Genomic DNA, 461,373 nt, shown 5'->3' with positions numbered 1-461,373 from the left:
GTCGCCGCCGCCATCGAGGACATGCGCGCACAGAACGTGCGCCCGGCGGCGCTGCTGATCGACTCGGCATTTTCCAGCGACGGAATTTTCTTTCCCGATGCATCGGTGATGCGCGAGGCGGCCGATCACGTCAGGAAGGCGGGCGGCTTCGTCATTGCCGACGAAGTCCAGTCCGGCTTCGGCAGGCTCGGCCAGGGCATGTGGGGTTTCGCCAATTACGGCCTCGAGCCCGACATCGTCACCATGGGCAAGCCGATCGGCGACGGGCATCCGATGGCCGCAGTCATCGTGCGGCCGCAGCTTGTTGCCTCCTTCGGTTCCAACACCGGCTACTTCAACACGTTCGGCGGCAATCCCGTCGCCGCCGCCGTCGGCATCGCGGTGCTCGACGTGATCGAAGGCGAGGGACTGGTCGAGAATGCGCGCACGGTTGGGGCCTATACGGGCGAGCTGCTGCGCGCTTTGCAGGGTCGCCATGCCATGGTCGCCGATGTCAGGCACAACGGCCTCTATTTCGGCATCGAATTGACGGCGGATGGCGACGAGGCGCTGGCCGCCACCAGGACGTCGGCGGTCGTTGAAGCCATGCGCGAGGACGGCGTACTGATCTCGTCATGCGGTCCGCGCGGCAACGTGCTGAAGATCAGGCCGCCGCTGCCGTTCGCCAGGGACAATGCCGAGCAACTCGCCGAAACGCTCGATCGCACCCTGTCGCGCTGGTGAGGGGATAGCAAAAGGGCGGCAATCGACATGCTGAAGCTCGAACATCAGACCCTGAACGACCGCGCCTATGGCGCGCTCAAGCAGGAGCTGATTTCGGGCGGCTTCAGCCCGGGCCAGACATTGGTCATCCGCAAGCTTGCCGAGACGTTCGGCATTTCGACGACACCAATCCGCGAGGCGCTGCAACGGCTCATCGCCGAGCGGCTTCTGGAGTTGCAGAACAACCGCTCGATCATCGTGCCCTTGCTGTCTGCCCCCGCCTTCGAGGAACTGACGCGCATCCGCGTCGCTGTGGAGGGGCTGGCGGGTGAGATGGCCGCCTCGCACATCACCGAAGACGGGCTGGTCGATATACAAGCCACGCTGGCAGGCATGCAGCGTGCGATCGAGGCGGGCGACCCCGGGGCCTATCTCGCGCTCAACGAGGCCTTCCACTTCGCCATCTACCGGCATGCCGGCGCGCCGATCCTCCTCAACATGATCCGTGACCTCTGGGGGCGGGTTGGCCCCTATCTCAAGCTCCTGATGCAGGCCGAGCGCTACAAACCCCAGTCGAACGAGGCGCATCGCAAGATCGTCGCGGCATTGGCGCAGCGCAACGGCGCCGACGTCAGGGCTTTCATAGAACAGGACATCGCCATGGCGGCGGCGGTACTGGCGGGGAACCTTCGCGCGGCCGAATAACGATCCGATGCCGTCGCGCCCTGGCGATCGGCCTATCCGGTCTTGTCCAGCCGGTCGCGAAGCATGCTCCACGGCAGCAGCGCGTTCGGCGCGAAGCGCAGCAGGCTGTGGAACGGCATCGGCGACGGCGGCGCAAAGGGCAGTGGCAGATCGCGGGCGTCGGTTCCGCTAGCCCAGTCCGCAAGCACCTTGCCCATGGCCGTGGTCATGGCGATGCCGCGACCGTTGCAGGCGCGACCTGCGATCAGCCCCGGTCCGAGATCGATGAGGTGAGGCAGGAAATCGGGTTCGACCGCTGCCATACCCGACCAGCCATAAGCGAGCGGCGGCAGGTCCGGGAGTTCGAGATGCCGGGCCAGCCGCCGCCGGATCGTCTGCGGCAGGCGTCGGTCGGCACCTGGGCCGAAGACATGCATGCCGCCGCTGATCAGCCTGTTTTCGGCATCGAAGCGGTAGGTGAAGAGATTGCGTCTCGTGTCGCCGACGCCTTGCCCGCCGGGCAACAGGCGGCTGCGCACCTCGCGCGGCAGCGGCGCCGTCGCGATCTGGAAGATTTTCAGCGGGAAATAACTTTTCCAAAGCTCCGGATTGAGCCGTCCGCCATAGGCGTTGGTGGCGATCAGCACCTTTCCGGTGCGCACCGAACCCGTTTGCGTCTTCAGCGACCAGCCGTCCGCGATAGGGTCGATCGCTGCGACGCGCGTGTGCTCGAACAGGCACGCGCCGGCTTTTTCCGCCACGTCGGCCAGGCCGCGCGCATAGGCGACCGGATTGAGCACGCCGCCGGAACGGTCCATCCAGCCGCCGGCATAGCCGCGCGCGCCGGTCAGCGCCTCGATTTCTTGCCGGTCCAACACGACGGCCGGCCGGCCGCGCTGCGCCCATTGCCCTGCGCGTGATTTGACCTTTTCGAGCGCGGCGGGGGAATGTGCCGGCTGGATCCAACCGCTCTGCACCCCGTCGCATTCGATGCCGTGTCGCCCGATCAGGCCGAAAACCAGGTCGGCGCTGCCGACGGCGAAATCGATCAGTCGCTCGCCGCGCGCAGGACCGAGATGGGCCTTTATCGCATCCGGATCCATTTTGGCGAAATTCGGCACGATGAAGCCGGCATTCCTGCCGGTAGCACCCCAGGCGATGGTTTCGGCTTCGAGGACCGCGACCGAAAGACCTCTGGCCGCGGCATGCAAGGCCGTCGAAAGGCCGGTAAAGCCGCCGCCGACGATGGCGAGGTCGACATCGAGCTCGCCTTCCAACGCCGGGCGGAGGCGGGTCTCACGGCTGACCGCGTGCCAAAGCGAAAGCGCTTCCTGCCGGGCCATTGCGGTCACGAGCCGCTCTCGCCGGCGGCCACCTTCGCCCGCTTGCCGAGCCGTGCCCGCCGCGGCCGTTCCCCGAACAGTCCGTTGGGGCGGACCAGGAGGATGATGCACAGCATGACGCCGATTGCGACGATCTGCAGGGATGCGGCGCGGGCCTGTTGCTCCGGCGGGAACAGCGCGCTGGTGAGCGTGCCCGACCCGGCCCATATCCCCCAGACCAGGATGCTGCCGATGACGGCGCCGGCATTGCTGCCCGAGCCGCCGACGATCAGCATCACCCAGACCTGGAAGGTCAGGATCGGCAGGTAATTGTCCGGCGCAATGAAGCCGGTGAAATGCGCCTGCAAGGCGCCCGCTAGGGCCATGATGGCGCCGCCGACCGCGAAGGCCTGGACACGGTAGAAGCGCGCGCTCTTGCCGAGCGAGATCGCCGCCCGCTCGTCCTCCCGCAGCGCCTTCAGCACCCGGCCCCACGGGCTGCGAGACAGGTGCTCCAGCGCCAGATAGGCGACCAGCGTGACCGCCGAGACGACGGCAAGGTTCGACAGGTTGAACAGCAGCGGCGTCTCGGCGAGGCTGCCGAAAGGGCGCGGGATGAAGCCGATGCCGAACGGACCGCCGGTCAGTTTCTGCGCATTGAGCGCGACCAGTTGCACGACCACGGCGACGCCGAAGGTGGTGATGGCAAGGTAGTCGGATCTGAGCCGCAGCGTGGCGATGCCCGTCAGGGCCGCGGCGATGCCGCCGACGACCATGGCGCCGAGCCAGCCGGCCAGGATCGGCAGGCCAAAACCGCCCAGACGCGCGGCATCGTCCGGCGTCGTCAGCAGCGCCGAGGTGTAGGCGCCGATGGCGACGAAGCCGGCGAGCCCGACATTGAAGAGCCCGGTCAGGCCCCATTGCAGATTGAGTCCCAGCGTGACGAGCGAAAAGATCAGCGCCGTGGTCAGGAAGAAAGCGCCATAACCGAGCAGGTCCATCAGCGTTCCCTCACACCAAAGAGGCCGATCGGCCGCACGAACAGCACCGCCATCAAGATGATGAAGGAGACCGCGGCGCGCCATTCGGCGCCGATCAGTTGCACCGCGCCCGCTTCGGCGAGCCCGATGATCAGCCCGCCGAGCACGGCGCCAGGGATGCTGCCGATGCCGCCGAGAATGGCGGCCGCGAACATCGGCAGCAGCATGTCGAAACCCATGAACGGGCGGATCTGCACCAGGATGCCGATCATCACGCCGGCGACGCAGGCAAGCGCTGCGCCGAGGATCCAGGTGACACGCACCACCTTGGCGACATCGATGCCGACGATGCGGGCAAGGGCCGCATTCTGGCTCAGGGCCTGCATGGACCGGCCGGTCTGCGTGCGCGTCATCAACAGGTGTACGCCCAGCACCAGAATTGCTGTCAGCAGCAACAGCGCGATCTGGTCCGGCGTGATGCGGATGCCGAAGCCGACCGGCATGGCGATCTGGATGGCGCGGCTGAAATAGGTCGGGCGTGAGGTGAAGGTGAACTCGAGCAGGCTTCGCAGCGCCATCGAGGCGCCGAAACTTGCCATCACCACGATGATGGCCTGGCCCTGAGAGCGCAGCCGCGCGAACAGCACCTTGTCGAGCAGCAGCGCCAGCAGGGCGGTGAATGCCATGCCGACGACCAGCGCGACGATGAGCGGCCAGCCGAAGGAAAGCGGGGCGATCGGCGCCACCTTGCCGATCGTCGCGCCGATGGCGCCTACGACGGCCAGCGTCGCATAGGTGCCCCAGGCCATGAAGTCGCCATGGGCGAAGTTCGAGAAGCGCAGGATCGAATAGGTCAGCGTCACGCCGATGGCGCCGAGGCCGATCATCGAGCCCGTCAGCAATCCGTCGACGATGAATTGCAGGTTCATGCCGCACTTCCCTTGCCTGAAGGCGCGGCCTTGCCGGCGCTGTCCGGGCGCTGGCCAAGATAGAGCTCGGCGACCACCGGATCGCTCCACAGTTCAGAGGCGATGCCCTCGTGCCGGTCCTTGCCTTCGACCAGCACATAGGCGCGGTCGCCGATGGCGAGCGCCGCCTTGGCGTTCTGTTCGACCAGCAGGATGGTGACGCCGGACTTGCGGATGCCGGCCAGCATCTCGAACACCATCGAGACGAATTTCGGCGACAGGCCGGCCGACGGCTCGTCCAGCACCAGCACCTTGGGATGGACGATCAGCGCCCGCGCCACGGCCAGCATCTGGCGCTGCCCGCCCGACAGATTGCCGGCGGCGATACGGCGCTGGCGCGCCAGGTCCGGGAAGGTCGCGTACATCTCGTCGATGCGGGCGGGAACCTCGCGGCGCTCGATAATGCCGCAGGCAACCCTGAGACTGTCGTCGACCGACATCAGTGGAAACACGTTCTCGGTCTGAGGCACGAAGGCGAGCCCAAGCCGCACCATGGTGTGGGCCGGTGCGGTGGTGATATCCTTGCCGTCGAGGAGAACGGTGCCGCCGGTGACCGGGACGAGACCGGCAATTGCCTTGATCAGGCTCGACTTGCCGGCACCGTTGGGGCCGAGAACGACGACGATTTCGCCCTTCCTCACCGTGATCGAGGCACCGCGCACGATCGGCACGCCGGGCTCGTAACCGGCTTCGAGGTTGCGGACGTCAAGCACGGTCCCGCTCATGCCGCGCCCCCGAGATAGGCCTCGATGACGCGCGGATCGCGCGCCACCTCGTCGGCCGTGCCCTCGCACAGAAGCTCGCCGCCCGCCATCACCAGAACGCGATGGCAAAGCCGGGTCACCATGTCGATGTTGTGCTCGATCAGAAGAAAGGTGATGCCGCTTTTGTTGATGTCGCGGATGCGGTCGATGATGACTTCGAGCAGCGTGGCGTTGACGCCGGCCGCGGGCTCGTCGAGCAGGATGATGGCCGGGTCGGCCATCACCACACGGGCAAGTTCGAGCAGTTTGCGCTGGCCGCCGGAAAGCACCCGCGCCGGTTCGTGCGCCAGCCGGGTGAGCGAGACGAGTTCAAGCAGTTCGGCAGCCTTCTCGGCGGCTGCCTTCTCTTCGGCGGCGACCCGCCACGGGATCAGGAAATTGGCGAGCAGCCGCTCCCCTGCCTGACGTTGCGCGGCGAGCATGACGTTTTCGATCAGCGTGAGATTGGGCAAGGGCCGGGGAATCTGAAAGGTGCGCCCAAGACCGCGGCCAATGCGCAGGTGCGCTGCTTCGCCGGAGACGAGCGCCCCGTTGAGACGTATCTCGCCGCTTGTAGGCAGGATGCTGCCGGCGAGCAGGTCGAACATCGTCGTCTTGCCGGCGCCGTTGGGGCCGATCAGGCCGAGGATCTCGCCCGGGCGGACCTCGAACGAGACATCGTTGACGGCGACAAGGCCGCCGAAACGCCGCACGACGTTCTTTGCTGCCAGAACCGGCGCCTGGGTCTCCGTCCCATGCCGTTTCGCCGTGTCGTTCATCAAGCCCTCTGGCCGAAGCGATCTTTGCCGCTTCTGATTTTTTGATTTGTGATCACTCTTGCTTTGATCACGCTAATCAGCTTTAATTTTCTCCGCAAGCCGAAAACAGGCCAGGCCGCCGAAAAGGCCAAGATCGGGAACGCCATGCAAAGGGCTGCTGTCGAGCGCACCAACGAGGTCATCGCCGCGCAACTCGCGCCGGTCGGCCGCGAGACGGTGCAGGACCGCGTCTATTCCGAATTGCGCCGGGCGCTGATTGGCGGTCTCTTCGAGCCGAGCCAGGTTCTGACCATACGCGGCCTTGCCGATGCGCTGGTCACGTCTACCATGCCGGTGCGCGAGGCGCTTGGGCGGCTGATCACGGAAAAGGCGCTGGAAGCGCTTCCAAACCGCTCGGTGCGGGTGCCGCCGATCACGCTGGAACGCATCGACGACCTCCTGCGCGCCCGTGCCCTGATCGAAGGCGAGGCAATCGCGCTTGCCGCCGCGCGCATGGATCCGCGCCAGATCGCCACCATCGAAACCATTCTCGGTGAATGGGACGAGATGCGGGCGCTGAAGCACAAGAAGGATGTCGACCGCGAGGTGACGCTCAATCAGAGCTTTCATTTCGAAATCTATCGCGCCTGCGGTTCCGCCGTGCTCATCCCGATGATCGAGAGCCTCTGGCTGCAGTCGGGACCATGCATCCGCGTTGCAATCTATGCCTTTTCCGAGGCCGGCGAGGTCGACACCGCCCATTATCATCGCAGCATCGTCGCCGCGCTTGCGGCGCAGGATGCCCAGGCCGCACGCGAGGCGCTGGTGGCCGACATCAGCCGCCCTTTCGCTTTCCTGCGCGACAAGCTGAAGTTGACGGCAAAAGCGGAGTGAATGCCTGATATGACCAGACGCATCATCAGGATCACCGAGCCGCATTCCGAGCTGTCGGTGACGGCGCAGTTGCTGCCGGAAAAAGCGCCAGAGAACGCAACGTTCCTGTGGTCTTACCTGGCCGAGCCGCGCGTCGTCGCGGGCATTCATGCCATGTGGACCGGCCCGGAAATCTCCTGTCCGATCCCCGCGGCGCATCTGGACGGCGAGGCCTTTGCCCAGGCCTTGCCGGCGGAGAACGCGACGCTGACGCCGCAGCCCGGCGACATCGTGCTTTCCTATGTGCCGCCGCGCATGTGGGGCGGCAACCCGCATGCGATCTTCGACATCGGCCTGTTCTACGGGCAAGGCGCGCGCCTGCTGTTTCCGATCGGCTGGCTGGCGGGAAGCGTCGTTGCGCAGGTGCTGCCCGAGCAACGCGATCAGTTCGCTTCTGCCTGCGGCATCATTCGCCGCAACGGCGCCTGCGATGTCACCTTCACGCGGCTGGAGAGCTGAAATGGCTGAACGCGACGACAGCTTCGAACTCTTCGACCTCCGCGTCGAGGCTGTCGTCCCCGAGGGCAAGCCGGTGTATTGCGGCGCCAGGCCCGGCGACTATTTCGAGCTGAAAGGCGAGATGCTGTCGATGCCGGTGGGCCAGGGATTTTCGATCTATTCCATAGCGGCCGTGCTGCCGCTGCTGGCGGCGAAGCAGCGCCCCACCCATGCCAATGACTGGATGACCTCGGATGCCGAGATCGCCTGTCCCGATCCCAATTGCGCCAGCAGGCTCAGGATCGTCAGGACCGGCAAACGGCGGTTCAGCCACGCCGAGACCACGGCGGTGCCGCTGCCGAAGGAGAGTGAGCAGAGATGACCGCCAAGGCTTTCGAACTCAACCCCGGCTACACCATCTCGCGCGTCATTCGCGGTGGCTGGCAGTTGGCCGGCGGCCACGGCGCGGTGGACCGTCAGCAGGCAGTATCTGACCTGATCGCCACGTTCGACGCCGGGATCTGGACCTATGACTGCGCCGATATCTACACCGGCGTCGAGGAGCTGATCGGAGCGGCGCGGCTGCGTCTGGCCAACGAACGCGGTCTCGATGCCGCCGCCAGGATGAGGGTGCACACCAAGCTCGTGCCGGACCTCGAGCGGCTCGCCGGCATCAGCCGCGATTACATCAGAGGCATAGTCGACCAGTCTCTGCGCCGGCTGAAGACCGAGCGGCTCGACCTCGTGCAGTTCCACTGGTGGGACTATTCAGTGCCTCGCTATGTCGACGCGATGGGTTGGCTCGACGAGCTCCGGCTGGAAGGCAAGGTGCGCAATGTCGGCACCACCAATTTCGATACGCAGCGTCTGGGCGAAATCCTGTCGGCCGGCGTGCCAGTCGTCAGCCAGCAACTGCAATACTCGGTCCTCGACCAGCGTCCGGCGGCGAGCCTCGCCGCGCTCGCCGCGCGCAACGGCGTCAGCTTTCTCTGCTACGGTTCGGTGGCCGGCGGCTTTCTCGGCGACAGATGGCTCGGCGTCGCCGAGCCGGACATGCCGCTCGAAAACCGCTCGCTGGTCAAATACAAGCTGATCATTGACGATTTCGGCGGCTGGGAGCTCTTCCAGGCCCTGCTCAGTGTGCTGAAGCGGATCGGCGACCGCCACGGCGTCGACATCGCCACTGTCGCCAGCGCCTGGGTGCTCGAGCAGCCGCAAGTGGCGGCCGTCATCGTCGGCGCCCGGAACCAGGCGCATGCGCTGGCCAATGCGAAGGTCATGGATGTCGCGCTCGGGACTGAGGATCGGGCAGAGATCGGCGCCGTGATCGCCCAGAGCCGCGGTCCCCTCGGCGACGTCTACACGCTGGAGCGCGATCGTCACGGCCGCCACGGCTCGATCATGCACTACAATCTCAACGCGGCCCGGCCATGAGCGCCACCACCGAAAGGCTGTTTTCGCGGGCCAGCACCGAAATCGTCGAGTTGCATCGCTTCTTCGTCGACTGGTTCGTCGCATCGCGCGCCGGCAAGGCCGATTTCAGCCGCTTCGAACGCGTCATGGGCGAAGGCCTGGCCATGGTCACGCCTGACGGCACGGTCTTCGATCGCGATGCGGTGGTCGACCATGTCCGCGCAAGCCGCGCTTCCTGCGACGAAGCCTTCGCCATCTCGATCGAGGACATCCGGCCGGGCTGGCAAACCGGCGACGCGATCGTCGTGCTCTATGTCGAGGCGCAGTTGCGAGGCGGCAAGCATAGCCGCCGTCAGTCGAGTGCGCTCTTCACCACCAATCCATCGGCGCCCAACGGCGTCGAATGGCGACATCTGCATGAAACCTGGCTGCAGATGCCGGAAAGCTGAACAGGCTCCAGGCGTGAAATTTGGTTCGTGTAACTCAATTCGTGTAGCTCAAGGGGAACAACAATGAGAAAGACGATACTCCAACTCACCACCGCGCTCGCTCTCGTGATGATTGCCGGCGCGGCCCATGCCGCCGACTGCAAGATCACGGTCGGCCTCGTCATGGAATTGACCGGACCGGCCGGTGAATACGGCCAGGCCGGCGCGAAATCGGTCGAGATGGCCTTCCGCGACATCAACGACGCTGGCGGCGTTCGCGGCTGCGATCTGGTGACCGACACGCGCGACAGCCAGAGCCAGGGCAACATCGCCGTCGATGCGGCGACCCAGTTGGTTCAGGTCAAGAAGGTGCCGGTGATCATCGGCGGCATCATCTCCTCTGTGTCGATCCCGATCCTGACCTCGGTCACCGCACCGGCCAAGATCGTGCAGGTCTCGCCGGCTTCGTCCTCGCCGACGCTGACCGCACTCGGGCGCGACGGCAAGACCAACGGCATCTTCTTCCGCACCATCACCTCCGATGCGCTGCAAGGCGTGGCCGCCGCGAAATACGCCATCGACAAGGGCTTCAAGAAGCTGTCGATCATCCATGTCAACAATGATTTCGGGGTCAACATGGTGGCCGAATTCTCCCGCGCCTACAAAGCGCTCGGCGGCACCGTCGTCTCCGACACGCCCTACAATGAGAAGCAGTCGAGCTATGCCTCGGAAGTCACGGCGGCCATGGCCGGCGAGCCTGACGGGCTTTATCTCGTCAGCACGCCGGTTGACGGCGCCACCGTCGCCCGCACCTGGATTTCGCAAGGGGGCGTGCAGAAATTCCTGCTCAATGACGGCATGAACAGCCCGGACTTCATCGAGTCCGTCGGCGCCGACTATCTCAAGGAGGCCTATGGCACCTCGTCCGGCACCAGCCCGACCGCCTCCACCGACTACTTCACCAAGAACTACAAGGCGTTTTCGGGCATCGAACCGTCCAATCCCGCGGCCGACCGTTCCTATGATGCCGGCGCCATCGTCGGCCTGGCAATCGCCATCGCCGGCTCAGAGGATCCGGCCAAGATCAAGGACGCCATGTACAAGGCGGTCGATCCGGCCGGCGCGCCGATCTTTGCTGGCAAGGAAGAATTCGCCAAGGCGCTCGGATTGATCAAGGACGGCAAGCCGATCCGCTACGAAGGTGTAATCGGCCCGGTCGCCTTCGACAAATATGGCGACATCACCGGTCCGTTCCGCCTGTGGAAGATCGTCGACGGCAAGGTAACGACCGACGGTGAAATGACCACGGACGACGTCAACGCCCTGCAGGCGAAGCTCCAATAGGCCGCCACATCAGGCAGTCCGGCACCGATCGCTCGATGCCGGACTGCTCGCAACCCGCTCCGGCACTGCGCTCTGAAAACATGCCGTCCACAACAATGGCTGCGGGTTTCATTCTCCCGACCTGCGTGACAGCCAGCGCCTGCGTCTTTCGCGCTGTTCGGCGAGCTCGGCCTCGTCCCAGTAGCCGATCAGCACGCCGGGCTCGATCAACGGATCGAAGTGCCGCATCTTGTCGTCGTTTCCCGTCAGCCATTCCTCGGCGGCGGTGATGCGGTTGTTGGGCAGCGCCAGCCAGCGGAACAGCGCCTGCCGCAGTCGTTCGATGTCGGCCGCCGCCGATGCTTCGGTGCCGAGGTCGCGCAATTCGTCCGGATCGCCGTTCAGATCGAAGAACATCGGCGCCAGGCCCTCGCCATGGACCAGTTTGAAGCGGCCGTCGGTGATCATGTAGAGCTTGCAGTCGGCGACCGGCATAACGAGCTTCAGCCGCGCGGCATCGCCGCCATAGTCGTACTCGCTCACCGCGTGGCGCCGCCAGTTCACGTCCTGGCCGGCCAGCAGCGGCGCCAGCGACCGGCCCTCGAGAACGTGCGGCTTCGCCTTGCCGCCGAAGAAGTCGAGGAAGGTGGGCGCGAGGTCGATCATCTCGACCAGCGCATCGGACGTCGTGCCGCGCGTCGCGTCGGCCTGCCGGCGCGGATCGTAGACGATCATCGGCACCTTGGCCGCGACATCGTGGAACAGGTATTTTTCGCCCAGCCAATGGTCGCCGAGATAATCGCCGTGGTCGGAGGTGAACACGATCATCGTGTTGTCGAACAGGCCGCGCTCCTCCATGAACCCGAACAATCCGCCCAACTGATCGTCGATCTGTCTGATCAAGCCCATATAGCAGGGAACGACCGTTTCGCGGACCTCGTCGCGGGAGAAGTTCCTGGAATAGCGCTCCTGCTGGAAGGCTTCGAAGATCGGGTGGGGCGAGACGCGTTCTGCTTCGCTGCGCACGACCGGCTTTATGTCGGCCTTGCCGTACATGTCGTGATAAGGCGCCGGCACGATGTAGGGCCAGTGCGGCTTGATGTAGGAGAGATGCGCGCACCAGGCTTCGCCCTTTGCCTCGGCCTCCTCGATGAAACGCATGGCGCGGCGCGTCATGTAGGGTGTTTCCGAATGCTCCTCGGGAATGCGCGCCGGCTTGTCGGCATGGACGAGCAGCCAGCCGTTGAAATTTTCGCCATCCTCGCCTTCGCCGGAATTGGCCCAGTGCTCCCACGGATTGGCGGCGTCGAAGCCGTGCTCGCGCAGATATTGGTCGTAGGCCGGGTCGGGATCGTAGGCAGACGACGGATGCAACCCGTCGTCGCGCTCGAACGGTTCGAAGCCGCATTCGGCGACGCGCACGCCGATGATGGACGCCTTGTCGATGCCGAGGCGCTCCATGCCTTCCTCGTCGGCCCTCATATGCGTCTTGCCGATCAGCGCGCAGCGCACGCCGATCTCGCGCAGATGCTCGCCGAGCGTAGGCTCGCCGACCCTGAGCGGCACGCCGTTATGCGTCGATCCATGCGACCGGACATAGCGGCCTGTATAGGCGCTCATTCGCGATGGCCCGCACACGGTCGATTGTACATAGGCGTTGGTGAAGCGCACCCCCCGGCTGGCCAGCCGGTCGATGTTCGGCGTGTGCAGGGTCTGGTGTCCGGCGCAGCTCAAATAGTCGAAGCGCAGCTGGTCGCACATGATGAAAAGGACGTTGCGGCGGTCTGTCATTGGTCGTCCGTCATTGTGGTTCGCGCAAGACCGGTGTGCCAGAACGGCCGATGTCCTACAACGATGCCTCAAAATATCATTTTACCCAACCAGATGCCTCATGCACTGTGAGAGCCGGGAGGGTCGAAATCGTGCCGTTCGTCACCATTGGCGGCCTTGCGCTGCACCATCGTTACATCGAGTCGACTGGCACCGCGCGGCCGGTGATCTTCATCAATTCGCTGGGTACCGATTTGCGCATCTGGGACGATGTCATCTCGCAATTAAGCGGTGACATGCCTCTGCTGGTCTACGACAAGCGCGGCCACGGACTTTCCGATATCGGCAGCGGCATCCGGTCGATCGATGATCATGTCGACGATCTCCTGGGCCTCATCGATCATTTCGATCTCGGCAGGGTCGTGCTGTTCGGCCTGTCGGTCGGTGGCTTGATCGCGCAGCGGCTCTATACCCGTCATCCCAGCTGCGTTGAGGCTCTGATCCTGTCCGACACGGCGCACAAGATCGGCACGGACGAGAGCTGGAATAAGCGTATCGCCACCGTCGAGCGCGACGGGATCGAGGCGATAGCCGACGGTGTGATGGAAGCATGGTTCACGCCCGGCTTCCATGCCGCGCGTGCGGCCGACCTTGCCGGTTGCCGCAATATGCTGACTAGGCAGGCGCTGCCGGGTTACATCGGGACATGCATGGCGGTCCGCGACGCCGACCTCACCGAGGCCGCGCGGCGTATCGCGGTGCCGACACTTTGCATGGTCGGCGACCAGGACGGCTCGACACCGCCCGATCTCGTCCGCTCGCTGGCAGCGCTGATCCCCGGCGCCCGCTTCGAAATCATTCCTAATGCCGGCCATATTCCCTGCATCGAACAGCCGGAGGCGGTGGTCGCGCTGATCCGCGATTTTGTCGCGTCGCCTCCTCCGGGGCAGAAACCTTTGAGCGCGGCTACCCCTTGATCGCCGAGCCGACGATGGAATCGACGAAAAAGCGCTGCAGCAGGACGAAGAGGATGAGCGGCGGCAGCACGGCAAGCGTCGCGCCGGCCATCACCAACCCGGTGTTGACGGCGCCTCTGTTGTAACTCAACAGCCGGCTGAGGCTGATGACGATCGGATAGGCGTCGGCGTTGCCTTGTAGCACGGTCAGCGGCCACAGATAGCTGTTCCAGTGATAGACGAAGGCAAACAGCGCCAATGCTGCGATCGCCGGCGCCACGCTGGGCGCCACGATCTTGAACAGGATCAGCAGTTCGGAGGCGCCGTCCATGCGCGCAGCGTCGATCAGATCGTCAGGCACGCTTGCAATGAACTGGCGCATCAGGAAGATACCGAAGGCATTGGCGAGGTTGGGCACGATGATGCCGGCGAGGCTGGCATTGAGGCCGATCGAGCCGACGAGGCGATAGAGCGGGATCAGCGTCACGATCGGCGGCAGGAACATGGTCGCGATCAGCACCGAGAACAAAAGCGAGCGGCCGGGGAAGTGGTATTTGGCGAAGGCGTAGCCGGCCATCATGCTGGTGATGAGGATACCGGCTGTGGTGATCGAGGCGATGACCAGGGAATTCCACATAGAACGGCCGACATTGACCACGCCCGAAACTTTCTCATAGGCGTCGAGGCTCGGCGTGTGCGGGATCCACACCGGCGGCACCTGCATGCTCTCGGCCGGAGTCTTGAGACTGGACAGAACCATCCAAACCAGCGGAAAGGCCGACGCCACGGCCACGAGCAGCATGAGCGTGGCCAGCAGCGCCTTGCGGCCGGCGGGGCGTCTGCGCGGCAACCGGCTCGACGATCCCGCGCTCATTCCTGATCCTTCCGGTTGGCAAAGGCGAACAGAGCGCAGACCACGACGATCAGCGACAGCATCAGCATGACGGCCATGGCCGAACCCAGTCCGCCCTGCGCGCGCTCGATGCCGACGCGGCGTATGTGATAGGTCAAGACATTGGTCGAGCCGACCGGCCCGCCCTGCGTGATCAGCGCCACCGGCTCGAACACCTGCACGGCGTTGATGATGGCGATCACCGCGCTGAACAGGAGTGTGCGCCGCAGCAACGGCAAGGTGATGAAGCGGAACTGCTCGAACCGGTTGGCGCCGTCGAGTTTTGCCGCCTCGTAGAGGCTGCCGGAAATCTGGGTCAGCCCCGCAATAGCCAGCACCGTGAAATAGCCGACCTGCTGCCACACATTGAGCAGGACGATCGAGATCAGCGCCGAGCGCGGGGACGACAGAAAGGGCTGCGGGCCGACGCCGATCAGGCCGAGCATCTGGTTCAGCGGCCCTTCACCAGGCGAATAGAGTTTCGACCACACCAGCGCCACCGCGATCATCGGTACCACATAGGTGGAAAACAGCACGGTCCGCAGCGCCGTGCCGCCGCCAACATCGTGCTGGTGGACCATCAGCCCGAAGGCGACCGAGAGCGGCAGGATGAGGATGACGGAAAGCGCGGTGTAGATGGAGGTGTTGATCAACGCGCCCTTGAAGTCGCGTCCGACCGATGAGGCGCCGAAAATCTCGCGAAAATTGTCGAAGCCAATGAAGGCCGCATTGGAAAAAGGCGTCTGCGTCGACCAGTCCTGGAAGGATAGCCAGACGGTGAGCAGCATCGGCAACAGGATGAAGATGCCGATCAGCGTCACGGCGGGCGCCAGCATGATGCCCGCCGAGGCACGGTACCTGTTGATCATGGTTCGGTCTACTTGGCGGCGCGCTCCAGGATCGAGGCGGCGTCCGCTTGCGCCGTCGCCTGCGCATCCTTGGCCGAGACCTGGCCGTACTGCAACGCCTCCAGCGTCTGCTGCAGGGATTCCGAGAACTCCTGTCCGCCCGGCACGACCGGGAAGGGCTTGGCGTCGGCCAGCACGCTGACATAGCCCGACAGGAATTCCGAGCCGAGCTTGTCCTTGTGGGCCTCGATATCGGAGGAGCGCGAGGGCAGGATGCCCATCGACATCAAGATGTCGGACATCGCCGAGGCGCCGTTCTTGCCGGATCTCGGATTGTTGAGCCAGGCCAGGAATTCCCATGCGGCCTTCTGCTCGGCCTCGCCGGCATTGCCGTTGACCACGGTCATCCAGGAATAGGAGATCGAATGCGGCTTGTCGCCGCTCGGGCCGACGGGGATTGGTGCGGTGGCGATATCCGCGAACCTGTCGCCCATGCCTGCCTTCAGCGCGCTTTCCCACCAATTGGCCATGATGATCATGCCGGTCTTGCCGGAGACGAAATTGTCGAGGAAGGGGCCGGTGGTGTTGGCGTCTGCCGTCGCCATGGCCGGCACGCTGGCGCCCGATTTGATGAGATCCTCATAGAGCTGGAAGGTCTGCGCGGCCTGCGGAGTGTCCAGCGCCGGCTTGCCGTCTTTGACCAGGTCGCCGCCATTGGAGACCAGCAGCGAGGCGAAGGGGTGGACGACGCCCGCCGCCCAGGAATTGATCATGCCGAAACCCTGCTGGCCGGCATCCTTGTTGGTCAGCTTCTTCGCCGCGTCCTTGAACTCGTCCCAGGTCTTCGGCGCAGCAGTAATGCCGGCCTGCTTGAACAGTGCCTTGTTGTAGTTCAGCGCGTAGACGTCGATCTCGTTGGGAATGCCGTAGAGCTTGCCGCCGACCGACGCGGCGCTCACCACGCCAGCGGGCCATGCTCCCTTGACCTCTTCGGCGACGGGGTCGGGGGCGGGCGCGACGAGCTTGTCGCGGGCGAGCTCAGGCAACCAGAGATCGTAGACGCCGCCGATCGTGGGACCGTCCGCGCCGCCGCCCTGGGAGCGCAGCGTGGTCAGGAGATCGCCGAAGGGAACGGCGCGCACGGTGACGCTGACATCTGGATTTGTCTTCGCATAGTCCTTGGCCGCCGCTTCCAGCAATGCGACCGTCTCCGGCGACCAATGGGTGAGATAGGAGATGTTGACCGACTGCGCCCAGCCGCTGGCGGGCAGGATGGCCAGGCTCGCGGCCAGAGCCAGTTTCGAAGTCCAGGCAAGAGACATCCTCATCCTCCCTCAGGCTAGCGATCACGATGACGTTATGACAACATGAAGCATTGGCGCAAGGGCCCGATTGCGAAAAAGCTGCGCATGGCGCTGTCCCTGATTTCTCTGCTGTCCGTTCACATACGGAATTTACAGTTGAAATACAGTTAGCTATGAAGGAATCATGGTTGATTGGCTTAGCCCAGCCGTTCCCGGAGGGAGTGTCAGACCTCTTGCGGATGCTGCTATGTCGTTATAATGACTTTCCTGAGGAATGACTCTCCGCGGCGTCGATAGGGCCGTGGGACGCCAAGGACAGATAAAAATGGGAGACTGGCAATGAGCATGCTTTCAATTCACCGACGCGCAGCCCTTGGCCTGATCGGCGGCCTTGCCGCCTGCGCTGGCCTGTTCACCAGCCTGCCGGCGCGGGCCGACAGCACGGTGACGCTGTGGAGCTGGCGCACCGAGGACGAAGCCGCGATGCGCCGCATCTTCGATGCCTTCGAGGCCAAGAACCCAGGCATCAAGGTCAACATCCAGTTCACGCCGGATGCCGACTACCAGAACCGCCTGAGCACGGCGTTGCGTGGCGGGCGCGGGCCCGACATCGCCCAGCTCAAGGCCTATGGCGAATTGCAGCCTTTCGTCGAGGCGGGCTATCTCGACGCGCTCGACGAGAGCGTGCCGGAACTGAAGAGCATGCCGGACGCAGCCCTTGGCGGCGCGCGTGGGCGCTCCGACGGCAAGCTCTACGGCGTGCCCTATTCGGTGCCGATGATGGGCGTCTTCTACAACAAGGATATCTTTGCCGCGCAGGGCATCGAGGTCCCCAAGACCTACAAGGATTTCGTCGCCGCCTGCGACAAGCTGAAGGCGGCCGGCATCACGCCGATCGCCACCGGCGGCGCCAACGGCTCGGCGTGGGAGCTGGAGATCGGCGTCGGCGTCATCGGCCCGACCGTCTACGGCCCCGGCTTTTACGACGAGATGATGACCGGCAAGGCGACCTTCGAGGATCCGCGCTATGTCGCGGCGCTGAAGCGCTTCGCCGAGCTGAAGCCTTATTTCCCCGACGGCTTCGCCGGGATCGACTACACCACCGCCACCCAGCAGTTCATTGGTGGCAAGGCCGCGATGTTTCTTGGCGGTTCGTTCGAGAATGGCAGCTTCAAATCGCAGAACCCGAAGCTGAAATTCTCGATCTTCCCGTTCCCGGCCGACGATGCGGGGGCAAAGCTCTACACCTCGGCCTTCTCGGACGGCTCCTACGGCCTCGTCTCCGAAAGCGCGAACAAGGAAGCCGCGATCAAGGTGCTGGACTTCATGGCCTCGGCCGAATTCGCGCAGATGTTCGCAGACGAACTCGGCTGGCCGCCGGCCCGCACCGATGTCACGGTGAAGGACCCGGTATTGGCCGAGATGATGGAGATGTCGAAGAACTCGACGCCCTACCTGACGCTGGTCGGCTTCCGCTGGCAGTCGCCGACGGCCTCTTCCGTCCTGCAAGCGGAGATCATCGACATGGTCGAAGGCAACATCGCACCGGAGAAGCTGGCGGCCGACATGCAGGCCGCCGTCGCCACCTGGTTCAAGCCGAAGCAGTAAGGAGCCGGGGGGGCCGCAATGCGGCCGGCCTCCCACCGGGCAAGCCACGCATGATCGATCGTCGCCGCAAAAGCAGCCTGAAGCGAACGCAGCAGCGCATGGCCGTGCTTTTCATCCTGCCGGCGCTGGCCGTCTACGCCCTGTTCGTCCTCTATCCCCTGGCGATGTCGCTGTGGGGCAGCTTCTTCATCTGGAAGGGGCTGCGCATCACCGAGTTCGCCGGCCTGTCGAATTTTTCGCGCCTGTTCGTCTTCCCCAGTAGTGCCAGGCTCTACGGCGCCCTCTGGCACAACACCGCCTGGTTCTTCGGCATCATGGTCTTCCAGAACGGCATCGGGCTGCTGTTTGCCTGGCTGCTGTTCCTGCGCGACAGGGGTGCTGCCTTCTTCCAGTCGGTTTTTTTCTTCCCCGCGGTGCTGAGCCCGGTCATCGTCGGTGCGCTGTGGCGCCTGCTGTTGGCGCCGGGCGGCGTGGTCGAATGGGCGCTGAACGGGCTTGGCCTGCATCAGGGCAGCCTGACCGTGCTTGGCAACAGCCACACCGCGCTGGCCATGCTGGTCGCCGTCGACGCCTGGAACTGGATGGGCCTGCCGGTGCTGATCTACACGGCGGGCCTGCGGCAGATTTCGGGCCAGATCTTCGAGGCGGCGAAACTCGACGGCGCCGGCAATGCGCGCATGCTGTTCTCCGTCGCGCTGCCCTTGCTGATGCCGGCGCTGGGCACGCTGACGACTTTGTCCTTCATCAACACCTTCAACCAGTTCGACATCGTCTATGTGATGCAAGGCGTGCAGGGCAATCCGAGCTATTCGACCGACACGCTGGTGACCTATTTCTACAGGCTGGCCTTCGGCGCGGAGGGCGCCGTCGGCATCACCGACATCGGCCTAGCGCTGGCGTTGGGCACCATGCTGTTCCTCATCCTCAGCGTCGGCACGCTGTTGATGCTGCGTTTCTTCGACCGCCGCACGGTGCAGCTATGAGCGCGCTGACCATGGCAGGCAATCCCGTGATCTCGCGCCGGCTTTCGCGGCTGCCCGGCTGGACGGTGCTTGCCCTGTGGACGGCGGCCGTGCTGCTGCCGCTCTACATCCTCGTCGTCTCCTGCTTCAAGTCGACGGCCGAAATCTACGACAACCGGCTCGGCCTGCCGGCAAGCTGGGCCTTCGACAATTTCGTCAACGCCTGGACGCGCGCCGACCTCGGCCACAATTTCATCAACAGCCTGATCGTCACCGCCGGCGCGGTCATCCTCACCATCGTCGTCTCGGCCATGGCCGCCTATCCGCTCAGCCGCTATCGGCTGGGCTGGAACGCCATCATGCTCGGCCTGTTCCTGTCCGGCATCATGCTGCCGATAAGGCTCGCCTCGGTCGAGCTGTTCACGCTGATGCGCAATCTCGGCCTGCTGGATTCCCTGACCGGACTGATCCTCGTCTATTCGGCGATCCGCATTCCCTTCGCCGTCTTCATCTTCGCCAATTTCATGCGCGTCCTGCCCTCCGAACTCGACGAGGCGGCACGCATGGACGGCGCCGGCGAGGTCCGCATCCTGTTCCAGATCATCCTGCCGATGGTGAAGCCGGCGGTGTCGATCGTCGCCATCTTCACGGCGATCGCCGTGTGGAACGACTTCTTCTTCCCGCTGATCTTCATCTTCGACGACCGCTACAAGACCGTGCCGCTGGCCATCAGCGTCTTCGTCGGCCAGTACCGCACCGATTGGGGCCTGGTGTTCGCCTCGCTGGCAATCTCCATGGCGCCGATCCTGATCATGTATTGTCTGCTCGCCCGCCAGATTCGCGAGGGCGTCGGCGCCGGGGGAGGCATGAAATGATCGAGGACAGGATTTATGCCGCCAAATCCATCCTGGTCGTCGGCGCGCATGCCTTCGATGCCGAGGTGATCGCCGGACCGCTGGCGGCGGCCGCCGTACTGAGGGGCACCACGGTGACGTTCCTGCACCTGAGCATGGGCGAGCAGGGCCATCCGTGCCTGATCCCCGAGCATTATTGCGCGCAGAAGGAAGACGAAGCGGGCAGGGCGGCCGCGCGCCTCGGCGTCGCCATGCGCAATCTTGGCCTGCATGATGCGTTCCTGCCTTCCGATGACGAGACGGCGCTGAAACTGTGCGATGTCATTCGCGAGCTGAAGCCGGAAGTGGTCATAACCCATTGGCACGGCAGCTGGCACAAGGACCATCGCGCCGCAGCCAAGCTGACGCAGACCGGCATCTTCTTCGCCGCCTTGCCGACCGTTGCGCGCGACCATGCCGCCTTTACGCCGGGCTTGCTGCTGTTCGGCGAGAACTGGGAGGACGATGACGGTTTCCGCCCCGAGCATTTGGTCGACGTCAGCGACGGCTTCGAGGCGTGGAGCGAGGCGGTGAATGAATACGAGTTGGCGCGGGGCCTGAGCAGCTTCCCCTATGTCGATTACTACAGCGCGCTCTACCGTCTGCGCGGCTGCCTGCGCGGCACGCGCCATGCGCAGGCCTTCGCGGCGGCCTCGCATTCCTGGAACGCCGGCAGCGGTCTGTTCGCGCCGCCGGCTGCCGGAGGGCGTCGATGACGCGGGTTCTGGCCATCGATCTCGGCGGCACCAATCTGCGCGCTGCCGTCCAGTCCGGCAATGTCAGCGCGCTGGAGAGGCCGAGCCGCGAACCGGCGCCGGCAAGCCTTGATGCCTTCGTCGCCCGTATCACGGCGCTTTGCGCCGAGGCTGGCGCGGTCAAGGCGTTGGGCCTGGCGGTGCCAGGTCTCGTCGAGGGGTCGGTCTGCCGCTGGATCCCGAATCTCCCTTGGCTCGACGGTGTCGACATCGCGGCGCTGTTCCCGCGGTTGCGCGTCGCCGTTGGCAATGACGCGCAGATCGCCCTGCTGGCGGAAGCCGTTGAAGGCAGCGCGAAGGGCATGTCGGATGCGATCCTGCTGGCAATCGGCACGGGCATAGGCTCGGCGGTGCTCGCCAACCACCGCATCGTCGCCGGCACGCATGGCGGCGCCTGCTCGTTCGGCTGGGCCTGCGCCGACATCAAGGACCATGGCGAGGAGCGCAGCGGCTGGCTGGAGCGCGTTGCATCGGGCCGTGCGCTTGACGCGCTTGCCGGTCAGGTCGGCCTTGCCAGCGGCCGCCAGCTGATCGCGGCTGCCCAGGCGGGCGAACTCGCGGCACAGACCTTGCTCGAGCTGCCGGCGCGCCGGCTGGGCACCGCGCTTGCCGGCGCCGTCGCGCTGCTCGACCCCCAGGTGATCCTGGTTTCCGGCGGCCTTGCCGATGCGCTTGACGTCATCGGACCGCCGCTGCTTGCCGCGCTGCGGCGCCAACTGCCGCCGCATCTGCGCGGCATTTCTCTCAAGGCTGGCGCGTTCGGCCCTGGCGCAGGCCTGGTCGGTGCGGCAGTGGCCGGGCAGGCCGGAAGCGGGTGGAGACAGATCCGATGAGTGAAGCCAGTTTTCAGCAGCCGGATCGCAGAAGGCCCGAGCCGCTCTGGTATCAGGTCGAGGAGGCCATCCGCGCCATCGTCAAGAGCGGCGAATGGGCGACGGGCGACCAGATCCCGGCCGAAGACCGGCTGGGCGCGCTGTTCGGGGTCAGCCGCATCACGCTGCGCCACGCTTTGCGCAATCTGGAGGAAAGCGGATTGCTGCGCCGCGAACACGGACGCGGCACCTTCGTGCGCTCCACCACGCTCGTCGCCGGCACCCGCGAACTGACGAGCTTCACTCAGGAGATGGGCAATATCGGCGTCGTTGCCGGCTCGCGCCTGCTCGATTGCAGCCTCACCACCGCCAATGCGGCAGCGGCCGGCGCGCTGGAGATTGAGGAGGGTGACCCGGTGGTGCGCATCCGGCGGCTGCGGCTCGGCAACAACGAACCGATCGGCATCCAGACGGCGCAGCTCTCAGCCGCACGTGTGCCGGGCTTCCTCGACGCCGGCCTGCTGCAGGGATCGCTGTACGAAGCGCTGGAGCGCCACTACGGCATCGTGCCGGTGGCGGCGCGCGAGAATTATCGCGTCGGCGCGGTTGGCGCGGCGGATGCCGAGCTGCTCGATCTGCCGATCGGCAGTCCGGCTTTCGTGGTCGAGCGTATCGCCACCGACGAGCTCGGTCCGTTCGAGTTCACCGTCTCCATCATGCGTGGCGACCGCTACGAGATACGCTCGACGCTGCGCGCCGGGCGCGTCCCGTCAAATCCGCGAAGCTGATCCATCATCACCCAAGCAGACACTAACAGGAGTACCCACGTGTCCGACCTCTACATTCACCGTCTCGCCGCCCTCATCGACCAGGCAGCGAAAACCAATGAAGCGGCCTTTGCCCAGGCAGCCAGCCGCTTTGCCGACTCGCTTGAAGGCGGCGGTCTGATCCATCTCTACGGTTCAGGCCATTCGGTGCTGCCGGTGCAGGAAGTGTTTCCGCGTTACGGCAGCTATGTCGGTTTCAACCCGCTGACGGACCCGCGCGTGATGTGGCACAATGTGCTCGGCGCCGGCGGCGTGCGTGAGCTGCTGTGGCTGGAGCGCACCGAGAAATACGCCGAAAAATTCCTGGATCATCAGCCGCTCAACAAGGGTGACTCCATCATCATCTTCGGCCACAGCGGCCGCAACTCTTCCGGCATCGATACGGCGCTCTATGCCAGGAAGCGCGGCATCTTCGTCGTTGCGGTCACCAGCAAGAACAATCTCGACAAGCCCGCGACGCACTCCTCCGGCAAGCGACTGGCCGACGCGGCCGATCTCGTCATCGACACCTGCTCGCCGATCGAGGATGCGATCGTGCCGGTCGAGGGCTGGAGCCGTCCGGTCTCCGGCTCTTCGACGGTGCTCGCCATGATCCTGGCGCATGAGCTGGTCGCGCGTACCGCCGAGCAGCTCGCCAAGCGCGGCATCGAACTGCCGGTCTTCGCCTCGCCGACGATCGCGGGCGTGACCCTGCACGACACCGATGTCATCTACGGCGTCTACCGCGAACGCATGCTGGAAGCACAGAAAAAGCACCTGCCGGCCTTCCAGGCGACGATGCGGGGCGAATGATGTTCGGGGCGGGAGGCGTCGCGGACGCCGCCCGCCCATGGATGCGCCCAATGCGAACTTATCATTGTCGATGCAAGACCCGGGCCTATCCCCTTGGCTTCCTTCCGAAGCTCCAGTGTTGCTTTGAAAGCGTAAATAAATAATTTGACGCGCGTAATGACTCTGCGATCTATTGGGAACCGTTAAAACTTGACTGGACAAGTTCGGTCGAGCATTGCTGCTTCCAGGCAACGGCCGCGTGACTGGTGTCGGCCGGGGCGGCGGGCGAGGGCAAGGGACCCTGAATATCGATGGCGGAAAAGACGCACCGCACGATGGATGACTTCGCCCGGGCGTGCGGCGTGTCACGGCCGACCCTGTCGAAATATTTCGATGATCCGACGAGCGTCAAGCCGGCGACGCGCGCCCGCATCGAGGCCGCGCTTCGCTCCTCGGATTATCAGCCGAACCTCTTCGCCCGCAATCTCAACCGCAAGCGCACCCGCAATGTCGGCATCGTCGTGCCGGCGATTACCGATCCGTTCTATGCCGAGATGGTCAGCCGCATTGAACTGCGCTGCCGCGACGAGGGTTTTTGGCCGATCGTCATCTCCTCGCACGGTTCGCCCAGGCTTGAGTCGGAATCGGTCAAGACGCTCACCTCGCTCAAGGTGGCCGGCGCCATCGTGGCCCCGCTGGGATCGGTCTCCGAGCCGGGCGTCTTCGAACGGATGGGCAAAGACATCCCGATCGTCTATTTCGACACCTATATCGAGGGTGACACGCCCTTCGTCGGCAACGACAACCACCAGAGCACGTCGATCATGGTCGATTATCTCTGCCGGTCCGGCGAGCCGCCGGTGTATGTCGACATCCCGCACGTCAACCACAATTCGGGCGAGCGACTGCAAAGCTATATCGAGACGATGCGGGCCGCCGGCCTTGAGCCTGTCGTCATCAACGCGGCGCGCGACTACACCTGGGACTTCGAGCGGATCGGCCATGAATGGATGGAAAGGACGCTCGACAAGGGAGGCCTGCCTGGTCGCACCATCCTGTGCGCCAATGACCGGCTCGCCTTCGGCATCATGTCGGCCGCTTTCACGCGCGGGCTGAAGATCGGCCGCAAGCCCGATTGCGACTTCCGTGTCGCCGCCCATGACGACCACCCGTTGAGCCGCTACACCTGTCCGCCGCTCACCACCATGGCGCAGGACTTCGCCGCAATGGCCGGCCGCAGCGTCGAGATCTTGCTGGCCTTGCTCGACGAGGCCCGCCCGCCCGCGCATGACCTCGTGCGAAACGTCAAGCTCGGCGCGACCCTGGTGATGCGTCAGTCGGCCTGAGCGCGCGTCTGCAATTGGAGCCAGGCCGCGGCCTCGCTCATCGCTTGCCGCGCGGCGAGAATGTAGCGGCCCATCGAGACGAAGCCGTGGATCTGGCCCGGCCAGTGCCGCAGGACCAGCGGCACCCCTTCAGCAAGCAGGCGTTCGCCATAGGCGGTCCCTTCGTCGGCCAGGATATCGTGACCGGCGGTCACGACAAACGCCGGCGCCGCGCCTGCAAGGCTCGGTGCCAGCAGCGGCGAAACGCGCCAGTCCTTGATGTCGTCCGGGGTGCGCACATAGTGGTCGCGGAACCAGGCCATGGTGGCGGCGGTCAGTCCAAAGCCGTTGCCGAAACGGCGGTAGCTGTCCGCCGTCTGGCGGGCATCGGTGTTGGGATAGATCAGGATCTGGGCGGCAAGCGGCGGTGCTTGCCCATCGCGGGCGAGCAGTGCCAGCACGGCGGCAAGGTTTCCGCCGGCACTGTCGCCGGCAACGGCGATACGGGCAGGATCGATGCCGAGATCCCCGGCGTCTTGCGCGATGAAGCGGAGCGCTGCCGCGCAGTCTTCGAGCCCGGCGGGGAATTTGTGCTCTGGTGCCAGTCGATAATCGGGGCAGACGACGAGGGCATTGGCCAGATTGGCCAGCCAGCGGCAGATCTCGTCATGCGAATCGAGATTGCCGATGACCCAGCCGCCGCCATGCAGATAGAGCACGGCGCGCGCGCCGGTTCGCGGTGCGCCGATGCCGCGATGGATGCGGATCGGAACCGGGCCGTTCGGTCCGTCGATCTGCCGCTGCGACGTCGCCGCGACCGGCTCATGTTCGCCCTGCTGCGCCGGGAACGAAGCGTTGTAGGCGGCCCGCGCCGCCGCCACGCTGCCGTTCTCGAACGGCGCACCGCCGGCCGCGCGGCCGATTTCCAGGGCACGCAGAGCATCAGGATCGAGCGTCATCGCAATCTCCGTCATGATTGCATCTAGGCGAGCAGGTCGCGCGCCTCGTCCTCCGAGAGTAGGGCCGGCTGGACGACATCGCCAGCAATGGCGACCGGGTTTTTCGTTTCGCCGGAGTGCAGGATCGCCTCCATGATCTCCAGCACATGCAGCGCCAGAGTGCCGGACGCGCGGGGCGTGGCACCTGTCGCGAGCGAACGCACGAGGTCGGCGACGCCGAGCATGCGATAGTTGGCGCGGTCGGGCGCGGCATAGGGCCAGTTGCGGGCGCCGTAGAGTTCGCCCTCGCTGGGGAAATCCTTCCACTCGGCGCCGCGCTCGGACAAGGACACGGTGCCGCCGAACGTGTCGGGGTCGGGCAGGCGCAGCGAGCCCTCCGTGCCGTGCAGTTCGATCGGATGGTTGGAGTGCTTGAAGACGTCCCATGAGGCGCCGAAGGTGACTGTCGCGCCTGACCGGAATTCGAGCAGCGACAGCACGTTGGTCGGCGTGCCGACCTTGAAGGTCGTGTTCTTGAACGGTCCCTCGGCTGATATCAGCCGCTCCTGCTGGCCCCGCGTCGCCATTGCCATGACGCGTTGGACGGGACCGAGCAAATTGACCAGCATGGTCAGATAGTAGGGGCCCATGTCGAACACCGGGCCGCCGCCCGGCTGGTAGTAGAATTGTGGGTTGGGGTGCCAGTGCTCCATGCCGCGGCCCATCATGAAGGCTGTGCCGGTCACGGCGCGGCCGATGGCGCCTTCATCCATCAGGCGGCGCGCCCGCCGCCCGGCGGCGCCGAGGAAAGTATCGGGGGCCGAGCCGAGCAGCAGCCCTCGCTTGGCCGCCTCCGACACCAGGCGGCGCCCGTCGCTGGCCGAGGTCGCCAGCGGCTTTTCGGTGAACACATGCTTGCCCGCCGAAAGCGCCGAAAGCGAAACGTCGAAATGCGCAGCCGGGATGGTCAGGTTGAGGACGAGATCGATCTCGGGATCGGCCAGCATGGCGTCGACGCCGAGCGCGCGGATGCCATATTCCTTCGCCCGCAGCGCCGCCATGTCGGCCGAGATGTCTGCGCAGGCGCGCAGCTCGATGCTGCCGAAGAGGGCGGCATTGCGCAGGTAGGTCATCGAGATGTTGCCGCATCCGACGACGCCGATCCCAAGCTTCGTCTTCGATCGTCCGTGCATTTTCTGTGTCATTCCTCCGATGCGGCCACGCTCTGCCGGATCCATTGCGCCGGCAACGGATCACTCCCCGCAAGCCGATATACAACATTTTGAATATTGACGCGCGTAAAATTTTTATAGACCATGCGAAACCCAGGGGCGCCAAGGAAACCCAGGGCGGCGTCAAGGAATGAACAACATGACGAAGACGAAGCTCAAGGTCGGCTGCCAGACCTTCACCTGGGAAATGCTCGGCAAGGCCTGGACCGGCGGCCCCGACGATCTCCTGAAGGCGATCGCCGATGGCGGCTATGCCGGCATCGAGATCACCGACACCATGATCGGCCGCTATGCAGGCAAGCCGACGGAGTTCGCCGCGGCGCTTGGAGCATCCGGCCTGACGCTGGTCTCCTTCGCCTTCGGTTCGAAAAGCGGCTTCACGCTGAAGGACGAGATCGGCGCCGATCTCGAAACCGCGAGGCGCTGGATCGATTTCGCTGCCGCGTTCCCAGGTGCGCTTGTCTCGATGGGCTCGGCGACCGTCGTCTCCAACGGCTCGCGCGACGACAAATTCGCTATCGCCGCGGAGGTCTACAACAGGGCCGGCGAGCTCGGGCGCAAGGCCGGCGTCCAGGTCGCAGTGCATCCGAGTTCGCACCACAACACGCTGCTGTTCGACCGCGCCGACTACGACGCGATCTTTGCCTTGCTCGAACCCGACCTGGTCGGCTGGGTGCCCGATACCGGCCACATATTGCGCGGCCACAAGGACATGGCCGATACGCTTACCACCTACCGCGACCGCATCCGCTACATCCATCTGAAGGACGTCGACGCCAAGGGTGATTGGGCGATGCTGGGTAAAGGCGTCTGCGACACGCCTGAAGTGATCGAGATCGTCGGTGCTGCGCCGCGCTTCAACGGCTGGCTGGTGCTGGAAGAAGAATCCGACACGGCCGCGGCCGATCCTGCCGGCGCGGTCAAGACCAACCGCCAGACGATGCGCGGCTACGGGGCCTGAGACGATGATCGGGAAACAGGACAGGCGCCTCAGGGTCGGCGTGCTCGGCTGCGGCCCCATCGCGCAGTTCGCGCATCTGGAATCTTGTGCAAAGGCCGTCAATGCCGACCTCTACGCCATTTGCGACGCCGCGCCCGACCTGCTCGCCCGCATGGGCGCCACCTACGAGCCGCGGAAGATGTATGCCGACTATGACGAGTTGCTCGCCGATCCGGAGCTGGAAGCGGTCATCGTCGCCACCTCGGACGCCTATCACGTGCCGATGTCGATCAAGGCACTCGACGCCGGCAAGCATGTGCTGTGCGAAAAGCCGATCGGAACTTCGGTCGAGGAAGGCGAGGCGCTGGCGGCGGCGGTGAAACGCTCCGGCAGGATCCTGCAGGTCGGCCACATGAAACGCTTCGATCCGGCGCTGGAGGCGGCGCGCGACTTCGTCCGCGACGAAATGGGCGAGGTGCTGGCGCTGAAGGCCTGGTATTGCGATTCCACCCACCGCTACACCAATACGGATGCGGTGCAGCCGCTGCCTGTCACCAGCAAGCTGGCGAAGAAACCGTCCGGCAATCCGAAGGCGGATCTCCGGCAGTATTTCATGCTGGCGCACGGCTCGCATCTGGTCGATACGGCCCGCTTCCTCTGCGGCGAGATCACGGCCGTACGCGCCCGTCTCAACGAACGCTTCGGCGCCTATTGCTGGTTCGTCGAGACCGAGTTCGCCAGCGGCGCGCTCGGCCATCTCGATCTCACCGTCGCCGTACGCATGGACTGGCACGAGGGCTTCCAGCTCTATGGCGAGAACGGCTCCGTCATCGCCAAGACGTTCAATCCCTGGTACTTCCGCGCCAGCGAGGTCGATATCTTCCATGAGAAGGACGCGACCTCGCGAAAACCGCTCGGCGCCGACGGCCATTTCTTCCGCCGCCAGCTGGAAGGTCTCGCCGACACGGTGCTGAACGGCGCGCCGATGCGCGGTGCCAATGTCGAGGACGGCATTGCCTCGATCCGCGCCATGGTCGCCATTGCCCGCTCCGTCGAGACCGGCGAGCGGATCGAGCTCGCTTCGGTCTCGGGTGCGGTCTGATGCGTCTCGGCATCTTCGCCAAGACCTTTGCGGGCACCGAGCCGGCTGTTGTGCTGGAAGCAGTGCGGCAGGCGGGCTATGAGACGACGCAATTCAATCTCGCTTGCGCCGGCCTGCCGTCGATGCCCGATGCGGTGCCTGACGCAGCCATTCCGGCCATTCGCGCCGCCGCCCGATCAACAGGCGTATCGCTCGCCGCCCTGTCAGGCACCTACAACATGGCGCATCCAGACAAGGCGGTGCGCGACGATGGTCTTTGCCGCCTTGTCGTCGTCATCGATACAGCCGCCGCCCTCGACATTCCGCTGGTCACGCTCTGCACCGGCTCGCGCAATGCAGCCGACCAATGGGCCTATCATCCCGACAACGCCACACCGGCCGCCTGGTCCGACATGGCCACTGAGATGGAAAAGGCGCTGGCGCTGGCCGAAGGGGCAGGCGTCGATCTCGGCATCGAGCCCGAACAGGCCAACATCGTCACCTCGGCGAAGGATGCCACCCGCTTGATCGCCGACATGGGCTCGAAGCATCTGAAGGTCGTGCTCGATCCGGCGAACCTGTTCGAGCATGCGACGCCGGGCGAGGCGCGCGCCATCGTCGCGGCGGCGATCGACGAGGCCGCTGCCCATATAGCCATGGCGCATGCCAAGGACAGGCATGGCGACGGCCGCTTCGCCACAACAGGGGAGGGCATTGTCGATTTTCCGGATTTCGTCGCGCGGCTGAACGCTGTGAAATTCGATGGCCCGCTTGTCACGCACGGATTGTCGGCCGACGAAGCTCCCGCCGTCGCCGCGTTTCTGCGCGGGCTGCTCCGATGAGCGTCGCACCGACAATGATGCTTCGCGACGATGCTGCGCTTCGTATCTTCGACACGGAGCAAGGTAGGCTTTCCGTCGTCTTCCAGCACGGTCTCGGCGGTGACGCCGCCCAGGTGGCGCAGAATTTTCCCGACGGCCCGTCGCGACGCCGGCTCACCGTCGAATGCCGGGCCCAAGGCGGCTCCGGTGCCGGCCACAAGCGCCCCCTTTCGATCGCCATGTTCGCCGACGACGTGCTGGCCGCCGCCGATGCGGCCGGCATCGAACGCTTCGTCGCCGGCGGCATCTCGATGGGTGCGGCGATCGCGCTGCGCCTGGCCGTCCGGCATCCCGAGCGCGTCACCGGCCTGGTGCTGGTCCGTCCGGCCTGGGCCTTCGACGCTGCACCTGAAAACATGCGTCCCTATGCGGAAGTGGCCGAGCTCATCCGAAACCGCCCGCCGAACGAGGCGCGCGCCATCTTTGCCGCTTCGGCCACGGCGGCCCGGTTCCGCGCCGAGGCACCCGACAATCTAGCGTCCTTGCTCGGTTTCTTCGAACGCGACAATGCAGCGGACTTCGCCGAAATGATGCGGGCAATCGCCGGCGATGGGCCCGGCGTTTCGCGGGCCGCAGCCTCTGCGCTCTCAATCCCCACACTCGTCGTCGGAAGCGGCGTCGATCTCGTCCATCCCTTGGCGATTGCGCGCGAACTGGCGAAGACAATCCTCAACGCGATCTTCACCGAGGTGACACCAAAGGCCACCGACAAGGATCGCCACTTCGCCGAAATCCGTGCCGCGATCGGCGGCTTTCTCGATAAAAATTTCAACAACCAGGACCAGTCATGATCTCGAAACTCCTTTCAGGCCCGGCCGCCATCGCCGCATTGCCGCGCGATCGTCTGATCGCCGAATTCTCGCTGTGGTCGGCCGATCTCGCCAATTTCGAGAGCGACCTCAGGCGCATCGAACCCTATGTCGATCTTCACCACATCGATGTCGCTGACGGCCACTTCGCGCCGTCCTTCCTGTTCTTTCCCGATCTGGTCGCTCGCATCGCCAAGCTGACGGCCAAGCCCATCCATGTCCATCTGATGGTCGACGGGACAATCGTCGGGGAACAGACGCGCCAATTCATCGAGGCCGGCGCCGACATGATCAGCGTCCATGCCGAGAATGGCGAAGCAGGATTGCGCGCTGTGCGGCTGGCGCGCGAACTTGGCGCCGAAGCCGGCGTCGTGCTGCGGCTGGAAACGCCGGTCGAAGCGGTGAGGCCCTTCGTGTCCGAAGTCGCGTTCGTCACGCTTCTGGGAACCGCGATCGGCGTCAAGGGGCAAGGCCTTTCGGAGAAAGCCTGCGACAGGTTGGTTGAGGCCCGCGCCATCCTGCGCAAGACCGGACGCGAGGCGGACGTGGTTCTTGCCGCCGACGGCGGCATCCGCCATGAGACCGTGCCGCTGCTGCGTGCCGCGGGTGCCGAGACCGTGGTTCTTGGTTCGCTCGCCTTCGGTGACAAGGATCTGGCCGGCCGCATTGGCTGGCTGCACGGGCTGAAAGTCGCGGCATGAGCAACGAGGCCGCTCTCGCGATCGATCTGGGCGGCACCGAGCTTCGTGCCGCCCTGGTCGACCGTGATGGCAAGATACTGGCGTTCGCGGCGGTGCCGACGCAGGCGCAGGCCGGTCCCGAAGTGGTGATCGGCCAGATCGAGGCTCTCGCCGCGACCATCCATGCCGAGGCGCCGGCGCTCGCCATCCTCGGTGTCGGCGTCGGCGCGCCGGGACCGCTCGATCCGCTGGCCGGCATCGCGGTCGGGCCGCCGACGCTTGCCGGCTGGCTGGACGTGCCGCTGGCCGACATCCTCGAGCGGCGGCTCGGCCTGCCGGTGCGGCTGGAGAACGACGCCAATGCGGCAGCGCTCGGCGAGTGGCGCTTCGGCGCCGGCCACGGCGCCCGTTCGCTCGTCTTCGTCACCGTCTCGACCGGCATCGGCGGCGGCGTCGTCGTCGACGGGCGCATCCTGCATGGCCGCCGGGGTCTTGCCGCCGAGATCGGCCACATGACCATAACCAACGAAGGCGAGCGCTGCATATGCGGCGTCGTCGGCTGTTTCGAGGCCATCGCCTCGGGCACCGCGCTCGGCCGCCGCGCCAATGCCGCGACGTCGGCCTTCGACGGCTCGACGCTGCGCCGCCTCTCGGCTAATGCCGAGGTGACGGGCCGCCATGTCGTCGATGCAGCGCGGCTGCAGGACGATCTCGCCCTGGCCCTGCTCGAGGAGGAAGCGCGCTGGCTCGGCGTCGGCTTCACCAACCTCCTGCATCTCTATTCGCCCGACGTGCTGGTCGTCGGCGGCGGCATCGCCAATGGCCTCGATCTGATGGCTCCGGCAATAGAGGCGACAATCCGCCAGCGCGCCATGCGCGCCTATCGCGACGTGCCGGTGGTTCAGGCCCAGCTCGGCCGCCACGCCGGGCTGATCGGCGCGGCAAGCCTTGTCCTGTTCGCCGATGGCACGGCCCGCCTGCCTGTCGACGGGCCGAGCAGATATCCCGGACACGAGGACGGACACTGATGGTCGAGGTCAAGCTGCGCGGCGTGCGCAAGTCCTGCCGCCTCACGCGGTGAACATACGAAAAATGGCCGGAGGCAGCGATGCCTCCGGCCGTTTGCTATCGCTGTGCGGCCGTTGTGATTACTCGGCTGGAACGATGTCCGCCGGCAGGCTGTCGTCGGCCGTTCCCGCCAGCGCCCTGGCCAGTTTGGCCTCGTCGAGTTCGCCTTCCCAGCGCGCCACCACCAGCGTCGCCACCGCATTGCCGACGAAGTTGGTCAGCGCCCGGCATTCCGACATGAAGCGATCGACGCCGAGGATAAGCGCCATGCCGGCGACAGGCACGGCCGGCACCACCGAAAGCGTGGCGGCAAGGGTGATGAAGCCGGCGCCGGTGATGCCGGCCGCCCCCTTGGAGGAAAGCATCGCCACCAGGAGCAGCAGGATCTGGTCGCCGAAGGAGAGGTGGATGTTCGTCGCCTGCGCGATGAACAGCGCGGCCAGCGTCATGTAGATGTTGGTGCCGTCGAGGTTGAAGGAATAGCCGGTCGGGATGACCAGCCCGACCACCGAGCGCTTCGCGCCGGCCTTCTCCATTTTCTCCATCAGCGAGGGCAGTGCCGCTTCCGAAGACGAGGTGCCCAGCACCAGAAGCAGCTCCTCCTTGATGTAGCGGATCAGCGACAGGATGGAGAAGCCGTTGTAGCGGCAGACGGCGCCCAGCACGATGAACACGAACAGAAAAGCGGTCATGTAGAAGGTGCCGACCAGCATGGCGAGGTTGATGACCGAGCCGATGCCGTATTTGCCGATGGTGAAGGCCATGGCACCGAAGGCGCCGATCGGGGCTGCCTTCATCAGCACGCTGACCAGCTTGAACATCGGCGCCATCAGCGCCTGCAGGAAATTGAGCACCGGCGCGCCCTTGTCGCCGACCAGGGCCAGCGCGATGCCGAACAGCACCGAAAAGAACAGCACCTGCAATATGTCGCCGTCGGCGAAGGCGCCGACGATGGTCGTCGGGATGATGTTCATCAGGAAGCCGGTGACCGACTGGTCGTGCGCCTTGGCGGCGTAGCTGTTGACGGTCGCGGCGTCGAGCGTCGCCGGGTCGATGTTGAAGCCGGCCCCGGGCTGCACGACATTGGCCACGATCAGGCCGATGATGAGCGCCAGTGTCGAGAAGGTGAGGAAGTAGAGCATCGCCTTGCCGGCGACGCGGCCTACCTTCTGCAGGTCGCTCATGCCGGCGATGCCGGTGGCGACCGTCAGGAAGATAACCGGGGCGATGATCATCTTGACCAGCTTGATGAAGGCGTCGCCAAGCGGCTTCATGCTCTCGCCGAGCGACGGATAGAAATGGCCGAGCAGGATACCGACGGTGATCGCCACCAGCACCTGCACGTAGAGTTGGGCGTAAAGCGGCTTGCGCTGCGCGGCGGGCGCGCGTGATTGGTCTGCCATGTGCATCTGCTATCTCCCTGGCCGGAGGGAACGGCACGCGCCGCCCCGCAAGACTTCTCCCATCGCGGCGCTCCGGTCGCTCGCCGCTGTCGAGAGTTTTGCAAGCGCCGTGCCAGATCGAGAAAAGGCCGGAACCCTGGATTTCCGGCGGTTTTGTCCCCGTTTCAATGGAGGCCTGTGCGGATTTCCGCACTCACCCTTGTTTGCCTGGGCGGAGTTTCGCATTACAGTGGCTGCTGAACAGCGAACGGTGGAGAGGGCAGACGCCGCAGGCAGACACCGATAGCGCATCCCCGGAGTTCGCCGGCCGCGACCTGCTGCGCGAAGCGATGGCCAGGCTGCGTGACGGCCGCTGGCTCATTCTCCTGATCGGCCTGGCAATGCTGGCGGGGGCGGTCGCGATTGCCGGGCGCCTTGCCGCCAACCAGGCTGCCGGCGATCTGCGCGACGGAGCACTGGCAGCCTTGCCGCTGGCGGCGGGCACCTTGACCGGCGAAATCGAAAAGCAGCGTCTCGTTCCCTTGGTGCTGGCACGCGACGATGCCGTGCGCGACGCGTTGCGCCGGGCCGGCAAAACGCAAGAGACGGCGCTCGACGACAAGCTCCGGGCCATTGCCGCCGATGCCTCGGCATCCGCCATCTATGTCATCGACACGGCAGGCATCGCGATATCGGCCAGCAACGCCGGCGAGCCGGGCAGCTTCGTCGGCATCGACTACAATTTCCGCCACTATTTCACCGACGCCATGACCAAGGGCGCCGCCAGCCAGTATGGCCTCGGCACGATCAGCGGCAGGCCGGGACTTTATCTCGCCAGCCGCGTCGATGACGGCAAGACGCCGCTCGGCGTTGCCGTACTGAAGGTCGAACTCGACGGCGTCGAAGCCAATTGGCGCTCCAGCGGCTTTGTCGTCTTCGTCACGGACGAGCGCGGTGTCGTGCTGGCGACCAGCCGGCCCGAGTGGCGGTTCCACGCGCTTGCGCCGCTCTCGGCCGCGGATGCCGCGACAGCTCACGCGCAGCTTCAACTTGCCGAAACCGGCTTCGAACCGCTGCCGATACGACGCGGTGCCGGTGACGGCCTGGCGACAATCGACAATGCCGGAAAATCGCGCCAGTTCGTCGAAGTGGCGCAGGACCTGCCCGGCGCCGTTCCCGGTTGGCGTCTGTGGCTGCTCACGCCTGCCGATGCCGCTTTGACGTCGGCCGCCAACACGGCACGCCTGACCACGCTGCTGGCGCTGCTGTTCACGGGTTTACTTGCCTACGTGCTTCTCAGGCGCCGCCGTGCGCGCCGCGTGAGGCAGGAAGCGCTGGCGCGCATGAATGCTGAACTGGAGAGCAGGGTAAGCACGCGAACGGCGGAACTGACCCGCTCCAACACGGCCCTTGCCGGCGAGATCGCCGAGCGCGAAAACGCCGAGGCCAAGGTCCGCCGACTGCGCGACGACCTCGCCCAGGCCAACCGGCTTTCCATCCTCGGCCAGATCGCCGCCGGCGTCGCGCATGAGATCAACCAGCCGGTGGCGGCGATACGCACCTACGCCGAGAATGCCGGCCGCTTCCTGCATGGCGACAAAGTCGAATCCGTCTCGGGCAACCTGACATCGATCGTGTCGATGACCGAGCGCATCGGCGCCATCACCAGCACGCTGCGCAGTTTCGCGCGGCGGCCAGGCGTCGCCGCCTCGCCGCTGCCGGTGCGCGAAGCGATCGACGGCGCGCTGTCGCTCCTGTCCGGCCGCATCCGCGATTCCGGCGTGACCGTCGTCAAGCCGCGCGGCACCGCCTCGCCGGCGGTCATGGCCAGCCGCATCCGGCTGGAGCAGATCCTGGTCAATCTCTTGCAGAATGCGCTGGATGCCCTGAAGGACCGGCCCGATCCGCGCATCGAGATCGAGCTTGCCGAGCGCGACGACAGGGTGCTGGTTTCGGTGCGCGACAATGGACCTGGCCTCGGGCCGGAAGCGGCCGGCAATTTGTTCATGCCGTTCCAGACCACCAAGGAAAAGGGGCTTGGCCTCGGTCTGGTGATCTCGCAGGAGATCGCCCAGGAACTGGGCGGCACGCTGCGCCTCGATCCGGGCAGCACGAAAGGCGCATCCTTCACCATAGAGCTGAGGCGAATTGAATGACTGAGGGATCAGGGCTGGTCGCGCTCGTCGAAGACGACGCGGATCTGCTTCACGCCACCACGCAAATGCTCGAGCTTGCCGGCTTCAGCGTGATCGCGTTCAAGGCCGCGGAGGCAGCGCTTGCCGCCGTCGACCGGGATTTCCAGGGCGTGGTTGTCAGCGATATCCGCATGCCCGGCATGAACGGCTTGCAGCTGTTCGATCGCATCAGGGCGATCGACATCGACATACCGGTGATCCTGGTCACCGGGCATGGCGATATCGATCTCGCGGTGGCGGCGCTCAAGGACGGCGTCTACGATTTCATCCCGAAACCCTATGCGGGCGAGCGCCTTGTCGAGGCACTGAAGCGGGCAAGCGAAAAGCGGCGGCTGGTGATGGAGAACCGGCGGCTGCACGAGGCCGCCGCACAGGCCGCCGACGGCCTGCCGCTGATCGGCGAGGCGCCCGCCATCCGCCGCCTGCGCGAGACCTTGCGTCAGATCGCCGACATGGATGTCGACGTGCTGGTGGAAGGCGAGACCGGCACCGGCAAGGAGGTGGTGGCGGATCTCCTGCACCGATGGGGCCGGCGCCGCGCAAAGCCTTTCGTGGCGCTGAATTGCGGCGCTCTGCCGGAGACCGTCATCGAGAGCGAACTGTTCGGCCACGAGCCGGGCGCGTTCACCGGGGCGCAGCGGCGGCGGATCGGTCGCATCGAGCATTCGAGCGGCGGCACGCTGTTCCTCGACGAAATCGAATCCATGCCGCCGCCGCTACAGGTCAAGCTGCTGCGGGTGCTGGAAACGCGCAGCCTCACCCCGCTCGGCTCCAACGAAACGCGCCGCCTCGATCTGCGGGTCGTCGCGGCAACGAAGGTCGATCTAGGCCGGCCGGACCAGCGCGGCGATTTCCGCGAGGATCTCTATTTCCGCCTCAACGTCGTGACGCTACGCATCCCGCCGCTGCGCGAGCGGCGCGGCGACATCCCGATGCTGTTCGGGCATTTCCTGGGCAAGGCCTCGCAGCGTTTCGGCCGCCCGGTCGCGGCGGTGAATGCCGCGGTGAGCGACCATCTCCAGTCGCATGACTGGCCGGGCAATGTGCGCGAGCTCGCGCATTTTGCCGACCGCGTCGCGCTCGGCCTCGGGCCCGACGAGGAGGCCAGGGCAACGTCCGCGCGCTTGCCGGAGCCTTCGGCGGCGCTGCCCGAACGGGTCGGCTGCTACGAGGCGCAACTCATCCGGGAAGCCTTGCGCGATCATGCCGGCGACGTGCGCGGGGCCATCGACGCACTCGGCGTGCCGCGGAAGACCTTCTACGACAAGCTCAAGCGCTACGGCATTTCCGCCTCCGAATTCCGCAATGGTGGCGACCCGGACCGGCACGCTGTTCGGGGACGGACATAGGCGTTGCGCAGGCGCTCCGGCCTTCGTAACTCTGTTCGTCTCCCGTTGCGCATTTCGGATGAGCCATGATCACGACACTTGAAACGACGGCAACCCCCTTGCCCGAGGAGCTCGCCTTTCTCGGCGAGCGTTTGATGGCGTTCAACGACGGCGATGTCGGCGCTTCCGAAAGGAAGGCCCTTGCGGTGTTCGTGCGTGATGATACAGGCGCGATTGTCGCGGGCATTTCGGGCTACACCGCCTGGGGCTGGCTTTACGTGCAATGGCTGTGGGTCGACGAAAGGCTGCGCGGCCGGCGCATGGCCGGCACGATGCTGGACGCGGCTGAGAAGGAGGCGATGGCGCGTGGCTGCCAGAACGCCTGGATCGACACCTTCAACCCGAACGCCGCCAGGGTCTATCAGCGCCAGGGCTATCAGCCCTTCGGAACACTCGCCGATTTCCCCGTCGGCCGCAGCCGCGTCTTCCTGCAGAAAAAACTGTCGGCGGGCTGATCAACCGGCCAGCCGTCCGCCGCGCATCGGCTGCGGCGCGCCCGTCGTGCTGGGAAAACTGATCGGCAGGCCGCCCAGTACGCGCACCGCCAAAAAGGCAAAACACTCCGCCTCCACCGCGTCGCCGCTCCAGCCGAGGCTTTCGGCCTGCACCACCTCCACACCGGCGCGGCTGGCGATCATTGCCATCATCGTCGGGTTGTGGCGGCCGCCGCCGCTGACCACCAGTCTTTTCGGCCGGCTCGGCAGAAGATCGAGTGCCTTGCCGACCGCGGCGGCGGTGAAGGCGGTCAAAAGCGCGGCGCCGTCCTCGGCGCTCAGGCCATCCGCCATGGTGGCGCCGAAGTCGAAACGGTCCAGCGATTTCGGATAGGGTTTGGTCAAATAGGGGTGTTGCAGCAGCTTGGCGAGCCGGGCTTCGTCGACCGTTCCCGCCCGGCCAAGCGCGCCGTCGCGGTCCATTTCGCCGAGCCCCTTCGACTTGATGAAATCGTTGAGCGGCGCGTTGGCGGGGCCGGTGTCGAAGGCAACGACATTGTCGCCGCCGTCCCACCAGGTGATGTTGGCGACGCCGCCGAGGTTCAGCACGGCCACCTCGCCGCTGGCGCCGGCGCTGCGCATCAGCGCGGTGTGATAGGCGGCCGCCAACGGTGCGCCCTGTCCTCCGGCGCGCATGTCGGCAGAGCGGAAATCATAGGCAACCTTGGTGCCGAGGATCGCATGCATCAATTCGCCATCACCAAGCTGCCGGGTCTGGCCGAGCCGGCCGATTTGCGGCGCGCGATGCAGTACGGTCTGGCCGTGGAAGCCGACGACGCCGATATCCGCCATCGTCATCCCATAACCTTCTACGAGCTCCCTGACCGCCGCCGATTGCGCGCGCGTCAGCGCCTCCTCGGCCTCGCGGAAGATCGCCGGCTCCGGTCCGGTAAAGTTCCAGGCCCGTGCCTGCTTAAGCGTCTCTTCCAGCAGCGAGCGGATCGAAGGGGGATAGGGCATCAGCCGGTAGGTGCCGAAATCGTCGATGCGCTCGCCATCGGTCTTGATCAGGGCGACATCGATGTTGCCGTCCAGCACGGTGCCGGTCATCAGGCCGACGGCCCAGATGGATTCCATTATCGAACTCCATTGATGAGATCGCCGACCGCTTGGCGAAGCGCGACGATTCCGCTGTCGAAATGACGTGTCGGATGGATCCGGTTGGTAAGCAAGGTCCAGGCCTTGCCTCTGTCGAAGTCGATCCACAGCCCCGTGCCGGTAAAGCCGGTATGGCCTATCGTTTGCGGGCTGCACAAGGCGCCGCCGGACCAGCCGTCATAAGGACGCTCCCAACCGTGGGTGCGGGTAGCGGACAAGGGCGTGCGCATCGGCGCGATCGACCGTTCGGATGCGCCGGTCAGCAGCCCTTGGGCGAAATCGAGCACCGAGGCCGCCGTGCCGAACAGGCCGGCATGGCCGGCGCCTTGCAACGCCGCGCAATTGTCGTCGTGAACCTCGCCGGACAGAACGCGATGGCGCCAAGTGCAGTCTTCTGTTGCCGCGGCGAGATCTGGCTCGGCGGACCACGCAAAGCCCGGGCCGGGCTCCATGCCCCGGATGCTTTTTCCCGACAGCCGTTCGAGCGCAAAGCCGAGCAGGATGAAATTGATGTCGGAATAGACCGGATCGCGGGCCCGCCATTCCCGTTGCAGGATGAAGGCGCGCAGCAAGTCGGGGTCGCGCCCGTAGGTATAGATCGGTTCGACGGCCGGGAAGGGCGTCTGGTGCCCGAGGCACTGGCGAAACGTCACCTTCCGCTCCCAGGCACTCGCGTCATATTGGCGAAGGTCCGGCAGCACCGAGACGAGTGGTGCGTCGAGATCGATGGCACCGTCCTGAGCCAGCGCCAGAATGCGCGGCGTGGTGAAGATCACCTTGGTCAGGGATGCCAGGTCGAACCAGGTCTCCTCACGCATCGGTCGCTGCTTAGGCACGAGTTGGGCTGAGCCGATCGCCCTGGTGATGCGGTCGCCATTCCTGTCAACGATGCCGAGCACGCCACCGGGGATGCGCTTGGCGGCAACTGCCGCTGCGAGTGGTTGGAACGCGCGGTCGAAGATCTGGGCGAGGTTGGTCAATGCGGGCCTCCTGAAAGGCCGAGTTCCGTCACACCCCCCTCTGCCCTGCCGGGCATCTCCCCCGCAAGGGGGGAGATTGGCAGAGTTGATGTCCCGCCAGCCTTCCAACATCGGAGATTGGCGAAAGCCGAGGCGACATCCGATCTCCCCCCTTGCGGGGGAGATGTCCGGCAGGACAGAGGGGGGTGCTGTCCCGCCGACCTAACCGAGCCCAGGGCACCATGCATCACCCTTCCACCCTCGCCATATGATCTACCCCAAATTCCTCCCATCTCGCCGGCGCCGGCTCAAACCCTTGCGGGCGCACCAGGGAAGGCACCTGGCGTGTGTCGATCTCGAAACGCTCATGCCGCCGGTCGATGGCCGGAACCGCTGACATGAGCTTCTTCGTGTAGGAATGTTTCGGCGCCGACAGCACCGAGGCCGCGTCTCCGATCTCGACGATCTGGCCGGCATAGATGACGGCGATGCGATGAGCGATCCGCTCGACGACAGCCATGTCGTGCGAGATGAACAGATAGGCCAGCCCGAACTCGCGCTGCAGGTCGACCAGCAGCTCCAGCACCTTAGCCTGCACTGAAACATCGAGGGCGGAAACCGCTTCATCCAGAACGACGACCGACGGGTTGAGCATCAGCGCGCGGGCGATGCACAGCCTTTGCCGCTGGCCTCCGGAGAATTCGTGCGGATAGCGCTGCAAACTGTTCTGCGGCAGGCCGACGCGCTCCAGCAGGCTCGCCATCCTGGCTCGCGTTTCGGCGTCCGCCCGGCCGCCATTGGCGATCACCGGCTCCGCCAGGATGCTCTCGATGCTCAGCCGCGGGTTGAGCGAAGCGTAGGGATTCTGGAAAACCATCTGCACGGGCTTGGCGCTGTGCTTTGCCGAGGCCGTCCGGGCGCCCACCGAGAAGCTGCCGCGCGTCGAGCGCACCAGCCCAAGGACTGCTTTCGCGGTGGTTGATTTGCCCGAGCCGCTCTCGCCGACAATGGCCAGTGTCTCTCCCGGCATCAGGTCGAAGTCGATGCCATCCACGGCGTGCACCGCGCCGCTGGCATGGCTGAAGAAACTGCTCTTGAGCGGAAACCGCACCACGAGGCCGTTGACCTCAAGGGCCGGGTCCTTCCTTGCGTTCTTGTCGCGCTGCCCGTCCGTGCGTGTCGCGCGGCCGTGGGCGAAGTGCGGCACAACCCGCAACAGATGCTGCGTATAAGCGTGCTGCGGCCTGTCGAGGACCTGGTTCAGTTCGCCCTGTTCCACGGCCTGCCCGTTCTGCATCACCATTACCGTGTCGGCGATGCCGGCGACAAGGCCGATGTCGTGGGTGATGAAGATCATCGACATGCCGCTTTCCTGCTTGAGCTCCGCAAGCAGCGCCATGATCTGCGCCTGTACCGTCACATCGAGCGCCGTGGTCGGTTCGTCGGCGATCAGCAGACGCGGATTGCAGGCGAGCGCAATGGCGATCATCACCCTTTGCAGCATGCCGCCCGACAGCTGGTTGGGCGTGTATTTCAGCCGCCTTGCCGCATCGGGGATGCGCGACCGGTCGAGCGCGTCCTTGGCCGCCGCCGTGGCCTGCCGGCCGGTCAGGCCGCGATGCAGCCGGAACGATTCCTCGATCTGTGTGCCGATCGTCAGCACAGGATTGAGCGAGGTCATGGGCTCCTGGAAGATCATGCCGATCTCTGCGCCGCGAATCCCGGTCAGTTGCCGCTCGGTCGCGGTCGTCAGGTCGAAGAGACTGCCGTCGGCCCGTTTCAGCGTCATGGCGCCGCCGGTGACGCGGCCGCCGCCGAAATCGATGAGACGGTTGATCGACAGCGCGGTGACCGACTTGCCCGAGCCGCTTTCGCCGACGATGGCCAGCGTTTCGCCGTCGGCGAGGTCGAAGCTGACGCCGCGCACCACCTCATTGGCTTTCGGGTCGCGGCCGAAGCCGACGTTCAGGTCGCGGACCGACAGAAGCGGGATCATGCGAGCGCTCTCCGCATCCTCGGATCGAGGATGTCGCGCAAGGCGTCGCCCAAGAGGTTGAAGCCCAGAATGCTGATCATGATCGCCAGGCCGGGGAAGATCATCAGCCATGGGGCGGTTTCCATCAGATTGCGGCTGTCGCTCAGCATCAGGCCGAGCGAAGCGGCCGGCGGCTGCGTGCCGAGACCGAGGAAGCTCAGGCCGGCCTCGGTCAGCAATGCCCAGGCGAGCGCCAGCGTCACCTGGACGGTCAGCGGCGCGACCAGATTGAGCAGCAGGTGCCGCGTGACGATGTAGCTGGAGCTGCTGCCGAAGGTGCGCGCGGCGTCGACGAATTCGCGCGCTTTGAGCGACAAAGCAGGGCCGCGCACCACGCGTGTGAAGATCGGCGTATAGACGATGCCGATGGCGACCACGCTGGTCCATGTGCCCGGTCCGGCAACGGTGACGATCAGCAGCGCCAGAAGAATGGCAGGAAAAGCCAGCAGCACATCCATGATCCGCATCAGCACGCCGTCCCAGCGACGCCCGAGCCAAGCGGCGGCGAGCCCAAGCACGGTGCCGGCAAGCGCGGCGAAGGCGACCGAAAGAAAGGCAACGGTGAAGGACTGGCCGACGCCCGCCATCAGCCGGCTCGCCACGTCGCGGCCGAACAGGTCGGTGCCCATCCAGTAGGCGGCACTGGGCGCGTGCAGCCGGTCGATCCGGTATTGCGTGATCGGATTGTGCGGCGTCAGTCCAAGCAAACCGAGGATGGCGACCAGGAGATAGACGCCGACGATCACGCCGCCGATACGACCGCTGCCGTGCCCGAGGATGGCGCGCAGCATGCGCATCACTGCTCGCCCAGCCGGATGCGCGGATCGAGCGCGACATAGGCGAGGTCGACCAGGAGATTGACGATCATGAAGTTGAAGGCGATGAACAGCACGCTGCCCTGCACCAGCGCGTAGTCGCGCTGGAGTATGGCGTCGAGCACCATGCGGCCGAGGCCGGGCAGGGCATAGATCTGCTCGACGATGACCGCGCCGCCCAGGAGATAGCCGAATTCAATGCCGCTCAGCGTCACCACGGGGATCAGCGCGTTGGGGAGCGCATGTCGCCAGATGACGCTGCGCGCCGAGGCGCCCTTGCTGCGGGCGGTGCGCACATAGTCGTCGCTCAACACGTCGAGCATGGCCGAGCGCGAGATGCGGGTGACCGAGGCGGCGAAGGCGAAGCCGAGCGTGATGGCAGGCAGGATCAGCTGGCTGAGATTACGCAAGGGATCCTGCCAGAGCGGCGTGAATTCGCCCATGGCCGGCAGCACGCCGAAGCCGGCCGACAGCGCGTAGATGATCAAAAGGCCGAGCACGAAGCTCGGCGTCGACTGGCCGATCATAGCGACGACGCGCACACCGAGGTCGGACAGTTTCTCACTATGCGTGGCGGCGTAGATGCCCGCCGGCATGCCGGCTGCGAGTGCGATGATCATCGACAGCACGGCCAGTTCCAGCGTCAGCGGGAAGCGCTCGAGGATGACGTCCAATACCGGCCTACCATAGGTGACGGAGATGCCGAAATTGCCGTGCAGGATGCCGCCGATCCAGCGCCAGTACTGGACGAACCAGGGCTGGTCGATGCCGAAATAGGCGGCGAGCGCATCGCGCTGTGCCGGCGTCAGCAGGCCGGCTTCGGTGCCCAGCATCGCGGTGATCGAATCGCCCGGCACCATCCGGATCGCCACGAAGACCAGGATCGACACGCCAAGCAGGACGAGAGGAAACGCCGCAAGTCGTCGCATCAGATAGTTCACGCGAAGAAGACCTCTCGTCTAGAGCATGATGCCGAAAAGTGTGAAACGGTTTTCGGACGACATCATGCTCTATCCCTTTGATCTGGAGGCGGATTCAGATTTCAGGTCGATTCAACCTGAAATCATCCGACTCTGGGGCCAGCGATGGCTACTGCTGGATGGTAACCTTGCTGAGGCTGAACAGCGTGCCCGTCGGCGTTGGCACGAACCCGGCAATGTTCTTCTGCTGGGCGGTATAGCTGTAGGACGTGTAGAGCCAGATCCAGGGCGAGACTTCGGCGAGGTGCTTCTCGAACTCGGTGAAGATCGCCTTGCGCTTGGCCGGATCGGTCTCGGCGCGGCCTTTCTGCATCAGGCTGTCCAGCGTGTCGTCGATGTAGTTGGCCACCTTCTGCAGATTGCCTGATTTGGTCCAGTAGCGGTTGTACATTGTGTAGGGGTCGGCGCGGCCGCCATTGAGCGCGATCGCCATGTCGAAATCGCCCTTCAGCCAGGCGTCGACATAGACGTTGAGCTCCATCATCTTGATGTCGAGCTTGACGCCGATCTCGGCGAGCTGCGACTGGATGACCTGGGCTTCCGCCGCCGCCGTCGGCGGCTCGCCGGTGGCGCCGATCACGGTCGCCGAAAAGCCGTCGGCAAAGCCTGCCTCCGCCATCAACTTCTTGGCCTTCTCGACATCACGCTTGTAGCAGAAGAGCTGGCTTGGATCGGTCGCAAGTGCTGGGATGGTCAGCGGTCCGGTGACCTTGCCTTCACCGAGCGCGGCGGTGTCCAGAACCTCCTGCCGGTCGATGGCGCAGGAGATCGCCTGGCGCACCTTGAGTTCGGTCATCGGCTTGCGTGACGGATTGAGCTGCAGCACGTTATAGGCCAGCACCGGCGCGCGGTTCAGTTGCAGGCTAGCCTCCTTCGGCACCAGCGTGGCGACGAGCGGATCGTTGAGCAGCGCGAAATCGACCTGCTTGGTGCGCAGGGCGGCGAGGATCGCCGCTTCATCGGGCAGCACGCTGATTTCGATACCGTCGACGCCGATCGCGCCGCCGGCCCATTCCTTGTTGGCGCTCAAGACTTCCTTGGCGTTGGGGTCCCATTTATCGAGCTGGAACGGGCCGGAGCCGACCGTTTTGGTGCCGATCGAGCCGGCCTTGATCTCGGCCGCCGGCACGATGGCCGCGTTGATGTCGCTCATCGCCGTCAGGATCGGCGCGTCGGGCTGCGATAAATGGAACACGACGGTTCCACCGTCCGGCGTGTCGATGCTGGCGATCGACAGGAAGTTGGCGCGGGCGGCGGCGCCTGTCTTCTCGTCCAGGATGCGCTCGAAAGACGCCTTGACGTCGGCCGAGGTCACGGCAGCGCCGTCCTGGAATTTCGCCTTGGGATCGAGCTTGAAGGTCAGCTCCTTGCCGTCCTTGGAGAATTCCCAGGACGTGGCGATGGCCGGGATGATCTGCAGGCTGGCATCGACCCGCACCAGCGGCTCATAGATCAGCTCCAGGAGCCGCAGCGAGGAAAAGGCCGTCTGCTTGTGCGGATCAAGTCCCGTTGCGTCCTGCGACCAGGCCATGTGCAGCGTCGCCGCCTGCGTCGAGACCGTGGCGATGCCGAGCATGGCTGCCAGCGTGATGCCCGACAGCAGCTTTCTTGTGAGGTGAACCATTCTCGTCTCCCATCTTTGCTTGAACCCGATGCCCTTGCAGTTTCTGCGGACCGCTTCCAAGACACACGCGCTTTGGACTATCGGCCCAGTCTATGCGGCTTCGCGCCGTCTTGTGTAAAGCAGCTTCACGCCGTCTGGTCTCAAGCGCCTTCATGCGTCTCGTCGCTGATTGCCTTTCGCAGGAAACCCCTTGCCTTGGCGAGGGCTGCGCGCGCCTCCTCGACCTCAAGCCCGGTGATGGTCAGCAGGATCGCCAGCTTCACGTCGTTGCCGGTCCGGCCGAGCGCCTGGCGCGCCTGCGCCGCCGTGCAGCCTGTGGTCTGCATCACGATCCTGGTTGCCCTGGCGGCCAGTTTCCTGTTGGACGGATTAAGGTCCACCATCAGGTTCTGGTAGCTCTTGCCGATGCGGATCATCGAGGCCGTGCTCAGCATGTTGAGCACCAGCTTCTGCGCCGTTCCGGATTTCAGCCGCGTCGAGCCGGTCAGCACCTCGGGACCGACGACCGGCGAGATGGCGATGTCGGCAATGCCTGCTATGGTCGATGCCGGATTGCAGGACAGGGCGACCGTCGTTGCCCCCACCTGCTTGGCATAATTCAACCCGCCGATCACATAGGGCGTGCGCCCGCTGACCGCGATGCCGACCACCACGTCGTCCGGGGTGAGCTTGATGTCCTGCAAGGCCCTGGCGCCCATCTTGGGATCATCCTCGGCCCCTTCGGTCGAGCGCACCAGCGCGTCGGGCCCGCCGGCGATCAGGCCAACGACCATGCCTTCCGGCACGCCGAAAGTGGGCGGACATTCCGAGGCGTCGAGCACGCCCAGCCGGCCGCTGGTGCCGGCGCCCATATAGATAAGCCGAGCGCCTTTCTGGAAGGCGAGGACGATGCGGTCGACCGCGGCCGCGATGTCCGGCAGCACCTTTTCGACCGCTGCCGGAACCACCCGGTCCTCGTCGTTGATCTTGCGCAGCACATCGATCGTCGGCAGCAGGTCGATGTCCATGGTCCGCGGATTCCGGCCTTCGGAAACCAGCCGGTCCAGCTCGGACATCAAACCTTGCTCGCTCATCCCAGTGCTTTCAAATCAGTGCTTTCAAAAATCAGGCCGCTCAGCCTGTTCGGAAGTGGTTCCTCTTTGGCTCCGGCACACGCGTATTTCGTTATGCTACCCCGTTTCGTTAACGTCTTAGAATTCAATATTCGTTCCGTCAACGGAAAGATGGAATAAATTATTCCTGCCGCGCTAATGCTTGCCGAGTGACCTGCGGGCAAGAATGATCGCCCCGGAAACCGCGTCGCCATCGGCGGCTTTCAGGCGCCGGCGAACGTCGGGTGCGAGCCATGGTTCGAGCGGACTGGCGAGCCCGCCCAGCAGGGCCACGCGCGGCGCGCCTTTTTCGAACAGAACCCGCACCAGCGTGTCGATCTGTTCGGCGGCCTTTTGCACGATGCGCCGCCCTGCCGGATCGCCTTGGTCGGCGTGGCGCATCACCATCGGCGCCAGGGCCGCATAGTCGGTGGCGCTGGCGCGGTCCATCCAGGCCACGGCTTGCATCGGGTCGTTCTCGAAACGCTGCATGACTTCCGCCAGCAGTGCCGTGCGCTCATGCCGGCCGTCATGGGCGCGCAACGCCAGCTGCACGGCCTTCAGCCCGAGATCGGCGCCGCTGCCTTCGTCGGAGATCGGAAAGCCATAGCCTCCGGCGCGCAGGTCGCGGCCCTCGACGAAGCCGAGGCCGATCGAACCGGTGCCGGCGATGACGATGGCGCCGTCCTGGCCCGAATGCGCGCCGAGGCAGGCGGCGACGCCATCGCTGACGAAATCGATGCTGGCAAAGGGATGCGCGATCGCCCGCAGCGCCTCCAGCGCGCCCTTGCGGCCGATCCCGGCAAGGCCGATGCCGGCGTGAATTCGGGCGCTTTCCGCCGCGCCGAACCCTGCCTCCTCGATCGCCGCGCCAAAGGCCTTGGCAACCGACGCCCAGGCCATATCGATGCCGAGCCGCGTCGACGCCGGACCGGAGAGGCCTTGTCCCAGCACGGTTCCCTCGGCATCCTCGACGCGGGCGCGACAGCCGGTTCCGCCGCCGTCGACGCCGAGAAAATAATCGGAGCGGCCGTTGTTCATGCGCTCAGCCGCTCGATGTCGGCGCCGCACAGACGCAGCTTGCGGTCCAGTTGCTCATAGCCACGGTCGAGATGATAGACCCGGTTGATGGTCGTCCCGCCCTCGGCGACCAAGGCCGCCAGCACCAGCGACACCGAGGCGCGCAAATCGGTGGCCATGACTTGCGCGCCATGCAGTTTCTCGCCGCCGCGCACCAGCGCGGTGGTGCCTTGCAGCTTGATGTTGGCGCCGAGCCGCATCAGTTCGGGAACATGCATGAAGCGGTTCTCGAAAATGGTTTCGCGCAGCAGCGACGCGCCCTGCGCGCAGCACATCAGCGCCATGAACTGCGCCTGGAGATCGGTCGGAAAGCCCGGATAGGGTTCCGTCGTGACGTCGGCGGCCTTGAGCGGCCGCTCGCGCGACACGATGAGCCCGCGGTCGCCCGGCCAGACGCCGACGCCGGTCGCCTCCAGCAGTTGCACCACCGAGGCCATGTGCTCGAGCCGGGCATGCGTCAGTTCCAGTTGCCCGCCGGTGATCGCCGCGGCGATGGCATAGGTGCCGGCCTCTATCCGGTCCGGAATGATGTCGTGCCTGGCCGCGCGCCAGTCCGTGTCGCCGGCGATCAGGATGCGATGTGTGCCGGCACCTTCGACACGCGCGCCCATCGCGTTGAGGCAAGCCGCGAGGTCGGCCACTTCGGGCTCGCGCGCCGCGTTGAGGATTTCGGTTTCGCCCTTGGCCGTGGTCGCCGCCATCATGGCGGTTTCCGTCGCCCCGACCGACGGCGAGCTCAGCACGATGCGCGTGCCGGTGAGCCCGTTCGGCGCCGAGGCGACGATCAGCCCGTTCTCGATGGCGATGCGGGCGCCCAGCGCCGCGAGTGCGGCGACATGCATGTCGACCGGCCGCGCGCCGATCGCGCAGCCGCCAGGCAGCGAAACCCGCGCATGGCCGAAACGGGCGAGCAGCGGCGCCAGCACCAGCACCGTCGCGCGCATCTTTCTGACGGTGTCGTAGGACGTCTCCCCGGAAACGGCGGCACTGGTGTCGATCGTCGCGGCATGGGCCGATCGCGTCACCTCGGCGCCGTGCAGCCGCACCACGCCGAGCATGTTCTCGACATCGGTCACATCGGGCAGGTTGGTCAGTTCGAGCGGGTAGGGACTGAGCAGCGCCGCCGCGATCTGCGGCAGAGCGGCGTTCTTGGCGCCCGATATGGTGACCGCGCCTTGCAGTCTTTGCCCGCCGACGATGCGCAGTCTGTCCATGGCTGAAACCTTGTGCGCCGGGCCGCGTCCGGGCGCGGCGCTCTCGAAAGCTGTTCCCGAGCTCTTTTCGGGGCCAGCTTGAGAATTAATTCCACGTTCTTGGCTGTCAATCGAAATTGGAATAAATTATTCCTTGGCCGTGCGGCTGGACGCCAAAGCGCAAGGGGAATCATGTCCGTTCTGAACAGGATCAATGCCAAGCTCGACGGCATGGCGCCCGGCGATCGTGAGATCGGCCAGTACATCGTCGAAAATCCCGAGGAGATGCTGCGGCTGTCGACGGCTGCTCTTGCGGCTGAGATCGGGCGCAGCCAGTCGAGCGTCGTCAAATTCAGCCAGAAGCTCGGCTATGCCAGCTACCAGGAGCTCAAGCTCGCCGTCAGCGAAGCCAAGGCGCGGGAATGGCAGGTGCCGGCCGGTATGATCCACGGTTCGATCGAGGTCGGCGACGGCTATCAGGTCATCTTGAAGAAGCTGATCGGCAGCAAGCTTCTGTCGATGGAGCGGACCGTCGCCGCCAACAGCGAGCGGATCATCTCCAGGGCGCTGGAACTGCTGGATGGTGCGCGCCGCATACATCTGGCCGGCGTCGGCGCCTCCTCGCTGGTGGCGCGTGATTTCTCCTACAAGCTGATGAAGCTTGCCCGCAATGTGCTGCATGACAGCGACAGCCATATCCAGATGGCCAATGCCTCGACGCTCGGGCCTGACGATGTGCTGTTCGCGCTCTCCCATTCGGGCGCCAGCATCGAAACTCTGCGCATCGCCGAGCTTGCCCGCAAGCGCGGCACCATGGTGATCGCGGTCACCGGCCTGCACGACAATCCGCTGAGCCGCGTTGCCGATATCTGCCTCTACACCATCGCCGACGAGGAGCGTGCGCGCTCATCGTCCATCACCGCGCGCGATGCGCAGCTGACGCTGACCGACCTTCTGTTCATCCTCCTGGTGCAGAAGCAGCCGGACGCCAATGACTACGTCCACAACAGCGAGGCGGCGGTCTCGGTGCTGAAGGCCGAATGGTCTTCCTGACATGCCCGGACCGCGTCAGCCCTGACGAGGCACGCCCCTGGCAAGCAGGTAGACGAGATACGGCCCGCCGAGCAATGAGGCGAACAGGCCGACAGGCAGTTCGTACGGGAAAGCCGCCATGCGCGACAGCCAGTCCGATATGGTCATCAGCAAGGCGCCCAGAAGCATCGCCCCGGCAAGATGAATGCGTGCGCGCCAAAAGCCGAGGAGCCGGGCAAGGTGTGGCGCGATCAGGCCGACGAAGCTCAACGGGCCGACGATCAAAGCGGCCAGCGCGGTCAGGAGCGCGCTGACGACGACCAGCATCAGCCGCCCGCCGGCTACGGGTACGCCAAGTGCGCGCGCGCTGTCGGCCCCGAGCGGCAGGATGTCCAGCCAGCGCGCGGCAAGAAAAAGCGGCAGCGTCAGTGGCAACAGGCAGGCCAGTGCAACGGCTGCGTCCAGGGCGGTCGCCTGGCCGGTCGAACCGCTCAGCCAGCGCAACAGCACATAGGACTGTGTATTGCCCATCGCGATCGTCGCGGTGATCAGCGCGCTGCACAGTGCGCTCATGGCAATGCCGGCAAGCAGCAATCGGTCGGCGCCGAACTTTGCCTTGGCGGCGATGGCCAGCATGGCGGCCAGTGCCGCCAGTGAGCCCGCGGCCGAGCCGGCGAGCTGCCAGCCGAGCCCGGTCGTTGCGCTGACCGTCAGCACGGCGGTCAGACCGGCGCCCGCGCCGGTGCCGACGCCAAGCACTTCGGGGCTCGCCAGAGGGTTGCCGGTAACGCGCTGGATGACCACGCCCGCCGCCGCGAGCATCGCGCCGGCGGCCGCGGCCACGCCGACACGCGGCGCGCGCCAGGAGACAAGATCGGCCAGCAGGTCGCCGCCGGCGATCGACCACCCTGCCGGTCCGCGCCCGACCACGAGGGCCAAGGCGGCGGCAAATGTGAGCGCAAGCAAGACGAGGATGATGAGCCACGGACGGCGGGCCTTGCGCGGCGTCACGCCATTGGAACCGAGATGCGGCCATTCGAACATGCGCAACCGCGGCAGCAGCCACAGCAGCAGTGGGCCGCCCAGAAGCGCGGTTCCCGCGCCGGTCGGAATACGCTCGCCGCCGGAGCCGGCGGCCAGCTGGACCAGCCCGTCCGTCAGCCACAGCAGTACCGCGCCGATCAGCGGCGCGGCGATCAGCTTCTGCCGCAGGGTGCGCGCGCCCGAAAGCATGGCGAGCGCCGGCGCGGCAAGGCCGACGAAACCAATGACGCCGATCTGCGCCGCGACCGTCGTTGCCATCCATACCGCAAGAGCGATGATGAGAAAGCGGCTGGTGTGGCGGGCAACGCCAAGGCCGCGAGCCGAGGCGTCGTCGAGGCCAAGGATGGTCAGCGGCCGCAGCAGCATCAGCGCCGCGGCGGCGCCGGCCGCCAGCCTGATCGTCAGCGCGATGGCCGGTCGCCAATCCTGCTGCACCAGCGACCCGCCGCCCCAGATGAACAGCGAGAACAGGTAATCGCCATTGGCGAGGATCAGCGCGGCGCTGACGGAACTCGCGGTCAGCGCCACCATCATTCCGGCGAGCACGACCGACACCGGCTCCAGCCCGCGCCGCCAAGTCAACGCCAGCACCAGCAGCACAGCGGCGGTGCCGCCGGCAAAGGCCACCAGCCCTTGCGATCGCTCCATCAGCAACGGCGCGTAAAGCGAGGCGAGCGTCATCGCCAGTTGCGCGCCGCCCGAAATGCCGAGCGTCGATGGTTCCGCCAGCGGATTGCGCAGCACATGCTGCAACAGCAGGCCGGACAGGCCGAGCACGGCGCCCGCCAGCACCGCTACGACGGCGCGCGGCAGCGAGCTGTAGAACAGGATGACATGGCGGAGATCGCCCGGCACCGATGCCGGCTGCTGCATGCCGACGCGCCATGCGAACAAGAGTGCGGCCAGCCCCGCGAGCAGGCCCCATAGGATTATGGGCGACAGCGCGCCGCCGATGGTGCGGTGAGGTATCTCGCTTCGGGCCACAGCGCGCTCCGTCACGAAGCATGACCCGCAAGCGCCGCCGTCGCCAGCCGCGCGAAGCGGCGCGCCGACGGCAGGCAGCCGAAATGGTTGATCGCTTCGAGCACCGCGACGCGGCCTTTGCTCACGGCCGGCAGCGCGTTCCACAACGCATTGGTGGGAAGCGAGCGCCCGACATCCGCCGGCAAGGGCGAGACGATCAGGATGGAGGCCTCGGGCACCCGCGCCAGCGCCTCCAGGCCAACGGGTGCTGCCGCGCTGTAACTTGTCTCTTCGGACCAGGCATTGACCAGGGCGAGCCGCGTGAGCACGTCACCGAACATGGAGTCCCGGCCGAAGGCGCGGAAGTGCCTGGAGTCGCCGAGGCTGATGACAAAGACCGGCCGTGCGGACCTGGTTGGCATGGCGGCGCGACGCCGCGCTATGTCGTCGGCGGTTTCGTCGAGGTAACGCTTCGCTTCGGCCGGTCGTCCGAGCTTCTCGCCCAGGGCCAGCGTCGCTGCCTCGGCAAGAGCGTAGGGCGGTACTCCGGCATCGTAGACGGTTTGCGCGAACACCGGCGCTATGCGTTCCAGAATCGGGCGTTGGTACTCGTAGAAATTGGAGATGACGATCAGGTCCGGCGCGACGATGCGCAACAGCTCGTAGTTGGGCGTGCCGCGCAGTCCGAGATCGGTCACGGTTTGGGGAACGGCAGGCTCGAGCGCAATCCTGCGGAACTGGATCAGTTCGGTCGCCGCCACCGGCTCGACGCCGAGCGCCAGAAGCGTTTCCAGCATGCCCCAATCGATCGCGGCAACATTTGTCGTCGCAGTCCTGCCGGCAACCGGCGGCAGCAAGGCCGCGGCCGTCAGCGCAAGCACCCGCCGTCTGTTGGGCGGATGGATCATCGCCGGTGGGTTCGGTCCATGACTACCAACTCGTGTGCGCCTTCAGCTTGAAGGAGCGGCCTTCGCCGTAGGAGCAGGTGAGCGTTGTCTGGCAACTCGACACATAGCTCTTGTCGAAAAGGTTGGTGATGTTGAGGTCGACGCCCCACTTCTCTTTCTCGTAGCCGAGCTTCAGGTCGGCCAGCGTTACCGCCGGAACCTTCGCTGTATTCTCATTGTCTGCCCATGAGGAGCCGATATAGCGCAAACCGCCGCCAATCGAGATGCCGTCATACCAGTCGCCACGGAAGGTGTAATCGACGGATGCGGAAGCCATCACTTCCGGCACGATGAAAGGCGTCTTGCCGACGAGCGCCGGGTTGGCGTCCTTGGTGATGTCGATGTCGTAAGCTGTGAATGCACCGGTAACCCGGAAATCCTCCGTCACGTTCACCTTGCCTTCGAGTTCGACGCCGCGTGAACGCACCTCGCCGGTCTGCATCTGGGTGAAGGGAGTGACATTCGACGGCACGTTCTGGCGGGTCAGGTCGAACAGCGACAGGGTGAACAGGCCATCGACAAAAGTCGGCACGTATTTCACGCCGACTTCGTATTGCGTACCCTCTTCCGGCTTGAACAGATTGCCCATCGCATCGGTGCCGATGATCGGATTGAAGAAGGTGGCGATGCTGGCATAGGGGGTTACGCCGTTGGCAAACTCATAGGCCAGGCCGGCGCGGCCGGAGAAGTCGCCAACCGTGCTGCTCTGCGTGCTGGAGCCCGCCGAGTAATAGGTCGGGCGGTTGTCGGCTTCGAGCCAGCCACGGTCGTAGCGGCCGTTCAGTGTCACCAGCCAACCATCGCCGAAGCGCATTTGATCCTGTGCATAGAAGCCAAGCTGCTTCTGCGTCAGGTCCTGATTGAGATAGCTGACGCGAGGCGTCAGCGGCGAACCGTACACCGGATCGAAAGCGTCGATTGGATTATCATAATTGGGATCGTAGAGGCCGGACGACTGTACCTGGTCGATGTTGTAATATTTGAAATCGACGCCAGCGAGGATCGTATGTTCGATCGCTCCGGTCGCCACCTTGCCTTCGATCTGGTTGTCGGCGAGGAAGGTCTTGGCCGTGGTGTCATGACCGAAATTGATCCGCGCCAGGTCGGTCGGCCCTCCGATGGTTGACCAGCCGTTCGGATAGACGCTGACCTCGTCGATGTCGGCGGCGGTGAAACGGGCGCTGGAGCGAACGGTCCAGTCATTGTCGAACGTGTGCTCGAACTCGTAGCCGAGCGAGCCCTGCTCGCGTTTGTAGAGGTCGATGCTCGGCTCCGTGAAGTTCGCATCGGGATCGATGCGGCCATAGTTCACGCCGCCGACAATGTGATCGGTCACGGTGCCATCATAGGGCAGGAAGCTGCCGCCATTATGGTTCTCGTCGATGTGGCTGTAATTGGCCAGTATGGTCAGCGTGGTCGCTTCGTCTGGCTTCCAGCTAATGCTCGGCGAGATGAAGCCGCGCCAGCCGTTCTGCAGGTCGCTGTAGGTATCGCCGCCGGCGACCTTGCCCGTCATCCGGTAGCTGACCGTGCCGTTGTTGGCGACGTCGCCGATGTCGAAGCCGAGATAGACATTGCCGGCATCGTTGATGCCGGTTTCGACATAGCGCGTGCGTTCGAAGTCTGGGCGCTTGCTGACATAGTTGACCAGGCCGCCCGGATTGCTGCCGCCATAAAGCACCGAGGCCGGCCCCTTCAGCACTTCGATGCGCTCAAGGCCGAAGCTGTCGACATAGAAACCGCCGAAACCATAACTGAACAGCTGGAGGCCATCCATGTAGGTGCCGGTGGCCGTTGCATCGAAGCCGCGAATGTACATCCAGTTGGTGTCGCTGTCGGGACCGAAGGGTTGGGCAAAGACGCCGGCGGTGTAGCGCAGCGCCTCGTCAGCTTTCTGTGCACCCTGATCCTCGATCTCCTGCCGTCCGACCACCGAGACGGATTGCGGGACCTCCTTGATGTCGGTCGCCGTCTTGGAGCCGGTTCTGGTCGTCTTGGCGACGACGCCGTCGACCGGCCCGGTCGCGCTATCTCCGGCCTCGCCTTCGACCACAACCGGTTCGAGCTGGGTGCTGGATTGCGCCGTCTGCGCGAACGCCGGCATTGGCGGGATCGTCGCGGCAGCGGCGACGCCAGCCGCCAGAAGCGCCTTGATCCGGTAAATTCTGCTCATCAGGAAAGTCCCCGCCTGTCGTCGTTGAGATACTTGATGGTTTACCTCAACTTATCAACGGGTCATTGGACTGATTTGGGCGGCTTGTCCATTCTTGTCCAAACCACTGATATCGCGGTGCCGTGTTGCGGAAATGTCACCGGCGGCCGGCGCTCTTCATCCACGCACCCGGGGTCAATCCGACCACGGACTTGAACACGCGGGTAAGGTGCGCCTGGTCGAAGAAGCCGGTGGCCTGGGCGATGTCGCCAAGCGAGGCAGCCTCATGCGCCATCATCGCCTTTGCCCTGTCGATCCGCGCCTGCATCTGCCAGCGATGCGGCGGCACGCCCGTTGCTGCCTTGAAGGCATGGCTCATCGCGGTTTCGGACAGGCCGGTCAGCGCGGCAAGATCAGCAAGGCGGATCCTGTCCAGGCAGTGGGCGTCGATGTAATCTGTGACGAGGCGCAGTTTGCGGCGGGGCAGGGGCGACCGGCGCCTGGCGGCACTTGGCCGGTCTATCTGGAAAAGGCATGCGAACAAGGCGTTGAGCAGACCTTCGCCATAAAGATCATGCAGGTTCCACTCGCTGCCGCATTCAGCGGCGATAAGCCCGGCAAGCGTAGCGATCCGATCATCGCGAAACTGGAGGCGCGATATCTGCAAGGCATCGCGATCGAGGCTGCGGCCGAAGCGGCGGGTCAGTGTCGCCGCGTCGAAATGAAGGTCGAGATGCCTGATCCGTTTGAGTCCTTCGACGCGGCCGCGGATCGGCACCCCGGCCGGTATATAGGCTATGGAAAACGCTTGGTTGTGGCGGCGCGGTTCGCCCTGGGCGCCTTCGACGACGAAGGCACCGTCGCCGTCGATATCGAGAGCGACGAACAGCCGGGGGTCGGGAGAGACGTAATAACCCTCGGCATTGTCACCGCATGAGACATCCCAGAGGTCGGCGACGACGCCGTCCCAGACGTGCCATTTCAGCTCGCCGATCACGGCAAATCCCTGAATCCGGCTCTCCATGCGCGCGACGAAGGTCAATTCTGCTTATCCCGGGCATAAACATGATAGAAAAGATCATGTTTATGCCCGGTCAGCGACAGCACCGCAAGCCCTTGCGTTCGAAGGTCGTGCTGAACCGACGCCGCTGCTGTCGGTCAGCGCAGCCTCAGACGCTTTCGAGATAGGTCTCGATCTCGAAGTCGCTGACGTTGAGCGCGAATGTATTCAGTTCCTGGCGTTTGCAGGCGATGAAAGAGTGGCGCAGGATCGCCGGGAAGATCTCCGCCACATGCGTCCCGCTTTCAAAGGCCGCGATCGCGGATGCCCAGTCCGGCGGCAACTTGGCCGGGGCAAGGCCTTGCCCATCATTCCCGGTTGGGTCGCCCGGTGACATCTGCCTTTCGATGCCGACCAGTGCCGCGCCCAGTATGGCGGCAAGCACAAGATAGGGATTGGCGTCCGCTCCCGACACGCGATGCTCGATCCGGCGCGCACCAGTCGGGCCGCCGGGAATGCGGATCGCGACCATGCGGTTCTCGTAACCCCAGGCGACGGCGGTCGGCGCGTAGGATCTCGGCCGGAGCCTGCGGTAGGAGTTGAAATGCGGCGCGAACACCAGCGTGCTCTCGGCCATCGCCGCCAGCAGTCCGCCGACAGCGTGGCGCATAATGCCGGAGCCCTGGTCGGTGCCGTCGTCGAAGACGTTGCGCCCGTTGGCGTCGACAAGGCTGAAATGGACGTGGAAGCCGTTGCCGGCTCGGTCGCCATAAGGCTTGGCCATGAAGCAGGCGGCAAAGCCGTGCTTGCGGGCAATGCCCTTCACCGTGCGCTTGAACAGGACGGCGTCGTCGGCCGCCCGCAGCGCGTCCGCGACATGGTTCAAATTGATCTCGAACTGGCCGACGCCGTTCTCGGCAATGGCGGTATCGACGGGAATGCCTTGTGCTCGGCAGGCTTCGTAGATGTCGTGGATGAAGGCCTCGAAGTCGTCGATCTCGTCGATTGACAGTGCCGCGTCGGAATCCAGACGCCGCCCGGTGACCGGCGAGACAGGCCCGACCGGTCGCTGCGATTGCGGGTCGACAAGATAGAATTCGAGCTCGGTGGCGGCCACAGGCGTCAGGCCCAAAGCCTTGTAGCGGTCGAGGATACGGGCCAGTGCCCGCCGGGGATCACCGAGATACGGTGCGCCGCCTTCGTCGGCGAGCCAGAGCGGGATGAGGGCGGTCGGATGGGCCGTCCAGTTCACCGGAAGGATGCCGCGGCCTGTCCATTGGCACAATCCGTCTGCGTCGCCGGTCGAGAACACCAGCGCGTTGCCTTCGATATCCTCGCCCCAGATGTCCAGCCCGATCAGCGAATAGGGCATGCGCAGCTTGCCCTCCAGCGCCTTGCGCGCCTGCTCGACCGGGATGCGTTTTCCCCGCATGATGCCGTTGAGGTCGCACACCGCGGCCCTCAGGCTCTGGATGTCGTTTCGGCCCTCAAGCCAGTTCAGAACATCCGCAATTGCATCGCCCAATTTCCAACCTCTGGTTTCGAAGGTGCCCGAGCCCTGATCGGCCGCGCTGTCCCTGGTAAAAATGGCTTGTGAGTTTTCGGGATCCATATCTGGCCGCAGCCGGATGTTTCCCTATTTATTCAAGTCATTAGCTGGGATGTCGGGAGGCATTTCAAAACCAGTTGCGCGATCTGCGACCGAAACATAGAGGCAAGAGCGTGGAAAGCCAAGGCTCGGCATCGGGCTCGGCGCGCGCAGGTGAAGCCGGGATGCCGGCATCACTCTCGGGCATGCGCGGCCGTCGTGGGGATATGAAACGTCCCTATCACAAATCTTGACCTTCCCCGCACTTGCACCTCTGGCCGCTCTCTGGCTTTTTGGGACACCCATCCGAGCGGACTGATTCGTCACGCCGCTCTGCGTCGATTGCCGTTTTGCGGTGTGATCGATCTGGCGGGGCGTGAAGCGCGAGCGACTGGCGAAGGAGAAGAGGCATGGCCGAGTTCAAGAAGCCCGAGATCTCCGAGATGAGACCCAAGATCACCGTTGTCGGCGTCGGCGGCGGCGGCGGCAACGCCATCAACAACATGATCGCCGAGCAGCTTCAGGGCACCGAATTCATTGCCGCCAACACAGACGCGCAGGCGCTCACCATGTCCAAGGCGACGCGGCTGATCCAACTCGGCGCGCATGTAACCGAAGGGCTGGGCGCCGGATCGCTTCCCGAGATCGGCCGCACCGCGGCCGAGGAATCGCTGGACGAGATCATGGACCATCTGGCCGGCACCCACATGTGCTTCGTCACCGCCGGAATGGGCGGCGGCACCGGAACCGGCGCCGCGCCGGTCATCGCCCAGGCGGCGCGCAAGGCAGGCATCCTGACGGTCGGCGTCGTCACCAAGCCGTTCACTTTCGAGGGCAGGCGCCGCATGCAGATGGCCGAAGAGGGCATCGAGCGGCTGCGCGAAAGCGCCGACACCGTGATCGTCATCCCCAACCAGAACCTGTTCCGGATCGCCGACGCCAAGACCACATTCGCCGATGCCTTCGTCATCGCCGACCGGGTGCTCTATGCCGGCGTCAGCTGCATCACCGATCTCATCGTCAAGGAAGGCCTGATCAACCTCGACTTCGCCGACGTCAAATCGGTGATGCGCGGCATGGGCCGCGCCATGATGGGAACCGGCGAGGCGTCAGGCGATAGCCGGGCGATGAAGGCGGCGGAAGCCGCCATCGCCAACCCGCTGCTGGACGAAATGTCGATGAAGGGCGCCAAGGGCGTGCTGGTCTCGATTTCCGGCGGCCGCGACATGACCCTGTTCGAGGTCGACGAGGCCGCCACGAGAATCCGTGAAGAGGTCTATGAAGACGCCGACATCATCGTCGGCGCCATCTTCGACAAGAGCATGGAAGGCCGGTTCAGGGTTTCGGTGGTGGCCACCGGCCTCGACCGCGGGCTCGGCGTGGAAGATGCCGATGCCGGCATGGCGCACGACCATTCCATGCCATTCGCGGCGCGGACGTTGCAATAGGCGCTGCTCGCCGGCGGCCTTGGCCGCTGCCGGGCACCTCGACGTCGCCGGCGCACCACCAAGTTCAGCCTGGAACTGATCACCCGAAAGCGGCTTGCCGAATGGTGCGATCCGCTCACCGGCGAATGCTGGGCGCCGCCGCTTCACCTGGACGGCGGCGATGGTGATCGGGTTCCTGCGCTTTCGCTGCCGCTGTTACCCTGACCGGTGTCACGCCGGTGTTCGCTCGTCCATTCTCGTTGAAAATCAGCGTTTGCAGGCGCTTGGCGCTTGACTCCGATGCGTCCATGTGAAAAATTTTGCAGAAACTGAAAAAAATATCAGAGGGCGGAACGTGGTTGGATTTGGAAACGGCCTCTTGCGCGATGATGAAACCGGCATGGCGGCACGCGCCGCCTGGCTTCATTACGCCGGCGGCCTGACCCAGTCCGAGGTTGCCAAGCGCCTCGGGCTGACCAGCCTCAAGGCCCACCGCCTCATCACCAAGGCCAATCAGGAAGGGCTGGTGAAGGTCTATATCGACGGCGAAGTCTCGGAATGCGTCGAGCTCGAGGACGAGCTGTCGCGCCGCTACGGCCTCGATTATTGCGAGGTGGTTCCCGATTTCGATTCCGAGGAATTGCCGCTCAAGGCGCTCGGCATCGCCGGCGCGCAATTCCTCAAGCGTGAGATCGAACGCGGCGAGCAGGCGCTGATCGGCGTCGGCCATGGCCGCACGCTCGCCGCCTGCGTGGAATACCTGCCGCGCAGCTCGACAGACAAGATCCGCTTCGTTTCGCTGCTCGGCGGCTTGACGCGGAAGTTCTCGGCCAACCCGCATGACGTCATTCACCGCCTCGCCGAGCGCACCGGCGCCGAAGCCTATGTTATGCCGGTGCCGATGTTCGCCAACACGGTGGACGACCGCGCGGTATTGCTGGGACAGAAGGGCATCAGCGAGGTTTTCGATCTCGCAAGATCCGCCGACCTTTTGTTTGCCGGCATCGGCACGGCCGAACGCGAAGCCTCGCTCGTCGCCACCGGCATGATCGAGAAGGGCGAGATGGAGGAGATCCGCCGCAATGGCGGCGTCGGCGAATTGCTCGGCCATTTCTTCGACGATGCCGGCAAAGCGGTGGCGACAACCCTTTCCAATCGGGCGCTGGCGCTGGCGCGCGAGGACATCGCCAGCCGCCGGATCGTCGCGGTCGCCGGCGGCAAGGTCAAGGTTCGAGCCGTCAAAGCGGTGCTGGAGGGCCGCTATCTCAAGGGCCTGATAACTGATGAGCGGACAGCGCGATCGCTCGTGGAGGAGACGCCAGTCGGGTAGCCGGCGTCGGTTCAGTTAAAACTACCCTGTGGAGGAGAAGACCAAATGCATGAGAAAGAGAAAGACCTCATTGACGCTTTCCTGCGCGGACAAGTCGACCGTCGTGGGCTGATCAAGGGCCTGGGTGCGATGGGCCTTGCCGCCGGCACGGCCGGTACGCTGCTCAATCTTGGGCAGACCCGGGCGCTGGCCGCCGACTTCGACTGGAAGGCGCACCAGGGCAAGACCATCAAGCTCCTGCTCAACAAGCATCCCTATGCGGATGCGATGATCGCCAACCTCGAAAACTTCAAGCAGTTGACCGGCATGAATGTCGTCTACGACGTGTTCCCGGAAGACGTCTATTTCGACAAGGTCACGGCCGCGTTGTCGGCGAGCTCGCCCGAATACGATGCCTTCATGACCGGCGCCTATATGACCTGGACCTACGGCCCAGCCGGCTGGATCACCGACCTCAATGAATGGATCAAGGATCCGGCCAAGACCAACCCCAACTATGCCTGGGATGACTTCCTGCCCGGCGTCAAGAACTCCTGCGCCTGGAACGGCAAGCCGGGCGGGGCCCTGGGGTCCGAAGACGCCAAGCAATGGTGCATTCCGTGGGGCTTCGAACAAAACAACATCACCTACAACAAGGGGATGTTCGACAAGGCAGGCGTCAAGGTTCCCGGCAATATGGACGAGATGGTGGCCGCGGCCGCCAAGCTCACCAAAGATGTCGGCGGCGGCGTCTACGGCATTGGCGTGCGCGGGTCGCGCTCCTGGGCGACGATCCATCCGGGTTTCCTTTCGGCCTACGCCAATTTCGACCAGAAGGATCTGAACGTGTCGGCCGACGGCAAATTGTCGGCCGCCATGAACACCGCCCAGTCCAAGGCTTTCCACAAGCAATGGGTGCAGATGATCCAGGAAAGCGGTCCGAAGGACTGGTCGACCTACACCTGGTACCAGGTCGGCGCCGATCTCGGCGCCGGCGCCTCGGCGATGATCTTCGACGCCGACATCCTCGGCTACTTCATGAATGGCGGCGACAACAAGATGGCCGGCAAGCTTGCCTTTGCCGCCTTCAAGGCCAACCCGGAGGCCAAGGCGCCAACGCCGAACATCTGGATCTGGTCGCTGTCGATGTCCAACTTCTCCAAGGACAAGGACGCCACGTGGTACTTCATGCAGTGGGCCTCCGGACCCGAGCATGCTCTGTTCGGCGCCACCAAGATGGATTTCGTCAATCCGGTCCGCCAGTCGGTCTGGAAGGATGAGACGTTCCGCGAGAAGCTGAACAAGAGCTATCCCGGTTATGTCGAGATGTTCGACGCCTCGGCGCCGGGCGCCTCGATCAAGTTCACGGCGCAGCCGCTGTTCTTCGATCTCACCACCGAATGGGCGGCGACGCTGCAAAAGATGGTGGCCAAGGAAGTGCCGGTGGACGAGGGTCTCGATAAGCTGGCCGAAAGCATCAACGGCCAGCTCAAGGAAGCCGGCCTCGGCTAGATGTAATGGAGGACCGGCCAGCCTTGGCAGGCCGGTCCTCACCTGACCTTTTCAAGATTGCGACGCGGGGCCGTAAGGTGGCCGCCAATTCGCCCGACCGGCCGCCTTGCTCCCTTGGGCGGCCGGCAGGGCGGAGCGACAGGGACAACGGAGCAGCACGATGACTGCGGTGGTATCGCAAAGGCCCAAGCCCTCGGGCTTCAGGATCAGCAAGAGAGTGCTGCCCTACGTGCTCAGCCTGCCGGCTCTGCTGGTCTGCATCGGCATCCTGATTCCGTTCCTGACCTCGGTCGTCTATTCCTTCCAGCGCTATCGGCTGAGCCAGCCCTGGGCGCGGCAGTTCAACTGGGGCGACAACTACATCTCCTTCTTCACCGATCCGAAGTTCTGGAACACGCTCAAGATCTCGCTGCTCTATGCCGGCACCACGGTGGTGCTGGAACTGCTTCTTGGCCTGGCCATCGCGCTGCTTTTGCAGAAGCGATCGACCCTGAACAACTTCATCTCGATCATGCTGCTGATGCCGCTGATGACGGCGCCGGCACTGGCCGCGCTGATGTGGAAGCTGATGACCAATCCCGGCTTCGGCGTGCTGAGCTATCTTGCCAGCCTCATCGGCTTACAGGATTTCCGCTGGGCCTCGTCGCCGTCGACGGCTTTGTTCACCGTCGTTCTCGTCGATATCTGGGTCTACACGCCCTTCATCATGATCCTGCTGCTTGCCGGCCTGCGCAGCCTGCCGACGCAGCCCTTCGAGGCCGCGGCCCTCGATGGCGTGCCGAGGAGCTTCGTCTTCTTCCGCATCACGCTGCCGATGCTGACGCCGTATATCCTGACGGCGACTTTGTTCCGCCTGCTCGATTCCATCCAGCAGTTCGACATCATCTACGCCATGACGCAAGGAGGACCGGGCGACACGCTGACCGTCTTCCAGGTCGAGGCCTATCTCAACTTCTTCCAGTCGACCAATGTCGGCCGCTCGGCGGCGCTGATGATCATCCTGTGGGCGATCACCTATTTCCTCTCCAACATCTTCATCAAGAACTGGCTCAGGCTGCGCGAGCGCGCCCGTGGCCAGGCATAGGAGGAGGCAGCCATGGAACACACCTCCTTGCTTGAACGCACCCTGCGCGGCGCGGCACTCACGCTGGTCGTGATCTTCTTCATGTTCCCGATCGTCTGGATCCTGATGATGTCGTTCCAGACCAACGAGACCATCCTGCGCATTCCGCCGCAGCTGGTCTTCGAGCCGACGCTCGCCAACTACACCGCGCTGATCACCGGCAAGCTGACGACCGCCGCCGGCACGCTCGACATCGCCTTCATGCGCAACCTGTGGAATTCGGTGTTCCTGTCGGTGACCTCGGTCGCGGTCTCGCTGCTGCTCGGCGTCCCGGCGGCCTACGCCTTCGCGCGGCACAAGTTCCGCGGCTCGGAGGACATCGCCTTCACGCTGCTGTCGTTCAGGTTCGCGCCGGCCCTGCTGGTGCTGTTGCCGCTTACGCTCTATTTCCAGAAGCTCGGGCTGGCCAACACCTATATCGGGCTGATCTGGGTCTATCAGCTGATCTGCCTGCCGCTGATCCTGTGGATCGTGCGCGGCTATTTCGAGGATATTCCGGCCGACATCGAATATGCCTATCGCATCGGCGGCCATTCCTGGTTTGCCACCTTCCGCAAGATCGCGCTGCCGCTCGCCGGCCCCGGCATCGCCGCTGCCGGCCTGCTTGCCTTCATCTTCGCCTGGAACAATTTCGTCTTCGCGCTGGTGCTGGCCTCGGCCGACAAGCAGCCGGTGACGGTCGGCGCGCTCGCCTTCATCACCTCCTCGGGCATCCAGTACGGCCAGATCTCGGCGGCCATCGTCCTGTCGATCACGCCGACGCTGGCGCTCGCCCTCTATGCACAGCGCTATCTGGTCGAAGGCCTGTCGCTCGGCGCGGTGAAGGGGTAGTTCCATGGCCAGCCTCGAACTCAGAAACCTCGTCAAGCGCTACAACAGCCAGACCGTGCTCGACAATCTTTCGCTGACCGTCGCCGACGGTGAGACGCTGGTCCTGTTCGGACCCTCCGGCGCCGGCAAGACGGTGCTGCTGCGCCTCGTCGCCGGCGTCATCGACCCCGACGAAGGCAAGATCCTCATCGGCGGCGAGGACATGACCGACGTCGACGCCGAATTTCGTGGCGTCGGCATGGCGTTCCAGAATTTCGCGCTGTTTCCGCATATGAGCGCGTTCGACAACATCGCGACGCCGCTGGAGGCCAAGCGGTCGTCGCAGGGAGCGATCAAGGCCGGCGTCGAGAGTGTCGCCAAGCTGTTGAAGATCGCCCATGTGCTTTCCCATAAGCCGCGCGCTCTTTCCAACGGCCAGAAGCAGCGCACCGCGCTCGCCCGTGCGCTGGTCGGCTCGCCGCCGCTGCTGCTGCTCGACGATCCCTTGCGCAATGTCGACGCCAAGCTGCGTTTTGAGATGCGGCTCGAACTGCCGCGCCTGCTTGCCGACCGCGGCGCCACCGTCGTTTACGTCACCCAGGATTATAAGGAAGCCATGGCGCTCGGCGACCGCATCGCGGTCATGTCGCAAGGCGTCATCAGCCAGCTCGGTACGCCCGAACAGATCTATCGCGAGCCGGCAAATGTCGAGATCGCCCGGCTGTTCGGCGACCCGACCATCAACCTGCTCGACGTCAAGCCGGCGCTTGGCGCCAAGGGAATCCATGTCGCCCTGTCGAATGTGCAGGTCCATCTCGCCGGGGCTCCCGAGACCGCGGTCGGCCGCGACTGCATCATCGGGCTCAGGCCGGAAGCACTGCATTTCGTCGGCGAAAATGAACCCGGCGCCATTCCGGTGACGGTCGAGGCCGAAACCCCGCTCAACGAAAAGATCGTCACGCTGGTGCGCACGTTGCGCGGCCGCGAGATCCTGGTTTCGCGGCCGGCCGGAACACCGGGCCGCAGCGAAGGCAAGGCCCACATTGCCGTCGACGGCAAGAGCGCCCTGTTGTTCGATCGCGCCGGCGGCGAGCGCATCGGCTCGAAGAATGTCGTCAGTTTGCGCAACGGAGAAGCCGCATGAGCGCGAGCGCACTCACCATTTCCGGCGTCGACAAATTCTATGGCCCGATCGACCGGGGCGTCCACGCCGTCAAGAAGCTGACGATGGAGATCGGCAAGGGCGAGATCGTGGCGCTGCTCGGTTCGTCCGGCTGCGGCAAGACCTCGACCTTGCGCATGATCGCCGGCTTCGAGGAGGTGTCGCGCGGCGCGATCTCGGTCGCCGGCCGCCAGGTGCACACGCTGCCGCCGGTCAGGCGTAACGTGGCGATGGCCTTCGAGGGCTATTCGCTCTACCCGCCGCTGACGGTGCGCGAGAACATGGCCTTCGCGCTCAAGGCGGCCCGGCTGCCCAGAAGCGAGGTCGAGGCCAGGGTCGCCAGCATCGCCAAGCTGCTCGAGATCGAGGATATATTGGAGCGTTACCCAAGCTCTATCTCCGGCGGCCAGCAGCAGCGCGCCAGCCTCGGCCGGGCGCTGATCCGCGACGCCGATTTGCATCTGCTGGACGAGCCGATGGGGCAGCTCGAACCGCAGCTGCGTGCCGTGCTGCGCGGCCGCATCAAGCATTTCATCAAGGAGCGCGGCTTGACCGCGATCCTGGTCACGCACGACCAGACCGAGGCCAATGCGCTTGCCGACCGCATCGCGGTGATGGAAGGCGGCGTGCTGCAGCAGTTCGATACGCCGGACAGGATCAAGGAGCGTCCGGCGAACCTGTTCACCGGCACCTTCGTTGGCGAGCCGCCGATGAACGTCTTCGAGGCCTATGTCGGCGCCACCGCCGGCCGCATCAATCTCAGGCTTCCCGACGGGCTGTCGCTGGACTACGACAAGGACGCCTTCAGCGCTCCGGTCCGCGACCAGCTGCTCAGCCGCGAGCGGGTGGTCATCGGCATCAGGCCTTATGCGGTGCGGCGCTCGAAGGAGGGTGTTCCCGCCAGGGTCTCGGCCAACCAGTGGCTTGGCGACCAGACCCATATCGCGGCCGATTTCGCCGGCGGCTCGCTGGTCCTGGTCGAGCACGACCGCACCCGGCTGGACCTTGGCGCGCCGATCAATGTCAGCATCGACCCGAAGAACCTGCATGTCTTCGACCAGGCGAGCGGCGAGGCCATTTCGCACGGCATGGAGCTCGCCTGATGCGTGATCTCTTGATCGGTATCGACGCCGGTACTTCCGTCATCAAGTCCATCGCCTTCGACACGAAAGGCCGGCAGATCGCCGCCGCGGCAACGCCGAACCATTACGAGACGCGGCCGGGCGGCGGCGCCGAACAGGATCTTGCGCGCACATGGGCGGATGCGGCGGCGACCTTGCGCCAGCTCGCCGAGAAAGTGCCCGATCTCGCCGGCCGGACCATCGCCATCGCGGTGACCGGGCAGGGCGACGGCACCTGGCTGATCGACGGCAAGGGCGAGCCGGTGGCGAAGGGCTGGCTCTGGCTCGACGCGCGCGCCGCCGGCGTCGTCGAGGAGATCCGCGCGCGGCCCGAGGACCGGCTGCGCTTCGAAAAGACCGGCAGCGGGCTCGCCGCCTGCCAGCAGGGCTCGCAGTTCGTGTTCATGAAGCGCAACATGCCTGAAATGCTCGACAAGGCGGCGACGGCGTTTCACTGCAAGGACTGGCTCTATTTCAAGCTGACCGGCGAGCGCGCCACCGACCCCTCCGAGGGAACCTTCACCTTTGGCGATTTCCGCACCCGCGACTATAGCGAGGATGTGCTCGACGTGCTCGGCGTCGCCGACCTCAGGCATTTGCTACCGCCGGTCACAGACGGCACCAGGCACAGCGCCGGTCTGTCGCAGGCGGCGGCCGCCGCCACCGGCATACTTGCCGGCACGCCGGTCGTGCTCGGCTATGTCGACGTCGTCTGCACCGCGCTTGGCGCCGGCCTGCTCGACCGCGAGCGCAAGCCCGGCTGCACCATCATCGGTTCCACTGGCATGCATATGCGGCTGGCCGAGACGCCGGACGACGTGCAACTGAACGAGGCGGCAACCGGCTACACCATGGCCATGCCGGCGCCCGGCGTGTTCGCGCAGATGCAGTCCAACATGGCGGCGACCCTCAACATCGACTGGGTGCTTGGGCTCGCTTCCGGCATCCTCGCTTCGCAAGGCATCACCCGCAGCAATGGCGAGATGATCGCGCTCGTCGACACCTGGATCGCCGCCTCGCAGCCCGCCTCGCTGCTCTACCAGCCCTATGTGTCCGAGGCCGGCGAGCGGGGGCCGTTCGTCGATGCCAATGCCAGGGCCGGCTTCGTCGGCATATCCTCGCGCCACGGCTATGCCGACCTGGTGCGCGCCGTCTTCGAGGGATTGGCCTTCGCCGCGCGCGATTGCTACGCCGCCATGGGGCCATTGCCGCGCGAGATCCGGCTGACCGGAGGCGCCGCCCGAAGCCCGGCGCTGCGCAAGATCCTCGGAGCCGCCGTCGGCGCAGACATCCGCACCAGCCAGCGCGAGGAGGCCGGGGCGGCCGGCGCGGCGATGATAGCCGCGGTCTGCGTCGGCCTGTACAAGTCGATGGACGAATGCGTCGCGGAATGGGTGACGCCGCTGCTTGGCGAGGCGGAGCCGAGTGATCGGGACCTCGCCGCGATCTACGACAGGATGACCCCGTCCTACATGTTGGCGCACCAGGCGCTGCGGCCGGTCTGGCGCGCGATGGCTTCGGTGCAGGCAAATTGAGAAGTCGAGTATGCCCAGGAAAATAGCGATCATTGGTGACAACTTCATGCTTCCGGAGGTGTTTCGCGCCAAAATCGAGAAGGTCGCGAGCGGTGACCTCGATGTCAGGACATTGCAGACCGCCTGGCCCGACGAGCCGATGGAATTCGGCGATCCGGCGCTCGGCCTCGACAAGGTCAAGGAGTATTTCGGCCGTCCCGACGAGGTCGTCGAGTTCATTGGCGATGCCGAGATCCTCGTCACCCAGCTTGCACCATTGTCGGAGGGCATGATGCGCCGCCTGCCGGCCCTGAAGCTGGTCGCGGTGTCGCGCGGCGGCCCGATCAACATCGACATGGAAGCGGCGCGCGCGCATGGCATCACCGTCGTCAACGTGCCCGGCCGCAACGCGACCGCCGTGGCCGAATTCACCATCGGCGCCATATTGGCCGAAACGCGGCTGATCCGGGTCGGCCACGAAGCGCTGCGCAGGGGCGAATGGCGCGGCGATCTCTACCGCGCCGACCGCACCGGCCGCGAGCTTAGCGAGATGACGGTCGGCGTCGTCGGTTACGGCAATATCGGAACAAAGGTAGTCAGGCTGCTGCGCGCTTTCGGCTGCCACGTTCTGGTCAGCGACCCCTATGTGCAGTTGAGCGCAGAGGACCGCAACGCCGGCGTCGAACTGGTCGCGCTTGACGATCTCCTATCCCGCTCCGACGTGGTCACGCTGCATTCGCGGGTGACGCCGGAGACGCGCGGCCTGATCGGCAAGGACACCATCGCGCGGATGAAACCCGGGGTGATCTTCGTCAACACGGCGCGCGGGCCGCTGGTCGACTATGACGCACTCTATGAGGCGCTTGTTTCAGGCCAGATCGCCAGCGCCATGCTGGAGACGTTCGCGGTCGAGCCTGTGCCGTCGGACTGGCCCTTGCTGCAGCTTCCCAACGTGACGCTGACGCCGCATATCGCCGGCGCCTCGGTGCGCACCGTGACCTATGCGGCCGAGCAGGCCGCCGAGGAAGTGCGCCGCTATATCGCCGGGCTGCCTCCGGTCAATCCGTGCTGAGGCGGCAGCCATGGTGTGTAAATCCGGCAGCGAGATCGTGACGAGATGAGTGGCGGACCCGAAATCGTCGACCTTTTCGTCATCGGCGGCGGCGTCAACGGCGCCGGCATAGCCCGCGATGCAGCAGGCCGCGGCCTCTCCGTCATCCTGTGCGAAAAGGACGATCTGGCGGAAGGCACCAGTTCGCGATCGGGCAAGCTCGTCCATGGCGGCCTGCGCTACCTCGAATATTACGAGTTCCGCCTGGTGCGCGAGGCGCTGATCGAGCGCGAGGTACTCCTGGAATCGGCACCGCACATCATCTGGCCGATGCGCTTCGTGCTGCCGCACAGTCCTGACGACCGGCCGGCCTGGCTGGTGCGGCTCGGCCTGTTCCTCTACGACCATCTCGGCGGCCGCAAGCGGCTGCCGGCCACCCGCACGCTCGACCTGCGCACCGCGCCCGAGGGCGCGCCGATCAAGGACGAGTTCAAGCGCGGTTTCGAATATTCCGATTGCTGGGTCGACGACGCCCGTCTCGTGCTGATCAATGCGCTGGATGCGCGCGAGCGCGGAGCGAAGATCTTCACCCGAACCGCCTGCACCGCCGCCCGCCGGGAAGGCGGCCTCTGGTCGGTGGAGATGCGCGACGGCAAGACCGGCGTGAAAACCACCGTGCGAGCGCGGGCGCTGGTCAATGCCGCTGGCCCTTGGGTCAACGACATCATCAACCGCGTTGCTGGCCAGAACTCGACGCGCAATGTCCGGCTGGTCAAGGGCAGCCATATCGTCGTGCCCAAATTCTGGGAGGGCCGCCAAGCTTACCTCATCCAGAACAGCGACAAGCGGGTGATCTTCATCAATCCTTATCAGGGCGATCTCGCCTTGATCGGCACCACCGACATTCCCTATGACGGCCGACCCGAGGACGTGGCGGCGGATGAGAGCGAGATCGAATACCTGATCAGGGTGGTCAACCGTTATTTCAAGCGTGGCCTCGCGCGCGGCGATGTCGTCTATTCGTTCTCCGGCGTCAGGCCGCTCTATGACGACAATGCCGACAACCCGAGTGCCGTGACCCGCGACTATATTTTCGAACTCGACGCGCCGGATGCTGAGGCGCCGCTGCTGTCCGTCTTCGGCGGCAAGATCACCACCTTCCGCAAGCTCGCCGAGCATGCGCTGGACAGGATCGCTCCGTTCTTCCCCCGGATGGGCAAGCCTTGGACGGCGAAGGCGCATCTGCCTGGCGGCGACATCGCCAATGCCGATCTCGAACAGTTTCTAGGAGATCTCGGGCGGGAGTATCCATGGATGCCTGCATCGCTGCTCAAGCATTACGGTCGGCTCTACGGCACCAGGACACGTCTTCTGGTCGGCGCGGCCCGTTCGCTCGCGGAACTCGGGCGATGTTTCGGCAAGGATTTCTTCGAGCGCGAGGCCAGTTACCTGTTCGAGCAGGAATGGGCTGAGACACCGGCCGACATTCTCGAACGGCGCACCAAGCACGGCCTGCATCTTTCCGCCGAGGAGAGATCGGCTTTCGAACACTGGTGCGCGAGCCGGCTGGCGAGGGCAGGGTGATGGCAATCATCGCCAATGTAGCGCGACAGGGCTGAGAGGATCGCGATCTTGGCATTCACGCTCTCCCTCAACACCAATCCGCTGGTCAATCGCTTTGCCGAGCCTGACGACCTGGTCGATACCATCGCCTACGACATCGGCATCAGGGACATTCAGCTCACGCATGAATTCGTCAATCCGGGCTGGCCGGCGGCGACGATCGTGAAATTCGTCCGCCTGTTTCGTGGCGCACTCTCCCGCACGGGCGTGCGCGTGACCTCGGGCATGACCGGTCCTTACGGCCGGCTCAACCATTTCGGCCATCCAGACGCGGACGTGCGCCGCTACTATGTCTGCTGGTTCAAGACCTTTGCCGACATCTCGGCCGAGCTTGGCGCCGGCGGCATGGGTACCCAATTCGCGATCTTCACCCATCGCGATTATGATGATCCCGCGCGCCGCGCGCGCCTGTTCGACATTGCACTGGAATGCTGGCGCGAGGTCGCCGAACACGCCCGCGCGGCCGGGCTTAACTACCTGTTCTGGGAGCCGATGTCGGTCGGCCGCGAGTTCGGCCACACGATCGAGAATTGCAGGCTGCTGCAGAATGCGATCGACGCGGCCGGCATGGCCATTCCGCTGGAGATGATGGTCGACATCGACCATGGCGACGTCACCTCCAGCAACCCGGCCGATATCGATCCCTATGCCTGGGCCGAGGCTTTCCCCAGGAAGTCGCCGATCATCCACATCAAGCAATCGTCGATGAACAAGGGTGGTCATTGGCCGTTCACAGCGGCTCACAACAGGGACGGCCGCATCACGCCTGAAAAGCTGCTGGAGACGGTGCGGCGCGGCGGCGGCACCGACAACGAGATCTGCCTCGAACTGTCGTTCCGCGAGCGCGAACCGGTCGACCACCAGGTGGTCGCCATGATCCGCGAATCGGTCGACTACTGGGCGCCCTTTATCGACACGGGCAGGCCTGACCTGCTGCCGAAAAACGGGTAGAGGTCGGAGTGGGGAGCCGATGCCACTCGCGCTGTTGACGTCCAACCGGTTGGCCCGCCAGCGAAGCAACCAGATGACATATTAGATAATGCGAGTATTGCGGCAGCCTGCGCTGCTGATTGCTATAAAAGTACAATGCGAAAGATACTTTTGTTTAACTTCGCCATGCATACTGCGAATTGGTCCGATTTGTTTGTCCGGCTTCCCTCGCGAACTAGAGAATCCGCATGTCGGTTACACGTCGTACGCTGCTCACGGCCGGAAGCGTCGGCTTGCTGGTCGCGCAAGCTCGGGCGGCCAATACTCCAGGACAGCAGGCGGAGATCGCTCCCGTCGTCGGCGACAATGCGCTGCGCATTGCAATGCCGGCCTTTGCCTCCGATCCATTCTTCCCGGCCGATGGATCGGGGAACAGCGGCATAGACATGGAACTGGCCCGCGGCATAGCAGCGGAGCTCGGCGTCGAGCCGGTGTTCGACCGATCCGCCGCAACGTTCGACGGCATGGTGAAACAGCTGACTTCCGGCCAGGCGGACATAGCCATCGGCAAGCTCAGCCGAACCCTTCGTCGTGGCCGCTCAATCCTCTATTCCCGGCCCTATGCCATGCTGCACCAAGGCCTCATCGCCAATCGCCTCAACCTGGCGCGCATCGCGCAAGGCAAACCACCCGAGCAGATCATCCGCGATTTCTCGGGCGATCTCGGCGTGATCGAGGGCTCTTCATTCGCAACCTATGCGGCGACGACCTTCCCGCATGCACAAGTTCATCGTTTTACAGGCTGGGACATGGTTGTCGATGCGATCCGCGATGGGACGATCGACATGGCGTATCGCGACGATTTCGAGATCAAGAAGCTGATGGTCGACGATCCGTCGATGACGGTCGCCGCGCGCTCGATCACGCTGACCGACAAGGTAGACACGATCGCAATCGGTGTGCGACCGGACAATCCGCATCTCGCGGCGTTTATCGACCTTTACCTCGATCTCGCGCGCGGTCAGCAGGTTCTCAACACTGACGAGATCATCGCGCGCTACCGGTTGGGGAGCAAAGCCTGACGATGGCCGTCACGGAAGCAGCCGGACCCTTGGCTTTCGATTGGCGCCTGGCGGCGAGGCGCATATGGCGCTCGCCCGCGACGACGATTGCGATGATCGGGGCGGGAATCCTTTGCGGCCTCTATTATCCAGCATTTGCCCATGCGATCAGCCCTGTCGCGCAGCTCTACCTGAATTTCCTCAAGATGGTCGTCCTGCCCTATCTGGTCTCGTCGGTCATCTTCTCGATCATGTCGATGGTTCAGGATCCGAACTCGGTCCGTTACCTGGGCCGGGTGGGCATGGCGGTGCTGGTCGTGTCATTCCTGAGCGTGTTGGTGAGTGGCACCTACTCGCTTGTCCTTCAGCCGGGCCAGATCGAGAATCCTCAATCGCGCATCGAGCTTGGCGAGTTCATCAATTCGCAGGGCAGCGTATCCACCGATCTCGCATTCCCCTATCAACCACCACCCAATGAGGGCTCCGACAACGGGCGTTCGATACTGCTCGATCTTGTACCGAACAACGTCTTCAGCGCGCTGGCCTCCGGTCAAACCATCCAGGTCCTGCTGTTCTGCCTGCTTTTCGGGCTCGCGATGGGCAAGATTCCCCAGCCTTCGTCCATGAGCCTGTCTCAGGCGCTGAACGCGGTTTACCGGGCCTGCACAGTCCTTACCAACTGGTTCATCTGGGGATTGCCGTTTGCAACCTTCATCCTGATCGCGGATCAGACCGCGTCGACCGGAACCAAGCCGCTCACGCTGATGGGCGGTTATCTGCTGGTGATGGGTCTTTCCTGCCTCACATTCATCGCCGGCGCATTTGGCGTTATCGCCATCCGCTCTCGGCGAAGCTACTGGGCCACGATCAAGACCTGTCAGCCCCTTCTCATGGTAGCCATCACCACGCGCTCTACCGTCGCCTCGCTTCCGTGGGTCATAAACCTGCTGAGCGAACGTCTGCGGTTCAGCCTCGTGGTCGTCGAACTGCTCGTGCCGCTGCAGGCGGCACTGCTGCGGACAGGCCCGGCGCTGCTTTACACGTCTGGTGTTCTTTTCATCGCCCAGCTCTACGGCCGTCCGCTGGTAATCCCCGACCTCCTGCTCGTCGGCATCACCTCGGCGCTTCTCGCGCTCACGACCGGCGGCATGGGCAGCCTGCTCATCCTGTCCCAGATGTCGATCGTCTGTGGCTACCTGAAGATTCCCTTTGAGGCGGCGTTCGCCCTGTTCGTCGCGGTCGACGCGGCCGTCGACACGTTCATGACGCTGTCTAGCGTCTGCACCGTTGCGGCGAGCACCGCAATGATCGCGCCCAGCCACAGGGAGACGACGCAGTCTGTCGAAGCGGCGTCGGAACAGCTCGAAGCCGAGCCCGCTCGATGATCGACCATGGCATCAGCCTCCAGCTCGGCGTCATTGGCGGCCTCGGGCCGTTGGCATCGGCTGACTTCTACTTCAAGCTGACCCGAATGACCCAGGCGTTCCGGGACAATGAGCATGTGCCCGCCGTCATCCTCAGCGTGCCACAGCTGCCTGACAGGACCGAGGCGATCCTTGCCGGCCATGACGGTCCGCTGGCGTCTTTGAAAGCCGCGGTCTCGACACTCAATGCGCTCGGCGTTGCCTGTATCGCGATGCCGTGCAACACCGCCCATCATTGGTATGAGCAGTTGGCGGCGAGCTCGCAGGCGCGGATCATCCATATCGCCGACGCGGTCGTGGCTGAAACCCATCGTAGCCTGAGCCGAGGCAAGGTTACGATCCTCGCCACGCAGGGCACACTGGTCTCCGGCTTCTATCGGGACAGGATGTCGGCGGCGGGATTTGAGCTCTGCTTTCCCGCTGTCACGGAATTCCAGGGTCGCGTCGATAGAGCGATCGGCCTCGTCAAGGCCGGTTCGATCGCGGAGGCGGCGAGCGAAACCGAGCGCGCGCTTGAAATCGCGCGATCGGCCGGCACCGACACGGCCATTCTCGGCTGCACCGAACTATCGGTGGTGGCCGCCAGCCTCAAGCCTACGAACGGATTGGTCGTCATCGACAGCAATGCAGCCCTGGCGCGAGCCTGTTTGACACGGTTGGGCTTCGCCGCGCAGGACGTTCCGCGACCTCGGCCGGTGTTCTCATCCCGCAAAGAGCTGGAGCGGTTCGGCGGTTCTATCCAACACTGAACCGCTCCGGGAATTGGTCGTTTAGCCGAATTTCGGATCGAGGCTGCCCGCTTTGTAACGCTTGGCCATTTCCGAGACCGGCAGCGGCTTGATCTTCGGCGCGTTGCCGGCGGTGCCGAACTGCTCGAAACGCTCCTTGCACAGCTTCCTCATCGCCGCCATCGCCGGCGTCAGATATTTGCGCGGGTCGAATTCCGAGGGATTTTCCGTCAGCACCTTGCGGATCGCGCCGGTCAGCGCCATGCGGTTGTCGGTGTCGATGTTGATCTTGCGCACGCCATGCTTGATTCCGCGCTGGATCTCTTCCACCGGCACGCCCCAGGTCGGCTTCATCTGCCCGCCATATTTGTTGATGATCTCCTGCAGATCCTCCGGCACCGAGGACGAACCATGCATGACCAAGTGCATGTTCGGCAGGCGGCGGTGGATTTCCTCGATGACGTTCATCGCCAGCACCGCGCCATCCGGCTTGCGCGAGAATTTATAGGCGCCGTGGCTGGTGCCCATGGCAACCGCCAGCGCGTCGACATGGGTGTCGCGCACGAACTGCTCGGCCTGCACCGGATCGGTGAGCAATTGGTCGTGGCTGATCGCGCCTTCGATGCCGTGGCCGTCCTCCTGTTCGCCGCCGCCCCTCTCCAGCGAGCCCAGCACGCCGATCTCGCCCTCGACCGAAACGCCGCCCCAATGCGCCATGTCGACGACGCGCTTGGTGATGCCCGAATTATAGGCGTAGTCGGCCGGCGACTTGCCGTCCTCCTTGAGTGATCCATCCATCATTACCGAGGTGAAACCATGCTGGATCGCGGTGACGCAGGTAGCCTCGTTGTTGCCGTGGTCGAGGTGCATGCAGACTGGGATGTCGGGATGGATCTCGACCAGCGCATCGATCAGCTTGGCCAGCACCACGTCATTGGCATAGGCACGCGCACCGCGGCTTGCCTGCAGGATGACCGGCGACTTAGTCTCCTCCGCAGCCTCCATGATGGCGAGGCCCTGTTCCATGTTGTTCATGTTGAAGGCCGGCACGCCATAGCCGTATTCGGCGGCGTGATCGAGCAATTGTCTCAGTGTGATGCGAGCCAACGAATAGTCTCCCGTATCTGGTTTCTAACCTTTGCTTGCTGGCTGTCCGCGCATCGTCCAGCCCACCGATGCTTCTGGCCGGATTTCCGCGCAACCGCAACCGTCAGACACCGTCCCGGCAGCAATTCTTGTTACAGGGCCGTGATGAAAGCCACGGGAATATCCCAGGAAAATATCTCATTATAACAAAAATCATGATAGTTTCAGGAAGAAATATGTTATCTTGTCGAGGAGCCAGCGCCGGTTGGCGGATAACGGCAGCAATGAAGAGCGATAGCAGACGTCAAGGCATCATGGACTTTCTGATGGACGTCGGCGCGGCGAGCGTCGACGATCTTGCCTCACGCTTTGGCGTCTCCAGGATGACGGTGCATCGTGATCTCGACGACCTTGAGGAGAGCGGTTTCCTGCGCAAGGTGCGTGGCGGCGCTTCGATCCAGCCGAGCGGTCTCTTCGAAAGCGATTTTCGCTACCGGCAAAAGCAGGCGACAGGGGAAAAGCAGCGCCTTGCGGCGGCCGCCGTGGCGATGATCGAACCCGGCCAGACTGTCATCATCGACGACGGCTCGACGGCTGGCGGCATCGCACGGCATCTCGCCGATTTCAGGCCGCTGACGGTGATCTCCAACAATCTGGCCGTCATCCAGGACCTGGCCGGCGCCGGGGGCATCGACCTGATTGCGCTCGGCGGCCAGTATAGCAAGAAGTTCCACGGCTTCTTCGGACTGCTTGCCGAGGCTTCGCTGAGATCGCTGCGCGCGGACGTCGCCTTCCTGTCGTCATCGGCTATCCACGGCGCCTCCGCTTTCCACCAGGACCAGGAGGTGGTGCAGATCAAGCGGCTGATGATGGAAGCAGCGACCCGCAAATACCTTCTGGTCGATCACGGCAAGTTCGGCCGCACGGCGCTGCATTTCCTGACCGAACTCGAGGCGTTCGATGCCGTCTTCACCGGTCGCGCGCCTGAGCCCGGAATGCGCGCCGCACTGGATGCCGCCGGCGTTTCGCTGACGGTGGTCGCCAACAAGGATTGAGGATCAAGGAGCGCAGGCGTGGTTTATTGGGTCGGTACAAGCTGGAAGATGAACAAGACGCTCGCCGAGGCGCTGGATTTCGCCGGGGCATTGGCCGGCTTCGTGCCAGGCTTCGACGAGCGCATCCAGCCTTTCGTCATCCCGCCGTTCACGGCGGTGCGCGAGGTCAAGCAGGCGCTGTCGTCGACGCGGGTCAAGGTCGGTGCCCAGAACATGCACTGGGCCGATGCCGGGGCCTGGACCGGCGAGATCTCGCCGCTGATGCTGAGCGACTGCGGTCTCGACATGGTCGAACTCGGCCACAGCGAACGGCGCGAGCATTTCGGCGAGACCGATCGCACCGTCGGCCTGAAGACGGCGGCCGCCGTCAAGCACGGACTGATACCGCTGATCTGCGTCGGCGAGACGCTGGCGGAGCGCGAAAACGGCAAGGCGGATGCGGTGTTGACCGGCCAGGTCGAGGGTGCGCTGCTGTTCCTCGAAGGCGAGGCGAAGGCGGCAAAAATCCTGTTTGCCTATGAGCCGGTCTGGGCGATCGGCGACAAGGGTATTCCGGCCAGCTCCGCCTATGCCGAAAAACAGCAGGCGCTGATCAAGAAAGTGGCCGGCGGCCTGCTGCCGTCCATCCCGCCGGTGCTCTATGGCGGCAGCGTCAATCCCGGCAACGCGGCCGAGCTGATCGGCCAGCCCAGCATCGATGGCCTCTTTATCGGCCGCTCGGCCTGGCAGGCGGAGGGCTACATCGACATCCTCAGGCGCGCCTCGGCGGCGATCTGAACGAACGAAATCTCATTCAAGAAAGGACACGACCATGAAAATAGCCATTGGAGCCGACAGCGCCGGCAAGCCGTTGCTTGATGTCATCGCCGCGCATCTCGCGACAAAATCCGGCCTCACCGTCAGCGACCTCAGCCAGGCCGGCTTTTATGCCGACCTGTCACAAAAGCTCGCCCAGACGATCATCGACGGCGAGAACGACCGCGGCATCCTGTTCTGCGGCACCGGCATCGGCGTCTCGATCTCGGCCAACAAGGTGCCTGGCATCCGGGCGGCACTCACCCACGACACCTATTCCGCGGAGCGCGCCGCCAAATCCAACAACGCGCAGATCATCACCATGGGCGCCCGCGTCATCGGCCCGGAACTCGCCAAGGCGATCGTCGATACCTGGTTGGCCTCGGAGTTCGACGAGAAGGGACCGTCGGCCGGCAATGTCCAGGCGATCAACAAGCTCGATGAAGCGAAGCAGGCCTAAGCCAGGTTGTCGCGCAAAGCCTCGATGACGGTCACGGCCGAGGCGGCGCCGGGGTCGATATGGCCGAGCGAGCGTTCGCCGAGCCGCGAGGAGCGGCCCTTGACGGCGATCATGTCCTTGGTCGCCTCGGCCCCCCGGCGCGCCGCGTCCACTGCCGCGTCGAGGCTTTCGGCAAGACCTTTTCCCGCCGCATTGCTGGCGCCGGCCGCTTCCGCCGCCGGCAACCAGGCGTCGATCATCGTCTTCTCGCCGATCTCGGCCTTGCCGCGATCGCGGATGCCTTGCGCCATCGCCTGGAACAGCGCGACGACATCCGCATCAGCTAGCGTGGTCTTGCCCTTGACGGCAGCGGCGGCGCGCATGAAGGCGGTGGCATAGAGCGGGCCAGACGACGCACCGACCGCGTTGAGGAACGATTTAGCCGCCATGTTGAGAAGCGCGGTCGGCTCGGTCGCCGCCAGGTCGAGTGGCGCCAGCGCGTCGCGCACTGCGTTGAAGCCGAGCGCCATGGCGATACCGTGATCGGCGTCGCCGATGACGCCGTCGAGGTGGCAGAGCCGGTCCTTGTCGGCTTCGATCGCCACCGCGATCGCATCGAACATTCTCTTCAGGTCAGCGCTATCGATGCTCACGGATCACTCCTCAGCCGGCACGGAACATGGCGCAGTCGCACGGATGGTCGAGCATGGTCTGCAACTCGCCATCGAGATGGAACAGCGTCACCGAGGCGCCGGCCATTTCGAGCGACGTGCAGTAATTGCCGACCCAGGTCGCATGGATGGAAACGCCGATGTCGTCGAGACGCTGCTTGACGCGACGGTTCATGATGTAGAGCTCCATCAACGGTGTCGAGCCCAGCGAATTGACCAGCACCGCGACCTTGTCGCCACGCGAAGGCGCCATCTCGGCGAGGATCTTGTCCAGCATCTCGTCGGTGATCTCGTCGGCGGTGCCGAGCTTGCCGCGTGCGATGCCCGGCTCGCCATGGATGCCCATGCCGATCTCCATCTCGTCGGCGCCGATCTCGAAATTCGGCCGCCGGGTCTGCGGCAGCGAGCAGGGCGACAGCGCCACGCCCATGGTGAAGGTGTGATCGTTGGCCTTGCGCGCGATGCGCTCGCATTCGTCGAAGGAGAGCATGCGGTCACAGGCCGCGCCGGCCGCCTTGAAGACGAAGAAATTGCCGGCGACGCCGCGACGCTTCTGCCGCTGGTCGCGCGGTGCCGAGGCGACATCGTCGGTGGTCAGCACCGTGCGCACCTCGATATCGTCCATGGCGGCCATTTCGGCCGCCATGTCGAAGTTCATCACGTCCCCGGCATAGTTGCCGTACGTGAACAGGACGCCGGTGCCGCCGTTCGCCGCCTTGGCGCATTCAAGGATGGGATCGGGTGGCGGCGAGGCAAAGACATTGCCGATCGCCGCCGCGTCCGCCAGGCCCTTGCCGACAAAACCGAGAAAGGTCGGCTCATGGCCCGAGCCGCCGCCGACGACGAGCCCGACCTTGCCGGGACGCGGTCCGTTGCGGGCGATGATCGAGCGCGGGCTGCCGTCCGCGCTCCTGAGATGGCTGGGATGCGCGGCCAGAATCCCCTCTAGCATCTCGTCGACGGCACGGTTGCCGTCATTGATGATCTTCTTGGTCTGCACCGGCATCCTCCCGAACTCGGCATTTTCCCGAGATACTACAGGCTGTTACCGGGATTTCTACCCCGCTCTCGGCTGTTTCAGGCGGCGATGTGCTTTCGCGCCGCCAGGATCTGGAGGCATGCGCCGGCCGCTTCCTTGCCCTTCACCTGGAAGTGCTCGAGGAAGAAGCGGTGGTGCTCGGCGCTGTCGTGGTAATTGTGCGGCGTCAGTACCGCCGAAAGCACCGGCACGCCGGTCGCCAACTGCACGTTCATCATGCCGTCGATGACGGCGCGGGCGACGAACTCATGCCGGTAGATGCCGCCATTGACGACGAAGGCAGCGCCGAGGATCGCGGCGTAGCGAGCCGTCTCGGCCAATGTCTTGGCGTGCAGCGGGATCTCGTAGGCGCCGGGCACGTCGAAGATTTCGACGGCAAAGCGGCCGTCGCCCAGTGCAGCAAGCTCCGCCTCGAAGGCAGCGACACACTGGTCGACGATATCCGCGTGCCAGCGCGCCCTGACAACGGCAACGCGGGTCGTTTCATAGTCTTTGTGGGAATGCTGATTCATGGGTCCATCCTTCCGTTTCGAACCAGAATCAGGACGCACGATACGAAAACCGGCCGCCGGGGCGGTCCGTCTTCCGTTTCGTTCTCTTCCATCCGGACTGTAACCGTCGGCTCCGGAATCACACCGGATCTGCTGACCCTTCCGGTTTTGCCGGAAAGCGCTCGCGGGCTTGGGTCCCGCGCATGACCCCGAAAACCGGACCGGTTTTCGGAAAGAAATCATGCGCAATCAGGAGTCCTTACCGCCGGTGGGGACTTTCACCCCGCCCTGAGAACATTAACGGCTTTGTATGGAAGGGCAGGGGCGCCGCTGTCAACCGCGCGCGGGCTGGTGGCCCATCACGTCCTGTGTGGCTGGCGCGTGCGCCAGGCGGCGGCCGAAGCCGCGACCAGCATCAGCAACGCCGCCACCATTGCCGATGCGGCAAAGCCGAAATCCGAATATAGCGGCCCGAAGCCGGTGGTGCCGACAAAGACCGCCAGATATGTCACCGCGCTGTTCAGGCCCATGATCGTGCCGCGCCGTGACGGATCGAGCGCCGACAGGCGCATCACCAGCACGTTCAATCCGAAATGATTGGCGAGACCCCAGGCCGCCACCATGGCGAGCGTCATGCCATAGCTGTTGCTTGTTGCGGCGATCGCGACATAGACGATGGCGACGAGCAGGTAAGCGAAGGGCATGACGCGGCGAGCCCCCAGACGATCGATGATGCCGTCGAAGAGCGCCGCCGTGCCGAACCCGGCGCCATAGGCGAGTGCGGCCAGGCCGTTGGCGCTGACCGGCTGGCCCAGCCCGCTGTGCAGATGGTCGCCAAGATAGCCATAGACACCGTAGAAGGCGGTCATGAAAGCGCCGCAGGCGATCAGAAGCGGCACGATGCCGGGAATGCCGAGCGCCTCGAGCGGCGCTGGAGCCGGGCCGGCCTTTCTGACATCCGGGAGTGACGATGCGGTAAGGCTGCCAAGCGCCAGCGCCGCCAGCAGCGCCACGGCGGCGAAGACGGCCCGCCAGTGCACGAGATCGGCAAGCACCGCCGACAGCGAAACGCCGGCCACCATGCTGAGCGTCCATCCGGTCAGCACAACGCCGATCGTTCCGCTTTCCCGTCCAGGTGGGGCAATCGCCGCGGAACTGGCATAGATTGCCGGCATGGCGACGCCGGCGGCGATGCCGGTGAGAAGCTGCGCAGCGACCAGCGCCATCACCGTCGGCGCCACCGCGCTTGCGACAAGCGCCAACGTCAGCAACAGCAAGGCCGCCTGAAGCATCCGGCGCGCGCCGACCCGGTCGATGTAGCGTGCCAGGAACAGGGCGCTCGCCGAGGTGCCGAGGCCGAAGGCGGCGGCCGCCATCATAACGACAGGCACGCTGGTCGCGAACGACACGGCCACGGCGGGAGCAATTGGACCCAGCACCAGGGAGTTCGAGCCGATGACGGCGATGCATCCGGTCAAGAGATAGGCCAGCGCCGGGATGGGCGGCCGGGCATTCGCACCCAGGGTTGCTGCTTGATCGCTGTTCGACATATATTCATAATGGCCGTATTTTATTCGGCTACAATCGGGAATTTCCACTATGGACGAAGAAACAAATGGCATTCCGCAGAACAGGCCGGCGCCCCGCGATCTCGACGCGATCGACAGAAAGATATTAGGCGTTCTCGTCGACGACGCCACGGTCAGCTATGCTGAGCTTGGCGATCGTGTCGGCCTCTCGCCGCCCGCCGCGCATGAGCGCGTCAAGCGCCTTCGGCGCAGCGGCGCCATTCGCGGCACGGCTGCCATCATCGACCCCAAGGCGGTCAAGAAGCCGCTGCTGGCATTCGTGCATATCGACACCAAGGGCTGGGGCAAGACGCCGGAGCTGATGGCGGTTTCGCAATATCCGGAGGTCGAGGAGATCCACACGGTTGCGGGCGACACCTGCATGCTGCTGAAGGTCCGCACGGAGGACACGCGGGCGCTCGAAGGCCTGCTGTCGCGCCTCTACGAGACACCCGGCGTCACCTCGACGCGCAGCTACGTGGTGCTGTCGACCTATCTCGAGCGGCCGGTGCAGCCCGGCGTCACGACGCAGTGGCCGGCGCCCAGGCACATGGCCGAGCCCCTGTACTAAGGCCTGATGCCGATAGCGAAGCGGTTTTCGGACGACGTCATGCTCTATCTCTTTGATTTGGAGCTGGACTGGTCGTCTCCGCCGAAAACGGCGCAAAACAAGCAATGATATGCTAATCTCCCGAGCCTCTAGGCAGAGGGCGGGTGATGGCAACGCTGGAAACGGACAAGGTATTCGCTGGCTCCATACCGGAAAACTACGACCGCTATATGGTGCCGTTGATTTTCGAGCCGTTCGCTGCGGATCTTGTAGCGCGAGCAGCGTCCCTGTCGCCCGCCGCGGTTTTGGAGACGGCCGCCGGCACCGGGGTCGTTACCCGAGCATTGGCGCCGAAATTGTCTCCCGGCGCAAGCTATACCGTAACCGACCTCAACCAGCCGATGCTCGACTACGCCGCTTCGCGACAACCTCCCGACGGTCGCATCACATGGCGTCGGGCGGACGCCTTGGCGCTGCCGTTTGAAGATGCGGCCTTCGACCTCGTCTGCTGTCAGTTCGGTGCGATGTTCTTTCCCGACCGGCCATCTGCCTACCGCGAAGCCAGGCGTGTCCTGAGGCCGGGCGGACATTTCCTGTTCAGCGTATGGGATCGCATCGAGGAGAACGTCTTTGCCGATGATGTGACGAATGCTCTCGCAAGGATCTTCCCCGACGATCCGCCGCGCTTTCTGGCACGCACGCCGCATGGCTACCACGACAAGGCAGTGATCCGTCGCGAGCTGGAGGAGGCTGGCTTTTCTCCTGTGATGATCGAGACGAGAGCCGAACAAAGCCGTGCATCCTCGCCGCGCCTTCCCGCCGTCGCTTATTGCCAGGGAACTGTGCTTCGCACCGAAATCGAGGCCCGGGAGGCAGGGAAGCTGCAAGCCGCGACCGACTACGCCGCATCCGCGATTGCAGACAGACATGGCAGCGGCGCGGTGGCCGCCAAAATTCAGGCCCACGTCATCATGGCAACGGCTTAGAGCAATTCCAGGAAAAGTGTGTACGGTTTTCCGTCCGGAATTGCGCAAAAACAAACGTCTAGCTTCCCAGCCGGATCGTCTCGAAATAGGCGTCGGTGCCGACCTGGCCGCCCTTGAGCGCGATTTCGAGTCCATCGATTGCGCCGCCGCCATGGGCGACACAGAGCGGTGATCCCGGCGATTGCGGCAACGGCATGCGCACGGTCAGCGCGTCGATGGCCAATTGTCCGAGCGCGTGACTGGAGGTGTCGCCGCCGGCGATCACCGCGCGCTTGAGTTTCTGTTCCACGATTAACCGGCGCAGGATTGTTCCCAGCGCTCGCCCGAGCGTGTTTCGCGCACCTTCGATCCGGTCGATCTCGGCGCCACGGTCGGCCTGTGGGCCAAGCGCGGTGTAGAGGATGACGCTGCGCCCCGCAGCCAGGCTTGCCAATCCGCTCGCGACGGCGCGCTCGATTGCCTCCTTGGCGCCCTCCGTGACCAGTTGCATGGCATCCATCTCGACGCCGTCGAAACCGTGGGCAAGGGCGTGGCGGATCTGCTTTTCGGTGGTCGGCGACACGCTGCCCGAGACCACCGCGAGGCGGTCTACCGGTCCCGGCGGCGCGAACGACGCCTGCCCGGAGGCAATGCCTTTGCCGGCCCATTCGGCAAGCAAGGCATATTCGACGCCCGAGGATCCGACGACGAAGCCATGGCCTTGGTCATGGATGCGCCAGATCTGTTCGCCGACGCGTCTCTGTGTCTGGCGGCTTTCGACATCAAACAGGATGATCGCCCTGTTTTGCACGGCCTGGTCGACCGTTTGCGCGAGATCGTCGGTCTGCAATGCAGCCAGGTCGACAAGGCCGGAGCTGAGACTGGTCTGGCGCGAGAGATGCACGAGCAGGTCTGCTTCGTTCATCGGCGTCACCGGATGCCTGCTCATCACCGGATGCCTGTCGATGCGGAAATACTCGCCGCGGAACGCCGCGAAAAGATTGCCGAAGGCCGTGTAGCGCTTGAGCTGCGGCGCGCCGACGACCATCGGCACGCTACTCTGGCCGAAGATGCGCCGGCCGATCTCGATGGCGCGGCCGATATTGCCGACCGTCGGGCTGGAATCGAAGGTCGAACAGATCTTGTAATGGCAGATCGCCGCTTCGAGGCTCTTCAGCCATTCGAAGGCGGGCGCCAGATTCTGCTCCATCCATTGCGGCGTTTCGCTTCGGCTGGTGCCGGCCAGTCCAACGGCCCGGCAATCGGCAAATCGCGCCAGCAGGCGCTCGTCGGGCCGACGCATGAACAGCACCGTCGGCACGCCGCCGAGCTCGAGCGCCTCCATGACATCCGTCGAGCCGGTGAGGTCGTCGCCATAATAGCTCAGGAGCAGGTTCTGCATGGCTTCGCTCAGGCCGCCTTGCCGTCGCTGAATTTCTCGATCGAGCGTGCCAGCTCGGCATGGTCGCGCGCGAACTCGTCGAGAGCAATGCCCTTGACTGCGGCCTGCCACGCTTGCAGCACCGCGCGCACGCCGGCGCCGGGCCCGTCCGGATGGCTGACGATGCCGCCGCCGCAGAGATAGAGGAGATCGACCGTGCGGCCGGTGCGCTCATAGGTCTCGGGCGCCTGGCCGCCCCATTGGCCGGAGCAGGCCACGGGCAGCGCGCAATCGTATGATGAAAACAGCGGCGTGGTCACCGCTTCGAAAGAGCGGATGAAAGAATCGTCCGGCTCCCAGTATTTCGAGCCGATACCGTTGATCTGGAACTGGTCGACGCCGAGCAGCCGCCAGAATTGCTGCCATACCTTGAAATCCATGCCGAGGCCGGGATGGCGGGTGAGAATGTCCCAGCCATTGCGGTGCGCATGCAGCGCCAGCCCGGAGCGCTTCCTGAGGAAAGCCATGCCGCCGAATCCGATGGAGTTGATGTTGACGACCGCGCAATTGCCGCCGGCTTCCAGCACCAGATCGTGGTTGCGCATCATCTCGTCGGGATCGGCATGCGAGATGCCGAAGGCGTACATCACTTTCTTGCCGGTCTTTTGCTCGTGGTCGCGGATCAGCGGCATGATCGCCTTCACCCGCTCAGCGAGCGGCGAATAGGCCGGGCTCATCAGCTTCTCGTCGTCCTTGATGAAATCGACGCCGGCTTCGATCAGTTCGCCCACCATCGCGGCTGTCTCGTGCGGCCTGAGGCCAAGCGCCGGCTTGACGATGGTGCCGATGATGGGACGGCCCTCGACCCCGGTCAGCCTGCGGCTGCCGGCAACGCCGAATTGCGGGCCGGGATGGGCGCCCCGGTATTGTTCCGGCAGCTTCATGTCGATGACCCGGATACCGGACAGGCCCCTGATCGAATAGGTGCCGCTGATGGCGATCGTCATCAGCGCCGACAGGTCGGTGCCGATGGCGTCGAACGGGAAGCCGATATCGACATCGGCGCGCCGGAAGGGGCCGTTCCCGGATCCGGGAAGCGACGGCTGCTCGGCATCGGGCAGGGGCCTGATCGCCAGCACACGAGCCGCCACACGCGCCTTTAATTCCTCGGTCTCGCCGGGCAGTGGGACGAAGGTGCCGGTCGACTGGTCGCTCGCGATCTTGGCCGCCAGCGCTTCGATGCTGCCAGAGGTTTCGATGCGATAGGTAAGCGTGATCATGGTCTGTCGGCCGCTCGAAAAGGGTTCGAAAAAAGTTTTGTCGCGCAGGAAATCTGGTATAATGAGTACCTAAGTATTGCAAGCAATATCCCGACTTCGGCAAGAGGGCCGGCTTCGGCAATTCCGGGAAATGAGCGGCGTTTTTCGTTCGGAATGCCTGGAACAAACAGCTGGCGCGGCTTGGCGATTGCATGAAATCGCGGGACCGCTCCAGGCGCAGGCATTCCGGTAATCCTGCCTGGAATGCTAAACAGGAACCGGGCCAGGGAGTGATTCGTCACGATGAACCGTTCGGAGCCGATCGTCCGGCGCAAACTTTCCGACGAAGTCTTTGCAAGGCTGAAGCGGCTGATCACCAGCGGCGAGCTGCAGCCGGGCGACGACATGCCGTCCGAACGCGAGTTGATGGAGCGCTTCGAGGTCGGCCGGCCGGCGATCCGCGAGGCCATGCAGGCGCTGAGCAATATGGGACTGGTCGCCATCTCGCATGGCGAGCGCGCCAAGGTGCTGCAACTAACCGCCAAATCGATCATCAAGCAGGTCGACGGCGCGGCCAAGATCATCCTGTCTTCATCGAGGGACACGCTGGAGCACCTGAAGACGGCGCGCATCTTCTTCGAGCGCGGCATGGTCAGGGAAGCCGCGGAAAAGGCGACCGCCGAGGATGTGCAGCGGCTCAGGGCAACGGTGGCCGAGCAGCGCGCCGCGCGCGGTGATTCCGAAGCCTTCATCTCCGCCGACATGAAGTTCCACACCCAGATATCGGCGATATCGGGCAATCCGATCTATGTCGCAGTCAGCGAAGCCACGCTCGGCTGGCTGAAGGAATACCACACCGAGATGCTGATCTGGACCGGCAAGGAACAATACACGCTTACCGAGCATGAGGAGATCATCGACCGCATTGAGCACCGTGATGCCGACGGCGCCGAAAAGGCGATGATCAAGCATCTCGAACGCTCGCGTGCGCTCTATGTGATGAATTCCGATAAGTAGCTCTAGCCAACCCGGACAATGGCGTAGGGCGACATCGTAAGATGGCCCTGACCCAGTGCCGAAACATCAACCGGGACGTCGTTCGCCGTCAGGTTCGCCAGCCAGACGACAATGTCGCCCGAGGCGGCGCGACCGGCCAGCGCCGCAACACGCGTCTCGTCGCTTGTTTTCGCGGCAACATGCGCGAGCCCAGCCAGTTCGCAAAGCCCTTGGACGGCCCGGAAAATCGGCCGCGGCGATCCCTCGGCGACAGGTTCGCCGGATGCGGCCAGCACGCCGAATGGTCCGGTGATGCTGGACAGTGTCAGCATCTCCAGCCCGGCCGGCGCGACGCGCGCGGCATAGCCAATGGTCCAGGCGGCGGCAAACTGCGCGGCATGGCGGGGATCACGGTTCGCCATGGCAATGCGTTGGCCGGCAAAATTGTCCTTGGTCGCGCCGCCATAGGGGTTCTGTCGCATGGCAATGGTCGACGGTCCGATCCGGTAAGGCTTGTCGCCGAAGATCGCCCGGGTCGACCGGGTGATGAAGGGCAGCGCCTCCAGCGATTGCATGACGCTGAGATCGTCGGCGGCGTGAACGATCGGACAGGTGCAGTGCGTGACGAAATCGAGTTGGTCGGCGGGCACGCGCTTACGGTTGAGCTCGGTGAAATAGCTGAACATGCCGCCGCCGAGGCGGATCCCGGGAAAGGCGCGCCGCGCCGCGGCATAGATTTCTTCCAGCGGCGGGCATGCCGGCCAGGCGCTGCCCGGCGGCGTCGACTGGCGGTCGACCGAAGGCGAGACGGCAACCGCATCGAGCCGCAGGCCGACCCGGCGCACCATATCGGCGACATCGGAGAATTCGGCATCGAGGTCGCCCGTGCAGGCCACCACGCATTCGAGCGTGGTCGAGGCGGGATGCGCCGCGGCGAGCCGGGCATGGGCGCGCAGCGCGTCCAGGCCGTGGCCGCGCGTCGGATCGAAGTGGAACAGGAGTTGCTGCGGACCGAGCCTTGCGAGCATCGGCAGTTCGGCCAGCGTTGCCTCGACGTCCTCGGGATAGACGATTACGCCGACATCGGGCAGCCTCGGCCCGGTCTCGCCGAGTTCGATGCGGACCGGTTCGGCACTCGCGGTCGCGGCGGGCATCCCGGCGCTGCCGGTGAGGCGCAGGCTCACCGTCTGGCGCAGCGGTTCGCCGGCCGGCAGCACATAGGGCCACGGCAAGGCCAGCGGCCGCACATAGGTCTTGTAGGAGGCGTCCGACCAGTTGCGCTGGTCCTCCATTTCGAAAGTATCGCCTTCCATCCTGCATTCGGCGCTGACGCCGGGACGCACTGCATGGGTGATGGCACGCAGGTCCTTGAAGGGCTGCCATGGGTCGATCAGATCAGGCAGTTCCGTGTCCACCACCCTGCCATCGGTGTGCTCCACCGTCACCGGGCTGCCGGCGAGGCCGGCGATCGGATGCAGGATGCAGAAGCCGCAGCGGTTGGTCTCGAAATCGCTCTCCGGCAGTGCGGCCACATCGAAGACCAGCCTGCCGTCGGCGGAGCCTTCGATCGTCGCGTGGAAGCGCAGGCTGCTGCCGCCCGGGCCGGTGCAATTCGCCTCATAGCTTACCGAGAAACGGTCGACCTTCTGGTCGATGGTCAGGTCCGTGAGCTCCGGCTCATAAGTGCCCCAGTCGCGGTCGCGTACGATATAGGCGATGGCGCGCAGCACTTCGGTGCCGGCATGCCGGATTGTGCGCAGTTTGCCATTGACCAGCTCGGCACTCAGCGCGCCCGCCTGCAGCAGGATCGGTGCCGCTTCGGCCGCCCGTGTGCCGTAAAGATCGAACACGTCGGCCGTCATTGCAGCAAGGCTTCGATCTGCACCAGTTCGCGGCTCGCAGCACCCGCATAGGCGGCCTCGACCAGGGCGAATGTCTTCAGATTGTCGGCGCCCGAGGTCGCCGGCTCCTTGCCGCCGACAAGGCAGTCGACCCAGTGCCGCTGGATGGCCAGCACGCTTTCCTGGATGTTGTGCCATGGCCGCGAGGCCCAGGGCAGGAGCGGCGGCGAGACATCGCTCACTCTGGTTCCGCTCTTGCCGGTGACGGTCAGCCGGTAGCCCTGCGCCAGCCGGATCGTGCCGTCGACGCCGTCGAGTTCGATAAGTGTTTCCGGGAACGGCTCGGTGGCAAGCTTCGTCGCATAGCTGCAATCGACAACCGACGTGGCGCCGCCGGCATGATCCATGAGCATCGTCGCCACATCCTCGCCGGCGATGGCGGGGTTGATGCGTGTGGTCCGCGCGGTCAGGCTCGTGACGTCGCCGAGCAGGAAGCGGGCGATGTCGAGGATGTGGATGCCGAGGTCCTCGATGATGAAGCGTTTTCCGGTCGCCAGATAGGGCTGGCCGGAAAACACGTCATAGCCGGAGCGGAAGGAGATGCGGCCGAAGAACGGCGTGCCGATCTCGCCCTTGTCGAGCAGGGCGCGCACCGCCTGGATCGGCGACTGCCAGCGGAAGTTCTCATGCACCATAAGCGGCACGTCGGCCTTGGCACAGGCCGCGACCATCGCCTTGGCATCGCCAAGCGTCGGCGCGAACGGCTTCTGGCAGATGACGGGAACACCATGCGCGGCCGCCATCTCGACCAGCGGTCGATGGCTGCCGACAGTGGTGGCGATGTCGACGAAGTCGAGCGTCTCGGCGGTGAAAAGTTCCGCCGCATCGTTGTAGCGCCGCGCCACGCCGAACTGGTCGCCGACGATCCGCAACCGCTCCGGATCGCGGTCGCAGATGGCGACGATCGAGGCGCCCTCTATGTCGCGCCAGGCATGCATCTGGTTGACGGCGAAGAAGCCGCAACCGATCAGCGCTCCACGCAACTCCGCCATGCTCAGCCCGCCTTTGCCATCTGCATCAGGGTAACGCGCTGCTGCAGCCGGCGCTGCGCCTGGTCGACGACGACGGCGACGATGATGACGAGGCCCTTGATCACCATCTGCCAGAACGAGCTCACGCCCATCATCACCAGCCCGTCCGAAAGGATGCCGATGACGAAGGCGCCGACGATGGTGCCGCCGATCGTGCCGCGGCCGCCCGACATCGAAGTGCCGCCAAGCACCGCCGCGGCGATGGCGTTGAGCTCAAAGCTCTCGCCCGTCGCCGGATGCGAGGCCATCAGCTCCGACGAGATGATCAGCCCGACGATTGCCGCGCAGAAGCCGGAGAACATGTAGACGAACATCTTGACCATGTTGACGCGCACGCCCGAGATGCGCGCGGCGCGCTCATTGCCGCCGACGGCGAAGATGTGGCGGCCAAGCGGCGTGTAGCGGGCGAGATAGGCCGCCCCCAGCGCCACCACGATCAGGATCCAGATCGAGACCGGCAGGCCGAGCAGCCGGCCGGCACCCAGGAAGCCGAAGCCGGTGGTGCCGAGTTCCGGCTTGCCGACGAGATTGGGGAAAGTGCGGCCGTCGGAGGAAAGCAGCGCGAAGCCGCGCGCCACATAGAGCACGCCGAGCGTGGCGATGAAGGGCGCGACGTTGAGCCTGGTGATCAGCAGCCCGTTGACGGCGCCGATCAGCATGCCGACCGCGAGCGTGATCAAGGCGATCTCGACGACATTGAAATAGATGGTGTAGCCGATCTGCAGGTCGATGCCGTTGAGCACGAGGTAGCCGGCCACCATGCCGCACAGGCCGACGATCGAGCCAACCGAAAGGTCGATGCCGCCGGTGATGATGACGAAGGTCATGCCCATGGCGAGAAAGGCATTGAGCGCCACGTGCTTGGCCATCAGGATCAGATTGGCGGCCGACAGGAAGTTCGGCGCCGCGATCGAGAAGAACACCAGCACGGCGATCAGCGCAATGAAGGTTCTGAGCTTCATCAGCGTCAGCAGCGCCGAGCCGCTGGAGGCGGAGGAAGCGGCAGCCTTGGCCGGAATGTCAGTCATCAGCGTTGCTCCCCATGTGCGGCCGGTCCGTGGCCCAGCGCCGACGCGGCGACGATCGCCGCCTCCGTCGCTTCGGCGCGGTCGAACATGCCGGTCAATCTGCCATTGCTCATCACCGCGATGCGGTCGGACAGCGCCATCACCTCGTCGAGGTCCGAGGTGGCGAACAGGATGCCCAGCCCGTCGCGCGAAAGCTTGCGCATGGTGCGGAAGACATCGGCCTTGGCGCCGACATCGATGCCGCGGCTGGGCTCGTCCATCAGAAGCACTTTCGGTCCGGTGAGCAGCGCCTTGCCGATCACCACCTTCTGTTGGTTGCCGCCCGACAGCGACGAGACCTCCTGCGCCGGGTCGGCGACCTTGATTGCGAGTTCCCGCACCATCTGCATCACAGCCTGCCGCTCGGCACCGCCGCGGATGTGAAACAGGCGCACGAAGCGCGACAGGCTCGCCATCGTCAGGTTGCTGGCGACCGACAGGATCGACACCAGGCCCTCGCGCTGGCGGTCCTCTGGGATCAAGGCCAGCCCTCGCTGGATGCGGCGCGTCGTGTCGCGCTCCTTCACCTGCTTTCCGGCGATGAAGATCCTGCCGCTGGCATGGCCGTGACGGCCCATGATGCAGTCGAACAGCTCGCTGCGCCCCGCACCCATCAGCCCGTATATGCCGAGAATCTCGCCGGCGCGCAGCGACAGCGAGACGTGGTCGACCGCCAGCCCGCCGGTGACGCGTGGCAGGCAGATCTCCTCGGCGCGGAAGATTTCCGCGCCCGGCACATGGCCGTCGGCCTTGGCGAAGTCCTTGGCGTCCGAGCCGATCATCTGCCGCACGATCCACTGCGTATCGACGTTTTTCATCTCCTCCTGGCCGGTGATGCGGCCGTCGCGCAGCACGGTGATGTAGTCGCCGATGCGGATCAGTTCCTCCAGCCGGTGCGAGATGTAGACGATGGCGACGCCGCGCGCCTTGAGGTCGGCGATCACCTTGAACAGGATGTCGACTTCGGCGGCGCTCAGCGCCGAGGTCGGCTCGTCCATGATGAGGATCTTGGCGTCGAGCGAAACCGCCTTGGCGATCTCGACCAGTTGCTGCTGGCCGATGCGCAGATCCTCGACCAGCATGTCGGGCCGGATGCCGGCTTCCAACCGCTCCAGGAATTCACCGGCCCGGCGCTCCTGTTCCTTGCGGTCGATCTTGCGGAAGCGGTTGGTGATCTCGCGCGTGGCGAAGATATTCTCGGCGACCGAAAGGTTGCCGAACAGGTTCAGCTCCTGGAACACCATGCCGATGCCGCGGTCGACCGCATCTCCCGACGACGAGAAAGAGACCTCTTCGCCTTCGAGCAGGATGCGCCCTACGGTCGGCTGCTCGACGCCGGCGATGATCTTCATCAGCGTCGACTTGCCGGCGCCGTTTTCCCCGACCAGCACGTTGACCGCGCCCTTGCGCACTTCGAAATTCGCCTGCTTGACCGCGACCGTGCCGGCATAGACTTTCGAGACATCCTCCAGCTTGAGGATGACGTCATGGCCATTGGCCTGGCTCATGGCTTCGGCCCGATCTCGGCCTCCGCCGGCGTCACCAGCGGCAGGTCCTGGCCGCCTTCGATCGTATAGGCGCCGAGCACCTCGGCGGTGCGGCCTTCCAGCGCCTCGCGCGGCAGCTTGGAGAGCACCGTCTTGGCCGCATGGGCGTTGAAAGCTTTACCGAACTGGGCGAAGTCGATCTGGTTGGTGAAGTCGTTGAACTGGACGAAGTCGAGGCTGTCGCGCAGTGCCGTGCCGCGCATCGCCGGCCCGATCTGGACGCGCGCGTCCGCCTTGCCGTCACCCTCGACGTCGACGTCGATGGTGGCCGCGCGCGACTGCGTATTGGCGGCGACGATCTTGCCTTCGACGCGGACCGCGAAAGTCCATGGCGAATTCGCCTGCTTCTTCGGATTGCCGTATTTGGCGCCGGCCGCGGCCGGATCGGTCTTCGCCAGCGCATGGACCTCGGCGAACGGTCCAGCCTTCTGCTGCAGATAGGGAATGACTTTCGCCGCCCAGATGTCCTCGACCATCTTGTCGGAGTTGAAGGCGGAGGCATTGCCGTCGCCTTGCGCCGATGGCGTCGGAAGGATCTTGCAGGCGCTGAGCGCGATGCCGGCGGTCAGGGCAAGGATCGGCCAACTCGGCTTTTTCTGCATGGCGGTCAAGGGCATCCTGGTGAAAAGGAGCGAGGGACGAACCTCGGTTCGCCCCCCGCTGTTCGCGTTGCGCCGGCTCAGTTCTTGAGCGCGAAGGTTTCCAGCTTGGCGGCATTGTCGCCATTGATGAGCACGCAGTCCATCAGCTGCTTTTCCTTCTCGGGCGACTTCTTGTTCTTGATGAAGTCGTTGGCCTGTTCGACCGCCATCTGCGCCTGTGCGTAGGCAGGCTGCAGCACCGTCGCCTTGATGCCGCCCGAGGTGATGGAATCGCGCACGTCGTTCGATCCGTCGAAGCCGACGACGATGACGTCCTTGCGGCCGGCCGCGGCAAGCGCCGCATAGGCGCCCATCGCCATCGTGTCGTTGCCGGAGATGACGCCCTTGATGTCAGGATTGGCCTGCAGGATCGATTCCATCTTGGAATAGGCCTCGGTCTGGCTCCAATTGGCCGACTGCTGCGCGACCATCTTCAGGTCCGGATAGTCGTCGATGACGTCGTGATAGCCCTTGGAACGGATGCCGGCATTGGTGTCGGATTCCTTGCCGACCAGCTCCACGAAATTACCCTTCTCGCCCATCAGCTTGACGAATTCCTGCGCGCCGAGCTGGGCGCCCTGGTAGTTGTTGGAGACGATCTGAGCCACCGCGACGCCGGTGGCGTTGATCTCGCGGTCGATAAGGAAGGAGGGGACGCCGGCGTCCTTGGCCTTCTGCACGGCGGCGACGGTGGCGTCGGCACCGGCATTATCGAGGATGATCGCCTTCGCGCCTCGGCCGATCGCGGTGTCGATCAGCTCGGACTGCTTGTTGGCGTCGTCGTCATGGACCAGCACCAGCGCCTCGTAGCCCAATTCCTTGGCCTTGGCTTCGGCGCCGACGGCTTCCGCCTTGAAGAACGGATTGTCGTGCGATGGGGTGATGATGGCGATGAGATCCGCCGCGTAGGCGGGCATCGCCGTGCCGAGTGCCAGCACGCCTGCGAAGGCAGCAAGCGTCATTCTGCGTGTCAGTTTCATGAAGTCCTCCCGTTGAAACCCATGCCTCGATCGTTTCGAGGCCTCTATCTACGATTGAATTCGTCAGGCAGGGCCGGCAGCGCGCCGCCCGGATTTCAGAGCCGATCGCCGGCTGTCATCCGAACTGCTCCTCGCTCCGCTCCCGCCGTCCTCCACTCGCATCAACTTCAAACTTCCAACGAAGCATGACCGATCCGAGTCCGGGAACAGCTAAAGCTAACTGGTATAATGAGTCAACCACTAATTCAGGTGATCTGTATCTAAGCGGCGGCCCTCAGGTAATCCGCTGGATGCTGGCTGCGATCTCTTCCGGTTCGAAGACCCGCTTCCAGTCGTCGCGCATCAGCACCGGCTTGCCGAATTCGATGGCCTTGTTGCAGGCGTCGGAGAAGACGCCCTTGGTTTCACCGAAGATCACGGCGCCGAGCACATTCATGTGGCCGAGCAGGAAATCGAGGGCCGCCTGCTGGTCGACGCCCCGCGCCACGACCTCGTCGACAGCTTCCTTCATCACCACCAGCAGCGAGGCGCACACGGTCTCAGAAAGGCCGGGCTCGAGCAGCGCCATCTGCTCGACGGAAACGCGGTGCGAGCGCATCACCGGCGCCCAGATGATCTTGGCGATGGCCTCGCCCTTGGCGTAGTCCGCTTCCGGTCCCTGCATCAGTGCGCTGACCATGTGCTGCTTGGCCTTGACGCCGCCGAAATAATCCTTCTTGGCCGCCATGTCGGTTTCGTCGTTGAAGATCGGCGGATGGCAGGGGTGGGTGACGAAGTAGGTCAGGTCGGGACGATCAGGCAAATGGCCCGCAAACGGCGCCGCGGCATCGAGAACGATCACCATCGTGCCCGGCGCAAGCTTGCTTTCGATGCGTGCCGCAACCTTGCCGATATGGGTGTCCGGAACCGCCAGGATCACCACCTCGGCGCCTTCCAGCGCCTCGTCGGCACTGACCGTATCGAAGCCCAGCCCGGTCTTCAGCCGCTCGCGCCCGGCTTCGCTGACCTCGACATGGCGGATCGTATAGGGCGAGCCGCGGAAATTGGTCGAAAGGCGGTAGCCCATTTTGCCGCCGGCACCGAACAGCGCGATCGTCGTCATCTAGCCTTGCTCCTAAATATTGAACGATGGTCTCGCCAATCGTCACCTTATATACTGGTATGATCACTCTACCATCTTGGCAAGAGAAATCATTGTCACTGCGGCCTGATTGCCGCAGCGCCCGCCTTAGGTTTCGCCGTGGCGTCGCCGGCTGCGCTCTCGAGGGCGGCGGGGTCGATGGCGGCGCGCCGCGACAGCACCTGCCGGCCGGCCAGCGCCAGAACGAAAATGACCACGATGCCCTGGACGATGTCCTGCGCGCCGGGCGGCAGGCCGATGATCTGCATGGTGGTGACGATGAGGATCAAAAGGATGCTGGCGAACAATGTGCCGAGCGCCGTCGCGGAGCCGCCGAAGATCAGCGTTCCGCCCAGTACCACCGCGGCGATGGATTGCAGGAGATAGGGCTGGCCCATTTCAAGAAAGGCGCCGCCGATATAGGCGCCCAGCAGCAGCCCGTTGAGCGAGGCCAGCACCGAGGAGATGATGAAGGCCGAGGCGATGACCCGGTTGTTGCGGATCGCTGCTAGTCGCGCCGCCGCGCGGTTCTGGCCGACTGCCGAGAGCAGTTGTCCGTAAACGGTATAGCGTAGCACGAACGACGTTGCGGCGACGCCCAGGATGGCGATGACTGCCATGATCGGCACGCCCGCGACACGGCCCGTCGCCAGCGTCTTCAACAGCGGACTGACGGCGAAGCCCGATATCGCGCGGTTCGACAGCAGCGTTGCGGTTGCCAGCACATAGCCCGTCGCCAGCGTGGCGATGATGGCCGGTATGTTCAGCCCGACGACGAGCAGCGCGTTGAGAGCGCCGACCGCAAGGCCGAGCAGGATCGCGGCGCCGACGCCGACGGCGAGGTTGGCGTCCTGGCCCTTGATGGTCAGCAGCGCCACGAAGGCGCTGAGCGTGATCACCGAGGCCACGGAAAGGTCGATATTGCCGCGCCCGGTGGTGACGACGAACATCTGGCCGATGCCGACGACCGTTAGGAACGAGGCCGACAGAACGATGCCCGACAGGCTGGAGAGGCTGAAGCGGTTGGTGACGATGGACAGCACCAGCCAGAGCAGCAGCACCCCGATCGCCGACCAGATCCAGCGGTTTTTCTGCGCCCAAGGGCTGAAGGCGGCAAGCGCGTTCATTGTTCGCTCCTGCGGTCCGCGGTCAGGCTGCGCAAGGTCAGCAGGGCGATGAGGATCAATCCCTGCGTCGCCGCATTGAAGTCGCTGCTCACGCTCAGCGTGCCGAGCAGGGCGCCGATCAACGCCAGCGTGACCGCGCCGGCGACGGCGCCGACCGGCGAGATGACGCCGCCCAACAGCGAACAGCCGCCCATCACCACGGCGGCGACGCTGAGCAGGGTGAATGAATTGCCGGAATTGATGTCGCTCGCCGTATTGATCGCCGTCAGCGACAGGCCGGCGGCGGCGGCGAACAGCCCGGCGACGAGGTAGCGCACCAGCGCGTAGCGCGTCGGCGACCAGCCGGAACGGATCATCGCGGTCGGATTGTTGCCGAAACCGCGCAGCACCACGCCGAGCGGCAGCCGGTCGATCACGAACACCACGATTGCCACCGCGGCGATGAGGATGATCGAGGTTGGCACGAAGCCGAGCGACCAGTTGAACATTGCCGACAGCCATTCGGGGCTGGCGCCGCCCGGCGTCGGCTGCAGCGCATAGCCTATCCCGACCCAGATGAAGGACGCGCCCAGCGTGACGACGATGGCCGGGATCTTGCGCGCCTGGATCAGGCCGCCGAGGCCGGCATAGGCGGCGATCGCCGCAGCCAGCGCCAGCGCGCCGAGCCACGGCTGGTCGTAGAGCAGCGTGGCGCTGAGCACGCTGACGAGCCCCGCGAACGCGCCGACGCCGAGGTCGATCTCGCTGCCGCCGACGATGAACATCTGCGCCGCGGTCACCAGTACCAGCGACAGCGCCGGCATCAGCAAGAGGTCGAGCCCGAAAATGGAGGCGACCGCCGGATTGGCCGAGATCATCACCGCCAGCACGGCGGCGAGGCCGATGAAGGGGGCAGCATTCACCAGCCTGCGGGCAAGACCGGCGCCGGCAGCGCCGCTGCGTCCCGCACTGGCGGCTTTGTCCGTCTGCTGGGCAAAGGACGCTCCAACGACGGCTGATTCCGTGATCGCCTCGCCGGCCAGTTCCTTGACGATGCAGCCGCCTGAAAACACCAGCACGCGGTCGCAGGCCAGGAGTTCGGCATCTTCGGTCGTGTGCCAGATGAGCGTGCGCCCGCCTCGCGCAATGTCGTTGCAGAGGCGGTAGAAGTCCTGCTTGGTGGCGATGTCGACGCCGCGTGTCGGGTCGTCGAGCAGGACGATCGGCGTGTCGGCGACGAGCGCCCGGGCGACGAGCGCCTTCTGCTGGTTGCCGCCGCTGAGCTCCAATATGTTGGATCCGAAGCGGGTTTCGTCGAGCCGCAGCCGGCCGGCGGCATCCGCCGCTGCCGCGCGGTTGGCGCGGTCCGAGACCAGGCCCAGCGCCGGGCGGCGTGCCAGGGCGCCGATGCTGATGTTCCCAAGCACGCTCCACAAGGGGAACACGCCTTCCTTCTGGCGGTCGCCCGCGATGAAACCGGCTTCACCGTTCCTGGCGACGGCCGCATCCGTTCCGGAATCGGGCTTGAAGATTGCGTGCAGCAACTCCTTCTGGCCGCTGCCTTCGAGGCCTGCCAATCCGATGATTTCACCGCGGCCGATCTCGATGTCGCGGCCGAGTTCGGCCGTCAGGAACCCGGACAATCGCACCAGCGCTTCGCGGCTGCCGGTGGTGGCGGTACCATGCTGGTGGATCGAGTTGGCGTCGCCCCCCATGAGCTGCACCAGCCTGCCGATCGACGTCTCGGCCACATCGCCGCGCCAGGCGGTGCGTCCATTGCGCAGCACGACCACCTGGGTGGCGATGTCGATGATTTCCTGAAGCTTGTGGCTGATGAAGATGAAGGCGAGGCCGGATTTGGCCCGCTCCCGGATGAAGGCCCGCAACTGTCTCGAGCGATCGAGATCGAGCGAGGAGGTCGGCTCGTCAAGAACGATCAGCTTGACGCCAGGTGTCGCGGCGGCGCGCGCAATCTCGACCATTTGCCGTTCGGCGATGGAGAGGTGGCCGACTTCGGCATTCACATCGATGCCGTTTACGGGGAAGACGGCGTCCAGCGCCGAGCGGGCGCGCGCCCTGTAGAGTGCCCGCCAGCCCGGCCGGTTGGCGGCATCCGCCGGAATTTCCAGGAAGAAGTTTTCGGCCACCGAGAGGTTGGCGCACAGCGACAATTCCTGGTGCACCATGCGGATGCCGCGGCGCTGTGCCTCCGCCGTGTCGTAGCCGGCGAAGCCGATATTCTGGCCGGCAAACGAAATCGAGCCCAGAGTCGGCCACATCGCCCCGCACAGGATGCGCATCAGCGTCGATTTGCCGGCGCCGTTGCCGCCGACCAGCCCGATGATCTCGCCGGCGGAGACGGCGAGGTCGATCTCTGCATTCGCCAGCGTCGGTCCGAAGCTCTTGGTGATCCCGGAAAGCGAAACAACGCTCTGCCGGGCCGGATCGGCGAGCACCGCGGCGGCTGCGCCTTCCGGGGCGGCTACGGCGAGATGGGACATTCGTCCTCCGTTTCTTCACGGGCAGGGACCGGGCGCGGCCGTTCCGCGGCGCCCGGTCCCTGGCATTGCCAACCTTACTTGCTCAGCAGGTTCTGCTTGACCCAGTCGAGCGAATAGCTGGGGCTGATGATCTGGCCGCCCGGCAGCTTTGCATATTCCTTGAGGTTGCCGGCATCGACGGTGGCTACCGGCATGATCATCATCTTGGGTGCCTTGGCGCCCTTGAGCAGCGACAGGCCGAGCCAGAACGCGGCGCCGCCAATGCCGGGCGTGGTGTTCATCGAGACCGTCTGGTAGCCGTTCTTGGCGTTCTCCTCGGCCCACCATTTGACGAAGTCGGTGCCGCCGCCGCCTTCGATGATCGGCATCTTGCCGGCATAGTCGCCGCCATACTGGACGAACGCCTGGGCGATGCCGACATCGTCGCTGCCGCCTTGTGCGAGCACGGCGTCGACATGCGGCAGCGAGGGCAGCACGTTGGCGATGGCCGCCTGTGCGACCGACGCGGTCGCCTGGCCGTAGACCGTGGCGACAACCTTGATATCGGGATATTTGGCCAGCACCGACTGTTGCGCGTTGAACATGTCGTTGTCGGGCGCCGAACCCTTGACGCCGCGCACCTGGATGACGTTGCCCTTGCCGCCGATCATCTTGAAGACGGCCTCGGCCTGGGCTGCCTTGTAGCCCTTGAAGTCGAAGTTGAGCTGGTAGTTGCAGGGCGCCGAGGCGACCGAATCGAACGAAACGACGATGATGCCGGCCTTGCAGGCTTTTTCGATGATCCCGTTGACCGCGGTTTCCGAGGCGGCATCGACGGCGAGCACGTCGACCTTCTTGAGGATCAGCTCGGCGATCTGGCTGTTCTGCTGCGCCACCGAGCCGTCGCCGTTCATGACGACGTAGTCGGCAATCTGACCGGCCGCCTTGGCTTCCTTGGCCGAGGCTTCGAAAGCCTCCACCATCTGGTGCCGCCAGGTGTTGCCGTAATAGGCGTTGGCGAGCGCGATCACCGGCGCATCCGGTGACGCCATTGCCGGCACAGCCGAGACGCTGACCAGCGCGGCGCCGGCAAGCGCCGCCACGGTTGAAAACTTCATGATATTTTCCTCCCAAAAAACACCGGCCGATACGTCGGCCTTCTGCCATTCCGTTACGACATCCTCCGAAAGACGCCATACCAGCTACATGTTATACCAGCATACCAAATAGGCAAGCGGGCACCGGAACCTCGATTGCCGAAACCTCCTTTGATTTAAGGACGAGACGAGCTCAGCCGTCGGCTTCGTTCTTTCCTTGGCCAAACGGAGCCGGCCTGCCCCGGCAACTGGCGATCGGTCCAAATCCGGCCGTAGACGGACGTTAGGTCATCATATATGTAATGTCAATCGATGGCGGGACCCTTGTCTGCCGACGCGACTCGGGATCGATTGTTCCGCGAACACCCAGGGAGGGACGGATGGAGCCGGTCCAGAAAAAGAAACTGTATGTGGAGGTGCTTGACCGGTTGATGGCGGCAATCTCGACATCCGAATTCCCGCCCGGCTCTCAATTGCCGTCGGAAAAGGAACTGATGACGATGATCGGCGTCGGCCGGCCCTCGATCCGGGAAGCGATGCTGTCGCTGCAGCAGATGGGACTTATCAGGATCTCGCACGGAGAACGTGCCCGCGTCATCAATCCGACGCCTGATGTCATCGTCGATCAGGTCTCAGCGGCGATGGTCATGATGCTGGCGACGAACTCTCGCGGGCTTGAAGAACTCAAGGAAGTCAGGCTCTTGCTGGAAACCGGCCTGGTTCGGATAGCCACGCGGCGCGCTACGGCCAAGAGTTTGGAACGCCTCGCGGAGACCTTGCGTCATTTGCGCGAGGCAAAGGGCGACCAAGCCCGGTTTGTAGCTGCCGACATGGAGTTCCACGCCGTCATTGCGGAGATGAGCGGCAATTCGATGATAGCGGCGGTGGCGAAGGGAATGCTCGAATGGCTGTCCCGTTTCAAGCGGGATCTGGTGGCGATGAAAGGCGCCGAGCGGCTGACGGTCGAGGAGCATGAGCGGATCTACAAGGCAATCGCCGGCGGCGATCCGGAAGGCGCGAGCGCGGCAATGGCCGACCACATTGGCCGCGCCAACGAGCTCTATTCGAAACTGGCCGGCGGCGGAGCCGGCTGAGCGGCCGCCGAAATTTTTTTGCCCGAGAAAACTCATATGATGACATGATTTCTTTTTGGTGCTAACGGTCACTCCGTGAACGTCATTCCAGTCGGGAAGCCTGCATTGTCCGGTCGCCTCCGCGCCACCTATCTGATCGAAACCCGCTACCCGCTGGAGGTTGCCGCGGCTGCGATGGCGGGCGAACAATCAAGCGGGACTTTCCGCGCCATACCCGGAGAAACGCCGGAGCTGCTGCGCAAGTTCGGAGCCCGCGTCGAATTCATCAGCGATGTTGCCGAGGTCGACAGCGAGGCGTTGCCGTTCTCGCGCTCGCCAAAAAATGCGACCGTGAGGCCGCGCCGGGCCAAGGTGGGCCTTTCCTGGAACATCGAGAATACGGGGACGGTGCTGGCTTCGGTCTGGTCGACGGTTCTCGGCAATCTGTTCGAGCTGCATCATTTCTCGGCCATGCGTCTCCTCGACGTTACCTTTCCCGATGCCTTCGCGGATGCCTATCCAGGGCCGGCCTTCGCCGTCGAGGGAACGCGTCGCCTGACGGGCGTCGAAGGACGCCCGCTGATCGGTACCATCGTCAAGCCGAGCGTTGGTCTTACCCCGCAGGAGACCGCGACCCTGGCCGACACGCTGATTGCCGCGGGTCTTGATTTCATCAAGGACGACGAATTGATGGGAGACCCTCCGCATTCGCCGTTCGAACACCGGTACGAAGCGGTCATGGCGGTGATAGACGGGCACGCCGACAGGACCGGGCGCAAGGTCATGTATGCGGCCAACATTTCCGGTGACATCGACGCCATGCGTCGCCAGCTGGATCTGATCGAGCGCCGTGGCGGGACCTGCGCCATGCTGGTCCTGAATTCCGTCGGCCTGTCCGCCGTCATCGAGATGCGTCGCCACTCCGCCGTTGCGCTGCACGGCCATCGGGCCGGCTGGGGCCTCTTCAGCCGCTCTCCCGATCTCGGCATGAGCTATCTCGCCTATCAGAAATTCTGGCGTCTGGCGGGCATCGACCACATGCACGTCAACGGGCTGTCCAACAAGTTCTGCGAGCCGGACGAATCGGTGATGGCGTCGGCCCATGGCTGTCTCACCCCGATGTTCGAGCGGGCTGGCCGTCCCGATACGGTCATGCCGGTGTTTTCGTCTGGACAGACCGCTGTGCAGGCGGCCGAGACCTATACGAGGCTCGGCTCGGACGATTTCATCTATTGCTGCGGCGGCGGGATCATGGCGCATCCAGGCGGGCCGGCCGCCGGCGTTCGAAGCCTGCATGATGCTTTCGAAGCCGCGGCGGCAGGGGTTCCCGCACGCGACTACGCCGCCACGCATCCGGAGCTCGAAGCCGCGCTGCAAGCGTTCGGCTGAATCTGCGCCATCGGCGCGCCATCAAGGCAAATGGGAGAGAAGCAAATGACGACATCCGTGGCGGTGCTTGGAGCCGGAGGGAAGATGGGCTTCCGCGTGACACGCAAGTTGATCGAAGCGGGCTACGATGTCCGCGCCGTGGAGATCGGCGAGGCCGGCCGCAAGCGGCTGGGAGAGGCCGATATCGGCGCCGTCGCCATGGACGAGGGCATTCCCGGCGCCAAGGTGGTGGTAATGGCCCTGCCGGACAATATCATCGGCCAGGTGGCGCGGCAGATCTCGCCGATGCTTGCCGCGGGCACCATGATCCTCATTCTGGATGCGGCAGCGCCCTATGCCGGCGACTTGCCCGCGGATCGGCCGGATCTCACCTATTTCGTCGGCCATCCCTGCCATCCGCCACTGTTCGGCGAAGAGACGGAATGGGCCGCGCGTCGCGATTACCATGGCGGCATCGCCAGGCAATCGATCGTCTGTGCCCTGATGCAAGGTCCGGAAGAGCACTATGCGCTTGGCGAGGAAGTGTGCAGGGCCATGTGGTCGCCGATCATCGACAGCCATCGCGTCACGGTCGAACAATTGGCGATCCTGGAGCCGGGCCTGTCCGAAATGGTGGCCATGCCCTTCGTCGACACCATGGTCGAGGCTGTCGAGGAGTGCGAACGCAAATATGGCATTCCCAGGAAGGCCGCGATGGACTTCCTGATAGGCCATCTGAACGTCGAGATTGCCATGTGGTTCGGCTTCTCTCCGAAAGTGCCGTCCGATGCGGCGCTACGCCTGATGCGGTTCGCCAAGGGCGTCGTGGTCCGTGACGATTGGCGCGAAGCGCTGTCTCCTGCCAAGGTCAAGGAAGCCTCGGAATTGATCGTCTACGGCAAGGGAGCCTGAGCCCTGCCTTCGCCGCGCCGGACCTCGGTATCGACCGCGCTCTTCGATGGCTATCCCATGGAATTGGCCCTCGAGGAGATTGCGGCGGCCGGCGCCCTCCATGTCGAGCCGGCCTTCATCCGCGGCTATGTCGATTTCGACGAAGGCATGTTTGCGGCTGCGCACGCCGCGAAGTTGCGCCAGGCAGCGGAACATGCCGGGCTGGGGATCAATGCCGTGTCGGCTCATCTCGACCTGTCGGGGGCCGATGCCGTCGACGCCTTGTCCCGCCGCATCGGCTTTGCCGCCGGTCTTGGCGCGTCCTTCCTGATTACCAATGCCGGCCCGGCGAGAAACAGCGCGGCGATCCGCAAAACGATTGACGCCCTCCTGCCGAGGCTGGAGGAAGTCGGCATCGTCCTGGCGCTTGAAAACCCCGGACATGGCCAAGGCGATCTGCTCGGCAGTGCCCGGATGGGGGCAAGCTTCATTCGGGACATCGGATCGCGACACGTGCGCCTGAACCACGACGCCGGAAATGTCTTTACCTACAGCAACGAGACGGTGCAGCCGGCGCAAGATATCGCTGATGCCATCGATGCCGTTGGGCATGCCCATCTGAAGGATGTCGTCAGCACCGGGGAGGGATGGACATTTTGCGCCATCGGCGACGGCTCGATGGGCTACGGACCGTACTGGGCAACGCTTCCCGCGACGCTGCCGGTCAGCATCGAACTGCCATTGCGGCTGCGGCGCCCGCAGCGCCGTGATCCCCAACGGCGGAGCGCGCCGGTGGATATGGCCACCATTCGGAGCGCGCTGCGGCGTTCACTGGATTTCGTCAACTCGCTGGAGATCGCAAAGAGCAGCACCTTCTGAACGCGAAAGGTGGTTCCTGGCCTTTGCGAGAGCCGGCTATCCCCGCTCCGGGAACATCTCCTTTAGGCTCGCGCGCGAGGCCTTGGCGACGCCCCGTTCGGTAATCAGGCCGGTGACCAGCCGCGCCGGCGTCACGTCGAAGGCGGGGTTTGCCGCGGGCGTCGCTTCCGGCGAGACGCGCACCTGGGCGATCTCGCCGCTCGCGGTCTTGCCCCACACCAGCGAAACCTCGTCGCCCGAGCGTTCCTCGATCGGGATTTCGGCAAGCCCGTCGCCCACCGTCCAGTCGATGGTCGGCGAAGGCAGCGCGACATAGAACGGCACGTCGTTGTCTGCGGCGGCGAGTGCCTTCAAATAGGTGCCGATCTTGTTGCAGACGTCGCCGTCGGCCGTCGTGCGGTCGGTGCCGACGATGACCATGTCGATTGCGCCGCGCTGCATCAGATGGCCGCCGGCATTGTCGACGATCAGCGTATGCGGCACGCCGTGGCCGGCCATCTCCCAGGCCGTCAACTGGGCGCCCTGGTTGCGCGGCCGCGTCTCGTCGACATAGACATGGACCGGAATGCCGGCCTCCGTTGCCAGGTAGATCGGCGCGGTGGCCGTGCCGTAGTCGACGGTAGCCAGCCAGCCGGCGTTGCAATGGGTCAGGATGTTGACGGTTTCGCCCGGCTTTTTGCGCGCCGCGATGTCCTTGATGATGGCAAGACCGTTCTCGCCGATGGCGCGATTGAGCCCGACATCCTCGTTGGCGATCTCGCTGGCGCGACGATAGGCGGCTGCGGCGCGTTGTTCCGTCGGCAGCGGCCGCAGGAACCGCCGCATCTCATCCAGCGCCCAGCGCAGATTGATCGCCGTCGGACGCGTCTCGTGGAGCGTCTCCCAGACGGCATCGAGCGCGGCATCCGCCGGATCGTCCGCCATCTGCATGGCAACGCCATAGGCAGCGGTGACACCGATCAGCGGCGCGCCGCGCACCCACATGTCGCGGATGGCGGTGGCGATGCCATTAACGGTGTCGACCTTCACGATACGGAAGTCATGCGGCAGCCAGCGCTGGTCAATGATCTCCACCGAGCGCCCATCGTCGCTCAGCCAGATGGTGCGATAGTGGCGCTCGCCGACGTTCAAATGCGGTTCTCCTGTTCGATCAGCGCGGCCAGGTTGTTGACCTCGTCGATGCTGTGAATATGACGCCTGTTGACGGCGATGTGGCGGCCGAACTTCAGCGCCCTCGCTTCACATGTGGCGCGCAGGTCTTCGTCGGCAATGGTTTCGAAATCGGCATTGTGGGCGAGGCCGAGGATGCGCCGGTGCACCTCGATGCCGGCAAAGCCGAGGAGGTCGTCCCATATCTGGTGCAGCACATGGTCGAGCGCCTGTTCTGCGCCCAGCCTGTCGCCCTGATCCTCGAACAGGCTCTTTTGATAAAGCATGCCGTTGCGCTCCGTGCGCCACAGATGCGAGAATTCGGTGCGGAACACCGACCACGTCTGCGCCGTGACATCGAGCAGATAAGCGCGCATGGCGTCGCGCTTGGCGCTCTGCTCATGACCCCGCTGCGAGAAGAAGGCCATCCAGAAATTGGCGAGCAACATGCCGACGTCGAACGCCATCGGCCCGTAGAAGGCGAATTCAGGGTCGATCATCCTGGTCTCTGTATCCGTGACCATGATCGAGCCGGAATGCAGGTCGCCATGCAGCAATGTCTCTGCATTGGCGGCGAAAAGATGCTTCAGGCGCTGCGCTTCCACCTTGAGGTCGCGGTCGGCGCGCAACTCGGCGACCAGGGCGTCGAGTTGCGGCGAAGTGTGCCGGTTCATCTTGGCGTCGAAGTAGGGGTCGGAGAACACCAGGTTCTCGGTGATGTCGCACAGCTCGACATTGTCGGCGAACAGCGCCAGATCCGCTTTGCGATCCTTGGTCACCATCGAGAAGTCGGAGCCGCGGAACAGGGTGCGGGCCATGAACAGCCCGATATCCCTGGCGATGTTCGGCAATTGCTGGCCCTCGATCAGCGCCCGCCGCAAAATGATGTGCGGCGACAGATACTCCATGATGATCAGCGCCTGGGTCTCGTCGAAATGGTAGATGGCCGGCACCGAGCCCGGCGCGCGCGCCTCCTGCCGTGCCAGCGCGTGATATTCGAAGAAGGAACGCTTCAGCGGCAGCGGCCAGCTGTCGCCGACCAGCCGGACATAGGGCAGGGCCTGCTTGACGACAGCCGCGCCCTTGTCGCCCTCGACGATGAAGACGAGATTCAGATTGCCATCGCCGACCTCGCGCACCTTCCAGCGGCTGGTGTCCTCGCCGATGCGCTGGGTGAGCGCCTCGTTGCTGCCGAGCCGCGTGGCGAGCGTCTCCACCGACAGTGCTTCGAACGGCGTCTTCCCGGTCATCCTCACCTCTCCTGCTCGTTCCCCCATAATAGCGGAGCCACGGCGGCGGGGCCAAGCTAGGTAGCGCTCTGGCAATTGTCAATCGTGTTGACAATTGCCGATGTAGCCCATAGCGTCACGGGCAGGGAGGAACGCATGGTCGGCAATGCCGTGTTCCGCGTAGAGGGACTGAGGAAATCCTTTGGCCGCAACGAGGTGCTTGGCGGCGTCTCGCTCGAACTCCATGCCGGTGAAGTGACCGTCCTGATGGGTGCCAACGGCGCCGGCAAATCCACCCTCGTCAAGATCGTCAGCGGCGTCTACGAGCGCGACGGCGGCACCATGACCCTGGCCGGCCAGGACTTTGCGCCGGGAAGACCGGCGGAAGCGATCCGCGCTGGCGTCGTCACCGTTCACCAGAACATCAATGACGGGGTCGTCGCCGACCTTGACGTGGCCACCAACCTGACATTGGACAGGCTGAGCGGCAGTGGCGCCCCGGTGCTCTTCAACCCGGTCCGTGTGCGTCGCGAGGCCAAGGCGGTTGCCGACCGCATGGACCTGGCGATCGACTTGAAGGCGCGCGTCAGCGATCTCTCGCTGGCCGATCGCCAGATGGTGGCGATTGCCCGCGCGCTGGCACATCAGCCGAAAGTGCTGATCCTCGACGAACCGACCTCATCGCTATCGAGCGCCGAAGCCGATCGGCTTTTTGCGCTGGTCGACAGGCTGCGCGCGCAAGGCGTGGCGATCCTCTATATCTCGCACCGCATGTCCGACATAAGGCGGCTTGCCGACCGCATCGTCTCGATGCGCGACGGCGCCGTGTCCGGCGTCTTCGACAAGAAGCCGCTCGACTACGAAGGCGCGGTCAATGCCATGCTCGGCCGCAAGATCCACCTCGACCAGATCGTCGTCAGGCATTCGGCCCGGGCGGTGCTGACCGTCGAGGGCCTGCGTATCGCCCAGGGCGCCAGGCCGATATCGCTGACGCTTGGCGACGGCGAGGTCGTTGCCGTCACCGGGCTGGTCGGCGTCGGCAAGACAGCACTTGCCGAGACGCTGTTCGGCGTGCGCAGGCCGCTCGCCGGCACCATGACGATGAACGGCAAACCCTACGCGCCGCGCTCGGCCGGCGATGCGATCGCCGCCGGCGTCTTCCTCGTCGCCAAGGATCGCGCCACTAGCGGCATCGTCGGCGGCTTCAACATCGAGCGCAATGTCAGCCTGCCGTTTCTGAGAAGGATGTCGAACCTGGGCGTGCTCAAGCGCCGCCTGGAACGCGCCACGGCGCGCCGGCAGATCCAGGAATTGGGCATCGTCTGCTGCTCCGAGAAGGACGAAATGTCGGCATTGTCCGGCGGCAACCAGCAGAAGGTGATGGTCGCCCGCTGGATGGCGCAGGATGCAAGCCTGTTCATTCTCGATGAGCCGTTTCAGGGCGTCGACATCTCTGCGAGGCGCGACATCGCCGCCAAGCTGAGGGCAAGCGCCAATGGCCGCGCGACGCTTTTGTTCGTCACCGAACTCGACGAGGCGCTGGAGACGGCCGACCGTATCCTGGTGATGTCGGAGCAGACCATCGTCGGCGAACACCGCAACGCGGACATCGATCTCGATCGCCTGCTGGCCGAGGTGGCCGGCGGGCTGCCGCACCGCGCGGCTTGACCGGCTGGAATTGAAGAGCTGACGATGACAATTGGAATGGAGAGCATGGGTTCGAGTTGGGTAAAAACGGCAGCGGCGCGCGGGGGCGCTGAATGACGCAGCGCAACCACGCCATCCGCTACGGTTTCATCGTCCTGTTGTTCGGGCTCGTCGCTTATTTCGCGATCGCCGCCGACGGTTTCGTTTCGCCGCAAAGTGCGGTCTTCATTTTCCAGTCGGTCGCCATCACCGGCGTGCTGGCGCTTGGTGTCACCGCCACGCTGGTCGTTGGGGGTTTCGACCTGTCGATCGGCTCGGTCGCCACGTCAGCCATGATGGCGGCGGCCTATGTCATGGTCGTGCTGGAGCAGAACGCTGTCATCGCGGTCATCGTCTGCCTGCTGATCGGCGTTATCGTTGGGCTCATCAATGGTTGGCTGATCGTCTATATGCGCGTGCCGGACCTGCTGGCGACGCTCGGCATGATGTTCCTGCTGGTCGGCCTGCAGCGTATCCCGACCGAAGGCCGCTCGATCGCCACCGGCATGACCATGCCCGATGGCTCGGTCGCCAACGGCAAGTTCGGCGAGGCGTTCCTGGCGCTCGGCCGCCACCGCTTCGACTTCTTCATTCCCAATCTCGTTCCGGTCTCGGTCGTCGTCCTGGCGGTGCTCGCGGTGCTGATCTGGTTCTTCCTCGAATACACCCGCTTCGGCCGCATGATGTATGCAGTCGGCTCCAATGAGCGCGCCGCCGAACTCGCCGGCGCGCCTGTCAAGGCATACAAAATCTGGGCCTATATCATTTCAGGAGTTTTTGCCTCGATCGGCGGTATTTTGCTCGCCGCCCGGCTTGGACGCGGCGACATCGCCTCGGGTAATAATCTGCTGCTCGACGCCGTCGCCGCGGCGCTCATCGGCTACGCGGTGCTAGGCGCCGCCAAGCCGAACGCGTTCGGCACGGCTGTCGGCGCCGTCTTCGTCGGTGTCCTGCTGCAGGGCCTGACGATGATGAACGCGCCGTACTACACGCAGGATTTCATCAAGGGCGCCGTTCTGGTCGTCGCCCTTGTCTTCACCTTCGCTCTTTCCGGCAGGGGCAGGACATAGATTTCGGCTGGGTTGCATTTCAACAAGTGGAGGAAACGACGTGAACATCACAAGAAGACTTTTGGGCAAGGCAGCACTCGGGCTCGCCGGCGCGGCGTTGCTGGTGCAAGGGACGGCCCTGGCTGCCGATCGCCCGGCGCCGTTCGACAAGCCAGGCGTCAAGATCGCCTTGGTGCGCTATCTCTCGACCGGGGATTTCTTCCAGGCCTATCTGTCCGGCGTCGAGGCGCAGGCCAAGGCCCTTGGCGTCGACCTGCGCGTGCTCGACAGCCGCCAGGACGCCGCCCTCCAGGCCGACATGGTCGACCAGGCCATCGCGCTCGGCGTGCAGGGTATCATCATCCAGCACGGCCTGACGGAATCGATGAAGGACGCCGCCCAGCGCGCGGTCGACGCCGGCATCAAGGTGGTCGCTTTCGACGTCAACGTCGAAAACCCCAAGATCCCGCAGATCGAGCAGTCAGACCGCGACCTTGCGCGCCTCGCGCTCGAGCAGGCGGTCAAGGATAATGGCGAGAGCTGGAAGGCCGGCTATGTCTATGTCGCGGGCATCGCCCCGCTCGACCGCCGCAATGAGACATGGGTCGACGTGAAGAAGAAATACTCGGGCATCAAGGAAGTCGCCATGTTCGGCACGCTGGACAACCCGATCGCCAACTCGGTCGCCAACCAGGCGCGCTCGGTGCTGACCGCCCATCCGGACATCAAGGTGATGTTTGCTCCCTATGACGAGTTCGCCAAGGGCGTGAAGATCGCCGTCGACGAGGCGGGCCTGAACAAGGACATCAAGATCTATTCGGCCGACATCTCGACCTCCGACATTGCGGCGATGCGCGAGCCCGACAGCGCCTGGGCGGCAACCGCGGCCACGAACCCGGCCGTCGTCGGCCAGGTCTCGGTGCGTGCGCTGGCGCAGCTGCTGGCCGGCGAAGACCCAGGCCACAACGTCGTCGTGCCGCCGACGCTGATCACCCAGAAGGACCTTCTCGACAAGGACATCAAGAATATGGAGGACCTGTCGGCCAAGCTGCCGCAGTTCGCCCACGCCGATGTCGCGATGCCGGCCTGGATGCCGAACCCGAACGCGAAGTAGGCCAATCGATATTGCAATTCGCTCACACTTGGAACAGCCGCTTGCAGCAACTGCAGGCGGCTTTTTTGCTGTCTTCATTCGTTGAACAGATCGGAGTAGGAGCCGGTGCGGGCAAGCCGCAGCTCATCGTCGGCAATGCGGTAGATCAAGAGCCAATCCGGTTCTACATGCGCATCCCGATAGTCTTTCCAGTCGCCTTTTAGAGGGGTGATCCTTATAACGCGCCGGCAGTCCGGCGATGAGCAGGCCCAACAACTCGCGCAATTTAGCGAGGTCTTTGCCACGCTTCTCCATGCGCTTAACGTCCCTGCGGAATTGCCCGGAGTGAACGGGCGTCGGCATGTCAGATGCCCAAATCCTTGAACAATTCGTCGGCTGACGCGAAACGCTTGCCTTTGCCTTTTTCCAATTCGGCCATGGCCTTTTGGGTGGTTGCGTTCGGCACCTTCACCGGAAAGGGAAATTCCTTGTCGGCGGCGACGCGGACCAGCAGCAGGCGAATGGCGTCGGAGACCGACAGTCCCATTGCCGCCAGGGCTTCGGTAGCCTGGTCCTTTGTCGCGGCATCAATTCGAGCGCGGACAACCGTATCCGTAGCCATGTTGCGACTCCTTACTGTTGAGCCACAATGTAGCTACAAACGGGTGTTCTTGCAAGCCTGCCGTCTGCGCTGTGCGTGACCGTGCTACCGCAGCGCCGCCGCGATATTGCCGCCGTCGACCGTCGTTACGTCGGCGGTTGTGCGGTCGGCCAGCGCGTGGTGCAGGAAAGCCTGCGCCACGTCCTGCGCCGTCACCTCCTGGCCGAGCAGATTGCCGGACATGTACTCTTTTTCCGACACGCCGCGTGCGCCCGATCGGCTGGCGATCATGGCGTCGGTCAACAGCCCGGAGCGGATGCGGTCGGCATTGACGGCGTTGGAACGGATGCCATGCGCGCCGTAATCCAGTGCATATTGCCTGGACAGGAACAGCGTCGCCGCCTTCGGCACGCCGTAGGCGCCGAATTTCGGACCCGGATTGACCGCCTGCTTGGAGGTGTTGAACAGGAGAGCGCCGCCGGTACCCTGTTCGAGCATGATGCGCACCGCGTTCTGCGCCACCGACTGGTGGGCGAAGAAATTGAGCTCGAAGCTCTTGCGCAGCAGCGCGTCGTCAAGTTCGCCGATCCGGCCTTCCCAAGCGGCACCGGCATTGGACACCACTATGTCGACGCCGCCATACACGGCGACCGCCTTGTCGAAGGCTGCACGCACTTGGTCCGGATCGGTGATATCGGCGGCGACGCCGATCGAATTGTTGCCCGCTTTCTTGGCCGCATCAGCGGCTTTTTCGCCATCGAGATCGACGACCACCGCATGGGCGCCATTGTCGGCGAAAAGCTTGGCTGTCGCGGCGCCGATCGCACCGGCTCCGCCAGTGATCAGCACGACCTGGCCGGTCAGCGGCTTCGGCTTGTTGGAGGCGAGTTTGGCCTGTTCCAGCGACCAGTATTCGAGCGGGAACAGGTCGGCCTTGGAAAGCGGATGAAAACGGCCGACCGCCTCGGCGCCACGCACGGCCTCGATCCACATTTCGCCGACATCGGAAGCGATCCTGGCATCCTTCAGCGTGCGGCCATGGCCGAACATGCCGAGCCCCGGCACCAGCGTCAGCCGCGGCATCGGGTCGAGCATGGTGCGTTTGACGTCGTCGAGCGCGTCATTGGTCTCGAAATAGGCGCGGTATTCCTTGGCGAAGGCGTCGACATGGCTCTTGATGACGGCCTTGTAGTCGCCGGCCTTGTCCGCATCTGGCGCCGGCACCGCCATCGGCCCGGTCTTGATGCGGATCGACAGGTCCGGCGTCGACACGCCGCGCGCGGCGTAGTCGGCGATCTCGGCCGAATTGATGAAATCGACGATCGCATCCGAGGTGCGGAAATCGCTGATCATGCGGTCGAAGCGGCCTTCGCCGCGTGCCACCGCCACGGCGCCGCGCAACATAGGAGCGATGGAAGCCGGCGTCGCGAGCTTCGCCGGAAGCGCGGCCTTTGCCGCCCTCGGCTTGGCGTGGCTGGCAACATACTCCTCGGCGACATTCACATAATGGATCATCCGGTCGTAGGCCTGCTTGGCGTCGTCGCCGAAGGTGAAGATGCCGTGCTTGTCGAGGATCAGTCCTTCCACATCAGGGTCGGCGTCGAAAACATCGGCCGCCGCCTTGGCGAGGTCGAAGCCCGGCATGATGTAGGGCACGTAACCCATCTTGGCCCCGAACACCGTCTTCACCAGCGGCTTGCTGTCCTCCTGGTCGACGATCGCCAGGATGGCGGTCGAGTGCGTGTGGTCGACGAATTTGTGCGGCAGGAAGGCATGCAGCAAAGTCTCGACCGAAGGATTGGGCGAGGACGGATCGATGAGGTTCGCCCGCTGCAGCGCGACCATGTCCTCGTCGGAGAGCTTGTTCAGCGCGCGCGCCTTGATGAGCGCGCCCATCTTCACCGCCGGCAAGCCCTGCGGCTCGATGACGGCCATGTCCCAGCCGCTGCCCTTGACGCACAGCACGTCCCATTCGTCGCCGACGAGGTCGGTCGCCTTGGTCTTGCAGGAAGTGTTGCCGCCGCCATGCAGCACCAGTCGCGGTTCGCCGCCCAGCAGGCGCGTCGTGTAGACGCGCAGCGCGAGATCGCGTCCGACGCCTTTCTTTGCATAGTCGGCAACCATCTTCTCCGCGTCGCCGTCATTCCACAGGTTCTTCATTAGCTTCGTCCAGTTGCTGTCATAGTGGTGAAACAGGAATGCCACGACGCCTTGATGACGGGCGCGGCAGGAATGGTCTCTAGGATACCTTTTTGCCTGGCGCTCCGGCATGATCCAGAAGCCGCTGCGCCATATCGGCGCCGACCACCAGATGCGTGCAAAGGCCGCCGGCGATCGCAGCGAGCAGGGGTTCGAACTTGCTGTTCTCCTGCACCACCATCAGCCGCTTCTGAATGGCGCGCAGCGAGGAAAGCTCCGCCGAGATCACCCGCCGGTTGTAGCCGCAGTCGAGCACCTTGCCCTCGGCATCGATGATCTGCCCGGCAATGACGCCGGCCGCGCCCGCCTTGCGCAGGTCGGCCATTTCGTCTGATGTCAGCGCGCCGCATTTGACCAGATGGCTGTCGGCATCGACGGCGCCGACCGAATACAGCGCCAGATCGCATTCGTGGATGCTCGACAGCTGTTCGCGGATTACAGGCTCGGCCCGCAGGCCGCGCGCCAGCTCTTCGGTGGTCAGCACGAGCGGCGCGTAGAAATTGATGCCCTTGGCGTTGAGCCGCCGGGCGATCTCCATCGTGCATTGGTCGGGACGATAGGAATAGGGCGCGCCGAGATTGCCGCAGAGCTGCACCACGGTGACATCCTGGAGATCGGCGTAGGACATGATGTCGGCGATCATGTAGACGGTGCGTCCCCAGGCGACGCCGATGCGGTCGCCTTTTTTCACCAGTTCGAGAAAGACGCTCGCCGCCAGCACCGCGATGTCGGTGGCGGGATCGGCGATATGGCCGTTTTCCGGCGCGATCCAGACCGCGTCGAGACCGAGTGCATCCTCGAGCTTGCGCGCCATGACGTCGTCGGTGAAAAGCTGGGTCGAGGTCGAGATGTTGACGATGCCGGTCTCTCGCGCCTTGCGCAGATACATGGCAACCGAGGCGCGGGAAATGTTAAGCTGGCTCGCCACCTGGTCCTGGCGCAGGCCATGCGCATAATAGAGCCAGGCGGCCTTGTGGATAAGTTGTTCTGCCGGTCGGATTGCCATGCCTTCTCCTCGGCTGACATTAGTCACGGCTCTCGACAAAAGTCAAACCGCGCGGAGGTACGCAATGCCTTTACGCGCGCCAAATCTAGACCATCATTGCGCCAGACGCGCTTTGTCGTGGCATCGTTGCTGGTGACGCGGCCCGAGCCTGTGGTTAGAACATGTCGGCAAAGGGACATACGGGGAGGACAGGATGGGCAACCCTTACGAACAGGATCTCGACAGGAACGCTGCCAACCACCAGCCGCTGACGCCGCTCACTTATCTGGAGCGGGCAGCCAAGACCTATCCCGATCATGTCGCCATCATCCATGGCCGGCAGCGCGTGACGTATCGCGATTTCTGGCGGCGTTCGCTGCAGCTCGCCTCGGCGCTCTCCAGGCGCGGCATAGGCAAGGGCGACACGGTGACGGTGATGCTGTCGAACACGCCGCCGATGCTGGAGGCGCATTTCGGCGTGCCAATGACCAAGGCGGTGCTGCATTCGCTCAACACTCGCCTCGACGCCGCCGTGATCGCTTTCCAGCTCGACCATGCCGGGACCAGGGTGCTTATTGTCGATCGCGAATTCTCCGAAGTGGTTCGGCAAGCGCTCGACCTGGCCAAGGTGAAGCCCCTGGTCATCGACTATGACGATCCCGACTACGCCGCGGACGCTCCCTATCCGAAGGGCGGTCGCATCGGCACGCTTGACTACGAGGCCTTCGTCGCCGAGGGCGAGGAGAATTTCGCCTGGTCGATGCCAGACGACGAGTGGGACGCCATTTCGCTCAACTACACCTCGGGCACGACAGGCAACCCGAAAGGCGTCGTCTACCATCATCGGGGTGCTGCCCTGATGGCCTACGCCAACACCGTCCATGCCGGCATGGCCAAGCACGCGGTCTATCTGTGGACACTGCCGATGTTCCACTGCAATGGCTGGTGCTTTCCGTGGACCTTGGCCGTCCAGGCCGGCACCCATATCTGTCTGCGCTGGGTTCGGCCGAAGCAGATCTACGACGCCATCGCCGACCATGGCGTCACCCATCTGTGCGGCGCGCCGATCGTCATGTCGGTGCTGATCAACGCCAGGGATGAGGACAAGCGCCAGTTCCCGCAAGCCGTCACCTTCAACACGGCCGCCGCGCCGCCGCCGGAAGCGGTGCTCACCGGCATGGCCGATGCCGGCTTCGCCGTCACGCATCTCTATGGTCTGACCGAGACCTACGGCCCGGCGGTGGTGAACGAATGGCACAATGAGTGGGATCATCTGGAGAAGGGGCAGAGGGCCACGAGGAAGGCCAGGCAAGGCGTCCGCTACGCCGCGCTCGAAGGCCTCACGGTGATGGATCCCGAAACGATGACGCAGACGCCCGCCGACGGCCAGACCATCGGCGAGGTCATGTTTCGCGGCAACATCGTCATGAAAGGCTATCTCAGGAACCGCAAGGCCACCGACGAGGCGTTCGCCGGCGGCTGGTTCCACTCCGGCGATCTCGGCGTCATGCATGCGGATGGATATATCCAGCTCAAGGACCGCTCCAAGGACATCATCATTTCGGGCGGCGAGAACATTTCCTCGATCGAGGTCGAGGACGCGCTCTACAAGCACCCGTCCGTTGCGTCTTGCGGCGTGGTGGCGCGGGCGGACGAGAAATGGGGCGAGGTGCCGGTCGCCTATGTCGAGCTGAAGCCCGGCAAGACAGCGACCGAGGCCGAGATCATCGAGCATTGCCGTGCGCTGCTTGCCCGCTTCAAGCTGCCGAAAGCGGTGGTGTTCGCCGAGATTCCCAAGACCTCGACGGGGAAGATCCAGAAATTCCGGCTAAGGGAGATGGCGAAGAGTGGCAGCGCCAACTCGTAGCAGTTTGCACCAGCATCCGCGAGTTGGTCATCCCAGAGCGTTGCAGGAGCGAAGCTCCGTCGCGGAGCCCTAGGCTCCATGCCGCGACCCGGCAGCCGTGATCCGACGGCCGACAATGGCTTTCCAAGATTGTGGATGCTGGTCGGCCTAACCCTTTGAGCCGATTTATTTTTTTCGACAGAGGTCGCAGCATGGATTCTGAGAGTCTGCGCGTCGCTCCGCTCCTTGCTACGCCCTTGATGATGACGGGATGAGCGCCATTCGCAATCGGCAACGTCGGTCATTGCACACCTGCGACTGTCACCATCTGTCACCATTTTGTACGCGTACGCCGAATCCGCGTTGACATCGCGTTCCTTTCGATTTACGAGTGACGAAAATTAAAATTCATCACTAGTAAATCGAAAGAGGCTATGTCCGAAACCGCCAACCTCGTCGCCGATGCCGCTCGCCAGGAGAATGTAACGCGCATTCTCGATTGCGCCGAGCGCCTGTTCCGGCACTATGGCTACGGCAAGACCAATGTCGCCGACATTGCCCGCGAACTCGGCATGTCGCCAGCCAACATCTATCGCTTCTTTGCGTCCAAGGTCGAAATCCACCAGGCGGTCTGCGGCCGGATGCTCGGGGCCAGCTACAGGATGGCCTACGAGATCATGCATTTGCCGATCAGCGCCGAGGAACGGCTGCGGCGCTACGTGCACGCGCAGTACAAGATGACCATGGAGGTCATGCTCGACGACCAGAAGGTCCATGAGATGGTCATCGTCGCCCTCGAGCGCGATTGGGGCGTCATCGACAAGCATGTCGACAGTATCCACGATCTTTTTGCCGAGGTGATCCGCGAGGGCATCGCGGCCGGCGAATTCAGGGAGCAGGATCCGGTGATTGCGTCGCGCTGCTTCGGCGCCGCTACTGTCATTTTGTGCCACCCGCAGATGGTGGCCCAGTGTCTTGCCAAGACCAACCGGGCGATGCCCGACGACCTCATCGACTATGCGATCAAGGCCTTGAAGAAATAGCCGCCGCCCGCCGGGCGCCGGCAACGACAATCAATCTCCAGTTTGGGAGTGCTAAGGTGTCTTCGTCCAATTCCATTATCCGCTGGCTGCCGGTTGCCGGCCTGATCGTCGCGGCACTCGGCCTGGCCGGTTGTTCCCAGGAGAAGGCGGAGGTCAGGGATATCATCCGCCCCGTCAAGGTCGTCGAGATCGGCGCGGCGCAGACCACCCGCCAGCTCGATTACTCCGGCTCGGTGCGTGCTCGCACCGAGATGAATCTCGGCTTCCGCGTTGCCGGCAAGGTCACCGAGAGGCTCGTCGACATCGGCCAGCATGTCACCTCGGGCGACGTCCTCGCCCGCATCGATCCCTCCGATTACGAGCTTTCGGTCAAAAGCGCCGCGGCGAGCCTTGACGCCGCCGAGCGCCAGGTCGAGACGGTGGATCTCGCCAGGAAGCGCGCCGAGCAGCTTTATGCCAAGAATTTCGCGCCGAAATCGCAGCTCGAGCAGGCGACGCTGGCCTACAACCAAGCGGTCGCGGCGCGCGATGCTGCCCGCTCGACCCTCGCCCAGGCTCAGAACCAAGTCCACTATACCGACCTCAAGGCGAGCGAGAACGGCATCGTCACCGCGGTCAGTGCCGATGTCGGCCAGGTGGTCGGTGCCGGCACGCCCGTGATGACGGTTGCCGTCGATGGCGAGAAGGAAGTGCTGATCGCGGTACCGGAAATGGATATTGCCGGCTTCAGGCCGGGCAAGGAGGTCAAGGCAAGCTTCTGGGCGGACGATGCGCTGACGCTTGCCGGCAAGGTCCGCGAAGTGGCCGGCAGCGCCGACCCGCAGTCGCGTACCTTCGCCGTTCGCGTCTCGCTTCCCAACGATCCGCGCGTGCTGCTCGGCATGACCGCCAACGTGCAGGCGTCGATCGACAGCAAGACCCAGCTGGTCTCGATCCCGCTCAGCGCCCTGGCTGAAAAGGACGGCCAGAAGATCGTCTGGACCGTGGACCGCGGCAGCGACACCGTGCATTCGCGTCCGGTCAAGATCGCGAACTTCACCGCCGATGGCGTCGCGGTTGCCGACGGCCTCAAGCAGGGCGACGTCGTGGTTGCCGCTGGCACCCAGTTCATGACCGACAATCTGAAGGTCAAGCTGTCCGGCGATAGTCTCCAGCAGTCCGCCTCGGCGGCGGACGACGCTGCCACCAGCAGCCTGCGCTGACAGCCAGGCACTACGAAAGCCCCCCTGTCTTGGCGGCGCGAGCCGCAAGACCGGGCAGGCCATGGTTTCCGGGCAGCAGGCGCCCGATCGTCGAGACGCCGGCAAGATGGCTCCCCCGCATCATTGTCGCGTCACACGCGATGCGAGTCTCTCCGCTTGAGGGAGCTTCGCCGCCCGGAAGCCAGACGAAGAACGCATGAACGGCATGATGAACCTGCCCTGCAGATCAATTGGACTGGACTGGCGCCATGACCACCGACAGCAACACTGAAAAGCGGCCTTTCAACCTCTCGCGTTGGGCGATCGGGCATCCGAGCATCGCACGTTTCCTGTTCGGCCTGATCATCCTTGCCGGTGCGCTCGGCCTGATGCGCATGGGCCAGAAGGAAGATCCCGATTTCACCTTCCGCGTCATGGTCGTGCAGGCGATCTGGCCGGGTTCTTCGATCCAGGAGATGGAAGACCAGGTCGTCAACAAGATCGAACGCAAGCTGCAGGAAACGCCGCATCTCGACTTCGTGCGCTCCTACACGCGCGCCGGCAGCGCCATCATCACGGTTCAGATCAAGGGCGACACCAATGCTGCCCAGGTCAACGACGCCTTCTATCAGGTGCGCAAGAAGGTCGGCGACATAGCAGGCGATCTGCCGCAGAGCCTGCTCGGCCCCTATTTCAACGATGAATTCGGCGACACCTTCATCACCTTGCATTCCATCAGCGGCGATGGCTTCAGCTATCCCGAATTGAAGAAGTTCGCCATCCAGGCCCGCGACATGCTGCTGACGACGCCCGGCGTCGAGAAGGCGGTCATCATCGGCGACCAGCCCGAGAAGATCTATATCGACGTCTCGTCCAAGGCGCTGGCCGAGCGCGGCCTGACGCTGACCGACCTGCAGAACGCGATCAAGGGACAGAACAATGTCGACCCGGCAGGCTCTGTCGACACCGGCCTGCGCTCGGTCCGCATTTCGGTTGAGGGCGATGTCACCAGGGCGGCCGACATTCGCGAGCTGCGCTTGCGCGCCGGCAACCAGGTGACGCGCCTTGGCGATATCGCCACCGTGAGCTCGGGGCTGGAGGATCCTTTCGAGCGCAAGTACCGGTTCAATGGCCACGAGAGCGTCCAGCTCGGTGTCGTCATGGCCAAGGGCTTCAACGTCACCGATGTCGGCAAGGACGTCGAGGCGACCTACAAGCGATTCGAGGAGGCGCTGCCCTATGGCGTCTCCGTCGACCAGATATCGGACCAACCCGAGGTCGTCAGGGACGCTGTCAGCGAGTTCATGCATGCGCTCGGCGAAGCGCTGCTGATCGTGCTCGTCGTCTCGTTCCTGTCGATCGGCTGGCGCTCCGGACTTGTCATTGCGATCGCCATCCCGCTGGTCCTGGCCGCCACTTTCGCCATCATGTACGAGATCGGCATTGACCTGCAGCGCATTTCTCTCGGCGCCTTGATCATCGCGCTCGGCCTGCTTGTCGACGACGCCATGATCGTCGTCGAGATGATGGAACGCAAGCTGGAGGAGGGGCTGGTCAAGATCGAGGCGGCGGGTTTCGCCTATTCCTCGACCGCTTTCCCGATGCTGACCGGCACGCTGATCACCACCGCCGGCTTCATTCCGGTCGGCTTCGCCGCCTCCACCGCCGGCGAATATGTCCGCACGCTGTTCTACGTCGTCGGCATCGCGCTCGTCGTGTCCTGGTTCGTGGCGGTCTATTTCACGCCATGGCTGGGATATATGATCCTCAAGCAGCGCAAGCATGCCGGCTCCCACCACGACGTCTTCGACACCAGCTTCTATCGCCGGCTTCGCTCGACCGTTACCTGGGCCGTGCGCCATCGCATCATCGTGCTGACGATGACGCTGGTGACCTTCGCCACCAGCCTGTGGGCCTTCCAGTTCATTCCACAGAACTTCTTCCCGCAATCGTCGCGCCCGGAAATCCTCGTCGATCTCTGGCTGCCGGAAGGCACCAGCATCAAGGAAGTCGAGACGCAGGCCAAGGCGCTGGAAGCCAAGATGATGGACGACAAGGACAAGCGCTTCATCGCCACCTATATCGGCGAAGGCGCGCCGCGCTTCTTCCTGCCGCTGGACCAGCAGCTCAGGAATCCTAACTTCGCCCAGCTTCTTGTGATGGCCAATGACGAGCCGGCGCGCGAGCGGCTGATCGTCAAGCTGCGCACCATCCTGGCGCAGGACTTCCCCTCCATCCGCGGCAAGGTCGACCGCTTGTTCCTCGGCCCGCCGACAGGCTGGCCGGTGCAGATGCGCGTCATGGGCCCGGACCGCCAGGAAGTGCGGCGCATTGCCGACCAGGTGAAGGCGAAATTCCAGGCCAACCCGCTGCTCAGCGCCGTCCACGACGACTGGCTGGAACCTGTGCCGGCGATGAAGCTGGTCATCGACCAGGACCGCGCCCGCGCGCTGGGCGTCACCTCGCAACGCATTCGCCAGATGCTGCAGGCGTCCATGTCCGGCGCGCCGCTGGGCGACTTCCGCGACGGCGAAGAAACGGTGTCCATCGTCGCCCGCGAACCGGATGCCAGCCGCGCCCTGCTGTCCTCGGTCGATTCCATCTACATCCCGACCGATTTCGGTGGCTTCGTGCCGCTGTCGCAGGTGGCCAAGGTTGTGCCGGTGCTGGAGCAAGGCGTCGAGTGGCGGCGCGACCGCTTGCCGACCATCAGCGTGCGGGCGACCTTGCCCGACGGCGTGCAGTCCAACGATGTCGTCACCAAAATGTACAACGACATGAAGGATCTGCGCGACGGGCTTGCGCCGGGCTACAAGATCGAGATCCAGGGCGGTGCCGAGGACTCGGCGGAAAGCCAGGCTTCCATCGCCGCCAAGGCGCCGATCATGCTGGCCGTCATCGTCATATTGCTGATGGTCCAGCTGCAGCATTTCGGCAAGGCGATGCTGGTGCTGGCCACCGGTCCGCTCGGCATCATCGGTGCGGCCGCGGCCCTTTTGATCAGCGGCGCGCCGTTCGGCTTCGTCGCCATCCTCGGCGTCATCGCGCTGCTCGGCATCATCATGCGAAACTCCATCATCCTCGTCGACCAGATCGACCAGGACATCGCGAAAGGCATGGAACGCTCCGAAGCGATCATCGGCTCGGCTGTGCGCCGTTTTCGGCCGATCGTGTTGACGGCAATGACCGCGGTTCTGGCGCTGATCCCGATCTCGCGCGGCGTATTCTGGGGGCCGCTCGCCTACGCCATGATGGGCGGCATTCTGGTTGCAACCGTGCTCACCATCCTGGTGCTGCCCGCTGGCTACGCCCTGTTCTTCGGCCGCGAGCGCAAGAAGGTGCCGACCGACGAACAGACGCCCGAACCAGAAACCGTCGAAGGCGTCGAGAGGCCGCAACTCGCTTTGGCGGCTGAATGAACGAAATCGGCCGGTCTCATTTGAGACCGGCCAATTTCTGTTCTTGCGGAGCCGAAGGCCGCTTGCCCGTCAGGCAAATCAGATGACGAAAAACCAGTTGGCGATCAGCATTACCGCCACGCCGGCGACCAGCGTCAGATAGGGCAGCATGCCCGCCTTTTTCACCGAGAGGTCCGCTCCCGCCATGCCGAGGTCGGCCAGCATGTGGTCGGGGAACTTGCCGCCGTCCTGGATGTAATGGCGGAAGCAGAACACCGGGATGATCAGCGCCGCGGTGATCAGCCCGGCCCACAGCGCCATCGGGTTCCACACCTTGGCGCCGGCGCCCATGAAGATCGCGTTGACATAGGCGAAGATCGCCCCGATCCCCAAGAGCCACGTCGGGGCCTTCCACGGCCGCGCGATATGGCCGTTGTCGATGCGATGGATCCAGCCGGCATTGAGGTTGAGGAAGTTGAAGATGATGTAGCCGCAATTGGATACGGCGAGAATGAAGAAGAAGCTCGTCGCATCGGCCGAGGCGATCGCCAGCACGATCAGGTTGAAGCACAGGTCGGTCCACATCGCCCGCGTCGGCGCGCCATGCTCGTTGACGTGACTGAGGTAGCGCGGCAGCCAGCCGTCGACGGAGCCCTGGTAGAGCGTGCGCGAGGAGCCGGCCATCGCCGTCATGATGCACAGCACAAGCGCCAGGATCATCAGCATCACCAGCAGGCTGTGGATAAGCCCGCCGCCGCCGACCATGCCGGCGAGAGCATCCGCCACGCCCGAACCGTCGACGATCGGCGTCGCCAGCATGCCGTTGAGGCCGAGCACGCCCTGGAAGGTGAACGGCACCAGGATGAACAGCAGCATGCAGAGCAGGCCGGAATAGAAGATGGCCTTGAAGGTATCGGTGCCTGGGTTCTTGAACTCGGAGGTGTAGCAGACGGCGGTCTCGAAGCCGTAGGTCGACCAGGCGGCGATGAACATGCCGCCGAGCACCAGCGTCCAGCCGGCGATGTTCCAGGCGCCGGGCTCTGGCGCATAGGCGGCGGCCAAGGGAACCAGCGGCGAGAAATTGGCCCAGTTGATCTGGCCGGTGAAGATCGGCACGACGCCGACGATCAGCATCGGGACGATGACAAGCAGGCCGATATATTTCTGCACATTGGCGGTGCCCAGGATACCGCGATGCTGGATCGAGAAGATCATCAGCATCAGCACGGCGCCGATGAAGAAGGTGGCGTTGAAGGTGAAGGACACCGGACCCAGCGTGTGACTGAACGCCGACCACGTGCGGATCGCCGGGGTCGCCGCCGCGGTCACCGCGGTAATGGCGTCGCCGGCGCTCGTTCCGGCATGTGCCGCGATATAGGCGGCGACCTCGGGCGACGTGTCGGTAAAGATCGGCACCGGCGCCAGCGCATTGAGGATATAGGCGGCGGCGATCGAGCAGCCGAGCGAGAGCACCGGCGACCAGGCAAACCAGTTGCACCATACCGACAAGGGCGCGATGAACTTGGAGTAGCGCAGCCAGGCGGTGGCGCCGTAGATCGAGGCGCCGCCCGATTTGTTCGGGAACAGGCCGGCGATCTCGGCATAGGTGAAGGATTGCAGGAAGCCCATGACCATGGACACCGTCCAGATCAGGAAAGCGAGCGTCCCGGTCGTGCCGGCAATGCCGCCGATCGAGAACAGGACGAGGGCCGGGACGCCGCTCGCCACCCAGAAGGCGCCGCGCCAGTCGATATGCCTGAGCAGCTTGCTTTCGGCAGGCTGGTCCAGGACTGTGCTTATGGTGCTCATGTCGGTGAATTCCCCTTTTTGATGTTCCCCGCCGGCGACGCCTCGGCTGTGCGAAGCTTGCTCCCGGCCAATATCGCCGCGACTTCAGTGTTTCCACTCAGTCGTATTTTTTTCTTAGGAGTGAAGATTGATCCGGCGCGCTTTCACGTCAAGCGTTTTGTCGCGCCGTGCACATCACGCTTGCGGGCGGGCGCACAAATGTGCCCCGCGGCGCCGCCGATGGGCAATCCCGTATGCCCGGAAGGCCGCGGTCAGGAACGCGGCCTGGTCTTCTGCGGATCGTAATGGGCGAAGGCCACGACTCGCGCCGGCAGCCGCTTGGCGTGGCCGTCGAGCTTGCCGATTTCAACTCGCGCGCCGATGGCGGCGTGGGTGACATCGAGCCGCGCCAGCGCGATGGTCTTGTTCAGCACCGGCGAGCGCATGCCCGACGTGACGACCCCGATCTGGGCGCGGCCGACATGCACGCAATCGCCATGGCCGACCGCGACGTTGGCATCGATGTCGAGCCCGACCAGTTTGTTCTGCGGGTTCTCCTTGCGCCGGATCAGCGCCTCGCGGCCGATGAAGTCGTCGGTCTTGGACTTCAGCGGCACGGTGAAGCCGATGCCGGCCTCGAACGGGTCGGTCTGGTCGGAGAACTCGTAACCGGCGAAGATCAGCCCGGCCTCGATGCGCACCATGTCCAGCGCCTGCAGGCCCATCGGCTTCAATCCATGCGGCTGGCCGGCGGCCCAGATCGCGTCGAAGACCTTTTCGGCGTCGCGCGGATGACACCAGATCTCGTAGCCGAGTTCACCGGTATAGCCGGTGCGCGAGACGACGACCGGAACGCCATTGCCGCCGCCGATGCGCGCGACGGCGAAGCGGAACCATTCCAGTTCCTCGATCGACGGCTGCAGCGGCGAGGTCCAGATCACCTTCCTCAGGATGTCGCGGCTCTTCGGCCCCTGCACGGCGATATTGTGCATCTGGTCGGTGGACGAGCGCACCAGCACGTTGAGGCCGAGCTTTGTCGCCGTCTCGCGCAGCCATTCGCCGGACAGATCGTCGCCGCCGACCCAGCGGAAATTGTCCTTGCCGAGCCTGAGCAGCGTGCCATCGTCGATCATGCCGCCATGCTCGTAGCACATGGCGGAATAGACGACCTGGCCCACGCCGAGCTTCTTGACGTCGCGGGTCAGCGTGTATTGCAGCAGCGCTTCGGAATCCGGGCCGGTGACCTCGAATTTGCGCAGCGGCGACAGGTCCATGATCACGGCGTCCTGCCGGCAGGCCCAGTACTCGGCGATCGCGCCTTCCCTGGCGAAGGAATTGGCCAGCCAATAGCCCCTGTACTCGACGAAGTCGCGGGTGTGCTTGGCAAAGCTCGAATGAAAGGAGGTCTCGCGGGTCATTTTCGGTTCCGAATCGGGCGTCATGCGTCTGGCGATCGCACGCGAGAATTTGTGCTGGCCGGAATAGGTGCGCACATGGATGTCGGTCAGGTCCCAGCCATTGGCCGGCGTCGTGTCGTCGGGGCAGGCGGAGGACACGCAGACGATGTCGGTCAGCGCCCGCAGCAGCACATAGTCACCTGGCCGCGACCATGGCTCGTCGGAGACCATGACGCCATGCGCGTCGATTGCCGTGTTGAAGAAGAAGTTGATAGCCATCCAGCCGGCGCGTGGCGTGACGCCCTTGTCCGACAGCGCGCGGTTGAAGTTCTCCGAGCAGTTGGCATGGCCGGGATAGCCGATGTCATCGTAATATTTGGCGGCGCATGCGAGCGCGAAGGCGTCGTGCCGGCCGCATGTGTCCTGCACCACTTCGACCAGCGGCTCCATGTCCTGGTCGTAATATTTCGAGTGCAGCCCCGGCATCGGATAGCTCGATCCCATCAGCGTGCGTGTCGTCGTCACATCGAGCGGATGGTCGAGCCCCTTGTCCAGCTTGCGCGCCGAAAAGCACTGGAAGTCGGTGCATTGGCGCCCGTCGACGTCGATGATCTGCAGATAGTCGCCGGCTTTGACGAAATAGGATTCCGCCGTCGCCGAATGGACGCGCAGGTCGAGCACCGGATCGGCGAGCGGGTCGGCCAATTGCGACTTCGCCGCCGGACGGATGGTGGCACGCCGCACGATCACGGTAAGCGGCGTCGCCGTATCATGGCCGTCGACCAGCATCGGCCCGCCGGGCGCGGCGATCACCACCGAGCCGACGCGCGCAACGCTGAAAGCCTGTTCGGTGCCGGCCGGCGTGGCGCCGCCGAATACGCGCACCGCCTTGGCCTGGTCGAGCTGCACCTGCCGGCGCGCGAGCCCGCGCCGCAGGGACGCGAGACTGTCATCGCCCTCGGCAAGCAGCACCTTGATGCCGGCGGCATTGCTGTTGGATTTTTCCCCGAGGATGGAGGGATCGGTCGCACCCGTGCCATCCCACGCCAGCAGTTCGCAAGCCTGGCCGCCCTCGACATTGCGCACCGTGATGGTGTCGCCGGCCTCGACCTCGATCAGCACCGCACCATTGCCCTGGACCGTATAGCGCTCCATGCCCGGCGGCAGCGCGATCTGGCCGGGCCGCAGGATCAGGCTCGGCCGGGGTGGTCCGGATGCGACGGCAGGGTAGGGCGACTGGCTCATCTCAGCCTTGCGGTTCGAGAAACAAGTTTGCCTGTGTGTGAAATTATTTTAGCAGCAAGAATAGCAGTGCGGGTGGGTTTGGCAAGGCGGTGGTGGGGCAGGTTCTTCCTTCTCCCCTTGTGGGGTCCGAAGGACGGGGCGAGATTCGTGGCTCGCCCCAGGGCGGTGGATCAGTGCCCGGCGCCGAGACGGTTGAGGGGGTGGGTGACGGCGTGCCGTCATTGCCAAGCTGGAGCGCCACTCATCCGACCTCGCTCCGCGAGGCCACCTTCTCCTACAAGGGGAGAAGGGAAGGGCGTGCGCAAAGCTACGTCACTTCCTCGGAATGGCTGATATCCACACCATATTCCGCCGCCGCATCGAGCATCGTGTGCCACAGGCTCTCGGCAAAGGTCGCGAAGACCAGAACGTTGAACACCGCCTGTCCGTCCGCCCGATCATTCCCACGCCAGAGCGTGACGCTGGTGTGATCCATCGAGGTTGCGGCGGCAGAGCCGACCGCGAACACACCGGCATGCAGATCGAGCGATGAAAGCTTGGCCAACATCGCCCGCGCCTTGTCACCGGAGATGCTGATCAGCGCCCGCGCATGCGACTGGTCGGACAGCGAAGCCGATCCGGCAAGCAGAGGAGCAAGCGCCTTCATCCCGTGCTTGCCACTCTTCGACAGCACGAAAAACTGATCCGGCCCGGACCAGATCAGCGTGGCGTCCGCAATCCGCACCGCCTTGGGCGCATCCGGACCGGCAATGCCGAAACACGCCGTCGCAGCCCTGGCCAGGTCACCCGCCTTGCCGCGGCGTGCCATCACTTGCACGAGGTCGAAATTGCGGATCTCGGTCAGCGAAACGCCGGTATCGCCCTGCGCGCCACGCGGACCGACGACCAGCGTGCGGTCGAGAGGGCTGCGCGCATCCCAGGTAAATTCAGCCACGCTGGCGCCCTCCATCCGGGTCGTAGAAGACGGGATTGCACAGTTCGACATCATACTCCTCTGCGCGCAGCGGATCGTGCGCGCGCACGGCCTCGCCGATACGCTCGCGACCACGTTCCACGAGAGCAAGCCCGATCCATTGATCCGATGTCGGCGAGAAGCAGACTGAGGTGACATAGCCCTGGTCGTTATCAGGTCCGGGCGTCTGGCCCTTCGGAACGATGTGCGCGCCGGAGCGCAGCCGCCGCGCCTTGTCGGTCGGCTTGATGCCGACGACGACCTGCCGGTCCGGCGCGACCAGTGCCTCGCGCCCGGCCATGACGCGGCCCACAAAATCCTTCTTGGTCGACATCATCTTGCCCAGGCCGAGGTCGGCGACCGTGGTCGTGCCGTTCAGTTCCGGTCCGGCGACATGGCCCTTTTCGATGCGCATGACGCCAAGAGCCTCGGTGCCGTATGGCGTCACGCCGAACGGCTTGCCGGCCAGCATCAGATTGCGCACGAGCGCCTCGCCATAGCGCGCCGGCACCGAAATTTCGAACGCCATTTCGCCGGAGAAAGAGATGCGGAACAGCCGCGCCTTGATGCCGCCGCGCAGCGCGACTTCGCGTGCACCCATGAAGGGGAAGCCCTCGTTCGACAGGTCCTCGGCCGGATCGACGATCTCCTTCAGCAGATCACGCGTCTTCGGCCCGGCGACCGAAAACTGCGCCCACTGGTCGGAGACCGAGGTCAGTTGCACATCGAGTTCCGGGAACAGCACCTGCCGGCAGAATTCGAGATGCTGCATCACCAGTCCGGCCTTGGCGGTGGTGGTGGTGAGGAAATAATGATCCTCGGCCAGCCGCGAGGTCGTGCCGTCGTCGTAGACGAACCCGTCCTCGCGCAGCATCAGCCCGTAGCGCGCCTTGCCGACGGCGAGGCTGGAGAAGGTGTTGATGTAGACGCGGTCGAGGAAGGCGCCGGCATCGGGGCCGTGCACGTCGATCTTGCCGAGCGTCGAGACATCGCAGAAGCCGACGCCGGAACGCACCGTCTTGACCTCGCGTGTGACGGATTCCAGCCAGTCCTTCTCGTCCGTGCGCGGATACCATTGCGCGCGCTTCCACAGGCCGGTGTCGACGAAGACGGCACCCTGTTCGGCGGCCCAGTGATGCGAGGGCGTCAGCCTTGTGGCGTGGAAAGTCTCGTCGCGGTGATGGCCGGCAAAGGCGCCGATCGCGACCGGCACATAGGGCGGGCGGTAGATCGTCGTGCCGGTTTCGGGAATGGACTTGCCCGACACCGCAGCCATGATGGCGAGGCCGGCGACGTTGGAGGTCTTGCCCTGGTCGGTCGCCATGCCGAGCGTCGTGTAGCGCTTCAGATGCTCGACCGATTCAAAGCCCTCACGCTGTGCGAGTTCGATGTCGGAAGCTGTGACATCGTGCTGCTGGTCGACGAACGCCTTGCCCTTGCCGGCGACATGCCAGAGCGGCGTCAACGAGAACGCCTCGTCATCGGCAGTCGGCGCTGTGCCGGCCTTGCCGCAGCGCCCGGCGTCGAGCGCGGCCGCCGCGCCTGCTGCAAACCCTCCCGCCAGGCAGGCGCCGAGACCGAACGAGCCATTGGCTGCACCGGCGGCGACCATGCCGGGAGGCGCTCCGTCGGGCACGAAGGCGGCGATGTCGTCGCGCCATTTCGGCCGGCCGCGATGATAGGAGGTGAGCCCGACCGCCGGGTTCCAGCCGCCGGAGACGGCAAGCCCGTCCGCTTCCACTTCGGCTCGCGCGCCGCCGGTGAGAGAGACGGAGATTTTCCTCACACCGTCCTTGCCGCCGTCCGCACGGCTGACGGCGCCATGCAGCACCGGGAAGCCGCTCTTCGAGGCGAGCGAACGATGGGCGGGCGAGACGTCAGGCCGTGCGTCGATGACCGCCGCAATCTGCAAGCCTGCGCCGAGTACTGTCTCGACCGTGCGCCAGCCATCCTCATTGTTGGTGAACAGCGCGATGCGTTTTGCCGGCGCGGCGGCATAGCGCGCGACATAGGTCCGCATGGCCGAAGCCATCATCACGCCGGGCGTATCGTTGCCGGCAAAGACGACCGGCCGCTCGAGGGCGCCGGCCGCGACGACGCAACGCCTGGACACGATGCGCCACATGCGCTGGCGCACCTGGTGCTCGGGCGGCGAGGGCAGATGGTCGTTGACCCGCTCGATCGCGCCATAGGTGCCGCCATCGTAGACGCCGAACAGCGTCGTGCGGGTCATGATGCGGACATCGGGCATTGCCTCGAGTTCCGCCAGGGTTCGCGACAGCCACTCGGCTGCCGGCAGCCCGTCGATCGTGCCGCCATCCGAGAGCAGGCGGCCGCCGGGAATAAAATCCTCTTCGCACAGGATGACGCGGGCGCCGGAGCGGCCGGCGGCAAGGGCCGCCGCAAGCCCGGTCGGGCCGGAGCCGGCGATCAGCACGTCGCAATGCGCCCAGGCCTTGTCATAGTGGTCGGGATCGGCAACGCCGGCGGCGCGGCCGAGGCCTGCGGCGCGGCGGATCGCCGGCTCGTAGATCGCCTCCCAGAATTTGGCCGGCCACATGAAGGTCTTGTAGTAGAAGCCGGCGACGAAGATCGGCGCGAAGAGCTGGTTGACCGACATCACGTCGAAATGGAGCGACGGCCAGCGGTTCTGGCTGGCGGCCTCGAGCCCTTCATAGAGCTCGGCGGTCGTGGCCTTGGTGTTCGGCTCGCGGCGTGCGCCGGTGCGCAGTTCGACCAGCGCGTTGGGCTCTTCCGAGCCGGCGGTCAGAATGCCGCGCGGACGGTGGTATTTGAACGAGCGGCCGACCAGCTTGACGCCGTTGGCGATCAGCGCCGACGCCAGCGTGTCGCCCTCGAAGCCGAAGAACGTCTTGCCATCGAAGCGGAAGCTCAGCGGTGACGAACGATCGACGAGGCCGCCAGTGGAGAGACGATTGGACTGGGAGGAAATCACGATGCAGCCCCATGCACTGGCGTCGCGCTGCCCCTCATCGCCCTGCCGCTTCTTACCCTCCCCCTGGTGGGGAGGGTCGCTGCGAAGCAGCGGGGTGGGGGGGCGGCGCCGCCCCCCCCCCCCCCCCCCCCCCCCCCCCCCCCCCGGCCGCGCCGACCCCCACCCGGACTTGCGGTCCGACCTCCCCACAAGGGGGAGGTAAAGACGTACCGGCCTTCACCGCGGCGCTGAGCTGGACAGAAAAATTCATTTCGCAACCTGCCTCGCCCCGGCGCCCGCCGCCGGCTCCACGGCCGAAATTTCGTGCGTCAGCGTGTTGCGGGTGACCTTCAGCCACGCTCGGCAGCCGCCGCCGTGGTACCAATTCTCGTCCATCACGCCGGCGACATTGTCGCGCAGGTAAACGTAGTCGAAGACGTCGTCCTCCGAAGCGCCAGCCTCCGGACGCATCGGCTTGGCGTCGCCGAGATAGGTGAACTCGCCGAGGTCGCGTTCGCCGCAGAAGGGACAGGTGATGCGCATGGCAGGGCCTTCAGTGCAGGTTCGGTTGGGCGCCCTGGCCCTTTTCGTCTATCATCGCACCAGACCGGAACCGGTCGAGGCGAAAGCGGGCGGCCTCCTTGTGGGATTGGTCGCGGGCCAGCAGGTGGGCAAAGACGAGGCCTGAGCCCGGCGTCGCCTTGAAGCCGCCATAGCACCAGCCGGCATTGAGGTAGAGCCCGTCGACCGGCGTCTTGTCGATGATCGGCGAGCCGTCCATCGACATGTCCATGATGCCGCCCCACTGGCGCAGCAGGCGCACGCGGCCGATCATCGGCATCAGCGCCATGCCGCCTTCGCAGACGTCTTCCATCACAGGCAAATTGCCGCGCTGGGCGTAGGAATTGTAGCCGTCTATGTCGCCGCCGAAGACCAGGCCGCCCTTGTCCGACTGGCTGACGTAGAAATGGCCGGCGCCGAACGTCATCACATTGGGGATGAGCGGCTTGATCGCCTCGGAGACGAAGGCCTGCAGCACATGGCTTTCGATCGGCAGGCGCAGGCCCGCCATCGCGGCGACACGCGAGGAGGAGCCCGCGACGGCCATGCCGACTTTCCCGGCGCCGATCTTGCCACGCGAGGTCTCGACGCCGGTCACCTTGCCGTTGGCGTCGCGCACGAAGCCCGTCACTTCGCAATTCTGGATGATGTCGACGCCGAGCGCGCTCGCCGCATGGGCGTAGCCCCAGACCACCGCGTCGTGCCGCGCCGTGCCGCCGCGCCGCTGCAAGAGCCCGCCTTGCACGGGAAAGCGCGCATTGTCGAAATTCAGGAACGGCATCATCTTCTTGACCGCGGCAAGGTCGAGCAATTCGGCATCGATGCCGTTGATGCGCATCGTGTTGCCGCGCCGCGCATAGGCATCGCGCTGCGCATCGGAATGGTAGAGATTGATGACGCCGCGCTGGCTGACCATCGTGTTGTAGTTGAGGTCCTGCTCCATCCGTTCCCACAGCTTCATGGACAATTCGTAGAAGCCGGTGTTGCCGGGCAGGCCGTAATTGGAGCGGATGATGGTGGTGTTGCGGCCGGCATTGCCGGAGCCGATCCAGCCCTTTTCCAGCACGGCCACATTCCTGATGCCGTACTCGCTGGCGAGGAACCAGGCGGTGGCCAGACCATGCCCGCCGCCGCCGATGATCACCACGTCGTAGCGGTCCTTCGGGCTGGCGTCGCGCCAGGTGCGCTGCCAGTTCTTGTGGCCGGAGAAGGCGGCGCGGGCGAGCGAGAAGATCGAATATTTCATACGTTCATTCCGAGGTCGCTCGCACGCTGCGCCGGTCAGATATCCAGCGTGTGGTCGCGCTCCCATTGCGTGAAGTGCGAAGCATAGGAATTCCATTCCTGGTGCTTCAGCTTTAGATAAGCCGACGAGAATTCCTCACCCAGCGCCGTCTTGAGCGATTTGTCATTGTCGAATTCGCGCAACGCGTCGAGCAGGTTGAGCGGCAATTTCGGCGCGCCCTCCACCGTGTGACCATGCTGGTACATGTCGATGTCGTAGCGCCTGCCGGGATCGGCCTTGGAGCGGATGCCGTCGAGGCCGGCGGCGATGATGACGGCTTGCAGCAGATAAGGGTTGGCCGCGCCATCAGGCAGCCGCAGCTCGAAGCGGCCGGGGCCGGGCACGCGCACCATGTGGGTGCGGTTGTTGCCGGTCCAGGTCACCGTGTTCGGCGCCCAGGTGGCGCCCGAAATGGTGCGAGGCGCGTTGATGCGCTTGTAGGAATTGACGGTCGGGTTGGTGATGGCGGCGAGAGCCGAGGCATGTTTCATGATGCCGCCGAGGAAGTGCTTACCGTTGGCCGACAGGCCGAGCTCCATCGAATTGTCGGCAAAGACATTGGTCTTGCCTGATTTGTCCCACACCGAGATGTGCGCATGGCAGCCATTGCCGGTCAGTCCCTGGAAGGGCTTGGGCATAAAAGTGGCGCGCAGGCCGTGCTTTTCCGCGATCGACTTGACCATGAACTTGAAGAAAGAATGCTTATCGGCGGTCGCCAGCGCATCGTCGAAGGCCCAGTTCATCTCGAACTGGCCGTTGGCATCCTCGTGGTCGTTCTGGTAGGCGCCCCAGCCGAGCGCCAGCATGTGGTCGCAGATCTCGGCGATGACGTCGTAGCGGCGCATCAACGCTTGCTGGTCGTAGCATGGTTTCGCCGCCGTATCATATTCGTCGGAGATCGTTTTGCCGTCGGGCGAGATCAGGAAGAATTCCGCCTCGACGCCGGTCTTGACATGCATGCCGTCGTTAGCGGCTTCCGCGATCAGTCGCTTAAGCGTGTTGCGCGGTGCCTGGTCGACCTCCTTGTCGTCCATGATGCAGTTGGCGGCGACCCAGGCGACGTCAGGCTTCCAGGGCAGCTGGATAACCGAATTCGGATCCGGCACCGCCAGCATGTCGGGATGTGCCGGCGTGAGGTCGAGCGAGGTAGCGAAACCGGCGAAGCCGGCGCCATCCTTCTGCATATCTGATATCGCCTGCGCCGGCACCAGCTTGGCGCGTTGCCCGCTGAACAGGTCGGTGTAGGAGATCATGAAATATTTGACGTTTTTCGCCCTTGCGAACTCTGCAAGATCAACTGTCACGGAAGTTCCCCATTTTTTGTCGATTGTTGGCCCTAGAGCATATGGCCTTCGGCCCTTTGTTGATCAGAAGCCGTTCTTCCCCGGTATCCAGTTGGTGCCGGCCAGCGGCACGCCGGCCATCGCGGCGGCCTCGATCGTGAGCGCGACGAGATCCTCGGGTTCGAGATTGTGCAGGCTGTTCTTGCCGCAAGCGCGGGCGATGGTCTGCGCCTCCAGCGTCATCACCTTGAGATAGTTCGCCAGCCGGCGGCCGGCGGCCACCGGATCGACCCGCTTCATCAGTTCGGGATCCTGCGTGGTGATGCCGGCCGGGTCGCGGCCCTCGTGCCAATCGTCATAGGCGCCTGATGTGGTGCCGAGCTCGTTGTACTCCGCCTCCCAGCGGGGATCGTTGTCGCCGAGCGCGACAAGGGCAGCCGTGCCGATGGAGACCGCGTCGACGCCGAGCGCCAGCGCCTTGGCGACATCGGCGCCGTTGCGGATGCCGCCCGAGACGATCAGCTGCACCTTGCGATGCATGCCGAGATCCTGCAGCGCCTGCACCGCCGGCCTGATGCAAGCGAGCGTCGGCTGGCCGACATTCTCGATGAACACTTCCTGCGTCGCCGCCGTGCCGCCCTGCATGCCGTCGACGACGACGACGTCGGCGCCGGCCTTCACCGCAAGCGCTGTGTCGTAATAGGGGCGGGCGCCGCCGACCTTGACGTAAATCGGCTTTTCCCAGTCGGTGATTTCGCGCAGTTCGAGAATCTTGATCTCGAGATCGTCCGGCCCGGTCCAGTCGGGATGGCGCGAGGCCGAGCGCTGGTCGATGCCCTTGGGCAGCGTGCGCATCTCGGCGACGCGATCGGAGATCTTCTGGCCGAGCAGCATGCCGCCGCCGCCGGGCTTGGCGCCCTGGCCGACGACGACCTCGATGGCATCGGCGCGGCGCAGATCGCGCAAATTCATGCCGTAGCGCGACGGCAGGTATTGGTAGACGAGCTGCTTGGAATGGCCGCGCTCTTCCTCGGTCATGCCGCCGTCGCCGGTCGTGGTCGAGGTGCCCGACAGCGTCGCGCCGCGCCCGAGCGCTTCCTTGGCCGGGCCCGACAGCGAGCCGAAGCTCATGCCGGCGATGGTGATCGGGATTTTCAGCTCGATCGGCTTCTTGGCATGGCGTGAGCCCAACACGACTGATGTGTCGCAGCGCTCGCGATAGCCTTCGAGCGGATAGCGCGAGATCGATGCGCCCAGGAACAGAAGGTCGTCGAAATGCGGCAGCTTGCGCTTGGCGCCGGCGCCCCGGATGTCATAGATGCCGGTGGCCGCGGCGCGGCGGATCTCGGAAAGCGTGTAGTCGTCGAAAGTCGCGGATTTGCGCGGCGTCGTCGGCGGGTTGCGATAGGTCATGCTGCCTCAATACGCGTCGGCGTTGTCGATATTGAAATTGTATAGCGTGCGCGCCGAGCCGTAGCGCTTGAATTCAGACGGCTTGACACCGGTGACGCCGGCACGATCGAGCAGGCCCTGCAGCAGTTCCAGGTGTTCGGGCCGCATTTCCTTGGCGATGCAGTCGGCGCCCAGGCTGTCGACCTTGCCGCGCACGAACAGCCGTGCCTCGTAGATGGAATCGCCGAGCGCGTCGCCGGCATCGCCCAGCACCACCAGATTGCCGGACTGCGCCATGAAGGCCGACATATGGCCGATATTGCCGTGCACGACGATGTCGATGCCTTTCATCGAAATGCCGCACCGCGAGGACGCATTGCCCTCGATGACGAGCAGCCCGCCCTTGCCGGTGGCGCCGGCATACTGGCTGGCGTCGCCTTTGACTGTTATCGACCCCGACATCATGTTTTCGCCGACGCCGGGTCCCGCCGAACCATGCACGGTGATGGCACTGCCGGAATTCATGCCGCCACAGTAATAGCCGACGCTGCCGCGCACATCGATGCTGACCGGCTGGTCGACGCCGACGGCGACCGAATGGCTGCCCTTCGGGTTCAACACTTCCCAGGCGGTCTCGTTCGAGCCTGGCGTCAGATTGTGCAGTGCCTGGTTGAGCTCGCGCAACGACATCTGGTCCAGGTCGAACACCCGGGAGGCATGGTCGCTCGCCGCCGCGGTTGAAAGTTTTGTTGCCGGCATGAACTCAATGCTCCCAGAAATAGACGGTTGCGGGTTCCGGTTCCCAGACTCTCGCATTGTCTATGCCGGGCAGTTTGGTCAGCGCGCGATATTCCGAGCCGAAGGCGACATACTGGTCCGTTTCGGCCATCACGGCGGGCTTGCAGGCGATCGGGTCGCGCACCACGCCGAAGCCGTTCTTGGTGCCGACGACGAAGGTGAAGAAACCGTCGAGATCTGAGAGGGTGCCCTTCAGCGCCTCGCCGAGGTTCTTGCCATGCGCCATCTGGGAGGAGAGATAGGCGGCCGCCACTTCGGTGTCGTTCTCGGTCTCGAATTTCATGCCTTCGCGGACCAGTTCGCGGCGAACGTTGTTGTGGTTGGACAGCGAGCCATTGTGCACCAGGCACTGGTCGGCGCCGGTCGAGAACGGATGCGCGCCCATCGTCGTCACCGCCGATTCCGTCGCCATGCGGGTGTGCCCGATGCCATGCGTTCCGGTCATCCCACGGATGTCGAAGCGGTCGACCACAGCCTCGGGCAAGCCGACTTCCTTGTATATTTCCACGGCTTCGCCGGCACCCATGATGCGGATGTCGGGCCTGAGCGACTGGATGGTCTCACGCGCGGCATCGACCTTTTCGGGCGTGGTCCTGATGACGGCATGCGTCGATTTTACCATGACGCTCACCGGCACGCCGAGCGCCTTGGTGAGTTCGGCGTCCAGTCCACGGAAATCACGCTCCGGCCTCGGCGACTGGATGGTGATCTTGGCCTCGTTGCGGGACGGCGCGCCATAGATCGCGATGCCGGCGCTGTCGGGTCCGCGATCGCTGAGCGATACCAGCATCTGCGACAACATCGCACCGAGCTGCGGCTCCAGCGCTTTGTCCTTCAGGAAAAGTCCAACGATTCCGCACATGCCAGCCTCCAGACCCTTTGTAGCTAAAAATGATGTATCGAATGAGTTCGGGGAATTCAATTGGTATGAAAAAAATATTCCTCTCGTTACGCGTTGTGTTTTGTCCCATCCGGCGGCCCATCGCCTTGTCGGCGCATGGAATGGGCCCATTTGGCGGTCCGGATACGAGCCATCTTGTAGGCGTCGAGGATCGACAGCGCATAGATCAGGAAGCCGCCGGCGTGGCGGCCGACAAAGCTGGCGTCGGGCGGGGCGATCTTCGCCGTCACCCAGGCCAGGATGACCATGAAGAAAAGAAACTGCAGGCCGCGCGTCGGAACGCCCAGCATGACGTGGCCGCTGCCCGGCAGCAGGGTTGCCGCGCCCAGGACGATATATGGGCTGGTAGGTCCGGGCGAGGGGGTTGCGCCGGTCATGCCGCTTTCCGTTCGTTCCTGTTGATCGCGTCGCGCAGTCCCGAAAGGGATACGAGCAGCCGCGAGATCAGCGCCGGGTCGATTTGCGCGTCACCGAAAGCGGCTTGCCGGAAGACACCGTAGCGGGCCCGCTCGGCCTCGGCCAGCAGCCAGACGATACGCACACCCTTTGGCGTGATCAGTAGCTCCTTGGCGCGTCCTTCTGAAAAGGGCTCCAGATGGTCGGCGATGATGTTTTGCGGGAAGCGCACGCCTCTGCGGTCCGTTCGAAGCACCGCCTCGGCGGGAAAGCCGGGCGCCTTCGGCAGCGTGTGGTCGAGATGGTCGAAATTGGAGAATGTCGTCGGCGAGCCCGGCCGCATCATCATGTCGAACGTGCCGGGCACGACTGTTTTCTCCGTTATCGATACGCTGAGCCAGCGCGCCGGCAGCTTTCTCGTCGCCAGCGTGTCGACGATGGTGCGCAGCTGCACGCGCTGGCCATTCCACGAGCCTTCCCAGGTGATGACGCCGGCAGTACCGTCCGAGACATCTTCGGCGTCGGCAATGACGGCGCGGATGCTGGCCTGGTCGGCGGCGCGTGCCACGGCAGCCCTGTTGCGGCTGCGGCGTGCCAGCCAGGCAAAATGCAGGACGAGAGCCAGGACAGCCGCCCCGGCAAGCAGTGCTGACGTCACCTCGGACATTTCGTCATGCCAGGCCCGCCCAATTCGGACGGGCCTACTCCCATCAATAGCCCTGCGGTTTCGGCCACGGCATGGTGAACTGGTCGCCGCGCCGCACGAATTTGTAGCGGTAGAAATGGAACCACAGCGAGATCAGGAAATAGAACGCGACCATGGCGATGAGCTGCGAGCCGAAGCCGAGGAAGATGGCGAAGAAGGTGACCACGCACAGGCAGAACAAGACGATCGCCGGCAGCGGGTGAAAGGGATGCGTGTAGCCGCGGCGGATCGAACCCAGAGGCCACTTCTTCCGGAACATCATGATGTTGATGCTCATGAACGTATATTGCAGCACGCCGGACAGGATCGAGAAGGTGATTGCCTGGTTGAGGTCGGCGATAAAGGCGAAGGCGAGCGCGATCGGCAGCAGGAACAGGATCGAGCGGTAGGGCGTGCGGTATCTCGGGTGCACCGCCGAGAACCAGCTCGGCAGGTAGCGATCGCGGCCGAGCGAGAACCAGGCGCGCGCCGCGTCGTTGATGCAACCATTGGCGGACGCCAGTGCGGCAAGCAGCGTGGCGATGAACAGCAGGTTTTCCAGCAGCGGGTTGCCGGTCAGCTTGCCGGCGTCCCACAGCGGATAATAAGTGATGCCGAGATATTCCCAGGGCATCAGCGAGGCGCAGACATACCAAGTCATGGCGGCGGCGATCAGAAGCGTGATCATGCCGGCCATCGTGCCATAAGGCAGCGAGCGCGCGGGCGAGCGCACTTCCTCGGCCGCCTGCGTGGTGCCCTCGATGCCGAGATAGTACCAGATGCCGAACTGGAAAGCGGCGATGACGCCGATCCAGCCATAGGGCAGCGCATTGTCCGGGGTGACCAATTCGTTGAGCTTCAGCACCGCGCCTTGCGTCCACGGGCTGACCGAGAAGAACAGGATGACGATGGAGATATAGGCGATCGCGGTGATGACGAAGTTGACGTTGAGCGTCATCAGCACGCCGCGATAGTTGAGCCATGCCAGGACGACGATGGTGGCGGCGATGAAGGAGTTGTGGGTGAGACCCTCGACGCCCGCCTTGGCGACGATCGTGTCGCCGAGCAGGATGGCGTCCGACACTTCGAGCATCGTGTAGGCAAAGACCAGGAACAGCGCGACGTTGAAGGCCATCAGCGGCCCGACGATGTGCTTGGCCTGCGCATATTGGCCGCCCGCGGCGGCGACCGTCGACGTCACTTCGGAATCGATCATGGCGACCGAGGTATAGAGCAGCCCGACGACCCAGCAGACAATCAGCGCGGCAAGCGCGCCGCCCTTGTCGGCGGAGAAATTCCAGCCGGTGAACTCGCCGACCAGGACGATGCCCACACCCAACGCCCAGACATGGGCCGGGCCAAGCACCCGAAGCAGCGAGACCCTGTCGCCATTTGTTGCCGAACCCGCAGTTTCAACCACGACCGTCATCGATCAATCCCCACTCAGATCCGGTGTTTTTCGGAAGCGGCTTCAAGTTCGCCTTCGCGCGAGGACGTCAGCATATCCTCGGAGTAGGTCGTATCGACCTTGAACCAATCGTAGAGCATCCACAGCGCAAGCACGATCGAGATGCCCCAGCATGCGTAAGAGAGTACTATCCACATGGTCTGTCCCCGGATTATTTCTCGTCGAACTTCTCGTTGATGACGTCGCGATATTCACGGTCGGATGCCCGGAACAGGAACACGAAATAACCGATCAACACGGCTGCCATGACAACCAGCGTCGGCCAGTCGATGATGTAGTGGAAACGATTCTGGATGATGTCGTGCGCGGTCTCGGGCGTATAGCCGAGCCTTTCCCAGATCGAGGCCATGGTCGGGTTCTGGCCGAGCGCCTCCCAAGTCTTGGCGTCGAGCGCATCGATGGACTTGGCTGCTCCCGCCAATCCGAGTTTCAGCGGCAGCCACAGCGCCACGAAGATGGCGACCACGACGACGGCGATATCGAAGACCTGCCCGGCCTTGCTCTGTTGCGGCGGCGTGTAGCGGGACATGCTTCTCTCCCCTCTCAGGATTTGCGGTTGCGGTCGTAATTCTTGATGTCGAGCCCGTAGATGAACTCCTTGTCTTCCTTGTAGTGGTTGACCATGGCCAGGATCGCCGCCGTGTTGAAGATCAGCACCGCGGCGGCGGCAATCGCGACGACGGCCTTGATGCCGTCATGCGGGATATGCGGCCATGTCATGAAGAGGACGAAGAGGATCGTCGCCCACAGGCAGACGATCAGGAGCGCGGATCCGCGCAAGTCGGAACGGTACAGCGCCTCGATGCGCTGCTGCAGGTCTGACATCGGTTTTCCCCTTTTTCGACGTCCGGTTCCGAATCCACCGCCCGCCGTTCTCTTTCAAGAGAGTGAAATTTTTTTCATAAATTCAGACCGAATTCGGAAATTGTCAAGACGAATTTACGCAGAGTTAACCGACTTGTTCGGATGACGAATTTTGCCTGACAATGAAATTATTTGCTTTCAGGGGATTGCAGGCCCCACGCGTTTGCGATCAATATTCGCTCAAAGCTCCAGCCCGCGCGCACAGGAGCAGGGAACATAATCAAAATATCGAACGGAGGATCGGATGACGGCATCCTGGAGATTTTCAACCCTGGCGGATCGCCATCGCGCGCTGGGTTCGAAACTCGAAGACTGGAGCGGCATGGGCACCGCCTGGACCTACGACAAGGATGCCGACGAGGAATACATCGCTATCCGCACCAAGGCCGGGCTGATGGATGTCTCGGGCCTGAAGAAGGTCCACATCACAGGCCCGCACGCCTCGCACCTCATCGATCTCGCCACCACGCGCGACGTCGAAAAAATCTATCCCGGCAAATCGGCCTATGCCTGCATGCTCAACGAGGCGGGAAAATTCACCGACGACTGCATCCTCTACCGCACCGGGCCGAATAGCTGGATGGTGGTGCATGGCTCGGGAACCGGACATGAGGAGTTGCAGCGGGCGGCGATGGGCAGGGACGTGTCGCTGCGCTTCGACGACAATCTGCACGACCTCTCGCTGCAGGGGCCGGCGGCGGTCGACTATCTTGCCAGGCACGTGCCGGGCATTCGCGACCTCAACTATTTCCATCACATGCAGACGCAGCTCTTCGGTTTTCCGGTGATGATCTCGCGCACCGGCTATACCGGCGAGCGCGGCTATGAAATCTTCTGCCGCGGCCAGGATGCCGGCACGATCTGGGACAGGATCCTCGACGAGGGCAAGAGCGCCGGCATCATCCCGTGCCGCTTCACTACGCTCGACATGCTGCGCGTCGAGAGCTATCTCCTGTTCTATCCCTACGACAATTCGCAGAAATATCCGTTCGAGAATGAAGGCCCCGGCGACACGCTGTGGGAACTCGGCCTCGACTTCACCGTCAGCCCGGGAAAGACCGGCTTTCGCGGCGCCGAGGAGCACTACCGTCTCAAGGGCAAGGAGCGCTTCAAGATCTATGGCGTGTTGCTCGACGGCAAGGAGCCGGCCGACGAGGGCGCCCCGGTCTATCGCGATGGGAAGAAAGTCGGCGTCGTCACCTGCGCCATGTATTCGCCGCTGGTCGAGAAATCGATGGGCATCGCCCGCCTCGACGTCGACTGCGCCGTCAAGGACACAAGGCTCGAGATCCGCAACAGGAGCGGATCGATCAAGGCGACGGCGCAGCCATTGCCGTTCGACGACCCAAAGAAGACCAAGCGCACGGCGAAAGGCTGAGGCATAGTCGAAGGCGAGGGTTCGAGGCACGAAGCAGAGAATGGCAGCCAAGTCGATCATCAGCCGGCCCGTCTACGGAACCTTGTCTCCGCAGCCCGGCAAGCACCATCTTTTCATCGCCGATGCCGAGGGTGCGCTCGCGATAGCGGACATGGCCAAAACGGCTCCGGACGGGTTCTTCGACGGTGCCGAGATCGTCTTCATTCCCGGGCCGGACGACAGGCAAGTCGCCGCTCTCGAAGCGCTGAAACCGGCGCGCTTCCACCAGGCGCCGTCCTTCGCCAGTCTGCTGCCGCGGCTGAAACAGACGCTTGATAACGCGCATATGGGCCTGCGCCTCTATCTCGCCGGTACCGAAGGGCTGATCGGCCAGGCCATGCAGGTGGCGCTCGATGCCGGCATCGACCACACCGCGATCCAGACCGAACATCGCGGCTCGCTGGCGCGCCGCGTGCAGTGCGTGCATTGCAAGGGCATCACCGAGAATGTAACGACGCAACCCGCCACCTGCTCGCATTGCGGCCTGCTACTTCTGGTACGCGACCACTATTCGCGGCGGCTGGCGGCGTTCCAGGGCGTCTGCATCAATGCCGAGGATCGCAGCGAAATTCCTCCGTTCGAGGAGGTCTTCCGATGAGCACCGGCACCACCAAACTCGACGTCGTCGTCAGCGATGTTGTCCCCGTCAACGAGCTGGTCACCCGCTTTCATTTCCGCCGCCGCGACGGCGAGCTGTTGCCGACCTTTTCAGGCGGCGCCCATGTCGTGGTCGAGATGCGCGACGGCGACCGCACAAGGCTCAATCCCTATTCGCTGATGGGCTCGCCGCTCGACACGCGCGAATACACGATCTCGATACGTCGCGACGATGTCGGCCGGGGCGGCTCGCTGTTTATGCACCGGAGCGTCAAGCCCGGCCTGGAGATGGTGATCTCCTATCCAGTCAATCTGTTCTCACTCGATCTCCGGGCGAAGAAACATTTGATGCTGGCGGGCGGCATCGGCATCACGCCCTTCATGGCCCAGACCGCGCAGTTGGCAGGCGAGGGCGGCAATTTCGAACTGCACTACACCTGCCGCACGGCTTCGCTCGGCACCTATGCCGATGTGCTGCAACAGCGCTACGGCCGCCGGGTCCGGCTCTATCACGACGACCGCGGGGAACGCATCGACCTCGACCGGCTGCTGTCGTCGCAGCCGCTCGGCACGCATCTCTATGTCTGCGGTCCGGCAGGCATGATCGGCTGGGTGCGCGAGCGCGCCGCCGCGCTTGGCTGGCCACCGGAGACCGTGCATTTCGAGCATTTCGCGGCGCCGCAACCGGGATTGCCCTTCGATGTGACGCTGGCCGTCAGCGGCAAGACCATCCGCGTCGGCGAGCAGCAGAGCCTGCTCGAGGCGATCGAGGCGGCCGGCGTCGATCCACCCTATCTTTGTCGCGGCGGCGTCTGCGGCCAGTGCGAAACCAACGTCATCTCGTCCGACGGCAAGTTCATCCACAACGACCATTGGCTGAGCGAGGAAGATCATCGCTCCGGCTGCAAGATCATGCCGTGCGTGTCGCGCTTCGAAGGCAAATCGCTGGTCTTGGAAAGATAGGAGGCGAGCTTGGGCATCACCTTTCGCAAGGAAACGTTCCGCGACGACTTCACCTTCAGGAACAGCCCTGAGCACATCAGGCGGTTCCCGTTTCCGTTCCACGAAGACAGCTACATGTATGCGGTCAACATCGAGCCGCATGTCGTCGGTCCGAAGGGCAGCGTGCTGGAAAACCTGATCGATGTCGACGAGCACTATGTCGCCGAGATGCAGGACCGTGCTCTGGTCCTGGCCGAGGATCCACTGCGCTGCCAGTCGCTGCCGCACATGACGCTCGCCGGCTGGGACCTGCTCGAACTTCTGATGGAGCAGCAGGCGCTGGGCTATCCCGAGCATTTCACGCTGACCCGCGACGGCGATCGCTGGCGCTGGATCAACCGGCCGCTCGGCATCGACGACACCTTCACCTTCGGCGACACCTCGACTTTGCCTTACGGGCCGATGGAATACATCACCCGCCAGAGCCAGGGCGATTTCTGCATCCTCGACCAGCGCGACGGCAATCTTTGGATGGATGCCGGAATGGTCACCACCCAGGCCGACTGGTCGCTCGACTTCGACATCGGCATGAACTTCTTCGAGTGGCACGCGCCGGTGCCGCTGGCGCATGAAAAGGGGATTTTCGTCAGGGCGCTGAAGTTCCTCACCAATATCCAGCAGGGCAAGCCGGCGCGTCGCCTGAACTGGACCATGACCGTCAATCCGCGCCTCGACACCAGCCCCGAGAATTACCACAAATGGGGTCCGGACCGGGCGACGGTGACGCCCGACAATGTCGGCGACAAGGTGCATCTGCGCGTCGAATTGCAGAGCTTCTGGCGCCTGCCGCGCTCCAACGCCATCGTCTTCCCGATCCGCTGCTACCTGATCAAGATGGACGAGCTGGTGACGCAGCCCAAATGGGCGCGCCGCCTGCACCGCGTCATCCGCGACCTGCCCGAGGAGCTTGCCACCTACAAGGGGCTGACGCGGTATCGGCCAACGCTGGTGGAATGGCTATCGAAGTTGGATGATGGAAGTGCGACGTCACCGGGATTCGGGCCGGATTGATTGCTGTATTGACGCTGCCCTCCAAGCAGCCAATCTCCCCCCAAGAGGGGGAGATGCCCGGCAGGGCAGAGGGGGGCGCCGTGGAGCGCAGGCCTTGCCCAATGTCCAACCTCTAACGCTCCGCGAAACTCACCCGCCGCCCAGCCCGGCCACAATCACGACATGCTGGCAGACACTGTCGACGTCGCCGATAACATCGTCGTTCCAGAAGCGCAGGACGGTCCTGCCCAGCGCTTCGAACTTGGCGGTTCTTGCAGCGTCCAATTCCGACGTTTCGGCTTGGCCATGCTGGGAACCATCAAGCTCGACGATCAGCTTTTTTGTCCGGGCATGCAAAATCGACGATATGGCCGGCGATAGGCATCTGGCGCCGAAACCCCAGTCCCATCAACCTATGTGCCCTGATCTCATTCCAGAGCTTGAGTTCGGCGTCGGTCATCACCTTGCGCATCCTGCGCGCATTGCGGCGGTTGTTGGAGGATACGAGATTATGCGTCATCGCGGTTCGCCCCCCTCTGTCCTGCCGGACATCTCCCCCTCGAGGGGGAGATCGGATGCCACTTCGGCCTTCGCCAATCGCCAATGCTGTAAAAAAGGAAATCGAGTCCCGTTACCCCGCGCTCTGCGGATAGCAAATAATCGACAGATAGCGCATCGGCAGTTTCGTCAGCTGTTCCGGCCCGTGCGGGGCGTCGGCGTCGAAGAACAGGCTGTCGCCGGGCTTCATCGGATAGAGATTGCTGCCGTGTCGGTAAACGACCTCGCCCTCGAGCATATAGAGGAATTCCATGCCCTCGTGCTGGAAGGTCGGGAACACGTCCGAATCCTCGGTCAGCGTGATCAGATAGGGCTCGACGACGACGCCGCTGGTGTTCGAGCCGATGTGACCAAGCAGATTGTACTGGTGGCCGGCCCGCGTGCCGCGGCGCTCGACGTCCAACCCTTCGCCCGCCTTGACGAAAACGGCGCTGCGCTCCTCTTCGAAGCGGCGGAAGAAGGCGGTGACGGGAACACCCAGCGCCCGCGACAGCGCCTGCAAAGTGGTCAGCGACGGCGAGGTGATGCCGTTCTCGATCTTCGACAGCATACCCAGCGAAATGTCGGTGGCGACCGCCAGATCGGCGACAGTGATGCCGAGCTTCTTGCGGAACGCGCGCACCTCGCGGCCGATCGCCACTTCCAGCACCTTTTCACGCGTGTCGCGGATGGCGTGCGGGTTCTGGGTCAGCGGCGCGCGGATGGTCTTCCCGTCCACCGAGACCTTTGACAACGGCTTTGCCTTTGCGCCGCCGGCTCCAGCACCGGCCTTTGGATTTGAAGCGTTTTTCGCCATGTCGCCCCCCGGACTTCGCGGATTTATTTCACTCAAGGTGAACATGTTCGGTGGCGATACATGAGCGCAGCCGCGTCGGCAAGCCGTCTTATGTCGCATGCGCCAATCCCGCGATTTCGGCCAATGCGGGTTCTTCGCCAGAAATCCGCCTTGCGCAAACGCCGTTCCCGCAGATGGCTGTTGACAGTGCCGGAGGGCCAATTACTGTCACTGCCAGTGAAATTTGTTTCGCTGGGGAAATCAAAAAATGGAGGCCCGGAAATGAACACTCGCGTTGCCGTCATCGGGGCCGGACCGTCCGGCCTGGCACAGCTCAGGGCCTTCAAGTCGGCGGCCGACAAAGGGGCAGACATTCCCGAGATCGTCTGCTTCGAAAAGCAGTCCGACTGGGGCGGCCTGTGGAACTACACATGGCGCACCGGCCTCGACGAACATGGCGATCCGGTGCACGGCTCGATGTACCGTTATCTCTGGTCGAACGGGCCGAAGGAATGCCTGGAATTCGCCGACTACACGTTCGAGGAACATTTCGGCCGGCCGATCGGCTCCTATCCCCCGCGCGCCGTGCTGTGGGACTACATCAAGGGCCGCGTCGAAAAATCAGGCGTGCGCAAATGGGTGCGGTTCAACAGCCCGGTGCGAATGGTGACCTTCTCGGACGAGACGAAGAAATTCACCGTCACCGCGCATGACCGCACCAACGACGTCACCTATTCGGAAGAGTTCGACAATGTCGTCGTCGCCTCCGGGCATTTCTCGGTGCCAAACGTTCCCTATTTCGAGGGGTTCTCGACCTTCAACGGCCGCATCCTGCACAGCCACGATTTCCGCGACGCGATGGAATTCAAGGGCAAGGACATCCTGATCATCGGACGCTCCTATTCGGCCGAGGACATCGGCTCGCAATGCTACAAATACGGCGCGAAGTCGATCACCTCGAGCTACCGCTCCAAGCCGATGGGCTTCAAATGGCCTGAGAACTGGAAAGAGGTGCCGCTGCTCCAGAAGGTCGTCGGCAAGACCGCGCATTTCAAGGATGGTTCAACCAAGGATGTCGACGCCATCATCCTGTGCACTGGCTATCTCCATTCCTTCCCCTTCCTCACCGACGACCTGAAGCTCAAGACCGCCAACCGCATGTGGCCGCTGGATCTCTATGAAGGCGTCGTTTGGGAGAAGAACCCGAAGCTTTTCTACATTGGCATGCAGGACCAGTTCTACACTTTCAACATGTTCGACGCGCAGGCTTGGTTCGCGCGCGACGTCATCATGGGCCGCATCAAGCTGCCGTCCGCGCAGGCAATGGCCGAGCACGGCGCCAGATGGCGGGCGCGCGAGGAGACGCTGGAAGACGCCGAGCAGATGATCTGGTTCCAGGGCGACTACACCAAGGAACTGATGGACCAGACCGACTATCCCGGCTTCGACGTCGAGGCGGTCAACCAGACCTTCATGGAATGGGAGCATCACAAGGTGGAAGACATCATGAGCTTCCGCGACCATTCCTACCGCTCGTTGATGACCGGCACCATGGCGCCGCTGCACCATACGCCGTGGCTGCAGGCGCTGGACGATTCGATGGAGAGCTATCTGGAAGTGAAGGGCGTCGCGGCGGAGTAGCGGCTTTCAGGCCGGCAACACGACCCAGTCGTGGCGGCTTTCGCCATAGACGGCTTGCGTCGGCGCAGGGAAAGACGGATCGGCGAAACAGCCGACCGCGACAGCGACCGCCTCCGGTTTGCGCGACGGATACCAGAACACCGTCGAGCCGCAGTTTCCGCAGAAGTGGAAAGTGACGGGAAAGCCGCTGTCGGAATTGCGCCGGAATGTCTGGGATGAGCCCTCGATGTCGATCGCGTCGGCATCGAAGAAAGCCGCTATCCCGAACGGACTGCCGGTGCGCCGCTGACAGTCCAGACAATGGCAAAGCGATATTTTGACCGGCTGTTGCGGACAGCGGATCTGCAATTGGCCACAGGCACAGCGGGCAATCCTGCTGGTCATGTCTTCCTCCCTTGATAAGTTCGCCGCTTGAGCTAACCCAGCCTTGCCCGTGCCTTGGCCGTCCAGGCATTGAACAGCCGGTCGGCAACGATGCCGATGAAGGCGATGGCGAGCCCTGCGACGATGCCGCGGCCCGAATCGGCCTTCGACAGCGCGATGAACACCTCCTGGCCGAGATCACGGGTGCCGACCATGGCGCAGATGATGATCATCGCCAACGCCATCAGGATGGTCTGGTTGACGCCCAGCATGATCTCGGGCAGCGCGAGTGGCAATTGCACGCGAAAGAAAGTCTGGCGCGGCGTGCAGCCCGAAACCTTGGCCGCCTCGATCAGTGCCGGCGGCACCTGCCTGATGCCGTGATTGGTGTAGCGGATCGCCGGCACCACGGCGAAGGCGATCGTTGCGATCATCGCGGTGACGTCACCGACGCGGAACAGCATCACCACCGGAATGATGAAGCAGAAGGAGGGCAGTACCTGCAGCGTGTCGATGACGGGCGTGATCACCTTCTCGAAGCGGTCGCTGCGCGCGGCCATCAGGCCGATCGGAATGCCGATCAGGCAAGCGATGAAGGCCGAGATGCCGCAGAGATAGACGGTCGCCATGGTCTTTTCCCACAGCCCGGTGACGGCGCAGAAGGCGGTCAGCACTGCCACCAGAGCGGCCAGGCGCAGGCCGGAAAGCTGATAGCCGGCAAGGCCGAGCAGAAATACCGCGCCCAGCCACGGAAAGCTTTCGCAGAAGGCGCGCACCGGGTTCAGCACGTTAAGGATCAGCGCCACGCGGAACGCCTCGATGACATCGAAGAAATTGATCGTCACCCAATTCACCGCCGCTTTCCACAATGGCGCGGTGGTGAAGGTGATCGCCTTCGGCACCGCCGCGAAGGCAGGCACGAAGAGGCCAAGCAGTGTGGTGACGATCAGGATGGCGACGGCCAGCGTCAGATTGCGCCGCCAGAAGGCGGGCTGGACTTGCCGGTGGACGTGACCTTTTGCATGGTTGGCGGCGACCTGGCTCAGCCGGTCGAGCGCGATGGCCAGCGCCACGATGGCCAGCCCCGCCTCCATGGCTTCGCCGACCTTCAGCGCACGCAGCGCCAGCAACACGTCATAGCCTAGCCCGCCGGCGCCGATCATCGAGGCGATGATGACCATGTTCAGCGCCAGCATGATCACCTGGTTGACGCCGACCATCAGCGTCGGCCGCGCCGACGGCAAAAGCACGCGCCATAGTTTCTGCCGCGCCGTGCAGCCGGCCATCTCGCTGAAATCGTCGATCTCGGACGGCACCCGCGACAGGCCAAGCATCGTTGCCCGCACCATTGGCGGCGTGGCGAAGATGGCGGTGGCGATCATCGCCGAAACCGGGCTGTTGCCGAACAGAAGCAGCATCGGGATGAGGTACGCGAAGGTCGGGATGGTCTGCATCAGATCGAGGGCAGGGGAGACCACCAGCCGCTCCGCCCAGGGTTTCCGCCAAGCCCAGATGCCGACGAACAATCCCGTGGCGATGCAGAATGGCACGGCGATGGAAATCAGCGCCAGCGTCAGCATGGCGCTGGTCCATTGGCCGAACAGCGCGATGTAGAGAAAACAGCCGCCGACCAGCATGCCGAGCTTGCGACCGCCAGCGGCATGCCCGGCGAGGAAGGCCGCCGCGCAGATGCCGATCCAGGACAGGCGCGGCAGCACATAGGCGTCGGCGCCGTGGCCGATCTTGAAATTCTTAGCCAGAAGGTCGAGCGCGAAGTCGAGCGGCACGCCGAGCACGGCAGTGATCGACCGCGTCAGCCATGACAGGTTTATTTTTATCCAGCGCATCAGGGCGCTGATCCAGTCGGCGACCGGCACGATCGCCTCGGCCGGATAATTGACGGCCCAGGGGAGACTGTCCTGGAGCAGGAACACGACCAGCACCACGCCAAGCGCTGCGGCCCAGACCAGCAGCCGGGTCTGCGCCGGTCGCGGCCTCGTCCCACTGGCGCTTGCCGTTACTGTCATGCACCGGCTCCTGACCTCTCGATGCCGGCGAGCAGGTCGATCACCGCTTGCGGCGTCACCTCGCCGATCGGCTTGCCGCTGCCGTTGATCACCGCGAACGGTCTGCCGCCCGCCACGATGCTGGCCGAGAAGCTGGCAATCTTGGCCTCCGGCGCCACCGTGCCGCCATGCTCGGCGCCGTCGCAGGCGCGCATCAGGCTCTTCGCCGAGATCACCTTGGCGCGGTCGACGTCGCGGGTGAATTCGGCGACATAGTCTGTCGCGGGATTAACCACCAGTTCCTCCGGCGTGCCGATCTGGATGACTTCGCCATCCTTCATGATGGCGATGCGGTCGGCCAGCCTTATCGCCTCGTCGAAATCATGGGTGATGAAGACGATGGTCTTGTGCAGCATGGTTTGCAATCGCATCAACTCGTCCTGCATCTCGCGGCGGATCAACGGGTCGAGCGCCGAGAACGGCTCGTCGAGGAACCAGATCTCCGGCTTGGTCGCCAGGCTGCGGGCGATGCCGACACGCTGCTGCTGGCCGCCTGACAGCTCGCGCGGATAGAAATGCTCTCGGCCGCGCAGGCCGACAAGCTCGATCACGTCGCGGGCGCGTGCTTCGCGCGTCGCACGGTCCTGCCCCTGGATGCTGAGCGGAAAGGCGATGTTGTCCAGCACGTTGAGATGCGGCAGCAGCGCGAAATTCTGGAACACCATGCCCATGCGGTGGCGCCTGAGTTCGATGAGCGCTGCATCCGAGATCTTGAGCAGGTCCTTGCCCTCGAACTCGACCTTGCCGTGCGTCGGCTCGACCAGCCTCGACATGCAGCGCACCAGGGTCGACTTGCCCGACCCCGAGAGCCCCATGATGGTGAAGACCTCACCCTGGCGGATTTCGAGGTCGACGCCGCGTACCGCCCCGACCAGTCCGGCAGCGGCGACATCGGCCATGCTGGCCTTGCCGTCGCGCTCGCGAATGAAGCTGGCCGCGTTCGAACCGAACAGTTTCCAGACATTGCGGCAGGCCAGCTTTATCGGGCGGGCATCCTTTGGCGCGCCCGCGGCGTTCGATCCCGGTTCGGTCTTGTCAAGCATTCAAGCGTCCTTCTGGAATATCGACGATTGAGACCCGGCCGATCGACGGCCGGGTCTCATTCTCCAGTCGGAGCGATCACTGTGCCCAGGCTTTCCAGCCGGCTTCGTGGGCGGCGATCCAGGCGGCGGCGACGTCCTCCGGCGTCTTGCCGCCGAGGTCGATCTCGCCGCTCATCTTGTTGAGCTCGTCGGTGTCGACCGTGTAGGCCTTGGCCACCTTGTAGGCGACGGGCCATTTGTCCTTCATGCCGTTCCAGGCATATTTCCAGATCTCGCCATGCGGCTTGCCGCAATCATATTTGGCATCGGGATTCGTGCCCCATTTCGGGTCGCTGTAGCATTCGAGCGTGTATTCGGGGAATTCGACCCACTCGCCCTTGTATTTGGCCGGCGCCCAATGCGGCGAATAGATCCACAGCATAATCGGCGCCTTGCGCTGATAGGCCGAATCCAGCTCCGCGAACATCGCCGCGTCGGTGCCGGCGTGGATGACTGTGAATGGCAATTTGAGTGCCTCGACGCGCTCGTCGTCAAAACCCTCCCAGGTCACCGGACCGCCGAGATAACGACCCTTGGGTGCCGTCTCGGCTGTCGAAAAGGCCTCGGCGCATTTCGGGTCTTTCAGCGCTTCCCAATTGGGCAAGCCGGGGCATTTCTCTTTCATATATTCGGGGAACCACCACTCTTCCTTGGCCTTGGGGCCGAGCTTGCCGAGGCGCTCGGTCTGGCCGGTGGCATCGGAAGCCTTCATCGCCTCGCCGGCGGTCGTGTCCCAGAATTCCAGGCCGACATCGAGGTCGCCATTGGTGAGACCGGTGGTCAGGCTGGAGAGGTAATCGGCGGTCGGATATTCGACGGTGTAGCCGAGCTTTTCGAGAATGCCGCCGAGAATCTTGGCGTTGAGGTTGACGCTGGTCCAGTCGAACAGCGCGATCTTGATGGGGTCGTTGGATTCAGGGGCTGCGGCGTGGACGGAAAGCGTTGGCAGGCTCAGTGCCGCGAGCGCGGCGGCGCCCAGGGACAGTTTAGAAACTCTGCTCCGAAATGACATGCTTGTTCTCCTTCAAGCTGTGACGGTTATCGTTCGTTCCCTTCTTGCGTCTTTCTGCCCTTGTTGGGTTTTTTCTTGATTGTGTTGGAAAGACCTGCCTTTGCGCAAGGCCGTTTCCGCCATCGCGCGGCCAAAACCGGCGCAGGCGGGATTGTGCTGAGTTTTTGATTTGCGGAAATGGTGCTGAGAGGGTCGGCGTCATAGCTGCCGACGCATCGCTACGACAGCGATCACCTGCCGGTCGATTGCCAGCCTTATGGCGCCCTGCAAAATGCGAGCCATCAGGGTCCCCTGACCTCGGCTATCGGCCCGGCAAGCCCCATCGCCAGGACGGTTTCATGGGATGAAATTATATATACCAACGTTCATCGCGCGCAACGACTAAGGCTTTGCTGGATGCATAATTCGGACCGCAGGCGAGGTCGCACCCAACCCACCTGCCGAGCCACCTTACCAGCAGACGTAGCCGCCATCGACGATCAGGTCGAGGCCGGTGACGAAGCTCGACGCGCGGCTGGCCAGGAACACGGTCGGCCCGACCATTTCCTCGGGCGTCGCCATGCGCCCCATCGGCGTGTCGCGCTTGAAGATCTTGATCTCCTCCGCCACCTCCGGCCTCTTGTTCATCGGCGTCAGCGTGTAGCCCGGGCTGACCACGTTGATGCGCAGGCCGCGGTCGGCCCACTCCATGGCGAGGCTCTTCGACATGTGGATGACGGCGGCCTTCGAGGAATTGTAATGCGCCTGCGTCAGCCCGCGATTGACGATGGTGCCCGACATCGAGGCGATGTTGACGATCGAGCCCTTGCGCCGCGCCAGCATCTTGCGCGCTTCGGCCTGGCAGGACAGGAACACGCCGGCGACATTGACCTCGTGCACCTTCCGCCACGTCTCCAGGGGCATCGTCTCGGCCGGCTCCGATCCGGCGATCCCGGCATTGTTGACGGCAATCGTCAGGGCGCCGAGTTCGCTCTCGACGCGGTCGGTCGCCGCCGCGAGATCGCTCTCGGACGTCACCGTGCCCGTCAGCACCAGCGCCTTGCGCCCAAGCGCGGTGATACGCTGTGCGGTCTCCTCCAGCCCGCCCTTCGATGCATGGCCGAAACAGGCGACGTCGGCGCCGGCCTGCGCCAATCCGATCGCGATTGCCTGGCCAATGCCGCTGCCGGCACCGGTAACCAGCGCGACATCGCCGTCCAGCTTGAAAAGATCCATCGAGAGTCCTCCCTGCTTCAGGGAGGGTATGCGCTGTCCCGCGTTCCGATCAAGCCTTCAGCGCGGGCATGGCGACGCGGCTAGAAATAGCCGTCGGAGGCGGCCGTGGCTTCTTTCGGGATCTCGACGCCGTCGACCAGGATCTTGTCGACCAGTTCGTGATGGAAGCAGACCAGGCCCTTGATGCGCTCCGCCTCATGCACCGGCTCCGGATAGTACCAGACGAGGTTCTCGTGGCGCTTCTTGCCCGTCGTCACGTGATAGTAGTTGGAGATGCCCTTGTAGGGGCAGCGCGAGATGTAGCGGCTGGGCGCGAACATATCGAGCCGCGTGTCGGAGATCGGCAGATAATGGCGTACCGGATGGCCGGTCTCGAACAGGAACACGCCGCGCCGTGAATCGGCGACCTGCTCGCCGTCCAGGATGACCTGCACCCGCCGTGAGGACGGCAGGCAGTCGACCCGCCGGAACGGGTCGCGGGCGTGGACGAAGATCTCCTCGTCCTCCTCATACCAATGCGTCATCTTGGGCCAGTAGAAGGACATGTAGTCCGCGATCGGCGGACAGCCCTTGACCGGGTCGAGATAGCGCCAGGCGGCATCCTCGACCAGCGTGATGCCGGTGTTGAGCGAGTAGTGCGTAGCCAGGCCCTTGAACGGATCTTCCGTCGTCGTCCTGCTCGGCAGCAGGAACTCCTCGCGCACGTCACTCATCGGGAAGTAGTAGACCGGCAGGTGATCGGATTCGTAGAACACCAGCGCCCTGGTCGTGTCGGCGACGATCATCGATCCCACTTGCACGCGCAGCCGCTTCTGCGTCGGCATGGTGAAGGCGACGTAGCCGGGCTCGAACTCATACTGCCCGATCGTGTCGAGCAAGGGAAAATGCGGCCCACGGCCGCGCAAATGAGGCTTGCGAATGGTAGTCTCCCGTTTCTTTTCTTTTGTCATCGAGTGTTGGCGCAAAGCGAGATGGACCTGGATTGAGTCATCGTATCGGAGTGGGTTTCCGGGCGGCGGGCTTCTCCTGAGTCGAGCGGCTCGAACAATGGCCCCCCATCGCCCTTCGCAGCCCGCTGGCGGATAGCCTCGCCGCCCGAAATCAGAAATTGTCCATCCAGCCCCTATCCCAGCGACACCCGGTCGAGCAGCAGGCCGGCGGCGATCGGCGGCAGCCCGCTGACATTCTTGCGCACCGGCACCAGGAGGTCGGGAAAATAGCTGAAGATGACAGGCGTCTCGTCGAGCAGCAGCTTCTGGATGTCTGACGCCGCCGCGCGCTGCGCGCCGATGTCGAGCGCCTTGAGATAGGAAGTGACCATGCCGTCATAGGCTGGGCTCTTGAAATGCGCCGCGTTCCACGGACCGTCGCTGACCAGCGGGCTTTTCAGGAACACGTTCGGCACGCTGCGATGGGCGTAGTCGGTGATGCCGAGCGGGCTGTCCAGCCAGTCCGATTGACCGAACACCGCCTTGCCGTAATATTTGTCCTGGTCCTCGATGTTGAGCGAGACGCGCGCGCCGATCTCCTTGGCGAAGTTCTGGAACATCTGCGCGTAGCCGGGAATGTCGGAGTAGCGCAGCGTCGTCAGCGTGATGTCGAAGCCGCTGCCGAGGCCCACGGCTTCCATAAGCTGCTTGGCCTTGGCGATGTCCTGGGCGCGCTGCGGCACCGTTCTGTCGGTCGCGGGGAAGGCCGGCGCAAACGGGCTGTCATTGCCGGTCGCCGCCATCCCGCGGCACAGCCCATCCACCAGCTTGGAACGGTCGATGCACAGCGCCAGCGCCTGGCGCACGCGCTTGTCGGTGAAAGGCGCCATGTCGCAGCGCATGTGGAGCTGGCGGTGCGCGGTCGAGGCGACGCGCAGCACGGTGATGTCGGGGCTGTTCAGCACCACTTGGCTGACATCGAGCGGAACGGCGTCGAGAATGTCCACTTCGCCGGCCTGCAGCGCCAGGATGCGCGGCTGGACATCGCCGTAGAATTTGAACTCGAGCCGGTCGGGCAGCGCCTTCTCGCCCCAATAATCGGGGTTGCGGATGAACGTCGCGCCGACTTTCGGCGTGTAGCTCTCCAGCCGAAACGGGCCGGTGCCTTCAAAGGTCTTTTCGTAATCGCCCTTGTAGCTCGCCGGCAGGATGACGGCATTGTAGTTGTCGATCGACACCGAATAGGGAAAGCTGCCGTTCGGCACGTCGAGATGGAAGGCGACGGTGTGGTCGTCGACCTTGCGGGTGCCGCCCTTCGACAGCAGGCCCTTGAACACCGAAAGCGCGTTCGAGGCCCCGTCCGGGTCGGCCAGCCGGTCGAAGGTCGCGACGACGTCGTCGGCCTTGAAGTCCTCGCCATTGTGGAATTTCACGCCCTTGCGCAGCTTGAACGTCCAGACGCTGCCGTCCTCGTTCGGCGACCAGCTTTCCGCCAGCACCGGCTTCAGCGTGAGGTCCGGCTGTGTGACGCAGAGGAATTCGGCGGTCTGGAAAACCAGCTGGTAGCTGCCGCTGTCGTAGTAGGTGACGGGATCGATGGCCCCGCCCGGCGTCGCCACGCCGGCGCGCACCGTGCCGCCCGGTTTGCCTTCGGCGCGGGCTTCTTGCGTGCCGAGACCGGCGGCGGCGAGAAGGCTGCCCAAGAACGGCAGCGAAAGGCCGAGAACGCTGCCATGGCGCAGGAAATCGCGTCGGTCGAGCCGGCCGGCCAGCAATTCGTCGACAGCGGAATTTTCGATTGCAGTGAGATTCCGGCGGGCGATGTCGATCCTCTCGAAACGCTTCGGCATGGCTGCAATCCTCGCTTGTATTGGGGCAGGCCATCTAGTTCATCGTTGACCGCCAGCGGAAAGCGATATTTTTTGATAGGGGCCATCGGAATTTTCGATGCGGAGAGCCAAGACATGGACACCGAAAACCTGCGCAGTTTCCTGGAGATTGCCGAGCATGGCAGCTTCACCGTCGCGGCCAATCGGCTGAACCTTGCCCAGTCCACCGTCAGTGCGCGGATAAGAGTGCTGGAGGAGCAGTTGGGGCGACGGCTTTTCGTCCGCGACCGCGATGGCATCACGCTGACGCCGGCCGGCCGCCAGTTCCTGCCGCATGCATCCGCAATCACCCGTACCTGGGAGCAATCAAGGCAGGACATCGCCGTTCCCGATGGCTACGAGACACTGCTGCGGCTGACCGCGCCCGCCTATCTGTGGGAGCGCATCACTTCGCCATGGGTCGAATGGATGCGCGCCGAGCGGCCGAACGTGGCGTTGCGGCTCGAGGGCAGTTTTCCCGATCTGGCAATCGACCAACTGGCCGAAGGCCTGCTCGACATCTGCATCCTCTATCTGCCGCGGCCGCATCCCGGAATCGTTTACGAAACGCTGGCCGTCGATCAGGTCGTGCTTGTCCAGCATGCCGCGCAGACGAAGCCGTGGACCGAGAACTACATACTGATGGACTGGGGGCTCGAATTCCGCATCGAGCATGATCGGGCGTTTGCCGGCATGGTCAAGCCGGCCATTTCGGCCGGCCTGGTCTTCATCGGGTTGCAGCACGTGCTGTCGCAGCAAGCCGCCGCCTATCTGCCGCTCAGCGCCGTCAGCGGCCATATCGAGCGCGGCGAAATGAAACGCGTCGCGAACACGCCCGTGTTCCAGCGGCCGATCTATCTTGCCTATCCCAGCAATCCGGCGTCGTCGGATGTGCTCGACGTGGCCTTGGCGGGATTGCGGGCGCTGACGAGGGATTGGGCCGGCGAGCAGGGCTTTGCCGAAGGCGACCGGTCCTTCAGCATGGCCGGCCAGCCGTGAAGGGCAGGGGCCGTATGTTCGGCTACGCCGGCTCGGTATCGACCGCTGCCGGCCTCTGCAGCCTGGCGAGTTCCGCGTACGGAATATGGCAGCGGATCGAGTGTCCGGGGCGCGCCTCGGCCAGCGCCGGTTCCTGCTGTTCGCAGATCGGGCCGATCTTGCGTGGGCAGCGCGTGTGGAAGACACAGCCCGGCGGCGGATTGGTGGCGCTGGGGATTTCGCCGTCGAGACGGATGCGTGCCGTCTCGGTCTGGTCGAGCCTGGGCACGGCCGACAGCAGCGCTTCGGTGTAGGGATGATGCGGGCCGGAGAAAACCTCTTCCGACGGCCCAAGCTCCATGATGCGACCGAGATAGAGCACGGCGATCTTGTCGGAGAGGTAGCGCACCACGCCAAGGTCATGCGAGATGAAGATGTAGCTGACGTCTTCCTTCGCTTGCAGATCGGCGAGCAGGTTCAGGATCGCGGCCTGCACCGACACGTCGAGCGCCGAGGTCGGCTCGTCGCACACGACGATGCGTGGATCGCCGGCGAAGGCGCGCGCTATGGCAACGCGCTGTTTCAGTCCGCCCGACAGCTGGCGCGGCTTCACGGTCAGATGCCGGTCGGTCAGCCGCACCGAGCGGACGAGGTCGTCGAGGCGGGCCTCGAGCGCCTTGCCGCTCAAGCCCGCCAGCCGCTTCAGCGCGCGGCCGATCAGATGCCTTATCGAATGCGACCGGTTGAGTGCGGAGTCCGGATTCTGGAAGACGATCTGCATCGCCTTGACCTGGTCGTCGCTGCGGTCCCCCAGCCGCGGCGCCAGCGCCTTGCCCTCGAGCTCGATGCTGCCGCCGTCGTCGGGCGGCACGAGGCCGAGCAGCAGCCTGGCGAAAGTGGTCTTGCCGCTGCCGGATTCGCCGACCAGCCCGAGCGTTTCGCCCGGCCTGAGATCGAGCGACACGTCCTTCACCGCGCGCAGCGAATGGCCATGGCTGGCAAAGGTCTTGTTCAGCCCGGCGACCCGCAATACCGGCGCGGCTGCGGCTTTCGGCGCGGCGGGCGCGTCGCTGGGCGTCGCGCGCGGCAGGGATTGCGCCTTCTCGTGATAGTGGCAGCGCGACAGCCGGCCGCCCAGTTCGTAGAGCGGCGGCAACTCGTTGCGGCAGCGGTCAGTAGCGAGAGCGCAGCGGTCGGTGAAGGGGCAGCCCTTGATGTCGGCCCCGATGCCGGGCAAAAAGCCCGGGATGGTGTCGAGGCGGCCCTGGTCCTTGCGCTGGCCGCCGCGCGGCAGGCAGCGCAGCAGCGCTACCGTATAGGGATGGCGCGGATCGTTGAAGACGGCCTCCGTCGGCCCTTCCTCGACCAGCATGCCGGCATAGAGCACGCCGACGCGATCGCACATGTTGGAGACGACGGCGAGATTGTGGCTGATGAACAGGATCGAGGCCGACAATTCTTGCCGCAGCTGCGCGATCAGGTCGAGCACCTCGGCTTCGACGGTCGCGTCGAGGCCGGTCGTCGGCTCATCCAGGATCAGCATCGAAGGATCGTTGGCCAGCGCCATGGCGATCGCCACGCGCTGCTGCATGCCGCCGGAAAGCTGGTGCGGATAGCGTTGCATGACGCTGGCCGGATCGGAGATCCGCACCCGGTTGAGCATGGCGATTGCGCGATCCTCGGCTGCCTGCCCCGTTTTGCCCCCAAGCTCGAAGATCTCGGTCAGCTGGCGACCGATGCGGATCGACGGGTTGAGCGCCTTGCCGGGGTCCTGATAGACCATGGAGACGCTTTCGGCGCGCATTTGCCTGAGCGCCTCGGCATCGAGCTTCATGACGTCCTGGCCGTCGAGCGAGATCGCGCCGCCTGATATCGAACCGTTTCGCGACAGGTAGCGCACGACGGAAAGGGCGACCGTGGATTTGCCGCAGCCGGATTCGCCGACCAGCCCATAGGCCTCGCCTTGGCCGATGGTCAGGCTGAGATTGCGCAGCACCGCCCGGTTTCGGCCCGAAACACGATAAGCGACCGACAGGTCGTCGAGGTCGAGTGCGTTCTGGGCCTTCGCCTTCCGGGTCTTGGAGGGTTCAGTCATTGAAGGCTCCATGCACGCCGTCGGCCGCCAGGTTGACGCCGATCACCAATGAGGCGATGGCGAGCGCGTCGAACAGCACGGTCCACCAGAAGCCGCCGCCGATCATGCCGTAATTGCTGGAAATCGAGAGCCCCCAGTCCGGCGACGGCGGCTGGATGCCGAAGCCCATGAAGGAAAGCGTGGCAACCGCGAAAATGGCATAACCAAGCCGCACGGTGGTTTCGACCAGGATCGGCGGGATGACGTTGGGCAGGATCTCGACGAACATCGTATGCAGCGCACTCTCATGCCTGAGCTGGGCCGCGGCGACATAGTCGAGCTCGCGCTCAGCCAGCACCGCCGAGCGCACGGTGCGCGCGATGATCGGCGCGAAGCTCAGCCCGATGACCACGATGACGGTGGTCTTGGACGTGCCGAGCGCCACGATGGCGAGCAGCGCCACGATCACCACCGGGATTGCCATGAAGGCTTCCAGGATGCGGCTGACGACATCGTCGACGATGCCGCGGAAGTAACCGGTGAGCAGCCCGAGCGCCGTGCCGGCCACCGTCGCCAGCAATGTCGCCAGCGGCGCCACGGTCAGGATGTCGCGCGAGCCGACGATGACGCGCGAGAAGACGTCGCGGCCGATCTGGTCGGTGCCGAACCAGTGTTCGGCCGAAGGCGGCGCCAGCGCGTTGATGATGTCGTCGGCGAGCGGATCGTAGGGCGCGAAATGTTCGCCGAACAGCGCACAGGCGACCCAGAACAGCACAATGGTGATGCCGACGAGGAAGGTGCCGGAGCGAAGCAGCGAGGACAAAACCTCCGCCAGGGGGCTGCGCTGGCGGGTGTCGTCCTGTCTGGCGGGACTGGTCTGGACGGCGCTCATTGTTCTGACCCCAGCCGGATGCGTGGATTGAGCACGGAATAGAGGAAGTCGGCCACAAGGGTGGCCACGGCATAGACGATTCCGATGGTCAGGATGCCCGATTCCAGCATCGGGAAATCCTTGCCGCGCGCAGCGGTGAAGATCAGCGAGCCGATACCCTGGTAGCGGAACAGCGTCTCGATCACCACCAGCCCGCCGATGAGATAGCCGGTCTGGGTGGCAATGACGGTGATGGTCGGCAGCAGCGCATTGCGCAGCACATGGCGCCAGATCACCGTGCGCCAGGGCAGGCCCTTGAGCACCGCGGTTCGCGTATAGTCGGAATCGAGCGCCTCGATCATGCCCGAGCGCGCCATGCGCGCGATATAGCCGAACAGCACCAGGAACAGCGGCAGCGCCGGCAGGATCAGGTAGTAAAGCTGCGTGAAGAAACCGGCATCGCGCGGCCATGCCGCCGAGATCGGCAGCCAGCGCAGCCAGACGCCGAAGATCAGGATCAGGATGATGCCGGTGACGAACTCCGGCAGCACCGTCACCGACAGGCCGCCAAGGCTGATGATGCGGTCGAGCGGCCGGTTGAGGTTGAGGGCCGCGACGACGCCGCCAAGGATGCCGATCGGCACCACCAGCACGAAGGCGACCGCCGCCAGCTTCATCGAATTCCCCAGCGCATCGATGACGAAGGGGGCGACTGGCGAGCGGAAGATGTAGGACGTGCCCATGTCACCCTGGACGAAGTTTGAAATCCAGCTCCAGTACTGGGCAAGCAGTGGCCGGTCGACGCCGAGCGAATGGTTGAGCGCATCGACGGCGCGCTGGTCGGCGAACGGCCCCAATATGGCGCGCCCGACATTGCCGGGCAGCACCTGCCCGCCCAGGAAGACCATGATGCTGAGCAGGAACAGCGTGACGAGCGAAAGCGAGACGCGCCGGACAAGGAAGGAGAGAATGGCTAACACTCCCTGAGTAGCCAGCTCCCGTAAGGAAGCTGGCTGTTATAGGATTGGCTTTCCCTTCCGCTCAGGCCTTCGACGCCTTTTCGAGGAACAGCTGCGACATCGCGGTCGGCTGCACGCCGGCCACGCCCTTCGCCGTCGCCGTCAGATAGTCGTAGAAATAGCCGAAGATGACCGGCGTCTCCTCGAGCAGAAGTTTCTGGATCTTGCCTGCCGTCGCCTTCTGCGCTTCGAGATCGAGGGCCGCGATATAGCTGGTCGCCAGCGCGTCGTAGTCCTTGTTCTTGAAGTGCGCCGCGTTCCACGTGCCTTCGCTCTTCAGCGGGGCGGCAAGATAGACGTTCGGCACGCCGCGGTGGCCGTAGTCGGTGATGCCCATTTCCGAGTCCAGCCAGTTCGATTTGCCGAACACGGCGTCGCCGTAATAGGCGCTCTGGTCGAGGATGTTGAGCTCGAGCTCGATGCCGATTTCCTTGACCCAGTTCTGGATGAGTTGGGCGTATTCGGGGATTTCGAGATAGCGCTCGGTGGTCAGCGTCATCTTGAAGCCCTTGCCCGCGCCCGCCGCCTCCATGAGCTGCTTGGCCTGCGCGATGTCCTGCTTGCGCTGCGGCACGCTCGCATCGGTCGAGGGATAAACCGGGGCGAACGGGCTGTCGTTGCCAGCCACGGCGCGCCCCTTCATCAGGCCCGCGACCAGCTTGTCGCGGTCCAGGCTGAGCGCGATGGCGCGGCGCACGCGCGCATCCTTCATCGGCCCGTCGTCGCAGCGCAGGTGCAGTTGCTGGTGCGCCGACGATTTCAGGCTGATGATGTCGATGTTGGGATCGTTGAGCAGCGCCACGCCAGACAGGACAGGCATCTGGTTGATGATGTCGACCTGCCCGCCCTGCAGCGCCAGGATCATTGGCTGCATGTCGGCGAAGAAGGTGAATTCGGTGCGTTCCGGCAGCGCCTTCTCGCCCCAATAACCTTCGTTGCGGACGAAGGAAGCGCCGACCTTCGGCGTGTATTTGTCGATCTTGAACGGCCCGGTGCCGTCGAAGCTCTTTTCGTAGTCGCCCTTGTAGCTCGCCGGCACGATGACGGCGTTGTAATTATCGGAGGACACCATGTAGGGAAAGTTGCCGTTCGGGGCGTCGAGGTGGAATTCCACCGTGTAGTCGTCGACCTTCTTGCTGGCGCCCTTCGACAGGATGCCGGTGAACACCGACAGTGCGTTGGACGAGTTGGCCGGGTCGGCGATCCGGTCGATGCTGGCCACCACGTCGTCGGCCTTCATCTCGCCGCCGCTATGGAACTTCACGCCCTTGCGCAGCTTGAAAGTCCACACCGAGCCGTTGTCGTTCGGCTTCCAGCTTTCAGCCAGCGCCGGCTTGAGCACGAGATCGGGGCCGTCGACGCAGAGGAACTCCGCGACTTGCTGCATGATCAGCAGGCCGCCGGCATCGGCGATGGTGACAGGATCGATCGTCGCCGCCGGCACGCTGCTTGCGACGCGGATTGTGGCGCCTGGCGCGCCTTGCGCCCGGACGAGCGACGGCATGGCGCCGAGGCCCGCGGCCGTGGTGATGCCGCCCAGCAGCGGCAGCGACAGGCCGAGCAGGCTGCCATGGCGGATGAAGTCGCGGCGGCTGACACGGCCGTCGACGAGACCGTCGATGAGGTGATTTTCGAGCGGCGAGCGGTTGCGCCGGATGAGGTCGAGAATGCGATAATTCTTGCTCATGGGTTTGACCCTTTCCCCTGTTTCTTATGGTTGACGAAAATTCGCGACTACACCGTTTCCGGTCGCCAGAGGCCTGTAGACCGGGACTGTAGCACGCGGTTTTGTCCGGTCCATCCAGTCCTTGGCGTGGACGTGCCGGTTTCTGGGCTGCACTGCTTCCTCTGGTCCGTGGCCACCCTTTCCGATCGGGATCGCGGTGGCTGGCTTCTTCTGTTTTGGCCGGCCGCCCTCATCTAGTTCAGCGGCAAACGACGGTAAGTTCCGGGCTTTGCCCGATCATGATATTTGTTGCAGGGCCCGTTCTCGACGAAATCGCGATGGCAGGCAGCGAGCCGTTCTCGCGACAATGTGATGCCGAGACCGGGCTCCTCCGGCACAGGCACGACATTGTTCCTCGGGCAAAACGGTCCTTCCTCGGTGATGTCGGTCGGTTGCATGCGAAACAGCGACTGGTTCGGTTCCCGTATCCAGCCGAGTGCCGCGCACAGATGCAGGTAAGCGGCGCTGCCGATGCCGCTGTCGCCGCTGTAGCACCAGAAATCGATGCCGGCGTGCTCGCAGGCGCCGACGAAGCGCAGCATGCGGCCGATGCCGCCATGCGCGGTTGGATTGCCGACGAAGGCGTCGGGCACCTTGAGGTCCATGGCGCGGGCGATGTCGATGTTGTGGGTCGAGAACGGGATCGAGCAATGGCGCCTGAGTTCGCGCATTTCCTCGATCGTCGCCACTGGATCCTCCCAATTGCGCACGCTAAGCTCTTCCAGCGGCCGTGCCAGTCGCCGGGCGGTGCTGAGCGAATAGGCCTGGTTGGAATCGATGCGGATCATCGCATCGTCGCCGAGCTTCCTGCGGATCAATTCGATCATCTTCAGCGAGATTTTTGGATCCTGCGTCGAGAACTTCCCTTCGAAGAAGGTCGTTCCGTGGGTCTCATGAAGCTCGACGCAGTAGTCGGCGACTTCCTCCGGCGTCGTCTCGCCTTTCACCCTTGGCCCGTCGCCGCGCAGCGAAAAGTAATCGGTGAACGGGATCTCCTTGCGCACGGCGCCGCCGAGCAGTTGGTAGAGCGGCTGGTTCCACACCTTGCCGCGCAGGTCCCAGAGCGCCATCTCGATCGCGCCGAAGGCCATGATGCGGGTGCGGTCGTTGATCGACTGCACGCCGGTCCAGTAGGGGAGGCAGACATGCTCGGCGCCCGCGATGTCGAAGGCGTCGCGGCCCACGAGCCGCGGTGCCAGGATGTCGTTGATGATCGCGGCTGCTGCCGGCGTCGGTGCTTCGCCGAGGCCGATCAGGCCATCTTCGGTCTCCACTTCGACAATGGTCGGCGAGAAGCCGTCGAGTTCACCGAACACCCAGGCATAAGGCGCCTCGAGCCTGAGGTTGATCGGCGTCGCCTTGATGCCGCGGATTTTCACCGGCCGACCTCGAAGAAGGGCTTGCCGAGAAGATCCGGGACGACGTCGATGCCGAGGCCCGGACCATCCGGAACGCCCATGCGGCTGCCGGTGACCGGCGGCTTGTTCGACGCCGTGCGCACCGTCACCCATTCGTGGAACGCGATGGCGTGCAGGCGGCGCTCCTGCGGCGTCGACAGCGACAGATGCGCCATGGCTGCCGTGTCGATCTCGGCGCCGCCGGTATCCTCGACGGTGATCATGAAGCCGAGGTCGACGGCGACATCGCGGATCAGCCGGGTCCTGCCGACGCCGCCGAGCCGCGAGATCTTCAGCGTCAGCCCGTCGGCCGCGCCTCGGCGATGGATTTCCAGCATGTCCTCGAGCGAGGTGACGGATTCGTCGAGCACCATCGGCTTGTCGAGCATGCGGCGCACCGACATGTTTTCCTCGATCGTCGTGCAGGGTTGCTCGAATGTGTAATCGATCGAGCGCGTCGCATCGGCGAACTGGCGCGCCTGGTAGGGCGTCCAGCCGGCATTGGCGTCGCAGAAGATGACAGTGTCTTTCGGCACTGAGGCGGCGACCGCCGTGACGCGTTCGATGTCGTCGCGGACGTTGCCGCCGACCTTGACCTGCAGCCGGTGGAAGCCGTCCTGGACGATGCGCTGCGCAAGGGCGGCCATGGCATCGACGCTGCCATGGGTGACGACCTTGTAAAGCTCGGCCGTATCGCTCTCCTTGCCGCCCAGCATCGTCACCAGCGGCACGTCGGCGGCGCGCGCGGCGAGATCCCAGCAGGCCATGTCGAGCGCCGACTTGATGTAGGGATGCCCTTTGAACACGATGTCCATCAGCCGGCCGATGCCGGCGAGGCCGCGCGGGTCGTGGCCGATGAGGTGCGTGGCGATCTCCATAACGCCGGCACGGGCGCCCGCCGGGAAGGCGGCCGAATAGAAATTGCCGAGCGGCGCCATCTCGCCCCAGCCGGTGATGCCATCGTTCGAGGTGATGGCGACGATCACCGCGTCGAAGGCGTCGGCGACGCGCCCCTTCGACATGCGATAGGGGCCGTCCACGAAGGGCTGCGCGACATGGTAGGCTTTGATGGTTGCGATCTGCACGTTGATGTCCGTTGTCCGCTGGGGAAGGATCAGGCGCCTTTCGACGGGCGCCGTTCGAGAGCGCGCGCGTAGGCAAGAAGCTCTTCGAAGTCGTGGTCTATATGCTCGCGGGCGTGGCGCTGGGCAGCGCGCATGTCGTCGCCTTTGAGCAGCCGCACGTAAGTCTCGTGAACGTTCTCGGCAGGCACCGCTTCGTTGCGTGCCTGCTGGTGCAGGGCAAAATACATCTGCAACCGGCTGGTCAGCCGTTGCCATGTTTCCAAAAGAACGGAATTGTCGGCCCATTCGTGAATCAGGCCATGCAGTTGCAGCGCGGTTTCGATCTGCCTTGTGGTGTCGCGGTCGCGCGTCGCCTGCTTCACCGCCTCATGGCGCCGGTCGAGCTCATCGAAAAAGCGCCGGTCGCGCAGCTCCCATGTCCGCTCGATGGCGAATTCGTCGAGCACCTTGTTGAGCGAGTAGACATCGTCGATGTCCTTGGCGGTGACATTGATGACGAAGGTGCCGGCATAGGGGATGCTGGTCAGGATGCCTTCCTGCACCAGCTCGCGCATCGCTTCGCGCAAAGGCGCGCGGCTGACGCGCATCTGCTCGGAAATCCGCAGCTCGTTGAGCTTCTGGCCCGGCTCCAACTGGCCGGTCAGGATTGCCCGTCGCAGCAGCGCCACGATCTCCGCGCGTCGGGTCGTATCCGCGATTGGACTGAAATCCGCCTTTGCCATCCCGGCCACTCCCGACGAAACAAGGGCAAGACAAGCAGATTGTCGACAATCTAACAAGGACTTTTGCGGCTTTTTTCACATGGCCGGTACTGGTCGGGCGGAGCTGCTCGCAAAAGCGGCGCCCGCGACCTGTGGGAAGGCCGGGGCGCCGCGCTGAAACCGGGCCTGCGGGGGAGTCAGGTGGCCGGTTTCTGTGGCAGTGGCGAAATCGGCATTCCAGGGCCGATCTTCTGCAGATTGCCTGTTATCACCTGGTCGCCTTCCGTGACTCCGCTCAGGATGGCCACCAGGTCGCCGCTGGTCGGCCCGGTCGAGACCAGCCGCTGGTCGACCGTGTTGCCCTTGCCGACGACGTAGAGATATTTGCCGAGCTGGCTCGAACCCAGTGCCACCTGCGGCACCATAAGCGCATCGGGCTGCTGTTTGACGTGCAGCCGGACGCGGACATATTGGCCAGGCAGCAGCGCGAACTTGGCGTTGCCGATGGTGGCGCGCGCGGTGATGGTGCCGGTCGAATGGTCGATCGTGTTGTCGATGAAGGTGAGTTCACCCTTCTGATGGGCTTCGGTCTCGCCCGGGAGCAGCACCTCGACCTCGATCGGGCCGGCGGCACGAGCTTCCTCGATCTGCGCCAGATCGCTCTCGCTCGGATTGAAGGTTACATAGATCGGGTCGAGCTGCACCAGCGTGTTGAGCACCGTGCCGGCGACGCTGACCAGCGTGCCGATCGAGGCCTGGTTACGGCCGATGCGGCCGGCGAAGGGAGCACGGATCTCCGAGTAACTCAGATTGAGCTCGGCCGTGCGGACCGCCGCCTGGTTGAGCGCCAGCGACGCCTGCGCCTCGCGCAAGGTGCTGGTGCGCTGGTCGAAGCTGTCCTTGGCCAGATAGCCGCTCTTGGCGAGCTCGGTGCCGCGGCCGAGATTGGAGCGGGCATAGTCGAGCGTCGCTGTATCACGCTGCACCTGCGCCTTCGCCTGGTCGAGCGCCGCCTGGAAGTCCTGCGGCGCGATCCTGTAGAGGAGGTCGCCCTTCTTGACGTCGGCGCCGTCTTCGGCGGCCTGCTCTTCCAGGTAGCCCGGCACTCTGGCCTGCAGCGTGACGCTGCGGATCGGTTCGGTGCGGGCGGCATAGTCGAGATAGATCGGGATCGTTTTCTTCACCACGCTGGTCACCGGCACCGGCATGACGAATGCCGCGGGAGCGGGCGTTGCCGCTCCGGCCGTGCCGGCATTGAGGCTGAGGCTGCCCATATCGAGCAGGTGAACGCTCGCCACCGAGATTGCGCCCAGCGCGACAGCGGCGCCCAAAGCGATTTTCCATTTACGCATGTTCAGTCTCCAATCTTATTCGGCCGCTTGCGCCATGGGCGGCAAGGCGGGTTCGGCAGTTGGTTCGGAATGCAGGGAAGCGGGCTCGTCGCCGCCGCGCCGTTCGCGCAGCTGTTCGATGACCGCATAGAAGACCGGCACGAACGCCAGCGACAGGATGGTCGCCGCCACCATGCCGCCGAAGACGGTGGTGCCGATCGATTGACGGCTGGCAGCACCGGCGCCGGTCGCGAACATCAGCGGCAGCACGCCCAGGATGAAGGCGAAGGCCGTCATCAGGATCGGCCGCAGCCTCAGCCGTGCCGCTTCCATCGCCGCTTCGACGATGCTGAGGCCTTCTTCGCGCCGTCGCCGGGCGAACTCGACGATCAGGATGGCGTTCTTCGCCGCCAGGCCGATCAGCATGACGAAGCCGATCTGCGAGTAGACGTCGATCTGCATGCCGCGCACCCACAGCACCACGAACGCGCCGAACAAGGCGAGCGGCACTGCCAGCAGCACCATGAACGGCATCGCCCAGCTCTCATATTGAGCCGCCAGGATCAGGAAGACGAAGACGATGGCGAGGCCGAAGACGACCGACGCGATCGATCCCGCCTTGAGCTCCTGGAAGGTGATGCCGGTCCATTCGAAGCCGAAATCCCTTGGCAGAGCCGTGGCGGCGGCCCGTTCCATGGCGGCGACCGCCTGGCCGGACGAATAGCCGGGCGCGGCGCCGCCATTGATCGAGGCCGAGGCGTTGTTGTTGTAGTGCGGCACCGTTTCCGGGCCGACGAACGGTACCAGCTTGCCCAGCGTGCTGAGTGGCACCATGCCGCCGGAGGCATTGCGCACATAGAGCCGCGAAATGTCGGCCGCACCCGCGCGTGCATCCTTGTCGGCCTGGATGGTCACCCGGAAGGTGCGGCCGAACAGGTTGAAGTCGTTGACGTAGAGCGAGCCGAGATAGATCTGCAGCGTGTTGAAGACGTCAGGCAGGTTGAGCCCGAGCAGCTTCGCCTTGGCGCGGTCGAGGTCGTAGTTGAACTGCGGCGTCGAGGTCGAGAATGGCGAGAAAAGCTGCTGGGGGTTGATTTCCGGCTGCTTGCGCGCCTCGGCGATCACGGCTTGCGTCGCGTCGTTGAGCGCGGTGCTGCCGCGGCCGGTAAGGTCCTCGACGACGAATTCGAAGCCGCCCGTGGTGCCGATACCCGGGATCGAGGGCGGATCGAAGGAGAGCGCGAACGCCTCCGGGATCTGCATCAGCTTGCCGCGCACGTCGGCGACGAGCTTGGAGGCGCTCTGGTCGGGACCGCGCTCCTCCCACGGCTTGAGGATGGCGAATTCGACCGCGGAATTCGACTGCGCCGCGCTGGTCAGGAAGTTCAGGCCGCTGATCGAGCCGACGATGTCGACGCCGGGCGTCGCCTGCAGGATGTCGCGCGCCTTCTGCGCCACAGCGTCGGTCCGTTCCAGCGAAGCGCCGTCGGGCAATTGGATGACGACGAAGAAATAGCCCTGGTCCTCGACCGGAAGGAAGGTCGAGGGAAGCTTTGCCCAGACGAAATAGGTGGCGACCAGCCCGGCTGCGAACAGGCCGAGCATGATCCAGCGCAAACGGATGAGGATGCGCACGCCATTGGCATAGGCATGCGACAGCCTGTCAAAGCCCGTATTGAACCAGCGGAACAGCACGAACTGCGTGCCTTGGCGATGGCGCAGGAAGGCGGCGCTCAGCGCCGGGCTCAGCGTCAGCGAATTGAAGGCGGAAATGCCGACCGAGATCGCCACCGTCAGCGCGAACTGGTTGTAGAGCCGTCCCGAAACGCCGGGGATGAAGGCGACCGGCACGAAGACGGCCATCAGCACGGCTGTGGTGGCGATGATCGGACCGGTGACCTCGGCCATGGCGGCCTTGGTAGCCGCCAACGGTTTCAGCCCGGCCTCGAGCTGTCGTTCGACATTCTCGACCACCACGATGGCGTCGTCGACGACAAGGCCGATCGCCAGCACCATGCCGAGCAGGGAGAGCATGTTGAGCGAGAAGCCCATCATCTCCATGACGACGAGCGTCGCTACCAGCGACACCGGGATGGCGATCGTCGGAATGATTGTGGTGCGCCAGCTTTGCAGGAAGATGAAAACCACGGCGACGACGAGGACCAGAGCCTCGCCGAGCGTGATCAGCACGTCATGCATGGAGGCCGAGACGAAGCGCGTCGTGTCGTAGTGCATGGCATAGCTGACGCCCTTGGGGAAGCGGGCGGACAGCTCCTGCATCTTGTCCTTGACGCGCTGTTGCAAATCGAGCGCGTTGGAGCCGGGCATCTGGTAGACGGCGAGCACCACGGTCGGGTCCTTGCCGAAAAAGGCCGACGACGAATATTGCAGGGCGCCGAGTTCGATGCGGGCGACGTCGCGCAGCCGCACCAGCGAACCGGTGGTGGTGTTGGCGCGCACGACGATGTCGCCGAACTCCTTGGGATCGCTCAACCGGCCGACGGCATTGACCTGCATCTCGAAAGCGGTGCCGGCAGGCGCCGGAGACTGGCCGATCTTGCCGGCGGCCACCTGGACGTTCTGCTCGGCAATGGCGTTCTGGACGTCGACAGCGGTGATGCCGAGATTGGCGAGCTTGTCCGGATCGAGCCAGACGCGCATCGAATAGCGCCGCTCGCCGAATATCTGCACGTCACCGACACCGGGCAGCCGCTTCAGCGGGTCGACCACTTGCAGATAGGCAAGGTTCGACAGCGCCACCGGATCGACGGAGCCGTCGGGCGAGGTGAGATTGACGATGAGGACAAAGTTCGGATTCTGCTTCTTGATCGTCACGCCGCCCTGATTGACGATCGCCGGCAGCGACGAGGCAGCCTGCGAGACGCGGTTCTGGACGTCGACGGCGGCGGTGCTCAGGGAATAGCCGACATCGAAGGTGATGGTGATCGTCGAGGAACCGTCATTGGAGCTGGTCGACGACATGTAGGTCATGCCTTGCACGCCGTTGATCTGCTGCTCCAGCGGCGTCGTCACAGTGTCGGCGACCACCTGCGCGCTGGCTCCCGGATAGTGGGCGCTGACCACGACCTGCGGCGGTGTGATGTCGGGAAACTGCGAGACGGACAGCAGGAAATAACAAATCGTCCCGGCGAGCACCATGATGATGGCGATCGCCGAGGCGAAGATCGGGCGGTGAATGAAGAAGTTTACCACGACACGCACGCCTCTCCGGCTGCTCTTGCCCTGCCGAACGCAGTGGCAACCCTGGACAGCCTCTGGCCGCGTCCGAACTCTTCCGACGAACGGAGCAACGGCACCTCGCCGCGCTGCGAACCGGCAAGCGTGCGCAGCATTGTTTCGAAAGCGCGCGGATCGACCCCGTCGGCTTTCATGACCAGCCGGATCATCGGATCCCGGACGGCTTCATCTATGGTAAGATCGCGGCGCTGTGGCATTGGCCGGCTCCTTGTCTGTCGATTCGCAGCCCATGCTCGCGAACCGTTTTTCATCTCTTCACCGGCCGGAGCCGCATGAAATGCAATTTTTCGCCCGCCCCGATCTGGCCGGACCAGATCACGGTCTTGTTATTGACGGCGGACGCCATAGGTGTTACCAGTAAGTAACATTCTGGAAGTTACAGACCGGTAACACCCTAGTCAAGAGGTGGCCGAGGGATTTTTGGAAACGAAAGGAGATCAATGATGACAGACGGCGTCGTGGAGCGTCCTCGTCCCCGGGATCGGATCCTGGAGACGGCGCGCGACATGTTCCACAAGCACGGCATCAAGGGCGTCGGCGTCGACGCCATCACCGAGGCTGCCGGCACGAACAAGATGACGCTCTACCGTCATTTCGAATCCAAGGACGATCTGATCATCGAATGCCTGCGCGCCACCGCATCAAAGGCCGGCGCGATGTGGGACGCATTCGAAGCCGAGCACCCGGGCGACAAGCTCGCGCAACTGCATGCCTGGGTTCGCAAGGCGGCCGAGATGCTTACGGCCGATTGCCGGGGCTGCGACATGGCCAACGCCGCGGTTGAGCTGACTGAACCCGACCATCCGGCCAGGCGCGTGATCAAGGAACTCAAGGAAGCCCAGCGCGAGCGCCTGGTGGCGCTCTGCCGGGGCGCCGGCATCGGCCAGGCCGAACTTCTGGCCGATACGCTTTCGCTGCTGTGCGAAGGCGCGCGCGTGAGCGTGCAGACCGTTGGCACCGAAGGTCCCAGCGCGCAATTGGTGCGCATGGCGGAAGGGTTGATCCAGTCCTTCAGGGGCGGAGCCGCCGCGGGCTGATCCATCGGCAAGGCTCATTGGCGCCGGACAGCGCGTGCGCTTCCGGTTTGCCGTGGCTTTGATGTTGCGTGGATTCCCTGCCGTTCCCGGAAATGTCCGGCATGCAATAAAAAAGCCCGCTGCCGGGAGGAGGTGGCAGCGGGCTCGATTTCGAATGTGGTGCGGGAGGAGGTGCACCCCACTCAGCGTCGGCATCGCATCTGGGAGGAGTAGATGGCCGACAACCAGAAGCTATGGGTTGCCCAATGATTCGGCAATCGTGAATCGTGCATAGCAGCTGTGCAGATTCGCCGTATCGCTCGCGACGTGACCGGAAGACCTCGCGGGCCGCGTCACTGCACCGGGACGTTTTCCCGGAAGATCAGCCGCGGCTCGATGAATTTCCGCGTCAGGTAGGGCGCCGATGATGCGATCGAGCCAAGCAGGCGGATGACCGATTGCTCGGCGATCAGCCTGGCATTCTGGTCGATGACGACGTCGGCTAGATCGTCGACGAGATAGCCGCGCGTTTCCCTCGTCAGGTCGTGACAGATGAATACCGGTTTGCGGTTGGGCCTGGCCTCCCGGATGGCCTTGGCAACGCCGGAGCGTCCGGCTCCAATGCAATAGATGCCGAGCAGTTCCGGCTCGTTGCGCAGCGCCTTCATGGTTTCGGCATAGCTGGCATCGGTCTCGTCGTTGATCTCGACGGCGCTGCTGACGCTCAGGTTGGGGAACTCCTCGCCGAGCACGGAGCGGAAACCCATCTCACGTTCCTCATGGCCGCGATAGGAGCGCGAGCCGACCACCATCGCCAACTGGCCCTCGCGGTCGCCGAGGAAGCGCCCCATCAGGAGTGCGGCGGTCCGTCCCGCCACCCGGTTGTCTATGCCGACATAGGCCGAGCGTGGTGCGGCCGGAATATCGGACACCAGCGTCACCAGGCGAATGCCGGCCTCGACGATGTCGCGCAGGATGTTGCGCGTCCTGGGATGATCGACGGCGATGACGCCGACGCCGTTGGCTTTCAGCGACAGGTTTTCGACGGCGGTCTGCAAAGCGTTCGGCGAGATTCCGGCGAGGTTGTGGATCCGGCACGAGGCAACGAGCGGCAGGCGCGAGGTATAATCCTCGATATGCCTGGCCAAATCCTGCATGAAGGCGTTGCTGCCGATCGGCAGGAAGAATTCCAGATTGGCCGGCCGCGAGGGGAGCGTTACCTGATCGGCGACCGGCAGATAGCCGAGCTGCTTGGCGGCCTCCATGACGCGCTGCCGGTTGGCCGCGCTGACCCCCTTCCGGTTGTTGAGCACCCTGTCGACCGTCGCCGTCGACAGTTCGCAGTTCCTGGCGATGTCAGAGACGGTGGCTTTCATGCCGCAACCCTATTGCCGATGCGATGGCACGCCAGACGGGCGATTTGAGCGGCGCCGATCGCGCCCATCGCCCGGATGCCCATTCTGCTGTTTCGCCAGGGATGTTGCGCTCGTCCCTCAATGCGACCCCTTGCCATCGGCGATGGCGTCGCGGATCTCCTTGTCCGACATGCCGGTGATGACGCGTTCAACCTCCGCCACGCTGGTCGTCTTGGGGTCGATGTCCCCGGCCACCACCTTGCCGCGCCGCATGACGACGATGCGGTCCACCACCTGGAAGACATGGTGGATGTTGTGCGCGATGAAGATGCAGGAATGGCCGGAATCGCGCGCGCTGCGCACGAAGCTCAGCACGCCCTGGGTTTCGGCGACGCCAAGATTGTTGGTCGGTTCGTCGAGGATGATGAGATCGCTGTCGAAATGCATGGCGCGCGCGATCGCCACCGCCTGGCGCTCGCCGCCGGAGAGCGAGCCGATCGGCGTGGTCGGCGGAATGTTCTTGGAAATGCCGACCTGCTTGAGCAGGTCGCGGGCGACCGTGTTCATCGCCTCCTGGTCCATGCGGTTGAGGAAGCGCGGCGGCTTGATCGGCTCGCGCCCGAGGAACAAATTGCGGGCGATCGACAGTTGGGTGACCAGCGCCGAATCCTGGTAGATGGTCTCTATGCCGTTGGCGATGGCGTCGCTGGTGTTGCGCAGGTTCACCTTCTTGCCGCGGATGAAGATGTCGCCGCTGGTCAGCGGCACCGCGCCCGACAGCACTTTGATCAGCGTCGACTTGCCGGCGCCATTGTCGCCGAGCAGGCCGACGATCTCGCGCTCGTTGACATGGAAATTGGCGTCCACCAGCGCCTGCACGCGCCCGTAGGACTTGCGGATGTTCTGCATGCGGATCAGTGGCTCGGCCATGGTTCACGTCCCTGCCTGATGCCGGCGTTCCAGCCATGAATGAAGCGCCATCATGCCAAGGATGATCGCGCCGATGAAGATGTTGTAGGCAAGGCCGGGCACGCCGATCAGCACGATGCCGTTGCGCATGACGCGCAGGATCAGGATGCCGAGCACGGTGCCGATGATGGTGCCGCGCCCGCCCGTCAGCGCCGTGCCGCCGATCACCACCATGGCGATGACCTCGAGTTCGTAGCCGGTGCCGCTGTTGGGGTTGGCCGCCGAGGTGCGCAGCGAGGAGATGACGCCTGCAAGCGAGGCCATGACCGAGGACAGCACGAACAGGCCGATCTTGACGCGGCTGACATTGACGCCGCGCGCCCTCGCAGCGTTCGGGTTGCCGCCGGCGGCCTGGATCCAGTTGCCGGTGCGGCTTTGCGTCAGCACATAGCCCAGCGCGATGGCCGCGGCGATGAACCAGAACAGCGACATGTAGATGCGGAACGGGCCGATGAAGAAATCGCCGACCAGCGCCTCCGCCAGCCAACTGCCCTCGGCGCTCCAGGTGCGCTGCGGAAAGCCGTCGGTGACGAACAGCGCGGTGCCGCGCACCACCAGGAGCATGCCGAGCGTGACCAGAAAGGACGGGATCTTGAGCTGCGTGACGAACCAGCCATTGACCAGGCCGATGAAGGCGGCGACCAGCAGCGCGAGGACGAAGCCCATCTCCAGCGAGGTGAGGCCGCTGTTGAACAGCGTCCACATCAGGACCGGCGAGAAGCCGAACAGCGAGCCGACGGAAAGGTCGAATTCGCCCGACGTCATCAGCAACGTCATCGCCAGCGCGATCAGCCCGAGCTCGACCGTGAAGGCCAACGTGTTGGAGATGTTCTGGGGTGACAGGAAGTCGTGGTTGAAACCCCAGAAGACGGCGATCTCGACGACGAGCAGCACGAAGGGGCCGAATTCCGGCCGCGCGATCAGGCCTTGGACAAGCGAACGATTTTCCACGTGTAACCCGCGACTGGTTGGAATGGGCCGGACCATCGGGCCGCATCAAACGGCTCGATACCAGGCGAAAGGGCGGGACGCCGCACGCCCGGTGGACGCGCGGCGCTGGAGATCAGGGGCTATTTGCCGGACAGGATTTTGTCGTAGATCTCGGCGGTATCTTTCTCATAGAGCGCGCCGGTGATGACGTTGAAGCCCGGGGGAATGCCGCTGGCGGCCATGTTGGCGAGCGACAGCGCGACATAACTGGTCGCCTGCGGATCCTGCCACTGGCCGGCATTGACGTAGCCGTTCAGCACTTCCTGGGTGGTGTCGAGCGAGTTGCCCCAGCCGACGACGGGGATTTCGCCGGGCTTGACGCCGACTTGGTCGAACACGCGTTTGATCGAGCCGGTGACGAGGTCGCCAAGGCCGATGATCGCCTTCACCTTGGCCTTGTTGGCGGTGAGATAGTCGACCATGCGGTTGATCACCTCGGCCTGGTCGAGCGTCGCCTCGGTCACCTCATAGGTGATGCCGAGCGGCTCGAACACGCTCTTGATGCCTTCCTCTTCCTGCACGCCATAGGTGGCGCCGGGAATCTCGACAGGCATCCAGACGAAGTCGCCCTTCTTCACCAGGCCCTTGTCGACCAGATACTGCGCCCAGTGCTTGCCGAAGGTGACATTATCGCCGCCGACATAGGCGTTGAAATTGGCCTTGGGATCGGGCGTGTTGAAATTGATGATCGGAATGTTGGCCGCGCGGGCTTCCTTGACGATCTCGACAAGGCTGCCCGGATCGGGGCTGGTGGTGGTGATGCCGTCGGCCTTGGCCGAGATCGCGGCCCGCACCGCCTCCTGCTGCGAGGCGACGTCGCCATTGTGGAACGAGGTGTTGACGGTATTGCCGGTGTCCTTGGCCCATTGCTTGGCGCCGGCAAGGAAGTATGTCCAGACCGGATCGGCCGGGCCGCCATGTGAAATCCAGTAGAACGTCTTGGCCTGCGCCGCCGCCGGAATGACCGTCAGCGCGACCAGCAGGCCGTATAGAACCACTCTTAGCCGTGTCAGCATTTGATTTCCTCCCGTTTGAAACTGATCAGTTCGAAACCGCCCTCTTGATCGGGCAAGACCGCGTCCTCCCCGCCAACGTCGTGTTGGATGATCAGAGCATCCTCTTTTTCGACAAATGGCAAGCCTCCGCCCGTCAGTCGTAGTCGGCGCCTGACGGGGCGCCATCAGCGGTCCCATCAGATTGCATCAGTTCGGATGATTTTCCGCGGCAGGTGATACCGGCCTCGAGGGTCGCCGGAGCGATGATTGACCGCCCTCGGGTGAACCCAGAGCTAGAGGAGGCCGGCCCTGGCAAGATCGCGCATCAGATGGCTGGCGCCGTAGGTCCAGTGCGGGCAGTCCGGCGACAGTCGCACCCGGTTGACCAGCGCGCCGAATTTCTCCGACGAGATGGTGACGATGTCGCCGACCTTATGGGTGAAACCCTTGCCCTTCTCGCCGCGGTCCTTCGAAGGCACGAACATGGTGCCGAGATAGAGCGCCAGGCCGTCCGGGTACTGGTGATGCGCGCCCATGGCAGCCGCTACGAGCTCTTCGGGAGAGCGGCTGATCTCGGCCATCGAGCTCGCGCCCTCCAGCGAGAACCCGTCCTCACCTTCCACTTTCAGCCGGACCACGGCCCGCTTTACGTCGTCGATGGAGAACGTGCCGTCGAACAGGCGGATGAAGGGGCCGAGCGAGGCGGAGGCGTTGTTGTCCTTGGCCTTGCCGAGCAGCAGCGCGGAGCGCCCTTCGACATCGCGCAGATTTACGTCGTTGCCGATGGTGGCGCCGACGATCCTGCCGCTTGAGGCGGCGATCACGGCGATCTCCGGTTCCGGATTGTTCCAGGTCGAGACGGGATGCAGGCCGACATCGGCGCCGAAACCGACCGAGGCCATCGGCTGGCATTTGGTGAAGATCTCGGCATCGGGGCCGATGCCCACTTCCAGATATTGCGACCAGGCGCCGCGTGCGATGAGCTTGGCCTTGATCTCCATCGCTTCCGGCGAACCGGGCTTGAGCTTGGACAGATCGTGGCCGATCAGCCCGGCAATGTCGGCGCGGATGGCGTCGGCCTTTTCCGCCGAACCGCGCGCCTGTTCCTCGATGACGCGTTCCAAAAGGCTGACGACGAAGGTGACGCCCGAGGCCTTGATCGCCTGCAGGTCGACGGGGGAGATGAGATAGGGCCTTGCCGGATCACGCGCGGCCTCGAAACTGTTGGCCGCGATATCATCGAGCGAGCCGATCGGCTTGCCCTTGGCCGAGCGCACATAACCGGCCGGATCGGCCATCTCGCAGATATCGCGCACGGTCGGCGCCGTGCTCGACGTGATGTCGAAGACGGTGCCATCACGCACCGTGACCACCAGGGGATGCGAGGCGTCGCTGCTTCTGGCGCGCCCGACAAAAAGGCCTTCGGCGGGCAGATGCATCGGGTTTGTCATGCGTGCGGTCCTCTGATCATCAAAAATGCGGCTTGCTGGTTCGGCGCGGCACTTTCACCGGATTCCTGTCAAAGGTCTATCCCGTTTGTGGTGAGCCAGGCGCCATGTCTGCCGGCGTCGTCGGTGATTGGCGTACCGCAAGGAAGCACTCCTTCAGGGGTTGGATGCGTGCGGCGGTGCGGGAGCCCCAACGCCTGCATCATTTTTCGGCTTGCGCTTGTTCTCGTTTTGTTCTAATATGCTCGCCCTGAGTCAATTGGCGGACGAGATCAGTATGAGTGGGCAACCCGCATTCGGAACCGCGAAGAACGGCCAGGCCTTTTTCCGATGGGAACAGGCCGGGAAGCATTTCCACCGGCTGTTCTTTGCCATCCTCGTCGGCAGCGCGATTGCTGGTCGTCTCGCGCGAAAGGCCATTGCCTTGAACCGTGAGTTCGGATTGCAAGGCTGGCTGGTTCCGGAAAATCACATCCACATCTCGCTTGTCGGCCTCGGCGACCATGAGGAGTATCCGCAAGAGCTGGCAGAGGCCGCCTGTCATATCGGATCGATGATCGTTGCGAAGCCCTTCGAGGTATCGTTCGATCGCCTGTCGGCTTTTGGCGGTGGTGCACTGGTCCTGCGCGGCAGCGATGGCAATCCGCCGCTGCAGAAATTCTGGCGTGATCTGACGGCGGTGATCTCGGACAGCCCGCTAAACCCCTTTCTCACCAGGTCCATCGAACCGCATGTTACATTGCTTCGTGATGAAGTGGGCGTTCCCAGCATTCGCGAGCGGTCGATCGATCCGATCGGCTGGACTGTCCGGGATTTTGTGCTGATCCACAGTCTCATTGGGAAGGGCGCCTACAAGCAGCCCGGACGTTGGCGGCTGACCGGCCAGGACGATGCACTGCCCGCCATGTGAGAGCCTGCATCGTCCTCGCATAGTCCGCGCGGTCCATCATCCTGACATGGCATGTCAGCTACCAGACGGCACGACGATGGCAGGCCGCCAACCTTTCCCTATTTGCAATGCGTCTGAACAGGAGGAACACATGACCAACACGGAAATTGCCAAGGATTTCACGGAGCTTCTCAAGCGCGGTGACTACGAAAGTGCTGCCGAGAAATACAATGCCGACGACATCGTCAGCTATGAGGCCATGGAGGGGCCGATGGCCGTCTGCCGCGGCAAGGACGCCGTCAAGCAGAAAGGCCAGTGGTGGCAGGAAAACAACGAAGTCCATGGCGGCTCGGTCGAGGGCCCTTATGTCAACGGCGACCAGTTCGCCGTGCGCTTTACATTTGACATAACGCCCAAGGCCACGGGCCAGCGTGTCACCATGGACGAGGTTGGCCTGTACACGGTCAAGAACGGCAAGATTGCCGAAGAGCGCTTCTATTATTGAGACGGGTTTCCGGCTGTCGGCACATTTCGCCGCATCCTGAGCGGCCAGGATCAGGATCATGTCCTGGCCGCTATACGACCTGATGCACATCGTCGTCACGGATCGGCGACCGCGCGCCCGCCATTGAAGAAACTTACTCTTCGATGGTTCTGCCGGGCCGCTGGCAAAGCGCGCCGGGGCTGCTTAATCTGCGGCCAGATTCGAAGTCCGGAAGGCACCTGTTTTGACGATCACCATGTACGGCATCACCACCTGCGACACGATCAGGAAGGCCCGCGTCTGGCTGGAGGGCCACGACGTGCCGTACCGGTTCCACGACTATCGGGCCGAAGGCATCGAGGCGGGCAGGCTGGATGGCTGGGTCCGCAAGCTCGGCTGGGAAAAGCTGCTCAATAAGGGCAGCACCACGTTCCGCGAGTTGCCGGACAAGGATAAGCAGGGCCTGGATGAAAAGAAGGCCAAGGCACTGATGCTGGCCAAGCCGACGATGATCAAACGGCCTGTGCTCGAGGTTGGCGACCGCATCCTGGTCGGGTTCAAGCCGGATGTTTATGAGGCGGCGGTGGTCGGGAAGTAGGGCGCGGTACACTCTCAGTTCGTCATCCTAGGGCGGAGCAAGGAGCGAAGCGACGCGGCGCAGACCCTAGGATCCATGCCGTGACTTTTGGGCGTCGCAGCCGTGCAGATTCTGCTCCGTTGCATTTCCGGACGGACGTCACGGCATGGATCCTCGGGTCAAGCCCGAGGATGACGAAGGGACAGGTCACTGTCCTCTCAGATACCCCGCCAGTACCACGGCATTGTTGTGCGCCTCGTCATGGGCGCCGTAGAGCAGCGTCACCTTGCCGTCGCGGAGCAGGGCGCGCAGTTGCGCCACGGCCTCGCCATTGCCTTCCAGTTCGGCACGATACCGCTTCTGGAACTCGGCCCATCGTTCGGGCTCGTGCCCGAACCACTTGCGCAAGTCGGTACTCGGCGCGATGTCCTTCAGCCATAGCGCCAGCGCGGCATGCTCCTTGCTGACGCCACGTGGCCAGACACGATCGACCAGGACCCGCTGCCCGTCATCGAGCGAGGGTGGTTCATACACCCGTTTGACCGCGATCTCGAAGGCCATCCGCTCTCCTTCGTGCGCTCCCGTCAGGCCCACTCGCCCTTGCGCATGACCGGCACGCGGCTGCCGTCCTTGCCGACGCCGTCGATGTCGATCTTGTCCGAGCCGATCATCCAGTCGATGTGGATGAAGCTCTTGTTGCCGCCGCGCTCCGCGATCTCGGCCTGGCTGAGCGAGGCGCCGTCGACGAAGCACTTCGAATAGCACTGGCCGAGCGCGATGTGGCAGGCGGCGTTTTCGTCGAACAGCGTGTTGAAGAACAACAGGCCGCTCGCCGAGATCGGCGAGGAATGCGGCACCAGCGCCACTTCGCCAAGCCGGCGTGCGCCCTCGTCGGTGTCCAGCACTTTCTTCAGCACGTCCTCGCCCTTCGAAGCCTTCGCCTCGACGATCCTGCCGCCCTCGAAACGCACCGAGATCTCGTCGATCAGCGTGCCCTGGTAGGAGAGCGGCTTGGTCGATGAAACATGGCCTTCCACCCGCCGTGCATGCGGCGTGGTGAAGACCTCCTCGGTCGGGATGTTGGGATTGCAAGTGACGCCGTTCTTGGCGGTGGAGGCGCCGCCCATCCATTCATGGCCGTCGGCCAGCCCGACCGTCAGGTCGGTGCCCGGCCCGGTGAAATGAAGCGCATGGAAAGCATGGCCGTTGAGCCATTCGGTGCGGCTGCGAAGGGCGGCATTGTGCGCCTTCCAGTTGCCGATCGGATCTTCCACGTCCACCCGCGAGGCGGCAAAGATGGCGTCGGCGAGCTTGGCCACCGCAACGTCGTCGGCATCATCGGGGAAGACCTGCTTGGCCCAGGCGAGATCGGGATAGGCGACGATGTTCCAGTTGATGTCGAAGCCGGTGATCTTTTCCAGCGCCGGCTGGTAGGCCATCGAATTGGCCTTGTTGGCGCGCGCCACGTTCGCCGGGTCCTGCGCCGACAGGAGCGAGGGATCTTCGCCGCGCACGGCAAGTCGCGCCGCATTGTTGGAGAAGGCTTTGGCCATGCCTTCATAGAGCCAGCCGGCGGCGCGGTCGAAGCCGGCGTCGGCGCCATAGCGAAAGCGCGCCAGCGTGATCTCGTCATCGTTGAAGATCGGCGTCACCAGCCCCGCGCCGGCCTTGTAGGCATGCTCGACGATGCGCCGGGTCAGCGGCAGCGCGGCGATGGAGGAGGTCAGCACCAGGTCCTGCCCGGGCTGCAATTGCAGCCCCACCTTGATGGCGACTTCCGCCAGCCTGTCGAGCTTCACCGGGTCGATCGTTGCGGAAACGCCGCGCGAATGTGTGGTCATGATCCTGCCTGCCGTAGTTTGATGTCGGACTCTACATAGACCGGCGCCACGGTGCTTTCCACCGTGATCGCATCGGTCGTGCCCGTCTTCGCGGAGCCGAACCGCGCCATCGTCGCCTCGATCTCTTCCCTGATCCAGAGCTTGAAATCCCGGACCTTGCGGCTTTCGGCCTTGGCGGCGGAGGTCACCAGCCAATAGCCAAGCCCGCTCTGGGCGCGGATCCCGAACGGCGCGACGAGCCGCCCGTCCGCCAGCGCGTCGGCGGCGAGCAACTGCCAGCCCAGCATCACGCCATGGCCGGCAATCGCCGATTCCAGGCAAAGCATCGGATCGGTGAAGCGCGCGCCCTTCAGGAAGGTGACGGGTTCGACACCGGCTGCGGCGAACCAGCTTTCCCAGTTGATCATCGCCCGTTCGTCGGTGATCGCGCAGGTCTGGGCAAGGTCTTCGATCGCTTTCAGTTTCTTCGCTATCGAGGGCGCGCAGACCGGGAACACCTCTTGTGCCAAAAGCAACTCCGCCTTGCCGCCCGGCCATGTGCCGTCGCCAAGCCGGATGGCGATATCGATATCGGAATGGTCGAGGTCGGCCAGCCGCACCGAGGCGTCGATGCGCAACAGCACGTTGGGATGCCGGGTGAAGTGATGCGACAGCCGCGGCAGCAGCCATTTCGAGGCGAATGCCGGCGCCACGGAAACCACCAGCGTGCATTGGCGCGCCTCGTCGGCCAGCGCCACGGCCTGGGTGAGCTCGCGGAAACCCGCGCCGAGGCGCATCGCGAACATGGCGCCGAATTCCGTCAGGACCAGCCCCTTGGCCGTTCGCTCGAACACGGCCTGGCCGAGCTGCTGTTCCGCGCGCTTTATCTGCTGGCTGACGGCGCTGGCCGAAACGTTGAGTTCGCCGGCGGCCGCGGCGAGCGAACCGAGGCGGGCAACGGTCTCCACGGCGCGAAGGCCGTTGAGGTGGACGCGGTTGAGCATGGCCATTGAGTTTTTCTAAACCAGCGGGGCTGAAATCTCAATTGAAAGTGATGCCGAAAAAGCAGACTTTCACGGGACAGGCCTGCGGAGGCTGACATGTTGAGGCTGTTATCGTCGCTCAAGATAGTATTCCCTGTGCACGAGCCGCCATACGGTGGCGAAGCGGTCGCCTGGCTGGCCGATCCGCTTGCGCATCCCGTGCTCGACGCCATGTCGGAGCGTGAGCTCGGCGACATACCGTTCCGGCTGACGGCGCGACGCACCGCCCACGAGACGGCGCAAGCGGGCTGCCGCTGATTGGTGCTGACGGTCCGGCGCCTGGCCCAACGCAAGCACGTTGTGTCGCCGGTCTTCGCACTTATTGTGCACCGCGATGACATCCGCCACCTCAACAGCGCTGCGGTTCGCTTTCGCCGGCATGATCGCCATGGCTGTCGCCATGGGCATTGGTCGTTTCGTCTATACGCCGATCCTGCCCGGCATGATGGAAGAACTCCATCTGTCGGCGGCCGATGCGGGCTGGATCGCGTCGGCCAATTATCTCGGCTACCTCGCCGGCGCCTTTGCCGCGGCGGGCGGCTGGGCGCATGGGCGCGAGCGCCTGCTGATGCTGGCCGGCCTCGGCGCCAGCGCCTTGCTTGCCGCGCTGATGGGGCTGTCGGATACGATCGCCGCGTTTCTCGTCATCCGCTTTCTTGCAGGCCTGGCCAGCGCCTTTGTCATGGTGTTCCTGGCCAGCATTGTTTTCAGCCATCTTGCCGCGGCCGGCCGCAGCGATCTGCAGGCGTGGCATTTCGGCGGCGTCGGCCTCGGCATCGCCCTGTCCTCGGTGCTGATGGCGGCCCTGGTCAGCGAACATGCCGGCTGGGCGGCGGGCTGGCTGTGGTCGGCGGCGATCTCGGCTTGTGGCTTCGTCGTCGTGGCGCTGTTGGTGGACAGCGGTCCGCTGGCCAGCGGCGATACCGGCCGCGAGCCGGCGCTGCCAAAAGACCGCTCGCTGACCAAGGTGATCGTCGCTTACGGCTTGTTCGGCTTCGGCTACGTGGTAACGGCGACCTTCCTTGTCGCCATTGTCCGGCAAGGCGGCGGCGGACGCGTGTTCGAGGCGGTGGTCTGGATGGTCACCGGTCTTGCCGGCTTTCCCTCGGTCTGGCTCTGGCAGAAGATATCGGCACGGATCGGCCTTTACGCGACCTATGCGCTGGGATGTTTCGTCGAGGTCGTCGGCATTGTCGCAAGCGTCGCGGTGGGCGGGCGCACCGGGCCGCTGCTCGGCGGGCTGCTCGTTGGCGGCACGTTCATTGCCATCACCGCGATCGGCCTGCAGACCGCGCGGCAACTGGCGCCACAAGCTCCCCGGCGGACCTTCGCCTTGATGACGGCTTCGTTCGGTCTTGGCCAGATCATCGGCCCGATTGCCGCCGGGCTCCTGGCGCAGGCGTCGGGCGATTTCTTCCTTGCCTCGATCGCCGCCGCGGCCGTTCTGGTCGCCTCCGGCGTCATCACATGGTCGGCCGCGCCAAAATCGCCATGATTGTGGGTTTGCTCGGTGCCGGGCATCGGGCATGGGCATTTTCTTTCCCCCTAATGTGTGACTTTATGCCTGCTGAACCCAGCTGATTTGCGCAAAAATCGAGGAATTCGCCACAGTGTTCGTATCCTTCTTCCCGCAGCCGAAGCTGTTTTTCTCTTCGGCCGCCGTCTGGAGCCTTGCGGCAATCCTGTTCTGGTTTTTCGGGGGTGAGCAACTGGGCGCCGTCTTCGGCCTGCCGCCGGCAGCAGCCGGTGCACCGCCCATTATCGGCATCGCCGTCCTCGTCTCGAAGCCGTTTCTCTGGTTCTACATCTACTTCGCGTTCTGCGTGGTCGCTTTCTATGCGTTCTGGAGCTGGTATTCGCCGCATCCGTGGCAACGCTGGTCGATCCTGATGACGGCGGTCATCCTGTTCTTCATCTATTTCAATGTGCAGGTCAGCGTCGCCGTCAACGCCTGGTACGGGCCCTTCTTCGACTATGTGCAGGGGCTGATGTCGGGCACCGGAAAATCGACCAACGCCGAATTCTACATTGGGCTGGCCGATTTCTCGTGGCTTGCGCTGGTCGGCATGAACGTGCAGGTGGTCAACGCCTTCATCGTCAGCCATTGGATCTTCCGCTGGCGCACGGCGATGAACAACTACTTCGTCGAGAACTGGGGCAGGCTGCGCCACATCGAAGGCGCCTCGCAACGTATCCAGGAGGACACGATGCGGTTTTCCCAGATCATGGAAGATCTGGGTTCCAGCTTCGTCCAGTCGATCATGACGCTGATCGCCTTCCTGCCGGTCATGATCCAGTTGCAGGCCCATATAACCGAGTTGCCGATCATCGGCGCGATCCCCCAGCCATTGGTGGTCGCGGCACTGGCCTGGTGTCTGTTCGGAACGATTTCGGTCATGATTGCCGGCATGAAGCTTCCAGGGCTGCAGTTCCGCAACCAGCGCGTGGAGGCGGCCTACCGCAAGGAGCTCGTTTACGGCGAGGATCATGCCGACCGGGCCCAGCCCGCCACCACCGCCGCGCTGTTCGCCAATGTTCGCCACAATTATTTCCGGCTGTATTTCCACTACATCTATTTCAATGTCGTCCGGTACACCTACCTGCAGGCCGACAATATTTTCTCGCTGCTGATCCTCGGGCCGTCGCTGGTCGCCCACAAGATTACGTTCGGCGCGCTGAACCAGATTTCGAATGCATTCGGCAAGGTGACAGGTTCCTTGCAGTTCCTGCTCACCTCCTGGTCGACCATCGTCGAACTGCAATCGGTGCATAAGCGCCTGCGCGCCTTCGAGGCGACGCTGCAGGGCGAGCCGCTGCCGGAAATCGACCAGCGCTATCTGGCGCGGCAAGGCGCCGAGGATCCCGCTTAAGTCAGGAAAGACCTGGGTGCGAACGGGGTCGGCGGCGCAGCCGCCGACGGAAGCCTGCTTCTGGCCAGAACCCTGCCGCGAGATGTAATCGCGAAAACTGATGCATTCGACGTCTGATTTGACGCAGACCTCGCCGGCAAAACGCTCCAGCGCGTTCCAGTAGGCGCCGTCATTCATCAGCGCGAAATGGAAGCCGAGTTGCAGCGGAACGCGCTTGCCCCGGTATTGATCCTCGAAGGCGGCGCGGAAAGCCTGGTAGGTGCGGTCCGCGAACTCGCCTGCCTTGCTCGGCCGCTCGAAGCCGCCGGAATGCCTGACATAGAGATTGTAGTCCATGGCGATCACCGGCCGCGATTTCGGTCCTTCCGGGATCTGCGGCAGTGAAAAGCGCGCGAGGCCGGCGGTGGTCGGCGGCTGGACCGGGCCGCGCGAGACGCCGCTGGCGTCGAACCGGTAACCGGCGGCGGGCAGCGCCTCGTAGAGCGCCTTGCTCGTCGACAGATAGGGCGCGCGGAAGCCAACCACCGCATGCCGCGCGAAATCGCGCCAGCCGGTCGGCTCGGGCTCGATGCCGTTGTTCGCATAGGCGTTTTCGAGGATGTGCTCGAACGAGGCGAACTCCTTCAGCCAGTCGGCCTTGCTCCAGTCCTTGCCGTCGAAATGGCCGCAGCCATGACTGGCGATGTCATGGCCTTCCGATGCCGCAAGCCCGATCTGCTCCAGCCGCTGGCTCACTTCCTGCGTCGAGGCGGCGAAGCCGATGTTGGATTTGCCCGATGTCTTGCCCGGCGCGGTGTATTGGCTGCGCGTTTCGGGTGACAGCAGGAAGACACAGGAGAGGAAATAGGTGAAATGCGCTCCGGTGCGCTTCGCCAGCGCCCGGCTGCGCTTCCATTGCGAGATGTCGCGGGCGCTGTCGAAGGAGATGATGACGACCTGCTTCGGTCTTGCCGGCAAAGGCGCCCGCGAGCCGGGTGGATCGGCGAAAGCCGCACCGGCCGTGGCGAGCGAAGCGAGACAGAACGCGGCAACGCGAGACGAAAAGGATATTGGCAACAGCTACTGACCCCGGGCGGTTTTGGCCCCGCTATAGCGCAAATGTGGCGTGGGTGCGGTGGCCTTTTCGTCCGTTTGCCCCGCGAATAGGTGATTTTCCGGTCGAACCCCTTCCATGCCGACAAAATTTCGCTAAAACGCGGGCTCGCGAACGCTCCGGCCCGGGGCAGGAATGGTTTTATTGATGTCCGACGACAGTTTTATCCGTGAAGTCAATGACGAGATCCGTCGCGAACAGGCGCAGAAGCTGTGGGACCGTTTCGGCCCGGCCCTGCTTGTGGTCGCGGTGCTGGTCGTGCTCGGCACCGCCGCCTTCGTCGGCTACCGCTACTGGGACGAGACCCGCGCCAACCGTTCGGGCGATGCCTTCTCGCAAGCGTTGAAGCTGGCCAATGACGGCAAGAACGACGAGGCGCTGGCCGCGCTCGATCAATTGGAGAAGGATGGCTACGGCGCCTATCCGCTGCTCGCCCGCATGCGCGCGGCCACCGTCAAGGCCGACAAGGGCGACGTCGACGCAGCCGTCAAGGATTTCGACGAGGTGGCGGCCGACGCCGCCATTCCCCAGGGCATTCGCGACATGGCGCGGTTGAGGGCGGCGCTGCTGCTGGTCGATCACGGCTCCTTCGCCGATGTGTCGAGCCGCGTCGAGGCCCTGACCTCGGACACCAACACGCTGCGCCACACCGCGCGCGAGGCGCTCGGGCTGGCCGCCTGGAAGGAAGGCAAGACCCAGGATGCGCTGAAGCTGTTCGACCAGATCGCCGCCGATGACGGTGCCCCGCGCAACACCCGCGAACGGGCGACCCTGATGTCCGAGCTGATCCGCGGCTCGGGCAGTGCGTCGTGACATATGAGCTTCAAAGTCGCCATCATCGGCCGGCCTAACGTCGGCAAATCGACTCTTTTCAATCGGCTGGTGGGAAGGAAGCTGGCGCTTGTCGATGACACGCCGGGCGTCACCCGCGACCGCCGCGTCCATGCGGCAAAGCTTTACGACCTGCATTTCGACGTCATCGACACTGCGGGTTTCGAGGACGCCGCCGCCTCGACGCTGCCCGGCCGCATGCGTGCGCAGACCGAGATCGCTATCCGTGAGGCCGACCTGATCTTCTTCACCGTCGACGCCAAATCCGGCCTGTTGCCGGACGACCGGACCTTTGCCGAGATCGTGCGCAAATCCGGCAAGCCGGTCGTGCTGGTCGCCAACAAGGCCGAGGCGAAGGGCGCGCAGGGCGGCATGCTGGAGGCCTGGGAGCTCGGGCTTGGCGAGCCGGTTCCGGTCTCGGCCGAACACGGCCAAGGCATGCCCGACCTGCGCGACGCGGTGATCGCCGCACTTGGCGAGGCGAGAGCCTTTGGCGAAGATGAGGACGACGACGAGGAGATCGCCTCCAGCGAGGTGCTGATCGGCGAGGATATCGCCGATCCCGACGCCGACGAGGTGCCGGCCTATGACGACACCAAGCCGATGCGCATTGCCGTCGTCGGCCGCCCCAATGCCGGCAAGTCGACGCTGATCAACGCACTGATCGGCGAGGAGCGGCTTTTGACCGGACCGGAAGCCGGCATCACCCGCGATTCCATCTCGGTCGATTGGGACTGGCGCGGCCGCCGTATAAAATTGTTCGACACCGCCGGCATGCGCCGCAAGGCCAGGATCCATGAAAAGCTCGAGGTCATGTCGGTGCAGGATGGCCTGCGCGCCATCCGCTTCGCCGAGATCGTCATCATCGTGCTCGACGCCACCATCCCTTTCGAGAAGCAGGATCTCCAGATCGCCGACCTGATCATCCGCGAGGGCCGCGCGCCGGTGATCGCCTTCAACAAATGGGACCTGATCGACAATCCGCAGGAACTCTTGGCCGAACTGCGCGAAAAGACCGAACGGCTTTTGCCGCAGGCGCGCGGCATGCAGGCGGTGACGGTTTCGGCCGAGACCGGACGGGGCCTCGACAAGCTCATGGAAGCCGTCATCCGCACGCACAAGGTCTGGAACAGCCGCGTCTCGACCGGCAGGCTCAATCGCTGGCTGGAAGGCATTCTTGCGCATCATCCGCCGCCCGCGGTTGCCGGTCGCCGGCTGAAGGTCAAATATGTCACGCAGGCCAAGACGCGCCCGCCGGGCTTCGTCGTCTCGTGCTCGCGCCCGGATGCGATGCCGCAATCCTATGTCCGCTATCTCACCAACAGCCTGCGCGAAGCCTTCGACATGCCGGGCGTACCGATCCGCATGGCGTTGAGGACTTCGGACAATCCCTTTGCCGGCAGGGCCAAGAAGCGCTGACGTCCGGGGGAAGGGTGCCAACCCTTCGACGCGGTGTAGACCCTGGAATGACGAAGAGGGGTTGCGACCAGGGCCTAGGCGACCTTCAGCAGGTTCTCATCCGTCCGCGCGCCCTCCGGTAGTGCCTGCCGCGCCGCTTCCAGCAGGATATCGGCGAGGCGGGCGGCCACCGGTTCGGGTTCGGCATCCCTGCGGTGCAGGAACAGCGTCATCCTGGGCAGCGCCGGCAGACCGGCAATCTCCGGCGTCATCGCGCTGACGCTGGCCGGCAGGCCGATGTCGGTGCGGATCGTCAGCCCGAGCCCGGCTGCAACAGCCGCCCAGATGCCACCAAGGCTCGGGCTGGAGAAGGCCATGCGCCAGGGCAGGCCGGCGCGGTCGAGCGTTTCGGTTGCGACCGTGCGCAACAGGCAAGGTGCTTCCAGCGCCACCAGCGGCAGCGGCTCGCCATGGCGCAGGCTGGTCTCGATGCGCTTTGCCGGGCCGATCCAGCGCATCTGCACGTCGGCGACATGCTGGCTGTATGGCAGCGTCGCGCCGCTGTGCCAGGCAAGTGCGATGTCCAGGCTGCCCGAGATGATCCGCTCCGCGAGCTCATGGCTGCGCGCGATGCGGGCCTCGATCTTGACTTTGGGATGGGCACGGGCGAAGCGGCCGAGCACGTCAGGTAGCACCGCCTCGCCAAAATCCTCCTGCAGGCCGAGCCGCACCCAGCCTTCCAGCTCGACATCATGGATGGCGGCGGCCGCCTCGTCATTGAGCTCGACCAGCCGCCGCGCATAGCCGAGCATGGTCTCGCCAGCTTCCGTCAGTGCCAGCCCGCGTCCCGACTTGCGGAAGATAGGCGTCGCCGCCTGCTCCTCCAGTTTCTTCAACTGCGCGCTGACCGCCGAGGTCGAGCGGCCAAGCCGGTCGGCCGCCTTGGCGAAGCTGCCAAGCTCCATTCCGGTGACGAAGCTTCTGAGGACGTCGAGGTCGAATGTCACGCGTCGCATGATAATCCCGTTTTTTAGGATTGTGCGTCAAAAACTTCCTGATTTTATGGACAAAGCTATGGCGATAGACATGCGCCGTCAAGGCCGGTCACCGGGCCGCAAACGGGAATGAAACCATGTCCGCCATCGTCACCCGCACCGATTGTCAGTCGACGCCACGGGCCGAAGGCTCCGGCTCCAGGACCTTCACGCCCAATCACCGCTGGAAGGTGCTGGGCATCGGCGTCGCCGCCAATGCCGGTTTTTCCGCTACTTTCTCCGGCATACCGGCAACCGCGGTGCTGATGCGGCAGGGCTATCATCTCGGCAATGCTCAGCTCGGCCTGGCGCTTGGCCTTCTCGGTCTGGGCGTTGCGCTCAGCGAACTGCCCTGGGGCCTGCTCACCGATCGCTGGGGCGATCGCCGTGTGCTTTTGACCGGGCTCGGCGCCACGGCGGCGTGGCTGTTCCTGATGGCGTTGCTCATCGTTCCATCCTCGTCCGGCGAGCCGGGCGTTCATGTCCTGGCCGCTGCCTTGCTCGTCACCGGCCTGCTCGGCGGCAGCGTCAACGGTTCGAGCGGCCGCGCCATCATGGGCTGGTTCCGCGAAGGCGAGCGCGGATTCGCCATGAGCATCCGGCAGACGGCGGTGCCGCTTGGCGGCGGGCTGGGCGCTCTTGTCCTGCCCTCGCTTGCCGCCAGGCATGGCTTCGCGGCGGTCTATGGCCTGCTCGCCGCCTTCTCCGTGATCTCCGCCTTCTTCGCCTGGCGCTGGCTGCACGAACCGCCGACGCAGGGTTCGGCCGCGCCGACCGTTCTGGCCGGGCCCCCGCCGCTGCGCAATGTCGAGGTCTGGCGCATCGCAGCGGCCATCGGCCTGCTGTGCTTTCCGCAAGTGGCCGTACTCACCTTCGCATCGGTCTTCCTACACGACTTCGCCGGCATGGGGACCCTGGCCACCAGCGCAAGCCTCGCCGCCGTGCAGACCGGCGCCATGGCGATGCGCGTCTGGAGCGGCCGCTTCACCGACCGCCACGGCAACCGCCGGCCGTTCCTGCGCCTGTGCAGTGCGCTCAGCGCGCTTGCCTTCACGCTGCTCTGGCTGCTGGTCCTGGCCAGCCCGACCATATCAGGCGGCCAACCCGTCGTGATGGCCACGCTTCCCGTGATGCTGATTGTCGCAGGCATCCTGGTCTCCGCCTGGCATGGCGTCGCCTACACCGAGCTTGCCACGCTTGCCGGCGCTGGCCATGTCGGCACCGCGCTCAGCCTGGCCAACAGCTTCGTTTTCATAGGTTTCTTCCTGGTTCCGGTGGCCATTCCGGGGCTCTTGCATCTCTGGTCCTGGCCCGGCGTCTGGTTGTCGGCGGCGGCGTGCGCGTTGATCGCGTGGCCCATCTTCCTGCGGCCGGCCTCCATGTCCGTCCCGCCGCAAAACCGCCCCACTTCGCAACCACGAGCCTGAGCCGACCGGGAAAACCCGATCGAAGCTGTTAACGTCCCATCAAGGTTAATGCATCATTTTGCTCTCCAGTGGGGTCAGTAGCGTTCCTGGAGAGAGTTCCGTGCATCGACGTGTCTTGACGCGCCTTGTTGCCGTCGCCGGTGAGAAGAAACGCAGCCTCGTGGCACCTTTCATCGTCGGCCTCGGCATCTGGATCGGATTTCCGACGGTTTCCGCCTACCAGGATATGACGAGCCTCGTTTCCGGCCTCGAGGCGCCGACCCGCTGGAATTCCTATGTCGAGAAATCCGTCGCCGGATCGGTCCATGCCGCCGAGATGCCGTTTGTCGACGACGCTGTGACGGGTTCGCTCTCCGGATCGGGGGTGCGCCTGCCCGGCGTCGGCGCCGTCTCCTTTCGCGGCAAGGGCGGCAAGGTCAGCACGACGCCTGATGAGGACCGCATCGTGCGCGCCGACAAGAAGGGCCGCATCGTCCAGATCTCTCCCGTCGCCCCGCCGAAGAACTTCAACGCCGGCTCGATCTTCGAGCGCACCTCATCCCTGCTGCGGCCCAGCATGGACAGCGGCCTGAAGATGGCTTTCGCCAAACCCGAGATCAAAGGCAAGGAAATCCAGATCGCCGCGGCATTCCACGCGCGTGAGGACAAGAAGCCGGATCCCGGCGTGTCGCCCATGCTTGCCGCCCTGGTCAACAACGATCATCCGGATGTGCTGGCGACGGCCTATGCGCAGGCCGCGCCCGATTATGCCAAGGCGTCGCCCTTCGAGGCCCTGCTCCAGGACGAGGAGCCCAACAACGGCCGTTTCATCCCGCCGATGGCCAAGGGCGACCATTCGTGGATCCAGAATCCACTTCCGGCGAGCGTCTTCTCCAAGCCCGAGCAGAAATGCCTGGCCAACGGCATCTATTTCGAGGCGCGGGGCGAATCCGTGCGCGGCCAGGCCGCCGTCGCCCAGGTCATCCTCAACCGTGTCCGCAATCCGGCCTATCCCAATTCGATCTGCGGCGTCGTCTACCAGAACGACAGCTGGTTCAACCGTTGCCAGTTCTCCTTCGCCTGCGACGGCAGGAAGAAGCGCATCGACAACCCGGTCGCCTACAAGACTGCGCAGGACGTCGGCATGGCGGTGACCGCCGGCAAGGTCTTCATTCCCGAAGTCGGATCGTCGACCCACTATTATGCCAATTACGTCCATCCCAACTGGGCGCGCACGATGCAGAAGATGACCAAGATCGGCCTGCATATCTTCTATCGCACCTATGGCGGCGGCTGGAGCTGAACGCCCGATAGGCGTCCATATTTTTGCGCGGCTGCGCGGTCTCTCGAAGAGCCGTCGCGCGGAGGATTCGCGCAAGGCGTCCGCGTCGCCATGGCGGGCACGATGTCGCACCTCTATACTGCATTGATTTCATTGTATAAAATACATGGTAACGAACTTCCGCCCGTGGCTTGACGGGCGCAAACCCTCTAACTATGTTGCCGGCGACTTTAGAAGCGGACGGACGGTGACGGTCTGCCCGGGCAGGGGGGTTGCGATGGCCGATGAAACTGGGCCAGGCGGAACCGGAGAAACCGGCCGCGGCAAGCAGCACGAAGCCGCCATCCGCGACGACGAACTTGAGCGCCGCCGGCGTGAACTTGAAGCATCGCTTGCGACAAGGCGGCCGGACCGGCTCGAGGGGAAAGATGCGAAACCAGTGACCGGGTACGGTCAGGCACTCAAGCTGTCCAGCGAGTTCATCGCCGGGGTGGTGGTCGGTGCCGCCATCGGCTGGATCATCGACCGTCTGGCGGGGACATCGCCATGGGGTCTGATCGTGTTTCTGCTGCTTGGTTTTGGCGCGGGCGTGCTCAATGTCATGCGTTCGGCAGGCGTTGTGGCGGAATTCGGACAGGGCGACAAATCGCGCTCTGGCCGCGACGACAGCAAGTGACCGCTCTTCAGGCGGCATTTGGAAATAGCCGCCTTTCGACGGGCGGCATGGTAACAAGGCCGCATGCGGCACTGACGGGGTTTGAACGTGGCAGCTGACAAGGTCGATCCGATCCACCAGTTCCATATCAACAAGCTGATACCGATCGATATCGGTGGCTACGACTTGTCCTTTACCAATTCGGCGCTGTTCATGGTCGCGACCGTTGTCGTCGCTGCGGCATTCCTGTTTCTGACGACGTCGAGCCGCAGCCTCGTTCCCGGCCGGCTGCAATCGATCTCCGAAATGGCCTATGAATTCGTCGGCAACATGTTGCGCGACGCCGCCGGCACGCAGGGCATGAAGTTCTTTCCCTTCGTGTTTTCCCTGTTCATGTTCGTGCTGGTCGCCAACCTGCTTGGCCTGTTCCCGTATTTCTTCACCGTCACCAGCCACATCATCGTCACCTTCGGCCTCGCCGTCTTGGTTATCGGCACCGTGATTGTCTACGGTTTCGGCAAGCACGGCCTTGGTTTCCTCAAGCTGTTCGTGCCGCAAGGCGTGCCGGTGTTCCTGCTGCCGCTGGTGGTGCTGATCGAAGTGATCTCCTTCGTCTCGCGCCCCGTCAGCCTCTCGGTTCGTCTGTTCGCCAACATGCTCGCCGGGCACATCACGCTGAAGGTCTTCTCCGGCTTCGTGGTCAGCCTCTCGGCGCTGGGCGCGGTCGGCGTCGCTGGCTCGGTGCTGCCGCTGGCGATGGCCGTGGCGTTGACCGCGCTCGAACTGCTGGTCGCCTTCCTTCAGGCCTATGTCTTCGCGGTGCTGACCTGCATGTACCTCAACGACGCCCTGCACCCGGGGCACTGATAAAAAATTTCCGGCGCAAGAGTTTTCAACATTGCCGCCGGAATGGAATCGCAACGGAATTTCAGATCCAAAGGAGTTGAACAAATGGACGTAGAAGCAGCAAAGTACATCGGCGCCGGCATCGCTTGCCTCGGCATGGGCGGCGCGGGCATTGGCCTCGGCAACATCTTCGGCAGCTATCTCTCGGGCGCGCTGCGCAACCCGTCGGCCGCCGATGGCCAGTTCGGCCGTCTGATCTTCGGCTTCGCCGTGACCGAAGCTCTGGGCATCTTCTCGCTTCTCATCGCGCTGCTGGCCCTGTTCGGCTGAGCCCCTGTTTGGCTGAGCCGCTATTTGGCTAAGCTATGGGAAGATTGGACAGGCCGGCCGCGAGAGCGGCGGGTCTGATATCAGGGGATAGTCCATGTTCGTGACATCTGCCTTTGCGCAAGAGTCCGCGCCTGCCACCGAGGCTGGCCACGCTGCGACGGAAGGCGACACGCATTCCGGCACCAGCGTGCCTGCCGAGGCTCATGGCATGTTTCCGCCATTCGATCCGGCGACGTTTCCGTCGCAGCTTCTTTGGCTGGCGATCACGTTCGGGCTCTTCTACCTCTTCCTGAAGAGGGTGGTGGTGCCGCGCGTCGGCGGCATCATCGATGTCCGCAACGACCGTATCAGCCAGGATCTCGATCAGGCCGCGAAGTTGAAGGGCGAGGCCGACGCCGCCGTTGCTGCTTACGAGCAGGAGCTGGCGGAAGCCAAGAAAAACGCCAACGCCATCGGCCAGCAGGCCAATGACGCGGCCAAGGCGGAAGCCGAGACCGCGCGCAAGAAGATCGAGGCCGCGCTCGACGAGAAGCTCGGCGAGGCCGAGGCGCGCATTTCTTCCATCAAGGCCAACGCCATGAAGGAAGTCGGCAGCATCGCCGAGGACACTGCCTCGGCGATCGTCGAGGCGCTGGTCGGCGGCAAGGCCAGCAAGGCCGAGATTGCGGCCGCGGTCAAGTCCGTGGCCGGGTGAGGAGCGCATCATGGACGCCACATCTCTTGCAACGCTCTGGGCCACGATCGCCCTGGTCATCTTTTTGGGTATCGCCATCTACATCAAGGTGCCCCGCCTGATCGCCAAGGCGCTCGATGCCCGCGCCGCCAGGATCAGCAGCGAGCTTGACGAGGCGCGCAGGCTGCGCGAGGAGGCCCAGCAGTTGCTTGGCCAATACCAGCGCAAGCGCAAGGAAGCCGAGCAGGAGGCCGCGGACATCGTCGCCGCGGCCAAGCGCGAAGCCGAACTGCTCGCCGCCGAGGCGCACAAGAAGACCGAGGACTACGTCGCGCGGCGCACCGCTCTTGCCGAACAGAAGATCGGCCAGGCCGAGCGCGAGGCGATCGGCGAAGTGCGCGCCAGCGCCGTCGACATCGCCGTCGAAGCCGCTCGCACGCTGCTCGCCGGCAAGATCGACGCCAAGGCGGGAGCCGACCTGTTCAAGACCTCGCTCGCCGATGTGAAGGCGAAGCTGAACTGAGTTGAAAACAACAGAAATGAAAAAAGCCGCCTGGGAAACCCGGCGGCTTTTTTGTTGTGGCGCGGAGGTCAACGCTGCCGATCTCCCCTCTCGTGGGGGAGATGCCCGGCAGGGCAGAGGGGGGCGCGAAGGAACGCCAGCGCTCGATTCAAAATCAGCTGAATTGGGTGCCGATAGTGCAGGGAACCTGGGCAAGACTAACTGATAGGCTGGAGGGACAGCGCCCCCCTCTGTCCTGCCGGACGTCTCCCCCACGAGGGGGGAGATTGGCTGTCACCGCCGCTTTCGCCAATCCTACCAACGCAAGATAGATCGAGCCGCCCTAATCCAGCCCGGCGAAGCTCTCTTCTTCCACCACCTCGGCACCTTCAAGCCTGAATGGCGCGAACGACACGCGGTGCAGCCGCGCCACCGGCCCGTGCGTCTCGATCGCGGTGCGATGGCGGACCGTGGCATAGCCCATATGCACTTCGAAGCCATAGTGCTGGTGATGGCTGCCGCAGCCGCACATCATGCGGTCGCGCATCACCTTGGCGACGATCGAGGCGGCGGCGATGGATTGCGAGCGCTGGTCGCCCTTGATCAGCGCGCGCCCCGTGCAAGGCAGGCCCGGCGGCACGTCGCGCCCATCGGCAAGCGCGAGCTTCGGCTGCACCGGCAGGCCGGCGACCGCACGGCGCATCGCCTCCAGGCTCGCCTTGAGGATGTTACTGCCGTCAATGCCCTCGGCGCTGACCGAGGCCATCGACACGCCGAGCGCGGAGCCGATGATGCGCACGAACAGCGCCTCGCGTTGCAAATGGCTGAGCCGTTTGGAATCGTCGAGGCCGTCGGGGATGTTGGCAGGGTCGAGCACGACCGCAGCCGCCACCACCGGTCCGGCCAGCGGGCCGCGTCCGGCCTCGTCCATCCCCGCGACCGGCCACAGGCCTTCGGCCATCGCCTTCGTCTCGAAGGAGAAATCGGGTTTCTCGACGATTTCGAAGAGAGGCGGAGAATCAGAACGCGCGCGAGCCATGTTGCGGCGAGGTTCGCATCGGCTCTGATTCTCCGCAAGTCCCTCCGGGTCGGGTGGGGCGCCGGACCGGGAGGGCACCGTCTGCAGGCCGGGGCAGGCCGGACGGGATTTTTTCGCCACGGCGGCAAACAGCCGCGGTCGTTCAAAGCAGCATCAACTGCTCCTGGTCCTTGCCGGCGGCGACGAACTGGTCGGTCCGCAGCGTGCGCCGCTCGGCATTGAGACCGAGCCGCTTGGCGGTGATTTCGAAGCGCCGGCCGATCTGCCAGGCGTAAGGACCCGCGCCCTTCATGCGCTTGCCCCATTCCGAATCGTAATCCTTGCCCTCGCGCATCGAGCGGATCAGCGACATCACATGGCGATAGCGGTCGGGATAGTGGCGCAGCAGCCAGTCCTTGAAGATCGGGCTGACCTCGAGCGGCAGGCGCAGCACGACATAGCCCGCCTCGCGTGCGCCGGCATGGTGCGCCGAATCGAGGATGCGTTCCATCTCCTGATCGGTCAGCCCGGGGATGATCGGCGCGACCATGACCGAAGCAGGGATGCCGGCATCCGCAAGCTGCCTGATCGCCTCCAGCCGCTTGGCCGGCGTCGAGGCCCGTGGCTCCATGGTGCGCGCCAGCATGCGGTCGAGCGTGGTCACCGACAACGCCACCTTGGCGAGGCCCCGTTCAGCCATGCGTGACAAGATGTCGATATCGCGCGTCACCAGGGCGGATTTGGTGACGATGCCGACCGGGTGGCCGCGCGCCTCCAGCACTTCGAGGATCTCGCGCATGATCCGGTACTGCTTCTCGATCGGCTGGTAGGGATCGGTATTGGTGCCGATGGCGATGGTTCGCGGCTGGTAACCGTCCTTCGACAGTTCCTTGTCGAGCAGGCGCGCCGCGTCGGGCTTGGCGAACAGTTTGGATTCGAAATCCAGCCCCGGCGACAGGCCCATGAAACTGTGCGTCGGCCGCGCAAAGCAATAGACGCAGCCATGCTCGCAGCCGCGATAGGGATTGATCGAGCGGTCGAAGGAGATGTCGGGCGATTCATTGCGGGTGATTATGGTACGCGGCTTCTCGACCTGCACCTCGGTCTTGAAGGGAGGCAGTTCCTCCAGCGAGTTCCAGCCATCGTCGAAGACATGCCGGCTGACCGGCTCGAACCGGCCGGACGGGTTGATGCCTGCCGACCGGCCGCGGTTGCGGTCCGGACGCACGCGCATGCCGCTCTGCTCGATCATAGCATTGGCTATTTCGGCTCGTCCTGCTCCGAAGGCGGCAATGTCGGCGCGCATGATCGGTTCCATCTTCGCCCGCTCCCAGGGACTGTCCATGTTGTTTCGAATCGCTCTGCTCATGAATTTAATCCTATTTGCCGAACGAGAACAAAGCAAGAACTTTCTATGGTGCGCCGCAAAAACTGGCGCTGCGTTCCGCTTTCCGCTATTCGGCAAATGATGCTCACCGTTCTCATAGAGACCCACAATGACGAGGAGGGCCTCGCTCGCACCCTGGCGACGCTGATCGGCGGCGCGGTCGAGGGCGTGGTGCGCGAGGTCATCGTCTGCGACACCGGTTCCACCGACCAGACTCATCGCGTCGCCGAGCATGCCGGGTGCCAGTATGCGACCGACGGCGTCGCGGCGGCCATCCGGCACGCGAAAGGCGATTGGCTGTTGCTGCTGGAACCGGGCGCGCGGCTGGTCGACGGATGGATCGACGAGGTCGTTGCGCATACAGCGAGGCAAACCATGGCGGCGCGGTTTTCACGCACACGCGCCGGCCGCGCGCCATTCCTGGCCCGGATCTTCTCGGGAAACCGTGCCTTGGCCGACGGGCTGCTGATCAGCAAGCGCCAGGCCGCGTCCTTGTCGAAAAAAGCCGGCAGCGCCGAGGCCCTCGCACGCGGCCTGGCGACCAAGCGGCTGGATGCCGAAATCTGGGCCGCTCCGGCAAAACAAGAGCACCGCCTGTCCAAATGATTTTGCAGCTGCTCTGTCTACGTGCGTTGCACATGTGACGCGCAGCTAGTTTCCGATCACGCGGGTGGCGGCGCGCCGGCCGCGGCTGATGATGGAAGTGGTTTCGGTGTCTCGCGGTCCTCGCGCCGGCGCTTCCACGGCGAGCCGGTCATTCGCTAAAACGCATCTCGACAGGCATCCAGCGAAGACGACGTCTGGCTTGACGCTCTGCCTTGCTTTCCGCGTCGTAGTCGACCGGGATCGGTTCCTGACTGAACGACCTTTGATCGTCCAGGGCGTTGATGATGACGATTGCCCTGGCATCGTCCTCTCCGGCGATTGCGGCGGTATAGACACCGCATTCACCGCAGATCAGGTAGTCGGCCGTCCCCAATCCAAAACGGTATTTCTTCAATCGCTGGATGTCCTTGACCCAGATGTCCAGCCTGCCGTCCGGATCGGCGACGGCGCGCGAGCCATGCTTGGTACAGAACGAGCACTGGCAGGCGCGAACCTCGATTGTCGATGGATCGAGCTCGGTTGAAAATCGAAGGCGTATGTTGCCGCAATGGCACCCACCATTATGCACTGTCATCGCGTCCGCCCGTCTTCAACGGCGATGGCCGCCGCCGCGAGACGATACGTCCTGCCGCATCCGGTTTGGAATGGTCTTTCGAAGGCGAAGGCGGTGTTCTGCCTGGCAAACGCGGCGTGAAACCAGCGCCTTGCCTTCACGGAGCCGACATGCCGCGCCGCAGGTGCTCGTTCAGGCGCGGCATGATCTCGACGAAGTTGCAGGGCATGTGCCGGTAGTCGAGCTGCGCCTTCAAGATGCCGTCCCAGGCATCCTTGCAGGCGCCGGGCGAGCCCGGCAGCACGAAGACGAAGGTGGCGTTGACGACGCCGCCGGTCGCCCGGCTCTGGATCGTGGAGGTGCCGATCTTGTCGTAGGAAATGCGGTGGAACACCTCGGAAAAACCATCCATGCGCTTTTCGAAGATCGGCTCCAGCGCGTCCGGCGTCACGTCGCGCCCGGTGAAGCCGGTGCCGCCGGTGGTGATGACCACATCGATCCCATCATCCTTCGACCAGCCGAGCACCTTGTTGCGGATCTTGTCTCCATCGTCGGTGACGATATCGCGCGCGGCAAGGATGTGGCCGGCTTCCGCGATGCGGTCGGCCAGCGTCTGGCCGGACCTGTCGTCGGCAAGGCTGCGCGTGTCGGAAACGGTCAGCACCGCGATGCGGACCGGAATGAAGGAACGGCTCTCGTCAGTCCTGGCCATGGGCATCTGCCTCCGCCGTCATGCTGCGCGTCGCGGCGACGAACCAGTCGGGTTGCCGGGCGCGGATGTCCGCGGCCGCGCGCTTGGCGACATTGCCGGTCTCGAACAGGCCGAAGCACGTGGCGCCGGAACCCGACATGCGGGCACAACCGGCCCCGGCCTTGTTCAGCACCGAAAGTGCCTTGCCGATGGCGGGCTCGATGGCGCGGGCCGCCGGCTCGAGATCGTTGCGCGTTATCTCCAGCCAGTTGCGCAGGCCGTGGAAGTCAACCACATGCGGCAGCGGCGGCAGCGCATCATTGTCGCGCCGCGACAGCGCGTTGAATACGTCGGCGGTCGAGACCGCCTTGCCGGGATTGACCAGCACCAGTCCGAGCGCCGAGAAATCAGGCACGATCGACAGCTCCTCGCCGATGCCGCGTGCAATCAGCGGCCTGGCTGCCAGACACATGGGAATATCGGCGCCAAGCGAAAGCCCGATCCGCGCCAGCGCGACATCGTCGATGTCGAGTTGCCAGCTTGCCGCAAGCCCGCGCAGAACTGCTGCCGCATCGCTCGACCCGCCGCCGACGCCGGAAGCGACGGGCAGGTTCTTTTCGAGCTTGATGGCGACCGGCGGGGTGCCGCGAGGACCGGCTGCCTGCCGCAGCGCGTCACGCGCCCTGAGCACCAGATTGCTGCCGTCGACGGGAACATCCGGAGCGTAGCGGCCGGACACGCTGAAATCGTCTCGCTCGGCAAGCGCGATCTCGATCCTGTCGCCAAAGCGCGTGAACACCGCCAGGCTTTCGATCAGATGATACCCGTCATCGCGCCTGCCGGTGACATGCAGAGCGAGGTTTATCTTGGCGGGCGCCGGCCATATCCGGACGCGCTGGCCGGATTCCAGGCTCTCGATTGCGAGTGAAATGAGGATCAGTCCTTGGCCAGCCGGTACTCGCCGGTCTTCGGATCCTTCACCAGCGTCCCCATCGCGCCGTTTGCCGTCTGCTTTTCGGTGCGCCGCACCTTGGCGGTTACACGCTCGGCCTCGCGGATGAAGGTGCGGTAGCCAAAATAAGCGGCGATCCCGACGACGGCGAAGAAAATGATCTGCGGCATATCAAAACTCCTCCCACGCTGGGCCGGCGAAGGGCGGCCGGTCGGGTCGGTTGGCGCATGTCGTCCAAAGGCGGTTTCTGGAGAAAAACGACATGCATGGAACTTCGAGGTTCATGCTAGACGGTTTTGCCGGGTTTTCAAAGCCCGAAGCGCGCCCACAAAGCGCGCTCTTGCGCCGCATCGATCACGCCGCCGGTGGCAGCGGCGGCAATATCGGGCGCCGAAAATCCCTTGCTCGAGCCGAACAGCCCGAAGCGGCCGAACAAACCGCGCGGCGCCGAGATCAGCTTGAGTTGGGTTTTCGCCCCGAACCGCGTCTTGAGCACGGATCGCATGTCGCCGAGCGCATCGACAAGCCCAAGCTCCAGGCCGCGCTTGCCGGTCCAGAACAGGCCCGTGAACAGGTCGGGATCGTCCTTGAGCTTGGTGCCGCGCCGCTCCTTGACCAGATCGATGAAGGTTTCGTGCACTTCGAGCTGCAGCGCCTTCAGCCGTTCGATGTCTTCCTTTTTCTCGGGCTTGAACGGATCGAGCACCGACTTGTTCTGCCCTGCCGTGTGGACGCGGCGCTCGACGCCGATCTTCTTCATCAGCTCCGGGAAGCCGAACGAAGCCGAGACCACGCCGATCGAGCCGACGATGGACGATGGATCGGCGAAAATCTCGTCGCCGGCGACCGCGATCATGTAGCCGCCCGAGGCAGCGACGTCCTCGACGAAGACCAGCACCTTTCTGTTCTTCTCGATCGCCAGGTCGCGGATACGCTTGAAGATCAGCCGCGACTGCACCGGCGAGCCGCCGGGCGAATTGATGGAGATGGCGATCGCAGGCGCGTCGAAGGAAAACGCCTTTTCGATCAGCCCGGCGGTGGAGGCAAGCGACAGGCTGGGACGGAACGGGCCGCCGCCCGCCAGGATGGTGCCGTGCAACCGGATAACCGGAATGGTGACGACCGTGGAACGCCAGGATTTCGGCAGCAGGCGGTTGAAAAGGCGTTTCACTGAGGTCGATCTCCGCTCGATGGGTTGCCAGCATGTAGGAATTTCAAGGCCAACGGCAATGCCGCGGCCATCGCGGCCAGGTTGTGTTCAATCTCCGAACAAGGAGGCGAGGCCGTTGTTGATCATCTCCGTCCGTTCCGACGGGCCGTCGCCCGTCTGCGCGTGAAGCATCAAAGGCGGCCGGATAGCGAGTTTGCCGCGCGCCCCGAGCGTTGCCCTGACGATCATGCGGATCGCCGCGGCATCGGGACGGGGATGCACGGCCAGCATCTCGGCGTCGCCGAAACGGCCCGCGATCGCATCGAGAAGCGAACCGAGTTGCTCGGGCCGCGCGATGACGGCAAGCCCGCCGCGCGGCCTGACCACTGCTGCGGCACTGCGGATCCAGCCCTCTAACAGCCCGTCCTCCATGACATGCGCTTCCTTTCTCAAGCGCTCGGGCGTGGCGCGGTCCTGCGCGGCGTTGAAGGGCGGATTCATGATGACGAAATCGAAATCATTGTCGCCGAGGCCGGCCGCCGTCCTGGCGCGGCCCGAAAGCGCGACATTGGCGACGAGCACCGAAGCGCGGTCGACGAGGTGAGCGTTGCCGGGATGCGCGAGCGTGGCCGCGGCGAAAGCCGCCATTTCCGGCGCGCGTTCGACCAGCACGGCCCGGGCCGTCGGGCAGCGCGCCAGAACGGCAAGTGCCGCGGCACCGGCGCCGGCGCCGAAATCGGCGAGACGCCCGCCGAAGGAGGACGGCACGGCAGCCGCCAGCATCATGGCGTCCATGCCGGCGCGATGGCCGCCATGCTTGGGCTGCACCAGCCAGAACCGGCCGCGATGGAAGGCATCGACCGTGTGGGCTGGCGTGTCCGGGGCGAGGGCGGCTGGCGCGGCGGACATTATTTTTGGCGGATCTCGTTGGCGATGCCGGCATCCGTCAGGATGCGCCGCGCCGCGTCGGCCTTGTCGGCGTCGACCATGACGCGCCGCGGCAGGATGCCGAGCGAGCCGTCGAGCACGCTCATATTCTGGTCGGCCACGAAGCAGCCGATGCCGGCATCGCGCATCAGCGATTCGACGAAGGAGATGATGACCGCGTCGTTGGTGCGAATGAGCTCTATCATCTGACGAAACTCTCAGTTTGCCGCGTTCATGTAAACGCATGCGAGGCCCGAAACCAGAGAAGCCGCGCCAATTCGCCACTTGCCGTGGCCGCGTTCGCCGCCCTAGAGTCCGTAACGGAACTAAGGGTGCCGTCGCACGCGTTACATCAGACGGGAGAGTTTGTCGTGGGTGTCGTTCTCAACATCGAAAACGGAAAGCGGGAACCCGCCTCCATCAAGGATCTGATCGACCTGACGGCGGCCGACATGGGGCGCGTCAACGAATTGATCCTGTCGAAGGCCGGATCCGATGTCGAGATGATCCCGGAGGTCGCCAACCACTTGATCTCGTCGGGCGGCAAGCGGCTCAGGCCAATGCTGACGCTCGCCGCCGCACAGATGTTCGGCTATGCCGGCGAGGGCCACGTCAAGCTCGCCACATCGGTCGAGTTCATGCACACGGCGACGCTGCTCCACGACGACGTCGTCGACGAGAGCGGCATGCGACGCGGCAAGAAGACGGCCCGCATGATCTGGGGCAACCAGGCGAGCGTGCTGGTCGGCGACTTCCTGCTTGGCCAGGCATTCCGCATGATGGTCGATGTCGGTTCGCTGGAGGCGCTCGACATCCTGTCGAGCGCGGCCTCGATCATCGCCGAGGGCGAGGTCATGCAGCTTGCCGCCGCCAAGAACCTGGAGACCACCGAGGACGAGCATTTCGCCGTCATCAAGGCCAAGACCGCGGCCTTGTTCTCGGCTGCCGCCGAGGTCGGCCCCGTCATCGCCCAGGCGACGCGCAACGACCGCGCTGCCTTGCGCTCCTACGGCATGAATCTCGGGCTCGCCTTCCAGCTGATCGACGATGCGCTGGACTATGGCGGCACCAGCAAGGATCTGGGCAAGAATGTCGGCGACGATTTTCGCGAGGGCAAGGTGACGCTGCCGGTCATTCTCGCCTACCGGCGCGGCAGCAAGGCCGAGCGCACCTTCTGGAAGCGGGCCATCGAGGACAATGTCACCGATGACGCCGGCCTCGAAAAGGCGATCGGGCTGATGACCCACCACGGCGCGATCGCCGACACGATCGGGCGCGCCCGTCATTTCGGCGAGATCGCCCGCGACGCGCTGGCGCCGCTGGAGGCGACGCCGCAGAAATCGGCGCTGATCGACGTCATCGACTTCTGCATCAGCCGGGTGAACTGAGCCGCTGCCTTTCACGCAGCTCTCCTTTGGCTCGTGCTGGGGAGAAATCCGTGAATCCGTCTCCGCCGCCTCGACAAGCTGCCCAGCTGCAAATTATCTATAAAACATGGCAAAGGGCACGGACGACACCATCGCGGTGCGCATCGGCAAGGTTCTGGCGGATCGCATCATCTCGGGCGCGATCGAGCCGGGCGCCCGGTTGCGGCAGGACCATGTCGCCGAGGAGTTTAACACCAGCCATGTGCCCGTGCGCGAGGCCTTTCGCCGCCTCGAGGCGCAAGGCCTCGCCGTCAGCGAACCGCGCCGCGGCGTGCGCGTGGCGGCTTTCGACCTCGGCGAGGTCAAGGAGGTCGCCGAAATGCGGGCGGCGCTCGAAGTGCTGGCGCTGCGCCACGCGGCGCCGCATCTGACCTCCGCTATTCTCGATCGGGCCGAGGAGGCCAGCAAGGCCGGCGACAAATCCCGGGACGTCAGGTCGTGGGAAGAAGCCAACCGCGCCTTTCACCGGTTGATCCTGACGCCATGCGGCATGTCGCGTCTTCTCGCCACCATCGATGACCTGCACGCCGCAAGCGCCCGTTTCCTGTTCGCCGCATGGCGTTCGGAATGGGAGACCCGTACCGACCAGGACCACCGGGCGATATTGGCCGCCTTGCGGCAGGGCAACACCGAATCGGCCGCGGCGACATTGGGGCGGCACGTGCAATGGATTGGCCGCAAGCCGGTCAGGACAGCCTCCGGCACCACGCGAGAGGCCTTCGCGATCGTGGGCTAACCGCCTTGCGCAAGGCATGCCTTGCCATCGTCCGAAAATTGTGGCTTCGATAATAGATCGAAGGCAAAAATTATCTATAATTTTGGATCGACCAAGGGAGCCCCTATGACCGACATCGCGTTCTCGTCCGCAAAACCGTCCTTCAGCCCGCTCCGGCTTCAGGAGCGATCGCTCGGCTGGCAGGCGGGCGCCGTCGTGCTCGGCACCCTGTTCCTGGCGCTGTCCTCCTACATCGAGGTGCCGATGGTGCCGGTTCCGGTGACGATGCAGACCTTTGCCGTGACGCTGGTCGGCGCGCTCTACGGCTGGCGGCTGGGCGCGATCACCATCGCCGCCTGGCTGGCCGAGGGTGCGGTCGGCTTCCCGGTTCTGGCCGGCGGGGCTGCCGGCGTACAACATTTCATTGGTCCGACGGGCGGCTACCTCTTCGCCTTCCCGGTTGTCGGCGCACTGGTCGGCTGGCTGGCGGAGCGCGGTTGGAACGGCGGCAGGGTCGTGCTTGCCTTTGCCGCCATGCTGCTCGGCAACCTGCTGTGCCTAGCCCTTGGCACGGCGTGGCTCGCCGTCATCATCGGCGCCGAGAAGGCTGTTGCCTTCGGCTTCCTGCCGTTTGTCCTCGGTGGCCTGCTCAAGTCGGCGCTTGGCGCCGCCACGCTGATGGCGCTCCCGCGCGGCAAGGCGAAATAGCGCCAGCCGTGACGATAAGGCTGCGCGCTCATCACCTCTTTTGCCTGCTCACCTATGTGGGCAAGGGATACAGCCCCGCATTCACGGCCAACTACGACGGCATCGCGCAGCCCCTTGGCCGGGGCGAGGACATACTGGTTGTGTCCGGCCCGGACGACATCTGCGCACCGTTGCTGGATGAACAGGAGCCACATTGCCTGCGGGACAGCGCCGCCGAGCGGGACCGGCTTGCCGCCCACGATGTCGGCGCCTTGCTCGGGCGACCAATCCGGGCCGGTGCGCGCCTCGATCGCGGTGCGGACATGCTGGCGCGGATGCGGCAGGCCTTCTCGGCCGGCCTCACGCGCGGAGCCTGCCAGGGCTGCGAATGGAGCGGCCTGTGCAGCGCGGTGGCGTCAGGCGGATATCAGGGCGCGCGCCTGCGGCCCTCCGGTCTTCGGGCACTCCTGACGCCGATGCGCCGGTTTCGGGCTGAAAGCCGTTCTTTGCCGGCATGGTTTGTTAATCGGGTGACCCGATTGTGAATTCGAGCCGGATTGAAGCGTGACCCCAAAAAGGCCATGCTTTTCTCCGAAAGATCGAATCTACGTCGATCCCGCTGACGCGGAGATGGCGCCTGGCTGAAAGGGATACGATGCAGCAGGGACGTGCGCGCTGGCTGACAAGGCTGGCACTTGTGACGGGCATGGCGATTTCGGCGCTGCCGGCCTATGCCAAGCAGACCACCGAACCGGTGAAGATCACATCTTTCTCGGGAGCCTATCTGGCTGCCCGGATCGCCGAGGGTGACAACGACCTGGATAATGCCATTGCCTACTACAAGCAGGCCCTGGCCTTCGATCCAAGCGATACGGGCCTGCAGCAGAGCCTGATGCTGTCGCTGATCGCGCAAGGCCGCTTCGACGAATCCCTTGTCTATGCCGACAAGCTCAAGGAAGTTCCCGACGTCGAACGGTTCTCGCGCCTGGCGCTGGCGGTCGATTCCTTCCACAAGAAGGATTTTTCCAAGGCGCAGTATTGGTTGAAGCTGTCGCTGGAATCCGATCTCGACCGGCTGATCTCCGGCGTCATGTCCGGCTGGGCCCAAGAGGGCGCCGGCGACCCCAGCGAGGCGATGGCATCCATCGACAAGCTGCAGGGGCCGGACTGGTTCGGCCTGTTCAAATCCTTCCACCGCGCGCTGATCGCCGACGCGTCCAACATGCCTGAGAAGGCCGACGCGATCTATGCCGCGACCATGCAGGACACCGCCGCCGGCAGCGCGGCTCCCGAAACATGGATGCGCAATGCGCAGGCCTATGCCTCGTTCCTGGCCCGCAAGGGCGACACGGCCAAGGCGGTATCGGTGCTCGATCAGGCCGAGGCGTTTTCGCCGGGCAAGCTGGAAATTGTCGCCTTGCGCGACAGGATCAGCAAGGGCGACAAGATCCCGCCCTTCATAGCCGGCCCATCCGACGGCGCCTCCGAGATATTGCTCGATCTGGCAACCGCGCTCAATCGCGGCGGCGGTGAGCCTTTCGTCAGGCTCTATCTGCAATATGCGCTGGCGCTGAAACCCGACAGCGATGCCGCCCTGGTGCAGCTTGCCGCCGTTTCCGAACAGCTGAAGGACGGCGAGGGGGCCATCGCGCTCTACCGACGGATACCGGATACCTCGCCGCTGAAGGAGCTTTCGGACTTACAGCTTGGCCTCAACCTGGCCGATCTCGATCGCCATGACGAGGCGATCACGCATCTGAAGGCCTTCGTCGATAAGCATCCCAACGACATGCGCGCCTATCTGGCGCTTGGTGGGGTCTATTCGTCGAAGGAGGATTTCCGTTCCGCCGCCAATCTCTACGACAAGGCCGTCGAGGCGCTGAAGACGCCGACCGCCGCCAACTGGAATATCTTCTACCAGCGGGGCATCGCCTATGAGCGGCTGAAGGAATGGCCGAAGGCCGAGCCGAATTTCCGCAAGGCGCTGGAATTGCAGCCCGACCAGCCGCAGGTGCTGAACTATCTCGGCTATTCCTGGGTCGACATGAATATGAACCTGAAGGAAGGCCTGGCGATGATACAGAAGGCCGTCGATCTCAGGCCGAGCGACGGTTACATCGTCGACTCGCTGGGCTGGGCCTATTTCCGCCTCGGCAGGTACGATGACGCGGTGCGCGAAATGGAACGCGCGGTGTCGCTGAAGCCGGAAGATCCGGTGCTGAACGACCATCTCGGCGACGCCTATTGGCGCGTCGGCCGCAAGCTGGAAGCCACCTTCCAGTGGAACCAGGCGCGCGACCTGAAGCCGGATCCCGACGTGCTTGCCGCCTTGCAGCAGAAGCTGATGAAGGGACTGCCGCCGATCGAGTCCAACACGGCGCAGGAAACCCCCAAGGTCAAGCCGGCACCGGCTGCGCCGAAGGGCTAAGATGAAATGATGTTGCTCGCGAACGGGGCCCTTGTCGGGCTCCGTTTTCGTTGGCAGCCGTGTCAGAACAGCTTGCGGTAGACGACGAAGCCCGAGCGTTCGCCGATCCTGTCGTAGAGCTTCATGGCGGTGTGATTGGTCTCGTGCGTCAGCCAGTAGACCCGGCCCGAACCGGCCGCCTGCGCCCGCTCGTAGACGCCCTCGATGAGAGCCCGGCCGATGCCCTTGCCGCGCAAGGTCTCGTCGGTGAAAAGATCCTGCAGATAGCAGTTCGGCGCGACCGCCGTGGTGCTGCGGTGGAAGAGGTAGTGCACGAGGCCGACGAGCCGTCCTTCACTTTCGGCAACCAGCGCATGCACCGGCTCATAGGCGTCGAAGAAGCGCGACCATGTCATGGCGGTGATCTCGCTTGCCAGCGCCGTCTCGCCCGAGCGCCCGTAAAACGCGTTGTAGCCGTCCCACAGCGGCAGCCATTGCGCGAAATCCTGGCGCGTGACCGGGCGGACGGTGATGGAGTTGGGCATGGCTGACCTGTTGTCTGGCGAGACGGAGTTGTGAGCGTTCACCAGAAGGCACGTGCTCATCGCCGGCAATGGGCCAGCCGCTCGCAAAGCTTTCGACATGCCTCGCGACGCCCGCGCCTTGCTTGACGCTTCGCCGCCGTGTCTCTAGGACGGGGCCGCAAGTCAGCCCTTGCAGCCGAGGCCACCGTGACGATTGAAATCCCCGCCCATATGCATCCCAGCCGCTCCTTTCAGGGGCTGATCCTGACTCTGCACAATTACTGGGCGGACTATGGCTGCGTGATCCTCCAGCCCTACGACATGGAGGTCGGTGCCGGCACCTTCCATCCGGCCACGACGCTGCGGGCGCTTGGACCGAGGCGCTGGAACGCCGCCTACGTCCAGCCTTCGCGCCGCCCCAAGGACGGCCGCTACGGCGAGAATCCGAACCGGCTGCAGCACTACTACCAGTATCAGGTGATCCTGAAGCCCAATCCGCCCAACTTGCAGGAGCTCTATCTCGGCTCGTTGGCGGCGATCGGCGTCGACCCGCTGCTGCATGACATCCGCTTTGTCGAAGACGATTGGGAAAGCCCGACGCTGGGCGCCTGGGGCCTTGGCTGGGAATGCTGGTGCGACGGCATGGAGGTGTCGCAGTTCACCTACTTCCAGCAGGTCTGCGGCATCGAATGCGCACCGGTTGCCGGCGAACTCACTTATGGCCTGGAACGATTGGCCATGTATGTGCAGGGCGTCGACAATGTCTACGACCTCAATTTCAACGGCCGCGACGGCGCCGACAAGGTCACCTACGGCGATGTCTTCCTGCAGGCCGAGCAGGAATATTCGCGTCACAATTTCGAATACGCCGACACGACGATGCTGCTGCGCCACTTCGACGATGCCGAGGCCGAATGCAAGGCACTGCTCGATGCCGGTGCGCCCGCATCGAACGACAATCTGCCTGTGCACCGCATGGTGTTTCCCGCCTACGACCAGTGCATCAAGGCCAGTCACGTCTTCAACCTGCTCGACGCGCGCGGCGTGATCTCCGTCACCGAGCGGCAGAGCTACATCCTGCGCGTGCGCAATCTGGCGAAAGCCTGTGGCGAGGCGTTCTTGAAGACGCAGGCCGGCGGATTGGCGGCCTGATCTCAGGCACCCTCCCTCATCAAATCGAGGGAAGCGTTGATCGGCGATAGAATCTGGCCGCTCGGGCCGGCTATTATGCGCAATGCTTGGCGCACGCCCGGCATCGAGAAGGCGCCATGGGCCTGAGCGGTGAAGCAGGCGCTGAGCGCCAGGATTTGCAAAAGTCTGGATACCGTGTTCATGGTCGTTCAGCCAATAGCTCTCTGCCTGAGCGTGGGTCGCTTCAGCGCTGCGTTCGGTTCATGGAAATCTTTGATCCAAGGACGGGTGGGATCATCCCGTCCCGACAGGACGCCCAAAATTTCTGGAAAGGGTGACAGCGGCCAGCCGAGTTGCTATGGCCTCTTTACCTCCCCCTGGATGGGGGAGGTCGCCGCGAAGCGGCGGGTGGGGGTGACAGCGCGACTTCTCATGCCGAAACTCGATCGGTTCAAACTGCGGTCGGTGCAACGGCTTCGTGCGGCGATGACCGACGAAGAACGCATCTTGTGGCGGCACCTATGGCGCATCCCGGTGGAAAGGCACTCATTTCGCAAGCAGGCGTCGGTCGGTATTTACTTCCCTGATTTCATCTCGCACCGCCTGAAGCTGATCGTCGAGGTGGACGGCGCTCACCACAGCTTCGATCGTCAGCAACGACACGACGAAATTCGGACAAAATGGTTCGAAAGTCAGGGCTATCGTGTCATCCGTTTCTGGAACCACGAAATCAAAAACGAACTGGATTCCGTGCTCGATACGATCTATGCGGCGGTGGAAGAACGAAAATCAGACCTTCGCCCGTCAGACGCCGAAGGCGCTTGAGATTGAGACGCCGCCACCCCACCCCGGCGCTGACGCGCCGACCCTCCCCATCGAGGGGAGGGTGAGGAGCTATCCATGCCTGACCTGCTTCTAGAACTTCGCTCCGAGGAAATCCCGGCCCAGCCCGCGCGCCCGCAGCGCCGGAGGCGCGAGGACGCGCGAACAGGAAAATGGCATGCGGGCGGAGGCACTCTGATGCCGGATCTTTTGCTCGAACTTCGCTCCGAGGAAATCCCGGCCCAGCCGCGCGCCCGCAGCGCCGGAGGCGCGAGGACGCGCGAACAGGAAAATGGCATGCGGGCGGAGACACTCTGATGCCGGACCTTTTGCTCGAACTTCGCTCCGAGGAAATCCCGGCCCGCATGCAGCGCAAGGCGGCTGGCGATCTGAGGAAGATGCTGACCGACGACCTGGTCGAGGCAGGGCTGACTTACGAGGCGGCGCGCGAGTACTGGACGCCGCGGCGACTGGCGCTCGATATCAGGGGGCTGACCGCGCGCTCGAAGGATATCAGCGAGGAGATCAAGGGGCCGTCGACGACGGCGCCGGAACAGGCAGTCCAAGGCTTCCTGCGCAAGGCCGGGCTTTCCTCGGTCGCCGAGGCACACGTCCATTCCGACCCGAAGAAGGGCGATTTCTACGTCGCCCATGTCTCGAAACCGGGCAGGGCGGCGGAAGAGATCATCGCCGGACTGGTGCCTGATATCATCCGCAATTTCCCGTGGCCGAAATCGATGCGTTGGGGGCCGGCCTCGGCCAAGCCCGGCTCGCTGCGCTGGGTGCGGCCGCTGCAATCGATCCTGTGCACCTTCGGTCCGGAAACCGAGGAGCCGGTCGTGGTCGATTTCGAGATCGACGGCATCCGCTCGGGCAATGTCACCTACGGCCACCGTTTTCACGCGCCCGGCGCCATCATCGTGCGTCGCTTCGACGACTATGTAAGCAAGCTGGAAGCGGCCAAGGTCGTGCTCGACGCCGACCGGCGCAAGGAGATCATCCTTGCCGATGCCCGCAACCTCGCTTTCGCCAACGGGCTGGATCTGGTCGAGGACGAGGGGCTTTTGGAAGAGGTGTCCGGGCTGGTGGAATGGCCCGTGGTGCTGATGGGCGCGTTCGAAGACGCTTTCCTGGCCATTCCGGCCGAGGTGATCCGCCTGACCATCCGCGCCAACCAGAAGTGCTTTGTGACATCGCGCCCAATCTCCCCCCTCGAGGGGGAGATGTCGGCGAAGCCGACAGAGGGGGTCGGCACGACGGGACGCGACTCCCTTTCGCACACAGAGGACGCCGGCGCTCCACATGAGACGACCCCCTCTGCCCTGCCGGGCATCTCCCCCTCAAGGGGGGAGATCAGCGAACTTTCCAACCGCTTCATCCTCACCGCCAATATCGAGGCTAGTGACGGCGGCAAGGAGATCGCCCACGGCAACGGCAAGGTGGTGCGCGCGCGCCTCTCCGACGCGCTCTATTTCTGGACGACCGACCAGGGCGATCTGCCTGATCTCGCCGAGCTCGAGGCGTCGGCGAGAAAGTTCGGGCTTGATCTGAAGAAGCCTCTCGACCAGCGCACCGCGCGCCTCGACCACCTCAATGTGACCTTCCATGCCAAGCTTGGCACGCAGGGCGCGCGCGTGGTGCGGATCAGGCGATTGGCGGAGGACCTGGCGCCGCTCGTCGGCGCCGATCCCGCGCTCGCCGCTCGCGCCGCGGTTCTCGCCAAGGCCGATCTGACCACCGAAGTCGTCGGAGAGTTCCCGGAATTGCAGGGCGCCATGGGCCGCAAATACGCGCTGCTTCAGGGTGAGCATCCGTCCGTGGCGGCAGCCATCGAAGAGCACTACAAACCGCAGGGGCCGTCCGATTACGTGCCGAGCGATCCGGTGTCGATCGCCGTCGCGCTCGCCGACAAGCTGGATACGCTTGTCGGCTTCTGGGCCATCGATGAAAAGCCGACAGGCTCGAAGGATCCTTACGCGCTGCGTCGCGCTGCGCTCGGCGTCGTGAGGATTTTGGTCGAGAACCGCATTCGATTGGGACTGACGGCGATCTTCGGCAGCGCCTCCATGAACTACACGGTTGGCAGTACGGATCAGGTCCGAGACCTCCTCGCCTTCTTCCACGACCGCTTGAAAGTCTACCTGCGTGATCAGGGCGCTCGCCACGACCTGATCGACGCTGTCATCACGCCGCAGTCGGATGACCTCTTGCAGATCGTACGCCGCGTCGAGGCGCTGGGCTCTTTCCTAGATACCGAGGACGGCAAGAACCTGCTTGCCGGCACCAAGCGCGCCGCCAACATTTTGGCTGCCGAGGAGAAGAAGAAAACCGCGATCGCCGAAACCGTTGAGCCGGCGCTGTTCAGCGAGGATGCCGAGAAATCGCTGTTCGCGGCGGTGAATCAGGCCGAGAGGCAAGCCGGCGAAGCGATTCAAAACGAAGACTTTTCCGCCGCCATGCTGGCGCTTAGCGTTTTGCGCGAACCGGTTGATTCATTCTTTGAACGCGTTCTCGTGAATGATGAGGATCAGGCCGTGCGCGCCAATCGATTGGCGCTGCTCGCCCGCATCCGCGCGGCCACCGACCAGGTTGCGGATTTCTCCAAGATCGCGGGCTAAAGAGACTTCAGGCGGCGACACTCGTCCACGGCGCAAAAGCGGCCTGTCCGGCAATGGTGCCGGACGCCGGATCGACGTCAAGACAGCCGCTACTTGAGCTTGCCGACCCCAGGGACGGGCTGCTGCGCTGCCGCCGCCGGCGCGGCTGCCGGTGATGTCGCCGGGGTCTTCTGCCCATTCGCCGCCGGTGCCGCCGAAGCGGTGGCGGTTGCAGGGGCAGTGGCCGGCGCCTTGGCCTGCGTGGGCGTCGAGAAGGCGCTGCCGACGATACCGCCGCGAATGATCATCGGGTTTTGCAGGAAGCCGTGCCGCGCCTCAGGCGCGTTCGGGATCGCCGCCACCTTTTCATAGGTGACGTCAGGGTCGCCGAGTGCGGTGACCGACCGCGTATCGCCTGCCTGGGCAGCGTCGGCTGCCTCCAGCGTGACAATGGACGGCGTTGCGGACGGCGCTCCGGGAAAGACCAGTGACGAGGCCTGGGCCCCGCCGGCCATCGCCGCCAGAGTTACACCCAGCGTTCCCCAAATACGCACAGACACGATGAAAGCTCCCCATTACCCGGAAGCCCCACGATAGCGGGTCGGAATTGATGCCGGCTTTCGCGGAACCGTAGCATTTTAGGGATTGTTAAATCGCCAAGGGCCGGGCTTGCCCCTTGGACGCCATCGTACTACGCAGCCGGCATTCGTGAGGTGACCAGAGTGGCTGAAATTCTTGCCGTCGGCGAGGCGATGGAACGGGCATTGGCGCTGCTCGAAAGCGGCGAGGTGGTCGCCATTCCGACCGAGACCGTCTATGGGCTCGCCGGCGACGCCACCAACGGCATCGGCGTGGCGCGCATCTTCGAGGCCAAGGGGCGGCCGCGCTTCAACCCTCTGATCGCCCATATCGCCGATATGGAGATGGCCGAGCGCATCGCTGTGTTCGATCCGCTGTCGAGGAAATTGGCGCTTGCGTTCTGGCCAGGTCCTTTGACGCTGGTGCTGCCGCAGCGGCCCGGCAACGGCACCCATCCTTTGGTCACCGCCGGGCTCGACACGATCGCCTTGCGCATGCCGAGGGGCTTTGGCGGCGACCTGATTGCAAGGCTCGGCCGGCCGCTTGCGGCCCCCAGCGCCAATTCCTCTGGCAGGATCAGCGCGACGACGGCGCAAGCCGTGGCGGCTGATCTCGGCGCACGCATAAAGCTGGTCGTCGATGGCGGGGCGACGCCGGTCGGGCTGGAATCGACCATCGTCAAGGCCGAAGAGGGAAAATTGCGTCTGCTGAGGCCCGGCGGGATTGCCGCCCAGGAAATCGAGGCGGTCGTCGGCATGGAGTTGTTGCGCGGCGCCAACGCCGGTGTCGAGGCGCCGGGCATGCTTGCCTCGCACTATGCGCCTGACGCCGCGGTGCGGCTCAACGCCGGGACCGTCGGCGAAGGCGAGGCGCTGCTGGCCTTCGGCAAACGTCGCGCCGAAGGCTGGCAAAAGGCGGCCGCCTGCCTCAATCTGTCCGAGGCCGGTGACCTGCGCGAAGCGGCGAGCAATCTTTTCGCCTACATGCAGCAACTCGATCGCAGCGGCGCGCGGACCATCGCCGTGGAACCCGTTCCCTTCGACGGGCTCGGCGAAGCGATCAACGATCGGCTTTCACGGGCCGCCGCGCCGCGTGACAATAGCTTGCCGCCAACCTAGTTTCGCGCACATGACCGACATCGCCGAGATTCCCGACACCGCTCTCATCGACCGCTTCGCGGCGATCGTAGGCGAAAAATACGCGTTGCGCGACCAGCGCGATATAGCACCCTACATCACCGAACGGCGCGGGCTATGGCATGGCGCGACATCGCTCGTGCTGCGGCCAGGCAGCGTCGAGGAGGTCAGCCGGATCCTGCGGCTGGCGACCGAGACGGCAACGCCAATCGTGCCGCAAAGCGGCAATACCGGGTTGGTCGGCGCCCAGGTGCCGGACAGGTCCGGCCGCGAAATCGTGCTGTCCCTGTCGCGGCTGAACCGCATCCGCGAGATCGATGTCTTGTCCAACACCGTGACGGCGGAGGCCGGCGTCATCTTGCAGACGTTGCAGGAAGCGGCCGATGCCGCAGACCGGCTGTTTCCGCTGTCGCTGGCCGCGCAGGGCTCCTGCCAGATCGGCGGCAATCTTTCCTCCAATGCCGGCGGCACCGGCGTGCTGGCCTATGGCAATGCACGCGAGCTCTGCCTCGGCGTCGAGGTGGTGTTGCCGACCGGCGAAGTGTTCGACGATCTGCGCAAGCTGAAGAAGGACAATACCGGCTACGACCTCAAGAACCTGTTCGTCGGCGCCGAAGGCACGCTCGGCATCATCACCGCCGCCGTGCTGAAACTGTTCCCGAAGCCGAAAGGTCGCGAGGTCGCGTTCGTCGGCCTGCCGTCGGCCGAGGCGGCGCTGTCGCTGTTCAGCCTGGCGACGGACCGCGCCGGCGCCGCGCTCACCGCCTTCGAACTGATCGGCAAGCGGCCCTACGATTTCACGCTGGCGCATGCCCAGGGCGTGGTGCGGCCGCTGGCGCAGGATTGGCCGTGGTATGTGCTGATGCAGATCTCGTCCGGCCGTTCACCGGAAGATGCCAGGGCCTTGATCGAGGACGTGCTCGGGGCCGGGCTGGAACAGGAAGTCGTCGGCGATGCGGTGATCGCGGCCAGCCTTGCGCAAGGCGATGCCTTCTGGAATTTCCGCGAGGTGCTGCCCGACGCACAGAAGCCCGAGGGCGCCTCGATCAAGCATGACATTTCGGTGCCGGTGGCATCGATCCCACGTTTCATGGAAGAGGCCGCCGGCGCGGTGGCTTCGGTCAGCCCCGGAGCGCGCGTGGTCTGCTTCGGCCATATGGGCGACGGCAATCTCCACTATAACATCTCGCGGCCAGTTGACGGCGACGACCAGGCGTTCCTCGATCTCTACCACCCCATGAACAAGGCCGTGCACGACGTCGTGCGCTCCTTCCACGGCTCGATCTCGGCCGAGCACGGCATCGGCCAGTTGAAGCGGGACGAACTGATCGCCACCGCCCCGCCGATGGCGATAGACCTGATGCGCAGGGTCAAGCAGGCCTTCGACCCGGCCGGCATCATGAATCCTGGTAAGGTTATCTGATCCTTTCGGATTCAAGCGCTCGGTCGCATTCCGATAACCATCCCCGTGATCAGCAAAATTTAACCGACTTTCTTAAGCGCGGCGGTAAGGAGGCCGCGCTACTGTTTCCCCATAACGAGGCCGGGAAAACTGGCCCGGAGAGAACCGGACACCGGCTCTCAGGAGAAACAGGAAGGCATTCAATGAACACTGGACTGAAGCCAGTCTGGGCGGGACGCAACATGCGCCTCGACCCATTCCGCCTGCCGCAGGTGGTAAGCTACGCCACGCGCGACGACTATGGCGACGTGACCTTCACCATCGACCACCGTGGCGCCGTGATCCGCCGCCTGCTCGAGATGAGCGGCGTACCGGCGATCATCGCTCTGCCCGCCAATGCGTTCCGCGGCGTTGCCGCCCGCGCGATGGAGGACCCGGAAGGTAACGTCACGGTGACTTTGGAACTCCTGCACAATGATCCGATGCTGTCGGTGCCGCTGCTGGTGGCCGACGATCTCGACGACGTCGCCGCCGACTGGCGCGCCTGGGCCGACGCCTATCGCCTGCCGATGCTGTTGATCGAATCGGACGGCATCGCCCGCACGCTGGAGGAATCGCTCGGCGCGGCCATCAAGACGCTGCCGCCGCAGGATCGCCGCAAGGGCCGCGTTTCGACCATGCGCCGCCCGCGCTTCCTCGCCCGCCGCAGGGCGGGTGACCTCGGTCTCAGGCTGGTGATCGGCGGCGAGGAGATCATCGCGCGCGAATAGGCTGAAATTCTGTCTGGAAGGCTGGCGCCGGCTGCCGCCACCTTCTCTCCGTAAACGGGGAGAAGGGAAAGAAAACTATACCAGCGGCTTCAGCGCCACCCACAGCGCGCCGCCGATGAGGCCGAGGAAGATCAGCCAGCCGACCTGGTTGTTCGACCTGAACAGCCGCAGGCATTGATCCGGATTGTCGATATCCAGCACCAGGATCTGCCGCGCCATGTGGGCGCCGGCGGCGATAAGTCCGGCCAGAGCCACGACAGGGGCCTGCGCCGAAGCGAAGGCGATGGCGAAGCAGACAAGCGCGCCGCCATAAAGCCCGACCAGCCACGATTTGGTATTGTCGCCGAACAGGCGCGCGGTCGAGCGTACGCCCACGATGGCGTCGTCTTCCTTGTCCTGGTGCGCATAGATCGTGTCGTAGCCGATCACCCACAGGATCGAGCCGAGATAGAGCATGACGGCCGGCCCGTCCAGGTCGCCGAACTCAACCGCCCATCCCATCAGCGCGCCCCAGGAAAAGGCAAGGCCGAGAACCAGTTGAGGCCAGTTGGTGATCCGTTTCATGAATGGATAGATGGCGACGATGGCCAGCGAACAGACGCCGAGCAGGACGGCGAAGCTGTTGAACTGCAAGAGCACGGCAAGTCCGACCAGTGCCTGCAGGATGAGAAACAGCCATGCCCCCCGCCGCGTGACCTTGCCCGACGGAAGCGGCCGCGAGCGCGTGCGCTCGACCTGATTGTCGATGTCCTCGTCGGCCAGATCATTATAGGTGCAACCGGCGCCGCGCATGGCGATGGCGCCGGCCAGGAACAGCACGAGATACAAGGGCGCCGGCAGCAGCGAAGGCAGCGGATCGCCCGGGCGCGGATAGGCGCTGGCCGCGAGAGCCGCGGACCACCAGCACGGCCACAGAAGCAACTGCCAGCCGATCGGCCTGTCCCATCGGGCAAGCTGCGCATAGGGCCATATCGGCCGCGGCAGCACGCGGTACACCCAATGGCCGTTCGGCGCGTCGGCGACGCGGCCCTGGGCTGCTTTCGACTGAACCGTTTCCATGAACGATGGAGTGGCAGCAGCCGCGCAAACCGTCAAGCGGCGAGCAGGGCAGTGGCATTCGTCAGCGCTTCAGGAGGCGAAGATGTCGCGGGCGGAGAACCAGCTCTTTGCCACGTCGACGAAGGCCAGCACGGCATTGGGCAGGCGCTGGTGCGTGTCATGGGTGAGGATGATGCGCTGCATGGGCAGCGGATCGGAAAGCGGCTTGCAGACGAGAGGCAAGCCGTCATAGCTGCGGTCGCCATGCGGCCTCGTGTAACTGACGGCGACGCCGAAGCCGTTGGCCACCATGCTGCGCTGGAGTTCGAACGAGCTTGTCTGCCTGTCGGCGACCGGCGACAGGCCACGGCTGCGGAACAGGTCCAGCATGTGCTGCCAGCTATGCGGCTGGTCCGTCGTGATCAGCGGATAGGCGGCCAGATCGGCCAGGCTGACATCGGGACGATCCGCCAGCGCGTGTCCAGCCGGCAAAAGCGCGTGCGGCCTGAGCTCATGCAGCAGGATGCGGGCGAAATGCGAAGGCAGCCCAAGATCATAGGTGAGCCCGAGGTCGACGGCGGCATCGCCGAGGCGCCGCCCGAGCGTCTCGAAGGTCTCGTCGCGCACGATCACTGCAACCTCAGGATGGCGTTCCGAGAAGGCGCGGATCAGGGCCGGCGCGAAATAAGGCGCCAGATCTTCGAAGCATCCGAGCACCAGTTCGCCCCCGAGCGCCGACTTGCGCGAGCCGAGACCGATGAGCTCGTCCGTCTCGGCAAGGACCTGTTTCGCCTTGGCCACCACGGCGCGGCCGAAGGATGTCAGCGAAACGCCGCTTCCGCGCTGGCGCACGAAGAGTTTCTGGCCGAAATCCTGTTCGACCGCGTCGATCGCCACCGAAATGGACGGCTGTGAGACGTTCAGCGCCCTGGCCGCGCCGGTAACGCTGCCCTGGCGAGCGACGGCAACCAGATAGCGCAGCTGCGTTAGGGTCAGACTCATAGAGTGGCACTATGTGACAGATGAGAAGTTATTATTTTACTGAATGAAAGAGGCTTGCGATAGTGGCATCGATCCCTGAAAGGAGAATGCCATGGCTTCCCAGACCGCACCTCGCGCGATCGACACAGGCTTGATCGATGCGCGGACAATAGCGGATTACCAGCGCGACGGCGCTGTCTGCATCCGCGGCGCTTTCAAGGACTGGGTCGAAACGATCGCCGCCGGCATCGAGCGCAACATGCAAAACCGCAGCGCCACCGCGTCGGATATCGCCAATGGGCGAGGCAGCTTCTTCGACGACTACTGCAACTGGGAACGCATTCCAGAATTCGTCAAGCTGGTGGGCGAATCGCCGGCGGCTGAACTGGCGGCCGCGGTGATGCGGTCGCGCACGGCGCAGTTCTTCCACGATCATGTCCTTGTCAAGGAACCGGGCACGCAGAAGCCGACGCCCTGGCATCAGGACATCCCCTATTATTTCGTCGACGGCCGGCAGACGGTGAGCTTCTGGATCCCTATCGACCCTGTAAAGGAGGCAACGCTGCGGCTGATTGCCGGCTCGCACAAATGGGACAAGATGATCCTGCCGGTGCGCTGGCTCGACGACAGCAATTTCTATGCCGACGAGGGCGACTACCTGCCGGTGCCGGATCCAGACACGGACCCCTCGCTGGAGGTGCTTGAATGGGAAATGGAGCCGGGCGATGCCATCCTGTTCGATTTCAGGACCGCGCATGGCGCGCGCGGCAACCTGACCGCGGCGCGGCGGCGTGCGCTATCGCTGCGCTGGGTTGGTGACGACGCCCACTATGTCGAACGGCCGGGGCGCACCTCGCCGCCCTATCATGGCCATGGCATGCAGCCGGGGCAGAAGCTGCGCGAGGACTGGTTCCCGATCGTCTTCCAGGGCTGAGGCGCTTGCCCGAAATCGGCGGCGGAGGACGCCGCCGATTTTCTGGCAGGGGTAACGTTCCCGTGCGCAATTTCGACCAAATCGCCCGGATGCCTTGACCCGTCGTCCAGAGAGCAATAGCGGGTTCTTTGGAAGATTACAGGCATCAAGAGGTGGCCATGAACGTTCTTCTTCTCGGCTCCGGCGGCCGCGAACATGCGCTCGCCTGGAAGATCGCCGCGTCGCCGTTGCTGACCAAGCTCTATGCTGCGCCCGGCAATCCTGGCATCGGCCGCGAGGCGGAGCTGGTCAAGCTCGACATCGCCGATCATTCCGCTGTCGCCGCCTTCTGCAAGGACAAGCAGATCGACCTCGTCGTGGTTGGGCCGGAAGGGCCGCTGGTGGCCGGCATATCAGACGATCTGCGCGGCTGGGGCATCCGCGTCTTTGGCCCGTCGCGTGCGGCGGCGCGGCTCGAAGGATCGAAGGGCTTCACCAAGGATCTCTGCGCCAGATATGACATCCCCACCGCCACCTATGGCCGTTTCTCAGACCTGGCATCGGCCAAGGCCTATGTCGAGAAGATGGGCACGCCGATTGTCATCAAGGCCGATGGCCTTGCCGCGGGCAAGGGCGTCACGGTCGCAATGACGATGGATGAGGCGCTGGCCGCGCTCGACGCCTGTTTCGACGGCTCTTTCGGCACGGCCGGCGCGGAAGTGGTGATCGAGGAGTTTCTGACCGGCGAGGAGGCCAGCTTCTTCTGCCTGTGCGACGGCACTACAGCACTGCCCTTCGGCACCGCGCAGGATCACAAACGCGTCGGCGACGGTGATGTCGGCCCCAACACCGGCGGCATGGGCGCCTATTCGCCGGCCCCGGTAATGACGCCGCAGATGGTAGAGCGCACCATGCGCGAGATCATCGAACCGACCATGCGCGGCATGGCTTTAACGGGTGCCTCCTTCGCCGGCATTCTCTTCGCCGGGCTGATGATAACGGACGAAGGGCCGAAGCTGATCGAATACAACACCCGCTTCGGCGACCCCGAATGCCAGGTGCTGATGATGCGGCTGAAGGACGACCTGCTGGTGCTGCTCAATGCCGCCGTCGATGGCCAGCTCGCGCACATATCGGCGCGCTGGAGCGACGAGGCGGCACTGACCGTCGTCATGGCCGCGAGGGGCTATCCCGGCACGCCCGAAAAAGGCTCGGTCATTCGCGGGCTCGATGAGGCTGCCAGCGAAGGCGCCCAGATTTTCCATGCCGGCACCGCCATCAATGGCGGTGCGCTGGTCGCCAATGGCGGTCGCGTCTTGAACGTCACCGCGGTCGGCGCGACTGTCGGCGAGGCGCAGGAGAAGGCCTATGCCGCGCTCGACCGTATCGACTGGCCGCAGGGCTTCTGCCGCCGCGACATTGGCTGGCAGGCCGTGGCGCGCGAAGCGGCAGGAGCAAGCTGACCGCAAGGATCCTGTCGCGCGCTTTCAGCGTTTGCCGCGGTCGGGTTCGGTAGAAGCGGTGCTCACCGGGTCCGCCGCCGCAGCGAAGGCGGCGTCGAGTTGCGCTGGGGTACGCTGCCCGGTGCGCTTCCAGGAGACATATTGGACGATGCCGAAGATCGGCCGCCGCAGCACCGTCTTCACGACAGGCATGCGGAACCCGTCGCGGAATTTCGACCAGCGCGAACCAAGCACCGCGACCATTTCCCCGAAACTCGGTGGCGTCGCCACATCGGCGTAGATGAGAGTGGTCTTGCCGGCCAAAGCGGCTTCGCGCGAGAGCGGCACCGGTACGCTGGCGAGATAATCCGCCGGCACGTCGATCAGCCCGCCGAACGGCCATTGCTGGCGCAGCGTGGCGGCATCTGTCGGCGCGACGTTGACGTCGATGTCGTCGGGCGTGCCGGCTACCCTGTAGGGGCACCGGAAGCGGCCGCAATTGGCCTGCGCCGAAAACTGCCAGAGCGCATAGCCTTGCCAGTTGCCGATGGGAAAATGCACGTCGATGTCAGGCTTGTAGCGCGCGTACCAGAGCGGCAGCCGCGACAGCAGCCGGTATTTGTAGCTGTTGTCGGCGATATACTGGGCGGTCTTGCCATTGGTGTAGAGTACCGGGAAGCGGCCGATGCGCCGATGCACCTGGCGCACGAACGCCTCGGCGTCGTCGAGCGACATCCATTGCGCGGGATCAATGCCTTCGATGTCGAGGGCCATGAGGTCGTCCGGCGCGGGATCGGCGAAATCGAGGAAATTATTGGCCTGCTCGACCGGATTGCCGGGGCGGGCGAGGTGATAGGCGCCCCATTTCAGGCCGAGGGCCTTGGCGACCACCTTGCGCGTCTGGAACAGTTCGCGCGTCACCGCATGGCGTTTCCACAGTGCCTTGCAGAGTTTGACCTCGGTATCGTCTCCGGAGCAGGAATAGGGCGGCGACATGCCATCGGAGGCTTTGTTGATGAAGCCGACGACGCGCTTGTCCGTGGCAAGCTGCGCCCAGTCGATGGAATTGTATTCGTAAGCATCGACGACAAGCGCCCGGTCGGCACTTTTCCACGGCTCGGAGAAATCCGAGACCCTTGCCGCCGTTGTCAGCGCCATCATCGCCGCGAGAGCGATCGCTGGGCGGCGAAGAAGATGCGCCGTTCTCTTCAAACAGGAATCCCCGTTGATCAAAGGCAAATCCTGGACCGCTATGGTTAAGGATTCGCTTTCAAGGCAATGCGGTCCGTCAGCCGAACAGCTTCAACGCCGTCGCTACTGATAGGAACAGCGACAACCGCCGGTCTTGAAATGGCCTGAAACCATATTTGCAATAGAAGGCGGCGGCCATGTCGTCCTTTGCGTCGACGATCAGTGCGAAGGAAGCAGGAGCAGCTTGGGCGCAGCGCCGAAGTGCATCCACGATCAGTATCGATCCTACTCTTTTTCCCTGATATCGGGTATCAACTGCCAACCTTCCGATCAATATGGCGGGCAGGACCGGGTAACGCGGTACGCGTCTTGTCAGGTCTTCCGGCAGAGAAGTGATGGGCACATTTGACGCTGCAAGAGTGTAGTATCCGGCAATGAGATCGACATCACGGTCCGCGGCGACAAAGCAGTTGCTAACTCGGCGTTTGACGTCCTGGCTTGCCAACTCGTGTAGATATTGGCCGAGTGCCAGCACGCCACAGCTGAATGTCTTACGATCATACGATCCGCCCAGCGGCTCGATGATCAAGCCTAGACTCACCGGGATTCGACGACAACTCGCTTGTAGGCGTCGGCGGCTTTGCGCAGCGCTTCATTAGGTTCGGGCGGATTGAGAATGGCCTCTACCAGAGCGAGCTGATCCTCGATGGACAGGCGGATGATAGCGATCTCCTCAATGGTGCGTTGTGCAGCTTCCTGCGCTGCGGAGACCACGAAGTCGCTGACGCTGCGGCCCTGGATTTCGGCGGCACGTTTCACCACACCCAGCATATCCGGGGATATCCGAGCTTCGAGACGGGAGGTACGGGTCAGTTGGTTTGTCATTTCGATCACCTCTAGCACGGTATGTACGGGAATACATATCAAGTGCGACGGTCAGCGCGGCCGAATGGCTGAACTTCAAACGGATCCGGCGCGGGCTGTTGCGGCAGCGTGCCTTCGGCCGCGCGTTTGCGATGATGGGCGAGCGAGCATTTCGGCGAGCACAATATACCGCGATCCGACCAATAGGCGGCGCCGTTTTCCAATTCACCGTGATAGTATGAGAACCCCGCCGCCCGGTAGGGCAGGCCGCACTCGATACAACGGTAGGCGTCAGGTCTGGCAAGCATGAGTTGGTTTCCAGTCGGCTGGTTCTGGTCTGTTGCCGGTCGATTTTGACCCGGCGTCCATCGCATTTAATACGAGCCGGCGCGATTACAAAATCAGCGTGACAAAATTTGACGTTTACGTAAAAAGAAGATGGGCGATCGCCCAAAGGCGAATACGGTGTGTGGCAAGCAGGTCCCACTCAGGTCCTAGGATCAGCCTGGCCGATGCATCAGGAGGAGCGAGCGGCATGTATCTGGCACCGGTCGAGGACATCGCGTTCACCCTCAAGCATGTGGCCGGCCTGAAGCCTGCCCTCGATGACGGCACGTTCGGCGATCTCGGCGAGGATCTCGTCGACGCCGTTCTTAGCGAGGCCGGCCGCTTCGCCACCGAAGAGGTCGCGCCGCTCTACAAGATCGGCGACGAGCACGGCGCGGTGCTGAAGGACGCGGCAGTGACCATGCCGCCGGGCTGGAAGGAACTTTATCGCCGCTGGATCGACGGCGGCTGGAACGCGCTCTCCGGCCCGGAAGGATATGGCGGGCAGGCGCTTCCGACCATGCTCGGCGTCGCCGCGCTCGAAATGTGGAATTCCGCCGCCATGGCCTTCGGCATTGGCCCGACGCTGACCATGGGTGCGGTCGAGGCGCTCGACAAGCACGCTTCGGAAGAGCTCAAGGCCAAGTATCTCGCAAAGCTCGTCTCCGGCGAGTGGATGGGCACGATGAACCTGACTGAGCCGCAGGCCGGCTCGGACCTCGCTGCCTTGCGCACGCGCGCCGAACCGGCCCGCGACGGCACCTACCGCATCTTCGGCCAGAAGATATTCATCACCTATGGCGAGCATGATCTCACCGACAATATCGTCCATCTGGTACTGGCGCGGCTGCCTGACGCGCCTGCGGGCACGCGCGGCATCTCGCTCTTCCTGGTGCCGAAATTCCTGGTCGGCGCGGACGGCTCGCCTGGCGCACGCAACGACGTCTTCTGTTCGGGCCTCGAGCACAAGCTCGGCATCCATGCCTCGCCGACCTGCACCATGATCTATGGCGACGGTTTTCAGGGCGCCAAGCCCGGCGCCATCGGATGGCTGATCGGCGAGGAGAACAAGGGGCTGGCCTGCATGTTCACCATGATGAACAATGCCCGCCTCGCCGTCGGCATGCAGGGCGTGGCGGTCGCGGAAGCCGCGACCCAGAAGGCGATTGCCTATGCCAATGAGCGCCGCCAGGGCAAGGCGGCGGATTACGCCGGTGCCGGCATGGCGCCGATCGTCCATCACCCCGACGTGCAGCGCAATCTCCTGACCATGAAGGCGCTGACGCAGATCGCGCGGGCGATCAGCTATTCCTGTGCCCATGCCATCGACCTGGCGCGCGTATCGTCTGGTGACCAGGCGGCGCATTGGCGCGACCGGGCCAACCTGTTGACGCCGCTTGCCAAGGCTTTTTCGACCGATATCGGCGTCGAGGTCGCCTCGCTTGGCGTCCAGGTCCATGGCGGCATGGGTTTCATCGAGGAGACGGGGGCTGCGGCACTCTATCGCGACGCCCGCATCGCGCCGATCTACGAGGGCACCAACGGCATCCAGGCGATCGATCTGGTGACCCGAAAACTGCCGCTCGGCGGCGGCGAGCATGTGCACGGCTTCATCGCCGAGCTTGCCGCTGTCGCCAGCGCCGTGCGGACATCGAATCTCGAAGGGTTTGGCCATACGGCCGATGCTCTCGACCGCGGGCTCGACGATCTGACGCAAGCGACACGTTTCCTGCAAAAACTGTCGGCCGATGGCCGGACTGGCGAGGCGCTTGCCGGCGCGACACCCTATCTCCGGCTGGTCTCGCTTGCAGCCGGCGGCGCCTACTTGGCGCGGGGCGCCGTTGCCGATCACGGCCGCGTCGCCCTTTGCCGCTTTTTCGCCGAAAACCTGCTCGGCGAGACAAGTGCCTTGAAGGAGCGCGTTGTCGACGGCGCCGCAAGCCTCGCCGCTGCCGGCAAGACATTGATTTCCGCCTGACGTTCACAAGGAAAGAACCGTGACAGACCATATCCTCGTCGAGCGCCAGGGCGCCATGCAGATCATCCGCATAAACCGCCCGGACAAGAAGAACGCGCTGACGCGCGCCATGTACGCCAAGATGTCGCAAACCTTGGCCGAAGGGGATGCGGATCCGGCAATTCGCGTCCATGTCTTTCTCGGCGTGCCCGGTGCCTTCTCCTCCGGCAACGACCTCGCCGATTTCATGGTCGTCGCGACTGGCGGCGAAGGCGGCACGGAAGTCTGGGATTTCCTGACGGCGCTGGCCAGGGTCGCAAAACCCATCGTCTCCGGTGTCGACGGCATCGCGGTCGGCATCGGCACCACGCTCAATTTGCACTGCGACCTGACCTTCGCCACGCCGCGCACCGTGTTCAGGACACCCTTCGTCGACCTCGGCCTTGTGCCCGAAGCGGGATCGAGCCTGCTGGCGCCGCGCATCCTGGGCCAGCAGGGCGCGTTCGCGCTGCTCGGCCTTGGCGAAGGCTTCTCGGCCGAACGCGCCAAGGCCGCTGGTCTGATCTACGAAGTTGTCGAGGAAGGAGCGCTGGAGGCGTCGGTTCTGGCGGCCGCCGGCCAGATCGCCGCCAAGCCGCCGCAGGCGCTCAGGATCGCGCGCGACCTGATGCGCGGCTCTCGCGAGGACCTCGTCGCCCGCATCAACGTGGAAAGCGAGCATTTTCGCGAGCGGCTGAAATCGGACGAAGCCCGCGCTGCACTGACGGCATTCATGACCAGAAAAAAATAGTTCGGCCCCCGCCTCCCTTAGATGGGGAGGTCGGCCCGCAGGGTGGGGTGGAGCGCCGACCTATCCCGCGTGCCTCGGTCGCCACTGGCCAGCCCGGGCTAGGCGCAGTGAGGATGTCGGCGCTAGTTTACAAACTCAGGGATAAAGCCGCGTCTTCTCCCAACCGCCCCCGGCATTGCGCGAAAACACCACGCGGTCATGCAGCCGAAACGGTCTGTCGTGCCAGAACTCGATCGTCTTCGGCACGATGCGGAAACCCGACCAGTGTTTTGGGCGCGGAATCTCGCCGATGGCGTAGCGGGCCGTGTATTCGGCCACCGCCTTTTCCAGCGCGAACCGGCTTTCCAGCGGCCGCGACTGTTTCGAGGCCCAGGCGCCGATGCGGCTGCCGCGCGGCCGTGTCGCGTAATAGGCGTCGGCTTCGGCATCGCTGACGATCTCCACCGGCCCGCGCACGCGCACCTGGCGGCGCAGCGATTTCCAGTGGAAGCACATCGCCGCCTTCATGCTGCCTAGGATCTCCCGGCCCTTGGCGCTTTCGAAATTCGTGTAGAACACAAAGCCGCTCTCATCGAACCCCTTGAGCAGCACCATCCGCACATCCGGCATGCCCTCGGCATCGACGGTTGCCAACGCCACGCCGTTGGGGTCGTTCATTTCGCTTTTGGTGGCGTCGTCCAGCCATGCGGCAAAAAGGCGAAACGGCTCGGCGGCCTCGGTAAAGTCACCGCTTGTTAACTCAGTCTCACTCATAGTTTTTCTCAAATTTTCATCAAACAGGGGAGGTTGCCGATTGTCGCGTATCGCGCAAGCTTTTGACAGCAGGCAAGGCAGCCTATTTGCTTCAGCCAGCGCCAAAGCCGCGATCATGATGATTGCCTTGCCGCTTGCCGCATGTGGCGCGGGCGGCTTCAGCCTGCAAAAGGCCGAGGTCGATCGCTCGATCCTGACCGGCAGCATTTCGGCTCCAGCCGCGCCGGCCGATTCGGACCGCGATTCCGACCAGACGACGATCGGCAACGCGGTGTCCTCCGCCGACATCGAGCAGCTCGGCGGTCAAGCCGTGCCGTGGGCCAATGCCGGTACGGGTTCGCGCGGCTCAATTACCGAACTGGCGGAATTGAAGGACGGGGGCCAGACCTGCCGCCGCTTCAAGGCTTCGCGCGAAAGCTTTGACGGCGTTGCCATGTTCGCGGGCGAACTTTGCCTGGCCAGCGCCGGCGGCTGGCGCATGCAGGACTTCAGGGCGCTTTGAGCTTCCACCTTTGAATAACGTCCAGCACTGGAATTTCTTCCTATGCGAGCGCATATAAGAGGCGACTATGGACTCACTCTTTCTCCAGGGCAGGAAGCATGCGCGACCCCTATGAGGTGCTGGGCGTTGCAAAGAACGCATCGGCCAAGGACATAAAATCGGCGTACCGCAAACTCGCCAAGAAGCATCATCCGGACCAGAATCCGAATGATCCCAAGGCGAAGGACCGTTTTGCCGCGGCCAATCAGGCCTATGAGATCGTCGGGGACGAGAAGACCCGCGCCGCTTTCGATCGGGGCGAGATCGACGCCGACGGCAAGCCGCGTTTCCAGGGCTTCGAGGGCGCCCCCGGTGGCGGTGACCCCTTCGCCGGTTTTCGTCGCCAGCAGCAGGGAGCCGGCGGTTCGCGATTCGAGTTCCGCTCCGGACGCCCGGGCGGCGATCCGTTCGACGGCAACAGCGATATCTTCAGCCAGATTTTTGGCGACGTCTTCTCCGGCTCGCGCGGCCCCGGCCAAAGCGGGGCAGGAATGGGTGACCGCCGCCAGCCGGCAACCGCCGCCGACCTGAATGTCACGCTCGACATCACCATCGAGGAAGCGGCGAACGCTGAAAAGGTCACGGCGATGTTCCCTGACGGCCGCAAGGTGGCGGTCAAGCTGCCGGCCTATGTCGAGGACGGGCAGACCATCCGGCTGAAGGGGCAGGGCGAGCAAGGGCCGGGCCAGCCCGGCGACGCGTTGGTCAAGATCCGCTTCCGCCGGCATCCGCGCTACCGCCTGGAGGGCCGCGACCTGCATGCCGATTTGCCGGTGGGGCTGGCCGATGCCGTGCTTGGCGCCAAGGTGGCCGTAGAAACGCCGACCGGCAAGCTCGCGGTCAACGTTCCCGCCTGGTCGAGCTCGGACAAGGTCCTGCGCCTGAAGGGCAGGGGCCTGCCGGAAAAGGCCGGCGGCCACGGTGATCTCTACGCCCATGTGCGCATCATGCTGCCAGAAGGCGGCGACAGCGCGCTCGAAGGGCTGTTGCGCAGCCAAAAAGGCTGATTGGCGGCTCTTGTCCCCGAACTGTCCCGTTTGAGCGCTTGAAGGGGCTCTGTGCCTGTGCGATAGGGCTCTCCACAAATAAGAAATCTTGCGGAGAGCACGCATATGGCGGGTGGACAGGGCCTGATGGCCGGCAAACGCGGCCTGATCCTCGGCGTCGCCAACAACAGGTCGATCGCCTACGGCATCGCCAAGGCATGCGTCGACCACGGCGCCGAGATCGCGCTGACCTATCAGGGTGAAGCGTTCAAGAAGCGGGTCGAGCCACTGGCTGCGGAACTCGGCGCCTTTGTCGCCGGCCATTGCGATGTGACCGATCCGGCGAGCCTCGACGACGTTTTCGCAAATGTCGCCAATCATTGGGGCAAGCTCGACTTCCTCGTCCATGCCATCGCTTTTTCCGACAAGGACGAACTGACCGGCCGCTATGTCGAGACGACGCGCGATAATTTCCTGCGCACGATGGATATTTCGGTCTATTCCTTCACCACCATCGCCAAGCGCGCCGAGGCGCTGATGACCGATGGCGGTTCGCTTTTGACGCTGACCTATTACGGCGCCGAAAAGGTGATGCCGCATTACAACGTCATGGGCGTCGCCAAGGCCGCACTCGAGGCCAGCGTGCGTTACCTCGCCGTCGATCTCGGCGCCAAGAAGATCCGCGTCAACGCGATCTCGGCGGGCCCGATCAAGACGCTGGCCGCTTCCGGCATTGGTGACTTCCGCTACATCCTGAAGTGGAACGAGTACAATTCGCCGCTGAAGCAGACGGTCACCCAGGAAGAGGTCGGCGATTCCGGCGTCTATTTCCTGTCCGACCTGTCGCGCGGCGTCACCGGCGAAGTGCATCATGTCGATTCCGGCTATCACGTCGTCGGCATGAAGGCGGTCGACGCACCTGACATTTCGACAGTCAAGGATTAACTCCTCCGCCTATCCTCCGCCCAGGCCCTGGCCCGACCTCCGGAAGACCTGATGTACCCGCTGGTTTATATCGTGCGCCACGGCCAGACCGCGTGGAATGCCGAATTCCGGCTTCAGGGGCAGGCCGATACCGACATCAACGCGCTCGGCCGCGAGCAGGCGAGCGCAAACGGGCATCGGCTGGCTGACCTGATCTCCAATCCCGCAGAGTTCGATTTCGTCGCCAGCCCGATGCGGCGCACGCGCGAGACCATGGAGCGCATTCGCGCCGCCATGAAGCTCGACCCGGCTGCCTACGGGACCGACCCCCGCCTTGTTGAAGTGAATTTCGGCGATTGGCAGGGTTTCACCTTTGCCGAGCTGGAGACGCAATTTCCGGGTGCGAGCAGGACGCGTGCGCTGGACAAATGGAACTTTCAGCCGCCGGGCAAAGATGCCGAGAGCTACCAGATGCTGCTCGAGCGGGTAAAGCCGTGGTTCGACGCGCTCGAGCGCCAGACAGTCTGCGTGACGCATGGCGGCGTCATGCGCACCTTGTTTCGCTTCGTGCTTGACATGGCCGAGAACGATGCGGCGAAGCTGGCGATACCGCAGGACCGCGTGCTCAAGCTGGAAGGCGACAGCCTGGGGTGGCTTTAGGGACCCGGCACGATCCAGGAAGGCTCATGCAGGCTGCCGGTTGCGGGGTGCATAAAACGGCTGTAACGGCTCAACAAACGCCGAACAGCCGATTTGCATTGGAAGCCTAGTCGGAGTCGCTGTCAGGCAACTGCATATCGGTGACCACGTTTTCGCCATTGGTCACGTCATAGGCGATGACGATGTCCATGCCGGGCTTCAGCGCGTCGAGATCGGTTTCCGCGTTCAGCTTGTAGGATTTGCCGTCGTCCAGCGTCAGGGTCAGCGCGTCCTTGTCGATCTTCTTGATCAGGCCTTCGGTCTGCCCGGCGAAAGCGGCGGTGCAAAGCAGGAATGTGGCGGCAACAGCGCCAATCAGGGTACGCATCATCGTCCTCTTTGGTATTGCGCCGGCATGGGTAGCGGCGGATCCTCAACGGCGAATGGAGCAGAGCAGAAACCAATCGAATGTGTCAAAACTAAATCCGAAGATCACGGTTTGACCCCTGTGGAAAACGCCAATAGAAGGCAGGCTTCAGTCGGCTCCGATGCCGGGCAGGGCACTTTGCGATGTCTCACAACACGTTCGGCCATCTTTTCCGCGTCACCACCTGGGGCGAAAGCCATGGGGCCGCATTGGGCTGCGTGGTCGACGGCTGCCCACCCGGCATCCGCTTCACGCGTGACGAAATCCAGGCCGAACTCGACAAGCGCCGGCCCGGCCAGTCGCGCTTCGTCACGCAGCGCCGTGAGCCTGACGAAGTGAAGGTGCTGTCGGGCTTCATCCTTGACGATGACGGCGAGACGATGATCGCGACAGGTACGCCGATCTCCATGCTGATCGAGAATGTCGACCAGCGCTCGAAGGACTATGGAGAGATCGCCCGCCAGTACAGGCCGGGCCATGCGGACTACACCTATGACGTCAAATACGGCGTGCGCGACTATCGCGGCGGCGGCCGATCCTCGGCGCGCGAGACCGCGGCTCGGGTCGCCGCCGGAGCCCTCGCCCGCAAGGTCGTGCCGGGCATGGTGGTGCGCGGTGCACTGGTATCGATGGGCGAGAAGTCGATCGACCGCGCCAACTGGAACTGGAATTTCATTGGCGACGCGGACAATCCGTTCTTCACGCCGGATCCGGCGTCCGTTCCCGTTTTCACGAGCTATCTCGACGGCATCCGCAAGGCGGGTTCCTCCGTCGGCGCCGTGATCGAGATCGTCGCCGACGGCGTTCCGGCCGGCCTCGGCGCGCCGATCTACGCAAAGCTCGACCAGGATATCGCGTCAGGCCTGATGTCGATCAACGCCGTCAAGGGCGTCGAGATCGGCAACGGCTTCGAGGCCGCCCGCATCACCGGCGAACAGAATGCCGACGAGATGCGTATCGGCAATGACGGCCAGCCGGTGTTCCTGTCCAACAATGCCGGCGGCATCCTTGGCGGCATCTCGACCGGCCAGGCGATCATCGCCCGCTTCGCCGTCAAGCCGACGTCTTCAATCCTGACGCCCCGGAAGTCGATCGACAAGGACGGCAACGACGTCGAAGTGATGACCAAGGGTCGCCATGATCCGTGTGTGGGCATTCGCGCCGTACCGATCGGCGAGGCGATGGTTGCCTGCGCAATCGCCGACCATTATCTGCGGCACCGAGGACAGACAGGCAAGGAAGGCAGTAGGGCAGTAGGGCAGTAGGGCAGTCTGTTAAGCTGCCCGCGAGACGAGCAATTTTTCCTTTCCCTTACTCCCTTACTCCCTTACTCCCTTACTGCCCTATTCCCCTACTCCCTTGCGAGCGAAGCGAGCATTTCCATGTCTTACGACCAGAAAAAGATCGTCGAAGCAATCCGCGCCTTCGAGCGGGGCGAGATCGTCGTCGTCATGGATGATGACGGGCGCGAGAACGAGGGCGACCTGATCGTCGCCGCCGTCCATTGCACGCCGGAAAAGATGGCCTTCATCGTGCGCAACACTTCGGGCATCGTCTGCACGCCGATGCCGCGCGAGGAGGCCAAGCGCCTCAACCTTGCGCCGATGGTCGCCGACAATGATTCGGCGCACACCACCGCCTTCACGGTTAGCGTCGATTTCAAGCACGGCACCACGACTGGCATTTCAGCTGACGACCGCACGCTGACCGTGCGCAATCTCGCCAACGGCAATGTCGGCGCCTCCGATTTCGTCCGCCCCGGCCACATCTTCCCGCTCATCGCGCGCGAAGGCGGCGTGCTTATGCGTTCGGGCCATACCGAGGCGGCCGTCGATCTGTGCAAGCTCGCCGGCCTGCCGCCGATCGGCGTGATCTCGGAACTGGTCAATGATGACGGCACCGTCAAGCGCGGCCCGCAGGTCGCGGCTTTTGCCGAGGAGCACGGCCTCAAGCAGGTCTCGGTCGCCGACCTCATCGCCTATCGGCAACGCAAGGAAACACTGGTCGAACGCGTGGCATGCTCCGAGATCGACACGCTCGGCGGCAAGGCGCAAGTCTTCACCTACACGCTGCCCTGGGATTCCATGCATCATGTCGCCGTCGTCTTCGGCGACATCCGCGATGGGGAAGAGGTGCCTGTGCGTCTGCACTCCGAGGACGTGGTGACCGACGTCTTCGGCACCAGCCACCGGCTGGACGCCATCATGAAGGCGATGGGCGAGCGCAAGCGCGGCGTCATCGTCTATCTGCGCGAGGGCTCGGTCGGTGTCGCCCACCAGGAGCGCAACCGGCCGGCGAGCGGCGACCGGGAGGACCACGAAGAGGCGCGCCGCCGCGAGAATGAATGGCGCGAGATCGGGCTCGGTGCTCAGATCCTGAAGGATCTCGGCATTTCCTCGATCAATTTGATCGCCTCGCGCGAGCGCCACTATGTCGGCCTCGAAGGTTTTGGCATCCACATCGCCAAGACCGAGATTCTCTAGGTTCGACGGCGGCAATAGCGTCCGATCCGCTGAACCGGACGCGTCATGGTTCATTCCGCGGCAGCGACGGCCGCTTCACACCCATCCAACTCGCATTTGTGAGTGGCAAGACTGCGCTGGCCGAGCAGCACCGTGACCAGCGCGATGCCGCCCGCGACCACCGAGACCCAGAACCCGTTCTGGGCGCCGAACGCATCCACCACCGCGCCGGCGGCGAAAGAGCCCAGCGCCATGCCGATGCCGATTCCCGTTGTCACCCAGGTAATGCCCTCGGTCAGCATCGCTTCCGGCACATGCCGTTCGATCAGGCCGAATGCCGTGATGAAAGTCGGCGAGATCGCCACGCCGCTGATGAAGACGGTCAGCGCCAAAATCGGCACGCTGTCGGCGGTGAGCGGCAAAATCGTGCTGACTGCGATGATGGCGACCGCGACGGTCAGCTGGCGCTGTAGCGGCGTCTTGAGGTTGAGCGCGCCGACCACGATGCCCAACACGAACGATCCCAGCGCATAGACGCCGATCACCAGGCTTGCGGCACCGGCTTGGCCGAACTCCTTGGTGATCGCCACCGTGCTCACTTCCGTCGTCGCGAAGGTCGCGCCGATGAAGATTAGGGCGAAGGTGATGATCTGTACCGGCCGCAGGCGGATTGCCGAGCCAGTCGAACCATGGTCCACCGGCCGCACTTTCGGCTCCGTCGATCGCTGCAGGATGAATGCTATCGAGCCCAAAGCGAGAAACAACGTGCTCGCCAGCATGCCTGCTTCCGGAAACAGCGCCGCACTGAGGCCCACCGACAGCGACGCGCCGGCGATATAGACCAGTTCGTCGGCCGCCGATTCGAAGGCGAAGGCGGTGTTCATCTCCGGCCGGCCGCGAAAAAGCTCGGTCCAGCGCGCGCGCACCATTGCCGGCATGCTGGGCATGGCCGCTGCCAGCAGCGCCGACACGAACATTGTCCATACCGGCCAATCCTGGTTGGCCGACGCAATCAGCAGCAGGAATGCCAGCACGGAGATGATGGTGGTGGGCACGACGATCCATGTCTGGCCGAGGCGGTCGACCAGCCTGGAGATCTGCGGCGCCAGGAAAGCGTTGGCCAGCGCGAATGTCGCCGAGACGGCACCCGCCAGCCAGTATTCGCCACGCGTCTGCGACAGCATCGCCACGATGCCGATCGGCGCCATGGCGATCGGCAGGCGCGCCATGAAGCCTGCAGCGGCAAAGCCCTTGGCGCCAGGGGCTCGAAAGATCTCGGAATAGGGGTTCTGCATGATCCGTTCCTCGACAAAAGGCGATTCGGAAATTACATACGATGCGTATGAATACTAAATAGATCATACGTCGCGTATGTCAATTGGCATACGTGACGTATGTAGATAAGGCCAGAAGAGATGCACAAGCCCCGCAGGGAAATGATCGCCGAAACGCGCGCCAAATTGATTGCCGCGGCCCGGCATGCGTTCGGAACGATCGGTTATGCCGAGGCATCGATGGATGATTTCACCGCATCGGCAGGGCTGACGCGCGGTGCGCTCTATCATCATTTCGGGGACAAGAAGGGGCTTTTGCAGGCGGTTATCGCCGAGATAGACGCCGAGATGGCGGCACGGGTGAATGAGGTTGCAGCGAAAGCACCGACCCGCTGGCAAAGCTTCGTCGACGAATGCACGAGCTACATCGAAATGGCGCTGGAGCCGGAAATCCAGCGCATCATGTTTCGGGACGGTCCGGCCGTGCTGGGGGATCCCGCGCAATGGCCGAACGCCAATGCCTGCGTCGCGTCGATGACCGATCACCTGACGACGCTGCAGGGCGACGGGGTGGTTGTCCCGGGCGTAGACCCCGAGACCGCGGCACGGCTGATCAACGGGGCGAGCAGCCAGGCGGCGCAGCGGATCGCCAATTCGAACGACCCGGAAGCGACGTCGAAGACCGTGGTGGCGGCATTCAAGCAACTGCTCGAAGGATTGTTGAGGAAGGATGCCGGAGCCGCCTGACGACGGCAGGCCGCCGGCAGCGCGCTGCGCATGCCGTATCGGCAATCAAATCAAGGGTTTGTCAGACTTTTCGCATGTTGCCGCCTTGAGGCGTGCGATCGTTGATTTGAGCGGAACTTCGCCCTGTCCGCAAAACGTCTCGCTCATGATCAGCTCGGGCAGCGGCAGCCGCCGCCCCCAGCCATGTGTTTCGAGGTCCGGTTTCGGCGCGAACTCCGAGACACGGCCGACACAGAGATAGGCCACCGGCGTCACATGCTCGGGAATCGACAGAAGGCCTTTCAACGCCTGCGCCTCGATAATGCTGACCCAGCCAACGCCGACGCCTTCGGCGCGCGCCGCCAGCCAGAAATTCTGCACCGCGCAGACCGTGCTGTAGAGATCCATCTCGGGATTGTGCCAGCGTCCCAGCGGCGAACCCTGTGAGCGTCGGCGGTCGCAGGTGATACAGATATTGAGCGCGCTTTCGCAGATGCCTTCCAGCTTGAGCTTGCGGTAGAGCGCCCGCCGCTCTTCCTCGATCGCCGGCAATTCCTGCTCGCGCGCCGCGAGGAACAGGTCGCGCACCTGTTCCCGTCGTTCGGTGCCACGAATGACGATGAAATTCCATGGCTGCATGAAGCCGACCGATGGCGCGTGATGGGCGGCAAGCAGCAGCCGCGCCAAGACCTCGTCGTCGACGGCCTCTGATGTAAAATGGCTGCGGACATCGCGCCGCGTGAACATGGCGCGGTAGACCGCATCGCGCGCCATCTGGTCGAATCCGTCACCCACGGGGATGGTCATATTGTCCGGCATCGCTTGTCCCCTTGCGATTGCAATCAACTGCCGTCCGCCTGACCATGCGGATGACGATGCCTGCCAGGCCGGTCTTCTGGCTCGGGATCAACCCGCATCCGGCGCCTTCCCGTCATCGACAGTGGCATTTACCGGCGCGGTCCCCCTTACAGCGTTGGGCACGCCACGGTATCAAACCGTGTTCCCGATTCTCCCGCTCGCGGCGGGCACCAGGCAGTGGCGGGGACTTTACGACGAAGCCCCTGCGCCGCCAATCCCCGCGGCGACGCGAACGGACGCAAGCGCGATTTTCCCCAACCATCAGGCCGCAACGCATGGCCATCGCCGCGCCGGGGCACTAGATAGGGAGCATGGCCACTCGTCTCTACACCCATCCGATCTTCCTCGAGCACATCACGCCACCCGGCCATCCGGAGCGGCCGGACCGCTTGCGCGCCATTGAGCGCGTGCTCGACGACGAGGCTTTTGCCGCGCTCGACCGCCTCGAGGCGCCACAAGGCGATGAGGCCACCATTCTCTACGCGCATCCCGAGGATTTCGTCGAGCGGGTACGCGCCGCCATTCCCGAGACGGGCATCGCCCGCATCGATGCCGACACAACGGCCAGCCCGAAGAGCTGGCAGGCGGCGATCACCGCGATCGGAGCCGCCAACGCCGCCGTCGACGACGTCTTTGCCGGCAGGGCAGACAACGTTTTCGTCGCCGCCCGGCCGCCCGGCCATCATGCCGAGAAAGCGACCGCGATGGGCTTCTGCCTGTTCAACACGGCGGCCATCGCCGCACGTTATGCACAGCGCAAACACGATATCGAACGTGTCGCCATCGTCGACTGGGACGTGCATCACGGCAACGGCACGCAGGATGTTTTCTGGGACGATCCGTCCGTGCTTTATTGCTCGACGCACCAGATGCCGCTCTACCCCGGCACCGGAGCAAAGAACGAAACCGGCGCCGGCAACATCGTCAACGCGCCGCTTGCGCCGCAGACCGGCAGCGAGGCGTTCCGCGATGCCTTCCTGTCGCGCGTGCTGCCCTCGCTCGACAATTTTGCACCCGACCTGATCATTATTTCGGCCGGCTTCGATGCGCATCATCGCGACCCGCTGGCCGAGATCAACCTGACCGAGGATGATTTCGACTGGGCGACCGGCCAACTCATGCAGCGCGCGGCGCGCCACAGCGGCAACCGGCTCGTCAGCCTGCTCGAGGGCGGCTACGATCTGCAAGGATTGGCATTTTCGGTCGCCGCCCATGTCGGGCGACTGATGAAAGGATGAATGATGGCTGGTGAAACCAACGAAGACGTCAAGGCGATGAGCTTCGAACAGGCTCTCGACGCGCTGGAGAAGATCGTCGATGATCTGGAGCGTGGCGATGTGCCGCTCGACCAGTCCATTAGGATCTACGAGCGCGGCGAGGCGCTGAAGGTGCATTGCGACCGGCTGCTGAAGGCGGCCGAGGACAAGGTGGAGAAGATCAGGCTGTCCCGCGACGGCAAGCCGGTCGGGACGGAGCCGCTGGACGCGGATTGAGGCACGCAGCCGTCTCTCTGGTTTTTGACACGATCATGATTGAGGATAGAACGCGTCCCGATTGAAACGGCTCCAGGACAAGAGGAGATACGGAAGCGATGTGCAGAAACATCAAGACCCTGTTCAATTTTGATCCGCCGGCGACCAACGACGAGGTGCGCGATGCAGCCCTTCAATTCGTTCGCAAGCTGAGCGGAACGACGCGGCCTTCGAAGCAGAACCAGCACGCATTCGACCATGCCGTCGAGGCCATCGCGGCGTCGGCGCGCGAGCTTCTCGATTCGCTTGAAACCAACCAGCATCCGCGCAATCGCGAGGAGGTTGCGGCCAAGCTGCGGGCGAAGGCGGCGATCCGCTTTGCCTGATCTGGCCAAAGCAGCCATCGGCCGCTGACAAGGAGAGTTCATGAGCTTCTTTCCCGGGAAGGATCCTGAAGCCGGCGATGCCTTTGCCAGCGACCAGATCGAATTGATGGTCATTCCGAACGCCAAGGACATTGGCGGTTTTCAGGTTCGCCGCGCCTTGCCGACTGCCAAAAGGCGGCTGGTCGGTCCCTTCATCTTCTTCGACCGCATGGGCCCGGCCATCCTGCGTGCCGGTCAGGCGCTCGACGTCCGGCCGCATCCTCATATCGGCCTGTCGACGGTCACCTACCTGTTCGACGGCAGGATCAGGCATCGCGATTCGCTCGGCACCGAGATGGTGATCGAGCCGGGTGACGTGAACCTGATGACCGCCGGCCGCGGCATCGTCCATTCGGAGCGCACGCCGGAAGAACTGCGCGGCGCGCCGATGTCGATCTCGGGGCTGCAGACATGGTTGGCGCTGCCGGACGGCAAGGAGGAAGTGGCGCCGGTTTTCGAAAACACCGCTGTCGCGCGGCTTCCCGACATCGACGCGGAAGGCGTCAGCGGCCGCATCGTTATAGGCGATTTCCAGGGGCTGCGTTCCCCGGTGCGAGCCGATTCCGAGACGCTCTACGCCGACCTCAGGCTGGCGCCCGGCGCCAGCGTGAAAATCCCTGCTGACGCGGAAGAACGCGCCATCTATACGCTGGAAGGCGAGGTCTCGATTTCCGGCGACGTGTTTCCGGCGGAACGGCTTCTGGTGTTCCGGCCCGGCGACGAGATCGTCGTATCCTCACAGGCTGGTGCCCATTTCATGCTTTTCGGCGGTGCCTCGCTGGGCTCGAAGCGCTACATCTGGTGGAATTTTGTCTCGTCCTCCAAGGAGCGCATCGAACAGGCCAAGCAAGAATGGAAGACCGGCCGCTTCGACATCGTTCCCGGCGATGAGGAAGAGTTCATTCCACTGCCGGAAGGCTGAGGAAGTCGACGACGGGGCGTGCCTTTCGCGTCATTTGGCAGGCATTTACTTTCGCCTGCCGGCGGCCTATCCCGCGCATGAACAGAAGCTTGGGCCTACCCGTGAACGCAACGCCGCATACGCCGCTTCTCGACAAGGTCCGCATCCCGGCCGAGCTGCGCACGCTTTCCGAAAGCGAATTGCCGCAATTGGCATCAGAGCTCCGCCTCGAACTGATCGACGCGGTGTCGCGCACCGGCGGTCATCTCGGCGCCGGGCTTGGCGTGGTCGAACTGACCGTGGCGCTGCACTATGTCTTCAATACCCCCGATGACCGGCTGATCTGGGATGTTGGCCACCAGGCCTATCCGCACAAGATCCTGACCGGGCGCCGCGATCGCATCCGCACCCTGCGCCAGGAGGGCGGCCTCTCCGGCTTCACCCGCCGCACCGAGAGCGAATACGATCCGTTTGGCGCCGCCCACTCCTCGACGTCGATATCGGCCGGCCTCGGCATGGCGGCGGCCCGCGATCTTGCCGGCGGCCGCAACAATGTCATCGCTGTCATCGGCGACGGCGCCATGTCGGCCGGCATGGCCTACGAGGCGATGAACAATGCCGGCGCGCTCGATGCCCGCCTGATCGTCATCCTCAACGACAACGACATGTCGATCGCCCCGCCGACCGGCGCCATGAGCGCCTATCTGGCGCGCCTGGCCTCTGGCAAGGCCTATGTCGGCCTGCGCGACTTCGGCAAGAAACTGACCTCGTATCTTGGCAAGCGTGCCGACCGTGCCATCACCAGGGCGGTCGAGCATGCGCGCGGCTACGTCACCGGCGGCACGCTGTTCGAGGAGCTCGGCTTCTACCATATCGGTCCGATCGACGGCCACAATCTGGACCATCTGATCCCGGTGCTGAAAAATGTCCGTGACAATGGCAAGGGCCCCGTGCTGATCCATGTCGTCACCCAGAAGGGCAAGGGCTACGCGCCGGCCGAGGCCGCGGCCGACAAATATCACGGCGTCAACAAGTTCGACGTCATCACCGGCGCTCAGGCCAAGGCCCCGGCCAACGCGCCGGCCTATACCAAGGTGTTCGCCGAAAGCCTGATCCGGGAGGCCCAGGAGGACGAGCGCATCGTCGCCGTCACCGCCGCTATGCCGGGCGGCACCGGGCTTGATCTGTTCGGCGAAGTGTTTCCGGCCAGGACCTTCGACGTCGGCATCGCCGAACAGCATGCGGTGACGTTCGCGGCCGGCCTCGCGACCGAAGGCTACAAGCCGTTCGCGGCGATCTATTCGACCTTCTTGCAACGTGCCTACGATCAGGTCGTGCACGACGTGGCGATCCAGAAATTGCCGGTGCGCTTCCCCATCGATCGCGCCGGCTTCGTCGGAGCCGACGGCGCCACCCATTGCGGCGCCTTCGACACCACCTTCCTGGCCTCCCTGCCGGGCTTCGTCGTCATGGCGGCGGCCGACGAGGCGGAACTGCGCCACATGGTGCGCACCGCGGCAACCTACGATGACGGCCCGATCGCCTTCCGCTATCCGCGCGGCAATGGCGTCGGCGTCGACATGCCCGATCGCGGCTCGGTGCTCGAAATCGGCAAGGGCCGCATCATCAGGGAAGGCGGCAAGGTGGCACTCCTCTCCTTCGGCACGCGCTTGCAGGATTGCCTGATCGCGGCCGAGGAACTGGGCGCGTCCGGGCTTTCGACCACCGTCGCCGATGCGCGCTTCGCGAAGCCGCTCGACGAGGACCTGATCCGACGGCTGGCCCGCTCGCACGAGGTTCTGGTCACGGTGGAGGAGGGCGCCGTCGGCGGCTTCGCCAGTCACGTTTTGCAGTTCCTCGCCCATGAGGGCCTGCTGGAAAGCGGTCTGAAAGTGCGCCCGCTTGTGCTACCGGACGTGTTTGCGGACCACGCCAAGCCGGAAAAGATGTATGCCGATGCCGGTCTCGATGCCGCCGGCATCGTCCATACGGTTTTCACCGCCCTCGGGCAGGCGGTCCGCGCCCAGCGCGCCTGACTCGACACATCAAGCGCTTGAATCGGTTTGCCGGCTCGATGTCGTAACGCATTGTTGACATTGCGGTTTGGCGTTTTGCTTACCGTGTCTCTTGCCCGTTTTTCAACGGCACGCTGCTAGGTTCTGGCCAGGCAGGGAGACAACAACAGTGAAGACGCTTCTGTGCGGCATGGCGATCCTGACCGCCATCGCAGCGCCGGCCATCGCCGGAACGCGCTACGACCGCAATCTCGAGAAGGCGGCCGCGGATATAGTCGCCAGCAGGATGGGGCATATCAGGGGCGGCTTCTCCTACAAGCAGCTGCCGCAGCTTGTTGTCCCGCCGGACGCCGCATCGGCATCCGCCGCGCCAGTCGAGCGCCCGCGCAGGGAAGTTGCCCGCGATCGGGATGACGGCCTGTCTCCCGCCGTCGAACGGCAGGCTCCCCGCACCATCTTCTGATCTCGCCCAAATCAAACCACCCAAATCAAAACCACATGTCGCGCACGCAGCGGCCGTCGCGCGGCAGATCGTCGTAGGTCTCGAGACCGTCGAAATGGTCGATCGGCAGGTCGGCCACGGCTTCCGGCGGCGCAAGCCTTACATTGACGGCGATCCGCGTGCGGCCGGACTCGGCTGGGCGCAAACCGCGCCAGGCAAGCACGCACGCACATGTCGGGCAGAACAGGATCTCGAGCGTGGGTTCGGCCTTGCCGGCACGTTTATAGCTTTTTATCGGCCCCACGACGCGGATACGTTCATCGACAAAGTCGTAGGCCCAGAGCGTGCCGTAACGTCGGCACAGCGTGCAGTTGCAAGCGGTGATCGGCCCGGGATCGCCCTTCAAGGTCCAGTGGGCCGCACCGCAATGGCAGGTTCCCGTAAGCATCCGTCCTCCTTCGCCTTCGGCAGCAAAACGGCGTTTCTTCCTTATCATCGTGGCCGACCTGATGCGATATGCGACTGGCCGCGAGCGGCTCTCTGCGGTCGCTGCCCTGCGGCGATGTTGCTTCTCCTGCTCCAATCTCCTTGCCTTCGCCGCCGGCTTTCGCCAAGGAAGACCGATGAATTTTCCCCGGCCAGCCAGCACGCGCCAGCGGCTCGACGATCTGCTCGTAGCGCGTGGGCTGTTTTCCAGCCGCTCGCGTGCACGTGACGCGATCGAACGTGGCACGGTAACGGTGGACGGCGCTATTGCCCGAAAGCCTGGCCAGGCCGTGCAACCGGAATGCGTCATCGCCGTTGATGACCCGGCCCAAGGCTATGTCTCACGCGCGGCGCTGAAGCTGATCGCCGGGCTCGACCATTTCGGCCTCGATCCGGCCGGCTGTGAGGCGCTCGACATCGGCGCCTCGACCGGCGGATTCACCCAGGTCCTGCTCGAACGCGGCGCGACCCATGTCACGGCGATCGATGTCGGTCACGGACAGATGCATGCTGATATCGGCAAGGACGCGCGCGTGACGGTCATCGAGGGGCTGAACGCCCGCGATCTCTCAACCGCCGATCTTGGCGGCCGCAGTCCGGACTTCATAGTCTCCGACGTCAGTTTCATTTCACTGAAACTGGCCCTGCCGCCTGCGCTTGCCATCGCCAAGCCCGGTGCCGCAGCGATGTTTCTGGTCAAGCCGCAGTTCGAGGCGGGTCGCGAGGCGATCGGCAAGGGCGGCCTGCTGAAAGACCCCTATCATGCCGCCCGTGTCGCCGGCTTGCTGCAGGATTGGCTGGATGCCGTGCCCGGCTGGCGCTCGCTCGGCTTGCATCTGTCGCCAATCGAGGGCGGTGACGGCAATCGCGAATTCCTGCTTGGTGGGGTCAAGGACCGATGAGTGCACGCTTCACCATCAAAAAGCTTGGCGCCCAGGGAGATGGCATCGCCGACACCGAAAGCGGCGATCTGTTCATTCCTTTCACGCTGCCAGGCGAGGTTGTCACCGCGGCGCGTGAAAGGGATCGCGCCACGCTGATGGCGCTGATCGAGGCCTCGCCCCTGCGCATCGAACCCGCCTGCCGCCATTTCGGCGAGTGCGGCGGCTGCGCCCTCCAGCATTTGGAGGCGCAAGCCTATCAGCAGTGGAAGCGCGAGAAGGTCGTGCATGCGCTGAGAGGCATCGATTGCGAAATAGGCGGTCTGGTCGCCTGCGCGCCGCACACGCGCCGCCGCGTCGTGCTCGCCGCCAGGCGCACCGAAACAGGCATGCTGCTCGGCTTCAATCGCCATCTGTCGCCGGAAATCATTTCCATCTCCGAATGCCCGATCTCGCTGCCTGGGATCGTCAGCGCGCTCGACGGCTTGAGGGCACTCGCCGAATTGATCTGCGCCACCCCGAAATCGTTTCGCATGGCGGTCACAGTGACGGATTCCGGCCTCGACGTGGCGGTGCATGAATCGGGCAAGCTCGGCGAAAACCAGCGCCGCATCGCCGCCAATTTTGTCATTGCGCAGGGCTTTGCCAGACTGTCCATCGATGACGAGATCATCATCGAGCCGAAGAAGCCTGTCGTCATGTTCGGCAGCGTTGCCGTCGCGGTGCCGCCGGGCGCCTTCCTGCAGGCGACGGAGGCAGCCGAACGGACCATGGCCGATATCGTCGGCGGACATCTGAAACGTGCCAAAAAAATTGCCGATCTCTTCGCCGGCTGCGGCAGCTTCGCCCTGCGGTTGGCCGCGAGATCGGAAGTGCATGCGGTGGAGGGCGATGCGGCCGCACTTTCGGCGCTCGATCGGGGTTCACGCTTCGCCACCGGCCTGAAACGCGTGACCGGCGAGCGCCGAGACCTGTTCCGCCGTCCGCTGACGTTCAAGGAGTTAAACGCCTTTGATGGCGTTGTCTTCGATCCGCCCCGCGCGGGCGCGGAGGATCAGTCGAAGCAGATCGCCCGCTCGGATGTTCCATTCGTTGCCGCGGTCTCCTGCAACCCGGTGACGCTCGCGCGGGATTTGCGCATCCTCATCGACGGCGGCTACGCGGTGAAAAGCGTGACGCCGATCGATCAGTTTCTGTGGTCGCCCCATGTCGAGGCTGTTGCCTTGCTGGAGAAGCCGCGGAAAAGACGTTAGGCGCTTAGCCCTGCTCAGCGAGACTGGTCGCGTCATGCAGTCTGCCCCGAAATCCCAGCCAGATTTATCGCTAAAGTTGTGGATCATCGCCACTGCGGTTGAATCTGCCCCGCAAAAAGGCATAATCCAAATTGGGATAGGGGGAGAAGATGATTTCACCAGGTTTTGTTGCCGAGATTTTTGGTTCGGCTCTCATCATGGCGCTCACCGGTGCGGTGCTCGCTTGGATCTTGAGAAAATTCACGCGTGTGGGGCTGGTGCCATCCTATGCGCTTGGCGTCGCGGTCATGACGTTTGTCGGCGCTGCGCTCTATGTCTCGGGCCATGATGGGACCGTCGACTACCTGAGTGCATGGACCCAGTACGCGATCGGCGGCGTTATCGGCTTCCTGATCCTGTATGCCACGTCGCGCCGGTCTGTGAGCAAGACCTAGCAGACTGGCCACGAGGCGGCTTCAAACCCTTGTGCCGCCGACCGTCATCTGGTCCATCCTGAGGTGCGGCTGGCCGACGCCGACCGGCACGCCCTGTCCAGCCTTGCCGCACATACCGATGCCGTTGTCGAGCTTCATGTCATTGCCGATCATCGAAACGCGGTGCATGGCGTCGGGCCCGTTACCGATCAGCATGGCGCCCTTGATCGGTTGCGTCACCTTGCCGTTCTCGATCATGTAGGCTTCGGTGCAGCCGAACACGAACTTTCCGGAGGTGATGTCGACCTGGCCGCCGCCGAAGGAGACGGCATAGATGCCGTTCCTGACCGAGGCGATGATCTCGTCCGGCTCCATGTCGCCCGATGTCATGTAGGTGTTGGTCATGCGCGGCATCGGCTGGTGCGCGTAGCCCTCGCGCCTTCCGTTGCCGGTGGCCCGCATGCCCATCAGCCGGGCGTTCTGGCGGTCCTGCATGTAACCGACCAGCTTGCCGTCCTCGATCAGCACGTTGCGCGCCGAAGGCGTGCCTTCATCGTCGACGGTGAGCGACCCGCGTCGTTCCGCGATCGTGCCGTCATCGACGACGGTGACGCCCTTTGCCGCCACCTGCTGGCCCATCAGGCCGGCGAAAGCGGATGTCTTCTTGCGGTTGAAGTCGCCTTCCAGCCCGTGGCCGACGGCCTCGTGCAGCATGACGCCGGGCCAGCCGCTGGAGAGCACGATGTCGAAAGTGCCGGCCGGCGCCGGTACGGCTTCGAGATTGACCAGCGCCTGACGCAGCGCCTCCTTGGCGGCGTGCTTCCAGCTGTCCTCGACGAGGAAGTCGCCGAACGCCTTGCGTCCGCCCATGCCGTAGGAGCCGCTTTCCTGGCGGTCGCCGTCGCCGACCACCACCGACACGTTCACCCTGACCAGCGGCCGGATGTCGCGCACCACCTGGCCGTCGGCGCGCACGATCTCGACATGCTGCCAGGACGAGGTCAGCGATGCCGAGACCTGGCGCACGCGCGGATCCTCGGCGCGCAGCCATGCGTCGACTTCCTGCAACAGCTTCGCCTTGGCCTCGAAGGAAGGGGAGGGGATCGGGTTCTCATCGCCATAGAGATGGCGGTTGGTGCGGGCGGGCGCGGCGGCAAGCGTTCCGGAATAACCGCCCTTGACGGTCGAGACGGCGTTAGCCGCGCGTCGCAGCGAAGCCTCGGACAGGTCGCTGGAGTGGGCATAGCCGCTGGCTTCGCCGGCAACCGCGCGTAGGCCGAAACCCTGGTCGGTGTTGAAATTGGCCGTCTTCAGCCGACCGTTGTCGAACATCAGCGCTTCGCTCTCGCTGTATTCGACGAACAACTCGCCATCGTCGGCGCCGTTGATGGTCTCTGCGACGATCTCCTTGACGCGATCGTCGGAAATATCGAATTGGCCGATAAGGCTGTTCATGGCGTATGTCCGTGGATGAATGGTTATATCCGGGATGTAGGCGCGAAGCCGCGCCCAGACAATCGCCAATCGTCATTCAAATGCAGGGCGGCGGCGTCCCGGATCTATCCCAGGTCCGGAAAACCTATCGTTGATCGGCAGCTCCCGGGTCGAGGCGCGGGAGTCTACGGCAGGGCCGCAAATCCGTCGGCAAAACCCTTGAGGTCCACCGGGATGCCGATGCCTTCTTCTGGCGTCTGGAAGACGATGAACGTGGCCGACGTGCCGGTCTTCAGCGTATCGAGCAGCGGCTTCTCGAGAATGACCTCAGCGTAGCAGCCGTCCTGGAAGCAGCGCACGAAATAAGCGCGGCCGATATCCTTGCCGTCGACATTGAGGCCGAGCCCGTTGGGCAAGAGCACGCCGAGCGGCGCCAGCACGCGCAGGATCTCCGCCTTGTTGTCGGCGGTGCGCAGCACCACGACCGACAGCCCCATCTCGGGGCGGTCCTCGGCGACGACGTTCTGCATCATCACGCATTGTTCGGACGTGGCGCCGGCCGGCGTGTCGCAGATGATCGACCACGCGCCATGGGTCGAGCGCACCGTGCCGCTCGGCTGGGCCGCGTTGGCCTGGCCGGCGGCCGACAAGCCGGCGACGGACAAGGCGGCGAGAAAGATGACCTTCGCCAAGGGGCTCGAAAGCCCAAATCCCGACAGCCAAGAGTTCATGACGGCTCCATTGCGAATCACGGCACTTTAAGCCGCGCCAAAGCCAAGTAAAGGACGAGACAGCGGCCGAGCCGCCACGAAAATGCCCATGCGGCGCTTTTCCTAGCCAATTTCGCCCGAATTACGACGCCAGGCGCGCCGGCCGGCAGGAAGCAGCCGATCCGTTGAACATAGCCGATTCGCCATGGCGGCCGCCGCCTTCAAAGATGCATTCCGGCTTGCGCGCAAAAATGCCGCACGGTTTCCTCCGCTCCTTTCTTGCGGAGGGAAAAAGAGTATGGTTTGAACCAGCTTGAGACAGTCGGGATTCCCGTCCCGGCATTGTTCGTTATTCTCGTGGACACAGCCGCGAGGAACTGGGAGACGAAGAGGGCGATGAGAAATTTCCTGGCAAACGCCAAGCTTCCAGCAAGTGCCAAGTTTCTAAGCGCTTGTGCCGTTACCACGTTTTTCGCCGGCACGGCCGCCCATGCCGATCAGCCCGTCGAGTGGGAGACGACCTTCCAGGCGCCGGCAACCGACATGATGCGCCAGATCGAGTGGTTCGGAAACTACACGATGTGGTTCATCATCCCGATCACCGCCCTGGTATTGGTCCTTCTGATCTACTGCATCGTGAAATTCCGCGCGAGCGCCAACCCGGTTCCGTCCAAGACCAGCCACAACACGCTGATCGAGGTGATCTGGACTGTCGGCCCCGTCGTCGTCCTGCTCTGCCTCGCCATCCCCTCGTTCCAGCTCTTGACCGCGCAGTACACGCCGCCGGAAGAAGCCAAGCTCACCGTCAAGGCGACGGGCAACCAGTGGAACTGGGATTACGAATACCAGACCGACAACACGCTCTCGTTCAACTCGGCGATCCTCCAGGATGGCGACCGTGCCGCCGCCGGCAAGGAAGATCGCAAGGTCTATCCGCGCCTGCTTGCCGTCGACAACGAGATGGTGGTGCCCGTCCACACGATGACCCGGGTGCTCGTCACCGCGACCGACGTGATCCATTCCTTCGCCATGCCGTCCTTCGGCATCAAGATCGATGCCATTCCCGGCCGCACCAACGAGACCTGGTTCAAGGCGGAGAAGGAAGGCCTCTACTACGGCCAGTGCTCGCAGCTCTGCGGCAAGGACCATGCCTTCATGCCGATCGCCATCCGCGTCGTCTCCGACGCGCAGTTCAAGACCTGGCTGGCTGCGGCCAAGACCGATCTGCCCGGCGCCAACAAGACGCTGATGGCCGAGGTCGATGGCCAGAACAAGGTAGCGGCCGCCGGCAACTGATGCCGCGGGTTAGCAAGATTTAGGGAACGGAGCGGAACATGGCAGACGCTGCAGCTCACGACGGGCACGACCACAAGCCTTATCATGGTTGGGTGCGCTGGGTTTATTCGACCAACCACAAGGACATCGGTACGCTCTACCTGATCTTCGCGATCATGGCCGGCATCATCGGCGGCGCGCTGTCGGTCGCCATCCGCATGGAGTTGCAGGAGCCTGGCATCCAGATCTTCAGCGGTCTGGCGCAGATGGTCTACGGCATGAACGGTGACGCCGCGATCGACGGCGGCAAGAGCATGTACAACGCCTTCGCCACGGCGCACGCGCTGATCATGATCTTCTTCATGGTCATGCCGGCCCTGATCGGCGGTTTTGCCAACTGGATGGTGCCGATCATGATCGGCGCCCCGGACATGGCGTTCCCGCGCATGAACAACATCTCGTTCTGGCTGCTGCCGCCGGCTTTCATCCTGCTGCTTATCTCGATGTTCGTGCCGAGCGCGCCTGGCGCCTACGGCGTCGGCGGCGGCTGGACGCTCTATCCGCCGCTTTCGACCTCCGGTCAGCCCGGTCCGGCCATGGATCTGGCGATCCTGTCGATCCACATCGCCGGCGCGTCCTCGATCCTGGGTGCCATCAACTTCATCACCACCATCTTCAACATGCGCGCGCCAGGCATGACGCTGCACAAGATGCCGCTGTTTGCTTGGTCGGTGCTGGTCACCGCATTCCTGCTGCTGTTGTCGCTTCCGGTCCTTGCCGGCGGCATCACCATGCTGCTTACCGACCGCAATTTCGGCACGACCTTTTTCGCTCCCGATGGCGGCGGCGATCCGCTGCTGTTCCAGCACCTGTTCTGGTTCTTCGGCCATCCGGAAGTGTATATCCTGATCCTGCCGGGCTTCGGCATCATCAGCCATATCGTCTCCACCTTCTCGCGCAAGCCGGTGTTCGGCTATCTCGGCATGGCCTACGCCATGGTCGCGATCGGCGCGGTCGGCTTCATCGTCTGGGCGCACCACATGTACACGACCGGCCTGTCGCTCGACACGCAGCGCTACTTCGTCTTCGCCACCATGGTCATCGCGGTGCCGACGGGCGTGAAGATCTTCTCCTGGATCGCGACGATGTGGGGCGGATCGATATCGTTCAAGCCGCCGATGCTGTGGGCGCTGGGCTTCATCTTCCTGTTCACGATCGGTGGTGTTACCGGGGTTCAGCTGGCCAATGCCGGTCTCGACCGGTCGCTGCACGACACCTATTTCGTGATCGCGCACTTCCATTACGTGCTGTCGCTGGGGGCGGTGTTCGCCATCTTCGCCGGCTGGTACTACTGGTTCCCGAAGATGACCGGCTACATGTATTCGCCCGTCATCGCCAACACCCATTTCTGGGTCATGTTCGTCGGCGTCAACCTTGTCTTCTTCCCGCAGCACTTCCTCGGCCTTGCCGGCATGCCGCGCCGCACCATCGACTATCCGGACGCGTTTGCGGGCTGGAACATGGTGTCGTCCTACGGTTCGTACATTTCGGCCGTCGGCGTGGTGATCTTCCTCTATGGCGTGTTCGAAGCCTTCCAGAAGAAGCGGATCGCTGGCGCCAATCCATGGGGCGAGGGCGCAACGACGCTGGAATGGCAGCTGCCGTCGCCGCCGCCGTTCCACCAATGGGAGCAGCTGCCGAAGATCAAATAAGGCGGCAGCCCGGAATCGAAACCGCCGGCCTGCCGGCGGTTTCGGCCAAACGGAATATGGATTTGAGTACGCATGGCCCTTGTCGACGAAACCAGCATTGACGAAGCGGGCTTCCGCATGTCGGAAGCGACGGCGGGTGATTTCTTCGCCCTCCTGAAGCCGCGCGTCATGTCGCTGGTGGTGTTCACCGCCTTTGTCGGACTGGTCGCGGCACCCGTGACCATCAATCCGCTGCTGGCGGTGATCGCGATCCTGGCTATTGCCATCGGGGCTGGTGCCTCCGGCGCGCTCAATATGTGGTACGATGCCGATATCGACGCGGTGATGACACGCACCGCCACCCGCCCGGTGCCGGCCGGCCGCATCCAGCCCCACGAGGCGTTGAGCTTTGGGTTGGTGCTTTCGGTTTTGTCGGTGATGACGCTCGGCGTGCTGGTCAACTGGCTGTCGGCGGCGCTGCTGGCCTTCACCATCTTCTTCTATGCCGTCGTCTACACAATGTGGCTGAAGCGCTGGACGCCGCAGAACATCGTCATCGGCGGTGCTGCCGGCGCCATTCCGCCCGTGATCGGCTGGGCCGCGGTGACCGGCACGGTCAGCCTGGAGAGCGTCGTCCTGTTCCTCATCATCTTCCTGTGGACGCCGCCGCATTTCTGGGCGCTGGCGCTGTTCAAGTCGCAGGATTATGAACGCGCCGGCATCCCGATGATGCCCAATGTCGCCGGCCCGGCGTCGACCCGCCGTCAGATCTTCGCCTATGCTCTGGTGCTGGCCCCGGTCGGTGTGCTGCCGTGGCTGCTTGGCTACACCACGCCGTTCTATGGCGTGGCTGCCCTGCTGCTCGGGCTCGGCTTTGTCTGGTATGCGTGGAAAGTGCTTGGCATGTCCGACGACGATCGCGCGATGAAGCCAGCCAAGGCGTTGTTCGGCTATTCGCTGCTCTATCTCTTCGCCATCTTCGCCGTCTATCTCGCCGACAGCGTCGTCGAACGTGCACTTGCGGTGGGTGGAGCATGAGCATGATCGAAGACAAGCTCGAAACGGTCACCTTGACCGAACGCCAGCGGAAGGCCCGGCGCAACCGCTCGGTCGCCATCGGCGTAGCCTTGGCCGTGCTGGTCGTTATCTTCTATATCGCGACGATCGTGAAGTTCGGTCATAACCTCTCTGGCACGATGTGAGGCGGGAGATGGGTGTCGACACGAGCGCCAAACCGGCCGGGCACAACAGCAACCGCCTTGTTGCGGCCGTCTGCCTTGCCTTCTTCACCGGCATGATCGGCATGGCCTATGCCGCGGTGCCGCTGTACAAGATGTTCTGCCAGGCGACAGGCTATGGCGGCACGACGCAACGCGTCGAGAAGCAGTATGCCGGCCGCGTGCTCGATCGCGAGATCACCGTCCGCTTCGATGCCAATATCGCCGGCGTGCCGTGGGATTTCCAGCCGGTCCAGCGCTCGATGACCATGAAGATCGGCGAGACGGTGCAGGCGCACTATCAGGCGACCAACAAGTTCGATCGCCCCATCACCGGCCGCGCCACCTTCAATGTCCAGCCTGAACTGGCGGGTCCCTATTTCAACAAGGTCGAATGCTTCTGCTTCACCGACACCACGCTGAAGCCCGGCGAAACGCTTGACATGCCGGTCCTGTTCTACGTGGACCCCGATATCGTCAACGTGCCGGAACTGAAGGACGTGAAGACGATCACCCTGTCCTACACGATGTTTCCGGTCGAGAAGAACAAGCCGGTCGCATCGTCAGAGCCGGTCCAGGGCAACAGCAAGACAATTTCAAATACCGAAGGAAATCTCGGGGGTTGATATGGCAGACGCGCACGCAAAACATCACGACTATCATCTCGTCGACCCGAGCCCGTGGCCTTTCCTGGGATCGATAGGGGCGCTCGTCACCGCCTTTGGCGGCGTTTGCCTCATGGAATACCTGAAGGGCGGCTCGTTCCCGATCTTCGGCTTCAACATCGCCAATCCGTGGCTGTTCTTCATCGGCCTCGCGATCGTCCTCTACACCATGTTCGCCTGGTGGTCGGACACGATCAAGGAAGCGCATGAGGGCCATCACACGCGGGTCGTGTCGTTGCATCTGCGCTATGGCATGATCATGTTCATCGCCTCCGAGGTGATGTTCTTCGTCGCTTGGTTCTGGGCCTATTTCGATGCCAGCCTGTTTCCGAGCGAAGCCCACCAATATGCCCGCACCGCGTTCACCGGCGGTGTCTGGCCGCCGAAGGGCATGGAGGTTCTCGATCCTTTCCACCTGCCGCTCTATAACACCGTGATCCTGCTGTTGTCGGGCACCACGGTCACCTGGGCGCACCACTCCCTTATCCACGGCGATCGCAAGGGGCTGATCAACGGGCTGGTGCTGACCGTCGGCCTCGGCATGCTGTTCACCATGGTGCAGGCCTACGAGTACATGCATGCTCCGTTCGCCTTCAAGGATTCCATCTACGGCGCCACCTTCTTCATGGCGACCGGCTTCCACGGCTTCCATGTCATCATCGGCACCATCTTCTTGGCCGTCTGCCTGATCCGGGCCATGAAGGGCGATTTCACGCCCAAGCAGCATTTCGGTTTCGAGGCTGCCGCATGGTACTGGCATTTCGTCGACGTGGTCTGGTTGTTCCTGTTCGCCTCGATCTATGTCTGGGGATCGGTCGGCGCGGTAATCGAAGCCCACTGATACCGGTCTGATGACTTTGAAGGGGCGGCTGCGGCAACGTGGCCGCCCTTCTTCTTTTCGGTCCAATGCGATCCGGGCGGTTGCGAGGGCGCACAGTGTCGATGCCGGCGGTATGATCATGATCCACGGCCAGCCGAACGGATTCGGCGGCTGCTTCAATTGGTCGGCTGGACCGACGGCGGCATTGCCGTTACGGACTCCGGCATGGACGAAGTCTGGGCGGTGGTGATCGATGGAACACCCATCAGGATTGAGCGGTAAGCAATGAGCGACGACAAGGCGATCTGGCCTCCGATCGACCCTATTTCCGCGGGCTTGCATGGACGCTGCCCGCGCTGCGGCGAGGGGCGGCTGTTTTCCGGCTTTCTCACCGTAGGCAAACGCTGCACCAATTGCGGTCTTGATTATTCCTATGCCGATGCCGGCGACGGGCCCGCGGTTTTCGTCATCCTGATCATCGGCTTCATCATCGTCGGCCTGGCGCTCTGGGTCGAAGTGACGCTGAGCCCGCCGCTCTGGCTGCATCTGCTGGTCTGGATCCCGCTGGCGCTGGTGCTGTGCCTGACGGCGCTCCGGCTGATCAAGGGGGTGCTGCTTACCCTGCAGTACCGCAACAAGGCGGCCGAGGGCCGGCTGGATCGCGGCGAATGACCGACATGTCCGCCAAGGGCGGTCGTTCGCGGCCAGGATCGGTATTGCTGCTTGGCATTGGCCTCGTCCTGCTCCTGATCCTGCTGGCGCTCGGCACCTGGCAGGTCCAGCGCCTGCACTGGAAGGAAGGTCTTATCCAGACCATCGACCAGCGCACCCACTCGCCGCCGCTCCCGCTGGCCGAGGTGGAGAAACAATTCGCCTCGACTGGGGACGTCGACTACACGCCGGTGACGGTGACCGGCACGTTCCTGCATTCCGGCGAGCGGCATTTCTACGCAACATGGGAAGGCGAAGCCGGCTTCAACGTCTACACGCCGCTGGCCCTCGACGATGGCCGCTTCGTCCTGATCAATCGCGGTTTCGTGCCATACGATCTGAAGGATGCCGCCAAGCGCGCCAAGGGACAGGTCGCGGGCAAGGTCACGGTCACCGGCCTCGCTCGCAATCCGCTGCCGGCAAAGCCGTCGATGATGCTTCCCGACAACGACGTGGCGAAGAACATCTTTTACTGGAAGGACCGTGACGTGATGGCGGCGAGCGCTGGCTTGCCGGCGAGCGCCAAGCTGGTGCCAATCTTCATCGACGCCGACAAGACGCCGAATCCGGGCGGTTTGCCCATCGGCGGTGTCACCATCATCGACCTGCCGAACAGCCATCTGCAATATGCTATGACCTGGTATGGGCTTGCCGCGGCACTTGCCGCCGTTCTCATCCTGCGGCTTCGCAGGCCAGCGAAAGAGGAATGAGCGCGACCGACCCGCTTGAAGGGCCATCGCCCTTGACAGGACGGGGGTAGGCACCTCATTTCGGCTCTGATCAAACGGCCCGGATTCATGCTTCAGACCACGACAAAGCCTTCTCTGACGATCCGCCTCTGCCAGCCGCGCGGTTTTTGCGCCGGCGTCGACCGTGCTATCCAGATCGTCGTGCTGGCGCTGAAGAAATATGGCGCGCCGGTCTATGTCCGCCACGAGATCGTGCACAACCGCTATGTCGTCGAGGGTCTGCAAAGCCTTGGCGCCGTCTTCATCGAGGAACTTTCCGAGATCCCGGCCGAACATCGGCAGTCGCCCGTCGTCTTTTCCGCGCATGGCGTGCCGAAGTCGGTACCGGCGGATGCCCAGGCGCGCAATTTGTTCTATCTCGACGCCACCTGTCCGCTGGTCTCCAAGGTCCACAAGCAGGCGATGCGCCACCAGCGGCTCGGCCGCCACGTGCTCCTGATCGGCCATGCCGGACACCCCGAGGTCATCGGCACGATGGGACAATTGCCGGAGGGCGCGGTAACGCTGATCGAGACCGAAGCCGATGCCGCGAGGCTTGCGCCGGCGGACCCGAAGGCGCTCGGCTTCGTCACCCAGACCACGCTATCGGTCGAGGACACGGCCGGCATCATCCGCGCGCTGCAGGACCGCTTTCCCGACCTGCAGGCGCCGGCGGCGGAATCGATCTGCTATGCCACCACGAACCGTCAGGAAGCGGTCAAGGATACCGCCGCGGGCGCCGATCTCTACCTGATCGTCGGCGCGCCCAATTCCTCCAATTCGCGGCGTCTTGTCGAAGTGGCTGAGCGTGCGGGGGCTGCGATGTCGCTTCTCGTGCAGCGCGCCGCCGAGATTCCGTGGGACGACATCGGCGACATCTCGACGCTCGGTCTGTCGGCGGGGGCATCCGCCCCGGAGATAATCGTCGACGAGATCATCGATGCGTTCCGCCAGCGCTTCGATGTCACGATCGACCTGGCCATCACGGCCACCGAAACGGAGGATTTTCCCGTCATGCGGGTACTGCGCGATGTCGAACTGACGGCGGCCGACATGGCTTTCGTCAACGGGGCGCCGTAAGGCACATGGCGGTCTACACCGACGTTGCGGAAGGCGAACTCGGCGCATTCCTGAAGCACTACCCAGTCGGCGATCTCCTGTCCTACAAGGGCATCGCGGAGGGCACCGAGAACTCGAATTTTTTGCTGCACACCTCCAGCGGCTCCTACATCCTGACGCTCTATGAAAGACGGGTCGAAAAGGCGGATCTGCCGTTTTTCCTCGGGTTGATGGGCCATCTCGCCAAAAAGGGCGTGTCCTGCCCGCTGCCGGTAACCGCGCATGACGGCAGCGTCATCGGCACGCTGGCGGGCCGGCCGGCCGTCATCATCACTTTCCTCGAGGGTCTCTCGCTCCGGCGGCCGACATCGATCCATTGCGCCGAGGTCGGCAAGGCGCTGGCCTCCCTGCATCTGGCCGGTGCCGACTTTCCGATGACCCGCCCCAATGCGCTCGCAATCGACGGCTGGCGCAAGCTCTGGTCGGCAGCTCGCGACCGTGCCGACGAGGTCGAGCCGGGCCTTGCGGCCGAAGTCGACGCCGACTTCGCCGACTTCGAGCGGAATTGGCCGAAGGGTCTCCCGGAAGGCATCATCCATGCCGATCTTTTCCCGGACAATGTGTTCTTTCTCGGCGAGAAGCTCTCCGGCTTGATTGATTTTTATTTCGCTTGCAACGACCTCTACGCCTATGACGTCGCCACATGCCTGAACGCCTGGTGCTTCGAGAAGGATTTTTCCTTCAATCTCACCAAGGGCAAGGCGTTGCTTGCCGGCTACCAGGATGTGCGGCCTCTGAGTAATCAGGAAAAGGCAGCACTTCCGATGCTGGCACGGGGCTCGGCGCTGCGTTTCATGCTGACCCGACTGTATGACTGGCTGACCGTTCCCGATGGCGGGCTGGTGATGAAACGCGATCCGACCGAATACATCAGGAGAATGCGGTTTCATCGGACGATCAAATCTGCTTCGGAATATGGGCTGGCATGAGCAAACACGTTGAGATCTTCACCGATGGCGCCTGTTCGGGCAATCCCGGCCCGGGCGGCTGGGGCGCGATCCTGCGCTTCAACGGCGCCACCAAGGAACTATCGGGTGGCGAGGCCGAGACGACCAACAACCGCATGGAATTGCTTGCCGCCATCTCGGCGCTGAACGCGCTCAAGGAACCTTGCACGGTCGATCTTCACACCGACAGCAAATATGTCATGGACGGCATTTCAAAGTGGATCCATGGCTGGAAGAAGAACGGCTGGAAGACCGCCGACAAGAAGCCGGTCAAGAATGGTGAGCTCTGGCAGGCGCTGGATGAAGCCAATCGGCGTCACAAGGTCACCTGGATCTGGGTCAAGGGCCATGCCGGCCATACCGAGAACGAACGCGCCGACGAACTTGCTCGTGAGGGCATGGCGCCGTTCAAGAAGGGCGCGGTCAAGCTTGTTGCTGCCCCAGCGAAGCCGGTCGCGCAGTCCAAGCAGCCGGCGATGGTAAAGGTGCGGCGCTCGACCCAAAGCTATTGAATTCCGGGGCGGCACCATTCCCAGACTGGATCTCTATCGTGCCGATCCTCCACTATGTGATGCATCCCCAGGTTCAGGTGGACGCCAAGATTCCGGTACCGGGATGGGCCTGTCCGATGTTGGACGCGCGAGAGCGATTGCAATGCTGGCTGCTTTGACCAACGTCCAGTGGGCGTACGCATAGAGCCCATAACGTTGCAGTTGCTCCGGGATAGGAGTAATATTTGCTACCAAAGAGCAATGAAGGAAGCCGGCGTGGCGAACGTGGAAAAAATGAGCATTGCGGTGACGCCGCAGCAGGCAGCCGTCATGCGAGAGGCGGTGGAAGCGGGCGAGTATGCCACTGCAAGCGAGATTGTGCGGGAAGCAGTGCGAGATTGGCTGGCCAAACGTGAACTGCGGCATGACGATATCCAACGGCTGAGACAGCTGTGGGATGAAGGCAAGGCAAGCGGAAGACCCGAGCCTGTGGATTTCGACGAGCTGCGAAAGGAAGCTCGGCGAAAGCTGACGGACGTCTCGCTGAATGGCCGTTAGGCTAGTCTGGTCACCCGCAGCTAGAGCGGACCTCATCGACATCTACATGGTGATCGGCAGCGAAAACATACGGGCGGCCGATCGTTATTATGATCGGCTGGAAGCGCGAGCCATGCAGCTGGCAGACCAGCCGCGCATGGGAGTTAGACGACTGGACATCAGGTCGTCCGCACGAATGCTGGTGGAGACGCCGTTTTTACTGCTCTACGAAACGATTCCGGACACCGACGATGGCCCTGTTGAGCAGGTTGAAATCGTCCGGGTTGTTGATGGGCGGCGAGATTTGAACCGCTTGTTTTAGCCATTCAGCGGATCAACAGCGCCGTGCCCCAAAGCCCGAGGGCGAACACGGTGTGTGACACCAGGTTCAGCGCCCGTACCTTCATCGGGTTGGGCCGCTTCGACGCTGCCCAGCCCGCGCCCATGCCGGGCGCCAGCAGGAACCAGCCGGCGCCGACTGTGACCATGCCGAGGATGAAAGCCGGCAGGAAAGTCGGCGCGACAAGCCAGCCCGCTCCGGCCACCACGACAAGGATGATGCCGTAGACGATGCCGACAACATAGTGAAAGGCCCAGCCCAAAGCCGATTCGTGTACATAGGGCGTCGCATCGCCAATATCGTCGTGAAACACTTTTTCCCGTAAATGCCAGACCCAGCGGCCAACGGGGGCCCAGTTCGGCCGTGCTTGACCGAACATCTTGTAGAGAAGAAAGGCCCAGATATCCATCAACAGCGTGGCGCCGATGCCGATCGCCACGCTACGCCAGACGATGTCGAACGTCATGGTCAGAGCAGTTCGAGGATCTTGGCGGCGCCGGATTCATCGACGCCGGGCTTGGTCTCGACATTGAGGGCGGTGACCTTGCCGTCATCGACGATCATTGAAAACCGCTTCGACCGAAGACCCATGCCTCCGCCGGAGAAGTCGGCGTCGAGGCCGATCGCCTTGGCGAAGTCGCCATTGCCGTCGGCGAGGAACAGGATCTTGCCTTCACCGCCGGTGAAGCGTGCCCAGGCGCCCATGACATGGACGTCGTTGACCGAAACCACGGCGACCGTATCGACACCGCGCGCCAGGATGGCGTCGCGGTTCTCCAGGTAGCCGGGCAAATGATTGTTGCTGCAGGTCGGCGTGAAGGCGCCAGGCACAGCAAACAGCACGACCTTCTTTCCCGCAAAAATCTCGGCCGTCGTGATCGGCTTGGGACCGTCGGCAGTCATCGTCTTGAACGTCGTATCGGGCAGTCTGTCGCCAGCGGAAATGGTCATGAGTTCCTCGCTTGGGAGAATGGGAAGGACGTAGCCTTGGGTAGCGAACTATGCGGTTTCCCGCAACCATCGCGGAGGGCTGGATCAAGGGAAAGGCAAGAGCCCTTCGACCGCGCCTGCCGAACTCGTCAGTGTATAGTGAAGTCCGCCATCCGTGGGGGTCGTCGATGGCCGGTCGAGGATCGGCACAGTGAAGACCAGCTTGCCGTCCTTCTGGCTGCGCGCCGGCGAACCGAACATGTAGTCGCGGTCTCCTGCGACGAAGAAGTCAGCCGCTTCCGGATCGCCGGGAAAGCTCGCCTCCACAACCAGCGTTTCATGGTCGCCCGGCAGCACGTTGATGCCGAAGTCGGATCTTGCCGGCGCGGGCAAGGCGGCGAAGCTCGCCTTGACCAGCTCCGCGTCCTCGGCATTGTCCGGGTCGGAGCCGGGGTCGACGGTCAGCCGCGTCTGCACAGGGATGCATATCGTCTCGCAAATGCCGAGGAAAATGTCGGCGTCGATGACGGACGGATCCTTCGCGGCCGACAGCGTGAACGTCACCGGCAGCGAGACCGGATAGTCGTAGCCCGCCCATTTGCCGTAGCCGTCGTCATGACGCTTCGGCGCCGGGAAGGAAAGGCTGGCATCGGAAATGTTGGTGCTGGCCGAGATATCGAGTTGCGGCGGCACGCCCGCGTCGCCCGGGTCGCGCCAATAAGTCTTCCAGCCAGGCTTGAGCGCTATGTCGAGAACGCCCCGGATGCGGCCGGCATCGTCGGGCTTGCCGCTCGTCACCAGCCTTACCTTGCCGCCTTCGCTGTTGTACCAGGCGGACGAAGAGGCGGCGGCTGGGAGTGTGATTGCCGATCCGACAGCGGCGCCGAGCAACAGGATTTTCAAGCTTTGCATGGTGATGATTTGATCGTCCGTTCATGGCCGTGCAATGATTTCATGGTCTTGCCGGTATCATATTTGCGTGACCTTTGCCGCAGGTAATGATCGGCCGGCGGAACGGGCTTGGTCGAAAACCGGCGCCGTACATCTTTTCGGCGCCCGGGAAACGCGTTACGCTCTGATCATGGACTTGTTGCGCCACAAGAAGACGGCCGCCGGCAGCGGCTTTCTCGACGATCAGTTCCTCATTGCCATGCCCGGCATGAAGGACGACCGTTTCACGCGCTCGGTCATCTACATCTGCGCCCACAGCGATGAGGGCGCGATGGGCCTGATCATCAACCAGACGCAGCAGATGCTGTTTCCGGACCTTTTGGTGCAACTCGGCATCATGAACGAGCACGAGGCGATCCGGTTGCCCGCCCGTACCCGTGATTTCGTCGTTCGCAATGGCGGGCCCGTCGACCGCAGCCGCGGCTTCGTGCTGCATACGGGCGATTACCGGGTGGAGTCTTCGCTGACCGTTTCCGACGATGTCTGTCTGACCGCGACCGTTGACATATTGCGCGCCATATCGTCGGGCCGGGGACCCCGTCACGCGCTGATGGCGCTGGGTTATTCGGGCTGGGGCGCCGGCCAGCTGGAAACCGAGATAGCCGAAAACGGCTGGCTGACCTGTCCGGCTACTCCGGAGCTTCTGTTCGATACCGACATCGAGCGCAAATACGACCGGATTCTTGCCTCGATCGGCATCGACCTCGCCCATTTGAGTGTAGCGGCCGGCCACGCCTGAGCTCTAGCGGCGTGAAAGCCAATTACGCCTGCGTCAGCGGATACTGTTCCTTCAACGTCTTCAGCACCTGATCACCGGGCATCGGGGCGCCGAACATGAAGCTCTGCACATATTCGCAGCCCATCTGGCGAAGCTCCAGCGCGTCGCGCTCGTCCGAAATGCCTTCGGCGACCACCGACAGGCCGAGCTCATGCGCCATGCTGACCATGGATTTGAGCAGCACGGCGCGTTTGGGCGTGCTGTCGTCCACGAAACTCTTGTCGATCTTGATCGTGTCGAAGGGAAAGCGCGTCAGGTAGGCTAGCGAAGAATAGCCGGTACCGAAATCGTCCAGCGACAGGCCGATGCCGAGCTGCTTCAGCTTGGTCAGCACGTGGGCGGTCTGCTCGGGATTGTCCATGACGAGCGATTCCGTGAGTTCGAGCCGGAAGCAGCGCGGTTTCAGATTGGCTCGTGCGATCACCGAGCGAACGTCGCTGACCAGGTCGCGGCGGATGAGCTGGCGGCTGGAAAGGTTGACCGAAACCGACAGCGGCGCGTCGCCGATCTGCTTTTGCCATGCCGCCAGATCCTCGGCGGCCTGCTGCATGGCGAACAGCCCAAGCTGCACGATCAGCCCGCAGCTTTCGGCGACCGGAATGAAATCCGCCGGCGGGATCATGCCGCGGCGCGGATGGTCCCAGCGCAGCAATGCCTCGAAGCCGGCGACGCTGCCGTCTTCCAACCGCACGATCGGCTGGTAGGCAAGCGTGAATTCGCGCCGTTCGATGGCGCGGCGCAGGTCGGATTCGAACTGCAGCCGGTCGGTGCCGACGGTGCGGAAGGCCGGGCGGAACGGTTCGATCCTGTCGCCGCCGAAGCGCTTGGCCTGATGCATGGCAAGCTCGGCGTCCTTGACCATGTCCTCGGCCGAGGTCTGCGCCGAGGTCCAGGTGATCAGCCCGATCGAGGCGGTCAGCACGATCTCGCGCTTGGCAAAGGTGATCGGGGCGTTGATGGCATGCTTGATGGCGTCCGCCACCGCCGCGATGCGGGCCGGGTCCTGCTCGGAAAGCAGCATCAAGGCGAACTGGTCGCCGGCGAAGCGTGACAGCGAGTCCTTCGGCTTTAAGAGCCGGTGCAGGCGTCGCGCGATGGTGAGCAGGATGGTGTCGCCGGCCGAGATGCCGAGCCCGTCATTGACCTGCTTGAAGCGGTCGATGTCGATGACGAAGACGGTCGGGCGCACCTTCTCTTCGGTCCGTGCGATCGAGATGATCGCCTCGAGCCGGTTCATGAACAATTCGCGATTGGGCAGGCCGGTGAGGTTGTCGTGCACCGCGTCGTGCAGCAGCCTCTCCTCGGATTTTTTCTGCTCGGTGACGTCTACCATGGTGCCGACACAGCGGATGACCTCGCCGTCCGATCCGATAACCGGGCGCGCGCGCAGCGCAAACCAGTGATAATGGCCGTCGGCGCCGCGCAGCCGGAAGTTCTGCGCCACCTTGCCGCGCCGGTGCTCGAGCACCACGTCGAGCGTGGTGCGGAACGTGTCGCGGTCATCGACATGCAGCACCGGCAGCCAGTTGCGGGCGGCACCCCCCAGGCTGTTGGGGGCGAGGCCGAGCTGGATGCTGACGTCGGGCTTGGTGACGACGCGGTCGCGCAGCACGTCCCAGTCCCACACCGTGTCGCCCGAGCCGGCCACCGCCAGCGCCTGCCGCTCGAGGTCGGAGAACAGGCCCTGGTGCAGCGCGCCTCCGGCGAAGGCATGCTGCATGACGGTGAAGCCGATCAGCAGGATGATGAGGATCAGACCGCCGCCAAGCGCCGGCTGGGCGATGTCGTTGTCGAGCATGCCGGTTATCGCCATCCACGATCCGCATAGCCACAACAGCACCATCACCCAACTGGGCACAAGCATGATCGCGCGATCATAACCGCGTATGCCGAGGAAGATGATCAGGCCGAGCCCGGTCAGCGCGGTGGCGGCGAAGGACAGCCTGGCGATGCCCGCGGCAACCGCCGGGTCGACGATGGCGACGCCGGCGATCAAGAGCAGGCCAAGGATCCAGACCAGCGCCCCATAGCTGAAATGGCCGTGCCATCGATTGAGATTGAGATAGGCGAACAGGAACACCACGAAGGTCGCCGCCAGGGCCACCTCCGTTCCCGCCCGCCACATCTGCTCGTTGCCGGGCGATATCTCGATGATCTTGTTGAGGAAGCCGAAATCGACGCAAATATAGGCAAGCACGGCCCAGGCGAGTGCCGCTGTCGCAGGGAACATGGAGGTTCCCTTGACCACGAACAGGATGGTCAGGAACAGCGCGAGAAGCCCGGCGATGCCGATGACGATGCCGCGGAACAGCGTGTAGGAATTGACCGAGTCCTTGTAGGATTCCGGATCCCAGAGATAGACCTGCGGCAGCTTGGGCGAGGCGAGTTCGGCGATGAAGGTGATCACCGTTCCCGGGTTCAGCGTCACCCGGAAGACGTCGGCGTCGGGGCTGCTCTGGCGGTCGAGCGCAAAGCCTTCGCTGGGCGTGATGGCGGCGATACGGGTCGAGCCGAGATCCGGCCAGAAGATGCCGGAATTGACCAGTCGGAAATGCGGCGCCACGATCAGCCGATCGAGCTGCTGGTCGGTGGTGTTGGCAAGCGCGAACACGGCCCAGTCGCCGGTGGAACGGGCGTCATTGGCCTCGACCTCGATGCGTCGTACGATGCCGTCGGGCCCGGGCGCGGTCGAAACCTGGAAGTTTTCGCCCTGGTTGCGGTAGATTTCCACGGCGCCGGACAGATCGAGCGCGACATCGTCGCGAGCGATCTTGATCGGTTCGACGGCAAAGGCCGAGGACGCCGCGCACAGCGTCAGGATCGTCGCGAGGACAAAGGCGAACAGCGGCCCGTTGCGCAGGAATTTCGTCAAAAATCAGTCCTTCGTTCCAGCGCCTGGCGGATCGTCCGCGATCCGGGCGTAGAGGTAGTGGTCCTGCCAGATGCCATTGATCCTGAGGTAGGATCGCAGAAGTCCTTCGCGCCGGAATCCGGCTTTTTCAAGCACACGGATCGACCTGATATTGTCGGGAATACAGGCCGCTTCGATCCGGTGCAACCTCAGCGTATCGAAGGCGAAGCGGGTCACGACCTTGACGGCGTCGGTCATCAGGCCACGGCCGCCGAAGCGCTCGCCGATCCAGTAGCCGACATGCCCGCTTTGCGAGACCCCGTGGCGTATGTTGCCGAGCGTAATTCCGCCAGCCAACCTGCCGCTCGACTTCTCGAATATGAAGAAGGCGATCGCCGTCCCTTGCGCATAGTCCTCGCGGTAACGGCTGATGCGCAGCCGCCATGCCGCCCGGTCAAGCTCGTCCGGCGCCCAGCGCGGCTCCCATGGTTCTAGAAAGGCCCGGCTCTCGCCGCGCACCGCCGACCACTCCCGGTAGTCATTGGTGAACGGCACGCGCAGCGTCACGCGGTCGCCCTTCAGTGCCGGCAGGTCGCGGCGAAAGAAAGGGAGCGCGAACACGGCGCTTGTGCGGGCTTAGACGGCGAGCTTGCGGGCCGTGGTGGGCGTGCCCGGAAGCGAATCGAGGATCGCTTCGTATGGCGCCAGCGTACCCACGGGCCCTACAGCGGTAAGCGTCGGTTTGGTCGAGAACAGCCGTGACGACAGGTCGGTCAAACGATCGACCGTCAGCGCCGAGAGCCGCTCCATCAGTTCCTCCTTGGCGATCGGCCGGCCGAACAAGAGCAGCTGTCTCGCGATCTGCGAGGCGCGGCTGGCCGGGCTTTCCGCCGACATGATCAGACCTGCGCGGTATTGTGCGCGCGCCCGGTCGAGCTCTTCCTGCAGGATGTTCTCGCCGGCCTTCTGCAATTCCTCGATGATGACGGGCACCAGTTCGGCGATGTCGCTCTGCCCGGTCGCGGCATGGACGCCGAATATGCCGGTGTCGGAAAAGCCCCAGTGGAAGGCATAGACCGAATAGCACAGGCCACGCTTTTCGCGGACTTCCTGGAACAGCCTGGACGACATGCCGCCGCCGAGGATCATCGACAGCACCTGCGAGGCGTAGAAATCGCGCACATGGTAGGCGCGGCCTTCGAAGCCCAGCACGATCTGCGCGTCCATCAGGTCGCGGTCCTCGCGGAAATCGCCGCCGACATATTGCGCATATTGCGGGATGGTGTTGTCGGCCTTGGTGCGGAAGCCGCCGAGCTGCTTTTCCACTTCGCGCACGAAATTGTCGTGCTTGATGTCGCCGGCGGCCACGATCACCATGCGCTCGGCGCCGTATTGGCGCTCGATGAAATCGTGCAATTGCTTCGATGTAAAGGATTTGACGGTTTCCGGCGTGCCCAGAATCGAGCGGCCGATGGTCTGGTGGCGAAAGGCGGTCTCGGTGAACCGGTCGAACACGATGTCATCGGGCGTGTCGTGCGCGGCGCCGATTTCCTGCAGGATCACGTGCTGCTCGCGTTCGAGCTCCTGCGGATCGAATTCCGATTCCTGCAGGATGTCGGCAAGAATGTCGACGGCCAGCGGCACGTCGTCGGAGAGCACCCTGGCATAGTAGGATGTGGTCTCGACGCTGGTGGCGGCGTTGATCTCGCCGCCGACGTCCTCGATTTCCGAGGCGATCTCGAAGGCTGTTCGCCGCTTTGTGCCCTTGAACGCCATGTGCTCGAGCAGATGGGCCATGCCATGCTCTTCGTCACGTTCATTGCGGGCACCCGACTTGACCCAGGCACCCAGGGCAACCGATTCGATGCTTGGAAGGGTTTCGGTGGCGACTGTCAGGCCGTTCGACAGACGGCTTACCTCAACACCCATATGGTTCGTACTCCTTAACGCGCCGCTCGCGCACGGCGGCTGACGTAATCTTCCACCATTTTCAGGTCGGATGGAAGTACCGTGTATTTTTCCTCCGATGTCATCAACCCACCTAGCCATGCGGGCAGCGCGGGTGACACGCCGCTGGCGGCCTCGACGGCGGCCGGGAATTTTGCTGGGTGCGCGGTGCCCAGCACCACCATCGGCACGGCATTCGAAGCCTTGCCGGCCGCGACATGCACGGCTGCCGCGGTATGCGGATCAAGCAGGTAGTTGCTGGCCGCGAGCGTCGAGCGGATCGTCGCGGCGACCTCGTCCATAGCTGCGCGGCCGGCATCGAATTCGGCCCGCATCCCCGCGATTTCCGCGGCTTCTATGGTGAAGGCGCCGGATTGTTTGAGCCCGGCCATGTAGCGCCGCACGGTCGCCGGGTCGCGGCCCGACGCCTCGAACAGCAGGCGCTCGAAATTCGACGACACCTGGATGTCCATGGAAGGCGAGGTGGTCGCGAACACGCCCTTGGTGCGGTATTCGCCGGTCGCGAAAGTGCGTGCCAGTATGTCGTTGTCGTTGGTGGCGATGACCAGCCGATCGATCGGCAGGCCCATTTTTTTGGCGGCGTAGCCGGCAAAGATATCGCCGAAATTCCCTGTGGGCGCGGTGAAGGAGACGGGGCGATCGGGCGCGCCGAGCGACAGGGCCGAGGAGAAATAATAGACGATCTGGGCCATGATGCGGGCCCAGTTGATTGAATTCACCCCCGACAGCGAGACACGGTCGCGAAAGCCGTGATCGTTGAACATGTCCTTGAGCATGCCCTGGCAATCGTCGAAATTGCCTTCGATCGCCAGGGCATGCACGTTCTCAGCCTTCGATGTCGTCATCTGCCGTTGCTGCACCGGCGACACGCGGCCATGCGGGAAGAGAATGAAGATGTCGGTGCGGCTGCGCCCGGCGAAGGCGTCTATCGCTGCTCCGCCGGTGTCGCCCGATGTGGCTCCGACGATGGTGGCATGCTGGTTGCGTTCGGCGAGCACATGGTCCATCAGCCGGGCGAGCAACTGCATCGCGACGTCCTTGAAGGCGAGCGTAGGTCCATGGAAGAGTTCGAGGATAAAAGCGTTGGGGCCGGTCTGGACCAGCGGGCAGACAGCCTCGTGGCGGAAGGTGGCATAGGCCTCCCGCACCAGACGCTCGAACACGGGAGCCGGGATTTCGTCGCCAAGAAACGGCGACAGCACGCGGATGGCCAGCTCGGAATAGGCCAGGCCGCGCATGGCGCGGATCTCGGCCATCGAGAATTGCGGCCACTGGCGCGGCACATAGAGCCCGCCGTCGCGTGCCAGGCCTGTCAGGACGGCATCGCAAAACCCAAGCGCAGGCGCCTCGCCGCGGGTACTCACATATTGCATCGTCACAATTCCGTTACTGCCTTGGGTTTTCGACCCACGCAAGGTGGTTAATTTCTACGCTGGCTCAGTCGCATTTTTGCCGCGCGGTTGATATACGTCACCAGCTTTGCGAGAGGGAAGTGCAGTTTCATGGCGTTTCATACATTCAGCGGTCGCTTTTTCGCGGGTCTTGCGCTCACCGGCTTTATGCTTGCCGCCGCCGGCTGCCAATCAGGCGACAACGGTATGCTGAACCTGGGTTTTGGCAAGAAGGACCCGACCGCGCCACCGCCGCCGCAGGACCCCAAGATTCTGGCCAGCCAGTTGAATGCCTATTGCCCGAGGGTGATGCTTCGCGACGGCACGGCATTCTTCAACACCTACGCCAACGAAGCCCGGAAGCCCAGGCCCAAGCTCAAGAAGACCGGCGACGCCGCGCAGGATGCCGCGGCCCAGGCTGCGGCCGATGCTGCCGCTGCTACTCCGCCGGACGATTCGGCGAGGGTCATTTATCAGGCCTCGATCAGCGACGTGACCCGCGATTGCAGCCGCGCCGACGGACAGCTGACGATGAAGATCGCCGTCGCGGGCAAAATCGTGCCAGGGCCGAAATTCACGCCCGGCACCATCACCATGCCGATCCGCACCGCGGTGATGCATGGCACCGAGGTGCTTTATTCGCAGATCCACCAATATCAGGTCCAGGTTACCGACCCCTCGGTCGCCACGCAGTTCGTCTTCACCGATTCCAACATCGTCGTGCCGGCGCCGACGGCGCAGGACTATCAGGCCTATGCCGGCTATGATGAAAACGCGCCGAAGGCCGCGACCGACAAATCGAAGAAAAACAGGAAGAAAGCCGCCGCGACCAACTAAATCCGCAGGGGTGCTCGTCGGGGCCTAGCGGACGCTCACACGTCCGCCGACCATTCTGATAGGGCGGCCAGCGTGCCGCTCAGATCCGCCCAGCGGCGGATCACCGTCTCGGCGCCCGCCTCCGTCAGCGCATCGGCATGGCCGGGATAGCTATGGGCGGCGCCCGTGAACCCGATGACACGCATTCCTGCCGACCTTGCGCCGGTCACGCCGTGCACGGAATCCTCGATGACGAAAGTGTTTGCCGGATGGGCGCCGAGCTTTTCGGCGGCGAACAGGAACACGTCCGGAGCCGGTTTGGTTTTTCCGGTCGGCGTCTCCATCGCGGAGAAGATGCGCCCGGCAAAGAATGGCAGCAGATGCACCTTCTCCAGCATGAATTCTATCCGCTCCGAGCGTGAGTTGGAGCAGATGCAACGTTGCGCCGTCACCGAGGCGACCGCTTCGCGCACGCCCTCGATGGCACGAACGTCGCTGCGCAGTTTCCGGTCGACCAGCTCTTCGGCGCGATCGATCAGCGAAACCTGGAACGGGATGTTGGACTTCTCCTCAACCCGCATCAGAATGTCCTTGAACGTCAGCCCCGCATAAGTCTCGGCAATCTCCTCGGCCGAGATTCCGTATCCGGACAAGGTCAGGAGCTCGGCCTCGACGCGCGCGGCGATGACTTCGGAATCGACGAGCACGCCGTCGCAATCGAAAATGACAAGGTCTGGCTGGGGCATGGTGATCCGGGCAATGAGAACGGGCAGGCTTCAGGCGGCGCGGCATACACCAACGGGCACGTCGGCGCAAACCGGCGGCGTCCGATCGCTGCCCTTCACCGAATATTTACGCTGATCGGTAACCATAACCGGGAGTAAACAGTAACGCGTGCCTTGGGTGTAAAAATGTCAGCCGTGCGTCTTGTCGACGAGCTTTCCCATGCTCCCCAGCAATCCGAATGGCTGGACACGATCCTGAAGGGCGACTGCGTCGCGGCGCTCGACCGGCTGCCCGAAAAATGCATCGACGTCATCTTCGCCGATCCACCCTACAATCTGCAGCTCGACGGCGACCTGCACCGGCCCGACCAATCCAAGGTCGATGCGGTGGACGACGACTGGGACCGGTTCGAGAGCTTCGAGGCCTACGATGCCTTCACGCGCGCCTGGCTGCTGGCCGCGCGCCGGGTGTTGAAGCCCAACGGCACCATCTGGGTCATCGGCTCCTATCACAACATCTTCCGGGTCGGCGCCAAGATGCAGGATCTCGGCTTCTGGATCCTCAACGACGTCGTCTGGCGCAAGACCAATCCGATGCCGAATTTTCGCGGTCGCCGCTTCCAGAACGCGCATGAGACGATGATCTGGGCCTCCCGCGACCAGAAGGGCAAGGGCTATACCTTCAACTACGAAGCGTTGAAGGCGTCGAACGACGACATACAGATGCGTTCCGACTGGCTGTTCCCGATCTGCACCGGTGGCGAGCGGCTGAAGAACGACAATGGCGATAAACTGCACCCGACGCAGAAGCCGGAGGCGCTGCTCGCCCGCATCATGATGGCCTCGACCAAGCCGGGCGACGTCGTGCTCGATCCCTTCTTCGGCTCCGGCACGACAGGCGCGGTGGCCAAGCGCCTTGGCAGGCATTTTGTCGGCATAGAGCGCGAGCAGGCCTATATCGACGCCGCCAATGAACGCATCGACGCGGTGCGGCCGCTCGACGGCGCGGACCTGACCGTGCTCACTGGCAAGCGCGCCGAGCCTCGCGTCGCCTTCGTCAGCCTGATCGACACCGGGCTGGTGACGCCCGGTGCTACGCTCTACGACGCCAAGAAGCGCTGGGCGGCCAAGGTTCGCGCCGATGGCACGGTGGCGATCGGCGACAGTGCCGGATCGATCCACAAAATCGGCGCCGAAGTTCAGGGCCTGGATGCCTGCAACGGCTGGACCTTCTGGCACTATGAACGCAGCGGCGGCCTGACCCCGATCGACGAACTGCGTCGCATCGCGCGTCTCGGCATGGAAAGGGCAGGGGGCTGACCCTGCCGATTGCCGCGGCTTTGGCGTTGGTTCAAAGTCTCAACGAAGTACTGGAAGCGATTCAAATCACGCCTTGATTCCGAGCCGCTCAAGGTCTGCTTGAAGTGTCTTGGCATCGGTGAACAGCACTGCTTGCCAGCCGGCCGCTTTGGCGCCGTCGACATTCTTCTGGCTGTCGTCGATGAACAGCGTCGCGGACGGTTCGAGCTCGAACGCGGCGACGTGATGGTCGTAGATGTCGCGATCCGGCTTGATCTTGCCGATCTCACCCGAAATGGTGACACCGCGCGGACGATTGAGAAAATCGAAGCGTTTGCGCGCTTCGGCCAGCGTATCGGCGGCGAAGTTGGTCAGCATGGTGACATCGTGGCCGCTGTCGATCAGGCCGACCATGATGGCGACGCTGTCGTCATAGGCATGCGGCACCATGTCGTGCCAGTGGCGGCGAAAATTGCGGATGTTATCCGCGTGATCCGGGTGGTCCGCGATCAGCAGCGTTTCCGCCTCTTCCCATGTCCGGCCGCGGTCCTGCTCGATGTTCCAGTCATGCGTGCAGACATTGTCGAAGAACCACTTTCTCTCGTCGGCATCGGGAATAAGCCGGCTGAACGGGATGTTCGGGTCGTAGTGGATCAGCACTTTGCCGATGTCGAACACGATGTGGCGGATTTCAGTCATGGGGCCTCTCTGCACTGTTCGGTGACGGCTTTTTCGTCGCGCCGGGTATCGCAGCCTCGATTGCCTTTTTCATGACAGTGGGCAGCGCTTCACCCGAAATGTCCGATGGCAGCGACCAGAAATGCCCGGCGGGCGTCTCGCCGGTGCTTCGGGCGAGGAAGATTTCGAGCTCGAGCGCAAAATGGGTGAAGACATGCGCGATCCGGCCGGCTTGTCGCCAGTCGCCGGGAAAGGGTGCGGCCGCCGCTGTGGTCGCGCCGTCCAGCCGCGCCGTCCAGCCGGTCGTCGGCACCTCGGTCATGCCGCCGAGCAGCCCTTTGTCGGCGCGTTTGCGCAGAAGAATGGCACCGTCGCTTCGCACGGCGACGAAGGCTGCGCCGCGCCGCAGCGGTTTGTCGGCCTTGGGCAGGCGCACGGGATATTGTTCAGGATCGCCTGAAACGACCGCGCTGCAGCCCTCGCGCAGCGGGCAAAGCATGCAGCGCGGTCGGCGCGGGGTACAGATCGTGGCGCCGAGGTCCATCATCGCCTGGGCGAAATCGCCGGGCCTCGTCGTGGGAACCATGCGCTCGACACGGGCGCGAATGTCGGCCTTGGCTTCGCTGAGCGGCGTGGCAATGGAGAACAGGCGGGTCACGACACGTTCGACATTGCCATCGACGACGGCAGCCGGCCGGTCGAAAGCGATCGCCGCGATCGCCGCCGAAGTATAGGCGCCGATGCCCGGCAATTCCTTCAAGCCGGCTTCCGTATCCGGAAACCGGCCGTCGCGCCCGGCCACCAGATCGGCGCAGGCCTTGAGGTTGCGGGCACGGGAATAGTAGCCGAGCCCTGCCCAGGCTTTCATCACGTCCTCGACGGGCGCCGCCGCCAGCGCCGCGACATCAGGCCATTTCTCGACAAAGGCGCGAAAATAGGCCTTCACGGCTTCAACCGTGGTCTGCTGCAGCATGACCTCCGACAGCCAGATCCGGTAAGGATCGGGCCGCACGCCACGGGCATTGTCGCGCGGGGTCACGCGCCACGGCAACTCGCGATGATGCACGTCGTACCATGCGAGCAGGCGGGATGCGGTATCGCCAGCTTTGCTGCTGTCCCCGGACGCAGCTCTGCTGCTGTCACTAGACGCAGCTTTGCTGCTGTCACTAGACGCAGCTTTGCTGCTGTCACTAGACGCAGCTTTGCTGCTGCTGTCCTCTGATATGGCCTTGCGGGTCTGCTCGTGCGGTGCCATTGATCTCGTATCGGCCTCGGCCGGGAAGAGTGGAGGTGGTGGCTGGAGAACGCACATGGCAGGGAAAAGGCCCTTCGGCAATCCCGTTCCGGTGAGCGATCTCGCCACCGCGATCCTCGACCCGGTGCTGCGCAAGCGGGCGGGCATTTCGGTCAGCCTGGTCCAGTCGTGGGAAGAGATTGCCGGTTCGCGCCTGGCCGGCCATTCGCGCCCTGAAAAGATCCAGTGGCCTCGGCGGCTGCACGAAGACGACCCGTTCGAGCCGGCCGTGCTGGTGATCGCCTGCGAGGGCATGGCGGCGCTCCATCTGCAGCATGAGGCCGGCGAGATCATCAATCGCGTCAATGCATTTCTCGGCTTCACGGCCATCGGCCGCATCAGGATAGTGCAGAAGCCGGTTCTAAGTGAAAAGGCGCGGCCGAAACCACCCGTCAGGCCTCTCAATGAGGCGGAAAAATCAAGACTGTCGCACATCGTCGGCAAGATAGAAGACGATGGCCTGCGTGCCTCTCTGGAGCGGCTCGGCGCCACTATTCTGGGACAAAGAAAGTCATAGCACCGTCGCCAATCTCGCGATTTCGTGATTATAAGCTTCAAGTTTCACGATTGGATTGGGGACGGCGATGCCTTAATTCGCGCCAACTCTCGCCTTTTCGTGCCTTTGCGTTGCAAAATCCAACCCCTGTCAGGTGATTCGTATGAACCGTCCTCCGTTCGGCAAAAGCTTGTCCCGCAGAAACCTGCTGTCTTCGCTGGCCGCCATTCCGGTGGTGGCCGTGCTTGCGGCATGCAGCGACTCTGGTGAGGAAGCCAAGGCGGCCGATGTGAAGCCTGCCGCTCCCGCCGCACCCGCGACATCGGCCACGCCGGCCGCCGTCAAGGCGCCGGAGGCTCAAGGCACCGTCGACATGGCCGAACTGCTTAAGCCCGGCGCATTGCCCGACAAGCAACTCGGCAAGGACGACGCCAAGGTCACGATCGTCGAATACGCCTCGATGACCTGCCCGCATTGCGCGCATTTTGCCGAAACCACCTTTCCGGAATTGAAGAAGAAATACATCGATACCGGCAAGGCGCGCTATATTCTGCGCGAATTCCCGTTCGATCCGAGCGCCGAGGCCGGTTTCATGCTGGCGCGCTGCGCCAAGGACAACTACTTCCCGATGGTGGATGTCCTGTTCAAGCAGCAGGCGAACTGGGTGGGCGTGTCCAACACCAAGGATGCGCTGCTGCAAATCTCCAAGCTCGCCGGTTTTACACAGGAGTCCTTCGAAGCCTGCTTGACGGACCAGAAACTTCTGGACGATGTGAGGGCGGTCCAGAAACGCGGCGCCGACGAATTCAAGGTCGACTCGACGCCGACCTTCTTCATCAACGGAAAGACCTACAAAGGGGCGATGTCGATTGAGGAAATGTCGGCCATCATCGACCCTCAGCTCTGACGTCCTGGCGATGCCGAAGCGGCAGCGCTTCGGCATGCGTGGCCTTTGGCCGTGCTGCGCGCCGCCGCAAACCCGCGGCGCGTTTTCGCAAAAGTCGCTTTCAGGGCGGCGTGAATGAAGTTTTCGCGCCTTCGCCTCCTCGGTTTCAAATCCTTCGTCGAACCAGGCGAGTTCGTGATCGAACGCGGCCTGACGGGCATTGTCGGGCCGAACGGCTGCGGCAAGTCTAACCTTGTCGAGGCGCTGCGCTGGGTGATGGGCGAAAGCTCCTACAAGAACATGCGCGCGTCCGGCATGGACGACGTGATCTTTTCCGGCTCGGGCACGCGCCCGGCACGCAATACCGCCGAGGTCACGTTGTTCCTCGACAACAGCGATCGCTCGGCGCCGGCAGCCTTCAACGACGCCGACGAATTGCAGGTCTCGCGCCGCATCGAGCGTGAGGCGGGCTCGCTCTACCGTATCAACGGCAAGGAAGCGCGCGCCAAGGACGTGCAGCTTCTGTTCGCCGACCAGTCGACCGGCGCGCGTTCGCCCTCGATGGTTGGCCAGGGTCGCATCGGCGAGCTGATCCAGGCCAAGCCCCAGGCGCGCCGCGCCCTGCTGGAAGAAGCGGCCGGCATTTCCGGCCTGCATACGCGCCGCCACGAGGCCGAACTCAGGCTCAAGGCCGCCGAGCAGAACCTCGAGCGCCTGGATGACGTCGTTGGCGAGCTGGAAAGCCAGATCGAAAGCCTGAAGCGCCAGGCACGCCAGGCCTCCCGCTTCAAGAACCTGTCGGCCGACATCCGCAAGGCCGAGGCGACGCTGCTCCATCTGCGCTGGACGCTGGCCAAGGCCCAGGAAGGCGAGGCACGTTCGGCGCTGGCCGTCGCCACCGCCCTGGTTGGCGACCGCGCCGCCGCCCAGATGGCGGCCGCCAGGGAGCAAGGTATCGGCGCGCATCGGCTGCCCGATTTGCGTGACGCCGAAGCTGCGGCGGCCGCGGCCTTCCAGCGCCTGTCGATCGCCAGATCGCAGATCGAGGAAGAAGCCGGCCGCATCCGCGCCCGTCAGGCGGAACTCGAGCGCCGGCTCCAGCAGCTCGACGGTGACATCGCCCGCGAGGAGCGCATGGTGCGCGACAATGCGGATATCCTCGAACGCCTGCGCGCCGAGGAAGCAGCGCTCAACTCCGAAAATGCCGGCGCGGCCGAGCGTGAAGCAACCACCCGCGCCGCCTTCGAACAGGCAGCCGCGACGCTCTCGCAGAGCGAAGCCAGGCTTGCAGCACTTACCGCCGAGCGGGCCGAGGCCGCCGCTTCGCGCAATCAGGTCGAGCGGACGCTGCGCGAGACCGCCGAGCGTCGGGACCGTTTCGCCCGCCAACTCGCCGATGTCGACCGCGAATTGTCGGAAATACTCTCCAAAGTCGCGGGCCTGCCCGACCCGGCCGAGAAGCGACTTCTGGTCGAGGACGCGCTGGCGCGGCTCGAAGAGAGCGAGGCCGGCGCGATTGCCGCCGAACAGGCGGTCGCCGAGGCGCGCGCCGCCGAAAATGCCGCCCGCCCGCCATTACAGGACGCCAGGGCCGAACTGGCGCGCATCGAAACCGAAGCCCGCACGCTGGCCAAGATCCTGAACGCAGCCAGCGGCGATCTCTTCCCGTCCGTGCTGGAACAGATCAGCGTCGAGCGCGGCTATGAGACGGCCTTGGGCGCCGCCCTCGGCGAGGACCTTGACGTGCCGCTCGACCGCAGCGCCCCGGTGCATTGGGGCGAGAGCGCGATCCAGGCCGATGACGCCGCGCTTCCCGAAGGCATCAAGAGCCTGGCCAGCGTGGTACGTGCCCCGGCGCAGCTTGCCCGCCGGCTGGCGCAGATCGGCATTGTCGAAGCCGCCGACGGCCGCCGCCTGCAAGGGCTGCTCGCGCCCGGCCAGAGGCTGGTCAGCCCTGAGGGCGCGCTGTGGCGGTGGGACGGGCTGACCGCCAGCGCCGACGCGCCGACCGCGGCCGCGCAACGCCTGGCGCAAAAGAACCGGCTGGCCGAGCTCGATGCCGAAGCGGTGCAGGCGACGCTTGTGCTGCGCGAGGCCGAGGCGGTGCTCGCACAGGCCGAACAGTCGCTTCGCGAGGCCAGCGAGGCCGAGCGCGCCGCGCGTCAGGCCGGACGCGACGCCCAGCACGGGCTGGACGCCGCCCGCAACGCGCTGGCCGAAGCCGAAAAGGCCGGCGGCGAGTTGGCGAGCCGGCGCGCCGCCCTGGACGAGGCCCGCGCCCGTATTGTCGACAGTCATGAAGAAACTTCGGCCGCCTTTGCTGAGGCGGAAATGCTGCTGCAGGACGCGCCCGATCTCGGCGACCTGCAGATACAGCTCGAGCAATCCTCGGCCAATGTCGCCCGCGACCGCGCCACGCTCGCCGATGCGCGTGCCGTCCATGAAGGGTTGCGGCGGGAGGCCGAGGCGCGGTCGCGCCGGCTCGATGCGATCGGCGCCGAGCGCAGCAACTGGCTGGAGCGCGCCGAGAACGCTTCGACGCAGATCGCCTCGCTGGGCGAACGCAAGGCAGAGGCCGAGGCCGAACGCGAGAGATTGGCCGACGCACCCGACGAGATCGATGCCAAGCGGCGCGCCTTGCTGTCACAGCTCACCGAGGCCGAGACCTTGCGCAAGGCGGCGGCCGACCGTCTGCAGGAAGCGGAGAACAGGCAGGCCGAACTGGACAAGGCGGCCACCAGCGCCATCCAGTCGCTGGCCGAGGCGCGCGAGACCCGTGTCCGCGCCGAGGAGCGCTTGACCGCGGCCGACGAGCGCCGGCTGGAGGTCGAGGCGCGCATCCAGGAGACGCTGAACACGCCGCCACATCTGGTCATCCGCCATACCGGGCTGGAGGCCGACGATCCGATGCCCGAAATGGCCGAGATCGAGCGCCAGCTCGACAGGCTGAAGATCGAGCGCGAGCGGCTCGGCGCCGTCAATTTGCGCGCCGAGGAGGAGCAGAAGGAGCTTTCGGACCGGCTGGAGACCATCGTCTCGGAGCGCGAGGACATCATCGAGGCGATCCGCAAGCTCAGGCAAGCGATCCAGAGCCTCAACCGCGAAGGCCGCGAGCGGCTTCTCGCCGCTTTCGACGTGGTCAACGGTCATTTCCAGCGGCTATTCTCGCATCTCTTCGGCGGCGGCACGGCGGAATTGCAGCTGATCGAATCCGAGGATCCGCTCGAGGCAGGACTTGAAATCCTTGCCCGTCCGCCCGGCAAGAAGCCGCAGACCATGACGCTGCTGTCCGGTGGCGAGCAGGCGCTGACGGCGATGTCGCTGATCTTCGCCGTGTTCCTCACCAACCCGGCGCCGATCTGCGTGCTCGACGAGGTCGATGCGCCGCTCGACGACCATAATGTCGAACGCTTCTGCAATCTGATGGACGAGATGGCCAAGACCACCGAGACGCGCTTCGTCATCATCACCCACAATCCCATCACCATGGCGCGCATGGACAGGCTGTTCGGGGTGACCATGGCCGAGCAGGGCGTCAGCCAGCTCGTTTCGGTCGATCTGCAGGCAGCCGAAGCCATGCGCGAGGCAAGCTGACTTCACCTTCAACGTGCCGTGCTGAAGCCTGATTTTGAGCGTTGTCTTTCGCGGTAAGGCAAGTCGGGTTCGGCTTCTTCTCACCTTTCGCGTTGCACGACCCAGGTGGCCCAGATCGCGGCCAGCAGACCGCATGCAATGCCAATGCAATCGGCAACCCAGTCGAGCACGTCGAAATCGCGGCCTATCGCCGTGGTGCCCTGGAGAACTTCTATGGCAGCGCCGACAAAGGCGAGGAAGACGATCAGCGCCGGCTTGTGCCGCGGCCAGCCGAGGCTGCCCAGGAAAGCCAGCACGGCGAATGCGCTGGCGTGATTGAGCTTGTCATAATGGAAGCCGATATCGATTCCGAATTGCTTGAGGCGATGTGCCGGCAGCAGCGCGAGAACGAGGACGGCCAGGAGCGTGACGACAAAGGCAATCCGCTCGGCGACGGAATAGATTCTCATTCTGCTCCAACAACATGTCTCCGGTATAAACCGTAACCTATGTGTCCGGAACGGACCTTGCGCGCTTGGCTGGGGCGCCAGGATTCGAACCTGGGAATGTCGGTACCAAAAACCGATGCCTTACCACTTGGCGACGCCCCAGCAGCTGACATGCGTCGACTGCGCGCGGCCTTATAGGCTGTGCCGGTGGAAAGCTCAATGCCTGGAGATTGCGACTTTCCTGCTGATCCACGACTCCGTTGGCGACGGTCGTCTCATGCGCCGGTCGTGCCGCCTATTCTCCCCACACCGCCATCTCGTTTCCAGCCGGGTCGGCAAAGTGGAACCGCCTGCCGCCCGGAAACGAAAAGATCGGTTTGATGATCGTGCCGCCGGCATTCTCGACGGCTGCCAGCGTCTCTTCCAGATCCTGGGAGTAGAGCACCGGCAACGGCTTGGCGGTGGCGTCGCCGCTGTCGGCCTGGAAACCGCCGTCCAGTCCCTCGCTAAAGGCCGAATAAGTCGGTCCATAGTCGGTGAACGACCAGGCGAAGGCGGCGCTGTAGAAGGCTTTCACACTGTCCAGCGTCGCGCCGGTTGCCGGCAGTTCCAGATAGTCGAGTTTTCCGGTGAGCTTCATGATGCACCTCTTCGTTCCCTGTATGTTCTAGTCTTGGACCGTTGCACTGGCAAGTCCTTTTGCCGCAGCTTTTGCTTAATCGATTGTAGCGGCCAAACGGCTTTGCCGACGCCTTGCCTTTCGCATTGCAGCATCATATCCGTCCAAAGTCGGGATATGGCGGGGCTTTCTGTTTCGTCAATCTTTCCAATCTCCTGCAACCGGAGAGCAAAGCATGACCAAGTGGGTTTTCACCTTTGGCGATGGTGCGGCCGAAGGCCGGGCTGGCGACAAGAATCTGTTGGGCGGCAAGGGTGCCAATCTGGCCGAGATGTGTAGCCTTGGCCTGCCGGTGCCGCCGGGCTTCACCATCACGTCGGAGGTCTGCAACGCCTACTATGCCAACGGCCGCGCCTATCCGGCAGGGCTTGAAGCGGACGTCGCCGTGGCGCTGGACCATATCGGCCGGCTCACCGGCCGCCGTTTCGGCGATCCGTCGAAACTGCTGCTTGTGTCGGTGCGCTCCGGCGCCCGCGCCTCGATGCCTGGCATGATGGACACCGTGCTCAATCTCGGCCTCAACGACGAAACCGTCGAGGCGCTGGCCGCCGATTCCGGCGATGCGCGCTTTGCCTATGACAGCTACCGGCGCTTCATCCAGATGTATTCCGATGTCGTCATGGGGCTGGACCACGAGGTGTTCGAGGAGATCCTCGAGGATCAGAAGGCCAGCCTCGGCCATGAACTCGACACGGAACTGACGGCTATCGAGTGGCAAGGCGTCATCGCGCTCTACAAGGCCAAGGTCGAAGAGGAGCTCGGAAAGCCGTTCCCGCAGGATCCGCACGAACAGCTCTGGGGGGCGATCGGTGCCGTGTTCTCGAGTTGGATGAACAACCGCGCCATCACTTACAGGCGCCTGCACGATATTCCCGAAAGCTGGGGCACGGCGGTCAATGTCCAGGCCATGGTGTTCGGCAATATGGGCGAGACCTCGGCCACCGGCGTCGCCTTTACCCGCAATCCCTCAACCGGCGAGAAGCAGCTCTATGGCGAGTTCCTGGTGAATGCGCAGGGTGAGGACGTCGTCGCCGGTATCCGCACGCCGCAGAACATCACCGAGGCGGCTCGCATCGCCGCCGGCTCCGACAAGCCGTCATTGCAGAAACTGATGCCGGACGCCTTCCAGTCCTTCGTCACCATCTCGGACAGGCTGGAAAAGCACTACCGCGACATGCAGGACCTCGAATTCACCATCGAGCGCGGCAAATTGTGGATGTTGCAGACGAGGTCCGGCAAGCGCACCGCCAAGGCGGCGCTGAAGATTGCCGTCGAGATGGCCAGGGACGGCCTGATCTCGAAAGAGGAGGCGGTCGCCCGCATCGATCCCGCCTCGCTCGACCAGCTCCTGCACCCCACCATCGATCCGAAGGCCGCGCGCGACGTCATCGGCGTCGGCCTGCCGGCGTCTCCAGGCGCCGCCACCGGCGAAATTGTCTTTTCCTCCGCGGACGCCGAGGATCTCAAGACACAAGGACGCAAGGCTATCCTGGTGCGTGTCGAGACCAGTCCCGAGGACATCCACGGCATGCATGCGGCGGAGGGCATCCTGACCACGCGCGGCGGCATGACCAGCCATGCCGCGGTCGTGGCGCGCGGGATGGGCAAGCCGTGCGTTTCGGGCGCCGGTTCGCTGCGCGTCGACTATAAGGCAGCTACGCTGATGTCGATGGGGCAGACCTTCCGCAAGGGCGACATCATCACCATCGACGGCGGCAACGGGCAGGTGCTCAAGGGCGCAGTGGCGATGCTCCAGCCTGAGCTTTCCGGCGATTTCGCCGCGATCATGGAATGGGCGGACGCGGTGCGGCGCATGAAGGTGCGCACCAACGCCGAAACCCCGCTCGACGCGCGCATGGCGCGCTCCTTCGGTGCCGAAGGCATCGGCTTGTGCCGCACTGAACACATGTTCTTCGATGGCGCCCGCATTGTCGCCATGCGCGAGATGATCCTGGCCGACACCGAAAAGGACCGGCGCGCCGCGCTCGCCAAGCTGCTGCCGATGCAGCGAGCGGATTTCCTGGAGCTGTTCGAGATCATGGCCGGCCTGCCGGTGACCATCCGCCTGCTCGATCCGCCGTTGCACGAATTCCTGCCCAAGACCGAGGCCGAGATAGCCGAAGTCGCGGCGGCGATGAATGTTGCGCCGGACAAGCTCAGGCAGCGCACCGAGGCGCTGCACGAATTCAACCCGATGCTCGGTCATCGCGGCTGCCGGCTTGCGGTGTCCTATCCCGAGATCGCCGAGATGCAGGCGCGCGCCATTTTCGAGGCCGCCGTCGAGGCCGGCCGTAAGGCCGGCGCGCTGGTGGTACCCGAGATCATGGTGCCGCTGGTCGGGCTTGTGAAGGAACTCGACTACGTCAAGGCGCGCATCGATGCGGTGGCCAAGAGCGTCATGGACGAGAGCGGCGTCAAGATCGACTACCTGACTGGAACCATGATCGAGCTCCCCCGCGCGGCGATCCGCGCCCATGTCATCGCTGAATCGGCCGAGTTCTTCTCTTTCGGCACCAACGACCTGACCCAGACGACATTCGGCATCTCGCGCGACGACGCGGCCTCGTTCCTGGAGACCTATCGCCAGAAAGGCATCATCGAACAGGATCCGTTCGTGTCGCTGGACATCCATGGCGTCGGCGAACTGGTGCGCATGGCCGCCGAGAAGGGCAGGGCGACGCGGCCAGGGATCAAGCTCGGCATTTGCGGTGAGCATGGCGGCGATCCGGCCTCGATCCGCTTCTGCGAGGAGGTCGGACTGGACTATGTGTCCTGTTCGCCCTACCGCGTGCCGATCGCCAGGTTGGCGGCCGCGCAGGCGGCCGTTCAGGTGGCAAAAGCGGGCCGCGGCTGAGCGCTTGCCGCCGATCGGAACGAGGAGCTGCCGCAAGACGGTCAGATTGTCGCGTCTGGTGCTTTTCTGCTATCCAGCTCCGATTCTCGCCTTCATGCGGGTCTTGGGATGCCTGCGTGAAACGCCCGATTGGAATTGGATTTGATTCGCCTGCTGCAAAAAAATCTCTGCATTGTCGCCATGTCTTTGGCCGTGGTGTCCAGCGGCCATGCCGCATCGCTGGTCGAACCGATCCTGCACATCAAGCCGGATACAGGCGGAGCCGGGCGCATTGCCTTGACCCTCGATGCCTGCGGCGGACGGACCGACAACCGCATCCTCTCGGCGCTGGTGGAAAACAGGATACCTGCGACCATCTTCGTCACCGGCATCTGGCTGAAGCGGAACGCCGCCGCCGTCGAGATCATGCGGGCGCATCCCGACCTGTTCGAACTGGAAAACCACGGCGGCCGTCACATCCCGGCCGTCGACACGCCGCAGAAGATCTATGGCATACGCAGCGCCGGCAGTCCGGAAGCGGTTCTGGCCGAGGTCGAGTCGGGCGCCGTCGCCTTGGCCGGGACTGGCGAGCCAGCGCCGAAATGGTTTCGTGGCGCGACCGCGGAGTATAGTCCGTCGGCGATCGCCATGATCCGCAAGCTGGGCTTCAAGATCGCCGGCTTCTCGATCAATGGCGACGGCGGTTCGCTGCTCGGCGCCAGGGAAACCACAAGGCGCATAGAAGCGGCCAAGGATGGCGACGTCATCATCGCCCATATCAACCAGCCGACCCATGCCGCCGGGGAGGGCGTCGTGCAGGGCCTGCTGGCGCTCAAGCAGAAGGGTCTGACCTTCGTGCGGCTCGACGATGCCGAAGGCTTCGGCAATAACGGCACCACCGACTGACCGGCAGGACGGCAGGTCCGGCCTCCTCGTTCGTCCGTTCAGCCTGGCTTGGCTTCGATGCTGACCTTGCTTGCGTAGAACGCGCCGTGGTTGCGGATTTCAGCCATTTCGTCGAAAGGCTGCTCATAGGCCCACATCGCATCCTTGCCTGCCTCGCCGGCAGGCAGCACGCTCCAGTAGCTTGCGTCGCCCTTGTAGGGACAATGGGTGGAGGATTGCGTGCCGCTCAGCTTGTTGAAATCGATGTCTGCGAACGGGATGTAAAAGGCGGCCGGATAGGGCGCTTCCGTCAGCACCTTGGCGTTCGTCGAGGAGGCGATAACAGTGTCGCCTGCACGCACGGTGACGGTGCCCTTATACGGTTCGACGGTGATGACCTTATCGGGATTGCGCTGGAAGCCGGGTGCCGGGTTGGCGATCTTGTCCATGCTGTTTCTCCTCGTCTCAACTTTAAGTGTGTCGACGAGGTGGTTTGCGCAAGGGCGACTGTCGCCGGCAATTCCGCAATCGGTCTCCAGCCGTAGGCGCTACCGACGGCATTTTTAGCGAAGACCTTGTCCGGCGAGGCTCAGGCGGCGGTTCTGAACGCGTCCATCAACCCGGCATAGGCGGCCGCGATACCGGCCACGGGATTGCTGCTCCTGGATGCGGTCTCGACTTTCAAGTGGCCGCCGCCGGTCGGCAGGGTGAGCAGCAGGAATTGACGATTGCCGCCATCGCCCACGGACGCCGCGGCGACGTGCTCGCCTTCCCCTTCGCTCTGAACGCACATCTTGAACAGCAGCGTGCCGCCGACCGCTTCGAGCGCACCGCCGACAACTTCAACAAATTCATCTTCGGAAACAGTCTTTGTGTCCGGCACCAGATCGCCCAGGCTTTCGGCAAGCGTGCTTTCCAGTGCCTTATCGTCGAGCTGCGTGTCCATGCGAACCTCTTTCAGTCGCCAATCGCACCCCTTTGCCCATTAACGAAACTTAATGCCGACGATGGCCGGATTGTGGCGGATTCTCCTCTCGGTCGAGTAATTTAGACTTCTCTGATATAATGGATTTCAAGGCCGCCGGTCCTATGACATGAGCGCCAGGCATTCGGACCTCCAAGAAAGACGCGATTCGATCGCTTGCCTGCGCGACCGGCATCCGGATTTGCTTCGCCACCCGGCGGTGGCTGGACAATCCACCGGTTCGCTTCACAATGGCAACAAAAGCGAGGAGCGTAAGGGAGGAACGAATGCTGGGGCTGATGCAGGAATGGCCGCTTCTTTGCCATAAGCTTATCGACAACGCAGAGCGGCAGCATGGCGCGCGAGAGATCGTATCGCGCTCGATCGAAGGTCCGATCGTGCGCACAACCTACGCCAGCATCCACCGTCGCGCCCTGAAGGTCTCCCAGCGCCTGGAGCGTGACGGCTATCGGCTGGGCGACCGCATTGCGACGCTGGCCTGGAACACGGCGCGCCACATCGAGGCCTGGTATGGCATCATGGGCATCGGCGCGATCTATCACACGCTCAACCCGCGGCTGTTTCCCGAGCAGATCGTCTGGATCATGAACCATGCCGAAGACAAGGCGGTCTTTGTCGACCTGACTTTCCTCCCTTTGCTCGAGAAGATCGCCGGCGCGGTCAAGTCCCTGAAACAGGTGATCGTGCTGACCAACAGGGCGCATCTGCCGCAGACCACGCTGCCCAACATCGTCGCCTACGAAGAATGGCTCGACGAGGCCGATGGCGATTTCGCCTGGAAAGGCTTCGACGAAGGCACCGCCGCCGGCATGTGCTATACGTCTGGAACCACTGGCGATCCAAAGGGCGTCGTCTACAGTCACCGCTCGAATGTCCTGCACGCCATGATCGCCGCCATGCCCGACGCGATGGGCCTGTCTTCGCGCGACACGATCCTGCCGGTGGTTCCGATGTTCCACGCCAATGCCTGGGGCCTTGGCCAGAGCGCACCGATGATCGGCGCCAAGCTTGTCATGCCGGGCTGCAAGATGGACGGCGCCTCCATCTATGAATTGCTCGACACCGAGAAAGTAACCTTCAGTGCCGCCGTGCCGACCGTGTGGATGATGCTGCTGCAATATCTGGAGGAGACCGGCAGGAAGCTGCCCTACCTCAACAAGGTCGTCATCGGCGGCTCGTCATGCCCACGCATCATCACCAAGAAATTCCAGGACAATTACGATGTCCAGGTCGTCCACGCCTGGGGCATGACCGAAATGTCGCCGCTCGGCACACTGTGTACGCTGAAGCCGGACTATGAAAGCCTTCAGGGTGACGCCCGGCTCGATGTCCAGGGCAAGCAGGGTTACCCGCCCTTCGGCGTCGAGATGAAGGTGACGGACGACGACGGCAACGCGCTGCCTTGGGACGGCAAGACATTCGGGCGGCTGAAGGTGCGCGGCCCCGCGGTGGCCAGCGCCTACTACGGCGGCGCCGGCTCGGAGCAGTTCGACGAGGACGGCTGGTTCGATACCGGGGATGTCGCCCACATCGACGCTGGCGGCTATATGCAGATCACCGATCGCGCCAAGGACGTCATCAAGTCCGGCGGCGAATGGATTTCGACCATCGACCTGGAGAATCTGGCCGTCGGCCATCCCGATGTCGCCGAGGCAGCCGCCATTGGCGTCCCTCATTCGAAATGGGGCGAGCGGCCTTTGCTGGTGGTTGTCCGCAAGCCGGGGAAGGAACCGACCAAAAGCGATATCCTTGGTTTTCTCGACGGTAAGGTGGCCAAATGGTGGATGCCCGACGACGTCGCTTTCGTCGGCGAAATTCCGCACACCGCCACCGGCAAGATCCAGAAGATCACCTTGCGCCAGCAATTCAGCGACTATCGCTTGCCGACGGATTGACGGGATATTGCGTGTCTCGGCCTGATGCGGTCGTAAAAGGACAGTGCAGCGACGTGCACCTTTCCGGCAGGGCACGATAGCATTTCCAACTGGCGCACGATCCTCCTCGAAAATCGATTCCGATTTTGGTGGCCATGCGCTAAGTCTTCTTCGGCTTGGGATGACGCAGAGAAACATGGTCAGCATTTCGGAACGGCAAACGTCGAAGGCTGCCGGATGGTCGCGGCGCACCGCTGCTTTTTCGGCGGTGCTTTTGCTGACCGTGTTCGTCGGCCATTATTTCAACCTCGTTGAAACGCCGGTGTTCCTGTGGGTGTTGGCTATCGTCGCGCTGTTGGCGGCGCTGGCGCTGCTGTTCGCCGGATTTGCCTTCTCGAGGGTGTGGAATTTTGGCGACTATGGCGGCCGCGACATCACGGTCGGCGTCTTGCTGGCAGTGCTGGTGCTGACCCCCTATGGCATCGCCGCCTATTGGGCGACAATCTTTCCGCCGCTCAGGGATATTTCGACCGATTTCGACGAACCGCCGGCACTCGACGTCACCGGTCGCACGAAGGACATGAACGTGCTCTCGCCGCCGACGCCCGGCGAGCAGCGGTTGCAGACCGACAGCTATCCGCTTGTCACCGCGCGCAGCTACGACCTGCCGTTCGAGACCGTCGTCACTGCCGTTGAAACCGTGCTCGACCGCCGCAATTGGGATCTTACCGGACCCTATCCCGAACTCGCCGGGCAAAGCGACGTGACGATTACCGCTGTCGCCAGGAGCTTCGTGTTGGGCCTCCCCGCAGATGTGGCAATTCGCATCACGGACGACGGGGATACGGTTCTCGTCGACATGCGGTCGGCTTCCCGCTACGGCCGCTACGACCTCGGCGACAACGCTGCGCGCATCACCGACTTTCTGGCGGAGTTGGACCAGGAAGTCGCCGGCCAGGTCGGCGCGGCTCCGGCCGAATAGATGCTCGGGCCTAAGGGGCTGGCCTAAAAATGCCGTCTATGGCCGGCGCGGCGTCTGTCGCGACCAGGCCGCGCGCCACCAGATCCTCCAGATGGGCAAGCACCGACAACCCGGCGGCGCCATGCAGCCGCGGGTCGGTATCCCTGTAGATCGCCTTGACCATGTCTGCGATCGTGCGGTCGCCCGCGCGGATCCGCTCCAATATGGCCCGTTCGCGCATTTTGCGATGGGTCTTCAATCCGCGCATGAAGCCTCGCGGTGCCGTCACCGGCCCGCCGTGGCCGGGCAGCAGCAGGCGGTCACCGCGTTCGATCAGCCGGTCCAGCGAGGCCATGTAGTCCGCCATCGCCCCGTCCGGCGGCGCGACGATGGAGGTCGCCCACGCCATGACGTGGTCGGCCGAAAACAGGATGCCGGTGCCCTCCAGCGCGAATGCCGCGTGGTTGGCGGTATGGCCGGGGGTCAGGACCGTGCGGATTGCCCAGCCGTCGCTGGCGACCAGCGCGCCGTCCGGCAGCGCGAGATCGGGAACGAAAGCGGTATCGGCGCTGGCATCGAGCGCGTTGATCTCGCCAATATGCAATGGCCTTGCCGGCCGGTGCGGCCCTTCCGCCATCACCTGGGCTCCGGTCTCCTGCTTCAGCCGTGCCGCCAGCGGTGAATGGTCGCGATGCGTGTGGCTGACGAAGATGTGGCTGACCGGCCTGCCGGCGATGACGTCGAGCAAGGTGCGAAGGTGAGCTTCGTCATCCGGCCCCGGATCGATCACTGCCAGCGTATCGCGTCCGACGATGTAGCTGTTGGTGCCGTGAAAGGTGAAGGGACTTGGATTTCGGGCCGTGACGCGCTGCACGTCGTGCGCGACGCTGACGCCCCCGCCGTAGCAGGGATCGAAGCTGGTATCGAATTCGAGGGCCATGGCGGTGTCGATGCCTGTTGCGGGAATGGCAAAACCGATTGCCGCATAGCACGCAAGCCAATATAGGAAAACGCAAGACCGCGATCATCGGATGGCGGCACTCGGATGGGGAAGACCATGGCAACTGCAACGACGATGCGCCCGCTTGTTTCTCTGGCTCTGCCGCAAGATGGCGCGGCGCGGCTGGCAACGCAGTTCTTCCTGGCGATAGCCGGGACATTGCTCCTGACCCTGTCGGCCAAGACCAAGGTGGTTCTGGGGCCCGTCGATATTTCGATGCAGACGCTCGCCGTCCTGCTGATCGGGGCCGCTTTCGGCCTGCGGCTCGGCGTCGCCACCCTGCTGCTCTATATGGCCGAGGGCGCGATGGGCTTCCCGGTCTTCCAGAGCACGCCGGAAAAGGGAATCGGCATTGCCTACATGCTCGGCTCGACCGGCGGCTATCTCGCCGGCTTCGTGGTCATGGCGGCGATCGCCGGCTGGGCCGCCGATCGCGGCTGGGATCGCCATCCGATCAAGCTTTTCAACGCGATGCTGGTTGCCGAGTTCGTCATGATGGCCATGGGCTTTGCCTGGCTGGCGATGCTCATCGGTCCGGAAAAATCCTGGCAGTTCGGCGTCGTGCCGTTCATCGTCGGTGATCTGATCAAGGTTGCTCTGGCCGCAAGCCTGGTGCCCGCCGTCTGGTCGCTGCTGAAGCGCTCCTGAATTTAAACGAGGTTCCGGGGAAGTACCTGGTCGTTGGTCCGGGTCGGACAGATTTGACTGGCAGGTCCTGCCCAAGCAGCCAGCCAGTCACCAGAGATACGAACATCCATTTACCTTCATGCGTCCAGACATTCTCGATGGCCGGCAGTAAGCCTATCTATTAGCGATAGCTTTTAAACCGCATTCAGCGACGCGATTGATAAAAAATCCTGCCGATTGCTACAGTGTAAATAGATACTTGCTGGTATCGTTACAGTGTCGTAGCTCTTGATCTTCGACTGAGTCGAACAGCCAGTAACGACAGGCCCGATTTCGCTTTGCGAAGGAACGGCCAAGCCAAGCGCATTATTGCCATGGCAATCGCGGACATGGCAGCTTCGAGGGGGGAAGAAGTTGAATGTCGCAACATCAACTCTTGTCGGAAGCCGGCACTTCCTGTTCAGAATTCGCTTTCAACTTATTGGCGGACTGACGTTCGCGATCGTCGCGCCGGCCCTCATCCGGATCGCCTTCAAACCCGATGCGGTCTACGTCGCCAATCTCCAGGTAACCGTCGCTGCCGCGGTCATTGCGCATGTAGCAGGCTTCCTTGCCTATCGGCGTATCGGGAATTTCCCCGGCGTGGCCGCTGCCAGCTACATCCTGCCGACGTTTGTGCTGTCCTACGGGCTTGTTTTCCTGACTATTTTCTTTTTTCGTTTCGAGTACAGCCGGTTTCAGGCGGCTGCCAGCTTCACCCAGTCCACGCTCTGGTATTTTGGCCTGAGCCTCATAACGCGGCATCTCGAGCCGTACCGGCTGGTCGTCATTCCCGGCGGGGACGTAGAGCGCCTAAGGACACTGCCAGGAGTGCACTGGTTCTGGATCACTTCGCCTGGCACCGTCATCGAACGGGCGAATGGCGTGGTTGTCGATCTGCGGGCCGACCTTGACGCCGAATGGGAACGATACATCGCGGACCGGGCTCTGTCGGGCACGCCGGTCTACCACGTCAAGCAGGTCAGCGAGTCGCTGACCGGCCGCGTCGAGATCGAACACCTGTCGGAAAACACGCTCGGCTCGCTCAATCCGAACCAGGCCTATCTCAAGATCAAGCAGGCAATCGACTGGATCTCCGCGCTTGTCATGGTCGTGGCTCTTTCACCCTTCGTGGTGCTGATCGCGCTGCTGATCCGGCTGGACTCGGAGGGCCCGGTGCTGTTTCGCCAGCCCCGCATTGGCTACAGGGGCCGGACCTACACGGTCTACAAGTTTCGCTCGATGAGGCAGCAAGCCGGCATTGGCAGCGACAAGGACAAGGCGATCACGAAACGTGACGACGATCGCATCACCCGGATAGGGCGTTTTTTACGCAAGTTCAGGATCGACGAGCTGCCGCAGGCCATCAACATCCTGCGCGGCGAAATGAGCTGGATCGGGCCACGGCCCGAGGCTGTCGTCCTGTCGCACTGGTATGAGGCGGAATTGCCGTTCTATCGCTACCGGCACATCGTCAGGCCAGGTGTGAGCGGGTGGGCGCAAGTAAACCAGGGGCATGTTGCGGCGGTCGACGATGTGATGGAGAAATTACACTACGATTTTTACTACATAAAGAACTTCTCGCCTTGGCTTGATGTTCTCATCACCCTCAGAACCATCAAGACGATGATTACCGGCCATGGTGCGCGATAGCGGAGGCCGTGGCTGATTAAGGCTTGCCGGACAGGAAGCAAATGGACCTCGGCTCCAGGAAAATAGCTGTCATCGGGCTTGGCTATGTGGGTTTGCCGCTGGCGGTGGCCCTCGGAGCGATCAGGGACGTCGTCGGCTTCGACATCAGCCAATCGCGCGTGGATGCGCTGAGGCGTGGCGAAGATCACACGCTTGAGGCCAGCAGAGATGAAATCGACGCCGCCACGCGGCTGCGGTTCACCAGCGACAAGGCCGATCTGCGGGATTGCGGAGTTTTCATCGTCACTGTCCCCACTCCGATCGACAGGGCCAACCGGCCGGACCTGAAACCCCTTGTCATGGCGTCCGCCACGGTCGGCGAGGTGATCTCCCCCGGTGCGGTGGTAATCTTTGAATCGACCGTCTATCCCGGCTGTACGCAAGAGGTGTGTGCGCCGCTGATCGAGAAACATTCCGGTCTGCGCTACAACGAAGACTTCTTCCTGGGCTACAGTCCTGAGCGCATCAACCCCGGCGACCGCGAGCACCGGCTGCAGACGATCGTCAAGGTGACCAGCGGCTCCACGCCGGAGGTGGCGGACGCTATCGACGCGCTCTATGCCTCGATCGTTCCCGCCGGCACGCACCGTGCCTCGAGCATCGCGGTCGCCGAGGCAGCCAAGGTCATCGAGAACACGCAACGCGATCTCAATATCGCCTTGATGAACGAATTGTCGCTGATCTTCGGCAAACTGGGCATCGACACGTCGGAGGTGCTGGAAGCGGCCGGCACCAAATGGAATTTCCTGCGCTTCAGCCCTGGTCTCGTCGGCGGCCACTGCATAGGCGTCGATCCCTATTATCTGACCCACAAGGCTCAAGAACTCGGCTATCATCCCGAGGTGATTCTTGCCGGTCGCCGCATCAACGACGGCATGGGCCGGCATGCAGCGGACCAGACGGCCCGCCTTATGATGCGCAAGGGCATACCTGTCGTTGGCAGCCGGATTCTGGTCATGGGCGCGGCCTTCAAGGAAAACTGTCCGGACCTGAGAAACTCCAAGGTCGCCGACATTGTCGCGCAGCTGAGGCAGTACAATGCCGGCATCGATATCTGGGATCCTTGGGTCGATGCGCAGGAATGCGCGCGCGCCTTTGGCGTAACGAGCGTTAAAGAGATGCCCGCCGCGCGTTACGATGGCGTTGTCGTCGCCGTGGGGCACGGGCAGTTTCACACCCTGGGCGTTGCCGGTCTTCGGGCGCTTTGCAAGGACCCTAGCGTCGTCTACGACATCAAAGGTCTATTCCCCAGGGATGTTACGGACGGGCGGTTCTGATGAAGGTTCTGGTCACCGGCGCTGCCGGCTTCATAGGCTATCACGTCGCCAGGCGGCTGCTGGAACGTGGCGACGAGGTCGTCGGCATAGACAGCATCAACGACTACTATGATCCGCAGATCAAGCAGGCGCGGCTGCGGCTTTTGGCCGAAGCAAGCCGCAACACCAATGCGGGCTACCATTTCATCCACGGTAATCTCGCAGAGCGAAACGTGGTGGACGGCTGCTTTGCCGATCACGCCTTCGACAGGGTGATCCATCTCGCCGCCCAGGCCGGCGTCCGCTACAGCCTTGAAAACCCGCACGCCTATGTCGAGAGCAACATTGTCGCCTACGCCAATATGCTGGAGGCCTGCCGCAACAGTCGTGTCGGCCACCTGACCTATGCCAGCACGTCGAGCGTCTATGGCGCCAATACCGACATGCCGTTTTCCGAGCATCGCCCGGCCGACCATCCGCTGCAGTTCTACGCCGCAACCAAGCGCGCCAACGAGCTGATGGCGCACAGCTACAGCCACCTGTTCGGGCTGCCGACCACGGGCTTGCGTTTCTTCACAGTGTACGGCCCTTGGGGACGTCCCGACATGGCGCTGTTCCTGTTCACCAGGAACATCCTGGCCGGCGAGCCGATCAAGCTGTTCAACAACGGCAATCATACACGCGACTTCACCTATGTCGAAGATATCGCCGAAGGCGTGATCCGCGCCAGCGACAGCCCCGCCGCGGCTAACCCCGCCTGGGATTCCGATAATCCGGATCCTGCGACGAGCAGCGCGCCTTGGCGCATTTTCAACATCGGCAACAACAACCCGGTGAAGCTGACCGCCTATGTCGAGGCGCTTGAAAACGCGCTTGGCCGCAAGGCCATCGTGGAGCTCTTGCCGCTGCAGGCCGGAGACGTGCCTGACACTTTTGCCGATACTTCGGCGCTGCAGGCGGCGGTCGGCTATCGTCCCGGCACGTCCGTGACGGAGGGCGTCGGGCGGTTCGTCGAATGGTACCAGGCCTATTTTGAGCGGAGGTAGGGGGGAGGTCACGTCTTGTCCACGAAATCGATGACGGGATAGCGTCGTTGCTGCGGGGCTTTGTTCGCACGAACGTGGCGGTCTCAGAATGTCTGGACCGAGCCTTGCCGCTACGGCTGCGCGTGGATGGCAACCACGCCTTTGCTGCGGAAATCGCACCGGTGCTCTTTACACCTAACGCACTGGTCTATGATCTGGGCGGAGGAGCAAGGCCGCTTGTAAGCCTAGCCGAGAAGCGTCGTCTGGGGCTGGTTGTCGTCGGGGTGGACCGCGATGCCAAGGAACTGTCGAAGGCTCCGGGCGAGATCTATGACGAGCGGATCGAGGCGGATCTTACCTCGTTCAGGGGGAAGGGAGATGCCGATCTGGTCATATGCCAGGCCACTCTGGAGCACGTCCGCGACGGCGAAGGCGCATTTCGCGGCATTGCCAGCTGCGTAAGGCCCGGCGGCACGGTCGCCATTTTCTCGCCTTCACGCAACGCCGTTTTCGCCAGGCTCAATCGGGTCTTGCCCGAGGCGATCAAGCGTCGCCTGCTGTTTGCGGTCTATCCCGACAAGGGCAGAGGGCACGACGGCTTCCCAGCCTTCTATGACAGATGCCTGCCGAGCGAGGTGGAAAGGATCGCAGCGCAAAATGGCCTGGAGCTTGTCCAGCGTCATCTGTTCTGGAGGAGTTCATACTTCTACGCTTTCGTGCCGGCCTTCCTTGTCTGGCGCCTCTGGCTAGGTCTCTCGGCGCTTCTCATTGGGAAGGATGCGGCCGAAACCTACGCCTATGTCTTTCGGCGAAGACATTGATCACCCGAGGATATTCTCCGCTTTGGTGGACCCGAACGCGACGGGCTGTCTCCCTGGTATCCGGGTGGAGCATCGCTCATCGCGCACGGTCAGGCGCAAGCAAAAAGCTTTCGCCGTGACCGGCCAGGAAAGGTGGCGAACCGAGTGATGTGCACGCGCCAAGACAAGAGATCGCCAGGCAACCCAGCAGCTCGGATTGCTATCTTCATTCCCTCTCTTCGTGCTGGCGGCACCGAGCGGGCAATGCTCACCCTGGCCAGCGAATTTGGCCGGCGCGGCTTGCCGATCGATCTGGTGCTTGGGTGTGCGACGGGCGAGTATCTCGCTTTGGTTCCGAAGACGATAAGGATACAGGACCTCCGGGCCTCGCGGTTGCTGTTTTCCGTATTGGCTTTGATCCGGTATTTGAGGCGGGAGCAGCCGCGGGTGATGCTGACGGCGTTACCCCATGCCAATATCGTTGGCATCGTCTCGTCCATGCTCTCGCTGCGCCGGACACCGATCGTGATATCCGAAAGGAGCAATCTTTCCAGGACCGTCGCCGATACTAAGCTGGTTCGTGAGAAGTTCCTGCCATTCCTCATGCGGCTGACCTATGGTCGTGCCGACACGATCATCACTGTATCGCATGGCGTCGCGGAAGACCTGATCCAGAGCATCGGGGTCCACCGGAGTTCCGTCAAAACGATCTACAATCCGCTGGACATCAAACATGTTGAAGAGCAGGCGGATGAGCCGCTCGATCACCCCTTCGCGGTCGAGGATGGCAGGGTCTTGCTGGTGGCCGTTGGGCGGCTTGATTTCGCAAAAGACCATGCCACGCTCATAAGCAGCTTCGCGCGGATTGCGACGAAGAGGCCCGTCAAATTGGCCATTGTCGGGGAAGGACCGCTGCGGGGATCGCTTCAAACCCTGATCGACGAACTCGAGCTGAATTCTTCGGTCGCTCTGGTCGGCTTTTCGAAGAATCCGTATCCGTGGATGCGGCGGGCAGCGTTGTTTCTTCAATCCTCCCGCAGGGAGGGATTTCCAAACACGATCATCGAAGCAATGGCTTGCGGGACCAACGTGGTGAGCACCAACTGCGAAAGCGGTCCGGCCGAGATTCTGGAGGACGGCAAGTGGGGGCGTCTCGCCGCGGTCGGAGATGCCCAGGGTTTTGCGGCAGAAGTGATGGTCGCCCTTGATGAAGCTGATCCTCCGGACGTCAGGCGTCGGGCGCGGGATTTCAGTGTCGAAAAGGTGGCCGACGCCTACCTGCTCGCGATGGGTGTCGATCCCACGAACGCCGTGGGGAAGGAGCGGTCGTATTAAGATCCTGCACGTCATCACCGGACTTGAGAACGGCGGCGCCGAGGCAGCGCTATACCGCCTGTGCACGGCCGAGCGCAGCCATTCCCATTTTGTCGTCTCGCTTTCGGGTGACGGTAAATATGGCCCGTTGCTTCGCGCGGCCAAAATACCGCTCGCCTGCCTGGCGATGCCAAAGGGAAGGTTGAGTCTCAAGGGGCTCGCCTCGCTCAGGCGCGTGTTCTCGACCTATCGGCCGGACGTGGTTCAGTGCTGGATGTATCACGCCAACCTCGTCGGAGGCGTCCTGGCGCGGCTTGGCGGCATCAGTCCGGTTCTTTGGGGGATGCACAATTGCGGACTGGATCCGCGGGCGGCCTCCTTTACGACCAGGACAGTGGACAGGATATGCGCTCTCATATCCGGTATCATCCCGGCTCGGATTGTCAGTTGCTCGCAAAACGCGTCGCAGCGCCACATCCATGCAGGATATTCGAGCTCGAACTGGACGATCATACCGAATGGCTACGATCTGGCCGTGTTCGAGCCGGACGACCGGGCGCGCGCGCGGCTCCGTCGGGATTGGTCGATAGGTGATGGCCAGTTCGTTATCGGAAACGTCGCTCGCTGGCATCCCGACAAGGACCACCAGAATCTCTTCGCTGCCCTGTCCAGGCTGTCGATGCACAAGAGCCTTCCCTTCAAATGTGTTCTTGCCGGCCCGGGTATGACGGCTGAAAACACTGCGCTTGCCGTGCTGTTGGAGCGCTACGATGTTCGCCACAAGGTGAAGCTTCTTGGGCCGAGCGACGACATTGCCGGTTTGATGAATGCATTCGACATTCATGTGCTGGCCTCCAGCAGCGAAGCCTTTCCGAACGTGGTTGCTGAGGCGATGGCATGCGGCACGCCATGCGTGGCAACGGACGTCGGGGACATCGCGATGCTTGTCGGCAACACGGGATTGATCGTTCCGCCGCGGAACCCTGACGCGTTATCGCGTTCCATCGAGATTATGGTTTCGGAAATTCAGGATACCCGGTCTTGGGCGAGCAGGCGGCAAGCATGTCGCGACCGCATCGCTGCGGATTTCTCGCTTGAGCGGATGGCGCACTCGTATGGCTTGCTGTGGGAGAAATCGTCCCTGGGCCGCTAAGGGGTGAGAACAATACGAATATTCAGATGGCGATGGAACGAAAGTGAAGCACCTCAAACGAGATTATTTTGTTTCGCCATTTGCGCTCACGCCGCAAATGTTGTTGCTTTTGTCGAGCTTGGTCTACTTTGTGCCATTCGTCACCGGGGGATTTCAGTATGTTGATGTCGGCAGAAGGAAGTACGATTTCATATATGACGCGGGCACTGGATATGCCATTGCGCTTTCTCTTTCTTGCATTGCTGCCGCGATGCTGGTCTTCATGCCAAGGCGTCAAGATTTCGAAGTCGAAGGCGACGTTCGGGGAGAGTCGATCGTAATAATTGTGATGCTGGTGGTGTTCGGTGGGATTTCGATAGCAAATCCGGCACTTTTTTCGGCCTCAAAGGCCGATGTTTTGTCATCTACCGGGCGGATCCAGTATGTATTTTACAACAGCTGCATCATCGGCATGGTGTTCGGAGCCCTGTCGGGGTGGAAGAAATCCAGGCTGGTCATCATCTTGAGCTGCCTGGGACTGATGCTTACGCTCTATATCGGGCATCGCTCTTCGGTTGCCATCGCGATTTTAGCTTGTTTGTACATAAGGTACAGGAACATTTCCCTGCTTTTGATCAGGAAAAGATACATAATTGGAGGAATTGGCGCATTCTTTTTTCTTGCAGTGTACAAGGCAGTATATGCAGCAATAAAAGCAGGAAATTTTGAACTTGTAGGTCAGAAAATACAATTCGACCAATTGTCCGATTCCGCTCTCGTGGGGCTGGAGCAGTTCGTGACATTGGCTCACCTGGATCTGGTCGTGAAATATGACTACACCTTGCCGTGCTCGAATCTTTGGCTGGTGCCTCTTTCTCTGTTTCCGTTCTCGGATACGGCCTTTGGCAAGGACGGATGCACCTACAACGAGCAGGTTCAGCCGTTCCTATTTCCGGGTTACAGTGGTGGCGTCGCTGCAAACATCTGGGCGGAGTTCTTTGCCAATTTCGGGTATGCCGGATTTCCGCTGCTCGTTGTCATTCTGTCGCTCGTGTGTGTTGCCGTCGAGGCGATAATCCGCAATGTGCGCAGCGCGACGCTCAAGGCCGGGCTGATCGTGGCCATCGTCCATCTCGCATTCTACATCCAGCGCAAGGAGCTGCTTGGCGCCTTCATCTCCGCCAAGCGAGCCGTTCTCGTTGCGCTTTTCATTTTTGGCTTGGTTTATGTGCACCGGAAGTGTTTTCCACCGGCCCCCGCCGAGGTGATGCCGCAGGGGGCGCGGGCCTTGCGCCGAGACAATGGCTGAGGACGTGACGGCGGTCGCCAAGCCTTCCGGATGGATGCGCGCGCGGCGGATTGCCCGCGACGTTACGTTTACGACGTCCGCAAGCGGAGTGGCCGCGTTGTGCTCCATCCTTGCACTGGCGCTCAACGCACGGTCGCTGGGTCCGGGGAATTTTGGCACACTCGCCGTAATTCAGGCCTATGTGGCGTTCGTTTCCGGCCTATGCACGTTCGAGAGCTGGCAGCCCGTGATCAGGCTGTGCGCGAGGTCGCCTTTGCGTCTGGGACCGGCGGCATCTTGCGGAATTGCCCTCGATGTTTCAGCCGCCCTTCTCGCCACGGTCCTGGCGATAGGCGGGATCTTGCTGTTTGGAGAAGCTGTTGGCGTGTCGCGGGATAATCGCCTTCTGGCGATTATCTACAGCCTCACCTTGTTGGCGAGTCTTTCGGGTACGCCGAAAGGTGTGCTTCGGCTGAACGGCCGGTACGACGTCATTGCCGGCAATCAACTCATGCAAGGGGTTGCCGTGGTGGTTGCCTCTCTCGTCCTTTGGATCCTCGATGCCTCATTGCCGGCCTATGTAATCGTGCTGGCAGCGGTCGGCGCATTCTACAACCTGACGCTGTTCGTTCGCATGCTGCTCTATACCAGGCAGGAGCACATCGAACTGCTCAACCCGCTTCGCTCCCGGTCCAAACGCCGTTTCTTCTGGGCGTTTCTTGCCATGGCCACGGGGACCAGTCTGCTCTCGACGCTTGTGAGCGCCAGGCGGCATCTCGCATTGTTCCTTGTCGCGGGCCTGCTGGGAGAGGTCGCCGCGGGCTCTTATTCGCTCGCATCGCGCCTGGCGACGATGGTTTCCCGGCTGACCGGTCCCTTGAACCAGGTGATCTTTCCCGAAATCGCGAAACTGTCGAAGCAAGAGCCTTCTTCTCGTCTATACCGCTTGAACGCCCGCATCACCGTGGTTTCGGCATGCGCCGCCGCCGGCATGGCGGTTGGGGGGGTGTTGCTGCAAAACCCCATCGTCCTTCTGGCTGGCGGTTCGGCCTACGCCGAAGCTTCGCTGCTCTTTGCCATTCTGTTCGCTTCAGAATGCTTCGGCCTGGCTGGAATGCATCTCAATCCGTTGATCCAGGTCCTGGCCGGGACGAAGCCGCTTTTGAAAATCACGGCGCTGGCGATCGCCATCTATGTTCCGCTTTGCCTGGCTTTGTCCGGATGGATCGGAATTTCAGGCATCGCCTGGGCCGGCTTGCTGGTATCGGCGGCGGTTTATGCAGCGATGATGGTGGTTTCGCATCTATTGTTGAAAAAGCGGATCCGCCCGGCGGAAGATATCTGAAGGCTGATGTTTTGAGATACCTGTTTTGCCTGCCAAGATACCACACCAATGCGGCACCCTGGGTTCGCATTCTGACTTCGGCGGGGCACCATGTTGCGGTCGACGTAGTCGAAACGAGCGTCACCGAGAATCACGCTCTTGTTTCTCCCAACGTGATGGCTCCATCCGCGCTGTCGCGGATGATCATGCGTCGGCGCTCGAGCAACATTCCGAATTCGCCTTTTTCCTTTCCCGGCGTCTTTTCCTACTGGAGGCGTTTGCAGGCCGAAGACCCCGACGTGGTGATCATCCGCGGAGTGACGCGATGGTTTTGCAGGGTCGCGGCACTCTGTTCAATCCTGCAAGGGCGCAGACTGGTCATCTACGACCAGGAGGACGCCAAGCCCCGCGCATGGAGTGGCACTTGGGTTCGAAGAGCCATCTTTCAGGGGCTGGGCATTCCGCATTTCACCTCGCGGCTCTCACCGAACCCTGGCCCGCTCAGGGTCGGCGATGCCATGTCCCTGCCATTCGGGAGCCCTTTCGAGCCGGCCCGGATCGAAGGCCTGGAAAGCAGGCCATTGCAGTGGCCGCCTCGAATCCTGATGGTGGCAAAATACCGGGAGCGCAAGGGGCACAGTTTGCTTCTGAGGGCGTTGTCCGCGATTTCATCCATGCCCTTCTCCCTGACATTCTGCGGCGAGGAGGCAACGAATGCCGACACGGCTTTTTGTCAGGCCTTGCGGCGCGAGGCTCAGGCGCTTGGCGTGGCGGACAGGCTTCGGTTTCAAAACAACATTGCCCATGACGACATGATCTCGGTCTTCTCCGGTCATGATCTCTTGATACTGCCCTCGCGGGCTGAACCCGCGGCGGTGTCTCCCATCGAGGCGTCCTGGGCGGGATGTGCCGTGCTGATGTCGCGAGACAGCGGCACGAGGCACTACATGCCCGAGGGGGCCGCTTTCGATTTCAACCCCGACGATCCGCAAGACATCGCACGCGCGGTCGCGAGGCTGATCGCTCGGCCACAGGATCTGGGGCCTGCAAGGGACGCCTGCTTCGCCCGCATCTCATCGCTCGCCAGTGACGACGAGATCTTGCGGCTGTTCGAGACCTTTGGGCCGGGCAGGGCACGACTGCATACAAGACGGTGAGCGAAACGGCATTGGGAGGCGGGGACGATGCTTGGGATCGGAAGAAAGATAATCATCTCCATCAACACGTCCTGGAATGTCGTCAATTTCCGCAAAGGCCTCATCGAGGCGCTGCAAGGGCGGGGCTATGAAGTGGTGGTTGCGGCGCCCAGGGACGAGTATTCGCGCCTGATCCCGCCGATGGGCTGCCGGTATGTCGAAATCGAGATGGATAATTCCGGCACCTCGCCGTTTCGCGACATGGTGCTTCTGTGGCGCTACTGGCGCCTGCTGCGCCGCGAGAGGCCGCTGGCGTTTGTCGGCTTCACCATCAAGCCCAACGTGTTCGGATCGCTGGCGGCAAACCTCAATGGCATCCCGGTCATAAACAATGTTTCAGGGCTCGGCACGGTTTTCGTCCGTGGCGGCCTTCTCCAGAAAATTGCCAAGGTCCTGTACCGGCTGGCGTTGGCCCGTTCGAAAATAGTCTTCTTTCAGAATGACGACGACAGGATGCTGTTCGTCGGCGAGCGCCTGGTCCGCAAGGAACTGACCGCGCTGCTGCCGGGCTCCGGGGTCGACCTTATTCGCTTCTCTCCGGCGCCCCGCCAAAGCCAATCGTCCGGCGCGATCGTCTTTCTGCTGGTGGCCAGGCTTCTCTGGGACAAGGGCGTGGGCGAGTTCGTCGAGGCAGCTCGTGAGATGCGCCGCAACATGCCCGGCGCGCGCTTCCAGCTTCTTGGATTCCTCGATGTCGAGAACCGCACAGCGGTCAGCCGTGCGCAGGTCGAGCGATGGGCAGGCGAAGGCCTGGTCGAGTATCTCGGAACCACCGACGACGTCCGTCCCTTCCTGGACGCGGCCGATTGCGTCGTCTTGCCCTCCTACAGGGAAGGAACGCCGCGCTCGCTGCTGGAAGCAGCCGCGATGGGCAAGCCGCTGATCGCGTCAGATGTGCCCGGCTGCAGGGAGGTGGTGGACCACGGCGTCAACGGCCTGCTGTGCAAGGTGAAAGACGCAGGCGACCTCGCAAGCAAGATGCTCGAATTCGCAACGATGGACGCCGCATCCAGGAACAGGATGGGTATGGAGAGCCGAAGCAAAGTGGAGCGGCAGTTTTCGGAACGGATCGTCATAGAGTGCTACATGACGCAGATAGGGAAGCTCAATGCCTCGCCATGCGATGAACCGGGCCGGCGTGTAGTTGAACGCGGTTGAAGTTCGAGCGGCGCTAAGCTTGTCTTGCTGCATTGCAGATCGGGACTCAGCTTTCGAGGGTGCTCGGCCTTGATCAAGTTGGCTCGGTGTAATCAGCATGAAAAGGGAATCGTAACTTCTCTTTGGAGGGCCAGACATCCATCGCCGACAGCTCGGGATTATTTATACGTAATTGCTAAAATGACGTGTTGTTCAGGTCAAACTTCTCCGCATCGTGCGACACGGGTTGGAATTGTGGCAAAAAAATGTTAGGCGCTGATGTCACACCTTTTGATCTGGCATATCCGGGATGATTTGAAGGAAAGGCGAAGCGGATGAATGTCATCATTAGAACCGCAGTGAGCGCGTTGGTTGCCGCGAGCGGTTTCACTTCGGTTTCATCTTTCGCCCAGGACGTATCCTGCAGCTGCGCTGCCGCCTATCGCGGCCCGGCGAGTGCGATTGGATCCATTCGTTCCGCCGATGGCGAGGTGATGGTCTCGCAGTCGGTCGGCTATGGTCCTGCAAAGGCGGGGAGCACTCTCGGCCTTGGCAGTCGGGTGGTAGTCGGTACCGAGGGTTCGGCATCCGTACTTGTTGGCGGCTGCAACATGAATGTACCGGCGAATTCCAGTCTGGATGTTTCACGCGTGGGCGGCAACATCTGTCTGAAACTCGTGGGTTCAGAACGGACGGCGGCCATCCAGCCGTCCGGTGGCACAAGTGGGTTTGGCCTGCCCGAAGGGATTTTCGCCGGTGCGCTTGTCACCAGCGGTGTGTTGGCGGCGACGCAGGATGACGACAAAGCGGTCAGTCGCTGAGGGGCGGACCACCGTGAGTGCTGGTGAGTTCTTTGAGTGTTGTTGATCGAAGGGGTGCGTAAGCGATCCGTTCCGGGGGCGGGTCGTTGGTTCGAAGGGGGGTAGAAATGACCGGGCATCATCGGGTTGGGGTTGTCTTCGCTTTTATCACGCTCGCCGGGGGAGGTGCCTGGTTTACAGCGTCTGATGCTGTTGCCCAGTCGGCACAGACATGTTCGTGCCTGGCCGCTGCGCCCGTGTCTGGCATTGTCGGCCAGTTCACCCAAGTCCGGGGTGATGTGCAGATGTCGCAGGCCGGCGGTTACGCCGGGGTGGGCGCGGGAGCGCCGATTTATCCAGGCGCGCGCATCATGACCGGGCCGCAAGCATCGGCTTCTTTGGCCATCGGCGCCAATTGCGCGCTTGATGTTCCGGCCAACGCGACCGTCAGCATCGATCCGGTGCAAGGCGGTATGTGCGTCTCGCTTGATGCGCAGGAAGCTGCTACCGGACCTGCCAATTCCGGGCCCGGCATTTTGCCGGTGCTGTTGGGCGCCGGCGCGGTTGGTGGCGGTGCCGCACTGGCTATTGGATTACAGGATGACGACGACGCAGTCAGCCGCTAGCCAAGGTCTGGTCTCGCCGGTTTGCGCAAGCTCGGGCGCGATAGTGCAGAACCAGTTGCTCACGCCATTGGAAAAACGAGCGAAGAAGCCGGGAGCCAGCTGTGCGGGCCATTTCGATGGACTGCCCAAGCTGTTCAAGAGTGGGGCTCTGTGATGGGCATTCTCGATCTCGGGGGAAGTGGCGCGGGGATGCCGGCACTGCTTGTATTGCTCGCCCTCTCTGCTTGCGCGAGCAGTTCATCATCGTCCACGGGCTCTGTCGATGCGCTGCAGCCGACATCGTCCTCAACGGCGCTTGCCGGGGGCGGCGCGCTACAGATGGTGAAGGATCTGCCGGCACCGCAGAATACACAAAACGGCAGCGAGCAGCCGCTGTCTGCCAACGATGTACTCGAAGTCAGCGTATTCCAGGTCGACAACCTGAACAGGACGGTTCAGGTGGACGCCGGCGGCCAGATTTCCCTTCCGCTTATCGGGACGATGACAGCGGCCGGCAAGACGGTCCGCCAGCTCGAAAAGGATATCGAGACAGCCTATGGCGCAAAATATCTGCAATCGCCGGATGTGACGATTTTCGTCAAGGAATCGATAGGCCAGCGCATCACGGTCGACGGTGAGGTCAACAGGGCCGGCATCTATCCGGTGTCCAGCAGCGCCTCCTTGCTGGATGCGATCGCCCTTGCCGGAGGCTTCAACGCCATCGGCGATGCCGGCAAGGTCTTCGTCTACCGCAATGTCGGTCAAAACAAGCTGGTCGCAAACTACAATGTCGAGGAAATCCGCGCCGGCAAGAATCGCAACCCGCGTATCTATGGCGGCGACGTGGTCGTGGTTTTCGCTTCGAAGTCGAAAATCGCAATGAACAATTTGAAGGATGCCCTGGGCCTCGCGTCGAGCGCGGCCCGAATTGCGGTCATTCCGTAAGGGAGGCCTGGCCGGCCAGGGTACGGACAACCAGGATCACCTCGCGCATGCTCGATCGCAACAGGCAGCCCCAAATCGCCGGTCCTCGACATGGCCAGGCTTTGTCCGCGGACCTCTATTATGACGGGGCGCAGAATTATAGTCCTTACGGTCGAGACTATGCCGCTCACGACGAGAGATTCAATCCGCTCAAGCTGCTTTTCTATGTCGTGCAATATCGCTGGCTGATTGTCATGATGGCGGTGGCTGGCCTAGTTGCCGGTATCATAGTGACAATGATGCAGACGCCGAAATATCAGGCAACGACACAGCTGGAAGTCCTGGTCCCTTCGGCAAAGGTTTTTCAGGACATCGAAGTGGTTTCCGAAAACAGCGACTTACGCGCGTTTCTGACCGCTCGCGAGAAACTGAAGAGCCGTGCGCTGGCCCAGCGCGTCGTGTTTCAGCTGGGGCTCTCCGAAAAACCGGATTTCCTGTTCCCAACCCCGAGCTTCTCGCTCAGCAACATCCTCTACCGTGCATTCGGAATTTCCAAATCGCCTTCGATCCAGGAAAAGACCCCCGAAGAGCGAGAGGCAATGGCGATCAAGCGCGTTCTGAAGGATCTGACGGTCAACCTTGTGACCAACACCAGCTTGCTGTCGATCACCTTCATCGACCAGAAGCCCAGATACGCAAGCGACGTCGCCAACCAGGTCGCGCAGAGTTTTATCGATCAACGTCTCGACCAGACCAGCGAGACGTCCGATCTGGCGAGACAGTTCATCCAGGAACAGGTCCTGCAGGTCAAGCAGAAGCTGCAGAAGTCTGAGGAGGAGCTGGTCGCCTATGCGAAGGATGCCGGCATCACCGTCACCGGCGACGACAAATCGCTGATCGGATTGAACATCGAGGCGCTGAACACAGCGCTCGCGACCGCTATCCAGGATCGTCTTGATGCCGGTCGCGTCGTGGACCAGATAGACAAGGGGCGAGGCTCCAGCCTGTCGCCGGTTCTGGAGAGTGATGGCTTACAAAAACTCAGCGAAAAACTCGCGGACCTCAAGAGCCAATATCAACAGAAACTGAGCATTCTGAAGCCTGGCTTTCCGGAGATGCAGCAACTCCAGTCGCAGATCAAGGAGCTGACGCGGCTCTATAATAACGGCGTCCTGGCGATAACCGATTCGCTGCGCCTGAAGTACCAGGAAGCACAGAACAAGGAAGCCGACCTCAAATCCAAGCTCGCCGAGATGGAAAAGCAGCAGGTCGTCTTCAATGACAAGAACATAAAATACACCATCCTCAAGCGCGAGGTCGATTCCAACCGGTCGCAATATGACAGCCTCATCACCAAGCTGAATGAAGTAGGCGTCAGCTCCGAGCTCAAAACGCAAAGCGCAGCCATCGTCGATTTCGCGACCCTGCCCGTAAGTCCCTATTCTCCGCGCCTGATCATCAATCTGGCGATCGCGCTAGCGCTGTTCATGGCTCTCACTGCATCGATCATCTACATCATCGAGCTGCTGAACAACACCTTCACCAACCCCGAGCAGGTCGAAAGGGAGCTGGGGCTGGCCATGCTCGGCATCCTGCCGCTCGTCGGTGACCGCGAACTGACGGCCAGCATCGCCGACCAGAAGTCCGGGCTATCGGAAGCTTATCGTTCGCTGCGAACGTCGCTGCAATTCTCCGGCGCGGAGGGCGCGCCGCGTTCGCTGCTGGTGACCAGCTCCGAGCCTTCCGAAGGCAAGTCGACGACCTCGTTCAAGCTCGGCCAGGATTTCGCCGCCCTCGGTGCGAAGGTCTTGCTTATCGACGGCGATCTGCGCAAACCGAATCTTCATCGGCTGTTCGGTCTCGACAACGCGATCGGGTTGAGCAATCTCCTGACGAATACCGTGCGCAAGGAAGATGTGGCGGGCATATTCAGGACGACCAAATATCCCAACGTGACCGTGCTGACGTCCGGAACGATCCCGCCCAACCCTGCGGATCTGCTTTCATCGCCGAAGATGGCGCTGATCGTCACCAATCTCGGCAAGCGTTTCGATCTCGTCATCATCGACGCTCCGCCGATCGTCGGCCTGTCCGATGCGCCCATTCTCAGCCGGCTTGCCGAGGGCACACTGGTGGTCATTTCCACGAACCAGGTGACGCGCAAGGCGGCCAAGACGGCGCTGAAACGCCTGCGCGCAGCCGGAGCGAACGTGATCGGGGCGGCAATGTCGAAATTCGCGGTGAACAAGTTCGACTACAACTACGCCTATAAATACATGAACTACCAATATTACGAACATGGCGCGGGCACGCCGAAGATTGAGGGCAAAGTCGATGACGGAGCAGGCCAGCCCTCTCATGCAAAATCTCCTGCGTTCAAGCGTTTGGTTCGTCGCCTCCGTTCTGGTGTTGATGGCTTCGTCGATCGGGCTAAGTCGGCTCCTTGAGGAGGGAACGCCGAGCGTGTCTCTGGCACTGGACCCGCTGAACGCAGATGCCTTGATAGACGAAATTGCCGGCGAGCTGAACGAAACGAGCGTCGATCTCGGCGCCTTGGCCGCCAAGGCCAAGAATGCGCTTCGCTTCAATGTCGCGGACGCCCGTCTCTACAGCCTGATCGGTGAGATCAGATATCGGCAAGGCGAACAGGCCCAGGCTTTCGAACTTTTCGACCAGGCGCGAAAACTGTCCAAGACTGAAATCCATGCGCTGCAGAGGTCCATCGATCGCTCGATCGCGGCAGGCGATCTGGCGAGGGCCGTGGGCGAGATCGACACCTTGCTGCGCCGGTGGCCAGACCAGTTTTCGGCCATCGCCCCAGGCTGGCCTGCCATCCTTTCCAATTCCGACGGCTATCAGGCCGTGCTGGCAGCCCTGGAGGCAGAGGCGCCGTGGCGTGGTAAGCTTTTTCTCGCCCTTGGCCAGAACCCGCAAAGCCTGGGACCTGCAAACCAGCTGCTGCTCGATCTCGGACGCACGGATGCGCCCCCGAAATCCAGCGAATTGTCCGCCGTTATCACCGGTTACATCAAGCAGAAGGACTACGGCCCGGCCTATCGGCTGTTTCTTTTCAGCCTGTCCGATCGGGAGCGGAAGCTGGGCGGCTATATCTTCAATGGCGGCTTCGAGCCGCTCTTCAGCGGCAAGCCGTTCGACTGGGTGATACACGACCGATCTGGGCTGGAGATCACCTTTGCCGGATCGCAGGGCGCGGGTGAAAGTGAAAGCGACAGCAACAGCGGGGCGACGGTTCGATTTCTAAACACGCCGGTCAAGAACGCTGCGCTTCAGCAATATGTCGAATTGCCCCCCGGTTCTTACCGGATGTCCATGACCGTGTCCGCAACAAATCTCAAACTGCCAAAGCAGCTGTTCTGGTCCGTCAGATGCGCGGACCCGTCAAGCGAGATAGCGCGCTTCAACATACCGGAAGGCACATTCAACCGGCGAAGCCTGAGCCTGGATTTCACCGTCGGACCGGCTGCGTGTCCGATACAGTTGCTGAGGCTGGAAACAGCCGCAATTGCCGAGAGCTGGCGGTTTCGATACGTCGGCACGCTGGTCATGCACAGATTGAGCATCGAGAGGGTGTCGTCGTGAGAGCACGGTCACGGCAGCCCGGGCAGTGGGACAAATACCTGCTTGGGTCGGTTCTTTTCCTGTCCCTGCTGATTGGCGGCGGCACCGCGAGCAGCCTCTACACCGAAACGCTGATCGAGATCGCGGCGATTCTCTCGGCCGCGGCCATCCTGTCGCGGCCCAGCGGACAAACAATTCCCTGGGCGATCTTGTGGCTGATTGCTCTCGGCCTAGCCGTGTTCTGCTTCCAGATCGTTCCGCTGCCCGGGGCCTTGCTGGACGGGTTGCGGCCCGAGGTGCTGCTTGTCAGACCCTGGCTGGATGGTGAAACGCAATCGCGCTTCGTCAGCGTCGGCGTCGGGCGCACGATCGAGTGCATGTTGTATTTCGCCGCCGCCGCGGCATTTTTCCTCGGCGTCACCCGCCTGCGCACCGAGGAGGTCTACGGCCTTGTTCCCTTCTTTTTCATGGGCGTCATCTGCAATGGCCTGGCCGCGGCGATCCAGTATTCGCTCTCCGATACCGTCGCCATAGAAGGATTGCTGCCGTTTACGATCAATGCGGGCCTGTTTGCCAATCAAAATCACTTTTCGGCCTTGCTCTTCGTCTCCATCCCATTCGTGGTCTATTATGGCTTGTTCCGTGGACATTTTCTGTCCGGATCGCTTGGGCTGACGATGCTCTTGCTGCTTCTTCTGGCAGCCGGCTCGCGCGCCGGCATTCTGATCGGACTGGTGATCACCGCGATATCAGTTGTCTTCCTGTCCGCTCGCTCAAGGGCGGGCGGATATGGCATTCTTGCGGTTTTCATCGGGCTTTCCGTCTACACGATCGGCGCATGGGCGAAGATCGATGCGAAAGTGGTCGATCCGGCTTTCGGCAGGGCGGAGTTTGCTCGCACCACGATCGATGGAATGAAAGAGAACTGGGTGACTGGCGTTGGTTTCGGCAGCTTTCCGAAGGTCTATCAGATATACGAAAAAGCCGGAATGATTTTCAGAACTTATGTAAATCATGCCCACAATGACTACCTCGAATTGGCACTTGAGGGCGGCATACCGGTCGTTTTGTTAATGATTGTGTATGCCATATTGCTTTTCGCCTCGTCGGTCCGGATTCGCCGGGAGCCGTTACAGAAGGCTGCATTTCTGTCGGTGTCGTTTTTGCTCGTTCACTCTCTTGTCGACTATCCCTTGCGAACCGCAGCACTCGCGATGACGTTTGCCTATTTGAATGCGATCGTCTTTCACAAGGGTTTTGCCGAGCGGCTGAACCAAAGGCGCGAGATGGGCGAGGTAGGCCATCACGATGAAGACAATCTGCTTGTCCCGGCCAGGACCTCGGGCCCGGCAAGGCAAGGGCGGTTGGCGGGGGCCGGGGACACTCGCTCGGCCCCTTCGTCGGGCACCAGATTGACAAGCCACGGCATGAAACCTAAGCACGGGCGGCTTGTGTCAGGGGAGGGGACTTAGGCATGTCAAGGAGAGTTTCTTGAAAGGAATTATCCTTGCTGGAGGCAGTGGAACGCGCCTTTATCCGCTAACGTTGGCGGTCTCCAAGCAAATCCTCCCGGTATACGACAAACCGATGATCTATTACCCGCTGAGCGTTTTGATGCTTGCGGGGATTCGAGAGATTCTGGTCATATCCACGCCGCGGGACCTGCCGGTTTTCCGCGAGCTGTTGGGCGATGGATCGGAATTCGGGCTTGAGTTGTCCTACGCCGAGCAGCCGCAGCCCAACGGGCTTGCGGAAGCGTTCATTATCGGCCGCGATTTCATCGGCGCGGACAGCGTTTCGATGATACTGGGCGACAACATCTATTTTGGCGACGGATTGTCCAAGCTTTGCCGCACCGCGGCATCGCGCGAAAGCGGCGCTTCGGTGTTCGCCTACCATGTCGAGGATCCGGAGCGCTATGGCGTGGTGTCCTTCGACAAGACCACTGGAACCGCGCTCACGATTGAGGAAAAACCACAGAAGCCGAAATCCAACTGGGCCGTCACCGGCCTTTATTTCTACGACAACCAGGTTGTCGATATCGCCTCAAGGATTCGGCCCTCGGCTCGAGGCGAGCTCGAAATCACGGCGATCAACAATGCCTATCTCGAGCGTGGCCAGTTGCAGGTGCATCGGTTGGGGCGCGGCTATGCCTGGCTCGATACCGGCACTCACGACAGCCTGGACGATGCTTCTTCGTTCGTGCGTACAATCGAACGTCGCCAGGGCATCAAGGTCGCCTGTCCGGAGGAAATCGCCTTCGAACAGGGCTGGCTGAGGGCCGATGAAGTGTTGCAGCGGGCAACCCGCTTGGGAAAAAATGAATATGCCGCTTATCTGCGCCGTCGCGTGGTCGAGTTGTCGGAGGACTAGATGCTGGAGGTGAGACCCCTTGGCATCGAAGGTCTGCTCGAAATCATTCCGAAGCGGCACGGCGATGCCCGTGGCTACTTCACCGAAACCTGGAACGCCGCACGCTTCGCCGAGGCCGGCCTCGAACTCGCCTTTGTCCAGGACAATCACTCCTATTCCGCCGCGGCCGGTGTCGTCAGGGGATTGCACTATCAGTTGCCGCCACGTGCCCAGGACAAGCTGCTGCGCGTTGTCAGAGGCAGCGTCCTGGATGTCGCGGTTGATATCCGCCGCTCCTCGCCGACATTCGGAAAATGGGTTGTCCTCGAGGTCTCGGCCGAGAAGGGCAACCAGATCCTGGTGCCCAAGGGCTTCGCCCACGGCTTCATGACGCTCGTGCCCGATACCGAGGTGCTGTACAAGGTGACCGACACCTATTCGCCCGAACACGACCGCTCGATCCGTTTCGACGACCCCGCCATTGGCATCGAATGGCCGCCGCCGCCTGGCGGCTTCCAGCTTTCTGACAAGGACCTCAAGGCGCCGCTGCTCGCCGCCGCCGAGGTGTTTGCCTGATGAACATTGCCAGATGCACGGGGATAGCGGCATGAACTTTCTGGTGACGGGCGGGGCCGGCTTCATCGGTTCGGCGGTGTGCCGGCATCTGTGCGCCAACCCGGCCTACCGGGTGACCAATCTCGACAAGCTGACCTATGCCGGCAACCTGGCCTCGCTGCGGCCGATCGAAAATGCACGAAATTACAGCTTCGCCCAGGCCGACATCTGCGACGAGCGGGCGGTGCTCGACATACTGCGCCGCGGCGATATCGACATCGTCATGAACCTCGCCGCCGAGAGCCATGTCGACCGCTCGATCGATGGGCCGGGCGCCTTCATCGAGACCAACATCGTCGGCACCTACCGGATACTCAACGCAGCGCTGGAGTACTGGCGCGGCCTTTCCGACGACAGGAAGGGCCGTTTCCGCTTCCATCACGTCTCGACCGACGAGGTGTTCGGCGACCTGCCCTTCGATGGTGGCATGTTCGTGGAAGAGACGCCTTACGCGCCGTCTTCGCCCTATTCCGCCTCCAAGGCGGCCTCCGACCATCTGGTGCGCGCCTGGCACGAGACCTATGGCCTGCCGGTGGTGCTGTCCAATTGTTCGAACAATTACGGGCCCTACCATTTTCCCGAAAAGCTGATCCCGCTGGTCATCCTCAACGCTCTCGACGAGAAGCCGCTGCCGGTCTACGGCGCCGGCGCCAATGTGCGTGACTGGCTGTTCGTCGAGGACCATGCGCGCGCGCTGGAACTGATCGCCACCAAGGGGCAGCCGGGCGAGAGCTACAATGTCGGCGGCAATTCGGAACGCACCAATCTGGGTGTCGTCGAGACGATCTGCGATCTGCTCGACGCCAGGCGCCCCCGGGCCGGCGGCAAAAGCCATCGCGACCTGATCTCTTTCGTCACCGACCGTCCCGGCCATGATCGCCGCTACGCCATCGACGCCTCCAAGATCGGCCGCGACCTCGGCTGGGCGCCGAGGGAGAATTTCGACAGCGGCCTGGCAAGGACGGTCGACTGGTACCTGGACAACAAATGGTGGTGGGGACCGATCCGCGAACAGCGCTATGCCGGCGAAAGGCTGGGCGAAGCCCGCAAGGCGGCCGTGTGAGGCTCGCTGTCACCGGACGCGAGGGCCAGGTCGCGGCAAGCCTTCTGGGGGCTGGGCGCGGGCGCGAAGGCGTCGAGATCATCGCCATCGGCCGGCCGCAACTTGACCTCGCGCGGCCCGGGACCGTGATCGACGCCATAGCGGCCGCCAAACCCGATGTCGTCGTGTCGGCAGCCGCCTACACGGCGGTGGACCAGGCCGAGGACGAACCTGAGCTCGCCTTTGCGGTGAACGCCGCCGGCGCCGGCGAGGTGGCGCAGGCGGCGGCTCGGCTCGGCGTGCCCGTCATCCATCTGTCGACCGACTATGTCTTCGACGGCACCAAGGACGGTCCCTATCTGGAAACCGACGCGACCGCGCCGATTGGCGTCTACGGCGCCTCCAAGCTTGCCGGCGAACAGGCGGTGGCATCAGCCAATCCGCGCCACCTGATCTTGCGCACGGCGTGGGTCTACAGCCCGTTCGGCAAGAATTTCGCCAAAACCATGCTGAGGCTGGCCAGCGACCGCGACGAGATACCGGTTGTGGCCGACCAATGGGGAAATCCCACTTCCGCGCTTGATATCGCTGACGCGATCCTGCATGCGGCAGCACGGCTGCACCGCAACGAGGATTTCGCCGCGTGGGGCATCTATCATCTGGCCGGCACGGGCGAGACCAACTGGAGCGGCTTCGCCCGCCATATCCTGGACATAAGCGGTGGGCTCGGTGGCCCCTCCGCGCGGGTGCGCGATATTGCTGCGACGGACTATCCGACCAAGGCGCGCCGCCCCGTCAATTCCCGGCTGTCGAGCGCGAAGTTTGCCTCCGTGTTTGGATGGAGTGCGCCGGTACTGCGGAAGTCGGCGCGGGAGGTGGTCCGTCGTCTCCTGAGCAGGTGACCTGACGGGCTTTGACTGCATCAACAACCAGCAACCGGCGGGGATTCACCGGCTGCCACAGTGCGAAACCGTATTCAGCGTCGGCGGTTATCGAGTTGGTGATAGAGATCGGCGTATGTTTTTCCCATCCTGTCAGCTGTAAAGAGGCGAACGTAGCGATCGCGAGCAGCTCGCCCCCAGTTCGCTGCCTCGACCGGCGAATCGACGACCTGGTTGATGGCTTCGGCAAGGCGTGCTGGATCGGAAGGCGGTACGACCAACCCGGTCTCGCCGGCTTTGTTCACATAACTTGTTCCCGTTCCGATCTCGCAGGAGATCATCGGTTTACCGCACATCGCAGCCTCGACGAGAGAAAGCCCGTAGGCTTCCGACCTCTGGTTTGACGGAAAAACGAACCCCAGGCAGTTGTGGAGGAGCGCCATCTTGTGCCGCTCGGCCACCTCGCCGAGGAATATCACATTGTTGCGACGCAACGTTTTGGCCTGAAGCTTGAGCCGCTCTTCGATAGGCCCTGATCCGGCAATAACGATCTTGCACCTGACTCTGTCGGCCGCCTGAACCAGCACGTCCAGCCCCTTATAGTAGCGCAGGACGCCGACGAAGAGCACGAAAGGCTCCGTCACCGCCGCTTGGCACCATCTGTTGTCGGCTTCGGTCGGCGTGGGATAATCGGTTTCATTGATGCCGATTGGGATGATCGCCGATTTGCCCTCCAAGGCTCTGAGAACGGGGCTCGATTTCAAATAGTCCGGAGATGTCGCGACGATAGCGTCCACATCCCTGAGGAAGCGCAGCATCAGCGGCCGATAAAGAGGCAGCAAAAGCCTCTGTTTGACGATGTCGGAATGGTAGGTGACGACGGTCGGTTTGCCATGACGGGATTGAAAATGCACCATGTCCATGAGTGGCCATGGGAAATGGTAATGTATGAGGTCGGCTTTCCCGGCGAGCGCTCCGAACTTCCGAAAGACGTCAAGCGAAAACCCGGTCGACGCCAGTTCGAAATCCAGCCTGGCTTTTCGGGCCATGTGCCCGTCGAGATGCTGCGTGTTCTCGTTCGGAGCACGGCTCAAGGAGAGCACTTCGGTTTCGATGCCGCGGCTGGCGGTGCTTTGAGCGATGGCATGTATCGTCCGCTCCACCCCGCCAAAGGTATCGGGCCAGTATGTCTTGAAGAAATGCAGCACTTTCAAATGTTGGTCTTCCGTCTTTGCTCGATGGCGAGTTCAAAAATCTGAAGCATACCCTTGTCCGTGTCAGCGCTTCCTCGCGGCGAGGGCCAATTCGAACACCGCAACTAGGTCTAAGGCACTTTTTCTCCAGTCGAACCGGAGCGCGTTCAGGGGCGCTTTCTCAGCCAGCCGCGAGCGCAACGCATTGTCGAGTGCCAACCGGCCCATCGCGGCGGAAATATCCTGGACGTTGGTCGGGTCAACAAGAATGGCAGCTTCGCCAGCCACCTCGGGCATGGAAGACATATTTGAAGTTACAACAGGCACCCCAACCCCATTTGCTTCGATAATTGGAAATCCAAAGCCTTCGTATAATGACGGCATGACAAGAAACTTCGCTCGGCGATAGAGGACAGCGAGATCGCTGTCCGTGACATATCCCGTAAGTCGCACATCCGATTCGATTTCGAGGCGCACCATGCGCTCGCGCAGGTCGCCGAGACGCCACCCCTGACCCCCCGCTACGACGAGCAGCAGATTTTTCCTGACCGGCTCCGGAAGCAGCGCATATGCTTCCAGGAGACTTGGCAAGTTTTTGCGGGGTTCAAGTGTGCCGACAAAGAGGGCGTATTCGCGGTCGATGCCTTTGTCCGCAAGCACGCTGTTGGTCCCGCCATCCTCCAGGCGCGTTAGTCCAGGGTACACCACGTGCAGCTTCTTGGAGACCTGTGGATACAGCATTCGAATGGCATCGGCCGTAGAGCGCGAGACTGCGACGATCTTATCCGATGAAAATATTGCAGGTCGCATGAGGAAGCGATCGCCGAGCCAGCCCTGCAAACGCATTGTCGATGCCGCATGGTGCCATACGAGATCGTGAATGGTCACAACGCGGGGGATATCCGGATCCAAGCTAAAGGGCAATCTGTGTGCAGGCCCCCAAAAGATGTCGATTTTGTCGCGGGCGGCCAGTTTGGGCAAGATGGTTTGACCCCAAACCATGCGCCTGAAATTGCCTGCATGATCAGATATCCGAAACGTACCGCCCGATAGACGAGACAGATCCGACACCGGTCGCTCCGGGAGATACAGAAAGATTTCGTGACCGGCTTCCGCCAACCCACGGCACATCTCCAGCACATAGCGGCCGATGCCTGTGAGATTGTGGACAAGGTTGCGGGCATCAATGCCGATTTTCATGAATCGGACCGTTTTTTCTGTTCGAGCCTGAAAGGAAAGCGGCTGGCGCTGTCTAGCCGTGGGCTCGACGGGCCGGCGTGCCTGTATACACGCCGGGCACTTCAATGTCTCGGACGACCGTTGCGCCAGCGCCGATGATGACATTGTCACATATGCTGATCCGATCAATCACGGTCGCACCTGCGCCAACCAGAACCTGTGTGCCTATTCGGCAGCGGCCTGCAACGGTCGCATTGACGGATATATGCGAAAAATCACCGATCACGCATTCGTGGTCAACGACTGCGCCGCTATTGATGATGACGCCCGGCCCGATCTTTGTAAGCGGTCCCAAATGGGCCTGATGAGCGACCAGTGAGCCTTGCCCGATCTCACATTGCCTCCCGACAGAGGCAGTCGGTGCGACGAGCGTCGCAAGAGGAAGAAGCGCGCTCCCGCATTGCGCGCGTCGCCGCGCATTGTCACCCGAGCCCGGAAACATGAGCCAACCGGCGCCGGCGGCATTGCTGGGAAGAACAGCGACAGCAGGAAAGCCCGCAAATTCCTCACCGGCCTTCGCCTGGTCATCGATGAAAATCAAATCATCGAACCCTGACGACAGCGCTATATCCCCTACGCTACGCGCATGGCCGCCAAAGCCCAGAATGAAAAGGCCTTTGCTCATAGTGACGGCGTCATGCCTTTCTGCTCTGCTATGACATCAAGGATGCGGATATGTTCCTTAACAACATCCTTCCACGTACGTTTCGCGAGAACATCAAAAAATTGGCGCTGCTGAGCGTAGAGGGCATCCCGGTTTTGAAGTGCCCATTCGATCTTGTCGGCCATTGCCTTCCAATCATATGGGTCGAACAAGGTGGATTCTCGCAGTGCCGGATCGACAACAATCTCCCTGGTCACCTCAATGTCGCCCATGACAACGGGAGTTCCTACGGACAACGCCTCTGTAATCGTGAATGGCATTCCACCTTCGGAAAGCGATGGATTTACCGCAAGGTCAGCGCACTTGTAGAGGCGGCAAGCTCTACCGGACCCCGGGATGAACGCCGACCAAGACAGATTGGGTGGGCATCGACATCACTGCGCCAATCCATTCACTTTTTTGTATGCCTTGATCGCGGGCCCTATTGCGCCGTCAAACGCAACCGCTCCATGATGAAAAACAACACCTCGCTCACAAATGGAACTCAGCGTGCCAAAGTCGTGTGAAGCGAGCAACAGAATCTCCGCCTGCTCGACAAGATCCAGGATGCGTTTGCGCGCTTTTCCCATAAAATTCGCATCACCGGCACCGATCACCTCGTCGAGGAGGAGAATGTCACCGCCGACCGCTGTCGAAATCGCGAAGGCGAGGCGCACCTGCATGCCAGCGGAATAGGTTTTGATCGGATAGTCGATAAACTCCCCGATATCGGCAAAGGCGACAACCTCGTCCTCTATCGAGCGCATGAATTTGGGCGAGAGACCAAGGAGAAGTCCGCGGTACAGGATGTTCTCCCGGCCGGTGGCATCAGGCTCGAAACCCAAACTCAGGTCAAACAAAGACCGGACGGTCCCCTCGACCACGCGCTTCCCGGAAGATGTCGGGTATAATCCTGCCACCATCTTGAGGAACGTGCTCTTGCCGGCCCCATTGTGTCCTAAAAGGCCAACGCGTTCGCCGGGACCAATGTCCAGACTAACATCCTTCAATGCGTGGATGTCGACGATCTTCTTGCCTCCTCCGTTCAACGTCGCGAGCGACGCCAGCATGGATTTCAACGACCGCTCGCTGAAGCCGACGGATGCATAATGGAGGTTTACCGACTCGAGGTGAATCCGGTTTGTCATAGGTAGAAGATCACCCTCTTTTCGGCGGACCTGCCCACGAGTGCTGCGATCAGCATGAGCACTGCGATAGTCCCGAAGCACCACAGGTAATTGGCAGCGACGGGCCATTCACCATGCAGGAGTGGAGCGCGTACGATCTGGAGGAGGTGATAAAGCGGATTGTAGTCCAGAAGGACATGCAGATTGCCTTTGCGGAACACCGAAGTCTCGAAATAGATTGGTGAGACAAACCATAGGGCTTGCAATATCAGGCCAAGCGCATGCGGCAGATCGCGAAAACGGGCAGAAAAATATGCCATTATCGTCGCCCACGGCCAGACAATCAGACCGATGATCGGGAATATCGTGAGGGCGGCAAGCCAAGACCAGCCGAAATTCTGCGGCATAACGACAAGCACCCAACCGATGAGGCTGATGCTGGCCAGGGCAAGCACCATAAGCCCGGAAATAACGTTTCGAAGCGTATATATCGCTAACGGGTGACGTGTCTGCTTGATGTACGCGTCGGCTTGGACGAAAGCCAATGCGCCTCCACTTACATTGAAGACGATGTACTCCCAGATGATGACCCCGGAGAGAATGTAGGGCGCATATTCCGAGATCGCGGCGTCGAAGATGCGACTGAATACGATGGAGATAAGGATCGTTAGGCCCAGAGGCTGGATAATCGACCACAGGACACCGAAGAAGGACCTTCTCCAGCGACCGCGCAGATCGGACATCGCGAGATGCATCCAAAAATATCGCGCGGCCCAAATGCCCCTAAGATACTCGTTCACAGGCCATTTCCTTAACGCAAAGTCACCGCGGTCGATCCTCGAAATAACCGATGATCGAAGAACATATGCGGTTCAACTGTTCCTCGGTCAGTCCGGGGTAGCTCGGCAGATTGATGCCACGCTTGCTTACGCTATCGCCATTCGGAAAGGCCCGGTCAGAATAACAGTGCGGCATGTGGCTGGCTAAGGGGAAAAACGGGCGTGTCTCGATTTCGTCGTCGGCAAGACGCGCACGCAACCGATCTCGATCCTCAACGTGGTCAACGACAATCGAACACATCCAGTGCGAATGATTAACGTCGCCCACGGGATCATGGGTCCTCAAGGGAAGCCCGGACAGTCGGGTCCGGTATATCTCTGCGATCTGCTGCTTGCGGTGGATGATCTCTTCAGCCATCTCGATCTGGGCAAGCCCGATCGCCGCCTGGATATTGGTCATCCGATAATTGTAGGCGAGCATGTCGTGCCAGTATTCGCGGGTCGGCGAGACACCTTGGCTTTTCAGGCGCCGACACTTGTCCATCACCTCAGCCGATCGCGCCAGAACCATTCCGCCTTCGCCAGTTGTGATTGTCTTGTTCCCGAAGAAACTGAAGGTGGCAACATCACCAAACGTGCCGACATGCCGGCCTTTCCACCGGGTCCCGAAGCCTTCCGCGCAGTCCTCGATGAGCAAAAGATCGTGATCGCGGCAAAGGCCCGAGATCGCATCCATATCACAAGGATGGCCATACAAATGCACCGCCATGACCGCGCGGGTTCTCGGGGTTATAGCGTCACGTATTGCCTGCGGATCCACCTGCAGCGTGTCTTCCAACGAATCGACGTAGACCGGCGTCGCGCCGGTCTGCAAAATGGTGTTGACCGACGCTATGTAGGTGAAGCTTGGAACGATGACCTCGTCGCCGGCACCGATGCCCAATGCATCCAACACAAGGTGGATGGCTACGGTACCGTTTGCCACGCTTGTCGCCTCTTTCGCGCCTACATACTCCGCAAAAGCCTTTTCAAATCGGGATATGAAGGCTCCACGTGAGGAAATCCAACCCGTAGTCAAGCACTCGTTGACATACGCCGGTACGTTTCCGCTGAGGTATGGCTCATATACTGGAATTCGTGCCATGGTTATTCTGCGCGAGTGAAGCGTTGATAGCCATGCGTTGTAAGCAGCTTTTCCTGCTCGGCACCCTTAAAGTCCTCGCGAATCATTTCTTGGACCAGCTCGGTGAATTTAATTCTAGGTTCCCAGCCAAGGTTCTTTCGAGCTTTACTGGCGTCGCCAAGAAGCGTTTCGACTTCTGTCGGCCGAAAGTAAGCCGCATCGACAGCCACTATACATTGACCGCTTTTGTTATCGTACCCTTTCTCGTCGACGCCTTTTCCCTCCCATCTTACGTCAATATCCAGTTCCGCAGCCGCCAGGGTCACAAATTCGCGCACGGAATGCTGCTCGCCAGTTGCGATAACGTAATCCTCAGGCGCCTCCTGTTGCAACATAAGCCATTGCATCTCAACATAGTCTTTGGCATGCCCCCAGTCGCGCAGTGAATCTAGATTACCCAGGTAAAGCTTCTCTTGCATGCCTAGCTTGATCCGTGCCAGCGCTCGCGTAATCTTACGCGTCACAAACGTCTCACCTCGCATTGGGGACTCGTGATTGAACAGAATGCCGTTACACGCATAGATGCCGTATGCTTCGCGATAATTGATCGTAATCCAGTATGCATACAATTTGGCCACGGCATAAGGAGACCGTGGGTAGAATGGCGTGGTTTCCTTTTGCGGCGTCTCTTGCACGAGCCCGTACAGCTCAGACGTAGACGCCTGATAGAAACGGACCTTCTTCTCCAAGCCGAGAATTCGGATGGCTTCCAAAATTCTCAACGCCCCTAGAGCGTCGGAGTTGGCGGTGTATTCAGGTTCCTCAAATGAAACGGCTACGTGACTCTGTGCCGCCAGATTGTAAATCTCATCCGGCTGAACGAGCTGAATGATCCGCATCAGACTTGATGAGTCAGTCAGATCGCCATGATGCAACGTCAGATCTACACCCTTTTCATGTGGATCATGATACAAATGATCGATGCGATCCGTATTAAAAAGGGATGTGCGGCGCCTTACGCCGTGAACGGAATAACCCTTTTCCAGCAGGAATGCCGCCAGATAGGCGCCGTCCTGCCCGGTGATGCCGGTTATCAGTGCTTTTTTTTTCATCAATGTTCTCGATGTATCCGATTTGTGTCCGCCCAGCCCCTAAGGCTTTGCCGCCCCCAGCACCGTGAGCCAATGGATCGTCAGGCGCGGCCGTATACGTCGTCAAAACGCACGATATCGTCCTCGCCGAGATAATCGCCGCTTTGCACTTCAATGATCACCAGGTCAATCCGGCCCGGGTTTTCCAGCCTGTGTTTATGACCGCAGGGGATGTAGGTTGACTCGTTGGTCGCCAGGAACAGCTCCTGGTCGCCATTGACTATTTTCGCGGACCCGCTGACCACGACCCAGTGCTCGGAGCGATGGTAGTGCATTTGCAGGCTCAAACGTCTGCCGGGTTTCACCTCGATGCGTTTGATTTTGAAGCGCTCGCCTTCCTCCAGAACCGTATAGGTGCCCCACGGTCTATGTACGGTGCTGTGGACCAAATGTGCCTCATGCCCGGAAGCCTTGAGGCCCTCGAACAACTTCTTGACGTCCTGAACGCGATCGCGGGAGGCGACAAGCAATGCGTCGGGAGAATCCACGATCACCAGATCGCTGACCCCGACCGTGCCGATGACGCGCTTGTCGGAACTTACATAGCTGCCGGTGGTGTCGACCATATGAACATCGCCGCGCAGCCTGTTGCCGCTTTCGTCAGGAGCGATCAAATCGGCCATCGCGTTCCAAGATCCGATGTCGTTCCAATCCATGTCGCAAGGAACCACGGCAAGATTGTTTGCCTTCTCCATAACCGCGTGATCGAGAGAGATTCGCGGAGCGGAGCCAAAATGCTCGGGCGCGAGTTCGATTTTGGCAAAGCCTTCGCCTTGACTGAATCGGCCGTTCTCATAACTGTCGGAAACCGCCTGGATCACTTCGGGGCAATGCAAAGCCATCTCGTCGAGCATGCGTTGCGCGCTGAAGCAGAATATCCCCGCGTTCCAGAAGAAGCGTTTGGAGGCGACATAGGCCTTGGCTGTGTCGAGATCCGGTTTCTCAACGAAGCGGACGACTTTCTCACCATCGGCTTCGATGTAGCCGAATGCCGTGTCCGGTCTGGTCGGGCTGATGCCCAATGTGGCAATCCGCCCCAGTTTTGCGTATTCGATGGCCCGGCCCATAACGTCTAGAAACGCAGGCAAGTTGCCAATCATGTGATCGGCCGGGAAGACGCATAGAATCGCATCAGGGCCCTGCGTTGCCTTGGCATGGACAGTGGCTGCCGCCACGGCAGCGGCAGTATCCCGGCCTTCCGGCTCGAGCAGAAACGTACGCGGCAACACAACCGAATCCAGTTCGTCGAAGTCGTCCTTCGTGAGGAAAAGGTGGTCCCCGGACGTTACAGCCACGAGTTCCACCACGCCCTCAATCGACGCGGCGCGCAGCACTGTGTGCTGAATAAGCGAATGCCCGTCCGCCACTTTAAGAAAAGGCTTGGGGTGCGATTGCCTTGAGGCAGGCCATAGTCGCGATCCGGCTCCACCGCTGATGATGACGGGAACCACTTTCATTAAATGACCTCTGCTTCGTTTGTGGATGCGATCGCCAGCGCCCTGTCGAGCGTCAGCGCCACAATCGCTCTCGCTCTGCCTGGGTCTGCTGCCTCCGAATAACAGCGAAGTTCAGGCGCGTTGCCGGACGGCCGCAGATGGATGATCTCGCCAGTCAGCATCTGTGTCCTTAGGCCGTCGGTCTCGTCAACTTCAGCAACAGTTCCGAACGGGGCCAGAAATCGCTGCAGTGCAGCCCGATCCGCGAGCCGGCGCATCAAGCTGCGCGAACTCTCCACCGGGAAATTCTCAAGGCGTTCGCTTGCACAAGCCGGAAGATTCCACAACGCGCGCAGACCTGACAGCGATTTTCTTGTCGATGCGACCATCCCGAGGACAGCCAGGATGGGGAGCAGTGAATCCCGTGTCGGCAATGCCGTCAATGTCTTGCCGTGTAGCGAACAGTCCGACCCCAAGAGAACGCCACCATTGGCTTCAAAGCCCACAACGATTTTCCCGGGGCGGTGTGAGGCTTCCATGGCTTCGACAACAAAGGGAGATCCGACCTTCGTTCTCAGAACCGTAAAACCGAAGGCTTTCGAAATACCTGAATTCGAAGTCACGGGCGTCACCACGATGTCAGCCCGCAGGAACAGAGCCGTGGCGAGGCCGATCAGGTCGCCGCGAAACAGGTCACCATTCTCGTCGGCAATCAGTGGCCGATCAGCATCGGCATCGGTCGACACGATGGCGTCGAGGTGGAATTCCCGCGCCCAACCCTTGAACTTTGCAATTGTGGTTTCGTCAACGGCTTCGGTATCGACGGGTACGAAGGTCTCCGATTTCCCGACAGGTGTCACATCTGCGCCAAAGGATCGGAGAACCTCCACCAGAAGATCCGCCGCGACCGAACTGTGCTGATAGACGCCGAGCCTCAGGCCCGAAAGGGACCCAGGCTCCAAGATGTCATCGGCGCGCGCGCGATAGGCGGCGATCGCATTGTCGTGATGTCCCGGCAAAGCCGTACCTATTGGCGGCGGGGGGCAATAGGCGTCTAGCCGTTCGGCAGCATAGTGTGCCATAGCGGCTTCATCGGCCTTGGTGATCTCGCCCCGCGGGCTATAGAACTTGATGCCATTGCGGTCCGCAGGGATGTGCGAACCCGTAACCATGAGCGCCGCTGCGTCATGCTGCCCGGCATACAACGCCAAGGCTGGCGTTGGAATGGCACCGCAATCGATCGGTTGAAACCCACTTGCCGCCAAGGCAGCCATGCAGTTGGCGGCGATCGTCGGACTGCTATCGCGCAAGTCGCGACCAACGAACACCTTGGCCTTCGATCGGACCCCATCGGCAACGAGACGCCAAGCGAAAGCCTCCGTATAAAGGCCGCTGGGTTTCCCGACTAATTCTGAAGCCAACCCTCGCAGGCCACTTGATCCAAACTTCATCACTTCGCTTTGGCTGGTAAAGGGAAGACCGTCATATTGCAGCAGACTTGGCTGTCAACCGCAAAATCGCTTCGGGCGGTTCACCTTTCCTTCCAGCTATCCACACTGCATTCCCAGCCGCGTCGACAGGGTGAGAGCCGTCTGGCGTCAAGGACCGAGCGATGGCCTCACGATCGCGCTGCCGGCATTCTCGAACCGCTTGATATCTGCGGAACCATAGGCCATAGGTCGAGAGCAGACCGCACCAGGGCAAAGAGTAGTCAAGGATTGACCTCTCCGGTCGACCCCTCTCTCTATCCTGAGTTGCTGTCGGACTCTAGGGCTCTTTGCAGTTGATGTGCAAGATCTTGATCAAACGGACTTTCTCTTCACCCGCCAACCTATGAAAAAATCTCTGGCGATGATTTCAAGTCCACGCTATGCGATACACGCGGCGGGGGCCGAAGATTTGGTACTAAAAAGAAGCCGCCGGTGACGGATGGTATTCGCTCTAGAGCCACTTTAGTATTGAAGTCTTCGCGCCTGGAGTTCAGTACCGTCCGATGAAATCCTATGTAGAAGCTGTACCCGGACTCCGGCCCACAATGCGTCGCGCCATCATCATGATTCAAGACATCGCCATGGTTCTGGTGGCGGTGGCGCTTAGCCTGACTTTATCGCAGTCGAGGCTGTCGTTCGAAGCGTTCTCTCCAGCGGGTTTCGCTTGCTGGGCGAGCATCATTATTCTTAGTCATCTGTTATTCAGATATTGCGGCCTCTACAATACTGTGTGGCGCTTCGCCTCGACGCCGGATTTCTTCAACATCCTGAAGGGCTGCGCAATACTGACCATCGTCCTTTACTGTGTTTCGCTTTTTGTTCGTTCCTTTCAGCCGGTGGCGGGCCTCAATGAGCGCCAGTTCATCGTCTTCTTCCTGGTTTCTTTCACGATCATCTCGGCGCCCCGGATTTTCTACCGGTTCTTTCGCGACGGCGCGAGCTGGCGCATTCTGAGTCGCGGCAAGGCTTCGACCAAGAGAGCGGTGTTTGTCGGCAAGCTGAGCGAGGCCGACGTAATCATCCGTTTCACGCGCACGACGCAGCCTGTAGAGTATTCAATTGCAGGGATTATGGCGATTGAGCACGGTGTTCCGCAGGGCACTCGGATCCAGGGCGTTCCCGTCGTGGCCACCCGCCCCCGCCTGATCGAGGTGCTGGAAGAATACGCCAAGGGTACGACAAGCCTGGACCTGCTGATTTTCGGCAGCGGCGCCGAACATGAGATCGAGGAGTATTCGGAGCTCGTCCGTGTTGCCCGGCAAGGCGACATAGCGGTGGTGCAGTTCTCGGGGCTTTCGCAGCTTGGCCAGGAAGGAAAGCTCGTTCTCGACGAGGTCGAGATGGAAACGATCCTGCGCCGCCCCACGGTTCCGTCCGACATCGAACGCATCGGGGCCTTCGTTGGCGGCAAGCGCGTCCTGGTCACCGGCGGCGCCGGTTCCATCGGCCGCACCCTGGTCAAGAGGTCACTGGAACTGGGCGCGGAGGCGGTGCTGGTTGCCGACAATTCCGAGTTCGGCATTTTCCAATTGAGCCAATACGTCGAAGAGAAGGACCATGACCGCCTCAAGGTCCGCATTGTCGATGTCGCCGACCGACGCCAGATGACGCGTGTCGTCACCGAGTTCAAGCCGGACATCGTTTTCCACGCCGCGGCACTGAAGCATGTGCCTTTGCTCGAGGAAAACTGGGATTCGGCCATCCAGACCAATGTCTTCGGAACGCTTGTCTGTGCCGAGGTTGCCGCCAAATGCGGCGTCAAGCAATTCGTGCTTGTTTCGAGCGACAAGGCCGTGGACCCGACATCCGTGCTGGGCCTGACGAAGCGGGCGGCCGAACAGATCGTCAGCGCCTTGCATGAAACGCCCGCCGGCGAGGCCGGCGCACGGCGCCCCGCCACCAAGTTCATAGCCGTTCGGTTCGGCAATGTCTTTGGCAGCAATGGCTCGGTCGCAACCATATTCCAGGCGCAGATCGAGGCCGGAGGTCCGGTCACCATAACCGACCGGCGCATGACGCGCTATTTCATGACCGTGGCCGAAGCCGTCGACCTCGTCATCATGTCGGCGGCCGATGCCGCCTCGCGGAAAGCCGGCGACGACTACGCCGTCTACATGCTCGACATGGGCAAACCGGTGCCGATCCTCGAAGTTGCCGAGACGATGATCCGCATGTCCGGAAAAAGCCCATACACGGACATCCCCATTCGCTTCACCGGAATCCGGCCGGGTGAAAAACTCCATGAAACGTTGCATGGTGAGGATGAGGAGCTGGTCGAACTCGGCATTTCCAAGATTTTTGGCCTGAGCACCGATGTCGCGGAATGGTCCGATGTCCAGGCGGCGCTTGCGGCCCTGCAGCAATCCGTGAAGAGCCAGGACAAGGCATCCTCGCTCGCTGTGCTTGCGGGTCTTGACCATACCAAGAAGGTAAGAGGGGACGTGCCTGAGGCCGTGATCCCGAAAGCGGCCGGGCAGGCGAACTGATGCTTCAAAAGACCCTGGCCTTCTTCGGCGCTTGAGCAATCTGCGCAAGAGCGGCATTTATCGGCGGACCTTCGGGACCCTGGGGCGCTGGCTGGCATTCCTCTGCGGGCGCATCCGAGCAGGCGAGGGGTCGAGCTTGGTCGAGCGATAGCCTCATGCTACGTCGAGCGGATTCGTATTTCGTCTTTGGTTTTGGCAACGAGCACTATCGGCGGTTCATGAAGACAGCCAAGCAAATCTTCGATCTTGCCGGCGCGGCGCTGCTGCTCCTGGTCACGTCACCCGTCCTGGCGCTCGCTGTCCTGGCTGTTCGTATATCGTCGCCCGGTCCGGCCATCTTTTCTCAAACGCGGGTTGGCCGCGATGGCGTGCTCTTTCGCTGTCACAAATTGCGCACGATGTATGTCGGCACGCCATCCTTGCCTTCGCACGAGGCGCCGGCGAATGCCGTGACGCCGGCCGGAAAGACCCTGCGGAAGTTCAAGCTCGATGAGCTGCCGCAGTTCTGGAATGTTCTGAAGGGCGAGATGAGCTTGGTCGGACCGCGTCCCTGTCTGCCGACGCAAACCGAGCTGATCGAGTGCCGCCGACGGCTGGGCGTTTCATCGGCGCTTCCCGGCATCACCGGCCTGGCTCAGGTCAAGGGCATCGACATGTCGGACCCGGCCCTATTGGCCGAAACCGATGCCGACTATCTCAAGGTCGCCTCGATCGGCCTTGATCTTCGCATCCTGATCGCGACGATTTATCCAGGTTGAGCTTGCCTGCTGCGCGCCGCGATTTCGCTTAGACGATCAAGCGTCGCTGTTTCCGGCAGCCAGCCCTGCGAGATGAGCAGGGAAGGGTCGCATATCTGTGTCGCCGTCATGCTCTCCCAAAACGCCCGCTTGCCTAGCGCCACCGCGGCCATCCGCATCAGGCTGGCCGGTACGGCAGCCAGGCGCACCGGCCGCCCAAGTCCCTTACGGAAGGCGCTTACGACGGCTGCCACCGACACCGGAGGCACGTCGCTGGCTATATAGGCAGGGCTGAGCGGCCCCGGATGAGCCAACAAATGCCGCACGGCTTGCGCGGCTGCGTCGGCCGACACCAGCGAGCGGGTTCCTGTCAGAATACCTGTCGGCAGCGGCAGGCCCGTATCGGCCAGGCGCATCAGCATTGCCAGATTGCCCTTCATGCCGCTTGCGTAGGCCGCCGGCAGGCGCAGCACGGCCGCGTCGGCGCGGCCGTGCCATGCATAGGCGTCCAGGACTCTGATCTCGCCCTCGCGTTTCGAGCGCCCGTAGGCGCATTGCGGATCGGGGACCGTATGCTCGTCGATCGTTGCGCTGACGCGGGCGCCGATCACGGCCCGGACCGATGACAGTTGGATGAAACGTCCGGTTGCCTGCGTGGCAGCCGCATGCGCCAGCCGCGCGCTCAGTTCCGCGTTGACGGCTCGGTAGTCGGCTTCGGTGGCCTCGCCTTGATCATTGTTCAAGCCGGCGCAGTGAACGACGTCCGTGACGTCACGGGTGACGGCAAGGAAGTCCTTGGCCGGCGCATCGAAACGCGGCAAGCCAACGATGTCGCTGCCCGAAGCGAGCCTTTCTGGGTAGCGCGAGGCGAGGCGAACCTCCACCCCTGCCTCGCAAAGCCTTTGCACGACAAGGCGTCCGATGAAGCCCGATGCGCCTGTGACCAAGACCTTCATTGCCTTGCCCGGAGCCGCTATTGCGTGACTGGCGGAAGCGGCATCTCTTCCGGCAACGGGGCCTGACGTCCCGACGCAAGATAGGTCCCGGATACCAGGAAGACCATGAACACCGAATCCAGGATGTCTTGGCCGATCAGGATGCCTGTCATCCCAGCCGTCAGGTAGGTGATCACCATGACGACGACCATGGTGGCGCCAAAGCGCTCGATCGGGTCGGCGCTGTTGCGCAGGACCAGGGCGGCGTTTCTGCCGGCGACGACAAAGATCGCCGCCAAAGTCACGGCGCCCAGGATGCCCGCCTGTACCAATGCCGTCAGGAAGCCATTGTGGAAATGATTGAAACCTGCCGTTTTCGCGAACAGGTCTTGGAAGCCCTGCCTGATCAAGAGCTGGTTGGCGCCCACTCCGTGTCCGAACAAGGGCATGTCGCGAAATGCCTTCAGGCCGATGTCCCAGAGGGCAACACGTATTCCAAGCGAGGTGTCGGAATTGCCGTGCGCCCCAAGCGCGTCCCAATCAGAGCGCAGAAAATCAAATCTGTCGGATATCGTATGGAATCCGATAGCGGCGACCGCGACGCCGATCGCAGCCATCAGAAGCACCAGACGGACGGCATTCTTCCCTTTCAGCCAATGCTGGTTGATCAACAGCACGGCAATGCCGGAAATCAGCAGCGCCAGCCAGATGATACGCGTGCCGGAATAGATGATGGCGATCGTTCCGCCGAGCGCTGCGCAGCTCAGCGCGCTCTTGTGCCTTTCGATGCCCGACAGGGCACCGGCCACGCAGGCCATCACTGCAAGGCAGACGACCGTGGCGAACACGATCGCATTTCCCGCTCCGCCCTCCGCCCTCATCCCGATCCAATATTGCTGGATGACCGCCAACAGCAGCGCGACGAAACAGGCGGCCATGCTGCTGAGGATTATGATCCGGACAAGGGTTGTTTTCTGCGTAATGCTCCAGGTTGAATAGGAGAGGGGGAAAAACAGGAAGGTAACGAGCGGGATCAGATGCGGCGCATCCCTGACAATTGCGTTATTGGCGAGCGAAGCCAGGAGATTTGCCGCGCAATAGGCATAGATCGCGATCGTGAGCGCCATCATCGCCCGGTCGATGTTGAAGCGCCTCTTTTTCGAGGCGATCAAAAGAACCGACCACAGGCCGCCGCCGTTGAACACGAAGCTCACCACAGACCCCAGGACCGGTGGAAAAAAGAAGCAAGCGATGGAAAAATAGATATTGATCCGCGCGGGCGAGAACTGCCGTCTTATCGATGAAAGCTGGCTCAAGGGCGGCTCACCATTCTCGGACGCTTCACACGGCGGATTGTCTGACGGCGGCGAACATAGCCCTGCCGAAATTGCCCGTGTCGCATCGTGCATCTGCCCGCTTTCAGAGGCCGGTATAGCGGCTTGGGTCTTTTTCTGAAAGTGCATCAAGGCCGATTGCCACGGAAAATCGGTAGTCGCTGGCAGACGATCGGATTGGGCGCGCGAAGACTGCGTGCTTTTCATCAAGCAATTTTTTCCCCCGCATTTTCTCAGCCGCCGGCGTGACAAGCAGGAATTTCCGCATTTTGACGCATGGATGGAAAATTCATTCCCGAACCACTCCTTGCCAGGCGCGTCTTGCATTGTTCTGGGCAGCGGCGATCTGCTAGAACGCCCGCAAGAATAACATTGTCCAGAAGCAAGCTTGAACCGGGCGGGAAGCCCGATGATTTGATGCCAGGTCTTCTGTCGGAAGGCACGAGAGAACGCTAGACAGGCCATGACAACAGCGCTTACGCACCTGCAGCGGCTTGAGGCCGAGTCAATCCACATATTCCGTGAAGTCGCGGCCGCCTTCGCCAAGCCGGTCATGCTCTATTCCGTAGGCAAGGATTCGTCCGTGCTGATGCACCTGGCGATGAAGGCATTCTATCCCGCCAAGCCGCCCTTTCCGTTCCTTCATGTCGACACAACCTGGAAATTTCGCGAGATGATCGCCTTTCGCGATCAGATGGCGCAAAAACTCGGTTTCGATCTCCTGGTTCACGTCAACCAGGATGGCGTGCGCGACAACATCAATCCCTTCGATCATGGCTCCAACACGCACACCCATGTGATGAAGACCGTGGCGCTGCGCCAGGCGCTCGACAAATACGGTTTCGATGCCGCCTTTGGCGGCGCCCGCCGCGACGAGGAAAAATCGCGCGCCAAGGAGCGCATCTTTTCCTTCCGCAACGCCCAGCATGTCTGGGATCCGAAGAATCAGCGCCCCGAAATGTGGAAGATCTTCAACACCCGCATCGCCACGGGTGAATCGATCCGGGTCTTTCCGCTGTCCAACTGGACCGAGCTCGACATCTGGCAGTACATCCTGCAGGAGAACATCCCGATCGTGCCGCTCTATTTCGCCAAGCAGCGGCCGGTCGTCGAACGCGATGGCATGCTCATCCTCAAGGACGACGATCGCATGAAATTGCGCCCCGGTGAGACCATCGAGAATCGGCTGGTGCGCTTCCGCACGCTCGGCTGCTACCCGCTGACCGGCGCCATCGAATCGGAAGCCGACACGCTGGAAGCTATCGTCGGCGAGATGCTGACCGCGCGCACCTCCGAACGGCAGGGCCGCCTGATCGACCGGGACGAAGCCGGCTCGATGGAAAAGAAGAAGCGCGAGGGGTATTTCTGACCATGCGCCACATCATGGCAAAGAGCCTCGCACCTACCGACGGCGTCCGCGATTATCTGGCGGCGCAGGAGAAGAAGTCGCTGCTGCGCTTCCTCACCTGCGGCTCCGTCGACGATGGCAAGTCGACGCTGATCGGCCGTCTGCTCTCCGACACCAAGCAGATTTTCGAGGACCAGCTTGCCGCGCTCGAACGCGATTCGCGCAAGCACGGCACGACCGGCGACGACATCGATTTCGCACTGCTGGTCGACGGTCTCGAAGCCGAGCGCGAGCAAGGCATCACCATCGACGTCGCCTATCGCTTCTTCGCCACGCCAAAGCGCAAATTCATTGTCGCCGACACGCCCGGCCACGAGCAGTACACGCGTAACATGGCGACCGGCGCGTCCACCGCCGACCTGGCAATCGTGCTGATCGATGCGCGGCAAGGCGTGCTGCGCCAGACCAGGCGCCACTCGATCATCGCCTCGCTGCTCGGCATCCGCCATATCGTGCTGGCCGTCAACAAGATCGATCTCGTCGATTTCGATAAGGCGGTCTTCGACCGGATCACGCAGGACTATCAGCAGTTTTCGCGCGATCTCGGCTTTGAGACCATCGTGCCGATCCCGATGTCGGCGCGCTACGGCGACAACGTCACCGGCCGCTCCGACAGGATGGAATGGTATTCCGGCCCGACGCTGATCGAACATCTCGAAACCGTTTCGGTCGACGAGGCCGCGGCCGAGTTACCGTTCCGTTTTCCGGTGCAGTACGTCAACCGCCCCAATCTCGATTTTCGCGGCTTCGCCGGAACGATCGCCTCGGGCGCGATCTCGCAAGGCGACGAGGTCGTCGTCGCCAAATCGGGCAAATCCTCCCGCGTCAGGCGCATCGTCGCGCAGGGTGGCGACCTCGCCCAGGCGGTTGCCGGCCAGGCCATCACGCTTGTCCTCGATGACGAGGTCGAGATTTCCCGGGGCAACATGCTGGTGGCGCCTGCGGCACGCCCGCAGGTCGCCGACCAGTTCGCCGCCAACATCGTCTGGTTCGACGAACATGCGCTGCTGCCGGGCCGCTCCTATATCCTGCGCACCGAGACCGACCAGACCAGCGCTACCGTCACCGATTTGAAATATCGGGTCAATGTCAATGACTTTGCCCGTGAAGCTGCCAAGTCGCTCGAGATGAACGAAGTGGGCATCTGCAACATCTCGACGCGCACGCCGATCGCTTTCGACACCTTCGCCGAGAACCGTACAACCGGCGCGTTCATCCTGATCGACCGCATCAGCAACGCCACGGTCGGCGCCGGCATGATCGTGCATTCGCTGCGCCGTGCCGAGAACATCCATTGGCAATCGCTCGATGTCGGCAAGCGGGTACGTGCCGACATCAAGAACCAGCGGCCCGCCGTGTTCTGGTTCACCGGGCTGTCCGGCTCGGGCAAATCGACCATCGCCAACCTGTTCGAGAAGAAGCTGTTTGCCTCCGGGCGCCATACCTACATTCTCGACGGCGACAATGTCCGCCACGGCCTCAACCGCGATCTCGGCTTTACCGACGCCGACCGCGTCGAAAACATCCGCCGCGTCGCCGAAGTGGCCCGCCTCATGGCCGATGCAGGGCTGATCGTCATCGTTTCCTTCATTTCGCCTTTCAGCGCCGAGCGGCGCATGGCCCGCGAATTGATGGCCGAAGGCGAGTTCGTCGAAGTGTTCGTCGACACGCCGTTCGAGGAATGCGCCAGGCGTGACCCGAAAGGCCTCTACGCCCGCGCGCTCAATGGCGAGATCAAGAATTTCACCGGTGTCGACTCGCCTTACGAAGCGCCGGAAAAACCGGAAATCCATCTGAAGACGCTCGGCAAATCGGCCGAGGAGATGGTAGATGCCCTGGAACACTGGCTGAACGAGCGTGACATTGCCGAAGACCAATACGACAATGGCGGCGGCATCTGACGACAGGTCGATGCTCGAAATTTTCGAGGGGCTCGCTTTGGCGGCCGGCCGCGAGGTCATGCGTGTGTTCCACGCCGGCTGCGCGGTCGACCAGAAATCAGATTCCTCGCCGGTGACCGAGGCGGACCGCGAGAGCGAGAAGATCATTCTGGCCGGATTGCGTGCCGCCTTTCCCGACATTCCCTGCGTGGCCGAGGAGGAAGCATCCGCCGGCATCGTGCCGCCGGACCTCGACGGGGCTTTCTTCCTGATCGATCCGCTGGACGGCACCAAGGAATTCGTCAATCGCCGCACCGATTTCACCGTCAACATCGCGCTTGTCCGCCACGGCGTGCCGGAAGTCGGCGTCGTTTTCGCGCCCTGCACGGGCCGGTTCTTTTCCGGGCTGCCGGGCAAGGCGGAATTCCTCGAAATAGATGGCGACTTCCGCATCGTCTCTCGCCGGCCGATTTCGGTGAGGGCGGCTGCGACGCCGCTGGCTGTGGTTGCGAGCCGCTCCCACAATACGCCCGAAACCGAAGCCTATATTCGCGACCTAGGCGTCGCTGAGATCGTCTCTGTCGGCTCGTCGCTGAAATTCTGTCTGCTCGCCAATGGCGAGGCGGACATTTATCCGCGCTTCGGTCGTACCATGGAGTGGGATACCGCGGCCGGCGATGCCGTGCTGCGCGCCGCCGGCGGCATCACGCGCACGCTGGACGGACAGCCCTTGATGTATGGCAAGCGAAAACAGGGCGGCGATGCGGATTTCGCCAATCCGCATTTCATCGCCAGCGGCAGGGCAGGGGCAAGCCCCGCCTGAAGCCGGCTGGTTACTCGGCCGCGGCCTGCGCCGAGGTCGATCCGATATAGTTGCGGATCGTCTCGATGATCCGGTCCTGATCGGCTTCGCTGAGATAGGGATGCATCGGCAGGCACAGGATGCGCTTGGGCAATTGCTCGGATACGGCAAGGCCGGTCGGCGTTCTCGGATAGTCGCGATAGGCGATCTGCTCGTGCAGCGGCTTCACATAGTAGATGACCGACGGAATGCCTTTTTCGCCGAGATGCGCCTTCAGCCCGTCGCGCTTGGGCGTCTCGATGGCGTATTGCGCCCAGGCCGAGCGGCTGCCGTCCAGGTTGCGGGCTGCCGTGACGACATCAGCAAGCCCTTCGGCATAACGGTTCGCCACCATTTGCCGGGCAACCATCTCGTCCTCGAGAATGGCGAGCTTTTCGATCAGGATCGCGGCCTGCAGCGTGTCGAGCCGTGAATTGATGCCGACCCGGATGTTGTCATATTGCGTCTCGCCCTTGCCGTGGAAGGCGAAGGAGCGCAGCTTGTCGGCCAAGGCGTCGTCGTTGGTGAACATCGCTCCGCCGTCGCCGTAGCAGCCGAGCGGCTTCGCCGGATAGAAACTGGTCGAGCCGACCGTGCCGAACGACCCGCACATCTTGCCGTCCGCCGAACCGCCCATCGATTGGGCGGCATCCTCGATCACCATCAGGCCTTCTCGGTGGGCGATCGCCATGATGGCATCGTAGTCGGCGGCAAGGCCGAAGAGGTCGACCGGAATGATCGCCCTGGGCTTCAGCCGGCCTTCTTTCTTGATCATCGTGATCGCCGCCTCGAGGCTGGCGATGTCGATGTTGTAGGTGTTGGGATCGACGTCGACGAAAACCGGCTCGGCCTTGGCCAGCGCCACCACTTCCGCCGTGGCGGCAAAGGTGAAGCTCGGAACGAACACGGCATCGCCCGGGCCGATCCCGGCGGCGAACAGCGGCAAAAGCAGTGCGTCGGTGCCGTTGGCGCAGGCCACGACGTGCTTGACGCCGACATAGGCGGCGAGCTTTTTCTCGAATTCGGCTACCTGGGGACCGAGGATATAGCGGCCGTCCTCGACGACATGGTCGATCGCGGCCTTCAGCCGGTCGCGGATTCGTTCGCGCTGTGCGCCAAGATCGATGAACTGCATGTCGTCCTCAAACGATTTTTAACCGGGCGGTCTAGCCTCGACCCGCTGGTATCAGAATTGCGCCTGCCGAGAAAGCCGGGCGCGCGGAGCGACAAATTGCCCGGTCGTGGCAGTCTGTTACCGCATTTTCCGGTGTCGGTCAGCCGGACGCCGGAAATCCGGGATTCGTGCGGCGCAATTACGGCCTTATAACCCCAGAGTCGACCCTGCTAAACATAAAGTGATCGGCCGGCTCAATCCATGTTGGGCCTTACCACGACCCGAACTTGGGTCAGCCAAGGCCTGAGAACGCCAGTCCGCAGTGCGGCAGCTATCCGAAGATAGGAATTTTTTCTTGACTGGGTGAAGGCAACCATGCTACATATTTGCCCATGGTGCTGAGTTGCGCCAAGGACCCGCCGCACAGGCGGGTTTTCTTTACTGCCTCATCAACAGCGCGCCGGCGAAGGTTCCAAGGAACCTGTTAATTTGGATTCGTTTCCTCTGGCGCGCCACTCAGGCGATCTCATGGCGCCAGGGCGGATTGGCGCCGGCCCGCGATACCGTCACCGCCGCCGCTTTGGCGCCGAGTGTCAGGGCCGCACGGATGGCGTCCTCGGAAAGGCCTGAAATCGCCGCTTTCGTTAGCCGGCCCTGCTCATGCAGCGAGGCGAGGATGCCGGCATTGAACGTATCACCGGCGCCGACCGTATCGACCACCTCGACTTTTCGCGGCGTTACGCTGACCGTGTGGTCCCTGGTGTAGCCGACGGCGCCTTCGCTGCCATGGGTGACGACGATCAGCTTGGGTCCGCGGTCGAGCCAGTTGCGCACGACGTCCTCGTGCGAGCCGGCTTCGTCGAACCAGTGAAGATCTTCATCCGAGAGTTTCACGATATCGGCCATCGCCATCATCTCGCGGATACGCTTCAGATGCTTTGCCTTGTCCGGGATGAAGTTCGGCCGGATGTTGGGGTCGAGCATCATGACGCGACGACCATGCTCGCGCTTCATCAATTCCTCGTAGGCGGCCCCCGCCGGGTCCGAAATAAGGCTGATGGCGCCGAACAGCATGGCCTCGATCTCCGGACCAAGTTGCGGCAGATCCTCGCCGGTCAGCATGCGCCCGGCGGTGTTCTCGTCGTAGAAAGTGTAGGTTGCCTGGCCATCGTTCAGCCGCACGAAGGCGAGCGTCGTCGGCCGGGGCGAAGTGTGCGCATAGGTGGAACTGACCTTGCTCGCCCCGAGCGCTTCGCGGAGCTGGCCGCCGAACAGGTCCGACGACAGGCCCGAGAAGAAGCTGGCAGGAGCGCCCAGCCGGCCGAGCGCAATGGCGGTGTTGAACACCGCGCCGCCGACATAGGGTGCGAAGGCCCGTTCTCCCTCCGTCGTCGTGCGCGGCAGCATATCGATCAGGGCCTCGCCGCAGCAAAGGATCATTGTCTTGTCGTCTCCGGCGGATGGATCACGCCCTTGCGGATGATGATGTTGGCGTAGAGCCTGGGTTCGCTGGTCGCGACGATGGCGTGCGCGGCCCTGACGCGTGCATAGAAGTCGGCACCGGCCAGCGCAACCACCTTGCGCCCGGGCGCGCGTTTTGCACACAGCACTTCGATTTCATGATGCACGGGATCGGCGAGCGAGGGGTCGCCCTTGGCCGAGGCGCGAAACAGCGCCTCCGGCACGACGTCATCGACGGGCAGCACGCTCAATATGGCGTCCAGCACCGGAATGAGATGGTGGCCGTCGGCCCGCACCAGCCGCTTTGCCTGCTCTTCGGCCGGGTAGTTTCCATCGACCAGGGCGATTTCGTCGCCATGCCCCATCGCACGCAGGATCGCCAGAAGCTCCGGACCGAGCAGCGCCGGAATTCCGATCAGCATTCAGATGCTCCTGGAAATCGTGGTCGAACCGATCAGGAAGCGCTCGGATAGTGGCAGGCTGGCGCCCCCGAGAGCGCGCGCGTGAATACCGACGGTGCCTTCGCGGACGTTTGGCAGTTTCAATCCCTCGGCATCGACCGTGTCGATGGTTGCGATGACGGCGTCGACCAGCCTGCGGCGCACCTGCGTCGGCATCCAGCCGTCGATCACCGCCGCCTCGAAGTCGATGACGGACGATGCCGCGACGATGGCATAGGCGAGCGCCCGCGAGGCGTTTGTAATCCAGTCGTCGAGCTCGGCGCCGATCTCGCCCCAGTCCTCGGGCGACGTCCACAGATGCGAAGCCTCGACGCCACGTGCATTGAGCGCTTTTTCGAGCATGGCGATCGAAGCCACGTCGATCAATTGGGTCGGCTTTCCCTCCGGTCCGGGCACCGGCATGGAGCCCAGCGCGCCGGCGTTGCCGGTCGGGCCGCCAAAGAGCCGCCCGTTGAGGACGATGCCGCCGCCGGCAAAGGCGCCGATATAGAAATAGACGAAATCACGCGGGGCGCCTGCCTGGCCGAAGACCAGTTCCGCGCCGCAGGCCGAAGTGGCGTCGTTCTGCAGATAGACCGGAAAATCGCATTGCGCCTGGATGTCGGCGCGGATATCGCGATGGCGCCATTCGTCCATGACGTCGCGCGGCGCGCCGGCGGTATCGGCCCAGTTCCAGAGCTCGAACGGCATGGCGATGCCGAGTCCCGCTATGCGTTTGTCCTGCGCGGGCGAAAGCTCGCCACGCATCTTCTTCATGCCTGATGTGACGAATTCCACCGTCTCGCGCGGGGCAGGGTAGCGGTAGGAATGCTGCAGCATCGAACGTACATTGCCGAGGAAATCGATCAGCACGAGTTCGGCGCTGCGGCGGCCGATCTTCAGGCCGATGAAGAACGCGCCTTCGGGATTGAGCGCCATGGGGATGGAGGGCTGGCCGATCTTGCCGCGCAGCGGCGCCTGCCGCAGCAACAGGCTTTCCTCCTCGAGCTCGCGCATGATCACGGAGACGGTTTGCGCCGACAGTCCGGTCATGCGGGCGATGTCGGACTTCGCCAGGCTGCCATGCTGGCGCACCAGCGACAGCACCAGCCGCTCATTGTGGTCCCGCATGCCGCTCTGGTTGGTACCACGGTGAATAAGGCTCTCATTCGCCTCGGGCGAACCATGCCTGGCAGTGGCCGTCTCCACCCCTGTTCCTCCCGTCATTTCCCCTCGAGGCTTCTGGAACAGAATGTGCGAACGGCGCAAGGCTGTCAATAATAAATAAGAGTGATTTAATTATTGACAGAGAGATTGGTCTGGTGTCATTTGAGGCAGGCATCCGTACCGGGAGAGGTTGCTTGGATGCCGGAGGGGTGCCGGTTGGCCGGCATCTGAAATGTTCCACTGGGAGGAAATCGTGACCAATACAAAACTGTTGAAGTCCACCGTTTTTGCGGCGGCCGCTCTGGGCCTGATGGCATTCGCCTCGTCCGCATCCGCGGCCGGTGTCGGCGCCTGCCTGATCACCAAGACCGACACCAATCCCTTCTTTGTCAAGATGAAGGAGGGTGCGACCGCCAAGGCCAAGGAGCTTGGTGTCGACCTCAAGACTTATGCCGGCAAGATCGACGGCGACAGCGAAAGCCAGGTCGCGGCGATCGAGAGCTGCATCGCCGACGGCGCCAAGGGCATCCTCATCACCGCGTCCGACACCAAGGGCATCGTGCCGACCGTGAAGAAGGCGCGTGACGCCGGCCTGCTGGTGATCGCGCTCGACACGCCGCTCGATCCGATCGACGCCGCCGACGCGACCTTTGCCACCGACAATTTGGAGGCCGGCAAGCTGATCGGCGCCTGGGCCGCCGCGACGCTCGGCGACAAGGCCAAGGACGCCAAGATCGGCTTTCTCGACCTGACCCCCTCGCAACCGACCGTGGACGTGCTGCGCGACCAGGGCTTCATGATGGGCTACGGCATCGACGTGAAGGATCCTAACAAGATCGGCGACGAGGATGACGCGCGCATCGTCGGCCATGACGTCACCAACGGCAATGAGGAGGGCGGCCGCAAGGCGATGGAGAACCTTCTGCAGAAGGACAACACCATCAACGTCATCCACACCATCAACGAGCCGGCCGCGGTCGGCGCCTATCAGGCGCTCAAGGCCGTCGGCCTGGAAAGCCAGGTGCTGATCGTCTCCGTTGATGGCGGCTGCCCCGGCGTGAAGTCGGTGGCCGAAGGCGTCATCGGCGCGACATCGCAGCAATATCCGCTGCAGATGGCGGCGCTCGGCATCGAGGCCATCGCCAACTTCGCCAAGGACGGCACCAAGCCGAAGCCGACCGAAGGCAAGAACTTCTTCGACACCGGCGTCAATCTGGTGACCGACAAGCCGGCCAATGGCGTGAAGTCCATCGACACCAAGGAAGGCCTCGCCAAGTGCTGGGGCTGATGCCGGTCTGACTGGCAACGAAAAACGGAGCGGCCGGACTTGATCCCCGGCCGCTTCGGGTGGACGATGGTCGCGTGACCGCGAACAATCCCGGCAGGAGACCGGAAAGGCGTGGACGGGTGTCGCCGCGTGGCTGATACCCTACGGGGAGGAAACATGTCTCAAGCTCAGGAATTCGAGAAGGTTCTCTCAGGCAGCGACACGAGCGTTGCCGCGTTTGACGAGCATAAATCGGCGGTCAGACGCATCCAGCATTTTCTGCATTCGACGCCGGCCGCGGTGCCGCTGATCGTTCTGGTCCTGGCGATCATCGTGTTCGGCCTCACCATTGGCGGGCGTTTCTTCTCGTCCTACACGCTGACGCTGATCCTGCAGCAGATCGCCATCGTCGGCATTCTGGGTGCCGCCCAGACCCTGGTCATCCTCACCGCCGGCATCGACCTTTCGATTGGCGTCATCATGGTGATTTCGGCCGTGATCATGGGCAATTGCGCCGTCAGCTACGGCCTGCCGAGCGTCCTTGCCGTAGCGATCGGACTTGCCGCGGGTGCTGCCTGCGGGCTGCTCAACGGGGTGCTTGTCGCCTACATGAAACTGCCGCCATTCATCGTGACACTCGGCACCTGGAACATCGTCATGGCGACGAACTTCATTTATTCGGCCAATGAGACGATCCGCGACACCGACGTCGACGTTCAGGCACCGCTGCTGCATCTGTTCGCGCTCAGCTTCAAGGTCGGCACCGCTGTGCTGACGGCCGGCGTGATTGCGATGGTCGCGCTCGTGCTGCTCCTTTGGTACGTGCTCAATCACACGGCATGGGGCCGCCATGTCTACGCTGTCGGCGACGACCAGGAGGCGGCGAAACTGTCGGGTATCCAGACCAAGAAGGTGCTCATGACGGTCTATACCCTGGCCGGGCTGATCGCCGCTTTCGCCGCCTGGGTCTCCATCGGTCGCAATGGGTCGATCTCGCCGTCGGCCGCCGTGACCGACTACAATCTGCAGGCGATCACCGCCACGGTGATCGGCGGTATTTCTCTTTTCGGCGGCCGCGGCTCGATCCTCGGCACGCTGTTCGGCGCGATGATCGTCGGTGTCGTCTCCATGGGCCTCAACATGCTGGGCGCCGATCCGCAATGGAAGGTGCTGCTCACCGGCGTGCTGATCATCGGCGCCGTGGCGGTCGATCAATGGATCAGAAAGGTTTCGGCATGACCCAGGACCCTATCCTCACCGCTCGTGGACTGGTCAAGCGCTACGGCCGCGTCACCGCCTTGGACAATGCCGATTTCGACCTCTACCCCGGCGAAATCCTCGCTGTTATCGGTGACAACGGCGCCGGCAAGTCGTCGCTCATCAAGGCGATTTCAGGCGCTGTGGTGCCCGATGAAGGCGAAATCCGGCTTGAGGGCAAACCGGTCGCCTTCAAGTCGCCCATGGAGGCTCGCGAAGCCGGCATCGAGACCGTCTACCAGAACCTGGCGCTGTCCCCAGCGCTGTCGATCGCCGACAACATGTTTCTCGGCCGCGAGATCCGCAAGCCCGGCTTTGTCGGCCAATGGCTTCGCATGCTCGACCGTCCGGCGATGGAAAAGCGCGCCCGCGACAAGCTGACTGAACTCGGCCTGATGACCATCCAGAACATCAGCCAGGCGGTGGAGACGCTGTCGGGCGGCCAGCGCCAGGGCGTGGCAGTGGCGCGCGCCGCCGCTTTCGGCTCCAAGATGGTCATCATGGACGAGCCGACGGCAGCACTTGGCGTCAAGGAAAGCCGCCGCGTGCTGGAACTCATCCTCGACGTGAAGAAGCGCGGCCTGCCGATCGTGCTGATCTCGCACAACATGCCGCATGTCTTCGAAGTGGCAGACCGCATCCACATCCATCGGCTGGGTCGTCGGCTGTGCGTCATCGATCCCAAACAACATACAATGTCCGATGCCGTCGCCTTCATGACCGGGGCAAAGACGCCGCCGGAGGCGACGCTGGCGGCCTGAACTGCCACATTGCCGCTGGGTAAGTCGCCTCCGACTTACTTAAATCGATTGAACGTTTGCTGCGATGCGGTAGCATGGGCTGGGATGAATGATGAAAGCCGGTATGATCGTGGCAACCGCACGAGAGGCAGCATGACGCGCACGATGACATCCGACCCCCTCCCGCCACTGCTTGAAAATCCCGACCCTAAGACGCTCGCAAGAGAAGTCTTGATGGCCCTCAAATACAGGGTCGGCAAGGACACCACCGTCGCCACCCAGTACGATTGGCTGACCGCCTCGATCAAGGTCGTGCGCGACCGCATCGTCGATCGCTGGATGCAGGCGACGAAAGAGGCCTACGCCCAGCAGGAAAAGCGCGTCTATTACCTCTCGCTGGAGTTCCTCATCGGCCGCCTGATGCGTGACGCCTTCTCCAATCTCGGCCTGATGGAGAACATGCGCGAGGCGTTGTCGTCGCTGGGTGTGGAACTCGACCTCATCGCCACGCTCGAGCCGGATGCAGCACTTGGCAATGGCGGCCTCGGCCGGCTCGCCGCCTGCTTCATGGAAAGCATGGCCACCGTCGATATTCCCGCGCATGGCTACGGTATCCGCTACGCCAACGGCATGTTCCGCCAGGAGATACATGACGGCTGGCAGGTAGAATTGCCCGAAACTTGGCTCGATCACGGTAACCCCTGGGAGTTCGAACGCCGCGAACGGTCGTTCGAGGTCGGGTTCGGCGGCTCGGTGGAATCGGTCACCACCAGGGATGGCCGGCTGGAACGCCATGTCTGGAAGCCGACCGAGCATGTGCTGGCCGTCGCCTACGACACACCTGTCGTCGGCTGGCGGGGGAACCGCGTCAACACCTTGCGGCTTTGGTCGGGCATGCCGGTCGATCCGATCCTGCTCGACAAGTTCAATGCTGGCGACCACATCGGCGCACTCGCCGAAAGCAACAAGGCCGACGCGTTGTCGCGCGTGCTCTATCCCGCCGATTCCCACATGGCAGGGCAGGAACTCAGGCTGCGGCAGGAATATTTTTTCTCCACCGCCTCTTTGCAGGACATCGTGCAGCGGCATCTCAGTCAATATGGCGACCTGAAGTCGCTGCCCGACAAGGCGGCAATCCACCTCAATGACACCCATCCGGCGATCGCCGTGCCGGAGCTGATGCGCCTCCTGATGGACGTCCACGGCATGGATTTCGACCAGGCCTGGGACACCACCAAACGCACCTTCGGCTATACCAACCACACGCTGCTGCCGGAGGCGTTGGAAAGCTGGCCGGTGCCGCTGTTCGAGCGGCTTTTGCCGCGCCACATGCAGATCGTCTACGCCATCAATGCGCAGGTGCTGCTCGAGGCGCGCGCCACCAATCAGTTCTCCGGCGAGCAGATCAGCCGCATCTCGCTGATCCAGGAGAATGGCGACCGTCGCGTGCGCATGGGCAATCTCGCCTTCGTCGGCTCGCATTCGATCAATGGGGTCTCTGCGCTGCACACCGAGCTGATGAAGGAAACGGTGTTCGCCGACCTGCACACGCTTTATCCCGACCGCATCAACAACAAGACCAACGGCATCACGCCGCGGCGCTGGCTGATCCAGTGCAACCCAGGTCTGACCGCACTCGCCCGCGAGGCGATCGGCGACCGCTTCCTGGATGACATCGACGCCATCAAGGGGCTCGATGCCTTTGCCGCCGATACCGCTTTCCGCGAAAAATTCGCCGGAGTGAAGCGGCAGAACAAGGTGAAGTTGGCCAATCTCGTCGCCGACCGGCTCGGCATCAGGCTTGATCCCTCGGCGCTGTTCGACATCCAGGTCAAGCGCATCCACGAATACAAGCGCCAACTCCTGAACATCCTCGAGGCGGTCGCGCTCTACGACCAGATCCGCTCGCACCCGGAGCGCGACTGGATGCCGCGCGTGAAATTCTTCGGCGGCAAGGCGGCGCCCAGCTACCACAATGCCAAGCTGATCATCAAACTGGCCAACGACGTTGCCAGGGTCATCAACCGCGATCCGGCCGTTCGCGGCTTGCTCAAGGTGGTGTTCGTGCCGAACTACAATGTCAGCCTCGCCGAGATCATGATGCCGGCCGCCGACCTCTCTGAGCAGATATCGACCGCCGGCATGGAGGCTTCGGGCACCGGCAACATGAAGTTCGCGCTGAACGGCGCGCTGACCATTGGCACGCTCGACGGCGCCAATGTCGAAATCAAGGAGTGCGTCGGCGACGACAACATCTTCATCTTCGGCCTGACCACGGCGGAGGTCGCCGAGCGCCGCAACAATGGCTACGATCCGCGTGGCGTCATCGAGGCATCGCCCGAACTGTCGCAGGCGCTCGCGGCCGTTTCATCGGGCGTCTTTTCGCCCGATGATCCCAACCGCTACCGCGATCTCATCAATGGTCTCTACGACAGCGACTGGTTCATGGTCGCGGCGGATTTCGACGCCTATGCCGCTTGCCAGCGAGACGTCGATGCCGTCTGGCGCAACAGTCCGGACTGGTACGCCAGGGCAATCCGCAACGTCGCGCGCGTCGGCTGGTTCTCTTCCGATCGCACGATCCGCCAATACGCGAAAGACATCTGGAACGTACCTGCCTGATGTGATTGCATGAGGCCACGAACGATGTAGTCCGGGGTGTGAGTTCAAACGCCGAATTTATACCTTAAAACAAACATTTGGTGCCCGGGGAGGGACACTGCCCGATGAGGAAACCGCGCGCGACCGCTGCGACAAGCGGGCCGGACGGATCGGCCCCGGCCAGCGATGTCGCGGCGATTGTCGCCGGCACGCACGGCAATCCGTTTGCGGTCCTCGGCGTCCATGAGGTGGGCAAGAACCTGTTTGCCCGCTGTTTCGTTCCGCATGCGGAGTTCGTCACCGCCTATACGCTGACCGGCATGATTGCTGGTGAACTGTCCAGGCGTGACGATGGCGGCTTTTTCGAAGGCAAGCTGTCGATCAAGAAGCGCCAGCCGTTGCGCTATCACGCCAGGAATGCCGGGGGCGACTGGTGGTTGACGGATCCCTATTCTTTCGGCCCGGTGCTCGGTCCGATGGACGATTACTACATTGCCGAGGGCTCGCATCTGAGGCTGTTCGACAAGCTCGGCGCGCATGTCATCGAGCACGAAGGCGCCACCGGCGTGCATTTCGCCGTCTGGGCCCCCAATGCAAGGCGCGTCTCGGTGGTCGGCGATTTCAACGACTGGGACGGCCGCCGCCATTCGATGCGCGATCGCCGCGACACCGGCATCTGGGAGGTATTCATCCCCGATATCGGCGCCGGCAGGCCCTACAAGTACGAGATCATCGGCCCCGATGGCGTGAGGTTGCCGCTGAAGGCCGATCCGTTTGCCTTCAAGTCCGAACTGCGCCCGGCGACCGCTTCAGTGACCGCTGCGTCGCCCGCCCATCAATGGGGCGACGAGGCGCATCGGACTTTCTGGCGCAATGCCGATCCCCGGCGCGAGGCCATCTCCATCTACGAGGTCCATGCCGGCTCCTGGCAGCTTCGCGACGATGGAACGTTTCTGTCATGGGATGAACTGGCCGACCGGCTGATCCCCTATGTCGTCGAGACCGGCTTCACCCACATCGAGTTCATGCCGATCTCCGAACATCCCTATGATCCCTCCTGGGGCTACCAGACGACAGGCCTCTATGCGCCATCGGCGCGCTTTGGCGACCCGGCCGGCTTTGCCCGCTTTGTCGACGGCGCCCACCGTGCCGGCGTCGGCGTCATCCTCGACTGGGTGCCGGCGCATTTTCCGGTCGACGAGCACGGCCTTGTCCATTTCGACGGCACTGCGCTCTACGAGCATGCCGATCCGCGCCAGGGCTTTCATCCCGACTGGAACACCGCGATCTACAATTTCGGCCGCCGCGAGGTGGTGTCGTTCCTGGTCAACAACGCGTTGTTCTGGGCCGAAAAATATCATGTCGACGGCCTGCGCGTCGACGCGGTCGCCTCGATGCTCTACCTCGATTATTCGCGCAAGGCAGGCGAATGGATTCCTAACGAGAAGGGCGGCCGCGAGAACCTCGAGGCGGTCAGCTTCCTGCAGAAGATGAACAAGGAGCTCTACGGCCACCATCCGGGCGTCATGACCATCGCCGAGGAATCGACCTCGTGGCCGAAGGTCTCGGCTCCGGTCCATGAAGGCGGGCTGGGCTTCGGCTTCAAGTGGAACATGGGCTTCATGCACGACACGCTGGAGTATTTCTCCAAGGAGCCGATCTTCCGCAAACACCACCACAACGACCTTACCTTCGGCCTGGTCTATGCCTTCTCGGAGAATTTCGTGCTGCCGCTCTCGCATGACGAGGTCGTGCACGGCAAAGGCACGCTGCTTGGCAAGATGGCCGGCGACGACTGGCAGAAATTCGCGACATTGCGCGCCTACTACGCTTTCATGTGGGGCTACCCCGGCAAGAAGCTGCTGTTCATGGGCCAGGAGTTCGCGCAGCGCCGCGAATGGAGCGAGGCGCGCGCGCTCGACTGGAATCTTCTCGATTTCCGCTCGCATCGCGGTGTCTGGCAGGTGGTGCGCGACCTCAACTATCTCTACCGCTCGCGACCGGCCCTGCACGGCCGCGACTGCGAGCCGGAAGGCTTTTCCTGGCTGATCGTCGACGACAGCCAGAATTCCGTCTTCGCCTGGCTGCGCAGCGCGCCGGGAGGCAATCCGGTCGCGATCATCTCCAATTTCACGCCGGTGCCGCGCGACAACTACCGCGTCCCGCTGCCGAAAGCCGGCACATGGCGCGAGATCATCAACACGGACGCTTCCGAATATGGCGGATCCGGCAAGGGCAATGGCGGCGCCGTCGAAGCGCGGGCGGAGGAAGGGGGCATCTCCGCAACGATGCTCTTGCCGCCGCTGTCGACGATCATGCTTGAACTGGTCGCGGAACAAGCCATGTCGAGACCGGGTAACTTGGGAGGGTAGAAAATGGCAAACTCGAAACGAACCCAGCCGCTGGCCCGCGACGCCATGGCCTATGTGCTGGCCGGCGGGCGCGGCAGCCGCCTCAAGGAACTGACCGACCGGCGCGCCAAGCCGGCGGTCTATTTCGGCGGCAAGACGCGCATCATCGATTTCGCGCTCTCCAACGCCCTCAACTCCGGCATCCGCCGCCTTGGGGTTGCAACCCAATACAAGGCGCATTCGCTGATCCGCCATTTGCAGCGCGGCTGGAACTTCCTGCGGCCCGAACGAAACGAAAGCTTCGATATCCTGCCGGCCAGCCAGCGCGTGTCGGAAACCCAGTGGTATGAAGGCACGGCCGACGCGGTCTACCAGAACATCGACATCATCGAGGCCTATGGCCCCGAATACATGGTCATCCTCGCCGGCGATCACATCTACAAGATGGACTACGAGCTGATGCTGCGCCAGCATGTCGACGCCGGCGCCGATGTCACCGTCGGCTGCCTCGAAGTGCCGCGCATGGAGGCCACGGGCTTCGGCGTCATGCATGTCGATGCCAAGGACAACATCATCGCCTTCGTCGAAAAGCCGGCCGACCCTCCCGGCATTCCAGACAAACCGGAGTTTGCCCTGGCCTCGATGGGCATCTACGTGTTCAAGACCAAGTTCCTGATGGAGCAGCTGCGCCGCGATGCGGCCGAGCCCGGTTCAAGCCGCGACTTCGGCAAGGACATCATCCCCTATATCGTCGAGCACGGTAAGGCGATCGCCCACCGCTTCGCCAAGTCCTGCGTGCGCTCGACCGCGGAAAATGAGGCCTACTGGCGCGATGTCGGCACCGTCGATGCCTATTGGGAAGCCAATATCGACCTGACCGACGTGACGCCCGAACTCGACCTCTACGATCGCGACTGGCCGATCTGGACCTATGCCGAGTTGAAGCCGCCGGCGAAGTTCGTGCATGACGAGGATGGACGGCGCGGTTCGGCCGTGTCCTCGCTGGTATCGGGCGACTGCATCGTCTCGGGTGCGACGCTCAGGAAAAGCCTGATCTTCACCGGCGCGCGCATCAATTCCTATTCGACGCTGGAAGAAGTGGTCATGCTGCCCGACGTCCATGTCGGCCGGAACGCAACGTTGAAGCGCGTCGTCATCGACCACGGTGTAAGGATACCGGAAGGGCTGGTGGTCGGTGAGGATCCCGTGCTCGACGCCAAGCGCTTCCGCGTTTCGGAAAAGGGCATCTGCCTGATCACGCAGGACATGATCAACAAGTTGTCAGCCTGATCAGTTTGATCAACAAGTTGTCAATCCGATCGGGTTGATCAACAAGCTGTCACTTTAGGGTGGTTTGTGCATGTCCTTGCCCCAGAACCGCTGCACGGTTTGGGCTACATGCACCAGGAGCGGTTCGGTAAGCGCATGCAGGTTCTGTCGGTCACGCCAGAGATCTTTCCGCTGATCAAGACCGGCGGGCTTGCCGATGTGACCGGCGCGCTGCCCGTCGCGCTGGCCGCCAAAGGCGTGACGATGCGCACGCTTATTCCCGGTTTTCCCATGGTGATGGACGCCTTCAAGAAGAAAAAGTCTGTCTACAAGTATCCGCTGCTGCAGGGCGGCAAGGCTTCGGTCCATTCTGTCCAGCTTGCCGGGCTCGATCTTTTCGTGCTCGATGCGCCGCATCTGTTCGATCGTCCCGGCGGTCCTTATGGCAATGCCGCGGGTGCCGATTGGCCGGACAATTGGCGCCGTTTCGCAGCGCTCAGCCAAGCCGGCGCCGACATCGCCGGCGGTGCCATCTCCGGTTACATGCCCGATATCGTGCATGCCCATGACTGGCAGTCGGCGATGACGCTGGCCTATATGCGCTATGGCAAGGCGGTCGGCACACCGTCGATGATGACTGTCCACAACCTCGCCTTCCAGGGGCAGTTCGGCGCCGGCATCTTCGGCGAACTCGGACTGCCGACGGCGGCGATGGCGCTTGACGGCGTGGAATATTATGGCGGCGTCGGCTTCCTCAAGGCCGGCCTGCAGGCTGCCTGGGCAATCACCACCGTCAGCCCGACCTATGCGCAGGAAATCCGCTCACCGGAATTCGGCATGGGTCTCGACGGCCTGATCAACATGCGCTCCAGCGATCTCTATGGCATCGTCAACGGCATCGACACCGCCATCTGGAACCCGGAGACCGACAAGCATCTGGTGTCGAACTATACAGCCGCCTCGCTCAAGGCGCGCGCGCCCAACAGGGCCGCTGTCGAGGGCCGTTTCGGCCTCGATCGCGACGGTAGCCCGATCGTCTGCGTCGTCAGCCGCCTGACCTGGCAGAAGGGCATGGACATACTGGCGACGGCGGTCGACGGCATCGTTGCGACGGGCGCGCGGTTGGCTATTCTGGGTTCGGGCGATGCCGGCCTCGAAGGCGCGCTGCTCGCCGCCGCCGCACGCCACCGCGGCCGTATAGGCGTCGTCGTGGGGTATGACGAAGGCCTGTCTCACGTCATGCAGGGCGGCTGCGACGCCATCGTTATCCCGTCGCGCTTCGAGCCTTGTGGACTGACGCAGCTTTATGGCCTGCGCTATGGCTGCGTGCCGGTGGTCGCCCGCACCGGGGGGCTCGCCGACACCATCATCGACGCCAACGAGGCGGCGATTGCCGCCGGCGTGGCGACCGGGTTCCAGTTCGCGCCCAGCGACGGCGGCGCGCTGCTTCATGCCATCCGCCGCCTGGCCGAGGCCCATGCCAGCCCCGCGATCTTCGAGGCCATCCAGCGCCAGGGCATGAAGACCGACCTGTCCTGGGACCGAAGCGCTGACAAATACGTTGAACTCTATCGCCTGCTGCTTTCGAAAAGGGTTGCTTGAAGCATGATACGCACCGTTCCCACCAAACCCTATTCCGACCAGAAGCCCGGCACTTCGGGGCTGCGCAAGAAGGTGCCTGTGTTCCAGCAGGAGCACTATGCCGAGAACTTCATCCAGTCGATCTTCGACGCGCTGGACGGGTTCAAGGGCAAGACTCTGGTGATCGGCGGCGACGGCCGCTTCTACAATCGCGAGGTCATCCAGAAGGCCATCGCCATGGCCGCCGCCAACGGATTCGGCAAGGTGATGGTCGGGCAGGGCGGCATCTTGTCGACGCCGGCCGCTTCGCATGTCATCCGCAAGTACAAGACGTTCGGCGGCATCATCCTGTCAGCCAGCCACAATCCGGGCGGCCCGCACGAGGATTTCGGCATCAAGTACAATGCCGGCAATGGCGGCCCGGCGCCGGAAAAGCTGACCGATGCGATCTTCGCCAGGACCAAGGCGATCTCCAGCTTCAAGACCGTCGACATCGATCCGATCGACATCGACGCGATCGGTACCGTCAAGGCCGCCGGCATGACGGTCGAGATCATCGATCCGGTCGTCGACTATGCCGAGCTGATGGAAAGCCTGTTCGATTTCGACGCGCTGCGCAAACTGTTCAAGTCGGGCTTTCGCATGCGCTTCGACGCCATGCACGCGGTGACCGGCCCCTACGCCAAGGAGATCCTCGAACACCGGCTTGGCGCGCCCGACGGCACCTGCCGCAACTTCAAGCCGCTGCCGGATTTCGGCGGCCACCATCCGGATCCGAACCTGGTCCATGCCAAACATCTCTATGACGAGATGATGGGACCGGACGCCCCGGATTTCGGTGCCGCTTCCGACGGTGACGGCGACCGCAATTTGATCATCGGCAAGGGCATTTTCGTCACCCCGTCGGATTCTGTCGCCATGCTCGCCGCCAACGCCCGCCTGGCGCCGGGCTACAAGGAAGGCCTGAAGGGCATTGCGCGCTCGATGCCGACCAGTGGGGCCGCCGACCGCGTCGCCGAAAAACTCGGCATTGGCATGTATGAGACGCCGACCGGCTGGAAATTCTTCGGCAATTTGCTCGACGCCGGCATGGCGACGATCTGCGGCGAGGAAAGTGCGGGCACCGGCTCCAACCATGTGCGCGAGAAGGACGGCCTGTGGGCCGTGCTTTTGTGGCTCAACATCCTCGCCGCGCGCGGCGAGAGCTGTAAGCAGATCGTCACCGAGCACTGGGCGACCTACGGCCGAAACTATTATTCGCGCCATGACTACGAGGAAGTCGAGAGCGGGCGCGCCAATGCGCTGGTCGACGAACTGCGCGCCAAGCTTGGCTCGCTGCCGGGCACCAGCGTGCGCGGCCTGAAGATCGCCAATGCCGACGACTTCACCTATCACGATCCGGTCGACGGTTCGGTGAGCGAGCATCAAGGCATCAGGGTGCTGTTCGAAGGCGGCTCGCGCGTCGTCTTCCGGCTTTCCGGCACGGGCACCTCGGGCGCCACCTTGCGCGTCTACATCGAGCGCTACGAGCCGGACAAGGCCAGGCACGATCTCGATACGCAGAAGGCGCTCGCCGATCTGATCGCGGCAGCGGATGACATCGCGGGAATTAGGAGCCACACCGGCCGCGACAAGCCGAGCGTGATTACTTGAGCGTGGCGGTGGCTTCACCCTCCCCCTTGTGGGGAGGGTCGATCCGCGTAGCGGGTCGGGGTGGGGGTGCTCGTAGAGGGCTTTGCCGGCGTCACCCCCCACCCCGCTCACTTCGTTCGCGACCCTTCCCACAAGGGGGAGGGTGGAGGACGCGCCGATGACCTCACTAGGCGCCACCATCACCCCCGACGGCATCCGCTTTGCCGCCTGGTCCTCGTCGGCGCGCCGCCTCTGGGTCTCGATCTTCGACGAACAGGGAAACCGCGAACTCGACCGGCTGGAGCTGAAAGCGGAAGGAGAGGGGGTGCATGCACTCTTCGTCTCCGGCCTTGCCGAGGGCACCCGCTACGGTTTCCGCGCCGATGGCGATTACGCGCCCGAGCGCGGATTTTGGTTCGACCCCGACAAGCTGCTGACCGATCCCTACGCCGCCGAGATCGATCGGCCCTATGCCTATCACTGGCGTCTCGCCGCGCGGCGCAACGAAGGTGCCGACACCGCGCCGCTGATGCCCAAGGCGGTGGCGAAAGCCTTGCTCACGGCTGTGCCTGTGCCGCCGCCGCTGTTCCGTCCGGGCGGCCTGATCTACGAAGTGCCGGTGCGCGCCTTCACCAAGCTGCATCCGGATGTGCCGGAAAAACAGCGCGGCACGACCGCCGCGCTTGCTCATCCGGCTATCGTCGAGCACCTGCGAAGGCTCGGCGTCTCCGCCGTCGAGCTGATGCCGGTGACGGCATCGATCGACGAGCGGCATCTGCCGCCGCTCGGGTTGAGCAACGCCTGGGGTTATAACCCTGTCACCTTCATGGCACTAGACCCGCGCCTGGCCCCTGGCGGCCTGGCCGAATTGCGCGATACCGTTGCCGCGCTGCGTGCGGCCGGCATCGGCACCATTCTCGACCTTGTCTTCAACCACACGGGCGAAAGTGACAGGCTCGGTCCGACATTGTCGCTGCGCGGCCTCGACAATCAGGCTTATTACCGGCACCGGCCGGATGGCAGGCTGGTCAATGATACTGGTACCGGCAACACGGTCGCCGGCGATCACCCGGCGGTGCGGGAAATGGTGCTCGACACGCTTCGCCATTTTGTCCGCCATGCCGGCGTCGACGGTTTTCGTTTCGACCTGGCACCGGTGCTGGGGCGCGTCAACGGCACATTCGAAGCGCAAGCGCCGTTGCTGGAGGCGATGCGCGAGGATGCGCTGTTGGCCGGCCGTGTGTTGATCGCCGAGCCCTGGGACATTGGTCTCGATGGCTATCAGCTCGGCAACTTCCCCTCCCGCTTCCTGGAATGGAACGATCGTTATCGCGACGATGCCAGGCGCTTCTGGCGCGGCGATGCCGGCATGGTTGGTACGCTGGCGACACGACTTGCCGGTTCGTCCGATATTTTCGGCAGGGGCGGCCAGCCCGCCAGCCGCACGGTGAATTTCATCGCGGCCCATGACGGCATGACGCTGGCCGACATCGTTGCTTATGAGGAGAAGCATAACGAGGCCAATGGTGAGCAAAATCGCGATGGCCACAACGAGAACCTGTCCTGGAACAACGGCGTCGAGGGCGCGACGGACGACGCGGCAATCGCGAAGGCGCGCTTCAGCGACCAGTGTGCGCTGCTCGCCACGCTGTTCGCCTCGCGCGGCACGATCATGCTGACGGCCGGCGACGAATTCAGCCGCAGCCAGCAAGGCAATAACAACGCTTATGCGCAGGACAACAACGTCACCTGGCTCGACTGGAAGGGGCGTGACCAGGCGCTGGAAGGCTACGCGCGTGCACTGGCCGCCTTGCGCCGCGCGGTGCCGGCGCTCTCTAATACAGATTTCCTCACCGGCCAGCCGCTGGCCGGGTCGGACACTGCCGACGCCGCCTGGCTCACCGAGACGGGGGCGCTGCTCGGCGAGGCGGAGTGGAACGATCCCGCCCGGCATCGCCTCGTCATGCTGCTCGGCGGCGTGGATGGCCGGCTTGCCGTCATGGTCAATGGCGATCGCCGCCAATGCATCTTCACATTGCCCGCGCGAGACGGATTCCGATGGCATCCCGCCATCGAAGCGCAAGCAGTTGATCTTTCTCGCGCGCTGCCGGGCCGCAGCGTGAATTTCATGATCGAGCGCAGGACGGAAGGGCCCAGACAGGGAAAGGGTCGTGATGACTGACGACAATGCCGAGCGAGCGGCCGACTGGTGGCGCGGTTGCGTCATTTACCAGGTCTACCCGCGTTCCTTCCAGGACACGACCGGCGACGGCAGCGGCGATCTCGCCGGCATCACATCAAGGCTCGCCCACATTGCCTCGCTCGGCGCCGATGCCGTCTGGCTGTCGCCTTTCTTCAAGTCGCCGATGGCCGATATGGGCTACGACGTGTCGGATTATTGCGACGTCGATCCGATGTTCGGCACGTTGGAGGATTTCGATACACTGGTTGCCGAAGCGCACCGGCTTGGCCTGAAAATCATCATCGACCAGGTGCTGTCGCACTCCTCCGACAGGCACGAATGGTTCGTCGAAAGCCGCGCCAGCCGCGACAATCCAAAGGCCGATTGGTACGTGTGGGCCGACGCCAGACCGGATGGTGGTGTGCCCAACAACTGGCTGTCGGTCTTCGGCGGCCCCTCGTGGGAATGGGATGCGACCCGCCGGCAGTACTATCTGCACAATTTCCTCGCTTCGCAGCCGGATCTCAACTTTCACAACCCGGAGGTCCAGGACGCGCTTCTGGATACAGTGCGGTTCTGGTTGGAGCGCGGCGTCGACGGCTTCCGGCTGGACACCGTCAACTACTACGTCCACGACCGCTGGCTGCGCAGCAACCCGCCCTTGGCGTCGAGCGTTGCAGGCACCAACACCGAGACCAACACCTACCTCTACCAGGAGCACCTGTTCGACAAGACGCAGCCGGAAAATCTAGCGTTCCTGCGGCGCTTTCGGGCGCTGCTCGACGAGTACGGGGATCGCGCCGCCGTCGGCGAAATCGGCGATGAGGGGCGGTCCCTACAGACGCTGGCCGCCTACACCTCCGGCGGCGACAAGCTGCAGATGTGCTACACCTTCGATCTGCTTGGCCCGCAATTTTCGGCGGCGCATGTGCGCGGCTGTGTCGAGGCTTTCGAAAACGCTGTCGTAGATGGCTGGGTCTGCTGGGCGTTTTCCAACCATGACGTCATGCGTCATGTCAGCCGCTGGACGCGGCCGGGCGGCGATCCTGACGTGGTGGCCAAATTCTCGATCATGCTGCTCTCTTGCCTGCGTGGCTCGATCTGCCTCTACCAGGGCGAGGAACTCGGTTTGCCGGAGGCGGAACTTGCCTATGAGGACCTGCGCGATCCGGTAGGCATCCGCTTCTGGCCCGGTGTGAAGGGAAGGGATGGCTGCCGCACGCCCATGGTCTGGGAGTCCGGCGCCGATAATGCGGGCTTCTCCACCGGTAAACCCTGGCTGCCGGTGCCGGAAAGCCATCGCGCTCGCGCGGTCGATGTACAGAGCGGCGATGAGCAATCGGTACTTTCCGCCTACCATTCGGCACTCGCTTTGCGCAAGCGGCATCCGGCGCTGGTCGGCGGTTCGATCCGCTTTCTCGACGCCGAAGGCGACGTGCTGGCCTTTGTCCGCGAGCATGGCGATGAGAGGCTGCTTTGTGCCTTCAATTTCGCCGGGGAACCGGCCAATTGGCCGCTGCCGCAAGACTTAGGAGCGGTTGCGAAACTTGGCGGCGATGCCTCGCTCGCCGGAGAAGCCGTGCTTTTGCTGCCGACACTCGGATGCTTTCTTGGACACCTTGCCTAGATCAGCGCGTGCCGGCCATCTTACTGGACAAGCACGGCACGTCCGCACGTTGCGCCGGTGACCCGGACGTCGGCTTCACCGAGACGCACGCCAAGAGCTCCGAGCAGATTGGTAAGCAACGTGTCGACCGGGGCCGCCACGCTGTTCAGAAGCGCCACCACCGGCGGCTTCACAAATCCCAGAAGGCTGTTCAGGTTCAGCGGCAGACCGAGTAAATTCGCCGTCAGCGACAAATCGCTGACCAGCGACGTAGTCAACGACTGGGTAAAATTTTGCGTGTAAGCGGTCCTTATCGTCTTGGCATCGATATCGGCCTTGTTGAAAGTCAACGTCGTCGGCGTGTTGTTGGCCATGTCGAACGCCGCTGAGCCCACCACCGACAGCACCGGGATGATCAGAAGTTTCACGCTCGCGATTTCCGTGTTGGAAAACGTCTCCTTGTTGGTGACATCGGCAAAGCCGGCGCTGCTGCTGTCGCCGAGATGCCCTTCGACGATACCGGGACGAGTGGCGATGGTCACCTTGATGCTGCTGGGGCCTGTCGGACAACTTATGTCGGTGAGCTTGGCCTCGGCATAGGCGACTTCGACATGCAGAGGCAGACTGACCGACACCAGGGTGATACCGCCTCCGACATTGCTGTTGCCGGCTCCGATCTTCACCACCAGCTTGATGCGGGTCTGGGCCGTCCGCACAATGGTGCCGACTTCGCCAACCTTCAGCCATGGCGAGGATTGCGGCGGTTCGCCGACGGCGATGACGAGCGTGCTCGACAGCACCCCCGGTATGCCGGTGCTGAGACCGAGGTCGATCTGCTTCGAACCGTTTGCCAGTTCGGCGGCGGCCATCAGCATTCCCATCGCGCTGGCGTCAACGCCAAGGCCGGCTGGCCTCTGCCCGAGGCCAAGTCTGCCGAGGGGGCCGAGGTCAATGAGATGGCTGAGCGGAATCTTGACCGTGTTAGTCGATTTGCTTGCCATGGTTTGCAAGGCGACCTTGGCCGTGTTGCCGAGCCCGGGAACATTGGCCATGGCGGTGGCGATCTGGCCGACTGTAGCCTTTGAGGCCAGAACGTCCGAATAGGTCACGCCCGTCAGGTTCAATTGCACCGCCAGGGCATCGACGAAGGAAAGCACGCTGACATCGGCGGAGATCAATCCGTTGTAGTCCATGACGCTGAGCGAGATGTTGCCGCCTAGGAGGCCGCCGAGAAGCGCGTTGAGGATGGGGCTGTTGCTGGTATTGACGCTGAGCAACCTCGATCCGACCGAGAAAGTGGCCTGTGGCGTCATGCTGGCGGTGGCTTCGGTGCCAATGATGGGCGTTGGGATCAGCGAGCTTGCGAAATAGCGGTTGGGGATCTTGCGCAGGGTCACATGAACCGCGTTGTAAGGGGTTACGCCTGCTTGGAAGCGTTGATCCACATTGACCGAGGATGCCCCTGCATATCGGCCCCGCGTGACCGTCACGACGGTTTTGCCCACCGCCGCGGGAATGGTTTGACCCGAGCCCTGAACGACGACACCTGGCATCCCGTTGTCGGTGAGCGTGGTCAAGACCGCGGTCTGGACGTTGTTGATGTTCGAAGCCGCGGTGATCGCTGCCAGGTCGACCATCGCCTGTGCTTCTCGGCGCTCGGTGTAAATGGAGGCCTCGTCGATCGCCACCGCTGCCAGCGCCAGCGCGACCGGCGCGCTCAACGCCGTCATCACCGTGAAATTCGCTCGCCGGTCACCAAGCATCAGGCGTGCAAGCCTGCCGACCTTCAAGTGCGCGCAGAGCAGCATTCAGATGCCCCCGACCCTGATCGATGATTGGCGTTTGATCGTTGTACCCGGCATGGCTATGCCCGGAAAGAGATTCCAGATCGGCAGGTTTCGGGCATCGTACTGGATCGACACCACGAACTGATTGCCGTCCGCCGTGCTGTCATTGGCCTGATAAGTCAGCTTGCTGGCGTCGACGAAGGGATATCCACCGGCATTATTGGCGAGAAACGAGGCCACGAGCGTCTGCCGCTCGGTCTGGTTCAGCCCCGAGATGGCCGTCCGGGCGGCGTCCGCCGCGATCTGCTGTATTGAATTGGCCGCGCCGAAATAGATACCGTATGCAACCATTCCGAGCAGGAGAAGGATGAATATCGGTGATAGCAGAGCGAACTCAACCGCCGAAGTTGCCGAAGTGTCTGTCTGGAATCGGCGCCCCTGGATCCGGCGAATGAGGTTCTGAACCATGCCGCCGAGCATGCCAAAGTTCGCATGCAAAAAGCGAAAACTCTAGGCGCAACCTGGAAGTGTGTATGATTGAAAAGCTACGCTAATTTAGCCGCGGCTTCTTTGATTCCTGGCTATTGACTTAGGGTCAATCAGTACTCGGTTGAAAAGAGCTTGCCGCCTGTCTAGTCTTCTGCCACCAGCCGACGGAGGGAACCGGCGGCGCGCTCAAAGGGGCCAGACATCGGTCCCGGGGCGTCAACACGCAAAGGCGCGCCGTTGGCAGCGCCGACAGGGAGAAACTTCATGCTGAAAAACATGCTGAAGGCGACGGCATTCGCCACAACCATGGCGCTGGCCGCCGGAACATTCTACACGCCGGCCTTTGCCGAGGTCGTCTACAACAGAGGCACTGCTGCCGAATCCGAGTCGGTTGATCCGCATAAGACCTCGACGGTCTATGAAGCCAACGTCTTGCGCGACCTGTTCCAAGGTCTGGTGATGCAGGACGAGAAGGCCAACGTCATCCCCGGCGCCGCCGAGAGCTGGACGGTGTCTGATGACGGTACCGTTTACACCTTCAAGCTCAGGAAGGACGGCCAGTGGTCCGACGGCAGCCCGGTGACGGCCGAAGACTTCGTCTTCGCTTTCCGCCGCCTCGAAGACCCGGCCACGGCAGCCGAATATGCCTCGATGCTCTATCCCGTCAAGAACGCCGAGGAAGTCAACACCAAGAAGGGCAAGCCCGAGAACATGGGCGTCAAGGCGATCGACGCGACCACCCTTGAAGTGACGCTGAAGGCGCCGACGCCTTATTTCCTCGAAATGCTGACCCACCAGGCGACCTATCCGGTCAACAAGGCGTCCATGGACAAGCTCGGCGCCGACTGGATCAAGCCGGGCAATCTCGTTTCCAACGGCGCCTATACGCTGGCCGAGTGGGTTCCCAACGATCATATGAAACTGGTCAAGAATCCGAAATTCTGGGATGCCGGAAGCGTCAAGATCGACGTCGTCAACTACATCCCGACAGAGGATCGCTCCTCGGCGATGAAGCGCTTCGAGGCCGGCGAACTCGACAGCTACGACGATCTACCGACCGAGCAGCTCGCCGACCTCAAGGCCAAGTTCGGTGATCAGATCAAGGTGGGGCCGTATCTCGGCACCTATTACTACGCGATCAAGACCGACAAGAAGCCCTGGGACAATGTCGAGCTGCGCAATGCCATCTCGATGGCCATCGACCGCGATTTCATTGCAGAAAAGGTCTGGCAGAATTCAATGCTGCCAGGCTATTCGATGGTCCCTCCGGGCATCGAGGGCTACACGCCGGCGATGGCCAAATATGCCGACATGTCGCAGATCGACCGCGAGGACGCAGCCAAGAAAATCCTCGAGAAGCTCGGTTACACGCCGGAGCATCCGCTGAAGATGGAGATCCGTTACAACACCTCGGAGAACCACAAGAATACTGCGGTCGCCATCCAGGAACAGCTGAAGCCGCTCGGCGTCGACGTCACGCTGCTCAACACCGACACCAAGACCCACTACTCCTTCCTCGAGCAGAGGGGCGACTATGACGTTGCGCGCGCCGCCTGGATTGCCGACTACAAGGATCCCGAAACCTTCCTGGGCATCTCGCGCAAGGCCAGCGGCAACAACTATTCGGTCTATGACAGCCCGCAATACGAGGCGGCCATGGACAAGGCGGCCGCCGCCGGCGGCAAGCCGGAAGAGCGCATGAAGGAACTCGCCGCCGCCGAGCGTATCCTCGTCGACGACGTCGGCCAGATCCCGCTTCTCTACTATAGCTACCACGATATCGTTTCCCCGAAGCTGCACGGCTTCGTCGACAACGTCATGGACGTGCATCCGTCCCGCTTCATCTCCAAGGATTGAAAACCTTGATCGACCCGCCGCCCGTTCAGGACGGCGGTTCGAGCTGTCGTCGCATGGGGCCCGAAAGTCGAAATCGATTTTCGCAGGCCATGGTGCGAAGATGAGAGGTGCCAGAGCGCTGCGGGCGTCCGGTTGGATGCCCGTCACCCTGGCCGAAGCAGGGCACCGCCGATGCTACGCTACATTTTCAGGCGGCTTCTGACCGCCATTCCAACGCTATTCGTCATCGTGACCTTGGCGTTCTTCCTGATGCGCGTCGCACCGGGCGGCCCGTTCAACCAGGAGCGGGGCCTGAGCCCCGAGATCAGGGCCAATCTTGAAGCCCAGTTCGGGCTCGCCGACCCGCTCTGGCTGCAATATGTCCACTATCTCGGCAATCTCCTGCGCGGCAATTTCGGCCCGAGCTACAATATGCCGGACTTTACCGTCACCGAGCTTTTCGCGAAGGGCTTGCCTATTTCCATTCAGCTCGGCGCCTCCGCGCTGATCTTGGCGCTGCTGCTCGGCAGCGTGCTCGGTACCATTGCGGCGCTCAACCAGAACAAACTTGGCGACTACACGGTGATTGCGCTGGCAACCGCGGGCAGCACCATCCCGACCTTCGTCATCGCGCCGATTATCCAGCTCGTGTTCGGATTGACCTGGAAGCTGTTGCCGATCGGCGGCTGGGGCGATGGCGCGCTTATCAACAAGATCGGTCCCGTGCTGACGCTTGCCCTGCCGCAGATCGCCATCGTCGCCCGCCTGATGCGCGGCTCGATGATCGAATCGCTGCGCTCGCATCACATCCGCACGGCGCGCGCGCTCGGCCTGTCCGACTGGTCGGTGGTGGTCAAGCACGCGCTGCGCGGCGCCGTCCTGCCGATCGTCTCCTTCACCGGTCCGGCTGCCGCCGCCCTGCTCACCGGCTCGATCATCGTCGAGACGATCTTCTCCATTCCCGGCGTCGGGCGCTACTTCGTCGATGCCGCGCTCAACCGCGACTACACGCTGGTGATGGGGACGGTGGTGGTCATCGCCATCTTCACCATCGTCTTCAACCTGATCGTCGACGTCATGTACGCCGTCGTCGATCCGAGGGTGCGCTATGACTGATATCGCGATCGCCGCACCGGTCGTCGGCCGTTCGCTGTGGGGCGATGCCTGGGCGCGCCTCAAGGCCAACCGCGCTGCCATGTTCAGCCTCTACTATCTGATCCTGATCGCCGTGATCAGCGTGTTCGGGCCCTGGTTCGTGCCGCACCAATACACCACCATCTATGGTGATTATGTGCGTACGCCGCCGAGCCTGTCGGCCTATCCGAAGGCGGACATGATCGAGACCGCGCTTAATGAGGCGATCAAGCGCATGCGTGTCGACATCAAGGACTGGCGCCAGGACGGCAATCGCGTCTTCGTCACCGTCACCTCCAGCAAGGCGATCGACGACCGCAACATCCGCTATCTCGACCGGTCCGACGCCTTCGACGACACCAGGATCGAAAGCAAGTCGCCTGACGGCCTCGAAGCGACGATGAGCGCCTCGGTCAAGCAGCAATATTTTCTTTTCGGCACCGACAACACCGGCCGTGATCTGTTGTCGCGGACGCTGATGGCCGGGCGTGTCTCGCTGGCCATCGGTCTGCTCGCCGGCGTCGTGGCCGTGGCCATCGGCGTGCTCTATGGCGCCACTGCCGGTTTTGCCGGAGGCAGGGTCGACGAGGTGATGATGCGCATCGTCGACGTGCTTTATTCGCTGCCCTTCATCTTCTTCGTCATCATGCTGGTGGTGTTCTTCGGCCGCAACTTCGTGCTGATGTTCCTGGCGGTCGGCGCCGTGCTGTGGCTCGACATGGCCCGCATCGTGCGCGGCCAGGCGCTGTCCATCCGCCGCCAGGAATATGTCCAGGCGGCCGAGGCCATGGGCGTCGGCCAGCGCGGCATCCTTTTGCGCCACGTCATTCCCAACCTGCTCGGGCCGGTGGTGATCTACATGACGCTGCTGGTGCCGCAGGTCATTATCCTGGAGAGCTTTCTGTCGTTTCTCGGGCTCGGCATCCAGGAGCCGATGACCAGCTGGGGCGTGCTGATCTCGGTCGGCGCCAAGAATATCGGCACTGCAAACTGGCTGCTTCTGTTCCCTGCCTTCTTCCTGGTCTCCACCTTGTTCGCCCTGAACTTCGTCGGCGACGGCCTGCGCGATGCGCTCGACCCCAAGGACCGCTAAGATGGACGCAGCAGAGACCATTCTCAGCGTAAAGGATCTTCGCGTGCGCTTCCGCACCCTCGACGGCGCGGTCGAGGCGGTGAAAGGCATCAACATCCACGTCAAGGCGGGCGAAACCGTCGCCGTGGTCGGCGAATCCGGCTCCGGCAAGAGCCAAACGATGATGGCGGCGATGAGCCTGCTGGCCTCCAATGGAGAAGCCACCGGCAGTGTCGATTATCGCGGCCGCAATCTTCTGACGCTAAGCAAATCCGAGTTGAACAAGGTCCGCGGCCGCAAGATCAGCATGATCTTCCAGGAGCCGATGACCTCGCTCGATCCGCTCTATTCGATCGGCAACCAGCTGATCGAACCGATTCGCCGGCATCGGGGCTTGAATGCGGCGCAAGCGCGCGAGGAGGCGCTCAACCTGCTCAGGCTGGTGCATATTCCCGATCCCGAACGGCGCATGAAATCCTATCCGCACGAAATGTCGGGTGGCCAGCGCCAGCGCGTCATGATCGCCATGGCTTTGGCAAACGATCCCGATATCCTGATTGCCGACGAACCAACGACGGCGCTCGACGTCACCATCCAGGCGCAGATCCTCATGCTACTTGCCGAGCTGCAGCGCAAGCTCGGCATGGCGATCGTCTTCATCACCCACGATCTCGGCATCGTGCGGCGCTTTGCCGACCGGGTCTATGTCATGCGCTCCGGCGAGGTGGTGGAGGAGGGGGACGCGCAAGCCATCTTCGCCAGTCCTCAGCATGCCTACACCAAGATGCTGCTGGCGGCCGAGCCGACCGGGACCAAGGCGCCGCCGCCGGCCAATGCGCCCGTCCTGCTCGAAGGCAGAAACGTCGAGGTCACCTTCCGCATCGGCGGCGGCTTTCTGGCCGGCGAACCGCTGATGCTGCGCGCCGTCGACCATATCTCGATCAGGCTGAGGCGCAATCAGACGATCGGCATCGTCGGCGAATCAGGCTCTGGAAAATCGACGCTTGGCCGCGCTTTGCTGCGGCTGTTGCCGAGCGATGGCGTGATCCGCTTCGGCGACCGCGATATCTCGACCGCCGACCGCCAGACGATGCGGCCGCTGCGGCGCCAATTGCAGCTGGTCTTCCAGGATCCGTTCGGTTCGCTGTCGCCGCGCATGACCATCGGCCAGGTCATTACCGAAGGGTTGCTGGTGCATGAACCGAACCTCTCGGGCAAGCAGCGCGACCAGCGCGCCGTCGAGGCGCTGCGTGAAGTCGGCCTCGATCCCAATTCGCGCAATCGCTATCCGCACGAATTCTCAGGCGGCCAGCGCCAGCGCATCGCAATCGCCCGGGCCATGATTCTCAAGCCCAAGCTGGTGGTGCTGGACGAGCCGACCTCCGCCCTCGACCGCTCGGTGCAGAAGCAGATCGTGGAGTTGCTGCGCAAGCTGCAGGCCGACCATGAGCTGTCTTACCTCTTCATCAGCCACGATCTGGCCGTGGTGCGCGCCATGGCCGACTACATCATCGTCATGAAGCAGGGCAAGATCGTCGAGGAAGGGCCGACGGAAGACATTTTCAGCAATCCGCAGGCCGGCTACACGCAGACGCTGATGAGCGCCGCAATCGATGTCACGCGGTTTCGCTTGAGTGCGTGAGGCGAGCCGGGGCGGCGGCGCCTCAGCTCAACTCGCCAGCCCTGGGCATTTGCGCGCCCTGGCGGCGGCCATGGCCGCTTGCTGCTGCTTCAGCCGATCGATCCTGGTCGTTTCGCGATTGGCGACGGCGGCCTTGACGCTTGAGCCGCCCAGCAGCCATCTCGGAACACTGGTGCTGGCGACCTTGCCCCGCGTGATGGCTGTCTGCGAGATGTCTTTGGCGGCTTCGCCTATGGCGCTGTTCAGTTCGGCGCATGTCATCTTGTCGTAATTCGCCGGATCGATCGATCCGCTGGTCGACGCGCAGCCTCCGACAAGGGCGAGGAGGAGCACGGGGATGAACGGCCTGCTGGGGGTCGAATGCAATTTCATGTCCACGACCTTACTCCAGCGTAAGCGACCATGGCCACCCTCCGATATGTCCGCATGCGTGCGTACGCCGAAACGAACCGGGGTCATTCACATTCACGACGGACACGAGTTCGACCTAGGCGGAACCCTTGAAAGAGAGCCTGCGAGCCCCATCTGCGTTGACAAATATTCCTGGTTGGTTGATGGCTGAGGCGATATCCTATATCAGCGGACAGAACGAGCTTGTCATTGCGCGGCTATTGCCTACATCGATCGTTTGTCGAAAATTTTGGATTCTTTTTGGCTGAAATGGAATAGTCATTCCATGAAAAGTTGGATCAAGAATTCAAAAGAGCCGGCAAAGGCGCTGCCGAAGGCTGGCAACGTACAATCAATACTCATAAATCAGACGAAGTTTATCGGGGATGTTGTTCTAACTTCGGTTCTGGTCAGGCATCTGCGGGCAGAGTTTCCGAACGCGACGATCACCATGCTATGCCAGGCGGCGCTGGCGAAATTCGTTCTGGAGCAAGGCATCGCCGACAGCGTGGTTTCGCTCGATCGCGGCAAAATGCGCGGCTCCCCTTTCGAGCGCATGTCCGGAATGACCAGGCTCCTGCACGATCTGAGGAAGTCGGATTATGATCTTATCATCGATCTGTCCGACTCCAAGACATCACGGCTTGTGATGCGCTTCGTCAAGGCGCCTTTTCGCGTAGGCTATGTTCCATCGGAGCAGCCCCTGAAATTCTGGGAGCGCCAAAGCGCCAACATCTTTGCCGCCACATACGGCCATGGCGGCGAGCATTATCTGCATCGGTACCTGTCGCCGCTGTTTGCCCTTGGCATTCCTGTGACCGATCCTATTCCGTCCCTCAAGCCAACCGAATCCGGTTCGCGTCAGGCAAAGCAGCTGCTTGCCCGACACGAATTGGAAACGAAGTCGTTTGTCGCCGTCCATGCCGGCGCCAGTTTCCCAGGCCGTTGCTGGCAGCCGGATCGTTTCGCATCGGTCCTGGGAGAGATTTACCGTCGAAAGGGTCTCCGGGCGGTCATCGTTGGCGGCCCGGACGAGGCAGGTATCGCAGGCAAGGTGTTGGATGCGGCAACATCGCCGATCGTAAATCTCGTTGGCCAGGCACCCCTGACCACCCTTTTGCCCCTGCTGGGCGAGGCCCTGATCTTCCTGGGCAACGAAAGCGGACCCATGCACCTGGCCGCGGCCATGAAAACGCCCGTCGTTGGCCTGTTCGGTCTGACCCAACCCGACATCTGGGGGCCTCTTGGCGTTCCCAACCGTACGCTGCAGCCTCCGATGCCATGCAAGTGCATAGCGCCGGGCCTCTGCAAGGTGGGCAATGCAGGGGGCGTTTATTGCGTTCAACGGCTTGACGCCGCCGACGTCACCAAAGCGGCAATCGAACTCATAGAACGCGTCAGCTAAACCAATTCCAGGAAAAGTGCGCAGCGGTTTTTCCGTCCGGAATTGCGTAAAGCGATGAATTGGAGCCGGAATTGCGTAAAGCGATGAATTGGAGCAGGCGACGATCAAACATCGAGCCGCTGCAGCGGGAACAACAAACACGCGTATCGCTTTGTTTTTCTGGTCGGAGTGGCAGGATTTGAACCTGCGACCCCCTCGTCCCGAACGAGGTGCGCTACCAGGCTGCGCTACACTCCGTGACCAGACGCGGGCTTATAGCCGCCGCATCTGGTTCCTGCAAGCGTCAATGGCAGCACTTCTGTCGCATTTCGCCAGCTTTCTTCGCGAGCCTGTTTCAGCGCCTCGAATAAACGCCGCTTAAAGGCTTCCGTGGTAGGGCACTCCTCGGCAAACGTTTGCGCGATTTGTGTTTCCAGCCGCCCGGAGATTTCCAGTCTTGACCCTCAGGATCGTTGGCGAAGCACGGCCCAACAGTTTCGGATTGCCGGAGCTTGTCGTGGTGGTGGAGAGCCCGGTATCGTCGCAGCGGCGCCGGCAGACGTTCGACGCGGTGCTGCGCCGTAGTCCGGAAGTCGGCGCCTACAACCAGATCTTTTGACAAGGGCATCATGAGCCAGCGCATCGTCAGTTTCGTCATGAGCGGCGGCGTCGGCTCGCGGCTCTGGCCGCTGTCGCGCGAGGACAATCCCAAGCAGTTCCACGACCTTTCGGGCGACGGCTCGATGCTGGCAAAGACCTTGCGCCGGCTGGCGTCACGGCCCAGCGGCGATACGCCCATCTTCATGATCGCTTCCGAACGCCATGCCGAGCGCGTCCATGCCGATCTCGCCGGCATAAACCTTGCCGGCGGTGGGCCGCTGTTCGAACCTACCGGCCGCAACACCGCCGCGGCGGTGGCGCTGGCAAGCCTGCGCACGCTCGCCGAATTCGGTGACGAACTGGTGCTGGTGGTGCCGTCCGATCACGAGATTTCGACCGCGCGGCAATTCTGGCAGAGCGTCGAGGCGGGCACCGCCGCTGCCAGCGCCGGGCGGCTGGTGGTGTTCGGCCTCAAGCCGACACAGCCGGAGACCGGCTATGGCTACATCGAAGTCGCCGCCGAAAGAGCAGGCGTGTTCGATGTCTCGCGCTTCGTCGAAAAGCCGGACCTTGCCACCGCCCAGGCCTATCTCGAAGCCGGCAATTTCCACTGGAACACCGGCATCTTCCTGTTTCGCGCCGGCGCCATGCGTGATGCTTTCGCAGCTTTCGAGCCGAAGATCTGGCAGGCGACCGAAGCTGCCTACAAGGCTGCGACATCGGACCTTTCCGGCTTCTACATGCCGCTGGACCTCTACGGCGCCATTCCTTCGGTCTCGATCGACTATGCCATCATGGAGCGGGCAAAGGACATCGCCATGGTGCCGGCCAGCTTTCGCTGGAACGATCTCGGCTCCTGGCAGTCGCTGCTCGATGTCGGGCCTGCCGATAGCCAAGGCAATGTCATCGCCGGCGACGTCGTCGCCATCGATTGCGAGAATTCCTACATTCGCAGCGATGGCCGGCTGCTGTCGGCCATCGGCATGAGAGATGTCGCCATCGTCTCGACATCGGACGCTACCTTCGTCGCCCCGGTCAGCCATAGCCAGCACGTCAAGAAGATCGTTGAGCAGCTCGAAAAATCCGGCCGGTTGGAAACCCGCTTCACGCCTGCCCACGACCGGGTCATCGAAAGCGGCGCTTGGCGTCGCCGCGTCCATCACTGGCTGCTTCAGGAGACGCTTCCGCTGTGGTCGACATCAGGCGTCGACGAACGCTATGGCGGATTCCACGAGGCTCTTGGCTTCGACGCCACGCCGCTGATGAAGCCCAAGCGCATGCGCACGCAGGCCCGCCAGGTCTACGCCTTTGCGGTCGCCAAGCAACGCGGCTGGGACGGCCCGGCCGACCGGCTCATCGCCCACGGCATCGACTTCATGGCCGGAAGCGGCCGAACGGCAAGGGGCGGCTGGGTGCGTACCCTCGACATCGACGGTTCGGTCGCCGACCCGGTCGAGGACGCCTACGATCATTCCTGCGTGCTTCTGGCGCTGGCGCATGCCCACATGTCGGGCCATCCGGATGCGCTGCGGCTCGGCGAAGAGACCTTCGCCTTCCTCGATGCCCATCTCGAGGATAGCCGCATGACCGGCTTTCTCGAAACCTCGGACGGGCAGGGCGAGCGGCGCTCCAATCCGCACATGCATTTTTTGGAAGCCTTCCTCGCCTGGCACGAGGCGACAGGCGAGCGCGCTTATCTGCGCCGCGCGGCACGCATCATCGACCTGTTCCGCAACCACTTCTTCGATCCCGAAAGCTGGACGCTGGGTGAATATTTCGACGCCGGCTGGAGGCCCGTGGCGGGCGAGAAGGGTACCTGGACCGAGCCCGGCCATCATTTCGAATGGGCCGCGCTGCTTGTCGATTTCGCCGCTCTTAGCGGCCAGGCCGAACTGAGTGGCTTCGCCAGGAAACTCTATGCCTCGGCCATCGCCAATGGCCTCAACCGCGCCACAGGCCTTGCGTATGGCGCCGTCTCCCGGCAGGGTCTGCCGCTGGACCTGGTCTCGCGTAGTTGGCCACAGGCCGAAGCGGTCAAGGCGGCGATTGCGTTGGACGGTTCTGGCGGACCCGATCTCAAGCCGGAGATCGAGGAACGCGTAGGCCGGCTGTTCCGCTGGCACATCGACCCGGCGCCGCTGGGTCTGTGGATCGACCGCGTCGACGAGCGCGGCCGCTCGCGGGCATCAGATGTGCCGGCCAGCATTTTTTATCATCTCGTGTGCGCGCTCACGCAGTATCTGGATGGGACTGCCGAGAAGGGCGGCTGAGAAAGAGGCGCTGTCCCGACGACATTTTGCTCAATAAGGGCTGACCACATCCCCGGTCTCGACATAAACCGCCTTCATCTGCGAATAGAGCGCCAGCGCGGCCAGTGAATTTTCTCGCCCAATGCCGGATTGCTTGACACCGCCGAAGGGGATTTCGACCGGGGTCAGGTTGTAGGTGTTGATCCAGCACGTGCCGGCCCGCAGCTCGGCGATGACGCGGTGGGCGCGCGACAGGTCGCGCGTGAACACGCCGGCCGCGAGACCGAACTCAGTGTCGTTGGCGCGCTCGACCACCTCGTCCTCGCCGTCGAATTTCAGCACGCTCATGACAGGCCCAAAGATTTCTTCGCGCGCGATGCGCATGCTGTCGCTCACCCCGGTGAACACCGTCGGCTCGACGAAGAAGCCGCCTTCAAAACCTTGCAGCGAAGGCACGTTGCCGCCGCAGGCGAGCGTGGCGCCTTCTTGCTTGCCCGCCGCGATGTAGGAGACGACCTTCTCCTGCTGTGCCTTGCTGACCAGCGGGCCCATCTGGGTTTCGGCATCGAGTGGGTCGCCGATGCGGATCTTCTTGGTTCGCTCGACGAGCCGGTCGACGAAGCGGTCATGGATGCCCTTCTGGACGAAGACGCGCGTGCCGTTGGAGCAGATCTGCCCCGTCGAATAGAAATTGCCGAGCATGGCGCCGCCGACGGCATTCTCGAGATCGGCGTCGTCGAAGACGATCAGCGGCGACTTGCCGCCGAGTTCCATCGTCGCGTGCTTCATCTTCGAGCCGGCGAGCGACAGCACCTTGCGGCCGGTCGGCACCGAGCCGGTCACCGACACCTTGGCCACGACATCGTGGCTGACTAGGCTGGCGCCGACATCGCCATAGCCTTGCACGACGTTGAACAGCCCGTCGGGCAGGCCTGCCTCGCTGTAGATCTCGGCCAGGGCCAATGCCGACAATGGCGTGTTTTCCGATGGTTTGAACACCATGGCGTTGCCCATGGCGAGCGCGGGCGCGGATTTCCAGCCGGCGATCTGGATTGGATAGTTCCAGGCGCCTATGCCGACGCAAACGCCGAGCGCCTCGCGCCGCGTGTAGGCGAAGGGCCCGCCCAGATCGACAGCCTCGCCATTGTAAGCTGCAACCGCGCCGCCGAAATATTCCAGGCAATCCGCGGCCGATGGCGCATCCGCCACCAGCGTTTCCTGAATCGCCTTACCGGTGTCGAGCGTCTCGAGGCGGGCAAGATCGGCGTTGCGGGCGCGCAAGATGTCGGCGGCGCGGCGCAGGATGCGGCCGCGCTCCACCGGCTTCAGCCGCGCCCAAGCCGGTTGCGCGGCACGCGCAGCCTCGATGGCGAGTTCCAGCACGTTCGGCGTCGCCGAGCGCAGCAGGGCGATGGTCTCGCCGGTTGCCGGATAGATGACCGGCAGTGGCGCGCCTTGCTCGTCGTCTATGTAGCGTCCGTTGACATAGTGCGATGCCGTTGGCTGGGCGCGCATGGGCTTCTCCAAATCGTCTTAGCGGCATGCCGATCGTGCGGTTGCACGATCATGCTCTATCTGTCGGACGCCTGCCAGCGGGGATTGATCCATGGTTCCTGGTTGGAAGGCGCCAGCGGCGTGCGGCCGAGAATGTGGTCGGAAGCCTTCTCGCCAGTCATGATCGACGGCGCGTTGAGGTTGCCGTTGGTGACGCGCGGGAAGATAGAGGAATCGGCTACCCGCAGGCCCTCGACGCCGATCACGCGGCATTCCGGATCGACGACGCTCGTGACCTCGTCGGCGCGGCCCATCCGGCAGGTGCCGCAGGGATGATAGGCGCTTTCGGCGTGATCCCTGATGAAGATGTCGAGGTCGTCGTCCGATTGCACGTGGCTGCCGGGCGAAATTTCCTGGCCGCGGAAGCCGTCGAAGGCCTTCTGGCCGAAAATCTCGCGCGTCAGCCTGATGCAGTGGCGGAACTCGCTCCAGTCGTCGGGATGCGACATGTAGTTGAAGTGGATCACCGGTTTCGAATTCGGATCCGGCGAGCGCAGCGTCACCGAGCCGCGCGACTTCGAGCGCATTGGCCCGACATGCGCCTGAAAACCATGCGACTTCGCCGCCGCCTTGCCGTCATAGCGCACCGCCGCCGGGATGAAGTGGTACTGGATATCAGGATAGTCGACGCCGGCGCGCGAGCGCACGAAGGCAGCCGCCTCGAAATGATTGGTGGCGCCAAGGCCGGTCTTGAAGAACAGCCACTGCGCCCCGATCATCGCCTTGGAGAACGGATTGAGCACCGAATTTAGCGTGATCGGCTTTGTCGATTCCTGCTGGATATAGAGTTCCAGATGGTCCTGCAGGTTGCGGCCGACGCCGGGTCTATCGGCTACCACCGCGATGCCGTTTTCCCTGAGATGCTCTGCAGGCCCGATTCCCGACAGCATCAGGATTTTCGGCGAGTTGATCGACGATGCCGCGACGATCACCTCACGTCGCGCCTTAACGACCTGAATCTGTTTGCGAGCTTCGATCTCGACGCCGATGGCGCGTTGATTCTCGATGATCACCCGTCGCGCAAAGCCCTTGACCAAGCTTACGTTTTTGCGCCCGAGCGCCGGCTTCAGATAGGCTGATGCCGCCGACCAGCGGCGGCCGCCGAAAATGGTCTGCTCCATCGGGCCGAACCCCTCTTGCCTGGAGCCATTATAGTCGTCGGTCAGTTCGAAGCCGGCTTGGCGGCCCGCCTCGACGAAGGCGCCATAGAGCGGGTTTTTCCGCGTGCCGCGCCGCACGTGCAGCGGCCCACCACGGCCCCGCCAGCCGTCCTCGCCGCCCTCCGCATCTTCCATGCGCTTGAAATAGGGAAGCACGTCGGCGAAACCCCAGCCGGCGGCTCCCTGTTCGGCCCAGTGGTCGAAGTCGCGGGCGTGGCCGCGCACATAGACCATGCCGTTGATCGAGGACGAGCCTCCGATCACCTTGCCGCGCGGCGTCGCCAGCACGCGGCCGCCGAGATGCGGCTCGGGCTCGCTGGCAAAACCCCAGTCGTAGAGGCTCATGTTGAGCGGGATCGACAGCGCCGATGGCATCTGGATCAGCGGCCCGATATCGGAGCCGCCGAATTCGATAACGATGACCGAGTGCTTGCCATCCTCCGACAGGCGATAGGCCATGGCCGAGCCGGCGGAGCCGGAGCCGATGATGACGAAATCCGCTTCAAGCATTGTTCATATGCGCCCATCGTTCATATGCGTGATGAAATCGGCGAGCGAGACATTGCCGCCGGTAGCCACCACAAGGACGGTCTTGCCGGCCACATCCACCTTGCCGCCGAGCAGTGCCGACAGCGAGGCAGCTCCGGACGGCTCAAGCACCAGCTTCATCCGCTCGAAGGCGATTTTCATTGCCCGCCGCACCAAGGCGTCGTCGACAGTGATGCCGCGAACGCCGGCGGTTCTGACCGCCGCGAACGGCGCGTCGCCGGGCCGCCGCGACATCAGCCCGTCACAGATCGAATTCGGGGCGAGCGGCATGGTCTCGATGCTGCCATGCGCCAACGAGGCGCCCATGCCGTTGAAACCTTCGGGCTCGACGCCGATGATTTCCGTGGCCGGCGACAGATAGTGGAAAGCGAGCGAAACGCCGCCGATCAGGCCGCCGCCGCCGACCGAGCAGAACAGCACGTCCGCCTTCGCGCCCTTGGCAGAAAGCTGCTCCAGCGCCTCCAGCCCGGCACCTGCCTGGCCGGCGACGATTTCCGGATCGTCGAAGGGATGCAGCAATGTCAGCGCTTCGGTCTCGGCGATCTCGCGCGCCTTGGCGGCAGCGACTTCCTCACGCGCGCGCTCGCCGTGATCGGTAAGCACCACGCGCGCGCCGTAGCCTGCTGTGGCGTCGCGCTTGGCGGCCGGAGCGTCGATCGGCATGACGATGGTGACGGGAATGCCGAGCGCCTGGCCCGCAGCCGCCAGTCCTTGCGCGAAATTGCCGGAAGAATAAGCGACGACGCCCTTCTTGGCTTCGTCGGGCGACAGCCGCTTCAGCCGCCAATAGGCGCCCCGAACCTTGAACGATCCCGCCCATTGCAGCGATTCCGCCTTGACGAAGACGCGAGCGGCGCCGGTTTCCCTGGCGAGCGCCGCCGATTCCAGCAGCGGCGTGATCTGCGTCGCCTTGGCGGTGACCGCATAGGCTTGCTGCAGGTGGTCGAGTGAGGGGACAAGCGTAGTCATCATTCGCCTCGCGGATACCGCTTGCTCTCCTCGAGAGTGTCGAGGTTCATGTGGTTGCGCATGTAGCGCTCGGACGCTTTCTGCAGCGGCTGGAAATCCCAGGGGTAGTAGGCGCCGTTGCGCAGCGCCCGATAGACGACCCAGCGGCGCGCCTGGCTTTCGCGCACCGCAGCGTCGAAAGCGGCCATGTCCCAGCGCGCCCGCACCTTGTCCATGAACGCCGCGACCAGCGGTTCGTTGGCCGGATCGGCCGCGAGGTTTTCCCGCTCCAGCGGATCGGATTGGAGATCGAACAGTTGCGGCGCATCGAGCTCGCAATGGACGAACTTGTATCGGCCCTCGCGGATAGCCACCAGAGGCGCGTATGAACCCTCAGCCGCATATTCCATCAGCACAGGCGCGCTGCGCCGCTCACCGTCGATCAGAGGCAGCAGCGATTGGCCATCGGTCCATGGCGCGACGGCATCGATGTCGATGCCGGCGAGGTCGCAAAGCGTCGGCGTCACGTCGAGATTGGAAACCGGCGCTTCGATCAGCCCGGCCGCAACGCCCCTGCCGGCAATCATCAGCGGCACCCGCGCCGAGCCCTCGAAGAAGCTCATCTTGAACCATAGGCCGCGCTCGCCGAGCATGTCGCCATGGTCGGAGCAGAACAGGATGGTGGTGTCGTCAAGCATGCGCGTTCGCTTGAGGACGTCCAGGAGCTCGCCGAGCTTGTCGTCGACATAGGAAATATTGGCGAAATAGCCACGCCGCGAACGGCGCACCTGCTCAGGGGTGATCTGGAACGACGGATAATCGCTGGCGACATACAGCCGCTGCGAATGCGTATCCTGTTCGTCATACGCAATGAAATTGGTTTCCGGGTCGAGCGCCTGGCAATTTTCGTAGAGGTCCCAGTACTGCTTGCGCGCGACATAGGGGTCGTGCGGATGTGACAGCGAAACGGTCAGGCACCAGGGCCGGCGCTCCTCATCATCCTGCTCCCGCGAAAGCTGGTAGAGCTTCTGCGTGGCGAGGAACACGACCTCGTCGTCATATTCCATCTGGTTGGTGGTTTCCGCAATGCCGGCCCCGGTCACCGAACCCAGATTGTGATACCACCAGTCGATGCGCTCGCCGGGCTTACGATAATCCGGCGTCCAACCGAAATCGGCGGGGTAGATGTCCGTGGTCAGCCGTTCCTCGAAGCCGTGCAACTGGTCCGGCCCGACGAAGTGCATCTTGCCCGACAGGCAAGTATGGTAGCCGGCGGCGCGCAGATGATGAGCGAAGGTCGGGATCGACGAGGCGAACTCGGCGGCGTTGTCATAGACTCCGGTGCGCGACGGCAACTGGCCGCTCATGAACGAGGCACGGCCCGGCGCACAGAGCGGCGAGCCGGTGTAATTGTTGCGGAAGCGCGCCGAGCGGGCGGCCAACGCCTTCAGATGCGGCGCGTGCAGGAAGTCAGCCGGCCCGTCCGGAAAGAAAGTTCCGTTGAGCTGATCGACCATGACGATCAGGAAGTTAGGGTGCTTGCGTGTCACTGCGTCTGCCGTCCGCTGAGTTTCGTTTCGAGATAGTCCTCGACCAATGCGATCGCGGTCGCGGCATCGGGCACGCCGTCCTTGAGCGCGCGCCTGATATAGAGCCCGTCGATCATCGCCGCCGTCGCTTCGGCGACGCGGTCGGCCTCGGCTCGGGACAGGATGCCGGCCAGCCCGCTCATCAGGTTCGAATGCAGCCGCCGCGCATAAATTCTGAGCAGCCGGCGCAGCGCAGCCGATTTCTGCGCCTCGACATAGAAGGCGAGCCAGGCGGCGATCGTTTCGGCACGGAACTGGATCTCGGAGAAGTTGACGGCCACGACCGCCGAGACGCGTTCGCGTGGGGAACCGGTGGATTGAAGCGCGCGCCGCATGTCTGTGGTCAGTTCGGCCAGGATATGCCGCATCGTCGCGAACAGCAGCTCATCCTTGACGCCGAAATAGTGATGGGCCAGCGCCGACGACACGCCGGCGCGCCCGGCGATCTCCGACATCGTCACGTCAAGCGAGCCGCGCTCGCCGATCGCCGAGATCGTCGCGTCGATGAGCGCTTTGCGGCGCAGTGGCTCCATTCCGACTTTCGGCATGCTGTTCCCATTGTTTCGGTGAAGATTATTTTTTATTGACGGGTCAATCAACAAAAATTCAGCCCAAACAACAACCGATTGTCGGCTCTGGCTCATCCCGCGGACTGGAAAACGGTTCATTATTGAACAATATTGAGTGCTCAGGCCGCGATATGACGTGTTAGGATCCGCGGCAAATGGAGGTTGCCATGACCGCATGCATCGTTGGCTGGGCGCATTCGCGCTTCGGCAAGCTTGAAGGCGAAACATTGGAGAGCCTGATCGTCAAAGTGGCAACCGAGGCGCTCGACCATGCCGGCATTGGCCCGGACGACGTCGACGAGATTGTGCTCGGACATTTCAACGCCGGCTTTTCCGCACAGGATTTCACCGCCAGCCTTGTCCTCCAGGCCGACGACCGGCTGCGCTTCAAGCCGGCGACGCGCGTCGAGAACGCCTGCGCCACCGGTTCGGCCGCTGTCCGGCAAGGCGTCCGCGCCATCGATGCCAATGCCGCCCGCATCGTGCTGGTGGTCGGCGCCGAGCAGATGACGACGACGCCCGGCCCCGAGATCGGCAGGAACCTGCTGAAAGCCTCCTATTTGCCCGAGGATGGCGACACACCGGCCGGCTTTGCCGGCGTCTTCGGCAAGATCGCACAAGCCTATTTCCAGCGCTACGGCGACCAGTCGGATGCGCTTGCCATGATCGCCTCCAAGAATCACAAGAACGGCGTCGACAATCCCTATGCGCAGATGCGCAAGGATTTCGGCTACGAATTCTGCCGCCAGGAGAGCGAGAAGAACCCCTTCGTCGCTGGCCCGCTGAAGCGCACCGACTGCTCGCTGGTCTCCGACGGTGCCGCCGCTCTCGTCCTCACCGACACAGCGACGGCACTGAAGATGCGCCGCGCCGTCACCTTCCGCGCCAATGAGCACGTGCAGGATTTCCTGCCGATGTCGAAGCGCGACATCCTGACCTTCGAAGGCTGCGAGCAGGCCTGGAGCCGGGCGCTCAGGAATGCCGGCGTGACGCTTGATGATCTCTCCTTCGTCGAGACGCATGACTGCTTCACCATCGCCGAATTGATCGAATATGAAGCCATGGGCCTGGCGAAGCCTGGGGAGGGCGCGAGGCTGGCGCTGGACGGCACGACCGCAAAGGACGGGCGGCTGCCGGTCAACCCGTCCGGCGGCCTGAAGGCGAAGGGTCATCCGATCGGCGCCACCGGCGTGTCGATGCATGTGCTGAGCGCCATGCAGCTCGTCGGTGAGGCCGGCGGCATCCAGGTGCCCAACGCCAAGCTTGGCGGCATCTTCAACATGGGCGGCGCGGCGGTCGCCAACTACGTTTCCATTCTCGATCGGATTCGGTAAAAGCGACCCGCATCCGCGGGGGCAACATGACAAATCCGGTTCTGATCGAAGTTCTGCGTGGCGCCATCGTCGAGAGCGCGCACCGAGGCGCGGTCGCGGTTTTCGATGCCGATGGCAAGCCGGTTCTCGAGATCGGCGACACATCGAGGCCGGTGTTTCCGCGCTCCGCGGTCAAGGCGATCCAGGCGCTGCCCCTGGTCGAAAGCGGCGCCGCCGATGCCTACGGCTTCGGTAACCGCGAACTGGCGCTGGCCTGCGCCTCTCATTCGGGCGAACCGGCCCACGTCGAACTGGCGCGGTCGATGCTCGCCAGGGCCGGGGTGGACGGGTCGGCGCTTGAATGCGGCGCGCATTGGCCGTCGAGCCATGACGCGACGATCGCACTCGCCCGCGCAGGCGGTTCCCCGAACGCCTTGCACAACAATTGCTCCGGCAAGCATTCCGGCTTTCTTTGCACCTGCGTCCATTCAGGCATCGAGCCTCAAGGCTATGTCAGGGCGGATCACGCCTTGCAGGAAATGGTGCGCGACGCCATGCAGGCGGTGACAGGAGCTCGCCACGGCGCCGACGAACGCGCAACCGATGGCTGTTCGATCCCGACCTACGCGGTGCCGCTCAGGAGTTTTGCGCTTGGCTTTGCCCGCATGGTGACCGGCAGGGGCTTCGCGCCCGGGCGCGCCAGGGCGGCAAAGCGATTGTTGTCGGCTTGCATGGCCGAGCCGTTCTTCGTCGCCGGCACAGGCCGCGCCGATCTCGCGCTGATGCAGGCGGCGCCTGGCCGAATATTTGCGAAGGGCGGCGCCGAAGGGGTCCATTGCGCGGCGCTTCCCGAGCTTGGCCTCGGCATCGCACTCAAATGCGATGATGGTGCCGGCCGGGCCGCCGAATCCATGGTGGCCGCAATCATCGCCCGACTGCTGCGTGCGGACGAGGTTTTGGCGGCGAAGCTGCTCGAAATGGCGAATGCACCCATCGAAAGCCGGATAGGCGCCACGGTCGGTGCGCTCAGGCCGACGGCGGCACTGGCCTGAGACAGACGTTTCTCAACTGACGTGATTGCGCTCGACGGTCAGATGCGGAAAGCCGGTATCGGCTGACGCGGCGAGATCGCCCGTGGCCGGATCGGCCCAGCGCTGCCCGACAATGGCGCCATTGCGTGCGCCGTCGATGACATTGTCGGAGATGATGGCGGTTCCGGCACCGTCGACCACGCTGACGACGATGCCGGTGCCCGCTTTGCGGATGATGTTGCCGGTGGCCACGACGTTGCGCAGATACGGTCCCCAGCCGATCGACATGCCGTAGAGCGGCGCATTCTCGATGACGTTGTTGGACACGGTGGTGTCGGCCTCGACGCCGATGCCGACGCCGAATCCCGGCGGGTCGGCGGGGTAGGGGCCTGATGTCGACAGGTTGCGCACGATGTTGCCCGAGCAAACACCCATGCGTCCGCCTTCGTTGAAATTGACGATCGAGATGCCGTTGGCGGCACCATCGACGATGTTGTTGCTGATAACGGCGCCCTCGAACGAGAATTCGGAATAGACCGCCGTTTCGCCGGAACGCATGCAAGTGTTGCCCGATACTTGCAGATTGCTGGCGCTGTTGGCGCGGATGGCGGAGAATGCGCAGTCCGAAACAATATTGCCGGAGACGATCACGTTGGCGGCGCGGAAGGCATTGATGCCATTGCCGTTCTGGCCAGTGCCGCCGCCGCGCGCCGCGATGCGTTCGACCCGGTTGCCGGTGACGATGGTGCCGTCCTCCGCCGCTTGCCAGCGGTGCACGAGGATGCCGCCATTGGCGCAGTCGGAGACGGTGTTGCCTGTGATCGCCAGCCCTGCGGCCTCGACCGAATAGATGCCGGCGTCCGCCGCTCCGGATATTTCCGTGCGCTCGACCCGGCCCGCCGCGTGCTCGAGCGCCAGCCCGTTCTTGCCGCTGCCGGTTATCTGGCAATTATCGACGATGAGATGCGCCACGCGGCGCAGATCGAGCAGTCCTTGCGCGTAGTCGCCCATCGAGCGGTTTGAGCCGTCGAGGACCAGGCCGCTGAGCTCGATGTGATCGGCTTGTTCGGCCATGAACAGGTGGCCGTCGCCACCATAGACGATGCGCGTTGCGCCAGGCACGCCGGTAAGGCGCACCCGGCCGGGCAGCGTCAGGTTGGACACGACATAGGTGCCGGGCTGCAGGAAAACCGGCATGTCGCGATCGCTGGCCTCGCGCAGCAGCTTGGCGAAAGCCTTGCTCTGATCGTCAAAGGTGCCGGGTTGCACGCCAAGCTCGGTGGCGTTGATCGATCCGCGCATCGAGGCTTTCTCGACGCCGGGCAAGCTCGCGGCGGCTGCCTTGCCCAGCGAAAGCCCGAACACGGCAAAACCGGCTGTCCGGACAAGCAGCTTGCGTCTGTTCAACATCGGCACAGGTCCTGGCTTTTGCCCATCTAGTGGCAGGATTCGTGCCAGTCAGGCACCTGCGTCCCCGGCGAGGGCAATGACTTGTGAAGTCGTGAGGGCGGGCATAAGTTCAAGGAATGAGCAGAGCCTTTACCCGCGAGGAAGACAGCGAAAACGCCATCGCAGGCGTCGGCGAACGGCCGATCAGTCAACACCGCAACCTGGTGACGGAGCGTGGCCTGGCAATGATCGACGAGAATCTGGCCGATCTGCGCGACATATTGGCCAAAGCCGAGCGGCGGGGAGACCGCGAGCGCATCGCACTGGTATCTCGCGACCTGCGCTATTGGACCGCGCGGCGCGAAAGTGCCGAGCTTTCGGTGCCCGAGCCCGGGAGCGACGTCATCCGCTTCGGCATGGGCGCCACGCTCGAAGCCGACGACGGCAAGAAGGTGCACTGGAAGATCGTCGGCGAGGACGAGGCTGATCCATCGAAAGGCAGCATTTCCCATGTATCGCCAATGGCGATTGCTTTGTTTGGCAAGAAGGTCGGCGATGTCGCCACCGTCAATGGCAAGGAATGGGAAATCGTCAAGCTGAGCGCGGGCGGCTGAACCCCAACATCAGTCCTCGGTCTTCACGATGTGGTCGCGAAAGAACGCGACTGCACCCGCTTCATCGATCTCGCCGGCGGCGATAGCCATCACGAATTCATAAAGCGTGCCGTTGTCCGCCGTCAGGACCTGACCGTTGACGATCAGGAAGGCGCCGGCGGCGACAATAGCCGTGCGTTTGTTGCCGTCGACAAAGGCATGATTTCTGGCAATGCCGAAGACATAGGCTGCTGCAAGATCTGCAATCGACGGAGTGCCGTAATTAGCCTTGTTCTCGGCCCGGGCCAGTGCCGATTCAAGTGCATTTTCATCCCGCAAACCTTGTGCGCCGCCATGCCGGCGCAATTGTTCGGCATGCATCGCCTCCACCGCGCGGCGCGACAGGAACTCCCAGTTCATTCGGCGAGCTTCTGAAGCGCGACCTTGTACTTGTCCATGACCTTGCGAGCAGCTTCCATCTGCCGCTCGAAACTATCGTCGACCGGTTTGAGGACGATGTCCTTGTCTGTTTCGAGAACCTGAAGCTGATCACCGGCTTTGAGATTCAGGCGGTCGAGTAGCTCCTTGGGCAGGATCACACCTTCGGAATTGCCGATCTTGCGAATGGTGGTGTTCATGCTGGATTGCTCCTGTTGCAACGTCAATTATAACTCGACCGCCGCACCGTTGCAACAGATATTATAACTTACGAATGGGAGGAAGGCCCGGACACACTCGTTGCCGATAACTCAGGACGCCAGCAGCCGGTCGATCAGCCGCTCCGCTGCTTGCGGGATCACGGTACCGGGCGGGAAGATTTCCGCCGCACCCGCTTGCAGCACGGCATCATAGTCCTGCGGAGGGATCACGCCGCCGGCAACGATCAGCATGTCGCTGTGGCCGAGCCTCTTCAGCGCATCCCTGAGTTCCGGGATCAGCGTCAGATGTCCCGCCGCCAGCGACGACGCGCCGACAATGTGCACATCCTGCTCGTGGGCGAGCTTCGCGATCTCCTCCGGCGTCTGGAACATGGCGCCGACGGTGACGTCGAAGCCGAGGTCGGCAAAGGCTGTGGCGATCACCTTCTGGCCGCGGTCATGTCCGTCCTGTCCCATTTTGGCGACCAGGATGCGCGGCTTGCCGCCGGTCTTCTTTTCGAACGCGCCGATCTTCTCCTGCAGCCGGTCGACGGCCGGATTGTCGCCGAGCGCCTGGCGGTAGACGCCGGAAATCGTCTGCACCGACGCGATGTGGCGGCCAAAGACCTTTTCCAGCGCCAGCGAAATCTCCCCGACCGTCGCATTGGCGCGCGCGGCGTGGATGGCGAATTCGAGCAGGTTCTCGCCGCTCTCGGCCGCGCGGGAGAGCGCTGCGAGCGCATTCTCGAGCACCGCGACGTCGCGCGTGCCCTTCAGCCGCTGCAGCTTCGATAGCTGCCGGGCTCTTACCTCGGCATTGTCGATCTTCAAGACGTCGACTTCGATATCCGCACCGGGCCGGTGCGCGTTGACGCCGACCAGCACCTGCTCGCCTGAATCGATGCGCGCCTGGGTGCGGGCGGCCGCCTCTTCGATGCGCAGCTTGGGAATGCCCTTCTCGGTGGCCGCGGCCATGCCGCCGAGCGCCTCGACCTCCTCGATATGGGCAAGCGCACGCGCTGCCAGATCATGCGTCAGCCTCTCGAGATAAGCCGAACCGCCCCACGGATCGATGATGCGCGTGGTGCCGGATTCCTTTTGCAGGATCAGCTGCGTGTTGCGGGCGATACGGGCCGAATGATCCGTCGGCAGCGCCATGGCCTCGTCGAAGGAATTGGTGTGCAGCGATTGTGTATGGCCCTGTGTGGCGGCCATCGCCTCGATCATCGTGCGGATGATGTTGTTGTAGGGATCCTGCGCCGTCAGCGACCAGCCAGAAGTCTGGCAGTGGGTGCGCAAGGACAGCGAACGCTCGTCCTTCGGCGAAAAATTCTTCATCATCAGGCTTGACCACAGCAGCCGCGCCGCCCTGAGCTTGGCGACTTCCATGAAGAAGTTCATGCCAACAGCCCAGAAGAAGGACAGGCGCGGGGCGAAGCGGTCGATGTCGAGCCCGGCCGCGACGCCGGCGCGGGCATATTCGATTCCGTCGGCAATCGTATAGGCGAGCTCCAGGTCCGCCGTCGCGCCGGCCTCCTGCATATGGTAGCCGGAGATCGAGATCGAGTTGAATTTCGGCATGTGCCTGGATGTGTAGGAGAAGATGTCCGACACGATCCGCATCGAGGGCTTCGGCGGATAGATATAGGTGTTGCGGACCATGAACTCCTTCAGAATGTCGTTCTGAATGGTCCCTGCGAGATCCTTCTGCGCAACCCCTTGTTCCTCGGCCGCCACGATGTAGAGCGCCATGATCGGCAGCACCGCGCCGTTCATGGTCATCGACACCGTCATCTCGCCGAGCGGAATGCCGTCGAAGAGCTGGCGCATGTCGAGGATGGAATCGATGGCCACGCCCGCCATTCCGACATCGCCGGCCACCCGCGGATGATCGCTGTCATAGCCGCGGTGCGTGGCGAGATCGAAGGCGACCGACAGACCTTTCTGGCCGGCGGCAAGATTGCGCCTGTAGAAGGCGTTTGACTCTTCCGCCGTCGAGAAACCGGCATATTGCCGGATCGTCCACGGCTGCTGGACATACATGGTCGGATAGGGTCCGCGCACGAAGGGCGGCATGCCCGGATAGGTGTCGAGATGCGGCAGCCCCTTGAGATCGCCCTGATTGTACAGATGTTTGACGGCAAGGCCTTCCGGCGTCATCCGCTGGCCCTTGATCTCGACCGGCGCCCGCCGAGGCGGCGCCCAGCCGACCTGGCTGAAATCCGGAATCAAGAAGCGGCTCCGATCGCTTGATCGATGCGGACCGGAAACAGCGGCTCGCACATGACGATGCCTTCCGTGAAGGCAGATCGCCGCTCCGCGGCCAGCGTCTCGACCGCGCGCTCGGTTTTCTGCGGATAGAGCGTGGCGCCGACGATGGCGCGCTCGCGGGATCGGAAGGCGGCAGCACGCTGGGCGGCGGCGGTGCGAACACGTTCCTGTATGCGTCCGTCCTGAAGGCTGGACAGCACGCCGCCCTCGGCCTCGATCGCCTGCAACTCGGACCAGGCCGCTTCGCAGAGGCCAGCGGTGAGCGCTTCGACGCCACCGGAGCCGCAGGCGGGATCGGCGACCTGATCGATGTGGCTTTCATTGGCCATGATCAACTGCGCGTTACGGGCCACGCGGCGTGCGAAAGGCGCCGGCAGGCCATGCGCGACGGTGTGCGGCAGGATAGCGATCGAATCGGCTCCGCCCGCCGCCGCGGCGAAGCAGGCGATCGTCGTGCGCAGGATGTTGGTCTCCGGGTCCAATGCCGTCATCATCCGAAACGACGTCTCGGCGTGAATATTGGCCGTCGAAGTCGGGATCGAGCAGGCTTCTTGGACGCGAGCCCACAGCCTGCGCAAGGCCCTGACCTTGGCCATCGACAGGAACTGATCCTGGTCGGCGCTCAGCGCAAACCCGATATGGGGCGCTGCGTAGACGAGCGGTTGCCGCGCTTTCTCGAACATCCTGAGATAGGAGACGGCCGAAGCGAGCATGATGCCAAGCTCCTGCGCCTCCGTGGCGCCGGCATTGTGGAACACCCGCCCATCCGCCTCGAGCAGCACGCCGGGCACGCCCATTGAAAAGAAATGTGCCAGCGATTGCGGCATGGATTCCTGCAGCGCCTCGATCGACATGCGCAACCGGCCGGTTCCGGCCAGGATCGCCGCCGGATCGATGCCGAAGGAGAGGTTGAGCTTTGCCGGATCGGAGCGGCGCTTGCCAAGGAACGCCACCAGCCAGTCGGCCATGGGGCGGCTCCATGGGTGGGCGTCGATCCGGATCTGGACGCGGTTTAACGGGATGCCGTCCAGAACCGTCTCCAGCGCCTGCGCCGTTCTCGGCAGGCCGTAGCCGAAGGCGTTCGGGGCACCTTCGAAGACGAGCGACAATCCCGTCGCGCCCTGCGCGACGTCCTCCAGCGCCTGGGCTTTGGCGCGACCAATGTCGGGATCGTCGATGCGCTGGCTGACGATCCACGGCGATCCGGGGTTGGCGCGCACGATCGGCTCGGCCGCCGCCGCGCGCTCATAAAGCGGTTCCACGCGGATGCCGTCATCGGTGTGCGAGACCAGTTTTTCCTCGAAAGATGCGCCGGCGAGCGCCTTTTCAGCCAGGGCCAGCCATCGCTGCCGGTCGGCATTCGGAACTTCGTTATCCCTGGTCAAGGCTCCGGCGCTCATCCACTGTCCTCGTCACTATGCGGCCGCATCAGCCTGGAGCACTTCAGTCTACGGGTCCCGGTGCGATACCGCAATGCAATGCGCTTCCAAGACTCGAATTCGATCCCTCGAGCGTACACCAGCCTTCGAGCACGAAGCATGAACGATTGCCAAACATGGGCACAATCCGCAAGCTCCAAAAAAGGCCATTTTCGCCGATCGCCATTGTCGCTGTGCAAGGCCCCCACTATACCTTCGGGCGAAGGGCTGGTTTTATACACAGCAGTTGCGGAGACCGGACATATGGCTGACGACACCATTTTCATCGGCGCCAGCCGCAAGCCCGACGACAGCTATCAGCGTCCCGAAAACCTGCTTTTGCACTATGGCAACCGTCACGGCCTGGTGACCGGTGCCACCGGCACCGGCAAGACGGTCACCTTGCAAATATTGGCCGAGGGATTCTCCAATGCCGGCGTGCCGGTGTTCTGCGCCGACATCAAGGGCGATCTCTCCGGTATAGCCATGATCGGCACGGCGCAGGATTTCCTGGTCAAGCGCGCCGAGCAGGTCAAGCTCGACCCCTATGACTTTCAGGAATTCCCCGTCATCTTCTGGGATCTGTTCGGCGAACAGGGCCACCCCATCCGCGCCACCATCTCCGAGATGGGCCCGCTGCTCTTGTCGCGGTTGATGAATCTGTCCGAAGCCCAGGAAGGCATCATGAACATCGCCTTCCGCATCGCCGATGAGGAAGGGCTGCTGCTGCTCGACCTCAAGGACCTGCAGGCGCTGCTCGCCAATATCGCCGGGCGCGCCGAAGAGATCAGCGCCCGCTACGGCAATGTGACGAAACCCTCGGTCGGCGCCATCCAGCGCACGCTGCTGGTGCTGGAACAGCAGGGGGCGGCGAATTTCTTCGGCGAGCCGGCATTGCGCATCGCCGACATCATGCGCACCACCCGCGACGGCCGCGGCGCCATCAGCGTGCTGGCCGCCGACAAGCTGATGATGAATCCGCGACTCTACGCGACGTTCCTGCTTTGGCTGATGTCGGAACTGTTCGAGGAGCTGCCCGAAGTGGGCGATCCCGACAAGCCGAAGCTGGTCTTCTTCTTCGACGAGGCACATCTGCTTTTCGACGACGCGCCGAAGGTGCTGATCGACCGCGTCGAGCAGGTGGTGCGTCTGATTCGCTCGAAGGGCGTCGGCGTCTATTTCGTCACGCAGAACCCTCTGGATATTCCTGAGAAGGTTCTGGCCCAGCTCGGCAACCGGGTCCAGCATGCGTTGCGCGCCTACACGCCGCGCGAGCAGCAGGCGGTAAGGACCGCGGCCGAGACGTTCCGGCCAAATCCGGATTTCGATTGCGCGACCGTGATCACGCAACTGGGCACCGGCGAAGCGCTGGTTTCAGTGCTGGAAGCCAAGGGCATCCCGTCCATGGTCCAGCGCACGCTGATCCGTCCGCCATCGTCACGACTTGGGCCCATAACCCCAGCCGAGCGGCGGAAGCTGATCCAGGAAAGCCCGGTGATCGGTCAGTACGATGAGGGTGTCGATCGCGAATCGGCTTTCGAGATGCTGCAGAAAAAGGCCAAGGACGCGGCGGATGCCGAGGCACAGCAGGCCGACGCCGGCCGTTCACGCTGGACCATTCCGGGCTTCGGCAATGATGCTCCGCCGCCGCAACCCGGCGGCAGACGCCCGCCTCAACCGCGCCCGTCCAACCGCCAGACGGTGGCGGAAGCCGCGATCAAGTCGGTGGTGCGCTCTGTCGGCTCGTCGGTCGGCCGCGCCATCGTGCGCGGGATACTCGGGAGTCTGTCGAGGGGCAGATAGGGAAGCGCGATCGCGCAACGGCCATGCAGGGATAGGCTGATGTGGAGGTGAAGGCGGCGAGTCGCCGCATTCACCCTCGCTCCCATCAGAAAATCGCGTCGCTCACCGCTTTCACCGGGCCAAGCAGCACCGATCCGTCCGGCACGCCGGCATCGATCGGGATGGCTTTGTGATTCGCGGTCGCCACCATGGGCTGGCTGGCGTCGCTGGTCACGATGACCGGGGTCTTCGAAGGCACGCGATCATATAGGTCTATAATGTCCTGGTTCATCAGGCGCACGCAGCCCGACGACACCGACTTGCCGATCGAACGCCATTCCGGCGAGCCGTGCAGCCGGTAGAGCGTGTCGACGTTGCCCTGGAAGAGATAGAGCGCACGTGCACCGAGCGGGTTTTTCAGCCCGCCCGGCATACCGCCATTGTCAGCGCTGTATTGCCTCAGTTCCGGCTGCCGGGCGATCATCTCGTCCGGCGGCGTCCATTTCGGCCACTTCTGTTTCCACTGGACGACGGCATCGCCCGACCATTCGAAGCCGGCGCGGCCGAGGCCGACGCCGTAGCGGATCGCCTGGCCGCCCGGACGAACCAGATAGAGGAAGTGGCCGGTCGTATCGACGACGATGGTTCCCGGCTTCTGGCCGGTCGGGTCGGGCACGATCTGGCGCAGGAATTGCGGATCGATCCTGTCGACGGGAATGGCCGGCACTTCGAAACCGCCATCGCTGACGGCGGCGTACATCGTCACGTAGTCGGCGAGCGGCGGCTCGACATAGGCCGGTGGCGGTGGCTCGACTGGCCCGGACCCGGTGGTGGCGCATGCGGAAACCGCGATCGAGGCGGCGCCCAGGGCTGCGGCATTGAGAAAGCCGCGACGGCTCAGGCGATAGGATTCGATTTCGGCTGGGAACATGGTTGCCTTCTTTAAGTCTGAAATCGCAACAAAGCATGAATATGCCGACCGTTGCGAGGGTGCCTGATCAACACTTGGGCGCGATAGGCGGTTCCGAATCTGGCCTCAAGGTGGACAAACAAAGGCGAAGCTGTGACCGCGTCGCCACTGTGGCGCTACGGTCACAGGAGCGAAAACCAGGATTACTTTTGGGCCGCATGCGTTAGCCACCTGTGACAAGGGCATCGAGCGACGGCAGGATCAGGGCCGGTGGAAAATCCCGATACTCCTCCGGCTGGTTGGAGCGGTTGATCCACACGGTGCGGAAGCCGAACTTGGTCGCGCCGGCAATGTCCCAGCGGTTGGACGACTGGAAGGAGACCGCACCCGGATAGAGGCGCCAGCCTGTCGTGACCATGTCGTAGACCGACGGATCGGTCTTGAAGCGCCGTACCGCATCGACGGAATAGATATCGTCCAGCACCTGATCGAGCGCCGCGGATTTAACGGCTGCCTCCAGCATTTCCGGTGAACCGTTGGACAGGATTGCCAGCTTGGCGCCGGACGCCTTCAGCGCCTTCAGCACGGCGGGCACTTCCGCATAGCAGTCCAGCCGCCAATAGGCATCCAGCAATGCCGCCTTGAGGCCGGGATCGGCAGAGGGCACCTTGTGCAACGCGAAATCAAGTGCCTGCTCGGTGAGTTGCCAAAAATCGGCATAGGCGCCCATCAACGTACGCACCCAGGAATATTCGAGTTGCTTGGCGCGCCAGATCTCGGACAGCAACTGGCCGTCCGGTCCGATGGCGTCGGCGTGGCGGCGCACGGCGGCATGAACATCGAACAGTGTGCCGTAGGCGTCGAAAACATAAGCGGCGTATTGCATGGCAACAGTTTTGAGGCGAGGCGGGGCAAGGTGCAAGTCTTGATTGCAGCGCGCCGTCTGTGGCCTCAACAAAACTCCCCGATGCTGGTTGACGACGCCGGCCAAAGCGTCATCCAATGCTGCAACACGAGATTGATCGGAACGGGACAAAGCAATGACACTGGCGGCTGCCGCACTTTCCGCGACATGGACTTTCGTCGACGGCGACTGGTACGAGGGCAATGTCGCCGTTTTGGGCCCGCGCAGCCACGCAATGTGGCTCGGCACCAGCGTGTTCGACGGCGCCCGCTGGTTCGAGGGTGTCGCTCCCGATCTTGACCTTCATGCCGCGCGCGTGAATGCCTCGGCGATCGCGCTCGGTCTCAAGCCTTCGATGACGGCCGAGAAGATCGTCGGGCTGACCTGGGACGGATTGAAGAAATTCGATGGCAAGACGGCTGTCTATATCAGGCCGATGTATTGGGCCGAGCACGGCGGCTATATGGGCGTGCCGGCCGATCCCGCCTCGACCCGTTTCTGCCTGTGCCTCTACGAATCGCCGATGATCTCGCCGACCGGCTTTTCCGTGACGGTTTCGCCGTTCCGGCGCCCGACTATCGAAACCATGCCGACCAACGCCAAGGCCGGCTGCCTCTATCCCAACAATGGCCGCGCCATCCTCGAAGCCAAGATGCGCGGCTTCGACAACGCCCTGGTGCTCGACATGCTGGGCAACGTCGCCGAGACCGGAACCTCGAACATCTTCCTGGTCAAGGACGGCCACGTCCTGACGCCGGCGCCGAACGGCACCTTCCTGTCGGGCATCACCCGCTCGCGCACGATGACGTTGCTTGGCGAGTACGGGTTCAAGACCACGGAAAAGGCGCTGTCGGTGCGTGAATTCCTCGAAGCGGATGAGATTTTTTCGACCGGCAACCATTCCAAGGTCATTCCGATCACGCGCATCGAGGACCGCAGCCTGCAGCCCGGGCCGGTGGCCAAGAAGGCGCGGGAGCTCTATTGGGATTGGGCGCATTCGACGTCGGCGGGCTGATCCGTCCAGGCTTTTCGTCGCAATGCGCCCGGTTTCCGGAAACTGTGTGACAGTTCTCCGGAACCCGCTTAGAAAGAGCACCCGGCGCTTCACTTTTCGGAGTTGTCCGAACCCAATCCAGACCTATCTTAGTCCGGTATCGACACCGGATTTCCTTGAGGGAGTACCTTCCATGGCTTTTGAATTGCCCGCTCTGCCTTACGACTATGAGGCCTTGCAGCCCTACATGTCGAAAGAGACGCTGGAATATCACCACGACAAGCACCACAAGGCCTATGTCGACAACGGCAATAAGCTTGCCGCCGAAGCCGGCCTTGGCGATCTGTCGGTAGAAGAGGTGGTCAAGCAGTCGTTCGGCAAGAATGCCGGCCTCTTCAACAATGCCGCCCAGCACTACAATCACATCCATTTCTGGAAGTGGATGAAAAAGGGCGGCGGCGGCAACAAGCTGCCGGGTGCGTTGCAGGAGGCTTTCGACAGCGATCTGGGTGGCTACGACAAATTCAAGGCCGACTTCATCGCCGCCGGCACGACCCAGTTCGGTTCCGGCTGGGCCTGGGTTTCGGTCAAGGATGGCAAGCTGGCGATCTCGAAGACGCCGAACGGCGAGAATCCCCTCGTCCATGGCGCGGCGCCGATCCTCGGCGTCGATGTCTGGGAGCACTCCTATTACATCGACTATCGCAACGCCCGGCCGAAATATCTCGAGGCCTTCGTCGACAGCCTGATCAACTGGGATCATGTTCTCGAACTCTACGAAAAAGCGAAAGCCTGATCGAGATTCAGAAAGCCCCGGCACCCCCGGGGCTTTTCTTTTTCTGTGCCGAGATCCCACAGCAAAGGTCTGCAAAATCGTCGGGGGAAGGGAATATTCCTCCCGCCACGTCCGTTAACGTCCTGTCCCGAAATGCCCTCATCATGGAGCTAATTGAATGAGAAAGCTTGTCGTCGCCATCTCTATGCTCGCGTTCGCCGGTTCGGCGGCCTTTGCCGACCCGATCCTCGACCGCCAGGCCCTGATGAAGGAACGCGGGAAGATCGTCGGCGGCCTGTCGAAAGTGGTCAAGGGTGAGGAGCCCTTTGATGCCGCCGCAGTACTGACTGCGCTGCAGGCGCTCCAGGCGAACGCGGAAAAATTCGACGCCGACGTCCTGTTCCCGGCGGGCAGCGACACGGGCGACACCACGGCGGCGCCGAAGATCTGGCAAGACATGGCCGGTTTCAAGGCGACAGAAGACAAGTATCTTGCCGACGTCAAGGCCGCGGTCGCCGCGGCCCCAGCCGACGTGGATTCCCTGAAGACGCAAATCGGCGTCATCGGCTCCGACTGCGGCACCTGCCACAAGGGCTACAGGGTCAAGAAAGGCTAATCGCCGGCCATGGCATGGCTGAGGAAGTTTGTCGGCGCCGCACTCGTGCTCGGCGGCGTCGGCGCGGTTGCCGCGTGGACGCTTTCGGCGCCGGTGAAGCTCGATGCGGAAACCCTGGCCAAGCTCGCGCCTGGTGACGCGGCCAGGGGCAAGCGCATTTTTTATGCCGGCGGCTGCACCTCCTGCCATGCAAAACCCGGTTCGAAAGGCGATGAGCGGCTCGAACTTGTCGGCGGCCTTGAACTCAAGACTCCGTTTGGCACGTTTGTGCCGCCCAACATTTCGCAAGACCCCAAGGACGGCATCGGCGCGTGGTCGGCCGAGGATCTCGCCAATGCCATGCTGAAGGGTGTCTCGCCGTCGGGCGAGCATTTCTATCCGGCATTTCCCTATACGTCCTACGCGCGCATGAAGCCCGCCGACATTGCCGATCTCTATGCCTTCCTGAAGACGCTGCCGGCGGTTGCCGGCCGAGCGCCGGCCAATTCATTGAGTTTCCCGTTCAACATCCGTCGCGGTATCGGCTTGTGGAAACGGCTCTATCTCAGCGAGCAGCCTGTTGTGTCCCTGCCCGAAGGCGCGCCTGGTCCTGTGATTGCCGGTCGCTACCTGGTCGAGGGACCGGGTCATTGCGGCGAATGTCACACACCGCGTGACCTTGCGGGGGGGACAAAGAAGAGCGAGTGGCTGGCTGGAGCCACAGCCGCCGAAGGCAGCGGCATCGTCCCCAATATCACCTCCGGGGAGGGCGGCATCGGCGACTGGTCGCAGGCCGATATCGCCAACTATCTCGAAACCGGCTTCACGCCCGATTTCGATTCCGTTGGCGGGGCCATGGTCGACGTGCAGAGGAACATGGCCGAACTGGCGCCCGAGGACCGCGCGGCGATCGCGGCCTATCTCAAGGCGGTTCCGCCGCATCCGAACGGCTATCCGGCGCGCAAAAAACCGGCGAGCTGACTACGGGTGGCGATCGCCCAGGAAGTCGAAGCCCGCCGCGAAGAAATGATTGTAGTTGCAGGTCAGTTCCTCGCCGGCCGCGATGTCGCGCAACGCAAAGCTTTCCTCCGGCGAGGATACGTCGCAATTCGGCTCGTCGGCGTGGTTCATGTAGCGTGCATCGTCGGCCTCGAAGACGATGTAGTTCGGATCTCGCCTGTCCGGATAGGCATAGCGATCGAGATAGCTCTTCACCGGTCCTGTCTGGCTCTCATAGGTCTCGACCTCGATGAGCCGGTCGAATCTCGGATCCAGCTTCCAGATCATCGTGCCGCGGGAAATGGGATTCTTGGCAAAGACACCAATGCCCTGGATGGGGGATTTGTCGAGATAGACGTCGACGAGCAGCATGGCAGGCCCTTGTGCGATTGTGGGCTGTCATGGCCCGGGACAAAACGCGCCTTGGGTAGCGCGCGGGCATCGCAATTGCGAGCGAAAACCAGCAACACGGAATTCAAAAACCAATGATTGCCCGGCTCGCCGAGAAGGCCGCGCCGGTCACCGTTTCGCGTCAGCGCTGCTGAAGCGCCAGCCGCACGCCCAGGCCGCAATAGATGCCGCCGACAATCTTGCCCTGCCATTTTAACACCGTGGGATTTCGACGCAGGAAAGTGCCAAGCCCGCCTGCGCTCACCGCGAAAACCACTGTGCTGAAGAGGCCCAGCAGAACAAAGATGATCCCCAATACCGCCAGTTGGAGCATGACCGATCCGTTTTCGGGCCGGACGAACTGTGGCAGGAACGCGAGGAAGAAAAGCGCCGTCTTGGGGTTGAGCATCTCAGTCAGTATGGCTTGCCGAAACGCCTTGCCCGCTGAGATTGGGAACCTGCCGGCGGCGAGATCGGCCGGCGTCTTTTCCATGATCGCGCGAATGCCGAGATAAACGAGATATGCCGCACCGAGATACTTCACGGCGCTGAACAACACCGCCGATGCGGCGACGATCGCCGAGATGCCGACCATGGCCGTGAAGGTGTGAAACACGTCGCCGGCCGCGATCCCTGCGCCGGTTGCGATGCCGGCTTTGGTTCCCGAACTCGTTGCCCGCGCGACCGTCAGCAGCGTGGCGGGGCCGGGAATAAACACAAAACCGAGCACCACGGCGACATAGGTGGTCAATGTGGCCAGGTCGATCATTGCTCGCATCCTCCTCGGCGTTCGTCGCCGATCAAGTCACGCCAGGGGCCGAAGGGCAATGACCGCTTCAGCCCTGCGGCCCTGTTGCCTTGCCTGTCACTCTCAAGGCGAATGAATATGTGTAGGCGATCTCCTCCAGCCGGGAAAACCGGCCGGACGCGCCGGCATGGCCCGATTCCATGTTGATCTTGAACAGGACCGGATTGTCGCCCGTCTTGCGCTCGCGCAGCCGCGCCACCCATTTGGCCGGTTCCCAATAGGTGACGCGCGGGTCAGTGAGACCGGCTAGCGCCAGGATCGGTGGATAGCCGAGCGCGGCGACATTGTCATAGGGCGAGTAGGCGGCGATCGTCCGGTAATCGTCCGCCGACGCGATCGGATTGCCCCATTCAGGCCACTCCGGCGGGGTCAGCGGCAGGCTGGCGTCGAGCATGGTGGTGAGCACGTCGACGAAAGGCACCTCGGCAACGATGCCGCCGAAACAGTCCGGCGCCATGTTGGCGACCGCGCCCATCAGCATGCCGCCGGCGGATCCACCTTGCGCGACGATGCGGTCATGCACAGTGTAGCGTTCGGCGACCAGATGGCGTGCACAGGCGATGAAATCGGTGAAAGTGTTCATCTTGTGCGCCCGCTTGCCGTCATCGTACCAGCCATAGCCCTTGTCCTTGCCGCCGCGGACGTGGGCGATTGCAAAGACAAAGCCGCGGTCGACCAGCGAGAACCAGTTGGTGTTGAAGGCCGCCGGCACCGTGATGCCATAGGAACCGTAGCCGTAAAGCAGGCAAGGCGCGGAGCCGTCCAGCGGGGTATCGCGGCGGTACAAGAGCGAGACCGGCACCAATTCGCCATCAGCCGCGGGCGCCATCAGCCGACGCGTGACATAGCGCTCCGGGTCGTGGCCGGACGGCACCTCCTGGGTCTTGAGCAACACGCGCTCGCGGGTGCGCATGTTGTAGTCGAAGACCTGCGCCGGCGTCGTCATCGATGAATAGGTGAAGCGCATGATCTCGGTGTCGTATTCCAGGGATCCCGACAGGCCGAGCGAAAACGCCTCCTCGTCGAAGGAGATCAGGTGTTCCTCGCCGGTTGCACGGTCGCGCACGACGATGCGCGGCAGGCCCTCCTTGCGCTCCAGCCTGACCATATGGTTCTTGAAGCCGATCACCGACAGGATCAGCCGGCCGGCCTCGTGCGGAACCAGTTCCTGCCAGTTGGCGCGGATCGGATCGCTCGCCGGCGCCGTCATGATCTTGAAGTCCTTGGCCCCATCGGCGTTGGTCAGGATGAAGAAAATGTCGCCGCCTTCCTCCATCTCGTATTGAAGACCGGTCTCGCGCGCCGCCACCAGCTTCGGCTCGCCAAACGGCTCGCCCGCGCTCAGCAGCCGGTATTCCGATGTCTCGTGGTCGTTGATGGCAACCATGATCCATTCATTGGAGCGCGTGCCGCCGACATTCATGAAGAAGCCGGGATCATTTTCCTCATAGATCAGCCGGTCGCTTGCCGGATCCTGCCCAAGCGCATGGAACAGCACCTTGGAGGGACGGTGGTTGGGGTCGAGCCGGGTGTAGAAAAACCCGTCATTGGCGGCGTTCCACACCCCCGAACCGCCGGTGTCTGGAACCGTGTCCGCGAGTTCCTTGCCGTCGGAGAGGTCGCGCACCCGAAGCGTATAGAATTCGGAGCCCTTGTCGTCGAACGCCCATAAAAGCTTGCCATGGTCGGCCGAATGATCGACGCCGCCAAGCCGGAAATAGGCCTTGCCTTCGGCCTCGGCATCGCCGTCGAGCAGGATATGCTGCGCGCCGCCGTCCCGCGGCATGCGGAAATAGCGCGGCTGCTCGCCGCCGAGTTTGAAGGAGGAGCCATACGCGTAGGGTCCGTCCTTCATCGGCACGGAAGAATCGTCCTCCTTGATGCGACCCTTCATCTCCTTGAACAGCCGCTTCCGCAAATCGGCCGTGTCGGCCATCAGTTTCGACTGGTAGGCGTTCTCGGCTTCGAGATGGGCGCGGATGCCCGCATCGAGCAATGCGGGGTCCCTGAACATCTCCTGCCAATTGTCGGCCCGCAGCCAGGAATAGTCGTCCGTTCGCGTGATACCGTGATGCGTGTCGAAAACCGGCCGCTTCTCGGGCGTTGGCGGGGTGACATCCGGGAATGCAGAAGTTTTGGTCATTGCGTCTCGCTTTGGAAATGTCCTGAATGGCCAATGAACACGCCGATCAGCGCGGGTTCAAGAGCCGGGTCTTATTGCTGCGCCGGGCTCCAGAAAGCGGGCCGGGAGGAGAAATAATGTATATCTATGCTCGCACCGTCGCGGCTCTCGCCGTCGTTTCCGCAACTATGGCCATCGCCGGCCAATCTCATGCGACCGTATTCGCCGCTTGGCAAGTGGCCAACGTGCCGTTCGGCGACACGCTCAACGTGCGCAAATATCCCTCGGGCACGTCCCAGAAACAGGCCGCATATCCGAACGGCACCGTTTTGCAGATGACCGGACGATGCACTGGCGGGACGAACCTGCTCGACATCGCCAATCAGCCGGCATGGAAGCAGCAGCAGGCGGTTCGCTATCGCTGGTGCGAAGTCTGGCATGATCCGGCGAAGAACGGCGGTTTTGTCACCGGGTGGGCCTATGGCAAATACATCGCCCCGTATTGAGTGATCCGAGCTGGTCGGCTGCACGACGCGTGAGGGCCGGCAATGGCCGAGGTGGGGCAACCTATGGTTTTGTGAAAGGGGGTGAGCAACCAAGATTGCCGGCGCGATCGCCAAGCAAAGCGAAGCACTCGGAGATGCTTTGTGAGTTAGCGCGAATGTAACGGTTAGCTAACGCTGCGTCACCGGTCGCTGGTTTCGCCTGGGAAATATCGAAAAATTACATCGTGCACGAAAGATTGAAGCTGATCCGAAAATATTTGATCAACATCGTTCAATATAGTGCAAGGATCGAATTGACTTACTTGCTAGGTAGGTTCATTGATGCCCCCGCGACACGAATCGCAGAAGCTCTGTCTGCACAAAATTCGTGCAATGCCTTGCCTGTAAAAAAGGGCGCACTAAACTAACTCTCGTTGGGGCCTGAAGACCATGGATATTGTCGAAACACCTTCCAGAAACAGCGACGCGCTGATCGAGCTGACCGCCGACGTGGTGGCCGCCTATGTCAGCAACAATCCCGTGCCGGTCGGCGAACTGCCGAACCTCATCTCCGATGTCCATGCTGCTCTCGGGCGTGTGGGCGGAACCGCCGAACAGCCGCCCGCCGACAAGCAGAAGCCGGCAGTGAACCCGAAGCGCTCGGTTCATGACGACTACATCGTTTGCCTTGAAGACGGCAAAAAGTTCAAGTCGCTCAAGCGTCACCTGATGACTCATTATGATCTGACGCCGGATCAGTATCGCGAAAAGTGGAACCTCGACCCGAGCTACCCGATGGTTGCCCCGAACTACGCGGCCGCCCGCTCCCAGCTCGCCAAGAAGATGGGGCTCGGCCGCAAGCGCAAGGCCCGCTAAGCATTTGCTGCCAGGTGAGTACACTTGGTATCGCAGAATGCGGCTCAAACGATAGATAGAGCCGGACGGAAGGTTCAACGATCGACATCGGCGCCTTCGGGCGCCGTTTTACTTTGCCGGCCGGGCCGGACAGCGCTGGTACCAGTGCGCGGTATGATGCGATCGGCTGATCGCGGAGGCGATATCAGGCCGTCTGCTCGAGTGCGGCCTCTGCGTCGCGCCTGATGCGCTTGACCATCGAACGAAGGCCGTTGGCGCGCTGCGGCGACAGGTGCTCGTCCAGGCCGAGCGCCTTCAGCGTCGCTTCCGCATCGATTTTCTGGATCTCGCTGGCGGTCTTGCCGGAGAACAGCGCCAGCATGATCGCCACCAGCCCGCGTACGATATGGGCGTCCGAATCGCCCCTGAAGGTGATGACCGGATCGCCGCCCGGTCCCCGTTCGGTGGTCAGCCAGACCTGGCTGACGCAGCCCGGCACCTTGTTGGCGGCGGTGCGTTCCTCATCCGGGAATGGCGGCAGCGCCTCGCCGAGTTCGATGACATAACGATAGCGGTCCTCCCATTCGTCAAGGAATGAGAAGTCGTCGCGGATCGTCTGGATCGTGGTCGTCATGACAGGGATATAGTCATCCACCGTCGCCGCGTCACGGAAAAACAAAAACACCGCGGGCGTCGAGAGGCAGACTGCCCGCGGTGCGCCGTCGAAACGGCTTAATTCTTTACCGGCAGGTTGACTGTCTCGGGCAAGACGACTTCTTCGGGAACGCTGCCGGTCATTGTGGAGATGTCGGGGCCTGCGGACTTGTCGTCCAGCATGGCGGCCGCGATCTTGGCTGTCTCCTTGGCCCTTGCGGTGATGGTGTGCATTGCCGACTTGCCGGTCTCACAGACATCGGGCTTGCGTTCGCAAATACCGGCGATGTCGCCGACCGCGTCGCGGGCTGCGAACAGGGCCTGGATCGGTCCTACGCTTTCCTGGCCCGGCTCGCCGGGACCGACGCCCAGCGGCAGTGCCAGCAGCACCAGCGAAAACCAGAAAGCCATTCTCATCAGGAAGAACATGCTCGCCTCTTGTCGTGACCGGATCATGCAGCCATGAGCATGACCTCTTTTGTGGGCGGGATATTGGCACACAGGCGCAAAGGACGGCTTGCGGGTTAGCCGAGAATTTTCTTCAAATTTGAGGCAAATTCGAAACGAAGCGTTTTGCTGTCGATTTGTCTCAGATTGGAACCATTTTTCTTATCATCCATCAGCCATATATTCCTTTGTTTCTGTTGCGTTTTCCACAAAATCAGGCGGTCGGTGCGCTGCGGCTGGCCACGCTGCGGGCGGCCCCTGCGGATAACCCTCCGTTTACTATGGTGGCATTTGCCCGCCTTTTCGGGCGCTCCCATCCCGATATTCGCCGTGGGCCGGGCCTTGGGTCGGCCCTGCCTTATCCATTCTTTAAAGGCTGGGTGCGAGTTTCAGAGTCAATCAAAACGATCTGCAAAAGCAGAGCTGTTCACGACGAGTGCGGGTGCGTTGAGTTGATGCCGATCAAGGCCAGATACGTTGAATTGCCTGGGGCAATGGCCGCCGGTTGTGAACGTATGGTCCATCCCTCCATTCTTGGGCTGGACGACCGCGAGCGTCAGCGTCGCTTTATCGGCGCCATGCTGGCCGCTCCGTTCTTTGCCGCCGGTGCCGCGGTCACGCTCGTCACGTCAGGCATGGGCGCAGCCGTCACCGTGGCCGCCATCTTCGCGGCCTTTGGTCTTTGCTGGTTCATCGCCTTGCTGGTGGCCGCGACCGGCAGGATGGATCTGGCCGGCCGGGCCGCGCTGGCGATCGCGGGACTTGCGCTCGCCGGTCTTGTTGCCGCTGCCGGCGGGCTGAGCTCTCCGGTCGCGATGCTTTTCGTGGCGCTGCCGTTCGAAGCCTGGTGGATCGGCGCCTCGCGCCGCGCAGCGCTGTGGGGAGCCGTCTGCGCCGTCGTCGCCATTCTGTTGCAGCCTGTGACGGCAACCGTCCTCCCGCACGCCGCGGTGCCGATCGCCGCGTGGCACTGGCTGCTGCCATTGGCCTGGGCGCTGACGCTGGTGCCGCGTATATCGGCGGTTCGCAACACGGCGGCTGCGGCCGACGTAGGGGACACCGGCGATCGTCTGGAAGACATGATCGACGCGGTGGTCCTGCGCGTCGCCCGCCATGGCGAGGTTATCGATGCCTCGGCAAAGGCGCGTACGCTGTTGAAGCTGCCCCCGCAACTGCTTTGCGGAACCGGGCTTTTCGATCGCGTGCATCTCTCGGATCGCGTCTCCTATCTCAGTGCCTTGGCCGACATGCGAGACGGGGCGCTGTCGCGCAGGCTGGAGTTGCGCGTCAGGCTGCCGCAGGACGGCAATGGACAGAATGGCAATGGCGCGGCAGACAACTATCGGCCGTTTTCGCTCGAACTGATGCGCGCTCAGGAGCAGGGCGACGTTTTCACGCTTGTGCTGCGCGAGAACGACGAGGTCGCCCGGTTGCGCGAAGACCTCGGCGCCGCCAATGACGCGGCCGCCGCCGCCGAAGTGGCGAAAGGGCGCTTCCTGGCGGTGGTGAGCCACGAACTGCGCACGCCGCTCAATGCCATCATCGGATTCTCCGACATGCTGCTGCACGAGATGTTCGGCGCCTTCAAGGATCCACGGCAGAAGGAATATGTCGGCCTGGTGCGCGATTCCGGCCAGCATCTGCTTGCCGTCGTAACCTCCATTCTCGACGTGTCGCGGATCGAATCGGGCGTCTATGCGACCGAACCGGAGCCATTCCGCTTCATGGAAGCTGTCGACATGTGTCAGCAGATGATGCGGCTCCAGGCGCAGGCCAAGAACATCGATCTCAAGGCGCAGATCGCGCCGGACGCCGGCGAAATCAACGCCGACCGGCGCGCCGTGCAGCAGATCCTCATCAATCTCGTCTCGAATGCGATCAAGTTCACGCCCGATGGCGGCGATGTCGTCGTCGGCGCCAAGCGGATCGGTTCGCGCCTGCATTTCTGGGTGCGGGACACCGGCATCGGCATCGCCGAGGAAGATTTCGCCAATCTCGGCAAGCCGTTCATGCAGATCCAGAACGACTATACCCGTCGTTTCGAGGGGACCGGCCTTGGCCTGTCGCTGGTCAAGGGACTGGTGGCGCTGCACGAAGGCACCATGTCGATCGAAAGCATGCCGGGCGAGGGCACCACGGTCACCATCGGCCTGCCGGTGAACGGGCCGAAAGGGCGGCCGGCGGACAAGGCCGGGGTGCTGACGATGCCGCTGGCCAGGGCGAAAGGGGACGGAAATGGCGCGCTCCGCAAAACAGCCTAAGGCGGCCAAGCGCCGCAGCAACGCCTTCCAGGACGGAGCCGTCGCCATCGGCGGCATGATTTCGCGCAATCCCGTCCTGGCGGGAGGGTCGACGGCATTCCTGGTGACGCTGTTCTACGTTTCGGCGAATGCGCTGTGGTACCAGCCTTTTCCGCATGCCGGCGCCTTCTTCGCGACCCGCAGCATGCAGGGCGTTCCGCACGCGGCCGCTGATGAGCCGGAGACCACCTTCAACATCGTGCGGCCAGGTACCGCGCCGGCGCCGGTCAAGGGCGATCCGGTGGTGGAGCAGGTGCAGGGCATATTGAAGGATCTCGATTTCTACGCCGGCACGGTCGACGGCATTTCCGGACCCAACACGCGCAAGGCGATCCAGGCCTATCAGCAGAAGGTTGGGCTCAACACGTCCGGCGAGATCGACGCGCTGCTGCTCGATCAGCTGGGCGCGACCCCGAAAACCCCCGCCGTGCCGAAACCGCAACCGCGTCCCGAAGTGTCGCAGGCGGTTCCAGTGTCGCTGCAGACCGATACGGCTTCCCAAGCGCCGGATCCTCGCATTGTCAAGATACAGGCCGGGCTCAAGGCCTTCGGCAATGACGACATGCAGCTCGACGGCGTCGTCGGCGCCCGTACCAAGGCGGCCATCAAGGAATTCCAGTCGCTGTTCGGCCTGCCGCAGACCGGCGAGCCCGACGAACTGGTCTATGTCAAGATGCGCGAGATCGGCCTGACCAACTGACGGCGCAAACAACGGCTCGCCCAGCGGTGTAAATACCGATAGATAGCCCGCATGCTGTCCGGACTTTTCTCATGCGCGTGACCACGGATCTGTGGGTATCGGCCCTGTTGCGTCGGGTTTTCGGCGCGGGCGGATTTGCCGCCGTGGTCAAACGCGGCGCGACCGAAGCCGGCGCCGTGTTCGTTCTGACGCGGAGCCGGCTTGGTGAAATCGCTCTCTATGGGCCGGCGCCACAGACGAGCTACGATTCGGCCAAGCCCGACGACCGTTTCTTTAGCCTTCTCGCCACCGCCGCCGATGCTTCGGTGCTGGACGCCAGGCTGGAACGCGAGAAGAAATTCGATCCCGACATCTGGGTGGTTGAGATCGAGGCCGGCGCTGTTCCTGTCGAGGAGCTTATTTCCGTGAAGATGTCCTGAGGCCAGGGAAGGCCGCTGCATCGTCACTGTTCGACGCCTCGCGGCTGGCGCTGTTGGTGGGGGCGGCGTCGCGAACCACATCGGACAGGGTCACGGCCTTCCATTCCCGCACCTTGTCCAGCGCCGCGTCGCGGTGCAGGAGCCGGTAGCGATCGAGGAAGGTGCGGATCGCCTGCGGATGCGGAAACTCGCGGGAGTAGACGGCAACCGTGATCAGGAATGCCCGGTCCTCGCTGAGGTCGAGCGAGCGCAGCGCCGCCAGCAGCGGCATGTAATTCTGGTTCGCCGTCAGCAACCTGGCCGTCGAGAAATCGATATCGAGCGCATCGGCGAGCGCGGTCTGGAAGAAGGCGGCGTTTCCGGTCAGCGCCGTCTCGCGCAATTTGGCATAGGTGTCGGCTCCGGTGAACGGATCGACCTGCGCCGCCTGCGCCTCCTCGCCGGTCCGCATCATGGAGCGCAGTCTGCGCCGCGCATTTTCGGCACCAACGCCCGGCGTCTGCTGCTTCGCCACGCTGTCGGCGGCCGGCGCCTTCGAGGGAGCGGTTTGTGCCGGAGAGGCTTCCGCTTCCGGATCGCGCACCCGCACCAGCGTCGGCCTTTCCAGTGCCCTGATCAGATCGGCGATAGTCGGATTAAGGTTCTTGCGGCGCGCGATCGCGCGCGCATGCGGCAGTCCGTGCCGGCCGATCAGCGCAATGAGGTCGATGTCACTGACTGCGCGCGAGCGGATGAGCAAGGGGGCGGCGATGCCCACCGGCTCCTCGCACAGGCGCCGCACCAGCCCGGCCGGAGCATATTCGCATTCAGAGAGGGCCGCCGCCACGTAGCGGCGCGATTCGGCGGACACGTTGTCGAACAGCGGCAGCGTCAGATCTTCGAGCTGGCCAATTTCACGGCGGGATGGCCGGGTGAGCGAGCAGAACGCAGACACCGCTGCGCGGAACAGCCTTTCGGCCTTTCCTGATTCCGTCCTTGCCGCGATTTGCCTGAAGTCCGAAGATGACACGAGGGATACGCCCGATACTCTATACACGCTTGACCATGCTCGGAACCATGTCGGTTTCGCGATTGCCAAAAACAAAGATCAAGTTAGCTGGGATCCGTTAGCGCTCCGTTAACCCTCTGCCGGCCTTAATGATATTTGGAGGCGTTGCGTTGTGCTCCGGGGCAACCGAGAGGAATACGCGAACCATGGGCATGGTACTGTCTTTCGTGCCGAGAACGGCACCGACCAATCGAGCAAAGCAAACCACCGAAATACCGGCGGCGGTGATCATCTTTCCTGGCATCCGCTATGAGCGGTCCGCCGCGGGGGAGGCGCGGCCTGCCGGCCCTGACAAGCCGGGATCGCCGCGCACGCCAGTGCCGCACCACTGAACGTTCTTGAGGCCGAGGCGGGAATCATCCCTGCGGCACCGCTGTTGATTGTTCTGATGCGGATTGTTCGGGCCGCGGTCTAAAAGTCCTGCAGCTCGCACGAACTCTGCTCCAGAAAGCGCGACACGATCGACTTCCAGCTGTCGTCCGGCACGAAGCTGCGGATGACGAATATGCCCTCGTCGATCGGCGCTTCGACGAAGATCGCTCCCTGAAGCTCCTCGGGAAGGTCCCTGCGTATGTCGATCATCTGCGCCGGCGTCAGCACCACGGCATCCAGCTTGCCCCCGGTCGCCGTGTGGTCGTTGAATGAATAGATGTTGTGGCCGTTGCGGTCATAGACAGACACCGACCAGAAGGGCACATTGCCCGGCGCCCTGATCCTCACCATTCCCTCATCGAGGTCGAACCGGCAAGCCGTCGCATAAAACAGCGGGTCGACCGATTTCACCACCGGCGCGCCGCCCGCCTCCGCATCGAGCCGGGTCATCCGGTAGAGATCCGACGTCATCGACAGCCGCGACCAGGCATCGCGTTCCGAGAATTCAGGCACCAGAAGCAGCACGACGATATGCACGATGCCGGCGCCGACGAGGCCGAGCAGGACGGCATGTAGAAGTCTGCGCGTCGCGGCATAGACACTACGCATCGCAGCCGACCTTGGTGATCTTGGGCAGCGAAACGTCCGACAGGCCGGTGCTGCTGGCGATCGGCGTGTCGTAGAATGTCAAAACGAAATACATCCTGCCGGAACCGTCGGTCAGCAGCCAATTGCCGGGCATCGGGTGATGGCCGACGGAAATGAGCACCGAATTATCGGATTGGCGCAGCACGCCATAGGATTGAAGCGCGGCAAGCCGCGATTTGCCGGTCTCGACCACGCCGAGCGATTGGTCGGCGGCGTAGAGGGTCCAGAATCGGGCGGTCGGAAATCCGCCTTCGATCGTGTAGGTACATTCGCGCCTGAGTTCTCCGCCAGCTGCGTCCTCCTCGGCGACAAAGGACAGCCCTTCGGCGCGGCCGAGCGCGAGCACGCCCTCGCGCGCCACGCGGGCCTTGGAATAGGGGTCGGCTGCGGGTGTGCCGATATCGGGAAAGGCGGTCCACTGGCCGATCCTGATCGCCCCGACGCCGTCCTGCATTTTCAGCGCATACCAGACGCTGGCGCCGCCGCCGCCGATGGCTATGGCAAGCGAAAGCAGCGTCAGGAAGGCGTTCTTGAGCATGAAAGGCCGGGCGCATGAAGAATTGCCGCTCGGGGATATCGCGGCGCGGGGTCGTGTGGCAAGCCGCAGGACGCGGATTCGCAAGGTGCGGCTTTTCCTTCTTCCAGAAGACAGAAGGGAAAAGGCGCCGCGATCACAGCGCCGAGAGCGTTTCGGGCGGAGCCGATGCGCCGAGTCTGCGCGCCGTTTCGAACAGGTGGGTCATGTCCCTGAGCGTCTGTGTCGTCCGGCTGGACAGCACCGGCGGCCGTTCCGCGGCGGCATCGGCCGCTGCCTGTTCCTCGCTCTTCTTCTGCGCTTCCGCGGCCTTGGCCGCGATCTCCTCGTCGACGAAGGGCTTGTCGATGCCAGGGATAGGCTTGAGGTCGATGTTCTGATGCGCATAGACCATGAGCCGCTGCCACACCATCGCCGGCAGCGAGCCGCCAGTCATGTTCTTGGTCGGCGTGAAATCGTCGTTGCCCAGCCAGACGGCCGCCGTGTAGTTGCCGGTGAAGCCGACGAACCACGCATCGCGGTAGGATTGCGTCGTGCCGGTCTTGCCGGCGACGACGATGTTGGGGATCTGCGCGCGCCTGGCGGTACCCATCGCCGGTACCGCGACAAGCATGGTGTTCATCGATTTCAGCGCCTGCTCGGACAGCACGCGATGCGGCGGCGGCGCATCCTTGGCGAAATCGTAGACCACCTCGCCGGTGCGGGTGACGAGCTGCGTGATCCCATGCCTGGAGCCGACAAAGCCGTTCTGCGCGAACACGCTGTAGCCCGTCGCCTGGTCCATCACTGTCATGCCCGAGGTGCCGAGCACCATGGTCTTGTGCGCTTCGAGCGGCGATTCCACGCCGAACGATTCCGCCATCGCCTTGATCGGCCCGATACCGAGATAATCCTTGGCAAGCCGCACGGGCACGGTATTGATCGACTTGGCCATGGCCACGATGAGCGGAACCTTGCCCGCCGGCTCGCCGCCGTAATTGTGCGGCGACCAGCTGCCCCAGCTGATCGGCCCGCCCGATACGATCGAATTCGGCGTAAAGCCGTGCTCCATAGCCGTTGCATAGACATAGGGCTTGAAGGAGGAACCGGTCTGGCGCAGCGCCTTGGTGGCGCGGTTGAACTGGCTGGCGCCATAGTCGCGGCCGCCGACGATCGCGCGCACCGCGCCGTTGGTCTCGATGACCACCACGGCCCCTTCGGTGACGTTGTACTCCTTTCCGAACTGGCGCAGGTGGAACTCCACCGACTCTTCCGCCGCCTTCTGGATGTTGGCGTCGAAGGTGGTGTGCGCCACCAGCGAGTGCTGGCCGGGCTTGGCGATCTTCTTGACCTCGTCGAAGGCCCAGTCGAGGAAATAATCGGGGCTCTTCTGTTCGCCGCGGTCGACGACATCGGCCGGATGCAGTCTTGCCTGCAGCACCTGGCCCTCGGTCATGAAGCCGGAATCGACGAGATTGGACAGCACCACATTGGCGCGCGCGCGCGCGGCCGGCAGGTTGATGTGCGGCGCGTATTTGGTTGGCGCCTTGAACAGGCCTGCAAGCATCGCCGCCTCGGCGAGATTGAGGTCCTTGACGCTCTTGCCGAAATAGAAGTCCGCCGCCGCCTCGATGCCGAACGTGCCGCCGCCCATATAGGCGCGGTCGAGATAGAGCTGCAAGATTTCCTTCTTCGACAGATTGGCTTCGAGCCACAGCGACAGGAAGGCTTCCTTGATCTTGCGCTCGAAGGTGCGCTCATTGGTCAGGAACAGGTTCTTGGCCAGCTGCTGCGTGATGCTGGAGCCGCCCTGGACGACCGAGTTTGCCCGCACATTTTCGAAGATTGCGCGCGACAGGCCGAGAACGTCGATGCCGTAATGGTCGAAGAAGCGCCGGTCCTCGGTGGCAAGCACCGCCTTGATGACGTGGTCCGGCATTTCGTCGACCGGCACGGAATCGCGCTGGATGATGCCGCGCTGGCCGATCTCGTCGCCATAACGGTCGAGGAAGGTAACGGCGAAGTCGCCCTGGGCGCGCCAGTCGCCGGCCGTGTCCTGGAAGGCGGGAATAGCCAGCGCCAGCATGACGACGATGCCGCCGGCGCCAAGCGTGAAACCTTCGCTCAACAGCTCGACGATGCCACGGCGCCAGCCGTTGACGCGAAAGCGCCGCGAGAAAATCGTCGCGCCCTCCCAGAACTGGCGCGCCTTGAACCCGATCTCGTAGAGAGAGGAATCGATCCATGCGTCGAGCGCCAGCAGCCGAGCGGCGATCGCACCTCTTCTCTTGCGTGGTTCAGGACTGACCATTCAAAAACCCGGACGGCTATGGCACGGCCTGAAAACCAAGCGGGCAGTTTCAGGGCGACGCCGCCCTGACTATTCATCCATTTGCGGACGCCCACAAGGGTGGCGAGGACACACCTGCGGGGTTTGTTGATGGGGGCGGTTACAAACCGCCATTCACCCGCCTGACGCTGATCAGGCCGGCGAAGATGGGGGTTGCCGTTCCGGGCTCAGGCCGCCTCGCGCTTCAGCGCCTGCGCCATGCAGTGGATGCCGCCGCCGGTCTTGGAGATCTCGCTCATGTCGACGGCCGCCACCTCGAAGCCGCGCGCCTTGAGTTGACCGATCAGCGACTGGCTGGATGTCGGCGCGATCACCCTGTCCTTGCCAAGCGACATGAAGTTGCAACCGAGCGCCATCGTGTCCTGGAACGGCACGTCGATGATCTCGTGCCCTTTGCCCTTCAGCCAGTCGACGATCCCCGGCTCGGTGCAGGCGAGGCAGACGGCGGTGAGTTTTTCGGCGATCGGCACCACCATCAGGTCGATATGGACATAGTACTCGTCGATGAAGGCGATGCGTGTTTCCCAACCTTCTTTTTCGAACCAGGCCTGCACCTGCCGGGCGCCTTCTTCCTGCGTGCGGGCGCCGCCGCAGCCGATCAGCACAACGCCGTCCTCGATGACGTTGAAATCGCCGCCCTCGAAGGTGCCTGCGGTGACCATGTCGTAGATCGGGATACCGAGTTTTTCATAGGTGCGGATGGCGGCGTAATTCTCGCCGCGCCGCCACCAATTGGCCATGGCGGTGATGATGGCGCCGTAGGGCGTCATTACGCTGGAATCGCGGGAGTAGACCTGCATCGGCAGCTCCGGCGTCGGCTCGTGCCAGTGGATGTTGACGCCGAAATGCTCGTAGGCCGCGACCAGATCCTTGTGTTGTGCCTGCGCGATCTGGATGTTGCAGGGCGCCTCGCGCAGGTGCTTGCGCGACAGGGAGCTGGTCGAGAGATGGCGCAGGAAATTGGGCGAGCCGAGCAGCACATCGGTCAAGACGTCGGTCTCGTTGGCGAAACCCCATGATGTCAGCGGCTTGGTGCCGCCGGCTGGGTTGCGGCGCTGCAGCGAAAACGGCTCGGCGATGATGCGGTCATGAACGGTCATGCGGTTCTCCTCGTATGGGCGTTTGCGGTCATTGCTTGCTTGGTATCCACCAGTCGCGGCCGCGCGGCGTGGTGACATATTCCGGCCAGCGGAAGTTGATGGGCGGATCGTAGTCGCAGAGCGGGGCGATCCAGGTCGAACCGCCAATGCCGCCGCCGGTTCGGGTGACGAACTCGTCCATCGCCATGTCGCGCGCGGCCTTGTCTTCCAGCAGGCGAAGGGCGGATAGCGCGACGGTCTTCGCCGCGCAGATGACCATCGGGTCGATGGTCGCCGGGATGCCACCCAGCGCGTTCATCGCCCAAGCTGGAAAAACATGACCGTTTGCCGAACGCAGGGCAGGGCGGGCGACATAGAAACGCGCCGTCGGCGTGTGCCAGCTCATGTCGGTGTAGTCGTCCGAGGTCGAGTTCACCTGCGACGGCGGCAGGTCGCGGCGCAGGATCGCCTCTGCCTCCTGTGGTGCAATCAGCCGCTCCAGCTCGTCGATGAAGGGGTTTTCGCTCGCCACCCCACCGGCATTGACCTGGATCTCGCGGGCGATCTTCTTCGCCGCCTCGTCCCAGCGGGGCGGGCCGACGCTCGCCAACGCCTCATAGGCGATCCCGGCCATGGCATGATTGGCCAGCCCCGGCCGCGACTTCGAAACCCAGTGCCGTTCGTAGCGGCAGCCGCTGATCGCGGCGGCGGCCGAGGCGTTTCGGTCGAGCACGGCGGTGACCTGCTCGGCCATGGCGATGGTCGGAACACGGATCATGTACTGGATCTCGGCAAGGCCTGCCGGCAGATTGTCGGCGGTGGCCTGGCCCGCCGTCAGGATCGCCTCGCTGATCGACCAGCCGCCCTGGTGCGGCAGCATGGAATCGCGCAGCGCCTTGGAGGCTATGTACATCGTCATCAGCGCGTCGTTGGCGCCGGGCGCGCGAACCGCCGAATGTGCCTGCGGGATCGGGGCGCCGTCGCCGGCGGCGCGTGCCCAATTCTCGGGCTCATCGCAGATGAAGCGATAGATCATCGCGTAGGCAGCGCCGCAATGGGTGTCCCAGCGCGCAGTGTTGCAGAGCGGCAGCATGTAGAAGGGATGGAAGGAGATCATGCCGGCAAGGCCGTCATAATAGCCTTTGGCTGCATGGATCGGTTTCGAGCCGCGCACCTTCTCCGCCGGCTCGCCGGTGAAGCGCAGCGTGCCTGCAATGCCGTGGCGCTGCATGGCGGCCTTTGTGGCGAGCAGACCGCCCAGGCTGGCCATGCCCAGGCCCGAGTGCGGATCGGTATGGCCGCCGGCTTCGGAGCCGAGCCCTGGGCGGGGCCGCTTCACCGTGGCAGCGTCCTGGCAGTTGCCGGGCACGGCGTCATATTCGGCATACATGCCGATGGTCGGACCGTCTCCATTGGTCCAGTGGGCGCAGAAGGCCGTCGGCATGCCCGCGGAGCCTTCCTCGACCGCAAACCCCTCGCGCTTCAGCCGATCGACATACCAATCTGCCGACTGGTACTCGCGCCAGGCGGTCTCGCCGAAGTCGAAGATGGTGCGCGTCCAGGCCGACAGCAGCGGCTGGATGCCGTCGAGGCAGGCAAGAGCGGTTTCTTGCGCCGATGTCGTCACCGGTTTTTCCATGCGCCAAAGAAAGCAGTGAAGCGGCTTGCCAAAAAGTGATATGTTTTCCCGGTTCGTGCAAATTCGGTTCACCTCTTGAGAATTCCATCGACGCAGGCGCTGCGCGCCCTCGACAGTTTCGCCCGTCATGGCAGCGTCTGGCGCGCCGCCGACGAATTGCACCTCACCCGCAGTGCGGTCAGCCATCAATTGCGCTTGCTCGAACGCGACCTCGGCTTCGATCTGCTGGAGCGCATCGGCAAGGGCGTGGCCCTGACGCCGCGCGGCCAGCGCTATGCCGCGGACGTGCGCAAGGCGCTGACCGTGCTCGGCGACGCGGTGGCGCAAAACGCCGGCACCGGGGTCGGCGGCTCCTTCGCAGTCTCATGCACACCAGGCTTCGCCTCGCTGTTCTTGTGCACCCATATCGGCGAGTTCCGGCAGATGTATCCTGATGTGGCGCTGAGCATACTGACGCCCCGGCGGCTCGACGACGTCAGCAATCCGGACGCCGACGCCTTCATTGCCTTTGGCGTCGGCAACTGGCCGAACCGCGTGGTGGAACTGCTGTGCGATATCTCGTTCACGCCGCTCTGCAGCCCGACGCTACTCAACAAAGTGGGCGGCTTTTCCAAGCCCGCCGACGTCCTGCGCGCCAACCTGCTGCATCTTGGCGATACGGAGGACTGGGCGCGCTGGCTGGCGCTGGCCAAGGTCGAGAACCCCGACACCGAGGGCGGCATCTTCTTTTCCGACATGAACCTCGTTTTCTCGGCGGCGATTGCCGGCCAGGGCATCGCCATGGGGGACGAGCTGACCAGCCGTCGGGCGCTGAGTGAAGGCCGGCTGGTCAAGCCGTTCGAGACCTCGATCCCGTCGCCGCGTTCCTATTTCCTGGTTTCCGAGCACGCGAAGGCGGGTCACCCTGTGCTGGAGGCGTTTGGGGGATGGTTGAGATCGAAGCTATCGGAAAACAGGCTGCGGACATATTGAGATCAGCCGATCTCCCTACGAGGGGTGAAATCGGCGGCTCCAGCGTCGCCGGTATTCACCATAGATGAATCAAATTTGCCGATCCGGCGAAAACTATTCGGTTGCGGTGAGCCTTCGCGCTGCCTACGATTTCCCAGCCACCAAGGAAGAGGCAGGATGCAGCAACCCGGCCGGGCCGCAGAGATCAAGGCGAACGGGATCGGCAAGAGCTTCGGCTCGTTCCGTGCGCTGGACAATCTGACGCTCAATATCGGCCGCGGCGAGTTTTTGACGCTGCTTGGCCCCTCCGGCTCCGGCAAAACCACCTTCCTGATGATCCTGGCCGGCTTCCTGCAGCCCAGCGAGGGCCGCCTGTTCAGCGACGGCGTCGATATTACCGACCGGCCGGCCGAGCAGCGCGCCGCCGGCATGGTGTTCCAGGGCTATGCGCTCTTCCCGCATATGAGCGTCGAGCAAAACATCGCCTTTCCCCTCAAGGTGCGCAAGAAATCTGCCGCCGAAATCAAGCGTAGCGTCGGCGAGATGATAGAGCGCGTCGGTCTGCTCGGCCACGAGAAGAAGCTGCCGGCGCAGCTTTCCGGCGGCCAGCAACAACGCGTGGCGCTGGCCCGCGCGCTGGTGTTCGAGCCGGGCGTGCTTTTGCTCGACGAGCCGTTCTCGGCGCTGGACAAGAGCCTGCGCGGCCAGATGCAGGCCGAGATGAAGCGCCTGCACCAGGAGACCGGCACCACCTTCGTCTTCGTCACCCACGACCAGAGCGAGGCGCTGGCGCTGTCCTCGCGTGTCGCCATCTTCAACCATGGCAAATTGTTGCAGGTCGGAGCGCCTGACGAGGTCTATGACCGGCCCGCCAACCGCTTCGTCGCCGAGTTCCTGGGCGAGATCAATATGCTGCCGCTGAAGGGCGTGCGCGTCGCCGACCATGGCGCGACCGCGCTCTGCGAAGACCGGGCAATCAAGCTGCGCGGCAACGCCGAAGCAGTGGATGGCAATGCCATCCTGGCGATCCGGCCAGAACATATGTCGATAGCGCGCGAGGCGGCGGCAGGCGAGAACGGCATAGCTGCCACCGCGATCGGATCGACCTATCTGGGCGCGGCGACCAAACTCGACCTTACGACACGCCAAGGTGCGAAGGTGACCGTCTCTGTGCCGAACGAGGTCGCGGCCGCGGCACTCAGCAAAGGCAATTCCGTCTGGCTGACCTGGCCGGCGGAAAAGGGTTTCCTCCTTCCGGACGGAGGGCAATGAGCACCGGCGCGGCCTGAATTCGCCGCACCGGATTCCGGATTCGATCAACGAAAACAAAGGGGAACTAACATGAACGATACCAAGAAACAGGCCATCGAAACGCTCTCCGAAAGGACAAGGCGCGGTGAGATCTCGCGCCGGCAATTCACGCAACTTGCAGGCCTCGTGCTTGCCGGCACGCCGCTGCTGCTGCGCTCGACCAAGTCCTTCGCCGCCGCGAAGGAACTGGTGCTGGTCAACTGGGGCGGCGACGCCATCACGGCTTACGACGCCGCCTATGGCCAGGCTTTCACCAAGGACACCGGCATCACCGTCAAGATGGATGGCTCCGGCCCGACCGAAGGGGCCATCGCGGCACAATTTAAAAGCGGTGCGCCGACCTGGGATCTTGTCGACGTCGACCCGTTCTCGGCCATCACGCTTGGCGCGCAAGGCATGCTCGAGCCGATCGACTACACAATAGTCGACAAGAAGAAGATGCGGCCGGGTTTCGGCTGGGATTACGCCGCCTCGACCTATTTCTTCTCCTATGTGATCGCCTACGATTCGCAGAAATACGGCAGCAATGCCCCGACCGGCATGGCCGATTTCTTCGACGTGAAGAAATTCCCCGGCAAGCGCTCCCTCTACAAATGGGGCGTGTCGAGCTGGGAGGCGGCTCTTCTCGCCGACGGCATCGCGCCGGCGTCGCTCTATCCGCTCGACCTCAAGCGCGCGCATGACAAGATCGCCGCGTTCAAGGAGAACGTCGTCGCCTATTGGGGCGGCGGCGCGGAAAGCCAGAGCGTGTTGCTCAACGGCGAAGCCTCGATGGCGATCGTCTGGTCGACGCGAGCCTCGCTGATAGAGCAGGATTCGGGCGGTCAGATCAAGTTCATCTGGGACCAGGGCCTGATTTCGCCCGGCGCACTGGCCGTGTTGAAGAACAACCCCGGCGGCAAGGACGCGGCGATGAAGTTCATCGCCAGCGCGCAGGACCCTGCAAAGCAGCTTGTCATGTTCGACAAGCTCGGTCAGGGCCCGGCCAACCCGGCTGCCGACGCTCTGGTTCCCGCCGACAAGAAGCGCATCAACCCGGTCGATCCCGAGAACATGAAGAAGCAGATCCCGCTCGACATGGACTGGTACGCCAAGAATTACGGGGCGGCGCTGGACGAATATACCAAGATCATCTCCGCCTGACCGGCGCTGGGCTGACATGAGAGGCGTTCTCTCGGATAGGATGGGCGCGGCGCTGCTGATGGCGCCGCTGCTCCTGTTCCTTGGCCTCGCCTATGCCTGGCCGTTCCTCGGCGTGGTGAAGTGGAGCTTCACGCTGCCGACGCCGGGGCTTGGCCAGTACGGCGCGCTGATAACCGACCCGCTGGTACAGTCGGTGTTCGTCCGCACGCTGCGCATCGCGGCGATCGTCACCGTTGTGTCGGTTGCCGCTGCCTACGCCATCACCGTGGTCTGGGTGCGCGGCAGCCCGGCGCAGCGGGTGCTGGCCGAATTCTGCATCCTGGTGCCGTTCTGGATATCGGTGCTGACGCGCGCCTTCGGCTGGGTGGCGCTTCTCTCCAACCGCGGCCTGATCAACACCTGGCTGCAGTCGATCGGCTTCATTAGCGAACCGCTGACGCTGGTGCGCAACGAATTCGGCGTCATCGTCGGCATGACGCACTTCCTCATTCCTTTCGCCGTCTTTCCGCTGGCGTCTTCCATGCGCAGCCTCGACGAGCGTGTGCTGCTCGCCGCGCGCGGGCTGGGTTCCAGCCGCATGCGCACCTTCTGGACGGTGTTCGTGCCGATGACGCGCTCCGGCATCATCGGCTCCGCGCTGATCGTCTTCGTCTTCTCGCTCGGCTTCTTCGTCACGCCGGCGATCCTTGGCGGTGGCCGCAGCGTCATGATCGCCGAATTGATCTATCTCCGCATCTTCCAGAGCCCGGACTGGGGGCTGGGTGCTGCCATCAGCGTGGTGCTGGTGTTGTTCGTCGGCATCCTGATGGCGCTGCTCTTCCGCTACGTCAGACCGAAGCAATTGGTGTAGCCTATGCCGACCTATCGCCCCGGTCCCGTCTCGCTTGCCCTCGCCGTCATGGTGGCGCTGTTCCTGCTCCTGCCGCTGCTGGCCGTGATCCCGGTCTCGCTGACGCCCAGCCGGATGCTGGCGATGCCAACGGGCGAGTTGTCGCTGCGCCACTACCGCTCGCTGGTCGAGGATCCGCGCTGGCTCCAGTCCATCCTGCTCTCGATCAGGATCGGCATCGTCAGCAGTGTCATCTCGACGGTGCTGGCACTGTGCTTCAGCCTTGGCGTGTGGATGTTCCAGCCGCGCTTCACCGCGGCTCTGGTCGGCTTCGTGCTGTTGCCGATGGTGGTGCCGCCGGTGGTCTCGGCGGTGACGCTCTATTTCCTGCTCACCTCGATCTCCGGCGTCAGTTCCTTTTTCGGCTACGACACCTGGCTGGGTGTGGCCATGGCGCATTCGGTGATGACGGTGCCCTTCGCCACGGTGCTGATCCTGGTCTCCCTCAGCCAGCTCGACCGCCGTATCGACCTCGCAGCGCGTGGCCTTGGCGCCAGCGTCTGGGAGCGCGCCACGCGCATCATCATGCCCAACATCAAATTCGGCATCGTCACCGCGGCACTGCTGTCCTTCGTGCTCTCCTGGGAGGAAATCGGCGTCACGCTATTCATCACCTCGGTCAACGCCATCACGCTGCCCAGGCTGATGTGGATGGGTCTGCGCGACAATATCGACCCGGCGATCGCGGCACTTTCAGTGATCCTGATCGTCATCACCGTGCTGGTGCTTGCAGTGCGCAGCGTTGTGGTGCGGCTGCGTGGAGGACAATGACCGGGGGCCTGTCTGCCTCAGGGGATTGTCACAGGGGCAAAACTGCTAGCAGAAGCGCACCGAGACCCGGCCGAACCTGCCCAAATCGCCGATGACTTCGTCGCCGGCCTCGACATTTATCGGCGTCACGCAGGTGCCGGTTATCACCACTTGCCCCGGCTGGAGCGTTATGCCCAGCCCCGACAGTTCGTTGACGATCCAGGTCAGCGCAACACGCGGATCACCCAACACGGCTGCTCCTGATCCGATATGCTGCGACCTTCCAGAGACAGAAGCGGCCACCGGGTGCTTCGCGAAATCTACGTCACGCCAATCGTCTTCCGCCGCCTCGCCGATGACGAACAGATTGGCACAAGCATTGTCGGCGATGAGCTGCGGCGCGCCGACAGCGCAGAAATCGTCATAGCGGGAGTCCGGTATTTCGATCGCCGGATGCAAACTCGCCACGGCGTCCATTACATCACCGATTTCATAAGGCCCCGGGCGAGGCGGCAACTGACGGCTGAACCGGAAGGCGAATTCGATCTCGGCGACACGCATCTTGCTTGTCGCCAGGGAAACGGAGCCACCGACCTCGACCGCCTTCTCGGCGAGGAGGCGCCCGGCCATCGGGCCGTCGACGTTGATATGCCGCTGGCCGGCCAGGCTGGTTGCCGCGATCTTCCAGCCGAAGAGCGGAGCCACTGAGCGATCCATGACGTGCGACTGGATGGCGTAGCCTTCGGCCCGCGTCTTCGGCCGCAATTCCTCGGGTATGGCGTCGAGGCGGGTGCCCTTGTCCCAATGGCCTACCAGGAGGCGCGACGCGGCCCTGGCCTTTTCTGGATCGAGCATGGTCAGCTCCTGAAATTAGGAAATGCGGCGCTGCCGGGTGTTGCTGATGCTTGCGGTGCGCAAAGGATACCCGCTATTCATCGTCGCTGACGAGATTGTCGGGAAGTCGTATTTTCGAGATCATCGACATTCATCATCGTGACAACGAATCGGCAATCGTGTTCGTTCGGTAAATGGCTTTATATGGCAAAGCGTCTGGAGTGCGGAAGAGCTTCTGGCGAGCAGGGTCGATAGCGCACCGGGTGAGGGAGAAACGATGACGGCGCCCGGCGATTTGCAACAGGCACTGTTTCTGAGGCTAAAAAGCGATCCGTCCCTGTCGGCTCTGCTGGGCGGCGCCGGACTGCGCGAACAACCAACCGACAACGTCGCCTTTCCCTATGTCACATGCGGCCAGACTTGCGCCTTTGACTGGGACACTGGCGCCGAGAACCGCGACGATCAACTTATTACGCTGCATGTCTGGTCGAAGGCCCATGGCGAAGCCGAAACGCGGGCCATCATGGATGCCATCGAGGCGCGCCTTGCCGACGCGGTGCTGGAGGTCGGTGCTCGCGGCCAGACACGCCTGTCGCTCGAATTCAGCGAGGCGCGGTATGACGAGGAACTGCTTGTCCATCACGGCCTGCTGCGTTTTCGGGCGCTGACCCAGGAAAACGCCTGACGCGCGCTTTCAATATGAACGAAACGGAGTCTAGACTGGAACTTCATGGGTTTCATCGGGTTGGGCGGTGAAATCTCAATTTGTTTGTCTCGCATTGCAGGGGTGGCGAGCATGGTTTCAGCGGCGATCACCGTTCATTTCACGTTCAGCGCCGATGCGTTACAACGCTGGCCATGAGAACGCTTCGCTCCCATTTCCGAACCGCGACCCTGGCGCTCTGCGCCGGGCTGCTTGCGGTGCCGGCAAGCGTTGCGCCGGCAGCCGCGCAGGATGAATCGATTGTCGTGGCGGCGGCCGACTGCTACGCGATCGGCCAGCAGGTGGCCGAGCAGAATGGCGGGACGCTTGCCAAGGCCTCGCAGTCGACGCGAGGCGGGCAGCCGGTCTGCGTCATCGTCGTGCTCGTTCCGGGCAAGAACGGGCAGCGTCCGCGCCGCTCCGAGATCGTCGTCCCGCAGAACTGACCCCGTCGTTTCCCAGGCCGGCGGAATCGGCCTATAGCTGAAGCAATCGGTCAACAGGCAGTGGTCTTCGCATGCGCGTACTGGTCGTCGAGGATGACAAGGATCTCAACCGGCAGATATCGGATGCGCTGGTCGACGCCGGCTATGTCGTCGACCGGGCATATGACGGCGAGGAGGGCCATTTTCTCGGTGACACCGAGCCCTACGACGCGGTCGTGCTCGACATCGGCCTGCCGCAGATGGACGGCATCAGCGTGGTCGAGCGCTGGCGGCGCGGCGGCCGCAAAATGCCGGTGCTGATCCTGACCGCCCGCGACCGCTGGAGCGACAAGGTCTCCGGCATCGACGCCGGCGCGGACGACTATGTCACCAAGCCGTTCCACATCGAGGAGGTCCTGGCGCGGGTCAGGGCGCTGATCCGCCGCGCCGCCGGCCACGCCTCATCCGAACTGACCTGCGGGCCGCTACGCCTCGACACCAAGGCCTCGAAGGCCGACGTCGCCGGCGTGCCGTTGAAGCTGACATCGCATGAGTTCCGCTTGCTTGCCTACCTGATGCATCACATGGGCGAGGTCGTCTCGCGGACCGAACTGGTAGAGCATCTCTACGACCAGGATTTCGACCGCGATTCCAATACGATCGAGGTGTTTGTCGGACGGCTCCGCAAGAAAATGGGCATCGACATGATCGAAACCGTGCGCGGCATGGGTTATCGCATGCGGGAGCCGGAGGCGTAAGGCGAAACCGCTCCCTACCAACCCAACCGTGAGCAAGCGGCTCTCGCTGCGCCTGTGGCCGCGCTCGCTGACGTTCCGCGTCATCGCCTTTTCCACGGTCTGGGCGATCCTGACCCTCATCGTCATTTTCACCCTCATTACCACGCTCTACCGCCAGGCCAGCGAGCGCGGTTTCGACAGCCTGCTTTCTGCGCATCTGTTCAACCTGATCGGCTCCATCGGCATTTCCGACACCGGCGCGCTCACCGGCGCTCCGGATCTCGGCGACCTCCGCTTCTCGGAACCGAATTCGGGCTGGTACTGGTCCGTCGAACCCGCCTCGGAAGGGGTGCACGGCAATCTCCACTCATCGTCGATGACCAAGACGATCCCGTCGCCCGATGTGGCGGACGTTCCCTTCAACGCCAATTTCCAGCGCAGCTACGCGGCGCAAGGCATCGATGGCGAGGAGTTGGTCGTGTTCGAGAGCGAATTCGTTCTCGATGCCAAGAACCGCGCCGCCCGCTTTCGCGTCATGGGCAACAAGACCGAACTGGAACAGGAGATCGCCACCTTCCAGCGCCGCCTCCTGACCTACCTTTCCCTGTTCGGCGTCGGCATGATCGCCATCAACGCCATCGCCATCCTGCTCGGCCTGCAACCGCTGCGAAGGGTCAGGAACGCGCTCGCCATGGTGCGCGAAGGCACCGCGCAAAGACTTGACGGCCAGTTTCCAGCCGAGATTGAACCGCTTGCCAACGAAACCAATGCCTTGATCGAGAACAACCGGCGTATCGTCGAGCGCTCGCGGACTCAGGTCGGCAATCTCGCCCATTCCCTGAAGACACCGCTGGCGGTGCTGCTCAACGAGGGGCGGGCGCTTGGTGGCGCCAAGGGGCAACTGATCGCCGAACAGGCCGCTTCCATGCAGAAGCAGGTCGATCACTATCTCCAGCGCGCCCGCGTCGCGGCGCAGCGCGACAGCGTCGTCTATCGCACGCCGATAGCGCCGTTGGTGCAGCGCATGGTCAGGGTCTTGCAGAAGCTCAATCCGCAGACCAACCTGTCGTTGTCGCTGCCGCCGATCGAGATCGTCTTTGCCGGCGAGCGCGAGGACCTCGAGGAGTTGCTCGGCAATCTGCTCGAAAACGCGATGAAATGGGCGAAGAGCGCGGTTTCGATTTCCGTCGTTCCCGTGGGTGACAAGGACGACAACATGTTCGAGATCGCCATCGAAGACGACGGACCGGGCATACCCGAGGAAAAAGCGCGCGAAGCGTTGAAACGCGGACGACGCCTGGACGAGACCAAGCCGGGCACGGGTCTCGGCTTGGCCATTGTCGCCGACCTCGTCAACGAGTATGGAGGCATACTGCTGCTCGAACGGTCCGGCATGGGCGGATTGAAGGCGGTAGTGCGATTGCGGAGCCTTCAGTGATGCCTTTCCCCGGCCGATCGACATTGACGGGCTGGGCATGTTATGGCGGCGCACCGATTGGCTCCGTAGCGGGCCCAACGGCCAAATTTCCGACAAATATCAACATTATAGGCTCGCCGACTTCTCCGATGACGCGGCCCCCGGCTCATCCATGACAGGCTCCAGCTCAAGAAAACCGGTTGTTGGCATGAAGATTCGCGTCGCGCTTGTTTCCGCATTGATGGCCGTTTCTGGCTGCACCACCTTGGGCGGCAAGGCTCCCACCATCGCTGCGACGCCGGCCTCCACGCCACCCAGCAGCGGCAAAGTCGCCACGACGATCATTTCGGCGATGGGCGGCGGCCTCATCGGCGGGTCGGTCGGCAGCGGCCTTAGCGAAGCCGAGAAGCGCAGCGCGCTGGAGGCTGAATACAAGGCGCTCGAATACACCACGAGCGGCCAGAAGGTGACGTGGAAGGGCACCCAGGCGTCCCGCTATGGCGAAGTGGTTCCGGCTCAGCCCTACCGCGTCGGCTCACAGGACTGCCGCCAGTACACGCAGACCGTCTTTACCGGCGGGGCAGGCGTCACGGCGCGTGGAACGGCTTGCCGCAACGCCGATGGCAGTTGGACGCCGCTCACCTGACAGGCTAGCCGGTCCATTTCGGACCCGGCCGGTTGATGTCGATGAAGGATATGCGGCGCGCCCGCCGTCAAAGCGTCGCAGTATGCTTGTGTTGGCAGGGCAAGGCTCTGCCGTTATTGGAAGAACCATGCTGTTCTGGGTCATAGCCGCAATCCTAACGCTGGGCGCCAGCCTGGCGGTGCTGCTGCCGCTGGCCGGTGGCGCCAGAAGCGCGTCTTCGAGCGGCGAGCACGATCTGGAAGTTTATCGCGACCAACTGTCCGAACTCGACCGCGACGCCGCCCGTGGCCTGATCAAGCCTGCCGAAGCCGATGAGGCGCGCGCCGAGATCGCCCGGCGCATCCTTCGCCTCGACAATGCGGACCAGACCGGCAGCGCATCCGTCGGACGTACATCCGTCGCGACGCGGCTTGTCGCCACCGCGGCCGTGCTGGCGGTGCCGCTGGTCAGTTGGGGCCTCTACATCAACATAGGCTCGCCCGATCTGCCCTCGCAGCCGCTCAGCGAGCGGCTGGCCAAGAATCCGGCCGACAGCTCGGTCGACGAACTTGTGGCTCGCGCCGAAGCCCATCTTGCCGCCAATCCGTCCGACGGCAGGGGATGGGACGTGCTGGCGCCGGTCTATCTGCGCATGCAGCGCTTTTCCGACGCGGTCGCCGCCTATCGCAACGCCATTCGCCTCGACGGCGACAGCGCTGTTCGCCGGGCCGGTCTCGGCGAGGCGATCGCCAGCGCGGCCGGCGGCATCGTTTCGGCGGATGCCCAGGAGGCCTTCGAGGCGGCCCTGAAACTTGACCCGGCCAATGCCAAGGCCGGCTTCTACCTGGCTATGGCCTTGGCGCAGGAGGGCCGCAGCAAGGAGGCGGCCGCGGCCTGGCAGGCGATGCTGGGCACGCTGCCGAAGGATTCGCCATGGCGCGGCGCGATCGAGCAGGCGCTGGCCAAGTCCGATAGTTCCGGCGCCGGCAATGCAGGCGTCGCTTCGAGCGAGCCGGCAAACGGACCGACCGCGGGCGATATCGATGCCGCTTCATCGATGTCGCCGCAGGACAGGGAAGCCATGATCAACACCATGGTCGCCGGGCTCGACGAGAAGCTGCGGCAGAATCCGCGCGACCCGGAAGGATGGATGCGGCTCGTTCGTTCCTACATCGTGCTGGGCAAGGCCGACCAGGCGCGCGAGGCGCTGAGCCGAGCTATTGCCGTCTTTGGAGCCGACAGTGACGAAGCCAGGAAATTCACCGCTTTTGCCGCTTCGCTCGGCCTGACGGCGACGCAATAGGGCTGGACCGGACAATGACACGCAAACAGAAACGATTGTCGGTGATCGCGGGCGGCCTGGCCTTCCTCGGCGCCGCCACCGGCCTGACATTCTATGCGCTCGGCCAGAAGGCGTCCTATTTCTACATGCCCGCCGATCTGGCCACGGCGACGGTGCAGCCGGGCCAGCGCATCAGGCTGGGCGGCCTGGTGGAAAAAGGCACGATCCAGCGCGGGCAGGGGGCGACAGTGGCGTTTTCTGTGACCGACACCCATAAATCGGTCAAGGTCACCTATACAGGCATCCTGCCTGACCTATTTCGCGAGGAGCAGGGGGTCATCACCGAGGGCACGTTCGGCCCGGATGGCGTCTTTGTGGCCGACAGCGTTCTGGCCAAGCACGACGAGCGCTACATGCCCAAGGAAGTGGCCGATGGGCTGAAGGCCAAGGGCGTTTGGCAGGAGAGCAAGAGTGAATAGGCAGGCTCGATATAGCCGGGTTGGCGATCATGGTTGAGACCGGACATTTCGCGCTGGTCCTGGCCTTCGCGCTGGCGCTGGTGCAGACGGTGGTGCCGCTGTTTGGCGCCCGCACCAACAATCAGCGCCTGATGGCGGTCGGCGCTCCTGTCGCGATCACCGGCTTTGCCCTGACGGCGCTGTCCTTCGCCGCACTGCTCAGCGCCTATGCGAGTTCCGATTTCTCGGTCGCCAGCGTCTGGGAAAATTCCCATTCGCTGCAGCCGATGATCTATAAGATCACTGGAACCTGGGGCAATCACGAAGGCTCGATGCTGCTCTGGGTGCTGATCCTGACCTTTTTCGGTGCGCTGGTCGCCGCCTTCGGCTCCAACCTGCCGGCGACGCTACGCGCCAACGTGCTTGCCGTGCAGGGTGCGATCGGCGCGACATTCTTCCTGTTTATACTGGCAACGTCCAATCCCTTCGCCAGGCTTTCGCCGGCGCCCATCGAAGGGCGCGATCTCAATCCCATCCTGCAGGATCTCGGCCTCGCAGTGCACCCGCCACTGCTCTATCTCGGCTATGTCGGCTTCTCGATCTGTTTCTCCTTCTCGGTAGCCGCGCTCATCGACGGACGCATCGATGCGTCCTGGGCGCGATGGGTGCGGCCGTGGACCCTGGTCGCCTGGATGTTCCTGACCGGCGGCATCGCCATGGGCTCGTACTGGGCTTATTACGAGCTCGGCTGGGGCGGCTTCTGGTTCTGGGATCCGGTCGAGAACGCCTCCTTCATGCCCTGGCTCGCGGGCACCGCGCTGCTCCATTCGGCCATCGTCATGGAAAAGCGTTCGGCGCTGAAGATCTGGACGCTGCTGCTCGCCATCCTGACCTTTTCACTGTCGTTGCTCGGCACCTTCCTGGTGCGTTCGGGCGTCCTGACCTCGGTGCATGCCTTCGCCACCGATCCGACGCGCGGCATCTTCATCCTGTGCATACTGACGCTGTTCATCGGTGGATCATTGACGCTGTTTGCACTGCGGGCCTCGAGGCTGACGGCCGGCGGCCTCTTTCATCCGGTTTCGCGCGAAGGCGCGCTGGTGCTGAACAATTTGTTCCTGACCACGGCCACCGCCACCGTACTCGTCGGTACGCTCTATCCGTTGGCCGTCGAGGCCCTTTCGGCCGACAAGATTTCGGTCGGCGCGCCGTTCTTCGACCTCACCTTCGGACCGCTCATGGTGCCGTTGCTGGCCATGGTTCCGTTCGGGCCGCTGCTGGCCTGGAAGCGCGGCGACGTCTTCGCCGTCGCGCAGCGCCTGATGGCAGCTTTCGCGGCGGCGCTTCTGGCAACGCTGGTCACCGCCCTGTTCATCAACGGCGCTTCGGTATTCGCAGCCCTTGGCGTGGGTCTTGCCGTCTGGCTGATCCTCGGCGCTCTCACCGACCTCGCTGTCAAGGCGGGGTTCGGCAATGTGGCTGCGAGGGTCATGGTCAGGCGCCTGCTCGGCCTGCCGCGCTCGGTCTTCGGCACAGCGCTTGCCCACCTCGGTCTTGGCCTGACCACGCTTGGCATCGTCGGCACGCTTTGCTTCGGCACCGAGAAGATCCTGTCGATGCATGCCGGGCAAACCGTCGAATTGTCCGGCCACACTCTGCGTTTCGTCGGGCTCCATCCGGCGCAGGGACCGAATTACAGCGAGGATCGCGGTCGCTTCCAACTGATCGGTGTCGGCGGCAGTCCGGTTGGCGAAATCAGCTCGGCCAAGCGCTTCTATCCGGTACGCCAGACGACGACGACGGAATCAGGCATCAGGACGATGGGCCTTTCGCAGCTTTATATTTCGCTCGGCGACGAGGGCAATGACGGATCGGTCGTGGTGCGCCTGTGGTGGAAACCGCTGGTGACGCTGATCTGGGGCGGCGGCCTGGTCATGATGGTTGGTGCGGCCATGTCGCTGATGGACAGGCGCCTGCGCGTCGGCGCACCCTCGCGCCGCCGCAAGCAGGCCGGCGCCATGAGCCCCGCGGGCCTGCCATGAAGGCGAAGTTGTCCATCGCGTCGCTCGTGATGGTGCTGGCGCTGTCCTTTGCCGGCACGGCGCTGGCGGTGAAGCCCGACGAGATGCTTGCCGATCCGACGCTGGAAGCGAGAGCGCGAGCGCTGTCGGAAGGGCTGCGCTGCATGGTCTGCCAGAACCAGTCGATCGACGAATCCGATGCCGATCTTGCCCGTGACCTGCGCGTTCTGGTGCGCCAGCGCCTGGTCGCTGGCGATACCGACAAGCAGGTGATGGACTATGTGGTTTCGCGCTACGGCGAGTTCGTGCTGCTGAAGCCGCGCTTCGACCTGCGCAACGCTCTGCTTTGGGGCACGCCGGTGATCCTGCTTTTGGCCGGTGGCCTGTTCGTCGTGCTCAGCGCGAGATCGCGCCGGACACTGGCGACAAAATCCCTCTCCGCCGACGAGCGGGCGGCACTGGAGGCGATCCTGCGCCGCGATTGAGTGCAGGCGGCGATCGTTCGCCAACATTACCAAAGTTTCATGCGTCGGAAATGGCGTCGTAATGTACGCCGCTCTAATTCTCTTCCTCAGGATGCCGACAAGGCGCGTCCCTTCGAAAAGAGGATACGAGACCCCATGAATATTGCCCCCAATTCATATTCCCGCACCCGCAAGCGTCTCCTGGCTGCCGTCGCTTCCGTCGCCGTTGCCGGCGCGATCGGCGTTGGCGCGTTGACCAGCGGAACCAGCCCCGTTTTGGCCGATGCCGTGCGCGTCGAGGCGCCGCAGGTCCCCAGCTTCGCCGATGTCGTCGAGCGCGTTTCGCCCGCCGTTGTCAGCGTCAAAGTCAAGGCCAAGGTCCAGCCCACCGCCGATGACGGCTCCGACGACCAGGACGGTTTCGACAATTTGCCCAACAATCCGCAGCTGCGCCGCTTCTTCAAGGAATTCCGCGGCTTCGGCGATCAGGGCGGCCAGAACGACGATGGCCACCGCCGGTTCGGGCATCGTGACCGCGGTAATGGCGAGCCGCGCCCGGTGGCTCAAGGGTCGGGCTTCTTCATTTCCGAGGATGGCTATCTCGTCACCAACAACCATGTCGTCGAAGAGGGCACCGCCTTCACCGTGGTGACCAATGACGGCAAGGAACTCGACGCCAAGCTGGTCGGTACCGACCCGCGCACCGACCTCGCGGTGCTCAAGGTCGAGGGTGGCGGCAAATTTACCTATGTCGACTTCGCCGACGACTCCAAGGTTCGGGTCGGCGATTGGGTCGTGGCCGTCGGCAACCCCTTCGGTCTCGGCGGCACCGTCACCGCCGGCATTGTCTCGGCGCGGGGCCGTGACATCGGCGCCGGTCCCTATGATGATTTCATCCAGATCGACGCCTCGGTCAACCGCGGCAATTCTGGCGGCCCGACCTTCAACCTCAGCGGTCAGGTGGTCGGCATCAACACCGCTATCTTCTCGCCTTCCGGCGGCAGCGTCGGCATCGCCTTCGACATTCCTGCCTCGACCGCCAAGCAGGTCGTCGAGGATCTGATGAAGAGCGGTGCCGTGCAGCGCGGCTGGCTCGGCGTCGAGATCCAGCCGGTCACATCAGATATCGCCGAATCGCTCGGCCTGAAGTCCAACAACGGCGCACTGGTATCCAGCGCACAGGACGACGGCCCCGGCAAGAAGAGCGGCATCACCGCCGGTGACGTGATCACCCAGGTCGACGGCAAGGATGTTGCTTCGCCGAAGGAGCTCGCCCGCCTGATTGGCGCCTATTCGCCGGGCAAGTCGGTTGACGTCACGGTCTGGCGCGACGGCAAGAGCCAGAGCGTCAAGGTGGAGCTCGGCAAGCTGCCTTCAAGCGACAAGCAGGCCTCGGCCGACGACAAGCCTGCGGCTCCGGCTAAGGCCGATACGCTCGCCGATCTCGGTCTGACCGTCACCAAATCCGAGAACGGCAAGGGTTTGGTGGTGACCGATGTCGATCCCGACAGCGATGCCGCCGACCGTGGCATCCAGCCGGGCGACATCATCACCGCGGTCAATTCGATGGAAGTCAACGGCACCGACGACGTCACCAAGGCCATGGACGAAGCGGTGAAATCCGGGCGCAAGGCCGTCCTGATGCAGATTACCCGCGACGACAACAACCGCTTCGTGGCGCTGCCCGTCGCCAAGGGCTGACAACGACTTTTCCAGTGCGGCGGTTCCAAACACCCCCGAGCCGCCGCACGGGAAGTATGGAGCCGAGCACGTTAGTCAGTCATCGTGCTCCCCTCCGGCGGCAGCGGGCTTCCCATCGCCCGCTGCCGCACTCACCCCGCGGGCCATGCGCTCAGGCTGAGCGAACAAGCGGAGCGCTTTGGTGGCAACGGCATGCCGGCAGCATGCTGGGACAGTAACACCAGAGAACCAAGACTTTATCGCGCGCGGCCTGGATCATCTTGATCGCGATGCGCTTTGGCGAAGGCTAAAATGCAGATGCCGGCTACTCAATCTTCCAGCGAAATCGCGTATAACGGTCCTATGAAGATTCTCGTCATAGAAGACGATCGCGAGGCTGCGGATTATCTGCAGAAAGCCTTTACCGAGGCCGGGCACACCGCGCATGTCGCGGGTGACGGCGAGACCGGCTTCGCGCTCGCCGATGCCGGCGACTACGACGTGATGGTCATCGACCGGATGATGCCGCGCCGCGACGGCCTTTCGGTCATCGCCGGCCTGCGCTCCAGGGGGAACGCCACGCCGGTACTGATCCTGTCGGCGCTGGGCGAGGTCGACGATCGGGTCACCGGCCTACGCGCCGGCGGCGACGATTATCTGACCAAGCCCTATGCCTTTTCCGAGCTGCTCGCCCGCGTCGAGGTGCTGAACCGCCGGGCCAGCGCCAAGGAAGCCGAAACCGTCTACCGCGTCGGCGATCTCGAACTTGACCGGCTTTCGCATTCGGTCAGGCGCGCCGGACGCGAGATCACGCTGCAGCCACGCGAGTTCCGCCTGCTTGAATATCTGATGCGCCATGCCGGTCAGGTGGTGACGCGCACCATGCTGCTCGAAAATGTCTGGGATTATCATTTCGATCCGCAGACCAACGTCATCGACGTCCATGTCTCGCGACTGCGCGGCAAGATCGAAAAAGGCTTCGACAAGCCCATCCTGCATACGATTCGCGGCGCCGGTTACATGCTTAGGGCCGGTTAGGCGGCGGCATGGCCCTTTCCGTGCCTGCCATCATGAAGACGACGGCTGCGCGGCTCTCGGCGCTCTATCTCTTGCTCTTCGCGCTCTGCGCCGTACTGCTTGTCCTCTACATGACCTCGCTTTCGGCGCGCATGCTGACCGCGCAGACGCAGGAGACCATCAACGACGAGGTGCTCGGCCTTGCCCGCGCCTACCAGCGCGGCGGCCTGCCGGTCCTGGTGCGCGTGGTGGAGCAGCGCTCGCGCCAGCCCGGCGCCAATCTCTATTTGATCGCCGACGCCAACGGCCAGATCCTGACCGGCAATGTCCAGAGCCTGGAGCCGGGGGTCATCGAAACCGAAGGCTGGACGACCGAGCCGTTCTCCTACCGTCGTTTCGGCGAAGGCGAACTCGACCGGCAGCGCAGCACACCTTCCGATCAGGCCACGCCGCAGGCCGGCGATACGGCGGTCCGATCCGAAGGCGAGAAGGGCCACAATGCGATCGCCCTGGTGCTGCGCCTGCCGAACCAGATGATCATGCTGGTCGGCCGCGATCTGGGCGAACCTGAGCGGTTCCGCGCCGTCATCCGCCGCTCCCTGATGCTGGCGCTCGGCATGATGGGGCTGGGCGGGCTGTTGATCTGGTTTTTCGTCGGCCGCGCCGCGCTGAAGCGCATCGATGGCGTTTCGGAAGCCAGCCGCCGCATCATGGGCGGCGATCTTTCGGGCCGGCTGCCGGTGACCGGCGCCGGTGACGAATTCGACCGGCTTTCCGAGAACCTCAATGCCATGCTGGCTAGGATCGCCATGCTCAACGAGGGGCTGAAGCAGGTTTCCGACAACATCGCGCATGATCTGAAGACGCCGCTGACCCGGCTGCGCAACCGCGCCGAGGCGACGCTTTCGGGTAAGCACAAGACGTCGGACTACCGCCAGGCGCTGGAAGGCACCATCGCCGAGTCCGACCAGCTCATTAAGACCTTCAACGCCATCCTGATGATCTCCCGGCTGGAGGCGGGTTATTCCTCCGAAAGCACCAGTCGCGTCGATCTGGCCGCAGCCGTGCGCGATGTGGTCGAACTCTACGAGCCGGTGGCGGAAGAGGCTGGCGTTTCGCTCGAAGCCGCGGTCGATGGCGCATTCCTTGTCGACGGCAACCGCGAGCTGATCGGCCAGGCGCTGTCCAACATCGTCGACAATGCGATCAAGTACTCGACCGATTCCACCTCCAAGCCGACTGTCCGCGTGACGCTCGAACGCACGCATGGCGAAATCAGGCTTGTCGTCGCCGACAACGGCCAGGGCATTCCGGACGATGCCGATCGCGCCCGGGCGACGGAACGGTTCGTGCGGCTCGAGAAGAGCCGTTCCCAGCCAGGTTCCGGGCTTGGCCTCAGCCTCGCAAAGGCGGTCATGACATTCCACTATGGCCGGCTTGATCTGTTGCCTGGTAATCCCGGATTATCCGTGGTCATGAGTTTTCCCGCGCGGGAGGATCATTGATGACGGCGGCTGCAAAGCGGACGGCGAAGGACTGGCTGTTGAAGCCCGCGGCAAGGCTTGCTCCTCTGGACGACAGCCGGGCCCGGCAGGAGCTGGCCGAGATCGCCACCTTGGCACGCGAAGAAGGATTGACACGGCTGGCGAAATTCCTGGCTGGAACGGGTGAGGCGCAGGACTTCCTGGCCGCTGTCTTCGACCTGTCGCCGTTCCTGCGTGACATGGCGCGTCGCCGGCCGCAGATATTGGATGGGCTTTTCGACCAGCCGGTCGAGGCCCGGCTGAAGGCGATCATCGTGGCGATCGACCGGGCATCGTTCTCCGAGACGATCTCCGAATCCAGATTGATGATGGAACTGCGGCAATGGAAGGCCGATGCGCATTTCCTGATCGCGCTGGCCGATCTGGCCGCCGAGGCCGAGACCTCGCTTACGGTGCGGCGGTTGAGCGACCTTGCCGATGCGTGCACGCGCGCCGCCGTCGATTTTCTGCTGCGCGACGCGCATGGCCAGGGCAAGCTGAAGTTGCCGGATCCCGCCAATCCCTCGAACCGGTCGGGCTGGATCCTGCTCGGCATGGGCAAGCTTGGCGCGCATGAGCTCAATTTTTCCTCCGATATCGACCTCGTGGTCTTCTTCGACCCGGAAGCGTCGGCCGTCGTCGATCCGCTCGATGCGACGGAGCTGTTTTCGCGGCTGACGCGCCGTCTGGTGCGCATCCTGCAGGACCGCACCGAACATGGCTATGTCTTCCGCACCGACCTCAGGCTGCGTCCCGATCCCGGTTCGACCCCGCTGGCGATCCCGGTAGAGGCGGCGCTGCGCTACTACGAGGCGCGCGGCCAGAACTGGGAGCGCGCTGCCATGATCAAGGCGCGTCCTGTGGCCGGCGATCTGGACGCCGGCACCGCTTTCCTCAAGGAGCTCCAACCCTACATCTGGCGCAAATACATGGACTATGCCGCGATCGCCGACGTCCATTCGATCAAACGCCAGATCCACGCCCACAAGGGGCATGGCGAAATCGCGGTCAAGGGCCACAACGTCAAGCTCGGGCGCGGCGGCATCCGCGAGATCGAGTTCTTCGTCCAGACGCAGCAGCTCATCGCCGGCGGCCGCTTCCCGGAACTGCGTGGCCGCGAGACCGTGCCGATGCTCGGCGAGCTGGCCGCGCGCGGCTGGATCACCGCCGAGGCACGCGACGCACTGGCCCGGCAATATTGGTTCCTGCGCAGGGTCGAGCATGCCATCCAGATGGTGGCCGACGAGCAGACGCACACCCTGCCGGAGGATGATGAAGGGCTCGATCGAATCGCGCGCATGCTGGGCTTTGCCGATGCGGCTGCTTTTTCCCTGGGCTTCCGAGCCTCGCTGCAGCAGGTCGAACGTCACTACGCGGCGCTGTTCGAAACCGCACCGGAGCTTTCGGCAGGCATCGGCAATCTGGTCTTCACCGGCGACGTCGACGACCCCGATACACTGCAGACGTTGCACGGTCTCGGCTTCCAGCGAACGAGCGACATCTGCCGCGTGATCCGTGGCTGGCATTTCGGTCGCTACCGCGTCACCCAGTCGGCTGAGGCGCGCGAGCGACTGACGGAACTGACGCCGGCGCTGCTCAAGGCTTTCGGCCAGACGCGTCGGGCCGATGAGGCGTTGATCCGTTTCGACGAGTTCCTCGCCGGCCTGCCTGCAGGCATCCAGCTCTTCTCGCTGCTCCAGTCCAATCCGGCGTTGCTGAAGCTTATGGCGACGATCATGGGCGCCGCGCCACGACTGGCCGCGATCATCACGCGTCGGCCACATGTGTTCGATGGCCTGCTCGATCCCGCTCTTCTCACCGAATTGCCGGATCGTGGATATCTATCGGCACGGCTTACCGCTTTCCTCGAAGGCGACCGCGCCTATGAGGACGTTCTCGATCGTTTGCGCATCTTTGCCTCCGAGCAGAAATTCCTGATCGGCGTGCGGCTGCTCGCCGGCTCGATCGATCCGGCCCGCGCAGGCCGCGCCTTTTCTGACCTGGCCGACCTCACCATCGAGGCCGCGTTGCGCGCTGTTATGGCCGAATTCGAGGCGCGCCATGGCACAATCGCCGGTGGCGTGGTTTCGCTGCTCGGCATGGGCAAGCTCGGCAGCCGTGAATTGACGGCGGGGTCGGATGTCGACCTCATCCTGCTCTACGATCACGATGCGGACGCCGAGGAATCCGACGGTGAAAAACCGCTGGCGCCCTCGCATTACTACACCAGGATGACGCAGCGCCTCATCTCGGCCGTTTCCGCGCCGACCGCGGAAGGCGTGCTCTATGAACTCGACCTGCGGCTGCGGCCGTCCGGCAACAAGGGGCCGGTGGCCACCCACGTCGACGCCTTCAAGAAATACCAGCGCCAGGAGGCCTGGACCTGGGAGCACATGGCGCTGTCGCGGGCGCGCGCCATTGCCGGAGATGCCAGGCTCTGTGCCGAGGTCGAAGCCGACGTTGCGGCGGTGCTCGGGCAATTGCGCGACGCAGCAAAGGTGAAAGCGGAAGCGTCCGACATGCGCGCCATGATCGAAAAGGAAAAGCCGCCGCGCGACCTCTGGGACATCAAACTCATTGCCGGCGGCCTGATCGATCTCGAATTCATCGCCCAGGTGGCCGTCGTCACGGGCAATGTCGAGTCCGGCCGCAGGGTCACGGCAACCGCGGAGGTATTGTCGCGCCTTGCGCCACAATTCGCAGCCGCCGATGTCAGGGAGGAGCTTGGCGAGGCCTACCGCCTCTATCTGGCGCTGACCCAGATGATCAGGCTTTGCCTCACCGGCCAGTTCGAGCGGGACGATGTGCCGCCGGGGCTTTCGGATCTGCTTCTGGCGGTCACCGACTTGCCGGATTTCGGTGTGCTGGAAGCACATCTCAAGGAGACGTCGCGGAAGGTCAGGAAGGATTTCAACCTTCTGCTTCGTGCCGGGCGGCCGTGATCAACGGCCGTGCGGATCGCATCGGGGGTGACGATGCAACAGGAGAAGACCATGAGAAAGACAACCAAGCTCGCGTTCGCCTTCATCGCGTTGGCAGGAGCCGTCGGCACTGCGGCCTATGCCGAGAACATCGACAGCGCAAACATGCGTGAGCGCACGATGATGCGCCTCAACAAGGCGATGAAGGACAATGACGGCACCATCAGCTTCGACCAGTTCTCAAGCGTCATGGATTCGCGGTTGAAGAAGCTGGTCGCCGACAATGGTGGCAAGCTCACGGTGGAGCAGCTCACCGCAGCGCTGGAAAAGGCCCGCTTCGAGCACATGGCCAGGCGCATCATCGCGCGTTACGACAACAACGGCGACGGTACGCTGACGACGGACGACATCGCCAGTCGCGACAAGAAGCTCTTTGCCCTGCTCGACAAGAACAACGACGGAAAGATCAAGAAGGGCGAACTGCCAAAGGGCGGCCGCTTTGGCTTACACCGTCAGTGGGATGACGAAGGCGACGACGGCAGCATGCAATAACGCCTTCCGGCACGGGCTTCGGCGACATCGCCGGAGCCCGTTGCTTAAGCCGCGACCTTGACCACGGGCGTCGCCTTCTTCACGGGAATGCGCACCGACACGATCGTGCCGACACCTTCGGTTGAGCGGATTTTCAGGGCACCGCCTTGCAGTTCGGCCAAAGAGCGCGAGATGGCGAGGCCGAGGCCGGACCCGGCATGGCTCTTGGAGAACTGGTTCTGCACCTGTTCGAAGGGCCGTCCGAGCTTGCCGAGCGCCTCCTTCGGGATGCCGCAGCCATTATCCTCGATCGTCAGCACCAGCGCCCCTGAGGTATTGCGGGCCCTGACCGATATGTGGCCGCCTTGGCCGGTGAATTTCACTGCGTTGGACAAAAGGTTTATGACGATCTGCTTGATCGCTCGGCGGTCGGCGAACAGCGTCAGCGCGTCTGCGATGCGGGTCTCGACGGTGATCGCCTTTTGCGCCGCTTGCAGCGAGACGACCCGGACCGTCTCGCTGATCAGCGGGCCGAGATCGATCTCTTCGCGGTCGAGCGAGAATTGGCCGGCCTCGATTTTCGACATGTCGAGAATGTCGTTGATGACGCCCAGGAGATATTTGCCGCTGCTGTTGATGTCGGTGGCGTATTCCTCGTAGCGCTCCGATCCCAGCGGGCCGAACAGCCCCTGTTCCATCAGTTCGGAGAAGCCGATGATGGCGTTCAAGGGCGTGCGCAGTTCATGCGACATGTTGGCCAGGAATTCGGACTTGGCCCGGTTCGCCGCTTCGGCGCGCTCGGTTTCCTTCATGTATTTGCGGTTGAGCTCGACCAGTTCGCGCGCGCGCTCCTCTTCGGCGCGGCGGGCGAGGCTGAGATCGTGGATGGTTGCCATCAGCCGGCGCTCGCTGTCGACCAGCTTTTCCTGATGCAGCTTGATCTGGGTGATGTCGGATCCGACCGAGACAATGCCGCCGTCGCGGGTTCTGAGCTCGTTGACCTGCAACCAGCGGCCGTCGGCCAGCTGCCGTTCGAACGTCGCGCCGCCCAGCGGCCCATTGCTGTTGGCAAGCCGCCGATCGGAAGCGAAAGCGAGCATGCGCTCTTCCAGCGTGGCGCGCACGGCGCCTGGCATCACGTCACGGTCCGAAAGGCCATTGTCCTTCTGGTATTTGGAATTGCACATGATCAGCCGCTCGGCGGCATCCCACAGCACGAAGGACTCGTTGATGTTCTCGATCGCCGTCCTCAGGCGCAAATCGGCTGCCTCGGAACGAAGCGCCAGGTGACGCTGCTCGGTGACGTCGACGGCGATGCCGATCAACTGGATTTCGGGTGCTTCCGGATCCATGACCTGCGCCCTTGCGCGCATCCATACCCACTGCCCGTCGGCATGCCGCATCCGGAACACCTGATCGATATGATCGATCTCGCGCGCGACGATCTTGTTGGCGAGCTGGAACAAGTCGCCATCATCGGGATGGATGATCTCGTCGACCTCGCCGAAGGACAGCATCGTGTCGCATGGCTCGTAGCCCAGCATGTCGTACATCGAACGCGACCAATACATCTTGCCGCGCACCATGTCCCAGTCCCACAAGCCGCAGCGGCCGCGTACCAGCGCCATGTCGATGCGTTGATGCGCTTCGAGATAGATGCGGTCGGCCGCCTGCGCGCGCGCCGCCTGGCCGAAATAGGCATAGAGGATGATGATCAGCACGCCGGCCGTCAGTACGAACAGCGTCACATTCAGCGAGACTGTCTTGCGCCAGGCGTCGAAAACCGCGTCCTGCGGCACCAGCGCCGCTGCCGCGCCTTTGCGACCGTTCGTCAGGCTGACCGCTGCATACCAGTCCTGCCCGCCAATATCGACCTCCATCACTCCGGCGCGGTCGCCGAACATGAACAGAGGCTGGCCGCCCTGGGCGAGGCTATCCAGCGAACGGCCTTGCCAGGACATCGAGCGCGGCGTCACCGCGGTGATCTTGAAGGCGCTGTCGGTGATGACAAGAACGTGGCCGCGGCTCATCGCGCCCTGGCGGCTGGTCGTTTCCAACAGGTCCTGGATGGCGCCCGGCGCGGTGTCGGACGTGGTGGCCAGCGAACTCGCCAGTTGACCGGACGCCAGCATCAGGATCGCCTTGGCGTTGCGCTCGATATCGTCGCGTTCGTTCATCAGCGACAGGACGCGCAGCGCCGCGATCGCGATCAGGAAGATGACGATGAGAGCCGGTATCGATCGGCGCAGCAATGGCTCCGCCGCCAGAAGCCGCTTGTAGGCCGGTTCGGCGATGAGCCGCGTATTCCCGGCAAGGCCGTCGCCTCGCGGCGTCTCGCGACGCGCAAAAGCTATCCCTCCGGGCGCGCCCCACGCGTCCGCCTTCGCCATAAATGGCACTCCCCGATTTGCCTATGCTTGATGATCCGGTAAACGCCGCACTTCCGAATCGCCATTAAAGAATCAAAGGTGATTCGCCTTGTCCAGTGGTCCGGCGAAAAAAGATTAAAAATCGACTAAAATAGCGGCTTTTCCGCCAACCGAGCAGAGGCATGCGATGGCGATTACCGTGGAAAGGGAATAATATTAGAAATCACGCATATTCCGTGCGGGATTGCACATCGGGAGGAAAGCATGAATCGCAGAACTGCAATTGCTCTCGGCGTGTCAGCGGCAGCGGTAACGCCTTTGTTCGCCCTGGCGGCGTCGGTAAAAACGAGGACATACGGCCCGAAGGAGGGCAAGGAGATTGCGCCCGGCATCAGAGTGGTGGAGGTAGGCACGGGAAACTCAGACATTCCTGCCTACAAAAGCATCTCAATCGTCGATGTCGTGTTTCAGCCCGGCACACATGCGCCGGCGATGGTGATGGACAACGACATGGTATGCACCATCACTGCGGGCGAATTCACGATCAAGAAGGCCGACAAGGAGTTCAAGCTCAAGGAAGGCGACATATACACTTGCGCCAAGGGCAAGACCGACGAGGCGACGAATACGAGCGCCGAGGTCGGCGTGCATCGCATCGCCATGTTGATACCCGCGTAGGGAGGCGGGAATCCGTTCGAGCAGCAGAAGCACAGCCTGACGGGCCGGTGGCGTTGCCTTGGCATTGCCGCCGACCACCATGGTGGCCGCTCGGGTCTGGCTCACGCCAGCGTACGCTCGACGATATCGCTTAAATCCGCCGACAGGTTTTCGGCATTGGCAATCGAAAGCAGCGCTTCCCTGGCCTTGGCCTGCCGGCCAGGTTCGAGCGAACGCCACGACCGGAGCGCCGTTGCCAACCTTGCCGCCACCTGCGGATTGCGTTTTTCGACCTCGAGCACGGTCTGCGTGAAGAATCGGTAGCCTTCGCCGTCGGCGCGGTGGAATCCGGTCTGGTTGGCACTGGAGAATGTGCCGATTAACGAGCGCACCCGGTTCGGATTGGCCATCGAGAAGGCCGGATGCGTGGTCAGGGCGCGAACCGTCTCCACCGCCTGCGGACCGGGTACGCTGGCCTGAATCTGGAACCATTTGTCCATCACAAGCGGGTCGGACGCATATGTCGCTTCGAAAGCCGCCAGTGCCTTGTTTGCCTCCGGCGAACCATGGTGGCGGTGCGCGAGCACGGTCAGTGCCGCCGCGCGGTCAGTCATATTGGTGGCCGACCGGAAGTGCTCCGCCGCAAGCCCGGCGCCATCTGACAGCAGCGAGAGATAATCAAGCATGACGTTACGCAACGCCCGCCGTCCGGCGGAAGCTGCGTCCGGGCTGAACGGGCCGGCGTCGGCAAGCCGCTCGTAGAGGCCGGCGAACGCGTCGCGGTTAGCCCTGGCGATTGCCAGCGCCAGCGCCTCGCGCGCAGCGAAGATGGCGTTGGGTTCGATGTTTTTGCCGATGTCGCGCGCTATGTCGGTCTCGCCCGGAAGCGAAAGCGCCAGCGCCCGGTAGGCCGGCTCCAGCGTCTCGTCGCTCGCGATCCTGCCGGCAAGCTCGGTCAGCCGCGCGGTGAAGCCAGGCTCGGCGCCGTCGAGAATCTGGCGGAAGGCCAAGATCAATGCATCCGTAAGCAGCGTGTTGAAGGTCTGCCAGCGCGAGAAGCTGTCGCTGTCGTGGCCGGCAAGGAAGAACTGGTCGTCGGTCTTCTGCTCGACGGCAAGCGTTATCGGCGCCGAGAAGCCGCGGTTCAGCGAAATCGCCGGACGCTCGGCGACGCCTGAGAAGCGCACCACATGCCGGCGCTTGCGGATGTGGATGATGCCGTCCTCGACGCTGGCGCCGTCGACCGCGTCATAGGCGACCGGCTCGCCGCCGGCGCCAATCAGACCGAAGGCGAGCGGTATGTGCATCAGTCGTTTGCGGCTTTCCGACGGGGTTGGCGGCACCGATTGCTCGATTTCCAGCGTGAATTCCCGCTCCGCCCAGTTATAAGTCGAGCTCACCGCCAGGTTAGGGGTGCCGGCCTGATGGTACCAGAGCGCGAATTGCGACAAGTCGCGGCCGGACACCTCCTCGAACACTGTCAGGAAATCCTCGATCGTCGCCGCCGTGCCGTCGTGCCGCTCGAAATAGAGGTCCATGCCGGCGCGAAAGCTATCAGGCCCGAGGATGGTACGGATCATGCGCACCACCTCCGAGCCTTTTTCGTAGACGGTCGCCGTGTAGAAATTATTGATCTCGCGATAGCGGCGCGGCCTGACCGGATGCGCCAGCGGCCCCTGGTCCTCGGGGAATTGATGCGCGCGCAGCGTGCGCACCTCGGCGATGCGCTTGACCGCACGCGAACGTTGGTCGGCGGAGAATTCGTGGTCGCGATAAACGGTCAGCCCTTCCTTCAGGCAAAGCTGGAACCAGTCGCGGCAAGTGATTCTGTTGCCTGTCCAATTGTGGAAATACTCATGCGCGATGATCGCCTCGATATTGGCGAAATCGGCGTCCGTCGCGGTCTCCCGGTCGGCCAGCACATATTTGTCGTTGAAGACGTTGAGGCCCTTGTTCTCCATCGCCCCCATGTTGAAGTCGGACACGGCGACGATGTTGAAGACATCGAGGTCGTATTCGCGGCCGAATGCCTCCTCGTCCCATTGCATCGATCGCTTCAAGGCATCCATGGCGTAGCCGGCGAGCTTCTCCTTGCCCGGCTCGACATAGATGCCGAGCTCGACCGTGCGGCCGGACATGGTGACGAAACTGTCGGCAACCCGGCCGAGATTGCCGGCGACCAGCGCGAACAGATACGATGGCTTGGGGAAGGGGTCGTGCCAAATGGCATAGTGCCAGCCATCGCCGAGATCGCCCTTGTCGACCGGGTTTCCGTTGGACAGAAGCAGCGGCGCCTCGTCGCGGCGGGTTTCGATCCGCACGGTGTAGACGGAAAGGATGTCGGGGCGGTCGAGGAAATAGGTGATGCGGCGGAAGCCCTCTGCTTCGCATTGCGTGCAATAGACGTTGCTTGAGCGGTAGAGGCCCATCAGCGCTTCATTGCCCGACGGCGCCAGCTCGGTCTCGATCGACAGCCGAAAGCGACGCGCCGCCGGGGGCCTGAGGATGGTTAGTCGGTCGGGCGTCACGGCAAAATCCGTCGGCTTGGCTTTCCTGCCGTCGATCTCGACGCGCCTGAGCGTCAGCCCGTCGCCATCCAGCACAAGCGGCGTAGAGGCCGCGACGCCATCCCGGCGCTCGACGGTTAAAATTGCCGTGACGATCGTCGCGCCTGGCGAAAGACGGAATTCAAGGTTCGTTTCCGGAATGAGATAGTCGCTGGGGCGATAGTCTTCGAGTTTGAAGACCTGGCCAGTGTCGGTGCGCATTCCTTGGTTCCTGTCTTTCCGGGCCTGTCCTGCCCGTCCAAAATTTTGAAGTCCGCGCTCTTTACACGAACCGGCGGCTCGACAAAACTGCGACAAGGTCTATTCAGACCTTCCTTTCCAGCATCGCGAGGCAGTCATGGCCGCCGTCTACGACGTCAGGCATATCGAGAGACCGGCGACGCCGGCGCGCACCTGGGCAACCACGCGGGAAGCGGCGGGAGCGTGACAGCAGGCCGCGACAACAGTGACAATACCGTAGGGCACAACACGCTCACCGGCATTATGCTGAAGATCGTCTCGGTGGCGGTCTTCGTCGGCATGTCGACCTGCATCAAGGCGGCGGGCACTGTGCCGGCGGGACAGATCGTCTTCTTCCGCTCCTTCTTCGCTATCTTTCCGATCATTGCCTTTCTGGCTTTCAAGGGAAATCTCGGCACGGCTTTCAGTACAAGCCGTCCGTTCAACCACATCGCGCGCGGCGTCGTCGGCGTCTGCGCCATGGGGCTCGGCTTCTTCGCGCTGACGCGGTTGCCGCTGCCAGAAGCAATCACGCTGAATTACGCCCAGCCACTGTTGGTGGTGGTGTTCAGCTCGATTTTCCTCGGCGAAGCCATTCGTGTCTATCGCTGGAGCGCGGTCGCCGTCGGCCTCGTCGGTGTGCTGATCATCTCCTGGCCGGAGCTGACGCTCCTGAGTTCCGGCGAGGCGCTCGACGACCAGGAGGTGCTCGGCGTCATCGCCGCATTGATAGCGGCGGCGATTTCGGCCGTCGCCATGCTGCTCGTGCGCAATCTCGTGCAAAGCGAGCGCACCGCCACGATCGTGCTTTGGTTTTCGGTCACCGCGAGCGTCATGGCGCTGCTGTCGCTGCCGTTTGGGTGGCAGGCGCTGACGCCGGGGCAGGCGGTCCTTCTTGTCGCCGCCGGCTTCTGCGGCGGCCTTGGCCAGATCCTGATGACCTCGGCTTACCGCCATGCCGAGGCATCGGTGGTGGCGCCGTTCGAATACACCTCGATGATCCTCGGCGTCTTGGTCGGCTATCTCGTCTTCGGCGATGTCGCCACGCTGAACACGCTGACCGGCGGTCTGATCGTCGTTGCCGCCGGCATCTTCATCATCTGGCGCGAACGTCAACTCGGCCTGGAACGCACCCGCACGCGCAAGGCCGCCCCGCCGCAGGGGTGATCAGCACCGTTAGGCCCGCTCTTTCGCCAATCTTACCAGCGCCGTCCGCGTCTGCTCGTCGGCCGGAAAGAAGGACTCGATCGCCAGCTCCGACAGCGTCACGTCCAGCGGCGTGCCGAACACGGTGATGGTGCTGATGAACGACAGCACCTGATCCCCATGGGCAAGCCGCAGCGGATGCACGATGCCGCTCGGCTCGACCCGCGCCGGCCGCCCACTCTTCAGGCCGGAGGGATAACCGCGCAACTCACGCTCCAGTTCGATCAGCACCGGATCGCCTGACGCGTCGTTCTGGTGCTTCAGGCGTTCCAGCAGGTGCGCCCGCCACTCCGCGAGATTGACGATGCGCGGCGCGACACCTCCAGGGTGCAGGCTGAGCCGCAGCACGTTGACTGGCGGCTTGAGCAGCGAGGGCTCGGAAACGTCGGCCAGGAACGGCCCAATGGCAGCGTTTGCCGAAACGAGGTTCCAGTGCCGGTCCACCGCGAGCGCCGGGAACGGCTCGTGCCCTCGAAGCACCGTCTCGACCGCCGCCATGGCCGGTGCCAGCGAAATGTCGGTCAGCGGCCTTTCGCTGAAGCTCGGCGCAAAGCCCGCCGCCAGCAAGAGCTGGTTGCGCTGGCGAAGCGGGATCGAAAGCTGCTCGGCCAGGTGTAGCACCATGTCGCGCGACGGCGCGGCCCGCCCGCTCTCGACGAAGCTCAGATGCCGCTGCGAGATATCGGCTTCCGTGGCGAGGTCGAGCTGGCTCATCCGGCGTCGCGTGCGCCATTCACGGATGAGGCTGCCGGCGGAGGTTTGAGGAGATATCATGAGGGCATGGTTAGGGCGACGGCAGGCGCATTTCAATTACCCGCGAGGTCATGGAGAGGTGAGCGCTCTTAGCTTCGCCTTCACCTCGAGAAAATCCCGCCAAGCCAGCTTCTTGTGCGCCGGCGTCCTCAGTAGATAGGCCGGGTGCAGCGTCGGCATCGCCGGAATAACGACGCCGGACGCTGTCGTGTGGGCGCGCCAGTTGCCGCGCAGCCGCAAGATGCCTTCGCTCGTATTCAGAAGGGTTTTGGCCGAGGGCCCGCCGAGATTGACCAGCACCTTCGGCTTGACCAGTTCGATCTGCCTTTCGATGAACGGCCGGCAGATCTCGGTTTCGTGCGGCGTCGGCGTGCGGTTTCCCGGCGGCCGCCAGGGGATGACATTGGCGATGTAGACGGATGTCCGGTCTAGCCCGATCGCGGCCAACATGCGGTCGAGCAGCCGGCCGGAGCGGCCGACGAAGGGCAGGCCTTCTATATCCTCGTCACGGCCGGGCGCCTCGCCGACGAGCATCACCGATGCATCCGGGTTGCCGTCGGCAAAGACCAGGTTCTTGGCGGTGAACTTCAGGTTGCAGCCGTCAAAAGTCGACATGTGCTGGCGAAGCTCGTCCAGCGTCGAGGCAGCCGAGGCCAATTCACGCGCCAGCGCCGCCTGCGCCTCGTCGGGTACCGCCGAAATGGGCGGGCGCGCCGGCGGAGCGTTAGGCACGGCGCTCGCATCGAGACGCGGTTGGGCGGGCCGCTCCGGTGCTCTGCTATCGCTCGGCGCGGCAGCCAGCATCCGCTCCGCCGGCTTGGGCGCGGCTTCCGCGAAGCGGTTCACCGGCGCGTCCTCCAACGCCTCGTCGACGCCCGCGCTGGCATAGAAGGCGAGCAGCTCGGCGATATCAGGTCGGCTGTTTGGGGAAGCGGCAGTCATGGCGCCACCATCGTTCGACTGGTCGCATATTGCAAGTTGGTGATTGGGGACATTGGCACAACCGGGCAATGACGGCCTGTCTGTGGCAGCGTCATACGCTCACCGCAACCTAACCCGTCGGTATGCGCGGGTCCTGCACCAGATAAAAGGTCCAGCGCGGCGTATAGTCGGTGATCAGGAATTCGAACCTGGCGGTCTTTAGCGGGTCGACCTTGCCGTTCTTGAACAGCAGACGGTCATACGGTTCAAAATCGCGGTCGAAATCGGCAAAATTGCTCGACCAGATATTGTCAGGCGTCTTGTTGCGCTGGTCGAACGAAAGCCCGTCGCCGAAGACGCTCGGCTGATTCAGGACCTCCTGAAGCTCGAACTGGAATTCGATCCAGGCCTGGCCGCTGTTGTTGAGCACGTCCAAGCGCAAATACATGATGCCGTTGGCGAACTCGCCCGCCTTGCCGAACGCCTGGATCGGCTTGGTTGCACGGATGGTCAACGTCACCGGCGTCGCTGAATTCAGCTCTTCGGTGATGACGAGCGGATCGTCCTTGGTGCCGGTGCCGGAAGCGCCGCTGATTTCGAACCCGCCAAGCTCGTCGGAGAAGGAGTAGGCACCGGTGGCCCAGACCTTCACCTCGTCTGCAAAGGCATGGACCGGCGCCAGCAGGGGGAGGGCCGAAAGGAACGCCCGGCAGGCCCTGCCGGGCGTCGATGGGAAGCGCGTTGATGAGAAGCCGGCTGGCCCAGGAATGCGCATGGTGCGAAGTATGGCCGATAAGCAAGCCGTCGAACAATTAAAAACGTACGCGTTGCGGGCAGGCCGGCGCAAAACGGGTGTCCTTCGGCACGATGCGCGACTTTTTGGCCAAATCCGCGTTGTCACAGGCGCGCCGGTTTCCTGTCGCGACTTGATGCGCTATGCAGCGCAGGAGCCAGCAAGATACGCGCAATAGCGACAAGCCAGTGCGGAGGGGTTGATGAGCGATATCGAACGCGAAAGCATGGAATTCGACGTGGTGATCGTCGGTGCGGGCCCGGCCGGCCTCGCCGCCGCCATCCGCCTGAAGCAAGTCAATCCCGAGCTTTCCGTGGTCGTGCTGGAAAAGGGCGGTGAGGTTGGCGCCCACATCTTGTCAGGCGCCGTCGTCGATCCGATCGGCATCGACCGGTTGCTGCCGGGCTGGCGCGACGAACAAGACCATCCATTCAAAACGCCGGTCACGGCGGACCATTTCCTGGTGCTTGGCCCCGCCGGCTCTTTCCGCCTGCCCAACATAATGATGCCGCCTCTGATGAACAATCACGGCAACTACATCGTCTCGCTTGGCAATGTCTGCCGCTGGCTGGCGGCCAAGGCCGAGGCGCTCGGCGTGGAAATCTATCCGGGGTTCGCCGCGGCCGGCCTGCTCTATAACGAGGAAGGCGCCGTCACCGGTGTTGTCACCGGCGACATGGGCGTCGAAAAGGATGGCACACACGGCCCGGGTTTCGCGCCGGGCATGGCGCTGATGGGCAAATATGTGCTGATCGGAGAGGGCGCGCGCGGCTCGCTCGCCAAGCAGTTGATCGCCAGGTTCAGGCTTTCCGAGGGCCGCGAGCCGGGCAAATACGGCATCGGCCTCAAGGAACTGTGGCAGGTCAAGCCGGAGAAGCACAGGCCGGGTCTCGTCCAGCACTCCTTCGGCTGGCCGCTCGATCTCAAGACCGGCGGCGGCTCTTTCCTCTATCATCTGGACGACAATCAGGTGGCGGTTGGCTTCGTCGTCCACCTCAATTATAAGAACCCCTGGCTGTCGCCGTTCGAGGAGTTCCAGCGCTTCAAGACCCACCCGGCGATCAGCGGTACTTTCGAGGGCGCCAGGCGGTTGGGCTATGGCGCGCGCGCGATTACCGAAGGCGGTTGGCAGTCGGTGCCGAAACTGTGCTTCCCGGGTGGCGCGTTGATGGGCTGCGCCGCCGGCCTCGTAAACGTCCCGCGCATCAAGGGCTCGCACAATGCCGTGTTGTCGGGAATGCTGGCGGCCGAGCATGTCGCCGAGGCAATCGCCGCTGGCCGCGCCAATGACGAGCTCTCCGCTTACGAAGCCGCGTGGCGGGCGACAGACATCGGCAAGGATCTGAAGAAGGTGCGCAACGTCAAGCCGCTGTGGTCGCGCTTCGGCACCATCGCCGGCGTCGCCATCGGCGGCCTGGACATGTGGCTGAACACTTTGTTCGGCTTCTCGCCCTTCGGCACGCTGAAGCATGGCAAGGCCGACTACGCCACGCTAGAGCCCGCCGCGAAGCACAAGAAAATAGACTATCCCAAGGCCGATGGCGTGCTGACCTTCGACCGCTTGTCCTCGGTGTTCCTGTCCAACACCAACCACGAGGAAAACGAGCCGGTGCATCTGCTGGTGGCGGACATGGAGCTGCAGAAGCGTTCCGAGCATGACGTCTTTGCCGGACCTTCGACGCGCTACTGCCCTGCAGGCGTCTACGAATGGGTCGACAAGGACGGCAATGCCGCTGCCGATCCGGCGGCCAAGGACGTGCGCTTCGTCATCAACGCGCAGAACTGCGTCCACTGCAAGACCTGCGACATCAAGGATCCGAACCAGAATATCGACTGGGTGCCGCCGCAAGGTGGCGAAGGCCCGGTCTATCAGAACATGTGAGCGTGCCCGGCTAAGCCGTCACGAAAACATGCGAGCGGCGGCGGACTTGTCTGTCGCCGTCGACCGCCTGCCTCGATCAAGCCCGTTGAAGCCTTCCGCCGAGTGTGGTCTGCTCGGCTCCGACAAAGGAGGCGGACATGCGCCTGACCAGCCCGACGATGCTCGCCATGGCCTTCATGCTGCTTTGCGCATCAGCCGCGTCGGCGGGCACAAAGCTCACCGTTCACATCCGCACCTATGATGTCGCTGGAAATACCGGAGCCGCCCTTGTCGAGGCAATGGACCGGCTGGGACCCAAGCACGGCTATATGACGCGCGCCATCGCCGAAACCGGTTACGCCGTGCATTGGGATCTCGATATTGTCCGGGAGGATGGAGCCTGCCATCTGCGGCAGGCCAACGGGACGCTCAACCTGACCTACACTTTCCCGCGGCTCTCGTCGGCAAGCGCAGTCCTGCGCGAGCGTTGGGACCGTTTCATGGTCGGCGTTCGCAAGCACGAGCAGACGCATGGCGGTATCGCGAGGCGGATGATGCGGGCCACCGAGACCGCGCTTGCCGGACTGCGGCGCCCGGACAACTGGTTCTGCACCGGCACGCATCTCGAGGCGCGGCGCCGAATCAAGACCATCTATGTCGAATACGAAGCCAGGCAGAACGCTTTCGATGCGCGCGAGCATCGCGGCGGCGGGCCTGTCGAGCACCTTGTCGAAGCGTTGACCAAACCCTGAGAATGCCGAAGCATCAACCGCGCGGATTGTTTTCAAGGTCGCTCGCCGCGAGCGCGCTCTCATGCTCGTCATGGGGCAGCCTGTCGTCGGGGCGAAGCGAGAACTCCACGAGTACGGGAAGATGGTCGGAGCCGGTATCTTCCAGTCGCGTTGACGACAGAATGGTCACGCCGCCCTTGCTGAACGCCTGGTCGATCGGGAGGCCTGCATAGCGGCGCAGGAAGTCGGGCAGCTTCCGGTGAATCCAGGTCGACCCGGCCGACGGCATGACCGTCAGTCCGCCGAGAGCGGCGACGCGCCGCACCGCGGCGCTCCATGGCACCGCGTTGCAATCGCCGGCCATGATGGCGGTTTGGCCGAGCGATGAAAGCTGCTCCGAGAGTTCGCCGATCTGCCAATACTGTTCCCGCGGCCACGGCCAGCTGAGATGGATGGCGGCGACGTCGGCGCTCCTGCCGCCGAAATCGATGGTCGCAACGGCCATTGCGCCCCGGCGCTCGCAATGTGGCGCGGTGCCGGCGAGAAAGGGCCGCCGCGAGAGCAGCGCGACGCCGAATACGCCGTTGGGATAGGGACAGAGGATCCGGTATGGATAGGCGCTGGCGATGTAGCCAAGCTCCGTCGCCCACATCGTCGACACCTCGTCCAGGGTGATGACGTCGGGATTGGTCCGGCCGATCAGTGACAGCACTTTTTTCGGCGTCGGGTTGTCGTAGCGCAGATTCATCTGCAGCAGGCTGTAGACTACCTGGTCGGTGGGTTTGGCGACCGCCTGAACCGGCCACGGCCGGGGCAAGGCGGTCGAAGCGGTGGCAAGAGCGGCCACGGCAAAAACCAGGGCCGCGGCCGCTTGCAGGCGAAACGATGTCGCCAGCAGCGGCAGCGCGCAAAGCGCCATCAGCACGGCGAGGTGAATGCGGAAATGCGAAAAGGAATCGAGCGCCGGGTGCAACGCGCCTAAGAAGCCGGCCACCAGCGCGACCGAGAGCGTCATCATCACGATGAATACCAGTGAAGCCGCCATGTCTCGACTGCGTTTCATCGGATCAGATCTGCATGAGTTGCCTGCGATGGTCCCCGCCCGGTTATCGGCAAAAATGCGGCTCAATCAAGATAGCGAATTGCCGGCAAGATGGCGAATCGCCGGCAAGACGGCGAATGGCTCTGGCGGCGCGCAGATCGGCTACTGGAAGGCCGTTTCCGAAAAACTTCTGAGCTTGCGCGAATGCAGCCGCTCCATCGGCATTTCCGAAAGCTTTTCCATCGCCCTGATGCCGATGGTGAGGTGCTGCGCCACCTGCCGCTTGTAGAATTCGGTCGCCATGCCGGGCAGCTTCAGTTCGCCATGCAGCGGCTTGTCGGAGACACACAAGAGCGTGCCGTAAGGCACGCGGAAGCGGAAGCCATTGGCCGCGATCGTTGCCGATTCCATGTCAAGTGCGATCGCCCTCGACTGCGAAAGCCGCTGCACCGGTCCGCGCTGGTCGCGCAGTTCCCAGTTGCGGTTGTCAATGGTGGCTACAGTGCCGGTGCGCATGATGCGCTTGAGATCGTACCCGGACAGGCCGGTCACTTCGGCCACCGCTTCCTGCAATGCCACCTGGATTTCGGCCAGCGGCGGGATCGGCACCCAGACTGGCAGGTCGTCGTCCAGCACGTGATCCTCGCGCACATAGGCATGCGCCAGCACATAATCGCCCAGCGCCTGCGTATTACGCAGGCCCGCGCAATGGCCGAGCATCACCCAGGCATGCGGCCTCAGCACAGCGATATGATCGGTGATCGTCTTGGCGTTGGAGGGTCCGACACCGATATTGACCATGGTGATGCCGCCATGGTTCGGCTTCTTCAAGTGGTAGGCCGGCATCTGCGGCAGGCGCTGCGGCGCCACCCCTTCGCTCGGGGCGCTCTGCCCGGCTTTGGTGACCACGTTGCCCGGTTCGATGAATTCGGCATATCCGCCGCCGCCATTCTCCATCAGGTCACGGGCGCGCGCCACGAACTCGTCGATATAGAACTGATAGTTGGTGAACAGCACGAAATTCTGGAAATGCTGCGGCGTGGTCGCGGTATAGTGCGACAGGCGGTGGAGCGAATAGTCGATCCGCTGCGCGGTGAAGGGCGCCAGCGGCCTTGGTTCTCCGAACGCCACTTCGAACGTGCCGTTGGCGATCTGGTCGTCTGTACCGTCGAGATCTGGCACGTCGAACAGGTCTCGGATAGGCCGCTGGATACGCTCGGCCGCGGTTCCGTCGACATGGGTGCCTTCGAGAAAGGCGAAATGCAGCGGGATCGGCGTTGTCGATTCCGAGACCGTGACCGCGACCCCGTGGTTGCGCATGATCAGACGCAATTGCTCGACCAGATAGCTTTCGAACAGGCTCGGCTGGGTGATGGTGGTGGAAAAATGCCCCGGCGTCGGCATGTGGCCATAGGCTTGGCGCGAATCGATCTGGGTGAACGAGTTGGTCGTGACGCCGATCTCCGGGTAGAAGGCGCGGTAGCGCTTGCTGCTGTCGCCGCCGGCGGCAAGCGCCGCGAAGGAGTCGCGCAGGAACTTGGTGTTGCGGTCATAAAGGGCTTGCAACGCCGCGACGGCCTTTTCTGCGGTGTCGAAGCTTTGCCGGCCAAAAGGCTCGGGCATGACGACAGATTCGATGGCTTGGGGATAGATTCGCTTTTCCATGGCTCAATATAGAGATTTGGAAAGGCGGTTGGGAGGGGTGTCCCGATCGAAGGCGCAATTTATCCGCGCTGCAGGCTGACCAGCAGCACGAAACCGACGCCCGACTTCTTCAGTGCTGGCGCGTCGATCGTGGAACCGGCATCGGCACGCATCATCGGTACGGCCAGGACCGGCGCGGCAAGAAACGCCAGGATGAGCGCCGCCCGCGGCAGAAGCCGAACGGTTTTGAAGAGGTTGGCGGCGATGCGGTTCATGGTCTTTGCTTTTCTTTCGAGGTCTTGGTTTGGTCAGGTCTTTGGTTTCTGTCTCAGGGGCGAAGGGTGGTCGGGCAGGCGAGGCGGCAGGTTCTGGAACTGGCCTCGTCCCAGGAACGGGCCGGACGGCCCGCTTCGGCGACGAGGATGGCGAAGAACATTCCAAACAGGCTCACCAGCAGGCAGACGATGGTGAAGCGGCGGGCGAGCATTGGTCGTGTCTCCTTCAATACGCAGGAGAATGCCCGGGCACGACTGAACCGGCTCTGATGCCGACGTTCATCTGCCGTTCAAATCGGTTGATGGATTTTGAGGCGGCGCTGGCCATAAGGAGCATGGCTGCCGGCACAGCATGCCAGGATCATGAAACGAAAACGGGGCCTGCCGGCCCCGTTTTCATGTCGCAAGGATGGGGTCGATCAGAGCTTGTGCCAGGTCTGGCTCTTGCAGATCAGCCCGCCGAGCACGCAACCGCTCATTTTCAGCGAGGTGCCCGACAGTGTCGCCTTGCCGGAATAGGTCTTGTCGTTTGCCGGGTCGGTTATGCTGCCGGCGTATTTGTTGTCGCCGGACGCCTTGAGCGAACCGATGGTCTTGCCGGCATATTTGCCAGACTTCAGCGTGATGGAAAATGAACCGGAGCCCCCGATGGCCGCGGTATCGCCGGCCTGCGTCTTCCAGTTTCCCTCGATCGGATCGGCCCAGGCCACACCGGTCAGGATCAAAGTGGCCGCCAGGGCCAGGCTTGGTTTTCGAAACATCTTTCCTCCCTTGGATACCCGGCAGGAGGCTCCGCCTCGCCGGTCTGCCGCTTACGCAAACGTAAGCTAATCCAGCTCCCCGCAAAACAAAAGCGGTGCCGCAGCGGAAGCTTTGGCAATTCAGAAGCGCCGACGGAAGCAATGTCGGCAGGGAAATGAATGCATGCATGCGCGGCGTTTGTTTCGCGTGGTTAGCGGAGTGTTGATTCCGCTCGCGAAAATTTTCGTCAAATTTGGCGCTATCCGGCTGAATCGCTGGCTTTGTATCCTTAACGAATTTCCACGTTTACCTATTGTTTTAGCTTTGTTTTCCTCAAATTAAGCACGCCATTTAACGACGGATTCAAGCCTGCGCGGCATTCTCGAAAGCATCGAAAGAGCAGCCCGGGCAGACAAACGGAGGCAGCTCTCGGGAGCCAGACAGGGCCGGAAGAGAGGATTGAAAATGGCACGTTTTGAAATGCTTGAAGCAGGCTTCGGCGCCATGGGGGCAACTGCCCAGGCCGACATTCTTTTCGAACTGGGGATGATGTATGCGACGGGCCGCGATTGCGAGACCGATGTCGTCGCCGCCCACAAATGGTTCAACATCGCCGCGATCAAGGGTTCGGCCCGCGCTGCGGAATTGCGTTCGGAACTGTCGGCTGCGATGTCGAAGGTCGAGATCGCCAAGGCGCTGCGCGAAGCCCGCGAATGGATGACGATGCACTGAATTTAGAGATAAGGCAGGGCGGCCTTCTGGTCCGCCAGGCAAGGACAAGGCCGCGGTAAGACGGCCACGCGACAAAACCAAGAACGCGGCACGCCCTACAGGGCCAGCGGCGCGGCGGCCATGATCCGATGTTCGGTAGGATCAGGGCCAGCAGGAAGACAGGGAAGGCGAGTTGGGTTCGAGTGCGGGGGCGCTTGAGGAACAGCTCGACAGGCAAAGCCGCGACCGGCCGGAACAAGGCCGGCGCGGCTTTTGCCTTTTTGCTCCAGAGATGCTTCGCAGGCCTAATCGAGCGCCGCCAATGCGCCTAGACAGGCCACACGAAGGATGAAATTGTCCCGCCTCTCTGGAAGAAGCGTGGCCGGGGCGGCCGCGCGTGAGTGGAGGAGTCATACCGCAATGAAAAAATTGAGTATTTTGAACGCGGCCATTTTCGGCCTGATGATGAGCGCGCCGGTCGCCTATGCCGACGACATCACCTTTTCGGTGGTCGGTCCGATGACCGGACAGCTCGCCACCATTGGCGATCAGTTCAAGCAGGGCGCGCAGGCTGCCGCCGACGCGATCAATGCCGCCGGCGGTGTCGACGGTCGCCAGATCAAGCTCGATATCGAGGATGACCAGTGCGACCCGAAGCAGGCGGTTTCGGTCGCCAACCGTATCGTCGCCAATGGCGTCAAGTTCATCGACGGCCACGCTTGCTCGGGTTCGAGCATTCCGGCTTCCGCCGTCTATGCCGAAGCCGGTGCCCTGATGATGAGCCCGGCCTCCTCGAACCCGGTGCTGACCGACGCCGCAGCGAAGGCCGGCTGGCCGACGATCATGCGCCTCTATACGCGTGACGATGCGCAGGGTGCCTTCATCGGCCCCTGGATCGCGAAGAAGTATGCCGGCAAGAACGTCGTCATCCTGCATGACAAGAGTGCCTACGGTCAGGGCGTTGCCGATGCGGTCAAGGCCACGATGAATGCCGGCGGCCTGAAGGAAGTGGACTATGAAGGCATCAATGCCGGCGAAAAGGACTATTCGGCGCTCGTCACCAAGCTCAAGGACCTCAAGGCCGACGTTGTCTATTTCGGCGGTTACCACCCGGAGGCTGGCCTGATCCTGCGCCAGTCGGCGGAACAGGGCATCAAGTTCCAGCTGATCATGCCGGATTCGATAGCCTCGCCGGAATTCTGGCAGGTTGCCGGCCCGGCCGGCGAAGGGACCATGTTCGTCTTCCCGTCGGATCCTCAGGCAAAGCCGGAAGCCAAGGCAGCCGTCGAGAAGATCAAAGCCGGCGGTTTCGTGCCGGAAGGCTTCACGCTATTCTCCTACGCCACGATCCAGGCCTTTGCGGAAGGCATCAAGCGTGCCGGCAGCGATGATCCGGCCAAGGTCGCCGAGGCGCTGAAGAACGGGCAGCCAATCAGCACGGTTGTCGGCAATGTCACCTTCGACGAGAAGGGCGACCTCAAGAACGCCAGCTACGACATCAACCAGTGGCACGACGGCAAGTATGCGCCGATCCAGCCGTAATCGCTGCCTATATCGATGAAATGGCCGGGCTCGTCCCGGCCATTTCATTTCTGCCTGTGTGTCTTGCCATGGACATATAACGGCGGTCGACATTCTACGGCGCCTCTCTCTGTCCGGCAGGACAGGGACGCTTGGCATCCGGCAGCGAGGCTGTCAGCCTTGCATATCCTCGAACCGCACCAGCACAGTGCCGTCGGTAACCTGCGCGCCCTCGGTGGCGATCTCGGCGATCACACCATCATGCGGCGCGGCGATGGTGTGCTCCATCTTCATCGCCTCGAGAATAAGCAGCGGTTGCCCCTTCATCACCGTATCGCCCTTTGTCGCCCGCACAAGCTTGACCAGTCCCGGCATCGGCGCGCGCAAACTGCCTGACGCCGCCGCCGCATCATCGCCTCTGGCCAACGGGTCCGGCACCGCGAACGTATAGCCGGCCGCGCCTTCGAATATCGTGATGTGGCCTGGCCAGCGGGCGAGGCGAGGAACGGCGCGAAGGTCATGCGAATTGGCGCTGTCATAGGGTGCATGGAGCGTCACCTGGGAACGCCGGTCTGGTCGTACCGAAACCCTTGCCAGAATATCGTCCTCGCCAAACTTCAGCCGGATCTGTCGTGCCATGCCATGGAAATGCGTGTAGCCGGCAAGCGACGACCATGGATCGTCCGATGCCGGCAGCGCGCCCGCCCCGGAGGCCGCTATGGCCGCGGCCGCGACCGTTTCGCCGCTCGGCGGCGCAATCTCGGTCAGCGCCTGCTGGTGGCGGCCTATCAGGCCGGTATCGACGTCGCCCGCCGAAAAGTCCGGATCGGTCACCAGCGCGGCGAGGAAGGCGGTATTGACGATCGAACCGGCGACTTCGGTTCGCGCAAGCGCCGCGCCGAGTGCCTCCAGCGCAGCCGGCCTGTCCCCGCCATGCACCACCAGCTTGGCGATCATCGGATCATAATAGGGAGAAATGGCGTCGCCGGCCCGCACCCCGGTTTCGACACGCATGGCGGCCCCTTGGGGAACCATGTCGGGAAATTTCAGATGATGCAGCGTGCCGGTCGCAGGCAGAAACTCCCTTGCGGCATCCTCGGCATAGAGGCGCGCCTCGAAGGCGTGGCCGGCTAGCTTTATCTCGCCTTGCGTTTTCGGCAGCTTCTCGCCGGATGCGACCCGCAACTGCCATTCTACCAGATCAGTGCCGGTGACCATCTCGGTGACCGGGTGCTCGACCTGCAACCTCGTGTTCATCTCCATGAACCAGAAGCGGTCAGGCGTCAGGCCTTGCGAGGCATCGACGATGAATTCGATGGTGCCGGCACCGCAGTAGCTGATCGCCTTGGCGGCCTTCACCGCCGCCTCGGTCATCGCCTTGCGTAACGCCTCGGTCATGCCGGGGGCGGGGGCTTCCTCGATAACCTTCTGATGGCGTCGCTGCGCCGAGCAGTCGCGTTCGAACAGATGGACGGCATTGCCGAAATTGTCGCCGAAAACCTGCACCTCGATGTGGCGCGGTTTGTCGATATATTTTTCCACCAGTACACGGTCGTCGCCAAAAGCGGATTTCGCCTCGCGTCGTGCGCTGGACAGCGCTTCGGAGAACTCATCGGGGTGCTCGACCCGGCGCATTCCCTTGCCGCCGCCGCCGGCCCGCGCCTTGATCAGCACGGGGTAGCCGATTTCGCGTGCCTTGGAGGCCAGGATCACGATCTCCTGCGCCTCGCCATGGTAGCCCGGCACGACGGGCACGCCGGCCTTTTCCATCAGCCGTTTGGCGGCATCCTTCAGCCCCATGGCGCGGATAGAGGCCGCCGACGGGCCGATGAAGGTGAGCCCCGCGGCCGCCACCTGGTCGACGAAATCAGGATTTTCCGACAGGAAGCCATAGCCGGGATGAACGGCTTGCGAGCCTGTCGCCAAGGCGGCCGCGACGATCTTGTCGCCGCGCAGATAGCTGTCGCTGACAGGCGAGGCACCGATATGTACCGCCTCGTCGGCCATCTCGACATGCAGGGATTTCGCATCGGCATCGGAATAGACGGCAACCGTGCGCACCCCCATCCTGCGCGCCGTGCGGATCACCCGGCATGCGATCTCGCCTCGGTTGGCGATCAGGATCTTTGTGAACATGAAACCTCCGTAGACTGCGTTCGCCTCGAGGAAGCAACGGCCTCACGGTATAGTTCGGCCATTTGTTCGTCGAAGCAGCAGAAGATGACGGTCTGCGGCGTCGTATTTCCGCTCAAGAAGCTATTTACGGCGCCGACTGCAATTGCTGCCGCCTCATCCCTCGGATAGCGGTAGATGCCCGTCGAGATCGCCGGAAAGGCGACCGAGCGGCATTCCTTCTCGGCGGCGATTTCGAGCGAACGCCGATAGCAGGAGGCGAGCAACTCCGCCTCGCCCTTGCCGCCGCCCTGCCAGACTGGACCGACCGTATGGATGACGTAGCGGGCCGGCAGCCGATAGCCCTTGGTCAACTTTGCATCGCCGGTCTTGCAGCCGTTGAGCGTGCGGCATTCGGCGAGGAGTTCCGGCCCCGCCGCCCGGTGAATGGCGCCGTCGACCCCGCCGCCGCCGAGCAGCGAGGAATTGGCCGCGTTGACAATGGCGTCGACATCCAACTTGGTGATGTCGCCGACGTTAATGCGGATCCTGTCCTGCACCTCGCCCATTTCACATCCTGAACACGCCGAAGCGCGTTTCCTCGATCTCCGCGTTGAGCGCGGCCGAGAGGCTGAGCGCCAGCACCTCGCGCGTCTTGGCCGGATCGATGATGCCGTCGTCCCATAGCCTTGCGGAGGAATAGAGCGGGTGGCCTTCATGCTCGTATTTCATCAGGATCGGCTTCCTGAACTTCGCTTCTTCCTCAGCGCTCCATTCGCCGCCCTTGCGCTCGATACCCTCGCGCTTGACCATGGCCAGCACCGTCGCCGCCTGCTCGCCGCCCATCACCGAAATGCGGGCGTTCGGCCACATCCACAGGAAGCGGGGCGAGTAGGCGCGCCCGCACATGCCGTAGTTGCCGGCGCCGAACGAGCCGCCGATGATCACGGTGACCTTGGGCACGCGGGCGGTGGCGACTGCCATCACCAGCTTGGCGCCGTCCTTGGCGATGCCGCCTGCCTCATATTTGCGCCCCACCATGAAGCCGGTGATGTTCTGCAGGAACACCAGTGGAATCTTGCGTTGGCAGCACAGTTCGATGAAATGCGCGCCCTTCAGCGCGCTTTCGGAAAACAGCACGCCATTGTTGGCGATGATGCCGACCGGCATGCCGTGGAGATGGGCAAAGCCGGTGACGAGCGTGGTGCCGTAATTCTGCTTGAACTCATCGAACTCCGAACCGTCGACGAGGCGCGCGATCACCTCGCGCACGTCATAGGGCTGGCGCAGATCCGTCGGCACGATGCCGTAGATCTCATCTGCCGGATGAAGCGGCGGAATCGGTTTCTGGACGGCAAGGCTTACGGTCTTGTTCCGATTGAGGTTCTTGATGATGCGCCGGCAGATGGCCAGCGCATGCTCGTCGTCGAGCGCGTAGTGGTCGGCGACGCCGGAGAGCCGTGTATGGACGTCGGCGCCGCCGAGATCCTCGGCGCTGACGTCCTCGCCGGTGGCGGCCTTCACCAGCGGGGGACCGCCGAGGAAGATGGTCGCCTGGTTGCGCACCATGATCGTCTCGTCCGACATTGCCGGCACATAGGCGCCGCCCGCCGTGCACGAACCCATGACGCAGGCGATCTGCGGGATGCCTGAGGCGGACATGTTGGCCTGGTTGTAGAATATGCGCCCGAAATGCTCGCGGTCGGGAAACACCTCGTCCTGGTTGGGCAGGTTGGCGCCGCCGCTGTCGACCAGGTAGACGCAAGGCAGATTGTTCTGCAGCGCGATCTCCTGCGCGCGCAGATGCTTCTTCACCGTCAGCGGGTAATAGGTGCCGCCCTTCACCGTGGCGTCATTGACGACGACCATCACTTCCGTGCCTTCGACGCGCCCGATACCGGCGATGATGCCGGCGGAGGGAATGTCCTCGCCATACATCGACCATGCGGCGAACTGGCCGATCTCGAGAAAGGGCGACCCGGTGTCGAGTAATTGCGCCAGCCGCTCGCGCGGCAGCAGCTTGCCGCGCGCGACGTGTCGCTCGCGCGCCTCTTCCGAGCCACCGCGCTCGACGCTCGCGGCCTTTTCGGCGATATCGCCGACCAGCGCCCGCATGCGTTCGGCATTGGTGTGGAAGGTATCGGAGGAAGGGGAGATCTGGGTCCGGAGGACGGCCATGCTATACCCCCTCCGCCATGATCTCGCGGCCGATCAGCCATCGCCGGATTTCGCTGGTGCCGGCACCGATTTCGTAGAGCTTGGCGTCGCGTAGCAGCCGGCCGGTCGGATAGTCGTTGATGTATCCGTTGCCACCCAGAAGCTGGAGTGCGTCAAGCGTCATCTGCGTTGCTTTTTCGGCGGCAAACAGAATGCAGCCTGCGGCGTCCTTGCGACTGGTCTGGCCGCGGTCGCAGGCGGCGGCGACCGCGTAGACATAGGCGCGCGCGGCGGTCATCGTCGTGTACATGTCGGCGAGCTTGCCTTGCACCAGCTGGAATTCCCCGATCGCTTGGCCGAACTGCTTGCGCTCATGCACGTATGGGACCGCGACGTCGAGACAGGCGGCCATCAAGCCGATCGGGCCACCGGCCAGCACCGTGCGCTCATAGTCGAGACCAGACATCAGCACCTCGACGCCGCGCCCTTCCTCGTGCAGCACGTTGTCGAACGGCACCTCGACATTATCGAAAACCAGTTCGCCGGTGTTGGAGCCGCGCATGCCGAGCTTGTCGAGCTTTTGCGCAACCGAAAATCCGGCAAAAGCCTTTTCGACGATGAAGGCGGTGATACCGCGCGCATGACGCTCTGGATCGGTCTTGGCATAGACCACCAGCGTCTCGGCGTCCGGGCCGTTGGTGATCCACATCTTGGTGCCGTTGAGCACGTAGCGGTCATTGCGCTTTTCGGCACGCAGCTTGAGCGAGACAACGTCAGAACCGGCGCCGGGCTCCGACATTGCCAGCGCGCCGACGCGCTCGCCCGAGCAAAGCGGCGGCAGGAATTTCTCCTTCTGCGCCGGCGTTGCCCAGCGGTTGATCTGGTTGACGCAGAGATTGGAGTGGGCGCCGTAGGACAGGCCGACCGAGGCCGAGGCCCTTGATATCTCCTCAACGGCGATCACGTGCGCGAGATAGCCCATGCCACTGCCGCCGAACTCCGGATCGGCGGTGATGCCGAGGAGGCCGAGATTGCCGAGTTCCGCCCACAGATGCGCCGGGAATTCGTTCGAGCGGTCGATTTCCGCCGCGATCGGCGCGATCCTGTCCTGGGCGAAGCGCCGCACCAGCTCGCGCAATGCCTCGACATCCTCGTCATGCCCGAAGCTGAGCGTGTTCGTGTACATCCGGTTCCTCCTGCCGCATGACCCCCGAAAATCGACTTGGATTTTCGGAAAAGATCATGCGCGAAACTAAAATCCCACGGCGTCGTTTGCGCGTCCAAACGGACGTGCGGCGCTGTACGTGTCGATCCTCGCGCCGACGAGCCGCATCGTCATCGAAAGATATGTCGCCGTGACTTCTGCGATCGACAGCCGCTCGCCCGGCCGGAACCAGACGATGACACCGGTCATCATCTGGATCAGCGCCATGGCGGTGAGGCCGGTATCTTCGACGACGAACACGCCTGCCTCGGCGCCGTCACGCAGAATGGTGCGCAGTTCCTTCTCATAGGCCGTGCGCATCCGCAGTATCTGCGTCAGTCTTTCGGGCGACAGGCTGCGCAGCTCCATGTTCGAAACATGCGTCGCATGGCGGCGGGCGATGTGGAAGGCGATGTGGTTCTCGACATAGGCCGAAAGCCGGCTTGCCGGATCGGCGTCGGCGGGCCGTGCGGCGTTCCAGGCTGCGATCAACTCCTCCATGTGCTCGCGCATCAGCGTGAACAGCAAATCCTCCTTGGTCGGGAAATAGCGATAAAGCGCGGCCGCCTGCACGCCGACTTCGGCCGCCAGCTGGCGCATCGACATCGCCTCATAGCCGAGCCGCGCGATCAGGTTGACCGCCGCCTCGCGGGCTGCCGCCTCGGTCTTCCCGCCATCGGATCCTGTCGTGCGCGCCAAAAGAGCCTCCCTTGTTGCGAATTAATAAAACGAACGTTCAATTAATTCAAGAGGTATGCCGAAGCCGCATCAGGCATCGATCCGGAAGCCGGTAACAGGATTGCTGGATACCGCATCCTCGACGTCAACCCCGGAAACGGACGCTCCCGGCGGTCCTTTCCAAAGCCGGCCGATCATGGTCGAGACGGCTTCGCCTGTGCCGGCAATCTCAGCGGTCACCGAGCCATCCGCTTCATTGCGCACCCAGCCCGCAAGCCCAAGGCTGGCGGCCTGGCTTCGGACCCAGATCCTGTAGCCGACGCCTTGCACCTTGCCGTGGGCCCGCACACGCACTGCCTTGCGATCGTCAGCCATTGCGTCTCTCCCGAGGCTCGTCTGCTGGAATCTGGCGCAGGCGACGGGGAATGCAACAGGCCGGTCGAACGAGGATGGAGGGGGCCCGAGTCGAACTCGAATTTAATTGACTCAGTCCACTAAATTTCTAACACTGTGGCTATCATCACCCAAGGGCTGAACGCAGATGCTGGACCAACGCAGTGCTTTGGTGGCCGATATCAGGCACTTCAACCGTTTCTACACCCGCACTGTCGGCCTTCTCGACGAGACCTTGACGCAGAGCCCGTTCACGCTCACCGAGGCGCGCGTCCTGTTCGAGCTTGGTCATCGGGATCGCCCGGCGGCGGCGGAAATCGCCGGCGAGCGAGGCTTCCTTTCGGAGACATTCGACATCGATGTCGGCCCGGCCGCCTCCGACATCGCCAGGCAACTGCGTCTCGACGCGGCCTATCTGACGCGGATCCTGCGAAAATTCGCCGGCGAAGGCCTGACCGAGACCCGGACCGATCCGGTCGACCGGCGAAGGCGTATCCTGTCGCTGACGGCAAGGGGGCGGGACGCCCTTGCCGGTCTGCAGGCCGCGGCGGACCGCGACACTTCCCGGCTTATCGAGAACCTGCCCGACCACCGCTTGGCCGAACTCGGCGACGCCTTGCGCAAGGCAGCGGAGCTGCTGGGCGATCCGGCGGCTGAAGGCCAGGCGGCGCCCCCCGTCGTGACGTTGCGTCCGCATCGCGTCGGCGACATTGGCTGGGTGGTTCAGCGTCAGGCCCAGCTCTATGCCGAGGAATATGGCTGGAGCATCGAGTTCGAAGCCTTGGTTGCCGAAATCGGAGCCGACTTCATCCGCAATTTCAAGCCAGGGCGCGATTTCTGCTGGATCGCCGAACGCGCCGGCCTCCCGCTTGGCGCGGTGTTTCTGGTTCACCAGGACGACGAGGTCGCGAAACTGCGGCTGCTGCATGTCGAGGCTGCGGCGCGCGGGTTGGGCATCGGCAAGCGCCTGGTTGCGGAATGCGTGAACCAGGCGCGCGCCTGCGGCTACATCAAGCTCGTTCTGTGGACGAATGACATTCTGGTCGCCGCCCGCGCGATTTATGAGCGCGCCGGGTTCAGACTGGTTTCACAGGAGCGCCATCACAGTTTCGGCAAGGAACTCACCGGCCAGAACTGGGAGCTCGATCTCTAACCGGCCGGCAAGTGTCGCCGCGATGGCAACGCTCGTTTAGTTTCCACGGGCGGCGGCCAGTGCGCCGGGCAGTTCCTCGGCAAAAATGTCAAGCTCGTGGTCCAGTCCGACGCTGACGCGGATGCAACGATCGAGCCCCGGCGCCATCGGCTTGCGGATGAAGACGTCGCGCGACAACAGGCCTTGCAGGATCTTCAGCGCGAAAGCGCCGTCGCGGCCGCAATCGATGGTAACGAAATTGGTCGCCGACGGCAGCGGCGTCAGCCCGTTCTGTTCGGCTATCTGCGCGATGCGCCGGCGCCCTGCCGCCACCCGCGCCACCACTGAATCCAGATAATCCTGGTCGGCGAGCGCCTCGACGCCCGCCACCTGCGCCATGCGGCTGACGCCGTAGTGGTTGCGGATCTTCTCGAAATCGCTGATCACCTGGGCCTCGGCGACCGCATAGCCGCAGCGTATGCCGGCAAGCCCGTAAGCTTTCGAAAAGGTGCGCATGCGGATGACGTTCGGCCGCGAGACGTCGATGGGCGGCAGTGCGGAGGCCGGCCCCAATTCTCCATAGGCTTCATCGAGCACGAGCATGGTGGTTTCCGGCAGCGCTTCGATGAAGCGCGTCAGCTCGGCCGCTTCCCACCAGCTCCCCATGGGGTTGTCCGGATTGGACAGATAGACCAGCGGCGCTTTCTCTCTGGCGGCCGCAGCCAGCAGCCCTTCCAAATCCTCGTGGTCGTTCGCATAGGGCACCGTGACAAGCCGTCCGCCGACACCGGCAATGTGGAAGTTGAAGGTGGGATAGGCGCCGAGCGAGGTGACCACCGCATCGCCAGGCGCCACATACATGCGCGCCACCAGGCCAAGCAGGCCATCGATGCCTTCGCCGACCACGACGTTCTCGACCTTCAGATTATGATGCGCTGCCGCGGCCACTTTCAGGTCGTGATTGTCGGGATCGCAATACATCCACATGTCGCGCGCGATCTCGGCCATCCGGGCGATGACGCGCGGCGACGGCCCGAAGCTGCTCTCATTGGCGCCGATGCGGGCGCGGAATGCACGCCCGCGGTCGCGCTCCTGCGCTTCGGGGCCGACAAACGGCACGGTCGACGGAAGCGCTGCAACGAGCGGCATAAGGGGAGGGCGCAGACGCATGGCAAAAGCTCGCGTGAGGGAAGGGGCTTCTTGCTAGCGCGGTCAGTAGGCGGGTGCAAGTTGCGCGCAATGAGCAATCGTTGCCGCCCGCCTGATCCAAACACCTGATGCATCCCAGAGCAATCATCGTCCGCTGCGGAATCGCGCAGTCGAAACCCCCAATGAAAAACCCGGCGGTTGCCCGCCGGGTTTCGATATTCGAAGCGATAGCTGTTAGAACGAGCGCTGGAAGCGGAGCATACCGCCGACGCTGTTCTTCTTATCGGCAGGCGTAAACGATGGGTTGACGAAGCCAGCATCGTCAAACCGGCCGGCATGGAGGTAGTCGACTTCGGCCGTGACGGTGAAGCCGGGAACGACGTCATAAGCAACGTTCGCCGCAACGCCGACGTTCTTCCAGTCGTCAGCAGACACCTGAAGGTTGAACGAGGTCTTCTCGTTGAACTTGTAGGTGCCGCCGCCCCAGACTGCCCAGTTGCCGCCCCACGCCTTGTAGAAGCCGCGACCATGGGCTTCGACAAAATTGCCGGCATCGTCGTTGAGGTTGTCATCGGTGCCGTAGCCGCCCATGATGAACAGCGACAGTGCGTCGCTGACATTGACGTCCAAGCGAACCTTGCCGGCAACTTCCTCGTAATTGCTGTCATAAGCGACGACGCCGGTGATGGCGCCCCAGCCCTGCGTGTACTTCACGCCGCCGACGACATGCGGAACATAGCTGTCGATCGTGTCGGTACCGGTGCCTTCTTCGAGCGAGACCACGGCCGAGAAGCCGTTGCCGGCATCGAAGTAGTACTGGACGACGTTGGTGTCGAAGTCACCATAAGGAACCAGCGTATCCTGGATGACGTTGCCGGCGTAGCCGACGAACGTATCGAAGGCCGATTCGTCCTTACCGACGCGCAGGCCACCGAGCTGGATCCAGGCGAAGTTCAGCGAGACGTCCCGGTTGTGGGCGGCGTTGATCGGCTCGTCGAAGGCATTGTCGTCGCCGAAGTTGAAGCGGGTCTCGGTATAGGTTTTCAACGTGCCGAGCTCGGTTTCCTGGCCGGTCCAGGTCTTCAGCGTGAAGCGCGTGTTCTTGTAGTAGGTGTTGTGGTCGTCGCCATCCTGGTGATCGGCAGCCTTCGCACCGTCGAACGAGCCGGTGTCGCCCACGCCGATGTCGTAACGGACATAGCCGCCGACGCGCAGGCAGGTCTCGGTGCCGGGGATGTAGAAGTAGCCAGCGCCGTAGACGTCGCAAATCTTGACGTATTCAGCGGGCTCCGGCTCGGCGACGACGACGGCGTCGGCGGCGCGCGCACCGGAAACTGCGATCAGGGCCGCAGCGGAGCCGAGAAGAAGGCTCTTGATGTTCATTTTCTGACCTCCAGTCAGAATCGAACGAAACAACCGTTTTGGTGGTGCGTGTTTTTGCAGCAAACAATTGGTATTGCTGCGTTTTTCCGGGAATCCCTGGATTTTTCACAAAGGAAGGGGCATTCACCACAGACGTTTGCTGGCGAAGGCGTGCCCGGAACCGGATTTGAGATAACGCTCAAATGAAGTCGCCTTGGCTTGATTCGAGAACGCCACATAGCTGACGATCTGCCATGGCAGGAACTTGGATGTATGACTGGATTTTCCGTCATTGTGCTCGGCAAGCCGTCGCTTCAGGTCGGACGTGATGCCGACATAACGCTCACCGTCGGCAGTCTTACTTTCCAGCAGGTATACATACCACACGACCGGCCCTCCTTTGCCAAGGCTTCGGAGGGCATCCTGCTTCGACCTGAGGTCTGGTCTGGGCTTGTCCTGCGAAGCTCGAAGAGCGAAGCAGGATGGCGGAGAGGATGGGATTCGAACCCACGAGAAGCTTTTGACCTCTACTCCCTTAGCAGGGGAGCGCCTTCGACCACTCGGCCACCTCTCCGTTGCGCCGCTGGATAAAGAAAAGCGCCGGCACAATCAACAAGCCCCAGCCAATATCTCGGAAAAAGAAGCCATTATACGGAAAAATAAGAACGCACCGGCCTGCGGCCTTCCGCGATGCGGCGGTTCTGCGGCGATTCCCTGGCTGGCGGCTCAAGGCCTCGCCATGATTCCGTCAGCCGATCGCCGGATTCGCCCGTAAACAAGGGGCTGGGGCGGGCCGAAGGTTAATGAGAGCTTTCTGAGTGAGGCCAAATCGTGTCATTTGTGCAACAACGATGGGGGATAGCAGCCGCACAGCCCTTTCGCCGGTACGATCGTGGTTGAACCCCGTCTGCTCATGGGTAATGTCGATTTCGAAGGAGCGGCGCGGTGCGCATCTTTTTCGGTAGTGGGGATGGGGCAGGGAACGCTGTCCTTCAGCAAAGAATACCCAGACCCGTTTTTTAACTTTTGACTGGAGGTCAGAAAATGAACATCAAGAGCCTTCTTCTCGGCTCCGCTGCGGCCCTGATCGCAGTTTCCGGTGCGCGCGCCGCCGACGCAGTCGTCGTCGCCGAGCCGGAGCCCGCTGAATACGTCAAGATTTGCGACGTCTACGGCGCTGGCTACTTCTACATCCCCGGCACCGAGACCTGCCTGCGCATCGGCGGCTACATCCGTTATGACATCGGCGGCGGCGACGTCGGTTCGTTCAATGGTTCGAAGACTGCGGACCACCAGGACGGCTCGGTAAATGACACCTGGCACAAAAATGCCCGCTTCACGCTGAAGACCTGGACCGGCCAGGAAACCGAACTCGGCACCTTGAAGACCTACACCGAGACCCGCTTCAACTTCGGCAACGACAACGCCATCGAGTTCGCCAACACCGCCCACAACAAGGACGTCTCGCTGAACTTCGCCTGGATCCAGCTCGGTGGTCTCCGCGTTGGTAAGGACGAATCGGCCTTCGATACGTTCGTCGGCTACGCCGGCAACGTGATCCAGGATACGCTGGTTCCTTATGGTGACTTCGACACCAACGTCGTTCAGTACTACTTCGACGCCGGCAACGGCTTCTCGGCCGTGGTCTCGCTCGAAGAAGGCGCGGGCGTTGTCGGCACGATCGACAGCTACGTTCCGCATGTCGTCGGCGGTCTGAAGTGGACGCAGGGCTGGGGCGCCATCAGCGGTGTCGTCGCTTATGACAGCAACTACGAAGAAGTTGCCGGCAAGGTTCGCTTGGACGTGAACGTCAACGACGCACTGTCGCTGTGGGTCATGGGCGGCTACGGCACCGATGACAACCTCAACGACGACGCGGGCAATGTTATCGACGCTCATGGTCGCGGTTTCTACAAGCAGTGGGGCGGCAACTGGGCTGTCTGGGGCGGCGGTACCTACAAGTTCAACGAGAAGACCTCGTTCAACGCGCAGGTGTCGTATGACGATTGGAAGAACCTGGGCATCGCGGCGAACATCGCCTACGACGTCGTCCCGGGCTTCACGGTCACGGCCGAAGTCGACTACCTCAATGCAGGCAGGTTCGACGACGCCGACTTCTCCAACTGGACCGGCGCCGACAAGAAGAGCAGCATCGGCGGTATCCTCCGCTTCCAGCGCTCGTTCTAAGGGCTGGTTCCATACAGGTGAAATCCAGCCCGGGCGCATCAACGCCCGGGCTGTTTTTGTTTCGTGACTGGATCAAGGCAAACAGAAGGAACAGGGGGTAACGGTAGCTGAATAGAGTCCGTGGGATGGTTTCGTGGGATCCGCTGATGGCGGATGAAATCACAACTGCGTGATTCAAATCTCTTGAAAGGACGCTCCCAAGCGGATAGGGCTGAATCTATCCCACTCGGGGGTGTGGCAAATGATGACGACCGAAGCGATTCAAGAGGGCGAGCCCTCCGATCATTTTTCGATGTTTTCTTCTCAGAACTCAAAGTTTAACTACACCTACAATAGGATACGAGAAGTAAAATCGCATAGGGTTGGAGATCTTTTTTCAGCATATCGAGATATATTGTGGGATGATGGGCGACATAAATACAATGTCAGCTCGTTCATCGGCGAGATAGACGAGATTCTGCTCGGGGAGCGTTTCAGCGCCTTTGACCAGAGTACCCTGGACAACCTTATCGGCACCTTGCGCCAGCGCGGCAACAGCAACGCAACCATCAATCGGAAGATGGCTGCCCTCAGCAAACTGCTGCGCAAGGCCTACAAGATGGGAGATATCCACAGCCTGCCCGAGTTCCGCCGCCAGAAGGAGCGGTCGGGACGGATTCGTTTCCTTGAAAGGGACGAGGAGGCCAGGCTGTTTGCTGCCATCAGGAGCCGCAGCGAGGATGCCTACCGGCTTTCCGTCTTCCTGGTCGACACTGGCTGCCGCCTTGGCGAGGCGCTCGGGCTGATCTGGAACGACATCCAGGAGCATCGCGTCTCCTTCTGGATCACCAAGTCCGGCCGAAGCCGCACCATTCCGATGACCGAGCGTGTCAAGGAAGTGATCAAGCTGCCTCCCGGCGAAGGCCGTCGGCCGAAAGGCCCGTTCACCACATTCAGCCAGGCTCAATACCGTGCCATCTGGAACGATGCGAAGGCCGAAGTCGGTCTGGCCGCCGACGACCAGGTGGTGCCGCACATTCTGCGCCATACCTGCGCCTCGCGTCTTGTCCAGGGCGGTATCGACATCAGGCGCGTGCAGATGTGGCTCGGCCACCAGACCCTGTCGATGACGATGCGCTATGCGCATCTGGCCACCAATGACCTCGACGGCTGCGTCACCGTGCTGGAAGTACCCCGGTCTGGCGGCGCCGACAGCGTGAAGGCAGCGCCCGAACCGTCCCCGCGCGCTGCCGCGCGCGGTGCGGCAGACCAGCCGGCAGCCGTGAAGACCACGGCTAAGGCAATGAAGAAGGCCTCAAAGTCCCGATAAGTTCACGCTTTGAAGACGCTGTGGACAACCAATTCCGTGGATCCCCCGATCTGCGGGTTATTTCAGGCATGCTATTCCGGCTTCGGAACCTACCTTGGTCGCCCTGCTGTCGTTTGCCTCGCCGGCAACGGTTTTTAAAGGCGAGTCGGCAGCCGCTCGGCTCTGTCGAGGAAAGCGGCGATGTCGCCAGGCAAGGTTCCGGTTTCGAGAAAAGGGGCGTGACCCTGGCCTTCGACGGTGATCGTCTGCATTGCCGGATGGCGCTCCCGCATCTGCCGCTGTGTGCCCACCGACAGCAAACTCGAATTGGCGCCGCGTATGGCGAGCATGGGAAGGGCCGACAGGGCGTCGAATTGCGGCCACAGCGCCGGCAGCGGCTGCGTCAGGTCGAGATTTCCAACCGTGTCGACCAGCTTCGGGTCGAAATCCGGCAGCAGGCCCTGATCCGTTTCGCGGTAGAGCGCCAGCACCATGCGCTCCCAGTCCGCATCGGCGAGCGCTGAAAAATCCCGGCCGTGAACGCGGCGCTGGGCTGCCACTGCTTCGGCGAAGGTCTTCGGCTTCGGTTTGCGTTCGAGATACGACTGGATATGGGCAAGGCCGGCCGGCTCGATCACCGGTCCGATATCGTTCAGCACGATCGCTTTCAATATGGCCGGCCGCAGCGCACCCAGGACGTGAATGACCAGGCCGCCGCGCGAGGTGCCGACGAAGGCGGCTTCCTCGATTCCCAATGCCGCCAGTCCGGCAAGAATGTCGCCGGCTTCGACGCCGACATTATAACGGCTGACATCGGGATCATAATCGGACTGCCCGCGGCCGCGATAGTCAAAGGCGACGACCTTGCGCGGGCTTCCCGCTTTGCCGGCCAAATAGAGCGCGAGTTCGTGGAAGTCGCGTGCATTGCGGGTGAGCCCGGGCAGACAGACGACTGGCCAATGTCGCGAATTTGCGTCGCCATAGATCCGGGCATGGAGCTTCAGCCCATCGGGTCCCGCGTAGAAGAAATCGGAGAAACCTTCGCTCGCCATTGGAATGCTGCCCTTGCTCTCGCCGGATGGTCCGTCTGCTACAGGCGAGGGAAGGGATGGTCAAATGGGGCAGTTACTTCTCCTCTTGCGGGCCGAAGGTGGCTAGGCCCTTCACTCAGCCAAGGCGGGCGGATCCGCGCGAGGCCAACTCCTCTCGTAGGGAGGAATGAAAGCCGTCAACTCCGCCCGTTCACAAGATCTCCCACAATGTCATACTTGCCGGAAATGCGCATCTTGTACACCTCGTAGTTCTCCATCACGCGCTGCACATAACTCCTTGTTTCCGTGTAAGGAATCCGCTCGATCCAGTCAACGACGGCGTCGATGTCCTTGCCGCGCGGATCGCCGTATTTCGCCACCCATTGGGCAGCGCGGCTGGGGCCGGCATTGTAGCCGGCGAAGGTCAGCACATAGGAGCCGTTGAAGCGGTCGAGCTGCTGGCCGAGGAAGGCCGAGCCCAGCGTCGCATTGTAGCCGGCGTCGGTGGTCAGGCGTGCCTGCGAGAATTGCAGCCCGGCCTTCTTCGCCAGTTGCTTGGCGGTTGCCGGCATCAGCTGCAGCAGCCCGCGCGCGCCGGCGCTCGATATGGCGCCGATGTTGAATTCGCTTTCCTGGCGGGCGATGGCATAGGCCAGCGCCTTGCCCGAACCGGAAATATCGGCGCTATCGGGGATGACCCCCAAAGGATGCGACAGCGCGCCGACGTCGATGCCACGCGCGCCGGCGATCTTGCCGATCTTGAGCGACATGAAGTGGTTGCCCTGCTTTTCCGCCAGCACGGCCAGCAGCGCCAGTTCGCCCGGGCTGGTCAACTGTCCTGCAAGGTCACGATAGAGCGTCTCGGCATAGCGGTCGTAGCCCGCCTCCTGCAACCGCTTGATGGCGGCGACGGCTTCGCGGCCGACGAAACTCTGGCGATCGGCGGCGCTCGGCGTGGGATAGGCGATGTTCAGCGCCGGGCGACCAATGCGCTCGGCGGCGAGCTGGCCGTAGAATGTCGTGCCGTAGGCCGCCGCGCGCGCAAAATAGTCCTTTGCGTTACCCGGGCCACCAACTTCGGCGGCGCGGCCGAGCCAGTAATAGGCGCGCGACAATGTCATCGGCCCCTGCGCAAGGTCGGCGATGCGCGCGAAATGTGTTGCGGCAAGCCTGGGATCGTTCAGACCGCGCAGCGCGTACCAGCCGGCATGGAATTCGGCTTCGGCGGCGTTCGCTGTGCTTTCGGCCGCATGCATGGCGACGATCCTGTAGGCGGCTTTCATGTCACCCTTGTCGACCAGCTCGCGCGACAGTACCCGGCGCTCCACCCACCAGGCATCCGGGTCGACCAGCGCTTCGCGATCCGTCGGCGCCTTCATCACGATGGCGGCGGCGTCGGCAATATTGTCTTGCTTGCGCAGATATTCGGCTTGCGCGAAGAAATAGCCGGCAGAACGCTGTGAAGCCGGCACCGCCTTGAGCAGCTTGGGGGTGTTCTTGTCGCCCTTGTCGGCCGCCGCCCAGGCGGTGGCCAGTTGCTCCGCTTGCGCCGGGCCGGCGACGCGCTGCGCCGCGCCGACCCGGTCGGCGTAGAACATGCGCTCCATACGGAATCGGTGATCGGCGGCCGGGATCAGCCCGCCGAACTCCTTGATCAGCGCTGTCTCGTCCTTGGCCTCCAGGATCGCGGTGCGCCAGAACGGCACCAGCACCGAACGCGCCGCCTCTGCCTTGCCCAGCGCCATATAGGCGCGGGCAAGAAGCATCACGCCTTCGAATGTCTGCGGCTGGCTGCCGTCGAACGCCTGCACAACGATGTCGGGGGCGGGGTTCTCGCGATAGAGTGCGCGTTCGCTGTTCTTGCGCAGCGCGGTTGTCCCCGGCCAGTTGGGCAACATCTTCGCTGCGGCCGCGATGTCGCCGCTCGGCACCTTGTCGCCGCCATAAAGCGCGATTGCCCAGGCAAGGATGTGCTGGTCGAGCGAACGGGCGGGAAGGGCATCGCGCGCGGCGCGGGCACCGGGAATGTCGCCCGCCGCCAGTGCGTCCAGACCGCTCTTCAACTGCACGACGCTGTCAGAGAGGGCCGTATCGCGTGGACCCGCATCTTGCGAGCCTTGCATGCCGGGTATCGGGATGGCCGATGTCAACTGCACGTCGACGCTGCCGCCGATCGCCATCTCCGGCATCAGCGCGACGACCGCGCCCAGGAGCGCGAAAAGATGAGGCCGCCTAGTCGGCATCGTTCAGCCTTTACACATCACCAGCAGGCGCGAAAGCTTCGCGACCCGGACCAGACCGTAAGCTTAGGTCATGAAGGGCCAGTTAACAAAAGGTTATCGAGGCCGTTCGAATTGCCTTTGCTGGCAGCATGGCAATGCTTGCCGCGCAACCATGTCGAGACTATGGTGCGCCGCCTCGCTTTCGGTTAGAAGGCGCGACATTAAGACCAGAGACGAAAACACCCATGCATATCGCCCAGAAGTGGCTACCGGTTTTGGGATAACGATATGCGTGAACAAGAAGTCCCAAGGAGTTGGACGAACATGCTGAGAGGCTCGCTGACCGCGCTCGTGACACCGTTCGAAAAGAGCGGGCGTTTCGACGAGAAAGCCTTTCGCGCCTTTGTCGACTGGCAACTTGCGGAGGGCACGACAGGCCTTGTTCCCGTTGGCACCACCGGCGAGTCGCCGACGCTGTCGCATGACGAGCATCGTCAGGTGGTCAAGGTCTGCATCGAGGCGGCCAGGGGCCGCGCTCCGGTCGTCGCCGGCGCTGGCTCCAACAACACCGCGGAAGCGATCGGCCTGGTCCAATATGCCGAACAGGCAGGCGCCGATGCTGCACTTGTCGTCACTCCCTACTACAACAAGCCGACGCAGCGCGGGCTCTATGAGCACTTCGCCGCCGTCGCCAGGGCAACCAAGCTGCCGATCATCATCTACAACATCCCGCCGCGGTCGGTCATCGACATGATGCCGGAGACGATGGGCCGGCTGGCGCACGACTTCAAGAATATCGTCGGCGTCAAGGACGCGACCGGCAAGGTCGAACGGGTTTCCGAGCAGCGTATGACCTGCGGCAAGGATTTCATCCAGCTTTCCGGCGAAGATGCATCCGCGCTCGGCTTCAACGCGCATGGCGGTGTCGGCTGTATCTCGGTGACGGCCAACGTCGCGCCGCGGCTTTGTGCCGAATTCCAGGAGGCGACGCTGTCCGGCGACAGCGCCAAGGCGCTGGAATTGCAGGATCGCTTGCTGCCGCTGCACAAGGCGATCTTTATCGAACCCGGCGTGTCCGGCGCCAAATATGCGCTTTCAAAGCTCGGCAAGGTCGAGAACGTGCTGCGCTCGCCGCTGGTCACGGTCGAACAATCGACGGCCGAAAAGATCGACGCGGCGATGAAGCACGCCGGCTTGATAAATTAGGGATGAGGCGCCACCTCTCCGCATTATGAATCAAGTCAGAAAAGCCGATCCCAACAACAAGACCGTTGCGGAAAACCGCAAGGCGCGGTTTTCCTATGAGGTGCTCGACACGATCGAGGCCGGCCTGGTGCTGACCGGCACCGAGGTCAAGTCGCTGCGCCAGGGCCAGGCCAACATCCAGGACAGCTATGCCTCGGTCGAGGGCGGCGAGATCTGGCTGATCAACTCCTATCTACCGGAATATCTGCAGGCCAACCGCTTCAACCACGAGCCGCGCCGGCGCCGCAAACTGCTGCTCAACAAGCGCGAGATGGCCAGGCTGTCGCAGAGCGTCGACCGCGAAGGCATGACCCTGGTGCCGCTGAAGATCTATTTCAACGACCAGGGCCGGGCCAAGCTGCTGCTCGCCGTAGGTCGCGGCAAGAAGCTGCACGACAAGCGCGAGACGGAAAAGCAGCGCGACTGGTCGCGTGAGAAGGGCAGGCTCTTGAAAGAGCGCGGGTGACAGCCATCAGGCGGTAGCCAAGCGGATAAGTGTTTGGCTTTCAGGGTTCTAGCCAAGGAGCCAGAATACCGGAGGGGACAGTCTTGAAGAACCGGATCATCCTCTGGGGATCGGTCAGCCTGGTTTTTGCAATGCTCATGGTCGCTGGCGGCTTCTTCTATTTCCATGCGTTTTCTCCGGATCGCGGCAAATATCCTGTCAGGGGCATCGACGTTTCGCATCATCAGGGCCGGATCGACTGGCGACGCGTTGCCGCCGCCGATATCGCCTTTGCGGTCATCAAGGCGACCGAGGGCGGCGATCATGTCGACGATGCCTTTGCTACCAATCTGCGCGAGGCTCGTGCTGCCGGGCTCGCTGTCGGCGCCTATCACTTTTTCACCTTCTGCCGGCCGGGCGCCGACCAGGCGAAGAATTTCATCGCCGTGGTGCCGCACGACCAGCCTTTGCTGCCGCCGGTTGTCGACATCGAGTTCGGCGGCAATTGCCCGCAGCGTCCTTCGCCCGAACAACTCGACACCGAACTCCAGGCCTTCCTCGGTCCCGTTGAAGCCGCCTTTGGCAAGAAAGCCATCATCTATCTGACCGACGATGCAGCAACGGCCTATGCAGGACAGATCGCCGCCCGTCCGCTTTGGCTTCGCTCACTGCTGCTCGAGCCGGGTCGCGACGATTGGGTCTACTGGCAGTACCACAACAGGGGCCGCGTCGAGGGCATCGTCGGTGACGTCGACCTGAACGTCCTGCAAGGAGGTCAGGAGAAACTGTCCGCATTGTTCGCGCCGGCGTTGTAAGCCAATCCAGACCCTACGAATCCAGGAACGCCGCAATTTCCCTGAAAACGCTGACGAACATCCCTTCGGTCAGCACGCCGGTGTTGGTGTTGTAGCGCGAGCAGTGATAGCTGGAAAACAGCGTAATGCCATCGGCCTCCTGCCGCCCGCCATGCTTGAAGGGATAGGCGGCGACGCGCTGGCCCAGTGCCCGCACGGTCGACTGGTGCGCGATCGAACCAAGTGTCAGCACGGCCCGCAAATTGGGAAACCGTGCGATCGTCGGCACAAGGAAAGTCCGGCAGGTGGCGATCTCGGCGCCCACAGGCTTGTTCTCGGGAGGCACGCAGCGGACGGCGTTGGTGATTGCCGTTCCAACGAGCTCCAACCCATCGTCAGGCCGTGCCTTGAACTCGCCGCGCGCCAAGCCGTGCGCGATCAACGTGCCGTAGAGCAGGTCGCCGGCATAGTCGCCCGTGAAAGGCCGGCCCGTGCGGTTCGCTCCGCGCAGGCCGGGCGCAAGCCCGACGATCAGCAGCCGGACCGAATCGTCGCCTTCGGGCGGCAGGAAGGTCGGAACCGGCGCGTTGAACCACGATGGCTCGCGTTGCCGCCACTCGGCAATGAAACCGTGCAGCCGCGGACAGAGCGGGCAATCGCGATCGGGTTCCGGGGAGGCGGCCAGATGTGCGGCCAACGCAGCCGCCCTCAGTACTCGTCCTCTTCCGTCTCGGCCGGTTCGGGTCGGCGCACCGGCCTTTCGGAGGGATCGCGGCCCACCTCGTTCTTCAACGTCATCAGGTCGATGAAATGGTCGGCCTGGCGACGCAGATCGTCGGAGATCATCGGCGGCTGCGAGGCCATGGTCGAGACGATCGACACCTTGCGCCCGCGCCGCTGCAGCGCCTCGACCAGCGTGCGGAAATCGCCGTCCCCGGAGAAGATGACATAGTGGTCGACGACATCGGCCAGTTCCAGCGCATCGACGGTCAATTCGATGTCCATGTTGCCCTTGATCTTGCGGCGGCCGGTCGAGTCGGTGAATTCCTTGGCCGGCTTGGTGACGACCTTGAAGCCGTTATAGTCGAGCCAGTCGATCAGCGGCCGGATCGAGGAATATTCCTGATCCTCGACCAGGGCGGTGTAATAGTAGGCGCGCAGCAGGTAACCGCGTTTCTGGAAGCTCGACAGGAGCTTGCGATAATCGATGTCGAAACCGAGCGCGCGCGACGTGGCGTAGAGATTGGCGCCGTCGATGAACAGGGCGATCTTTTCACGGGGGTCGAACATGGAAAAATTCCTTTTCGAAATAAGCGGCCATCAAAACGAAATGCGACTATCAGTAGGGTTCGCAATAAACCGGCTGACCTTACGCTTTTCGAAATAACGCCAGTTTTGTGGCAATCCAAGGGTTCGTTGCCGCACTGCAAGCAATTGTGATCGCCGGCTTGGTACCGGGCGCACCGGAGCTCGACCGAAACCGGTTTCGGGGGAAATCCGACAAAGCAATGACAGATCGTCCGTTCTCCGGCCCCGGCATTCCATAATGCTTGTATTTCCGCGGCGTTCGGGTTATTGACCGCGCCTGTTTTCCATTAAATCCAGGCATGAAAGGGGCAATCCATGGCCCGCGTAACCGTTGAAGATTGCATCGACAAGGTCGACAACCGCTTCGAACTGGTGCTTCTGGCCGGCCACCGTGCTCGTCAGATCAGCCAGGGCGCGCAGATCACCGTCCCGCGCGACAATGACAAGAACCCGGTCATCGCACTGCGCGAGATCGCCGATGAGACATTGTCGCCGGACGACCTCAAGGAAGACCTGATCCATTCGCTGCAGAAGCATGTCGAGGTCGACGAGCCCGAAGCCGATGGCGAGGCGATCGCCGATCAGACCGGCGCCGCCGTCACGGCCGCCGATACCGATGATGCCGAGGACAACATCGCCTTCGATCGCATGACCGAGGAAGACCTGCTGGCCGGCATCGAAGGCCTGGTGCCGCCGGAAAAGAGCGACGACTACTAAGACTGCTTTGCGGAGGCGCCTGGAACAATCTTCCGGCACTTCCGTCCCGGCAGTTTCGTGGCTATCTATGACATGCGCCGTGCAGCAGTGCGGCGCATGATTCATTTCATCGCCGAGAGATTCCGCCCATGATGCGTCAGTATGAGCTTGTCGAGCGCGTCCAGCGCTACAAGCCTGACGTCAACGAGGCGTTGCTCAACAAGGCCTATGTCTATGCCATGCAGAAGCATGGCCACCAGAAGCGCGCTTCCGGCGACCCCTATTTCTCGCATCCGCTCGAAGTCGCCGCCATCCTCACCGAAATGCACATGGACGAGGCGACGATCGCCGTCGCCCTGCTGCATGACACGATCGAGGACACCACGGCGACCAGGGCCGAGATCGACGAACTGTTCGGGCCCGAGATGGGCAAGCTGGTCGAGGGTCTGACCAAGTTGAAGAAGCTCGACCTCGTCTCCAAGAAGGCCGAGCAGGCCGAGAATTTGCGCAAGCTTCTGCTGGCGATCTCCGAAGATGTGCGCGTGCTTCTGGTCAAGCTCGCCGACCGCTTGCACAACATGCGCACCCTCGACCATGTGCCGGAAGCCAAGCGCCTGCGCATCGCCGAGGAGACGATGGATATCTATGCGCCGCTGGCCGGGCGCATGGGCATGCAGGGCATGCGCGAGGAACTGGAGGAGATCGCCTTCCGCTACATCAATCCGGAAGCCTATCGCGCCGTCACCGCCAGGCTCGCCGAGATTTTCGAGCGCAACAAGGGTGTGCTGTCGGAGATCGAGAAAGCGCTGTCGGCTCTGTTCGAGAAACACGCGATCAATGCAGGCGTCAAAAGCCGGCAGAAGAAGCCGTGGTCGGTGTTCCGCAAGATGGAGGCCAAGGCGCTCTCTTTCGAGCAATTGTCCGACATTTTCGGCTTTCGCGTTGTCGTCGACAATGTCGAGGACTGCTATCGCGCGCTTGGCGCCATCCACACCGCCTGGTCGATGGTGCCCGGCCGTTTCAAGGACTACATCTCGACGCCGAAGCAGAACGATTACCGTTCGATCCACACCACCATCGTCGGGCCGTCGCGCCAGCGCGTCGAGCTTCAGATCCGCACCCGCGAGATGAACAAGATCGCTGAATATGGCGTCGCCGCCCATTCCATCTACAAGGATACCGGCGGCAAGGCGAACGGCACGGCCCATTCGATCTCGAAGGAAACCAATGCCTATGCCTGGCTGAGGCGCACGATCGAACAGCTCGCCGAGGGCGACAATCCCGAGGATTTCCTCGAGAACACCAAGCTGGAACTGTTCCAGGACCAGGTGTTCTGCTTCACCCCCAAGGGCATGCTGATCGCGCTGCCGAAAGGTGCCACGCCGATCGACTTCGCCTATGCGGTTCACACCGATGTCGGCGACACCTGCGTCGGCGCCAAGGTCAACGGCCGCATCATGCCGCTGATGACGGAGCTGAAGAATGGCGACGAGGTGGAGATCATCCGCTCCAAGGCGCAGGTGCCGCCGGCCGCATGGGAATCCGTCGTCGTCACTGGCAAGGCGCGCGCCGCCATTCGCCGCGCCACCAAGAACGCCATCCGCAAGCAGTATTCGGGTCTCGGCGCGCGCATTCTCGAACGGGCTTTCGAGCGGGCCGGCAAGAATTTCACCAAGGAAAGCCTGAAGCCC

At 63.3% G+C, this 461,373-nt stretch carries 424 protein-coding genes, 3 tRNA genes, 2 pseudogenes and 2 riboswitches (2 of these 431 only partly in view); of the genes and pseudogenes, 225 read left to right on the top strand and 204 right to left on the bottom strand.

The window, feature by feature from the left end; genetic code table 11:
• Positions 1-723, top strand: partial view of an aspartate aminotransferase family protein gene (locus LB541_RS02730; protein WP_140583879.1) — the 3' portion only. 582 nt of this gene lie to the left of the window's left edge; only the last 723 of its 1,305 coding nucleotides appear in the window; its start codon lies beyond the left edge, outside the window; the stop codon is at positions 721-723.
• A gap of 27 nt (positions 724-750) precedes the next feature.
• Positions 751-1,407: a GntR family transcriptional regulator gene (locus tag LB541_RS02725; protein ID WP_224617770.1), complete on the top strand. Its 657-nt coding sequence runs from the start codon at positions 751-753 to the stop codon at positions 1,405-1,407.
• A gap of 32 nt (positions 1,408-1,439) precedes the next feature.
• Here the strand turns inward: LB541_RS02725 and LB541_RS02720 are convergent, their stop codons facing one another.
• Genes LB541_RS02720 through LB541_RS02700 form a run of 5 tightly spaced genes read right to left on the bottom strand, consistent with a single transcriptional unit; the run spans position 1,440 to position 6,178 of the window.
• Complete coding sequence (locus LB541_RS02720; RefSeq protein WP_318012591.1) at positions 1,440-2,738, bottom strand: FAD-dependent oxidoreductase; 1,299 nt, start codon at positions 2,736-2,738, stop codon at positions 1,440-1,442.
• On the bottom strand, positions 2,735-3,712 hold the full coding sequence (locus LB541_RS02715; protein WP_224617887.1) for a branched-chain amino acid ABC transporter permease: 978 nt from the start codon (positions 3,710-3,712) through the stop codon (positions 2,735-2,737). The genes LB541_RS02720 and LB541_RS02715 overlap by 4 nt, the downstream gene beginning before the upstream one ends.
• The gene (locus tag LB541_RS02710; RefSeq protein WP_140623697.1) at positions 3,709-4,617 is read right to left on the bottom strand and encodes a branched-chain amino acid ABC transporter permease; all 909 of its coding nucleotides are present in this window, start codon (positions 4,615-4,617) and stop codon (positions 3,709-3,711) included. The genes LB541_RS02715 and LB541_RS02710 overlap by 4 nt, the downstream gene beginning before the upstream one ends.
• Positions 4,614-5,381, bottom strand: a complete 768-nt coding sequence (locus LB541_RS02705) for an ABC transporter ATP-binding protein (RefSeq protein ID WP_224617769.1) — start codon at positions 5,379-5,381, stop codon at positions 4,614-4,616. Before LB541_RS02705 ends, LB541_RS02710 begins: the two co-directional genes overlap by 4 nt.
• The gene (locus LB541_RS02700; RefSeq protein WP_224617768.1) at positions 5,378-6,178 is read right to left on the bottom strand and encodes an ABC transporter ATP-binding protein; all 801 of its coding nucleotides are present in this window, start codon (positions 6,176-6,178) and stop codon (positions 5,378-5,380) included. The genes LB541_RS02705 and LB541_RS02700 overlap by 4 nt, the downstream gene beginning before the upstream one ends.
• Before the next feature lie 144 nt (positions 6,179-6,322).
• Between LB541_RS02700 and LB541_RS02695 the strand changes: the two genes are divergently transcribed.
• From LB541_RS02695 to LB541_RS02670, 6 genes are all read left to right on the top strand, one after another.
• Positions 6,323-7,051: a GntR family transcriptional regulator gene (locus tag LB541_RS02695; RefSeq protein WP_140497664.1), complete on the top strand. Its 729-nt coding sequence runs from the start codon at positions 6,323-6,325 to the stop codon at positions 7,049-7,051.
• Between the two features lie 9 nt (positions 7,052-7,060).
• Positions 7,061-7,549, top strand: a complete 489-nt coding sequence (locus LB541_RS02690) for a DUF3830 family protein (RefSeq protein ID WP_140514553.1) — start codon at positions 7,061-7,063, stop codon at positions 7,547-7,549.
• 1 nt (position 7,550) lies between these two features.
• Positions 7,551-7,910 carry a TIGR04076 family protein gene (locus tag LB541_RS02685; RefSeq protein ID WP_140497668.1) on the top strand — a complete coding sequence of 120 codons (360 nt, stop codon included), beginning with the start codon at positions 7,551-7,553 and terminating at the stop codon, positions 7,908-7,910.
• The gene (locus tag LB541_RS02680) at positions 7,907-8,962 is read left to right on the top strand and encodes an aldo/keto reductase (RefSeq protein WP_224617767.1); all 1,056 of its coding nucleotides are present in this window, start codon (positions 7,907-7,909) and stop codon (positions 8,960-8,962) included. The genes LB541_RS02685 and LB541_RS02680 overlap by 4 nt, the downstream gene beginning before the upstream one ends.
• Positions 8,959-9,390, top strand: coding sequence for a DUF4440 domain-containing protein (locus LB541_RS02675; RefSeq protein WP_140629052.1), 432 nt, complete (start codon positions 8,959-8,961; stop codon positions 9,388-9,390). Before LB541_RS02680 ends, LB541_RS02675 begins: the two co-directional genes overlap by 4 nt.
• A gap of 63 nt (positions 9,391-9,453) precedes the next feature.
• A complete protein-coding gene (locus LB541_RS02670) occupies positions 9,454-10,713 on the top strand; it encodes an ABC transporter substrate-binding protein (RefSeq protein WP_140623694.1) in 1,260 nt (419 codons plus the stop codon).
• Between the two features lie 108 nt (positions 10,714-10,821).
• Here LB541_RS02670 and LB541_RS02665 read toward each other — a convergent pair whose 3' ends face one another.
• Positions 10,822-12,483 (bottom strand): alkaline phosphatase family protein, encoded by a 1,662-nt coding sequence (locus LB541_RS02665; protein ID WP_140629055.1) that lies wholly within the window; start codon positions 12,481-12,483, stop codon positions 10,822-10,824.
• A 131-nt stretch (positions 12,484-12,614) separates the two neighbouring features.
• On the opposite strand from LB541_RS02665, the gene pcaD reads away from it, so the two are divergent.
• Entirely contained in the window at positions 12,615-13,439 is an 825-nt protein-coding gene (pcaD, locus tag LB541_RS02660; protein ID WP_140629058.1) for a 3-oxoadipate enol-lactonase, read from the top strand.
• Here the strand turns inward: pcaD and LB541_RS02655 are convergent.
• From LB541_RS02655 to LB541_RS02645, 3 genes are read right to left on the bottom strand one after another with little or no spacing between them, the layout of a single operon-like run.
• The gene (locus tag LB541_RS02655; RefSeq protein WP_140583863.1) at positions 13,429-14,292 is read right to left on the bottom strand and encodes a carbohydrate ABC transporter permease; all 864 of its coding nucleotides are present in this window, start codon (positions 14,290-14,292) and stop codon (positions 13,429-13,431) included. The two genes, pcaD and LB541_RS02655, sit on opposite strands and share 11 nt — an antisense overlap.
• Positions 14,289-15,179: a carbohydrate ABC transporter permease gene (locus LB541_RS02650; protein WP_140555552.1), complete on the bottom strand. Its 891-nt coding sequence runs from the start codon at positions 15,177-15,179 to the stop codon at positions 14,289-14,291. The genes LB541_RS02655 and LB541_RS02650 overlap by 4 nt, the downstream gene beginning before the upstream one ends.
• Before the next feature lie 8 nt (positions 15,180-15,187).
• Complete coding sequence (locus LB541_RS02645; RefSeq protein WP_140629060.1) at positions 15,188-16,480, bottom strand: ABC transporter substrate-binding protein; 1,293 nt, start codon at positions 16,478-16,480, stop codon at positions 15,188-15,190.
• A gap of 321 nt (positions 16,481-16,801) precedes the next feature.
• Here LB541_RS02645 and LB541_RS02640 point away from each other — a divergent pair, with 321 nt between their 5' ends.
• From LB541_RS02640 to LB541_RS02605, 8 genes are all read left to right on the top strand, one after another.
• Positions 16,802-18,070, top strand: a complete 1,269-nt coding sequence (locus LB541_RS02640; RefSeq protein WP_140514572.1) for an extracellular solute-binding protein — start codon at positions 16,802-16,804, stop codon at positions 18,068-18,070.
• Positions 18,071-18,120: 50 nt separating this feature from the next.
• Positions 18,121-19,053, top strand: coding sequence for a carbohydrate ABC transporter permease (locus LB541_RS02635; RefSeq protein ID WP_140514575.1), 933 nt, complete (start codon positions 18,121-18,123; stop codon positions 19,051-19,053).
• Entirely contained in the window at positions 19,050-19,907 is an 858-nt protein-coding gene (locus LB541_RS02630) for a carbohydrate ABC transporter permease (protein ID WP_140520924.1), read from the top strand. The genes LB541_RS02635 and LB541_RS02630 overlap by 4 nt, the downstream gene beginning before the upstream one ends.
• The gene (locus LB541_RS02625) at positions 19,904-20,641 is read left to right on the top strand and encodes a PIG-L deacetylase family protein (protein WP_140629063.1); all 738 of its coding nucleotides are present in this window, start codon (positions 19,904-19,906) and stop codon (positions 20,639-20,641) included. Before LB541_RS02630 ends, LB541_RS02625 begins: the two co-directional genes overlap by 4 nt.
• Entirely contained in the window at positions 20,638-21,513 is an 876-nt protein-coding gene (locus LB541_RS02620) for an ROK family protein (protein ID WP_140520923.1), read from the top strand. Before LB541_RS02625 ends, LB541_RS02620 begins: the two co-directional genes overlap by 4 nt.
• Positions 21,510-22,280, top strand: coding sequence for a GntR family transcriptional regulator (locus LB541_RS02615; protein WP_224617762.1), 771 nt, complete (start codon positions 21,510-21,512; stop codon positions 22,278-22,280). The genes LB541_RS02620 and LB541_RS02615 overlap by 4 nt, the downstream gene beginning before the upstream one ends.
• 39 nt (positions 22,281-22,319) lie before the next feature.
• Complete coding sequence (locus LB541_RS02610) at positions 22,320-23,111, top strand: sugar isomerase domain-containing protein (protein WP_140514582.1); 792 nt, start codon at positions 22,320-22,322, stop codon at positions 23,109-23,111.
• A gap of 290 nt (positions 23,112-23,401) precedes the next feature.
• Positions 23,402-24,436, top strand: coding sequence for a LacI family DNA-binding transcriptional regulator (locus LB541_RS02605; RefSeq protein ID WP_140497700.1), 1,035 nt, complete (start codon positions 23,402-23,404; stop codon positions 24,434-24,436).
• Here LB541_RS02605 and LB541_RS02600 read toward each other — a convergent pair.
• The gene (locus tag LB541_RS02600) at positions 24,424-25,389 is read right to left on the bottom strand and encodes an alpha/beta hydrolase (protein WP_411969763.1); all 966 of its coding nucleotides are present in this window, start codon (positions 25,387-25,389) and stop codon (positions 24,424-24,426) included. The genes LB541_RS02605 and LB541_RS02600 overlap by 13 nt on opposite strands.
• An 8-nt stretch (positions 25,390-25,397) precedes the next feature.
• A complete protein-coding gene (locus tag LB541_RS02595; RefSeq protein ID WP_140514586.1) occupies positions 25,398-26,546 on the bottom strand; it encodes a Gfo/Idh/MocA family protein in 1,149 nt (382 codons plus the stop codon).
• Positions 26,547-26,724: 178 nt separating this feature from the next.
• Between LB541_RS02595 and LB541_RS02590 the strand changes: the two genes are divergently transcribed.
• Genes LB541_RS02590 through LB541_RS02565 form a run of 6 tightly spaced genes read left to right on the top strand, consistent with a single transcriptional unit; the run spans position 26,725 to position 32,004 of the window.
• Positions 26,725-27,546 carry a sugar phosphate isomerase/epimerase family protein gene (locus tag LB541_RS02590; protein WP_140520919.1) on the top strand — a complete coding sequence of 274 codons (822 nt, stop codon included), beginning with the start codon at positions 26,725-26,727 and terminating at the stop codon, positions 27,544-27,546.
• A 4-nt stretch (positions 27,547-27,550) separates the two neighbouring features.
• Positions 27,551-28,627, top strand: coding sequence for a Gfo/Idh/MocA family protein (locus LB541_RS02585; protein WP_224617760.1), 1,077 nt, complete (start codon positions 27,551-27,553; stop codon positions 28,625-28,627).
• On the top strand, positions 28,627-29,448 hold the full coding sequence (locus LB541_RS02580) for a sugar phosphate isomerase/epimerase family protein (protein ID WP_140520917.1): 822 nt from the start codon (positions 28,627-28,629) through the stop codon (positions 29,446-29,448). Before LB541_RS02585 ends, LB541_RS02580 begins: the two co-directional genes overlap by 1 nt.
• Positions 29,445-30,278 carry an alpha/beta fold hydrolase gene (locus LB541_RS02575; RefSeq protein WP_140520916.1) on the top strand — a complete coding sequence of 278 codons (834 nt, stop codon included), beginning with the start codon at positions 29,445-29,447 and terminating at the stop codon, positions 30,276-30,278. Before LB541_RS02580 ends, LB541_RS02575 begins: the two co-directional genes overlap by 4 nt.
• Positions 30,275-30,997: a ribulose-phosphate 3-epimerase gene (locus LB541_RS02570; RefSeq protein ID WP_140520915.1), complete on the top strand. Its 723-nt coding sequence runs from the start codon at positions 30,275-30,277 to the stop codon at positions 30,995-30,997. Before LB541_RS02575 ends, LB541_RS02570 begins: the two co-directional genes overlap by 4 nt.
• Positions 30,994-32,004 (top strand): ROK family protein, encoded by a 1,011-nt coding sequence (locus tag LB541_RS02565; protein ID WP_140520914.1) that lies wholly within the window; start codon positions 30,994-30,996, stop codon positions 32,002-32,004. Before LB541_RS02570 ends, LB541_RS02565 begins: the two co-directional genes overlap by 4 nt.
• A 120-nt stretch (positions 32,005-32,124) precedes the next feature.
• Here LB541_RS02565 and LB541_RS02560 read toward each other — a convergent pair whose 3' ends face one another.
• Positions 32,125-33,453: a dicarboxylate/amino acid:cation symporter gene (locus tag LB541_RS02560; RefSeq protein ID WP_140497716.1), complete on the bottom strand. Its 1,329-nt coding sequence runs from the start codon at positions 33,451-33,453 to the stop codon at positions 32,125-32,127.
• Positions 33,454-33,776: 323 nt separating this feature from the next.
• Between LB541_RS02560 and LB541_RS02555 the strand changes: the two genes are divergently transcribed.
• From LB541_RS02555 to LB541_RS02545, 3 genes are all read left to right on the top strand, one after another.
• Positions 33,777-35,582, top strand: coding sequence for a sensor histidine kinase (locus LB541_RS02555; protein ID WP_140672700.1), 1,806 nt, complete (start codon positions 33,777-33,779; stop codon positions 35,580-35,582).
• The gene (locus LB541_RS02550) at positions 35,579-36,970 is read left to right on the top strand and encodes a sigma-54-dependent transcriptional regulator (RefSeq protein WP_140672699.1); all 1,392 of its coding nucleotides are present in this window, start codon (positions 35,579-35,581) and stop codon (positions 36,968-36,970) included. Before LB541_RS02555 ends, LB541_RS02550 begins: the two co-directional genes overlap by 4 nt.
• 65 nt (positions 36,971-37,035) lie before the next feature.
• The gene (locus LB541_RS02545; RefSeq protein ID WP_140672698.1) at positions 37,036-37,464 is read left to right on the top strand and encodes a GNAT family N-acetyltransferase; all 429 of its coding nucleotides are present in this window, start codon (positions 37,036-37,038) and stop codon (positions 37,462-37,464) included.
• Here LB541_RS02545 and LB541_RS02540 read toward each other — a convergent pair whose 3' ends face one another.
• From LB541_RS02540 to murA, 9 genes are all read right to left on the bottom strand, one after another.
• Positions 37,465-38,580, bottom strand: coding sequence for an anhydro-N-acetylmuramic acid kinase (locus tag LB541_RS02540; RefSeq protein WP_140672697.1), 1,116 nt, complete (start codon positions 38,578-38,580; stop codon positions 37,465-37,467). It lies immediately after the preceding gene.
• Positions 38,580-39,581, bottom strand: a complete 1,002-nt coding sequence (locus LB541_RS02535; RefSeq protein WP_140672696.1) for a serine hydrolase domain-containing protein — start codon at positions 39,579-39,581, stop codon at positions 38,580-38,582. The genes LB541_RS02540 and LB541_RS02535 overlap by 1 nt, the downstream gene beginning before the upstream one ends.
• A gap of 226 nt (positions 39,582-39,807) precedes the next feature.
• Positions 39,808-41,556 (bottom strand): ABC transporter ATP-binding protein, encoded by a 1,749-nt coding sequence (locus tag LB541_RS02530; RefSeq protein ID WP_140672695.1) that lies wholly within the window; start codon positions 41,554-41,556, stop codon positions 39,808-39,810.
• Positions 41,553-42,392, bottom strand: a complete 840-nt coding sequence (locus LB541_RS02525) for an ABC transporter permease (protein ID WP_140497733.1) — start codon at positions 42,390-42,392, stop codon at positions 41,553-41,555. Before LB541_RS02525 ends, LB541_RS02530 begins: the two co-directional genes overlap by 4 nt.
• The gene (locus LB541_RS02520; protein ID WP_140497735.1) at positions 42,392-43,351 is read right to left on the bottom strand and encodes an ABC transporter permease; all 960 of its coding nucleotides are present in this window, start codon (positions 43,349-43,351) and stop codon (positions 42,392-42,394) included. The genes LB541_RS02525 and LB541_RS02520 overlap by 1 nt, the downstream gene beginning before the upstream one ends.
• A 148-nt stretch (positions 43,352-43,499) precedes the next feature.
• On the bottom strand, positions 43,500-45,014 hold the full coding sequence (locus tag LB541_RS02515; protein ID WP_224617759.1) for an ABC transporter substrate-binding protein: 1,515 nt from the start codon (positions 45,012-45,014) through the stop codon (positions 43,500-43,502).
• A 140-nt stretch (positions 45,015-45,154) separates the two neighbouring features.
• Positions 45,155-46,087, bottom strand: coding sequence for an N-acetylmuramic acid 6-phosphate etherase (murQ, locus tag LB541_RS02510; protein ID WP_140672693.1), 933 nt, complete (start codon positions 46,085-46,087; stop codon positions 45,155-45,157).
• A 174-nt stretch (positions 46,088-46,261) separates the two neighbouring features.
• A complete protein-coding gene (locus tag LB541_RS02505; RefSeq protein WP_224617758.1) occupies positions 46,262-47,146 on the bottom strand; it encodes an N-acetylglucosamine kinase in 885 nt (294 codons plus the stop codon).
• Positions 47,143-48,399: a UDP-N-acetylglucosamine 1-carboxyvinyltransferase gene (murA, locus tag LB541_RS02500; protein ID WP_140672692.1), complete on the bottom strand. Its 1,257-nt coding sequence runs from the start codon at positions 48,397-48,399 to the stop codon at positions 47,143-47,145. Before murA ends, LB541_RS02505 begins: the two co-directional genes overlap by 4 nt.
• A gap of 171 nt (positions 48,400-48,570) precedes the next feature.
• Between murA and LB541_RS02495 the strand changes: the two genes are divergently transcribed.
• Positions 48,571-49,431: a MurR/RpiR family transcriptional regulator gene (locus tag LB541_RS02495; protein ID WP_140672691.1), complete on the top strand. Its 861-nt coding sequence runs from the start codon at positions 48,571-48,573 to the stop codon at positions 49,429-49,431.
• 15 nt (positions 49,432-49,446) lie between these two features.
• Here LB541_RS02495 and fhuB read toward each other — a convergent pair whose 3' ends face one another.
• From fhuB to LB541_RS02470, 5 genes are all read right to left on the bottom strand, one after another.
• Positions 49,447-51,438: a Fe(3+)-hydroxamate ABC transporter permease FhuB gene (gene fhuB / locus LB541_RS02490; protein ID WP_224617757.1), complete on the bottom strand. Its 1,992-nt coding sequence runs from the start codon at positions 51,436-51,438 to the stop codon at positions 49,447-49,449.
• Between the two features lie 11 nt (positions 51,439-51,449).
• Positions 51,450-52,325, bottom strand: a complete 876-nt coding sequence (locus LB541_RS02485; RefSeq protein ID WP_263487961.1) for an iron-siderophore ABC transporter substrate-binding protein — start codon at positions 52,323-52,325, stop codon at positions 51,450-51,452.
• 22 nt (positions 52,326-52,347) lie between these two features.
• Entirely contained in the window at positions 52,348-54,537 is a 2,190-nt protein-coding gene (locus LB541_RS02480; protein ID WP_224617755.1) for a TonB-dependent siderophore receptor, read from the bottom strand.
• A 136-nt stretch (positions 54,538-54,673) separates the two neighbouring features.
• A complete protein-coding gene (locus LB541_RS02475) occupies positions 54,674-55,558 on the bottom strand; it encodes a helix-turn-helix domain-containing protein (RefSeq protein ID WP_181165159.1) in 885 nt (294 codons plus the stop codon).
• Positions 55,559-55,685: 127 nt separating this feature from the next.
• Positions 55,686-57,041 carry a glutamine synthetase family protein gene (locus LB541_RS02470; protein ID WP_224617753.1) on the bottom strand — a complete coding sequence of 452 codons (1,356 nt, stop codon included), beginning with the start codon at positions 57,039-57,041 and terminating at the stop codon, positions 55,686-55,688.
• Between the two features lie 473 nt (positions 57,042-57,514).
• On the opposite strand from LB541_RS02470, the gene ftsZ reads away from it, so the two are divergent.
• Positions 57,515-58,552 (top strand): cell division protein FtsZ, encoded by a 1,038-nt coding sequence (ftsZ, locus tag LB541_RS02465; RefSeq protein ID WP_224617752.1) that lies wholly within the window; start codon positions 57,515-57,517, stop codon positions 58,550-58,552.
• A gap of 115 nt (positions 58,553-58,667) precedes the next feature.
• Here ftsZ and LB541_RS02460 read toward each other — a convergent pair whose 3' ends face one another.
• A complete protein-coding gene (locus tag LB541_RS02460) occupies positions 58,668-58,958 on the bottom strand; it encodes a hypothetical protein (protein WP_140728101.1) in 291 nt (96 codons plus the stop codon).
• Here LB541_RS02460 and LB541_RS02455 point away from each other — a divergent pair.
• From LB541_RS02455 to LB541_RS02395, 13 genes are all read left to right on the top strand, one after another.
• Positions 58,887-59,861, top strand: coding sequence for a sugar-binding transcriptional regulator (locus LB541_RS02455; RefSeq protein WP_181165158.1), 975 nt, complete (start codon positions 58,887-58,889; stop codon positions 59,859-59,861). The two genes, LB541_RS02460 and LB541_RS02455, sit on opposite strands and share 72 nt — an antisense overlap.
• 45 nt (positions 59,862-59,906) lie before the next feature.
• Positions 59,907-61,352, top strand: a complete 1,446-nt coding sequence (locus tag LB541_RS02450) for an ABC transporter substrate-binding protein (RefSeq protein ID WP_140497757.1) — start codon at positions 59,907-59,909, stop codon at positions 61,350-61,352.
• 160 nt (positions 61,353-61,512) lie between these two features.
• Positions 61,513-62,436 (top strand): carbohydrate ABC transporter permease, encoded by a 924-nt coding sequence (locus tag LB541_RS02445; protein WP_013896837.1) that lies wholly within the window; start codon positions 61,513-61,515, stop codon positions 62,434-62,436.
• Positions 62,437-62,448: 12 nt separating this feature from the next.
• Complete coding sequence (locus LB541_RS02440; protein ID WP_140497759.1) at positions 62,449-63,306, top strand: carbohydrate ABC transporter permease; 858 nt, start codon at positions 62,449-62,451, stop codon at positions 63,304-63,306.
• Positions 63,307-63,310: 4 nt separating this feature from the next.
• Positions 63,311-64,429 carry an ABC transporter ATP-binding protein gene (locus tag LB541_RS02435; protein ID WP_224617751.1) on the top strand — a complete coding sequence of 373 codons (1,119 nt, stop codon included), beginning with the start codon at positions 63,311-63,313 and terminating at the stop codon, positions 64,427-64,429.
• A complete protein-coding gene (locus tag LB541_RS02430) occupies positions 64,426-65,550 on the top strand; it encodes an ABC transporter ATP-binding protein (RefSeq protein WP_140497763.1) in 1,125 nt (374 codons plus the stop codon). Before LB541_RS02435 ends, LB541_RS02430 begins: the two co-directional genes overlap by 4 nt.
• On the top strand, positions 65,550-67,103 hold the full coding sequence (locus tag LB541_RS02425) for an FGGY-family carbohydrate kinase (protein WP_140520899.1): 1,554 nt from the start codon (positions 65,550-65,552) through the stop codon (positions 67,101-67,103). The genes LB541_RS02430 and LB541_RS02425 overlap by 1 nt, the downstream gene beginning before the upstream one ends.
• A gap of 10 nt (positions 67,104-67,113) precedes the next feature.
• Positions 67,114-68,154: a 2-hydroxyacid dehydrogenase gene (locus tag LB541_RS02420; RefSeq protein WP_140497767.1), complete on the top strand. Its 1,041-nt coding sequence runs from the start codon at positions 67,114-67,116 to the stop codon at positions 68,152-68,154.
• Positions 68,155-68,199: 45 nt separating this feature from the next.
• Positions 68,200-69,717 carry a glycerol-3-phosphate dehydrogenase gene (locus LB541_RS02415; RefSeq protein ID WP_224617750.1) on the top strand — a complete coding sequence of 506 codons (1,518 nt, stop codon included), beginning with the start codon at positions 68,200-68,202 and terminating at the stop codon, positions 69,715-69,717.
• Between the two features lie 48 nt (positions 69,718-69,765).
• Positions 69,766-70,707, top strand: a complete 942-nt coding sequence (locus LB541_RS02410) for a sugar phosphate isomerase/epimerase family protein (protein WP_224617748.1) — start codon at positions 69,766-69,768, stop codon at positions 70,705-70,707.
• 227 nt (positions 70,708-70,934) lie between these two features.
• Entirely contained in the window at positions 70,935-71,768 is an 834-nt protein-coding gene (locus LB541_RS02405; protein WP_181167654.1) for a substrate-binding periplasmic protein, read from the top strand.
• 2 nt (positions 71,769-71,770) lie between these two features.
• On the top strand, positions 71,771-73,132 hold the full coding sequence (locus LB541_RS02400; protein WP_224617746.1) for a dicarboxylate/amino acid:cation symporter: 1,362 nt from the start codon (positions 71,771-71,773) through the stop codon (positions 73,130-73,132).
• Positions 73,129-73,920, top strand: a complete 792-nt coding sequence (locus LB541_RS02395; RefSeq protein ID WP_224617745.1) for an aspartate/glutamate racemase family protein — start codon at positions 73,129-73,131, stop codon at positions 73,918-73,920. Before LB541_RS02400 ends, LB541_RS02395 begins: the two co-directional genes overlap by 4 nt.
• 21 nt (positions 73,921-73,941) lie before the next feature.
• Here the strand turns inward: LB541_RS02395 and fba are convergent, their stop codons facing one another.
• Entirely contained in the window at positions 73,942-75,006 is a 1,065-nt protein-coding gene (gene fba / locus LB541_RS02390; RefSeq protein ID WP_224617743.1) for a class II fructose-bisphosphate aldolase, read from the bottom strand.
• Positions 75,007-75,269: 263 nt separating this feature from the next.
• Here fba and LB541_RS02385 point away from each other — a divergent pair, with 263 nt between their 5' ends.
• The 3 genes from LB541_RS02385 to LB541_RS02375 are packed head-to-tail and all read left to right on the top strand — an operon-like array spanning position 75,270 to position 77,295.
• Positions 75,270-76,040: a DeoR/GlpR family DNA-binding transcription regulator gene (locus LB541_RS02385; RefSeq protein WP_140580661.1), complete on the top strand. Its 771-nt coding sequence runs from the start codon at positions 75,270-75,272 to the stop codon at positions 76,038-76,040.
• A gap of 18 nt (positions 76,041-76,058) precedes the next feature.
• Positions 76,059-76,817 carry a triose-phosphate isomerase gene (locus LB541_RS02380; protein WP_140514632.1) on the top strand — a complete coding sequence of 253 codons (759 nt, stop codon included), beginning with the start codon at positions 76,059-76,061 and terminating at the stop codon, positions 76,815-76,817.
• Between the two features lie 34 nt (positions 76,818-76,851).
• On the top strand, positions 76,852-77,295 hold the full coding sequence (locus tag LB541_RS02375; protein WP_140497783.1) for an RpiB/LacA/LacB family sugar-phosphate isomerase: 444 nt from the start codon (positions 76,852-76,854) through the stop codon (positions 77,293-77,295).
• Here the strand turns inward: LB541_RS02375 and dhaL are convergent.
• The 4 genes from dhaL to LB541_RS02355 all read right to left on the bottom strand — a co-directional run bounded on the left by dhaL (position 77,292) and on the right by LB541_RS02355 (position 81,025).
• On the bottom strand, positions 77,292-77,927 hold the full coding sequence (dhaL, locus tag LB541_RS02370) for a dihydroxyacetone kinase subunit DhaL (RefSeq protein ID WP_224617741.1): 636 nt from the start codon (positions 77,925-77,927) through the stop codon (positions 77,292-77,294). The two genes, LB541_RS02375 and dhaL, sit on opposite strands and share 4 nt — an antisense overlap.
• A gap of 10 nt (positions 77,928-77,937) precedes the next feature.
• Positions 77,938-78,945, bottom strand: coding sequence for a dihydroxyacetone kinase subunit DhaK (locus LB541_RS02365; protein ID WP_224617737.1), 1,008 nt, complete (start codon positions 78,943-78,945; stop codon positions 77,938-77,940).
• Positions 78,946-79,022: 77 nt separating this feature from the next.
• Entirely contained in the window at positions 79,023-79,496 is a 474-nt protein-coding gene (locus LB541_RS02360) for a 6,7-dimethyl-8-ribityllumazine synthase (protein ID WP_224617736.1), read from the bottom strand.
• Positions 79,497-79,572: 76 nt separating this feature from the next.
• Positions 79,573-79,775, bottom strand: a riboswitch (FMN riboswitch).
• A gap of 59 nt (positions 79,776-79,834) precedes the next feature.
• Positions 79,835-81,025 (bottom strand): MFS transporter, encoded by a 1,191-nt coding sequence (locus tag LB541_RS02355; RefSeq protein WP_140580667.1) that lies wholly within the window; start codon positions 81,023-81,025, stop codon positions 79,835-79,837.
• A 49-nt stretch (positions 81,026-81,074) separates the two neighbouring features.
• Here LB541_RS02355 and LB541_RS02350 point away from each other — a divergent pair, with 49 nt between their 5' ends.
• Both LB541_RS02350 and LB541_RS02345 read left to right on the top strand, forming a co-directional pair.
• Positions 81,075-81,614 carry an Lrp/AsnC family transcriptional regulator gene (locus LB541_RS02350; protein ID WP_140497789.1) on the top strand — a complete coding sequence of 180 codons (540 nt, stop codon included), beginning with the start codon at positions 81,075-81,077 and terminating at the stop codon, positions 81,612-81,614.
• A gap of 146 nt (positions 81,615-81,760) precedes the next feature.
• On the top strand, positions 81,761-82,579 hold the full coding sequence (locus LB541_RS02345) for a class I SAM-dependent methyltransferase (protein ID WP_140497791.1): 819 nt from the start codon (positions 81,761-81,763) through the stop codon (positions 82,577-82,579).
• A gap of 58 nt (positions 82,580-82,637) precedes the next feature.
• Here LB541_RS02345 and LB541_RS02340 read toward each other — a convergent pair whose 3' ends face one another.
• Together LB541_RS02340 and oiaX are read right to left on the bottom strand one after the other, a co-directional pair.
• Entirely contained in the window at positions 82,638-83,960 is a 1,323-nt protein-coding gene (locus LB541_RS02340) for a four-carbon acid sugar kinase family protein (protein WP_140514643.1), read from the bottom strand.
• A gap of 8 nt (positions 83,961-83,968) precedes the next feature.
• A complete protein-coding gene (oiaX, locus tag LB541_RS02335) occupies positions 83,969-85,219 on the bottom strand; it encodes a 3-oxo-isoapionate-4-phosphate decarboxylase OiaX (RefSeq protein WP_140514645.1) in 1,251 nt (416 codons plus the stop codon).
• Positions 85,220-85,501: 282 nt separating this feature from the next.
• Between oiaX and LB541_RS02330 the strand changes: the two genes are divergently transcribed.
• Complete coding sequence (locus LB541_RS02330; protein WP_140514647.1) at positions 85,502-86,215, top strand: transcriptional regulator NanR; 714 nt, start codon at positions 85,502-85,504, stop codon at positions 86,213-86,215.
• A 2-nt stretch (positions 86,216-86,217) separates the two neighbouring features.
• Here LB541_RS02330 and LB541_RS02325 read toward each other — a convergent pair whose 3' ends face one another.
• From LB541_RS02325 to LB541_RS02280, 10 genes are all read right to left on the bottom strand, one after another.
• Positions 86,218-88,056 carry a hypothetical protein gene (locus LB541_RS02325; protein WP_224617735.1) on the bottom strand — a complete coding sequence of 613 codons (1,839 nt, stop codon included), beginning with the start codon at positions 88,054-88,056 and terminating at the stop codon, positions 86,218-86,220.
• On the bottom strand, positions 88,053-89,087 hold the full coding sequence (locus LB541_RS02320; protein WP_224617733.1) for a Gfo/Idh/MocA family protein: 1,035 nt from the start codon (positions 89,085-89,087) through the stop codon (positions 88,053-88,055). The genes LB541_RS02325 and LB541_RS02320 overlap by 4 nt, the downstream gene beginning before the upstream one ends.
• Positions 89,088-89,089: 2 nt before the next feature.
• The gene (locus LB541_RS02315; RefSeq protein WP_140497803.1) at positions 89,090-90,154 is read right to left on the bottom strand and encodes an ABC transporter permease; all 1,065 of its coding nucleotides are present in this window, start codon (positions 90,152-90,154) and stop codon (positions 89,090-89,092) included.
• Entirely contained in the window at positions 90,154-91,701 is a 1,548-nt protein-coding gene (locus LB541_RS02310; RefSeq protein WP_224617731.1) for a sugar ABC transporter ATP-binding protein, read from the bottom strand. Before LB541_RS02310 ends, LB541_RS02315 begins: the two co-directional genes overlap by 1 nt.
• A complete protein-coding gene (locus LB541_RS02305; RefSeq protein ID WP_224617729.1) occupies positions 91,698-92,342 on the bottom strand; it encodes a DUF2291 family protein in 645 nt (214 codons plus the stop codon). Before LB541_RS02305 ends, LB541_RS02310 begins: the two co-directional genes overlap by 4 nt.
• A 77-nt stretch (positions 92,343-92,419) precedes the next feature.
• The gene (locus tag LB541_RS02300) at positions 92,420-93,361 is read right to left on the bottom strand and encodes a D-ribose ABC transporter substrate-binding protein (RefSeq protein ID WP_140497809.1); all 942 of its coding nucleotides are present in this window, start codon (positions 93,359-93,361) and stop codon (positions 92,420-92,422) included.
• Positions 93,362-93,635: 274 nt separating this feature from the next.
• On the bottom strand, positions 93,636-94,463 hold the full coding sequence (locus LB541_RS02295; RefSeq protein WP_140555477.1) for a phosphogluconate dehydrogenase C-terminal domain-containing protein: 828 nt from the start codon (positions 94,461-94,463) through the stop codon (positions 93,636-93,638).
• A 95-nt stretch (positions 94,464-94,558) separates the two neighbouring features.
• Positions 94,559-95,608, bottom strand: coding sequence for an ABC transporter permease (locus LB541_RS02290; RefSeq protein ID WP_140497813.1), 1,050 nt, complete (start codon positions 95,606-95,608; stop codon positions 94,559-94,561).
• The gene (locus tag LB541_RS02285; RefSeq protein ID WP_224617727.1) at positions 95,605-98,088 is read right to left on the bottom strand and encodes an ATP-binding cassette domain-containing protein; all 2,484 of its coding nucleotides are present in this window, start codon (positions 98,086-98,088) and stop codon (positions 95,605-95,607) included. The genes LB541_RS02290 and LB541_RS02285 overlap by 4 nt, the downstream gene beginning before the upstream one ends.
• 74 nt (positions 98,089-98,162) lie before the next feature.
• A complete protein-coding gene (locus LB541_RS02280; protein WP_140514660.1) occupies positions 98,163-99,185 on the bottom strand; it encodes an ABC transporter substrate-binding protein in 1,023 nt (340 codons plus the stop codon).
• 359 nt (positions 99,186-99,544) lie between these two features.
• On the opposite strand from LB541_RS02280, the gene nanR reads away from it, so the two are divergent.
• The 4 genes from nanR (at position 99,545) to LB541_RS02260 (ending at position 103,375) form a co-directional block, all read left to right on the top strand.
• Positions 99,545-100,258 carry a transcriptional regulator NanR gene (gene nanR / locus LB541_RS02275; RefSeq protein WP_140497819.1) on the top strand — a complete coding sequence of 238 codons (714 nt, stop codon included), beginning with the start codon at positions 99,545-99,547 and terminating at the stop codon, positions 100,256-100,258.
• 105 nt (positions 100,259-100,363) lie between these two features.
• On the top strand, positions 100,364-101,626 hold the full coding sequence (locus LB541_RS02270; protein WP_181171567.1) for a ribulose-bisphosphate carboxylase large subunit family protein: 1,263 nt from the start codon (positions 100,364-100,366) through the stop codon (positions 101,624-101,626).
• A gap of 45 nt (positions 101,627-101,671) precedes the next feature.
• Positions 101,672-102,517: a phosphogluconate dehydrogenase C-terminal domain-containing protein gene (locus LB541_RS02265; protein ID WP_140655663.1), complete on the top strand. Its 846-nt coding sequence runs from the start codon at positions 101,672-101,674 to the stop codon at positions 102,515-102,517.
• Between the two features lie 57 nt (positions 102,518-102,574).
• The gene (locus LB541_RS02260) at positions 102,575-103,375 is read left to right on the top strand and encodes a sugar phosphate isomerase/epimerase family protein (protein WP_140555467.1); all 801 of its coding nucleotides are present in this window, start codon (positions 102,575-102,577) and stop codon (positions 103,373-103,375) included.
• A gap of 36 nt (positions 103,376-103,411) precedes the next feature.
• Here LB541_RS02260 and mtnA read toward each other — a convergent pair whose 3' ends face one another.
• Together mtnA and mtnK are read right to left on the bottom strand one after the other, a co-directional pair.
• The gene (mtnA, locus tag LB541_RS02255; protein ID WP_140878830.1) at positions 103,412-104,506 is read right to left on the bottom strand and encodes an S-methyl-5-thioribose-1-phosphate isomerase; all 1,095 of its coding nucleotides are present in this window, start codon (positions 104,504-104,506) and stop codon (positions 103,412-103,414) included.
• Positions 104,503-105,774 (bottom strand): S-methyl-5-thioribose kinase, encoded by a 1,272-nt coding sequence (gene mtnK / locus LB541_RS02250; RefSeq protein ID WP_224617715.1) that lies wholly within the window; start codon positions 105,772-105,774, stop codon positions 104,503-104,505. Before mtnK ends, mtnA begins: the two co-directional genes overlap by 4 nt.
• A 135-nt stretch (positions 105,775-105,909) precedes the next feature.
• Between mtnK and LB541_RS02245 the strand changes: the two genes are divergently transcribed.
• The 3 genes from LB541_RS02245 (at position 105,910) to LB541_RS02235 (ending at position 109,602) form a co-directional block, all read left to right on the top strand.
• Positions 105,910-107,421 carry a sugar ABC transporter ATP-binding protein gene (locus LB541_RS02245; RefSeq protein ID WP_224617713.1) on the top strand — a complete coding sequence of 504 codons (1,512 nt, stop codon included), beginning with the start codon at positions 105,910-105,912 and terminating at the stop codon, positions 107,419-107,421.
• 92 nt (positions 107,422-107,513) lie between these two features.
• A complete protein-coding gene (locus LB541_RS02240; protein WP_140520875.1) occupies positions 107,514-108,509 on the top strand; it encodes an ABC transporter permease in 996 nt (331 codons plus the stop codon).
• A gap of 40 nt (positions 108,510-108,549) precedes the next feature.
• On the top strand, positions 108,550-109,602 hold the full coding sequence (locus tag LB541_RS02235; RefSeq protein ID WP_140555459.1) for a substrate-binding domain-containing protein: 1,053 nt from the start codon (positions 108,550-108,552) through the stop codon (positions 109,600-109,602).
• Between the two features lie 74 nt (positions 109,603-109,676).
• Here the strand turns inward: LB541_RS02235 and LB541_RS02230 are convergent, their stop codons facing one another.
• The 4 genes from LB541_RS02230 to LB541_RS02215 form a co-directional block, all read right to left on the bottom strand.
• On the bottom strand, positions 109,677-109,886 hold the full coding sequence (locus tag LB541_RS02230; RefSeq protein WP_404926805.1) for a type II toxin-antitoxin system YafQ family toxin: 210 nt from the start codon (positions 109,884-109,886) through the stop codon (positions 109,677-109,679).
• A gap of 59 nt (positions 109,887-109,945) precedes the next feature.
• Positions 109,946-110,203: a type II toxin-antitoxin system RelB/DinJ family antitoxin gene (locus LB541_RS02225; protein WP_140497837.1), complete on the bottom strand. Its 258-nt coding sequence runs from the start codon at positions 110,201-110,203 to the stop codon at positions 109,946-109,948.
• A gap of 84 nt (positions 110,204-110,287) precedes the next feature.
• A complete protein-coding gene (locus LB541_RS02220; protein ID WP_140564317.1) occupies positions 110,288-112,342 on the bottom strand; it encodes a bifunctional aldolase/short-chain dehydrogenase in 2,055 nt (684 codons plus the stop codon).
• Between the two features lie 79 nt (positions 112,343-112,421).
• Positions 112,422-113,387: a sugar-binding transcriptional regulator gene (locus tag LB541_RS02215; protein ID WP_140497839.1), complete on the bottom strand. Its 966-nt coding sequence runs from the start codon at positions 113,385-113,387 to the stop codon at positions 112,422-112,424.
• Positions 113,388-113,580: 193 nt separating this feature from the next.
• Between LB541_RS02215 and LB541_RS02210 the strand changes: the two genes are divergently transcribed.
• The 4 genes from LB541_RS02210 to LB541_RS02195 all read left to right on the top strand — a co-directional run bounded on the left by LB541_RS02210 (position 113,581) and on the right by LB541_RS02195 (position 120,855).
• Complete coding sequence (locus tag LB541_RS02210) at positions 113,581-115,233, top strand: acyl-CoA synthetase (RefSeq protein WP_140672580.1); 1,653 nt, start codon at positions 113,581-113,583, stop codon at positions 115,231-115,233.
• A gap of 413 nt (positions 115,234-115,646) precedes the next feature.
• Positions 115,647-116,255, top strand: a complete 609-nt coding sequence (locus LB541_RS02205; protein WP_140497843.1) for a TetR family transcriptional regulator — start codon at positions 115,647-115,649, stop codon at positions 116,253-116,255.
• Between the two features lie 56 nt (positions 116,256-116,311).
• Entirely contained in the window at positions 116,312-117,457 is a 1,146-nt protein-coding gene (locus tag LB541_RS02200; RefSeq protein ID WP_224617705.1) for an efflux RND transporter periplasmic adaptor subunit, read from the top strand.
• 248 nt (positions 117,458-117,705) lie between these two features.
• Positions 117,706-120,855 (top strand): efflux RND transporter permease subunit, encoded by a 3,150-nt coding sequence (locus LB541_RS02195; protein ID WP_224617704.1) that lies wholly within the window; start codon positions 117,706-117,708, stop codon positions 120,853-120,855.
• A gap of 78 nt (positions 120,856-120,933) precedes the next feature.
• On the opposite strand, the gene LB541_RS02190 is transcribed toward LB541_RS02195, so the two are convergent.
• From LB541_RS02190 to LB541_RS02115, 16 genes are all read right to left on the bottom strand, one after another.
• Complete coding sequence (locus LB541_RS02190; RefSeq protein ID WP_140564312.1) at positions 120,934-122,643, bottom strand: APC family permease; 1,710 nt, start codon at positions 122,641-122,643, stop codon at positions 120,934-120,936.
• 251 nt (positions 122,644-122,894) lie between these two features.
• The gene (locus LB541_RS02185) at positions 122,895-125,264 is read right to left on the bottom strand and encodes a DUF1989 domain-containing protein (protein WP_224617700.1); all 2,370 of its coding nucleotides are present in this window, start codon (positions 125,262-125,264) and stop codon (positions 122,895-122,897) included.
• Positions 125,265-125,571: 307 nt separating this feature from the next.
• Positions 125,572-126,198: a sarcosine oxidase subunit gamma gene (locus tag LB541_RS02180; protein ID WP_140514689.1), complete on the bottom strand. Its 627-nt coding sequence runs from the start codon at positions 126,196-126,198 to the stop codon at positions 125,572-125,574.
• Positions 126,191-129,169: a sarcosine oxidase subunit alpha gene (locus LB541_RS02175; RefSeq protein ID WP_411908913.1), complete on the bottom strand. Its 2,979-nt coding sequence runs from the start codon at positions 129,167-129,169 to the stop codon at positions 126,191-126,193. Before LB541_RS02175 ends, LB541_RS02180 begins: the two co-directional genes overlap by 8 nt.
• A gap of 249 nt (positions 129,170-129,418) precedes the next feature.
• Positions 129,419-129,694 (bottom strand): sarcosine oxidase subunit delta, encoded by a 276-nt coding sequence (locus LB541_RS02170; protein ID WP_140520863.1) that lies wholly within the window; start codon positions 129,692-129,694, stop codon positions 129,419-129,421.
• Between the two features lie 10 nt (positions 129,695-129,704).
• Positions 129,705-130,958 (bottom strand): sarcosine oxidase subunit beta family protein, encoded by a 1,254-nt coding sequence (locus tag LB541_RS02165; protein WP_140497859.1) that lies wholly within the window; start codon positions 130,956-130,958, stop codon positions 129,705-129,707.
• 35 nt (positions 130,959-130,993) lie between these two features.
• Complete coding sequence (glnT, locus tag LB541_RS02160) at positions 130,994-132,301, bottom strand: type III glutamate--ammonia ligase (protein ID WP_140675070.1); 1,308 nt, start codon at positions 132,299-132,301, stop codon at positions 130,994-130,996.
• 63 nt (positions 132,302-132,364) lie between these two features.
• Positions 132,365-133,693, bottom strand: a complete 1,329-nt coding sequence (locus tag LB541_RS02155) for an FMN-binding glutamate synthase family protein (protein WP_095771140.1) — start codon at positions 133,691-133,693, stop codon at positions 132,365-132,367.
• 6 nt (positions 133,694-133,699) lie between these two features.
• A complete protein-coding gene (locus LB541_RS02150; RefSeq protein WP_140551135.1) occupies positions 133,700-134,431 on the bottom strand; it encodes a GXGXG domain-containing protein in 732 nt (243 codons plus the stop codon).
• Positions 134,432-134,435: 4 nt separating this feature from the next.
• Positions 134,436-135,332 carry a class II glutamine amidotransferase gene (locus LB541_RS02145; protein WP_140685240.1) on the bottom strand — a complete coding sequence of 299 codons (897 nt, stop codon included), beginning with the start codon at positions 135,330-135,332 and terminating at the stop codon, positions 134,436-134,438.
• Positions 135,333-135,418: 86 nt separating this feature from the next.
• Positions 135,419-135,748 carry a hypothetical protein gene (locus LB541_RS02140; protein WP_140497867.1) on the bottom strand — a complete coding sequence of 110 codons (330 nt, stop codon included), beginning with the start codon at positions 135,746-135,748 and terminating at the stop codon, positions 135,419-135,421.
• Complete coding sequence (locus tag LB541_RS02135; RefSeq protein WP_181167650.1) at positions 135,745-136,434, bottom strand: hypothetical protein; 690 nt, start codon at positions 136,432-136,434, stop codon at positions 135,745-135,747. The genes LB541_RS02140 and LB541_RS02135 overlap by 4 nt, the downstream gene beginning before the upstream one ends.
• Before the next feature lie 43 nt (positions 136,435-136,477).
• Positions 136,478-137,881 carry an APC family permease gene (locus LB541_RS02130; protein WP_140514701.1) on the bottom strand — a complete coding sequence of 468 codons (1,404 nt, stop codon included), beginning with the start codon at positions 137,879-137,881 and terminating at the stop codon, positions 136,478-136,480.
• A gap of 14 nt (positions 137,882-137,895) precedes the next feature.
• Positions 137,896-138,057, bottom strand: coding sequence for a hypothetical protein (locus tag LB541_RS02125; RefSeq protein ID WP_140514703.1), 162 nt, complete (start codon positions 138,055-138,057; stop codon positions 137,896-137,898).
• Positions 138,058-138,071: 14 nt separating this feature from the next.
• Complete coding sequence (locus LB541_RS02120) at positions 138,072-138,449, bottom strand: hypothetical protein (RefSeq protein WP_140497873.1); 378 nt, start codon at positions 138,447-138,449, stop codon at positions 138,072-138,074.
• 14 nt (positions 138,450-138,463) lie between these two features.
• Positions 138,464-138,745, bottom strand: coding sequence for a hypothetical protein (locus LB541_RS02115; RefSeq protein WP_140514705.1), 282 nt, complete (start codon positions 138,743-138,745; stop codon positions 138,464-138,466).
• Between the two features lie 283 nt (positions 138,746-139,028).
• Between LB541_RS02115 and LB541_RS02110 the strand changes: the two genes are divergently transcribed.
• From LB541_RS02110 to LB541_RS02095, 4 genes are read left to right on the top strand one after another with little or no spacing between them, the layout of a single operon-like run.
• Positions 139,029-140,162 (top strand): aminomethyltransferase family protein, encoded by a 1,134-nt coding sequence (locus LB541_RS02110; RefSeq protein WP_140497877.1) that lies wholly within the window; start codon positions 139,029-139,031, stop codon positions 140,160-140,162.
• A 40-nt stretch (positions 140,163-140,202) separates the two neighbouring features.
• The gene (locus tag LB541_RS02105) at positions 140,203-140,799 is read left to right on the top strand and encodes a dimethylamine monooxygenase subunit DmmA family protein (RefSeq protein WP_140497879.1); all 597 of its coding nucleotides are present in this window, start codon (positions 140,203-140,205) and stop codon (positions 140,797-140,799) included.
• Entirely contained in the window at positions 140,796-141,761 is a 966-nt protein-coding gene (locus LB541_RS02100) for a PDR/VanB family oxidoreductase (RefSeq protein WP_224617698.1), read from the top strand. The genes LB541_RS02105 and LB541_RS02100 overlap by 4 nt, the downstream gene beginning before the upstream one ends.
• 9 nt (positions 141,762-141,770) lie before the next feature.
• Positions 141,771-142,811 (top strand): heme-dependent oxidative N-demethylase family protein, encoded by a 1,041-nt coding sequence (locus LB541_RS02095; protein ID WP_140559332.1) that lies wholly within the window; start codon positions 141,771-141,773, stop codon positions 142,809-142,811.
• A 129-nt stretch (positions 142,812-142,940) separates the two neighbouring features.
• Here LB541_RS02095 and LB541_RS02090 read toward each other — a convergent pair.
• A pseudogene (locus tag LB541_RS02090) lies at positions 142,941-143,310 on the bottom strand (endonuclease domain-containing protein).
• A gap of 111 nt (positions 143,311-143,421) precedes the next feature.
• A complete protein-coding gene (locus LB541_RS02085) occupies positions 143,422-144,144 on the bottom strand; it encodes a helix-turn-helix domain-containing protein (RefSeq protein WP_140559333.1) in 723 nt (240 codons plus the stop codon).
• A gap of 261 nt (positions 144,145-144,405) precedes the next feature.
• Here LB541_RS02085 and LB541_RS02080 point away from each other — a divergent pair, with 261 nt between their 5' ends.
• Positions 144,406-145,764, top strand: coding sequence for an NAD(P)-binding domain-containing protein (locus LB541_RS02080; protein ID WP_140558273.1), 1,359 nt, complete (start codon positions 144,406-144,408; stop codon positions 145,762-145,764).
• A gap of 6 nt (positions 145,765-145,770) precedes the next feature.
• Here LB541_RS02080 and LB541_RS02075 read toward each other — a convergent pair whose 3' ends face one another.
• The 7 genes from LB541_RS02075 to LB541_RS02045 form a co-directional block, all read right to left on the bottom strand.
• Positions 145,771-146,148: a GFA family protein gene (locus tag LB541_RS02075; RefSeq protein ID WP_140559334.1), complete on the bottom strand. Its 378-nt coding sequence runs from the start codon at positions 146,146-146,148 to the stop codon at positions 145,771-145,773.
• 32 nt (positions 146,149-146,180) lie between these two features.
• Positions 146,181-148,154: an ABC transporter permease gene (locus LB541_RS02070; protein ID WP_224617695.1), complete on the bottom strand. Its 1,974-nt coding sequence runs from the start codon at positions 148,152-148,154 to the stop codon at positions 146,181-146,183.
• Entirely contained in the window at positions 148,151-149,236 is a 1,086-nt protein-coding gene (locus LB541_RS02065; protein ID WP_224617694.1) for a glycine betaine/L-proline ABC transporter ATP-binding protein, read from the bottom strand. Before LB541_RS02065 ends, LB541_RS02070 begins: the two co-directional genes overlap by 4 nt.
• Positions 149,237-149,312: 76 nt before the next feature.
• On the bottom strand, positions 149,313-150,287 hold the full coding sequence (locus tag LB541_RS02060) for an ABC transporter substrate-binding protein (RefSeq protein ID WP_224617692.1): 975 nt from the start codon (positions 150,285-150,287) through the stop codon (positions 149,313-149,315).
• 450 nt (positions 150,288-150,737) lie between these two features.
• Positions 150,738-151,502 (bottom strand): SDR family oxidoreductase, encoded by a 765-nt coding sequence (locus LB541_RS02055; RefSeq protein ID WP_224617690.1) that lies wholly within the window; start codon positions 151,500-151,502, stop codon positions 150,738-150,740.
• A gap of 80 nt (positions 151,503-151,582) precedes the next feature.
• Entirely contained in the window at positions 151,583-152,380 is a 798-nt protein-coding gene (locus LB541_RS02050; RefSeq protein ID WP_224617688.1) for a DUF427 domain-containing protein, read from the bottom strand.
• Between the two features lie 245 nt (positions 152,381-152,625).
• The gene (locus tag LB541_RS02045; protein WP_224617685.1) at positions 152,626-154,281 is read right to left on the bottom strand and encodes an ABC transporter substrate-binding protein; all 1,656 of its coding nucleotides are present in this window, start codon (positions 154,279-154,281) and stop codon (positions 152,626-152,628) included.
• 114 nt (positions 154,282-154,395) lie between these two features.
• On the opposite strand from LB541_RS02045, the gene LB541_RS02040 reads away from it, so the two are divergent.
• Positions 154,396-155,298, top strand: a complete 903-nt coding sequence (locus LB541_RS02040) for a LysR family transcriptional regulator (RefSeq protein ID WP_224617684.1) — start codon at positions 154,396-154,398, stop codon at positions 155,296-155,298.
• 22 nt (positions 155,299-155,320) lie between these two features.
• On the opposite strand, the gene LB541_RS02035 is transcribed toward LB541_RS02040, so the two are convergent.
• The 10 genes from LB541_RS02035 to LB541_RS01990 form a co-directional block, all read right to left on the bottom strand.
• The gene (locus tag LB541_RS02035) at positions 155,321-157,372 is read right to left on the bottom strand and encodes an ABC transporter ATP-binding protein (protein ID WP_224617683.1); all 2,052 of its coding nucleotides are present in this window, start codon (positions 157,370-157,372) and stop codon (positions 155,321-155,323) included.
• Positions 157,365-158,243, bottom strand: coding sequence for an ABC transporter permease (locus LB541_RS02030; RefSeq protein ID WP_140497909.1), 879 nt, complete (start codon positions 158,241-158,243; stop codon positions 157,365-157,367). The genes LB541_RS02035 and LB541_RS02030 overlap by 8 nt, the downstream gene beginning before the upstream one ends.
• The gene (locus LB541_RS02025; protein WP_140498118.1) at positions 158,240-159,193 is read right to left on the bottom strand and encodes an ABC transporter permease; all 954 of its coding nucleotides are present in this window, start codon (positions 159,191-159,193) and stop codon (positions 158,240-158,242) included. The genes LB541_RS02030 and LB541_RS02025 overlap by 4 nt, the downstream gene beginning before the upstream one ends.
• Positions 159,194-159,263: 70 nt before the next feature.
• The gene (locus tag LB541_RS02020) at positions 159,264-160,928 is read right to left on the bottom strand and encodes an ABC transporter substrate-binding protein (protein WP_140514726.1); all 1,665 of its coding nucleotides are present in this window, start codon (positions 160,926-160,928) and stop codon (positions 159,264-159,266) included.
• 233 nt (positions 160,929-161,161) lie between these two features.
• Entirely contained in the window at positions 161,162-162,346 is a 1,185-nt protein-coding gene (locus LB541_RS02015; RefSeq protein ID WP_140559341.1) for a mandelate racemase/muconate lactonizing enzyme family protein, read from the bottom strand.
• Complete coding sequence (locus LB541_RS02010) at positions 162,343-163,449, bottom strand: mandelate racemase/muconate lactonizing enzyme family protein (protein ID WP_140497915.1); 1,107 nt, start codon at positions 163,447-163,449, stop codon at positions 162,343-162,345. Before LB541_RS02010 ends, LB541_RS02015 begins: the two co-directional genes overlap by 4 nt.
• 29 nt (positions 163,450-163,478) lie before the next feature.
• Positions 163,479-164,171, bottom strand: coding sequence for a GntR family transcriptional regulator (locus LB541_RS02005; protein WP_140497917.1), 693 nt, complete (start codon positions 164,169-164,171; stop codon positions 163,479-163,481).
• Between the two features lie 176 nt (positions 164,172-164,347).
• Positions 164,348-165,502, bottom strand: coding sequence for an efflux RND transporter periplasmic adaptor subunit (locus LB541_RS02000; protein ID WP_140629181.1), 1,155 nt, complete (start codon positions 165,500-165,502; stop codon positions 164,348-164,350).
• Positions 165,503-165,517: 15 nt separating this feature from the next.
• The gene (locus tag LB541_RS01995) at positions 165,518-168,694 is read right to left on the bottom strand and encodes an efflux RND transporter permease subunit (protein ID WP_224617876.1); all 3,177 of its coding nucleotides are present in this window, start codon (positions 168,692-168,694) and stop codon (positions 165,518-165,520) included.
• A complete protein-coding gene (locus LB541_RS01990) occupies positions 168,688-168,936 on the bottom strand; it encodes a hypothetical protein (protein ID WP_140497921.1) in 249 nt (82 codons plus the stop codon). Before LB541_RS01990 ends, LB541_RS01995 begins: the two co-directional genes overlap by 7 nt.
• A 246-nt stretch (positions 168,937-169,182) precedes the next feature.
• Between LB541_RS01990 and LB541_RS01985 the strand changes: the two genes are divergently transcribed.
• Positions 169,183-169,776, top strand: a complete 594-nt coding sequence (locus LB541_RS01985; RefSeq protein WP_140497923.1) for a TetR/AcrR family transcriptional regulator — start codon at positions 169,183-169,185, stop codon at positions 169,774-169,776.
• Between the two features lie 332 nt (positions 169,777-170,108).
• Here LB541_RS01985 and LB541_RS01980 read toward each other — a convergent pair whose 3' ends face one another.
• The 5 genes from LB541_RS01980 to LB541_RS01960 all read right to left on the bottom strand — a co-directional run bounded on the left by LB541_RS01980 (position 170,109) and on the right by LB541_RS01960 (position 175,515).
• The gene (locus tag LB541_RS01980; RefSeq protein ID WP_140671785.1) at positions 170,109-171,131 is read right to left on the bottom strand and encodes a LacI family DNA-binding transcriptional regulator; all 1,023 of its coding nucleotides are present in this window, start codon (positions 171,129-171,131) and stop codon (positions 170,109-170,111) included.
• Positions 171,132-171,248: 117 nt separating this feature from the next.
• Positions 171,249-172,040, bottom strand: coding sequence for an ATP-binding cassette domain-containing protein (locus tag LB541_RS01975; RefSeq protein ID WP_140497927.1), 792 nt, complete (start codon positions 172,038-172,040; stop codon positions 171,249-171,251).
• Positions 172,041-172,043: 3 nt separating this feature from the next.
• Complete coding sequence (locus LB541_RS01970) at positions 172,044-173,030, bottom strand: ABC transporter permease (RefSeq protein ID WP_140497929.1); 987 nt, start codon at positions 173,028-173,030, stop codon at positions 172,044-172,046.
• Between the two features lie 119 nt (positions 173,031-173,149).
• Complete coding sequence (locus LB541_RS01965; RefSeq protein ID WP_140497931.1) at positions 173,150-174,085, bottom strand: substrate-binding domain-containing protein; 936 nt, start codon at positions 174,083-174,085, stop codon at positions 173,150-173,152.
• 272 nt (positions 174,086-174,357) lie between these two features.
• Positions 174,358-175,515, bottom strand: a complete 1,158-nt coding sequence (locus LB541_RS01960) for a fumarylacetoacetate hydrolase family protein (RefSeq protein WP_140671786.1) — start codon at positions 175,513-175,515, stop codon at positions 174,358-174,360.
• Between the two features lie 274 nt (positions 175,516-175,789).
• Between LB541_RS01960 and LB541_RS01955 the strand changes: the two genes are divergently transcribed.
• From LB541_RS01955 to LB541_RS01945, 3 genes are all read left to right on the top strand, one after another.
• Positions 175,790-176,422 carry a 2'-5' RNA ligase family protein gene (locus LB541_RS01955; protein ID WP_140520841.1) on the top strand — a complete coding sequence of 211 codons (633 nt, stop codon included), beginning with the start codon at positions 175,790-175,792 and terminating at the stop codon, positions 176,420-176,422.
• 130 nt (positions 176,423-176,552) lie between these two features.
• Complete coding sequence (locus tag LB541_RS01950; RefSeq protein ID WP_140497937.1) at positions 176,553-176,906, top strand: nuclear transport factor 2 family protein; 354 nt, start codon at positions 176,553-176,555, stop codon at positions 176,904-176,906.
• A 223-nt stretch (positions 176,907-177,129) separates the two neighbouring features.
• The gene (locus LB541_RS01945) at positions 177,130-177,483 is read left to right on the top strand and encodes an ArsC family reductase (protein ID WP_140623566.1); all 354 of its coding nucleotides are present in this window, start codon (positions 177,130-177,132) and stop codon (positions 177,481-177,483) included.
• Positions 177,484-177,669: 186 nt separating this feature from the next.
• Here LB541_RS01945 and LB541_RS01940 read toward each other — a convergent pair whose 3' ends face one another.
• From LB541_RS01940 to LB541_RS01930, 3 genes are read right to left on the bottom strand one after another with little or no spacing between them, the layout of a single operon-like run.
• Positions 177,670-178,023, bottom strand: a complete 354-nt coding sequence (locus tag LB541_RS01940; protein ID WP_140629188.1) for a DUF488 domain-containing protein — start codon at positions 178,021-178,023, stop codon at positions 177,670-177,672.
• 23 nt (positions 178,024-178,046) lie between these two features.
• The gene (locus LB541_RS01935) at positions 178,047-179,303 is read right to left on the bottom strand and encodes an aminopeptidase (RefSeq protein ID WP_140564288.1); all 1,257 of its coding nucleotides are present in this window, start codon (positions 179,301-179,303) and stop codon (positions 178,047-178,049) included.
• Positions 179,300-180,292: a LysR substrate-binding domain-containing protein gene (locus tag LB541_RS01930; protein WP_224617682.1), complete on the bottom strand. Its 993-nt coding sequence runs from the start codon at positions 180,290-180,292 to the stop codon at positions 179,300-179,302. The genes LB541_RS01935 and LB541_RS01930 overlap by 4 nt, the downstream gene beginning before the upstream one ends.
• A 90-nt stretch (positions 180,293-180,382) precedes the next feature.
• Here LB541_RS01930 and LB541_RS01925 point away from each other — a divergent pair, with 90 nt between their 5' ends.
• The 3 genes from LB541_RS01925 to sbmA all read left to right on the top strand — a co-directional run bounded on the left by LB541_RS01925 (position 180,383) and on the right by sbmA (position 183,195).
• On the top strand, positions 180,383-180,583 hold the full coding sequence (locus LB541_RS01925) for a hypothetical protein (protein ID WP_140497946.1): 201 nt from the start codon (positions 180,383-180,385) through the stop codon (positions 180,581-180,583).
• A 76-nt stretch (positions 180,584-180,659) separates the two neighbouring features.
• Positions 180,660-181,820, top strand: coding sequence for a YbfB/YjiJ family MFS transporter (locus tag LB541_RS01920; protein WP_140559351.1), 1,161 nt, complete (start codon positions 180,660-180,662; stop codon positions 181,818-181,820).
• Between the two features lie 115 nt (positions 181,821-181,935).
• Positions 181,936-183,195 (top strand): peptide antibiotic transporter SbmA, encoded by a 1,260-nt coding sequence (gene sbmA / locus LB541_RS01915; protein ID WP_140497950.1) that lies wholly within the window; start codon positions 181,936-181,938, stop codon positions 183,193-183,195.
• Between the two features lie 39 nt (positions 183,196-183,234).
• On the opposite strand, the pseudogene LB541_RS01910 reads toward sbmA, so the two are convergent.
• Positions 183,235-184,245: pseudogene (locus LB541_RS01910) on the bottom strand (polysaccharide deacetylase family protein); the annotation flags it as partial.
• A 190-nt stretch (positions 184,246-184,435) separates the two neighbouring features.
• On the opposite strand from LB541_RS01910, the gene LB541_RS01905 reads away from it, so the two are divergent.
• Both LB541_RS01905 and der read left to right on the top strand, forming a co-directional pair.
• Entirely contained in the window at positions 184,436-185,101 is a 666-nt protein-coding gene (locus tag LB541_RS01905) for a tetratricopeptide repeat protein (protein WP_140514747.1), read from the top strand.
• A gap of 3 nt (positions 185,102-185,104) precedes the next feature.
• Complete coding sequence (der, locus tag LB541_RS01900; RefSeq protein ID WP_140497954.1) at positions 185,105-186,538, top strand: ribosome biogenesis GTPase Der; 1,434 nt, start codon at positions 185,105-185,107, stop codon at positions 186,536-186,538.
• A 74-nt stretch (positions 186,539-186,612) separates the two neighbouring features.
• Here der and LB541_RS01895 read toward each other — a convergent pair whose 3' ends face one another.
• Complete coding sequence (locus tag LB541_RS01895; protein ID WP_140497956.1) at positions 186,613-187,533, bottom strand: LysR substrate-binding domain-containing protein; 921 nt, start codon at positions 187,531-187,533, stop codon at positions 186,613-186,615.
• 116 nt (positions 187,534-187,649) lie between these two features.
• Here LB541_RS01895 and LB541_RS01890 point away from each other — a divergent pair, with 116 nt between their 5' ends.
• From LB541_RS01890 to LB541_RS01860, 7 genes are all read left to right on the top strand, one after another.
• Positions 187,650-188,978, top strand: coding sequence for an MFS transporter (locus tag LB541_RS01890; protein WP_140559352.1), 1,329 nt, complete (start codon positions 187,650-187,652; stop codon positions 188,976-188,978).
• 100 nt (positions 188,979-189,078) lie between these two features.
• Positions 189,079-190,260 carry a cell wall hydrolase gene (locus tag LB541_RS01885; protein WP_140559353.1) on the top strand — a complete coding sequence of 394 codons (1,182 nt, stop codon included), beginning with the start codon at positions 189,079-189,081 and terminating at the stop codon, positions 190,258-190,260.
• Positions 190,261-190,516: 256 nt separating this feature from the next.
• Positions 190,517-190,915 (top strand): AtpZ/AtpI family protein, encoded by a 399-nt coding sequence (locus LB541_RS01880; protein WP_140498124.1) that lies wholly within the window; start codon positions 190,517-190,519, stop codon positions 190,913-190,915.
• A gap of 87 nt (positions 190,916-191,002) precedes the next feature.
• Positions 191,003-191,761, top strand: coding sequence for a F0F1 ATP synthase subunit A (locus LB541_RS01875; protein WP_140497962.1), 759 nt, complete (start codon positions 191,003-191,005; stop codon positions 191,759-191,761).
• Between the two features lie 84 nt (positions 191,762-191,845).
• Positions 191,846-192,070 carry a F0F1 ATP synthase subunit C gene (locus tag LB541_RS01870; protein ID WP_140497964.1) on the top strand — a complete coding sequence of 75 codons (225 nt, stop codon included), beginning with the start codon at positions 191,846-191,848 and terminating at the stop codon, positions 192,068-192,070.
• A 94-nt stretch (positions 192,071-192,164) separates the two neighbouring features.
• On the top strand, positions 192,165-192,764 hold the full coding sequence (locus tag LB541_RS01865; RefSeq protein ID WP_140497966.1) for a F0F1 ATP synthase subunit B: 600 nt from the start codon (positions 192,165-192,167) through the stop codon (positions 192,762-192,764).
• Between the two features lie 10 nt (positions 192,765-192,774).
• Positions 192,775-193,266: a F0F1 ATP synthase subunit B gene (locus tag LB541_RS01860; RefSeq protein ID WP_140514758.1), complete on the top strand. Its 492-nt coding sequence runs from the start codon at positions 192,775-192,777 to the stop codon at positions 193,264-193,266.
• 322 nt (positions 193,267-193,588) lie between these two features.
• On the opposite strand, the gene LB541_RS01855 is transcribed toward LB541_RS01860, so the two are convergent.
• Both LB541_RS01855 and LB541_RS01850 read right to left on the bottom strand, forming a co-directional pair.
• Positions 193,589-194,284: a ribonuclease HII gene (locus LB541_RS01855; protein WP_140514759.1), complete on the bottom strand. Its 696-nt coding sequence runs from the start codon at positions 194,282-194,284 to the stop codon at positions 193,589-193,591.
• Positions 194,285-194,426: 142 nt separating this feature from the next.
• A complete protein-coding gene (locus tag LB541_RS01850; protein ID WP_140559479.1) occupies positions 194,427-195,581 on the bottom strand; it encodes a PA0069 family radical SAM protein in 1,155 nt (384 codons plus the stop codon).
• A 150-nt stretch (positions 195,582-195,731) separates the two neighbouring features.
• Between LB541_RS01850 and LB541_RS01845 the strand changes: the two genes are divergently transcribed.
• Complete coding sequence (locus LB541_RS01845) at positions 195,732-196,256, top strand: glycosyltransferase (RefSeq protein ID WP_224617875.1); 525 nt, start codon at positions 195,732-195,734, stop codon at positions 196,254-196,256.
• A 148-nt stretch (positions 196,257-196,404) separates the two neighbouring features.
• Here LB541_RS01845 and LB541_RS01840 read toward each other — a convergent pair whose 3' ends face one another.
• The 7 genes from LB541_RS01840 to LB541_RS01810 form a co-directional block, all read right to left on the bottom strand.
• A complete protein-coding gene (locus LB541_RS01840) occupies positions 196,405-196,830 on the bottom strand; it encodes a GFA family protein (RefSeq protein ID WP_224617681.1) in 426 nt (141 codons plus the stop codon).
• A gap of 136 nt (positions 196,831-196,966) precedes the next feature.
• Positions 196,967-197,521, bottom strand: a complete 555-nt coding sequence (gene moaB, locus LB541_RS01835) for a molybdenum cofactor biosynthesis protein B (protein WP_224617680.1) — start codon at positions 197,519-197,521, stop codon at positions 196,967-196,969.
• Entirely contained in the window at positions 197,508-198,410 is a 903-nt protein-coding gene (locus LB541_RS01830; protein WP_140497978.1) for a 4-(cytidine 5'-diphospho)-2-C-methyl-D-erythritol kinase, read from the bottom strand. The genes moaB and LB541_RS01830 overlap by 14 nt, the downstream gene beginning before the upstream one ends.
• 26 nt (positions 198,411-198,436) lie before the next feature.
• On the bottom strand, positions 198,437-198,622 hold the full coding sequence (locus LB541_RS01825) for a hypothetical protein (protein WP_140497980.1): 186 nt from the start codon (positions 198,620-198,622) through the stop codon (positions 198,437-198,439).
• Positions 198,623-198,759: 137 nt separating this feature from the next.
• On the bottom strand, positions 198,760-199,623 hold the full coding sequence (locus LB541_RS01820; RefSeq protein WP_140497982.1) for a S49 family peptidase: 864 nt from the start codon (positions 199,621-199,623) through the stop codon (positions 198,760-198,762).
• 87 nt (positions 199,624-199,710) lie between these two features.
• The gene (locus LB541_RS01815) at positions 199,711-200,511 is read right to left on the bottom strand and encodes a methyltransferase (RefSeq protein ID WP_224617679.1); all 801 of its coding nucleotides are present in this window, start codon (positions 200,509-200,511) and stop codon (positions 199,711-199,713) included.
• Entirely contained in the window at positions 200,511-200,735 is a 225-nt protein-coding gene (locus LB541_RS01810) for a DUF2007 domain-containing protein (protein WP_135901951.1), read from the bottom strand. The genes LB541_RS01815 and LB541_RS01810 overlap by 1 nt, the downstream gene beginning before the upstream one ends.
• 165 nt (positions 200,736-200,900) lie before the next feature.
• On the opposite strand from LB541_RS01810, the gene LB541_RS01805 reads away from it, so the two are divergent.
• From LB541_RS01805 to LB541_RS01785, 5 genes are all read left to right on the top strand, one after another.
• Complete coding sequence (locus LB541_RS01805) at positions 200,901-201,917, top strand: polyprenyl synthetase family protein (RefSeq protein WP_140514769.1); 1,017 nt, start codon at positions 200,901-200,903, stop codon at positions 201,915-201,917.
• Between the two features lie 106 nt (positions 201,918-202,023).
• Complete coding sequence (locus LB541_RS01800; protein ID WP_140497988.1) at positions 202,024-202,692, top strand: GntR family transcriptional regulator; 669 nt, start codon at positions 202,024-202,026, stop codon at positions 202,690-202,692.
• A 105-nt stretch (positions 202,693-202,797) separates the two neighbouring features.
• Entirely contained in the window at positions 202,798-203,379 is a 582-nt protein-coding gene (locus LB541_RS01795) for a biotin transporter BioY (protein WP_140497991.1), read from the top strand.
• Positions 203,380-203,387: 8 nt separating this feature from the next.
• A complete protein-coding gene (locus LB541_RS01790) occupies positions 203,388-203,903 on the top strand; it encodes a DUF1284 domain-containing protein (RefSeq protein WP_140514773.1) in 516 nt (171 codons plus the stop codon).
• Between the two features lie 110 nt (positions 203,904-204,013).
• On the top strand, positions 204,014-205,786 hold the full coding sequence (locus LB541_RS01785; RefSeq protein ID WP_140514774.1) for a tetratricopeptide repeat protein: 1,773 nt from the start codon (positions 204,014-204,016) through the stop codon (positions 205,784-205,786).
• Positions 205,787-205,848: 62 nt separating this feature from the next.
• Here the strand turns inward: LB541_RS01785 and LB541_RS01780 are convergent, their stop codons facing one another.
• The gene (locus LB541_RS01780) at positions 205,849-206,310 is read right to left on the bottom strand and encodes a GNAT family N-acetyltransferase (RefSeq protein WP_140498002.1); all 462 of its coding nucleotides are present in this window, start codon (positions 206,308-206,310) and stop codon (positions 205,849-205,851) included.
• A 210-nt stretch (positions 206,311-206,520) separates the two neighbouring features.
• Between LB541_RS01780 and LB541_RS01775 the strand changes: the two genes are divergently transcribed.
• The 4 genes from LB541_RS01775 (at position 206,521) to glyS (ending at position 210,860) form a co-directional block, all read left to right on the top strand.
• Positions 206,521-207,441, top strand: a complete 921-nt coding sequence (locus LB541_RS01775) for a glycine--tRNA ligase subunit alpha (RefSeq protein ID WP_181175076.1) — start codon at positions 206,521-206,523, stop codon at positions 207,439-207,441.
• Positions 207,442-207,570: 129 nt separating this feature from the next.
• Positions 207,571-208,245: an endonuclease domain-containing protein gene (locus tag LB541_RS28595; protein WP_224617678.1), complete on the top strand. Its 675-nt coding sequence runs from the start codon at positions 207,571-207,573 to the stop codon at positions 208,243-208,245.
• A gap of 75 nt (positions 208,246-208,320) precedes the next feature.
• Positions 208,321-208,560: a hypothetical protein gene (locus tag LB541_RS01765; protein ID WP_224617677.1), complete on the top strand. Its 240-nt coding sequence runs from the start codon at positions 208,321-208,323 to the stop codon at positions 208,558-208,560.
• Positions 208,560-210,860 (top strand): glycine--tRNA ligase subunit beta, encoded by a 2,301-nt coding sequence (glyS, locus tag LB541_RS01760; protein WP_224617675.1) that lies wholly within the window; start codon positions 208,560-208,562, stop codon positions 210,858-210,860. Before LB541_RS01765 ends, glyS begins: the two co-directional genes overlap by 1 nt.
• A gap of 89 nt (positions 210,861-210,949) precedes the next feature.
• Here glyS and LB541_RS01755 read toward each other — a convergent pair whose 3' ends face one another.
• A complete protein-coding gene (locus tag LB541_RS01755) occupies positions 210,950-211,399 on the bottom strand; it encodes a hypothetical protein (protein WP_140514781.1) in 450 nt (149 codons plus the stop codon).
• A 162-nt stretch (positions 211,400-211,561) separates the two neighbouring features.
• On the opposite strand from LB541_RS01755, the gene LB541_RS01750 reads away from it, so the two are divergent.
• From LB541_RS01750 to LB541_RS01740, 3 genes are all read left to right on the top strand, one after another.
• On the top strand, positions 211,562-212,536 hold the full coding sequence (locus tag LB541_RS01750; protein ID WP_224617673.1) for an L-threonylcarbamoyladenylate synthase: 975 nt from the start codon (positions 211,562-211,564) through the stop codon (positions 212,534-212,536).
• Between the two features lie 10 nt (positions 212,537-212,546).
• Positions 212,547-213,977 (top strand): FAD-binding oxidoreductase, encoded by a 1,431-nt coding sequence (locus LB541_RS01745; protein ID WP_224617672.1) that lies wholly within the window; start codon positions 212,547-212,549, stop codon positions 213,975-213,977.
• Between the two features lie 182 nt (positions 213,978-214,159).
• Positions 214,160-214,726, top strand: a complete 567-nt coding sequence (locus LB541_RS01740) for a DUF6101 family protein (protein WP_140498020.1) — start codon at positions 214,160-214,162, stop codon at positions 214,724-214,726.
• Between the two features lie 75 nt (positions 214,727-214,801).
• Here the strand turns inward: LB541_RS01740 and ubiA are convergent, their stop codons facing one another.
• Positions 214,802-215,785: a 4-hydroxybenzoate octaprenyltransferase gene (gene ubiA, locus LB541_RS01735; RefSeq protein WP_140895536.1), complete on the bottom strand. Its 984-nt coding sequence runs from the start codon at positions 215,783-215,785 to the stop codon at positions 214,802-214,804.
• A 69-nt stretch (positions 215,786-215,854) separates the two neighbouring features.
• Positions 215,855-216,766 carry a LysR family transcriptional regulator gene (locus tag LB541_RS01730; RefSeq protein WP_224617670.1) on the bottom strand — a complete coding sequence of 304 codons (912 nt, stop codon included), beginning with the start codon at positions 216,764-216,766 and terminating at the stop codon, positions 215,855-215,857.
• Between the two features lie 91 nt (positions 216,767-216,857).
• Between LB541_RS01730 and LB541_RS01725 the strand changes: the two genes are divergently transcribed.
• Together LB541_RS01725 and purD are read left to right on the top strand one after the other, a co-directional pair.
• The gene (locus tag LB541_RS01725) at positions 216,858-217,679 is read left to right on the top strand and encodes a phytanoyl-CoA dioxygenase family protein (RefSeq protein WP_140655733.1); all 822 of its coding nucleotides are present in this window, start codon (positions 216,858-216,860) and stop codon (positions 217,677-217,679) included.
• A gap of 158 nt (positions 217,680-217,837) precedes the next feature.
• Complete coding sequence (purD, locus tag LB541_RS01720) at positions 217,838-219,121, top strand: phosphoribosylamine--glycine ligase (protein ID WP_140520820.1); 1,284 nt, start codon at positions 217,838-217,840, stop codon at positions 219,119-219,121.
• 24 nt (positions 219,122-219,145) lie between these two features.
• On the opposite strand, the gene LB541_RS01715 is transcribed toward purD, so the two are convergent.
• From LB541_RS01715 to LB541_RS01700, 4 genes are all read right to left on the bottom strand, one after another.
• Positions 219,146-220,261, bottom strand: coding sequence for a glycoside hydrolase family 25 protein (locus LB541_RS01715; RefSeq protein ID WP_140655735.1), 1,116 nt, complete (start codon positions 220,259-220,261; stop codon positions 219,146-219,148).
• A 127-nt stretch (positions 220,262-220,388) separates the two neighbouring features.
• Positions 220,389-220,880, bottom strand: coding sequence for a GNAT family N-acetyltransferase (locus LB541_RS01710; RefSeq protein WP_224617669.1), 492 nt, complete (start codon positions 220,878-220,880; stop codon positions 220,389-220,391).
• Between the two features lie 8 nt (positions 220,881-220,888).
• Positions 220,889-221,176, bottom strand: coding sequence for a DUF1778 domain-containing protein (locus LB541_RS01705; protein ID WP_140498031.1), 288 nt, complete (start codon positions 221,174-221,176; stop codon positions 220,889-220,891).
• Positions 221,177-221,214: 38 nt separating this feature from the next.
• Complete coding sequence (locus tag LB541_RS01700) at positions 221,215-221,463, bottom strand: hypothetical protein (protein ID WP_140498033.1); 249 nt, start codon at positions 221,461-221,463, stop codon at positions 221,215-221,217.
• A gap of 227 nt (positions 221,464-221,690) precedes the next feature.
• On the opposite strand from LB541_RS01700, the gene LB541_RS01695 reads away from it, so the two are divergent.
• The gene (locus LB541_RS01695; protein WP_140559372.1) at positions 221,691-223,460 is read left to right on the top strand and encodes an acyl-CoA dehydrogenase; all 1,770 of its coding nucleotides are present in this window, start codon (positions 221,691-221,693) and stop codon (positions 223,458-223,460) included.
• A 19-nt stretch (positions 223,461-223,479) separates the two neighbouring features.
• Positions 223,480-224,229 (top strand): crotonase/enoyl-CoA hydratase family protein, encoded by a 750-nt coding sequence (locus LB541_RS01690; protein ID WP_140655741.1) that lies wholly within the window; start codon positions 223,480-223,482, stop codon positions 224,227-224,229.
• A gap of 135 nt (positions 224,230-224,364) precedes the next feature.
• Here LB541_RS01690 and pdxH read toward each other — a convergent pair whose 3' ends face one another.
• The gene (gene pdxH, locus LB541_RS01685; RefSeq protein ID WP_140498039.1) at positions 224,365-224,982 is read right to left on the bottom strand and encodes a pyridoxamine 5'-phosphate oxidase; all 618 of its coding nucleotides are present in this window, start codon (positions 224,980-224,982) and stop codon (positions 224,365-224,367) included.
• Between the two features lie 40 nt (positions 224,983-225,022).
• Between pdxH and LB541_RS01680 the strand changes: the two genes are divergently transcribed.
• From LB541_RS01680 to LB541_RS01665, 4 genes are all read left to right on the top strand, one after another.
• Positions 225,023-225,484 (top strand): RT0821/Lpp0805 family surface protein, encoded by a 462-nt coding sequence (locus LB541_RS01680; protein WP_140514798.1) that lies wholly within the window; start codon positions 225,023-225,025, stop codon positions 225,482-225,484.
• A gap of 98 nt (positions 225,485-225,582) precedes the next feature.
• Positions 225,583-226,530: a DnaJ C-terminal domain-containing protein gene (locus tag LB541_RS01675; protein WP_140580765.1), complete on the top strand. Its 948-nt coding sequence runs from the start codon at positions 225,583-225,585 to the stop codon at positions 226,528-226,530.
• 105 nt (positions 226,531-226,635) lie between these two features.
• Positions 226,636-227,454, top strand: coding sequence for an enoyl-ACP reductase FabI (gene fabI, locus LB541_RS01670; RefSeq protein WP_140514802.1), 819 nt, complete (start codon positions 226,636-226,638; stop codon positions 227,452-227,454).
• Between the two features lie 51 nt (positions 227,455-227,505).
• The gene (locus LB541_RS01665; protein WP_140559375.1) at positions 227,506-228,093 is read left to right on the top strand and encodes a histidine phosphatase family protein; all 588 of its coding nucleotides are present in this window, start codon (positions 227,506-227,508) and stop codon (positions 228,091-228,093) included.
• A gap of 106 nt (positions 228,094-228,199) precedes the next feature.
• On the opposite strand, the gene LB541_RS01660 is transcribed toward LB541_RS01665, so the two are convergent.
• A complete protein-coding gene (locus LB541_RS01660) occupies positions 228,200-228,460 on the bottom strand; it encodes a DUF1344 domain-containing protein (RefSeq protein WP_140498049.1) in 261 nt (86 codons plus the stop codon).
• Between the two features lie 182 nt (positions 228,461-228,642).
• Between LB541_RS01660 and aroC the strand changes: the two genes are divergently transcribed.
• Together aroC and ribB are read left to right on the top strand one after the other, a co-directional pair.
• Positions 228,643-229,764, top strand: a complete 1,122-nt coding sequence (gene aroC / locus LB541_RS01655) for a chorismate synthase (protein ID WP_140514806.1) — start codon at positions 228,643-228,645, stop codon at positions 229,762-229,764.
• A gap of 117 nt (positions 229,765-229,881) precedes the next feature.
• A complete protein-coding gene (gene ribB / locus LB541_RS01650; protein WP_140514808.1) occupies positions 229,882-230,982 on the top strand; it encodes a 3,4-dihydroxy-2-butanone-4-phosphate synthase in 1,101 nt (366 codons plus the stop codon).
• Between the two features lie 50 nt (positions 230,983-231,032).
• Here the strand turns inward: ribB and LB541_RS01645 are convergent, their stop codons facing one another.
• Positions 231,033-232,256, bottom strand: a complete 1,224-nt coding sequence (locus tag LB541_RS01645) for an MFS transporter (RefSeq protein ID WP_140674977.1) — start codon at positions 232,254-232,256, stop codon at positions 231,033-231,035.
• Positions 232,257-232,376: 120 nt separating this feature from the next.
• Between LB541_RS01645 and LB541_RS01640 the strand changes: the two genes are divergently transcribed.
• The gene (locus LB541_RS01640) at positions 232,377-232,982 is read left to right on the top strand and encodes a TetR/AcrR family transcriptional regulator (protein WP_140498058.1); all 606 of its coding nucleotides are present in this window, start codon (positions 232,377-232,379) and stop codon (positions 232,980-232,982) included.
• Between the two features lie 45 nt (positions 232,983-233,027).
• Here the strand turns inward: LB541_RS01640 and bluB are convergent, their stop codons facing one another.
• Positions 233,028-233,780, bottom strand: coding sequence for a 5,6-dimethylbenzimidazole synthase (gene bluB / locus LB541_RS01635; protein WP_140520811.1), 753 nt, complete (start codon positions 233,778-233,780; stop codon positions 233,028-233,030).
• Between the two features lie 48 nt (positions 233,781-233,828).
• A riboswitch (cobalamin riboswitch) is annotated at positions 233,829-234,009 on the bottom strand.
• 121 nt (positions 234,010-234,130) lie between these two features.
• On the opposite strand from bluB, the gene LB541_RS01630 reads away from it, so the two are divergent.
• The 6 genes from LB541_RS01630 (at position 234,131) to LB541_RS01605 (ending at position 239,095) form a co-directional block, all read left to right on the top strand.
• Complete coding sequence (locus tag LB541_RS01630; protein WP_140514813.1) at positions 234,131-235,057, top strand: histone deacetylase family protein; 927 nt, start codon at positions 234,131-234,133, stop codon at positions 235,055-235,057.
• Positions 235,058-235,060: 3 nt separating this feature from the next.
• A complete protein-coding gene (locus tag LB541_RS01625) occupies positions 235,061-235,312 on the top strand; it encodes an exodeoxyribonuclease VII small subunit (RefSeq protein WP_140498064.1) in 252 nt (83 codons plus the stop codon).
• 98 nt (positions 235,313-235,410) lie between these two features.
• Complete coding sequence (locus LB541_RS01620; RefSeq protein ID WP_010914875.1) at positions 235,411-235,677, top strand: DUF2277 domain-containing protein; 267 nt, start codon at positions 235,411-235,413, stop codon at positions 235,675-235,677.
• Positions 235,678-235,717: 40 nt separating this feature from the next.
• Positions 235,718-236,638, top strand: coding sequence for a pirin family protein (locus tag LB541_RS01615; protein ID WP_140498066.1), 921 nt, complete (start codon positions 235,718-235,720; stop codon positions 236,636-236,638).
• Between the two features lie 77 nt (positions 236,639-236,715).
• Positions 236,716-238,653, top strand: coding sequence for a 1-deoxy-D-xylulose-5-phosphate synthase (dxs, locus tag LB541_RS01610; protein ID WP_224617667.1), 1,938 nt, complete (start codon positions 236,716-236,718; stop codon positions 238,651-238,653).
• A 148-nt stretch (positions 238,654-238,801) separates the two neighbouring features.
• Entirely contained in the window at positions 238,802-239,095 is a 294-nt protein-coding gene (locus LB541_RS01605) for a hypothetical protein (RefSeq protein WP_224617665.1), read from the top strand.
• A 25-nt stretch (positions 239,096-239,120) separates the two neighbouring features.
• Here the strand turns inward: LB541_RS01605 and LB541_RS01600 are convergent, their stop codons facing one another.
• Entirely contained in the window at positions 239,121-239,522 is a 402-nt protein-coding gene (locus tag LB541_RS01600; protein WP_140514816.1) for a GFA family protein, read from the bottom strand.
• Between the two features lie 175 nt (positions 239,523-239,697).
• Between LB541_RS01600 and LB541_RS01595 the strand changes: the two genes are divergently transcribed.
• The 3 genes from LB541_RS01595 to LB541_RS01585 all read left to right on the top strand — a co-directional run bounded on the left by LB541_RS01595 (position 239,698) and on the right by LB541_RS01585 (position 242,128).
• Complete coding sequence (locus tag LB541_RS01595) at positions 239,698-240,462, top strand: TlyA family RNA methyltransferase (RefSeq protein ID WP_224617663.1); 765 nt, start codon at positions 239,698-239,700, stop codon at positions 240,460-240,462.
• The gene (locus LB541_RS01590; protein WP_140498072.1) at positions 240,459-241,694 is read left to right on the top strand and encodes a class I SAM-dependent RNA methyltransferase; all 1,236 of its coding nucleotides are present in this window, start codon (positions 240,459-240,461) and stop codon (positions 241,692-241,694) included. The genes LB541_RS01595 and LB541_RS01590 overlap by 4 nt, the downstream gene beginning before the upstream one ends.
• Positions 241,695-241,843: 149 nt before the next feature.
• The gene (locus tag LB541_RS01585) at positions 241,844-242,128 is read left to right on the top strand and encodes a hypothetical protein (protein ID WP_140494980.1); all 285 of its coding nucleotides are present in this window, start codon (positions 241,844-241,846) and stop codon (positions 242,126-242,128) included.
• A 21-nt stretch (positions 242,129-242,149) separates the two neighbouring features.
• Here LB541_RS01585 and tldD read toward each other — a convergent pair whose 3' ends face one another.
• Both tldD and LB541_RS01575 read right to left on the bottom strand, forming a co-directional pair.
• Positions 242,150-243,562: a metalloprotease TldD gene (gene tldD, locus LB541_RS01580; RefSeq protein WP_140494978.1), complete on the bottom strand. Its 1,413-nt coding sequence runs from the start codon at positions 243,560-243,562 to the stop codon at positions 242,150-242,152.
• Between the two features lie 164 nt (positions 243,563-243,726).
• The gene (locus tag LB541_RS01575) at positions 243,727-244,272 is read right to left on the bottom strand and encodes an invasion associated locus B family protein (RefSeq protein WP_140494976.1); all 546 of its coding nucleotides are present in this window, start codon (positions 244,270-244,272) and stop codon (positions 243,727-243,729) included.
• 375 nt (positions 244,273-244,647) lie between these two features.
• Between LB541_RS01575 and coxB the strand changes: the two genes are divergently transcribed.
• The 13 genes from coxB to LB541_RS01505 all read left to right on the top strand — a co-directional run bounded on the left by coxB (position 244,648) and on the right by LB541_RS01505 (position 254,774).
• Positions 244,648-245,547 carry a cytochrome c oxidase subunit II gene (gene coxB, locus LB541_RS01570; RefSeq protein ID WP_140494974.1) on the top strand — a complete coding sequence of 300 codons (900 nt, stop codon included), beginning with the start codon at positions 244,648-244,650 and terminating at the stop codon, positions 245,545-245,547.
• A 38-nt stretch (positions 245,548-245,585) separates the two neighbouring features.
• Entirely contained in the window at positions 245,586-247,238 is a 1,653-nt protein-coding gene (gene ctaD / locus LB541_RS01565; protein WP_140494972.1) for a cytochrome c oxidase subunit I, read from the top strand.
• Positions 247,239-247,310: 72 nt separating this feature from the next.
• Positions 247,311-248,255: a heme o synthase gene (locus tag LB541_RS01560; RefSeq protein ID WP_140494970.1), complete on the top strand. Its 945-nt coding sequence runs from the start codon at positions 247,311-247,313 to the stop codon at positions 248,253-248,255.
• 2 nt (positions 248,256-248,257) lie between these two features.
• Positions 248,258-248,419: a hypothetical protein gene (locus LB541_RS01555; RefSeq protein WP_140494968.1), complete on the top strand. Its 162-nt coding sequence runs from the start codon at positions 248,258-248,260 to the stop codon at positions 248,417-248,419.
• An 8-nt stretch (positions 248,420-248,427) separates the two neighbouring features.
• A complete protein-coding gene (locus LB541_RS01550; RefSeq protein WP_140514826.1) occupies positions 248,428-249,060 on the top strand; it encodes a cytochrome c oxidase assembly protein in 633 nt (210 codons plus the stop codon).
• Position 249,061: 1 nt separating this feature from the next.
• Positions 249,062-249,940 carry a cytochrome c oxidase subunit 3 gene (locus LB541_RS01545; protein ID WP_140494964.1) on the top strand — a complete coding sequence of 293 codons (879 nt, stop codon included), beginning with the start codon at positions 249,062-249,064 and terminating at the stop codon, positions 249,938-249,940.
• 264 nt (positions 249,941-250,204) lie between these two features.
• A complete protein-coding gene (locus LB541_RS01535) occupies positions 250,205-250,591 on the top strand; it encodes a DUF983 domain-containing protein (protein ID WP_140494962.1) in 387 nt (128 codons plus the stop codon).
• The gene (locus LB541_RS01530; protein ID WP_181168399.1) at positions 250,588-251,340 is read left to right on the top strand and encodes an SURF1 family protein; all 753 of its coding nucleotides are present in this window, start codon (positions 250,588-250,590) and stop codon (positions 251,338-251,340) included. The genes LB541_RS01535 and LB541_RS01530 overlap by 4 nt, the downstream gene beginning before the upstream one ends.
• A gap of 87 nt (positions 251,341-251,427) precedes the next feature.
• Complete coding sequence (gene ispH / locus LB541_RS01525; RefSeq protein WP_140558201.1) at positions 251,428-252,438, top strand: 4-hydroxy-3-methylbut-2-enyl diphosphate reductase; 1,011 nt, start codon at positions 251,428-251,430, stop codon at positions 252,436-252,438.
• A gap of 5 nt (positions 252,439-252,443) precedes the next feature.
• Complete coding sequence (locus LB541_RS01520) at positions 252,444-253,406, top strand: homoserine kinase (RefSeq protein WP_140878873.1); 963 nt, start codon at positions 252,444-252,446, stop codon at positions 253,404-253,406.
• Positions 253,403-253,936, top strand: coding sequence for a ribonuclease HI (rnhA, locus tag LB541_RS01515; protein ID WP_140580785.1), 534 nt, complete (start codon positions 253,403-253,405; stop codon positions 253,934-253,936). Before LB541_RS01520 ends, rnhA begins: the two co-directional genes overlap by 4 nt.
• Positions 253,937-254,191: 255 nt before the next feature.
• Complete coding sequence (locus LB541_RS01510; protein WP_140580963.1) at positions 254,192-254,473, top strand: type II toxin-antitoxin system ParD family antitoxin; 282 nt, start codon at positions 254,192-254,194, stop codon at positions 254,471-254,473.
• Positions 254,463-254,774, top strand: a complete 312-nt coding sequence (locus LB541_RS01505) for a type II toxin-antitoxin system RelE/ParE family toxin (RefSeq protein WP_140580787.1) — start codon at positions 254,463-254,465, stop codon at positions 254,772-254,774. Before LB541_RS01510 ends, LB541_RS01505 begins: the two co-directional genes overlap by 11 nt.
• A gap of 4 nt (positions 254,775-254,778) precedes the next feature.
• Here the strand turns inward: LB541_RS01505 and LB541_RS01500 are convergent, their stop codons facing one another.
• The 3 genes from LB541_RS01500 to LB541_RS01490 all read right to left on the bottom strand — a co-directional run bounded on the left by LB541_RS01500 (position 254,779) and on the right by LB541_RS01490 (position 256,634).
• On the bottom strand, positions 254,779-255,258 hold the full coding sequence (locus tag LB541_RS01500) for a DUF2938 domain-containing protein (RefSeq protein ID WP_224617661.1): 480 nt from the start codon (positions 255,256-255,258) through the stop codon (positions 254,779-254,781).
• Positions 255,259-255,260: 2 nt separating this feature from the next.
• Positions 255,261-255,743 carry a peroxiredoxin gene (locus tag LB541_RS01495; RefSeq protein WP_140514835.1) on the bottom strand — a complete coding sequence of 161 codons (483 nt, stop codon included), beginning with the start codon at positions 255,741-255,743 and terminating at the stop codon, positions 255,261-255,263.
• Between the two features lie 84 nt (positions 255,744-255,827).
• On the bottom strand, positions 255,828-256,634 hold the full coding sequence (locus tag LB541_RS01490; RefSeq protein WP_140671824.1) for a protein-disulfide reductase DsbD domain-containing protein: 807 nt from the start codon (positions 256,632-256,634) through the stop codon (positions 255,828-255,830).
• Between the two features lie 169 nt (positions 256,635-256,803).
• Here LB541_RS01490 and LB541_RS01485 point away from each other — a divergent pair, with 169 nt between their 5' ends.
• The gene (locus tag LB541_RS01485; RefSeq protein WP_140494949.1) at positions 256,804-257,412 is read left to right on the top strand and encodes a YqgE/AlgH family protein; all 609 of its coding nucleotides are present in this window, start codon (positions 256,804-256,806) and stop codon (positions 257,410-257,412) included.
• Between the two features lie 22 nt (positions 257,413-257,434).
• Here the strand turns inward: LB541_RS01485 and LB541_RS01480 are convergent, their stop codons facing one another.
• The 4 genes from LB541_RS01480 to thrC are packed head-to-tail and all read right to left on the bottom strand — an operon-like array spanning position 257,435 to position 263,643.
• Complete coding sequence (locus tag LB541_RS01480) at positions 257,435-260,323, bottom strand: EAL domain-containing protein (protein ID WP_140514838.1); 2,889 nt, start codon at positions 260,321-260,323, stop codon at positions 257,435-257,437.
• A gap of 3 nt (positions 260,324-260,326) precedes the next feature.
• Positions 260,327-260,923, bottom strand: a complete 597-nt coding sequence (locus LB541_RS01475; RefSeq protein WP_140520802.1) for a GNAT family N-acetyltransferase — start codon at positions 260,921-260,923, stop codon at positions 260,327-260,329.
• A 15-nt stretch (positions 260,924-260,938) separates the two neighbouring features.
• Positions 260,939-262,231 carry a M16 family metallopeptidase gene (locus LB541_RS01470; protein WP_140494943.1) on the bottom strand — a complete coding sequence of 431 codons (1,293 nt, stop codon included), beginning with the start codon at positions 262,229-262,231 and terminating at the stop codon, positions 260,939-260,941.
• Positions 262,232-262,245: 14 nt separating this feature from the next.
• Positions 262,246-263,643, bottom strand: a complete 1,398-nt coding sequence (gene thrC / locus LB541_RS01465; RefSeq protein WP_140623524.1) for a threonine synthase — start codon at positions 263,641-263,643, stop codon at positions 262,246-262,248.
• Between the two features lie 129 nt (positions 263,644-263,772).
• Here thrC and LB541_RS01460 point away from each other — a divergent pair, with 129 nt between their 5' ends.
• Positions 263,773-264,498, top strand: coding sequence for a hypothetical protein (locus LB541_RS01460; RefSeq protein WP_140494939.1), 726 nt, complete (start codon positions 263,773-263,775; stop codon positions 264,496-264,498).
• Positions 264,499-264,533: 35 nt separating this feature from the next.
• Here LB541_RS01460 and LB541_RS01455 read toward each other — a convergent pair whose 3' ends face one another.
• The gene (locus tag LB541_RS01455; RefSeq protein ID WP_140623522.1) at positions 264,534-265,223 is read right to left on the bottom strand and encodes an HAD family hydrolase; all 690 of its coding nucleotides are present in this window, start codon (positions 265,221-265,223) and stop codon (positions 264,534-264,536) included.
• 165 nt (positions 265,224-265,388) lie between these two features.
• Between LB541_RS01455 and LB541_RS01450 the strand changes: the two genes are divergently transcribed.
• Entirely contained in the window at positions 265,389-266,522 is a 1,134-nt protein-coding gene (locus LB541_RS01450) for a site-specific DNA-methyltransferase (protein ID WP_140558191.1), read from the top strand.
• A 66-nt stretch (positions 266,523-266,588) separates the two neighbouring features.
• Here LB541_RS01450 and LB541_RS01445 read toward each other — a convergent pair whose 3' ends face one another.
• Together LB541_RS01445 and mutY are read right to left on the bottom strand one after the other, a co-directional pair.
• Positions 266,589-267,200 (bottom strand): HAD family hydrolase, encoded by a 612-nt coding sequence (locus LB541_RS01445; RefSeq protein ID WP_224617658.1) that lies wholly within the window; start codon positions 267,198-267,200, stop codon positions 266,589-266,591.
• On the bottom strand, positions 267,193-268,434 hold the full coding sequence (gene mutY / locus LB541_RS01440; protein WP_140671828.1) for an A/G-specific adenine glycosylase: 1,242 nt from the start codon (positions 268,432-268,434) through the stop codon (positions 267,193-267,195). Before mutY ends, LB541_RS01445 begins: the two co-directional genes overlap by 8 nt.
• Before the next feature lie 55 nt (positions 268,435-268,489).
• Here mutY and LB541_RS01435 point away from each other — a divergent pair, with 55 nt between their 5' ends.
• From LB541_RS01435 to smc, 3 genes are all read left to right on the top strand, one after another.
• On the top strand, positions 268,490-268,990 hold the full coding sequence (locus LB541_RS01435) for a DUF721 domain-containing protein (RefSeq protein WP_140555929.1): 501 nt from the start codon (positions 268,490-268,492) through the stop codon (positions 268,988-268,990).
• A gap of 142 nt (positions 268,991-269,132) precedes the next feature.
• Complete coding sequence (locus tag LB541_RS01430; RefSeq protein WP_140494928.1) at positions 269,133-269,876, top strand: DsbA family protein; 744 nt, start codon at positions 269,133-269,135, stop codon at positions 269,874-269,876.
• A 114-nt stretch (positions 269,877-269,990) separates the two neighbouring features.
• Complete coding sequence (gene smc, locus LB541_RS01425) at positions 269,991-273,449, top strand: chromosome segregation protein SMC (protein ID WP_140555927.1); 3,459 nt, start codon at positions 269,991-269,993, stop codon at positions 273,447-273,449.
• An 80-nt stretch (positions 273,450-273,529) separates the two neighbouring features.
• Here smc and LB541_RS01420 read toward each other — a convergent pair whose 3' ends face one another.
• The 3 genes from LB541_RS01420 to LB541_RS01410 all read right to left on the bottom strand — a co-directional run bounded on the left by LB541_RS01420 (position 273,530) and on the right by LB541_RS01410 (position 274,517).
• Positions 273,530-273,898 carry a VanZ family protein gene (locus tag LB541_RS01420; protein ID WP_140671830.1) on the bottom strand — a complete coding sequence of 123 codons (369 nt, stop codon included), beginning with the start codon at positions 273,896-273,898 and terminating at the stop codon, positions 273,530-273,532.
• A gap of 66 nt (positions 273,899-273,964) precedes the next feature.
• A tRNA-Gln gene (locus LB541_RS01415) sits at positions 273,965-274,039 on the bottom strand.
• 133 nt (positions 274,040-274,172) lie between these two features.
• Complete coding sequence (locus LB541_RS01410) at positions 274,173-274,517, bottom strand: VOC family protein (RefSeq protein WP_140494922.1); 345 nt, start codon at positions 274,515-274,517, stop codon at positions 274,173-274,175.
• Positions 274,518-274,731: 214 nt separating this feature from the next.
• On the opposite strand from LB541_RS01410, the gene ppdK reads away from it, so the two are divergent.
• Positions 274,732-277,410 carry a pyruvate, phosphate dikinase gene (gene ppdK, locus LB541_RS01405; protein ID WP_140580795.1) on the top strand — a complete coding sequence of 893 codons (2,679 nt, stop codon included), beginning with the start codon at positions 274,732-274,734 and terminating at the stop codon, positions 277,408-277,410.
• 144 nt (positions 277,411-277,554) lie between these two features.
• Positions 277,555-278,295 carry a polysaccharide deacetylase family protein gene (locus tag LB541_RS01400; RefSeq protein ID WP_140649181.1) on the top strand — a complete coding sequence of 247 codons (741 nt, stop codon included), beginning with the start codon at positions 277,555-277,557 and terminating at the stop codon, positions 278,293-278,295.
• 38 nt (positions 278,296-278,333) lie between these two features.
• Here LB541_RS01400 and LB541_RS01395 read toward each other — a convergent pair whose 3' ends face one another.
• The gene (locus tag LB541_RS01395; protein WP_140520795.1) at positions 278,334-278,723 is read right to left on the bottom strand and encodes a DUF427 domain-containing protein; all 390 of its coding nucleotides are present in this window, start codon (positions 278,721-278,723) and stop codon (positions 278,334-278,336) included.
• Between the two features lie 140 nt (positions 278,724-278,863).
• Positions 278,864-279,220: a hypothetical protein gene (locus tag LB541_RS01390; protein WP_140551013.1), complete on the bottom strand. Its 357-nt coding sequence runs from the start codon at positions 279,218-279,220 to the stop codon at positions 278,864-278,866.
• A 305-nt stretch (positions 279,221-279,525) separates the two neighbouring features.
• On the opposite strand from LB541_RS01390, the gene LB541_RS01385 reads away from it, so the two are divergent.
• On the top strand, positions 279,526-281,154 hold the full coding sequence (locus tag LB541_RS01385) for a fatty-acid--CoA ligase (RefSeq protein ID WP_224617657.1): 1,629 nt from the start codon (positions 279,526-279,528) through the stop codon (positions 281,152-281,154).
• Between the two features lie 175 nt (positions 281,155-281,329).
• Positions 281,330-282,115, top strand: a complete 786-nt coding sequence (locus LB541_RS01380) for a DUF1499 domain-containing protein (RefSeq protein WP_140494907.1) — start codon at positions 281,330-281,332, stop codon at positions 282,113-282,115.
• 10 nt (positions 282,116-282,125) lie between these two features.
• Here the strand turns inward: LB541_RS01380 and LB541_RS01375 are convergent, their stop codons facing one another.
• A complete protein-coding gene (locus tag LB541_RS01375) occupies positions 282,126-283,034 on the bottom strand; it encodes an MBL fold metallo-hydrolase (protein WP_224617656.1) in 909 nt (302 codons plus the stop codon).
• Positions 283,035-283,151: 117 nt separating this feature from the next.
• Here LB541_RS01375 and LB541_RS01370 point away from each other — a divergent pair, with 117 nt between their 5' ends.
• From LB541_RS01370 to rfbD, 21 genes are all read left to right on the top strand, one after another.
• Positions 283,152-283,742 carry a biotin transporter BioY gene (locus LB541_RS01370; RefSeq protein WP_140520792.1) on the top strand — a complete coding sequence of 197 codons (591 nt, stop codon included), beginning with the start codon at positions 283,152-283,154 and terminating at the stop codon, positions 283,740-283,742.
• Between the two features lie 393 nt (positions 283,743-284,135).
• The gene (locus tag LB541_RS01365; protein ID WP_224617655.1) at positions 284,136-285,413 is read left to right on the top strand and encodes a sugar transferase; all 1,278 of its coding nucleotides are present in this window, start codon (positions 284,136-284,138) and stop codon (positions 285,411-285,413) included.
• Positions 285,414-285,454: 41 nt separating this feature from the next.
• Positions 285,455-286,729, top strand: a complete 1,275-nt coding sequence (locus LB541_RS01360) for a nucleotide sugar dehydrogenase (protein ID WP_224617653.1) — start codon at positions 285,455-285,457, stop codon at positions 286,727-286,729.
• Positions 286,729-287,754, top strand: a complete 1,026-nt coding sequence (locus tag LB541_RS01355) for an NAD-dependent epimerase (RefSeq protein WP_224617644.1) — start codon at positions 286,729-286,731, stop codon at positions 287,752-287,754. The genes LB541_RS01360 and LB541_RS01355 overlap by 1 nt, the downstream gene beginning before the upstream one ends.
• A 47-nt stretch (positions 287,755-287,801) precedes the next feature.
• Positions 287,802-288,554, top strand: a complete 753-nt coding sequence (locus tag LB541_RS01350) for a class I SAM-dependent methyltransferase (RefSeq protein ID WP_181167188.1) — start codon at positions 287,802-287,804, stop codon at positions 288,552-288,554.
• A gap of 147 nt (positions 288,555-288,701) precedes the next feature.
• Positions 288,702-289,868, top strand: coding sequence for a glycosyltransferase (locus LB541_RS01345; RefSeq protein WP_224617642.1), 1,167 nt, complete (start codon positions 288,702-288,704; stop codon positions 289,866-289,868).
• Positions 289,750-291,000 carry a glycosyltransferase gene (locus LB541_RS01340; protein ID WP_224617872.1) on the top strand — a complete coding sequence of 417 codons (1,251 nt, stop codon included), beginning with the start codon at positions 289,750-289,752 and terminating at the stop codon, positions 290,998-291,000. Before LB541_RS01345 ends, LB541_RS01340 begins: the two co-directional genes overlap by 119 nt.
• A 43-nt stretch (positions 291,001-291,043) precedes the next feature.
• Positions 291,044-292,288, top strand: coding sequence for a hypothetical protein (locus tag LB541_RS01335; RefSeq protein ID WP_224617640.1), 1,245 nt, complete (start codon positions 291,044-291,046; stop codon positions 292,286-292,288).
• Entirely contained in the window at positions 292,281-293,612 is a 1,332-nt protein-coding gene (locus LB541_RS01330; protein WP_140655787.1) for a lipopolysaccharide biosynthesis protein, read from the top strand. The genes LB541_RS01335 and LB541_RS01330 overlap by 8 nt, the downstream gene beginning before the upstream one ends.
• Positions 293,613-293,767: 155 nt before the next feature.
• Entirely contained in the window at positions 293,768-294,748 is a 981-nt protein-coding gene (locus LB541_RS28590; protein WP_318012595.1) for a glycosyltransferase family 4 protein, read from the top strand.
• A 27-nt stretch (positions 294,749-294,775) separates the two neighbouring features.
• Positions 294,776-295,945 carry a glycosyltransferase family 4 protein gene (locus tag LB541_RS01320; protein WP_140629325.1) on the top strand — a complete coding sequence of 390 codons (1,170 nt, stop codon included), beginning with the start codon at positions 294,776-294,778 and terminating at the stop codon, positions 295,943-295,945.
• Positions 295,946-296,259: 314 nt separating this feature from the next.
• A complete protein-coding gene (locus LB541_RS01315; protein WP_224617638.1) occupies positions 296,260-296,745 on the top strand; it encodes a hypothetical protein in 486 nt (161 codons plus the stop codon).
• A gap of 107 nt (positions 296,746-296,852) precedes the next feature.
• A complete protein-coding gene (locus LB541_RS01310) occupies positions 296,853-297,350 on the top strand; it encodes a hypothetical protein (protein ID WP_140514868.1) in 498 nt (165 codons plus the stop codon).
• Between the two features lie 21 nt (positions 297,351-297,371).
• Positions 297,372-298,274, top strand: coding sequence for a polysaccharide biosynthesis/export family protein (locus LB541_RS01305; RefSeq protein WP_224617636.1), 903 nt, complete (start codon positions 297,372-297,374; stop codon positions 298,272-298,274).
• Positions 298,275-298,321: 47 nt separating this feature from the next.
• Positions 298,322-300,700 (top strand): GumC family protein, encoded by a 2,379-nt coding sequence (locus LB541_RS01300; RefSeq protein WP_140520780.1) that lies wholly within the window; start codon positions 298,322-298,324, stop codon positions 300,698-300,700.
• Positions 300,588-301,853, top strand: coding sequence for a tetratricopeptide repeat protein (locus tag LB541_RS01295; protein ID WP_181167191.1), 1,266 nt, complete (start codon positions 300,588-300,590; stop codon positions 301,851-301,853). The genes LB541_RS01300 and LB541_RS01295 overlap by 113 nt, the downstream gene beginning before the upstream one ends.
• A complete protein-coding gene (locus LB541_RS01290) occupies positions 301,850-303,304 on the top strand; it encodes an O-antigen ligase family protein (RefSeq protein WP_224617635.1) in 1,455 nt (484 codons plus the stop codon). The genes LB541_RS01295 and LB541_RS01290 overlap by 4 nt, the downstream gene beginning before the upstream one ends.
• 19 nt (positions 303,305-303,323) lie before the next feature.
• Positions 303,324-304,205, top strand: a complete 882-nt coding sequence (gene rfbA / locus LB541_RS01285) for a glucose-1-phosphate thymidylyltransferase RfbA (RefSeq protein ID WP_140555907.1) — start codon at positions 303,324-303,326, stop codon at positions 304,203-304,205.
• Positions 304,206-304,760, top strand: coding sequence for a dTDP-4-dehydrorhamnose 3,5-epimerase (rfbC, locus tag LB541_RS01280; RefSeq protein WP_140555906.1), 555 nt, complete (start codon positions 304,206-304,208; stop codon positions 304,758-304,760).
• Positions 304,761-304,791: 31 nt separating this feature from the next.
• Positions 304,792-305,862: a dTDP-glucose 4,6-dehydratase gene (gene rfbB / locus LB541_RS01275; protein WP_140555904.1), complete on the top strand. Its 1,071-nt coding sequence runs from the start codon at positions 304,792-304,794 to the stop codon at positions 305,860-305,862.
• Positions 305,859-306,743 (top strand): dTDP-4-dehydrorhamnose reductase, encoded by an 885-nt coding sequence (rfbD, locus tag LB541_RS01270; protein ID WP_140555903.1) that lies wholly within the window; start codon positions 305,859-305,861, stop codon positions 306,741-306,743. The genes rfbB and rfbD overlap by 4 nt, the downstream gene beginning before the upstream one ends.
• Positions 306,744-306,817: 74 nt before the next feature.
• On the opposite strand, the gene LB541_RS01265 is transcribed toward rfbD, so the two are convergent.
• The 10 genes from LB541_RS01265 to LB541_RS01220 all read right to left on the bottom strand — a co-directional run bounded on the left by LB541_RS01265 (position 306,818) and on the right by LB541_RS01220 (position 316,864).
• Entirely contained in the window at positions 306,818-307,936 is a 1,119-nt protein-coding gene (locus tag LB541_RS01265; protein ID WP_140555901.1) for a glycosyltransferase, read from the bottom strand.
• 63 nt (positions 307,937-307,999) lie between these two features.
• Positions 308,000-309,115, bottom strand: coding sequence for a glycosyltransferase family 4 protein (locus LB541_RS01260; protein ID WP_224617634.1), 1,116 nt, complete (start codon positions 309,113-309,115; stop codon positions 308,000-308,002).
• A gap of 52 nt (positions 309,116-309,167) precedes the next feature.
• Positions 309,168-309,779 carry an acetyltransferase gene (locus LB541_RS01255; protein WP_140897159.1) on the bottom strand — a complete coding sequence of 204 codons (612 nt, stop codon included), beginning with the start codon at positions 309,777-309,779 and terminating at the stop codon, positions 309,168-309,170.
• The gene (locus LB541_RS01250; RefSeq protein ID WP_224617869.1) at positions 309,776-310,156 is read right to left on the bottom strand and encodes a glycosyltransferase; all 381 of its coding nucleotides are present in this window, start codon (positions 310,154-310,156) and stop codon (positions 309,776-309,778) included. The genes LB541_RS01255 and LB541_RS01250 overlap by 4 nt, the downstream gene beginning before the upstream one ends.
• 36 nt (positions 310,157-310,192) lie before the next feature.
• A complete protein-coding gene (locus LB541_RS01245) occupies positions 310,193-310,945 on the bottom strand; it encodes an ABC transporter ATP-binding protein (RefSeq protein ID WP_140494856.1) in 753 nt (250 codons plus the stop codon).
• Positions 310,942-311,679, bottom strand: a complete 738-nt coding sequence (locus LB541_RS01240; RefSeq protein WP_140495057.1) for an ABC transporter permease — start codon at positions 311,677-311,679, stop codon at positions 310,942-310,944. The genes LB541_RS01245 and LB541_RS01240 overlap by 4 nt, the downstream gene beginning before the upstream one ends.
• Positions 311,680-311,746: 67 nt before the next feature.
• On the bottom strand, positions 311,747-312,847 hold the full coding sequence (locus tag LB541_RS01235) for a DegT/DnrJ/EryC1/StrS family aminotransferase (protein ID WP_140762647.1): 1,101 nt from the start codon (positions 312,845-312,847) through the stop codon (positions 311,747-311,749).
• A gap of 2 nt (positions 312,848-312,849) precedes the next feature.
• Positions 312,850-313,938, bottom strand: a complete 1,089-nt coding sequence (gene gmd, locus LB541_RS01230) for a GDP-mannose 4,6-dehydratase (RefSeq protein ID WP_140494852.1) — start codon at positions 313,936-313,938, stop codon at positions 312,850-312,852.
• 80 nt (positions 313,939-314,018) lie between these two features.
• Positions 314,019-315,434, bottom strand: a complete 1,416-nt coding sequence (locus tag LB541_RS01225; protein WP_140671855.1) for a mannose-1-phosphate guanylyltransferase/mannose-6-phosphate isomerase — start codon at positions 315,432-315,434, stop codon at positions 314,019-314,021.
• Complete coding sequence (locus tag LB541_RS01220) at positions 315,434-316,864, bottom strand: phosphomannomutase (protein WP_224617633.1); 1,431 nt, start codon at positions 316,862-316,864, stop codon at positions 315,434-315,436. Before LB541_RS01220 ends, LB541_RS01225 begins: the two co-directional genes overlap by 1 nt.
• Before the next feature lie 542 nt (positions 316,865-317,406).
• Between LB541_RS01220 and LB541_RS01215 the strand changes: the two genes are divergently transcribed.
• Together LB541_RS01215 and LB541_RS01210 are read left to right on the top strand one after the other, a co-directional pair.
• The gene (locus LB541_RS01215) at positions 317,407-319,389 is read left to right on the top strand and encodes a nucleoside-diphosphate sugar epimerase/dehydratase (RefSeq protein WP_181175067.1); all 1,983 of its coding nucleotides are present in this window, start codon (positions 317,407-317,409) and stop codon (positions 319,387-319,389) included.
• Between the two features lie 218 nt (positions 319,390-319,607).
• Positions 319,608-320,147, top strand: a complete 540-nt coding sequence (locus LB541_RS01210; RefSeq protein WP_140520766.1) for a sugar transferase — start codon at positions 319,608-319,610, stop codon at positions 320,145-320,147.
• On the opposite strand, the gene LB541_RS01205 is transcribed toward LB541_RS01210, so the two are convergent.
• Both LB541_RS01205 and LB541_RS01200 read right to left on the bottom strand, forming a co-directional pair.
• Positions 320,135-321,082: an NAD-dependent epimerase/dehydratase family protein gene (locus tag LB541_RS01205; RefSeq protein ID WP_224617632.1), complete on the bottom strand. Its 948-nt coding sequence runs from the start codon at positions 321,080-321,082 to the stop codon at positions 320,135-320,137. The genes LB541_RS01210 and LB541_RS01205 overlap by 13 nt on opposite strands.
• A gap of 17 nt (positions 321,083-321,099) precedes the next feature.
• Positions 321,100-322,377 (bottom strand): O-antigen ligase family protein, encoded by a 1,278-nt coding sequence (locus LB541_RS01200; protein ID WP_224617867.1) that lies wholly within the window; start codon positions 322,375-322,377, stop codon positions 321,100-321,102.
• Between the two features lie 481 nt (positions 322,378-322,858).
• Between LB541_RS01200 and cysD the strand changes: the two genes are divergently transcribed.
• From cysD to cysQ, 3 genes are read left to right on the top strand one after another with little or no spacing between them, the layout of a single operon-like run.
• Positions 322,859-323,764 (top strand): sulfate adenylyltransferase subunit CysD, encoded by a 906-nt coding sequence (gene cysD, locus LB541_RS01195; RefSeq protein ID WP_140638718.1) that lies wholly within the window; start codon positions 322,859-322,861, stop codon positions 323,762-323,764.
• Between the two features lie 2 nt (positions 323,765-323,766).
• Entirely contained in the window at positions 323,767-325,704 is a 1,938-nt protein-coding gene (gene cysN / locus LB541_RS01190) for a sulfate adenylyltransferase subunit CysN (RefSeq protein ID WP_224617631.1), read from the top strand.
• Positions 325,705-325,714: 10 nt separating this feature from the next.
• Entirely contained in the window at positions 325,715-326,506 is a 792-nt protein-coding gene (gene cysQ, locus LB541_RS01185) for a 3'(2'),5'-bisphosphate nucleotidase CysQ (RefSeq protein ID WP_224617630.1), read from the top strand.
• A 10-nt stretch (positions 326,507-326,516) separates the two neighbouring features.
• Here cysQ and LB541_RS01180 read toward each other — a convergent pair whose 3' ends face one another.
• The 4 genes from LB541_RS01180 to LB541_RS01165 all read right to left on the bottom strand — a co-directional run bounded on the left by LB541_RS01180 (position 326,517) and on the right by LB541_RS01165 (position 330,748).
• Positions 326,517-327,659: a DegT/DnrJ/EryC1/StrS family aminotransferase gene (locus tag LB541_RS01180; protein ID WP_224617629.1), complete on the bottom strand. Its 1,143-nt coding sequence runs from the start codon at positions 327,657-327,659 to the stop codon at positions 326,517-326,519.
• A 495-nt stretch (positions 327,660-328,154) separates the two neighbouring features.
• Positions 328,155-329,078, bottom strand: coding sequence for a carbohydrate kinase family protein (locus tag LB541_RS01175; RefSeq protein WP_140494831.1), 924 nt, complete (start codon positions 329,076-329,078; stop codon positions 328,155-328,157).
• Positions 329,075-329,521, bottom strand: coding sequence for an RbsD/FucU family protein (locus LB541_RS01170; RefSeq protein WP_140514913.1), 447 nt, complete (start codon positions 329,519-329,521; stop codon positions 329,075-329,077). Before LB541_RS01170 ends, LB541_RS01175 begins: the two co-directional genes overlap by 4 nt.
• On the bottom strand, positions 329,522-330,748 hold the full coding sequence (locus LB541_RS01165; protein WP_140520761.1) for an ROK family protein: 1,227 nt from the start codon (positions 330,746-330,748) through the stop codon (positions 329,522-329,524).
• Between the two features lie 190 nt (positions 330,749-330,938).
• Here LB541_RS01165 and LB541_RS01160 point away from each other — a divergent pair, with 190 nt between their 5' ends.
• The 10 genes from LB541_RS01160 to LB541_RS01115 all read left to right on the top strand — a co-directional run bounded on the left by LB541_RS01160 (position 330,939) and on the right by LB541_RS01115 (position 347,213).
• The gene (locus tag LB541_RS01160; protein WP_411910452.1) at positions 330,939-331,994 is read left to right on the top strand and encodes a sugar ABC transporter substrate-binding protein; all 1,056 of its coding nucleotides are present in this window, start codon (positions 330,939-330,941) and stop codon (positions 331,992-331,994) included.
• A 156-nt stretch (positions 331,995-332,150) separates the two neighbouring features.
• Entirely contained in the window at positions 332,151-333,212 is a 1,062-nt protein-coding gene (locus LB541_RS01155) for an ABC transporter permease (RefSeq protein WP_140494823.1), read from the top strand.
• Positions 333,209-333,991 (top strand): ATP-binding cassette domain-containing protein, encoded by a 783-nt coding sequence (locus LB541_RS01150; RefSeq protein ID WP_140559488.1) that lies wholly within the window; start codon positions 333,209-333,211, stop codon positions 333,989-333,991. The genes LB541_RS01155 and LB541_RS01150 overlap by 4 nt, the downstream gene beginning before the upstream one ends.
• 132 nt (positions 333,992-334,123) lie before the next feature.
• Positions 334,124-336,592 carry a glycogen/starch/alpha-glucan phosphorylase gene (locus tag LB541_RS01145; protein ID WP_140559414.1) on the top strand — a complete coding sequence of 823 codons (2,469 nt, stop codon included), beginning with the start codon at positions 334,124-334,126 and terminating at the stop codon, positions 336,590-336,592.
• Positions 336,593-336,696: 104 nt separating this feature from the next.
• The gene (gene glgB, locus LB541_RS01140) at positions 336,697-338,943 is read left to right on the top strand and encodes a 1,4-alpha-glucan branching protein GlgB (protein WP_140559415.1); all 2,247 of its coding nucleotides are present in this window, start codon (positions 336,697-336,699) and stop codon (positions 338,941-338,943) included.
• 3 nt (positions 338,944-338,946) lie between these two features.
• Complete coding sequence (glgC, locus tag LB541_RS01135; protein WP_140559416.1) at positions 338,947-340,212, top strand: glucose-1-phosphate adenylyltransferase; 1,266 nt, start codon at positions 338,947-338,949, stop codon at positions 340,210-340,212.
• Between the two features lie 135 nt (positions 340,213-340,347).
• Entirely contained in the window at positions 340,348-341,793 is a 1,446-nt protein-coding gene (gene glgA, locus LB541_RS01130; RefSeq protein ID WP_140494814.1) for a glycogen synthase GlgA, read from the top strand.
• Between the two features lie 3 nt (positions 341,794-341,796).
• Complete coding sequence (locus LB541_RS01125; protein ID WP_140494811.1) at positions 341,797-343,425, top strand: alpha-D-glucose phosphate-specific phosphoglucomutase; 1,629 nt, start codon at positions 341,797-341,799, stop codon at positions 343,423-343,425.
• A gap of 157 nt (positions 343,426-343,582) precedes the next feature.
• Positions 343,583-345,586, top strand: a complete 2,004-nt coding sequence (gene glgX / locus LB541_RS01120; protein WP_224617628.1) for a glycogen debranching protein GlgX — start codon at positions 343,583-343,585, stop codon at positions 345,584-345,586.
• The gene (locus LB541_RS01115; protein WP_224617626.1) at positions 345,579-347,213 is read left to right on the top strand and encodes an alpha-glucosidase family protein; all 1,635 of its coding nucleotides are present in this window, start codon (positions 345,579-345,581) and stop codon (positions 347,211-347,213) included. Before glgX ends, LB541_RS01115 begins: the two co-directional genes overlap by 8 nt.
• Before the next feature lie 20 nt (positions 347,214-347,233).
• On the opposite strand, the gene LB541_RS01110 is transcribed toward LB541_RS01115, so the two are convergent.
• The gene (locus LB541_RS01110) at positions 347,234-349,000 is read right to left on the bottom strand and encodes a TadG family pilus assembly protein (RefSeq protein WP_224617624.1); all 1,767 of its coding nucleotides are present in this window, start codon (positions 348,998-349,000) and stop codon (positions 347,234-347,236) included.
• Positions 349,001-349,447 carry a TadE/TadG family type IV pilus assembly protein gene (locus LB541_RS01105; RefSeq protein ID WP_318012594.1) on the bottom strand — a complete coding sequence of 149 codons (447 nt, stop codon included), beginning with the start codon at positions 349,445-349,447 and terminating at the stop codon, positions 349,001-349,003.
• A 285-nt stretch (positions 349,448-349,732) separates the two neighbouring features.
• Between LB541_RS01105 and LB541_RS01100 the strand changes: the two genes are divergently transcribed.
• The 4 genes from LB541_RS01100 to LB541_RS01085 all read left to right on the top strand — a co-directional run bounded on the left by LB541_RS01100 (position 349,733) and on the right by LB541_RS01085 (position 355,152).
• Positions 349,733-351,325: a peptide ABC transporter substrate-binding protein gene (locus tag LB541_RS01100; RefSeq protein ID WP_140559418.1), complete on the top strand. Its 1,593-nt coding sequence runs from the start codon at positions 349,733-349,735 to the stop codon at positions 351,323-351,325.
• A gap of 171 nt (positions 351,326-351,496) precedes the next feature.
• Positions 351,497-352,420: an ABC transporter permease subunit gene (locus tag LB541_RS01095; RefSeq protein ID WP_140494801.1), complete on the top strand. Its 924-nt coding sequence runs from the start codon at positions 351,497-351,499 to the stop codon at positions 352,418-352,420.
• Positions 352,413-353,531: an ABC transporter permease gene (locus LB541_RS01090; protein ID WP_140494797.1), complete on the top strand. Its 1,119-nt coding sequence runs from the start codon at positions 352,413-352,415 to the stop codon at positions 353,529-353,531. The genes LB541_RS01095 and LB541_RS01090 overlap by 8 nt, the downstream gene beginning before the upstream one ends.
• A 1-nt stretch (position 353,532) precedes the next feature.
• Positions 353,533-355,152, top strand: a complete 1,620-nt coding sequence (locus tag LB541_RS01085) for an ABC transporter ATP-binding protein (RefSeq protein ID WP_140520752.1) — start codon at positions 353,533-353,535, stop codon at positions 355,150-355,152.
• A 27-nt stretch (positions 355,153-355,179) separates the two neighbouring features.
• On the opposite strand, the gene LB541_RS01080 is transcribed toward LB541_RS01085, so the two are convergent.
• Positions 355,180-355,524, bottom strand: a complete 345-nt coding sequence (locus LB541_RS01080) for a hypothetical protein (RefSeq protein ID WP_140663382.1) — start codon at positions 355,522-355,524, stop codon at positions 355,180-355,182.
• Positions 355,525-355,828: 304 nt separating this feature from the next.
• Here LB541_RS01080 and LB541_RS01075 point away from each other — a divergent pair, with 304 nt between their 5' ends.
• Entirely contained in the window at positions 355,829-356,947 is a 1,119-nt protein-coding gene (locus tag LB541_RS01075; RefSeq protein WP_140520751.1) for a glycosyltransferase family 9 protein, read from the top strand.
• A 160-nt stretch (positions 356,948-357,107) separates the two neighbouring features.
• Here LB541_RS01075 and LB541_RS01070 read toward each other — a convergent pair.
• Positions 357,108-357,184: transfer RNA gene (locus LB541_RS01070), tRNA-Pro, on the bottom strand.
• Between the two features lie 199 nt (positions 357,185-357,383).
• Here LB541_RS01070 and LB541_RS01065 point away from each other — a divergent pair.
• Both LB541_RS01065 and LB541_RS01060 read left to right on the top strand, forming a co-directional pair.
• Positions 357,384-357,545 (top strand): hypothetical protein, encoded by a 162-nt coding sequence (locus LB541_RS01065; RefSeq protein ID WP_181167211.1) that lies wholly within the window; start codon positions 357,384-357,386, stop codon positions 357,543-357,545.
• 10 nt (positions 357,546-357,555) lie between these two features.
• Positions 357,556-359,796, top strand: a complete 2,241-nt coding sequence (locus tag LB541_RS01060) for an AGE family epimerase/isomerase (RefSeq protein ID WP_140671990.1) — start codon at positions 357,556-357,558, stop codon at positions 359,794-359,796.
• A 30-nt stretch (positions 359,797-359,826) separates the two neighbouring features.
• Here LB541_RS01060 and betB read toward each other — a convergent pair whose 3' ends face one another.
• Genes betB through betI form a run of 5 tightly spaced genes read right to left on the bottom strand, consistent with a single transcriptional unit; the run spans position 359,827 to position 366,123 of the window.
• A complete protein-coding gene (gene betB, locus LB541_RS01055) occupies positions 359,827-361,290 on the bottom strand; it encodes a betaine-aldehyde dehydrogenase (RefSeq protein ID WP_140649130.1) in 1,464 nt (487 codons plus the stop codon).
• Positions 361,291-361,346: 56 nt separating this feature from the next.
• Positions 361,347-362,999, bottom strand: coding sequence for a choline dehydrogenase (gene betA / locus LB541_RS01050; protein ID WP_140649132.1), 1,653 nt, complete (start codon positions 362,997-362,999; stop codon positions 361,347-361,349).
• Positions 363,000-363,002: 3 nt separating this feature from the next.
• Entirely contained in the window at positions 363,003-364,010 is a 1,008-nt protein-coding gene (locus LB541_RS01045) for a threonine/serine dehydratase (RefSeq protein ID WP_140649134.1), read from the bottom strand.
• Complete coding sequence (betC, locus tag LB541_RS01040; protein WP_140494782.1) at positions 364,007-365,536, bottom strand: choline-sulfatase; 1,530 nt, start codon at positions 365,534-365,536, stop codon at positions 364,007-364,009. Before betC ends, LB541_RS01045 begins: the two co-directional genes overlap by 4 nt.
• Positions 365,533-366,123, bottom strand: a complete 591-nt coding sequence (betI, locus tag LB541_RS01035; protein WP_140494780.1) for a choline-responsive transcriptional repressor BetI — start codon at positions 366,121-366,123, stop codon at positions 365,533-365,535. Before betI ends, betC begins: the two co-directional genes overlap by 4 nt.
• A 188-nt stretch (positions 366,124-366,311) precedes the next feature.
• Between betI and LB541_RS01030 the strand changes: the two genes are divergently transcribed.
• A complete protein-coding gene (locus LB541_RS01030) occupies positions 366,312-367,478 on the top strand; it encodes an acetyl-CoA acetyltransferase (protein WP_140494778.1) in 1,167 nt (388 codons plus the stop codon).
• 26 nt (positions 367,479-367,504) lie between these two features.
• Complete coding sequence (locus LB541_RS01025) at positions 367,505-368,509, top strand: asparaginase (RefSeq protein WP_140649135.1); 1,005 nt, start codon at positions 367,505-367,507, stop codon at positions 368,507-368,509.
• A gap of 12 nt (positions 368,510-368,521) precedes the next feature.
• Here LB541_RS01025 and LB541_RS01020 read toward each other — a convergent pair whose 3' ends face one another.
• Positions 368,522-369,898 (bottom strand): TIGR03808 family TAT-translocated repetitive protein, encoded by a 1,377-nt coding sequence (locus LB541_RS01020; protein WP_140517948.1) that lies wholly within the window; start codon positions 369,896-369,898, stop codon positions 368,522-368,524.
• 116 nt (positions 369,899-370,014) lie between these two features.
• Between LB541_RS01020 and greA the strand changes: the two genes are divergently transcribed.
• A complete protein-coding gene (gene greA, locus LB541_RS01015) occupies positions 370,015-370,491 on the top strand; it encodes a transcription elongation factor GreA (protein ID WP_140494772.1) in 477 nt (158 codons plus the stop codon).
• A 9-nt stretch (positions 370,492-370,500) separates the two neighbouring features.
• Here the strand turns inward: greA and LB541_RS01010 are convergent, their stop codons facing one another.
• The 4 genes from LB541_RS01010 to LB541_RS00995 form a co-directional block, all read right to left on the bottom strand.
• Positions 370,501-370,890: a type II toxin-antitoxin system death-on-curing family toxin gene (locus LB541_RS01010; protein WP_140517949.1), complete on the bottom strand. Its 390-nt coding sequence runs from the start codon at positions 370,888-370,890 to the stop codon at positions 370,501-370,503.
• A complete protein-coding gene (locus LB541_RS01005) occupies positions 370,887-371,108 on the bottom strand; it encodes an AbrB/MazE/SpoVT family DNA-binding domain-containing protein (protein ID WP_140494768.1) in 222 nt (73 codons plus the stop codon). The genes LB541_RS01010 and LB541_RS01005 overlap by 4 nt, the downstream gene beginning before the upstream one ends.
• Positions 371,109-371,219: 111 nt before the next feature.
• Positions 371,220-373,340 (bottom strand): methylmalonyl-CoA mutase, encoded by a 2,121-nt coding sequence (gene scpA / locus LB541_RS01000; protein WP_140517950.1) that lies wholly within the window; start codon positions 373,338-373,340, stop codon positions 371,220-371,222.
• Entirely contained in the window at positions 373,337-374,779 is a 1,443-nt protein-coding gene (locus tag LB541_RS00995; RefSeq protein ID WP_140517951.1) for a methylmalonyl-CoA mutase subunit beta, read from the bottom strand. The genes scpA and LB541_RS00995 overlap by 4 nt, the downstream gene beginning before the upstream one ends.
• A 282-nt stretch (positions 374,780-375,061) precedes the next feature.
• On the opposite strand from LB541_RS00995, the gene LB541_RS00990 reads away from it, so the two are divergent.
• Complete coding sequence (locus LB541_RS00990; RefSeq protein WP_140555863.1) at positions 375,062-376,600, top strand: helicase HerA-like C-terminal domain-containing protein; 1,539 nt, start codon at positions 375,062-375,064, stop codon at positions 376,598-376,600.
• 85 nt (positions 376,601-376,685) lie between these two features.
• Here the strand turns inward: LB541_RS00990 and LB541_RS00985 are convergent, their stop codons facing one another.
• Both LB541_RS00985 and LB541_RS00980 read right to left on the bottom strand, forming a co-directional pair.
• Positions 376,686-377,510: a L,D-transpeptidase gene (locus tag LB541_RS00985; protein ID WP_140494760.1), complete on the bottom strand. Its 825-nt coding sequence runs from the start codon at positions 377,508-377,510 to the stop codon at positions 376,686-376,688.
• Between the two features lie 202 nt (positions 377,511-377,712).
• Complete coding sequence (locus LB541_RS00980; RefSeq protein ID WP_140494758.1) at positions 377,713-378,375, bottom strand: haloacid dehalogenase type II; 663 nt, start codon at positions 378,373-378,375, stop codon at positions 377,713-377,715.
• Between the two features lie 154 nt (positions 378,376-378,529).
• Between LB541_RS00980 and LB541_RS00975 the strand changes: the two genes are divergently transcribed.
• The 4 genes from LB541_RS00975 to LB541_RS00960 all read left to right on the top strand — a co-directional run bounded on the left by LB541_RS00975 (position 378,530) and on the right by LB541_RS00960 (position 381,738).
• On the top strand, positions 378,530-379,408 hold the full coding sequence (locus LB541_RS00975) for a branched-chain amino acid aminotransferase (RefSeq protein ID WP_140494756.1): 879 nt from the start codon (positions 378,530-378,532) through the stop codon (positions 379,406-379,408).
• Between the two features lie 172 nt (positions 379,409-379,580).
• Positions 379,581-380,183 carry a superoxide dismutase gene (locus tag LB541_RS00970; RefSeq protein ID WP_140567666.1) on the top strand — a complete coding sequence of 201 codons (603 nt, stop codon included), beginning with the start codon at positions 379,581-379,583 and terminating at the stop codon, positions 380,181-380,183.
• A gap of 157 nt (positions 380,184-380,340) precedes the next feature.
• Positions 380,341-380,778 (top strand): c-type cytochrome, encoded by a 438-nt coding sequence (locus tag LB541_RS00965; RefSeq protein ID WP_140559431.1) that lies wholly within the window; start codon positions 380,341-380,343, stop codon positions 380,776-380,778.
• Positions 380,779-380,787: 9 nt separating this feature from the next.
• Positions 380,788-381,738 (top strand): cytochrome c, encoded by a 951-nt coding sequence (locus LB541_RS00960; RefSeq protein WP_140559432.1) that lies wholly within the window; start codon positions 380,788-380,790, stop codon positions 381,736-381,738.
• On the opposite strand, the gene LB541_RS00955 is transcribed toward LB541_RS00960, so the two are convergent.
• The 3 genes from LB541_RS00955 to LB541_RS00945 form a co-directional block, all read right to left on the bottom strand.
• Positions 381,739-382,128, bottom strand: coding sequence for an SET domain-containing protein (locus LB541_RS00955; RefSeq protein ID WP_140494748.1), 390 nt, complete (start codon positions 382,126-382,128; stop codon positions 381,739-381,741). It lies immediately after the preceding gene.
• Positions 382,129-382,288: 160 nt separating this feature from the next.
• Positions 382,289-382,915, bottom strand: coding sequence for a LysE family translocator (locus LB541_RS00950; protein ID WP_140517957.1), 627 nt, complete (start codon positions 382,913-382,915; stop codon positions 382,289-382,291).
• 67 nt (positions 382,916-382,982) lie between these two features.
• Positions 382,983-385,097 (bottom strand): S9 family peptidase, encoded by a 2,115-nt coding sequence (locus LB541_RS00945; protein WP_140567669.1) that lies wholly within the window; start codon positions 385,095-385,097, stop codon positions 382,983-382,985.
• Between the two features lie 116 nt (positions 385,098-385,213).
• Here LB541_RS00945 and LB541_RS00940 point away from each other — a divergent pair, with 116 nt between their 5' ends.
• A complete protein-coding gene (locus LB541_RS00940) occupies positions 385,214-385,582 on the top strand; it encodes an SH3 domain-containing protein (RefSeq protein WP_140520957.1) in 369 nt (122 codons plus the stop codon).
• A gap of 429 nt (positions 385,583-386,011) precedes the next feature.
• Entirely contained in the window at positions 386,012-386,437 is a 426-nt protein-coding gene (locus LB541_RS00935; protein WP_095089970.1) for a MucR family transcriptional regulator, read from the top strand.
• A gap of 184 nt (positions 386,438-386,621) precedes the next feature.
• Here the strand turns inward: LB541_RS00935 and LB541_RS00930 are convergent, their stop codons facing one another.
• The 3 genes from LB541_RS00930 to LB541_RS00920 form a co-directional block, all read right to left on the bottom strand.
• Entirely contained in the window at positions 386,622-387,050 is a 429-nt protein-coding gene (locus LB541_RS00930; protein WP_140495047.1) for a SufE family protein, read from the bottom strand.
• A gap of 98 nt (positions 387,051-387,148) precedes the next feature.
• Positions 387,149-387,499: a DUF5330 domain-containing protein gene (locus tag LB541_RS00925; protein WP_140517959.1), complete on the bottom strand. Its 351-nt coding sequence runs from the start codon at positions 387,497-387,499 to the stop codon at positions 387,149-387,151.
• A gap of 95 nt (positions 387,500-387,594) precedes the next feature.
• Positions 387,595-387,834, bottom strand: a complete 240-nt coding sequence (locus tag LB541_RS00920) for a hypothetical protein (RefSeq protein WP_140520734.1) — start codon at positions 387,832-387,834, stop codon at positions 387,595-387,597.
• A gap of 198 nt (positions 387,835-388,032) precedes the next feature.
• Here LB541_RS00920 and LB541_RS00915 point away from each other — a divergent pair, with 198 nt between their 5' ends.
• The 3 genes from LB541_RS00915 (at position 388,033) to LB541_RS00905 (ending at position 390,936) form a co-directional block, all read left to right on the top strand.
• Complete coding sequence (locus tag LB541_RS00915; protein ID WP_224617620.1) at positions 388,033-389,778, top strand: sensor histidine kinase; 1,746 nt, start codon at positions 388,033-388,035, stop codon at positions 389,776-389,778.
• Positions 389,753-390,517 carry a peptidoglycan-binding protein gene (locus LB541_RS00910; RefSeq protein ID WP_140878927.1) on the top strand — a complete coding sequence of 255 codons (765 nt, stop codon included), beginning with the start codon at positions 389,753-389,755 and terminating at the stop codon, positions 390,515-390,517. The genes LB541_RS00915 and LB541_RS00910 overlap by 26 nt, the downstream gene beginning before the upstream one ends.
• Positions 390,518-390,588: 71 nt before the next feature.
• A complete protein-coding gene (locus tag LB541_RS00905) occupies positions 390,589-390,936 on the top strand; it encodes a DUF1491 family protein (RefSeq protein WP_140494737.1) in 348 nt (115 codons plus the stop codon).
• Here the strand turns inward: LB541_RS00905 and LB541_RS00900 are convergent.
• From LB541_RS00900 to LB541_RS00875, 6 genes are all read right to left on the bottom strand, one after another.
• Entirely contained in the window at positions 390,914-391,945 is a 1,032-nt protein-coding gene (locus tag LB541_RS00900; protein ID WP_140672001.1) for a hypothetical protein, read from the bottom strand. The genes LB541_RS00905 and LB541_RS00900 overlap by 23 nt on opposite strands.
• 450 nt (positions 391,946-392,395) lie before the next feature.
• Positions 392,396-392,965: a DUF1254 domain-containing protein gene (locus LB541_RS00895; RefSeq protein ID WP_140520729.1), complete on the bottom strand. Its 570-nt coding sequence runs from the start codon at positions 392,963-392,965 to the stop codon at positions 392,396-392,398.
• Complete coding sequence (locus tag LB541_RS00890; protein ID WP_140520728.1) at positions 392,958-393,542, bottom strand: DUF1214 domain-containing protein; 585 nt, start codon at positions 393,540-393,542, stop codon at positions 392,958-392,960. Before LB541_RS00890 ends, LB541_RS00895 begins: the two co-directional genes overlap by 8 nt.
• Before the next feature lie 133 nt (positions 393,543-393,675).
• Complete coding sequence (locus LB541_RS00885; RefSeq protein WP_224617618.1) at positions 393,676-395,829, bottom strand: transglycosylase domain-containing protein; 2,154 nt, start codon at positions 395,827-395,829, stop codon at positions 393,676-393,678.
• Positions 395,830-396,035: 206 nt separating this feature from the next.
• A complete protein-coding gene (locus tag LB541_RS00880) occupies positions 396,036-396,968 on the bottom strand; it encodes a dimethylarginine dimethylaminohydrolase family protein (RefSeq protein ID WP_140517963.1) in 933 nt (310 codons plus the stop codon).
• Between the two features lie 28 nt (positions 396,969-396,996).
• The gene (locus LB541_RS00875; protein WP_181167194.1) at positions 396,997-398,586 is read right to left on the bottom strand and encodes an amidohydrolase; all 1,590 of its coding nucleotides are present in this window, start codon (positions 398,584-398,586) and stop codon (positions 396,997-396,999) included.
• Between the two features lie 75 nt (positions 398,587-398,661).
• On the opposite strand from LB541_RS00875, the gene LB541_RS00870 reads away from it, so the two are divergent.
• The 5 genes from LB541_RS00870 (at position 398,662) to LB541_RS00850 (ending at position 403,651) form a co-directional block, all read left to right on the top strand.
• A complete protein-coding gene (locus LB541_RS00870) occupies positions 398,662-399,558 on the top strand; it encodes a LysR substrate-binding domain-containing protein (RefSeq protein ID WP_140494716.1) in 897 nt (298 codons plus the stop codon).
• 156 nt (positions 399,559-399,714) lie between these two features.
• Positions 399,715-400,809 carry an ABC transporter ATP-binding protein gene (locus tag LB541_RS00865; protein WP_140494713.1) on the top strand — a complete coding sequence of 365 codons (1,095 nt, stop codon included), beginning with the start codon at positions 399,715-399,717 and terminating at the stop codon, positions 400,807-400,809.
• Positions 400,810-400,878: 69 nt separating this feature from the next.
• Positions 400,879-401,991, top strand: a complete 1,113-nt coding sequence (locus tag LB541_RS00860; protein ID WP_140494711.1) for an ABC transporter substrate-binding protein — start codon at positions 400,879-400,881, stop codon at positions 401,989-401,991.
• Positions 401,992-402,007: 16 nt separating this feature from the next.
• Positions 402,008-402,841, top strand: coding sequence for an ABC transporter permease (locus LB541_RS00855; protein WP_140559435.1), 834 nt, complete (start codon positions 402,008-402,010; stop codon positions 402,839-402,841).
• A gap of 3 nt (positions 402,842-402,844) precedes the next feature.
• On the top strand, positions 402,845-403,651 hold the full coding sequence (locus tag LB541_RS00850) for an ABC transporter permease (protein ID WP_140580854.1): 807 nt from the start codon (positions 402,845-402,847) through the stop codon (positions 403,649-403,651).
• 45 nt (positions 403,652-403,696) lie between these two features.
• Here the strand turns inward: LB541_RS00850 and LB541_RS00845 are convergent, their stop codons facing one another.
• Complete coding sequence (locus LB541_RS00845; RefSeq protein ID WP_224617617.1) at positions 403,697-404,485, bottom strand: 2-keto-4-pentenoate hydratase; 789 nt, start codon at positions 404,483-404,485, stop codon at positions 403,697-403,699.
• Between the two features lie 256 nt (positions 404,486-404,741).
• Between LB541_RS00845 and LB541_RS00840 the strand changes: the two genes are divergently transcribed.
• The 14 genes from LB541_RS00840 to LB541_RS00775 all read left to right on the top strand — a co-directional run bounded on the left by LB541_RS00840 (position 404,742) and on the right by LB541_RS00775 (position 420,289).
• Positions 404,742-405,149 (top strand): DUF3168 domain-containing protein, encoded by a 408-nt coding sequence (locus LB541_RS00840; RefSeq protein ID WP_140494704.1) that lies wholly within the window; start codon positions 404,742-404,744, stop codon positions 405,147-405,149.
• Between the two features lie 173 nt (positions 405,150-405,322).
• On the top strand, positions 405,323-405,613 hold the full coding sequence (locus LB541_RS00835) for a hypothetical protein (protein WP_140494702.1): 291 nt from the start codon (positions 405,323-405,325) through the stop codon (positions 405,611-405,613).
• Positions 405,614-405,684: 71 nt separating this feature from the next.
• A complete protein-coding gene (locus tag LB541_RS00830) occupies positions 405,685-406,350 on the top strand; it encodes a response regulator transcription factor (RefSeq protein ID WP_140494700.1) in 666 nt (221 codons plus the stop codon).
• Between the two features lie 28 nt (positions 406,351-406,378).
• A complete protein-coding gene (locus LB541_RS00825; RefSeq protein WP_281405892.1) occupies positions 406,379-407,767 on the top strand; it encodes an ATP-binding protein in 1,389 nt (462 codons plus the stop codon).
• A 187-nt stretch (positions 407,768-407,954) separates the two neighbouring features.
• A complete protein-coding gene (locus LB541_RS00820; RefSeq protein WP_140520719.1) occupies positions 407,955-408,392 on the top strand; it encodes a hypothetical protein in 438 nt (145 codons plus the stop codon).
• Positions 408,393-408,519: 127 nt separating this feature from the next.
• Positions 408,520-409,674 (top strand): c-type cytochrome biogenesis protein CcmI, encoded by a 1,155-nt coding sequence (gene ccmI / locus LB541_RS00815; RefSeq protein ID WP_140567682.1) that lies wholly within the window; start codon positions 408,520-408,522, stop codon positions 409,672-409,674.
• A 14-nt stretch (positions 409,675-409,688) separates the two neighbouring features.
• Complete coding sequence (ccmE, locus tag LB541_RS00810; RefSeq protein WP_140494692.1) at positions 409,689-410,132, top strand: cytochrome c maturation protein CcmE; 444 nt, start codon at positions 409,689-409,691, stop codon at positions 410,130-410,132.
• Positions 410,133-410,161: 29 nt separating this feature from the next.
• A complete protein-coding gene (locus LB541_RS00805; protein ID WP_140520716.1) occupies positions 410,162-412,153 on the top strand; it encodes a heme lyase CcmF/NrfE family subunit in 1,992 nt (663 codons plus the stop codon).
• Positions 412,150-412,617 carry a cytochrome c-type biogenesis protein gene (locus LB541_RS00800; protein ID WP_140494688.1) on the top strand — a complete coding sequence of 156 codons (468 nt, stop codon included), beginning with the start codon at positions 412,150-412,152 and terminating at the stop codon, positions 412,615-412,617. Before LB541_RS00805 ends, LB541_RS00800 begins: the two co-directional genes overlap by 4 nt.
• Before the next feature lie 135 nt (positions 412,618-412,752).
• Positions 412,753-414,297 carry a Do family serine endopeptidase gene (locus LB541_RS00795; protein ID WP_140494686.1) on the top strand — a complete coding sequence of 515 codons (1,545 nt, stop codon included), beginning with the start codon at positions 412,753-412,755 and terminating at the stop codon, positions 414,295-414,297.
• Between the two features lie 342 nt (positions 414,298-414,639).
• The gene (locus tag LB541_RS00790; RefSeq protein ID WP_181165141.1) at positions 414,640-415,314 is read left to right on the top strand and encodes a response regulator transcription factor; all 675 of its coding nucleotides are present in this window, start codon (positions 414,640-414,642) and stop codon (positions 415,312-415,314) included.
• 8 nt (positions 415,315-415,322) lie between these two features.
• On the top strand, positions 415,323-416,798 hold the full coding sequence (locus LB541_RS00785; protein WP_140517975.1) for a sensor histidine kinase: 1,476 nt from the start codon (positions 415,323-415,325) through the stop codon (positions 416,796-416,798).
• Positions 416,798-419,758 carry a bifunctional [glutamine synthetase] adenylyltransferase/[glutamine synthetase]-adenylyl-L-tyrosine phosphorylase gene (locus LB541_RS00780; protein WP_224617615.1) on the top strand — a complete coding sequence of 987 codons (2,961 nt, stop codon included), beginning with the start codon at positions 416,798-416,800 and terminating at the stop codon, positions 419,756-419,758. Before LB541_RS00785 ends, LB541_RS00780 begins: the two co-directional genes overlap by 1 nt.
• Before the next feature lie 51 nt (positions 419,759-419,809).
• The gene (locus LB541_RS00775; RefSeq protein ID WP_140555838.1) at positions 419,810-420,289 is read left to right on the top strand and encodes a hypothetical protein; all 480 of its coding nucleotides are present in this window, start codon (positions 419,810-419,812) and stop codon (positions 420,287-420,289) included.
• A 44-nt stretch (positions 420,290-420,333) separates the two neighbouring features.
• On the opposite strand, the gene LB541_RS00770 is transcribed toward LB541_RS00775, so the two are convergent.
• Complete coding sequence (locus LB541_RS00770) at positions 420,334-422,658, bottom strand: PAS domain-containing sensor histidine kinase (RefSeq protein ID WP_224617613.1); 2,325 nt, start codon at positions 422,656-422,658, stop codon at positions 420,334-420,336.
• Positions 422,659-422,901: 243 nt separating this feature from the next.
• On the opposite strand from LB541_RS00770, the gene LB541_RS00765 reads away from it, so the two are divergent.
• On the top strand, positions 422,902-423,315 hold the full coding sequence (locus LB541_RS00765; RefSeq protein ID WP_140520712.1) for a hypothetical protein: 414 nt from the start codon (positions 422,902-422,904) through the stop codon (positions 423,313-423,315).
• Between the two features lie 101 nt (positions 423,316-423,416).
• Here the strand turns inward: LB541_RS00765 and pepN are convergent, their stop codons facing one another.
• The gene (gene pepN / locus LB541_RS00760; RefSeq protein WP_224617611.1) at positions 423,417-426,062 is read right to left on the bottom strand and encodes an aminopeptidase N; all 2,646 of its coding nucleotides are present in this window, start codon (positions 426,060-426,062) and stop codon (positions 423,417-423,419) included.
• Between the two features lie 282 nt (positions 426,063-426,344).
• Between pepN and LB541_RS00755 the strand changes: the two genes are divergently transcribed.
• Positions 426,345-427,247: a DMT family transporter gene (locus LB541_RS00755; RefSeq protein ID WP_224617863.1), complete on the top strand. Its 903-nt coding sequence runs from the start codon at positions 426,345-426,347 to the stop codon at positions 427,245-427,247.
• A 9-nt stretch (positions 427,248-427,256) separates the two neighbouring features.
• On the opposite strand, the gene LB541_RS00750 is transcribed toward LB541_RS00755, so the two are convergent.
• From LB541_RS00750 to LB541_RS00740, 3 genes are all read right to left on the bottom strand, one after another.
• Positions 427,257-428,060 carry a helix-turn-helix domain-containing protein gene (locus tag LB541_RS00750; protein WP_140559443.1) on the bottom strand — a complete coding sequence of 268 codons (804 nt, stop codon included), beginning with the start codon at positions 428,058-428,060 and terminating at the stop codon, positions 427,257-427,259.
• 48 nt (positions 428,061-428,108) lie between these two features.
• A complete protein-coding gene (locus LB541_RS00745) occupies positions 428,109-428,981 on the bottom strand; it encodes a uracil-DNA glycosylase family protein (RefSeq protein WP_224617609.1) in 873 nt (290 codons plus the stop codon).
• A gap of 109 nt (positions 428,982-429,090) precedes the next feature.
• A complete protein-coding gene (locus LB541_RS00740; protein WP_224617607.1) occupies positions 429,091-429,735 on the bottom strand; it encodes a hypothetical protein in 645 nt (214 codons plus the stop codon).
• A gap of 220 nt (positions 429,736-429,955) precedes the next feature.
• Between LB541_RS00740 and LB541_RS00735 the strand changes: the two genes are divergently transcribed.
• Both LB541_RS00735 and LB541_RS00730 read left to right on the top strand, forming a co-directional pair.
• Complete coding sequence (locus LB541_RS00735; RefSeq protein WP_224617606.1) at positions 429,956-431,635, top strand: electron transfer flavoprotein-ubiquinone oxidoreductase; 1,680 nt, start codon at positions 429,956-429,958, stop codon at positions 431,633-431,635.
• A gap of 137 nt (positions 431,636-431,772) precedes the next feature.
• Positions 431,773-432,366 (top strand): DUF922 domain-containing protein, encoded by a 594-nt coding sequence (locus LB541_RS00730; RefSeq protein WP_140520706.1) that lies wholly within the window; start codon positions 431,773-431,775, stop codon positions 432,364-432,366.
• Between the two features lie 13 nt (positions 432,367-432,379).
• On the opposite strand, the gene LB541_RS00725 is transcribed toward LB541_RS00730, so the two are convergent.
• From LB541_RS00725 to LB541_RS00705, 5 genes are all read right to left on the bottom strand, one after another.
• Positions 432,380-433,390 carry an endonuclease/exonuclease/phosphatase family protein gene (locus tag LB541_RS00725; RefSeq protein ID WP_224617605.1) on the bottom strand — a complete coding sequence of 337 codons (1,011 nt, stop codon included), beginning with the start codon at positions 433,388-433,390 and terminating at the stop codon, positions 432,380-432,382.
• 159 nt (positions 433,391-433,549) lie between these two features.
• On the bottom strand, positions 433,550-435,010 hold the full coding sequence (locus LB541_RS00720) for an AMP nucleosidase (protein WP_224617604.1): 1,461 nt from the start codon (positions 435,008-435,010) through the stop codon (positions 433,550-433,552).
• Between the two features lie 101 nt (positions 435,011-435,111).
• Positions 435,112-435,306, bottom strand: coding sequence for a hypothetical protein (locus tag LB541_RS00715; protein ID WP_140494649.1), 195 nt, complete (start codon positions 435,304-435,306; stop codon positions 435,112-435,114).
• Positions 435,307-435,359: 53 nt separating this feature from the next.
• The gene (locus LB541_RS00710; RefSeq protein WP_181169517.1) at positions 435,360-435,518 is read right to left on the bottom strand and encodes a hypothetical protein; all 159 of its coding nucleotides are present in this window, start codon (positions 435,516-435,518) and stop codon (positions 435,360-435,362) included.
• Positions 435,519-435,725: 207 nt separating this feature from the next.
• Complete coding sequence (locus LB541_RS00705) at positions 435,726-436,067, bottom strand: DUF2147 domain-containing protein (protein ID WP_224617600.1); 342 nt, start codon at positions 436,065-436,067, stop codon at positions 435,726-435,728.
• 445 nt (positions 436,068-436,512) lie between these two features.
• Here LB541_RS00705 and LB541_RS00700 point away from each other — a divergent pair, with 445 nt between their 5' ends.
• Positions 436,513-436,779 carry a sel1 repeat family protein gene (locus LB541_RS00700; protein WP_010915070.1) on the top strand — a complete coding sequence of 89 codons (267 nt, stop codon included), beginning with the start codon at positions 436,513-436,515 and terminating at the stop codon, positions 436,777-436,779.
• Positions 436,780-437,178: 399 nt separating this feature from the next.
• On the top strand, positions 437,179-438,300 hold the full coding sequence (locus LB541_RS00695; protein WP_140494645.1) for a branched-chain amino acid ABC transporter substrate-binding protein: 1,122 nt from the start codon (positions 437,179-437,181) through the stop codon (positions 438,298-438,300).
• A gap of 153 nt (positions 438,301-438,453) precedes the next feature.
• Here the strand turns inward: LB541_RS00695 and LB541_RS00690 are convergent, their stop codons facing one another.
• From LB541_RS00690 to LB541_RS00665, 6 genes are all read right to left on the bottom strand, one after another.
• Entirely contained in the window at positions 438,454-440,415 is a 1,962-nt protein-coding gene (locus tag LB541_RS00690; RefSeq protein WP_140520703.1) for an acetyl/propionyl/methylcrotonyl-CoA carboxylase subunit alpha, read from the bottom strand.
• On the bottom strand, positions 440,397-440,960 hold the full coding sequence (locus LB541_RS00685) for an O-acetyl-ADP-ribose deacetylase (protein WP_140517990.1): 564 nt from the start codon (positions 440,958-440,960) through the stop codon (positions 440,397-440,399). The genes LB541_RS00690 and LB541_RS00685 overlap by 19 nt, the downstream gene beginning before the upstream one ends.
• Before the next feature lies 1 nt (position 440,961).
• A complete protein-coding gene (locus LB541_RS00680) occupies positions 440,962-442,569 on the bottom strand; it encodes a carboxyl transferase domain-containing protein (protein ID WP_140517991.1) in 1,608 nt (535 codons plus the stop codon).
• A 1-nt stretch (position 442,570) separates the two neighbouring features.
• The gene (locus tag LB541_RS00675) at positions 442,571-443,734 is read right to left on the bottom strand and encodes an isovaleryl-CoA dehydrogenase (protein WP_140662950.1); all 1,164 of its coding nucleotides are present in this window, start codon (positions 443,732-443,734) and stop codon (positions 442,571-442,573) included.
• A 66-nt stretch (positions 443,735-443,800) separates the two neighbouring features.
• Positions 443,801-444,451: a TetR/AcrR family transcriptional regulator gene (locus LB541_RS00670; RefSeq protein WP_140520699.1), complete on the bottom strand. Its 651-nt coding sequence runs from the start codon at positions 444,449-444,451 to the stop codon at positions 443,801-443,803.
• Between the two features lie 69 nt (positions 444,452-444,520).
• Positions 444,521-444,805 carry an acylphosphatase gene (locus LB541_RS00665; RefSeq protein WP_140494632.1) on the bottom strand — a complete coding sequence of 95 codons (285 nt, stop codon included), beginning with the start codon at positions 444,803-444,805 and terminating at the stop codon, positions 444,521-444,523.
• Between the two features lie 166 nt (positions 444,806-444,971).
• Between LB541_RS00665 and LB541_RS00660 the strand changes: the two genes are divergently transcribed.
• The gene (locus LB541_RS00660; RefSeq protein WP_140520698.1) at positions 444,972-445,976 is read left to right on the top strand and encodes a bifunctional helix-turn-helix transcriptional regulator/GNAT family N-acetyltransferase; all 1,005 of its coding nucleotides are present in this window, start codon (positions 444,972-444,974) and stop codon (positions 445,974-445,976) included.
• 36 nt (positions 445,977-446,012) lie between these two features.
• Here LB541_RS00660 and LB541_RS00655 read toward each other — a convergent pair whose 3' ends face one another.
• The 4 genes from LB541_RS00655 to LB541_RS00640 form a co-directional block, all read right to left on the bottom strand.
• The gene (locus LB541_RS00655) at positions 446,013-447,125 is read right to left on the bottom strand and encodes a pyridoxal phosphate-dependent aminotransferase (RefSeq protein WP_224617597.1); all 1,113 of its coding nucleotides are present in this window, start codon (positions 447,123-447,125) and stop codon (positions 446,013-446,015) included.
• A gap of 213 nt (positions 447,126-447,338) precedes the next feature.
• Positions 447,339-448,487 (bottom strand): porin, encoded by a 1,149-nt coding sequence (locus LB541_RS00650; RefSeq protein ID WP_140520696.1) that lies wholly within the window; start codon positions 448,485-448,487, stop codon positions 447,339-447,341.
• Between the two features lie 123 nt (positions 448,488-448,610).
• Positions 448,611-448,853 carry a GIY-YIG nuclease family protein gene (locus LB541_RS00645; RefSeq protein ID WP_140646347.1) on the bottom strand — a complete coding sequence of 81 codons (243 nt, stop codon included), beginning with the start codon at positions 448,851-448,853 and terminating at the stop codon, positions 448,611-448,613.
• Positions 448,854-448,949: 96 nt separating this feature from the next.
• Positions 448,950-449,040: transfer RNA gene (locus LB541_RS00640), tRNA-Ser, on the bottom strand.
• Between the two features lie 470 nt (positions 449,041-449,510).
• On the opposite strand from LB541_RS00640, the gene LB541_RS00635 reads away from it, so the two are divergent.
• Together LB541_RS00635 and LB541_RS00630 are read left to right on the top strand one after the other, a co-directional pair.
• A complete protein-coding gene (locus LB541_RS00635) occupies positions 449,511-450,653 on the top strand; it encodes a porin (protein WP_140646349.1) in 1,143 nt (380 codons plus the stop codon).
• A gap of 241 nt (positions 450,654-450,894) precedes the next feature.
• Positions 450,895-451,962 carry a tyrosine-type recombinase/integrase gene (locus LB541_RS00630; RefSeq protein WP_140559454.1) on the top strand — a complete coding sequence of 356 codons (1,068 nt, stop codon included), beginning with the start codon at positions 450,895-450,897 and terminating at the stop codon, positions 451,960-451,962.
• Positions 451,963-452,096: 134 nt separating this feature from the next.
• Here the strand turns inward: LB541_RS00630 and LB541_RS00625 are convergent, their stop codons facing one another.
• Together LB541_RS00625 and LB541_RS00620 are read right to left on the bottom strand one after the other, a co-directional pair.
• On the bottom strand, positions 452,097-452,993 hold the full coding sequence (locus tag LB541_RS00625; RefSeq protein ID WP_140649148.1) for an alpha/beta fold hydrolase: 897 nt from the start codon (positions 452,991-452,993) through the stop codon (positions 452,097-452,099).
• A gap of 176 nt (positions 452,994-453,169) precedes the next feature.
• On the bottom strand, positions 453,170-455,215 hold the full coding sequence (locus LB541_RS00620) for a lytic transglycosylase domain-containing protein (RefSeq protein ID WP_224617596.1): 2,046 nt from the start codon (positions 455,213-455,215) through the stop codon (positions 453,170-453,172).
• Positions 455,216-455,518: 303 nt separating this feature from the next.
• On the opposite strand from LB541_RS00620, the gene dapA reads away from it, so the two are divergent.
• From dapA to LB541_RS00605, 3 genes are all read left to right on the top strand, one after another.
• A complete protein-coding gene (gene dapA, locus LB541_RS00615; protein WP_140494617.1) occupies positions 455,519-456,400 on the top strand; it encodes a 4-hydroxy-tetrahydrodipicolinate synthase in 882 nt (293 codons plus the stop codon).
• 25 nt (positions 456,401-456,425) lie between these two features.
• A complete protein-coding gene (smpB, locus tag LB541_RS00610) occupies positions 456,426-456,905 on the top strand; it encodes an SsrA-binding protein SmpB (protein ID WP_140494616.1) in 480 nt (159 codons plus the stop codon).
• A gap of 83 nt (positions 456,906-456,988) precedes the next feature.
• Entirely contained in the window at positions 456,989-457,699 is a 711-nt protein-coding gene (locus LB541_RS00605) for a GH25 family lysozyme (RefSeq protein ID WP_140520692.1), read from the top strand.
• 13 nt (positions 457,700-457,712) lie between these two features.
• Here the strand turns inward: LB541_RS00605 and LB541_RS00600 are convergent, their stop codons facing one another.
• Together LB541_RS00600 and LB541_RS00595 are read right to left on the bottom strand one after the other, a co-directional pair.
• On the bottom strand, positions 457,713-458,390 hold the full coding sequence (locus LB541_RS00600) for a uracil-DNA glycosylase (protein WP_411969764.1): 678 nt from the start codon (positions 458,388-458,390) through the stop codon (positions 457,713-457,715).
• Complete coding sequence (locus LB541_RS00595; RefSeq protein ID WP_140494612.1) at positions 458,387-458,968, bottom strand: NYN domain-containing protein; 582 nt, start codon at positions 458,966-458,968, stop codon at positions 458,387-458,389. The genes LB541_RS00600 and LB541_RS00595 overlap by 4 nt, the downstream gene beginning before the upstream one ends.
• 333 nt (positions 458,969-459,301) lie before the next feature.
• Here LB541_RS00595 and rpoZ point away from each other — a divergent pair, with 333 nt between their 5' ends.
• Together rpoZ and LB541_RS00585 are read left to right on the top strand one after the other, a co-directional pair.
• A complete protein-coding gene (gene rpoZ / locus LB541_RS00590) occupies positions 459,302-459,703 on the top strand; it encodes a DNA-directed RNA polymerase subunit omega (protein WP_140494610.1) in 402 nt (133 codons plus the stop codon).
• A 128-nt stretch (positions 459,704-459,831) separates the two neighbouring features.
• Positions 459,832-461,373 carry the 5' portion of a RelA/SpoT family protein gene (locus LB541_RS00585; protein ID WP_140565002.1) on the top strand. 687 nt of this gene lie beyond the right edge of the window, so only the first 1,542 of its 2,229 coding nucleotides appear in the window; its start codon is at positions 459,832-459,834; its stop codon lies off the right edge, out of view.

This window comes from Mesorhizobium sp. BR1-1-15 (assembly GCF_020165475.1).
In the GTDB taxonomy this organism is placed as follows: Bacteria; Pseudomonadota; Alphaproteobacteria; order Rhizobiales; family Rhizobiaceae; genus Mesorhizobium.
The sequence above is the reverse complement of the archived record's forward strand: the minus strand, read 5'-3'. Positions and strand labels throughout refer to the sequence as shown.

Coding starts and splice junctions, on each gene's coding strand:
- ispH (WP_140558201.1), top strand. CDS start 251,428: ATGCTTCAGACCACGACAAAGCCTTCTCTGACGATCCGCCTCTGCCAG.
- LB541_RS01025 (WP_140649135.1), top strand. CDS start 367,505: ATGACAAATCCGGTTCTGATCGAAGTTCTGCGTGGCGCCATCGTCGAG.
- LB541_RS02575 (WP_140520916.1), top strand. CDS start 29,445: ATGAGCGTCGCACCGACAATGATGCTTCGCGACGATGCTGCGCTTCGT.
- LB541_RS00625 (WP_140649148.1), bottom strand. CDS start 452,993: ATGGCGAGCGAAGGTTTCTCCGATTTCTTCTACGCGGGACCCGATGGG.
- gmd (WP_140494852.1), bottom strand. CDS start 313,938: ATGAAAAAAAAAGCACTGATAACCGGCATCACCGGGCAGGACGGCGCC.
- LB541_RS02670 (WP_140623694.1), top strand. CDS start 9,454: ATGAGAAAGACGATACTCCAACTCACCACCGCGCTCGCTCTCGTGATG.
- LB541_RS01675 (WP_140580765.1), top strand. CDS start 225,583: ATGCGCGACCCCTATGAGGTGCTGGGCGTTGCAAAGAACGCATCGGCC.
- LB541_RS01795 (WP_140497991.1), top strand. CDS start 202,798: ATGACCGACATCGCGTTCTCGTCCGCAAAACCGTCCTTCAGCCCGCTC.
- LB541_RS01450 (WP_140558191.1), top strand. CDS start 265,389: ATGTCAGCCGTGCGTCTTGTCGACGAGCTTTCCCATGCTCCCCAGCAA.
- LB541_RS01470 (WP_140494943.1), bottom strand. CDS start 262,231: ATGGGTGTTGAGGTAAGCCGTCTGTCGAACGGCCTGACAGTCGCCACC.
- LB541_RS01110 (WP_224617624.1), bottom strand. CDS start 349,000: ATGCTGCTCTGCGCGCACTTGAAGGTCGGCAGGCTTGCACGCCTGATG.
- LB541_RS01045 (WP_140649134.1), bottom strand. CDS start 364,010: ATGATGACTACGCTTGTCCCCTCACTCGACCACCTGCAGCAAGCCTAT.
- LB541_RS02110 (WP_140497877.1), top strand. CDS start 139,029: ATGACGGCATCCTGGAGATTTTCAACCCTGGCGGATCGCCATCGCGCG.
- LB541_RS28590 (WP_318012595.1), top strand. CDS start 293,768: ATGGCTCCATCCGCGCTGTCGCGGATGATCATGCGTCGGCGCTCGAGC.
- LB541_RS00800 (WP_140494688.1), top strand. CDS start 412,150: ATGAAGGCGAAGTTGTCCATCGCGTCGCTCGTGATGGTGCTGGCGCTG.
- LB541_RS01090 (WP_140494797.1), top strand. CDS start 352,413: ATGACTGATATCGCGATCGCCGCACCGGTCGTCGGCCGTTCGCTGTGG.
- LB541_RS02185 (WP_224617700.1), bottom strand. CDS start 125,264: ATGAGCCAGTCGCCCTACCCTGCCGTCGCATCCGGACCACCCCGGCCG.
- LB541_RS02505 (WP_224617758.1), bottom strand. CDS start 47,146: ATGAACAACGGCCGCTCCGATTATTTTCTCGGCGTCGACGGCGGCGGA.
- LB541_RS01530 (WP_181168399.1), top strand. CDS start 250,588: ATGACCGACATGTCCGCCAAGGGCGGTCGTTCGCGGCCAGGATCGGTA.
- LB541_RS00795 (WP_140494686.1), top strand. CDS start 412,753: ATGAATATTGCCCCCAATTCATATTCCCGCACCCGCAAGCGTCTCCTG.
- LB541_RS00995 (WP_140517951.1), bottom strand. CDS start 374,779: ATGAGCGCCGGAGCCTTGACCAGGGATAACGAAGTTCCGAATGCCGAC.
- LB541_RS00700 (WP_010915070.1), top strand. CDS start 436,513: ATGGCACGTTTTGAAATGCTTGAAGCAGGCTTCGGCGCCATGGGGGCA.
- LB541_RS02170 (WP_140520863.1), bottom strand. CDS start 129,694: ATGCGCATCACCTGTCCCTTCTGCGGCGAACGCGACCTCGGCGAGTTC.
- glgB (WP_140559415.1), top strand. CDS start 336,697: ATGAGGAAACCGCGCGCGACCGCTGCGACAAGCGGGCCGGACGGATCG.
- moaB (WP_224617680.1), bottom strand. CDS start 197,521: ATGGCCAGGACTGACGAGAGCCGTTCCTTCATTCCGGTCCGCATCGCG.
- LB541_RS00780 (WP_224617615.1), top strand. CDS start 416,798: ATGACGGCGGCTGCAAAGCGGACGGCGAAGGACTGGCTGTTGAAGCCC.
- LB541_RS01420 (WP_140671830.1), bottom strand. CDS start 273,898: ATGAGAATCTATTCCGTCGCCGAGCGGATTGCCTTTGTCGTCACGCTC.
- LB541_RS01575 (WP_140494976.1), bottom strand. CDS start 244,272: ATGAACTCTTGGCTGTCGGGATTTGGGCTTTCGAGCCCCTTGGCGAAG.
- LB541_RS00970 (WP_140567666.1), top strand. CDS start 379,581: ATGGCTTTTGAATTGCCCGCTCTGCCTTACGACTATGAGGCCTTGCAG.
- LB541_RS02440 (WP_140497759.1), top strand. CDS start 62,449: ATGGAACACACCTCCTTGCTTGAACGCACCCTGCGCGGCGCGGCACTC.
- LB541_RS02330 (WP_140514647.1), top strand. CDS start 85,502: ATGAACCGTTCGGAGCCGATCGTCCGGCGCAAACTTTCCGACGAAGTC.
- LB541_RS01245 (WP_140494856.1), bottom strand. CDS start 310,945: ATGACAAACCGGATTCACCTCGAGTCGGTAAACCTCCATTATGCATCC.
- LB541_RS01845 (WP_224617875.1), top strand. CDS start 195,732: ATGCTCACCGTTCTCATAGAGACCCACAATGACGAGGAGGGCCTCGCT.
- LB541_RS01495 (WP_140514835.1), bottom strand. CDS start 255,743: ATGACCATTTCCGCTGGCGACAGACTGCCCGATACGACGTTCAAGACG.
- LB541_RS02210 (WP_140672580.1), top strand. CDS start 113,581: ATGGGCAACCCTTACGAACAGGATCTCGACAGGAACGCTGCCAACCAC.
- rnhA (WP_140580785.1), top strand. CDS start 253,403: ATGAGCAAACACGTTGAGATCTTCACCGATGGCGCCTGTTCGGGCAAT.
- LB541_RS01385 (WP_224617657.1), top strand. CDS start 279,526: ATGCTGGGGCTGATGCAGGAATGGCCGCTTCTTTGCCATAAGCTTATC.
- LB541_RS02385 (WP_140580661.1), top strand. CDS start 75,270: ATGAAGAGCGATAGCAGACGTCAAGGCATCATGGACTTTCTGATGGAC.
- rpoZ (WP_140494610.1), top strand. CDS start 459,302: ATGGCCCGCGTAACCGTTGAAGATTGCATCGACAAGGTCGACAACCGC.
- LB541_RS01745 (WP_224617672.1), top strand. CDS start 212,547: ATGACCGACATCGCCGAGATTCCCGACACCGCTCTCATCGACCGCTTC.
- LB541_RS00785 (WP_140517975.1), top strand. CDS start 415,323: ATGGCCCTTTCCGTGCCTGCCATCATGAAGACGACGGCTGCGCGGCTC.
- LB541_RS00830 (WP_140494700.1), top strand. CDS start 405,685: ATGCGCGTACTGGTCGTCGAGGATGACAAGGATCTCAACCGGCAGATA.
- LB541_RS00885 (WP_224617618.1), bottom strand. CDS start 395,829: ATGGTCAGTCCTGAACCACGCAAGAGAAGAGGTGCGATCGCCGCTCGG.
- LB541_RS01825 (WP_140497980.1), bottom strand. CDS start 198,622: ATGCCGCAGATCATTTTCTTCGCCGTCGTCGGGATCGCCGCTTATTTT.
- LB541_RS01370 (WP_140520792.1), top strand. CDS start 283,152: ATGGCAACTGCAACGACGATGCGCCCGCTTGTTTCTCTGGCTCTGCCG.
- LB541_RS01150 (WP_140559488.1), top strand. CDS start 333,209: ATGACCCAGGACCCTATCCTCACCGCTCGTGGACTGGTCAAGCGCTAC.
- LB541_RS01535 (WP_140494962.1), top strand. CDS start 250,205: ATGAGCGACGACAAGGCGATCTGGCCTCCGATCGACCCTATTTCCGCG.
- LB541_RS01500 (WP_224617661.1), bottom strand. CDS start 255,258: ATGACGTTCGACATCGTCTGGCGTAGCGTGGCGATCGGCATCGGCGCC.
- LB541_RS02515 (WP_224617759.1), bottom strand. CDS start 45,014: ATGGTTCACCTCACAAGAAAGCTGCTGTCGGGCATCACGCTGGCAGCC.
- LB541_RS02555 (WP_140672700.1), top strand. CDS start 33,777: ATGGCCAGGCTGCGTGACGGCCGCTGGCTCATTCTCCTGATCGGCCTG.
- LB541_RS01880 (WP_140498124.1), top strand. CDS start 190,517: ATGGCCGATGAAACTGGGCCAGGCGGAACCGGAGAAACCGGCCGCGGC.
- LB541_RS01780 (WP_140498002.1), bottom strand. CDS start 206,310: ATGCCCAACTCCATCACCGTCCGCCCGGTCACGCGCCAGGATTTCGCG.
- LB541_RS00730 (WP_140520706.1), top strand. CDS start 431,773: ATGCGCCTGACCAGCCCGACGATGCTCGCCATGGCCTTCATGCTGCTT.
- fabI (WP_140514802.1), top strand. CDS start 226,636: ATGGCGGGTGGACAGGGCCTGATGGCCGGCAAACGCGGCCTGATCCTC.
- glgX (WP_224617628.1), top strand. CDS start 343,583: ATGACCTCACTAGGCGCCACCATCACCCCCGACGGCATCCGCTTTGCC.
- LB541_RS00755 (WP_224617863.1), top strand. CDS start 426,345: ATGCTGAAGATCGTCTCGGTGGCGGTCTTCGTCGGCATGTCGACCTGC.
- pdxH (WP_140498039.1), bottom strand. CDS start 224,982: ATGAGTGAGACTGAGTTAACAAGCGGTGACTTTACCGAGGCCGCCGAG.
- bluB (WP_140520811.1), bottom strand. CDS start 233,780: ATGCCGGACAATATGACCATCCCCGTGGGTGACGGATTCGACCAGATG.
- LB541_RS02405 (WP_181167654.1), top strand. CDS start 70,935: ATGTCGGTTACACGTCGTACGCTGCTCACGGCCGGAAGCGTCGGCTTG.
- LB541_RS02150 (WP_140551135.1), bottom strand. CDS start 134,431: ATGCCGGCAACAAAACTTTCAACCGCGGCGGCGAGCGACCATGCCTCC.
- LB541_RS01545 (WP_140494964.1), top strand. CDS start 249,062: ATGGCAGACGCGCACGCAAAACATCACGACTATCATCTCGTCGACCCG.
- LB541_RS01170 (WP_140514913.1), bottom strand. CDS start 329,521: ATGCTGATCGGAATTCCGGCGCTGCTCGGTCCGGAGCTTCTGGCGATC.
- LB541_RS02350 (WP_140497789.1), top strand. CDS start 81,075: ATGGACGAAGAAACAAATGGCATTCCGCAGAACAGGCCGGCGCCCCGC.
- LB541_RS00920 (WP_140520734.1), bottom strand. CDS start 387,834: ATGGGAGCGCCCGAAAAGGCGGGCAAATGCCACCATAGTAAACGGAGG.
- LB541_RS01980 (WP_140671785.1), bottom strand. CDS start 171,131: ATGAAAGCCACCGTCTCTGACATCGCCAGGAACTGCGAACTGTCGACG.
- LB541_RS01455 (WP_140623522.1), bottom strand. CDS start 265,223: ATGCCCCAGCCAGACCTTGTCATTTTCGATTGCGACGGCGTGCTCGTC.
- ppdK (WP_140580795.1), top strand. CDS start 274,732: ATGACCAAGTGGGTTTTCACCTTTGGCGATGGTGCGGCCGAAGGCCGG.
- LB541_RS00740 (WP_224617607.1), bottom strand. CDS start 429,735: ATGCGCATTCCTGGGCCAGCCGGCTTCTCATCAACGCGCTTCCCATCG.
- LB541_RS02600 (WP_411969763.1), bottom strand. CDS start 25,389: ATGACGGAGATTGCGATGACGCTCGATCCTGATGCTCTGCGTGCCCTG.
- betB (WP_140649130.1), bottom strand. CDS start 361,290: ATGCGCGCCCAGCCAACGGCATCGCACTATGTCAACGGACGCTACATA.
- LB541_RS01445 (WP_224617658.1), bottom strand. CDS start 267,200: ATGACTGAAATCCGCCACATCGTGTTCGACATCGGCAAAGTGCTGATC.
- LB541_RS01215 (WP_181175067.1), top strand. CDS start 317,407: ATGAAATCCTATGTAGAAGCTGTACCCGGACTCCGGCCCACAATGCGT.
- LB541_RS00930 (WP_140495047.1), bottom strand. CDS start 387,050: ATGACGACCACGATCCAGACGATCCGCGACGACTTCTCATTCCTTGAC.
- LB541_RS02130 (WP_140514701.1), bottom strand. CDS start 137,881: ATGACGGTCGTGGTTGAAACTGCGGGTTCGGCAACAAATGGCGACAGG.
- LB541_RS01100 (WP_140559418.1), top strand. CDS start 349,733: ATGCTGAAAAACATGCTGAAGGCGACGGCATTCGCCACAACCATGGCG.
- pepN (WP_224617611.1), bottom strand. CDS start 426,062: ATGCGCACCGACACTGGCCAGGTCTTCAAACTCGAAGACTATCGCCCC.
- LB541_RS01060 (WP_140671990.1), top strand. CDS start 357,556: ATGAGCCAGCGCATCGTCAGTTTCGTCATGAGCGGCGGCGTCGGCTCG.
- mutY (WP_140671828.1), bottom strand. CDS start 268,434: ATGGCACCGCACGAGCAGACCCGCAAGGCCATATCAGAGGACAGCAGC.
- LB541_RS01315 (WP_224617638.1), top strand. CDS start 296,260: ATGAATGTCATCATTAGAACCGCAGTGAGCGCGTTGGTTGCCGCGAGC.
- LB541_RS01260 (WP_224617634.1), bottom strand. CDS start 309,115: ATGAAAATCGGCATTGATGCCCGCAACCTTGTCCACAATCTCACAGGC.
- LB541_RS01965 (WP_140497931.1), bottom strand. CDS start 174,085: ATGCTGACACGGCTAAGAGTGGTTCTATACGGCCTGCTGGTCGCGCTG.
- LB541_RS01645 (WP_140674977.1), bottom strand. CDS start 232,256: ATGCAGAACCCCTATTCCGAGATCTTTCGAGCCCCTGGCGCCAAGGGC.
- LB541_RS01155 (WP_140494823.1), top strand. CDS start 332,151: ATGTCTCAAGCTCAGGAATTCGAGAAGGTTCTCTCAGGCAGCGACACG.
- LB541_RS02605 (WP_140497700.1), top strand. CDS start 23,402: ATGGCGGAAAAGACGCACCGCACGATGGATGACTTCGCCCGGGCGTGC.
- LB541_RS02320 (WP_224617733.1), bottom strand. CDS start 89,087: ATGGCGGAGTTGCGTGGAGCGCTGATCGGTTGCGGCTTCTTCGCCGTC.
- LB541_RS02340 (WP_140514643.1), bottom strand. CDS start 83,960: ATGCAGAACCTGCTCCTGAGCTATTATGGCGACGACCTCACCGGCTCG.
- LB541_RS02345 (WP_140497791.1), top strand. CDS start 81,761: ATGGCAACGCTGGAAACGGACAAGGTATTCGCTGGCTCCATACCGGAA.
- LB541_RS02485 (WP_263487961.1), bottom strand. CDS start 52,325: ATGATCCATCCGCCCAACAGACGGCGGGTGCTTGCGCTGACGGCCGCG.
- LB541_RS01625 (WP_140498064.1), top strand. CDS start 235,061: ATGGCTGGTGAAACCAACGAAGACGTCAAGGCGATGAGCTTCGAACAG.
- LB541_RS01730 (WP_224617670.1), bottom strand. CDS start 216,766: ATGAGTCTGACCCTAACGCAGCTGCGCTATCTGGTTGCCGTCGCTCGC.
- der (WP_140497954.1), top strand. CDS start 185,105: ATGAGCTTCAAAGTCGCCATCATCGGCCGGCCTAACGTCGGCAAATCG.
- rfbB (WP_140555904.1), top strand. CDS start 304,792: ATGAACTTTCTGGTGACGGGCGGGGCCGGCTTCATCGGTTCGGCGGTG.
- LB541_RS02540 (WP_140672697.1), bottom strand. CDS start 38,580: ATGGAATCCATCTGGGCCGTCGGCCTGATGACCGGCACCGTGCTGGAC.
- LB541_RS02070 (WP_224617695.1), bottom strand. CDS start 148,154: ATGACAGTAACGGCAAGCGCCAGTGGGACGAGGCCGCGACCGGCGCAG.
- LB541_RS02625 (WP_140629063.1), top strand. CDS start 19,904: ATGATCGAGGACAGGATTTATGCCGCCAAATCCATCCTGGTCGTCGGC.
- glgA (WP_140494814.1), top strand. CDS start 340,348: ATGCAGGTTCTGTCGGTCACGCCAGAGATCTTTCCGCTGATCAAGACC.
- LB541_RS02615 (WP_224617762.1), top strand. CDS start 21,510: ATGAGTGAAGCCAGTTTTCAGCAGCCGGATCGCAGAAGGCCCGAGCCG.
- LB541_RS02430 (WP_140497763.1), top strand. CDS start 64,426: ATGAGCGCGAGCGCACTCACCATTTCCGGCGTCGACAAATTCTATGGC.
- LB541_RS01815 (WP_224617679.1), bottom strand. CDS start 200,511: ATGTCCGCCGCGCCAGCCGCCCTCGCCCCGGACACGCCAGCCCACACG.
- LB541_RS01855 (WP_140514759.1), bottom strand. CDS start 194,284: ATGGCTCGCGCGCGTTCTGATTCTCCGCCTCTCTTCGAAATCGTCGAG.
- LB541_RS02040 (WP_224617684.1), top strand. CDS start 154,396: ATGGACACCGAAAACCTGCGCAGTTTCCTGGAGATTGCCGAGCATGGC.
- LB541_RS00635 (WP_140646349.1), top strand. CDS start 449,511: ATGAACATCAAGAGCCTTCTTCTCGGCTCCGCTGCGGCCCTGATCGCA.
- LB541_RS00790 (WP_181165141.1), top strand. CDS start 414,640: ATGAAGATTCTCGTCATAGAAGACGATCGCGAGGCTGCGGATTATCTG.
- smpB (WP_140494616.1), top strand. CDS start 456,426: ATGAATCAAGTCAGAAAAGCCGATCCCAACAACAAGACCGTTGCGGAA.
- LB541_RS01345 (WP_224617642.1), top strand. CDS start 288,702: ATGTGCACGCGCCAAGACAAGAGATCGCCAGGCAACCCAGCAGCTCGG.
- LB541_RS00925 (WP_140517959.1), bottom strand. CDS start 387,499: ATGTTCTTCCTGATGAGAATGGCTTTCTGGTTTTCGCTGGTGCTGCTG.
- LB541_RS00895 (WP_140520729.1), bottom strand. CDS start 392,965: ATGCGTAGTGTCTATGCCGCGACGCGCAGACTTCTACATGCCGTCCTG.
- LB541_RS01585 (WP_140494980.1), top strand. CDS start 241,844: ATGATTTCACCAGGTTTTGTTGCCGAGATTTTTGGTTCGGCTCTCATC.
- LB541_RS02560 (WP_140497716.1), bottom strand. CDS start 33,453: ATGCACATGGCAGACCAATCACGCGCGCCCGCCGCGCAGCGCAAGCCG.
- LB541_RS00750 (WP_140559443.1), bottom strand. CDS start 428,060: ATGATATCTCCTCAAACCTCCGCCGGCAGCCTCATCCGTGAATGGCGC.
- LB541_RS02675 (WP_140629052.1), top strand. CDS start 8,959: ATGAGCGCCACCACCGAAAGGCTGTTTTCGCGGGCCAGCACCGAAATC.
- LB541_RS02225 (WP_140497837.1), bottom strand. CDS start 110,203: ATGGCTACGGATACGGTTGTCCGCGCTCGAATTGATGCCGCGACAAAG.
- LB541_RS02695 (WP_140497664.1), top strand. CDS start 6,323: ATGCAAAGGGCTGCTGTCGAGCGCACCAACGAGGTCATCGCCGCGCAA.
- LB541_RS01380 (WP_140494907.1), top strand. CDS start 281,330: ATGGTCAGCATTTCGGAACGGCAAACGTCGAAGGCTGCCGGATGGTCG.
- LB541_RS02590 (WP_140520919.1), top strand. CDS start 26,725: ATGACGAAGACGAAGCTCAAGGTCGGCTGCCAGACCTTCACCTGGGAA.
- LB541_RS02620 (WP_140520923.1), top strand. CDS start 20,638: ATGACGCGGGTTCTGGCCATCGATCTCGGCGGCACCAATCTGCGCGCT.
- LB541_RS02425 (WP_140520899.1), top strand. CDS start 65,550: ATGCGTGATCTCTTGATCGGTATCGACGCCGGTACTTCCGTCATCAAG.
- LB541_RS01725 (WP_140655733.1), top strand. CDS start 216,858: ATGGCTTCCCAGACCGCACCTCGCGCGATCGACACAGGCTTGATCGAT.
- LB541_RS02285 (WP_224617727.1), bottom strand. CDS start 98,088: ATGTCCCATCTCGCCGTAGCCGCCCCGGAAGGCGCAGCCGCCGCGGTG.
- LB541_RS00890 (WP_140520728.1), bottom strand. CDS start 393,542: ATGCTCAAGAACGCCTTCCTGACGCTGCTTTCGCTTGCCATAGCCATC.
- mtnK (WP_224617715.1), bottom strand. CDS start 105,774: ATGACCGGGAAGACGCCGTTCGAAGCACTGTCGGTGGAGACGCTCGCC.
- LB541_RS01020 (WP_140517948.1), bottom strand. CDS start 369,898: ATGTTGAACAGACGCAAGCTGCTTGTCCGGACAGCCGGTTTTGCCGTG.
- LB541_RS01505 (WP_140580787.1), top strand. CDS start 254,463: ATGGCCGTTAGGCTAGTCTGGTCACCCGCAGCTAGAGCGGACCTCATC.
- LB541_RS01320 (WP_140629325.1), top strand. CDS start 294,776: ATGCTTGGGATCGGAAGAAAGATAATCATCTCCATCAACACGTCCTGG.
- LB541_RS00675 (WP_140662950.1), bottom strand. CDS start 443,734: ATGTACACGAACACGCTCAGCTTCGGGCATGACGAGGATGTCGAGGCA.
- LB541_RS01300 (WP_140520780.1), top strand. CDS start 298,322: ATGCTCGATCGCAACAGGCAGCCCCAAATCGCCGGTCCTCGACATGGC.
- LB541_RS02105 (WP_140497879.1), top strand. CDS start 140,203: ATGGCAGCCAAGTCGATCATCAGCCGGCCCGTCTACGGAACCTTGTCT.
- LB541_RS01935 (WP_140564288.1), bottom strand. CDS start 179,303: ATGACCACACATTCGCGCGGCGTTTCCGCAACGATCGACCCGGTGAAG.
- LB541_RS02145 (WP_140685240.1), bottom strand. CDS start 135,332: ATGTGCGGAATCGTTGGACTTTTCCTGAAGGACAAAGCGCTGGAGCCG.
- LB541_RS00720 (WP_224617604.1), bottom strand. CDS start 435,010: ATGCCCGAGCCTTTTGGCCGGCAAAGCTTCGACACCGCAGAAAAGGCC.
- LB541_RS01085 (WP_140520752.1), top strand. CDS start 353,533: ATGGACGCAGCAGAGACCATTCTCAGCGTAAAGGATCTTCGCGTGCGC.
- LB541_RS00960 (WP_140559432.1), top strand. CDS start 380,788: ATGGCATGGCTGAGGAAGTTTGTCGGCGCCGCACTCGTGCTCGGCGGC.
- LB541_RS00695 (WP_140494645.1), top strand. CDS start 437,179: ATGAAAAAATTGAGTATTTTGAACGCGGCCATTTTCGGCCTGATGATG.
- LB541_RS02080 (WP_140558273.1), top strand. CDS start 144,406: ATGAACACTCGCGTTGCCGTCATCGGGGCCGGACCGTCCGGCCTGGCA.
- LB541_RS02545 (WP_140672698.1), top strand. CDS start 37,036: ATGATCACGACACTTGAAACGACGGCAACCCCCTTGCCCGAGGAGCTC.
- LB541_RS00975 (WP_140494756.1), top strand. CDS start 378,530: ATGACACTGGCGGCTGCCGCACTTTCCGCGACATGGACTTTCGTCGAC.
- LB541_RS01700 (WP_140498033.1), bottom strand. CDS start 221,463: ATGCTTGCCAGACCTGACGCCTACCGTTGTATCGAGTGCGGCCTGCCC.
- LB541_RS02075 (WP_140559334.1), bottom strand. CDS start 146,148: ATGACCAGCAGGATTGCCCGCTGTGCCTGTGGCCAATTGCAGATCCGC.
- LB541_RS00850 (WP_140580854.1), top strand. CDS start 402,845: ATGCCGACCTATCGCCCCGGTCCCGTCTCGCTTGCCCTCGCCGTCATG.
- LB541_RS02280 (WP_140514660.1), bottom strand. CDS start 99,185: ATGAAGTTTTCAACCGTGGCGGCGCTTGCCGGCGCCGCGCTGGTCAGC.
- LB541_RS01075 (WP_140520751.1), top strand. CDS start 355,829: ATGAAAAGTTGGATCAAGAATTCAAAAGAGCCGGCAAAGGCGCTGCCG.
- LB541_RS01665 (WP_140559375.1), top strand. CDS start 227,506: ATGTACCCGCTGGTTTATATCGTGCGCCACGGCCAGACCGCGTGGAAT.
- LB541_RS00650 (WP_140520696.1), bottom strand. CDS start 448,487: ATGAACATCAAGAGCCTTCTTCTCGGCTCCGCTGCGGCCCTGATCGCA.
- LB541_RS02360 (WP_224617736.1), bottom strand. CDS start 79,496: ATGAATCAGCATTCCCACAAAGACTATGAAACGACCCGCGTTGCCGTT.
- LB541_RS01375 (WP_224617656.1), bottom strand. CDS start 283,034: ATGGCCCTCGAATTCGATACCAGCTTCGATCCCTGCTACGGCGGGGGC.
- LB541_RS02375 (WP_140497783.1), top strand. CDS start 76,852: ATGAAAATAGCCATTGGAGCCGACAGCGCCGGCAAGCCGTTGCTTGAT.
- LB541_RS02165 (WP_140497859.1), bottom strand. CDS start 130,958: ATGAAATATTCGATCTTCTCGCTCGCCCGCGCCGCCTTCTCCGGCCAC.
- LB541_RS01975 (WP_140497927.1), bottom strand. CDS start 172,040: ATGGCCGAGCCACTGATCCGCATGCAGAACATCCGCAAGTCCTACGGG.
- LB541_RS00935 (WP_095089970.1), top strand. CDS start 386,012: ATGGATATTGTCGAAACACCTTCCAGAAACAGCGACGCGCTGATCGAG.
- LB541_RS02700 (WP_224617768.1), bottom strand. CDS start 6,178: ATGAACGACACGGCGAAACGGCATGGGACGGAGACCCAGGCGCCGGTT.
- LB541_RS02135 (WP_181167650.1), bottom strand. CDS start 136,434: ATGTCCGAGGTGACGTCAGCACTGCTTGCCGGGGCGGCTGTCCTGGCT.
- LB541_RS01785 (WP_140514774.1), top strand. CDS start 204,014: ATGCAGCAGGGACGTGCGCGCTGGCTGACAAGGCTGGCACTTGTGACG.
- LB541_RS02035 (WP_224617683.1), bottom strand. CDS start 157,372: ATGACTGAACCCTCCAAGACCCGGAAGGCGAAGGCCCAGAACGCACTC.
- LB541_RS02300 (WP_140497809.1), bottom strand. CDS start 93,361: ATGAAACTGACACGCAGAATGACGCTTGCTGCCTTCGCAGGCGTGCTG.
- LB541_RS01630 (WP_140514813.1), top strand. CDS start 234,131: ATGGCCACTCGTCTCTACACCCATCCGATCTTCCTCGAGCACATCACG.
- LB541_RS00865 (WP_140494713.1), top strand. CDS start 399,715: ATGCAGCAACCCGGCCGGGCCGCAGAGATCAAGGCGAACGGGATCGGC.
- LB541_RS00595 (WP_140494612.1), bottom strand. CDS start 458,968: ATGTTCGACCCCCGTGAAAAGATCGCCCTGTTCATCGACGGCGCCAAT.
- LB541_RS00630 (WP_140559454.1), top strand. CDS start 450,895: ATGATGACGACCGAAGCGATTCAAGAGGGCGAGCCCTCCGATCATTTT.
- ccmI (WP_140567682.1), top strand. CDS start 408,520: ATGCTGTTCTGGGTCATAGCCGCAATCCTAACGCTGGGCGCCAGCCTG.
- LB541_RS01940 (WP_140629188.1), bottom strand. CDS start 178,023: ATGGCCTTCGAGATCGCGGTCAAACGGGTGTATGAACCACCCTCGCTC.
- purD (WP_140520820.1), top strand. CDS start 217,838: ATGAACGTTCTTCTTCTCGGCTCCGGCGGCCGCGAACATGCGCTCGCC.
- LB541_RS02710 (WP_140623697.1), bottom strand. CDS start 4,617: ATGAACCTGCAATTCATCGTCGACGGATTGCTGACGGGCTCGATGATC.
- LB541_RS01640 (WP_140498058.1), top strand. CDS start 232,377: ATGCACAAGCCCCGCAGGGAAATGATCGCCGAAACGCGCGCCAAATTG.
- greA (WP_140494772.1), top strand. CDS start 370,015: ATGAGCAGAGCCTTTACCCGCGAGGAAGACAGCGAAAACGCCATCGCA.
- LB541_RS00945 (WP_140567669.1), bottom strand. CDS start 385,097: ATGACCAAAACTTCTGCATTCCCGGATGTCACCCCGCCAACGCCCGAG.
- LB541_RS00680 (WP_140517991.1), bottom strand. CDS start 442,569: ATGGCCGTCCTCCGGACCCAGATCTCCCCTTCCTCCGATACCTTCCAC.
- LB541_RS01930 (WP_224617682.1), bottom strand. CDS start 180,292: ATGGCCATGCTCAACCGCGTCCACCTCAACGGCCTTCGCGCCGTGGAG.
- LB541_RS02495 (WP_140672691.1), top strand. CDS start 48,571: ATGTCCGTTCTGAACAGGATCAATGCCAAGCTCGACGGCATGGCGCCC.
- LB541_RS02305 (WP_224617729.1), bottom strand. CDS start 92,342: ATGCAGAAAAAGCCGAGTTGGCCGATCCTTGCCCTGACCGCCGGCATC.
- LB541_RS02065 (WP_224617694.1), bottom strand. CDS start 149,236: ATGCTTGACAAGACCGAACCGGGATCGAACGCCGCGGGCGCGCCAAAG.
- LB541_RS00990 (WP_140555863.1), top strand. CDS start 375,062: ATGGCTGACGACACCATTTTCATCGGCGCCAGCCGCAAGCCCGACGAC.
- LB541_RS01925 (WP_140497946.1), top strand. CDS start 180,383: ATGTTGAGGCTGTTATCGTCGCTCAAGATAGTATTCCCTGTGCACGAG.
- LB541_RS00905 (WP_140494737.1), top strand. CDS start 390,589: ATGCGCGTGACCACGGATCTGTGGGTATCGGCCCTGTTGCGTCGGGTT.
- LB541_RS00980 (WP_140494758.1), bottom strand. CDS start 378,375: ATGCAATACGCCGCTTATGTTTTCGACGCCTACGGCACACTGTTCGAT.
- LB541_RS02645 (WP_140629060.1), bottom strand. CDS start 16,480: ATGTCTCTTGCCTGGACTTCGAAACTGGCTCTGGCCGCGAGCCTGGCC.
- LB541_RS00845 (WP_224617617.1), bottom strand. CDS start 404,485: ATGCTCGATCCAGAAAAGGCCAGGGCCGCGTCGCGCCTCCTGGTAGGC.
- LB541_RS00875 (WP_181167194.1), bottom strand. CDS start 398,586: ATGGAAAAACCGGTGACGACATCGGCGCAAGAAACCGCTCTTGCCTGC.
- LB541_RS02595 (WP_140514586.1), bottom strand. CDS start 26,546: ATGCACGGACGATCGAAGACGAAGCTTGGGATCGGCGTCGTCGGATGC.
- LB541_RS02585 (WP_224617760.1), top strand. CDS start 27,551: ATGATCGGGAAACAGGACAGGCGCCTCAGGGTCGGCGTGCTCGGCTGC.
- LB541_RS01115 (WP_224617626.1), top strand. CDS start 345,579: ATGACTGACGACAATGCCGAGCGAGCGGCCGACTGGTGGCGCGGTTGC.
- LB541_RS02100 (WP_224617698.1), top strand. CDS start 140,796: ATGAGCACCGGCACCACCAAACTCGACGTCGTCGTCAGCGATGTTGTC.
- LB541_RS01870 (WP_140497964.1), top strand. CDS start 191,846: ATGGACGTAGAAGCAGCAAAGTACATCGGCGCCGGCATCGCTTGCCTC.
- LB541_RS01990 (WP_140497921.1), bottom strand. CDS start 168,936: ATGCCACAGCGCCGCGATCTTACCATAGATGAAGCCGTCCGGGATCCG.
- LB541_RS01145 (WP_140559414.1), top strand. CDS start 334,124: ATGACGCGCACGATGACATCCGACCCCCTCCCGCCACTGCTTGAAAAT.
- LB541_RS01410 (WP_140494922.1), bottom strand. CDS start 274,517: ATGAAGCTCACCGGAAAACTCGACTATCTGGAACTGCCGGCAACCGGC.
- LB541_RS01705 (WP_140498031.1), bottom strand. CDS start 221,176: ATGACAAACCAACTGACCCGTACCTCCCGTCTCGAAGCTCGGATATCC.
- LB541_RS02565 (WP_140520914.1), top strand. CDS start 30,994: ATGAGCAACGAGGCCGCTCTCGCGATCGATCTGGGCGGCACCGAGCTT.
- LB541_RS01435 (WP_140555929.1), top strand. CDS start 268,490: ATGGCAGGGAAAAGGCCCTTCGGCAATCCCGTTCCGGTGAGCGATCTC.
- LB541_RS01160 (WP_411910452.1), top strand. CDS start 330,939: ATGTTCCACTGGGAGGAAATCGTGACCAATACAAAACTGTTGAAGTCC.
- LB541_RS00805 (WP_140520716.1), top strand. CDS start 410,162: ATGGTTGAGACCGGACATTTCGCGCTGGTCCTGGCCTTCGCGCTGGCG.
- glyS (WP_224617675.1), top strand. CDS start 208,560: ATGCCGGACCTTTTGCTCGAACTTCGCTCCGAGGAAATCCCGGCCCGC.
- LB541_RS01010 (WP_140517949.1), bottom strand. CDS start 370,890: ATGAACTGGGAGTTCCTGTCGCGCCGCGCGGTGGAGGCGATGCATGCC.
- LB541_RS02125 (WP_140514703.1), bottom strand. CDS start 138,057: ATGTGGATAGTACTCTCTTACGCATGCTGGGGCATCTCGATCGTGCTT.
- LB541_RS02395 (WP_224617745.1), top strand. CDS start 73,129: ATGATCGACCATGGCATCAGCCTCCAGCTCGGCGTCATTGGCGGCCTC.
- nanR (WP_140497819.1), top strand. CDS start 99,545: ATGGAGCCGGTCCAGAAAAAGAAACTGTATGTGGAGGTGCTTGACCGG.
- LB541_RS00660 (WP_140520698.1), top strand. CDS start 444,972: ATGCTGGACCAACGCAGTGCTTTGGTGGCCGATATCAGGCACTTCAAC.
- LB541_RS01460 (WP_140494939.1), top strand. CDS start 263,773: ATGGCGTTTCATACATTCAGCGGTCGCTTTTTCGCGGGTCTTGCGCTC.
- LB541_RS02525 (WP_140497733.1), bottom strand. CDS start 42,392: ATGCGCATGCTGCGCGCCATCCTCGGGCACGGCAGCGGTCGTATCGGC.
- LB541_RS00655 (WP_224617597.1), bottom strand. CDS start 447,125: ATGCGTCTGCGCCCTCCCCTTATGCCGCTCGTTGCAGCGCTTCCGTCG.
- LB541_RS01390 (WP_140551013.1), bottom strand. CDS start 279,220: ATGGACACGCAGCTCGACGATAAGGCACTGGAAAGCACGCTTGCCGAA.
- LB541_RS01485 (WP_140494949.1), top strand. CDS start 256,804: ATGGACTTGTTGCGCCACAAGAAGACGGCCGCCGGCAGCGGCTTTCTC.
- LB541_RS00860 (WP_140494711.1), top strand. CDS start 400,879: ATGAACGATACCAAGAAACAGGCCATCGAAACGCTCTCCGAAAGGACA.
- LB541_RS02310 (WP_224617731.1), bottom strand. CDS start 91,701: ATGAGCCAGGCCAATGGCCATGACGTCATCCTCAAGCTGGAGGATGTC.
- LB541_RS01125 (WP_140494811.1), top strand. CDS start 341,797: ATGATACGCACCGTTCCCACCAAACCCTATTCCGACCAGAAGCCCGGC.
- LB541_RS00725 (WP_224617605.1), bottom strand. CDS start 433,390: ATGGCGGCTTCACTGGTATTCATCGTGATGATGACGCTCTCGGTCGCG.
- LB541_RS00835 (WP_140494702.1), top strand. CDS start 405,323: ATGAGAACGCTTCGCTCCCATTTCCGAACCGCGACCCTGGCGCTCTGC.
- LB541_RS01850 (WP_140559479.1), bottom strand. CDS start 195,581: ATGGAACCGATCATGCGCGCCGACATTGCCGCCTTCGGAGCAGGACGA.
- LB541_RS00940 (WP_140520957.1), top strand. CDS start 385,214: ATGTATATCTATGCTCGCACCGTCGCGGCTCTCGCCGTCGTTTCCGCA.
- LB541_RS02220 (WP_140564317.1), bottom strand. CDS start 112,342: ATGAAGAACCTGTGGAATGACGGCGACGCGGAGAAGATGGTTGCCGAC.
- LB541_RS01660 (WP_140498049.1), bottom strand. CDS start 228,460: ATGCGTACCCTGATTGGCGCTGTTGCCGCCACATTCCTGCTTTGCACC.
- LB541_RS02635 (WP_140514575.1), top strand. CDS start 18,121: ATGATCGATCGTCGCCGCAAAAGCAGCCTGAAGCGAACGCAGCAGCGC.
- coxB (WP_140494974.1), top strand. CDS start 244,648: ATGAGAAATTTCCTGGCAAACGCCAAGCTTCCAGCAAGTGCCAAGTTT.
- LB541_RS01255 (WP_140897159.1), bottom strand. CDS start 309,779: ATGAGCAAAGGCCTTTTCATTCTGGGCTTTGGCGGCCATGCGCGTAGC.
- LB541_RS02295 (WP_140555477.1), bottom strand. CDS start 94,463: ATGACGACGATCGCGCTGTTCGGTGCCGGCGGCAAAATGGGCTACCGC.
- LB541_RS01430 (WP_140494928.1), top strand. CDS start 269,133: ATGAACCGTCCTCCGTTCGGCAAAAGCTTGTCCCGCAGAAACCTGCTG.
- LB541_RS00965 (WP_140559431.1), top strand. CDS start 380,341: ATGAGAAAGCTTGTCGTCGCCATCTCTATGCTCGCGTTCGCCGGTTCG.
- LB541_RS02060 (WP_224617692.1), bottom strand. CDS start 150,287: ATGTCATTTCGGAGCAGAGTTTCTAAACTGTCCCTGGGCGCCGCCGCG.
- LB541_RS02420 (WP_140497767.1), top strand. CDS start 67,114: ATGCCCAGGAAAATAGCGATCATTGGTGACAACTTCATGCTTCCGGAG.
- LB541_RS01810 (WP_135901951.1), bottom strand. CDS start 200,735: ATGATAGAGCTCATTCGCACCAACGACGCGGTCATCATCTCCTTCGTC.
- LB541_RS02570 (WP_140520915.1), top strand. CDS start 30,275: ATGATCTCGAAACTCCTTTCAGGCCCGGCCGCCATCGCCGCATTGCCG.
- LB541_RS01715 (WP_140655735.1), bottom strand. CDS start 220,261: ATGATGGCGCTGACAACGGCGGCAAGGGTCTCGGATTTCTCCGAGCCG.
- LB541_RS01615 (WP_140498066.1), top strand. CDS start 235,718: ATGAGCTTCTTTCCCGGGAAGGATCCTGAAGCCGGCGATGCCTTTGCC.
- LB541_RS01175 (WP_140494831.1), bottom strand. CDS start 329,078: ATGATCCTTTGCTGCGGCGAGGCCCTGATCGATATGCTGCCGCGCACG.
- LB541_RS02115 (WP_140514705.1), bottom strand. CDS start 138,745: ATGTCAGACCTGCAGCAGCGCATCGAGGCGCTGTACCGTTCCGACTTG.
- thrC (WP_140623524.1), bottom strand. CDS start 263,643: ATGCAATATGTGAGTACCCGCGGCGAGGCGCCTGCGCTTGGGTTTTGC.
- murQ (WP_140672693.1), bottom strand. CDS start 46,087: ATGAGCGAGCAAGGTTTGATGTCCGAGCTGGACCGGCTGGTTTCCGAA.
- LB541_RS02000 (WP_140629181.1), bottom strand. CDS start 165,502: ATGCGTAAATGGAAAATCGCTTTGGGCGCCGCTGTCGCGCTGGGCGCA.
- smc (WP_140555927.1), top strand. CDS start 269,991: ATGAAGTTTTCGCGCCTTCGCCTCCTCGGTTTCAAATCCTTCGTCGAA.
- cysQ (WP_224617630.1), top strand. CDS start 325,715: ATGCTCGAAATTTTCGAGGGGCTCGCTTTGGCGGCCGGCCGCGAGGTC.
- LB541_RS01030 (WP_140494778.1), top strand. CDS start 366,312: ATGACCGCATGCATCGTTGGCTGGGCGCATTCGCGCTTCGGCAAGCTT.
- LB541_RS00690 (WP_140520703.1), bottom strand. CDS start 440,415: ATGTTCACAAAGATCCTGATCGCCAACCGAGGCGAGATCGCATGCCGG.
- LB541_RS02155 (WP_095771140.1), bottom strand. CDS start 133,693: ATGACCTATCGCAACCCGCCGACGACGCCGCGCAAATCCGCGACTTTC.
- LB541_RS02215 (WP_140497839.1), bottom strand. CDS start 113,387: ATGGCAATCCGACCGGCAGAACAACTTATCCACAAGGCCGCCTGGCTC.
- LB541_RS02650 (WP_140555552.1), bottom strand. CDS start 15,179: ATGATCAACAGGTACCGTGCCTCGGCGGGCATCATGCTGGCGCCCGCC.
- LB541_RS00765 (WP_140520712.1), top strand. CDS start 422,902: ATGAATCGCAGAACTGCAATTGCTCTCGGCGTGTCAGCGGCAGCGGTA.
- murA (WP_140672692.1), bottom strand. CDS start 48,399: ATGGACAGACTGCGCATCGTCGGCGGGCAAAGACTGCAAGGCGCGGTC.
- LB541_RS00620 (WP_224617596.1), bottom strand. CDS start 455,215: ATGCCGACTAGGCGGCCTCATCTTTTCGCGCTCCTGGGCGCGGTCGTC.
- ubiA (WP_140895536.1), bottom strand. CDS start 215,785: ATGGAAACGGTTCAGTCGAAAGCAGCCCAGGGCCGCGTCGCCGACGCG.
- LB541_RS01360 (WP_224617653.1), top strand. CDS start 285,455: ATGGACCTCGGCTCCAGGAAAATAGCTGTCATCGGGCTTGGCTATGTG.
- LB541_RS01620 (WP_010914875.1), top strand. CDS start 235,411: ATGTGCAGAAACATCAAGACCCTGTTCAATTTTGATCCGCCGGCGACC.
- LB541_RS01220 (WP_224617633.1), bottom strand. CDS start 316,864: ATGAAGTTTGGATCAAGTGGCCTGCGAGGGTTGGCTTCAGAATTAGTC.
- LB541_RS00820 (WP_140520719.1), top strand. CDS start 407,955: ATGAAGATTCGCGTCGCGCTTGTTTCCGCATTGATGGCCGTTTCTGGC.
- LB541_RS01080 (WP_140663382.1), bottom strand. CDS start 355,524: ATGAAATTGCATTCGACCCCCAGCAGGCCGTTCATCCCCGTGCTCCTC.
- LB541_RS02725 (WP_224617770.1), top strand. CDS start 751: ATGCTGAAGCTCGAACATCAGACCCTGAACGACCGCGCCTATGGCGCG.
- tldD (WP_140494978.1), bottom strand. CDS start 243,562: ATGAACAGCCTTATCGGCCAATTCGATATTTCCGACGATCGCGTCAAG.
- LB541_RS01225 (WP_140671855.1), bottom strand. CDS start 315,434: ATGAAAGTGGTTCCCGTCATCATCAGCGGTGGAGCCGGATCGCGACTA.
- LB541_RS01865 (WP_140497966.1), top strand. CDS start 192,165: ATGTTCGTGACATCTGCCTTTGCGCAAGAGTCCGCGCCTGCCACCGAG.
- LB541_RS01180 (WP_224617629.1), bottom strand. CDS start 327,659: ATGCAGTTCATCGATCTTGGCGCACAGCGCGAACGAATCCGCGACCGG.
- oiaX (WP_140514645.1), bottom strand. CDS start 85,219: ATGATCACGCTTACCTATCGCATCGAAACCTCTGGCAGCATCGAAGCG.
- LB541_RS02415 (WP_224617750.1), top strand. CDS start 68,200: ATGAGTGGCGGACCCGAAATCGTCGACCTTTTCGTCATCGGCGGCGGC.
- LB541_RS00705 (WP_224617600.1), bottom strand. CDS start 436,067: ATGTTTCGAAAACCAAGCCTGGCCCTGGCGGCCACTTTGATCCTGACC.
- LB541_RS01955 (WP_140520841.1), top strand. CDS start 175,790: ATGAGTGGGCAACCCGCATTCGGAACCGCGAAGAACGGCCAGGCCTTT.
- LB541_RS01355 (WP_224617644.1), top strand. CDS start 286,729: ATGAAGGTTCTGGTCACCGGCGCTGCCGGCTTCATAGGCTATCACGTC.
- LB541_RS01695 (WP_140559372.1), top strand. CDS start 221,691: ATGTATCTGGCACCGGTCGAGGACATCGCGTTCACCCTCAAGCATGTG.
- LB541_RS01905 (WP_140514747.1), top strand. CDS start 184,436: ATGTCCGACGACAGTTTTATCCGTGAAGTCAATGACGAGATCCGTCGC.
- LB541_RS02685 (WP_140497668.1), top strand. CDS start 7,551: ATGGCTGAACGCGACGACAGCTTCGAACTCTTCGACCTCCGCGTCGAG.
- LB541_RS01800 (WP_140497988.1), top strand. CDS start 202,024: ATGGCAAAGGGCACGGACGACACCATCGCGGTGCGCATCGGCAAGGTT.
- rfbC (WP_140555906.1), top strand. CDS start 304,206: ATGCTGGAGGTGAGACCCCTTGGCATCGAAGGTCTGCTCGAAATCATT.
- glgC (WP_140559416.1), top strand. CDS start 338,947: ATGGCAAACTCGAAACGAACCCAGCCGCTGGCCCGCGACGCCATGGCC.
- LB541_RS01590 (WP_140498072.1), top strand. CDS start 240,459: ATGAGTGCACGCTTCACCATCAAAAAGCTTGGCGCCCAGGGAGATGGC.
- LB541_RS00665 (WP_140494632.1), bottom strand. CDS start 444,805: ATGGCTGACGATCGCAAGGCAGTGCGTGTGCGGGCCCACGGCAAGGTG.
- LB541_RS02530 (WP_140672695.1), bottom strand. CDS start 41,556: ATGATCCCGCTTCTGTCGGTCCGCGACCTGAACGTCGGCTTCGGCCGC.
- LB541_RS02260 (WP_140555467.1), top strand. CDS start 102,575: ATGGAATTGGCCCTCGAGGAGATTGCGGCGGCCGGCGCCCTCCATGTC.
- dapA (WP_140494617.1), top strand. CDS start 455,519: ATGCTGAGAGGCTCGCTGACCGCGCTCGTGACACCGTTCGAAAAGAGC.
- ctaD (WP_140494972.1), top strand. CDS start 245,586: ATGGCAGACGCTGCAGCTCACGACGGGCACGACCACAAGCCTTATCAT.
- LB541_RS02315 (WP_140497803.1), bottom strand. CDS start 90,154: ATGACTGACATTCCGGCCAAGGCTGCCGCTTCCTCCGCCTCCAGCGGC.
- LB541_RS02290 (WP_140497813.1), bottom strand. CDS start 95,608: ATGAACGCGCTTGCCGCCTTCAGCCCTTGGGCGCAGAAAAACCGCTGG.
- LB541_RS02665 (WP_140629055.1), bottom strand. CDS start 12,483: ATGACAGACCGCCGCAACGTCCTTTTCATCATGTGCGACCAGCTGCGC.
- aroC (WP_140514806.1), top strand. CDS start 228,643: ATGTCTCACAACACGTTCGGCCATCTTTTCCGCGTCACCACCTGGGGC.
- LB541_RS02435 (WP_224617751.1), top strand. CDS start 63,311: ATGGCCAGCCTCGAACTCAGAAACCTCGTCAAGCGCTACAACAGCCAG.
- LB541_RS00735 (WP_224617606.1), top strand. CDS start 429,956: ATGAGCGATATCGAACGCGAAAGCATGGAATTCGACGTGGTGATCGTC.
- LB541_RS02020 (WP_140514726.1), bottom strand. CDS start 160,928: ATGAGCAAGAATTATCGCATTCTCGACCTCATCCGGCGCAACCGCTCG.
- LB541_RS02045 (WP_224617685.1), bottom strand. CDS start 154,281: ATGCCGAAGCGTTTCGAGAGGATCGACATCGCCCGCCGGAATCTCACT.
- LB541_RS00715 (WP_140494649.1), bottom strand. CDS start 435,306: ATGAACCGCATCGCCGCCAACCTCTTCAAAACCGTTCGGCTTCTGCCG.
- LB541_RS01310 (WP_140514868.1), top strand. CDS start 296,853: ATGACCGGGCATCATCGGGTTGGGGTTGTCTTCGCTTTTATCACGCTC.
- LB541_RS02550 (WP_140672699.1), top strand. CDS start 35,579: ATGACTGAGGGATCAGGGCTGGTCGCGCTCGTCGAAGACGACGCGGAT.
- cysD (WP_140638718.1), top strand. CDS start 322,859: ATGACAACAGCGCTTACGCACCTGCAGCGGCTTGAGGCCGAGTCAATC.
- LB541_RS01240 (WP_140495057.1), bottom strand. CDS start 311,679: ATGCATCTCGCGATGTCCGATCTGCGCGGTCGCTGGAGAAGGTCCTTC.
- LB541_RS00685 (WP_140517990.1), bottom strand. CDS start 440,960: ATGGGCGAGGTGCAGGACAGGATCCGCATTAACGTCGGCGACATCACC.
- LB541_RS01960 (WP_140671786.1), bottom strand. CDS start 175,515: ATGACAAACCCGATGCATCTGCCCGCCGAAGGCCTTTTTGTCGGGCGC.
- LB541_RS02265 (WP_140655663.1), top strand. CDS start 101,672: ATGACGACATCCGTGGCGGTGCTTGGAGCCGGAGGGAAGATGGGCTTC.
- LB541_RS02055 (WP_224617690.1), bottom strand. CDS start 151,502: ATGGATCTTTTCAAGCTGGACGGCGATGTCGCGCTGGTTACCGGTGCC.
- LB541_RS02140 (WP_140497867.1), bottom strand. CDS start 135,748: ATGACCGGCGCAACCCCCTCGCCCGGACCTACCAGCCCATATATCGTC.
- LB541_RS02460 (WP_140728101.1), bottom strand. CDS start 58,958: ATGAAGCCAGGCGGCGCGTGCCGCCATGCCGGTTTCATCATCGCGCAA.
- betA (WP_140649132.1), bottom strand. CDS start 362,999: ATGCTTGAAGCGGATTTCGTCATCATCGGCTCCGGCTCCGCCGGCTCG.
- LB541_RS02445 (WP_013896837.1), top strand. CDS start 61,513: ATGACTGCGGTGGTATCGCAAAGGCCCAAGCCCTCGGGCTTCAGGATC.
- LB541_RS02005 (WP_140497917.1), bottom strand. CDS start 164,171: ATGGCAAAGGCGGATTTCAGTCCAATCGCGGATACGACCCGACGCGCG.
- LB541_RS01205 (WP_224617632.1), bottom strand. CDS start 321,082: ATGAAGGTCTTGGTCACAGGCGCATCGGGCTTCATCGGACGCCTTGTC.
- LB541_RS02205 (WP_140497843.1), top strand. CDS start 115,647: ATGTCCGAAACCGCCAACCTCGTCGCCGATGCCGCTCGCCAGGAGAAT.
- LB541_RS01765 (WP_224617677.1), top strand. CDS start 208,321: ATGCCTGACCTGCTTCTAGAACTTCGCTCCGAGGAAATCCCGGCCCAG.
- LB541_RS02640 (WP_140514572.1), top strand. CDS start 16,802: ATGAGCATGCTTTCAATTCACCGACGCGCAGCCCTTGGCCTGATCGGC.
- LB541_RS01555 (WP_140494968.1), top strand. CDS start 248,258: ATGATCGAAGACAAGCTCGAAACGGTCACCTTGACCGAACGCCAGCGG.
- ccmE (WP_140494692.1), top strand. CDS start 409,689: ATGACACGCAAACAGAAACGATTGTCGGTGATCGCGGGCGGCCTGGCC.
- betI (WP_140494780.1), bottom strand. CDS start 366,123: ATGCCGAAAGTCGGAATGGAGCCACTGCGCCGCAAAGCGCTCATCGAC.
- LB541_RS02245 (WP_224617713.1), top strand. CDS start 105,910: ATGGTCGGCAATGCCGTGTTCCGCGTAGAGGGACTGAGGAAATCCTTT.
- LB541_RS01395 (WP_140520795.1), bottom strand. CDS start 278,723: ATGGACAAGATCGCCAACCCGGCACCCGGCTTCCAGCGCAATCCCGAT.
- LB541_RS02120 (WP_140497873.1), bottom strand. CDS start 138,449: ATGTCCCGCTACACGCCGCCGCAACAGAGCAAGGCCGGGCAGGTCTTC.
- LB541_RS00915 (WP_224617620.1), top strand. CDS start 388,033: ATGGTCCATCCCTCCATTCTTGGGCTGGACGACCGCGAGCGTCAGCGT.
- LB541_RS01860 (WP_140514758.1), top strand. CDS start 192,775: ATGGACGCCACATCTCTTGCAACGCTCTGGGCCACGATCGCCCTGGTC.
- LB541_RS02690 (WP_140514553.1), top strand. CDS start 7,061: ATGACCAGACGCATCATCAGGATCACCGAGCCGCATTCCGAGCTGTCG.
- LB541_RS01920 (WP_140559351.1), top strand. CDS start 180,660: ATGACATCCGCCACCTCAACAGCGCTGCGGTTCGCTTTCGCCGGCATG.
- LB541_RS00770 (WP_224617613.1), bottom strand. CDS start 422,658: ATGGCGAAGGCGGACGCGTGGGGCGCGCCCGGAGGGATAGCTTTTGCG.
- LB541_RS02580 (WP_140520917.1), top strand. CDS start 28,627: ATGCGTCTCGGCATCTTCGCCAAGACCTTTGCGGGCACCGAGCCGGCT.
- LB541_RS02240 (WP_140520875.1), top strand. CDS start 107,514: ATGACGCAGCGCAACCACGCCATCCGCTACGGTTTCATCGTCCTGTTG.
- LB541_RS02085 (WP_140559333.1), bottom strand. CDS start 144,144: ATGGCGAAAAACGCTTCAAATCCAAAGGCCGGTGCTGGAGCCGGCGGC.
- LB541_RS02195 (WP_224617704.1), top strand. CDS start 117,706: ATGACCACCGACAGCAACACTGAAAAGCGGCCTTTCAACCTCTCGCGT.
- LB541_RS01775 (WP_181175076.1), top strand. CDS start 206,521: ATGCATCCCAGCCGCTCCTTTCAGGGGCTGATCCTGACTCTGCACAAT.
- LB541_RS02705 (WP_224617769.1), bottom strand. CDS start 5,381: ATGAGCGGGACCGTGCTTGACGTCCGCAACCTCGAAGCCGGTTACGAG.
- LB541_RS02450 (WP_140497757.1), top strand. CDS start 59,907: ATGCATGAGAAAGAGAAAGACCTCATTGACGCTTTCCTGCGCGGACAA.
- LB541_RS01005 (WP_140494768.1), bottom strand. CDS start 371,108: ATGAACACCACCATTCGCAAGATCGGCAATTCCGAAGGTGTGATCCTG.
- cysN (WP_224617631.1), top strand. CDS start 323,767: ATGCGCCACATCATGGCAAAGAGCCTCGCACCTACCGACGGCGTCCGC.
- ribB (WP_140514808.1), top strand. CDS start 229,882: ATGTCTTACGACCAGAAAAAGATCGTCGAAGCAATCCGCGCCTTCGAG.
- LB541_RS01595 (WP_224617663.1), top strand. CDS start 239,698: ATGAATTTTCCCCGGCCAGCCAGCACGCGCCAGCGGCTCGACGATCTG.
- LB541_RS01235 (WP_140762647.1), bottom strand. CDS start 312,847: ATGGCACGAATTCCAGTATATGAGCCATACCTCAGCGGAAACGTACCG.
- LB541_RS01600 (WP_140514816.1), bottom strand. CDS start 239,522: ATGCTTACGGGAACCTGCCATTGCGGTGCGGCCCACTGGACCTTGAAG.
- LB541_RS01890 (WP_140559352.1), top strand. CDS start 187,650: ATGTCCGCCATCGTCACCCGCACCGATTGTCAGTCGACGCCACGGGCC.
- LB541_RS01210 (WP_140520766.1), top strand. CDS start 319,608: ATGAAGACAGCCAAGCAAATCTTCGATCTTGCCGGCGCGGCGCTGCTG.
- LB541_RS01490 (WP_140671824.1), bottom strand. CDS start 256,634: ATGCAAAGCTTGAAAATCCTGTTGCTCGGCGCCGCTGTCGGATCGGCA.
- LB541_RS00775 (WP_140555838.1), top strand. CDS start 419,810: ATGAGAAAGACAACCAAGCTCGCGTTCGCCTTCATCGCGTTGGCAGGA.
- LB541_RS00985 (WP_140494760.1), bottom strand. CDS start 377,510: ATGTTCCCAGCCGAAATCGAATCCTATCGCCTGAGCCGTCGCGGCTTT.
- LB541_RS02655 (WP_140583863.1), bottom strand. CDS start 14,292: ATGAGCGCGGGATCGTCGAGCCGGTTGCCGCGCAGACGCCCCGCCGGC.
- LB541_RS02680 (WP_224617767.1), top strand. CDS start 7,907: ATGACCGCCAAGGCTTTCGAACTCAACCCCGGCTACACCATCTCGCGC.
- LB541_RS00950 (WP_140517957.1), bottom strand. CDS start 382,915: ATGATCGACCTGGCCACATTGACCACCTATGTCGCCGTGGTGCTCGGT.
- LB541_RS02630 (WP_140520924.1), top strand. CDS start 19,050: ATGAGCGCGCTGACCATGGCAGGCAATCCCGTGATCTCGCGCCGGCTT.
- LB541_RS02325 (WP_224617735.1), bottom strand. CDS start 88,056: ATGACGGCCGACGTGTTCGATCTTTACGGCACACGGGCGGCCGAAGCG.
- LB541_RS00710 (WP_181169517.1), bottom strand. CDS start 435,518: ATGCTCGCCCGCCGCTTCACCATCGTCTGCCTGCTGGTGAGCCTGTTT.
- LB541_RS01105 (WP_318012594.1), bottom strand. CDS start 349,447: ATGGTTCAGAACCTCATTCGCCGGATCCAGGGGCGCCGATTCCAGACA.
- LB541_RS01950 (WP_140497937.1), top strand. CDS start 176,553: ATGACCAACACGGAAATTGCCAAGGATTTCACGGAGCTTCTCAAGCGC.
- LB541_RS01560 (WP_140494970.1), top strand. CDS start 247,311: ATGGCCCTTGTCGACGAAACCAGCATTGACGAAGCGGGCTTCCGCATG.
- LB541_RS01295 (WP_181167191.1), top strand. CDS start 300,588: ATGACGGAGCAGGCCAGCCCTCTCATGCAAAATCTCCTGCGTTCAAGC.
- LB541_RS01895 (WP_140497956.1), bottom strand. CDS start 187,533: ATGCGACGCGTGACATTCGACCTCGACGTCCTCAGAAGCTTCGTCACC.
- ftsZ (WP_224617752.1), top strand. CDS start 57,515: ATGGCCGAGTTCAAGAAGCCCGAGATCTCCGAGATGAGACCCAAGATC.
- LB541_RS02355 (WP_140580667.1), bottom strand. CDS start 81,025: ATGTCGAACAGCGATCAAGCAGCAACCCTGGGTGCGAATGCCCGGCCG.
- LB541_RS01550 (WP_140514826.1), top strand. CDS start 248,428: ATGGGTGTCGACACGAGCGCCAAACCGGCCGGGCACAACAGCAACCGC.
- LB541_RS00745 (WP_224617609.1), bottom strand. CDS start 428,981: ATGACTGCCGCTTCCCCAAACAGCCGACCTGATATCGCCGAGCTGCTC.
- LB541_RS00910 (WP_140878927.1), top strand. CDS start 389,753: ATGGCGCGCTCCGCAAAACAGCCTAAGGCGGCCAAGCGCCGCAGCAAC.
- LB541_RS00840 (WP_140494704.1), top strand. CDS start 404,742: ATGACGGCGCCCGGCGATTTGCAACAGGCACTGTTTCTGAGGCTAAAA.
- LB541_RS01840 (WP_224617681.1), bottom strand. CDS start 196,830: ATGACAGTGCATAATGGTGGGTGCCATTGCGGCAACATACGCCTTCGA.
- LB541_RS01095 (WP_140494801.1), top strand. CDS start 351,497: ATGCTACGCTACATTTTCAGGCGGCTTCTGACCGCCATTCCAACGCTA.
- LB541_RS01740 (WP_140498020.1), top strand. CDS start 214,160: ATGAACACTGGACTGAAGCCAGTCTGGGCGGGACGCAACATGCGCCTC.
- LB541_RS00855 (WP_140559435.1), top strand. CDS start 402,008: ATGAGAGGCGTTCTCTCGGATAGGATGGGCGCGGCGCTGCTGATGGCG.
- dxs (WP_224617667.1), top strand. CDS start 236,716: ATGAACAGAAGCTTGGGCCTACCCGTGAACGCAACGCCGCATACGCCG.
- LB541_RS02030 (WP_140497909.1), bottom strand. CDS start 158,243: ATGAGCGCCGTCCAGACCAGTCCCGCCAGACAGGACGACACCCGCCAG.
- LB541_RS01520 (WP_140878873.1), top strand. CDS start 252,444: ATGGCGGTCTACACCGACGTTGCGGAAGGCGAACTCGGCGCATTCCTG.
- LB541_RS01330 (WP_140655787.1), top strand. CDS start 292,281: ATGGCTGAGGACGTGACGGCGGTCGCCAAGCCTTCCGGATGGATGCGC.
- LB541_RS02480 (WP_224617755.1), bottom strand. CDS start 54,537: ATGAGCAGAATTTACCGGATCAAGGCGCTTCTGGCGGCTGGCGTCGCC.
- LB541_RS01985 (WP_140497923.1), top strand. CDS start 169,183: ATGACAGACGGCGTCGTGGAGCGTCCTCGTCCCCGGGATCGGATCCTG.
- LB541_RS02190 (WP_140564312.1), bottom strand. CDS start 122,643: ATGAGCACCATAAGCACAGTCCTGGACCAGCCTGCCGAAAGCAAGCTG.
- LB541_RS00880 (WP_140517963.1), bottom strand. CDS start 396,968: ATGACCGTTCATGACCGCATCATCGCCGAGCCGTTTTCGCTGCAGCGC.
- LB541_RS00955 (WP_140494748.1), bottom strand. CDS start 382,128: ATGCTGCTCGTCGACGTCTATCTCGACAAATCCCCCATCCAGGGCATT.
- LB541_RS02400 (WP_224617746.1), top strand. CDS start 71,771: ATGGCCGTCACGGAAGCAGCCGGACCCTTGGCTTTCGATTGGCGCCTG.